Genomic DNA, 461373 nt, shown 5'->3' with positions numbered 1-461373 from the left:
TTGCACGAAAGGCGCTTTTTGCGGATCGTTTAACAAGTCGATAATCAATGTGTTTAGGTCGACTATGGATTTCAAAGCGACTGTCGACTCGACATGTACCGTATCGCTTACAACGATATCTTCACACGAGCGTCCAATTAATATTTCAAAATCACCGGACTCCACATGCCAATCCTTAAGATCTACGTTGTAGTAAGCGAAGGAGCGCTTATCCAGCGTCATCATAACGGTCTTCTTCTCTCCAGGCTGAAGCTCTACTTTAGCAAAGCCCTTCAATTCTTTGACAGGGCGGATAACCCTACTTTCTACATCGCGGACATAGAGCTGAGCAATTTCTTTACCGGCACGGGATCCCGCATTTTGTATCGTTACCTGTACGTTAACGGATTCCGTATCTTTGATTGTTTTATGATCGATGGCAAGATTCGAATATTCAAATGTGGTATAGCTCAGACCGTGTCCGAACGGGAACAGCGGCTTTACTTCTTTGGCATCATAATAACGATAGCCGACAAAAATGCCTTCGCGGTACTCAACGCGATTGCCTTCGCCAGGGAAGAACAGGAACGATGGGTTATCGCTCAGTTTCATAGGGAATGTCTCGGTCAGCTTGCCGCTAGGATTCACTTCGCCGAACAATAAATCAGCGATCGCGCCCCCTGCCGCCTGACCGCCCAAATAAGCTTCTAGGATCGATTTCACTCGGCCGATCCAAGGCATATCGATTGGGGAACCGTTCATAAGTACGACGATCACGTTGCTCTGCACGGTGGCGATCGCTTCGATCAGCTGATTCTGGTTCGAAGGCATATGCAGATGCTTGCGGTCAAAGCCTTCGGATTCATAACGGTCGGGAAGTCCCGCAAAAATGATGACCGCATCCGCTTCTCCGGCTGCTTGTTTCGCTTCCTCCATCAAAGCAGCGTCCAGATCGTCTCTGTCCAAGTGGAAGCCTTGCGCGTACACAACCGAGGCAGAATCACCCGCAAGCTTTTTGATTTCATCCATAGGTACATCGATCTGGGTCGGATTGATATGCGAGCTACCACCGCCTTGGTATCTCGGTTTTTGCGCGAATGGACCGATGACCGCCAATTTCTTACCTTTTGCTAGCGGGAGCAGGTTCTCTTCGTTCTTCAGCAGTACCATTGTTTCGCCGGCAACGGTGCGCGCCAGACGATGATGATCGCCCCGATCGTAAGTCGCGTTTGGTTTTTTGTTGTCCACGCTCATGAAAATGATACGCAAAATCCGTTCAACGGCACGATTAAGCGTCTCTTCGGACAACTGGCCGTTTTGAATAGCTTCTACGATTTTACGGTCGTTCGCTCCGCCGCTTGAAGGCATTTCCAGCTCTTGACCAGCAGCAAGCCCATCTACCCGGTCATTGTTAGCGCCCCAATCGGTCACGACGAGTCCTTCATGCCCCCATTCTTCCTTCAAAATATCAGTAAGCAAGAACTTGTTCTCGGAAGCATACGTTCCGTTAACTTTGTTGTAAGCGCTCATGACGGTCCACGGCTGGCCATTCTTCACCGGACCCTCGAAGCTCGCCAAATATATTTCCCGCAGTGTGCGTTCATCGGCAACGGCATCAACGCCCATGCGACGATGCTCCTGGTTGTTAACCGCGAAATGCTTCAGAGATGTACCAACTCCTTGACTCTGCACACCTTGAATATGGCTGGTCGCTATTTCCGAAGAAAGGAAAGGATCCTCCGAGAAATATTCGAAGTTGCGTCCGCACAGCGGAGAGCGTTTGATATTAGCGCCTGGTCCAAGGAGGACGGCAACGTTTTCCGCCTGGCACTCTTCACCCAGTGCTACGCCCATTTTACCGACCAGCTCCCGATCCCACGAACTGGCTATACCGGCTGCTGAAGGGAAGCAAGTAGCGGGTACGCTATCAAATACACCCAAATGGTCGGTGCCTTCCTGTTGCTTGCGCAGTCCGTGCGGGCCGTCGGTGACCATAATGCTAGGAATGTCTAGGCGCTCAACGCCTTTTAACCGCCAAAAATCTAAACCGGAGCACATGCCAGCTTTTTCTTCCAATGTCATCTCAGCAATTAGAGCTTGAATATCACGTTTCATTAGAAATAACCTCCTTGGGTGTAAGATGTCGGTACAACTCACATTATTTCATGAAGCCGCTTTCTTTTATGGTATAATACTTAGAAAAATTGTACGTGAGGGGGATTCCATAGTGGTCATTGTTCACAATCAACCCGATGTAGCCTATTCAAGTAAATTGCTATATGAAACCATTCAACTTCCGATCTTTTATACCGAGGATGGACATGCAGTGGAAACGATTTGGGGAAGTGATCATCATAGGGCATTTTATATGGAATTTGACGAGTTATTCCGTCCATTTATAGAGAAAGAGATGAAAAACCCGGTTATTCTATCTGCAAATTCCTGGGAGGAGTTTATCATAGTGCCTATTAAACGTAGTGGAGAGCAGCATGGATTCGTCGTAATCGGTCCTTCAATCCAGCAAGTACCTACGGATGAGCATATCAATGGACTTATGAACGATAATCAAATGTCCAATCTCGATCTGCCACACTGGAAAGCCCATTGGGACAGCCTTCCGGTCGTAAACCGTCTTCGTCTGCTTCATATCAGCGTACTTGCGCATTGGATGATCAATCAAGAGGCTTTGGAAATTACGGATGTGCTGAAATATAGTTATCAATATGTGTTGCCCGCCAAGTTTCAAAGGAATATAGAACTTGAAATTCAAACCAAACGGGAATTATCGTTGTCTAATCATAGTTCGAAAATAGATAAACGGTTAATAGAATTGATTCGAACCGGCAATACAAGTGAATTAATGAAAGAGTGGATTGCCTATCCTAACGAGGGCGTGGGGATCTTATCTAAACGGAGCCAACTCCGCAATATTAAAAATTTAGCCATTTGCGCTGTTGCGGTTGCTATGAGAGCTGCTGTAGATGGAGGAATATACGAAGAACTGGCCTTTACTCTCAGTGATCTGCATATTCAACAAATCGAAGAACTGAATGATGTCAAGGCGGTTGAGGCCGCATTAATACGTGCGTTATTAGACTTTACGGAACGGGTTGAACAGAGAAGGAAAGAAAGTATGTCCAAACCGATTAGAATTTGCTGCGAGTACATCTTCAACCATTTATATCAAGAGATTACATTCGACAAGCTTGCAGAGTTGACTGGACTGAACAGCAGCTACTTGATGAATATATTCAAAGAACAGATAGGTATGACAATGATGAATTATATACAGAAACAGCGGGTAGAAGAAGCCAAGAAACTGCTTCATATGACCAATGACACGATCTCATCCATCGGAATGAGGTTGACCTTTTATGATCAACCTCATTTTATTAAAGTTTTCAAAAAGTATACGAGTATGACGCCGAAGAAGTACCGATCTACCAATGAAACGTAATAGTGACATGATAGATATCCTTTTTCCGCCGATAGACTCGTTAAGCTGAGCCCAATCATCTGTAGGTTCACAGACATATGTGTTTTGATGGGTGCCGTTCAAAAGCCCCGTCACTGCAGCTGCTCTTCTGTACGGTTTCTGGTAGAGGCTCCCGCTGAACGCTATTGGTGTGATTGCTTCGGTCAGTCAGCAATTGGGAGACGATGGCAGTGAAACGTGCTGAAGCCTTCACCTTCGCAACGGCCCCCCCGTTGCTAGCTCTTCTGAGAAAACGTTCCAAGCTTCGCCGAGTAGTCTCTGTCTCGAGCACTCGGATTCGCTGGATTAATTTTTCTCATTAGTAACATGATGACCATATAGAAAAATAAGGAGCTTATTCTGGACGGAGTCCAGAAAGATTTCTTTTTCGTTCAGCCGCTTAAAGTTTTGACTCTCATAAAATCCATAGTTGCATCTGTTATCTGTATACACGTAGATCGAATCTACATCCATGCTTCTCATGTAATTGGACAAATGGTGCATCAGCGTTTTTCCCACGCCAAGACCTCTCGATTCCCCAGATACAATGAACAACTCGATATAACCTTGAAAATCGTCTTCTTTTCCTTGAATAATCTCTTTATAGGTATTTTGAACCTTCGCCAGTTCTTTAGCGGCTTTTTTATTCTCTTTATTCGCCGTGATGATTTTGAAAAAGGTATTCGCAAGACTTAAACGATTATGGGTTTTCGCTAAGCGATGTTTAGCTATTTGGGCTTTGCCAAGAATAATACCACTCGCCACTCAACCGCGATAACGAAGCATTCCCGCAAGAAGCTAACGATCTGGCCAAGGGCTGGGAAGCCAACGTCTACCACTATGCACTTGAAACCTTCGTGTTCGACAATAGCAAAGTGAAGACAGAAATTGCCAATGTGGGCAACGTGATGCTCCGTTATGCCATTCCGCTGGAGTACGGCGTAATTAAAGATATCGACAAAGGTCTTGCAGATCCGAACAAGCAGCTGAAATCAGCTGGTATTGATAAAATTCAAACCGAGCTGCAGGCTCAAATCGATGCTTTCTTAGCGAATAAATAAGACACAGGATAGGGGAGGACCAACAGTCATGAAATGGCTGTTGGTCCTCCCTGTTTTTGGGATCGTCCGAATATGAGGTCGCTATCGGACACAGCTGTGCGGCGTATGAAGAGTTGAGAGGTTGGATTTGTCTTTGTATGAGCTAGTATAATAAGGCAAGAGGCCCCCTCACGGGAGCCTAAAAAGCTTCAAGCGCATCATAATCGGGCCGTTAGCTTCGGAAGATTGGAGAGATATATGAAAAACATATTGTATAAGTATATGAGTAAATTCACATCTCTTAACGAAGAAGAACAGCAGGATATTGTTGAAGGTATCCTTATAGAGGAATTTAAAAAGGGGACAGTGCTTCTTAGACAAGGGGATGTTCCCACAAAATGTTTTTTCGTGTTAAAAGGTTGTGTTAGGCAGTACTCGATAGATGAATCGGGAAAAGAAGTCACATCTAATTTCCACACGGAAGAGCAAGCGGCTTCGATTTTTAATCGGCATCATGAAAGTAAGCCCTCTGCGTACACCTTAATCTGTCTAGAAGATAGCATATTGGTGGTTGGTGAACTTAATGCGGAACAAGACATGCTTCACAAACACTCGCAATTGGAAACGATGATCCGTAAAATGGTAGAAGAAAACTTAGGTGAGGTACAGGACGAATTAACTTCATTTATCGCTTCCAATCCTGAAGAACGTTACAAAGCCTTGTTGCAAAAAAGACCTCACTTACTCACTCGGGTACCTCAGCATCAATTGGCCAGCTATCTGGGGATGACACCAGAGTCATTGAGCAGAATTAAGAAGCGTGTTCATTCCGGTGATAACTAAAAAGAAAGTCATACACTTTTGGGGAGCTTTCCTCCTCTAAGCAGCAGCCATATCCCAAAACCTAGTTCTCCTACAATCATAGGAATAGTAAAAACATAATTTAATATTGTAATGATCGCTTCGTATTGTGGGAGAAATATTTTGCATAGATGAATGACCATGTAGCCTATTGAAGCAAGCAGCAATAAGATGCTTATTACTTTAGGAATGACGTCAGATTTTAAAGCCACACAACCCACAATTAACAAATGCCCACCAAAAATGACTAACCCCATAGACCAAATCAATTGAAATGCATCCAGAAATAACATCATAAATGCTTGAGTCTGCTCAATTTTTTTTAATGATGAAAAGTCGCTTGTATTTCCCGTGAGCAGCAGCACAAATATCAAGTTTAGTATAGAAATTCCCAATATAGCAGAATAGGTTAGACGGAGCCATGCGCCGAATAAGGAAAGCTTTTGGTTAATCGGTTCTAGATACACATAGAATGCCCAGGCGACCAGGATGTCAGTAATCATAATGATAATCCAACCCAAGATTTCACCTTTGAAAAGGTTGTTTGAGGATACAATATTATTGAATGTGACGCTGGCATCGCCCTGCACAACAAGATTCCCATGGACAAAGCCATACGAAAAGAATGAGACAAGGGTCATGATGATAAGTGATATTCCAGCAGTTAAAGCGGATTTTCGCTGATTCGATAGGTCTTTTTCTGAGATAGCCATAAGATAGCCTCCTAAAGGACTTTTTATTTTCATTGTAATTAGGAGTAGTATGGCGAGCATTGACTAAAATCAAGAGTGCATCATCAGACAGGAACAAAGGCTTGTTATCAAATTAACGGAAGTTCATCCAGCCGTTCGTCTTTGCAAGCTGCCCTGTCGTTAAATAGTTCTCTTTGTACATCCTTTCCTCACATCCAATCGATTGCTCCAGCGTGTTGTTCTCAGTTAGTATAGCAGGTGACGTAACGTCACCTTCAAGCAAAATTTATGCATAAGAAACAGAGGGCAAGCCCCTGACAGCAGTTGGCCTTTCAGCGCCCTCTTGGAAATAATCGGAGCAAATCAACAGGGGTGGAGGTTCCGCTTTCCGGGCATGTTACTTAAAACATGTTTAGGAGGGGATAAGGGATGTCCAGAAGAAACAGGAAATATGCAGTGCCGGGAGTCAATCGCGGAATGCAAATGTTTAAAGCCGAGGTAATGCGGCGCGAGGGTTATGATGTAGATCCGGAACGGCCTGATGATGTGAAATACGAAGTCGCAAAAGAACTTGGTATCCCATTGGAACACGGTGAGAATGGACATTTGAGCACAGAATCGGTGGGTCAGATTGGCGGTAAAATTGGTGGATCGATGGTTCGCGAAATGATTCGTCTAGCACAGCAGCAATTGGTGAACCAGGAGAGGGAATAGCATTTTTCTAACATAATGTTGCAGGAATCGTGGGAGGCGGCTTTAGTCCTAAATGTATGGGACTGGAACCGTCTTCTTTGTGTTTGTCTTATCTCATGTGCGTATCGTTAAAAAGTACGTAATTTTCCTGAAGCAGCCTAATTAATGGTAGAGTTTTACCGATGTTCCACGGTATAGTGAAGAAGGATATAAACGCCATTCAATTCTGTATTGGGAGAGGAATCGTCGGATGAATCAGAGGTATCGTAAACGTAACACGGCTGCTTTCACGGGGGTATCGTATTTTGCATTGGCTGCAGGTCTTTTTCTATTCTGCTTGGGGGTGTACAACGACGATTGGGAATTGAACGTAAAAGGGTATTATTTGCTATGTATGGTGTTAATTACGATTACCTGTATCGTTGTGCAAAAGGTCGTTAGAGACAACTCGGAGGATAAAGAAATGAAGCTAGAAAATCCGAAACACAGGATGAGAAATTCAGCGGCTTTCACAATTATGGCTTTTGCGGGTTTGGTGATTGGATATGCAATGTTCTTTATTGGCCTTTATAATGCTCCGTTTCAATTGAATGTAAAGGGGTATTATATAGCTGTTATTCTGTTGATTTCATACAGCGCTGTTGGCGTTCAGAAAGTGACGAGAGATAACGCGGAGGACAAAGAGATTCTTGCCGAGCAAGACGCCAGAAGGGACATTCAAGGGTAAAGAAGTATACTAGTGTTACTGTATGCATAATTCGTTATCTTGTACTGCATATTATAGAGGGTACTCATCTAAGAACAACAAAGGAGAATATAATTTGCAGCAGCAACTACAATCAGAAAGTATAACGATGGGTGGACAGCGGCTAGGTCACGGCGCCCATGAAATGTTCGATGTGCATGAGGTGCTGTCCTGTCAGATTAATCTGCTGGACCAGTTCATGATATTCAGAACCTTTATTCAGGATCAAGAGCTACTGTCTATCTTGGATCGACAGTACAATTTCATGCTGGATCAGTACAACTTGACGTGCCAATGCTTTAAGACAGGGCAAAAGCCTAGCCAGGAAACGGCTACCTATCTTATCCCAAATATCACACAGCCGGTTTACGGGCTCCAACCTGCTCAGCCTAAGAAGCCTAACTTGTCACTGACAGATGTGAAAGATGCGGGCGTCAGCGGGTATATGCTGGGTCTGATCAAATCCCATGCCTCTTTGCTGGCCATGTCGTCACCTGAAGTGACAAATCCAGCGCTGCGCCGGGTGTTGGCTTCACAGGTGCAACATTTTATTGAAATGGGCTATGAGTTATTTCTTTATCAGAATAAGCATGCCTATTATCAGGTTCCGCAGCTTCAGGATTCAGTAGTACAGCAGATGCTGGATGCCTATGTTCCCGCTGCCGGATCTCCTCAGATGCCCGCAAACAACTAGGGCATTACGGATCTCTAAATTGTAAATTACCCGGCTTCGTTCATTAATGGACAGATGTCGGGTTTTTTTTGCTTTCTAAGCCAATACCAGAATTATAAGCTTTTAGGAGTGGAACTTGATCCCTAAAGCTTTGAACTTGTTCTTCATATAAGTATATGGACATTTAGACGGCGCACTTTCATCATCTCGCAGAAAATATTGTCTCCATTCCAGACTGTCCTCCTGCCCATACCATTGAAGGGAGGGATGTGCGGGAATACTATCATAATCAGCGAGCTTCTTGCGGATTTGCTTTTTCATATTTCGGCCAAATACGGTAGATTCGTTAATATTCTCGAATACCCAACGCGGCTGAAAGGCAATGAAAAAATAAGGGCTATGGCGGCTTCTCCGCAGCTCATGTGCCGGTGTTGCGCAGAACGCAAAATACAGATGCCCATCAAAGCAGAACTCCCACGAAGGATGGGAGGGATCAGTAGAAATTTCATCCGGCCAGGGTACCGTATCTACGGCGCTGACGCGGCCCAGAAGGGACCAGAACAAATTCTCATATTCCTCAATGGAAAAACCTTCGACCAAATCTTTCGGAGTTTCAAAAAATAGAACAAGAGACGCATATTTGCCGGTACCCCGTGAGCATTCCCCATATTGGCGAAGCAAATGAGCGACTTCTATCGCTGCCCTTTCGCTTCGTGGATCAGCTACGAATCCAAAACGTAAATTATTGGACAGAAACCCCTGCCGTCCAGGAATACAGGGATATTTGCCTTCGGGATCTGCAATCATAGATGTAAATTGGCGAAAAGCATCCTGTTGCCAGTCCGGCAGTTCAAACATATGTTCATCCAGCCAAACCCTTGTGTTCATACGGGCCATCCAAAGACACCCTCCTCGTTAAGATCAAAACATCCTATGCGAAGGGAGGGGGATAGGTGAATGCCTATGAATGCTCTTGTCTGTGCGCTAGTCACTTTGCGGTGATTGTTTAACGGTAGTCTATATCGGGGGAAGTCTGATACTAGCTCTAAAGGATCTCCACAGCAATCGGTGTGCAGTGGTACCCATTGCAGACGCTTTCGGAGCATGGGCATGCCGATATAGCAATGATGAGGTCCATTTCGGCCCGCAACTCAACATAATCACCGGCTTTTGAGAGCGGCCGCTCCACGCTGACTTTTCCAGAGGGATCAATGACAGTATTCATGAAGAGGTTAAAAGTATAATGCTGATCGGGAGCGGGCAATCCAAACTCCACCAGTACCTCATTTAGGTTATTATAGCAGCTGGCGTGATCCTTTTTGTTATACAGCACCTCATACATCTCGGGACGGCAGGCAGAATTAATGAAATCATGGCGCCCGACAGTATCCTTAATAACCGTAAGCAGTGGTCTGTATTGGTTGGAATAGAGGATGTCCCCCGGGAGTACATTCATTTTGCCTAGAGCATCTATTGTTACACCCGGGTCAATCCGTTCATTGGGGTGAGAGGCATTATAAGCAGCGAAATCAGCTACCTGCTCTCCCTCTACATCGGTTACCCGGACGATCTGCCCTTTGTCCAACTTGAAGCCCAATCCCTTGGTTGCTGGAATTAGCCATTGTTGTTCACTCATCAGTATTCTCCTTCGGGATAGTCATAGTCTGTGAGAGTTAGTATGGCTCTTTGCCAAAATAGTCATGCAAAGTATGGAGCTGCATGGCGGCATCATAGAGAGAATTCGTATTCGATTCGATGACAGTCTTTAGGTATCAGATCGACATTTATTTTGAAGGAAAATTCATTCGAAATATAGCTCCGCCATGCTCTCCGTTATGAGCGGATATAGCACCATTACAACGTTCAACAATTGCACGTGAAATGGCGAGCCCAAGTCCCGTTTCTCCATTCTTACCTTTAATAAAACGCTGAAATAGCTGAGGCAGTAAATGATCAGGAATACCTTCACCATCATCAATGACATCGATCTGCACTTGTCCATCCTGCTCTGAAATTTCTATATACACGGCATGTGATGCATGCCTGATCGCATTGCTCATAATATTTAGTACCGCTTGTAAGAGTTTTTCCGAATCTCCAACAATATGAAGTTTGCTCTGCTTATCCACTTCGTACTTTACCCTGATATCAACTTCCTCATTTATAGCTAATGGACGTATTCGATCGACGGTTTTATCGATTAATTGTTCCACGGATACTTCTTCTTGATCAAAAATACCATCTTCACTTTCAAGCTTGGCTAACAAGATCATCTCTGTAACAATTCCCTTAAGTCGTTCACATTCGCTTGAGATGACATCAAGACCATTGTCAGCACGATCCCCGGTGAAAATACCATCTCGGATTCCCTCTGCATAACCTTGAATCGTCATTAGTGGGGTCTTAAGTTCATGAGAAGCATTCTGGAAAAATTGTCTTTGAGCATGATGGTATTGCTTAAGTTCTCCTGCGAGATGATGGACACTTTGGGCTACCTCACCAATTTCCCCGCCAGTTTGAATGAGCTGTACCTCATCAAAATGGCGTTTTTCAACCTTTTTGAGCTCAAGCTTTAATTTCTCAAGAGGAGTAACGAGACGTTTGGTAATAAATAAACTTAGGCCAAAGGCAATAATGCCCCCAATCACCATAATGAACATCATTCTTGTAAAAAGCTCTGATTGATATGATTTCACTTTACTTAGCGGTGTAGACAAGACAAGGGTGGCTGGGGTTACAGCACTAACTGGACCAAGATTCTGTGGATTAGAAGTTAAGGTCTCAACAATATATTTCTCCTGTCCATTTTCCCATAAACCCTGCTGATTGTGACTTGAGTACTGTTCAATGAGCGGTAGCCATGTCTGTGTCTGCGCTTCAGTCATTGTACTAAATAATATATTACGATTCGGCTCTATGAGTAACGCATCTACTGATCTATTAATCTCTTGAGCCGGCTGTACAATAGCTGCTGCTGATTGAGAAGGTGTTAGGTCTTGAACAGGTAACGAATTGACCAACTCCATCATTGCACTGCCTTGCGATCTTAGTTCTTCTCTTTGATTATTGATTAACGTATCCATTAGTAGAGGATAAACGAATGTAGCTGTAAGCATGAGTACGCACACCAGTAATATTCCAAATGATAAATGAAGCTTATAAATTAGTTTCATGTTATGTCTTCACTCCATCCACTCGCATTCGATAACCATAGCCCCAAACGGTTTCAAGAGGCAGGTCTTCCATTTTACGACGAAGTCTTTTGACTAAATCGTCAATTGCCCGATCGCTACCGAAATAGTCACCCCCCCACACTAAAGTTAACAACTCATTGCGAGAAAAAGCACGATTCGGCTGCGCTGCTAAGGTATGAAGCAAGGAAAATTCCTTCACCGTCATTTCGATTTCTTTAGACTTCCAGTAAACGAGACGACTATCTAATACTAGACGAAGCTCATCGATGATGAGGTCGTTTGATTTCGAAAAGACTATATTCTGTTCTGATTTCTCAGTAAGGGAGTTAAGCCGATGGAATAAACGATTTACTCGTGCGACCAGCTCACGTGGGCTGAAAGGCTTAGTTAAATAATCATCGCTTCCAAGCTCAAGTCCAAGTATCTTATCTACTTCCTCATCACGGGCAGAGATCATAATAATAGGAACTTCGGCTTCCTTGCGAATTTGTTTGCAGAATTCATAGCCATTCATACCTGGAAGCATGATGTCTAGAATCCACATATCCGGGCGCTCTGTGTTCCATAACATAAGCGCTTCTTCTGCTGAACCTAACGATATAGTGCTATAGCCTTCCTTCTGTAAATAGTTCTCAACGATATCTCTTATATGACAATCATCTTCAACGATTGCGATTTGATAGCTCTTCATCAACAGACCTCCTAACCAATTCATCTATTATTCTAACAAAGTTGCTCTTTCAAGCGGGCTTTTCCATACTTTTTCCACAATTACTCCAAATTAATACCGAAGCTGATCTATAGAATAGTTATTTGTACGGTAAATATGTTTCATTCTGCTTGTATGGAACAAGCTCGAAAGGAGGGAGAGGCTGTGAGAATTTCATATTTGGCTCGCAAGGAGATTCTTGTGGCGTTCTGCTTTCTTGCTCCGAGTTTGATCGGGTTTGCGCTATTTTATTTGATTCCGTTTGGTCAAAGTGTTGTATTTTCATTTGAGAATCCAAGTGGTGAGGCAGGGTTATCGCTTGCCAATTACCAGAGCTTATTCGCCAGTTCGTCCTTTCAAAAGGCCGCGGGGAATACATTCTGGTTCACTATTATTGGCGTTCCGATCCTTATTCTATTGTCACTTTCTCTTGCTATGCTGCTTAACAAACGAGTCTTCTTTCGAAATTGGCTGCGTACTTCTTATGTGCTACCACTGGTTGTTCCAGTAGCGTCAATTGTGCTCGTATGGCAGATCCTATTCGATTGGAATGGTTTTTTCAATCATGTATTGGAGTGGGTTGGAATTGAGCGAATCGATTGGATGAAATCAGAGTGGGCGCAAGGTGTCATTATTTTTATCTATGTATGGAAAAACATTGGCTATAATGTGGTTCTGTTCTTGGCTGGGTTGCAAAATATTCCTGATCAATACTATGAGATAGCAAACCTGGAAGGCGCAAACTGGGCTCGCAAGCTCCAGATCACCTTGATTTATTTAATACCGACAGGATTTTTAGTGATGCTGATGTCGATTCTGAACTCATTCAAGGTATTTCGGGAAATCTATTTAGTTGCAGGTGACTATCCACATGACAGCATCTACATGCTTCAGCACTATATGAACAATATGTTCCTATCGCTCGATATTCAGAAGCTGTCGGCTGCAGCTTTTTTAATGGTGCTCTGCATTTTAGTCATTGTGTTGATGCTCTTCCGAGTTGAACATAAGTTCCGTTCATTTATGGAGTAAAGGGAGGGGTGTAGATGAACAAGAGACAGATAGGAACACTGCTACTTACTATTTTCTTAGCCGTAATCGCGCTGGTAATGCTATTTCCAGTTGTACTCACAATGGTAAGCTCCTTGATGACGGAGAAGGAAATTATACTGAACTACGGCATGTTAGGTAATACACAGATGAATGACTTTGTGAATTTGAAGCTGGTTCCAGATTGGGTTTCGCTGGAGCAATTTTATAAGGTGCTTATTTCAACCTCGCAATTTCTTCGTATGTTCTGGAACTCTGTATTTATGGTGTTTCCAATCATTATAGGCCAGGTTGTGGTGGCAACATTAGCGGCATTTGCATTTGCCAAGCTGCGATTTCCTGGCAGAGAGCCTTTATTTATTGTGTATTTGATCACGATGCTCATGCCGTTTCAGGTCACACTTGTGCCGAACTATATCATGTCCGATCGACTAGGGCTGATTAATAGTCCAAGCTCCGTTATTTTACCAGGGATATTTGCGGCGTTTGGTGTGTTCCTACTCAGACAATTTATGCTTCAAATTCCAACAGCATATATGGAAGCAGCCCAAATGGATGGGGCGGGCTATTTTCGATCCTTTATCAGGATTGTCCTGCCTATGGTGAAACCCGGGATGGCAGCGCTTGTTGTTCTGCTGTTTGCAGATTACTGGAATATGGTGGAGCAGCCATTAATCTTTCTGCAGGACGCTAATTTGCAGCCCTTGTCCATATTTCTATCCCGCCTGCAGGAAGATGCGCTTGGGGTATCCTTTGCGGCTGCAGTTTTGTATATGACGCCTATGATTCTCTTGTTTCTTTTGGCGGAACGGTATTTTATTGAGGGCATAGAGCTTTCTGGAATTAAAGGATAGGGGAAATGAGATGACAAGCATATCTAAGCGTCAACGATTAACGGCTGCTTTGTTTGTATTGTTCTTTGCGATATTGGCTGGTTTGACTTTCTTTAGCAGCACACTCGAAACGATGACGCTGCCCAAAGTAGTTACGGAGAAACTTACCTCGAAATCATTAGTTCATCAGGTTAAAGGGAGTGGAGTCTTAACACCTCGAAAGCAGGTGGATTTATTGTATGAGGCTGGCTCAAAAATTGTGAAGGTTCATGTAAAAGAGAATGATGAGGTTAAGAAGGGGCAAAAGCTCGTTACATTTGATAGCTCTGATCTGGATGAGCAGATCTATCAAGAGGAAACAGCGCTAAAGAAACAACAGCTAAATCGGGGGATTCTGGAGGAGGATATGCTTAATGCTTTGATAGATAGTGATGAGCAAGTGATTGCCAAGGCTGAGCGAGCTCTTGAACTCGATAATATGGAGCTTGCAATGGCGCAAAGAAAGTTGAATAAGCTGCGTAAAGATAAAGCGGATAAACAGACACGGACGGCCCCTTTTGATGGAAAAGTCACAAAAATTACAGCAGAGGATAGTATGAATGCTTCACAAGGGGGGACAATCCTGACCTTAATGGATAGTGGTAAGGGCTTCGAATTTTCATTTGCTGTCGATTCGGAGAATACGGCATTATTCGAGATTGGATCTAAGGTTTCTGTTCGATTGCAGAAAGACAATACACTGGTTAACGGTGTAATTCAAGAGATTAAAGCTGCATCTAAAGTGAACAGTGAAGATTCATCCGAAGTATCCAATTATCAGGTTGTCGTTTCCGTCTCTGATGATGATCTTCAAGGCGGCGAACAAGTCAGTCTAGATATAAAGAAGGAGTCAAATGAAAAAGGTTATGTGTTACCAAAGAAATGGGTTCATAAAGATATAACAGGAAGCTATGTCTTTGTAATTGAGGAGAAGAAAAGCTCACTCGGCAATACGTTTAATGCACGCAAGGCTTATATTGTAACGGGTGATTCAACCGAGGACGAGGTTGTAGCTGTGAGCGGCTTAAGTCCTGATGATGAGATCATTATTGAATCAAGTGAACCACTTCAGGAAGGCAATCGAATCCGAGTATATTGAAGGGAATGAATGAATTTGAAAAGAAGATGGGTTTTGCCCTTATTAGCAATGATAGTCGTATTTTCAGGATGCTCTAGCAGCAGCGTGGGGTCGGGTACAGAAGGATCATCTAATGAACAATCAGGCCAGAATGGCAATAAGATTGAGATTGCGACCATGGCGGTAACTCCTTATATAGATGAGGCGGTTAAGCAATATAAAAAAATTCGCCCAGATATACAAATTGAAATCAAAGAGTATCTAGCCAGATCTCAAACGGAGGAAATGACATCGAGCGAATCATTCTCAAAGAGCGATGTTGAGAAATATATACAAACGGTTAGCACACAGATGATGTCCGGCAAAGGGGCAGACATCATCGTAATGAACGATCTGCCGCAGGACAAATATGTCGCCAAGAACATGCTGACTAATTTCTATGATCTGATGGATCAGGACTCAGATTTTGATCGAAATCAGTACTATCAAAATATCTTTAAGAACTCCCAGGATGGGGACGGATTGTATGCAATGCCATTCTCATTTGTCATCGACGCGCTTACTGGGAATACAGAGTTGTTAGAACAAGCTGATATTAAAATCGATGATAAGACCTGGACATGGGATGGATTTAAAGAAATTTCTAAGAAGCTTAAGGAACAAGTTGGTGAAGATTATGTAGCATTTGTTAATCTATTTCCGATTCAAATGTTAGCGGAGTATATAGAAGCGAATTATGATAAGCTCATTGATCAAGGTCAAGCTAATTTTGATTCCGATCTGTTTCGAGACATGATGAAGCAAATCAAATCGATGTATGATGAAGGCGTACTTAAAGAGGAGTTTTCGTACGATTATTCGAAAACTTTGTTCAGCAAAGCTAACCTTTTCGATCCAATGTCAGGCCTTTCTCAAGTCCTTGATCCAAAGCTTAAACTATATCAAAATCCAACAGTCAATGGAAAATATAACGGAACTCCATTTAAGTCATACTTTACTTTAGGCATTAACAGCAAGTCCAAGGTTCAAGATGAAGCTTGGAACTTTATTAAGTTCATGCTTTCCGAAGATATGCAATCTTCACCAGTGGTACAGGGCTTTCCGCTGCATAAGGGAGTTGTGGAGAAACAGCTTAATGATGCTAAGCAGCAGGCAGTAGCGGGAACGCTACCTCTTCTAGAACAGAAATTTGATGCTGAGACTGTAGAAAGAAAAATCCAAGAATTACATCAGCTTCTAGATGGAGCAAGTAGGAATTTATCTAGTGATCATAAGGTCGTTTCAATTGCAATTGAAGAGTTTGATTCATATATGAGTAGTCAGAAATCGGCTGAAGACGTCAGCAAGCTGATTCAAAATCGAGTCAACACTTACATCAACGAGTAAATAGAACGTTCTAATCGAGAGGCAATCAATCAGTTAACGATGATTGAACGCCTTTTGTTTATTTTCTTGTACCATTCATGACGAGTGAATCCTGAGCCCTACACATCTCGCATACCGCACTCAGCAAATTGTGGATATTGCAGAGACTAGACTGAAAATTGCGAATGTTTGGTGTAAATAAGATACAAGGCTTGTGAGCTTATTAGCCCTTATGCAGGAATCATCCCATTTGTCGTTGAATATATTCCGTTAACCGTATTGCGTATTCAAGATACGCAGCCACAGGAGGAGAACAACCTTGAAATCGACTACCGTTCAAAGCCTTACGGAAACGTTTAAGCTGGAAGTGCTTGCGGGTGCTAGCTGCATGGATCGTGAAATCACTCGTTCAAAGGTGCATAGACCTGGACTGGAGTTCGTGGGTTACTTTGATTTTTTCCCAACGAAGCGGGTGCAAGTATTGGGCTGCAAAGAAATCAATTATCTGTTAACCCTAAGCGTTGAAGAGCGCAAGTTACATATTGGTAATATCGTCAAGTACCATCCACCATGCTTTATTGTGACGACAGGTCAGCAGGAGATTCCTTATTTAACTCTATTCTGCGAAGAAGAGGGCATCCCGCTGCTTCGGACGCAGGAGACGACGACAGAGATCATCGCAAAGATTGACACCTATCTGGTGAAGGCGCTGGCGCCAGAGCTTTCAATTCATGGGGTATGTGTAAACGTGTCTGGTATAGGTGTCCTCCTCAGGGGCAAGTCAGGGATTGGAAAAAGCGAAACCGCGCATACGCTTATTAGAAGAGGCCATCGGTTTGTGGCCGATGATATCGTGGTGCTTAAGAAGCTGGGACCGGCAACGCTTCTCGGCACACATAACGAGACGACCCGCGAGTTCCTAGCGCTGCGCAGTATAGGTCTGATCAACGTTGTACGCCAGTACGGGCGTAGAGCCTTTCAGGATGAGACGCGAATTGTACTCGACATCGAGTTGTCTCCTTGGCGAGAGAATTCCTTAAATAATGAGCTCGAACTTGAACCGAAGTTCACAGACTATCTTGGGGTTCAAATTCCGCATATTGAAATCCAGCTTCAGCCCGGCCGTGACGTAGCTGGCCTAATCGAAGCTGCCGCCAACAACTGGTATCTGAAGCAGCTTGGCTATAGCGCCGTTGAAGAGTTTATGCAGAGGATTGAAAACAAGCAATAAGGGGTGCTCATGAATTTTTGTATACGTAACAGACCGCAGAAGAGCTATGTGGTCTGTTTTTTTAACTAAAATTCGCCTTTGATGCGTTATTGGCTGGGCGTAGGCTATAAATGGTATAATTTCTAATAGGTATTTTGAGTGATCGTTACTAGGAGGTATTAATGATGAGTGATGAGCTATTGGAAAAATTGGATACGTGGCATGAAGAGGACGAATTTCAAGAAATCGTAGATGCAATAACGGAAATTCCTGAAGAGGAAAGAGATTATGTTCTAACTAGTCATTTGGGCAGAGCGCTTAATAATCTCGGGCAATATGAAGAGGCCTTAGAGCAGTATTTGAGCATTGAAGAAGAGGGTAAAGGTGACCCGCTCTGGCATTACCGTATCGGAGTTTCCTATTATTATCTGAAGCGCTATGACGAAGCTTTAAAAGCATTTACAATTGCTGACGAGCTAGAGCCTGATGATGAGGACACTTTGGAGTTTTTGGGTTGGATCAAACGCAAATTGGCTAAGAAAGTTGCGAAAAAGCCTATGAACAAACCCGCAAAGAAGCCTGTAGTAGCGATCGACTCCACCAATTTTTGGGATGACAGCGAGTATGCGTTCTCAGAATATATCTCTGAACCGCCTACAGATGCATTAATTGCTTCAGTGGAAGAAGAGCTGGTCTTTAAGTTGCCAAAATACTACGTTGAAATGATGAAGTTACATAATGGAGGAGTTCCTCATAATAATCAGCACCCAATTCCGGAAACAGGAGAATTTATTACGATTTCAGGTATCCTTGGAATTGGACGAGATAAGAATAAGTCGCTGTGTGGAGCTTCAGGCAGCCGGACTGTGATTGAAAATGGACGTTATCCAGAGGTTGGTGTAGTGATTTGTGATTGTCCTTCTGAGAATGAAGTAATCATGCTGGATTACCGCGAGTTTGGAAATGATGGCGAGCCTGAGGTTATTCATGTAGATCGTGATAACAAATATAAGATCACACGCTTGGCTGACAATTTTGAGACCTTTATTGGCGGATTGGTGAAATAGTGGATTTCGCTGGCTAAGAATATGATTACCGAGGCATTCCTTAATAGGAGTGCCTTTCTATTTGGGTTAGAGGGGGCCATTTGATGTTTCCTGCACTTTGTCCGATTCCTGTAGAAGAATATCCAGGTAGATTAATTGTATTTGATAGTGTCGATGGTGCGGGGTCGTTCCCCAGAACCTTGGATGATAGAACTACTATCGTCCATTCTTGTTGTAAAGTTCGGTGTTCATTTATGAGGTCGGCCTTCGCGCATAGTTTTCTAGGATGAGACGCACACTATTAGGGGGATTTTTCATATCTGCCGAACTTATTTTGAAAGGAGCTTTAATCGTCAGAAAGACAACTTTCGCCAACTCGAACACCATTGATCAGGCAAAAGAGGCGACTTGGCTCCACCATTTCCGGCGGTATCCCTGGTCTTGATTACTTAACGCTCGCCGGTGACCTCTTCACAGTCCCGATGCCAGTTACATACGGCATCCGTCATTGCAAGAGGATGCTGCTCCAGCGGCCCGAGAATTGGGTAAACACCGAGATAATATACATGTGGCCTTTGCGGTTTTCTACCTCTTGTCAAAGGAGTTTTTTTAGACAACATGGTCAGGCAAAATCATTCGAAAAAAAGATAAGGAGGCGCTAAGTTAATGTCCAATAAAAAAAAGTACTATGCATTTGAAGATCCGCTTGGCACCACAATTGAATTCCAAGCGACTAGCTTACAACAAGCTATGGTGGTTAAAAAGAAGAAGGCTCAAGAACTAGGTATTCCTAAAGAGGCTTTTGAACTTACGAGCATACGCAAGAAACCAAGCCAGAGCGCATAGTCTTTTCGCGTGGCTTGCTCATACAAGCATAAAGAAATTACGATTTTCTCGTAATTGTGAATCATCATTTTGCAATTCATTAGGTGCAAGGAGCTATAAAATCAAAAACGCTACCGCACGTAGAAGCGGTATCGGATGAAAAGAACATATATGTTAGTAAGCCGCTTAGGCTTTAGCTAGCCGATAATCTGTTTTGAATCAGCAAATTAACGACCCTGACAACAGAGCAGCGATTCTCCAATAATGGAGAATCGCTGCTCTGTTGTCTTTTAAACCACTCACTTGCCGCTATTAAACACCTTAGACTGAAGCACATCCAGCGCTCGGTTAATTTCTTCGAGTTCTTCAGTAGAAGAATCTTTGATCCGGTCCAGGAAACGTTCACCGATCTGCTCAAAAGCTTTGTTCATCATCGCTTGTCCAGCGTCAGACAACCGAATCATTTGCTTACGCCGATCTTCTGCGACATCCAGCTTTTCGCAAAGATTCTTTTCTGTTAATTTCTTGAGCTCACGGCTCGTATTCGGCATAGAGATATTCTTACAATCGCTAATTTGACTGAGAGTAACAGGCTGGCTGACCGCAATATACTCCAGAATACTATATTGAACGGGCGTAATACCTTCCGGTCTAACATCTTTGGTTAAGTCGAATGTTACTTCATGGACTGCCGTCGTAAAGGTCACTAATTTATGAAAAAACGCTTCTTTGTCCATAACGATCACCTCTTAGTTTAAACTTTAACAAAATAATTATCATAATACAATTATCATAATACAATTATCATTTGACAACTAAATAAAGGTTGTGATACGATTTTGTTATCAAATGATAATTAAAGAGGTGGAGCAATGAACGTTTTAGTCATCTATACACATCCGAATCATAAAAGTCTAAGTTATGCTTTTTTCAATAAAGTCATTCAAGGAAGTAATGAAAATCAAAAGATCACGAAGATCGAAGTTCTTGATCTATATGAAGAGCAATTTGATCCGGTACTGGTTTTTAACGAAAATAAACGTAGAAGAGACATGCATATCGATCCCAAGCTAGAGAAGTATCGTGAGCAGATTCGTCAGGCCGATAAAATTGTGTTTGTGTATCCGATCTGGTGGGGCCGGCCTCCAGCCATGCTGCTCGGTTATATTGACCAAATGTTTGCCTCTAATTTCGCTTATAGAGAAAAGGGCGGGCTAATCCCAGAGGGGCTGCTGAAAGGGAAGTCCGTGGTTTGTATTTCCAGCATGAAGGGGCCAACCCTTTATCCTTTATATTGGTTAAACAATTCCCATAAAGTGCTGATGAGAAAAGCATTGTTTCAATATTGCGGTATCAAAAAAGTGAAGTTTTTCGAGTTTGGAAATATGGAGAGTCCCAAAGGCAAACATGACAAAAAGCTAAGTCAGGTCTACCAATATTTTAAATCTGTGGCTAATTAACACCTCAAAGAAATGGCTCGATAATTATTTGGACTCGTTATAAAGGTAGGCAACATAATCCTGCAGCACTGAGGTATGGTCCATTTGTCGCAGCATTGTCCCGATATTGCCACGGTGATAGCTACCATGGTTTACGACGTGAAAGATAGCCCCGGAAATGGATGTCTCAAGCGATCCCATAGTTGGATGATCTAACACAACGGTGGGGTCCTGATCTATTTGACTAGCCAGCACCATTTTATTATTGCTGGATAGCTCACGATAGAGGGCATCCATTTCTTCAATATCTTTTATAGCTAATAAGGGCTCTAATTGGGCAGCTGATGCTTTAGCTTCATTCCTAGTTCGCCCAGAAATCAAGTCAAACCAAATGTTCTCCACGACATAAATATGCGTCACAACCTTTGCTACCGAAGAAAACCCACTCTGGATATCCTTATGATAAATGTCTTTAGGCAATTCCTTTAAGCGATTCATGATCGTTTGATTAGCCCATACATTGTAGTCATACATTTCTAGCGCCGGATGTTTCTCCATGAGTTATTCCCCCTAAGATTATAGATGCTTTAATTATACCCGTTCCAAAAATGTTCGGTACAATTTAGAGATGTTTATTATAGGATCCTTTGTCCAAAATAAACCAGAATACAGACGACAGCGATAAAGCAGAGAAGTAACCAATTCGCTAGCTTCATGCCCATCTAAACCTTACCTATCTTAATCATTGTTAAGTCTTTGCCACTTACTTGTTTGATTAAATCCATTACCTTATGGGCGCCTCTGCCGTTCTCATAGGGTTTCATTTTATCTTTGTAAGTAGAGCGGTTCTCGTATAGCTGCATAATCGAACGAACAAAGCTTTGAGGAGTCATCTCTTTTTCAAGTAACATTTCAGCAAATCCAATTTGTTGGAAATATTGTGCTTGGGCAAGTTGACCAGAGCGGCTTCCCCCATTCGTATGCGGAATTAATAACATTGGCTTTTGCATCGAAAGAAGCTCCATCATTGAGTTTGAGCCTGCACGGGATACGACAACATCGGCCATAGCTAATAAATGTGGCAACTCGCAGCTTGTAATGAATTCATACGATTTGTAGCCTGACATAGAGAGGTGATAATCAACTTTTCCCTCCCCGCAAATATGAACCACTTGAAATTTATCTATCAACTCAGCGAGTACATTGTTCACCATTTGGTTAATGCTGTGTGCCCCTTGGCTTCCTCCCATAATAAGAAGAACAGGCTTAACAGAGGTAAATCCGCAAAAGGCTAAACCACGTTGTTTATCAGCGAATTTGAATTGCTCCTTCAAGAGCGGTCCCACATGAACAGCTTTGAGGGAGGCGGATTGGGTTACAGTATCCAGAAAATTTGTACATAGATGAGTGGCAAACGGAAGTGAGATTTTATTAGCTAGTCCAAGATTTAGGTCTGGTTCATAAATAATGATAGGCACCTTGTTGAGTTTGGCTCCAATCACGACGGGTACAGAAACAAATCCACCTTTAGAAAAAATCACACTTGGCTTAATGTTTCGTAGGAGTCGGTAGGATTGAAAAATACCCTTCATGATTCTGAATACATCAGTTACATTCTTCCAATCAAAATAGCGTCTTAATTTCCCTGTGGGAATGGGATGGTAGGTCACCTCCTCCTTATAGTCAGACAAAAGCTTGCGCTCAATCCCTTGTTCGGAGCCTATATAATGGATGTCCCAATCCTCGGCTAGACATTTAGAAATCAACACAAGATTACCGGATACATGCCCTGCGGAGCCTCCACCTGTAAATATGATTGAAGTACTCATGCTAGGAACCCACCTTGTTGTAACATTTCTTTTATCGCTGGTTTACTCATCAACACATGATTCGAATCATAGCTTTGGAAGTCCACAGGCGGGCATGAGGCATAAGCATCTTGTAAACCTTCTATAGGAAAAGGAGGGAGAATCACATAATAGTGATCATCCAGATGAACAGAAGAGGCGCTCTCGAATTCCGAAATTAGGGCCTCACTTAAGCTTTCACCGGGACGTATCCCCGTTTCCTTGATTTGGATCGTGCTAGTTGATAAGTCGTCAATTAAGACTTGGGCAAGATCCTTAATGCTACAAGCAGGCATCTTGGTCACAAAGACTTCTCCGCCTTTGCTTTCTTCCGTCGCTTTAAGGAGTAGGGTAATCGCATCATCTATGGTTAAGAAAAAACGAGTCATTCTAGCATCTGTAAGGGAAATGTCTACCCCATCCGCAATACTTTGTTTGAAAATAGGAATCACACTGCCCGTTGAGCCGAGGACGTTGCCGCTTCTCACACATACAAACTGAGTTTTGGTTTGTCTGAGATTGGCATGCACCATTAGCTTTTCGCCGAGTGATTTCGTCATTCCGTAGGTGCTCGATGGATGTGCTGCTTTATCGGTGGAGACATAGACTACTTTTTTAACGCCATGTTTAATAGCGGCTTGAATCACATGCTGAGTTCCGAGTACGTTAGTCTTCATCGCACTGTCCGGTTGTTGCTCACAGATGGGGACATGCTTTAAGGCCGCTAAATGATAGATATAATCTACCTGATGGCAAGCCTGCATTATTTCATGCTTATCACGAATATCACCAATGATAAACGTTAGTTTGGGGTTATGATGATATTCCTGTTGTAGTTCTACTTGAAGAGACTCATTACGGGAAAATATTCGAATTTCTTTAGGCGCTCTTTCCAATAACCGTTTCACGAGTTGTCGTCCCCAAGATCCGGTTCCTCCAGTAATTAATATCGTTTTGTTCTGCACGGTTTGTTCCTCCTATGACCTTAGCTACAAAATAATCATAGTGTTTGTATGTTACGTGAATATGGCAAAGTGAAGCTCCCAAAATCAAAAAAAGGTCAAAGAACCCGTACAACAGGTCCCTTAACCTTTCTTTTAACTTCTAATAGCCATCTGTTTGTTTACCGGATTGCTCAGCAATTTCGGCGCCACAAGTTCCCATTCGGGGTAATCCCCACTCGCAATAGCCTCATATAAGTCTTGCGTAGCATGGCTGACGTTTTTGGCTTGTATATCTTCAGCGGCTCCCAATGGTATTTGATTAAGACGGCTTCACCTTTTTCATTCACCCATTTATAGGTATTAACTCCAGACCTCTGCATTTGCCGATAGTTGGCCTCAATTCCCCAAGGAGAGAACAGAAACGTAATCATGTGCGTAGCTTCAGGAGAGTTGGATATAGTATTTTCTACCATAATTCTGAAAAGTATGCGAAACCCACTGACAAGAGATGTTATGAAAGTTACAATTTTTATTGGCATTTGAAATAATGACTGTTATATTTGAAAATACTATGTGTTATAAGCTTACCAACTTGGTATCGACAGAATGGAGAGGCGGAATTACATGCAACAATTTTTAGATAGTATGATTAGCGTAACAAATGATTTTTTATGGTCGAAAATACTGGTGATCCTTCTTATTGCTTGTGGACTTTATTTCACCGTAAGATCGAAATTTGTACAGTTTGGTATGTTCAAAGAAATGTTTCGGGTTCTTAAAGGATCCAATGAAAGGTCAAAAGATAGTATTTCATCTTTCCAGGCCTTCTGTATCAGTATGGCGGCGAGGGTAGGGACAGGTAATATAACGGGAATCGCAATTGCTATTGCCATAGGTGGTCCAGGGGCTATCTTCTGGATGTGGGTGATCGCCATTATTGGATCTGCGTCCGGATTTATAGAAAGTACTTTGGCGCAGGTATATAAAGTGAAGGATAAGACCGGATTTCGCGGTGGGCCTGCCTATTATATGGAGAAAGGTCTGAACCAGCGCTGGATGGGAGCGATATTCGCGGTTCTGATCACGTTATCCTTCGGGCTTGTATTTAACGCGGTCCAATCGAATACGGTCACAGTGGCCTTTGAGAATTCATTTGGCACCAATCGGGCCATTCTTGGGCTTATAATGGCTGCTGCCTTTGCACTGGTTATCTTTGGCGGTGTTAAGCGTATCGCAAGAATGTCCGAATATATCGTAGTGGTAATGGCAGGAATCTACATCGGGGCTGCTCTTATTATTATGCTGATTAATATTACAGAACTCCCAGGAGTTCTCGCACTCATTGTGAAAAGTGCCTTCGGATTTGAACAAGTCGCTGGTGGCTCTTTGGGTGCAGTGATTCTACAGGGTGTGAAGCGTGGCCTGTTCTCTAACGAAGCGGGTATGGGTAGTGCACCTAATGCTGCGGCAACGGCAACCACGAGTCATCCGGTGAAGCAAGGGCTAATGCAAGCGCTAGGCGTACTCACAGATACGTTACTTATTTGTTCGAGTACGGCGTTCATTATCTTGTTGTCTGATGCCTATAAGCAGCCAGGGCTGGATGGAATCAAGCTGACACAAGCCGCATTAAGCGAGCATATTGGTTCGTGGGCATCCGGATCACTAGCGATTATGATTTTCTTGTTTGCTTTCAGCACGTTAATTGGAAATTATTATTATGGTGAGACCAATATAGAATTCTTGAACTCCAACAAAAAAGTATTACTATTCTATAGATACAGTGTTTTGGCGATGATTATTTTTGGTTCCGTAGCAAAGGTTCAATTGGTATGGGATTTGGCCGACTTATTTATGGGCTTCATGGTTATCGTGAATTTGATTGCCATCCTGCTATTATCCAAAGTGGCCTTTGCCGCCTTGAAGGATTATAAAAGGCAGAAACGTGAAGGGAAGGATCCTGTTTTCTATAAAGACAGCATTCCGGGGCTCAAGAACGTTGATGGTTGGGACAATTCTTCAGATGTAAAACGATAAAGATTGTATTTCAAGGGCTCAGGAAACTGAGCTCCTTTTGCTGTCACATTAGAAAACGAGCCTTAGAATCGCTTCTAAGGCTCGTTTTTCATTGTGCGTAGAGGATATAAAATTAGTCTTTTTTAGGGTTTAACCTGCAGCCCATACATCTAACTCAATTTTTAATTCAGGTAAACCTAATCCTTTAACATAAGCAATGGTCATTGAAGGAGGCTTCATACCGAATACTTTATTCCAAATTTCATAGAAATGATCCCAATCGATTTCTTCTGTGGCCCAAATGTTGATTTTGATTACGTTATCGGGAGTCAACTTTTGAGAAGAGAGGACTTCCACAATATTACTCATCGTATTTGTTACTTGTTGATTAAAATCTGTAGGAATATTACTGTTTTGATCGATTCCAATTTGACCAGAAAATACATACATTTCAGCGTTTCTACTTATTTTTGTTACATGACTATAGTTACCAACGGGTTTCGCAATATTTTCTGGATTATATCTTGTAATCACATTATTGTTTAAGTTCATTTATAAGAAGTCTCCTTTAAATAGAAGATACATAACGATAGCTAGGTTATATATCTCCGCTGTTTTTTAAAATATAAGAGTTTATATGTTCTACGCTATAAATTATCCTTATATTTCTCGCATAAACGCTTACCGTCCTTATAGGGACGCCCAAGGCATTTTTGCTTGGTTTCTCTTAATTTTTGACAGACCTATCCTATCCATCATTAATTCTAGAAAAAAACAGCAGTAGAATACCCAATACCAAAAGACAAATATTTTAGGGATCTCTTTTTCATCAGGTACTCCTCCTTCATATTTAAAGTAAGATAACTTCATCAGAATGATAACATTAATCCACATGAGACGGCAACTTTGCCTCCATCGGCACAACATTAGTAGGGACTTTTTTTGCTGTGTTAAATGAAAACATTGATGTATTTTTTTGAAATAAAGCAAAAACACTTACATTAACGGATCTTATATTGTTATAATAGCAAACAGACCGGTTGGTATGTAAGGAGGAATACGTAATTATGGATACAAAATCACTAATGATTGAGAAGGCGACACTCCTTTTTCAACAAAAAGGTTATAAGAGTGTAGGGGTTAGTGAAATTTTAAAAGCTTGTGATGTTACCAAAGGAGCGCTCTATCATCACTTTCCAAATGGAAAAGAAGAACTATTAATTGCTTGTCTAAAGAGCCTAAAGGAAGCAATAACAATAGATATGGAGGACATTTTCAAAAGGCATTCTTCTACGCAAGAGGCCACACAATTCATGATTAATAAGTTAATTCGCAACTTGGAAACCGAGGGCAAGCTTACAGGCTATACATTTAGCAGTATTGTCAGTGAAATGGCTACGGTCAGTGAGCCTGTCCGCCAAGCATGTAACTCACTTTATGAGAACATTCAGACTATTTACTACACGAAGCTTGTAACTGAAGGCTTCTCGAATGAAGCAGCTTCTGATGTTGCTTTATTGATGACAACCTCGATTGAGGGTGCGATCATGCTGTGTCAGACACAACAATCTACAGCACCCCTAAAGACTATCTCCAAACTATTACCGACAATATTGAAAGGATGAACATCATGAATCAAGAAGTAAGATTACCGAGAAACGGCAAAGAGGGTGCATTATACGGCGCAATCATCTGTACATTGACTGTACTGTTTATGTCTTCAATAAATATCATTTTAGGGGTTGGAGAATTTAATGGTGAAGTTGCCTTAACGATTCTTAAGATGTTTCCGATCATTTGGGTAATTGTCATGATTATTGAACCTGTTGTTATTGGTCGTATTGCAGAAAAGCTGACAGCTAAATTCACACTACCCACCGATAGCTTCAACGCCAAAATTCTATTCCGCATCTTGTTCACTGTATTAGGAATGTCACTTTGTATGACGTTTATTGGAGACATTATCGGAAACGGTTTGAATTCGCAAACGTTTAATCACTTCTTAGCGAATTGGCCAAGAAATTTCCTGATTGCACTGTTCGCAGAAAGTATATTGATACAGCCATTTGCAAGATTTGTGATGGTAAAGCTACATGCTTCTCAGGACAAAAAGAAATCGAATGCTGTTGGCGTAACTATACATGGATTATCGGAACAAAATTCGTAACATAAATAAGCTCTCATGCGAAGCGATTCGTTTGAGAGCTTTTCTATTACCGTATATAATGATATCTTGGTTGAATAATTGAAACCCTCCTATATAACAAAGAAAGATTAACCATGAAAGGTAATATCAAACCATGATGATCTATAGTCGTCTTGCCATAATGATGCCCCCATTTCCCTAGCTAGGCTCATATTCTTGTTGTTCTAGGATATAAGCTTGTAGGAGGGCGAATTTAATATGAAAAAATACGCAGCACCATCTTTATTACTAATGATTGCTCTTGTGGCTTTTCCGCAAATTAGTGAGACGATCTACACTCCATCGTTGCCGGATATTGCCGTAGCACTTGGGGTCTCCAATAGTTCTGTACAATTAACATTAAGTATATATTTTATTGGATTTGCTCTAGGTGTTTTCTGTTGGGGCTGGCTCTCTGATTTCATTGGACGGAGACCAGCCATGCTGGGTGGGCTCATTGTATATGGTATTGGAAGCTTGATGTGTTTTTACTCGGAATCCATTGATCTACTGTTAGTCAGCCGTTTCATTCAAGCGTTTGGAGCAGCAACAGGCTCAATTATTACCCAAACGATTCTTCGGGAGAGTGTCACCGGGAATAAACGGCATGCCATGTTTGCCCAAATCTCGGCGGTGATTGCATTTACTCCAGCAGTAGGGCCACTTATTGGGGGATTTGTGGACCAAGCTTTTGGTTTTCGAGCGGTTTTCTTTACATTAGTAATGATAAGTATGTTGTTATTTATGTATGCTTTTTGGAAGCTGCCAGAAACAACTGATGTTTCCGCGAGAAAAAAGGTAGCCATTCTACCTATATTTAAAAGAATGCTTGCGTTGCCACGTGTACTGGTGTTTGGATTACTAATTGGGGGCATCAATGGAGTTTTATTTAGTTACTATGCTGAAGCACCCTTTATCTTCATTGAACACTTTAACATTTCGCCGGGAGTCTATGGTTTCTTAGGCATTATTGTAGCCCTGGCATCGATTATTGGAGCGATGATCTCCAAAAGATTATTAACTGTCTATGCTCCGGAAAAAATAATTCACATCGGCTGTCTAGTGATGACCAGCGGAGCTTTGCTATTAACAATTGCAGGAAGTCTTGCCTCGTTGCCGGATATGATAGTGATGGTAAGCATTCTAATAACCCTTTTTGTCATGTTAATGGGGGCCGGTATTGCCTTACCTAATTGTCTCAGTCTTGCGCTTGTTAATTTCCAGGATGTTGTGGGGACAGCAGGTGCGATCTTCAGCTTGGGGTATTATTTGCTGGTTAGCTTGGCGACATGGGGAATGAGCGCTCTGCATAATGGTTCATTACTGACAATGCCCATCTATTTCTTAGGGATCAGCGGCGGAATGTGGTTATTAAGTAAAAAGTTTATTGTAGCGGAATAGAATTTGCTTCTTAGCTATTTGATTAGAAGGAGATATGGAACGGGGCATCCATAGATTAGATTAATGGCAGTCTGGAACTATTTGAGTTCCGGACTGCTTTTATTTGTTAGTCCACTTCCGGCACAATGACTTGGATATGACGAGGGAGAACACTTAGCGTAATCGGTAAAATCGGGCCCTCTTCACCATCCACATTGGTTCTTACGGCTTCTGGAGAGCTTACACTTACATTTTGGGCCGTGAAATAGACAACGTCTTTATGATCCTTAAGGTTGCCAAGTAGCAAAGATATACTGGCTGTAATGGTATTGAGTATATTGAGGTCTTGAATAATAAAACAATGAAGCAGACCATCGTCAACCGCAGCATCAGGTATCAGATTCTCGAATCCACCGACTGAGTTGGTTAACACGGCGAGGAAGAGCGGGGATTCGCCTTGCCATGTCTTCTCGTCATAATGAATGACAAGAGGGTGGGGGGAAGTGCTTGTAAGTTGTTTTAGTCCTTCTTTTAGATATGCCAATGAGCCGAGCTTGGTTTTCTCTTCGGTTGATACGGAGGATAATGATCCGGCGATTGAGCCTACAGCAACAACGTTACCGAATAAGCGGTCATTCAAGCAACCAATGTCTACTGTCTTTACGTTAGAGGAAGCAAGGGTTTGAATGGCTATTTCGGGATTTAGCGGAATCTGTAATGCGCGGGCAAAATCATTAACCGTTCCTAAAGGGACTACACCTAACTTTGGATGTTGTTTCTGATTCATAAGACCATTAATGGTCTCATGAAGCGTGCCATCTCCGCCAATGGAGACGACTAGATCGTAACACTCCTCGCAGGCAATGATACAATAACGGGTTGCATCTAGTTCTTTTGCCGTCTCCTTGATCGTAACCAAGTAGCCTTGATCAGCCAGAACTCTTTCTGCATATCTGACATATTCGCCAGCTTCTTCTTTACCGGATGAGGGGTTAATAATAATCATAGCTTGCCGCATAGGGATTATCCTCTCTTGTTCAGTCTAATAGCCTATTAGATGATTACCCCAAAGTGGTATAGCGGAAATCATAACAACCTAAAGAAAAGGTGAGCAAGAACGACCTAAGTCGTCTTACTCACCTCTTTTTGAAAATATAAGAAAGTATAAGTTTCACACGATACTTTATGTCTTATATTTCTCGCTTAAACGCTTGCCGTCCTTATAAGGACGCCGAAGGCGTTTATGCTTGTTAATAGACCTTGTCACCATTAAAAATGGAATTCTTAACGATAACATAATCTACTTTACGAATGGCTTCTAATTTATTGCCTCCAGCATAAGAAATCGAGGACTGAAGATCTTGCTCCATCTCTCTCAACGTTTCTGCTAAAGCGCCTTTGTGTTCTACAACTATTTTTTTGCCCTCAACATTCTTCTTTTCACCTTTTTGGTATTCAGAAGCGGAGCCAAAGTACTCTTTATACAGCTTTCCATCGATCTCGATGGTATCACCAGGAGATTCTTCATGCCCTGCAAACAGGGAACCAATCATGACCATGGAAGCACCAAATCTAATGGATTTGGCGATATCACCGTGCGTACGAATGCCTCCGTCAGCAATGATAGGCTTACTTGCAGCCTTGGCACACAAGCGCAGTGCAGCCAATTGCCAGCCCCCTGTACCGAATCCAGTCTTAATCTTCGTGATACATACTTTCCCTGGTCCGATCCCTACTTTAGTAGCGTCGGCCCCAGCGTTCTCTAATTCTCTAACGCCTTCAGGCGTTCCCACGTTTCCAGCAATAACGAAACTAGCAGGTAGGTACTGTTTAATATGCTTGATCATTCGAATGACAGCCTCGGAATGACCATGTGCTATATCGATCGTAATGAATTCCGGAATCAATTGTTCGTTAGCTAATTGTTCAACGAAATCGTATTCTTCTTCTTTGACTCCGACACTAATGGATGCGATTAATCCGCGGGAGTGCATGTCCTTGATGAAAGACGTACGCTTCTCCGGTTCAAAACGATGCATAATGTAGAAGTAGCCATTTTCAGCTAAGAAGCTGGCGATCTTCTCATCTATGATGGTTTGCATATTTGCGGGTACCACAGGTAATCTAAAAGTATGACCACCTAAGGTGACTGTTGTATCACACTCGGAACGGCTATTTACGATACATTTTGCAGGAATTAACTGAATATCTTCATAATCGAATACTTTTTTCATTATATACACCTCTAAATGCGAACATTATAGTATTTTGCTTTGTGGATTGTTCGTCCACTTTGTAATGTACAGCATTCCGAACAAGAAGTCAAAACTCTAGTACATTATGGAGTAAATTGGGCTTAATTATACGACGATTTGGTGTACGGCTTATGATTCATATAATGAACTAGATGTAGCCTACTATTTCTTTTCGTGACCATTTATGAGGCTGGGGGCGCTCTGACACTTCTGCTTCTGACATAAGGATGAATTCCTGCGGTAATTTAATCACCCATTCGTTTAATGAATCGATTACGTGCTGTAGGCTGTTCTCCTCACTCATCTTATACCCCACTCCTTTATCTGTAATATCTGGCTAAATAATATGTACTATCATACAATGAGGGCTTTCATATAAAAAGATGTTTAATCTGATCTTGTTGTCCCTAAAAAAAGGGAGTAAAGTAACAAGATACATACTATATATGGAAAGAAAGGTTGATAATTTTTGAAAAAAGGAATATTTACAGGCTTGCTTACTCTCTTCCTGATTACCGCAAGTACATTAGCTTCTACTGCTGTAGAAGCTGCTGGAGCAGTAACGAAATTACCTGATTATCAATGGAATCAGCTGAATGTTGTGGGAGCATTAGAAAGCATAGAAGGGGGTCCCGTGGAGGTTCCATCATTAAATACAGTGTATCTCCACACTAAGGAAGAGCATGCTACCCAAACTAAGGTATGGTTGGTTGATACGTTGAAATCCTATGATACACAGACAGGGAAGCTAAAGTGGTCAGTAAATTTTGCAGACCCTGGCACAGCGATGTTTCGTGAATCGAAAGATTATTTAGTGGCGCCAGATGGAACGGTATACATAACCTTTACAGATAATCTTTCACCTGACGCAACTCAGATCTATGCGGTGGGACCTGATGGAAAACGGAAATGGAAAGTGAATTTGTCTCAGACAGAGGGATACTTATATAGACTTGATAATGGGAGTCTAGTCTTTGCATCCCAAGGTAACTTTGATGACAATGGAAATTACGCGGGGTCACTAATTTTAATTAATAAAAATGGAACTAAAATAAAAAATGTCTCTTATAAAGGAACGGTATTGGCGCAAGGAAATCGTGTCCTAATTCAAACGAATTACGGAGGTGGGAAAGGGTCGCGAATTCAGGCGCTTGATTCTTCGTTAAATTCAGTGTTTACATATCAATTGCCAGTTGAATCGTACACTGAAGTATCTTACAATAATGTACTTTCTGATGGAACAGTGTTAGTCCGTGCCAATATACCAAAGACAGGGAATCGGTTATTCGGATTTAACCCTAAAGGTAAATTACTATGGGGAAGAGATATTGCAGGTAACGGTGTCGTCTCCTCACTTGGTGAGGTTTATGGGGTTTACGCCAATGGTAAGCTATCCCTATATAATGTCAAAGGATTGGTTAAGTCGGTGCCTCTTCAAGATGAGACAGAATTTTTTGTTTCGTTGAGCCGATTTCAGGATGGCAATATTGAGCTTGGCTTTCCGGGCTCCGCCACATATGTTTTAAATCCTAAAACGCTCGCAGTGGATTATACTTTTAAGCTGAAGGATGATTTTAATTTCATCTATGTAGGTAACGAAGTGGGATATATAATGACGAATAATGGATTTGCACGAATTAAGTTTTAATTCCAGAAATCGATAGAGGATTGATCAAGGGATGCTGCCCCTAAAGGGATGGCATCCTTTTTGCATTAATGTCATCCCATCTCATGACCTTTTGTAACTAGTAAGGCTTTAGGGAATTACATTATAATAAGGGTCTAGTCAGCAGAATTTATAGGGGGAAATGTCTTGTTTAATCTGGTCAAACAGTGGTTCTGGTACGATTGGCTCGTCCTCCTGTTTCGGATTGGTTTTTCTACTTCTTTTATGATCACCATGAGTTATCTCTCGGAGGATTTTACGATTCCTTTCTGGATCGCGTTTGTTTGGGGCGTGCTCTCTTTTTCAGTGCCTTGGTTTTGTTTGCAGTTGCATTACAAGTATTATCTGATTGCGGAGATCCTCCTTTCGGGTGGTATATGTTTATATTTGGCTGCTCTGTTCCCTGAATCGTATGTAACTTTTCTGCCTATCGCTTTTATGATTGCCAGCAATAGTGCACAGAAGTCCTATCGTTGGTCAGCTCCAATCACGGTTATTTTGATTCCAATTATGTTATCTAGATTGTCACAACAACTGGATGCTGTATCGATGATCCTAAATATTGGTTTGGTGTATACGCTTGGTTTTGCTTTTCATTTACTGGTGGTGAATCACAAGCAGAGCGGAATTATTAAGGATCAGAATGCGGTCTTGGAGCAGTATATCTCACAAGTCGAGCGTATGACACTTCTGAAAGAAAGAGATCGGTTGTCCAAAGATCTTCACGATACGGTGGGTCACTCATATACTTCAATTATTATGGGGCTAGAAACTTTACGTTCTGAGGTGAACACTTCGGATGGGGCGCACAAGATAGATGCCTTGTTAAAACTAACTCGTAATGGCCTAGATGATGTCCGTCGATATTTGCATCATGTGGGCTCTTCGCAGGATTCGTTGACGCTTATGCAGTCCCTGCAGAAATTAGTGGATGATTTCCAGACCTTCTCGAAGGTTAAGATTCGCCTAAGAACATTCGGAGAGGCATATACAGTATCCAAGCAGGCTCAAATGACATTATACAGATGTCTGCAAGAGTCAATAACCAACGCTGTACGTCATGGTCGAGCCAGTGAAATTGTCATCAGCCTGCATTACGAAGAGAAGTTGATCCGACTGGATGTGCAGGATAATGGATTAGGCACTGAAGACTTAAAGGCAGGATTTGGTGTGAATGCGATGAAGGAACGAGCTTCCAACTTACAAGGTCAAGTGTATGTTTACTCCAAGCCAGGGGAAGGGACCTTAGTGACCTGCAGTTTACCAAGGCTTGAAGAGATACAGGAGGAACCGGTTCGCTTACTACTTGTAGATGATCAGCCTTATATCCGGGATAGTCTGCGAATTATTTTAGAGCAGGAACCCGATTTTGAGATCCTAGGGTTAGCAGAGAATGGTGAACAAGCAATAAGCTTCTGCGAGCAAGATCAACCTCATGTGGTGCTGATGGACTTAAATATGCCAGGTATGGACGGTGCGGAAGCAACCAAGCTTATTAAGCAAAAATGGCCAGGGGTACGAGTATTGATCCTGACCACTTTTCAAGAGACAGATATGGCAGTCGAAGCACTGCAAAACGGGGCAGATGGCTACTTATTAAAGTCTACCGAGCCGCAAGAACTATTCGAAGGAATACGTCTTGTACATCGGGGGGTAAAGATGATCACACCAGATATTACGAATGTATTAATTGATCATTATGAGATGCATCCAGCTTCTGAAGCGCCGACTGAGCAGAGTAATGAATATGGGCTGACGCCGCGTGAGCTGGAGATTCTAGAATGTCTGTCAAAGGGCATGCGTTATAAGTCCATTGCTGCCAAATTGTATTTGTCCGATGGAACGGTGAGAAATTACGCTTCTACCATCTATGCTAAGCTGGGTGTGCGGAACCGCGAAGAGGCTGTAGAGAAAGCCTTTGGCACTTCGGAATAACCATAACCGAATCATCTGAAATTGACGAGCACCTTATTGTCCATATTCCCTTGCGGGAGTGGGCGATATGGTGTTTTTTTAATAATATAAGAAAGTATAAGTTTCGCACCATACTTTATGTCTTATATTTCTCGCTTAATCGCTTACCGTCCTTATAAGGAAGCCGAAGGCGGTTATGCTTGAATGGAATAAATGTCATATGACATTATGGCACTGGTCGAATTTACACCAGGAGTATTAACATAGGAGCTGCATAGATGAACAAATTTTTATTGCAGAGAGGGAGAAAAGAAAATGAATCAAATGATCCGGAAACATGTGAGGAATTTCTGTTTCTTATTAATTACTTTTGCCACAGGGCTATTTTACTTTTGCTTTTATTTGGTAGGCATCACCTTTGGGGTTGCGATGTCCTTTACCTTAGTAGGGATTCCAATCCTTTATTATGTTTTACGTTCTACCGAGACTTTTTTACAGCATGAGCGAATTCGGACGAAAGTCTATACGGATATCTCCGTTCGCACGCTCCCAACCCGATCTCAAGAAGAAGGTAGCTTGTGGGAAAAGGTTAAGGCAGAGTTTCTGAATGAACATAATTGGAGAGCGATTATAGGGTTGATGCTGCAACTTGGAATTGGAATGCTCAGCCTCATCTGTGCAACTCTTTTTTACTTGGCCCCTATTATTCTCTTGTTCGCACCTATCTTGTATTTCATCGATATCTCTTCTATATCGTTATTCGGGATTGAAAATAAAACACTCAACACCTCACTTCTGTTCATGCTGTTAGGCGCGGTATTTCTATGGATAGGTGCTTATCTTGGCAACGGTTTAGTAAAGATGATCGGCAGGTATACGCGGCGTTTAGTGAAAGATTTTGCTAGAAGATAAACTTTTACACGAAAGAAGGAAGATTAATGGTTGCCTCAGTTTCATTTATAAAATTATTCTCGCAATCTCTTTGGATGATGTGGGAGAACCTATTTGCTATTGTCACCAAATTCCGCAGTCAGTCCGTGTGGAGATACGGGATATGTAAATTGGTCGTGTTAAAGTATCACGGTGAAAGTATAGTCTGCAAAGATGGGCATCAGATTCTTCCCGGAGATTGGGTGGGTGAGCTTCATCTGGATAATCGCCAGGTTGTACAGCTAACACGTACCCTTGGCGCTGATCGGGCCGGAATTCGAACTGCACGTATGCTTCGCGAGGCCATGAAGGAGATTAGTCGTGAACTAGATAGCAATCCAGAACTAAGCAAAGTGCAGGCGCTAACGGGGATTACGCTACTTCACCGCGGGATCATTCATGGAATAGGGTTTGAGCAGCATCCTATCAAGTCCAAATGGCAGCGGCGATGGTTCGGAATCTATCTTCGGTTCTTACTTCGGGTGCTGCATCCGGAGGGGAAACATCGCGTTGAGGACAGCACGGAGAAGTTGTCACCTAAGATGCTCGTGCTTAGTAAGCAGTCTTTGAAAGCAAGGTTTGCTCCCCGAAGGAAAGAGGCGGTTTCCTGATGTGGACGCTCACTATTTTAGCTATAGATGTGATTATTCTTTATATGATCGTTCCTTTTGTGATTACTCGAATATGGGGATGGGGTGTTGTCTCCAGAGGAGATGCTGCGAAGGGAATTTCTTTTACTTTCGATGACGGACCCGATCCATGCTATACCCCAGAATTACTGGACTTATTAAATGAACATGACGTTAAAGCGACCTTCTTCGTATTAGGCAAGAGGGCTGAGCAATACCCGGATTTAATCCAGCGAATGCACCGGGAAGGACATCAGATTGGGATTCATAATTATACGCATACACCCAACTGGATTTACTCCCCATGGACGAATAGACGGAAGCAAGTAGATCGAACAGCTGATATTGTCGAGCGGATTACAGGAGAGCGGCCTATCTTGTATCGCCCACCATGGGGGCTCCTTAATTTAGGCGATCTTGTCTTTCTTAGACGTTCTTATCGGGTAGTGTTGTGGTCTGTAATGGTGGGAGACTGGAAGGCGTCTGTTAGCGCAGCCCAAATAAAGCATGACTTATTGAAAAAGATAAAACCCGGTTCTATCATCGTTCTGCACGACAATGGTGATACACCGGGGGCAGATCGAGAAGCACCGCTGAACATGATCACCGGACTGGAAGAGGTCTTAAAGGAGATTCCTAGAAGGGGGCTGAAGAGCCAGCGAGTGGATGAGCTACTGAACAAGGAAGTTAGTCGCATTGGAGAAGCTAGGTCCAGAGTCAAACATCACGGTCAGATTAATCTGTAGCTATGGATGACATGATGTCACTAGATTGGAAGGGAATTCAGACATTGAAAAAGAAAACCGTTCGAACCATCGTTATGACCGTTTCTGTAGTATACATGGTGTTGATTTTTGCAGGTCTATGTGTGTACACATTTTCTAAGTTTAATGAAATTGTCAGTCATGAAGTTGAACTAAAGCTTAACTATAAGGTGGAGCTTACTTCTACTAAACTAAATAGTCAATTCTCGAATGATTTCGAGAAGAGCTTGGCTGGAATGAAGGAGGAGGGTGCAGGTTATTATTTTGTCATAGATAAAGCTGGAAGATACGTAGCAAGTCAGAACCCTAAGCACGTTATAGGTAAAGTTATATCTGATGAACCGGACATACAGCTGCAAAAGGTCGGTCAGGTCATAACACAATCTACGGGAACTAGTGGTACGGAGGACTCGAAGAATGTCTATGCCTTTACAAGAATCGGTGATACAGATTATAACTTAGTGCTGGTGATGCCTGTAAAACAGATTTTGGAGCCTATGATGGACAACCAATATTTAATTATAAGCGGTTTTGTTATCGCTCTGATTATTTTTATTGTCTTGCTCTTCATTATCTTAACCCGCCTTATTGTACGACCGCTTCGCAGAATCAATGAGCATGTAATGGAGCTTGTGGAACACGGAGGCGATCTGACCAAGAAGCTGGACATGAAGCGAAATGATGAGATTGGGATGTTGGCGTATTCCATGAATCAGTTTCTGGATAACATTCGGGCCATCGTAGGGAATGTCACTTCACAGGCCAATCATCTGAATGAAAATGCAGGGATACTTCAAGTTTCAGCAGAGCAGACAAATGAGACATCCAAGCAAATTACAACGATTATTACGGATATGGCTGTGAGTTCGACGGAGCAAGCAGAGCATGTGCGGCAAGTACTCACGATGATGGAACGGACAGGGGAAATCTCTGAGGAAATTATGCAGGAAACGGTAAAGACAGTTCACGATTCCAATCATTTAATAAAAGCGGTGCAAACTGGCCAGCGTGCAAACCAGGCATCTGTAGATCACTTGGAAACTATGGTTAGTTCCATTGAGCGCTCAACAGAGACTATTGCACAGCTGAACAACCGATCCAGCCAAATCGGTGAGATTATTACCGTGATCTCTGAATTAGCCAGTCAGACGAATCTACTCGCGCTTAATGCAGCCATTGAAGCGGCCCGCGCAGGAGAACAAGGGAAAGGTTTTGCTGTAGTTGCAGGAGAGATCCGTAAACTTGCTGAAGGCTCCGAAAGAGCGGCCGAGCAGATTGCCGAGCTTGTTGGCGCGATTCAAGCGGATACAAATGCAGCGGTCAAAACGATGGAATCGAGTCAACAAGTGGTCAATCAACAGAATGGTTTAGTGTTACAGGGGCAACAATCCCTGGAGGAAATCGTTCAGAAGGTTGATCTAACGACCCAAAGCACGTTGCGAATTCAAGGCATATTTGGTGAGTTGTCTACAATGACACAGCAATCATTGAAGGCTCTGGTACAATCTTCACAGCTCATTGATCAGTCGGCATCGTCCTCACAGGAAGTAGCGGCTTCCACGGAGGAGCAGCTTGCGACTATCGATGAGATGACGACCAAACTTAGAGAACTCAGCGAGTTATCTGTATTTTTAAAGTTAGAAGTCGGGATGTTTACGATATAATCTCATTCTTGGAAATTATTCAATCATTTTTTATATGGTGAGGGCTATGGTACCATAACAGTACATTTAGAATGTGGTTCGCACCTATATTAAATTGTTGAGAAAAGGATGGGTAGCATGTTAAATGCTTCTTACTGGTTAACCAATATAAGTTTAGAACAGGGTTATGGTATTGAGGATGGACAAGTGGTTGGTACGGATACGAAGGTTTGTCATATCCGAATTGACGGGGATAAGATTTCAGAAGTGGTTGGAGCGGACGTGGAGCTTCAGAGTCATCTACCTAAATATGACTGCAAAGGGTTATTGATGCTTCCTTCTTTTGAGGAGGCGCATATCCATTTAGATAAAACATATTTTGCTGGACCATGGAAGGCAGTAAAGCCTGCGTCCAGTGTCTTTGAACGGATTGAGGAAGAGAAGGTATTATTGCCTAAGCTGCTGCCCATGGCGAGACAACAAGCGGAGAGCATCTTGACGCTTATACAGCGGTTTGGTGCCACACATGTGCGTAGTCATTGTAATATTGAGCCTGTCAGCGGTCTGAAGCGTTTAGAAGCAACCCTGCAAGCCTTGGATACCTTCTCCGGCAAGATATCATCTGAAATTGTAGCCTTTCCGCAGCATGGTCTGCTTCGCTCCAATTCTGTTGAATTAGTAAAGCAATCCCTGGCAGCGGGGGCAACCTATGTAGGTGGTGTCGATCCATACTCAGTGGATGGAGATATCGAGAAGTCACTTCAGACCATGGTCGAGCTAGCAGTAATGAATAATGCTGGTATTGATCTTCACTTACATGATGGAAAAGAAGCAGGAAAGCAGACGCTGTCGCGTTTGGCTGATCTCACAGAAGAAGCCGGCTTACAGGGCAAGGTGACCGTTAGTCACGCATTCTGGTTCGCAGGTGCTCCGCAGCAGGAAGCAGAAGAAATGGCTGTACGGATGGCATCACTTGGTATGGGTATTGCATCCACAGTACCTATTGGAAGAATGATGATGCCACTGCCGATGCTGCACAGCCAAGGTGTACAAGTGAAACTGGCAACAGACAGCCTTACGGATCACTGGTCTCCTTTTGGAAATGGAGATCAATTGGAGAAGACGGGACGGTACGCAGAGTTATATGGGTGTAGTGATGAACGGTCCTTATCGCAATCCCTTAGATTCATAACAGGGGGGATAACGCCTCTTAATCTAAAGGGTGAACAGGTATGGCCAAAAGTAGGAGACACTGCAAGCTTTGTGTTACTGCATGCCAGCTGCTCGGCCGAAGCAGTAGCAAGAAGAGCGGACCGTCAAGCGGTATGGTTCGAAGGGCGTCTCGTGAGTGGATCGTTATAGGGACCTGAGAGGTGGATGACATGCTCATCTCTAACCATTTACAACAGTATAAAACAGCGATACTCTCACTTCCGAAGGGGACCACGCTATCGAAAGACGATCTGCAGGTGGATACGCTTCTAATGAAACGAAGCGGCAAGCTTGAAATGTACTATGCACCGCACAATGAATACATCAATCCATCTGCAAAGTTGATTATTATTGGGCTAACGCCCGGTTTTACACAAATGAGAATAGCGAATTGTTTCAGGAGCAGCAAACGAACCTGCATACCACCTCTTTATTACGTTTTCCCGTGTTCATAGAGAAGAAAAATTATAGCGGAGCACATCCTAAGCTGCTTTCAGATCCGTCCCTTAGAGAATGTGCTCTATTGTCGTTAGAGCAGGAGCTGGGCATCCTGAGCCAAGCTTTAATTATTCCTCTAGGGAAAACTGTGGAGGGAATGCTCCGGCTTTTGGTATCTGAGGGTAAGCTCGATGATCAGCGCTGCTTATGGGGATTTCCTCATCCTTCTGGAGCGAACGGACATAGATTTAAGCAGTTTGCCAGCCATCAAGAGGACATGACAAAGACGCTCCAAGATCATTTATGGAACGGCTGAGTGATCAAACTTATCGCAACATTTTTCCAGAACCTCACGTTAAGAATGATAGAGTAGCATAATTTCATTCATCTCAGGAGGTATAATTCACTATGAAAACATTCAAAGTAATCGGAGCTGTCCTGGCTGGTACGCTCATAGCATCGAACGTCATCTCTGCTGCCCCAATCCAGCCAGCTCCAGTCAAACCAGCGACCCATTCCTCAGTGCCGCAGGATTCTTTTGGCGGTCTAAAATATGTGCTGGTCATTAATGGTAACGGCTTCTCCCCAGTCGATGCTCCGCTATATGTAGGTTCAAGCAAGGAGGTTATGATTCCTATCCGTACAGCAGCTGAAGCGCTTGGATATAAGTTAACATGGACTCAGAGCCTTCAATCGCTAGGTCTTGTGAAAGATAGCCAGTCGATGTCCTTTCAAATTGCAAAAGATGCCTACCGTAATGGCACAACACTCCTTTCGCTGGGTGCTGTACCAGAGCTAAAAAACGGTAAAACCTACGTTCCACTATCTTTCTTCGAAAAAGTGATGAAGCTTGAAATTATCGCAGGCCCAACTGGAACGATTTCGATTAATTCCAAGGAACAAGGCAATGGAGAGACCGCTTCAGACACGATCAAGCAAGGATCAATCACTAGTATCTATAAGGGCGAAAAAAATGCTGAAATCGGCCTCAACGGCTATGGTCATGGCGTTCGCCTGGGCATTTCCGATGAAACGGAAATCGTATCAGCTGATAATAAGAAATTAACGTTCGCTGACCTGCAGCTGGGCATGTCCATCGAGGTCGAGCACAGCATGGTCATGGCTATGAGCATGCCGCCATTGACGAGCGCGATCAAAATTGTTGTGAAAGAACAAGCTCCCCCCGATCAGCAGACTTTGGGAACGGCTGGTGTGATCGAAGAGGTTACTCCTTTGGATAACGGCATCACTCGCGTTGTGATCAAAGGCGATAAACTCAGTGAGACATCCTTCGAGACGATTGTTCTGAATATTACAGACACTACGCCAATTCTCGGCACGAAAGACAATCAGAAAATTGCCGCAAGTGAGCTAAAAAAAGGTGATAAATTGTATGCGTTCTACGGTCCAATGTTGACCAAGAGCATGCCGCCTATCGGCCAAGCGACCAAAATCGTCGTAGAAAACTAATCTACATGAAGTCGAAGAAATAACGGATGACATGGAAAAAGACCGGCGAGGTATAGGTCAAGCTATCGACACGGCTTAAATAGCTTTCTTTTAAAGCTACGAATTTATCCCCATCACCGATGAGCAAATCTCGCTTCAGCACGGAAACCGTTAAACTACCCAAGAAGCCGCTCAAACTGATCAGCATGCCTGACAGGAAACCGAAGATCGGGTTGAGCGGCGTCAGGTAGGGATAGATCAGATAGGAGACTCCGGTTGTTACGACAAACGCACAAGCAAAGCCCTCCCAGGTCAAATACGGGTTAGCGGTTGGAACCACTTTGCGCTTACCTAGATAAAGGGATGCCAGATAGTGGACTACATCATTCAGCTGTGTCAGCACTACTAGGAATAATACAAGCCCCGCTCCATACTCCGGTGTAGCAAATTGAAAATAGGCTAAGTGACTAAGTCCAAATACCATCAGCATTAATCCCCACTGGGTTGAACTAACACTACGCAGGAAGCCAACTGTCCCTTTATTAATGAGCCTAGGTAGCGGTAGGAGTAAGAATACATAGACAGGGATAAAGACAATAAACATCCCGTACCACTCGATATAAATCCAGTAGAACTGTAGAGGAATGGATAAGTACGCCCACAGAAATAGTCTGCGGTCGGATTTTCGCGATTTTATCATGGAGAAATATTCCTTGAGCGCAAAGAAGGTTAGCACCATAAGTGACAGTAGTGAGACGACTGGATTAAAAAGAGTAGTTAAACAAAAGATGAAGAGCATTCCCCACCAGGTTTTGATGCGGAAGCCGATACCTGTATAGTCTTTACTTGGTTGTAATCTGCCTATAACTACATACATCAAGTGAATGGCCGATAAGGCTGCAAAAATCAGGATTATCGTTAATAGAGAGCGGTCGATAGCTAATCACCAACTTGTCGTAGAGTAGATTCCATTAATGGGTTCATATGTTATTATGAAGGAAACGTCCAATCTTGATAAGGGGAAAATTGTAAATGGCAGATGATCCATCGGTCTTTATCTTGCTTACGAATACCGGAACGCTCTTTACGAAGCTTATTCAAGGCTACACGAGAGCACCCTATAATCATGCCTCGATCTCCTTTAATCGGGAGCTCTCAGAGTTATATAGCTTTGGCAGAAAGCACCCAAGCAACCCTCTGAATGGAGGATTCGTGAAGGAGGATATTAAGACAGGCACGTTCAGTAAGTACCCCAATACAACATGTGTTCTTTACGAACTTCAAGTAACAGCCCGTGAAGTGGAGAAAATGGAGCGGGTACTCAAAGTCTTTATCCGAAGTCGTCAAAAGTATCTTTATAATATTCTCGGCGTGATTGGTATCGCACTAAAGGAACCTGTCGAATTCAGCAACTCCTACTTCTGCTCACAATTTGTAGCGGAAATTCTGGAGAGGTCCGGCATTAAGCTATGGAAAAAGCTGCCTGCGCTCGTAACGCCGGATGATTTTCGGCAAAGCGATCGGCTGAAGCTGATCTATCAAGGCAAATTAAGTGAGTACGAACCTAAAAGCTAAGGGAGAGTATTTAGATGAATAACAAAGAACGGTTCTCAAATCGGGTAGATTCGTATGTGAAATATCGGCCCAGTTATTCTAAAGAAGCCATTGATTATTTGTACCATACGATTGGGCTAAAACCGAATTGTGATATTGCTGATATTGGCGCAGGAACGGGAATATTCTCAGCATTGCTTCTGGAGCGCGGGAGTCGCGTGACTGCCGTTGAACCAAATCCGGAAATGCGTACAGCTGCGGAAGAGAAGTTCGCAAAGGATAATCATTTCCGCGTATCGCCAGGGTCTGCCGAAAAGACAGAACTTTCGGACCATTCCATAGACTTTATCGTGTGTGCCCAAGCGTTTCACTGGTTTGATAGGGACGCAGCGCAATTGGAATTCAAACGGATTCTTAAACCGGGCGGAAAGGTGGTTCTAATATGGAATTCTCGGCGTACTTACGGTACCCCATTTCTGGAGGAATATGAGCAGCTGGTGCAAACCTTCGGCACGGACTACACTCAAGTTAATCATAAGAACATTACCCCTGAGATCCTTAGTTCCTTTTTTAAGACAGGACAGATGCAAGTAGCGCACTTTAGCAATCAGCAGGTGTTTGATTTCGAAGGATTAAGCGGGCGGGCGAGATCATCTTCCTACATTCCGGCCCCCGGAGATCCACGTTACGAGAACATGATGACAGAGCTGCGGAGCCTATTTGAACGAAATAAACAGGATGATAAAGTATTTTTTGAATATGAGACAGAGGTCTATTGGGGCGAAGTATAGAAAATTATCAGTATATTAAAAAGACTCAAACCTAGTGTAACAGGGTTTGAGTCTTCTTTTTACTTTTAGCTATGAAAGATGAACGTAGAATGTTGTAGATTCGCCGACCGTGCTTTTAGCGTAAATTTTTCCTTTATGCAGTTCAACGATGGATTTGGCAATCGCGAGTCCTAGGCCATACCCCCCTTGCTTATGCGCTGGGGAAGCATTCGTGCGGTAAAATCGGTCAAAATTCTTGCATTGGTGTAGCTACATTTATTCCAACCGATTCAGAAACCACCCTACTGCAAAAAGCTGATCAAGCGCTCTATGCCTCTAAAGAACAGGGGAGAAACCGAGTCACGCATAGCATAGATTTGAATGAAAAGCTTCTTTAACAGGGGCTTTTTTGTTATTTATAAACGATACATCCTCTTTGCTCTAATTGCTCTAAAGTGTCTGTTCTTCTCAAGCTGTGATTCCATCTGAGATCCAGTTTCTCTAATCGTTCTAGTTGTAGCAGGGAGTTCGGAATTTCTTGTAGGTTATTATCTCTTAGGTCGAGCTCAAAAAGGCTGCTTAATTGACCTATTTCCTCAGGAAGCTTATTCAGTTTATTTTTTCGAAGGTTCAGTCTTCTTAACTTGCTTAGTTTACCGATGGATGAAGGTAGTTCAGTGATTCGATTATCATTTAAATCAAGTATCCGAAGTTCTTCAATAGCACCCAAATGCTCGGGTAACAAGACCAGTTGATTACCATATAGATGGATCTCTCTTAGCCCTTTTATTTGTGTGATTGAATCTGGCAGACTTTCTAGCTGATTGTAATATAGCCGCAATTCAATTAGACTGCTCATTTCACCTATATGAGTAGGCAATTGCTTGAGATGATTATCTGTTACGTTCAGATACTTAAGTTTCTGGAGATTACAAAGCTGCTCTGGCAGCTGTTCGAACTGATTATTACTTAGGTATAGAAAAGAATCCAACCCCCCTAGTCCTCCTATACTTTCCGGCAATACCTTGAGTCGATTATGCCCTAAATCAAGCATTCTTAAGTGAACTAAACGACCGATATTCTCGGATAACCGCTCGATGTCATTACCCGCATAATTTAGTACCTCTAATTCATCATGAAGGAAGAGTTGATCGGGAATCTCTTTAATATGGTTGTTGTACATGCTCAGTTCTAGTAGAGGATTGCTCTCAAACACGACCTCTGGCGTTTCTGTAAGTCCTTTTCCGTCAAAATTATATCTCATGGAAGGATCTCCTTTGTTATTGGTTTTGGCATCGTTACGATAGAATATAACAGGATGATGATTTATTATCTGTATGTTGGCATACAAAACTATGGTGTGTTTTAGAAAGGAATAATGAGATGGAAGCTTCTTTTTGGACCGGTATCCGTTTCTTTCAGGGTTTACCCTCGAAGGCGATCGAGGCGGTCTCAAGACTGTTCACTTATAGGGCCTATTCCAAAGGCACCCTGGTGTTTGCAGAATCAGATCCGGGGGATCATGCCTATGTTATCTATTCGGGAATTATTAGGGTGTACGCTACTACGAAGGGGAAAGAGCATACCGTAGATCTTTTTGGAAAAGGGGATTTCTTTGGTGATCTGGAAGTGATTCATCCCTCTAATGTAAGAGTGTTATCTGCGGTAGCTATGAACGATACAGTATTATTTGAGATTAAACGTGAGCCCTTTGAGCAGATGCTTGCCGATTATCCATTGATTAAGGAACAATTGATGCTGCTGCAAATGGATCGTTTATTTTTATCGAATCGGTTATTACACGAAATGAAATTTCATGATGCGAGAGCGCGTGCGATTTTTACACTAAGAAGACTATCCCAAAGATTCGGGATAGAGGAGCAAGGCGAGATGAGGATTGATCTCCGACTGACCCATCAGCAGTTCGCGGATATGATCGGAACGCTCAGGGAGACGGCTACCCTTGTGCTTAAAGATCTGCAAGAGCAAAGGATTATTGAGATTCAACATCAACAGATAACCGTGTTAGACCCGGCTTATTTACTGGAGTATACGGATTTCGATTGAGACGAGTATATCTCCGTCTAGAGGATGAGATGAATTCAGGTCAGAGTCTGATTACAGGTAAACCCCAGGGCTGTACAATTTAGGTAATTGAGAAGGGGGACGGATAGACATGAAATGGCATAAATATATCTCACGCTGGGCAGATTCTAGAGGACTAGACGGACGAGAAATTGATTATCAATGGCCGTCTCCATCATTTCCGGTGGTAAGTATTCGCAGCAATTTGGGTCGATACTCAGGTCAGGGGTATGGTCACGGAAGTAGGCCACAAGTGAAGACAGCTGTTGGATTAATTGCCATTGGAGATATAGCTGTTGGTTTGATTTCCATAGGTGCGATAAGCGTAGGGGTTCTATCTGTGGGTGCAATATCACTAGGAATGTGGTTAGCCCTTGGAGCGATAGCACTTAGCTGGCTTGGCTTCGCAGCTGGGGCGATTGCCATTGCAGGAGTGGCTGTAGGAGCGATCGCGATAGCCGAAAAAGCCTTGGGAGCTGTCGCCATAGGTGATACGGCGTTTGGGGCGGTAGCCATAGGCCGTATCGCTGCGGGTGTGGTAGCTATTGGACAATGGGCATATGGTATAATCGCAGTTGGAGAGCATGGTTTCGGGTTAATTCCTATCACGGGCGATGTGTGGAATTGGTTCCGGCGTTTGTTTGGTGCGGGGAATTAAGTAGACCTCCAGTCCTAAAGGTCGATCTTTTTCTTTTATTGATAACAATTAAATCCCATAGGCAAAAAAGAACAGGCAATTGTGGTGTATACAACCATGATTCGCCTGTTTTTTATTGGGCTTTCGTAACGCGTGACCTTTATTTGGTTTGGGTAGTTAAACTCCTTTTACATACTTATTTTATAAAATTATCCATTTTGTAATATGACAGAAGTGATGACAACGCTCACTATAACCGGATAGGTCTTTTAATTATAATGAATCAGATGGTCCAACTCTTCCAGCCCATTCAATCAATTACACATGAGGTTTAGAGGGAGGTGTTTCTATGAAAATCGTTATTGTAGATGATCACCCTTTAGTTAGAAGAGGGCTGGCATCTGTCATTTCAATGCAGCCAGGTGTGCAATTCGCTGGTGAAGCTACGAATGGTCAGGAAGCATTTGATGTGATCGAAGCGACAAAGCCAGATATTGTTCTCATTGATCTTAAGCTTGTTGATGAATCGGGCTTGGATGTCATTCAGACAGCACGTGCTCGCGGTATTGTCAGTAAGTTCATTCTGTTGACTTCCTCTGCGAGCAGAGAGGATTTTTTGAGAGCTGAAGAAGTACTGGTGGATGGATATGTCCTGAAAGAGGCCTTGCCGGAGGAATTGCTCTTTGCTATCCAATTGGTATACAAAGGGAGAAAGTATTATGATCCTGGTCTAATGGAAGAAAAGATGCGTATTAGCGGCAGCAGTCCGACGGATGAATTGACACCGAAAGAGAAGGAAGTACTGATTGAGCTTGGACAAGGTGCTTGCAACAGAACGATTGCTACACGTCTTTTTATCAGTGGATTTACGGTCAAGAAGCATGTCAGCCAGATTTTAGCAAAGCTGCAGGTTAATGATCGGACACAGGCGGCACTGTACGCAAACGCGATAGGGTTAACGAAATATGAAATGTCTTATGAGTAGAAATATAAAGGTTATACTAATGATAGGGTTCGATATAACATAGAGTAGCACGGTGAGATCAGATGATATAATGAGTATAACTACTTTGCGATATTGCGTATTCTGTCTACCTAATTGTAACTAGGGAGTGCTGTTCATGTTTGAGTTGTCAGGATACCAAACTTTAGATCTGATAGAGACTACCTCAGATATCAGGCTGTACAGACTCCGACGTCAAGAAGATGGCCTTAGGGTCATCGCCAAGACAACTACAGGCGAGTACCCAGGGTCTTCTATGGTCGATGCTTTTCGTTATGAGTATGACATGCTTAAGCGACTTAGCGGTCGTGGAGCAATCGAGGCGTATAGTCTTGAAATCACGCCGGATCGGCCAGTCCTTCTCCTAAAAGATATAGAGGGGAGTACGCTGGATCAGATACTGCGTACACCTGATTCACTGGAGCTTCCCGTGCTGCTTCGGATCGCCATCGCTGTTGCTGATTGCCTTATGCAAATTCATCGTGAAAAAATAACACTAAATGAACTAACCCCCGCTCATCTAATCGTCAATCCTATTACATTTGAAGTGAAATTTATTGATATACGAATGTGCTCCACTGAAAATGGGATCAGTCCATTGTCACCATTAAGCGGGCGTCCGGATGCCTTACTTCCTTATATATCTCCAGAACAAACGGGTCGAACTGGGTTGAACCCGGACTATCGTTCTGACTTTTATTCGCTTGGAGTCATTATGTATGAATGTCTCTCAGGCAGCCGCCCCTTTGAGCTTCATGATGTGGTTGATATTGTATATCGTCATCTTGCAGATACACCTGAGCCTTTACATCGCAGGTTCCCCACTATCCCTCTATCTGTCTCTGACATTGTTGGAAAATGCATGGAGAAAATGCCTGATGCGAGATATGCCAGCGCCTTTGGAATCAAGTCAGATCTTGAGGAATGTCTATCCCACCTACAACAATACGGGTACATTGAGCCCTTCCTGTTAGGAGGCTGGGATATTCCGGAACGCTGGATGGTACCGGAAAGATTCTACGGAAGACATTTTGAGAAACTTAGCTTACGAGAAGCGCTGAAACGAGCATCACAAGGTGCTGTAAAGACGGTCTGGCTTAGTGGCGAGAGTGGTATCGGCAAAACAACCTTTCTAAAAGAAACGCTTAGAAATTCGATTTCTTCGGATGGCTTTTTCGCCAGAGGCAAATTCGAGTCTCTACATACCTCACTCCCTTATGGCATCTGGCATCAAGTTATAGAAGAATTGGTCAGTCAACTGTTGATGGAAACGAAGCTGCAGGTGGAGGTTTGGAAGCTGCGTATTTTACAAGCAGTGGATACTTACGGGCAATTGCTGATTGAACTTGTCCCTAAGCTTGAGCTCTTGATTGGCCCCCAACCTTCCGTACCTCCGTTGCCGCCGCTGGAAGCTCAGCATCGATTTCAATTAATCATGAGCCGATTTATTCAACTCTTTCCTCATGAGGATCATCCTTTGATCTTGATATTGGACAATCTGCAATGGGCGGATGAAACATCGCTTCAATATCTCACTTCGCTTATAGAGGACACGGCCACGAGTCATCTGCTGATCGTTCTTTCCTATCGTGATCGGGAAATTACGAGGCTGCACCCACTCAGTAGGCTGGAAAAGCATTTGATAGACCGCAACGTAGTGATGAGTAGAATTTCTCTACAAGCGCTTGAACTAACCGATTTAAAACAACTGCTACTGGATGTTATGCGTTACGAGGCCGCTGATTTGGACGAGCTGGCGCAGGTACTTCTGCATAAGACAGATGGGAATCCATTATTTATTAAGCAATTCCTTCAGGATTTGATTGATGATCAGCGAGTGGAATTTGACGAGAATCTTCGAAGCTGGAAATGGGACCTTCAGCGCATTACTGAATTGAATGTTCCCGATAATGCAGCAGCATATCTTTCAAGTAAATTACAGCAATTTCCCGATCAGACGGTATATGCACTGAGCAGAGCCGCGTTCATAGGCAGCTTATTTGATTTGTGTACACTTGCTGAAATTACTGAAGTTCCGATTGAGGCATTGATCGAAGCGTTGGCAGTTGCTGTGCAGGGGCGCTTACTACAGCCCGTTAGCGGGGAGGATTATTTGCATTATAAGTTCCAGCACAACCGCATTCATCAGGCGGCGTATGCTCTTATTTCCGAAGAGGAGCGTTCTGAGCTGCATTGGAGGATTGGCATGCTATTGCTAGCCCGCAGCCCTCTTAGTGAAGGAACAATTCTATTTGAAGCTGTCCATCATTTCAATCAGGTGCTTACATGGATAGATCGCCCTGAACAGAGGCTTCAACTGGTAGAGCTGAACTTACAGGCAGGGATAAAAGCGAAGGAAACAACCGCACATGAGACAGCCTTACAATATATGCTTCAGGCAACAGCGTTACTAGAGGAGCAGAGCTGGGAGGGGCAATATGGGCTAACCTTCCGGGTATTTCGGGAGAGGGCGGAGCTCGAATACTTATGTTCCCATTTTGACACGGCTAATGAATTGTTCCATCTGTTAATTGATAAAGCTACGACAAATATGGATAAGGCTTACATCTATGCGATGAAGGTGCAGTTGGAAGCAAGTAACGATAACCACGAAGAGGTTATCTCATTAGGTCAGCATACATTATCGTTACTGAAAGTGAAGCATCAATTTGATCCTGGTTATGTTCAGTTGACACTTCAATGGTTACGATTGCGGCACAGATTACAGAAGGTCTCACTCGAATCGCTTAATCTTTTACCTCCAATGACCGATGAAGCACGTAGAATCGCAATGTCCACTTTAGATCATTCGAGCAATGCCTGCTTCTATGTCAATCGCGAAGGGTGGCTGGCTAGTTCCTTCACCATGATTGAATTAACGCTCGATTATGGGATGACTCCGGAGGCTTCCATTGGATTTATAGGCTATGCAATGTTTCAATACTATTACTTCCGTAACGATGAAGAAACATTTAAATGGGCTATGCTGGCTTACAGCTTATCGGAACCCTATCCGAAAATGCATATGACAACCTTAGCCGCGTTCGCAATATGCTACGATAGCTGGCGGCATTATGATCCGGCTATGCTAAGTACGTTTACCGAGAAAGCAGGTAAAGTGGGACTGGAATCAGGTGACTTATGGAAGGGTAATCAGAGTGTGCTAATCAACTGTGCCTCCCTTTTGCAATTTGGTCATCCGTTAGGCGATATCTATGATCGGTTAATTACTCATTCCGGAGATTTGCTGCGCCATAACAACAGTCTTCATTGTAAACAGGCTATCATAGCTGTGGCTACTCTAGTTCGATTGACAGGTTATCGCTCTGTAGATGATCCATTTAACATCGCTGAGATCAGCGAACCTGATTTTGCACAGTCGGTTCATGGAGATAGCTTTGATTTTATACAAGAAATGGTCTGGATATACCAATATTTAATAGGATATGTTTTTGGGGAGTACCGCGAAGCCAGTGAGGCATTAGCGAAATCAGCTGCCATTATAAAATCACGTGAAGATGGCTTAGACAGTGCCATGCAGATTATGTATGAATGTTTAGTCTGGGCTCAGTTGTATGAAGAATATAACGCTGAAGAGCAACGTATATATCGGGCAAAAATGCGTAGTTGCCTGAAGAAAATGAAAAAGCTTGCTACGCGTTGTCCGGTAAATTATGAGCATAAATATCTGTTGATGAAGGCTGAGCTGACTCGGCTATCGCGAGATCCACGACAAGCTGAAGCATTGTATGAGCAGTCTATTGAGACTGCTCGTATCAACGGCCATATTCACGATTTAGCGATGGCGGCCGAGTGCTACGGCAAATATGGGCTTCGCCATGGTAAATTGCATCTAGCAAGAATCTATATGACTGAGGCCTACGAGGCTTATCTGCAATGGGGCGCAAAGGCTAAAGCGGCTGACCTTGAGCAGCAGCACAGCCATTTGCTGCACATTAAACGGGAGCCCGGGCTCGATCGAGTCGATTCCCTTTCTGTGGTGATGTCTGCACAAGCTTTATCGGGCGAGATGGAGATGAGTCGATTATTGGCTACGCTGATGCGGATTATGCTCCACAATGCTGGGGCCGAATATGGGGCAGTTATTTTTGATCATGATGGCAAATGGATGGTTGAGGCTTACGGGACATCGGAAGCCTTGCATATCGAATCTGTTCCTCTTGGGGAAGAGTCAGATCTTGTTCCGGCAGCGATTATAGCTTATGCGGCAAGAACACAGGAGCAGGTTGTATTACATGATGCGCTCAGTGAGGGAATATTTGCGCGTAACGCTTACGTTAGGAGTCATAGACTGAAATCGGTTCTTTGTCTTCCTATTATGAATCAGAATAAGTTGGTTTGCTTGCTCTATTTGGAGAATAACCTATCACCAGGTGTATTTACACCGAGTAGGCTTGATGTGCTCAAGCTGCTTGGCTCTCAATGCGCCATCTCTATTGCCAATGCCAAGCTGTATTCGGGAATTCAATATCTTAAGAAAAATCTAGAGGATCAAGTCACAGAAAGAACCCGTAGCCTGGAACGTTCGATGCGTGAGACATCTGCGGCTTTGGCTGAAGCTACGGTCTATGAGGAACGAAATCGCATCGCTCAGGAGATTCATGACATTGTTGGGCATACACTCACTTCGACGATTCTTCAAATTGAGGCTGGGAAGCGCCTGCTCCAGAAGAAAGATATTGATAGTGGCGTTCAGCGATTGGTTGAGGCACAGGATCTTGTTCGGCATAGCTTGAATGAAATCCGCGGCTCTGTCCACATGCTGAAGGAGGACAAGTATTCGGATCTCGCGGTCATGTTGAAGCAACTGATTCGTGATACAGAGCGTAATGCAGGCGTTGTCGTCCATGCCATTATTTATGATCTGCCGGAGGCCATGTCAACAGCCTATAAAAAGGCCATCTATCATGCTTTGCAGGAGGGCCTAACGAATGGAATCCGACACGGGAAGAGTACGGAGTTCCATTTTAGTCTGGAGTCTGTCGGAGCGAATTTGCAGTTTAGGCTCAAAGATCGTGGGTTAGGAGATAGTCATATAGTGATGGGTTTTGGACTTAGGACGATGAAAGAACGGGTTGAGCAACTGGGAGGCAGCCTATCCATCGATTCAGAAATGAATGAGGGCTGTCTACTGGAAATTGATCTGCCAATGCGAAGGGTTGAGAATAGAAAATGAGTAAGATAAAGATTGTAATTGCCGATGATCAATTGTTGACGCGTGAAGGACTTCGAACCATTCTCGATCTGGAGGATGATATGGAGGTGGTCGGCGCCGCCAAAAACGGAGAAGAGGCTTGCGAGATGGTGGAAGCATTCCAGCCCGATCTGGTACTGCTTGATGTTCAAATGCCGATTATGAATGGGATTAGTGCACTAAAACGAATCAAGAAGATTCGTCCGGAGATTTTCATTCTGATTTTGACCACTTTTATAGAGACCGATTATATTGTTGAGGGAATGGCATTCGGAGCAAGCGGTTATATGCTGAAAGATATGGATGCAGACAAAATGATTGGCTCGATCCGTGATACGATATCAGGACAATTTATCCTGCCAGCCCCGGTAGCAGCTAAATTAGCGACGAGGATGAATAGATTGACGGAGGAGTACGAACATTGGCAAAGATCCAATGTAGATCGTGTGAGTCTGACAGAACGGGAAGAGGAGCTGGCGCAGCTCATTATCCGGGGACTGAACAACCGCGAAATCGCTGATACACTACATATTGCGGAGGGGACGGCGCGTAACTATATTAGCAATCTTTATAGCAAATTAGAGGTGGTTGACCGGGCCCAGGCGATTGTGCGAATTCAAGCTATTATGCAACCATAGTTGTTGCTAACGAATTACTGTTGGGGCCAAGTAATCAAACATTGGGAAATTCCTCAGTACTCCAAATGTAACAGTCAAGATCAACATCACAGCCATAATTTCACGGCTAAGTGGTTGAATACGCTTCTTTTCAGTAATCAAGTACAGTATATACAGAGGTGCTAGAATAAATAGCAACGGGTTAAATCTAAACGCCTGAACGAAGTCGAACTTTAGCAAGGATAGAATAACTCTTGTGATTCCACATCCCGGACAATAAAGTCCAGTCCATTCATGAAATAGACAAGGTATACCCATATTGGTTAAGGGCATCCATACAGTGAAATACAGTAAGCCAAGGAGACTTAAGGACACACTCCAAGATAGTTTAGGGTGTGTCCTCTTAAAATTATACCAATTTATTAACATCAGATTGCACCAAAGCGTATGTGACAATACCAAAACTAAAGATTGTGAGGATCACGTACAGAGCTGAATTATCAGATACGAGATAGCCGCGTTGTCTTTGAGCTTCTGCAACATGTTTACCGATCTGGTAGGCCCAAACCAGGCTCCATATCCCGCAAGTAATCAATGTTAGAAGGAAATGCTTCCCTCCTGTGAATGTGTAGTCTCCACTCAGCTTTCCTACGTCATTTGTCAGAACGATAAACCAAAATATTCCATATATTCCGCATGTAATTAATGACAATATAATGGAAAATGCGACACTTCTTTGACTAATCATTACTCACTCTCCTATGTATTTACATGAAAATTTGACATTATTATCATAGTCAATTGTGAAAATATATACAAGATAATATTTAGTAGTTTATTTTATAAGTGGAAAATAGGAAGTGTGGAACAAAATCATTGTTTGGATATAGTGGAATCCTTACTGAATATGAAATATACTTTTAAAGTCCAGCCGCAAGATACTAGAATTTGAACTACGATTGGAGAAAATAAAACAATGTCTAATTTACCGAACTGCCCGAAATGTAATTCTGAGTACACTTATGAAGATGGAAGTCTATTAATTTGCCCGGAATGTGCACATGAGTGGACATTAGAGTCAGAGTCTGAGAATAGTGAAGATCAAAAGGTTATCAAAGATGCCAATGGCAATGTGTTAAACGACGGCGACTCAGTAACTGTAATTAAAGACCTTAAGGTAAAAGGAAGCTCATCCGTTCTGAAGATAGGCACCAAAGTTAAAAACATCCGTTTAGTGGACGGAGATCATGATATTGATTGCAAAATTGATGGGTTTGGAGCTATGAAATTAAAATCCGAATTTGTTAAAAAGATATAAAAAGAAAGAATCAGCTTACCTTCGATAGAAGTAGGGCTGATTCTTTTTTTTGAAATATAAGAAGGTAGTTTTGCACCTATACTTCATGTCTTATATTTCCGCTTAAACGCTTACCGTCCTTATAAGGACGCCGAAGGCGTTTATACTTGAGCTAATATTTCGAAGGCGCATTATCTTATGATCTCAACAATCTGGTTTCGTCCTGCATTTTTGGCTTGATATAAGGCTTTGTCCACAGATTCGAATAAATCATTTAGTTGATTTGTCGGGCTTTCTGTATACTGCTCTGCAAAATTATTAATGGACAGTAGCCCCATGCTTACAGTGACCGATACAGAATGAGCAACCTCATCCACATGTACTTTATTGGCCTCTATCATGAATTTGATATGCTCTGCCCAGCGGTTAGCTTGTGTATGGCTCGTGTTTGGTAAATAGACGATAAACTCTTCTCCCCCATAACGGGCAAGAATATCCGTCTCCCTCAGGGATTGCTTAATGACCTCTACCGTTCTACAAATTACGACATCGCCGACTAAATGACCGTAATTGTCATTCACCGTTTTGAAAAAATCGATATCCAGCAGAATGATGGCAAAAGGCTGCTTCAATATCATATTTTCTATGATCTCATGCTCTAAGTGCTGTGTTAAGTAATGACGGTTATAACAACCTGTTAAGCTGTCGGTTATGGCCATCTGCTTGAGTTTTAGGTTGGTTTGAGAAAGCTCATTCTGGATTTCAATTAATGCCAGATTACGCTCTTGCAGGACCTCGTTCTGCTGATTAGTCTCAGCCATGAGGCGATGCAGCTCGCTTCTATCCTGAAAAGTGAGAATTCGTCCAACCATGATTTCTCCTACGACAATTGGCGCCGCTGTAATGTTGATGTATGCGCTCAGCGTGGTGTAGAATACTTCGACTTCGGTTCTCTCCATGGGCTGTATAAGATATGTATGTTGGAACAAACGGAAAGCGTTGGCGGTCTCTTCCATGGGTGTGAGCGTGGATAAGTCGAAGCGATCACCGATCTGTAGATTGATTTTTGGCGAAAGTGATCGATTGATTTCTACCACAGTTTCATTGTCATCCAGTACAAGAATTCCTAGTGTGAGTGTATCAATGATATCCTGATGGGCGATAGTTACGAGATCAAATATTTTATCACGATGGATGGCAATGACGAAAAAGATGGCAGAGATCAATATCCCTAGAGAGGTCATTCCTGGAATCACCGGCTGAGATTTAAATAGCACGACATTAAGAAAGACATCTAGTAGTACAAATACAGTCAGCACTAGCACACCTTTGAGTACATGAGTAACCTGTTTTTTGATCCGCTGTGTGGCGTTCGATATAAGCGCTGAATAGATGATATACAGAGAGATAATAATTGTGGTGATCAAGAAGAGAATAAACAGCCAAAAAAGCGGACCATAAGATCTTTCAACATATCCCCCATGCATAGGGAGTACAAAGCTTTGCTTTGGATTGACGATCACTCCTATTAAGATGAATGCTGCGACAATGTATAGGATCAGCGTTTTCTTTTTTCGGAGGAGATGTGATTTCCCAGTGAGAAATATCGTAAAAAGAAGCCATCCAATCGTTAACAGTATCGAATCAATAAAAGCGAGCTTCACATAAAACAATTGAACATCGGGATCAGCTGTAGTTTTGAGAGCGAATTGACAGAAGGGCCATAACATCATAGTGAAATGAAAAGTCAAGTACACCTTATGTAAGTTAGTGATTGATACGGAAATAAATATGTAGATGAATAGAACGAACAGAACGAAGAATAATGATAAGTCAATCCATGTCATGGCATTCAATTCGGCAACACCTTCTTATATATAAAAATAGGTTCATCTTTATTCGTTTAAACTCGAAACCTTCTCCCACTCGGTTAGCAGTTCTTTTACACTCTGTGCGGCCTGTGGCTTACTGAACAAGTAACCTTGGATTTTATCGCAGCCTTGCTCTTGTAGGTAATCAAGTTGTACAGTACGCTCCACACCTTCTGCAATAACACACATATTCATGCGTTTACCAATCATAATAATTTGTTCAACGAGAACGGCCTGATGTGTCCCTGTTCGAATGGAATCAATGAAGGACTTGTCTATTTTCAATGTCGAGATCGGCATATGAGTAAGATAACTTAAGGAGGAATAACCGGTTCCAAAGTCGTCCAATGCAATTTTGATGTTGTGAGCTCTGAGTTCAGTCAGTTTACTGCTCACATATTCGTAGGATTCAACCAGAACACTCTCTGTGATCTCTAGCTCTAAGTATTCAGGGTCTAGCCCAGAGGCTTGCAAGGTGTCTAGAACTAACTCATTGAAGTCGCTTTGCAGTAGCTGCAGCATTGAAATATTAACAGACATCGTCAGATGTGATAATCCTTGCTCATGAAGACTTTTCAAAAAGGCACAGGCTGTTCTGAGCACCCACGCTCCGAGAGGAATGATGAGATGGGAATCTTCTGCTATCTTGATAAACTTATCCGGAGGGACCTTTCCTAGTTTAGGGTTGTTCCAGCGCATAAGAGCCTCTAGTCCCGTTACCCTGTTCTGAGTCAGATCAATCTGGGGTTGATAGAATACTTCCAGCTCATCATTCTCTAAAGCATTATATAACTGCTTCTCAATGTTCATTCGCTCCGTAAAGGTATCATTGAGCGGTTGATCAAAGACGATAATTTGGCCCTTGCCGGCGTCTTTGGCTTTATACATAGCGATGTCTGCGCATTTAAGCAGTTCCATAATATTATTTCCATGTTCGGGGTGAGTACTGATTCCGATGCTTAGGCTAACATGCAGCAGACTGTCATCCATCTCAATCGCATCTTTAAAACCGGCAATAATGTGGGAGGCTACGGTAGTTATGCACTGACTGTTCTCAATAGAATATAAAAGAACGATGAATTCATCCCCGGCGAAACGATACACTTCCCCACTACTCCCAACCAGGGACACTAATCTCTCACTAACCTTAACAATTAGCCGGTCACCAAATTCATGGCCCATCGTATCATTTACATATTTGAAATAATCAATGTCGATAAACATTAAGGCTGCCATATTATTCAGTTCCAAAATGTGAGGCCCGTTCTCATAAAAAGCTAATTTGTTGGGCAAGCCGGTTAATAGATCATGGTACGCCAGGTAATGCATCCTTTCTTCATTCAAGGCTAGCTTCTCTTGATTCTCAATGAGCTGATCATATTGCTGTCTGAGTTCTTCTTCCGTAGCTGTGATTTCCTCATAGGCGGCTTCGAGATTTTCGTGGGCGCTTACCCTATCCCTATAGGCAAGATCCAGTTTCTTTTCGATCCTTTTAATCCGTTTGAGAGTACCTAGAATTAGTGCAAAGATAAGCAAAGCTGTTATGAGAATAAAGAACCAGCCTTTAAATATATTAATAAGTCTTATCCACTCCGGATCTCGCGTAAAAGTGGAAACGGCCTTATCTGTTAAAGGGATCCATAAGCACCCAACAATAAAATATATTACGGCGATTTTTAAGGAACCCCGAACAGGATTGAAGGTTTGTTTTGATATGGAATTTTTGTGTTTGTTTCTTTGAAGCATATGTCCCTCCTATATCAGGCATTAGAGCTACTTGTTTTAGATCATTTCAACATATTTCATCAAAATCCTCTATTTGTCAGAGATGTTCTGCAAATTTTAAGAATGAGTCTTTGGTCAAGGTGGAGCTAGGCATTATTGCCTAGCTATGCTTGAACGTAACTTGTGTTATAATCAAACAAACACCTATAGGAGAAAATTATAGTTAAGGGGGAATCGTAAGTGGAAATAGGGATCAGTACGTTCGTAGAAACAACACCAGATGTTCAAACGGGTGAGTTAATAAGTCATGCGCAGCGATTGCGCGAGGTAGTAGAGGAGATTGTTCTTGCAGATAAGGTGGGCTTAGATGTATTCGGTGTGGGGGAGCATCATCGAAAGGATTATGCTGCATCTTCTCCGGCAGTTTTGCTGGCTGCGGCTGCCTCACAGACGACACGAATTCGGCTGACCAGTGCGGTAACCGTACTGTCCTCTGCTGATCCAGTACGTGTATTTCAGGATTTTGCAACACTCGATGGAATCTCAAATGGACGGGCAGAAATCATGGCAGGCCGGGGTTCTTTCATCGAATCCTTTCCGCTCTTTGGATATGATTTAAATGACTACGATGAGTTATTCGATGAGAAGCTTGACCTGTTATTAAAAATAACGGCTTCTGAAAAAGTATCCTGGAGTGGAAATCACCGTCCTGCCATTAATAATCTGGGGATTTATCCGCGCCCTGTTCAGAACCCTTTGCCCGTATGGATTGGCAGTGGAGGCAATACGGAATCTGTGATTCGTGCAGGCCTGCTCGGGCTACCGCTTGTGCTCGCGATTATCGGAGGCAGTCCGCTGCAGTTTGCTCCACTGGTGAAGCTCTATAAGAAAGCGGCGGTCCAAGCAGGACATGATGTGTCGAAGCTTCCAGTTGCCTCACACTCACACGGCTTTATTGCAGAGGATAATCAGCTTGCGGCCGATATGTTCTTTCCTTCCACACAGGCCAGCATGAACGTGATTGGGCGGGAGCGTGGCTGGGGTCATTACAGTCGGGCGAGCTATGATGCGGCTCGTAGATTTGAAGGTGCCTTGTATGTAGGAGATCCAGATACTGTTGCTGAGAAGATTATTCACCTACGCAAACACGTAGGGATTACACGCTTTATGCTGCATGTACCGCTAGGTACGATGCCTCATAAGGATGTAATGAGAGCCATTGAGTTATTAGGTACTGAAGTAGCGCCAATTGTTCGAGCTGAGATCGCGAGATGGGAAGCAGAGGTTGAAGCAAAATAGTATTGACCCCATCTAGAATAATCGGTATGATCTTACCAATTTATTGAAGTTATAGTGATTGGAGGAGAAGACTGAGGTGACAGATCGAATCATAGCGAACAGGCTTGAGGCATTAGGCATTGTCTTGCCTAGTGCTAGTGAACCGGCGGCAAAGTATGCTAACTACGTCATTGTTAATGGATTATGTTTTGTATCGGGAAAAGGACCCGCCGGGCATCCCAAAGGAAAGCTGGGACAAGAGTTCACCACCGAAGAAGGCTACCATTTTGCACGTCAGACAGGGATTGAGATTCTTGCCGTCCTTGAGTCAGCTTTAGGCTCCTTGGATAATGTGAAAAGAGTGGTCAAAATTCAAGGATTTGTGAATGCAGATCCCTTATTCGAAGAGCATCATAAAGTGCTCAATGGCTGTTCTGATTTAATGCTGGAGGTGTTCGGGGACAAGGGCAGTCATGCTCGTTCGGTATTGGGCGCTGTTTCTGTAAGAGATAATCTTCCGATCATCATTGATTCTATTTTTGAAGTGGATTAAAAAGAGGGCTGTGGCACCGAAAGGTGAACACAGTCCTCTTTTTTACATGGTTTAGGCTGTAGTTAGACGCTAACCCAATAATTGTAACAAAACTAATTACCCTAATTTTAGTAATAATATATGAACGTATCAATTAACGAGGTGATGACATCATGAGGATGCATAAGAAAGCCACACTACTTGTACTACTTACATCTATACTCTATACAGCTCCAGCCCATGCGGCGGTAACGTCTCAGAATCAGGTTACCGGTGTTTTTCTGGATGATCGGCAGCTTCAATTAGAGGTTCAGCCCTTGCTCATAAACGGTACAACGCTTGTTCCCATGCGCAAGCTGTTTGAAGAACAGGGAGCAAAGATCTCATGGAACAACGATACCAAAACAGTTAAGGCCACTAAGGGAAATCTGGTACTGACCTATCAAATAGGAGATTTAACCGCGAACAAAAATGGACAAGCCTTAAGCGTAACCGTCCCGGGTCAGGTTGTCGGTGGTAATACGATGATGCCGCTGCGTTTTGTCAGCGAGTCTCTAGGTAGCACCGTGAAGTGGGATGCTAGCACTCGGACCGTCCGCATCTATTCAGCGATGAATTACGATACGACGATTCGTTATGGAGTTAACCTGCGCAGTTCGCCAAATTCATCGGATCAATCAGGTGTGCAGCAAATGTTGTCTGTAGGCGAAAAAGTACATGTCGTTAGGGAAGTGGATGCCTTCTGGTTAGAAGTGCGAACGCAAGATAACAAGACGGGATACATATCTGCTAAACCCAAATATAGCGATTATACTAGTGAGTCGCTCGCTGAGAAGCAGGGAAGCGCGTTGCTTGCTTACGGAGAGAAGTATCTGGGAACCCCTTATGAATTTGGTGCAGCAACGAACCAGACGTCTACCTTTGACTGTTCTTCTTTCGTAGGGCATTTATTTGAGAATGTGTTGTCAGTGGATCTGCCACGCGCCTCTTATAATCAAGCCAAAGAAGGGAAGGAAGTTGCGATCAGCGAATTGCGTAAAGGGGATCTGCTGTTCTTTAGTGCGCGTGGTCTCGACATTGGTCATGTTGCCATGTATGCGGGAAATAATCAGATATTGCATACGTATTCTAAGGAGCAAGGCGTCCATTATGAAGCCCTGAGTGAGAAGTGGAAGAAGCGTTTTGTGACGGCGCGCAGAATGTTTTAGATTAGATAGCGATTAGGCTATAATGATCACGATGAAGAAGCATCCGAATACATTTGGGGGATGAAGCATAGTGACTAAAACAATCGTAGAAAAGCTGAACTTACAAAAATACAACCAAGTAGCGATATTGAATAAACCAGAAGGCTCCGATTATTTAGCGGAATTGACGGATTATGATACTTCGCTAAATGGGGTGTATGATCTTATATTTGCCTTTGTACTAGATATGTCGTCCTTACAAGAACTGGTGAACCGTGTGATAGAACATCAGCATCTTCATAAGAATGGCTATCTCTTTGTGGCGTATCCTAAAAAGGGAAACAAAGTGTATTCGACCTTTATTCATCGTGACGACTTACTAGAGGGTTTGGGCAGTGATGAGAATGGCTACGTTGGGGCAAGCGATATTAAATTTGCACGCATGGTTGGATTAGACGATGTCTTTACAGTTGTGGGGTTAAAAGAGGACGCTAAGGGTAAAGGTCAGCTTTCCAATACACCAAGTCAATCTGTGGATAATTATATTTCTTTCATTCCAAATGTGGAAGAAGATCTGAAAGATACACCGGAGCTTCTTGCAATCTATCAATCACTTACCCAGGGGTACCGCAAAGACTGGGCTCGATATGTCTATAGTGCCAAACAAGAGGTAACAAGAGCTAAGCGTAAAGAGGAAATGAAGATGATTTTAAGGGCTGGTTATAAGAGTCGAGAGCTGTATCGGCAAGTCAGTAGTACAGAATCCTAATCGACCTCTCTTTATTAAAAAGATTATTTGCAGGCATATAGACGGTTTTTGAACTCCTTTTCCGTCTATGTTATGAGTTTGATTTGAAGGAGGAGAAGAGTGATCTGTACGGATGCAGAACTGGTAAATAAGGTGTGTATTGGTGATATGGATGCATTCAAGCTCCTCCGAAAGGAACTCCAGCAAGATGTGTGGAAGGCATTAAACACCTTATCAGAAGCTAACCGTATAGTCACCATTCTATTCTATATCGACAACTACAAGGTTAGGGAAATCGCTGATTTCCTTGATCTATCTATTGAAGCTGTCGAGAGTAGACTCCGCAGATCAAGAACGATCTTAAAAAGGGAGATGTTGAGTACAGTGAATAACAATCTAAGTGATAACAAATTACAGGATGAATTTAAGAAAAGAGTCTTTCAGGATGAAAGAATGCCTGAAACCAACTTTCGTCGTGTGGCCATGGGCGAAAGTGAATTTGATGATATTGATATGCCTAAGACGAACTTTTCTAATGTAAATATGGCGGGTACCAAGTTTGACAATATTAATATGAGCAGTACTTCTTTTAATGATATTAATATGCATCTTGTTAAATTTAATGAAGTGGGACTGTGGGAAATCGAGGTTAGCAATAGTGAATTAGGGGAAGCTTATTTCCATGATATTCACTTGTATGGCAAAGGCAATAAGTTTGAACGATGCCAGCTGAACGGCACATCCTTTGTAGCGTGTGATCTTTCGAATGTAGATATAAGAGATTGTAATCTTTCAGGCTTCACAGTTAATGGCATTTCATTAGAGGCCCTGCTTGAGAGCTATAATAGAAATAAATAATACCCCTCTTTAATTTAGATATATTGCTGTAGTAGAGGAAGTTTGTTGGTTATTTTTAACCATAAAAAAGAGATGGTACAGGAAATTTCCAGTACCATCTCTTTTCGTGCTGTTTATTTTATATCATAAATCTTGTAAAGCTCATCAAGCATAAGGTTAGCTGCGATGACGCCGCCAGATGTATTCCAGATTGCATCGCTTACTCTGATGGCTTTATTGTTCTTAACAACATTAAGACTTTGCCAGAGTGGATCCTTCAGCATTTCTTGCTCCATCTCGGTCCCTTTGCCGTCACCAGTGTCGTAAGTGAAGTAGAACAACATGTCTGCATCTACTTCTGGAAGACGCTCTTTAGTAATTTCTTCAACGAATGTATCGGTATACTTCTGATTGTCAGGACGAGTGATCCCTAGCTTGGAGAAGGCGATCCCTGTGAAGGTATCATCGAGATAAATGCGTGTCTTTCCTGCCATGAAACGAACGACAGATACTTTCTGATTCAGCTTATCGCCTGCTTTTGCTTTGAAATCTGCAGTTCGGTTATCATAGTCGGCTATTAATTTCTCGCCTTCGGTTGTTTTGCCTAAAGCATCAGCATAGAGCAAGAAGTTTGTTTGCCATGCGCCACGAAGCGTTTCGGAGAATACGGTTGGTGCAATGGCTTTTAGCTGGTCGTATACTTTTTCCTGACGCAATTTATTTCCGATGATTAGATCAGGCTTAAGACTGGCAATGAGTTCTAGGTTTGGCTGGCTTTCTTCACCAACGACAGTTACACCTTCCATATCAGCTGCGATGTGTTCATACCATGGATCTCCTGTCCACGATTTAACAGCTCCTACTGGTTTCACGCCAAGGGCCAACAAAGCTTCTGTTCCTTCATTTGTTAGTACGACTACACGCTTTGGTGTTCCTGTAATTGTAGTTTCTCCCATAGAGTGGGTTACTTTATGTTCTGCTCCCGAATTTGCTGCATTAGATTCAGCTGGACTTGCTGCATTACTATTATTGGATCCTGCTTGACCACAACCTGATACAATGACAGTCAAGGCGAGTAAAGCAGCGGATACAGTTAAAGTAAATCTTTGTTTTTTTATAACGGAAAACATCTATTAACCCCCTATATATATGAAAATGATTCTCACTGATGCTGGAAAAACTATAACAACTTAAAATCTTAAAGTCAACGATTTTATGAGAATGATTATCAGATTCATTGACAGCCTTTACCTCATGACCTAAAATATCTTAGTAACTTGAATGGTTTACATGCATATTAATCATCGGATAATAGGAAAGAGGAAACTATGAGCACTCTACTTACCACGCGCTCGCAGAAGATTGTTGGATTATTGATAGGTCTGGTGTTATTAGTTGCCGGGATGGTATGCAGTATCGCTTTTGGCGTGACCAATATTAGTTGGCATACGATTGTCCAGTCCTACACGGATTACAATGGTTCACAAGAGCATTTGATTATACAGACTGCCAGAGTACCGCGTGCTTTCATAGCTGCGATAGCTGGAGCGAGTCTCGCTGTTGCAGGCGCCTTGATGCAAGGCATCACACGTAACCCTCTAGCTTCACCGAGTCTCTTCGGTATTAATGCCGGAGCAGCCTTCTTCATTGTTGCGGGCTCTGCTTTTTTCGGAGCCAGTGGTCTAACCACCTTTGCAACACTAGCTTTCATAGGCGCGGCAGTTACAGCCGCTATTGTATACATCCTCGGCTCTATCGGAAGCGATGGATTGACTCCCCTTAAGGTTACACTTGCGGGTGCTGCGATGACTGCTTTTTTCTCCTCTTTATCTCTTGGCTGCTTATTAACCGGTGGGCAGACCTTCGATCAGGTCTTATATTGGTTCGTAGGTTCTGTTGCGGGGCGGGATATGGGAATATTCACTACCGCTGCACCTTATATGGGTTTAGCGCTGTTAGGTGCCTTCGTGATTGCTAGACATATGAACCTGCTTACGCTGGGAGAAGATGTTGCTACAGGGCTCGGACAGAAGACGATATTCATTAAGCTAGCAGTTGGGGTTATCATTGTCTTGCTTGCAGGGGGTTCTGTATCGATTGCAGGTCCTATTGCTTTTATAGGTATTGTAATTCCACATATTACACGTTACTTGGTAGGTCTGGATTATCGTTGGGTTATTCCCTACTGCGCTATACTCGGTGGTATTTTACTGCTTGGCGCAGATATTGGATCACGGTACATTGCATTTCCGAAGGAAATACCTGTCGGCGTTATGACTGCTATTCTCGGGGTTCCTTTCTTCGTATATATTGCCAGAAGAGGGGATGCCTAATATGGATAAATGGATGACCCTTAGAGGTCGTAATCACTCCTTTCAAATTAGTCGTAGAACGTTAATCATGATTTTATTGCTGCTAGCCGCTAATGTAATTACGATGATCATTTGTGTAGGGCTTGGAAGTACTTTTATTAGTCCGATTGCCGTTATTCGAACGCTTTTCGGTGTAGGCGATCCAGCCGATGCGATGATCATTTTCTCCTTAAGAATGCCTCGTGTTGTCGTTGCGGTTATGGTCGGCGCGGCACTGTCAATTTCTGGAGCATTGCTGCAGGGGATTGTTCGCAATCCACTTACTTCACCTGATATTATAGGGATTTCGGGTGGTGCATCGCTTGGTACCGTGATTTTCATTCTTTATTTCTCTCACGTAAGTATCCGTTTCATGCCTATTAGTTCGATTGCCGGGGCTTTTGCGGCAGCACTCCTGATCTATCTATTCGCATATCGACGGGGGATTACTCCACTTCGGCTGGTGCTGATTGGGATCGGAATGTCTACGGCGATTACAGCAGTTATATATATGTTGATTCTCTCATCATCGTTTACGCCGACAGCTGTAGCGGTCAAAGCATTCACTTTCATGACGGGAAGTATATATGGTGTATCTTGGGACCGAGATGTACTAACGATGCTGCCATGGATGGTTATTCTGATTCCTGCTGCATTGATTTATGCTAGGCACCTAAATGTGCAAGAGCTAGGGGATGAGGTAGCTACGAGTGTTGGCAGTTCGGTCCAAGTCAAAAGAACGATTCTGCTTGTGATCAGCGTTGCCCTTGCAGGGGTAGCGGTTGCTATTGGTGGTGCAATCAATTTTATTGGTCTGATGGCTCCGCATATTGCTCGAAAGCTAGTTGGGCCTGCCTATGGCGGCGTTATTCCAGTCTCAGCTCTTATCGGCTCACTTGTCTTACTGCTATCTGATCTTGTCGCCAGAATTGCGTTTATCCCTCTGGATATCCCGGCAGGCGTATTCACCGCTGCTATTGGAGCGCCTTTCTTCATCTACTTATTGTACCGTCATCGCAGTTCATAAAGGGAGTGACTCACATGTCCGTTATCCAAGCGAACAATCTTACGTTATCCTATGGAAAAAAGCCAGTGTTCTCTAATCTAGATGTGCTTATTCCTAAAGGGAAAATCACTGTATTCATCGGAAGCAACGGCTGTGGTAAGTCAACCTTACTGCGTTCTCTTGTCCGTTTATTGAAGCCTCAAGAAGGCAGTATTATCCTAGATGGCAGTGATATTGCCAAGCTTCCAGCTAAGGAGGTTGCGCGACGCCTCGCTATCCTGCCGCAAGGACCCATTGCACCTGAAGGCTTGACTGTCCAACAGCTTGTTAAGCAAGGCCGTTATCCGTATCAAAGCTTCCTTCAGCAATGGTCTCGTGAAGATGAGATTATGGTGAAGAAAGCCCTTGAAGTGACTCATATGAATGAGCTATCAGGTCGTTCAATAGACTCCCTCTCGGGAGGACAAAGACAACGAGCTTGGATTGCAATGACACTCGCTCAGAATACCTCGACGATTCTACTGGATGAGCCTACGACTTATCTTGATATGACCCATCAGGTCGATATTCTGGATCTTTTATTTGATCTTAATGAGCAGGAGAATCGCACCATTGTAATGGTGCTTCATGATATTAATCTGGCTTGTAGATATGCACATCACATCGTTGCGGTTAAAGAAGGACGGATCTATGCGCAAGGTGAGCCTGAGAACATCGTTAACGAGCAATTGATTCACGATGTATTTGGTATGGAATGCCAAGTAACCGCTGATCCGATCTTCGGAACACCGCTGTGCATTCCTTTTGGTAAAGGCCGAAAGCTAATTAAGACATCATCTTCTAAGTGATGGTATTTCCGTATATTATTAATCACAAATGTAATCGAGAAGCCACCTTGTTCATAGGGTGGTTTTTAAGTTTAGGGTATAATGGATGAAGATCATACAGCACAAACCTACAGGGGTGAAATATAGATGAAGCGCATTACGATTTTAATTGCGGATGATGAGGCAGAGATTGCGGATTTGGTGGCCTTACATTTGCAAAAAGAGGGGTATCATATCATTAAAGTATCCGATGGGCGGGCAGCGGTACAAGCCATTGAGTCTCAAACGGTAGATTTGGCAATTCTGGATATTATGATGCCAGGTCTGGATGGCTATGAGGTAACCCGTCACATTCGGGAGCAGTATCATCTGCCGATTATTTTTTTAAGTGCGAAGACTTCTGATCTCGATAAGATTACGGGACTTGTCATGGGCGCAGATGATTATATGACCAAACCGTTCAATCCAATGGAGTTAGTCGCCCGCGTTAATTCTCAACTTCGGCGCTCTATACAATTCAGTCAGCCCGCAGCCATTCTTAAGTCGGTCCTTGAAGTAGGCGGGCTGACGATTACGCCAGATGAGCATACCGTTACTCTTTACGGTGAGAGGATAGACTTAACTCCGAAAGAGTTTGATATTTTGCATTTATTGGCTAGTCATCCCAAGCAGGTATTTAGCGCAGAGAGTATTTTCCAACAGGTGTGGGGCGAAGCTTATTATGAGAGTGGCAACACGGTTATGGTGCATATCCGTACCTTGCGCAAAAAGCTCGGTGAAGACATCAATAAGAACAAATTTATTAAGACGATCTGGGGCGTAGGATACACCTTTACTGGGTAAGGTCACTGAGCTATTTAAGAAAAACTTTATAATTGTCCTGCTTTTTCTTTAAAGTGTCTTCGTTATTCTATTCCTATCAAGCATAAAAACGCCTTAAGGAAATAGGAGGACATTACGGATGAAAAAGTGGGGCTTTTTGGTGATCGTTGTGTTATTTCTTGGTTACGCAGCAGCTCGTTATTTGCCAGAAACGGGTAATCTAGCTGATAAGAATGATAAGATCCAGAAGGGATCGATTAGAGATAGCGATAGTTTAAATGTGGTTACGCAAGATCAGGTATATCAAGGGGATTTATTGCTGGTGAACAAACAATATCCGGTACATGAGGACAGTGTGAAGACTGATATTGTGACCTTATCTGATCAGAAGGATCTCGTTCAGGGCTATGGACTACTAGATACCTCTATTCGGTTATCTGAAAGTGTAGCACATAAATTCAATAAGATGATCAAGGCTGCTGAGAAGGATGGCGTGAATCATTTTTTAATTAGCAGTGGGTACAGGGACTTTGAGGAGCAAGAGCGATTATATGAGGAAAAAGGTTCAGACTATGCTCTGCCGGCACAATATAGCGAACATAATTTAGGATTATCTTTGGACATCGGATCTTCTCAATCGGAAATGAGCAAAGCACCTGAAGGCAAATGGCTGGAAAAGAATTCTTGGAAATACGGCTTTATTCTACGCTATCCGAAAGACAAAACTGAGATTACGGGGATTAAATATGAACCTTGGCATTTCCGTTATGTCGGCTTGCCGCACAGTGCGATCATTCATGAGAAGGGGATCGTGCTGGAACAATATTTAGATCTTTTGAAGGAGAATAGTGAAATTTCAACGGTTGTAGACGGTAAAACATATACAGTAAGCTATTATCCAGTATCAGGATATACAAGTATTAAGATTCCAAAGGAAGGGCAATATAAAATGTCGGGCGATAATATGGATGGCGTAATTGTCACTACATTTCGATGAGTACAGAGCCTAAGAGCAACTCTATTATGAAATTATTGCTGGCAGCTGTATTCATCGTCTATATGTATTTCTTGATCCGAATTATTGTATTTAAAGGCGCACCTTTTAGCTTGCAATCACTTTGGGAACAAGCGGAACGTATGCTCGAGCATCCCGAAAGAATTTTTAAACGACAGGGCAACTATGTACCCTTTAAAGAGATCTCGCAAGAGATAAAGCATCTGTCACTTTCAGATCCTTTTTCATCACTTAATTTAGTGGGCAATCTTCTGGCATTTATTCCGTTTGGAGCCTTTGTTCCTATGCTGTTGCCGCAAAAAGTAAGGTTATTCCAAAAGGTCTTCATACTCTCTTTTGCACTGAGTCTGAGCTTTGAAGTTACACAATTAGTATTGTATATCGGCACCTTTGACGTGGATGATCTGATCTTAAACACTTGCGGTGGGGTATTCGGTTACGCCATGTATAGTCTGCTGGTTTCTTCTGGATTGTTTACAACTATATCGAAGCGGTGTTAGTATTTGTGGATGGTAGATATAGACAGAGGATAGAAGGGGCATGGTATGAAAAAGCGTATCTCGGATATTGTTTCCATCATTGTAGGAGCATTGCTGTTCTCCTTGGCCGTTAACTTGTTTGTTATTCCGAACGAGTTCGGTGAAGGCGGGGTAACGGGACTGACTATGATTACATACTACTTGTATCAGTGGTCACCAGGTATTGTTAGCTTAATTCTTAATGCTTTGTTATTGATTGTGGGTTATAAATTTTTGGACAAAACGACGACGGTATACACGATTATTGCGGTGTTTTTTAACTCGTTATTCTTGATTCTTACGAAGAATTGGCATATCGCCAGCGATGAGTTGATCATCAATGCAATATTTGGAGGCATCTTGTCTGGTGTGGGTATCGGAATGATTATACGCGTGGGTGGGACGACCGCAGGGTCAACCATTATCGCCAGAATCCTGCATAAATTTTTGGATTGGAACGTTAGCTACGCTCTTCTCCTAGTCGATTTAGTTGTGGTATTTGCTTCATATTTCATCATTGGTGTTCAAAGTCTGATGTTTACGATTGTGATGCTCTATATAGCGACCAAGGTGATGGACTTCATTATTGAGGGAGTGAATCCTAAGAAGGCCGTTACGATTGTATCCAAGGAACAGGACAAAATTGCTGAACAAGTGAATGGAATCATGGATAGAGGGGTCACAGTCATTTATGGCCGAGGGTATTATACGAAAGAACCCAAAGAGCTGCTCTATATTGTTATTAGCAAACAGGAAGTAACCATGCTTAAGAAAATCGTAAGGTCGATTGATAAAGAGGCTTTTATCACCATTCACGATGTAAGAGATGTGTTCGGAGAAGGCTTTGTGAAGCTGGCAAAATAAGAATTAAAGAGCTGTCCGATAGCCATTGAGCTACTTGGGCAGCTTTTTTTAAAATTAGTTATCTGAATGTGATGGATATCATTGCGTTTTATATTTGTTCACATTTTATTAAATTCTAAAGTGATTCAGCGCACACTTGCTCATTTGCAGCTTCTATATGCTTTTTATAGAGGAATTATCTTATTGTAGGAGAGAGGGCTGTTCATATGTTAGATCAACAAACGATTGCTATTATAAAATCAACAGTTCCTGTATTGCAGGTTCATGGAACAACCATTACTACGACCTTTTATGGCATGTTATTTGAAAAACATCCAGAGCTATTGAATATATTTAATCATGCCAATCAGCGGCAAGGCAGACAGCAAACAGCGCTTGCTAATGCAGTTCTTGCAGCAGCTATGAATATTGAGCAACTAGGGAATATCTTACCGGTAGTAAAGCAGATTGCAGAGAAGCATCGAGCACTGGGTGTATTGCCTGAGCATTATCCGATCGTGGGTGAGACCTTGTTAGCTGCGATTGGGCAAGTGCTTGGCGATGCGGCAACACCGGAAATTATAGGTGCATGGGCCAAGGCCTATGGTGTGATCGCAGATGCTTTTATTGGTGTGGAAGCAGAAAAGTATCGTGAAGCTGCCGAAGCTCCGGGGGGCTGGAGTGGATTCAGAAACTTTGTCGTCACTCGGAAGGTTAGAGAAAGTGAGGTTATTACTTCCTTTTACCTGTCTCCTGAGGACGGAGGGTCCATCTCCTCTTATTCTCCGGGTCAGTACATCACGGTTCGTGTTCAGCCAGGGGGAGAGGAATATACCCATATTCGCCACTACAGTTTGTCCAGTGCTCCGGGACAGGCGTATTACCGTATCACTGTTAAACGGGAAAGCGAAGGGATAGATAAACCTGCGGGCGTCGTATCCACTTATCTGCATGATTTCGTCCAAGTAGGCTCTATATTAGAAGTGGGCTCTCCTGCGGGCGATTTCGTACTGAATCAGAGTAGTGACACTCCGGTGGTCCTAATCAGTGGGGGTGTGGGGTTAACCCCAATGGTAAGTATGCTGGAGACAATAATTGCTGCACAGCCAGTACGCGAGGTTACCTATATTCATGCAGCCATCAATGGAAGTTTGCATGCTATGAAAGATAGGGTGGCGGATTTAGTGAAATCTCATCCTGCTCTACGGTCCTATGTATGTTACGAATCTCCAGTTGAAGGAGACAAGTGCGATAAATCTGGTTATATTGATCTTTCTTGGCTTCAAGAAATAGCAGATGTGAACTCTGAATACTATTTCTGTGGACCGACCCCTTTTATGAAGACCATATATAAGGCCCTCAAGGAATGGCAGGTACCGGACGAGAGAATTCATTTTGAATTTTTTGGACCAGCTGGCAGTTTAGAAGAATAATATAGATAACAAAAAGCGCTCAGCTGATTGACTGAGCGCTTTTTGCTTTGCATTAGTAGTGATTTATTTGAAAGAAGCAAATGGATCGGTGCCTTTAGGCAGTATTGAACTGAAATTAAAGGTGTAGGTAGGAATTCCAGCTGCATAAGGTGCGATTTCATATTGTTGATAGAAGATGGCTAAGCCGCTTTCGCTGACGTAGAAGGCTGGTTTATCTGTTAGTCCACCAGTTGACTCCGGAAAAGCAATATCTTTGGTGCTTGCCTTCAACATTTTATCTAGTTTTTGTTTGTAGTTTGGTTCTGCCTTTAGCAGGTCTTTAAGTTCTATTTTCTTACCATCCTTCAGCGAGAAGGTATGCCCCTCGCGCATGGTACCGCCGTGTGCTCCACCGCTGTAACCATATTGATCGACTACAACACTAAGTACGCCTTCACGGTTAAAGGTGACAATATAAGATTGAGAGTAGTCATATTTATTTTCTATAGTACCATCTCTACGGCTAGCCTCTTTTTCGCTTTCTGATGCGAATAGTTCAGCCTCTTTTTTGAAGGTAGCATTAATCGTGTTCTGCACTTCATCCGTCAGACCGCTGATCTTTGGATATTGTACCTTAATATTAGCATTCTTATTGCTCTTGTCTAAGTTAACAGAGGTGATCTTGATGTCATTCATCACCTTCTTGCTAAGCTCAAGTGATTTCTGGGCTGGGTTATATACGCCTTGAACACCTAAATAATCATTTAACAGTTTGAATGGAACATATAAGCTGTTATTGATCATCTTCACTTCATGATTTCCGGTCATGCTATAAATGTAATATCCGTTCAAATCGGTACTGACGCCATAGTCAGAGACCTCCATATTAAGCTTTACCGAGTCACTTCCTACACTGTAAGTCTTTGTGGTTGAATTATAATGAATGGCAAGACCGAAGGCGTCACGTAATACGGTTAAAGGGATCATAGTATTTCCGTCTACGATTTTCCCTTGCTGTGTTAAGACTTGGCCTTTATATTTAAGCGCCACAGAAGGCTGCTGAACGGCTTCTTTGACCGTTTTCGTACCGGTCGTTGCAGCTTGAACAGAATTTCCTCCGATGAATCCAGTACCTCCAAGTAATACTCCAGCTGCTAATATAGCAGACGTCCATTTCATAGTTTTGTTCATGATTTATTATCTCCTTCCCAATAATGGGCTTGTATGTAGTTCGATATGTGTTGTGTTCCTCTATCACTCTTACGATTATACATAAGCCTCTAATAGTTTTGGTTACATCTGGGGTTACAGTCTTGTTGTATTAAGTGTGGAAAAGCGCAAAGTTTCTAACGATTTTTTAACTTTCAGGTTTATTCTCCTTAACCATTATGAAATTTTATGAATCAATAAGTGGTTCTCAAAGTAATTACGGTAACCTCGGGGCGACAATTAAAACGTATAGGCATACGAGTCACTCCAATCCCATGTGTGGTGTAGACCTGGAGTCGACTATCTGGGAGCTGGTATAATCCGCTTGAATATTTACTGCCGTAAGGCGGGGTATACAGAGCGCCAACAAGTGGGAGTCGGACTTGTCCTCCATGACTATGGCCGGACAACTGCAGATCTATAGGAAGATGACTATATTCATCAGCAAAATCCGGTTCATGAGCAAGGAGTAGGGTACATGCCTTATCGGGGATATGGCGTAGCGCCTGATGAATATCAGCTTTGCCGACCCACGGATCATCTACTCCAGCTAGATAAAGCGCCTCCGCATCTTTTTTTAAGACAATATGTTCATTATGAAGTACGTGGAAACCAGATTGCGCTAATCCTTTCGTTACAGCTTTCCTAGTACCAAAAGCATCATGGTTACCTAACACAGCATATTGTCCAAAGGGCGCCCGCAACTGTGAACATAAGTCTACAGCCTCAGAAATATAATCGACAGAATGATCTAGCAAATCCCCAGTAAAGCAAATCAGATCTGGACCTGCATGTTGAATTTGCTGTACTAACTCTATTAAGGCTTCGGACTTCGTATATACGCCTAAGTGTAAATCACTGAAATGAACGATACGAAATCTATCGAATGTTGGAGGGAGTAGAGGAAGCTTTATATCTATATATTTAACTTCAAGCCAGTAGGGCTCAACCCAATGTGAATAAATGCCGGTTGCACCAGCGGTTCCAAGCAGCCCCAGCGACACTTGAGCACTTTTCTTCAGAAATTGACGTCTGCTAATAGGTTTAGTATTCATGAATCCATCCTACGGTAGGATTGTTACTTTAATATGACAATATTCACTATGTCACCCATTGTGTCGATAAACTTACATATACATTTACTTAATGGGAGATGAACAGATGAGTATTATCGATGCCTTAGTCCTCGCAGCACCTTACTTCAAAAAGCTTCACTCGCAAGATATTATGATCGGTATTACGGACAGGGAAATCTTCCAGTATTATACTCCGAGTAATGCCATTGATTTTGGACTGGCCAAAGGAAGTCCTATTCCACCTGAAGACCTAACGCTTTCAAATGGATTGAAAGGTGAGGTTAGCTTTAACCGGATTCCTGCAGAAATTTATGGATCTCCTGTGATTTCAACATGTGTACCTATATATGGAACAGACAACGAGGTAGTAGGCGTGTTCGCAATTGCCTACACACTGGAGAACGAGAATAAGCTTGAGGTATTTACAGACGAGATTAATGGGATAAGCAATCACCTAATGGATATGGTTCAGAGCGTAGCTGCACAATCTGAAGAATTATCGGCCACCTCTCAGCAAATATTAGATAATACACGCAGAGCAGTAACGGAGTCTCAAGAAGTGAATAAGGTTACTAGCTTCATTCGTGAGATTTCTGAGCAGACGAACCTCCTAGGACTAAATGCGGCCATCGAAGCTGCGCGTGTAGGAGATCAGGGGGCGGGCTTTGGCGTTGTGGCTAAGGAAGTACGCAAACTGTCCGTAAATACTAAAGAAGCAACCCATAATATTGAAAAATCACTCAGTGATGTTCAAAAGTCCATTAAACAAATGGAGCAAGAAATTGAAGCGATCTCCGCTTCTTCACACGCACAAGCAGAACTGGTTACCGAATTCAGCGAGGTAATTGAACGCTTGAATAAGGCCAGTAAAGAAATGACTACTTTCATGCAATCCATCATCCAGTAGCGTGTAACGTGCAATGCATAAAGTTACTTATCCTAAACCATGCTAGAAGAGAACAGGCGCATTTCAGAAGGGAGCGAATTTCATTTATGAAACAACCCGATTCCAGTCTGCAAGCGAACGACAATGTAACTCAAGCCAAAAATGCTTTAGGTAAGCTTCATTTCTCTGTCACTCAGGCGCTTAGTCATCCAACAGAACAGACTTTGGCACAGGCTGAGAACCGTTTGGTGCATACCGAACAGGCGGTAAAGCAAGCTCAGGCCTGGTTAGGCCCCCAAGGTGTGGAGTTGGCTGAAGAACTGCTGGCCGAGGATAAGAGCAGGCTTGCTGCATTGAAGACGCAAGGGAAACGTTCAGAACGCTAGATGTTCCTGCTACAACCCGTGAAGCGACTATGCTTCACGGGTTGTTCTCATGCACTGTTCGCTTAAGGATGTAGCTTAGGATTGAGGATGGTATACTGGATTGAAGGTTCTGGTAAGAGCTTGGATGGGAGATAAACGATATGAATGGTAAGAACATAGAAGAGTTAACCCGGCAGGCGGAGGCTTTTATTCGACAATGTTACGCTGAACTTGATAAGAACGAAGCTGAAATGGATCATCGCATCCAAGCCGTACGACAAGAAATTAATCAATCCGGGAGTTACATACATACAACGGAAGAGCTGGCTCATGGGGCAAGAATGGCTTGGCGAAATAATAGTCGCTGCATTGGCCGCCTTTTTTGGCAGTCCATTGAGCTGATAGATGAACGTTTGGCAGAGACTGAGGAGGATATTGCTGAAGCTTTATTGCGCCATCTGGAAAAGGCGAATAATGGAGGACGTATTCGTCCCCTTATCACGGTCTTTCGCAGCGGAGAAGATCCTGATCGGAGAATCCGGATTTGGAATCATCAATTGATTCGTTACGCGGGATATCCTGGTGATGCTGAACATGAACGCGCTGGCGATCCGGCATCGGATGAATTTACGAAAGTGTGCCAACAACTAGGCTGGCAGGGAACAAGGGGCAATTATGATGTATTGCCGCTAGTGATCAGTATTGGCAATGGGCATCCCCATGTATTCCCAATTCCCCAACACCTCATCCAGGAGGTTCCGTTAACCCACCCTGAAATTGAAACCTTTGCTGAGCTTCGGCTCCGCTGGTATTCGGTGCCGATCATTTCGGATATGCAGTTGGAAATTGGCGGGATTCTATACCCCGCGGCTCCTTTTAATGGCTGGTATATGGAGACTGAGATTGGCTCGCGTAATTTTGGGGATGTTGGACGGTATAATGCTTTGCCAGCTATAGCTGATCTGATGGGACTGGACCGATCCAGTAACACAACGCTTTGGAAGGATCGGGCGCTTCTTGAGTTGAACCGTGCAGTGTTACATTCCTTTAAGCAGGCTGGGGTCAGTATCGTTGATCACCATACATCAGCCGATCAATTTGTGAGATTTCAAGAGCAGGAGCAGGGGCATGGACGTGAGGTTTCGGGGCGCTGGTCATGGTTGATTCCCCCTATGTCTCCGTCGGCTACACCCATTTGGCATGACGCTAAGTTGAAAGAATATGATTACAGCCCGCGGTTCCTTTATCAACGTTCACCTGCGGCCGCCTGCCCTTTTCACTAGCAATCGAATTTATTATCAAAAAAGCGCCAAGTTCCCCTCATAAGGAAACTGGCGCTTTTTAGGCTTTTAAATGATCCAGAAAGATTTGTTTAAGAAGCTCAAGCTGCTTGTCGGAGTCTAAATCCGATTCCAGGAGGAGGATGTTCTTTTTCATCGTTAGCTTTCTGGAAAAGAGAGCAAAGCTGTTCATCAGCGTGATTAAGGTTTCTTTCACAGGGAGATCGGCACGAATAGAACCGTCTTCTACCCCATTTTGAATGATCCTGGAATACTCGTGCCAAATCTTGCGGTTTAATGCATTGAAATCCAGAACATCCTCAACAGGCTCATTTAAGTGAGAAGCGTAGCTCTCAAAATTGACCATAAAGATAATGCTTAGATGATTTTGATCCTGAATAAAGAAATTAAATAACATCTCGATCTTTTCAAGACAGGTACGTGGTAAGTCAGCTACGTACTTAAAATAATCGAGCATCGGCTCGAGCATTCGGGTGGCGACGGCCACGATAAGCTTTTCTTTTCTAGGAAAATATCGAAAGAGCGTCGCAATCCCGATATTCGCTTCAGTTGCGACATCTTGCATCGTCGACTTTTCGATTCCTTTTTGCGAGAATATTTGTTCTGCGGATTCAAGAATCGTACATAATCGCTGCTGTTTACCGTCGGATCTTTCTTTTTCGTATCTTGTTTTTGGATTCATGAGGGATAGACCCTTCCGTTTTTTAATTAGGTTCTTTAATTATTAGTATTATATCCACCGTTTATTGGATTAAGCAAGGAGAGGTTGTAGTTATTTCGTAAAAATGATATGATAAATATCACAATGATAGTGTGACTATCATCAATCAAATTATTATATCACAATACGATTATAGAGGAGAATTAATTATGAATCGTCTAACTAATAAAGTAGCAATTATTACAGGTGCAGGCAGTGGCATGGGTCGCGAAGAGGCCCTTTTGTTGTCCAAAGAAGGTGCCACCGTTGTAGCGACCGATATTAACGAGGCTGCAGTACAAGCGGTTGTGAAGGAAATTGAAGCAAACGGTGGACAAGCAGCAGCTTATGCACATAATGTAGCTTCTGAAAAAGACTGGATCAAGGTTGTAGAAGATGTAATTAGCAAGTTTGGAAAAATCGACATCCTGGTAAACAACGCAGGGATCTCGTTCCCGGTTCAATTGCTTGAATCCACTGTTGATCAATGGAACAAAGTCATGAACATTAACGTAAGCAGCGTATTCCTTGGTATGAAACATGTTGTTCCTCAAATGAAGAACAATAAAGGCGGTTCTATCGTCAATATCTCCTCCATCGCAGGTTTGACTGGCAGCAGCGGTGCTGGCGCTTATACAGCTTCTAAAGGTGCAGTTCGTATGCTGAGTAAAGCGGCAGCTGTAGACTTTGGTAAAGATAACATTCGCGTGAACTCTGTTCACCCAGGATTTATCGAAACCCCAATGAGTGCTGAATTTGTAAATGACGAAAGAATGCATAGCTTCTTTATGTCCCAGACTGCATTGCCACGTGTAGGACGTGCTTCTGAAGTAGCTGAAGCTGTATTGTTCTTGGCTTCCGACGAAGCTTCTTACATTACAGGTGTTGAGCTGCCAGTTGATGGTGGAGTTGTGGCTAAATAATAAATTTCTAAATCGGCAACACTAAGAAAGCCGTCTCATGCGTGGATTTTATCTACGCGTGGGGCGTTTTTTTGCGTTCTAGGTGTCTCGTTAAGCACTCAAGCAACGCTTGATATACAAAATTAATAGTAATAGATACACTGAAATCATCATAAACGAGGAGGAGATTTCAGTGTTCGATATGTTAAAGGTAGGTAAGAATATCGTTGATTTAAGAAAGCAGACAGGGATGACTCAGATGGGCCTTGCCGATCAACTAGGCATTAGTTATCAGGCAGTTAGTAATTGGGAACGAGGAGAGTCTATGCCGGATGTTTCTAAGCTTCCCCAGCTGGCCGAAATCTTTAATGTGAGCATTGATGCAATCCTTGAAAAGAGCAAATCGACACAGATAGTAGTAAACGTACTCGAAAATACGACAGAACAATTTTTAAATCAAAATAAGCTTTCAGTAGCCGAAATTTCCGAGGTTGCGCCCATTCTTCTTACGGAACATGTGGACGGGGTATTTGAACATGTGAAGCATCCAGTATCGATACAAGATCTGCTATCCATCGCTCCATTTATCAGTGAAGAAGTACTGGATGAGTGCGCAAAAGTTGCCTTTGAGCGAGAAGGAATTAATGCGCTGTTGTCTATTGCTCCGTTTATAAGCGATGAGATGCTGGATGAGTGTGCAAGAAGTATCTTCGAACGAGAAGGCATTAATGCATTATTATCTATCGCTCCGTTTATAAGTGACGAGGTACTAGATGAGTGCGCTAGAAGAGCTTTTGAACAAGAAGGGATAAAAGCCCTCGTGTCTATCGCACCATTTATAAGCGACGAGGTGATGGATACATTAGCGAAAGCGTCTCTTTCCATTTAAATCATAAATATTTAAGAGCCCATCTCTATCGAACATTAGCCTACACCCCTGCATAACATATAGCACTTGTAAGCAGGAGAAGGGTGTGGTTCAGAGATGGGCATCCAATTAACAGCGCTCCATTATGTATATTTGGCATTTATCGTGTTCATTATGGCACTTCTGATTAAGCGGCGGGATACAACAATGATCTGTATTGCAGGTATCTTTGTATTAGGCTGGCTCGCGACAGAAACGGTTAGTGGTTCGGTCACAGGCGTATTCAACTCTTTTGTATATGCAACTAAGGAGCTAATGGGTACGATTATGATTATTTCGATCATTGTAGCCATGAGCAGAGTATTGACAAGTACCGGAATAAACGAGACGATGGTTGCCCCGCTTACACGTTTTTTACGTACGCCGTTTATGGCATTTTGGGGCATTGGCTTGATTATGATGGTGACATCGTGGTTCTTCTGGCCTTCGCCAGCAGTGGCCCTGATAGGGGTTGTGCTGCTGCCCGTTGCTATTCGCGTAGGGTTGCCTGCACTTGGAGCAGCGATTGCGATGAATCTATTCGGTCATGGGATTGCGCTGTCGAGTGATTATATTATACAAGGTGCACCTAAATTGACGGCAGATGCGGCAGGACTTCCGGTAAGCAGTGTTATGGAAGCAAGTATTCCGCTTGTTATAGTGATGGGTGTAGTCACTACGGTAACAGCTTATTGGATGATGCGACGAGATCAGAAGAATGGTACTTGGCGTGACGGACTGATATCCGGGAAAAATGCCGGGAATGCGCTAGCTGCAGAGAGTGATGCGGTAGAAGGTCAAGCGGTGATTGCTCCCACACTGAAGAAATGGCTGGCGATTATTATCCCAATCCTGTTTCTAGCTGATGTAGCAGGCATGTTTCTGCTGGATTTACAGGGTGGAGACGCAACGGCCTTAGTTGGTGGGACTGCTGTATTCATCTTGGTTGTAGTAACATTGCTCGCACATCGTAATAAAGGACTGGAGCAAGTCACCTCATACTTAATTGATGGACTTACGTTTGGCTTCAAAGTATTCGGTCCAGTGATTCCGATTGCAGCATTCTTCTATCTGGGGGATTCGGCTTTTGCTGAGTTGTTTGGCAAAGTCTTACCTGCTGCATCTCAGGGGATTGTAAATGATCTAGGGGTTGCTCTAGCGCATAATGTACCTCTAAATGGTGCTGTAGGTGCTGTGACCGCCACCATAACAGGGGCCATTACAGGCCTTGATGGCTCAGGGTTCTCGGGAATCTCACTTGCGGGGTCCATCGGAAAATTATTCGCGGTGGCCACACATTCCGACGCGGCTACTTTAACTGCACTCGGTCAGGTTTCTGCCATTTGGGTTGGCGGGGGGACGCTAATCCCTTGGGCATTGATTCCAGCCGCTGCCATTTGCGGTGTAAGTCCATTTGAGCTCGCTAGACGCAACGTTAAACCGGTACTGATTGGGCTGATAGTTACAACGATTGTTGCTATGTTTCTGGTGTAGACCTAGCTTAGAATATGGACTCAAAAAAGGCTGCCGGTGTATTCCCGGCAGCCTTATATGTTTAACGTATACCCTTCATGAAATTCTGAATCTTAGAAGAGAACAAGAATAGAATTACGGCGAGAACAATGGCAACTCCACCGATGACTCCGAAGTATAGCATTTCGGTATCCGGGGTATAGAACTTCACAATCTGAGCGTTAATAGCTTGCGCAGCAGCATTGGACAAGAACCACATACTCATCATCTGAGCAGTAAAAGCAGCTGGTGCCAGTTTGGTCGTTGCCGAGAGGCCAACAGGTGACAAGCATAGTTCCCCAATTACGACGATAAAGTAGCTGAGAACCAGCCATAATGGATTCACCAGTGAATTGGCTCCACCGAAGTAAGCCGGTACCAGGATTACTAGGAAGGACAGACCGGCAAACAATAAACCAAGTGAGAACTTTTGAGGAATCGATGGTTGACGGTTACCGAGCTTTAACCAAATCCATGCAAATGCAGGTGCAAGGGCGATGATGAACAGCGGGTTAAGCGACTGGAACCAAGCAGGAGAAATATGCATGCCTGCAAAATCCAACTGGGTGCGCTTATCAGCAAAGCTTGCTAGAACTGTTGAAGTTTGTTCCTGAATCGCCCAGAACATAATCGAAGCGATAAATAAAGGGATGTACGCGAGAATCCGTGATCGCTCTACAGCTGTTGTCTTGGGACTGCGGTACATCACAATAAAGTACATTGTAGGAATAAGTAGTCCTAAAACCCCTACGATCTTAATGAATGTCTCAAAGGTAAGTGCTCCAGTAAGAATGCCGACCGTAACTAATACAGCTAGCACCACTACTCCAATACCAATCCAAGTAAATATTTTTTTCTTTTGTTCGGCTGGAATCGGGTTGTGTACAATCGTACCCGCCAGACCTAGATTTTTGGTGCGAGTCACTACGTAAACAACTAGTCCGATAAACATTCCGATTGCGGCAATCGAGAAGCCTAGATGGAAATTATTCATACCTACAGCGCCTACAATTAGTGGAGAGAGGAATCCGCCGAGGTTAATACCCATATAAAAAATGCTGAAAGCAGCGTCGCGGCGGTTATCTTGTTCGCTATATATTTCGCCTACAATACTTGATACATTGGGCTTAAGAAGTCCGGTTCCAAGCACGATCATAATCATTGAAGCAAAGAAAAGTGTGGCATTTCCCGGTATCGCCAGTAAAATATGCCCGAACATAATGAGAACGCCACCGTAAAAGACAGCCTTAGAAGTTCCGAAAATCCGATCCGCAAGCCATCCACCTATAATTCCAGACATATATACGAGTGATCCATAGATAGACATAATCGAAAGGGCCATATCCTCTGGAAATCCGAGCCCGCCTTTGCTTACTTCATAATACATGTAGTAAACAAGGATCGCTCTCATGCCATAATAGGAAAAACGTTCCCAAAATTCAGTAAAGAAGAGTGTAAATAGTCCCTTTGGATGTCCAAAAAATCCGGTTTGTGGGACACTATCTACAATTTTTTGCCTGTCTGTTGCTGACATGAATCAAATCCCCCTAGATGCTAATTGCTCTTTGCATGAAGTTAACACAATACTACACTACCTTAATATTTATAATACCCTCATGAGGAAAATCACAAGCAAGGGCTAACAGAGACAGTTCATGCTCTAATGAGTTGTCAGATCAAGGCAGAATAAAGAGCAAGGTTTATTGTGAAAGATAGAATAAAAGGCTAACTTATGATACTATTTACTCCTATATAGAAAGAGGACGTGAGCTAAAATGATCAACATAACCATTCCCAATGTGGATGTTAGTATTACTAAACAAATCAACCCGCAGTTAAGCAATATTTACGGATTCACTGATTTTCACCTGATCCCAAGAGATTACGGCGGTATCTTTATGTTCTATAATGACCAAGATGAGCTGTTGTTTGTAGGTAAAGCGAGAAAGCTAAGACCAAGAATCAAAAAACATTTTGAAGATACCGTATCTGATATCAAGCTGCATCGGGACGAGGTCACCAGAATTGATGTATGTTTAATCGAAAGTCCTGTTCACAGAGAAATTTATGAAACATATATCATTAATGAATTGAAGTCTAAATACAATGTAGATAAAGTGATGTTTAGATAAACTTATGGAAGGGGCGCCGTCTAATGACGGTGCTTTTTTTGTATCTTGAAAAATGCCCATGAATGAAATAAAAGCATCGGTACACACTATACAAGATGTTTAATAGATGCTTAAAAGGAGATCGGTCATATTGAAGCCTAAGTTTTTGATTGTCAAGCTAACTTTGTTGTTTATGTTTCTTGTTGTGAGTGTAATGCCCGTAACTGCCGATGCTGCATCCAAAGAGAAAAAGAGTTCACACAAGCAATGCTTAACGCCCTCCGTGATAGAGCTTAAAGATACCTTCAGAAAACTATGGAGCGATCATGTGATATGGACGAAAAACTACATAGTTAGCGCCTTTGCTAATTCCGAGGACAAAGAGAAGGTACTGGCTAGGCTGCTACAGAATCAGCAGGAGATAGGGAATGTTTATAAGCCTTATTACGGTGAGGCAGTAGGAGATAAGCTAGCTCAATTATTACGGGAGCATATCCTTATTGCCGGAAAAGTGGTTGCGGCTGTGCTTTCTAACAATCAGACAGATTTGGAAAAATACAATAAAGAGTGGTATGACAACGCTGATGACATTGCTAAGTTCCTTAGCGCACAGAATCCCAAATACTCGTATGAACAATTGAAAGAGATGTTTCATGAACATTTGGAGCTGATTACGGATGATGTGACAGCTAGGGTTAAAAAGGATTGGGATGCTGAAATCGTCGCTTTCGATAAAGGTCTGGAGCATATGATTATGTTTGGAGATCTACTAACCGAGGGTATTGTTAAACAATTCCCTGATAAATTCAATTGAAACCAGAGCACCCGCAAGGGTGCTTTTTTTATGTTACGGGCAAGAATTTAGGTCTTTTGATCCAATTCAAAAAGTTAGATATAAAGGCTCACTTACAGACAAGACAAGTAAACTATAATAGACTCGTGGGCACTCGACATTTTTTGACATTTTTTTATAATTGAGGTGATAAGATCAATGATTTCTCCCTTTTTTAAAAAGAAAGATCCAGTGGATAAGCAGTCCCAACCGGGTATGGTTCAAAAGGTGCAATTATCAGAAGAGCAGGGCGAGGAAGTAGAGGACCAGACCGCTGGCGAGACTTTAGCAGGAGTGGTTACTACGGGGAAAGCGCCGCTTGATAAAAAATCACTCGATTTGATCTTCTCCGTGGAGCAGATCATTCAGGCCAGACAGCATGCGGAGACGAATATTAATGAACTTCAGGATCGGTTGACTCATTCCAGCAGCCATGTTGAGCGTTTGAACCGGGACATGAAGAACCTCAATAAAGTGATTGAGGAAAGAGAGAAGAACGTTCGAGAGCTCGAGCATAAATTGATTGAGAAGAATCTGAAAGTCGATCAAGTGCTGGAGGATTATCGGGAGCTTCAGACTACCCTCACTGCAGAGATTGAAGAATTAAAGAGTGCGATCGATCTGGAGCATCAGAAGTATGTGAATCTGATCCAAAAGCATAACGAGGCTCATGCAGAGAAGCTCAAGAAGATGAACGATCTGGAAGAGAAGCTCGGACGGATTGAAACTGAGAACGCGCATTTAAGACAGAAATACGATACGATCCGCCAAGAAAAAGCATATCTCTCCGGTATGATCAGCGATTTTACCAATCGCATGACCGTCCCTTTTGGGAATGGAAGCACGCTTGCGGGACGAAATGATGAAAACGGAGATACATAAGATTTATGGCAATGAATGAACCGAGTACTGTTCTAATGATTGAGTTGCTGTCGCTTGAGCATGAACAGGCCGGTTATCAGATTGAGATAGGTTTAACCCGTGATATCGGGTATGCCAGACGCATGCTAACCATAGATGAATTTACATATGAACAACTTAACGCGCTGGCTCCCTATTTCGGGGAAAGAATGAGATTGTCTTTGTATCCGAAGTGGGATCCTTTTCGTAATAGTTATTACAGTACACTGATTATTATGAACCAAACCTTCAGCGAAACCATGTATTTTGCCTGCTCTGAATATTATGTGTCTCAGCTTCTTCAATTAAAGCAAGAGGACGATCCCCATGTACAGGAAGAGATTGCTGTTGAAACTACGCCACCCTCTATACATCCAGCACGTAAACTAAGAAAAAGGAAGAGCAAAAGACCGATTGGAAGACTTGCACTGCAGAGTATCATGTTCGCTTGTTTAATTGTTGTATTGTTGTCTCTTCGAATGGGTGGTCAAGATATGGACCGTGCAGAAGGATTGGAAGGTCCCTCACTAGGCGCCAGCGCTGAGGAGATCGATCAAATTGTCTCTCTACCGTTTATCCCTCCCATTGGTAAAATAGAAACGGCCCCTATCCAGCAAGATGAGTCTGAGCCTACGCCAGAGCCTTCTAAGCCTGCACCAGAACCATCAGAGCCTCCTCAAGAACAGACAAAGCGGTATGAGGAGTATAAACTAACCGGGGATAAATACAAATATAGTCTGCCGAAGGGTTACGTGGCTTTGTCATTTGATGATGGCCCGTCGAAGTATACGAAAGAAATCGTAGATATTCTAGTAGAACATGAGGTGGCAGCCACCTTTTTATTTGTTGGGAATAAGGTCGCTCGTAATGTGGAAGCGGTTAAGTATGCGAATGAGCATCAGATGACGATTGGAAGTCATTCGTGGGATCATAGCAAGATGACCGACAATGGGGTTAAGGAGAATCAGAATAATTTGGCGAAGGCTAACCAGGTATTGGAGCAAATCACGCAATCGCCGATTACTGTTTTTCGGCCGCCATATGGTGCGATTAATGATAAGTTAGCAGCCAAAGTGACAGAACAGCAGATGAAGGTATTGTTATGGAATCGTGATTCTGAGGATTGGAGACGCAAGACCCCAGAAGACGTCATTCAATTTGTTCATCATACTGATCCGTCCGGTGGCGTATATCTTTTTCACGAAAAGAAGATTACCGTAGAGGCATTACCTGCTATCATTCAATATCTACAAGGGAAAAACATGAAATTCGTCATATTTAAGTAACATCAATGATCCATGATTAGGTCCTATTTTAGAATAAGAGTAGCTGTTACAGGGTTGTGGTCGCTGTGTTCAAAAGATAGGTCATGACCCTGTACGCCACTTATTGTGATATTCGGTGAGACTAGGAAGCCATCAATGACAGCGCGGAAATTTACACCTTCTGAATAAGCTACATCAAGTGTCCGGACGGACGGCACTTTAGCATCGACAGCCCACTGAAAGCCCTCCGGTTTGAAATCTTCAGGGAACTTCTGTAGCCATTCCGGCCAAGCTTGGGTGGTCTTGAAGGCTTCTGGAGTTGTGCCCGGTAAAGAATGATTCCAGTCTCCGCCTAAGATGAGGTAATTGCCTTTATCATTTTCTCTCTGAATATAAGTCAAAAGATATTCTAATTGCTGCTTACGAATCGTCCCGCCTTGGTCAAAGGCTGATAAATGAAGATTGATCATGATCAGTTCTTTCCCGTTATCGACGGGGAATCTGCTCTCCATAAAGGCGCGGTCAAGTTCAAACAGTTGACGAGGCCAGCTTTCTTTTCCCGGAAGATCATATCTAACGTTACTTGTGCTGCCGAATTTAGATAAGGTTAATAAACCGCTATTCACCGAGCCCATCGGATCAAGAACAGGAATCGGCACCCAAGGTACCTTGTAGTTCGTCGCGAATACATTGCTGTAATCAGAGAAGGTATTCGATAAGAAGGAGACCTCATCTATATGGTTGCTACGGGAAGAATCGACGTCCACCTCCTGCAACATGAATAGCTCCGAGCCTGAAGTGGCCATTAGAGAAGCTATTGCCTCAAGATTTACCTTCGTTTGTCCCTCGCTGCTTGAACGTGATTTGGTACCTCCATCCATAAAGAAATCCTGATCCTTATCCAGCCCAGCATAGCCAATATTAAAGGTGGTTATTGAAAAAGATTCTCCCTGCTTCATCATTTGTTCCTGATTATGGTTTACCTTTAGCGGAGTAGTCTCCTTCGGCTTATAATCGGTAATGGTAATATACAGTAAAAAGCTGCCAAAGATTAGAACGGCAGCTAGAAGGGCAAAACCGATGATTTTTATTGCTGTTGAGCTCATTTAATTCGATCTCTCCTCAGATGTAATTTCATAGAACGGACTTCTAATGGTGTAAACTTCGACGCTGCGCTACAACTCCCCTTGTTTAAATAAAAAAAATTTGAGACAATGAGTAGTGATGGACTGAACTTTAACGTTTTGAAAAGAGGTAACGAATGAATATGGAATCCATTTATGGATTAACTTTTGATCAACTGGCGGCATGGCTGTTAGAACGTGGACATAAAAAATTTCGAGCTACGCAGGTCTGGGATTGGCTTTATCGGAAGCGGATTACAGAATTCTCAGAAATGCTCGATGTAAATAAAGATTGTGTAGATTTATTGGAGCAGCACTATGTGATCCATACGTTGGAAGAACATGTGAAGCAGGAGTCTGCGGATGGGACGATCAAGTTCCTGTTCCGTTTGAAGGATGGCAACCTGATCGAGACAGTGCTCATGAGACAGAAATACGGTTTGTCCGTATGTGTCACTACTCAGGTTGGATGTAATATCGGCTGTAGCTTTTGCGCTAGTGGACTGTTAGCGAAGAGTCGCGATCTTTCCAGCGGTGAAATTGTAGAGCAGATTATGAAGGTCCAACAGCATTTAGATGCAGCAAACCTTGAACAAAAGGTAAGTCACGTTGTAGTCATGGGAATTGGTGAACCGTTCGACAACTTCAAGAACCTGCTCGATTTCTTATCGATTATTAAGGACCATAAGGGACTAGCCATCGCAGGAAGAGGCATTACTGTATCGACGAGTGGGCTTGCTAACAAAATCGTTGAATTTGCCGATGCGAATACACAGGTGAACTTGGCAGTATCGCTCCACGCGCCTAATAATGAGCTACGGACGAAGATTATGAAGATTAACAAGGCCATTCCAATTGAGAAGCTAATGGAGTCCATAGATTATTATTTGGAAAAAACAAATCGCAGAATTACGTTAGAATACATTCTGATGAAGGATGTAAATGACGGCAAGGAGCATGCGCTTGAGCTGACCGAGCTAATCGGCGATCGGCGCCAGCTCGTCAATGTGAACTTGATTCCTTATAATCCAGTCGATGAGCACAGTCAATATCAAAGAAGTGAGCGGGAGACCGTGCGAGCCTTTTTTGACACCTTGAAGAAGCAGGGCGTGAGTGTAAGCACTCGTCTGGAGCATGGTGTAGATATTGATGCTGCCTGCGGACAATTGCGAAGCAAACAGATCAAGAAGTCGAAAGCTATGGCCTGAGGGACGGGTTGACCCCTTCATGCAGCTTTTTGTGATACAATGACGTGGCAGGTATTAGGAAAAGAGGTTGATTGAGCAATGTTGACATTTACAAGCTACAACGTGGAGAATGTTAAAGATCCTTTTGGTATACTAACCGGTAAACGGTATGAATTCGTAGTTCAACTGGATGTTCCAGAAGATGATGAGCTCTATGTAGAGAATGGAGTTTCCGCTAGAGCGATTATTAAAGTGGATGAAGATCAGGTTAGCATCGTGAGTTATGATCTACAGGAGACAACAACAGGCCAGTTGCTTGATTTTGATATGGAAGAGGACGAGGAAGCAGCATTACTCCTTTTCTGTAAAGAGCATTTGCCAGAATAATGATGCAGCATTGACATCCTTGCCCAATGTTCAATTGTGGCAGGGATTTTTATTTAAATATAAGAAAGTATAGGTTTTGCACCTATACTTTAATTTTTATATTTCTCGCATAAACGCTTGCCGTCCTTACAAGGACGCCGAAAGCGTTTATGCTTGTCGCATGAATGTGAAATATAGGTTAAAATATTATAAAGCATCCAAAATAGGAGTTGTATACATGTCTAATGAAGAAGTGTTCTTGACCAAAGAAGGATTGGCACAATTAGAGGAAGAACTGAAGGAATTGAAGGGCCCGGGGCGCAAGGAATTGGCAGCACGGCTCAAATTGGCGATCAGCTATGGAGACTTGAAGGAAAATAGCGAGTACCATTCGGCCAAGGACGACCAATCGTTCATGGAGACTCGTATTATGATTTTGGAGAAAATGCTGACCAAAGCCAAGATCGTAGATGAGAGTCAGATGGATCTGTCGAAGGTTAGTATGGGTTGTATCGTTACCCTGAACGATATCGAATACTCCGAGAAGATTGAATATAGAATTGTAGGGGCTGCTGAAGCAGATGTCCTAAACAACAAGATTTCCTATGAAAGTCCGCTCGGCAAGGAATTGCTGGGTAAAAAAGTCGGGGATATCGTTAGTGTAAATGCACCAATGGGTATCATCAAATATGAATTGCTTGAAATCAAAATGATGTAATCGAGTATTATTAAAAAGATTCCAGCCCTGTGATTAATAAGGGGATGGGATCTTTTTTGAATTATAGGTAATAGCTATTGTGTATATTGATTTCATATCTTAGACGTCTTGCTCTGTTGCGCTTATAGTTTAGAGTAACTTAGAGCAGAGGAGTACTGTTCATGATCCATAGCGTGTTATCAACGTTGTATCAAGTCATCGTGCCATTATCCATTCCGGTGATCGTCGGTGCACTGCTTGGAAGGTTTAAGAATCTGGATACCAAGCCGTTATTGACACTCTATTTATACTTTTTAACGCCGGCTATTATTCTTAATACACTGGCTACGGCCGAGATTTCTATGGATGATATTTATAAGACGCTCGCTTTTTCGCTGCTAAATCTGTGCTTTTTATGGGCGATTGCAAATATCATCGGGAAGTTATTGAAGCTCGGCCCCTCTGAAATATCTGGATTGATTCTGGTCTCGACGTTTACGAATAGTGTGAATTATGGACTTCCCTTAGTGTTGCTGGCTTTCGGACAGCTTGGGCTCGATAAGGCTTCTGTGTATGTGATTGGACAGATGATTATCGTGAATACAGTGGGCGTATATTTTGCGGCTAGGTCGCAGTTCTCGGTGAAAAATGCTGTGAAGTCCGTGTTCTCTCTCCCTGCCATCTATGCAGCTATACTAGCACTTTTTCTTAGAATATTTGAGCTGCATTTACCATCTGAGGTTGCTACAGGGGTCTCCATGGTTGCCGGAGGTTATTCACCAGTCGTACTGGCGATTCTGGGCGCACAGATGGTCAAGGTAAGAGCCATGCCATCCGAACGCAAGGGCCAGTCTGTTTTTTGGACAGGGATGATCATACGATTAATCTTAGCTCCACTAGTGGCATACCTCGGATTATCTATTCTGCATATTGATGGCATCTTATTCTCTGTGCTGCTGATTCTGGCCTCCATGCCAGTTGCCGTCAACGCGGTGGTATTAGCGGAGCGATTCAACGCCTCTCCAGAGCTGGTATCCAAATGTATTTTATGGACGACGCTTGCTTCGTTTCTCGTGTTGCCGATCCTTATTGTGCTGGTGCAAGGTGCGTAAAGACAAAAAGGACCCTCTTTCATTTCTGAAAGATAGGGTCTTCTTTACTGTTACTTAACCTAGTGGTTGATCCCTTAGAAATCGAAATTATCAGGGTCAGGACCTACCCGTTGATCTTGGTTCAGGGCGTTGATTAGATTCATATCCTCTTCTGTTAACTGAAAATCAAACACATCTACGTTTTCGATGATCCGGTGCTCTTTAGTGGACTTTGGAATGGTAATAATTCCACGTTGCAGGTCCCAACGGATAATCACTTGAGCTACGGATTTACCGTGTTTAGCTGCAATTTGTTTCAGTACAGGCTGATCCAACAATTGCCCTTGCATTAATGGAGACCAGGCCTCCAATTGGATTCCTTGTTCCTTGCAGAAGCTAAGCAGCTCTTGCTGACTCAAATAAGGGTGGAGCTCCACTTGGTTTACCATCGGCTTAATTTCCGCATCCTTCATCACATCTTCAAGATGATGGATCTGGAAATTGCTGACCCCAATCGCTTTTACACGTCCCTCTTTATACAAGGCTTCTAGTGCTCTCCAAGTCTCTTTATATTTTCCTTTTACAGGCCAGTGGATAAGATATAGATCAAGGTATTCAAGCCCAAGCTTAGCTAGGCTAGTCTCGTAGGCGGCAATGGTTTCTTCGTAGCCCATATCTGCAGTCCAGACCTTTGAAGTTACGAAGAGCTCTTCTCTGGAGAGGTTATTGTCCTGCAAAGCTTCTTTGATCGCTTGACCTACGCCAGTCTCATTTTGATAAATCGCTGCTGTGTCGATGCTGCGGTAGCCGTGTGCAATAGCAGATTTGACCGCTTGGATCAGCTCAGAGCCTTCTTCGACTTGAAATACACCAAGTCCAAGCCACGGCATGTTTACCCCGTTGTGTAATGCAGTTGTATTCTGTAGATGTTGAGCCATAATAAAATTACCTCCTGAGATATTTAAAAGTTTGATTGGTATGTTAATGCTAGGCTGATTAAGCAGCCTCAGACTGGAGAAGAGTCTCATCTTTCTTCTCCAGCGCACGACTCCAAGCGGTTAGGAATACAGCGGATAGAACCATTATAGCACCCACCCAAGTGGTATGAATCAGTCCCATATGATCCGTGACGATACCGCCAAGATAGGCCCCGATGGCAATACCAGCGTTAAAAGCAGCAATATTCAGCGCAGATGCTACATCTCGCGCACTCGGAGCATATCGATCTGCAAGTGTAACTACGTGTACTTGCAGGCCGGGTACGTTCATGAAGGCTAACAGACCCATAAAGAAAATCGTGAGTAGTGCAGCCACTTTAAAGGGAGCGGTAAAGGTTAAGACAAACAGTACAACAGCTTGTACAGCAAACATGTAGAACAGGGCATTCATAGGGTTACGGTTGGCTACTTTGCCTCCAATGACGTTGCCGATGGCGATCGCTATGCCATAAACAAGAAGGATGATGGCAACGGTACTCTCTTTGAAACCGCTGATTTCATGAAGAAGTGGAGATAAATAAGTAAAGACTACAAAGGTACCTCCATAACCTAAAGCGGTGATTGCGAACGCGAGCAGTAGCCGTCCGTTCGTCACGAGTTTGACTTGTTCTCGAAGAGGTGTTCGTGTTCCTTTGCGCAGCCCTGTGGTAGGGACCAAGATCAGATTACCGATGAGCGCTATAAGCCCGATGGCAATAATGGCGATGAATGCAGCTCGCCAGCCTAACTGTTGCCCTAGAAAGGTACCCAGTGGAACACCGGTAACAGTAGCTACGGTTAATCCTGTGAACATGATCGCAATAGCACTGGCTTTACGATTCTCAGGTACGAGGTCGGCGGCAAGGGTCGAAGCAATCGACATGAACAGTCCATGTGAAAGGGCGGATATTACTCTAGCTATTAGCAGAATTGTAATACTGTCCGCAGCCGCGGCAAGGCTATTGCCGATAATAAACACAATCATAATGATAAGCAATAATGTTTTGCGCGATATCGCGGTGGTCAGCGACGTTAAGATAGGAGCGCCAAAGGTTACCCCTAAAGCGTATAAAGTAACAGTTAATCCAGCTGTGGTCAGCGGTATATGCAGGTCATCAGCGATTAAAGGCAGCAGCCCTACACTGATAAACTCGGTGGTTCCGATCGCAAAGGCGCTTATGGCTAAAGCCAAGAGGGCCAGGGTACTTCTTTTTTGATTTAGCAACATGTCTTTCACTCCTACACTTTGTTAATCACCGGCCGGTAAGTGCAATTATGAAGGTGTGAGTCATTTAAGTATAGTACGTACTTTAAAGTGCTATAGGTACTAAAAAGTACCTATAAATTATCCCCTATGGATATTGTCAGCCATTTCTAGAGTATTATCCGCTACAAAAAAAGCGTTGGACCCTGACTTCAAGGGATTGCCAACGCTTTTCCATACTTATTATATGGACCACAGTATGTTTAACGGGGCCGCTGTTTGAGGTGACGCCGTTTCGCTGGTCCTTTGTTCGTGGCATGCCCACCGGTTCCCCCGTCAACAGCCTGCTGCTGTCTAGTTCCTGGACTTTCAATCGCGGAGTTAGTTCCACCAGTGCTGAACGTTCCTCCTCCGCTGGCAATTTGCGTAGTATTGGGTTCATTCGTGTACTGATTATTAATGACAAATACTAGTCTATCTACCCCATGTAACGGTGTCTTGGTGATAATCCGTCGTTTTCCCTTTTGGATAATGACAACGATCCGATCTCGTCCTCGGTTGGCTACCCGTGTTCACCCTCCCGTGTGTTGGTTTCTTTAACATTAATGCGAGTGAGGAGAATAAGTGATGAATACGGGCGCGTTACCTCAAAAAATCATCATTTGCCTAAAAGGATAGCCAAAGTGCTTGAGTAGTTATTCGAAGCTGTATTTGATTCCCCATTGTTCCCTAACATTACTCATAATGTCCATAACATCTAAGGAGAGATTAAGGGTTTCCCGGTTGCCTTTTTCCTCGATATAGCGTTGCATATCCTCGATTTCGTATTGCAGCGCTTTGGAAGTATCGCCGGCTTCGATCGTTTCTAGGGTGCCATCTAAATATTGAATTGTAGCTGTAGAGGCCCGAGGGAAATTGTCTACGGTAATAAAGCCAAGTTCTCCAGCAACGACGCCGCGTTTAGGCATTTTGGAGCGCATGGTTAGGGAGATGACCGCATTTCATCCGCATCGTTGTTCAGAATGATTCCGGATTGTTCATCGACACCTGTCTCAAAACGTTTCACCGTCGTTAGAATTTCATGCGGCTGTTTGGACAGGAAGAATCTTGTGAAGGATAAGGCATACGTCCCTATATCCAGCAGTGCCCCTCCCGCCAGATCTTTGCTGAAGAAACGGTTGTTCACATCATATTCTTTATGGCTACCGAAGGAGACTTGAACCATTTTAAGGCGTCCGATTTTACCATCATCCACGATTTGCCGTAGCTTTTTGTACAGTGGCATATGATTGATGTTCCAGCTATTACGGAGCAAAAGGAAACCAGAGACCAGCTGATGCGTTCGCAATATTACCAGACCATTGCCAAGGCATGGGATCAGCTGGATATTGCTGTATTCGGGATCGGATCACCCGAAATCAAAGGTGAAGAGGCATGGCGGGGATTTTATGGCGATGCTGTGATTGATGAGCTGGAGGACGGGAAAGTAGCTGGTGATATTTGCTCACGTTTCTATGATGGTAATGGAGTTTCCGTACATACGGGAATCTCAGACCGAACGCTGACCATTGAGCTGGAGCAGATCAAGCGAGCGAGGTACTCTATTGGTGTAGCGGAATCGCAGGAGAAGGCCTCGGGGATCTTGGGAGCCCTAAATGGCGGATATATGAATGTGCTTGTAACGACCGAAGAAACGGCTCAGAAGATCTTGGAGTAACCACTACTAAATGTAAACAATTGAATTTCGTGAAAATAACCTGAAAATGGTATGCAAAATACTAAAAATTTTGCTTGTAAGCACCAGATAGAGCGTGTAAGATATACAAGGTATTCATACCGAACATTTATAAACTCATATAATCTTGGGGATATGGCCCATAAGTTTCTACCGGATAACCATCGTAATTGTCCGACTATGAGTGAAATAGCGCATCTAGGGTTCCGCTTCCTTCTTTGGAGGAAAGGTCTGGACCGAGCGATGCGGACACTATGTAGTGTTACACCACTAAGGGATAAAAGCCCAGAAGGACAGATTCACTTGAGAGAAACGACTCAAGGGATTTGTCCTTTTTTTGTTTTTTTAATGAAGAAGGAGAGATCAGTTCACGATGAAAGTACTTCAAGAGCGCATTAGACAAGAGGGTCTTATTTTATCAGATACAGTACTGAAGGTAGATTCATTTCTGAATCATCAGGTCGATACGGAGCTAGCGCTGCAAATCGGTCAAGAGTTCAAAAAGTTGTTCGGTCATCAACCGATCACGAAAGTGATTACTATTGAAGCTAGTGGGATTCAGTTCGCCATGGCTACTGCGATTGCATTAGGTGTACCGTTTATTTACGCGAAGAAAAAGAAAGCAGTAACGCTCTCAGAGGCTGTCTACTCAGCGCCTGTACATTCCTTTACGCGCCAAGAGGATTATCTGGTTAGTGTCTCCCAGAAATATCTTGGACCGAATGACAAAGTGCTTATTGTGGACGATTTCCTCGCTACTGGTGCTGCGCTTGTGGGATTGGTTGATATCGTGAAAGAGGCGGGAGCGGAGCTCCTCGGCGTCGGTTGTGTCATTGAAAAGAGCTTCCAGGAAGGTCGGAGCCTTCTGGAGAACAGAGGCATAGAAGTCCATGCCTTGGCCCGTATTGCATCTATGTCACCAGGTGAAATTCACTTCATTGATAATGAAAGCTCATTAGAGAAAATCAAGGAGAGTGCGGGATGTTAAGCAAGCAAAAGGTATTTACGTTAGGTCTTCAGCATGTACTAGCCATGTATGCAGGAGCAGTAATTGTACCGCTGATTGTTGGAGGCGCCTTGAAGCTGAACGGGACTCAAATGGCCTATCTCATCGCAGCCGATTTGTTCACTTGCGGATTGGCTACACTGCTGCAAATTATGGGTACCAAGTATTTTGGTAGCAGGCTCCCGGTTATTCTTGGATGTACTTTTACAGCGGTTGGTCCAATTATCGCGATTGCCTCGACACATAACCTGGCAACTGCATACGGTGCGATCATTATTTCCGGTTTGTTCGTTGTACTTGCAGCCCCGCTTTATGGGAAGCTGTTGAAGTTCTTCCCGACCATTGTAACGGGTTCTGTCGTGACTATTATCGGGCTATCTCTTATTCCAGTAGCTATGAATAATGTTGCTGGCGGAGAAGGCAGCGCTGATTTTGGACAACCCCGCAATTTGCTGCTTGCACTGATTACACTACTTGTCATTTTAGCGGTTAACCGTTTCGCGACAGGATTTCTACGTTCCATATCTGTTTTGGTAGGCTTAGTGGTAGGTACTGCAATTGCTTATGGAATGGGTATCGTTAACTTTTCTACTGTAGGTGACGCTTCTTGGGTAAGCATTGCACAGCCGTTTTACTTCGGATGGCCTGAATTCAGTCTTACTGCAATCTTCACTATGATCATCGTTAACATTGTTAGTATGGTGGAGTCTACTGGGGTTTATTTTGCAGTAGGTAAAGTAATTGATCAGAAAGTTGAACAGAAGCAGATCGTAAACGGACTGCGTTCCGAGGGAGTAGCAATTATGCTGGGCGGAATTTTTAATGCCTTCCCATACACTGCTTTTTCTCAAAATGTGGGTTTGATTTCGCTGTCTCGCATTAAGACCCGTAATGTTATTTTTGCCGCTGGCGGGATCATGATTGTACTAGGACTCCTGCCTAAGCTGGCAGCCTTGACGACGATTGTACCGAATGCCGTACTTGGTGGAGCCATGATTGTCATGTTCGGATCGGTTGCCGTTTCCGGAATATCCATTCTATCCGATGTAGATCTCCGTAAGGATGGTAATCTACTGATTGCTGCTTGCAGTATCGCTGTGGGCTTAGGTTCAGCGACACTTCCTGCAATGTTCGCAGAGCTGCCTGAATTTGCGCGGATGCTGCTACAGAACGGTATCGTATCCGGCTCACTTACAGCGATTGTACTGAACATTCTCCTCTCCAAGACAAAGGATGATGTGCAGGCCCAGGATAACACCGTACCTGTTCTCGCTAAGGAATCTCAAGTCTCCTAAGTAGTCTAGATTACCTGCAAAAAAATGAATAAAAGGATCTGACTCAGCTTCATGGCATGAGTCAGATCCTTTTTTTTAGGCTTGTTATACGTCATTGTTGTTTTTGCTCATTGAGCTAACAGGCAGATTACGTTAATAATAAAAACCGATGTAGGAGGTGGGAAATGGAATACAGTACAAGAGCGGCGACTGAAGAAGATATTAATGGCTTGTGTAATATCAGAAATAATAAGGACTTTTTCATTAAGTATTTGAAACAACATGAAAATAAGGAAGTATATTTGGCAGTAGCCGAAAAAGATAACACAATTCTAGGTTTTGGTGTTCTAAAATTAAAGGGGAGTTTATTACCAAAATTAAGTGACCTTTATGTAAAGGAAATTTATCGTGGCAAAGGCGTCGGTACGGATTTAATAAAATATCGCGAGGAAATTGCAAGAAGTCTTGGCTTTTCTGATTTAATTGTTAGTGTCGATCCAATAGAAAATCCAAAGATGATAAAACTCATTACAAAACACGGGTACGAAGCTATTTCTGAACCATATATAAAAACTGCTATTTTCTACAATGATGACGGGACTACTTATGAAAAAACTTATTCAAGAATTGACTTGAAAAAATCATTGAGCTAACGGAGAACGATAGTTGAATAATACAAATTGATGAGCAGGAGCTAAGGTATCCTGCTTTTTTCATTGAACTACCATGAAAGAACGGGTCAACTTTCATGCTCTGTGGTGCATTGCAGAGGATGCATGAATGGCTAACGGGCAGTTTAGCGTGGTGCTTGCTTGTTGAAAATAAAGGTGAAATTGGGTCGGATTTCGAATACTAACTATAAATTAACTACATTGAATGAGGGTGCTCTCTTTGAATTATCTTATTGAAGAATCAGTAATAAAACTCGCTGAAAAATTTCAGTTGCCAGAACGGATAGTTAACATTGAAGAAGTGCCTTGGGTTCCGTTCACTGAGAATCAATCTTGTTATTTCAAGCCTTTACGTTTTGATCTAAACACCGGAACATGGATTTATTTATTTAAAATTAAGAGCAATCAGGTTTTGGGAAGACACCGACACACTGGGGGATCCGTAATTGGTTACAATATTCAAGGTAAATGGAGATATGAAGGGCGCGAATGGGTGGCTGAACCAGGTACCTTTATATATGAACCACCAGGCGATATTCATACCCTGATTACAAAAGATGAAGAAGTAGTAACTCTTTTCATATTAGGGGGCTCTCTTCAGTATTTTGATGAGAACGATCAAATTGTTGGTCAAGACGATATTTATACCGTCCTTAAAAAATATAGAGATTTTTGCGAATTACATGGGATCCGAATTAGAGATGATCTTATTTATTAAATCTCAAATAAATAAGTCTTGTTGAGCTAACGGGATACGTTTGTTCAATACATTTATTCATTCAATTACCTTGGAGGTTACCATGATAACTAATGAAGCGATGTCTACACTATTGCTTAAAACCAAACCTTTAGGGACTAGTAATAACGATGAATACGCCCATTTTGTTGAATGGGATGGCTGTATTTTAATTAGTTGTTTTGCAAGAGATTTACCGAGTAGTTTCGATAAAACAACTTACTCAGACCGTACAGAGTGCGAGACATCGATAAACCACTTGCACTTGGAGAACGTCTCTATAGCATTAGAATTAATTGACGTATGGGAAAAGACACTCCGTCGTAACTTCGCAGGGGAAGAATTTAATATTGTAGTTACTTGTGAACCTGATGGTAAAGAAGCTGTTGCTCGTTTTTATCAGCTAAGACCGGAGGAAGTTGCTTGGTTGAATGAAGAAAATGATCTCGAGAATTATAAGCATGAAGCAATACTTCTTCTAAAGGTGCATTAACCTACCATGAAAGAACGGGTCAACTTTCATGCTCTGTGGTGCATTGCAGAGGATGCATGAATGGCTAACGGGAAACGTTAGTTTAATAAACCGCCCCCAACGCAGGGCGGTTTTCTTTAGGTTGAAAATCAACATTAAGATTTAAAATAGCCTTTTTAAAATATAATAATTTAAAAGCTCCACGCGATGCCGAGGGCGTTTATGCTTGCGGTTAACGTTTACTATGTTTGATTAATGTACCTACATTACGCGCAGTACGCTCCATGTTGAAGGAAGCATTGGTGAGCGCTGTATCTAGCGTACATACCCCAGGTACGATGGAGAAGAACATATCGATACCATGCTCGTATACGGCTTCTACACCATTACCGAGGGAACCTGCTAAGGCAATAACAGGTACACCAGCGGCTTGTGCTACTTTGGCAACACCAATCGGTGTTTTGCCATAGACGGTTTGGCTATCCATACCCCCTTCGCCTGTGATGACATAATCCGCATCTTTCACTTTATCCGCAAGATTCATGGCATCGACGACGATGTTTACGCCTCGCTTCAACTTGGCTCCCAGGAAGGCCATCACGCCAGCACCTAGTCCACCTGCTGCACCTGCACCTGCCGTATCATTCACTTCTTTGCCGAGATCGCGCTCAATGATGTTTACGAAACGGGCAAGATTTGCATCCAATTGCTTCACCATGTCGGGTGTTGCACCCTTTTGCGGGCCGAAGATGGCGGATGCTCCGCGCTCACCAGTTAACGGATTGTCCACATCACATGCGGCTACCACTTGGAGACCCTGAAGTCTTGGATCTACATGAGCACTATCAATACGGGTCAATTCACTTAGTGATCCTCCACCATATCCAATCTCCGTTCCATCTTCTCGCAGGAAGCGGAATCCAAGCGCTTGCGCCATGCCTACACCGCCATCGTTGGTCGCACTGCCACCAAGACCCATAATAATGGAACGTACGCCTGCATTCAGCGCATGAACGATAAGCTCTCCTGTACCCTTTGTCGTGGTGATCAAAGGATTACGCTCTTCCTTCGGCACAAGCCCAAGACCAGAAGCAGCTGCCATCTCAATAATCGCGGTCTTTCCATCTCCCATAATGCCATAAAATGCATTCACAGGGTGACCGAGAGGCCCTGTTACGTCACAATGTACAATTCGTCCGCCTGTCGCATCGACGAGTGACTGAACCGTACCTTCGCCGCCATCTGCCATCGGAACTTTAATATATTCTGCATCGGGAAAAGAGGAACGAAGTCCTCGTTCTATGGCCTCACAGGCTTCCATTGCTGTCATACTTTCTTTAAATGAATCTGGCGCCAATACAAACTTCATGCTCTTCACTTCCTTTTGTGTTGTTCATGCTTCGACAGTTGTTATACGAACCATTGGAATACACCGAATACTAATGTCGAAACGATCGCTAGTGTTAGACCAACTGCGGTTTCATAAGGAATCAATTTCAGACGTTCTTTCATCTGCATGTTCACACTGCCACCTGTTGCGTGGAAGAAGCTACCGTGAGGCATGTGGTCTAATACAGTCGCACCAGAGTGAATCATTGCCCCTGCTCCTAGCGAAGCTACGCCAAGTCCCATGATGGTGGAGCCGAACACAGAGCTTGCTACGGCTGTGCCTGCTGTTGTCGATGCTGTTGCAAGAGACATTAACGCACCACTGATTGGAGCAAGCAAGTATGCCGGTAGACCAGATGCAGTAAGGCCGTCGATAATAACATCCTTTAATTGCGAATTTGCAATGATACCAGCTAGTGTACCTGTCCCGATTAACATGACGGCTACACCCGTCATTTTACCAAGACCAAATACAGCGAACTCATTTAACTTCTTAAATCTTCCCATTGCAATGGCGCCTGCGATACCTCCTACTGGAAGCGCGATAACTGGATCGACTACGATGCCTGCAATTGGACGAAGGGATAACAAGATAATGGCTACAAGTGGAGCTAGAAAGGCTGTAAAGAAGCTTGGAAGCTGCTCATTCGGATTATTCGTTACCTCAGAAGCTTCTACTTTACTGCCTTTATTATTTAAACGCTTTGCGATGAAGTACGTTACGATAATCCCGAACACGGCTGGGATTATACCTGCTGCCATCAACGAAGTTAATGGAATGTGAAATGCATCTGATGCGGCAATCGCATTCGGGTTTGGTGACATGATGTTACCGGCTTTACCGCCGCCGATCATAGCGATCAGGATTGCCAATTTCGATAGATTCGCACGTTGTGCAATAGCTAATGCAATGGGTGCTACAGTAATAACAGCTACATCCACGAATACGCCGACCGCTGTAAGAACCATTGTTGCTAATGCTAATGCGAGTAATGCCCGTGTCTCGCCGGCCTTTTGAACCAACGTCTCAGCAATCTTTTTCGCCGCGCCTGATTCAATCAATACACCTGCTAACACACCTGCTGCCAAGATGCGAAGCACGGCAGGAATCATCCCTTTAGCACCATCCATCATCAGCGTAATGGTATCCACCATACTCACGCCGCCGATTAAACCACCTACTAATGCACCAATCATCATGCCGTAGGCTGGCGGTACTTTTTTCAATATTAGAACGATTGCCACAACCAAAGCAGCTAAAGCACCTAAAACGCTTACACTCACTGTCATGAGTTATTCCTCCCCAGTTTTAAACAGAGTTGTATATATCGATATGTGGTTTGAGCTCATACCTATACTTTAGCGATTTTTTGTAAGCGTTTCATTAGGCAGAGAAATAAACATTTCGCATCGATTGATGTCTTTTTTTGTGCATATGCACATATATCTTCTTATTCATCACAAGACATAGCAGAATGCTCCAACAAATATAACCAACGCGCACTCATGAGTAGGAACAGCTCCTGATAATTTCTTGGATCTTTCCCTGTGAGCTCGGTTATACGCTGGAGTCGGTAGCGTAACGTATTCCGATGAATACGCAGTCGTTCAGCGATATGCTGTTGCTCCCCATTTTCGAAGTAAAATAGATCTAATGTCTGCTGAAGCTCACCACTACGATCCTCCTCCATAAAATGGGCCCATAGCTGCAGCAACTCCTCCGACATCCAATGATGAACACTTGGAACGACCATCGTCTCCAGTAGCAGATCCGTTGCATAATAAACCGGCTCATCCGGATATATTGCATAGCCTGCACGCATCGTATCTTCTGCGGATTGAATGGACTTCATCATCCCTTGAATCCCTGTAAAAGGTTTGCCTACCGCGATACGTAGCGGAGAAATCTCCTTTACATCTAACCAACGTCTTATCTGGTGAATTCCTTCACATATATCCGTATGTGGCTTCCGCTCGTGGAGATGCTCCTTGATCAGAACAACTTGCCTGGCCTTACGAATGGTAATCAATTGAACAGCCGGGCGTCCTTCTAATACATCAGTTACCCGCTTCATTGTTGCCATTAGCTCCTCTTCATTACGATCAATTAATTCAATGATACATGCGATATGAGGCTTATCCACCTGAAAATGAATCTGCTGTGCTTGATGTCGCAGTGTCTTCACGTTCCCCGCATCGCCATTCATCACCGCGAGCAGGAAATTCTCCTTCATTCGTTTGTCCCATTGTGCCTGCTCTAACAGCTTCATATGCGCAAGATACATCTCCGCCGTCATCTTCACCAATTCACCATACTTAGTCACTTCCTTGGGATCACCTGTAATCCCAATAACACCAACAATCTCATTCTCAAACTCAATAACAAGGTTCGTCCCAGGCAATACCCCCTGCAATCTAGCGGCGCTCTCCTGATCAATCTCGAATCTGCCACGACGCTCGATTGCGAGTACTGCACCCTCATGTGATTGCCCTAACCGCTTACCATCTCCAGATCCAATAATTCGTCCTCGCTTGTCCATAACATTGACGTTGTACCCAATCACATGCATCGTACGTCGAACAATTTCCATCGCAATTTCTTTTGTCAAACCCCTCATGCTACTACCTCCTATTTAGAATGTCTCTATGTGAATCCTTGTTAACTTCATGCTAAATCAAACACAAACGTTTATATTTTTTCAATTCCCCTAAGATCTTATCATTAGCACAAGACAGGTCTGATTGAAACACTACAAGTATATATTGCGGAGAATGGAGATCATAATCGAATCGGTATGTGGAATGATGTGGCGCAAGTAATCCCCTATTCTAATTGCCAACCTCTTTTTATAGGCATAAAATTAGTTGAGCATGTATAGATAAATTAAGGCAGGGATGGAGTAGGAATGAATCAGAAAGTAAGAATGAATGATAAAATAGTTATGCCATTATGGACGATGTGCCTCTTTATTGTAGTGATGAACACAACGATGTTTAATGTATCGCTTCCAACCATTATTCAGGATCTCCAAATTTCTGCTGACCTAGGCTCATGGGTAATTTCCAGTTATTCGATTGGCTATGCACTATCAACGGTTATTTATAGCCGGTTATCCGACTTGGTGCCGATTCGCAAGCTCTTGACTATTGGCTTAATTACACTTGGGACAGCATCAGTGTTTGGATGGTTCGCACATGACTTTAATATGCTATTGATCACGAGAATCGTGCAATCTGCGGGTGCTGGATCTATGGCTGGATTGGGGCTTGTACTCGCCAGTCGGTATATTCCGATTGAAAGACGCGGCGCTGCTATTGCGATGATCTCGGCGGGTAGTGCAATGGCCTTTGGTTTGGGTCCTATTGTCGGAGGCGTCATCAGCCAGTACTTTGGCTGGAATGGATTGTTCGGCATTACTTGCCTTGTGCTTATTGTGCTGCCGGTACTGCTGCGGTTATTGCCTAAGGAGCAGCCACAGCCTGCAAGCTTTGACATCTTGGGAGCGGCGCTGACCGTTGTAAATGCGGCAAGTCTGCTGGTAGCCGTAACTACCCAGTCGCTTGTATGGCTAGCGGTGGGTGCAGTGTCTATTATCGTGCATGCCTTACATCTAAAGAAGGCCAAGGAAACATTCATTAATCCGCAGCTGCTTACCATGCCGGGTTACCTGAAACTGGTTGCCGTAGGCTTTTGTATTCTGGTGTTGAACTTAGGGAACTTGTTCCTGATGCCGCTTGCGCTCGCTAATCTGTTCGATAAATCAGCGCTGATGATTGGTTTATATATCGCACCGGGAGCGCTATTATCTGCATTTCTGACCCGTTTCGTGGGACGTTTTATTGATCGGTACGGTAATATACGCTTCTTATTGATTGGACATTGTATACTTGCAGCCGTTATGGCTGTGTTTGCTCTGAATCTTTCGGCATCACCTGTCGTGCTACTGCTTGGTTATCTATTTTTCTCTCCCGCCTTCTCAGCTACGATGTCATCTTTAAACAATGAAGCTTCTATAGTTCTTCCAAGGACTTGGATTGGTTCTGGCATGGGGCTTTTACAACTGGTTCAATTCTTCGGAGGTTCTGTATCTGTTGCAGTCTGCGGGCTTTTACTACATGCTCAGCGTGATATCTCCCCTGCAAAAGCATATCAGCATGTATACGGCGTTTTGCTCCTCGTTAGCTTGTGCTCGTTAGGAATTCTGCTCTTATATAGACGTTCTAACGCCAAGAGTAAGGTTGGGCAGTCTACGCACGCCTAAAACTGAAACGAAAAGGTAATAAAGACGTATCAGATGCTATAGCAGAACTAAGGAAGGAATGGTAATAATGGACAATGGGATGTATGTAATCTTATTTGAAAAAATGCCGGAAGGCGGGCTGCGAGTCATTGAGGAACGAACATGGAGCATGAACATGATCGCAGCGCTAGAACATGTCAATTATATTGTGGTTGGCAGTGTTGAATATGAAACGGTTGAAGGACGGCTGAATGTAGATGAAGGCAAGCTGGAGCTTTTACTTGTTCCAATGCACAACGAATGATTGAGATAAGGGAAGGAGAACCTTACGATGTCTAAAGATGAAAAGGATAAGGAATTAGCTGTATCCAAATTATTCACCTCTGATGGTAAGCCCATTCGAGTATTATCTACTTCGCTAGGCATAGCTTTGTTAGCGAACGCTATGTTTATTCCCGGCGGCGCAGGGGCTAGCGCAAATACTTCTGGAGATGAACCACAGCTAGTGTCATGGTCTACCGAAGAGGTTAAAGCCTATTTTGACAAAAATGTGGATTGGAATATTCCATATCCGGAAGGTGCACAAGAGGTAGAACAGGAAGGCCAAGGTGTTGTAACCAATAATGGAACGACGGTAGTGAATAACTACGGTGGATATCATTCAGGTTTTGGCTGGGATGACTTGCTGCTGTATCACATGTTGTTTAACAGTGGTGGCAATTACTCTTCCAGAGGTTGGTCTAAGGACCGTCCAACTTATTATGGAGGCACGAGAACAACTTATAAACCGCCTACCTATAGCAGTGAGAAGTTCCAGAATAAGAAGGTCCCGGGTTCTGTTGTAAAGCCCAAAACATCGACTTCCTCCACAGGTTCCATTACGAGAAGAGGTTCTTCCTCAAAGAATGGAATCGGTGGCAATTCCAGCGGATTAAACTCTTCGAAGAACTCTAAATCTGGCTCAGGTTCGAAGTCCTCTTCGAGATCGGGCTCAAGCAAGAGTGGTTTTGGCGGATGAGTGAGCAGCAGAGTGTATTTGAAATTCTAGATCAGTCTGAGCTTGAAAGAGGTCCGCGGGTCAAAGCGTTGTATGAGCTTGGGTTCACTTGGGCGGATCTTGAAGAGGAAGAGTACTGGTTGGATGCAATTGCTGTAATGCGCAGGGACACTTATAAGGAGCTTGAAGAAGCCTCATCAAAACTCTGGGCCATCCTCGATAAAGCGGTTCGCTATGTACATCTAAAGCACGATTTGTATGAACTGCTAGGAATTCCCCCTGTACTTTGGGAGATGCTTGATGGGTGTCCTATGCCACAAGAAGGATTCATTAGTCGGTATGCCAGATTTGACTTTGCCATAGCCCATGATGGGACGATTAAGCTGCTCGAATTGAATGCGGATACCCCGACAGGTTATGTGGAAGCTTCGATAGCTACGCCTTGGATTTGTGATCAAGCTGGTGTGTACAGTCCAAATCAAGGGATGAAGGAACAAGTTGCGGCAGCTTGGCAGATAGAACGTCCGGATACCGCAGCTTGTGTCGCTTATGGATCTCATCTTGAAGATTCAGGTACGATTGAAGCATTAGTGAAGCATAGTGGTCTCGATATCCAGTGTGTGGATTGCCTTGATCTGTGGGTCGACAATGGAATTCTCAAGGATGGGGGGGACCGTGTGATCGAGCGGATGTTCGCCCTATATCCTAAAGAGTGGATGGCTGTGGATGAAGGCGGCGATGCCCTCGCTTATGCGGTAGAGCAAGGGAATCTTCAGCTCTATAATGGTCCTCACAGTATATTGCTCCAGTCCAAGGGGCTGGTTGCAGCGGTGTGGGGAATGTATGAGCTGGGCCTGCTTTTCGATAAGGAAGAGCGAGAGACAATCTTGCGCTATATTTTGCCTACTTATAATAAGCCAGTATTCTCTGGGAACTTTGTGTCCAAATCTGTTTTTGGTCGTGAAGGGGGCTCGGTGCGCATGTTTGATGATAGTGGTGCGTTAGAGCTTGAAGACGAAGACGGTTATGACAGTAGTCAGCTCTTCCCCACCGTGTATCAAAAAAGAGCCGATTTAGCACGGATAACGACTTCAGAGGGTGAATTTCATCTACTGACAGGCATGTTCGTGATTAACGGGAAGCCTTGTGGCATGCTCGGCCGAGCAGGTGGATTGATTACAGGCAATGCCAGTCATTTTATTGCGTTGGGAGTGAGATAATTGGATAAGAGCAAGAAAGCCCGAATTGGAGCCTTATGTATGATGCTTCTGACGGTACTGTTGCTTAGCGCATGTTCCAGTAATCAGGGCAGTGTATTTGATTCAGGAACAGCTGAAACTTCAGATAGTGTAGCACGGGTTCCGTGGGACTACCGGGTGGTAGAGAGTACCGTAGGGGATTTAATTGGGAGTGACATGACGGTTTTGCCGGATAATGAACTGCTCCCGAATGATGGGAATTATGCTACTGGCGATAAAATCTGGACACTTCAGTTCATGGACGCCGAGCTAATCACGGATGCGGATAAGAAGAACGAAGTTCGCCTGTCTTCATGGAGCACGATTAAGTCTTATGCAGATGAAAAAACGGCAGCAGAGGATCTTACCAATCTTAAAGTATCGGTAACCACTGATGTTGATATTGTAGGAGTATACAAGACTAAGTATAAGGATAAAACAAGAAACTTTGCGGTGCTTGAGCTCCCTTCAGGTAATCGGATTAAGCAGCCGATTGATGATGAACGCTATACAGCGCTAGAGAAACAGAAAACTGCTTCCGTAGTCCTTGAGGAAGTACATGATTTTGCCGACTATGATTCGGCTTATGCGAAATTTCGGGGGTGGGCGAAGTGACGATTGTGGTTAATTTGGTAGTGAGTGTGTTTGTGATTATTCTTTTGCAATTGTTAGGCATGGTGATCTTTGGTTTGATGACTCCGTTTAAAGATATGGAGGAGCTGAAGAAAGGCAATGTGGCTGTAGCCTTGGCTTTAGGCGGCAAGTTTCTGGCAACGGCTATTATTATTGGTGTAGCGGCATATACGAATACCTCCATTCTGCACATGATCATTTGGTTTGCGGTAGGTTATGTGTGCTTGATTGCGGCTTATTGGATCTTTGAATTGGCAACCCCAACCTTTAAGATTTCAGAGCATCTGGAGAAGGGAAATGTGGCAGTAGGCACTATGCTTTGCTTGGTGTTTATTGGGACAGCATTTGCGATTAGCAGTTTGATTGTTTAGTTTGAACTTGAAATAGGGTTGAGACAAAGGTTGCCCCGATCCATCCGTCGAGTGGCAGCCTTATTGAAATACAAGAAAGTATAAGTTTTACTTTTAGCTTGATGTGAAGAAGGGGTGGGCAGATGCATCTGTTTCTGAGAATTTCCACCAAGATGATGCGGTTGCGTAAACGGACTATAGGGTTAATTATTCTGATCTTTATAGTTCTTAGTGCGTCGATTGCTTACCTGATTGAGCCGGGTACGTTTCACAGTTGGTTTAATGCATTCTATTGGGTTATGACAACGATGGCGACAGTGGGGTATGGGGATTATTTTGCAGAGACCGTAGTTGGAAAGCTGTTTACCATGTTTCTATATATCTTTGGTATCGGCCTCCTCAGCTTGGTTATTGGTAAGGTCATTGACTCCATTGCGGAGGTGCAGAGAAGGAGAGGAGCGGGAACGTTGAGCTTTCGGGGAAAGGATCATGTGATTCTAATTAATTGGAGTAAGAAAGCACAAGCTGCCGTAGATGAGATTCTATGCTATTCGCCGAAATGCCACATTGTCATCATTGATGAGACAGGAAGTCATCCTCTGGAGCATATGGATCAAGTCCACTTTATTAGTGGCGATGCCTCCAATGATGAGATTCTAGTTAAGGCTAACATCCATGAAGCAAGAGCGGCCATTGTGTTCGGGGACACACGGATTGATGAAGCATCGCTGATCGACGGCAAATCTTTATTAATTGCCTCTAGCATTGAGCGCATTGCACCACAAGTACATACGACTGTAGAAATAATGCAAGAGAAGAATATACAGAATTTCAGGCATGTTCAGGTAAACGAGTTCGTTCTTTCGCATGATGCCATCTCCAGACTGGCTGTTCGCTCTGCGCTGCAAGAGGGCAACTCTGAGGTGATAACGCAGCTGTTGAGCCGTAAATATGGTGATGATATTTATGAGATTCCAGTGAGTGCTACGTGGAAGACTTATGGGGATGCGTTTCAGAATTTGCTTCTGCAAGGTGCGACCTTGTTGTCGGATCGTAGCGATCTTAGTATCAATCGAAAGCTGGATCAGGCTATTCCTAAGGATGCTAGATTGTATGTTGTTTCCGATGAAGAAACGTATCGTAGGATTAAGGGTTAGGTCAGAAGTAGCTGGATTAGGCGGATTTTCGGAAGCTGAGGCTTCGCGGGAATCCGCCTTTTTTGATAAAACGTGACTTATTTCACTGTTAAAATTGTTTTATGTTCAGATTTTGTTCAGATCACTTCCTTATTATGGTATATTATGTCCTAAGAACTATAATGGGGAGGATAAAAGCGCCACTGGGGTTTCGGTGATGTGCAGGAAGCGACGTTCTCACATGAAGCAATTCGTATTGAGGATGGAAGCGACCAAAGAGGCGTAAGGAGAGCTCTTTTTTTCGACAAAAAGATACAAAATGTTACATTTGGGTTTAAGTATATGTTGTATATTACCGTTATAGATAATACTAGGTAGCATAACGCAATGCTAAAGGAAGTGATCATTTGAGGAAAATTATCGCTGCTGCACTGTCGATTCTAGTAGGTATCACAGGTCTAACCGCTTGTGAAAATACGCCAGCTCCAACAGCGACATCAACAGCGACATCAACACCGACTACATCCGTCACTACTCCTACGAAGTTACCCGTTCGCGAAGATTCAAATCATGATTCTACGGTAGCCCAGACGCAGGAAGTAATTGACTTAGAGCAGTTCATTACCTCGAAGCTCACAGGTGAGTACGGTGTATATACTAATTTTATAGAAACAGATCAGTCGGCGGAAGCGGCAAGTGGACACGAGGTTCTCAGTGAATCGGCATCTCTCCGGATGCTGGCAGCTGTGCGTAGCGGTCAACAAGAGCGATTTGCGGAACAATGGAATTTGGCTAATCAAATCTTTGATATGAACAGTGGTTTCAGCTACCGCTACAGCCCTAAACAGCAGAAGTTATATCCCTTGAATGCTGCCGTTGATGATTTACGTATGATTCGAGCTCTTTATGAGGCTGGGGAAAAGTTTGGTGATAAAGGCTATACAGCTGAAGCGGATAAATATGGCGAAAGATTTTATGACTATAATGTGAAAGATGGAAATCTTTATGATTTCTACGACATGGAATATTCTTCAACAAACACATTCGTCACTTTGTGTTATATTAATTTGGGCACTTTGCAAAAATTGTCGATTCCTAGCCAATTTAGTAAGAAGTTGACGGATAATATGAACCGAATATTGGAGAATGGATACTTATCGGATGAATTTCCGTTTTATGAGACACGGTTTAATTATGAGACTGGAAAATATAGCTCGGAAAATATCAATACAGTAGAGTCGCTTTTATCCATTCTAGCCTTAGCAGAGGTAGATCAGCAGAAATCCACCAGCGTTGATTTTATCAAACAGCAGGTCGAAGCTGGAACGTTATATGGTCAATATTCGCGAGAAGGTAAGCCGCTGAACGACATCCGGTCCACAGCTATTTACGCCATTACGGCTATGATCGGCTCAGAAATTGGAGATGAATCTCTCTATCATAAAAGCATTGAAAGAATGAACGAGTTCAGAGTAACAGATGTGGGTAGCCCACTGTATGGAGGATTCGGCGATGTGGCTAGCGGCCAAGCCTATTCTTTTGACAACCTGATGGCATTACTGGCCTATGTCTATTAACTTAAACTTAATGTATTGAAGGTGAGCCTGCATGATGGACAACACGGTGAAAACACCTCTAAGGCAGGAGATAACACTTGCTAATTTATCGGTTTCTCCTGCATTTCTTGGTGCATTTGGAGTGCTGCTTATTACCGTCATCGCGCTGTTCACAGCCCCGTATGTCGGAATGGCGGATAACGGTGACTTTTTTCGTAGCATTTATAGTAATGGACTCTATTTCAATCAGCCGGATTATGATAGTCAGTACTTTGGTTATTTTGTGAAGCAGTATGGAATCTTTCAATATTTTAATGAGAATGGCGCAATGTTGTTTTCCTCTCAGTCATTATTTATCAAGCTGGCCATAGGTCTTAATAAGTTGTTCTTCAGTAGTGAGGTATTCGACATCCGCTTTCAAGCTGCGATTTATACGGTTCTATATGTAATCGCAATTTACTTATTAATAGAGGCTATTACATGGAAGATGTCCCGAAAACAGGGATTCATCATCGCAGGTATTGCTATTTTTATATTCGGAGATACCGGTTATACGGCTTATTTTAACTCCTTTTACGGCGAAAGCGTTGTGATGATCACGATGATCTTCATGTTCGCTTCATGGTTGATGTTATATCGAAAAAGATTCAATGACTACGCGATGCTGGCCTTATTCGTAATTAGTACGCTGATCCTGACTACTTCTAAGCAGCAGAATGCGCCAGTGGGTATGATCATTGCTGTTCTGGCATGTTCACTGCTTTGGATTCGTAGAGACAAGATATTTCGGATCCTGACAATGGCGTCTCTTGCTCTGATGCTGTTCGCAGGTGTATTCACGTATTTGAATATCTCAAATGAGTTCGTAAACATAAACCAGTTCCATGCCATGACCCGAGGGGTGCTGAAGGAAGCACCTGATCCAGAGGCTGCTTTAAAAGCGTTAGGTATGGACGAGCAATACGCCATTCTGAAGAACAGCATACATTATGAAAAGTACGTGACCATAGACGTAAATTCACCACTACTCGAAGAGAATTTCTACAGTCGGTATGGATTTGTATCCATCCTTAAATATTATTTAACGAATCCGGACCAGCTTAATTCGATTCTTAATGTAGCAGCTCAAAGTGCATTCTCAATCAAACCGGCGGCTATGGGGAACTTCGAGCATTCCGTTGGTAAGGAGTTTCGAGCACAGAGTCACTTTTTCACCGGATACAGCCAATTGAAACTAACGCTGGCACCACGAACATTTGGGTTCATCTTCCTATGGATGGTGCTTGTCATCGGACTCTATATGCCTTCCTTTGTAAAAGCGATCAAATCCCGTAATTTCAGAGGTATGCAGCGAATGGTATTGATTGTCGCTTCGATTGGCATTGGTCTTTCAGGTATTTTTGTATCGATTATCGGTGCAGGTGATGCCGACATTTCCAAGCATGAGTTCTTATTTACATTATCCTTTGATTTGGTAACTTTTCTGACTCTATCCAGTGTGATTGGGCGTAGAGTTTCTAAAAACAGTAATCAGGTGAAGCAGATTAATAAGAGTACACCTTCTAGCCCTTATCCAAAGCCTCAAAAGGATGTGAGTATTTGAACATCAGAGGAATCTTAAACGGTATATTGCTGCTGACGTTGACTTTAACAACCCTTCTGGTTCCCGTCAAACCTGTTCAATCTGCAGCTTCACCACAGCAGGTTCTACTGCTCTACGACAGCCTCGCTAAGGGGACAACGAAGGAAGGCAACGTGATTGAACTTCAGCGACTACTGGCGGCCTATTCTATTAAGGTCACACTTAGAAGTCTGGATCAATATGAACAAGGGATGCTGAATCATTACTCTAAAGTGATTATGGTCCGTAACGCAGCGGATATTTTGATTACTAATAAATTTTATGTAGAGGATTGGGAGCATTATCAGGGACAGTATTTACATATCGGATACAGCCCTCCAGCCTCGCTGAAAAAGAAACTACAGTTAACCACGGATGTCATGTATGACGCAAATCCAGATCTCCAGATCGGACAGTTCTCGGGAATTTCACTTCAGGCACAGGATATGCTCTATATAGCCGGAAGTCAGGGAACCCAGTCCCTTGGAAAGCTGATCTTCCAGGATGATAGCCTGCAAGCACCTTATGCTGTGAGTAAAGAGGATGCTGCTTATGTTCCGTATTTTGAACAAGGGAATGTCAGTGCACTAGCGATGGGGTATGTTCTGAAGGACTGGCTTCATATCACGGCAGCGCCCAAAGTGTATCTTGCGATCAAAGAGATCTATCCCTTCTCTGATCTGGGACTGCTGACAGAGACTGCGGAGCGGTTGTATCAAGTGGGGATTCCTTTTCTCGCAAGTGTGCGGCCAGTGTTCAGCAATACCGATTATCCAGCAATGCAGCGTTATTTGGTAGCCATCAAAAGAGTGCAATCGAATAATGGCAGCATTGTGGTCAATGCTCCTATTGCGATGCATTCGACGAGTACTAGTAATATGGATCATTCACTTCAGGCGAAGATGAACGAGTTCATTAATCTGCTGGTGCAAAACAAGATTGGGCCGCTTGGAATCGGGGCACAAATGCACTGGACGTATGACAAGGAATACTCGGAGGCGGGGATGGGCTTTTTCGATTCTGTGATATTGTATCCAGATGAAAATGTTGATTATATGGAGAGAAGCGATACCTCCAAGGCCTTTCCATCCTCTTTATATAGCGTGCCGATTGATTTTTTGCAGGATCTGCATACATCCAATAATGTGCTGCCAGAACTGCCGATGGATACGGTAATCACTGTGGATATGCCTAAGGATATGGAAGAGCTTGAGGAAATGCTGAAGACGTTGGAACAATACTGGGTTTCTTTTGCGGATTATAAACAAGAAAGGCATCAGGTTGTTACAGACGTCAATACGATCACTTCATCAGAAGGGGTGATTTCTATGAATGGGCAACCCCTGAGTCTGAACTATACGCCAGAAACAGTGAATAGCGATTATCGATATACAGAAGAGCAGGAGAAGAGCTTTACAACGCTTTTTAATATACAGAATCAGTTCTTTATAGTTGCGATAATGATCTCTCTGCTGCTATTTGGCGGATTGATGATCATCGGATACCGTTTGTATAGAAAAAAGTATTTGAAGTGAGACAACTAATCGTGATTTGGAGGATCCTATGACGATTTCAGACATACTGATGGTAATTGCGGTGATCTGTATCTGGTCTCTGCTGCTGGTGAATGTGACCCTCATTATCGCAGGCTATTTATATTACATTAAATCTGAAAATGAGGAGATACCAGAGATAGAGGGCGAATATCCGTTGGTTTCAATTATGGTTCCTGCTCATAATGAGGGGGTAGTAATCTGTAAGACGGTGGAGTCTCTGCTGGCACTTGATTATCCGGAAGATCGATATGAGATTATTGTGATTAATGATAATTCTTCTGATAACAGTGCTGAACTTCTGGCAGGTATCCAGAACCGAAATCCGGGGCGCCAGCTGATCGTCATTAATACAGATGCGATTACGGGTGGCAAAGGGAAATCGAATGCGCTGAATATAGGCTTCACCCATTGCAAAGGGCAGTTAATTGCGATTTATGATGCAGACAACACTCCGGAAAAAACGGCTTTACGTTATCTGGTCGCTGAGATCATGAATGATTCTAGCCTAGGCGCAGTCATCGGTAAGTTTAGAACCCGTAACCGTAATGCGAGCCTACTTACCCGGTTTATTAATATTGAGACGTTATCCTTTCAATGGATGGCGCAAGCTGGACGCTGGAAGCTGTTCAAATTATGCACCATTCCCGGCACTAATTTTATTATGCGCAGGTCTATTGTAGAAAGTATCGGCGGCTGGGATGTTAAAGCGATAGCCGAAGATACAGAAATCAGCTTCAGAATTTATATGATGGGTTATCGGATCAAATTCCAGCCGAAGTCCGTCACATGGGAGCAGGAGCCACAGACCTTAAAAGTCTGGTTCAAGCAGCGAACACGCTGGGCTAAGGGCAACATTTATGTCATTGTCAAAAATATCCCACTGCTCTTCGATAAATCCGCCGCAAAAGTCCGATTCGATATTCTTTATTTTCTAGCCATTTACTTCTTATTGCTGATGTCGTTAATCACCTCGGATGTGCTGCTCATTCTACATGCATTGGGCTATGTACATACTACCATTGCTGGGCTTAGCAATTTTCTCTGGCTGCTCGCCATCATTCTGTTCGTTGTAGGTACTTTCATAACATTAACGACAGAGAAGGGCGAGATGAGCTTGTCCAATTTATGGATCGTAATGTTGATGTACGTCTCTTATTGTCAGCTGTGGATGGTTGTCGCGGCTTACGGATTATATCTTTACGCCAAAGATCTCATCTTCAAAAGAGAAGCAAAGTGGTATAAGACTGAACGCTATTAATAACGAACAAAGAAGTAATATGAGAAATATGTGATCACAGGAGAAACAGAACATGATGATGAAAAAACAAATGGTTATACTGTTAACCTGCCTCTCTCTTTTTCTAATTCAATTGAATGTTGCAGCCGCCGAGGCTCCGCTTCAGGATACTAGATTAACCTACACAACCTCTTTCACAGGGACTGATACTGCGTTAAAGGGTTCGAGTGCTAAGCAACAGTATTTTGAGGTCATGGATTATTGGAATGTAGATGAGCTCAGAATTAAGCTGCACTTTCAAATTTCACAAATTACCGAGGAGCAGATTTCTAGCGTTACCTTAACGTTAAATGGTAGCCCATTCTATACGTTTAGACCTTCTCTAAAGGACAATGGTGAACAACAGCTGGTCCTTCAAGCACCCAAGGAGCTTTTGAAAAAGGGAACCAATACGCTTGGCATTCAGGGCTATTTACAGTCGAGCAATACAGATGAGCTGTCTTGTACTGTCGATTATGATTATGATCATTGGCTTCGTTTATTTAATACATCCAGCATTAACGTAATGTACACGCCAAAGCCCTTGACTGGAGGGATTAGTGACTTTAGCGATCGCTTCTCTGGCATTGATACCTTAACGAAGAATCATAGTATTCTGACCGTGCCGGATAAAAGTACTGCGCCAGAAATGGAGTCGGCTACTTATGCGCTCTCCGGGCTTGTGAAGGGGAATTCATTGGATGATAGAACGATTCCAATGCTTCCCTATCGACCAGAGACGGTAAAGAATAAAGCTGCCGTTGTACTGGTAGCTATGTATGATAGAGTACCAAGTGGGCTAAAGGCTCAACTAAGCACCTCTGAAGATTTAAGTACACATGCATTGCTGCAGCTAGTGAATAAGGATACTCAGCCCCTACTTGTCGTAACCTCAAAAGATGCGAACTTGCTGATTAAAGCAGGCCGTTTTTTAGCGAATGCAGAGTTAATGGGGCAAACCAGCAGTGATTTAAAGGTGATAGATGATGCTACTGAGGTGTCTGCACCCCCCCTTTCGATTAGCTCCAATATTACGTTTACAGAAACGGGTGATAAACTCACTGGGGCACGTCATCAGGAGCAGACATACTTTGTTTCACTGCCCTCTAACCGCTCGATTGCAGATTCAGGCAGAGTCAGATTGGATTTCCGTTATGCACAGAATTTAGATTTCGACCGTTCATTAGTCACCGTTAGTATCAACAACACACCCATTGGCAGCAAGAAGCTAACCAAAGAGTTGGCGAATGGCGATAAGCTGGATCTTCCAGTTCCTCAAAGCTTGAATATATCCGGTAATTTCACGGTAACTGTAGCGTTTGATTTGGAGCTGAGGGGTGCCGGATGTACCCTGGATAAGGATCAAACGCCGTGGGCTTATATCAGCAAGGATTCGGTAATGCGTCTTAATACTAAGGATCGTACGGAGCTCTTGTTTAATAACTATCCGTATCCGTTCATACGTGACGGGATTTACAATCAAGTTGCGGTTGTTCTGCCAGAAGAAATGGATGATTATGCATATTTGAGTTTATCTAATGTGTTTAATTTGCTGGGTAAATACGCAAGCGGTAATACAGGGAACATTCAGTTCTACACGGATAGCGTTAGTACTGATCACTTGAAGAATAATAATATCATCGCGATAGGTGCGTATAAGAATAATAAGATTATCCGTGATCATAATGATAAGCTCTATTTCCAATATAACGGGAGCGGAACAGCGATTCGTTCCAACGAGAAGATGAGTATTGAAGAGCATTATGGAGCTCAAATCGGAACATTGCAGCTGATTGAATCCCCATTTGAGGCGGGGCGGGGGTTGCTTGCTGTTACGGGAGTTGCCTCTGAAGAGTACTACTTAGCGTCGAAGTTGATTGCTACAGAGCGGGATAAATGGAAGGTGTTTGGCGATGGGGTAATCGTTGATAAAGACGGTAATGTCAACGCGCACCGTTTCAAGATCATTACTGGAGCAGCAGAGGATTCAGTGGTTAAAAAAATAGCGGAACGGACAGACATACTGAGCTTCATTATTGTAATTGTGCTAGTGCTGACATTGGTGATTCTATCGTTGATCCTGCTGCTTCGTAAACACATGATGAAACGTGGTGATAAGCGTGAGACGTAATCGCAGCAGTTTAGTTTCAGATATCGCTCTCTTATCGTTCCTGGTGCTTCTTTATATTTGCATTGTCTTCATTTCAGGGGCACCAGATGATTATATCCAGAATATTATCATTTTAAATGTGGCTTTTATTCTGGCGATCGTTACGTATTTTACAACGGTGACTGCAGGGTTGGTCTTGAACCTGGTGTTTATCTTTGCTTACGGCTTCTATACGATGTATCAGACGATATCTCTCGGAGAAACGATTGGACTGAATACGTACTTCTGGCTAATTATGACCCCATTGTTAACGGTGGTGTTATGGATATTTACATTAAGCAACCGAGAGCTGCAGGCAGAAAATCAGCGTTTGGAGAAAAAGAATGCCAATATGGCTATCATCGACGAGAACACGGATCTGCGTAACAGTATTTCTTTTCAGAAGGATGCCGCCTTGTTTACAGGTATTTCGACTCGATATCAGATTCCACTCACACTGCTTGTAGTGAAAGTGAAATACTGGAATGAGATTAGACGTATCATTCCCGAAGATAAGCTGGCTGAGGCTATTCACGACGTGTCTCAGCTCAGTCAGGCCAGCATTCGTACTAATGATGCACTGTATTTGCTGGACAAAGATGACGCAACTTGGGGCTTGCTGCTGTTCACCGATAGTGATGGAGCGAAAATCGTAATCGAGCGGATTAAGCTGAAGCTTCAAGAGCTTAATGACACTGAATTTATCAAAAAGTATAAAGTCAGCCTCGGCCTCAAAATCGGTGCTGTAGAATATCAATCTAGCACTATTGAGAACCCATTAGATTTTATTGTTCAGGCCAAAAAACAGCTGGAGTACGATGTATAGGCAGGTCGAATGTAAGGCAATATAAGGAATATCGGATAGTAGTTGACTTTACATGTCGATTTCACGTATGATGGAGTGGTGGTCTAAATCGTAAGATTTACGAATTTTCCTACGTTTATTAGGTTATACTATTTATAAACCTACAGATCATTTGGTTAATTTACCATAAAGGCTCCACTAATTTGTTCAGAAGGAGGACGATCAGAATGAGAGAAGGCATACATCCAAAGTACAACAAGGTTATTTTCATGGATGCAAGCGTAGGCTTCAAATTCTTGAGTGCATCTACAAAATCATCCAATGAAACAATGGAATGGGAAGATGGTAACACTTATCCTGTTATCCGCGTGGACGCAAGTTCCGCATCCCACCCATTTTACACTGGTAAACAAAGAGATACAGAACAAGGCGGCCGTGTTGACAAGTTCAAACAACGTCTTGCACAAAAGAAATAAGCATTCATACGGTTTAAAAAGGGACAACCCATTTAGAAGCAATCGCTTCAGGGATGTCCCTTTTTTGTGTTCAGGCATGTTAAAATGAAATAGAATTGATAAATTTCGATAGTGTCAGGGGAGCGATCAGTTATGGAGAATGAAATAAAAGTAGATACGGTCCTTAAGAGTGAGGACGTTCAGGAGTTTAACCTATGGTTCAGCTTGAATAGCCGAATCATACTTAACTCTTTCAGTGTGGTTGCTTATTTTGTGATTTTACTGTTAATTACTAAGGATTATAGTACTAAAAGCATCTCAATCCTTGCTGGGACTGCTTTGATCCTTGCCGCTGTTTTATGGTATATGACCAAATCAAGTTTGACCAAAAAATCTAAAAAAGCCTTCGCCACAGACAACTTAGCTCAGCAGCCTCAGAGCTATTCCATATCAGATGAGGGCATAAAGTACGTATCCGAGGCAGGTTCCGGGCAAGTGGAATGGGAAGAGATACATAAAATTGGTGAAACGATGAGCTTGTTTGTGTTTTTTGTGTCTTCTAATAGAGCGCTGATTATCCCTAAGCGGTACTTTCAGTCGGAACAAGATAAAACAGTGTTTAAAGACTTAGCCAGAAAGTATATGTTCTCCCATCGAGTGAAGTTCAAATCGTAAGATGTACAGATGTACTGTTATTTGTTGATTATTTGTAGAAATGATTAGGCTATAATGATAGGAGAAACTTGAAAAATAGGAGAAATATGGCATGCCGTGGATTCAAGGATATTGATGATTTTAAGTTAATCAATGATACCTATGGTCATCTAGCAGGAGATCAGGCATTAGTTGATTTCTCGAATAAAATACTTCAGGTGTACCAAAATAATTTTGAACCAACACAATAGCATTCAGCTTACCGCAAGCATCGGAATTTCCTTTACAGAGCGCAGAGAGGTGACTTTCGAAGATTTATATCGGGAAGCGGATGAAGCGTTATATCGTTCCAAGAATTCGGGTAAGAATAGAGTGACGCTGGGTCGTGAACCCATCTTAAGAGAAGCGATGAAGGGATAGAGCATCCAGAAGACAGAGCTTGCTCTTAAAGCATTTAATATAAAGGAGTGTCCTAATGAATCTGACCTTAAATGAAGTGATGAGTAAGCTTGAGGAGATGGGTACAGAGCAGACGAAGCGTACCTTCGTACGACATGGTGCTAGGGAGCCTTTATTCGGAGTAAGGATAGGGGACATGAAGGGGCTAGTTAAGAATATCAAGAAAGACCAGAGTTTAGCTCGTGCCTTGTATCAGACAGGTAATTATGATGCGATGTATTTGGCAGGACTTACGGTTGACCCTAAGAGTCTTACGAAGGAAGAACTTCAAAGCTGGGTAGTGGCAGCTTACTGCTCTGGATTAGCGGAATATACGGTAGCGTCTGTCGCAGCAGAAAGTCTATTCGCATTGGAGCTTGCGAGACAGTGGATTGGTTCCTCGGATGAAATGGTGGCGACTTGTGGCTGGAGTACTTATGGAAATTACATTTCAGTTACGCCGGATGATCTGCTAGACATCGCTGAGATCAGAGAGCTACTACAGCATATACAATCTACCATTCATCAGGAACGGAATCGAGTTCGTTACACGATGAATATGTTTGTGATTATTGCTGGCAGCAGCGTAACTGAACTGTATAATGAGGCAACGAAGATTGCTGCAAGCATTGGAAAGGTCCAAGTACATATGGGACAAACGGCATGTAAAGTACCGCTGGCTGAAGATTATATTGCCAAGGTGGAGCAGGCTGGAAAGCTTGGTGTGAAGAAGAAGACCTGTATTTGTTAAAAATAATCAAACAAAAGTCCAGTTCCCGTACCGAGAACTGGACTTTTTTATATGCTCTTATTGTTGAACGGAATCTACTACGACTTTAGCAGCTGTGCCGATTGGCGGCAGGCTCTTAGTCAGCATAGGGCCATAGAATCCTATAACTTTTGCACCTTTTACAAGCTCGCTGCTGTTTACAGTTTTGCCGTCACTGTTCATTAGCACAGTATCTTTACTAATGCGAAGCACTACTTCTTGTTGTGACTGTTCACTCAGGCCGCTGCCTTTAACGGTGATGCTTATGTTTCCTTCGTCATCTTTTTGAACTTCCTCAATGGTGCCTGCAGTGCCCAGAAGATCATTTTGCTTCTGCTCATCTAGAACAGTGATCTTGTATGTTGGGGTTTGCGGCGGCAGACTCATAGTCATGATCATGGAATGCTCAGCTTTTACGGTCATACCGATCTGAAGATCCTTCAGAGCAAGCTTAGTACCGTCTGCCATTTCGATAGTAGTATCTTCACCTACATTCAGTACGATGCCATCTGTGCCTACACCCTGGATCTGAACGGATTGGTATTTCCCCTCATTATTGACAGCTGTAATCACGCCAGTCTTAGTCATGTGCTCTTGCTGATTAGCATCAGTGATCACGATGGAATCTCCCTTCACTGTCATGTTGTGGTGGATGATTTCACTTACAAAGGAAGCTGGAACATACAAAATGGAGTCAACCAATTGTGGTGCAGTTCCAAGCGTAGTGTTCATTTTATTAATGCTATACCGATCTTCTCCGGCTTTCACTGTAGTGAACACAGCACCATTGATAAGATCAACGGATTTAGTTTGTCCATTCCAAGTTAATTCGAAGCCAAGTGCTTCAGTAACCGTACGAAGTGGCACCATAGGCTCTTTTCCATTTGTAGTTTGGAAGCCTGTTTCTTTCAGAGCGGAACCGTTGATTTCAATCGCAAACGTCTTTTGATTAGCATTAACAGAGGTTTGAGCAGCATCATTTTTTGCCGAAGTTGTTGTTGGTGCGGCATAGGCTGCTCCTGTTGAAAGTGCTAGGGACAAAGTTAAAAGAACTGTACTTGTTTTTAAAATGTTGTTCATAGTTGTGAGCTCCTTTTTAAGTTCATTTGTTAGCGTTGTTATTATCTAGACGGGACATCCCTCCAATATGTTGCAGTTTTTTTTGCATAAAAAAGAGTAAGAGACCCCTCCGTTTGTAGTAAAATGTAAATATTAACAATCGCTCACATTAGGAGGCGCTATGGAGTCATTCAAAGATCGACTTAGATTCATGAAGGTCCAGCAGGACGGGCTTATTAAGGAATATGAAGCTCTGATTTCGGAATATGAAAGTCACGATCTGGTCAACGAGAATGAACACTTGAAGAAGCGATATGAGAAACATAAGCTTGCTTTAGTTGAGTTGAAGACTCAGGTAGGGAAGCTTCAAGAAGAGAATACTGAGCTAAAAGTTACGCTAACGGAACAGATCTTAAATGAGAAGCTTGGCATTCTTAGCCTGTCGAGACAGAAGCTGCAGACTTATTTTGCCTCTAAAAGCCTTGCCCATACGGACCGGCTGACGGCTTTTGAGATGGAGACGAAGCGTCATATTCAGCAGCTGTACCAAACAGCCGCGAGGCAGCTCGGTGAGGATAAAGTGGAGTTATCCAGTCAACTTGGAGCGTTGTCGGCCGAGTTAAATGAGCGTGTACTAGCGCAGCGACAAAGACTGAGGGAATCCGAAATTGTTTTGAACGCCAGAATGAATAACGGATTACATGATTTTGCCTCGGAGGAGATCAGCGAAGAAGTATTGGAGCGTCGAAGAAAACAAAATCAGATCGAAATGAAGATTGGACTAGGCTGGATTAACAAGCTTGGAATCTTGCTGCTAATCTTGGCCGTGGGGGCGGCATTCAGGTATTCCTATTCCAACTGGTTCACAGGTTATATGAAGGGAGGCGCCTTTTTTCTACTGGGATTACTGATGTTAGGGGGCGGGGAGTGGCTATATCGCAAAGGAAAAGGGACGTTCGCTTTAGGGCTGCTTGGCGGCGGAATTTCAGTGCTGTACGGCTCTATTTTCTATAGCTATTTTTTACTGGATATTATCAGTATTTATGTAGGGCTGTCCTTATCTGTACTCGTCACTTTGACTGCAGTACTCCTATCTCTAAGGTATGAATCACGAAGTATTTGTGCTTTGGGCTTAATCGGAGGGTATTTGCCATTATACTCTTATCTGGGGGCATTCGGTCTATCGGGTAACGCGGTTTATGTGGCGATGGGGTACTTGTTTCTACTGAATTTATTCATTCTATTGATCTCTTTCCGCAAACGTTGGAATGTTGTCAATTATATCAGCTACTTATTTAATACACCCTCCATGCTGATATTAATAGCGTTATCAGATAGCAACGGAGTTAATATGATTTATGCGGTGCTGACTTTTGCCATGTATTTGGGCATTACATTATGGTACCCGTTCAAGTATCGCTCCAAGCTGTCTTGGTGGGATTTCTCTCTATTAGGATGTAACACGTTTATTAGCTGCCTCACCTTGTATCTTCTATTCCTGGATGCAGGGCTGAAGGATTACAATGGTGCGCTCGCGCTGGTCTTCTGTCTGCTGTATCTGGGGCTTGGACGAGGAATTGAGAAGCTGATGCCACAGGAAAAAGAAAGCATGCTGCTGTTCTATGCTACTTCACTGACCTTCGGCATTCTGATGATTCCCTTCCAATTCGGAGCGGCATGGTGGTCCATTGGCTGGTTGATTGAAGGCGTCGTGCTTACCTTGTTTGGTAATCTGAATCGGTTTAAGGGGATGGAAAGGGCGGGCTGGGGTATTTTGACGCTGTGCCTTGTGGTGTTCTTCGGTTTAAATGTACCGATGCAGCTAGATATAGCCAATGAATGGTTGAATTCTGCTGACGCTTATTTTCCGCTAAAATATGTCTTCATCACAGCAGGTATGCTGATTGTTGCGCTGTTGTATGCTGTTCAGCATAACCGCAAGGATGCCCTGCAGCGCAGTGAGCCTTACGAAATCACCTTAGCCCTGTGGTTTAAATACGCGGCATTATTGAATTTCTGGATCTATGGGTTGTATGAATCGAGGAGATTGTATCGTCTGGCTGTACCGGAGGATTTCTCACATAGAACCTTTTATAATTTGCTGCTGTCCGCTCTGTTAACTATTGTTCTAGCCTATGTATTGCCAAAGGTGAAGGTGCTGTATGACACGATTGTTAAGTATTTTGTGAGATTTCTTTTTGGGATCGGATACGTTATTTGTTTGGTGATAACAGTAGGTTTGCCAAGCCTGCAGAATGACATTTCACGTAATACTGGTGCTGATTATATCGCGCTGAGTGTACTTATCATCTTCAATATCTTCGTTTGGTTTAGCGGACGTGATCTGCTGATTACCTTGCTTAAACGTGAGTATAAAAGTATGGAGATTTATCCTGTCTTCATGGGAGTATATCTACTCGGAATCATTACCGCTTTTCTGGGGGTACAGCTGCAATTGAGCGATGCGGGATTAATATTTAGTCTCGTTTATCTGTTGATAGCAGTTCTGTTCATCATGTACGGCTTCCGCAAAAGATATGTGTACATCCGACGCTTTGGCCTTGGATTGACGTTATTAGCAACAGGTAAGCTGCTGTTATACGATCTGGGACTACTGAATACCGGAAGCAAAATCATCGCGTATGCCAGCTTTGGGATTTGCTTGCTCGGGATTTCCTATCTCTATCAAAAGGTATCAAACAAAATGGAGGAGGGGCAGGCAGCGAGGGAGAATGTGACTAAGGGGTAAATTACAATGTGAATCATGGGAAGGAAGACGGGGATGTATCAGACTTATATTTTCGATCTGTACGGTACACTGATTGATATTGAGACAGATGAGGAGCGATCTGAGGTATGGGAACGGTTGGCTCTCCATTTCGGATATCAGGGACTCTCTATATCAGGGGGGGAACTGCAAGAACGGTTTTTGCGGGAGCGGGATCTTCAACTAAGTGAAGCCGCACGGAGCTGTGAGTATCCAGATTTCGTAATGGAGGAAGTATTTCGGTCTGTGGCCCGCCAATTGGGCGGAGAACCGGATCAAGCCTGGCTATTTGAAACTGTGAGGTGGCTGCGGACGTTATCGATGACCCATATCTCTCTTTATGACGGTGTGGCTGAAATCCTACAAACATTAAGAGAACGTGGCAAAAAAGTATTCCTGCTCTCCAATGGGCAGAAAACCTTTATTGAAGCAGAATTAACTATGCTCGGAATCATACATCTATTTGATGGAATTGCGATCTCTTCGGAAGCAGGGGTGAGCAAGCCTGATCCTCTATTTTATCGTTATTTAGTCGACAGATATGGAGCGGATTTGAGCTCAGCTATTATGATTGGAAATGATCCTCGTACGGATATTGAGGGTGCTTTGAAGGTAGGGATAGATTCCTGCTACATTCACACCGCTTCTTCGCCGTCCAATATGGTTGTGAAGAGTACGCATTCTATATGGGATGGTGGTTTACGGAAAATCCCAGGTTGGAACTCGTAGTTGTACAAAAAAAGTCCCCGTACCCGGCTTCATACTCACCGGTTACGGGGACTTTACATGTCGGACGTTTAGGATTACAACGCCGTTTGTTTGATTAGATTACGCCTTCAGCCAACATAGCATCGGCTACTTTTTTGAATCCAGCGATGTTCGCTCCTGCAACGAGGTTGCCGGACTGTCCATATTGCTCGGATGCATCTACAGACTGCTGATAGATGGAAACCATGATCTCATGCAGCTTCGTATCAACTTCTTCAAAGCTCCAGGACAAACGCATGCTGTTTTGTGCCATTTCAAGCGCAGATACAGCTACGCCGCCAGCATTAGCAGCTTTGGCAGGTGCGAATAGCACGCCAGCTTGTTGGAACTGGTGAATAGCTTCAAGGGTAGATGGCATATTGGCACCTTCGCCTACTGCTTTAACACCATTCTCAATCAGTTTTAATGCCATGGCTTCATCAATCTCATTCTGAGTAGCACTCGGAAGGGCGATATCACAAGGTATGGTCCAAATTTGCGTGGAATCTTCGGTATACACAGCGTTAGGGTGTTCATTCACATATTCACTAATCCGTTTTCTTTCGACTTCTTTCAGGCGGCGGACAGTTTCGAGGTTAATGCCGTTTTCGTCATAGATATATCCAGCGGAGTCACTACAAGCTACGACAGTTGCACCTAGCTGTACAGCTTTTTCAATCGCATAGATCGCTACGTTACCAGAACCGGAAACAACAACGCGGCTTCCTTCAAAGGAAAGGCCTTTTGCTTTCAGCATCTCGTTTACGAAATACACTGTACCGTAACCAGTAGCCTCTGTCCGAGCCTGACTTCCGCCGTAACCGATACCTTTACCAGTCAATACTCCAGCCGGGTATCCTCCACGGATCCGCTTGTATTGTCCGTACATGTAGCCAATCTCACGACCACCTACACCGATATCTCCTGCAGGAACGTCTTGGTCAGGACCGATGTAATTCTGCAATTCAGTCATGAAGCTTTGAGCAAACCGCATGATTTCGCCTTCGGATTTTCCTTTAGGATCAAAGTCGGAGCCACCTTTGCCTCCGCCGATGTGTTGGCCGGTAAGAGCATTTTTGAAGATTTGCTCGAAGCCGAGGAATTTGATAATACTAGCATTAACGGATGGGTGAAAACGAAGTCCACCTTTGTAAGGTCCAATGGCACTGCTGAACTGTACACGATATCCACGGTTAACTCTGACCTTGCCTTGATCGTCTGTCCAAGGTACACGGAACATAATTAAACGTTCTGGTTCGACCAATCTTTCCAGAATGGCATTTTCCTGATACTTAGGTTCAGCAGCGAGGATCGGAAGTAAAGATTCGAGGATTTCCTTTACAGCCTGATGGAATTCGGGCTCAAAAGGATTGCGTGCAACAACCTGTGCGTACACGTCTTCGATATAACGATGTGCCTTGTTGCTGTTTGTGTCTAATTGCTGGGTAGATACTGAGCTCATGAATTCAACCGCCTTTTCTAGTATTCAATTTGGTCCAACACTTTTTTTATATTTTGGCACAAGTCAATGTTCCTCACAACTGTTTTTATTAAATAACTTACTTGAAGTGGAACGTTGTAGAGCCTGAGATAATAAGAAAAGTGTGAAGAATCCGCGGTATACTTCGTGTAATGACGCGTTAAAGCGCGAAATATGCTACAATGAATGTGTAATAATTGTAGGGAGATGAAATTTAAAAAATGAGTGACAAATTAAACGAGCAGGAATTAGTAACCGTATTATCTGCCAAAACCAAAGTAGATCCTAAATTAATTCGGTTAGTATTGAAGCATGAACAGACCTTTATCAATAACGCCAAGGCCAATGCCAAAGGCGAGGTAGACATCGACAATGATGATCTGGTGGACTATGTTGTTGCCCAGCGCGATGTGAAGCTGGATGAAATCACAGTAGAGACGATTCTTGATGCAGAGATGGATTACTTAATGGATAAAGGGCTGGCAGGATACATCGATTAACCCTTGCATATTTCCGGCTCTAAAGCCTTTTGTTCAAGAGATATAGAGCCGGAATGAAAAAAAATAGGCATTTACATTGCATTCACTGATTTAGTGTGGTACAATGAAATTAATCATAAATTTAACCCTTAATTCACATATTGTAAAAGGTTATCATTTGTGCGTATGAGTCCTTTTCCAATGTGTGAATTTTTATTTGTTCGTACACTACGTAGGAATAAAAGGACATGTGTTAAATAAAATATTGGAGGTAATATTATGCAAACAGGTACAGTGAAATGGTTTAACGCAGACAAAGGATTTGGTTTTATCGAGGTTGAAGGTGGAAGCGACGTATTCGTACACTTCTCCGCAATCACAGGCGACGGATTTAAATCTTTGGACGAAGGCCAACGCGTTGAGTTCAACGTAACTCAAGGCGCTCGTGGACCACAAGCCGAAAACGTTGTAAAACTGTAATTCGAAAATTAGGCTGCCCTTAACACAAGTTGAGGGCAGCTTTTTTATTTTTCATCTTATGAATCTGCCCCTAATAGGGTGGCGAAATTGTCTCGATTCGATCCAAGGAGGGGTACTTATGTATTTTCGTAAAAAAGCACTGGAGGATCTTCCGCAGGAAGACACAGCCATTTGGTCTTGTACCAAGGAAGGTTGCACTGGTTGGATGCGCGATAATTTTGCATTTCAGTATGTACCTACCTGCTGGCAATGTAACTCTCCCATGACGAGAAGTATGAAGATACTACCAATGCTTGTGAACACGAATTCAGATATGAAGGCTATGAAGAAAGGCATCACGATTAAGTAACAGCCTTTACTAAAACCATGCTAAAGATGGTTAAATAGAAGCAGCTAACATACTCAAACAGCTGGACCCTTGATGGTGGGCAGCTGTTTTTTTGTTGGAGTATTTTATTTCTGTTCAAGCAATTTCTCCCACTCGGTTAAGGTGATATTCTCTGAGATATGCTTCAAATGTTCAGGAACCTCTACATGGCACATCAATTCCAGGCTGTTGCCGTCCGGGTCGTTGAAGTACACAGAAGCATTCCCTTGATAAGCTCGGATAAAAGGCTCAATGGAAGTTCGATTACGGAACGGAACAGCGTCTACCCCAATGGATTCCAGCCATTGCAGTGATTGCTTCAGGTCCTCATAAGTTACGCGGAAGGCAATATGCCGTAAAGATGGGTGGTATGGCGTTTCCGCTTCCTTTCCTTCCCAAATGGCGATCCAACTCCGACCTTCCTCCATCCAGAAGAATGCAGTTTCCTCATCCCGCCAAGCCATTTTTAACCCCAAATTCTCATAAAATTCGATAGATACCTCAAGATTGCTTACTGGTAAATGTGCTTCGTATAGTCCTTTTATCATATTCTCGTCTCCCCGTGCAGGCTTAGCCTGAATTTTATCAATAACTACCAGGTTCTTCCATGAATTAGGCACCCATCGGGCTATTGATTTTGCGGGCTAAATTTAGGAAGGATTCTAAGACTAGGCGAATGCGATCTTCAATTTCTTGACCGCCCTCGTACCCGTCGTATCCAACCTCGAACCGCTTACGCTGCATCCGCCGATGGAAATCCAGTCGGGTTTATTAATCCCATGTAGATTGCGTACACCCGCCTGTAATTGAAGCAGTGAGCTTACACCTACAGCTCCGCCTGCAGAACTGGCGGACAATACTACTTTGCCGTTGAAATGTGTCTGGCCTAGATGGTCCAGAGCATTCTTCATCACGCCGCTCATGGAGCCGTGGTATTCCGGGGTAATCAGGATGATTGCATTAGCGTTTAGCATCTCTTGATGGAGGGTGTTTAAATGCTCATGCTCTGCGTAGGACTCATCTGGTGAATAAAAGGGGAGTGGGCGTTTGTGGAGATCGAACAGGGTGACTTGTTCGCCTTGCTGATTAATAAAATTTGCGGCATACTCTGCCAGCTTTGTGCTGGTCGCTTCTTTTCGATTACTGCCTGTCAGGATCATCGGTTTGAGCTCATTGGAACTGTTTAGGGTCTCCGCAATTGTCTTGAGCGTCAATAACTCGTGGATTCCGGTTTCTTCCGGCATGAGGTTCTCCCCTTTGGGTTTATGATAAGGTTCTATCTATTGTAACGTAGAATGCTTCATTCATTCTAAAATTTATGTAATCGTGAAGCAATAAAAAAGGTGGACCCTTAAGATCTGGTATGACCTTAGAGAACCACCTAAATAATTCGTTAATTTACAGCTGCAGGGGTAGTGGAAGGCGTAACGTGTTCTACATCATCGTGCTGAATAAGTCCATGTTTCTGCCAAGCCCGACTCTTCCAGCGGAAATACATAATGACAGCTCTTGTCCACTCATCAGCCGCAGTGGCAATCCACACACCGGCTAATCCTAGATTAAGCTGGAATACCAGGAAATAGCCAAGGGGTAAGCTCATACAGACCATGGAGATCAGTCCCATATATACTGGAAACTTCGCATCGCCTGAGGCACGTAGTGAGTTAATAATGACCAAATTGGTTGTGCGCCCGGTCTCTAGGAAGAAACTAAGCAGTATAACCTGAGCCCCCATCAGAATAATGTTCTCGTTGTCTGTGAAGAGGCCGAGTAGCGGTACCCGGAAGAAAATCACCAGAGCATCTATTATTACTGTGACCAGAAGTGCCCACTTCACACTGGAGAATACACGCTTATAGGCCTCCTCGGGGCGCCTAGCTCCCACCAGATGTCCTACGATTATGGAGGTTCCCATGGAGACAGCTACACTGAATAAATAAATATAATTGGAAATGTTGAGCGCGTATTGACGAGTGGCCATTGCCTCGGCGCCCAGATAGGTAATATACAGCGTGAATACGAGCTGACAAGATTGATAAATAATCGATTCAAACGCGGACGGGATGCCGATTTTGAGAATTTGCTGCACATATTTTTTGGAAAGATGAATGTAGTAGGTTAACTTCACCCGTACCTCCATCACTCTGTAGAGCAGTAAGAAGAAAATAATAAGGCAGATAAAACGACTGACAACCGTTGAGATAGCTGCACCTTCGACACCCAACGCTGGAAGTCCAAAATGACCATAGATGAGTAAGTAGTTACCCACCACGTGAATGATGTTCATCAGCAAGGATACGACCATCGTCTGTTTAGTGAAACCGTGCGTACGGATTGTGGTCGCCAGAGCATTGATTAATGCTTGGAGAAAAATACCGCCCCCGACAATATGTATATAGGATTTAGCGTAAACGAGAATATCCCCTTTTACATTCAGGGCAGTCAGTAGAGTCCCTCCGAATATCAGCAAAAACGTACTTAAGAGAATGCCTACTAACAGGTTTAGGGTAATGGCATTGCCGGTCACTTGAGCGGCTTCCAGTGGTTTTTTGGAACCGAGATATTGGGAGACCACAATAGCAGCGCCGTTACCAATTACACTGAGGACTAAAATGGCTATCGCAATGATCTGATTCGCTGCGCCAACACCCGATACGGCATCGTCCGACACGGAGCTAATCATAAAAGTATCCACACTGCCCATGAGCATAAATAGGAACAGTTCCAGGAATATCGGCCAAGTTAGTTTTACAAGGTTAAATTCTTGGTGATTCTTGTGCTTCATTGTACACCTTCTTACATTATGATTGATTTCCTGTTATTCCATAAACAAACTGTAATATTAGCACAGCTTTCATGAAAATGCAGTACTTTTACAAAAATATGACAAGGCAATATGGATTGCTGCAAAGATGAAGCCAGTAATGGCGCATTAGTATCCTCCAGGTAACTACATCACAATAAAGTGCCTACTTCCCCTAAGGGATGTAAGGATCTACAATTTGTACATGACTTACTAGAATATATTAATGAGGAGTGCAAATAAATATGAAATTACAATTAGCATTGGATTTAGTGGACATTGCGGGAGCGAAAGAGGTTGTCTCGAAAGTTGCCGAATTTATAGATATCGTTGAAATTGGAACCCCTATCGTTATAAATGAAGGTTTGCATGCAGTGAAAGCAATCAAAGAGGCTTTTCCTGCTTTGACTGTATTGGCGGATTTGAAAATCATGGACGCAGGTGGATATGAAGTGATGAAGGCCGTGGAAGCGGGCGCGGATATCGTTACTGTACTTGGTGTTTCTGATGATTCTACTATCAGAGGTGCAGTGGAGGAAGCTAAGAAAACCAATAAAGAGATTCTAGTTGATCTGATCAATGTGAAGGATATCAAAGCGAGAGCGGCTGAAGTAGACGCACTTGGCGTAGACTATGTCTGCGTACACTCTGGATATGACCATCAAGCGGAAGGGAAAAATTCTTTTGCAGATTTGAATGCGATTAAGAGTGTGGTTAAGCAGGCTAAAACCGCTATCGCTGGGGGAATCAAGCTAAGCACGCTTCCAGAAGTGATCGCCGCGAATCCTGATCTTGTCATCGTTGGCGGAGGCATCACAGGTGAAGCTAATCAAAAGGCTGCCGCAGCAGAAATGAAACGTCTAGTTAGTCAGGCTTAAGGTTGTTACAATGAACACAATGAAATATGCGCAGCAAATTATAGAGGAGCTTCAGCGCTCCATTTCTCAGCTTGATCATCAAGAGGCTGAACGAATGGCTGAACTTCTTCTTCAGTCCAATAAGGTATTTGTGGCTGGGGCTGGCAGATCAGGACTAATGGGACGAGCTTTTGCAATGCGACTCATGCATGTCGGTAAAGAAGCATACGTCGTGGGAGAAACGGTAACCCCGGGTATTGAACCTGGTGATGTGCTTGTGCTCGGTTCCGGTTCAGGAGAGACAAAGGGGCTGATCTCTATGGCAGAGAAGGCCAAAGGAGTAGGTGCAGAGGTTATTGCCGTTACGATTGCGCCGGACTCGACCGTCGGACGTTTAGCGAGCTATGTAGTGAAGCTGCCGGGGTCTACAAAAGATCAGGCCGGCGGAGGCTACAGCACGATTCAGCCGATGGCTTCTTTATTCGAGCAGACGATGTTGGTCTTTTACGATGCGGTGATTCTACGGATGATGGAGAAGACAGGGCAGACGACAAAGCAGATGTTTGGCAAGCATGCTAATTTAGAGTGAACGTACAGAAACGAATGCCTTCCTATAAGGAGGATATTCGTTTTTGTGTTAGTATGATAACAGGAGAGAGGAGGTGCTTTAGGTATGGCAACCGAGATTAAAGACCGCATCAACTTGAAGGAAATTAACTGCGAGAAGGAATTGACGCTTGCGGTGATTGGAGGCAAGTGGAAGCTGATTATCCTATGGCATCTTGGGCTTGAAGGAACGAAGCGGTTCAGCGAGCTGAAGAAGTTAATTCCTCATATCACGCAAAAGATGTTGACCAATCAGCTTCGCGAGCTTGAAGAGGATCAGTTGGTTCTTCGGAAAGTGTATGCCGAGGTTCCTCCAAAAGTTGAGTATTCCCTGACTTCATATGGACAGAGTCTGCTTCCCGTCCTTCGATTGATGTATGATTGGGGTAAAAGTTACGGAGAAAACGTGATCTGGAAAGACACGCCGCCGGAAGAAAGATGCTAGTCGAATAGTCTATGAACATTAATAATCCCTGAGAGGTCTGGATAGACTTCTACAGGGATTTTTTGTGTTCATTATGGAGTGGGTGGATTACGATTTAGGCTTTTTGTTCGAACAGCTTGGCGATCTCTACGATGACGTGCACTGCTTTTTCCATGTTGTCCGCAGAGGCGTATTCGAATTTGCCGTGGAAATTTTCGCCCCCGGTGAAAATATTAGGTGTAGGTAAACCCATGTAGGACAGCTGTGAGCCATCTGTACCCCCGCGAATTGGGCGGATGATCGGTGTGATGTTAAGATTCTCCATCGCCTCATGGGCAATATCGACGATATGACGCACGGGTTCGATTTTTTCGCCCATATTGTAATATTGGTCTTTCATTTCAAGTACGATGTTCTCTTCACCGTGGATGCTCTTGAATTCATCTACGATGGCAGAGAGAAAGGCTTTACGTGCCTCGAATTTCTCACGGTCGAAGTCACGGATAATATATTGGAGCTTACTGAACTCCGGGGTGCCTTCTATGGAGCTTAGGTGGTAAAAGCCTTCATAACCGTCCGTAAATTCTGGGGCTTCCTCAGAAGGGAGTCTAAGGTGTAGAGCCATGGCGATTTTAGCGGAATGAATCATTTTCCCTTTTGCAGTACCAGGGTGTACGTTGACGCCGTAAACAGAGATTTTGGCAGATGCGGCATTAAAGCTTTCATACTCTAGTTCGCCGAGAGGGCCACCATCCACAGTGTATGCATAAGAAGCGTTAAAAGCAGCTACGTCAAATTTATGAGGTCCGCGGCCGATTTCTTCGTCCGGTGTGAAGGCGACTCTAATCTTACCATGCTTGATTTCAGGGTGCTGAAGAAGGTAATTCATAGCTGTCATAATCTCGGCAATACCGGCTTTATTGTCTGCACCAAGCAGGGTGGTGCCATCAGTTGTAATTAATGTATGGCCTTTATAATCTGCCAGCTCTGGGAAACTCGTTGTAGACAATACAACATTCAACTCTTTGTTCAAAAGAATATCCTTGCCATCGTAGTTCTCTACGATCTGCGGCTTTACATTCGTTCCGGTGAAATCAGTTGCTGTATCGAGATGCGCCAAAAAACCAATGGTTGGAATATCCTTCTCTGTATTGGCTGGGAGCGTAGCCATGACATACCCATACTCGTCCACCTGCACTTCATCCATGCCGATTTCCTTAAGCTCTTCGACCAGCTTGTGAGCCAGCACCATTTGTCCCGGAGTGGATGGACAAGTCTCATTATCCTCGTTCGATTGGGTATCCATTTGGGCATACGAAATAAACCGTTCTATAACCTCTTTTTTCACTATGGGTCATCTCCTCATTACTGTTGTATCTATATAGTATCACTTTCCATATCCGGTCTCATCCCTGAAAAGGAAGATTAAGAATTAAGATTAGCTTTAATGAGGCGATGTTTCTTGCTTCACTAGCTTCGCAGAGAGTAAATACCGGTCCGGTGCTGACCCCACGTATGAAAAAGGATAACAGGTGATCAAAGTAAGAATGGCTTTATCGCTTGATTTTATAGCACCGCGTTCATTCCCGTCTACAATCGTGCTGCCTGTTACCTCATAGATGAACGTACCGTCCGTACTTTCCAGTTCGATCAGATCCCCTGAAACAAGTTCTCCTAGATTGCGGAATACGGTATCACGGTGTCCAGCAAGCACACTATTACCTACGTTACCGATAGCTGCGCTACCTATATAGTGTCCAGCTCCTTTTTTTAACTCAGGGCTTTCCGTACCCTCCAGAATAGCCACCTTCTTATTTAAGGTAGGGAAGCGGATTTCTCCAATCACCTCACCCTCTGTATAGGATGGAGGAGAAATGGGGTGTTCTGTTGGAGAACTGACCATTCCCTTGGGAAGAGGGTTCTCTTCGTTTGGAAGGGGGTGGGCGATCGCATCCTCCCTCTTTTTTGCCCAATCATTTAGGGCCTGTTTGGCCTCGATGGGTGCTTTGACGACTTGAACGATCGAATAAATCAGCACAACTAAAGAGAGTATGAAGATTAGCTTCACGGCTAGCAAGACACCATTACGCTTCTTCATACTCTCGCCTCCAGACTTATGTTACTAGATGTTATTATTTCTTCGATTTCAATCTGCGCATAACGATCACGCTGAGTACCGCAATAGCTAAGCTGACAAGAATTAAGTTATACCAAGGCTCAGCGGTATTTGGAAGCTTGTTGCCTGCCTCTGGTGCTCCCAAAGGAATGTCGCCGTCAGGTAAGGCTACTTCATCGCTTGGCTGAGGTGTTGCACTGGTGGTTTGACTACCTGCACCTGGTGATGCTGTTGGCTCATTACTGCTTCCGCCCATTGGGATCGGTTCTTCAGTAACGCTTATTTCATCCACTGCAGGCGGTGTAGATGTAGGCGATGGTGTTGTTGTAGCTGTTGGTGGCGCCGATTGACCTGGTGTTACGACAGCTGTAGGTGAAGTTGTAGTTGGTGGTGAATCTGTAGGTGTTGTGGTTGGTGCAACTGTAGGTGTCGGTGAAGCTTCAGGTGTAGCTGATGGTGTTTCAGTAGGTGTTGTAGTCGGTTCGGTTGTAGCTGTCGCCGTTGGCGTTGAAGTAGGCTCGGCGGATGGACCTGGTTCTCCGGAAGCGGAGAATTCAAAAGCTACGGTCGTGGCCTTCCCTTGATATTCGTTGCCAGCTTCCCATGGGAAGGTTACAGCCATTTGAATTACACTCTTCTCTCCTCCAGCAAGTGAACCGATGGTTACTCTGCCGGCAGCCTCGCTCATCGCTCCCGAATAGATGATGACTCCCTCTTTTTCGAGTGTCATTTGGAGAATATTGTACAACTCTACGTCTCCAGAGATGAATTTAAAGTCTACAAAGTAATCAAAGCCTTCTGTACCATCATTAATAATGGTATACTCTGAGCTCATTTCGTCACCGGGCTTCATATTGTTCATGGTGGCTGTGCTCGTGGTATGAGAATTCACAGTAAGTTTAATGGTATCCTGAGCGCTTACCCCTCCAGCGTGCCATATTACTCCTACCAGAATAATCAGAACGTAAGCAGCTATGAAGACCGAGTGGTGTTTCTTCTTCATTTTCTTTGCTCCTTTCTCCTGAGCCCATTGTAGCTGTTAAAAAACAAAATCTGCGGGCTTCCGGCAAAATCCTTCGTTTTAAACGATTATTCCATCCTACATTGTCGAAATGAGTAGTTTCGAAAGGTACTACTCATATGATTGTGTGCAGAATCTTTTCAAAAGAACGAAGGAAGAGGGCGTAGCTAAAATACAAATCGTTCGTTATAGCGAATATATAAAGTATAATCAAAATGATATCCAAAGAAAAATGATATATTAGAACTAATTTGATCATATTCGGTTATATAATAAGTAAATACTCTATTTATCTGTTGGTATCTCTATATATCTCTTTATTTTTATGATTTTTTATATCTTTGTAGTGTTTTATTAAGAACGGTTTCGAAAATAAATCAAAAAAGGCAAGACGCATATCTGAACGGGAGAATTCCCTAGTCAGATAACGTCTTGCCGTTAAGATTGCAATCTTACAGCTCTTTCATAGCCTCAGCTACAATTTCATAGGAACGAAGACGAGCCTCATGATCATAAATCCCTGCAGAGATAATCAATTCATCTGCTTGTGTCTCTTTCAGAATGTCTTGAAGCCGTTCTTTAATCGCTGCTTTATCGCCAGAGAAAGAATAACGCTGCTTATCGAGCATGATTACTTTTTCTTGTGTCGTCCATAGCCCATCCATACTTTCAACGGGCGGTTGTAGCTTGCCTGTACGCCCGCGGATGATATTGAGGAACTGCTGCTGCTGCGAGGTAGCTAGCTTTCTTGCCTCATCTACGGTATCGGCTGCTGTAACCCCGAGTCCGATCATAACATAAGGTTTATCTAGCACTTCTGATGGACGAAAATTACTGTGGTATATGTGCAGCGCCTGAAATAAATACTCAGGTGCAAAATGGCTGGCAAAGGCAAAAGGCAAACCTAGCTTGGCTGCTAGCTCAGCACTAAAGCCACTGGAGCCTAAGAGCCAGATGGGAACATTTAAGCCTTCCCCAGGAACTGCGCGTACTCCAGCTGGGCGTGATCCTGCTCCCGCAGGGTCGAAGTAAGCTCTTAACTCACTTAGCTGCTCAGGGAATTCACTGCCATCGCTTCCGAGACCACGACGCAGCGCACGGGAAGCTGGTTGATCAGATCCGGGTGCTCTGCCCAGTCCAAGATCGATCCGTCCCGGATATAGTGATTCGAGTGTCCCGAACTGTTCGGCAATAACAAGTGGTGCGTGGTTGGATAGCATAATACCACCAGAGCCAACACGTATACTTTGGGTGCCGCCAGCAATATGACCGATTAAGAGTGAGGTAGCAGAGCTGGCAACTCCGATCATATTATGATGTTCAGCGAACCAATACCGATGGTAGCCCCACTTCTCAGCATGCCGGGCTAAATCTAGAGAGTTATGAAAAGAGTCTGCCGCGGTCCCGCCTTCCACAATAGAAGCTAAGTCCAGTACGGAGAATCGAATGTCACGAGGTTGTTTCAATGTTATCCCTCCTATAATAAATGCTCTATACCCTAGAGCAGTATTTGCAGCTATAGATATCGCTACTCGGCTAGTATACCATGTAATAAAACTATATACACACTTTAAGTAAGCTGCCTGCCTTCAGAGTGAAGATAGAGAAGGACAAGATGATTTTTTTAAAAAAATGTAAGCGCTTTTAAAATTCTATTGTTATTTCCAATCGGGCTTGCTATAATCACATCGAAAAGTTCCCTAAAAAAGGAAGTTATCATTATGAAGCCAACCATAAGAGATGTTGCCAGAATGGCCGAAGTGTCGATTAGCACAGTATCACGTGTTATGAATGCACCGAATTCGGTAGTGGAGAGCAAACGGAATCGAGTGATGGAGGCTGTAGAACGATTGCGGTATCAACCTAATTCATTTGCACGTGGTCTAATTTACAAGAAGTCCTTTACACTGGGCCTGCTTATTCCGGATATTGAGAACCTGTATTTCGCTGGGGTAATTCGGGGAATGCAGGATGCATGCATCAAGCTTGGGTACAGTTTAATGATCTGCAATACGGACCGTGACAAAGAACGACTACTGTCCTATATTGATAACTTCCATGAGAAACAGGTGGATGGAATCGTATTCGCCAGTGATGTCCTTTACCCTGAATATCATGATAAATTGGTCGGTTGTAGAATTCCATTTGTGCTAGTGTCTTCGCATTCCGATGAGTTTCATATTCCAAGTGTGGAGGTGGATGATGAAGCGGCTGCCTATGATGCTGTAAAATTCCTGATTGATTTAGGTCATAAAGATATTGGCATGATTGGTTTTAACCATGATAATTCTGTATCAGGACCACCACGTTATGAGGGATTTGTAAGGGCACTAACAGAATCAGGGTTACAGCAGAATATTGTGAAGAGCAAATACGCTAGTCACCGGTTTGAACATGCTTATCAAGCTGCACATGAACTATTTACGGATTACCCCGAGCTAACTGCTGTTTTCTGTGTTGCTGATGAATTCGCGATGGGGACAATTTCCTATCTAAAGGATCGTAATATTCTGGTTCCGGGTCAGGTGTCTGTGATTGGGTTTGATAATCTGAGAATGTCGAGTATGTTCATCCCGAAGCTAACCACGATTGCACAACCGATTTACGAGTTAGGGTATCGTGCGGCCGAGAAGTTGCATGAATTACTTACAACAGGTGAAGTGCAGGTATTGAATGAGAAGATGGAGCATAAGCTGATTGTGCGGGAATCTACACGGGAAAAATAGGAGTAGTCCACTTTTGTACCACCCTCTGAAAAGCTTTTCAAAATTCCATGCTCGTCTTAAGCAACATTTGGATATTTGCTTAGACAATAAAAATAATTTTTACCAAAACATTTCAAATACGAATTGGAAACGCTTACTTTATATGATATTATAACAAATGTAAGCGCTGCAATTAATTGGAATATGCGATTCGATTCTTTATAGTATAGATCCTTAGATTCTGAAAAGCTTTGCAAGGAGGTGATCTGCTACAAGCTGCTGATACATGCCAGGGTACCGGATGATTGAGTCAGAAGCAATCTCTAAAACCATTAAAGGGGATGTACAAAAGATGAAGAAAACTTCAGGACGTAAAAAGTCATTGGCTTTAGTACTGTGTTTATCCTTCTCTATGATGCTGAGCGCATGCGGCGGAGGCAATAATAACAATGCAGCGCCTACAGATCCACCTGCGGCAACTACCAGCCCGACAGCAGATAACACTGAGAAAGCTACAACTGCTCCTAGCACCGAGCCTTCGGGATCTCCGCTAGAGCTAGCCATGAAAGGCGACTATAAAGGAACTAAAGTAACGATGTTCGGTCCCTTCGTAGATGCTGACCAAGTGAAATTTGAGAATAGTATTAAAGAATTTGAAGAGAAGACAGGAATTGATATTCAATATGAGGGCTCAAAAGAGTTCGAAGCTACGATAAACATTCGAGTAGACGGTGGAAATGCTCCGGATATCGCTGACTTCCCGCAGCCGGGACTGCTAGCCTCGATTGCTAAGACTGGCAAGGTTATTGATTTGACTAGCGTGCTGGATCAAGCTAAATTGACGGCTAATTACAACAAGAGCTGGCTCGATATGTCTAATATGGACGGGAAAGACGGCAAGATTATGGCGGGGATTTGGAACCGCAGTAACGTAAAGAGTTTGGTCTGGTATCCAAAGAAGCAATTTGATGAAGCAGGCTACAAGGTTCCTGAGACATGGGATGAGATGATGACTCTGACGGAACAAATTGCGAAAGACGGTGATCCTGCTTGGGCTATTGGCATCGAGAGTGGTGCTGCAACAGGCTGGCCGGCAACTGACTGGGTAGAAAATATTATGCTGCGCACAACTACACCGGAGAACTACGATAAATGGGTAAAAGGTGAGCTGCCATTTACCTCACCAGAAGTTAAGAATGCAGTAGAAGTCATGTCTAAAATCTGGCTCAACAAGGACTATGTCTACGGTGGTGCTAAATCCATTGTGACGACATCGTTCGGGGATGCCCCAGCGCCAATGTTCAATAATCCTCCTAAAGCATGGTTTAATATGCTCGGCAACTTTATTACAAGCTTCTTCCCTGAAACGGCAAAGGTTGATGTGGATTATGATTGGTTCTACTTGCCGCCTATTGATCCTCAATATGGCAAACCAGTGCTAGTTGCTGGCGATATTTACGCTATGTTCAACGATCGTCCTGAAGTACGTGCGGTTATGGAATTCTTCACTACAGGTGAGTCCATTAAGAGCTGGGTACAGTCTGGCGGCGTAATTGCTCCAATGAATGATGCCTCCCTTGATTGGTATACTTCAGAATCCGACCGCCGGATGGCGAAGCTGGTTCAGGATGCTTCCACGCTGCGCTTTGATGGCTCTGACCTGATGCCGGGCAAAGTGGGTGCAGGTACCTTCTGGAAAGGGATGACCGACTACGTGAGTGGTACAGCGACGCTGGATCAGGCGTTGGAGCAAATCCAGTCTGGCTGGAATAACTAACCTAATATTGAAAGCACACAGTTAAAAGTTGGGGCAGCGAGATTTGAAGGTTCTCTGCCCCTCTTTTTGTTTTCCAAAGCGCGAGTATAGGAGGAGCTGGAGCTAATATGGGTGGACAATCACAACTACAGCCACAAATGAAACCACGATCAAAAGCCAAGCAAACGGTCAGCCTTAGGGCGGTATTGCTGTCTCTTATAGTATTAATAGCCAATGTTGTTGTTAATGGCTCGATCTTTTTATTCTTTCGGGATTCGACGTTAAACCCGCTACTGACGGCGGTTCTGGCTGTTCTATGGGGGGTTCTGGGTGTTTATCTGATCTATTACACACTTACCTGGGCAGTTGAGCAATATCCTGATTACGTACGCCGTAAGGTATTGCCCTATATTTTTATAGGTCCGGCAGTGATTATATTGGGGTGGCTACTGGTGCTGCCTGCGCTACGGACGCTGTATTTAAGCTTTTTTAATGCTTCTTCAGAGAAGTTTGTGGGTCTCAGTAACTATGCAGCGATCTTTAGCGACCACCTGATGGCAACGGCACTGCGTAACAATTTACTTTGGGTGTTCGTTGGTACACTGGCATGTGTAGCTTTTGGACTCTTGATTGCAATTCTTGCCGACAGAAGCAGCTATGAGAAGCTAGCCAAATCGATCATTTTTATGCCAATGGCTATTTCTTTTGTAGCCGCAGGCGTTATTTGGAAGTTTGTATATTACTATCAACCCGGCGATGAACAAATTGGTCTATTGAACGCCATCGTTACTTATTTTGGGGGAGAACCACAGGCATGGACGAGTATGCTTCAGCCGTGGAATAATTTTTTTCTCATCATCATTCTGATTTGGATGCAGACCGGATTTGCGATGGTGATATTCTCGGCAGCCATCAAGGGAGTTCCTGACGACATTTTGGAAGCTGCGCGAGTGGATGGTGCTAATGAGGTGAAGATTTTCTTTGGAATCATGATCCCCTACATTTCAGCAACCATTCTAACTGTGACAACGACCATTATCGTCTTTACGTTGAAAATATTTGACGTCGTCATGGTGATGACAGGAGGTCAATACGATACAGAGGTAGTGGCTACACAGTTTTACCGCCAATTCTTTATGTACCGGAATTTCGGTTACGGCTCCACGCTGGCTATTGTTCTGCTGATCGCAGTGTTGCCTGTGATCCTAATCAATCTACGTCAGTTCCGTAAGCAAGGGGGATTCTAATGTCCGGGAAAAAGAAGAGAAAAGGTAGCAAGACGATTGTTAATATCGTGCTGGGTGTGATTTGTTTCATTTGGCTGCTTCCAACCCTTGGGCTGTTCATTTCTTCCTTCCGTCCGGCTGCCGACATTCTGCAGACTGGATGGTGGAAAGCTTTTCCCCATCAGGAGTGGAAGGCTGGAGAGACCCTTCAGCTATCGAAGGATGTGGATCTGCGGGAGCCGATCGAGGTGAACGGCAAAACCTATACCGATGATCAGCTGAAGGCGGGCGTGAAGGCCGATGGCAGTCGTTTAATGTGGGAGAACCGTAGAGCACGTACCATAAATCAACAGGAACAAGGCTGGAAAGTGACACCGGATCTCACATTGGACAACTACAATAACGTGCTCTCGGGCAAGGAATATAAGCTCAAGCAAGCCGACGGCAGTGAAACGGTGCAAAAGGGTACCGGATTGTCGCAAGCCTTCTGGAATACACTGACGATTGCTGTTCCGGCGACGGTTATTCCGGTGTTAATTGCTTCTTTTGCCGCTTATGCTTTTGCTTGGCTGCGTTTTCCTGGCCGCCGGACACTCTTTGTCATTATTATCGCTATGCTTGTTATTCCAATACAAGTGGCACTTATTCCAGTGCTTAAAGATTATACGGCTCTTGGACTAAACGGAAGCTACTTGGGTATTTGGCTGGCGCATACGGCCTTTGGTTTACCGCTAGTTACCTACTTTATGTATAACTTTATCAGTCAGCTCCCTAAGGATTTGTTTGAGTCGGCCTTTATGGATGGGGCGAGCCATTTCACTATTTTCAGTAGGCTGATTCTACCGTTATCTGTGCCAGCACTGGCTTCTATTGGGATCTTTCAATTCCTATGGGTGTGGAATGATTATTTAGTCTCGCTGATTTTTATCGGCAATCAGCCGTCTGTTCAGGTCATGTCGATGAAAATTGCCGACTTAGTAGGCTCACGAGGCAACGACTGGCATTTACTCACCTCAGCTGCATTTATCTCTATGCTGATGCCGCTCGCTATTTTTTTCCTGCTGCAAAAGTATTTCGTCAGAGGGCTTATGGGTGGGTCGGTCAAAGGTTGATTTCGGCATATATATAGACCGAACTAATGATATTAAATTAAAGCTCAGTAGTCACTGCGGTGAATTATTGGACTTCCGGCCGCTGTTGTTTGCAGATTTCTTGATTTTATTCCGCTCCGATCCTTATCGCTTTTTGTAATATTCTTTTGTTCAGCCTATTTAGAAGCAAAATAAACCTATGTCAGGGGGAACTTAGAGAGATGAAGATGAAACCATACGTACATCCGGCTGCAGTATATCCTTACCGGGAGTGGAGTCTAGATGAGGAAAATTATGATGAAGAGAACAATCAAAGAAGCGAAAGCGTATTTGCTCTTGGTAATGGATACATTGGCATGCGCGGTAATTTCGAGGAAGGTTACCATGGCCGCTCAGGCTCATCTGTAACAGGAAACTATTTGAACGGATTTTTTGATTCCGAGCCTATTGTGTACCCAGAGGGAGCTTATGGGTATCCTTCCCGCAATCAAGCTATGCTGAATGTGACGGATGCCAAGATTATTGAGCTTAGCATTGAGGGTCATACCTTTCAGTTAAGCAGTGGGCAATTGCATCGTTATGAAAGGCAGCTGGATATGCGAAATGGGATCTTGCATCGGAGGGTAGAATGGGAATCTCCTGCCGGACACAGGATTCAGTTGAACATCCGGCGGATAGTGTCCTTGCAGCATAAACATTTGGCGGCTATCGATTACGAGGTTAAGGCATTGAATTTTGAGGGGACCCTAACGTTTACTTCATCGATCGATGGTGAGATTCAAAGGCCGGGGGTCACGGATGACCCCCGGCTGGGTTCGGGGAGTAAGGAACCCAGTTTGCTACTAGTGGAAACCGGTCATGAGCTCGAGCAGTCCTTTTTGTGGATGAAGCAGAGGACGCGGCATACCCAGTTTGGTCTATTAACGGGAGTAAGCCATAGTCTGAATTGTAGCTCTGGGTATGAAAGGCTTGTGCAGCTAGAAGGTCAGCGATTATCCATGCAATGGGTTGTTCCAGTGGCGATGGGGGAAAGAATCTCCCTAACTAAGTACATTTCGTATCATACCTCTAAGGATTACATAGAAGACGAGCTGTTAAGCAGGTGCTTAGAAGTGCAACACTTGGCGGAGAATTGTGGATTCGAAGCTCTAGTTCATGAACAACGGGCTTTTTTGGATCAATTTTGGGCACATACCGATGTGGAGATTCAGGGAGATCTTGCGCTTCAACAGGGTATCCGTTTTAATGCTTTTCAATTGCTGCAATCCGTAGGACGTGACGGGGTTACGAACATCGGGGCCAAGGGCCTGACAGGTGAAGGATATGAAGGTCACTATTTCTGGGATACCGAGATGTATATGATCCCCTTCTTTACGTTTACACAGCCGGAGATTAGCCGGAAGCTGCTCGAGTTTCGTTATGCCACGTTAGATAAGGCACGGGAACGAGCAGCGGTGATGTCTCAGAAAGGAGCACTATATCCTTGGCGCACCATAGATGGGGCTGAGAACTCCTCCTATTTTCCGGCAGGAACGGCACAAATGCATATTAACGCGGATATTGCCTATGCCATTAAACAGTATGTGCGGGCTACTGGCGATTATGAGTTTCTGGTCCTGAAGGGGGCGGAAATGATATTCGAAACCTCCCGTTTTTGGGTAGATCTGGGTCATTTTAATCCGGCTAGGGAGGGTGCGTTCTGTATTGATGCAGTAACGGGTCCCGATGAGTATACAGCTATCGTTAACAATAATGCATACACTAATCTTATGGTGCGGGATCAACTCTATTACGCATATGAGATAACCAGACTGTTAGGCAAGCAGTATCCGGAGGAATTTGAACACCTGAAGCACAAGATGGGTCTGACTGAGGAAGAGCCTGGTGATTGGCTGGCCGCCGCGGAAAAGATGTATATCCCTTTTGATGAGGGGCTTGGCATCTATGCTCAGGATGATACGTTTCTGACTAAGAAGAAGTGGGACTTTGAACATACGCCAGCGGATAAATACCCGCTACTGCTCCATTACCATCCGCTGGTGATTTACCGACATCAGGTGCTCAAACAGGCAGATCTGGTAATGGCTATGTTTCTGCTGGGTGATCAGTTCAGCTTGGCGGACAAGATCCGCAATTACAATTACTATGAGCCGCTGACGACACATGATTCTTCTTTGTCACCGTGCATTCACAGTATTATTTCTGCTGAGATTGGTGACTTAACGGGGGCATACGCCTATTTTGACCGCACGGTACGGATGGACTTAGATGATATTAACCGTAACGTGAAGGACGGGCTGCATACTGCTGCTATGGCAGGATCTTGGCTGTCGATTGTAAATGGGTTTGGTGGTATGCGCTTATGTGGTGGTATGCTATCCTTTAATCCAACTTTGCCAGCACAATGGGACAGCTATCGGTTTAAAATAACAAGCGGTGGGCAATTAGTGGATATTTATGTTGATGATAAGGTAGTGATCTATACACTACTGACAGGTGAAGTGATTGAGATTCTACATAAAGGGAGCCTTGTGCAGCTATCTGCAAAGAAGCCGGTGTCCCTTTCAAATGTGAAGCAGCTTAAGGCTGTTATTTTCGAGCTGGACGGGATTATTACTGATTCTGGAGAGTATCATTATCTAGCTTGGAAAGCTTTAGCCGATGAGCTTGCGATTTCTTTTGATAGAGAGAAGCATAAACGTCTGAAGGGTCATAGTCGAATGGAATGTTTAGAGATCCTACTGGAGGGAAGCGGCCTGAACTTACCTCAACCGGTAAAAGGAATGCTCTGCAACAAAAAGAACGAAAAGTATAAACAGCTGATTCAACAAATGACACCGAATGATTTGCATCCGGGTATCCATAGTCTACTGACCGATTTGAAAAAAATGAGGATCCCTGTTGGACTTGCTTCAGTCAATGAAAATGCGATGTTGATTCTTGATTGTTTGAAGATTGGTCGCTTGTTCCAGGCTATTGCTGACCCCAAAAACATTCGTAGGGGCAAGCCAGATCCGGAAATTTATTTACAGGTTACTGATATGCTGGGTATATCACCTGACTGCTGCGTAGGTATCGAGGATACAGAGGGTGGCATAGCTGCTATTAAAGCCGCTGGTATGAGATCCATTGGAGCTGGAAGTGTATCCTTGAGAGATAGTGCTGAGCTATGGTTTCCTTCTACCGCGGAGTTACATGTAGAGGAATTGGTACAGCTGTTCAAGTAGTGAAGAGTCGTTCTCCTGATAAGCAGCAAGCCTCCCGGTCAAGGGAGGCTTGCTGCTTTGTCTATTTCAATACTTTCCGCACCAGCTTGATCTTATTACCATAGGGTGGGTATACAATCCCGAGATCGATTCTTGTGCCTCTCTTGACGATGCTTTTGCGGTGGGAAAAGACTTCAAAGCTGTGCTTCCCGTGATAACCGCCGATTCCAGAGTTACCTACCCCGCCAAACGGCAAGCTAGCGTTCGCCACATGCGAGATCGTATCATTGATGCAGCCACCTCCGAATGAGACTCGGGAAAGCACCTCTTGTTCAACATGTTTATCCTCTGTGAACAGGTATAGCGCAAGTGGTTTCGGGTGCTCGTTAATACTCCGGATAGCTTCATCCAATTCTTGATATTCCAGAATAGGTAGAATCGGACCGAAGATCTCATCTTCCATAGAAGCGTCAGACCAAGCCGCAGGATAGATTAGTGTAGGTTCAATATAACGTTCTTTTGAAATAACGGTTCCGCCAATAACCACCTTTTCCCGATCCCGTTCAATGAGGGTTGCAAGTCTTTGCAGCTGGCGCTCATTTACGATCCGGCCATAATCTGTATTCGGCTGCGCATTCTGACCGTAGAATTCAGTGATCTGATGTTTCATTTTGGCGATCAATTCATTAGCAATGTCCTTTTGCACGAGCAAATAATCAGGCGCAATACAGGTTTGACCGGCATTTAATAATTTGCCCCATATGATTCGCTTCGCTGCAATATCAAGATCGGCTGATTTGTCGACAATGACCGGACTCTTCCCGCCAAGCTCCAAGGTTACAGGCACTAGATTCTTCGCAGCGGCTTCCATAACAATTTTGCCGACAGGAACACTGCCTGTAAAGAAAATATAATCAAACTTGGCATGGATCAGTAGGTTCGTTGTCTCTTTCTCCCCCTGAATTACACGGATATACTGTGGCTCGAAGGTTTCCTGAATAAGCTGCTCTATAACAGCCGTGACGGCGGGTGTGCTCTCCGATGGCTTGAGGACAACGCAGTTGCCGGCGGCAATGGCACCGATCAGCGGCTCGATCAGCAACTGAAATGGATAATTAAATGGGCCTATAATGAGTGCGGTTCCGTAGGGCTCGCTTAAGATATAACTTTTTGCAGGAAATAAATGTAGTGGTGATCTAACCTTTACAGGCTTCGCCCAACGTTTAAGATGCTTCATCATGTAACCGAGGCTGTCCAAGGTGAAGCCGATTTCTGTGGCATAAGCCTCGAACTCACTTTTTCCTAAATCTTGATATAAGGCAGTAATAATACGACTCTCGTATCGTTTAATACTGTCTTTAAGTTTTTGCAGCTGATTCAGACGAAAAGTAACCTCTTTAGTTGTGCCGCGATAAAAAAAGTCCTTATGCTCTTCAAGTATCGCTTGGATGCTAGCCGTTGAATGTGGTGTCATCATACTTCCCTCCTTTATTGTAATAGGTCCGATTACGGGAGCCGATAAAAGGCGAAGGGCTCACCGAAGCGAAAGGAATTACTTACTTCATCCAGCCTACTCACAGTTTCCTCACTAAGTTGTATGGAGGTACTATGCAAATTCTGTTCCAGTTGCTCCACACGAGTAGCTCCAACAATAACCGTCGAGACGGCAGGCCGATTCATGAGCCAAGCTAAGGAAAGTGCAGTAGAAGAGGTTCCCAGTTCTTCAGCGATCAGCCCCACTGTATTCCCCAGTTCGATCCGGTCCTGATCAAGGAATCTTTTGAAATTAGGATCGGTATCTGCTCTGGACCCTGAAGGTGCGGAGCCGCTTGAATTATATTTCCCTGTGAGAATTCCGCCCGCCAGTGGAAAATAAGGAATGATCCCTACACCTTGATCAAGACAAAGGGAGAGAAGCTCATTCTCCGGGGTCCGGTCCGCTAAGGAATAGCTACACTGAATCGAAATATACTTGGCGAAGCTCCGTGCCTCGCTAATTCCAATCGCCTTCATTAATTGCCATGCTGTATAGTTAGAAGCCCCGATATAGCGCACTTTTCCCGAAGATACCATATCGTCCAAGGTCCGTAACGTCTCTTCAAGTGGCGTATAGGGATCGAAAGTGTGAATCTGGTATAGATCGACATAGTCCGTTTTTAGGCGGCGAAGACTATCTTCTAATTCCTGCATCAAATGGCGACGAGAGGATCCGCTTCCGTTAGGTCCGTCATTCTTAACTAAGCCTGCTTTAGTGGCGAGAACAGCCTCAGGTCTTCTCCCCTCCAAGGCCAGACCGATAATACGCTCGGATTCGGAGCCAGCGTAAATATTAGCGGTATCGATAAAGTTAATGCCATGATCCAGCGCAGCATGTACAATCTGAATGGAGGTTTCTTGATCCGCCCTTTTGCCAAAAGCGTTCGTCCCCAGTCCCAAAGCGGATACTTGTAATCCGCTATTTCCAAGTCTTTTAAAGTTCATTCTCAGCACTCCTCATCATCCGATTTTTTGGGCTTAGTAAAGAGATCCAGAGCTGTCTCAATGAACATTTTCACAGCAATGGAAGTATCCGTAATCGAGCTAACCGCGATATGTATATCTCTGTAGGCGTCGGGCTGCAGTTCGCGGGTAACTACATTAGGCGGCAAAGATAACAAAGACAACTCAGACATCACACCAACAGCCAGTCCCTCTTGAACCATATTAAGAGCTGTTGCATAGTTATTCACCACATATTTTACATTCAAATGGCTACTGCTTCTGCGGAATAAATCCACTATAGGTGGTTCATATCCTGCTTTACAGATCAGCATAGGCTCACCCGCTAATTCTTTCACACCTATGACAGACCGCATACGCAAGGGATGGTCATCTCTAATTACGGCGTATAACTTTTCTCTATATAATGGGATAGTCTCGAACGCCTCGCAGGGAGCGAGCAATAAGCCAACATCAATTTCTTTGGATTCCAGCCACTCTCTGACTTCGGCGATAGAGCCTTCTTGCAGGCTGATCGTGATATTGGGATATCGTTCGGCGATAGAGCTAATAATCTTCGGCAAAAAATAGGCAGAAGCCACAGGGAAAGCCCCAATCCGAATGTTTCCTTTCTCAAGTCCCCTCTCCGCAAAAATCTCCTGATTGACCTTATCAAAGCCCATTAGAATTTCACGAAAAATAACAAGGATACGCTTACCAATGTCAGTAAGCATAAGGCCATTACGCCGATCCCGAAGTAATAGCTTAACATCCAGTTCGGCTTCTAGAGACGAGATCGCTCGACTGACAGCAGGCTGGGTCATATTCAGTTCTACACCAGCCTTGGTAAAGCTACCGCTTTCCGCGATTTTGACGAACAAACGAATTTGAGTATTGTTCATAACAAATATGATATGCCCCTTATGAGTATTATTCATTTCATTTATATTCTTAATTATTGTATCATTTGTGATGAATCTACACCAAGGAGTGAATACATGAATCAGCAGAAGAAAAGCATCATCCTTCTTATATTTTTGGTGATTGTATGGGGCATTAATTGGCCTATATCCAAAATCGCCTTAGACTACGCTCCGCCCTTATTATTTGCAGGTATCCGAACCGTCATCGGCGGATTGATTCTGATTCTAATTGCACTTCCTAAGGTGAAGGAGCTCCGCTTCAAGCAGCTCTGGCCGGTCTATCTGACCTCGGCTATATTAAGTATCGTGTTTTATTATGGATTTCAGACGATTGGCTTGCAGTATGTACCCGCAGGATTGTTCTCATCCATTGTATTTCTGCAGCCGGTATTGCTAGGCATTTTTTCATGGTTGTGGTTAGGAGAGAGCATGTACGGTCTCAAAATGGCAGGTCTGTTGCTAGGGTTCATCGGAGTAGGCTCCCTCAGTATTGGAGGCCTTAACGGAAGTATCTCTATCTGGGGGATTGTGCTTGCTTTAGCCAGTGCTTTGAGCTGGGCATTAGGAACGGTATATATGAAACGAAATGCTGTGCGCGTGGATATGCTATGGATGACCGCTATGCAAATAACGATCGGTGGTATCATTTTGCTACTTTCGGGATCTGCTACAGAGAAGTGGTCCGATATCACCTGGAGTGGAACGTTTATAGCAGATACAATGTTTATTGCAGTCTTTGTGATCGCGCTAGGATGGCTGATTTATTTCAAGCTGATTAACGAGGGAGAGGCAGGGAAGGTCGGATCATTCACTTTTTTGATCCCACTGATCTCGATAGGTACTAGCGTAGTCTTTTTAAATGAGCAGATTACTTTGAATCTTGTAATTGGTCTACTGCTTATTGTTAGTAGCATCGTTCTGGTGAATGTGCGGATAGGGCGTGCCGCGAAGCAGTCGGTTTAGTTCAAATATAAGAAAGTATAAGTAGTAATCAGGGTTGCAAGAGGGCATATTGATGAAATATAAGGATAAAGTATAGTGTGAAACTTATACTTTCTTATATTTGAACAAAAGGGACACTCCCGAAGCTTATAGCTTCTGGGAGAGTCCCTTTTTAATAAAACGTAAAGCGCGTGCGGCTTCAGCCGTTGAGGGTCGAGTGGCTACAACATAAGTAGCAGATTTAGCACGTTCTACTTCCTCCAACACCCGGTTTAGGTGACTGAAGACCGCACCGAGATCACGAATGCTTGATAGCGAACAATTCCCTTGCAGTTCAGAGAAACTAGCCAATTGCAGGTCACGAGCACGCTCTATACAATCGGCAAGAGAACGTTGGCACTCTGCGTCTGATAAGGTTCTGGTTCCATAAAGAGCAATGCAATCTGCGGTTGAATCCAGCACATCCTTCATCCAGTCCGAAGAGGCGTGATGCGCTGGTAGAAGACGAATATCGTCGGCGATTTCTTTGACGTAGGAATGAATGCTTTTTAGATGTGAGGTAGCCTGTATGAGCCCCTTCAGTTCACCACGGCACTGATAATGTGTGAGGGTATAGAACATTTCCTTCTGTTCCCGGCTGCTATTCGACAGGAGTTTACCTGCTTCCTCCAGCAAATTGTCTTTCGGAGAATCGCGTCTTACGCCTACGAGATCTTTTAATGCATCCGCAAGCAGAAGACTTCCTTCGAATGCCAATGCTTTTACCTTGACGAACCTGTTCGGCGGCACGATAATCATATTGATGGCCAGGGCGATCAGCACACCAATAAATGTTTCCCCTATTCTCCAAAGCACGTAGTCATTCTGGTAAAAAGTAAGAGCTAGAACGGAAGTAACCCCCACCTGTGAGACAGCTTGAATGTTCATCTTACAGGCAGTAGCGATACCAATCCCGATGAGTAGAATGAGCAGAATAGAAAGTCCACCTACATCAAAAAACTGGCCAACAACTAGGCTAACGATCCCGCCAAGAATAATACCGATCAGGCGGTAGATTCCTTTTTCAAGCGATGCTTTAACGCTGGCTTGGGTGATGAGGATAGCCGCAAGGGGTGCGAAGTATAAATATTGGCTACCATATATGCTGTGTACGGCGACCCATGAAAGTGAAGCAGCCAGCGTAATTCTTATCATGTAAAGTGAGAAACCATATTTTTCAAGGCGGTCTTGTAACCCCTCGTTCATTATCATTCATCTTCTTTCGGAAAAAAATGAAAAAACTATCTGGTCTTTCAGTTCGTTTTCATTATAACACCTTAAAAAAGGCTTGGAGGATTGGATATTTTACAAAGTTGTTAAGTTTACGCATTCCTTATCCATGTAAGCTATCGCATATAATGGTACAATCTAATATGCTATATCTATTGGAGTGTCGAATGAGAGGAGGAATTGTCGCTTATTAGCGCTGAGCATGCCCATTCGATTGTTCTCCGCGAGATGCGGGTAAAATAGTATTGTGATACTTTAGGCAGGGAGGTTGTTAGCTATAGCTATTCAGGAAGGCACCATTATTTCATTTGAAGAGGTTACCAAGCAATATGACGACGAAGATCCGGTGTTAAAAGGAGTTAGCTTCGAGATAGAGCGCGGCAAATTCTATACACTGCTTGGTCCATCAGGCTGTGGTAAAACGACTATTCTACGATTGATCGCTGGGTTCGCAGAGCCAACAAGCGGTTCTATCTATTTAAACGGTAAAGTGATTAACCACATTCCAGCCAATGAGCGGCAGGTCAATACGGTCTTTCAGGATTACGCATTATTTCCACACCTGAACGTATTCGAGAATGTGGCTTTCGGACTGCGCATTAAGAAGCTTAAGAAAGACGTCATCACGAAGAAGGTGCAGGAAGCGCTAAGTTTCGTTAACCTTGTAGGTTACGAGCAGCGTGCCATTAACGAAATGTCTGGTGGTCAACGGCAGCGCGTGGCCATTGCTCGTGCGATTGTGAATGAGCCGCAGGTTCTATTGCTGGACGAGCCGCTATCTGCGCTCGATCTGAAGCTGCGTACAGAGATGCAGTATATACTGCGTGAAATGCAGCAACGGCTTGGCATTACCTTTATTTTTGTTACACATGACCAGGAAGAGGCACTCGCGATGTCCGACTGGATTTTTGTCATGAACAAAGGCAAAATCGAACAAAGCGGTACACCTAACGATATTTATGATGAGCCAATTAACCGTTTCGTGGCTGATTTTATTGGCGAGTCCAACATTGTTCCGGGTGTTATGATTGAAGACTATCTGGTGGAGTTTAACGGTCGCCGCTTTGAATGTTTCGATGCCGGTCTTAAACCAAACGAATCTGTGGAGATTGTTATACGTCCCGAGGATTTGGAAATTTCAACACTGGAACAGGGTAAGCTACGTGTGCGAGTGGATTCCCAGTTGTTCAGGGGTGTCCACTATGAAATCAGTTGTTATGATGAATCCGGACATGAATGGCTTGTGCATTCTACACGTAAGGCGACTGTAGGTAGTGAAATTGGCCTTTATTTTGATCCGGAAGCGATTCATGTTATGCGTTTTGGTGAAACGGAGGAAGAGTTCGACAAACGTCTGGAGGCTTACGGCGAGGTGGAGAGTCATGAAGAATAAGGGCAGATCGTATTATCTCATCCCTTATTACCTATGGATCGCCTTGTTTGTAATCGCACCAGTGCTGCTTGTCATCTATTATTCTCTATTTGATCTGGATGGGCATCTTACGCTAGATAACTACGTGAACTTCTTTACACCTGTGTACTTAAAAATGACGCTAACCTCATTCTGGTATGCGTTTTTGATTACAGCATTCTCTTTGCTGGTCGCCTATCCGGCGGCTTATCTGTTGACGAGAACGAAGCATAAGCAGCTATGGTTATTGCTGATTATTTTACCGACATGGATTAATTTGCTGCTGAAAACTTACGCTTTTATTGGCATATTCGGCACGTTCGGACCGATCAACAATTTCTTTGATCTGCTTGGAATCGGGGAACAGCAAATTTTATTTACGGGCTTCAGCTTTGTATTTGTATCAGTGTATATCTTTATCCCATTCATGATCTTGCCGATCTACAGCGCTTTGGAGGATCTTAATCTATCCTTGCTGGATGCGGCACGTGATCTGGGTGCTTCGGGCTGGACGACGTTCCGGCGTGTTATTTTTCCATTGACCATTTCGGGCGTACGTGCCGGTTGTATGGCGGTATTCATACCAGCGCTGTCCCTGTTTATGATTACTCGTCTGATTGCGGGCAACAGGGTCATTACGCTCGGTACTGCGATTGAGCAGCATTTTCTGGTCACACAGGACTGGGGTATGGGCTCCACGGTTGCAGTGTTTCTGATTGCTATTATGGCGCTGTTCATGATTATTACCGGCGGATCGCGGAAAGGGGTGCGGAATGAGAAATAAAAACGGGTTCTCCAATCTGTACCTAGTTCTGGTGTTCGCTGTTCTGTATGCGCCAATCTTCTATTTGATGTACTATTCGTTCAACAGTGGGGGAACGATGCACAAGTTCGAGGGCTTTACGCTGGATTACTACCGTGAGGTCCTTCAGGATACGCGGCTGATTATCATTATGATCAACACGCTTGTAATCGCGCTTCTGTCCTCGGCTATCGCCATTCTTATCGCTATTATTGGTGCACTGGCCATTAAGAGTGTGCAGAACCGCCGTGCTAAAAACACCTTGTTATCTCTAAACAACGTGTTGATCGTTAGTCCGGATGTCATTATCGGTGCATCGTTCCTGATTCTGTTCACCATTGCAGGCATCAAGCTTGGCTTCGTGTCCGTCCTGCTTTCGCATGTCGCGTTCAGTGTACCGATTGCCGTGTTGATGATTCTGCCGCATTTACAGGATATGAGTCCTTCACTGACGGATGCAGCACGTGACCTCGGTGCAAGCCGCAAGGATGTTCTGACTAAGGTTATTCTGCCGATTATCAAACCGGGGATATTTAGTGGATTCTTCATGGCGCTTACGTATTCACTGGATGACTTTGCAGTTACGTTCTTCGTAACGGGTAATGGTTATTCGACGCTATCGGTTGAGATTTATTCCAGAGCTCGGCAAGGGGTGTCGTTATCCATTAATGCGCTATCGACACTGATCTTCCTGTTCACGATACTGCTCGTTGTCGGTTATTACTTCCTGACCCTTAAGAAGAACCGTCAGAATACCTCGGAAGCTGTGGCGGAGCCAGTAGCGGAAGCGGGGGTGCCTAGATGAAACAGCTGGTAAATGCTTTTCTGGCGATCATGATCACGGCATTCGCGCTAATGTACTTGGGCTCCTGGATGAACTCGAGAGAGGGCTATTCCGGAGGAAATACGCTGACTATCTATAACTGGGGCGACTATGTCGATCCTGATTTGTTGAAGGAATTTGAAAAAGAGACCGGATTAACGGTTATTTACCAAACCTTTGACTCTAATGAAGCCATGCTAACTAAAGTGGAGCAGGGTGGAACTACATTTGATGTCGTAATTCCTTCGGATTACGCCATTGCCAAGATGAAAGAAGAAAATCTGCTCATACCGCTGGATCATAGTAAGGTTCCGAATCTAAAGAATATTGATTCGCGGTTTATGGACCTTTCGTTCGATCCTGGCAACAAGTATTCCGTGCCTTACTTCTGGGGAACCGTCGGGATTATCTTCAACCCGGAAATGACCAAAGGGATGGACTTCACCAGCTGGGATTCCCTCTGGGACAGCAGGCTGAAGAATAACATTTTCTTGGTGGATGGAGCACGCGAAGTGATGGGTATGGCTTTGAACAGCCTACATTATTCCGTTAATGACCGGGATGAAGCTCACCTGCAAGAAGCGCTGACCAAGCTAAATAAGCTGTCTCCTAACGTTAAGGCGATTGTGGGAGATGAGATCAAGATGCTGCTTGCCAATGAAGAGGCTGCGGTCGGGATTGTATGGTCCGGTGATGCTTCTGAGATCATGGATGAGAATGATAAACTGGATTATGTAGTGCCTGAGGAAGGCTCGAACAAGTGGTTTGATAACATGGTCATTCCACGAACTGCGGATAATGTGGATGGGGCGCATAAGTTCATTAACTTCATGCTTCGTCCAGATGTAGCGGCTAAGAATGCAGAATACGTAGGTTATTCCACACCTAACATTCCTGCACTGGAGCTACTTCCGAAGGAAACTTCCGAGGATACCCGGTTCTACCCGCCTGCCGAGATTACGGATCGGCTTGAGGTGTATGATAACCTTGGGAAACGGATGCTTGCTCATTACAATGAGCTCTTCCTGAAGTTTAAGATGAATAAGAAGTAAGTCGTTTGAAGGTGAAGTCAAACGACTCCAAGAGCGTCTACATGCGGATTACCGTGTTAGACGCTCTTTTTTGAAATATAAGAAAGTAAATCTTCTAAGGATGCCGAAGGCGTTCCTTCTTGGCTGGAAGTATATTGTAGTATAATGGCTAGGAAGGATAACAGGAAAAGAGGATACGAATGCCTACTATACTAGTTGCTGACGACGACGCGAACATTCGCGAACTCGTCTGTTTATTTCTACGTAACGACGGATTTGACACAGCCGAAGCTGCAGACGGCAAAGAAGCGTTAGCCGTTTACGCCTCAAAGCAGGTTGATCTTGTTGTACTCGATATCATGATGCCGATTATGGATGGTTGGACGTTATGTAAGGAGCTTCGAAAAGCTAATCTGGATCTTCCCTTACTTATGCTAACTGCGAGAGGTGAAACTTGGGAGAAGGTGAAGGGCTTCGAACTGGGGACAGACGATTATTTGACGAAGCCATTCGATCCGCTGGAGTTGACGGTTCGTGTTAGATCCTTATTGAAGCGATACAAGATTGGTTCCACCCAGACGATCCAGTTCGGCAACGTCACCCTTGATCGGCAGACCTATAAGGTGATGAGAGGGACGGAGTCATTCACGTTGCCGCTCAAGGAGTTCGAATTACTGTATAAGCTCGCTGGTACGCCCGGACAAGTCTATACGCGTGAGCAGTTAATCGATCAGATCTGGGGAATTGATTACGCTGGAGATGATCGAACGATAGACGTACATATTAAGCGGCTACGTGAACGGTTTGCGTCTACACCTGATTTTCGAATCGAGACGGTGCGGGGGCTTGGCTATCGGCTTGAGGTTTACGAATGATCAAATCCTTATATACACGTGTTGTTCTGACCTTTCTGGTCTCCGTGATCGGAGGCACATTGATTGCTTTATTTGTGACAACCTGGGTATTTCAAGATAAATTAAATGAAAACATGCGGATTCCCTTGCTTCGCTTTGGTCAGGACATCGCCCGGATATACGAAATTTTACCGTTACGTGAAGCGGATTCATTCGTAAGTGGAATGAAACAGCTCGATTCCTATTATATTCGAATTTACGATGAGGATGGTCAGTTCCAGTCTTATGGAGCGCTTAATGGAGAGAGCCCTGCTACCGTGACTATGGAGCAACTAAAGAAAGTATTGGCTGGGGAAGCTGTTCAAGTTAAACCGAATGTTATTTCTTCCAACCTCTTAGGAATGCCTTTAAAAACCGAAATGGGAAGGAAGGCGATGTTTGTGGAGCCGCTTGAACCTCCTACTATGTCTTCTACGAGGAATCTGCTATTTAACTTTTTGGCGTATTCGTTAATAACGGGAAGCCTGTTGATACTGGTCGCTTCCATGTTCCTTGTGAGACCGATCAAAAGGCTGACAAAGGCAACCAGGCGAATAGCAACTGGGGATTTCAACGTCGAATTGAATATTAAGCAGACGGGTGAGCTAGGTACCTTGGCTAATAGTTTCGAGGAAATGATGCATGATCTGCAACAGCTTGAGCAAATGCGCAGGGAGTTCGTAACGAATGTGTCACATGAGGTTCAGTCTCCACTCACCTCTATATCTGGTTATGCAATTGCACTTAAGAAAGTAGCCCTCACAGAGGATGAGCGGAATCGTTATCTCGACATTATTATTGCTGAAGCGGAGCGGATGTCCAAGATGAGTGATAGTCTGTTAAAGCTGAGCCTGCTTGAATCGCAATCCCAACAACTGCGGCTTATCACGTTCAGTCTTGATGAACAGATCAGACGAGTAATCGTGGCGATACAGCCCCAATGGTCGGCACGCAACATCAGTTTTGAGCTTGATTTGAAACCGGTAATTATATGGGCTGACCATGATCTGCTAAGTCAGGTGTGGACGAATCTCCTTGGAAATAGTATTAAGTTCTCCAAGGATGATAGCGTGATTAACATCAGTATCAAACAAGATATGAACAACGTGACCGTCCGAATATCCGACACTGGCATTGGCATTTCTCCCGAGGACCAAGAGCGTATATTTGAACGATTCTTTAAGGCTGATCGTTCCCACAGTCGTAAGTATGGCGGTAGCGGTATGGGACTGGCGATCGTCAAACAGATCGTTTCGCTACATCAAGGCGACATTCAGGTGGAAAGCGAACCTGGCCAAGGAACGACCATCATCGTTACCTTGCCAATTATAGCGCCGACAGAGTAATTAGATCTCAAGGGGTATCCTTGCGAGAGATTGAACGCGTACCTCATTGTTCATGCTACGGCAGCACAGGTAAGATTTCTTGCTTGCGCTGCCGTAGTATTTTTTTGCCTGTTCATATGTAATTCATATTGTTGTCATGAGGAGTACATCTTCGTTGGTTAAGATCTCATTAGCGAAACGTTAAGGCGACTTAATAAATAGATTAGGACAGGAGCAGATGAGAGTGACACAAACAGAGGTAATAAAGACGGGGAATGAAAAGAAAAAACATAAAGTACGTAACCTGTTGCTGAAAATAGTAGGAGCAATTGTGATTTTGATCGTGCTTTTTCTAGCCGTTGTTTATACAGTTAATGTGATTAGCAACAAATCAGATCAGGAAAAAATACATCAATATGGTCAGTTAGTTCCTGTTGACGGAAAAAGTATGAATGTTTTGATCCAAGGAGAAGGTGAACAGACCATCGTGCTTTTACCGGGCTTTGGAACAGGTGCGCCAGCGCTTGATTTTAAACCGTTGATCGATGAATTATCACCCTATTACAAAGTAGTGGCGGTTGAACCATTTGGGTATGGACTCAGCGATGAAACTAAAAAAGAGCGGACCACAGAGAATATCGTAAATGAAGTTCATGAAGCCGTACAGAATCTTAACATTGATCAATACATTCTAATGGGTCACTCGATTGCGGGTATTTACGGACTAGAATATGCGAAGAAATATCCAAACGAAGTGAGTGCATTTGTGGGTGTTGACAGTAGTGTTCCGGAGCAAGGCGGTATGGATGTTAAATTCCCAATAAAAAAATTAAAGCTGCTCAAAGATTCAGGTATTCTTAGATTGGGATTGCAATTAAGTGGTGACCCTTATGATGGACTGCCATTTGATGATGAAACCAAAAAACAAATGAAATTGATATCGCTCAAAAATATGAATAATTCCACTACCTTAAATGAAATGGAACATATATATCCTAACTTTGTCGCAGCCAGAGGATTAAAGTTCGACAAGAATCTTCCCATTATATTCTTTATACAAGCGAATAATACAGGCGTGAAAGATTGGATTCCTCTGCATGAAGGGCAAGTTAAAGACTCTGTGCATGGAAAAGTGATGACATTCGAGGGTGGACACTATTTACACCATTCCAGATCCAAGGAAATCGTTGAGAACCTAAGGATATTCATGGGAGAAATTAAATAAAATAAGAAAACGCTCCGACTTTCCTCCTATAAGGAAATCGGGGCGTTCTTTACGCTTAAGGGCGGAGATTATTTGATGCCGATTCTCATCCGGTAGCTGACCATAACCTCTAGGGTGCGTCCTTGAAAATGTTGTTCAACCGCAGCTGAGAAATCTGCAATGTCCTGATCGAGCAAGGCAGCGTCCTGCTTCAGCACGGTTCGAACTCCGCCTTGGCTTAGAGCGAGTCCTACATAGCGCTGCGCATTGCAGGATTCAAGATTATGAAATACAATCTCTCTTGCAAAAGAGAAAGCCCCACTAGCCTGAATCCGTAACAAATGCCCTTCTTTGTCCCATTTATGTGCTCTCTCAGCATCAGGTAAGAGCAAGGCGAGCAGTTCCTCTGATTTGGAGATCAGTTGGTTGTAACGTTCTTCTACCTTCTGTTGAAGGGGGAGAGGCCAGTCGCAATCGTAGGCAGCGAAGACGCCACCTGTTCTTAAGACCCGGGAGATTTCTCGAAGTGTAGTTTCAGGATCCATCCAGTGGAATGACTGTGAGCATGTCACAATGTCTACGCTGTCCGCTGCAAGTGGAAGCTGGTTAGAATAGCCTTGTACAAAAGTGATGGATTGGGGATTTTCTATTTGGCTTAATTTATCGACTGCTTTTCCCAGCATATCGGGATTCGGTTCAATGCCGATGATGTTGCCCGCGACATCCTTCCACAGAAAAGTAGATAAACCCGTACCGCAGCCTATATCTGCGACGACTGAAGGCATGCTGCCCAAGTAATCGGTCAGCAGCTTGATGATCATGGCAGGAGCTTCGGGACGGTAGCGGTCATAATCCTCTTGAAAGCCGAGAAATCGATCGATATTTTGCTTGCTATTGTTTTCAGGTATCATGTGATCCTCCTTCATAGAAGGTATTTATAGGTCTATTGTATAGGCATCGCTTAGCTATGCCAAATAATGGATCGCAGACAATCGCAGGGAATGCTACTTAGAACAAGCATAAATGCCTTCGGCGTCCTTATAAGGACGGCAAGCGTTTGAGCGAGAAATATAAGACATAAAGTATGGTGTGAAACTTATACTTTCTTATATTTTAAACAAAATCCCCGGAGGACACCTTATGGGTGTAATCGGGGATTTAGGGCTATGTCTAGTATTAAAATGCGCTATAACGTCAAGTGAATGCTACCGAAGTAATGCAGGGTCGATGGCAGGTACAATTCCTTCTGTCGCAGCACGGTTCAGAAGTGCAGATATAGCGGCGTAGCCGTCATCACCTAGATTCATCGAAAAGTCGTTCACATAGAGATCAATGTGAGATTTAGCTACTTCTGGAGCCAGCTCTTGAGCGTGGCTAAGCACATAGTCTCTAGAATCAGTAGGATGATCCCACGCATATTGAAGAGAGCTACGAATCCAGCCAGTAATGGCGTCGGCATCCAGATCTCGGCGAGCAATGATCGCGCCGAGTGGAATCGGCAATCCGGTGTCGCTCTCCCACCAGCTGCCAAGGTCAGTTAGCATGTTAAGACCATAAGATGCGTAAGTAAAGCGGGCTTCGTGAATCACCAGTCCGGCATCGATATGTCCATCGCGCACGGCGGGCATGATCTCATCGAAAGGCATGACAACGATTTCGCCAATGCCTCCTGTTATATGCTGCGCTGCCCATAATCTGAAGAGTAAATAAGCTGTAGAACGCTCGCTTGGCACCGCAATCCGGCGTCCAGCAAGCTTCTCGGGACGTTTGATTGCAGTCGGGCCACTTGCCGTAAGAAGCAGTGGACCGCAGCCACGACCCAGTGCACCGCCACATGGCAGTAGTTTGTAACGCTCAAGAACCCAAGGTAGAGCGGCATAGGAGATTTTAAGGACTTCAGGCCCTTCTCCGTTAGTAGCGAGTGTGTTGGTAATATCGATGTCGGCATAGGTTACGTTTAGTTGTGGTGCATTCGGGACAAGCCCGTGTGCCCAGGCATGGAATACAAAGGTATCGTTAGGGCAAGGTGAAAAAGCGATATTAAGCTCAGTTGTCATTACAGCACCTCCAGTAGTATAGCGGCTGCCGCCGTTAATGCTTCCATTGCATCGCCGATCTTCCAAGCAGCCCGGTCGCGGGGACCGACCGGGTTCGAAATGGCGCGGAGCTCCAGTACCGGGAGCCCCAGCGCCTCAGCGGCCACGGCAACTCCGTGGCCTTCCATCGCCTCCGCGACGGCACCGGGATGCCGCGCGATCAGGGCGGCGGCCGTCTCCGCGGTGCCGGTCGCCGTCGAGACCGTAAGCACGGTCCCCGTGCTTACGGTCAGTCCGGCCGCTGTCAGCGCGGCCGAAACCGCCTGTACCGTGCCGCGGTCAGCCGGCACGGACACGCTGCCGAAGCCGAGCTCGGCAGCGCTGCGGAAGCCCTCCGGCGTCTCGGCCCCGAGGTCGGCGGCAATCATCTCGCTGGCAACGACCAGCGAGCCTAAAGGTGCCACCCCGGGGAACCCGCCGCCGATCCCGGCGCTGATTACGCAGCCGTAAGATCCGGCTGCGAGTGCCGCGGCGGTTCCCGCCGCTGCTGCTGCCGTACCTGCGCCGGCAGCAATCACATGGAACCTGTCGCTGCCTTGTAGGCCGCGCAGGACCGCGTCCCGCTCTGCGGCTACGGCTGTTATGATCAGCACGCGCCGCGCAGCTTGTTGCTCCACCATCAGGTTGCCTCCTTTAAGGGTTGTGAAATCGCTTCCTAAATAGTCATTCGTAAAGACAAGAATACGCCGTTTTAGGGGTCAGGTCAAACTTAGAGTGATTTTCATCACGCTCTTAAAAGGTTGCAGAAAAACATAAACAGTTCGTTGGGCCTTTTAGGTAATCTTTTTTGAACGGGGAGGTTGACAAAGATAATGTGAAGAAGTATAGTTATCTTAACTTAAAGATATTTAACGTAAAGACATTTACATTCTATTGAACAACAAGGCTGTCCAACCGGAGGTGGAAATGATGAGTAGTACCGAAGAGAATGTACGTAATGCAGAGAACACTACGGAGATGGATCAAGCATCTTCTTTAAAGTTATTTGTTGTATTATCTAAGGCTTACAGAAGCTTGATGGATCAAGCTGTGAAGGATATGAAGAGTTATGGGCTGGCATCTGCCGAGTTCATGGTACTTGAGGTGCTGTATCACCGGACCCGTATTCCACTGCAACAGATCGGGGAGAAGATTCTCGTTACGAGTGGAAGCATCACCTATAATATCGACAAGCTAGAGAAGAAAGGCTTGCTGAAACGTGTGCCATGTAGCGAGGACAGACGCGTTACCTATGCGGAGATTACGGATGCAGGGCGTGAGCTGTTCGATAAGATTTTCCCACGTCATGTGGCTTCGATTCATGATTTGATGCGAGGACTGGATAAGGATGAGAAGGGCCAGGCTATCGAATTACTGAAGAAGCTAGGCAAAGGTGTATAGGAGCGCTGGAAGATCGTTATGTAGGGCGCTTCTGTAAGGTCGGAAGCAGCTCGCTGCTTCTTACCGCTGTAAGACAAAAATTTTTATCATATATCTTAATGTTAAGATAATTAAATCAAAGGAAATTGGAGTGGATAGAAATGATAAGTGCAGGAATATTATTGATGAGATTAGTGATCGGGATTGCGTTCATAGGACATGGTGCACAAAAGCTATTTGGATGGTTTGGCGGGTATGGCCCGAAGGGCACAGGCGGCTGGATGGAGTCCATCGGTATTAAACCTGGCGTTACGATGGCGGTATTGGCAGGACTTATGGAACTGATAGGTGGATTTATGTTCGCGGCAGGACTTCTGACGCCTGTTGCAGCGGTATTGATTGTAGCCACCATGCTGGGTGCCATCGTTAAGGTGCATGCGGCGAATGGCTTCTGGTCTACTTCGAACGGGATTGAGTTTCCGCTTACGGTACTGGTGGTTGCAGCAGGTATAGCACTTACGGGTCCGGGCTCGATTTCTCTGGATGCATTGATTTTTAACTAAGAAGGGGGTTTATCATTATGACACTTCAAACTGCAGGAATCCATCATATTACCGCTTTTGTTGGAGATGCTCAGCGCAACGTTGACTTTTACGCCGGTATTCTAGGACTACGGCTTGTAAAGAAGACGATTAACTTTGACGCTCCGGAAGTTTATCATTTATATTTTGGGAATGAACAGGGTGCACCAGGAACGATCATTACATTCTTCCCATCTCCCGTTGGGCGTAAAGGCAGAATCGGCGCTGGTCAGGTTGGTGTAACCACTTATGCAATACCTGTCGGTTCTCTGGTATTCTGGCAACAACGTCTTGCTGCATATCAAATTTCGGTCACCCTTAGTAATAGAATCTCGGAAACCTATCTATCCTTCGCTGATTATGACGGTTTGCGCATTGAACTCGTGGAACGTGAGGAAGGACCGCTTAGTAAGTGGTCTTTCGGAGGGGTTCCAACGGGGCATGCGATCAAAGGGTTCGGTGGCGCTGTGCTCTACAGTAACAATCCGCTGCAAACGGCAGAGACGCTTGTCCATACGATGGGAATGGAGCATATCGCAGATGGAGACGGATATAGTCGTTATAGAACCACTGGCGATTTGGGTAATATTATTGATCTAAAGACAACACCAATTCCGCTAGGTGCAGGAGGTACAGGTACGGTTCACCATATCGCTTGGCGTGCACAAGATGACGCTGAGCAGCTGGAATGGGGGCTTCATGTGCAGAGTCATGGACACCATCCGACACCGGTTCAAGACCGCCAATACTTTAATGCGATCTATTTCCGTGAAAGAGGGGGAATCCTCTTCGAGATTGCTACAGACCCTCCAGGCTTTGCTCGGGATGAGGCACCGGATGCTCTGGGCGAGAAATTGATGCTGCCCTCTTGGTATGAACCGCATCGTGCGACTATCGAAGAAAATTTAAGTCCTCTTCAAATAAGAGAAATTGAGGTGAAGCAGGGATGATTCATGTATTTCAAAAAGGTAAAGATGTAACAAAGCCCACGCTTGTATTATTTCACGGTACTGGAGGCAATGAGCAGGACTTGCTGCCGCTTGCCGGATTGTTATCTCCTGATTCATCGGTGCTGGGCATCAGAGGGAATGTGCTGGAGAATGGTATGCCGCGGTTCTTCCGACGGTTAGCTGAAGGGGTGTTCGATGAAGCTGATCTAATCTTCCGTACCCACGAGATCAAGCAGTTTCTAGATGAAGCCGCAGCGCAATACGGATTTGATGCCGACAATCTGGTAGCCGTGGGTTACTCTAACGGTGCGAACATTGCGGGTAGCCTGCTGTTCCATTATAAGGATGTTTTCCGCGCTGCAATTCTACTGCATCCAATGGTACCGCTTAGGAATATTACGCTTCCCTCGCTGGAAGGAGTATCTATCTTCATTGGAGCGGGCACGAATGATCCACTCATTGCTTCTTCGGAGACTGAGGATTTGGAGATTATTTTACAGAAGGCAGGCGCAGAGGTTACAACACACTGGGGCAACCAAGGTCATCGTCTGAGTGTCGCTGAGGCTGAAGCAGCTAGAGATTGGTTGCAGATGCGCAGCACATCCACAAATGCATAAAACAATCAGAATAACCGCCGAATGGCGGTTATTCTTGTTATACAGGCACCTATAACTCTCCATAAAAGGATTGATCAATTCACTTCCTTTACGTTAGTATGAAGAATACAAAAAAAGGCCCAAGGGTTGCTTTAGAAAGGTTGAAGTAAGATCATGATTGGAATTCAAAATGGTAATAAGCTTGCCGCAGACGGACCCTCACGGAAGCAGAGATTGCAGCTCGCCGTGATTCTTGGTTCCATTACAACGATCGGCCCGCTGTCAATTGATATGTATTTGCCGGCACTGCCTACGCTTGTCGCGGATTTCGGTACGACGGCTGCTTTAGTGCAGCTTAGTTTGACCTTCTTTTTGCTGGGACTTGCTTCTGGTCAGTTAGTCGCTGGACCGCTGAGTGATGTATATGGCCGTCGTCGTCCACTGCTTATAGGTATGTTCATCTATGCCGTTTCCTCAGTGTTATGTGCCTTTAGTCCTTCGATTGGACTGCTGATCGGTTTGCGGTTTATTCAAGGTCTTGCTGGTTCAGTGGGTGTGGTTGTCTCTAGAGCTTCTGTTCGTGATTTATATAGTGGCTCTGAACTCACAAAGTTCTTCTCACTATTGATGATTGTGAATGGTCTCGGACCGATATTAGCTCCGGTAATTGGGGGCCAACTCTTAAGAGTAACTACATGGCAGGGGATATTCCTCGTATTATTTGCTGCCGGAATTATATTTTGCCTAACCATATTATTGCGCTTGCCGGAGACATTGCCGAAGGAGCGACGCTCTAAGAGTGGACTGAAGGGTACGCTGCTTACCTTCCAGGTATTGCTTGGCAACCGTAAGTTTATGGGTTATGCCTTGTCTCAAGGTTTTGTTACGGCATCTATGTTCGCTTATATCTCAGGTTCTTCTTTTGTATTGCAAAATATTTTTGCGGTTACCCCGCAGGTATATAGTCTGATCTTTGCAGTGAATGGGATCGGGATTATTATTACGGGCCAAATTGCTGGTAGACTTGCTGGAAAGGTAAGTGAGACTAAGCTGCTGCTTAGTGGACTATTGCTCTGTACGATGGGGGGGATCTTGCTACTGCTAACGATTCTAGTAGGAGGAGGACTGTTCCCTATTCTAATCTGTCTATTTGCGGTTGTCTCCAGTGTAGGGATTGTCGGAGCGACCAGCTTCTCACTGGCGATGCAAGATCAAGGTGAAGCTGCAGGCAGTGCCTCGGCGTTAATCGGATTAATCCCCCTGCTGCTAGGTAGCTGTGTAGCGCCACTTGTGGGTCTTGGGGGAGTTGAGTCAGCACTTCCGATGGCGATTGTGATAGCAAGTACCGGGATTCTCTCGGTTCTATCTTATCTGCTGCTTGTTAGACGAGGAAAAGACTAAAGAAACGAAGACGAAGCAAATTGAGCAACAGATCAAGACCATCGAGGCACAAATCTCGCAGAAGTCTCAGAGCAGTGCTTCCTCCGCAGCCAGTGGTGTAGAGGCATCTGCCAAACCTGCGAACAATGCGCTTGCTGCAGCGAGTCCGCAAGAGATGCTACCGCAACAACGGATAGCAAAGGTAGACTTGATATTCGAGTATAAACGCTGATTAGAGCCGTGCTACATAACAGAGAGGGCATCCTTTGCCGTGAGAGATGTCCTTTTTGTTGTGCAAATTCATGTGTAAACTACAGTTTTGGTGTTCTTTAGCTGAATAGAATTTCTTAACATTTTTTAACTGTTGCAGGGATTAGGGCTGTGCAGGCAGTCTAATGTAGTAGGTGTTGATTATCATGGGTTTTTAATTCCAATAATTGTTATAATGAAATGGTTGTAAAAATTGTCTAGCACAACGTGTGTCGGCGGTAAAGGTAGGTGGCCTCATGCAATCAAAACAACAGACATTAGAAAGATTCAAAATTGTAAGGCTGTTTTTATCCATTTATCGGATACGGGCGGTGAGAGCTCTCTTTCCAGTAGCTATCATAGCGCTGGTGTATTGGGAGGGTCAGCATGAGCTGAGGCAGGTCCATTTAGGACTTATTATGCGTGAGTTAAGGAAAGTACCTACGTCTGCTATTTTGCAAATGATCGGATTTGCACTTCTCTCAGTAGCTGTAATGAGTACCTACGATTATTTGATTCGGGCACATTTCCGTTTAAAAGTAGGACTGTGGGAGACCTTCCGTTATGCCTGGATTGCTAATACGTTTAATAATTTAATTGGTTTTGCGGGTCTGGCCGGAGTAGGTTTAAGGACGTTGATGTACAAAAAAAGCGGAGTGCCAACTTCCGTCCTAACGCCGGCAATCGTTTTTCTATCACCGCTTATGATTACCGGGTTATCTTTACTTTCGTGGGCAAATATCTTTGGTTTACTCCCGGCAACGGCATTGCTGGAAGAGCATCATTGGTTAATATTTGCTGTATGGGGTATGGCACTTTATTTGCCGTTTTTTGTGTTTGTACAGCGCTCGGCGCTTTATGCGAAATGGATTAATCGGGGAAAAGGCAGAACACCATGGCTTACAGTAGTTGCTTCTGTGGGTGCTTCCTTTCTGGAATGGAGTTTTGCGGGCGTAACCTTTTGGACAATCAGTAGTCATCTCTTGCACGAAGTGCATTTTCCAGTCATATTCGGCATCTTTACAATAGCTGCTATTGCGGGCATCTTGAGCATGGCGCCTGGTGGTATCGGTGCTTTTGACCTTATCGCATTGCTGGGTCTTACGCAGCTTGGATTCAAAAGTGATCAGGCCATGGCAGTGCTTGTCGTTTTTTGATTGTTCTATTATCTCATTCCATGGTTGATCGGATTGGTGCTGGCTGCACTGGAGTTTGGTCTGCAGGGAAAAAAGGGTCAAGATCGTTCAGCTCCAGGGTTCGAACCCTCTCTTAACATATGGCAGAAAATCTGGGGGTGGCCGGGTCAGTATACCTTTCTGAGCGATCTTGGTGTGTGGGCTCTAGGCAAACTTGTATTGGCTAGCGGGCTTATTCTCTTACTATCAACAGCTACGCCCGGATTGTTGTACCGACTGAAGATTACAGAGGAAATATTGTCATTCCCGATCATGCAGCTCTCACATCATTTATCTGTTCTTATTGGTTTTATGCTCATTTTGTTGTCGCGAGGCATTCCATTACGGGTTCGTAGCGCGTACATTTGGACCAGCATTCTATTATTTTCTGGGTCTGTATTTGCGGTGGCTAAAGGCTTTGATTATGAAGAGGCGCTGTTTCTGCTCCTCGTTGCACTCATTCTGTGGATCTCCAGATCTCGGTTCTACCGGATCAGTGCTCCCGTCAATAGACAGAGTACGATTTGGTGGCTTGCGCTTACTTCAGTAATTGCCCTAAGTTACTATCTATTGGGCAGCAATGTTCATCGTGGATTTCTGAAGCATTTACCCCCTGGTGTGCAGCCAGAATGGTTACAGCGGCATAGTGATGTTGCTTTTACAGCCGTTGGGGGGCTGGCTTTCTCCTGGATCATTCTTACTTTGCTGATCACCCTTAGACCTCACCGTAAGCCGGAGGAGCTATTCGGAAATTTTGATATGGCAAGGCTGCAACGTTTTCTAGGTGAAGCTCAAGGCAATGCCTTAACTCACATGTTGTTTTTGGGTGACAAAAGCTTCTTCTGGGCGCAAGACGGCAAGGTGCTGCTTGCTTTCGCTAGGGTTAGAGATAAGCTTGTAGTTCTTGGCGATCCATTGGGGGATAGAAGTCTTATCAATGAGGCGATCAGTGAATTTAGGCAAGCTGCGGATAAATACGGTCTAGTAGTTGTTTTTTATCAGGCTACATCTGATTTCTTAACGATCTATCATGAGCAGGGATATCATTTTTTTAAGCTGGGGGAAGAGGCGTTGGTAACGCTCGATACCTTTACGCTTACTGGCAAGAGGAACAGTGATTTGCGAAGCGTATGCAACCGATTTGAACGGGAAGGATATGCATTCGAAGTTGTAGAAGCGCCGCACGCTGAAGATTTGCTACGAGAGCTGCGATTCGTGTCAGACGAATGGTTGAATGGACGCACCGAAAAAGGATATTCACTGGGCTGGTTTAACGAGGCCTATCTACAGCTGGCTCCCGTTGTACTGCTGCGGAATGCCAAAGGGATGATACTGGCATTTGCTTCTATTGCACATGGGTATGATCAGGGCCTGACCCTATCGATTGATTTGATGCGCCATCGTAAGAATGTGCCGAACGGGACGATGGATTATTTATTTGTCCGTTTGCTGGAATGGGCGAAATCTAAGGGATATCATCGATTTAATCTAGGTAATGCTCCACTGTCCAGTGTGGGTGAGAATGTTGGGGCTTTGAAAGAGGAGAAACTAGCTCATCTCGTATTTAAAAGAGGGGGGCATTGGTACGGCTTTGTCGGACTTCGCCGATATAAAGAAAAGTTCAGCCCCGAGTGGGAACCGCGTTACTTGGCTTATCCGGCTTCCATAGCGTTGCCGATCCTGACGCTGGATCTGGTAAGGTTAGTATCCCGCCATCCAAAGGCGGAGGAATAGAGGGAGACAAGCGTGAAGTCTCTATGTACATTGGCCTAACTAAAGAAGAGGGTGCCGTCTCAAAGTAGTTTTAGCTACTTGGGTACGACCCTTTTTTGCGTTGAAGGTTAATTGGAGTTTCAAATGATGGTTTGAGTGAAACATCAATACAACAATTAGGGAATTTCTCCTTGAAATTCTAAGATTACTGGTCATTAGATTTATAATTAGGGAAAATATCCCTAAAATTCATCTGATTTGGTGGGAAATCAAGGCATTACCCTAATTTTCAGGGAGGAATTCCCTAATTTCGTTGATTATAAGCGAATATCGAATATTTTTAGGGAGCTTTTCCCTAATTAGTGTTAAACCCACTCTGCCCACCGCAAAAACGTCCGCCGCACATTCCCGCATGCATATCCTCATCATCGTCTGCCATCATTACCCAATCTGAAAAGGTTTAATGGTTAAGTGAGATCTTTACTTGGACTATTCCATAAAAATAGATGAAGCTGTCCCGTAAGCAGCATTCACTACTTTCGAGAGCAGCCTCATCTATTTTGAGTAACACAACCTTTATTTTTCGTCGGCTTTTTCATCAGGCAGGGCCCAGACAGATACGCTGCCACCGCTGACCGGGAACGTCGCCCATCCATCTTTTTCAATCGTTATAGTCGCATTGTGATTATGAGTGAAATCTATCCATGCTTCTCCGGCGCGTTGTTCCCCTACGAACATTCTTTTCTGACCGTTCTCACCGTTACTGATCACAACCGCGCAGCCGGAGCGTTCGATGTCTTTCACGCCTAGGCGTATCCAGCCAATCGTGTTGGGATGATCGAAATAATCCTTCTGTTCACCATAAGCCTTGTGATAGCGGGTGTATAGTAGCGGATCAATCGCCGCTTTTTTGCCTGCAACGGGTGTAGGTCCCTCAATTCCATAATAATCGCCATAAAACAGAACCGGATAACCATCGCGTCGCAGCAGGATAAGCGCATAAGCACTTTGCTTAAACCAATCATCGACCCACGATTCCAGAGCCTCATGAGGCTGAGAATCATGATTGTCCACGAATGTTACGGCATTGGTGGGATGAGTCTGCACCAGTGTGTCATCTAGAATTTTGGTTAAATCAAAGTTTCTGCCCCCCAAGGAAGCTGAATGCAGCTTGTAGTGAAGGGAGACATCGAAGAGGTCGATTTTATAATCGACGGTATTTAGAAATTGTCGGCAGGATTCTAAATCCGAATTCCAGAACTCACCCACGATATAGAAATCCTTCTCACATTTATTAAACATTTCTACCGCGAATTCTTTCACAAACTCATGGTTGATATGCTTGATGGCATCTAAACGAAAGCCGCTGCAGTGGAGCGTGTCCACGAGCCATTTTCCCCATTGGATCATTTCTTTTTTGACTTCTGGATGACTGTAATCAATATTTGCGAACATTAGAAAATCGTAGTTGCCGAACTCGTCGTCAACATTCTGGTTCCATGTTTTATTCTCGCCTGCGATACGGAATACGCCTGTTCGCCCCGATTTGGCGTCAAAGTCAGTGCCGTTAAAATGATTGTGATTCCATTTAAAGGAAGAGTGTTCATCCCCACGGCCGGGGAAGGTGAATTTAGTCCAGCCCTCAATCTCGAAAGGCTTTGAGATTTCTTTCATCCGGTCATTGCGGTCGACCTCGATAACCTGGAAGACTTCCTTTTCATCCGCCCCTGCTTTATGATTCATGACCAAATCAACGTACACGGCGATGCCGTTTTTTTGACATTCGGAAATTGCGTCAATCAGTGCTTGTTTGGTGCCATATTTGGTGCGTACCGTGCCTTTTTGGTCATATTCGCCCAGATCGTATAGGTCATACACCCCATAGCCTGTATCGTCGGCGGAGACGGCCTTTGTCACAGGAGGTACCCAAACAGAATCAATGCCTACGGTCTTTAGTGCGGGAGCTGTTTCTTTTAGACGATCCCAGTGTTTGCCGTCCGCAGCAACATGCCATTCAAAAAATTGCATCATTGTATGGTTCCTCATTATTTCTAGCGCCTCCATGTCCATAAAGCGAATTTTTTCTATACTCTGATTAGATTTTCAGATAACTCTTATTAAACTTAAAAACAGACTATGAAAAATAAGGCCGGCGGTGAATGCGCTGGGAGGGACAAAGATGCTATTTATATAGGCATGAAAAGTGTGATTTCTGACCTCTGGGAGAGGTGGACAGCATTGCGTCCGTTTCGTTTGGAACTGTACAGAGCATGGTCAGCCTCTGACAGCAGCTCTTCTAGAGTGGCTTCAGGACTTAGGGCTTCTACTACTCCGAAGCTGGCTGTCACGTTAATGGACCCGATGAGCGTATACAAGACACTTTGTTCAATGTCTGCACGGATAGTTTCGCAGAGTTGTGCGGCTTGCTTTAGTGATGTATCTGGTAGACAGATTACAAATTCCTCGCCACCGTAACGGCCAAAGAGATCTCCCTCCCGAAGGTGTCTACTGCAGACCTGAACAATGTGCTGAAGGGCTTGATCTCCATATTGATGTCCGAATCGATCATTAATACTTTTGAAGAAGTCTACATCCAACAGAATAATTGATAATGAACTCCGGTCACTCGCGGCCTGAACAAGAAGCCCCCGGCTCAGCTCCAAAAAATAGGTACGGTTATAAATCCCAGTCAGACTGTCCATCGTAGCCAATTGACGTAGCTTATCTTGAAGCAGTATTCGTTCAGTCACGTCAATCAGCATGATCATTTGACCCGCTAAGTATCCCTCTTGTTTCTGTACGGGAGAGGATCGAATTTGATAGTAACAAATATCGTCTCCCTTGTTCCAAGCAACTTCCCGTTCTTCGCGTAGCAGCGGCTCTGCATCCATAACATAGGACAAGGCATCTTTGCCTGCATTAAGAAACAGTTGCGCCAGCGGTTTGCCAATCGCCGAGGAATTAAGTCCTTCTATCATATCCGCGGCTGCGCGATTGTAGTCGACGAGCATGTCCGAGCGATCGGTGACAAGCACCCCGTCTCGCATGCTTTCGAACAAATTCTCACGAGCAATAGGCGCAGCTGTTAACATGCCTCTTGATAGGATAGCCCAGATATATAGGGTGGAAGTGATACTCATAATGATCGGAACGGGATCCATACCGTAGGGAGTCAGTCCCATCAAATATAAAAAAGAGCCTAACGTTGGAAGGCTTAGTCCAATTAGAATGGTAACGATTTGTCTGCGGTATACCCGTTTCATACGATTCCATTGCCACAACATAAAGCAGATAGCTGCCAGTAAACAGCCAAAGGTAAAGCTGCCATGAACGATATACCAAGGCCCCATCACTACATCAACGAGCGGGGAGGGTGTATTGTCCCGCAAATAAATGGATTTATAGAAGAGGTGATGGTAATCATTGGTCCATACCATCAGCGTTGTGATGAACGGTATTATGTACAGCGCTGCTCGCATGCCTTTTTTAATTAGACTCTCAAGCCCCACGAAATGCATCACCATAATAAGGCTCGCCGGCGCTATAAAAGGCATCCCCAGATACTCGACCTTAATCCAAAAATTCATTTCCTCAAGTGTTTCCCCCGACAGTTCTAGTGCGAAGCCGAAGGTATAAACTGCGGAAGTGCAGGAGCTTATAACAAAGGCTCTAATTCCTAAGAAATCAGTTTTTTTATAATAGGCGAAAAGGGCTAGTAAAACGCTCAGAACACCTGATATAGACACAATAACAATATAATTCGAAATTACAGATCCCATGGGTCTATTGTCTCCTACCAAGGAAAGATATGGATAAATATTACCACATATCTACAAATATTTAAAAATCACCTCAATTTAAAATTTGAAAAAATGCCCCCATAGACAAAATGACGCAATTTAGCGGGAGCTATTTTACTAATTGTCTTGTGAGAGTCCAGTATTGCCTATGAAGATGCTTCTCATCGATGTATTGAAATGTTAACTAATGCAGATGGGAAAGCTATTCTACAGGTCCGCGAGGAAGATTGTGTAGGCTATAATCTCTGTTCTATTGTCTGTCCGGCAGACGGCGCGATTGATATGGTTCTAGTGGACACCGGGCAGCCCCTCTGACCTGGAATGAAAGGCAAAAGGTGATAGCAAGCGTTTTGCAGCGGAGGCTCCTCTTCCTTCTAAGGTAGTCTAGTGTCTGTTTTTACGGAATATGCCAAAGAACAGCAAGAGATCGACGGGCTGCTCTTTAAAGGATATACGATTGCCAGTATCCAAGAGGACTTGGACGGGGCTCGAATAAAGTTTGTTAGAGGGGAACCGGCTAAAAGCTCGATGGAGTTATTATTGCTGATAGCGGATGCCCGTAAGTATGTGACTACCCTTGTGGTTGCGGGGCTAAGGGCCGCAGGTGAGCAGGCCAGTTGTTACAGTGGAGAGGTTTAAGGTGAGGGCATTGAAAGCTGAGTAGTAAGCTCCTGGATCGGGGCTTGGTGCTTGGCTTTTGTTGTGGAATGAGATGGATGTGTTGTGAGAAGCTGAGTGAGGGTGATTATAGGGAAAACCTCCCTATAATTAACCGATTACAGCCTCGGAATAGATAGTATAGGGAAAACCTCCCTATAAATCACCGAGATATCGCCGATTTTGAACAAATCCGCTCAATTAAAGGGAGGAATTCCCTATATTGTGGTTTTTAAGCTTAAACGACAGAAATATAGGGATAATTTCCCTATATAATTTTTTGAATCCTAATTTGAACTATTAATGTTTCTGAATGACAGCTTCTACTGGCGCTCTGTACGCTCCATATACTCATGCCGTAATATGGACATGATATGCAGAGATTCAAAGCGTTCCCCTACTTTTATGCAATCACGCAGAGTGCCTTCCGGTGTGAAGCCACAGCTTTCGTAGACATGGCGTGCCTTATGGTTGTGTTCTCTAACATCTAACCATAGGCGATGCGTTTCAGTATGGCGAAAGATCCAGTCGGTTACGAGACGAAGCGACAGCTTGCCATACCCGAACCCCTTGGAATGGATGACGATTCTTTTAATACAAACGGCAAGATGAGTTTCTTGAAGTCCTGTTACGATGATATAGCCGACTCTTTTCCCTATACTCTCCCAGATTGTAAGATGTGGGATATCTGGATCTTGGAGGGCTGTAGTGTGTTCCTCTTTACTCCATTGACCAATATAGATGCGGTTTAGTTCACTTTGTTCAATGGCTAGAACGAACGCTAAATCCTGCACAGTGGTACGTTGCAGATTCAAGGCTTCTGAATGGATAATCATAACCATGCGCCCCTGTCTCATATGTATTTTCTATCTATGGTAACTGACGATTTACTCACTGTCATCCATGGAGTTCTAGCTTGCTTTCTTTATATTGGAAGAGCTGTAGGAATGCTCGTAACTTCGTGTATAATTGAGACCAGGTGTTAAGAATTCCAATCGGATGAGGGGATCAGCTGGTTATGTACTTTCTTGATATTATGTCTTGGCTGACAGAGGATAATCTGCGGCATCTGCTTGAACAATATCGTTCGTTTGGGCCCTTTCCGGGCATTGCGTTAACGTTTTTGAAATCATTTATACCACCACTACCAACTATTGCGATCGTCGGATTAAACGGGGCTGTATATGGTTTATGGTTAGGTTTTTTGTATTCTTGGATCGGCTTGGTTGCGGGCTGTGTGACCACATTTTGGATTATTCGCAAAGTAGCTTCGCATCGGTATCTGCGAAAATGGGCAGAACGGCCAAAGGTAGCCAAAAGTATGACATGGGTGCGGCAAAGCGGATTCAGTTATGTATTTCTGCTTAGTATATTCCCTGTAGGGCCCTTCGTTGTAATTAATATGGCTGCTGGTCTTGCGGGGATGAGGTTTCGATCGTATCTTCTTGCGCTCACTGTGGGTAAAGCGATCATGGTATTCGCAGTTTCCTATATTGGAAATGATCTGGAACGATTTATCCGCCAGCCGTGGGAGATTATCTATGTCTTGGTTTTTATTGGATTGTCACTATGGGGAGTTAAAGCCATCGAGGCGCGGTTCGCTAGAACGGTGGAAGATGGAAAGAAGGCCGCGTAGTACTGTGAATGAACTATTTTGATAGATCAAAGGAGGAAATGATGATGAAATATCGTAAACTTGGCAGTACAGGGATGAATGTATCGGTGATCGGCTTAGGTACTTGGCAGTTCGGTGGAGAGTGGGGCAAGGATTTCACTCAAGTTGAAGTCGATGCCATGCTAGATAAGGCTGGAGAGCTCGGTATTAACCTGATTGATACGGCAGAATGTTATGGAGATCACTTGTCAGAGAAGTTCATCGGGGGTTATCTGGCTCGCCGGAAACGTGAGGACTGGATTGTGGCTACGAAATTCGGACATCATTTTCAGGGACATTTGCAGCGGGAACAGCTATGGCGTGCTGAGGATGTATTGAAGCAGTTGGATGATTCCCTGCGTGCGCTTCAGACCGAGTATATTGACCTTTATCAATTCCATTCCGGAACCGATGAGCAATTCGATAATGACAAGCTGTGGAGTATGCTCGACAGACAAAAGCAGGCAGGAAAAATCCGTCATTTAGGCGTCTCGATAAGTGCATCAGGCTCAGGTGTACATCAGACCTCTGCAGCAGCGGATGTGCAAGCAGAGGCCATACAAGTAGTATATAATCGGCTGGATCGTCAACCTGAGGAAGAAATTCTTCCGCTCTGCATCGAGCATAAGTTAGGTGTGTTGGCGCGTGTTCCGTTAGCGAGTGGTTATTTAAGCGGCAAGTACAAGCCGGATGCGGTATTTGGTCAGGGTGATGTGCGTGCTAACCATAAAGAGGATGTAAGGCAAAAACAGCTGCGCGCTGTAGCTGAAATTGCTGCCAACGAAGTCCCTTCTGGACTCGATATGGCGCAGTGGGCTTTGGCGTGGTGCCTTCAGCATCCCGCAGTAACCAGTGTAATTCCAGGTTGTAAAAATGTAGAACAAGTTATCTCCAACGCTAGTGCTGCCGATCTGGACATGGTGAAGGACACTACACAATAAGCTGGAAACTACACCGAAAAAAGCGCTTTGACCTTCGCCTCAGTGGGATCCTCATTGTAGATATGGGTCCAACTGTTCGTAGAAGCATCATAAAAATAGTCCTGTTTCCATTGTTGGAAATGGAGCACGATATTTCGTACAGCGGATACAATTCTCTCTACCTCCTGATTCGTCATAATGGGGTGTAGAGAGATGCGGATCCAACCCGGTCTAAGCGACTGGTCTCCTACAGTAATTGCCTCAGCGATCTGAGCAGATTGCGTCCACCCTAATTCGAGTAAGTAATGCCCATAAGGACCTGCACAAGAGCAACCACCCCGGGCTTGTATACCAAAGCGATCATTCAGTAGTTGAACTGCAAGATTATAATGAATATCACGTAGTGTAAAAGAGACAATGCCATGACGTTCTGTATGATGTCCAGCTAGCAGCGAGCATTCGGGTATGCTACGGAGCCCGTTCATTAATTGCTGGCATAGCTCGTGCTCTCTAATCACCATATATTGACCGTTTCCATTCATCTGTTCCTTCAGCTTCACGCAAAGTGCTGTCCGAAAAGCTTGCAGAAACCCCGGCGTTCCCCCGTCTTCCCGCATCTCTATTTCGTTGGTGTAGCGGCGTCCTCCCCAAGGATTGACCCAAGCCACTGTACCTCCACCCGGTTCGTCAGGAATACGTCCATTACTTAGAGCCTCATCAAAAATTAGAACGCCATTCGTGCCCGGTCCACCCAGAAATTTATGCGGAGAAAAAAAGATTGCATCCAGCTTCTCCAGCGGTGAGACAGGATGCATATCGATAGGCTCATAAGGAGCGCTGGCGGCAAAATCTACAAAACATAGGCCTCCGTGACGGTGCATAATCGCGGCAAGCTTCTGGTAGGGAGTCTGAATTCCGGTCACATTGGAGCAAGCCGTAAATGAACCGATTTTCCAGCGGCGATGCTGATACAATTTCAACTGGGCTTCAAGCTGCTGAAGATCTATATTTCCGTTTTCTCCGGGAGGAACAGTCACAACATCACCAATCCCCTCTTGCCAGGGAAGGATATTGGAATGATGCTCCATATGGCTGGTGAAGATCACAGGACGTTCCTCCATCGAATGGGAGCTATGGTCCTGAATCCACTCAGGGAGTCTTAAGCCCATGATACGCTGCAGCTTGTTTACGGCTCCCGTTGTTCCATTTCCGCAGAAGAGCAGGATGTCCTGAGGGCCAGCATTTACATGCTTTTTAATAATTTGTCGCGCTTCATTATAAGCGAGTGTCATGGTTAATCCAGTGGTGTTGGAGTCGGTATGCGGATTGCTAACATATGGACCGAAGGCTTCCTGCAGCTTCCGTTCGATCGGTTCATATAAGCGTCCGCTTGCTGTCCAATCGGCATACAGCAGTGGCTGTTTACCGTAGGGCGTGGTGATCTGATACCGTATCCCAATGGTGTGCTCACGAAAAATCTCAAAATGGTTTTGTAGTGAATCGGGCGTCTCTGCAGAAGAGGCGTGGATGATGTTTAGCACGGATTTCCCTCCAGCCCGTACGCCGATAGTGGTAAGGTCATGGTTTATTTTCGGCGTGCCAGTAGTTTCTATGGCATCAGTATATGCTTGCTTGGAGAATTGGGTTAAAGCCTAGGTGGAGTTTATATGAATAACAAATAAAGGAGATAGAGGTGAATGGTGTAATTAATATACAACATTGTTTTTTATTTACTTATAATGAAACTTTTTGAGATCTACTGCGTCAAATAATACGATTTGAAATAATGAATGTACCATGAAGTAAAAGCATTGTCTCGTTAGGGGTGAGAGCGTTTTTACTAGGAATATAAGAGGAAGGTAAAGATAGGGGCCACTTATATTTACAAATGGAGCAGAGGAGTCAAATCATGCATTTAAAAAAACTAACATTAGTTGTACTATTGGCCGTATCTCAGACTGCTGCGGCAGTGCCCGTTGTTGCTGAAGCTGGAAATGTTACCTCCAGTAACACCAGTGGAGTAAGAGTAGCTACTACATCTGTTGCGGAAGTAATTCCAGAAGCTACTGATCCATTGCCATCATTGACACGTCCGGTAGCAGAAGGGGCAACAGCAACACCAACGCCAACAGCAACACCAACAGCGACAGTAACGCCAATTACAGGGGTAACAACCGATTCTACTTTAACAACGTTACCATCCCCCACACCGAGTCCAAGTCTTACACTTATACCTGCGACCACCACACCACCGATTACAACAGATATAGTTAGTGCAGGGGCTAGCAATCAGCTTGTACTTATGATGAATAGTAACAAAATGTATCAGAATGGCATTGAATATTTGGCTAATCAGCCAATGGCAGTGAAGAATGGCGTTTCCTACGTTTCGATTAGAGCTATGGTTGAACGTGTAGGTGTGAAATACATTTACGATTATAAGACGAAAGAGACCATTGTTACTAAAGGCAGCGACGTTATGCGGTTCAAGACAGACAGTAAGATTTATTCCGTAAATGGTAAGAATGTGACAATGAAGGGTCCAGCTTATCAATTCAAAGGAACCTTTATGATTCCATTGACGTCCATTACTGGGGCGCTGGGCATTCCGTATACCGTGGATAATGTGCAAAAACGAGTCATTCTTTCGCTAAATTTGAAGCCTAAAGCTTCTTTTACAGTACCGGCTATAATTTATGCTGGTGATCCAGTGAATTTCCTGACTTCTAGCTCTTCACCGATTGGTTCAGCCATAGTTGAAGAGAAGTGGGAAGGGAAGCAGGATATCTATGATACACCTGGGCAATATGTAGTATCCTACTCTGTTAGGGATGCTAATGGACAATGGAGTGATCCTTACTCCACGACGATCACGATTCTAAAACCGAATACACCGCCGGTAGCAAATTTTACGACCGATAAGGATTCCTACAAAATGGGTGAGATGATCACTTATACGGATATGAGCACCGACCCAGACGGAGATACACTTAAAACAACGACCTGGACGAATAAAGCGGAAGCTTTCTTCACACCTGGTCCTGCAACAGTTTCTATTCAAGTAAAAGATTCACATGGCGCAATCAGCACTTTTGAAAAAGTCATTAATATTACGGATGAAGTCTTGTACAGTAAGGGAGATTTCTATAGATTGTTCGCTTCTCCGGGTAGTGTATTTGATATTGACGGATCTAATGTTCCAAACTGGCAGAAGGTAGCTTATACGCTCACTTCTGAGCCTTATAATCTTATTCGCGCTAACAGTCCAGAAACCGTAAATATGGAAGGGATTACTTATCGTGAAACATCGTTCGGTGGAACCCGCTTTTTGATTCACCACAAGAATAATATGAATACTAAAATGAAGGTATATGTGATAGCTAAGAACAACAATCTATACCCTACGACGATCACAACAGAATATTTAGGCGTTGGAGGCCCACATCCCTTTCCGGAAGCTACGGGTAAACTCTCAGTGCAACGTTACTGGGAATCCATGCAAACGAAAAAAGATTACAAGAAAACGGTCCTGCAACCTGGTGAAAGCGTCTCTATCCTGTCTGATCTGAATAATATTGCAATAAAACCGAGCGAAATCGTTTCACTCCAAGCGGACTTACATAGTGATTATCCTATTGAATACAATGTTATGATGATTGATGCGAATAAAGATCCGTTAACCACACTTCCTACGCTTCCAATACTGGATCGTGATGGCGTGCATAACCGAGGGACTTATGCTGATTCTACACGTATCATGACTGTTACGGATGAAGTAGGAAGAACACCTGCGAGACTTCTCATCGGTGATAATTCAAGTGATTTGAATTTGATGGGCACCGACCCTATGTCAGGAACTGAGGCATCCAATGCAGGCAACTTCGGAGTACTATACAAAATCAAATTTGAACATGTTGCTCCAAATTCATTAATTACCTTTAACCCGCGTGGTGGTAATTATATGGGACCTGTTATGGTGAATGGTCAAATTGTTCAAATGCCAAGTACCGGCAGTATTACAAATGCAAACTTGAATAGTGTGGTTTATCGTACAGGTGATGAAGGGGGCTCTGTTGAGATATTGTTCACTGCAGCGTCTGGTAGTAATTTGCCGGTTAACTTCCTGATTACACCGCAACCACCGAAGAGATAGTTATGCAAAGTAATCATTAGGGGGACCAAAAGGCGAGATTCCATTCAGCTATGAATGAGAATTCGCCTTTTTTTAAAAATATACGGAAGTATAAGTTTCACGCTATACTTTATCCTTATATTTCTCGCATAAACGCTTTCCGTCCTTTAAGGACGCCGAAGGCGTTTTTTGCTTGTCATTTCATGTGATCTTTTCGATACTCCCTTGCGGTCATGCCTAGATGCGTCTTGCAGTAGGTAGAGAAGTAGGCAGAGGAAGCGAAGCCGAAGATATCACTAATATCCTGAAGCGCCATATTTGTATGGATCAGGAAGTTCTTGATCGCATCAATTCTTTCTTTATGGATGAAGTTGAGGACAGTGCTCCCTGTTTCTTGTTTGAATAGCGTTGCGAGGTAATTCGGATGCAACTGCACGATTTCCGCAACTCGCTCTAGCGTAGGCTTCTCTTCAATGTGCTTTTTAATATAGGCGATCGTCTTATTAATGATGGGTCCATACGAATACGAACGATGGGTTGAGATGACACTAATAAAGCTATTTAGCATGAGGTATTCAATCTCAACGGTCTTCACGATCGAGTCGCTCTCATCAATTAAGTTGATGTAATGGTCACTGAGAATGAACGCGGACTCGGAATCGACTCCCGCCTCAATGATCGCACGCGTAAAAATGGTGCAGCTAGCGACTAGAGAATATTTCAATGACTGCAAAGGCTTCGGTGACAGGTTGGCTCGTTCCAGCAGGTTGATTTCATTCAATATTTTAATGGCACCTTCACGATCAATGCGTTGGATTGCATAGACGAGCTTCTTTTCGTGCTCATAGGAAGGGTGCATATAGTTCTGATAGCGATTCTTCGCCATATTGCGTTCGAGGACGGCAGTAATGTCTAGCATGGATAATCTCCTTTAGGCTACCAGTTTAAGAGAGGATTTTACAATATAATCCGTATTTATAAATCGAAACTAATGTTAAGAATTTGTAATTAAATATTATATTATCGTGTAATATCAGTTTTGTAAAGGCTTTCAATTTTAGAAATACCAATAAAAATTATGAAATCTTCAGAAGAGGGGTATTGCAGATGAAGAAAAAAGTAGGGGCAGCAGTATTATCTGTAGCTATGTTATCCACGTTAGTCGCTTGTGGAGCAAAAAGTGATGATGGAGCAAACAAGGCAAATAGCGCAGACACAACGTCTAAAGGAACTGGTAAAAAAGCGGTTATTACAATCATTCAGAATAAAGTAGAAATCCAAGGTGCACTAGAGGATGCAGCGAAAGAATTCAATAAAACTCAAGATAAATATGAAGTACAACCATTAGGAGCAGCGGGTGACAACCTGATGACGGTGTTGCAGACACAATTCAGCTCCGCCCCAGAAAAAGCACCAACAATTTTCACAACAGCATCTGGCTCAGAGTTTCAAAAATACCTTCCATATATGGCACCCTTGGATGATATGAAAGCAGCTAGCAAAATTGTTGAAGGACAAGATACAGCAGCGCGTAGTGATGGTAAATTATATGGCTTGCCAGTTGCGCTTGAAGGCTTCGGACTTATCTACAATAAGGATATGTTCAAGGAAGCAGGCGTGAATGCGGACGATATTAAGACATGGGATGACCTTGTTGCAGCAAGTACCAAGTTGGAGCAAGTGAAAGGCGTGAAGAAGGCAATAGCGTATGCACAAGAGTCTTACTTCCGTTTCATGCATCCATTTAACTGGCCATTTGCATTAATGAAAGATACATCGGGTACGATTGCTAAGATTAATGCTGGCGAATTGAAGCTTCAAGATATTCCTGAATTGAAAGAGTACGTTGCTGATCTGGACAAGATCAAAGACCATACGAACTTGAGTAAAGATACGTATGATGAACAAGTTGCAGGCTTCGCGGCAGGCCAATATGCGATGATTCACCAAGGAAACTGGGCACAAGGTCTCTTGAACGATTATGATGTGAAATTTGAATATGGTTTCTTGCCAGTACCGTTCGAAGGTAATCAAGGTATTGCGGTAGGTAACAGTAACTTCTTCCGCGTGAACAAGCATGCATCGGAAGATCAACAAGCGGGTGCGAAGGCGTTCTTGGATTGGTTGCTAACAGATCCAGCGGGTCAGCACTATGTAACGGATGAGTTTAACTTTATCCCTGTGTACTCCGGTTTTGATACTAGCAAAATGGATCCGTTATCCCAAGAAGTGAACCGTTATGCAAGTGAAGGCAAGACAGTGAAATGGGTATTCGATCAATTCCCAGCGGGAGCAGATCAAGAGTTTGCGAACCAAGTGGAAAAATACTATGCAGGAAAATTAACGGGCGAGGGCTTGTTAGAAGCACTTCAGAATGTTTGGATGACTGCGGTTAAAAAATAATCGTATGGCTATGGAGGCTGCTTCTCGAATATTCGTTAAGCGGCCTCTTCCTGTTTTGTAGAAATGGATAAGAGGTGAAACCATTGAAGAAAAGTGTAAAGAGAAATTTAATAGCGGCAGCTTTTATTGTTCCATCATTATTCATCTTTATAAATGTAGTCATCATTCCATTCGTCATGGGGATTGTTTATTCTTTTACAGATTGGGATGGGTTTCAATTCGCGGGTTCTAAATTTGTAGGCTTCCAAAACTATGTGCAGGTGTTTCAAGATTCAGATTTTCTTACATCATTCGGCCTGACATTTAAATATGCAGTATGCATGATTATTCTCGTTAACGTTATAGGACTTTCATTGGCGATGCTTGTGACTTCCAAAATAAAGTCGCGTAATCTCTTACGCTCAATCTATTTCCTGCCGAACTTGATCGGTGGTTTGATCCTAGGTTTTATCTGGAAGTTCGTATTCACGAAATTCTTCGTACAGGTTGGAGAAGTGCTTGGTAATAGCTCAATCTTCTTTAATTGGTTGGATGATCCGACTGCTTCCTTCTGGGCGCTGGTCTTCGTAGGAACATGGCAAATGGCCGGCTACGTCATGATCATCTACATCGCAGCTATTCAAGGTGTTTCGGATGAGGTATTGGAGGCAGCTGATATGGATGGCGCAGGCGGATGGATGCGATTCCGCAAAATTATGTTCCCATTGATTATGCCAGCCTTCACGATCAGCTTGTTCTTGACTCTGTCGAATGCATTCAAACAATATGATACCAATATCTCGCTAACGAACGGTGGTCCTTACGGTACAACCGAGCTTGTTGCAATGAATATCTTTAAAACCGCGTTTAGTATGAATCAATATTCGCTCGCGCAAGCCAAGGCGATTATCTTCTTCCTCGTCATCTTAGTTGTGACGGTTACGCAGGTCGTTATCTCGAAGAAAAGGGAGGTTGAACAATAATGAAACGTCGCAATAGATCATCTTCTATATTGCTTGAAGTTATCGCTTGGGTTAGTGGACTTCTCATGCTGCTACCTATCTATATTATGCTTGTGAATTCGTTCAAAGGACGTAGCGAGATATTCACAGATACGTTCGGCCTACCGGAATCTTTTTCTTTCGAGTACTATGCTGCGGCAATGGACAAGATGAACTTTTTGTCAGCATTTAAAAACTCGCTCTTAGTCTCTATCATTAGTATCGGTCTTATTATTATCTTCTCATCGATGACATCCTGGATGCTTGTTCGCCTGAAGAATAAGTTGTCGAATGGAATTCTCCTCTTATTTGTAGGTACAATGCTCATCCCGTTCCAATCGGTGATGATCCCGTTAATGCAATATTTGAACAAATGGGATATTCCATCCCTTCATTTCTCTATGATTAATACACATTATGGCCTAATTTTCATGTATATCGGATTTGGGCTAAGTATGTCGGTCTTCCTCTATCATGGTTTTATTAAAGGGGTACCGATTGCTCTTGAAGAAGCGGCGATGATAGAGGGCTGTAATACGTGGCAGACATTCTGGAAGGTTGTATTCCCAATGCTTACGCCAATTACGATGACTGTAGGAATCTTAAATCTATTGTGGATTTGGAATGACTATTTACTTCCATCCTTGACCTTAACAAGCCCAGCGCTTCGTACCATTCCATTGTCAACCTTCTTCTTCTTCGGAGAATTTACAATTCAGTGGAACCTTGCAATGGCAGGACTTGTCGTATCGATCATTCCGGTTATTATCTTTTATCTGTTCGCACAGAAATACATTATTAAAGGCGTTATGGCAGGTGCAGTGAAATAAAATTGGATGAGGGGACCTTCATATGAAGTCGGACTGGATTATTGAGAATCATCGGGATATGCAAGACCTCGGCGTTAGTGAGAGTATTTTTAATGTGGCTAATGGTTATGTAGGTGTTCGAGGTAATTTTGAAGAAGGTTATGAAGGTGACGAGCCAACGGTTCGTGGAACATATATAAATGCATTTTATGATATTACACCGATTCTATATGGGGAGAGCGCGTATGGCTTTCCCGATACACAACAAAAGCTTGTGAATGTGATGGATGTACAGGATGTGACCATTCATATTGGGGAGGAGAAGTTCAGTCTTTTCACAGGAACGGTCGTATCTGGGCGGCGTTATCTCGATATGCGCGAAGGTAAGTACGTACGGCACGTGCACTGGATTTCACCACAAGGTAAAGAGGCCGAAATTTCATTCACACGCATGGCGTCATTGACAACACTCGAATTGTTCACGATAGATATTGAGGTAACTCGTATCAATTGTCAGGATGAAGTGACGATTACCTCTGGCGTGAATGGCGATGTGAGTAACTATACGAATTCGAAGGACCCTCGTGTTGCATCGGGTCATGCCAAGCTATTGGATATGAAGAATATCGAGGTGTTCGACGAGACCTCCTTACAAATCGTGCTTGAGACAAATACGTCGAAGCTACAAGTGGCGGCAACAACAGTTCATCAGACAACGCCTGCGGTGAACGGTGAACTGATCAAGGGTGAGAAAAGTGTAATGGTGCGGTATGCGTTCCCAGCCGGTAAAGATATTGTTCAATTCACAAAATTCAACGTATTTACAGATACACGTCGACACGAAGATCCAGCTGCTCACGGACGTGAGTTGATGGCTTTGGTATTAACGCAAGGGATTCAAGCGGCTTACATGGCACAAGAAGTATATTTACAACATTTTTGGGAAATTGCAAATATCGAGATCCAAGGTGATGAGGTACTTGAGCAAGGTCTTCGATATAACGTATATCAGTTGCTGCAATCTGTGGGCAAAGATAAATACAGTAACATCGCAGCCAAAGGCTTAAGCGGTGAGGGCTACGAGGGACATTATTTCTGGGATACCGAAATCTATATCCTGCCGTTCTTCATCCTCTGTCAGCCAGAGCTGGCGAAGCAGTTGCTTCGTTACCGTTATACGATTCTAGGCGAAGCGAAGAAGCGTGCGCTAGAGCTAGGCCACAAGAAGGGGGCCGCTTACGCATGGCGTACCATTACAGGGGAAGAGTGCTCGGGGTACTTCCCAGCCGGTACGGCACAGTATCATATTAATGGTGATATTGCTTATACGTATATTCAATATTATCTCGCGACAGGCGATAAAGATTTCATTGCGGAATTCGGTGCGGAAGTCGTATTTGAAACTGCAAGAACTTGGATGGAGCTAGGTCATTATCATGAAGGTCTATTCAAGATTGATGATGTAACAGGTCCGGATGAGTATACGGCCATCGTAAACAATAACTATTACACGAATGTACTTGCAAAATATAATCTAGAGTGGGCTGCATCGTGGTATAAGCAGCTGGCAGAAACTCATCCTGCGGCATGGGAAGCTTTGTGTAGTCGCATTGGCTTAACAACAGATGAGATTACAGCATTTGAAGAAGCGGCTGCGAAGATGTATCTGCCTTTCGATGAGAAGTTGAACATTCATGCACAAGATGATTCTTTCTTAGCGAAGAAGGTGTGGGATTTCGAGAACACACCGGAAGAAAAACACCCACTGTTGCTTCACTATCACCCGCTACACATCTATCGTCATCAGGTGTTGAAGCAGGCTGATACGGTGCTGGCGCATTTCTTGCTCGAGGATGGCATTTCAACCGATGTCTTGCGGAACTCCTACGATTATTACGAGAAGCTGACAACTCATGATTCGTCCTTATCCTGCGCGATCTATAGCATCATGGCTTCGAAGTTAGGTTACTCGGACAAGGCGTACGATTATTTCATTGAAACGGCACGAATGGATTTGGATAACACTCATGGCAACACGAAAGACGGATTGCATATGGCGAACATGGGTGGTACATGGATGTCGATCGTCTATGGCTTCTCGGGTGTGCGGATCAAGGATGATCATTTGGCATTGAACCCGACATTGCCGAAGCAATGGAAGGGATACACCTTCACGATGCGTTACCGTCAAGCGACGATTACCGTGGAAGTGAACCATTTGAAGACGCAATTAATCGTGGATGCACAAGAGCTGATTCATATCAAAGTAATGGAGAAGCGCTTCAAGATTCCAATGGGCAAGACAATCATCACGGTATAATATATATCCTTACAATTGAAATCCGAAGCGGCATGGGAAATTCCCCATGTCGCTTTATGTTAGATTAATCGTGACTTTTTCACTTTTCTTATATTAATTAATTTCAACCGCTAAATGAACAGCTGAACATCACTCTCCAAAGCATCTCTTAAATACGCCGCAGCATCGATAATCTCGACCTCTGGCAGCAGTTCTTCTGTTTTAAAGCCCATGATTTCGACGGAGAGCTTACAGGCATAGAACTTGATGTTTTTTTTACGAGCTCCTTTAAGAAAATGAATCAGCTTCGGCGCGCCTTGCTCCTCCATCATCTCCTCTAGCATCATCCGGCCCAGCCCGCTAAAATTCAAATGGGAGAGTGGCAGCTGCCCAGGACCCTTTGGCGTAATGACATCCATCAGCTTCTCATAAATACTCTTATCCTCTAGCGTCATCTTCTCCGGATCACGCACCAGAAACAAACCCCAGAAAGAGAAAAACATCGTAACCTCTACATCAATATCTCTCGCGGCATTCGCTAAGATCAATCCCGCCATGGCTTTGTCGTATTCTCCGCTGAACATTAGCAGATTTATTTTTTTGCTCACCTGATAATCCTCCCGTTACTTGTTTTGATTTATAAGAAAGTATAAGTTTCACGATATACGTTATCCTTATAATTCTCGCATAAACGCTTAGCGTCCTTAAGAGGACGCCGAAGGCGTTTTAGCTTGGAATGTCATTAGTATGGTTATGGAGGGGAGAAGTATGCGAAAGGAGCTTCTGAAATTTATAAAAAAAGCCCCCTTGCGGGAGCTTCATCACCTTTATTATGTTGCCTAGCCTCTACTACTGTACTTCAGAATCTTTAGATTCTGGATCTAAGGTGCTGCGGATGTCATGGTAACGGGCAGAAAGCCAAATACTTCCGGTAAATAATACGATGAGTCCAAGAACGATAGAAAATCGCCAGTCGCCTGCTTTGAAGTTCAGCTGAAGTACCGTTAGTACAAGCGAAACCTGGGTCCAGACCAGTGTTCTTTTGCGAAAAGCCGCAATATCTCCAGTCATCTTTGGGATATTCCGAATGATCAAATAGGCAATAACTGCGAGAATAAGCGCAAATATAGCGGTTACGGCTAATTCAGAAGAGGATAGGACATGCATGGTCTCAGGCATCCTTTCGGCTTGCAAAAGTTAGGATTCAAAAAAGGTGAACAATTATTTCTTGAAGATACCTAGCGGAGCTCCGATCGGTAAGAAAGTGCGTCCGAAGTGAGCGTTTAGTACAGAAGCGCCACATCCGTATAAGGACACGATACCAATCCCAAGTTCAGCACAAGCAGCAAGCTTATGGAAGAATTCTGGAGCGATACCAAAGGAATCGAAGGTTAGTCCAATAAAGAGGAAATCTATCAATACAAAAATGATAAGCAAAACTCTATTAGCCTCAACCGCGCCAATGGTCATAAAGATTGTAAAGATCAAGTAACCCAGAAATACAAATCCGAGCTGCTTAGGATCTACAGCCTCTGCAAGCGTTGGGCCGAATACGCCGAGCTTGATCAGCCAGCTGCTGGCCATCCCGAACCAAAAGAAAGCGTAGGCGCCAAATGCGGTCATACCAAAGGTGTTGTTGTGCTTAGCATCTTGAATTGCGGCAAATAGTTGAGCGAATGCTCCCAGGAAAATAGCCCAAGGAATGACGTAGCTAAGTCCTGTTGTAAGTTCAAGCTTCTGGGAAGAAGCGACCAATGTGACAATAGCCAGTCCGAATAGCCCGATGGCGCTAGGGTCTGCGGTGACGATTTTGACAGATTGGGTGTTAGGGGATTGCGCTGACATGACAGTAAAAGCCTCCATTATTATATATAGTTTTACGCTCTTAAAAACAGCACTCAACGAGCGCTGTTCATAGGCTTGCCTATCATATCATATCGGTATGTGCTTGCCTATAAAACAGCGCTCATTTTTTGTTGTAAAAGGGTGGCCTTTTGTCCAATAAGAGGTTATTTACATTCTTATCTTCAATGAAGAAACCTTTTAGCCAAACAAACCGAGGTATTATGTCAAGATTAGACATTATATGCAGTGATAATCTTCACAATCTGTTGAAAATTGATGTATAATAGTCAGTGATAATTATTATCAAGTCATAATGTAAAGGCGGTAAGCTTGAAGTGAACAAATGGACATTATTTACGAAGGCGACCCGGTTTTGGAGTTTTTCTGTTATGCTCATCCCGATTGTTTTAGGTACAGTTGGGGCATATGTATGGGAAAGGTCATTTCATCCGGTCTTATTTATTCTAACCTTAATAGGAGCGATTTCAGCGCATCTGTTCTCCAATATGGTGAATGATCTGTGGGATTATCGCAATGGAACAGATACAGAGGCGAAGAATTCCGCTGGTGAAATCAGCACAAACTCCGGGCTACTGACAGGTGGAATCCTCTCGGAGTCTTTTTATGCAACAATGACCTGGAGTATGTTGGCGATTGCCCTCATCTGTGGTGGAATCCTAAGTATATATAGCGGCTGGAATATCCTCTGGTTTGTACTTGTAGGTGCTTTAATCGCTTATTTCTATGTGGCCCCACCCCTGCGGTATGGCTATCGCGGCAAAGGTTACAGTGAGATGGCTATTTTTATAGCTTTTGGGATTATGCCTGTGTTAGGTTCCTTTTTCGTACAAACCGGTCATTTTAGCATGAAGCCTGTCATTCTTTCATTGCCGGTTGGATTCTTGACTACATTGCTGTTGTTTAATCATCATTTCTTACATTGGAAAGCAGACGAGCAGGCTGGGAAACTTACGCTTGTTGTAGTGTGGGGTGAACAGAAGGCGCTTGTCTTCTCGCGTGTGCTTCTCTTCACCGGTTATGCTTCTGTGGTGATCTGTGTGCTGATGGGCGTACTTCCAGTTTATGCACTATTGGCCTTGGTTACAGCCTTCTGGCCGATTCGTATTTATCGTGGACTGAAGCCGCATAATGCTTCACCAGCCTATATCCCGCTCATGGGTGCTTCACAAAAAGCCTCCGTTCGTTGCGGAGTAGTGATGGCAGCAACCTTACTAATTCAAGGATTATTCTAAAAATATAAGAATATATAGGTTTCACGCTATACATTATCCTTATATTTCTCGCATAAACGCTTACCGTCCATTAGGGACGCTGAAGGCGTTTTTGCTTGTACTAATAATTACCATACAGAAGGAGTGAGCTTTCATGGAAAAGAAGGACAAGGAACTGCTGAAGGAAGAACAAAACGTTAAAGGCAATCAAATGGTGCTTGGAGATTTCCACTCCATTTTAGAAGAAGGAAAGGTCTGGAAGACAGGTGGATTTACACTGCCTGATGGATCCTTTTGGGCTTATCGTGAACCGGAAGCGGTAGTTATCGTTCGAAATGATACGCTGTATGTACGTGCGAAATTATCTCGTGAGAACCATCAAGTACAAATACTAGACAATGCTAAGCATATGTATTACTCCGCGGAGCCAGTGGTAATTCCTGAGGCCGGAGAGATTAGCTTCGAGCTGCAAATTCGTAGCCGTACACAAGGAACAGCACCTGGTGATTTGTACGACGGATATGTATCACTGAACTTGCTTGATTTTACAACAGGTGCGGCGCTAGACTTTTTTGCGGGAAATGATAAATATGCTAGTGTATATGGTATTTTGCCGTTCCCGGGGGTACAGGTACCAGAGAGCAAAGGGACGAAATATTTCTGCATTTTTAAAGAAGATACGGATTTCAAACCACGTGAATTTAATACCTACCGCATTACGTACCACCGTGGCAATGATGAGGCTGTATTCTATTTAAATGGTAAAGAAGTACGTCGTGAGAGAAATATTCCGATTAAATTCAACAACTTTACAGTGGCGCTCGGAATTATGACGGAGAAGGATCTGAGTCCTGAAGGCAGTGTGTCTGTGCATGGACAAACGGTTATTGCAGAATGGTCCCCAGTGAAGATTACAACGACTGAACAGTAATACCTTGCAGGCTCAATTGATAAATAAGGGTGTATGGTGTGAATATTAAAAGCTTTCTAAGATTTGTGGAGCTGCCGACAAAAGTAGCCAGTATGATCCCCTTTCTAATGGGAACGCTGTATGCTTTATATCGGTTTGAGGATTTTTATGTGTTGCGTTTTGGTTTGATGTTCGTTTCCCTGCTTAGCTTTGATATGGCAACGACGGCGATTAACAACTATTACGATTTCAAAAAAGCTTCCAAAACCCACGGCTACGGCTATGAGACACATAATGCGATTGTTCATTTTAAGCTAAAAGAGCGCACCGTCGTGGCAACGATTGTTATTTTGCTGGCGCTGGCAGCTGGGGGCGGGATTGCGCTTGTCACTCAGACGGGTTTGCTTGTCTTTTTGCTGGGTGGACTGTCGTTCTTGATCGGTATCCTTTATTCGTTCGGGCCGATTCCCATCTCGCGGATGCCGTTAGGTGAGCTGTTCTCCGGTTTGTTTATGGGCTTTGTTATTATTTTTATCTCTGCCTATATCCATACGGATGAGCATGTGGTTTCCCTGCTGCTTCAGAACGGCTGGGTCAGCTTGAATATCAACATCGTGGAAGTGCTGTACCTGTTCTGGTTCTCTGTTCCCGCCATTCTGGGGATCGCAGGGATTATGCTCGCTAATAATATTTGTGATATTGATGAGGATGTGGAGAATCGCAGGTACACGCTTCCGGTGTACATTGGCCGGCGCAATGCACTGGTGTTGTTTAAATATCTCTACTACGTCTCTTATCTGGATCTTGTAGTGCTGCTGATCTTGGGGATTAACCCTATTCTGGTTCTGTTGATTCTACTTACACTGATCCCGCTGCACCGAAATATTGATTTGTTCACACAGAAGCAGGAGAAGGCGAGTACCTTTATTCTTGCCGTTAAAAATTTCGTGTTGATGAACGCGGCGCGTATTGCTGTGCTTGGTGGGGCTGTGCTGTTAAATATGATCATTTAATTTTTCCACTGGAGTAAAAAGCAGTATCTATCGGAGTCGAATCTCCTTTGGGTGCTGCTTTTTTGCTCGCTGACTGTACTTTTCTATTAGTGATGAGTTTCATTCTATGATAAGGTGTCTTAAAGTATAGTAACTAATCCAAGGGAAGAGGTGTGCCATTATGGTACAAAAACTTCGGTGGGGAATCATAGGCTGTGCGCAGATTGCGACGGGTTCAGTGATGCCAGCTATCATGAATTCAGATTCGGGAGTGATTGCAGCGATAGCGAGTCGTGGCTTGGAAAAAAGCAGCGCTGTAGCCGCAGAATTCGGAATAGAGAAAGCATATGGCGGTTACGAAGAGTTACTTGCGGATAAAGAAATTGATGCGGTGTATGTTCCGCTCCCTAATCATCTCCATCGTGAATGGGTGATCCGAGCGGCAGAAGCAGGTAAACATGTATTATGTGAGAAACCGATCGCACTGAACAGTGCAGAGGCTGCAGAGATGGTGAAAGCATGCAACGATGCAGGCGTTCACTTAGCAGAAGCGTATATGTATCGGCATCATCCACGGATTGCTGAGCTTCAGGACATTATCGCTAGCGGCGAAATCGGAGAATTACGCTCGATTCGAGGCACGTTTACTTACAATGATGCTACGGACACTTCAAATATTCGTTTTAAATCGGCTTGGGGTGGCGGCTCGCTTTATGATGTTGGCTGTTATCCGTTAAGCGCGGCACGACTGTTGTTTGGGACGGAGCCGGAAGCTGTGACCGTGCATGCGAAGTTCTCCCCTGAACATGATAATGTAGATATGATGGCTTCAGGGCTGGTAGAGTTTCCAAATGGTTTAAGCTTGATCTTTGATTGCGGAATGTGGGCATATAACCGCCAGCTCTTGGAGATTCTTGGGACTGAGGGACGAATTGAGGTGCCTATGCCTTTCAACGCTAGAGACGAGGATGCGGAATTCTTTGTGTACACCGGCGATGAGGTGAGACGGGTCGATGCCACAGGAGCTAATCCTTACATTCGGCAGGTGGATGATTTTGCAGCCGCTGTGTTTACAGGAAAGAGACTCATTGCACCGGAGGATCCGGTGCTAAGTATGCGGCTGGTTGAAACCTGCCTTGCTTCAGCTAAACAACGGCAAAGAATTAGCATGCTGTAATAGCAGGATTTAATATTGATGTACGCAAAAAAACCTCCGGCTTTCTGCTATAAGCAGATGCCGGAGGTTTTTTAAATTATAAGAAAGTATAAGTTTCACGTTATACATTATCCCTATATTTCTCGCATAAACGCTTACCGTCCTTTAGGGACGCCGAAGGCGTTTTTGCTTGCGTGATCAGCTTTTAAACTGTGCTCAAGAGAATATCATCTTCGTCATCATCGCTATTAAAGGCTTCGCGGTCAAATTCACCTTCGGAATTAGCCACCAACAGAGCGGTTACAGCTGTCCCTGTTGCATTTACAGCGGTACGACCCATATCGATGAGCGCTTCTACACCCGCAACGATAGCGATTCCTTCAAGTGGCAGACCAAGAGCGGTTAAGACTACCGTAGTGGAGATTACTGCGGGTCCAGGTACGCCAGCTACACCAATAGAAGAAATAATACTTACTAAGACCAGCGTAATGTAGTCGGTCCAGTTGAGATCAATCCCGAATACTTGCGCGGTAAACACAGCCACAATCGCCGGCCAAATTCCGCCGCACGCATTAAAGTTGACCGATGCTCCTAACGGCGCAATAAAGCTCGCGATCCGCGGGGAGACATGAAGGCGTTTCGTAATGACTTCGAGATTGACAGGAAGTGTTGCATAGCTACTTCTGGTCGTGAAGGCGACGGTAATGGTTGGATAGATTTTGCGGAGGAAACGAATTGGATTCACCTTCGCTACCAATAGAACTAATCCACCAAAGATAAGAACAAAATGTATAATCATTGCGACATATGAGGTAATGATTACGCTGCCCAGCTCCTGCAACGTTTCCCAGCCATAACGCGCGGTAATTCCCGCAATCAGCGCAAATACACCGTAAGGCGTCAGGCGAATAATGAATTTCACGACCTGATGCAGCACCAGTGTCAGTGATTCAATAAGATCACGTACAGGTTTCACGGCTTCTGGTTTCTTAGAGCCAATCTTGATTATAGCTACAGCTAGGAAGATAGCGAAAATGAGTAGAGGTACAACCTTACCTGTAGCAGCTTCATTCACAGGGTTAGATGGAACAAGGTCCAGAATAACCTGTGAGAAGGTCGGGATTTCCCGGGCGGCGAAATCTGCAGGTACGTCCTGCTGTATCCCTTGACCAGGATTGAACAGCAACGCAACCGAGAGGCCAATAATAGAAGCGATCCCCGTCGTGCCGAGGAACCAAGCGAAAGTTTTGATCCCTATTTTGCGCAGATATTCCAGATTAGTTAAGGAAGAAATGCTGTTCAATACGAGTACGAATACTAAAGGGATGACGAGCATGCGAATCAAGCTGACATAAATACTGCCGAACGTGCTAATGGCTTTGGTCTCTAAATCGAAGTATTGAAAGAATATTCCGGCAATAAGTCCGATGCCAAGTCCGATGAGTACCCGGGTACCAAATCCAATTCGTTTACGTGCCAGTAGAAACAAAATTGCAAAAACAAATATGGAAGCAACAAATCCATACCAGTTCGTTTCAATGGCGGATAACAAGTTGTTATCTATGTTCACTACCAATACCCCCTTAAACCTAGTTTTTTAATGTGATTAATCCTATTGAGAACAATCTATATACAATTTATAGTAAAGTCAATGTAATAATATGTTAAAAATAATCAATTCCGATAAAAACCATGTGAAAAATAAAATTCGATTGACAAGGGACCTCAGCATGAATAATATGGAACTTAATTGTTAGACAATTAGAATCGACTGGACAGCCGGAGATTCAACGAAAGACGCTTAGTTAGGCGTCTCGTTGAGTCTCTTTTTTATTTTAGAGAAGGGAGAGGTAATGGGGGTAAGGTACAAAAATGTAGTGAAGTGGCATGGATCTACTGGACAGCCAGAGATTCAACAGGTACGTAATACGTGCCGTGCCCGGGTCTTATTTTATTTGAAAAGGATGGTACACATTATGAAAAAACTTACGATATCTTTGGTTGCTGCAACTGTCGTCTTCTCCGCCCTGACGTATGCCGCAGTATCCGCCAATAAAAAGACAGCAGAGGCAGCATCCATTGAAGCAAGGAGTAATACAGCAGTATCCGTTTCTGCAGCAGCTGCACCTGTAGCTACTTCTGCAGCCGTAGTCGTTGTTCAGGCAGAAGCCACTTCGGCTCCCGTTACAGAAACGATTCAACCGGAATCTTCAGCTCCAGCAGTGAAGAATGTCTCCGCAGAAGCGACCGCTGCTCCAGATGCCACGGTTCATTCAACGACGAAGAACGTTGCTTCAGCCGCTCCAGCAGTGGGTGAAGATCAGCTTAAGGCGACTGCAGCTCCAGCCGCGGAGACCGCTAAGGCAGCTACAACTACAACCACGGTAGCTGCGACTGTCAAAACGCAAACTCAAACAGCTACACCGGTTTCAACGGCTGCACCTACGACGGCTCCCAAAGCAATCATAACTGCCAAAGCAGCTCAACCGGCATCTGCTCCTGTCGTATCTGCTCAGCCTAAGGCCACTTCGGCTCCTGTGGTAACGGCAACGGAAGCACCTTCGAAATCGAAATCCATTACCTTCTCTACAACTGAGGTGGTTAAAGCGACAGCCGCTCCGGTAGTTGAGTTTGCCCAACCGAAGACAGCGTCTTCTGCACCTGCATCCTCCACGATCAGCGCACCAGCAACTGCTCCAGCAGAAAGTGTTCAGGCACCCGCACCCGCCGCTGAGGAAGAGGTTTGTCCTTGATGAGCGGCAGGCTCATTCAGGATTCCCTTCAGCCACCCATCACATAAACCTATTTAAGGCGAGGTGCACATAATGATAAAACCATTGCGATTCAAAAAAATTGTAACGCTGCTTCTAGCAGCTTCCCTACTTGTCCTGCCTCTTCAGGCAGGCAGAGCTTATGCTGAAACGGATAGCGCAGAAGCGCTAACCTCTTCATCATCCAAAGGTGTGAGCCACTTTGATTATTTCAATCATGTATATGACCGTCTGAATGATCCTAACCATGTATTTAAAACGGCAACCTATGAGGATATCGTTCATCTTTTTGAGAGTGAAGGCACTTACGCTGTCCTGGTCGGCGGTGCTTGGAGCGAGAATACACAGGCCGATATCGGCTTTATCAATGAGGTAGCTAAGGAGTATGGCATCTCTACGATTTATAACTTTGATACTAAGCTGGACGGTGATACGCTCCAGATTGCAGACAGCAATAATAAATTTGCTTACAAATACGTTGACCTGGTAAATAAATATTTGAAGAATTTAAATCTGTCCTCCAAAGATGTTCCAGAACGCAATGTCAGCTATACCAATAAAAACGGGGAAATCGTAACGGCTAATAAGATCAAATCTTCATTCCTATTGGTATACAACAAGGATCACAAGGATGCACAAGGAAATATCGCTCCTGTTGTATCCTATCTGGATAAAAGCTACTCGTGGAATGAGTTCCTGACGAACGGAACACTTGATGCTGCGAAGGTTAATGCGTATAAAGCATCAGTAAGAGAGGTACTTAGTGCCGCTTCTGGGTATAGCACGATCGATGAATCTGCTTATATCAAGGCGGCATTTAACAAGAACTACGAAGGCGAAAATGAGGGCAAACCTACGATCTTCAACGAATCGGACGGTACGCTCGTGTATGAACATGTGACCTATCATCAGCTGAAGCAAATTTTGGCGAGTGATGGCAACTATGCGATTTTGTTAGGTGGCTCATGGTGCCCCAACACGCAAGCGGTTATTAAATATATTAACGAGTATGCCAAAAAACATAATATCGCTAAGGTCTACCTCTTCGATACGAAGCTCGACTCTGGGGTGACGGTTGCTGAACCAAGCAACAACAGCGGCACCAAGGGAAATGCCAATCCGCACAATAATAATGAGCTTCAGATTAGAACAACCAATCACCCATATGCGAAGTTGTATGTTGATCTGGTCCGTACTTATCTGACTAATATCAAGACCGAGAACAATACAGCAGCCAAACCATCTGTGATTAGTTATGTGAATGAGCTTGGAGACACCGTGATTGGAGACAGACTTCAGGTTCCATATCTGTTCACGTACAACAAGGACAACAAAGATGCAGGCGGCAATAATGCACCTATTCTAGGGCATATTGAGCTTATGTACAGCTGGACGAACATCCAACCGGATTACGTGCAGGCGAATTACCCTGTCGGAGCTAGATACACTAACACTACAACAGCTCTGGATAAGCTATTCGCTAAACTGGAAGCTGTACCTGCTGGACTTACAGGTGTAGCGCCTACTACAGCAGACAGTAAGGATGGGCAGATCTTGGGCACAAGTTCAGCCTTGGAGTATAAGCTTGCTGGGGATGAGGCATATACGCCAGTATCAGGATCAGCGATTACAGGGCTTGAGCCTGGTGTCTATAAGGTAAGATATGCGGCTACATCAGGATATCAAGGGCCAACGTCCGCAGCGGGCGCAACGATCATTCCTTATAATGCTGGCGAAGACGTAAGTGTGGAGGTGCCTGCTTATATCCATCAACAAGCAGCTCCAACAGGTCTATTAGGCGTAGCTCCAACTTCTGAAGCTAACGATGATGGGCAAATTACGGGCTCAGCTGAAGGGCAGGAGTATAAGGGTGTTGGAGAAGCTGATTATAAGCCGGTAACAGGCGTAGCCATCACAGGTCTTACTCCGGGCTTTTATAATGTGCGATATGCGGCGAAAGAAGGATACAGCGCAGGTAAAGATGCTACTGTTGAAGTTCCGGCCTATGGCGAGCAAGCAGCTCCTGTAGGGCTAGTGGGCGTAGCGCCGACTACTGCAGCCAATAATGACGGTAAAATCACAGGGACTACGAAAGCTTTGGAATATAGGCTATCAACGGTTACCGATTATGTCTATGCAACAGATGAAGAGATCGTTGGACTGTTACCGGGGGTGTATCAAGTAAGATACGCAGCTAAAGAGGGATTTAATGCGGGCAGAGCAGCAGAAGTGATCGTTCCAGCATTCACTGCAGAGCAAGCAGCGCCATCCGGGTTGCAGGGTGTAGCCCCTACCTCTACAGCGAACAATGATGGGAAAATTACGGGAACCACGACAACCTTAGAATATAAGCTGTCCAGTGTGACTAATTATGTGTATGCACCAGATAAAGAGATTACAGGACTAATACCAGGTACGTATCAAGTGCGATATGCAGCGAAAGAAGGTTATAAAGCAAGTCCAGTAACCGCTATCGTTGTCCCTGCTTATGTATCTATTTCAGACCCAGGAACAAGTGGACCGGGCGGCAGCAGTAATCCTGCGCCGAGCACGACCACACCAACAGCAAGCCCTCAACTGGTTGCTACAACAACAACCGGAGACACTGTGAATTTATCATCAACAGCAGTAACCAAAACGGATAAAACCACAGGAGTAACCACAGCAACAATCACAAAAGAAGTTGCTACCGAGCTTGTGAATCTTGCAAAAAAGGCAGAAGCAGATGGGAAGAAAGCTGTACTGGAGATTAAAGTTGCAGCTACTTCTGAAACCAAAACAGCCGAACTTACCCTATCGAGAAGCATAATTAACGAGTTGGTCTCTGGTACAAAGGCCAGGATTACAATTTATTATGAGAATGTAGGTACGATTACGCTCGATGCCAAATCTTTGGTAAGTATCAATGCAGCTTCGGATGCAACGGATATTGTCATAACCATCGCTAAGGTTTCGTTAACGGCAGAAGGTAAGGCTGTTCTCGGCGACAGACCCGTTTATGATTTGTCGGTAAAAGCTGGCCAGAGTACCATTTCCACCTTTGGTGGGGGCAGTGTCCATATCAGTGTGCCGTATAGACTGCAAGCGGGGGAACAGAAAGATGCGGTCATCGTATACCATATCAATACCTCCGGAAGCTTGGAGAATGTACGCGGGAATTATAACGCTGCCAAGGGAACTGTGGATTTTGTTACCACGCATTTCTCCCAATATATTATTGGATATAACAAGGTGATCTTTGCGGATGTTTCGGACACCTCATGGTATAGCAGTGCAGTAGGTTATCTTGCAGCACGTAGCATTACATCCGGTACGGATGCAGAACATTACAGTCCAGATGCCGCAATATCAAGAGGTCAATTCATAGTCTTGCTCTTGAATGCTTATGGCATCACACCGGATGCTACCGCAACTGATAATTTTACGGATGCGGGCAATACGTATTACACGAACTATCTCGCGACTGCTAAGCGTCTTGGGGTAGCTACAGGTTCAGGGGATAATCAATTCCAACCAGAGGTTCAGATCACTAGACAGGAGCTATTTACACTCTTGTACCGTTCGCTTGTAGCGCTGGGTGAATTGCCATCCGAGAAGAAGAAGAATGTAGCTCTTTCTGATTTTAGTGATGCAGGGGAGATTGCTGGCTATGCACAGGAAGCTCTTCAGGCGCTGGTGGAAAGAGGTGTAGTGACCGGATCGAATAGCAAGTTGAGTCCTAAAGACGTCACTACAAGAGCGCAAGCGGCACAGGTCATTTATAATCTGCTGTCGAGATAATTAGGTAGTAGCTGAATTATATCTAACCCCCCTGTACTCAAACAGGGGGGTTCTAATGTTAAAATGTAATGCATATTTTTCCGAAGGTTGAACCCTTAGCCAAGTATTGCAATGCTTCAATAGAATGTTCAAATGGATACACAGAGTCAATGATCGGGCGAAGTCCATTTTGTTCGACCGCACGGTTCATCGTCTCAAACATGTCCCGGCTCCCAACATTGATGGCTTGAAGGCGCGCTTTTCTCAGAATGGCAGGGATGATTTCAAAGCCTTCCACTTGGAATCCCGACAGACCGCCTACCAGACTGATTCTACCACCCACCCGCAGCGCCCCGATTGACTTATTTAATGTGGAAGATCCACCGAGATCAACAATATGGTCTGCTCCGCGTCCTCCTGTCAGCTCAAGAACAGCCTTATCCCATTCGGGGGTGTTTAAATAATTGACACCAAAATCCGCTCCCAATCCTTTGGCCCGCTTAAGCTTCTCATCGCTGCTTGATGTGATGATCACCCGTGCGCCGTGAAGCTTGGCAAATTGAAGCGCGAATAGTGAAACTCCACCGGTTCCTTGAATCACTACAGTCTCTCCAGCTTTCACCGTACCTTCTTCAACAATAGCATGCCATGCTGTAACACCTGCACAAGGAAGTGTTGCCGCTTCTTCATCTGTCAATAGATCTGGCACACGAACCAATCCCTCCTCGGGAAGCACAACATATTCTGCAAGCAGCCCATCAAGCGGACTTCCTAGCGAGCTCATCCAATTTTCTTGTGTAGGTTCTCCCGAAATCCAGCTTTGAGTAAAAATACCGCTTACCCGATCACCAATCTTGAATCTGGACGTATACTCACCTAAGGCGACAACTTCACCAACACCGTCTGATACCGGAATTAATGGAGCGTTCAAAATCGGGTTATAAAAGCCATCAATTACACCTAAATCCCTAGCGTTAAGGGAAACTGCCCGCATTTTTATACGAACTTCGCCAGAACCAGGATTAGGAATTGGACGTTCGGCTACCTTCAGTTGATCTAGGCCAAATTCACTTTGAATTTCGTATACTTTCATGCGCAATCTCTCCTTTTTGAAGTGCATAGACATACAATAATCCATAAATTATCCTTAAGTAAGGAGGCACTTTATAGTGTCCAGGGAACCCAAAAGTGCATAGGAGGACTTCATATGAACCATCCATTTTCGACGAATGCTGTAGAGCCTGATATCTCGTTATCGATTTGCGGGTACAGTAAGGTCCTTGATATTATCTCTAATAAATGGACAGCTTTGGTCATCTATGCCATGGAGGATGGAATCATTCGTTACAGTGATATCAGAAGACGAATCGAGGGTGTCTCTAAAAAAATGCTAACTCAAACTTTGCGGCAACTGGAACGAGATGGGTTGGTAAAGCGTGAGATTACACCATCCGTTCCACCCATCGTAGAGTATTCTCTAACGCCTCTAGGGGTATCTTTACTTGAACCTATGAGAGCGTTAAATCAGTGGACGAGTAAAAATTATGAATTGGTTGAACAGGCCAGAGCTTCATATGATCAAGTAGATCAAGCGGAATAACTTGCGAGGGATGATCCCTACAAGCTCAGGGAGAACCAAGGGTTCTCCCTTTTGTGATGAAGATGGTATTAGAATTCATAGATATAAGATAAGTGAGTTAAATTATGGAGTGGGATTCAGTTGAATGATACAATAATTGTAATTTTATGAATTAGTAATTTTTAACATCGTCAATTAGTCGCTAGAGAGGGGATTAGGATATGGGCCTTGCTGATGATCCAGTCATTGCGATTTCTGGTTTATGGATGAACTACACTGACCGAATGGTGCTAAGGGGTATTGACCTTAAGGTATACAAAGGACAAATTATTGGCTATATCGGCCCTAACGGGGCAGGCAAGAGTACAACCGTTAAGATTATGCTCGGTCTGGTAGAAGGTTATAACGGCAAAGTAGAGATTTTCGGTAGGGATATTGCTGATGGAGATGTTTCTTACAAGAAAAGAATAGGTTACGTGCCGGAGGTAGCTGAATTATATGATAGCCTCACCGCAAGAGAGTATCTAACCTTTGTAGGCGAGTTGTATGGCATGAAGCGTAGTGATGTGGACTATAAAGCTGGAAAGTTAATGGACTTGCTAGGTCTTGAGAAAGCCTATGATTCGAGGATCGCAACCTTCTCTAAAGGGATGAAACAAAAGGTGCTGCTGATCTCTAGCATGCTTCATGATCCCGATATTCTATTCCTGGATGAACCGCTGAGCGGTCTGGATGCTAATAGCGTAATGGTGGTAAAGGAGATTTTTGCATCTTTGGCGGCACGGGGCAAGACCATTTTCTATTCTTCACATATCATGGATGTGGTTGAGAAGATCAGTAGCCGGATTGTTTTGATCGATGGTGGAGATATCGTGGCGGATGGGAGCTTTGCGGAGCTTCAAGAGAAGGGCCGCGAAGGGTCGCTTGAGGATATTTTTAATCAATTAACTGGATTTGATAAATACCGTGATATCGCTGGGGAATTTGTTGCGGTCATGCAAGAGGTACCCTCTCATGACTGATTTCTATGTGCTGAAGCTTCTGGATAAGCTGCGAGGTGGGTTTAGCCGAATCGGAGTTGATTATGACGTGATGCGGAGTATTCTGCAGGTCAAACTGACGATGGACGGAAGAAGAACACCGACAGTGCTTGCTGGAATGCAGAAAAAGGAGGAGATGAAAGAGGGCTCGCCGCTCCGCGTACAGTGGATTTATTTGCTTTTTGGAGTCATGTTAATTCCTCTTATGATGTTAACGGGCAACTATATGCTACAAATGAGCCTAGTATTTGGTGTAGTGATGTTTATGATTACGACCACACTGATCTCTGATTTCTCTTCCGTGATGCTTGATCTTCGGGACAAAAACATACTGGCTTCAAAGCCAGTGAACCGCCGTACCTTGAACATGGCCAAGAGCATCCACATTCTCATTTATTTGTTTTCAGTGACGCTGACATTAACCGGACCTTCGCTGATTTTTTGCCTGTTCAAACAGGGAGTTCTTTTTTTTCTGCTATATGCTGTGGAGATCATCTTGATGGATTGCTTTATCCTAGTAATTACGGCACTGCTTTATTTAATGATTATGAAGTTTTTTGACGGTGAGAAGCTCAAGGATATTATAAATTATGTACAGATCATTTTGACTATAGGGATTACAGTAGGGTATCAGCTCGTTATTAGACTTTTCGATATTGCTGAAATGAGTCTCTCTTTTAACCCGGCATGGTGGCAGTATTTGATTTCTCCGATTTGGTTTGCAGCTCCATTTGAGATGTTGATTGGCGGGGCGGGAGATACAAACTTCGTGGTGCTTTCAGTGCTAGCTTTAGTAATTCCGCTGCTGCTGATTGTGGCTTATATTAAGCTGACGCCTCTATTCGAAAAGAGTTTACAGAAGCTTTCAGAGCAAGGGAACGTTGGCAAAAGTAACGCCCGAATGGTGGACTGGTTATCGAAAATAACTTGTAAGAACCCGGTAGAGGGCATGTTCTTTCGTTTTAGCTGGTCGATGATGAAGAATGAGCGTGACTTCAAGTTAAAGGTATATCCGGCCATTGGCTATTCCATTGTTTTCCCGTTCATTTTTATATTTGGGATCCTTTGGGACGGTAATGTATCGTCTATCAAGGGTTCAAGCACCTATCTAATGATTTATTTCGGAGCGACGCTACTTCAGACGGTTGTGCTAATGCTAAGGTACTCTGGGAGTTATAAAGGGTCTTGGATTTATAAGCTGATTCCTCTGCCGAACACCGCACCCATCTATCGTGGAATGCTTAAGGCAGCGATAGTTCGCCTGCTATTACCTTTATTCGCTATAGAAGCGATAGTATATCTTTGGTTATTTGGGCTGCGGATTGTGCCTGACCTAGTAGTGGTACTGTTTGCAATGCTGATCTATGCGGTCATTTGCTTCCGTTCTTATCCTCCGGTACTACCTTTCTCAGAACGTTATGAGGCAGCTAAACAGAAGGATTACACCGCAAACTCCTTTGGGTTGTTATTCTTATTGATGGGGATGGCAGGTATACATTACGTCTTCACTTTATTTACGGGTGGAGTTTACATCTACCTGTTGGCTCTAGTGGTTTTGAATCTATGGATATGGCGAATTACCTTTCCAAAAAGCGTATCGTCAGCAGGTCATGGTTCAAGTTTTCCAGGTTGAGTGATTGTGTCAAATATGGACATTTTTCGCGTAATAAAAAAGGGTATAAATCCCAGTATTTACTTAGACAATCTTCTGAATACAGAGTAGAATACATCTAAAGTTTCTTTTTATGGATAACCTATAATCTTTACGCACTCTTCCATATATCTGATATTCGTGTAATGATTTTTTACTTGAGAAATACGCTGAGCGATTACGGGATCCAAAACCGGTGAAGAGGTTAACTAATGGATAAAATGGGCATCCACTTTAATGTTTGGATTGTTTTACTATCATTTGTGCTAGCGGCGACAGTTACTTATTCCGCATTGAATCTGATCTCGCAAGTTTCGCGTTCTACCGGCAAAATCCGACGTCTTTGGTTAATCTCGGGGGCTTGTGTTCTAGGCTGCGGTATTTGGGCAATACATTATGTTGGGATAATGGCGAGTCGCTTTCCGGCTGAGGTCAATTATGTTCCAGGCGGGATGTCTGCTATGAAGATTGCGGCTAAGATTCATTATGATTCATGGATTCAAGCCGTTGCTGTAACCCTTCTTTTGGTTTCGTCTTATATCGGATTATTGATGTTTCACAAGTTTAAAGAATGCGCAGGGTTTCAAAGGTGGAAGCTATACTCGGCATTGTTTATTGGAATTTCAGTTGCCGGATTACATTATACAAGTGTAAGGGCTAGTCATTTCGAATATAACAACTTACTCGTAAGCAAACCTTTTATTGCGGAGACTGATATTGTACTGTTAATTGGAGTTTCGCTGGTAGCGCTACTTATGCTCGCAGTTTCTGCTGGCGCCGTATTTCTGGATCGCCATGTGCTTGAACGAATGGCTTACCAAGATCCACTAACAGAGCTGCCGAATCGGCATGGACTTGAACGCTATTTTAAAGATGAATTTTTCGGAAGTAGATCTGGTGCTGTTTTTATTGTAGATCTAGATCGCTTTAAGTCGATTAATGATACGCTTGGACATGATATAGGTGATATGTTACTGCAGGAGGTTGCTGTAAGATTAATTCGTTCTGTAGGAGACAAAGGGGAGATCTTCCGTTTAGGAGGTGACGAATTCCTGATTGCTCTTCCAGATTGTACGCTGGAGGGTGCGCAGGAAGAGGCCGGGCATATTATGCATGAACTTAAGAAATTCTATCCTATTCAGGGCAACGAGCTATATGTTACTGCAAGCGTTGGTATCAGTATGACTCCTTTGCATGGGACTGATCGCTCAGCGCTAATGAAGGCTGCGGATACAGCTCTTTATACTTCTAAGGATTCGGGTAAGAACAAATGCAGTGTGTTCGACCTAGAAGCAAATCGCCATCAGTTGCGGCGGATGTCGCTGGAGAAGGATCTTCGTAAAGCGTTGGCACGTTCTGAGTTTATGGTTGTGTATCAGCCTAAATGGGATTCTTATATGAATGTTACGGTAGGTCTTGAAGCATTGCTGCGCTGGAGACACCCAGAGCATGGGATCATTTCGCCTGCGGAATTCATTCCGATTGCAGAAGAGACAGGACTGATTGTTCCAATCACCTATTGGATGCTACATGATGTGTGTAGTCAGAACAGGTTCTGGCATAAGGAAGAGATAGCTAGCGTACCAGTCTCTATTAATATGTCGGCACGAATGTTTGAAGATGGGAGTCTATACGATGTTGTAGCGGAAGCACTCACATGTTCAGAATTAGAGCCACACTTCCTCGAACTGGAGATTACAGAGTCCATTGCGATGCATAACATGAAGGAGACGGTTGCGCAGCTGTCCAGACTTCGGATGCTTGGGGTAAGAGTATCGCTGGATGACTTTGGGACAGGCTTCTCCTCCCTTGGTAATTTGGATGAGATCCCGGTGAACACACTCAAGATTGACCAAGTATTTATTCGTAACAGCAAGATGCACTCTAAGAAAGCTATTATCAGCAATATTATTGCGATTGCGACCCATCTTAATATGGAAGTCGTGGCGGAAGGTGTGGAGACACCAGAGCAGATCGAATTGCTGAAATCACTGGGTTGTAGAGTCATGCAAGGTTATTATTACGGTCGGCCGATGCCTGTACATGAGCTCGGTGAGTGGTTTATAGCGAATACGGCAGCATCATGATCTCAATACATAGAAAAGGGGCTAGCACCACGCAGAATTTCTCTGCTTGGTCGCTAGCCCCTTTAAGTTTAAGAACTTACATGAATAAGAATGATTATACTTTGAAACGTTCAATTAAAATCTGTAGCTTCTCAGCTAGCGAGGACAGGAAACCTGCAGCTGATTCCACTTCTTCCATGGCTGCAAGCTGCTCTTGTGAGGAGGCGGATAAAGTTTCCGCACCGCTTGCTGTCTGATTAGCGACGTCTACGATATTCTGAAGAGTAGCAACGAGACCATCGGAGATGAATGCTAGTTCGCGGACTGTCCCGGAAATCTGCTGGCTTTGTGAAGCCATCCCAGAGACAGACATCTCAATCTCGGAGAAGGATTGCCCTGCCGTTACGATCAATTCCCGGCCTTGGTCCATCTCTTCCGTAGAGCGTTTCATGGTTTCTCCTGCTTGGTCCATCTGATTTACGATGATGCTTACGAGTTGACCGATTTGAGCAGCGGAGTGGGCGGAACGCTCGGCAAGCTTGCGTACGGATTGGGCAACTACCGCAAAGCCTCTTCCCTCTTCTCCGGCTCTTGCCGCTTCAATGGCTGCATTCAACGACAGCAGATTGGTTTCTTCTGCGATGCTCGCAATCGTGCCCACGATATTCTCGATTTCCTTGGAGTAGCCACCCAAGGTTTCGATAATGACAGCTAAATCAGTAATACTGTCACTGACGATGCTCATCTGCTGTGTCGTAGAATCCATTGCTTCTCGACCTGTTCGCGCCTTTTCAGCGTTACTGGTAGCATTATTCATCGCGTTATCTGCATTTCCTGCAATCTCTGTAATGAAGTGTGACAAGTCTTGTACAGACTTATATCCACCCTCCAGATTTTGCAGTTGTGTACTAGCTCCATCGGCAAGTTCAATCGAAACGTTGACACTGTACTCACCAGCACGGTTAGTTTCTTGTGCACTGGCAGAGAGCTCTTCGGATGAAGACGCCACCTGCATAGAGGTTTCATTGACCTCGGTAATGAGCATACGTAGGCTCTGCGTCATGTCATTGAAATTACGGGCTAAAGTACCAATCTCATCCTTGCTGTTGAATGAAATAGGATCATGAGTGAGATCGCCCTGTGCAACAAGATTTACGCCTCTGGATAGCTTCGTTAAAGGACTTACCATTCTGCGGATTAACAGATATGCTGCTACAATAGCAATAACTAGAATGGAAGCCCCAATAATAAAGGGCTGAACAATGATGTCCCGGGTCCGTTCTTGAATTAATGGTCCATCGAAGTTAATAGCCATTAGAGCGACTATAGGCTTGGACGGATCATGATCCTGATAGATGGGGCCGTAGCCCGTCTTGAGTGATGTGCCTTCGTATGTATAAACCTTGGAGTAGGCGGAATGCTTAGATGTAGTGATCTTTTCCTTCTCTTCATCTGAGAAATAAAAAGTATCGCCTGCTTTATAACCTCTTGCTTTAAAGCTTGAATCTGCGGCAAGAACTTTTCCATCTAAAGACAAAATGAATGCCTCTTTAAAAATAGCCTTATGTGCCACAATCCAACCGATCCGGTCCTCGACAGCCTCCAGTTTGCTTTGATCTCCTGCAATTAATGCGGTAATGTCTGATGGGTCAATCAGCCCGGTTGTAATATTGGCGCATCCTACCAATTCGATACCTGCTGCTTCGTCTACTTGCTTGTATGCAGTACGGTATCCGAAGAACCCAATGGATGATCCAACAAGAAGTAATACGCTGAACATCATCCAAGTTAATTTAGTTGCCAATTTCATTCTTTGCACCAACCTTGACAAATTATGTTTTCGGTGACAATCGCTCTCACTGCTACGATTATAGCCTATCGTTAAGCTTATAACCTTACATAGAATATAGTATTTTTGTGTCGGATATTGTAAATTGGTGGAAGAATTATGGAAATAAACGTGATTATGAAATGTTTAGTAGACAAAAACATTGAATCCTAACCAGTTCTAGTGGTACGCTTGAGTTATTAAAAAACGGATTGGGAGTTGAAACAAGGATGCCGCATCATTTAGATCCGTTAATAGAGCGTCTTGGGTTATCCATGTGGAGAGTACAGCGTAAGATCATGTCTCAAAGGACTTTGCATAAAGAACTCGGACTTACTGTACCTCAGATGGGTCTGTTAAATATAGTAGCGAAAGAGAAGAAGTCGCGGGTGGTACAGCTGGCGGAGTGTATGGAGGTCAAATCCAGTGCTATTACCGTGATGCTCGATCGTCTGGAAGCGCTGGGTTTTATTAAGCGTGAGACGGATGGGGCGGATCGGAGAGCGGTTGTAGTCACCATCACCGAGCAAGGTCAGCAAATACTTGAAGAAGGACATTTCCGTTCAAAACAGCTGCTTGCTGAGCATTTATCCATACTAAAGCCGGAAGAGCTGCAAAAGTTTGCAGAGTACTACCGTATGATCGAGGAACAGGAACGGTAAATCTCTAGCTTTAACATATGGATACAGAAAGAAGGCCACCTTCTCCGGAGAGAAGGTGGCCTTCTTTGAAATACTTATCTTACGAATGGCTTATGGTTCAATTGGTTTGTCTGGCAGCTGCGTAATGTAGCTGTGGGAAAGCTGTAGGAGTCTCAATGCTCGGTTGTATTCATCCTCAGTGGCAGCCGGTGCTTTTCCATTATAAACAGGATATTGTGTATTATCTTCAAAGCTGTTTCCCGGAATAAGTAGTCCTGAGCTGGAAATGAAAGAACCAGAAGGTAAATAATATCGCTCTGGCAGCAAATTATAAGTCTGACTGAGTAGATCTTGACCGAAAACTAGGTTATTCTCTAATGAAATTCCAAGAAGACCCGCAGCAGTTGGCATGATATCCACTTCGCCACCGACTTGCTCTAAGGTCTGTGGTGCTGTGCTGTCTCCTGCACGAATGAGCAAAGGAATGTTTAACATATCCGCATAGGTATATTCATGACCATAAATTTCAGTCATTAATTGCTTATCATCATGATCGAGAGAATAAATTGGTAGTCCCATATGATCTCCATAAATCATGATCACGCTGTTATCCCATACGCCATTCGCTTTAAGCTCTTCTACAAAATGTCCGAAGGCATCATCTGCATAGTTCTGGGAACGGATATAGTCACCCACAAAAGTACCTTCGTAACGCTCTGGCAGCTTCATGCGGTATTTTTCCTCAGGGACCGTGAATGGATGATGCGCTGACATCGAAATAACCTGAGCGTAGAAAGGTTGACCCTCGTTGCTCATGTCTTTTAGCTTATCGGCTGTCTTACTATAGAGCGTATCATCAGAAGCGCCGAAAAAGAAAACATCATCTTCACCGAAAAACTTGCGATCATAATAATGATCAAAGCCCAGTGATTCATACAACTCACCACGGTTCCAGAACTCTACGACATTCGTGTGGAATGTTGCGGTCTGATAACCATTGTCTTTAAGTAAACGTGGCAGACTTGGTAGAACCTTATCCACATAGGACATCGTTGCAGCTCCACGTGGAGGGATGTAAGCTGAAGTATTCACAACGAACTCTGCATCTGACGTATTCCCTTGACCGACCATTTGATAGAAATTAGGGAAGTAAAGACTATCCTTCATGATTTTGTTCAGATTAGGTGTAACCTCTTGCCCGTCTAGCTTAAGACCGAGTAAAAAGTTCTGGAAGGATTCCAATTGAATGATAATAAGATTCTTGCCTTTAGCCGTGCCGTGAAGTGGAGAACTAGCTGCAGTATTAATCCCCTTCACCTTGTTGATGGCCTCTTGCGTAATGTCACCTGGTTGCACAAGCTCTGGTTCTTCTTTCGCAAAGATCGTATAGGCTTCATAATTAAGAATACCCATCTCCTGAGCTTTCTTAATTTCATTCATACTAGCCTTATTAGGCAAAATGTTGAACAAGCATAGACCTAGTGAGACTGCGAATAGAACACTATATTTTATTTTTCCGTTACGGCGGTTGATATTCTCTTTTTTATAGACACGGCCCTTCTTATTAAAGAAGAAATAGCCTCCTAGGACAATAATATCTGTAAAGATTAACAGGTAGTAAGGATCCATTAGTGAGAATACGCTGTTGCTGACGGCTGTGACTTGATTCACTTGCTCTGCGGCATGGTAAGTTACAATAACTCCATAATATTTGAAATACATAATGGCTGCGAAAAAGATGGCTGTTACTAACAAATTGACGGTCATGTAATATCCAAGCTTTCGTTTGGAGGCGAACCGCTCAATAATACAGAAGAGCGCCCAGGCAAAAGGGATTTCTGTCAGTAATGATTTCCAAGGCAGCACATCATCAAAAATGACGCCCCAAGCCAGAAATGCTTTTAGGATAAAAAGTATTGTGAAAAACACAAAAGGTTTAATGATCCAACGTTTAATATTAAAGGATGACACAGCTTCCCCCTCTTTCTACATGATAAAAGGCCATTTCTCAAACAGGACGAAACAGCGCCAAGACAAAATGACTCCATAGTATTAAAATTTATTATGCAGGGCTAGCAGAAGAAAGTCAAAAACCGAAAGCGTAAGTATAAGCTTTGTGGAGTGCGTAAAGTTAAATACACATGGGTGAAAGATGATTTTTATGCTATCCCATGGGGTTATACAGCGATTAAAGGACCAAAACAGACATTGGGAACAAAAAGGATATATGGCTAATTAAGGGAGGTGAGAATAGTTGGATCATACTGTAACCCTGTCTGTTAGAACTCTCGTCGAGTACGTTTTTCGCAGCGGTAGTATTGAACCTGGGTTTCATGGTACTTCCTCTATGGTTGAAGGAACACGCATTCATCAGAAAATTCAAAAACAATATAAGGAAGGTGACCGCAAAGAGGTTTATCTGAAAACAGTGATCCCTTATGGTAGCTTACTTTATATAATAGATGGGCGTTGTGATGGATTGCTTGTCTCGGAGGATGGGAGCCTTACCGTCGAAGAAATCAAATCAACCTCCGGACTGCTGGATATGCTGGAAGAAGGACATGAGGTTCATTGGGCACAAGGGCTGATGTACGCATATATGGTGTCGCTGGAGCAGGAGCTTTCCACTATTCAGGTAAAGCTTACCTATGTCCACCGGGCTACTGATGAGCAAAAAAGCTTGTACCGAACGTTGTCTTTAGAAGAACTGACCTCATTCGCTAATGACACAGTGGCCAAATATGCTCCATATGCCGAGATGATGGTTCGTCATGATGCTAAGAAAGAGCAGAGCCTTCGCGAGTTGAGCTTTCCATTTCCTTCTTATCGAAAAGGACAACGGCATTTTGCCGGAGCCGTGTACAAATCCATCGTGGAAAAGGTCAGTCTGTTCGCTCAGGCGCCCACCGGCATCGGAAAAACAATGTCGACGCTGTTCCCGGTCCTTAAAGCCATGGGCGAAGGACAAGCTAAAGGATTGTTCTATTTAACGGCTAAGACGGTTACCCGTTTTGCCGCGCAGGAAGCTATCTCGCTGCTGCTGACGCAGGGACTTCAGCTGCATGTCATCACACTTACCGCTAAAGAGAAAACCTGTTTTCGAGATGAAGGGATTTGCGGTAAGGATTCCTGTCCTTATGCGGATGGCTATTATGATCGGATTAACGATGCTGTAATGGATTTGTTAGAGCATGAGACGCTGATGAGCAGAGACACCCTAGCACTGTATGCTCACAAACATAAAGTGTGCCCGTTTGAGTTCTCGCTGGATGCAGCCTATGCCTGTGATGCGGTGATTTGCGATTACAATTATATATATGATCCCCGGATCAGCCTGAAACGGCTAACGGAGGAAAGAAAGAGAGAAACGGTGCTTCTAATAGATGAAGCGCATAATCTGGTAGACCGAGGACGGGAGATGTTCTCCGCCTCTTTGCTGAAGGCCCCTTTTCTGGAGACCCAGCGTCAGTACAAGGGAGTAAACCAAAGTTTGAGTGCTGCAGCTAAATCGGTAAATGCTTTTTTTATCTCCCTTCGTAAAATTTGTAATGATGAGGGGCAAGGACAATGGGCTTCATTCCCGGAGGAGCTGCCAGCCTTGCTTGAGAATTTTTCTTTGGAAGCGGAACAGGAGCTTATTCATCCAAGCGCCAGCATTGTTCCTCTGAATGAAGAAGGAGAAAATGTTCTCCTGGATACCTATTTTGCAGTTCAAGGGATGCTTCGCACCTTTAAGACCTATGATGAACGCTACATAACCTATGCTGAGGTTCGGCGCGGTGATGTGTATATCAAGCTATTCAATTTGGATCCTTCGCATTTGCTCCGGCAAATGTCTAAGAGCTTTCGAAGTCAGATTCTGTTCTCTGCTACGCTTTCCCCATTATCGTACTATCGGGATATGATTGGTGCGGTGGAAGAAGATTATAGTTTAACCGTCTCCTCTCCTTTTCAGAAGGAGCAGTGGGAGGTAACCATACTGCCTGTCTCCACACGTTATCATGACCGGGAAGCTTCCCTAATCCCGTTGTCTCGGGCATTGAGTCAAATGGTCTCAAAGAAGGGCAATTATCTGGTGTTTTTTCCTTCGTACGTCTATTTGCAAAATGTATATCAGGCCTTTACCGAGAATTACCCCGAAATACGGACTTTGATGCAGGATACGGGCATGAGTGAGCAGGCTAGAGAAAGCTTTTTAGCTTCATTTAGTCCAGACAATGACGAGACGCTGTTAGGATTTGCTGTACTCGGAGGGATTTTTTCGGAAGGTGTAGATCTGCCAGGAGATCGTCTCAATGGGGTAATGGTTGTCGGAGTGGGTCTGCCACAGCTAGGTCTTGAGCGTAATCTACTGCGTCAGTATTTCAATGCCAGAGGTAAAAATGGTTTTGATTATGCTTATGTCTACCCCGGAATGTGCAAGGTATTGCAAGCCGGAGGCAGGTTGATTCGTAGCGAGACAGATACGGGTATTATTGTGCTCGCGGATGATCGATTTTTGCAGAGCCCTTATATGCATTTGCTTCCCGAAGAATGGAGAGATTAACTTATCCGCTCATAAGAGGGTATAATCTATGAAAAGGTATACATAATCAATCGGCAGGAGGAAAAAGAATGGCATTAAAAGTGGGTATTGTGGGTACAGGTTGGTTCTCTAAGGTACATGCTGATTTGCTGGCAGAGATGGAGGATGTCCGTTTGCAGGCGGTCTGCGGAAGCAGTAAGGCCAAAGGCGAGAATATGGCACGTCCATACGGTGCTGCTGGATATGGTGATATTACGGAGATGCTGGATGCGGAAGAGCTTGATGCTGTTTATATTTGTGTGCCTCCACAATCTCATGGTGCGATCGAACGATCATTAATCAAGAGAGATATTCCCTTTTTTATAGAAAAACCGCTTAGTATGACTACTGAAATTCCCGCAAGCCTACTTCAGGATATTAAGGAACATAATTTACTAACTTCGGTAGGATATCATTTCCGCTATCAGGAGAACACTAAACGTCTGAAAGAAACATTGCGTGGTGACAAGGTTGGTATGATTATGGGGCAATGGATGGGCGGCATGCCAGGCGTAGCTTGGTGGCGTGATCAGAAGCAATCCGGAGGACAATTCACAGAGCAGACTACACATATCGTCGATTTGGTGCGCTATCTAGCCGGAGAAGTGAAGGAAGTCTACGGCATGTTCGGAAACCGGATTATGCATGAGCAGCATGAAGGTGTGAGCGTGGCAGATGTAGGCACCGTATCCCTGAAGCTTGAAAATGGAATTATTGCTAATATTTCAAATACATGCGTTTTACCTGATGAGGTGGGAAGTGTAGGTCTTAGCTTCTATAATGATCGGGGACTATTGGACTGGAACCCGGATCGTCTCTTGGAAGTGCGAAGCGGCAATAGTACCGAATTTGAGAATACAGGAAACCCATATTTAGTAGAAAGTGAAGCCTTCATACATGCTGTACGGACGGGGGACCGCTCACGCATTTTATGCGACTATGAGGATGGATACAAGACCCTCAAAGTCACCTGTGCGGCCTACGATTCAGCGCAAAGCGGATTGCCTGTTAAGTTCTAAGGTTCGATTCATAGAAAAAGGACATGCTACTTTAGATGTACTAAAGAGACATGCCCTTGGCCCAAGCTGGGTTAGCCTAGTGGAGGAATATCGCGAGCAAAGCTGGCGCCACACCTATAGATAACAGCGCGGACAGAATCATCGCAATACTGGAGATGGTTCCGGTCAGTGAACTAAGCTCGAAGGCTTTGGACGTTCCTGTACCATGTGCAGCGGTTCCCAGCGATACACCGCGCGCAATTTCATTCTCAATGCGGAAGATGCGAAGTACAGTAGGGCCCATCATTGTACCGAGTATCCCGGTAATAATGACGAAGACTGCCGTAATACTCGGTACACCGCCGATACTTTGCGAGATACTCATAGCGATCGGTGTAGTTACCGAACGTGGTACCAGACTGGCTGCCAGATCGCCGCTAACATGCAGCCATTTGGCGAGCAGAATGGAAGAGATCACCGCAACGATCGTCCCTGACAGCACGCCTGCCGCAATTTCGGCGGCGTGCTTTTTGAGTACCTTGAAGTTCTTATGCAAAGGGATGGCAAAGGCCATGGTTGCCGGTTGCAGCAAATCCGTCAGCCATTTTCCTCCCGCATTGTATGAGTCATAAGTAATGCCCGTTATGAGCAGAAAGAGGATCATAATTACTGGTGTGATGATTAATGGAGAGGTGTAGACTTTGCCGGTCGAAGCATAGATACGTTTCGCGAGTAAATACACCGCTACCGTGAGGCCAAAGAATAACAGAGCGTTTAACATGATCCTTTTCGCTCCTTCGCTTTATAAATTCTACTGGTAAGTAATCCGGAACTGACCATCACAACAAATGTGCCTAAGACGACAACGGCAAGAATGCGTAATCCATCCGTTTCCAGAATGTTAGCGTATTTCATTACACCTATAGCAGATGGAATGAAGAACAGTAGGAGTTCGGCGAGTAGCCAAGAAGCGCCAACCTCTACCCAATTCAGACGAATGACACCGAACTCAAGCAGGAGAAACAATATAATCATTCCGAGTATGCTTCCGGGAATGGGGATATGCAATAATGGGGTCACAGCATTGATAAGTAAAGAGAATAACATAAGTCCCGCTACCTGCAGCAAGCCTATAACAATCTTTTTCATAAGGCTTCGCTCCTTTCATAATAATGAAAGTTTACATCGATTGTTTTCATAGGTAAAATGAATAGATCGAATAAATGACATTCCTTTTGTCTATGGATTGGGGGCACAAAAATGGATATCCGACAATTAGAATATTTCGTTCAAGCGGCACGAATGAAAAGTTTTACCAGAGCTGCCGAATCATTATATATAACACAGCCCACGATCAGTAAGATGATTCGGAATATGGAGGTCGAGCTGGAGGCAGACTTGTTCTATCGTGAAGGGAAGAGTGTAAGACTTACAGACGCAGGGGAAATTCTGTTCACCAAAGCGCAAAATATCGTGGAGTCTTTCGCCAGCTTGTCATCCGAGCTAGATAGCTTACGAAATCTGGAGCAAGGCCACATCCGCATCGGCCTGCCTCCAATGGTAGGAGCGAGCTTTTTTCCATCGGTGATTGGTCAATTTCATAAACGTTATCCGCAGGTTACGATTCGTCTGCATGAGGATGGGGCCAAAAAAGTGGAGGAAGATGTAGAAACGGGACTGCTGGACATTGGAATGGTCGTGTTGCCTGTAGATACAGCCAAACTTCATTGTTTCACCTTCGTTGAAGAGAAGCTGAATCTTATTTTGCCTATAGGACATCGGCTGGCCGAGGCAGAGCTTGTTCCGCTAAGTGAGCTGGCTGAAGAGGAGTTCGTGTTGTTCCGGGAGGATTTCACACTGCATGATCGGATTATTACGGAATGTGTGAAGGCTGGATTTCAGCCGAAAGTGATATATGAGAGTTCACAATGGGACTTAATCAGCAAGATGGTAGCCGCGGGAATGGGAATCGCATTATTGCCCGAAACCATTTGCCGCGACATGGATCGCTCACGATTGGTAGTCATTCCTTTGACAGATCCGGTAATTCCCTGGCAGATCGCTATGGCATGGCGTAGAGACCGTTATTTATCTTTTGCAGCACGTGAATGGATTTCTTTTGCAAAAGGACTACTGAGAGAATAGTACACAAATGAGCTTTCCTACTAGCCTATGAAACATTTAAATAAACAGCTGTTTTATTTTTTGTAGATGTTCTGCAAATTTTTCTTTTTTTTGAAAATATGTTTTTTGGTATCATGGATTATGATAGGAGGAGAAGTTGATAGAGAGAAGGAGAGAGTTGTGACACTATATCAAGGTTCTTCCGAGAATGTTTATAGAAGAGACTACAGAGAAGATGAGCTGTTTGTGACTATAGAGAGCCTTAGATGCGAATTGCTGGAAGTCGCGGAGCAACGGAGTCTTAGTGACCGTACGGTCTTAGAGCTAAGTGAGCGATTGGACAGTTATATTTTGCTGGCACAACATAAAATGATGGAGAATTTGCGTAGTCGCAAGTCAGGTGCAGCAGCCTACGGCTGAATCTCAAAAGCTGCCATTACAATAATTTAAACTACGAAACATCCATAGAATTAACTCATTATGAAGTTCCAACCGATAAAGAGGAGAGAAATACGCTCCTCTTTTTGTCGTACAATCTATTTGTTGTACAATCCATAACTTTAACCTATAATGTCAATTAATAGAATCTTTTCAAGTCGAACTTTGGGGGTGCCGAGTGGAGGGAAAGTTAACAACTATACGCTCAGAAATTGAGAAGAATTTGTCCCGCTCCGGCCATAATCTCGCCTCTTTTTCAAAAATTTGTGGCCTGAATCGAGGAAGTCTCAGTGCAATTCTGCATGGGAATCCACCGAAGCCTATGTCCTTGGGACAAATAGATGCCATCATTAAAGCCTTTGGTTTTCCTGATGGTTGGTTGTATCCACTGTACGTTGATGAATGCTTCAATGAGGAGAAGGTCTCACGCCGCAGGGTGGAGCCTTTTTTAATACGTTGCGCTGAACTAGGCAAACAGCAATGCATTGATGATACATTAAACAGATTATTGGAATATCCGAAATCGCTAGATATCGTTTATTCGATCGCTGATAAATTGTTTAATAAAGGTAAAGTAGATGAATCCATATATTTTTATAAAACCGTGACTGAGAATGAGTCCGATAGCTACTCTGAGAGATTGGCGATCAGTCATTTTCGTATATTTAGATCGATGCAATCGATCGTTGATACAGATGAGAAATTACGTGCGGTAATCACTTTTGGACCATTTAGAGGCCGTCTTCCTGAGAATATGGAATTGGATGGTCTGCTTATGCTATCACAATTATGCTACGGTCTGCGTAGATGGGTAGATATGGAAAAATTTGCTGATGAACTGAGAACCTTGGCAAATGCCGTATATCGAGATCAACTTCGGAAGAGTGTAGGTAGAAGAGCGGAAGATCTTCGTACGGAGCGTCCGCTCATCGTCTATTATGGTCATGGATATTTGCTTAAAGCGACTGCTCTGACCAAGCAAGGTAAATATGAAGCAGCAAAAAAGTATACTGCAGGCTACGCTGATCTAAGCTGGTTTGAAATGATGGATGAGGAAGGCCGTGAAGCTGTAGAACATTTCCGGATGTTTGCAACGGCCAATAGCTTTACGCTGGAGATGTTAGCGGGAAATGTAGCTGTTTTACCTGAATATACAGCTTTTTTGGCTGATCATCCTGGTGAAATTTTGGTAGGTCTTATTACTATTATGGATGCAGCGAACCGCCATGGATTTTCAGCCGACAGTGTGCTTTCGCGTTTCTCGCGTGAGATGTTGCGATTTGAGGAGTTTCAGGAGCCAAATAATGTGGATCGTGTATATCGTTTAAACTATCAAGTCGCGATGTATCTTATAACCCGTAAACAGTACAATACAGGCGTAGATTATATTATTCAGTGTTTGGAGTTAGCCATTAAGCAGAACAATGGAAAAGATTTCATTAATTGCGTAACCTTATTTGAGACAAATAGGGATTATGCTACTACTGATCAGCAAAACAAATATAGAAATTTGATAAAGGAGGTGAGACAGCATGAAAAAATCACTATTGATGATGGTAAGTGTGTTAGCATTGTTTAGCTTCATCATTATCGGACCTGTAGGCTCTGGAAGCCATGGAGGTATCACGACTAACGAGCACGGAGCTAATTGGTAAGATTGAAACGATCTATTTAGTATTCTTACAATACAGAGTAATACATATACGAAATTGGACTCCCTTGCCATTGTGCTTGGGAGTTTTCTTTTTCGTAATAATTGATAGCGTATTCAACATTTGACAAAGCGTTTCGCCGAAAATATAATTAGGTAGCCTAAATAATATAGTATTTAATAATTAGTTGACCTAACTAAATTAGAGGTGAAAGAAATTGGGATAAACGGAGGAAATACAGAAAATATTGAAAATTCAGTCGCACACGAGCTTTTTGCGGCGATGAAACGGCTGCATAAAGGCCAATGGCAAAAGGGAGTTGAAGGCCATAAGCCGAGTGAGATGACTTTAATGATATGCATTGAAAAATGGAATCATTCAGATGATGAGGGTCTGAAGATATCTGAAATCAGCCGACTTCTCGGATTCACACCTCCAACTATTACGCAGTTGATTAATAGTCTTGAGGCGAAGCAGATGGTGGAAAGACACGCAGATTCTTCGGACCGAAGAGTCGTACGTGTGAAATTGACGGAGAGCGGAAAAAAACTCACACGAAGAGCAGAGCAATACAGAGATGCAATGCTTGATGAGCTCGTACAGTACTTAGGTGAAAAAGAGACTAAGCAGCTCACGAAACTATTGCTGAAAGTACATGCATTCGTTGAGGATAATCCGCCACCTAATTGGGATAGGCTACAAATGAACGGAGATGAGAAGCATGATTAAATTATTTAAACAACTGAAGCCATTTCGAGTAGCTATTGGTGCTGTATTAATTCTTGTGTTCTTACAGTCCATGGGCGACTTATACCTCCCTACGCTGATGTCTGACATCGTCGACAAAGGAATTGTTCAGGGAGATCGTACTTATATTTGGAAAATAGGTAGCTTCATGCTCTTAGTCGCAGGGGGCGGGGCTTTATGTTCAGTCATTGCGAGTTATTTATCGGCAAAAGTGGCAGCGGGGTTCGGTAAACTTACCCGTGCTCGTGTGTTTAACCATGTAGAGAATTTTACGCTACATGAGTTCGATAAGCTCGGTACTGCATCCTTAATCACGCGTACAACGAATGATATTACGCAGGTACAGACTGTACTTACTATGATGCTGCGTATGATGATCGGTGCACCGATGATGATGATTGGTGGTATCATCATGGCAGTATCTGAAGATGCTAAATTATCCTTGATTTTTGTAGTCGTTATTCCTGTACTTGTAGGAGCTATCTTCTTAATTGGAATGAAGGGTCTGCCACTTTTTAAAGCTATTCAGATCAAGCTCGATAAATTAAATCTGGTGTTACGTGAACATTTAACGGGTATCCGTGTTATCCGTTCATTTAACCGAATTGATCATGAGAATAAACGCTTCTCCGAGGCTAACCGTGATCTGACAGACACAGCGATCAAAGTAAATAAAATCATGGCCGGTTTGATGCCGCTTATGATGATTGTTATGAACTTTTCCATGATCGCAATTCTTTACTTTGGTGGAATACGGATTGGCGATGGCGATTTACAAGTTGGCTCACTGATGGCATTTATTCAATATGCGATGCAAATCATGTTCTCCCTGATTATGGTATCGATGATGTTCGTACTGATTCCTCGTGCGTCAGCTTCTGCCTTGCGTATCAATGAAGTGCTCGATATGCGGCCGGAGTTCACAGATCCTTCAGAGAGTGAATTGCAAACAACGGCTCAAGCTACTAAAAAAGATGGCCGGGATCATATGCGTGGTTTTGTTGAATTTGATAATGTTTCCTTTTCTTATCCTGGCGCGGAACAACCTGCACTTTCGAATATTAGCTTCATTGCTCGTCCAGGTGAAGTTACTGCCATTATCGGTGGTACAGGTTCAGGTAAATCTACGCTGCTTAGCTTGATTCCAAGATTCTATGATGTTAACGAAGGTGCTGTACGTGTGAACGGAGTAGATGTACGTGAGATGACACAAGAAGAGCTACGGAGCAAGATTGGTTACATCCCTCAAAAAGCAGTATTGTTCTCAGGTACGATTAACGAAAACATTCGCTATGGTAAAGAGGATGCTACCGATGAAGAAATTATTCATGCAACCAAGGTAGCTCAAGCCTACGATTTCGTGTCAGCAATGAAAGAGGGGTTTGATTCGGAAATTGCTCAAGGCGGTAGTAATGTCTCCGGTGGTCAGAAACAGCGGTTGTCCATTGCACGTGCGCTTGTAAGAAAACCTCAAGTTTATCTGTTCGACGATAGCTTCTCAGCACTAGATTTCAAAACAGATGCTAAGCTTCGCGCGGCACTCAAAGATGAAACTACGGAATCCACAGTTCTTATCGTAGCTCAACGGGTTAGTACCGTTATGGATGCCGATCGGATTATTGTTATTGATGAGGGTGAAATCGCCGGAATGGGCACTCACCGTGAACTGCTCGCGAGCAGTGATGTGTACCGCGAGATCGTATCCTCGCAGCTGTCAGAGGAGGAAATAGCATGAGCGAACAAAACAACAAATCTGCTGCTCCGCGTGCCCATAAAGGTCCAGGACCTGGTGGCGGTCCTGGCATGCGGTTGCCTGCAGAGAAGGCCAAAGACTTTAAAGGTACACTTCGTCGTCTGATTAAGTATTTAAGACCTCGTATGGTTCAATTAATTATCGTTCTTGTTATGGCTATTGCCAGTACTGTATTCAGTATTTTCAGTCCTAAGGTTATGGGTAAAGCAACAACTAAACTGTTCGAAGGTGCTTACGGTAAATTAATGGGTGTAGAGGGAGCCTCCATTGATTTTGGATACATTAATGATATCCTGATCATACTTGCGGGTCTGTATTTACTTAGTGCTCTGTTTAGCTATATTCAGCAGTATGTAATGGCTGGTGTAGCTCAAAAGGTCGTTTACGACATGCGTGAGCAAATTAACAGCAAGCTGGAACGATTGCCTTTGAAATATTTTGATTCCCGTACACATGGGGAAATTCTAAGCCGTGCTACGAATGATGTGGATAACATCAGTACTACACTGCAACAGAGCTTAACTCAATTGATTACTTCTATCGTCACTATTATCGGTGTCATTGTAATGATGCTTACCATCAGCCCGTGGCTGACTTTGATTACAATTATTACGTTGCCACTTAGCTTCGTTGTAATTATGGCTATTTCCAAGCGTTCTCAGACTTATTTTGTCGGACAGCAGAAATCGCTCGGTCAGTTGAATGGTCATGTAGAAGAAATGTATACAGGTCACCGGATTATTAAAGCATTCGGTCGTGAACCGCAATCCCTTAAGGATTTCGATGATATTAACGATAAGCTTTATGATTCTGGCTGGCGTGCACAATTCATGTCCGGTATGATTATGCCACTCATGATGTTTATTGGTAACTTGGGTTATGTAATGATCTGTGTAGTCGGCGGGATCTTTGTTACTAAGAAAATGATTGATGTCGGGGATATTCAAGCCTTTATTCAGTATTCTCGTCAGTTCACCCAGCCGATTGCACAAACAGCTAATATTGCTAATATTATTCAATCCACTATTGCTTCCGCAGAACGGGTATTTGAACTTCTGGATGAAGAAGAGGAAGTTAAGGAAGTTAATACTACGCTTGCGAAGCTTGATGAAGGTACTCAGGAAGGTTCCGTTGAGTTCCGTCATGTGAAATTCGGATATAAAGAAGATGCGATTCTGATTGAGGACATGAACATTGAGGTTAGTCCAGGTCAGACTATAGCGATTGTCGGTCCTACTGGAGCTGGTAAAACCACTCTGATTAACCTGTTGATGCGCTTCTACGAGCTTAATGATGGGGAAATTATCATTGATGGCGTTAATATTACCAACATGAGACGGAGTGACCTGCGCAGCAAATTTGGTATGGTGCTTCAGGATACCTGGCTGTTCAATGGTACGATCCGTGATAACATTGCTTACGGACGTGAGGGTGCCTCAGAAGCTGATGTGGTACGTGCTGCTAAGGCTGCTCATGCCGATCACTTTATCCGCACCCTTCCGCTTGGCTATAATACGGTGTTAAATGAAGAAGCTTCTAATATTTCACAAGGACAGAAGCAGCTGATTACGATTGCTCGTGCGATTCTGGCCGATCCATCGATCCTCATTCTTGATGAAGCAACAAGCAGTGTCGATACACGGACAGAATTGTTGATTCAAAAAGCAATGAAGGCATTGATGCAGAATAGAACCAGCTTCGTAATTGCTCACCGTCTTTCGACGATTCGAGATGCCGACCTTATCCTTGTTATGAATCAAGGTAGTGTAATCGAGAAGGGCAACCACGAGGAACTGCTGGTACAAGGCGGCTTCTATGCGGATCTTTATAACAGTCAGTTCTCCGAAGGAGATTTGGACGCAGGCTAAATGAAGTGAAAGAAAAAGTATAGCAAACCATAACCCCCTCTTTTCACATGCTGCTGATTTTTTATGTGAAGAGAGGGGTATTTTATATGGGATGAAGTGTTTTGATTTTTCTGGAAAATAAAAAAAGTTTGATTAAAAATTAAAGCATATATATGATAGAATAAAAAATGACCCGCGGCTCATTTTTAAGGCTGCAAGGTAAAGGAGAGGATGAAGGGAATGTCAGGCTACGGAAAATGGGTGGCAGGAAAAAAGACGAAGTGGATTACTCTTCTCATATGGATAGTGCTTGTAGGTGCACTTACCCTGTTATGGCCTGCAGTGAATTCTCAGGTTGCTAATAATGCGCCTAACCTCCCTGATGATTCACAATCGGTACAGGCAGCAGCTATTGCAGAGCAAGAATTCCCTAGTGGAAGTGGAGTGCCTGCGCTGCTCGTATGGCATAGAGAAGGTGGGCTTTCACAAGATGATTTAGTACATATCACTGCTGTGTACAAGAGGTTGGAGCAGCAACCCTTGCCCCATCAGAATTTTGTTCCCCCATTGGGACAACTGCCGCCACAGGCACTACAAGCCTCGTTATCTCAGGATCTTAGTACGCTGGTAACTCCGGTACTTTTTGATAAAACGGCAGATAGTGATCAGCTCGGCGAAGCTGTGACAGAAATGAAGGAGATTATAAACACGGAGACGGGTGCAGACCCCTCTGCTGCTAAGGTAGATGGAAAAGACCTGAGTTTACGGGTTACGGGTCCAGTGGGCATCTCCATAGATGCTACAGGGCTGTTCAAGAACGCAGACGTTTCCTTGTTAATTGCTACGGTTATGCTTGTGCTGGTGTTCTTATTGGTGATCTATCGTTCGCCTATATTGGCGTTTATTCCACTTATTGCTGTTGGGTTCGCTTATGGTGTAACTAGCCCAATTCTTGGAAAAATGGCACAAGAAGGCTGGATCACAGTGGATTCACAGGCGATCTCGATTATGACTGTTTTATTATTCGGAGCTGGTACGGACTATTGTCTGTTCCTGATCTCACGATTCCGGCAGTTGTTGAAGGTAGAGGAGAGCAAGAGTCGTGCACTTCTTCGCTCCATTACCGAATCTTCAGGCGCAATTGCTATGAGTGGCTTCACCGTCGTGCTTGCACTGTTTGCGTTATTGCTGGCTAAGTATGGAGCTTATCATCGTTTTGCCGTTCCATTTAGTGTTTCTATCTTCATCATGGGAATTGCCAGTCTAACCCTCGTACCAGCACTGCTGGCGATCTTCGGACGGACCTCATTCTTCCCATTCATTCCGCGCACGCCACAAATGGAGGTAGAGCGGGCTAAGGCTAAAGGCAAACCTATTCCTGAACCCAAAGTTTCCCGTAAAAAAGGAATTGGCGGCTTAGTAGTAACACGTCCTTGGGCTATCGTAGGCGTGACCGTCATCGGATTGGGGATTCTGGCTTCATTCTCCAGTGGAATCAAGTTTACGTATGATATCCTATCCTCTTTCCCTAAAAATATGGAGTCCCGCGAAGGGTTCGACCTCATCGGTACACAGTTTTCTCCGGGAGAACTAGCTCCTGCTAAGCTGATTATTGATACTAAGGGGCAAGCGAGTGGAGAGGATCTTAAAGTCATTCTCGGAGGACTCACGTATGTGGACACGGTTTCCGATCCGCAACAGGGCGCTGTGAATAAGGATATTCTGGGTTATGATATCGAATTTAAGAACAATCCTTATTCACTTGAAGCGATGGGACATATTCCAGCCCTTCTAGCAACGGCAGAGCAAGCGCTGATTGATGTAGGGGTTGAGAATCCTGCAGATCAAGTGTGGGTAAGCGGTCAGACAGCGACTCAGTATGACACCAAAAAGATTGGAGATCGTGACACCGATCTGATTATCCCTGTTGTCATCGTATTGATCACTTTGCTGTTGTTGATATATCTGCGTTCTATAGTGGCAACCATCTATCTGGTAGGAACAGTCATTCTCTCCTTCTTCTCTGCTCTTGGCTTAGGCTGGATTATCATTCACTATGTAATGGGGGCAGATGCCATTCAGGGAGCTATTCCGCTCTATTCCTTTGTATTCCTGGTGGCACTTGGAGAAGATTACAACATCTTCATGATCTCTAATATTTGGAAAAATCGTAAGACCATGCCGCTTAAGCAGGCGATCGCAGAAGGCGTAAATGAGACCAGCTCAGTAATTACCTCTGCGGGCCTCATATTGGCAGGTACTTTTGCTGTATTAGCTAGCTTGCCGATTCAGGTGCTTGTGCAATTTGGTATTATCACCGCGCTAGGTGTTCTACTTGATACTTTTGTAGTTCGTCCGTTCCTTGTGCCCGCTATTACGACGCTTTTTGGTCGGTGGGCATTCTGGCCGGGGAAACATCAAGAGGTGGAGCAAGCTCTGCCTAGTAGTAGTGAGCAATAAGCGATACACTGTCAAAACAAACAGGGATGTTCCAAGCCACATTGGCTCAGAACATCCCTGTTGTTATTATCGTGCTAGCCGTTCTTTTTGTTCAGTGTAAGATTCGGCCTATATCTCATAGACGTTAGTTATGCAAATAGCTAACGGGACTAGCCGGCCAATCTCTATACTTAATTGCTGGTACCGGGAGTTCGGCTGATCATAAGCTTATATTTGTCGATCGAAGCACCAAGAATGGCTTCATTGCCACCAGCACCACGGTGTGATTGACGGAAGGATTCACTGGAGGTCCAGCCTTTAAATGCCTCCTCATTCTCCCACATGGTACAGATCTTTAATTCTTCAACACCTTCTTTAGCACTTCCTTGCCAAACCTCCATGCGGACGAATCCTGGCATATCCTGTACACCGTTATTCCCTCCGAACCGTTGAGCAATGGCCTCACCATGACCTTCTTTAACCTTAATCGTGTTTGTAACAACCAGCATGTCAGATAAACCTCCGTTCAGTAGTGTGATATCCATACATAAACATTAGGTTGAATATAATTGCACTTTATACACTTAAAAATTCTGGTTCGTTAGGAACGAAGCGATAAGTGTATCTTCTGCAACTAAATTAGATGAATTTTGCGAAAGGTCGAGAATTGCCTGTTTTTAGTTGCGCTGAATAGATGTACAAAATGCAACTATTGTCTATTCGAACGCCAAGTAACTACAAGAACCTGGCGTAACTGTAAGCACCTATAGAAACTATAAGTATCTAGCTTAACAACAAGCAATCAACATAATTATTAGTACCAACGATTAAATAAGTACCTAAACTCCAGTAGCCTACTCTTGTACTGAAAGTGGGGTTTGATTGCAAAATATGCAACAGAATAGCCAGAAACTAGTCCATACAAGCTATTCTGTTGCACTTTGTACAATTGAATCGAGGCTAAATCGCCTAAAGTAGGGTTTTCCTCCAGTTTGATTGCATAAAGTGCAATCAAACCATGCTTTTGCCGCTCCCAGAGATATTCTGTTGCACAAAATGCAACGATCAATCCAGGCTGCTTCCTCCATGTCTAGTCGCATTTCTATTGCACAAAGTGCAATCCGAGCTTGACGTATAACCACCAGCTTCCTTTTATTGCGGATTAGTGGTCCAGAGTCCTGCTGTTTTTAGGAAGACACGATCCGGTAGCTTCAAGGCTGTTAACGCCAATTCAGCTACATCCTCAGGTTGCATCATGCGGTCTTCATCACCGATCTTAAGTCCAGCGTTGGAAGCAAGTCCAGTGTTTACAGTGCTTGGAGTCAAGGCTACGACGCGGATGTTGTGCTTACGCACCTCTTGAGCGAGGGCTTCGGTCATGCCCATCAGTGCGAACTTGGATGCGCAGTAAGCTGAGCCTGTCGCGAAGCCGCGTTCTCCTGCAGTAGAAGAGATATTGATGATATTTCCACCATTTTTCTCAATCATAGCTGGCAGTGCAGCGCGAGTTACATAATAGGTGCCGTAAAGATTGACTTGGATATGACTTTCCCAATCGGCAGGGTCCATTTCTACTAAAGTGCCGAATTTTGCAATTCCGGCATTGTTAATTAATGCGTCAAATGTTCCTAACTCATTTTGTAGGTAAGCAACCGCACGCTCAGCTTCTTCACGTACAGCAATATCCGCAACCGCGATGCTGACTTTAACGTCGTAAACCTCCGTTAAGGCTGATTTCAACGCTTCGAGATCACCTGAAGTTCTGGAGATCAGGCCCAAATTAGCACCTTCCTTAGCTAGTGACATGGCCAAAGCTTTACCGATCCCTTTGCCTGCACCAGTAATCACAACACTCTTTCCTCTCAAATCCATCTCTAACGTCACGCTCCCTTAAACATTTTTGAAGCTAACGCTTCATTCATGTCCTATTATACCTGAATGCTATAGGGCATTTACAATCGCCCAAAGGAAAATGATTTGAAAACTTCCATGTAAAGGGATGTGATTTTTCGTGAATGTACCGATTTTCCATGAATCCATCATTTATTTCACAAACGAAACGGATTTATTCGTACAGCTTCGTTAGCGGCACCGATGCGGGTCCCTCTAATACTTCTCCATCGAAGGAGTATCGGGAGCCGTGGCAAGGGCAATCCCAAGAACGTTCGCCATCGTTCCATTCGCATTCACAGCCCATGTGAGTACAGGTTCTGTCTACAAGATGAAGCTTACCTTCTGGATCTTTGTAGGCGCCGACTCGTTTGCCGTCATGGAAGACAACAGCCCCTTCGTCTGCCTTCAAATCACCAGTCTTTTTGTGGACGATTTCAACTTTGCCCGCTACTAGCTCTTTGGCCACATTGGCGTTTTGAACGATGAAGCTTTTTATGCTGGCGCCAGCTTTGAAGCGGGATGGATCGTACAGTTCTGTATAAGGATTATCTTTACGCTGAATCTGGTCCGAGATGATTTGAGCGGCCAAGGTACCGCTTGTCATGCCCCATTTTCTGTATCCAGTTGCAATATAAATCTCTTCATTGTCCGAAATCTTGCCAATGTAAGGTACCCTATCCAGCGTAATTAAATCTTGTGCTGACCAGCGGTAAGGGATTGATTTGATGCCAAGCAAGTGACCTGCGAACAGCTCCAGATTCTCATAATGACCTATCGTGCAGATGCCTTGGCCTGTCTTATGATTCTCGCCCCCGACGATAACTAGATTCCGGCCTTCCCACTCCACAGCACGCAGAGAACGGGTTGGTTCGCTGACACTTAAATACATTCCGCCTTCAAAATCCGTTTCGGGCTGGATCGCCAGACAGTAGGAACGTTCAGCATGCAGTCGCGAGAAATATAACGCACCTCCATCGTAGAAGGGGAAATGAGAAGCTGAAACGGCGTAACTGCAGGTGATCCGATAGTCGTTCTTTTCCGTAAAAAGCGTAAGCTTATCGTTCTTCTCCACCTTGTCTGCCATCATCGTATGCTCATAGATTACGCCACCGTTTTCCACTATAACCTTCAACAAGACCTTCAGATATTGCAGTGGGTGAAAGCGGGCTTGTCCTGGTAATTTAATGGCACCACTCGCCATCAGAGGGATAGAAACGTTATCGAGCCATTCACCGGCCAGGCCCAATTGTTCATAGGCTTTAAACTCTTGTTCCAGTTGTTTAAGCGTTTTATGATCTTCAGCATCTGCGTATAGATAGGCCGCCTCTCGTTTCATGCCACAAGACACTTCGAGTTCTTCAGCCGTGTCTAAGATCCAATCCAAAGCCCCATTGTTCGATTGATAATAGAGGCGGGCATTCTCTTCACCAAAATGCTTGATCAAATGATGATAGATTAACCCGTGCTGTGCTGAGATTTTTGCACTGGTAAAACCCGTAGTGCCACTAAGAATTTCTCCTGCCTCCAAGATCGTGACTTTGTATCCGGCTTTACTTAAGAGATAGGCTGTTGTAATTCCTGTAATACCACCGCCCACCACTGCGACATCTGTAGAAATATCTTCAGTAAGCTTTGGGAAAGTCGGTAAATCTGTAGTGTCTCTCCATAGTGATTCTGGAAATTGCGGGAGACCTTGCGTTATTTTACGTTGTGGATCCATTTTATTATCCCTCCATCTGTACAATCCTCATTTCATTTATTACCACAGTTCCGTTAAAAGAAACTCCGTATTCATATGTTCAGTGCATGAATTCAGAGAAATAGTGCCAAAATAAGGTGGCATCCGGGAAGCACAGGATAAATAGGAGGGATGATCCATGTCAGTTCAACAGGATAAGCACAATGTTTCTCTGGAATGGATCAAGGATCAGTTGAACGGTTTCGCCGATTTAATCGATAGGACGCTTGTTGCACCTTTTGGGCAGATTGACCTGCTTTATATCAAAAGCGTTGCAGACGGACAGATTCTCAGTCGTAATGTGATTACTCCGTTCTATGAAATGGAGAATATTAACGCGTACCATAACTACATTCTGACGTATCCAGGCACCGAAGAGGAGACTACGAGGGAAAAAGCGATCGAGCTTTTGCTCAGCGGTTATATTCTTCTGGGTTTAAATGATACGTTCTGTTTCTTTGATGCTATGAATAGGGAGATTAGTGGTGTTAATGAAACATCTGCAGAAAGCATTTCTCAGGGGCCGTCAGATGCACTGACGGAGGATATAGCGATTAACCTGAACATGATTCGTCGGCGCTATCAATCCACTAATCTAAAAATGGAAACCATGGTCATCGGCGATGTCTCAAAAACAAAGGTGGCGATTCTATACGACATTAGTCGTGTTGATCCTAATGTTTTAGCAGAATTAAGGGAGAAGATGAATACACTAAAGGTTGATATTTTGCAGGCTATGGGAGAACTTGAGAAATTTCTAAGCAGTGACAGTCTGAGAATATTACCCAAGTCCATTGTGACCGAAAGACCAGATAGAGTGGTTTTCAATTTGTCTGAGGGAAAAGTAGCGATAATGCTGGATACTACGGGTTATGCGATAGTTTTGCCTTCCATATTTAATGATTTCTTCACATCCATGGATGATAAAATCCAACTTCCTATCGTGGGCCGTTTCTTAAAGCTACTGCGGATTATCGGTGTGTGCATGACGTTGTGGTTGCCTGCAATCTATGTAACACTTACCGCGTATAACCCAGAGATTATTCGTGTGCAGGTTGCACTGCTCATTTCAGGTAGTCGTGCGACCGTGCCTTATCCATCTTTTGTGGAAGTACTCTTAATGCTTATGATGATGGAATTTCTGACCGAGGCGAGTTTACGGCTTCCCAAGGCGATTGGTCCTACGGCCACGACGGTTGGAGGTCTAATCTTGGGTCAAGCAGCTACGGCGGCCGGGCTTGTAGGGAATATCATGATTATATTGGTTTCGGCCGTTGCAATATCCAATTTTCTGATTCCGCTGAATATGATGAGCTTGTCGATACGCGTACTGAAATACATTTTCCTTTTTGCCGCAGCTTTTTTAGGATTGGTAGGGGTAGTGGTCTGTGTAGTGGGCTTCGCTATGTATCTATGCAATCAACGGAGTTTCGGACAACCCTATTTCAGATTGTTTTTTCTTGATAATCTTGGTAAGAAGAAGGGCGGGGAACATTGATGGCCAAAAGCCGTTATTTCTACTGTCTTTTTCTGATGAACAGCTTGATCAACATCATTAATTATGTTCCTAGGGAACTAATAGACAGACGTTTTGCAGGTGCTTTGATGTCCGTACTAATCGGAACGATCTTTGGCACTTTGTTTGTTTATATCTTTACTGTATTGATTGCTAAGTTCCCCGGAAAGGGGTTTCCGGAAATATTTTACTCTTTGCTTCCTAAGAAGTTAGCCAAAACCTTACTACTCCTCTTTGCTGGCTTATGGTGTGTGGCTGGTGGGGTTACGCTACTTTCTTTTGTAGATATCACGCTGCGGTTTATCAGTCCAGATTCGAGTCCTTATACCGTTGTGATCAGTTTTTTAGTCTTGGTCTGCATCTGCTGTCGCTTTGATTCTCTATCCATCTTGTATGGGCTTGAAATCATTCTCAGCGTAACCTTACCGTTAATTATTTATGGTCTCGTAAAAGCGTTGGCCAATCCGGACTTCAATTGGGATTCTGTTCTGCAGGTCACAACATACTTCTGGCATAAGCCGGATCTAATGAGCCTTTCGGCGGCTACCTTTTCTTTTAGTGGGTACTTAAACCTGGCCATATTTAATCGGGTATTTCATGGGCTGAAGCTTAAGCATGTCTGGATTTTAGGGGTGGAGGGACTGTCCGTATTGCTCTTGACTTTTTTAGTTCCCATCGGTTATTTCGGAACCGTTGCTATTGATAGACATGTGTATACATGGTTCTCGACGGCAGACAGTATCCGTATGGAAAACTTTATTATTGAACGGATGCTGTTTATCTTTTATTTTGCCTATTTGAGTTTATCTCTGGTGAGTGTAATCGTTCTTTGGCATGGAGGTTTAGAGCTTTTGAAAGGTGCCATTTCATCTGTGAAAAAACAGTCCCCAAAAGCAGAGCGATGGAAAGAGTGGAGCATTCTAGGGTTGTTTAGCGCGATGGTTCTGTCCTTAATGGGGCTGGATCAATATGAACTTAATATGTTTGGTGCCTGGTTTCTGCAAATTCGCTGGTTTGGTGAGATGTTCATCATCGCTTTGCTGTTTTATTGTTATCGCAAAGTTAGGAGGGGGAGTCTGTGAGAAGAGTACTTGGTGGGATTGGGATTACCTTACTCCTTCTTCTTTCTGGCTGTGACTTCAAGGAGATTGATTTGCGGATTTTCGTGCTGGCGATTGGCGTTGACCAAGGTGCAGAAGAAGGGGGTTTTAAGATTAGCTTGAAGCTTGCCATCCCTCAAGGGGATGTTACCAAGATTGATGAGAAGGTGCAAATATTGACTGAGGAGTCTCCGAACATTTCGGAAGCGCTCCGTAGAATGAAATCCAGAGTGGAAAAGGAGCTTGATTACTCCCATTGTAAATCAATTGTTTTGGGGGAGGCGGTTGCGCGTAAAGATATTCTACATGTTATGGATTGGGCTGTGCGACGTAGAGATATGCAGCTTATTCTTAATTTTGCAATAGGGCGTCCGGAAGCACTTCAGGTTCTACAGGTAAGACCCGAATCGGAGCGGATCCCATCGAATTCTCTTATACTGGCTATGAGTGGACAAGGCACGGAGTCTCCATTTATTTCTAGTGTATATTCCTTTCAGCTGATGAGAAATATTTACGAGAAGGGGATTGATCCGATTCTGCCGATTATCGAAGCCAAAGGGGAAAAGGAGTTTTTAATTAATAAAATTGCTCTGCTCAATAATGAAAAAATCAAAATGGTTCTTACGCCTAACGAAACCCGGATATATAATCTGCTGTCGCGCCCGAACTTACGAACCAATTTGCCAGCCCATTCAGAGGGAGTTATGTATCAGTACTACACAGAGAGATCATCCTCGCACTATAAAATCCTGACACCAGAGCATGGGAAAGCTACTATTCGTTATCATATTAAGATAAAAGGTATCCTCGAAGAAAGTAGCAGCCCGGATCTGGTGACTCATAGCATGCTGGAGAAAATTGCAGTTGCTGGGGGAAAGGAACTGGAAGCGGATGTTTTAGCGTTGTTGACTAAAATTCAAGCTAGTGGTCTGGATCCTTTTGGATGGGGTCTACACTATGGAGCAAGGCACTTTAATAATGATACCGAAATGGAAGTGTGGGAGGGACTTTATGCTGGGCTTGATTTTCAAGTCAAAGCTGAAGTAAATATTAAATATTCTGGATTGATTCAATAACTGAGAAAGTAATGAGTGGATAAAAGTGGGATTGACGTTCCTACATTCACGATTTATACTTGATCTAAAAACAAGTTAGAGGATGATAGCAATGAAAAGCCTGAATTTGACTTCCCAACGTCAAGCCGTTTACGATATCGTCCTTAATTCACATGACCATCCCACTGCTGCGGAAGTAATGAATCGGCTAGTAGAACAAGGTCATAGCTTAGCATACGGTACTGTATACAACTCCCTACGTTATCTTTCAGATAAAAAAATGATTCGTGAGCTTAAGCTTGGTGAGGCTGCCAGCAGATATGATGCCCGCATGGATGATCATCAGCATATCATTTGCGAGGTTTGTGGAGCGGTTGACGAGGTGATGAACCAAGTTCCACGAGACTGGATGAACACAGTGGCCAAGGATACTGGATATACGATTGGTCATGCCCATGTAGTATTCGGAGGCGTATGCCCGAACTGCAAGAATAAAAGTATGAACTAGGAAAAGAGAACCGGAGCCTTTTGCTGCGGTAATGATAAGGAAATAGGCTAATTTGAGTAGACCGCTCTCTTTAAAGCGGTCTTTTTGTTGCGTTTATATGACAATTCATAAGAATGATGAGAAAAATGAAGAAAGATAGGAGGAAAATCGGTTCCAAAGGAGGATATATAATTATATATTAAGTCTGGTAAATATGTCCTTGTTTAAGACTCGAAGAGAGAGAGTGTGATGACATTTATGAACAAAAAAGCAGGTATGAGTATTCGAACCAAGTTAATTCTTACATACCTATTAGTTCTGCTGTTGCCCAGTATCATAATAGGCTGGCGAACCTATCAATCTGCCAGCCATGAAGTGGAAGATCAACTGGTGAGCAATGCTACCGAAAGTGTTGTGGCAGTTAATGAAATCATCAACTCGAATATTCAATCCAAAATAGATGCTGTTTCTTATTTTTCCACTGAGTTTACCGCTGAGGGGACCAACAGTGAGGCAACTGGGAAGAAGGTTGCTTCTATGAAGGACAGATTAAAGGAATATGCTGTGCTACATCCGGATGTGCTAGACATTTATGTTAGTACAAGCAGAGGAGAATCTATCCATGCTTCGGAAGCCAAGCTGCCTGAAGGCTACGATCCCAGACAGGAAAGTGCCTATATTAATTCTTTGAAACACGGGAAAGGTGCCGTGATTTCTCCTGCCTTTCAAACCGTAAATCAGGAAACGGCGATTGCGATATCAACGGTCTTGAAGAGCGGAGACGGGGTAGTAACCTTGAATCTCAACTTATCCGCATTAGGAGATTTGACCTCGACGAAGGTTGGCAAGGAAGGATATATTATTATCCTTGATAACAGCAAGAAATATCTTGTACATCCAACAAAGGCTATTGGACAGGAATCATCCGATGATTTTGTAAAGAGAATGTTCGAGGACGAACAGGGTTCTTTTGATTATGTCTACAAGGATACGCACAATAAGATGACGTTTATGGTGAACGAGCTTACGGGCTGGAGAGTCGGAGGTACGATAAGCATAGATGAAGTGACTTCGGCAACGAGCGATATCCGTAATACAGCGATGCTTGTTATCGTAGTTTCCGTGCTGTTCGCATTGATCGTGATCTATTTTAATATTCAATCCATTTTGCGGCCGCTTCTCCGGCTTCGGAAAGCAACTGCAGTGTTAGCGAAAGGTGATTTGTCCGAGAATATTGGGGCTTTCCGCAGAGATGAAATTGGTATGCTTGCTGAGAACTTTCAATTAATGGTGCTCAGCTTGCGGGAGATGATCGTTGGCGTACAGGAGATGACGGGCAATGTCTCCTCTTCAGCCGAAGAGTTAACCGCCAGTGCTGAGCAGAATGCCCAAACGATCGAGCAGATGACGATAGCGATTCAAGAGGTAGCGGCAGGGACAGAACGGCAGGTTATCGGTGTGCGAAAAGGAATGGAAAGTACAGCGGCGACGACAAGCGAAGTGGATCATATTTCTGTATATATGGAGCAGGTGTCTGCGATGATGGACAAAACTTCGCTCTCTGCTTCAGAAGGAAATGATTCGGTCATCAGCGTGGTGGATAAGATCAATGGTATCCATGAAACGGTGGGAGAGCTTGGCAGTGTAATCGACAAGCTGAACGAAAGAACGGGTCAAATTGAAGGCATTGTCGGCGTCATCACAGGGATTGCCCGTCAGACTAATTTGTTAGCTCTAAATGCTTCTATTGAGGCGGCCAGAGCTGGAGAACATGGCCGTGGATTTGCCGTTGTTGCCGCTGAAGTGCGTAAGCTGGCAGAGGAATCAGAGAGATCAGCGCATCTGATTGCAGAGCAGATCACCGCCATTAATAGTGAGATGACGCTGGTGACCCATACGATGGAAGATACAAAGCAGCGCGTAACAGAAGGGATTGAGGCCGTGGATACTTCCGGACGTTCCTTCTCCCGTATCCGTAGAGCGGTCAAGAGTGCCGCAGAGAAGATTGAGGCAATGGGCGGGGCTGTACAGACCTTAATGGTGGAATCAGATCATATGGAGAAGGCTATTGGAGAGATTCGCGGAATCACCGAAGAAGCGGCTGTAAGTACAGAGACCATCGCAACGGCAGCGCAAGAGCAACTCGCTTCTGTTGAAGAAATGGCATCTTCGTCTACCGACCTTAGCCGTCTTGCGGAGGAACTGCAAAAGCTTGTGAGTAGCTTTAAAATACACTCTTCCTAGCATTAATATATATTTCAGATAGGAGAACGATGCTTTTATCTTCCCTTTTGCAGCCCTTTGCAAGTATACTGATAAACAATAATGTTGGGTTAGGCAACGGAGAGAGGAGAGATAATAGTACATGGCAGAGCAATTGAAAGGGTTCACGGTCGCCTTGGCGGGTCCGCGTAAATCGGAAGAAATGGCCAAGCTGGTCCAAAATATGGGGGGGACGGCGTTATGCCGACCTGCCCAAGGTACTGTATTTCTTGATGATAAGGCATTGGAGGAAGGATTGAATTCATGGATCAGCCATCCTCCTTACTTGGTGATCCTTACCACAGGCATGGGACTGGATGCTCTCTTCGAAACGGCTGAACGCCTGAATATCGCTGATCGTTTCTTAGAAGTACTTTCTGGTTCTATTATTGCCGCACGGGGTTATAAGACAGTGAATGCTTTGAAGAAAAGAGGGCTTACGCCAGAGGTTTGCGACGACGACGGAAGTACGATTGGACTGATTCGTGGCCTTCAATCCCTGGATTTGCAGGGCAAGGAAGTTGTTCTGCAGCTGCACGGTGATCCAGCTCCTCGTATGCTCACATGGCTGCAGGAGGCAGGGGCGAATACACGCCAAGTGCTGCCGTATCGTCATACTCCACCAGAACCGGGTGAGCTTGAAAGACTGCTCATAGAAATTACAGAAGGCAAGATTGATGCCGTGGCTTTTACGAGTGCTCCACAATTTCGTTTCCTCTCTCAATTTGCTCGGGAACAGGGCAAGCTGGAGGAGATGTTGAAGTCTTTCGATGATAAAGTGCTTGCTGTTTCTGTAGGGCGTATTACCTCTGAGGCTCTTAAGGAAGAGGGCGTACAGCGTATCATCATGCCCGAGCATGAGCGGATGGGAAGCATGATTGTAGAACTGGGGAAATATGTGGCGGCGAACCGCTAGATCTGTGCGCGGCAACCTTACAAGATTGACGATACCACACAGAAGCATTCCCGCCAGATTCACTGGGTGGGGGTGCTTTTTTGCCCGGCAGATGATGACTTAAGAGTAGTAAACCTGCCATCTGCATGGACATTCGCAGCAGTTTTCCTTAGAATATAGGCAACATGTGACGAATAATAACAATGAATAAGGAGGAGGATCCCCATGGACAAAAGAAAATGTCTCTTACTTGGTGATTATACCCATCCCCGTTTCCATCCACTTCAAGGAGTGGACCAACAAATTAGCGAGATCTTAAATGATTTATTAACCGTTCAGTGTTCGGAGAATAAAAAAATGATGCGCATTGAGCATTTGGCAAGTTATGACTTATGCATTGCCTACAACGAATTGTGGAACGAAACTGTATCTCCTCAGCAAACTGCTGGCCTACTCAGCTATGTGAGCGGTGGTGGAGGACTGATTGTTCTTCATACTGGTGCTTCATTGACGAAGCGTAACGAACTAGCTCAGCTGATCGGTGGCCGCTTTAAAGGTCACTCTGCTTACGAGCCGATGAATTTCAAGGTGCTAGAGCATGACATTACTGAGGGCGTTGAAGACTTCCAACTAGATGAAGAGCCTTATCATTTTGAATTTGACCCGTTCATGGAGCGGACCATTCTGCTTCAGTATGAAACAGAGGATGGATGGTTGCCAGCTGCATGGTGTCACAGCTATGGTTTAGGACGAGTAGTATTCCTAATGCCTGGTCATCATGAACCATCCTTTCGTCACCCAGCACTACGGAAATTGATCCTGCAGGCGGCTACTTGGGCTGCTCGTATTCCGATCACTAACTAAGGAATGTTGTGTTTTTTTGAAATATCTACACAGTGGGGTATACTTTAATCATAAACTCCGTTTGTAATGAAACGGAATCTTTGGGAGGAAAGTACTATGAGTGATTTGTTTAAAAAAGCGATCTCTTTAGGAGTGGGCCTCACCATTGTCAGTAAGGAAAAAGTAGAAAAGGTTGTTGAAGAACTAGTGAAACGTGGGGAGCTTGCTCCTTCGGAGTCTAAGGCCCTCGTTGATCGGCTGATTGAACGCGGTGAGGAAGAGCGAGGTATGCTCAAGTCTGTAGTACAAGAACAGGTACAACGCGTGTTGAAGGAAATGAAGGTTCCTGTACAAAGTGATATTGACGAGCTGGAAAGCCGAGTTGCTGTATTGGAGCGTCGATTGGCCGAGCTGGAAGGGATTTCCCATCTAGAAGGAACATCGGCGGAAACGCGTATGGACTAAATGGCAGTACGCATTAGACATGCCGGACGATACCGGTCCATTGCCATGGCGCTTATGCACCATGGTTTTGGCTATATGGTGGAGGAGCTGGGGCTCTATCATTTATTATCCCTTCCACGCCGTCTTGTAACGCAAGAAGCACATACAAGTCTTACGCTCGGGGAGCGAATTCGGCTGGTATTGGAGGATTTGGGTCCAACCTTTATTAAGCTTGGACAGCTCGCCAGTACCCGTTCAGATCTGCTGCCTGAATCTATTATTCAAGAATTGGTAAAACTACAGGATAATGTGCCCCCGTTCCCTGCGGAGCGCGTGCGCACGATTGTGGAGCATGAACTGGATCAACGAATGGATGAAATCTTCAATTCCTTTGAGGATACTCCTCTTGCGGCTGCATCGATCGGTCAAGTGCATAGAGCTGTCCTTCACAGCGGGCAGGTCGTAGCTGTTAAAGTTCAGCGCCCTGGCATTCTGCGAACGATGAGCAGGGATTTGGAAATTCTCAAAGATCTAAGCGCCCTTGCTGAGAAGCGGTTAGGCTGGGCAAGGCAATATCAGTTGTCCCGTATGGTAGAGGAATTCTCGAAATCGCTGCTTGGCGAGCTGGATTATAGCCAAGAAGGGCGTAATGCAGAGAAGATTGCTCAGCAGATGGATTATGACGGAGTGTATATCCCGGATATCTATTGGGATTTCACATCAACGCGGGTGCTGACGATGGAATATGTGGTTGGGATTACGCTGAGTCGTCGCGATGAGCTACTGAGTAACGGAGTTAAGCTTAAGGTGATCGCTCAGCAGCTCGTGGAAATGATGTTAAGACAAATCTTCATTCATGGCTTTTTTCATGCGGATCCTCATCCAGGAAATGTTATACGGATGGCTGATGGAAAGCTGGCTTTGATTGATTTTGGCATGATGGGGCGACTGAACGAAGAGATGAAAGAGCAGCTGTCTGCGCTTGTCATCGCACTGATGCGCAAGAATACGGATGCTATGGTCCGGGCAATCTTGCGTCTTGGAGTCATTCCTGAGGATGCTGATCGAGCGGCGTTGCATAATGATATGGATCGACTTCGCGATGAGTATTATGATGTTCCGTTCAGTAAGATGAGTATAGGTAAAGCGCTAAACGATCTGTTTGGCATTGCTCGCAGGCATCGATTAGTCCTTCCCCCGGATCTAACGATGCTCGGCAAGACGATGCTGACGCTTGAGGGTGTCATTAGCAACTTGGATCCAACGATTAGCATTCTCGAGATGGCAGAGCCTTTTGGACGGGAGTTAGTCAAGCAGCGATTTAGTGGTCCCCGATTGCAGCGCAAGTTCCTCGGAGGCATAGCTGATTTAACGGAGAGTCTATTGGAGCTTCCTGGGCAAGCTAAACAGTTGTCAGCGCTAATTAGTAAGGGAAAGCTAAAGGTAGAGATTGTGGCACCTGAGCTCGAGCATTTGGAGCGAAAGCTGGACCGGGTTGGGAACCGCTTAGCATTTAGTATTGTGATGCTTGCGTTCAGTCTTATCATGGTTGGACTCATTATTGGCACTGCGATGCGCGGTCAGCCTTCAGTGTTATGGAATTTCCCTACAGTGGAGATTGGCGGCGTAGTAGCGCTTCTGATGTTCTTATGGTTGATCTTTGCGATTTTTAAATCGGGAAGGTTCTAATCTACAACTACTGGAAAGAATAATTATTATTCTACAGTTTCACACAAATGCCGTTCTATCAAGTACAATATAAAGGATAACTTTCTAAGCTTAACTTTACTTCTATTGTATAAAGTGGAATGGAACGCAAATGGAGTGCCGTCTAAACGTCCGGTGGATCGCTGCTGCCCAGAAACCGAACTTTGACCGCACTCTTTTAACGGGTCAAGGGATACATGGGACGGAAGAATGCCGGTGACGGGGTTCTTCCGCTTTTGTTTGAATATAGCTGAATCGGAAGCATACGCCCCCAAAGGGAAAGTTGATAGGGGCTGCCTGAACAGGGCTTTGGAAGACGGAAGTTAAGTAAGAGATGTAATCAAATTTAACTCAGAAAATAGTGAGGTGGAGAATTTGCCGGGATTTAAAGAATTAGGGGTTTCAGAATTACTGTGTACATTGCTTCAAGGTCAAGGCATCGTTAAGCCTACACCAGTGCAACAGGAAGCAATACCGCCATTGGTGCAGGGTCTAGATGTAATTGCAAGAGCGAAGACAGGTACAGGAAAAACATTAGCCTTCTTGCTGCCAATTATGGACAAGATCCACACGGAGCGAGCTTATCCGCAGGCGCTGATTATGGCTCCGACACGTGAACTGGCTTTGCAGATTACGGAAGAGGCACGCAAGTTGGCGCGTCATACAGATATCAAAATCTTGGCCGTTTACGGTGGTCAGGATGTAGAGAAGCAGCTTCGTAAGCTGGAAGGTGGAAGACATCTTATTATCGGTACACCGGGCAGACTGCTAGATCATATGCGCCGGGAGACACTCGACCTTAGTGGCGTTAAGATGCTCGTTCTGGACGAAGCCGATCAAATGCTGCATATGGGATTCTTGGAGGATGTAGAGACTATTATTACGGCTGTTCCTTATCGTCGTCAAACGATGTTGTTCTCTGCGACGATGCCGGATCCGATTAAACGTCTCGCTGCTAATTACATGAAAGAGCCACTGGATATCATTATTAAGAGTGGTTCTCCGATTCCACTGGATAATATCAAACAGCAAGTCGTGGAAGTCTCGGATCGTAATAAAGAAGAGGCACTCAAAGCATTGATTGAACGGGATCGTCCTTACTTGGCTATTATTTTCTGCCGGACCAAACGTCGGGTGTCCAAGCTGAACGAAGCTCTTCAAGCAGCAGGTTATGATTGTGATGAGCTACACGGCGATTTGTCTCAAGGTAAGCGTGAAGGTGTGATGAAAAGATTCCGTGATGCGAAGCTGCAGCTTCTTGTAGCTACAGATGTAGCGGCTCGGGGCCTGGATGTCGAAGGTATTACCCATATCTTTAACTACGATATGCCTCTTGATGTGGATAGCTATATTCACCGGATCGGCCGGACAGGCCGTGCCGGAGGCAAAGGGCTTGCGATTACGTTCACTTCTCCGCGTGAGCAAGATGGTCTAGACTTGATTGAGCACGGCATTTCGCAGCGCCTGGATCGTCGCCGTTACGACAAAGATGAATTCGGCGTTGGCGAATTCGTCGCAGTACAAGGCGGCGGACGCCACGGCGGTCGCCAAAGCGGCGGCGCTGAGGCAGCACGCACGGGCCGCGGACCGAAGACCGGCGGCTCTGGCCGCGGCGGAGCTCCACGCGGTGAAGGCGGAGCGCGGCAAGGTGGCCGCGGCCGCGGTAAGGATAAGGAAGCAGGCGGCTGGGGCAAGCCTGCAGAAGGACGCCGCGGTGGTCGTTCCGATGCGGCGGCTGGAAAGCGTGGCGGCAGTGGCTTTGACGCTGCCGCACCTAAGGGCGGCGGCAAGGCTGCCGGCGTAGTGCGAGTAGGCGGCGGCTATGGCGCCTTCGCCTCCAGAGGCGATGCGCCAGCTAGCGGCAACGCAGCAGCGCCTAGCGCCGGTTCGCGCGTTGCGAACCGAAAGGGCGGCCCAAGCACTGGCTACAGCGAGAACGTAGCCAGAGGCGCAGACGGCGGTGCCTACGTTGGCGGCACACCACGAGGCGGCTTAGGCAGTGGCTACGGTACAGGCCCGTCTAGAGGCGGCGGCAAAGGTGGTAAAGGTAGCAAAGGCGGATACAGCGGTGCCAAGGGTGGCGCTGGTAAAGGGGGACGCAACAGCGGAAACGCGGGTTCCTCACGTGGTGGACGTGGCAGCTCCGGTGGCTTTAAAAGCGGCGGCAGAGGCACATCCAGATAATGTGAGTGTAATTTTATAACTAAAACTTGTTACCATAGGGAAGTTAGCGGACAAGCTAACTACCTATGGTAATCTTTATTTTTTGGACAGAATTGGAGCGATATTTGTCTTAAGAAGGTTCTTAGTGTAACATTTTTGAAGGAAAGCTTGTCTAATAGATAAATAGAGTGTTTCGACTTCGAGGAGGAAGAACTTGCAGATGTCTAAAAAATTAAAAATTTTGATCTTGTTAATTGTCGTTATTGCTGTTGGGTGGGGGATTGGGAAGTATACGACGCCTTCTCCTTCTGCTTCGGACAGTAATGGTTCCAATATAAATGTGCAGGATGATCTTCAAGCTAAGCCTGGTGAAGATGGTAATAGCACCGAAGAGGGCATAACAGACCCAGTGGTAGCTAATCCATCTAATACAACGGATCCCTCTGATCCGTCCGAACCGGATAGTAACGAAAAGGGAAATAGCACTGATGATTCTTTTAAAGAGCCTGACAGCATAGCTGTGATGGTGAATAAGGAGTATGGACTGCCGGAGAACTATAAGCCAACGGATCTAGTCTACCCGGAAGTACGGTTTACATTTAAAGAGAAAATCGAGAAGCGTATGATGCGTAAGGAAGCTGCCGAAGCATTAGAGGAACTGTTCGCAGGCGCAGAGGAAGACGGGATTTACTTGGCTGGCGTTTCGGCCTACCGTTCTAAGGAAACCCAAACGAGGCTGTTCAATCGTTATGTTAAGAAAGACGGAGAAGAACTGGCTCGTACTTACAGTGCCGTGCCTGGCTATAGCGAGCATCAGACAGGGCTTGCTATCGATGTCTCAGGAAGTGACGGAAAATGTGCTGCGGAGAGCTGTTTCGGTGGAACAAAGGAAGCGGAGTGGCTAGCGCAGCATGCAACGGAATATGGTTATATCATCCGCTTTCCAGAAGGAAAGCAGGACATTACAGGATATAAGTATGAGCCTTGGCATATCCGTTATGTGGGCAAGGATATAGCTACTTATATTGCGGATGAAGGGATTACGCTGGAAGAATATTATGATGTCGTACCAGTATCCAAATAACAGAGTGATAGAGGGCAGTCCTAAGAAATACATAGGGCTGTTTTTTTCTTTTTCAGTATTTACAGAAAGTGTCGATAAGTTGCATTCTATTACAATTCGGGTAAGATACGTAGTGTATTCTAAGTACATGGAAGGAAGGGGAATAAGGATGTCGATCTACAATTTTTCCGGCGTTACGCCTTCGGGTAAAGAAGTACCGTTTACGGAGTATGAAGGTAAGGTGCTGCTGATTGCCAATACGGCCAGCAAATGTGGACTTACCCCGCAGTATGGGGATCTCCAGAAGCTATACGAGCAGTATAGGGATCAGGGACTTGTAGTATTAGGATTCCCCTGCAACCAATTTGCGGGTCAGGAGCCGGGTACAAGTGAAGAGGCAGAAGAATTCTGTCAGATTAATTATGGTGTTACCTTTCCCGTATTTGCCAAAGTGGATGTCAATGGACCGGATGCCAGTCCCCTTTTCAATTATTTAAAAGAGCAGCAACCGGGTACTGGAGACAGCAGCGATATAAGCTGGAATTTCACGAAGTTCCTTATTGATCGTAGTGGCAATGTAGTGGCTCGTGTTGAGCCAAAGGAATCGCCAGAAACGATGATTGCACAGATTGAGTCCTTACTGTAGACCATTTAGGGTCTGATAAATTGTTATTTTACAAGTATCCTTTCGACCTCGGTCTTTTGACCGAGCTTCGACGGGATTTTCTTTTTTTACATAGGAATATGAAATAGCTACTTGGAAATTTGTTGTGATAAATTATACTTGACGCTTTACAGAGACCATGTATCCTTTGAAGAGAATGTAATGCCCATGCAAGATATGCATAAAGCGTGGAATACAGCAGGATAATAACGGCAGGAGGGTTCTATACAAGCATGAAGTTAATTACAGAGGTCGCAGCACAAGCGGGAATTGACGAAGAGCATCTGGAACTATACGGAAAATATAAAAGTAAACTTTCACCGTCCTTATGGGAGGACATGAAGAACAAGCCAGATGGCAAGCTGGTATTGGTCACTGCGGTGAATCCGACCCCTGCTGGCGAAGGGAAAACCTTAACAACCATTGGGCTGGCACAGGCACTGAACGCAGCAGGGGTAAAAACCGTGGCGGCCTTACGCGAACCATCCCTCGGACCATGCTTGGGCATGAAGGGCGGCGCCACGGGTGGTGGCAAGTCGCAGATCGTTCCAGCAGATGAGATTAATTTGCACTTTACGGGTGATATTCATGCAGTAACTTCTGCGCATAATCTATTGTCGGCGATGATTGACAATCATATCTTCCAAGGCAATGAGCTGGGACTTGATCCACAGCGTATCGTTTGGAAACGCGTGATGGATATGAACGATCGCAGTCTGCGGAATATCGTGACAGGGCTCGGAGATGGAAATGGAGCCGTACGGGAAAGTGGATTTCAGATTACGACAGCTTCTGAGATTATGGCTGTGTTATGTCTATGCGATAATCTGAGTGATCTCAAAAAGCGTATAAACCGCATTTTGATTGGATATGACCAAGAGGGGCAGCCTGTAACGGCCGAACAAATAGGGGCAGTTGAAGCGATGGCGGCGCTGTTGAAGGAAGCGGTTAAGCCTAATCTGGTGCAGACCTTGGAGGGCACACCTGTTATTGTACACGGTGGTCCATTTGCAAATATCGCCCATGGCTGCAGCAGTGTTATCGGTACTCGTTATGCACTCAAGCTGGGAGATGTTGTTGTTACGGAAGCAGGCTTTGGAGCGGATCTTGGTGCTGAGAAATTCATGGATATCAAATGCCGACAAGCCGGTCTAGCCCCTTCGGCGGCAGTGCTTGTCGTGACGGTGAAATCCTTGAAATATAACGGTGGTGTACCTAAGAATGAGCTCCAAATTGAGAACCGGTCGGCGCTGAACTCTGGATTGTCTAATTTGGAGCGTCATGTAGAAAATCTCGGCAAATTTGGGGTACCTGTTCTTGTTGCCATTAATCATTTTGAAGGCGACAGCCCAGAAGAGATTAATGATGTTGTGGAGGCTTGTCGCCGATTGAACGTTCCTGCGGCAATATCCAAGGTATGGGCAGAAGGTAGTGCGGGCGGACAAGAGTTGGCTTCGGAACTAAAGAAGCTTCTGGATCATAGCGACACTGAGCGTTTTGCACCTTTGTATGAGAATGAACTCGATATCTCTTCCAAAATCACCAAGATTGTGCGCGAAGTTTACCGTGGTGCGGAGGTTAACTTTTCCCCTGCGGCCAAACGCAGCCTAGCAGTGATTGAGCGCCTTGGGTTAAATAATCTTCAAGTATGTATGGCGAAGACGCCTTATTCCTTCTCAGATCAGCCTAGATTGCTTGGCGCTCCTAAAGGGTTCACGGTAGGTATACGTGATATCACCCTTTCGCTCGGTGCAGGGTTTGCTGTAGTGATTACGGGCAATATCGTTACGATGCCAGGTCTACCGGCTAAACCAGCTGCTGAGGCACTATGGATGGATGAGGATGGCGTGATTCACGGTTTGGTGTAAATTCGGTTTATAATCAGGCTTTTCCCTGTTGGATTAGGGGGAAGCCTTTTTTGCTCGTTATAAGAAAGTATATCCTGAGGGAGCAGAAACATAATGTCTTACGCGCATGGCAAAGCTAACGAGGTCGCAATCGGCAGCAGTGACGGAAAACGCTTAAAATTGTGAACAATCTGAGAATATAGGCGAAAAGACTTGTAATGTGATAAATATCACAATATTATCAGTTAATAAAGTGAAATAAATCACAATTAACTCATCGGTGATCAGATATCTAATTTGGTCAGTCAAGCAATTCGAATATATAACCAGGTTGTCCATTTGAAGGAGGAAGAAAATAATGAAAGTAGCTGTCATTGGATGTACCCATGCCGGAACTGCCGCAATTGTAAATACTGCTAAGCTTTACCCGGAAGCCGAGATTACGGTGTATGAGCGTAATGATAATATTTCTTTCTTATCCTGTGGTATTGCTTTATATGTAGGTGGAGTGGTCAAAGACCCACACGGGTTGTTCTATTCTTCCCCAGAGAAGCTTGCAGATCTTGGCGTTAAGACGAATATGCGTCATGAAGTGACCGCAGTGGATACGAAGTCCAAAACGCTGCGTGTTCGTAATTTGGCAACCGGACAAGAGTTTGGCGATACCTACGATAAGCTGATTATGACAACTGGATCATGGCCGATTGTGCCGAAGCTCGAAGGACTTGAGCTGGAAGGTGTCTTGCTTTGTAAGAACTATGATCATTCCAACACCATTATAGAAAAAGCTAAACAAGCGAATAAAATCACGGTCGTAGGCGCTGGATATATCGGCGTTGAATTAGTGGAAGCCTTCCAAATGAATGGAAAGCAAGTTACGCTGATTGATGGTGAAGATCGCATACTAAATAAATACTTGGACCCAGAGTTCACTGCACCGATCGAACAATCCTTTAAGGATCATGGAATTAAATTAGCACTGAATGAGAAGGTTAGTTCTTTTGCTGGCGAAGGTGGTAAAGTTACCAAGGTGATCACAAGCGAAGGGGAACATGAGACGGATCTTGTTATTCTCTGCATCGGCTTCCGTCCGAATACTGAATTGTTAAAAGGTCAAGTGGATATGCTGCCTAATGGCGCAATTCTTGTCAATGATTATATGCAGACTAGTTGCCCAGATGTGTATGCTGCTGGTGACAGCTGCGCGATTCATTACAACCCTACAGGGAAGCACGCTTATATTCCACTGGCAACCAATGCCGTGCGGATGGGCACCTTGGTCGCACGTAACTTAGTGACAGAATCGATTCCTTATATGGGTACTCAAGGAACTTCGGGCATTAAGATTTATGAAGATAATATCGCTGCTACCGGTCTTACTGAAGAAGGGGCTAAGGCTGAAGGAATGGACGTAGAGACTACCATGATTATTGACAACTACCGTCCAGAATTTATGCCAACCTTCGAGCAAGTTCAATTAAAAGTTGTATTTGAACGTGCCACACGCCGCATTCTCGGAGCGCAAATCATGTCTAAGACGGATCTCACGCAATCGATCAACACGGTATCTGTATGTATTCAAAACAAAATGACAATCGATCAGCTTGCCTTTATCGATTTCTTCTTCCAACCTCATTACAACAAGCCTTGGAATTTCCTGAACACAGTAGGCCTTGAAGCGCTACCGACATCTGTGCCAAGTAAAGAGGCAGTAACCGTTTAATGTAATTCATATGAACAATTGAGTGAACCGGAGCCATACATGGTTTCGGTTTTTTTGTGATTGAAGCTGGTACTATCTACCTTTAAAATAATATGGAGCCTATTCTTACAATTGTAATTAGGTATGCGCTTCGTTAAATTTGACATGTCAGTGAAAAGTTTCACTTAGTTTTTCATTAAGTGATAATTATCACGTTAATGTATTTTATGACACGCTACAATGGTCGTAAAGGAACAAATTTTAAGTAAATAGATGAAGGGGATAGGAATCATGGCTTATAGTAAACCGCAGCAGATTGCCGCAGTCACGGTCGAGAACGGCATAAAAAAGGCGCATAATCCTTTAAGCACCGTACTAATTCTGGGCTTTCTGGGAGGAGCGTTTATCGCGCTCGGATTTTTACTGGATATTCGCGTCATTGCTGGCGCACCGCATGAATGGGGTTCTATCGCTAACTTTATTGGGGCAGCAGTCTTCCCTGTTGGATTGATTCTAGTACTGCTTGCAGGGGGAGAACTACTGACAGGCAATATGATGGCTGTGCCGCTTGCTTTTATGGCGAAGAAGATATCTTTCTGGGAAGTTGTTAAGAATCTCGTATTGATTACCTTGAGCAATCTAGCGGGAGCTTTGTTTGTAGCTTACTTTTTCGGTCATGTGGTTGGTTTAACCTCTGACGGTGTGTATTTGGAAAAATTAGTGGAGATGGCAGGACATAAGCTTGAAGCAGGCTTCTTGCCGGCATTTGTTTCCGGTATCGGTTGTAACTGGCTCGTAGCTTTGGCGGTATGGCTCTCCTATGGAGCAGATAATTTCAGCGGTAAAATTCTCGGCATCTGGTTCCCGACGATGGCTTTTGTAGCTATCGGCTTCCAGCACGTTGTAGCTAACATGTTCTTAATTCCGGCTGCTATTTTCGAAGGATATTTTTCATGGGGAGAGTACTTCAATAATTTTGTTCCGGTATGGCTAGGGAACTTGACGGGCGGTGCGATCTTTGTTGCGGCAGCTTATTGGATGGCTTACCTGCGTAAAGTGCCTGCATCTATTCAATCCGTGGACAGCATGGCCGGTGGCGGTGTAAAGAAACACGCCTAAACCTATCTTATAGAGCGCTCCTTTGAATAGTCGAGGGGTGCTTTTTGCTGTATAGACAAATAAAATTCGCCGTGATGTATCCGAGCTCGGGGGAACGAATTCGGATGCACGGCGAATTTTAGAAGGGGGAGTGTTTCTAGGCTCTATTACCCCTACTTTGCAAGAACGAATCACATCGTTTTGTTTTGTTTGCTTTACGGACGACAACAGCAACTATAAAATATAAATAGATAGTAGAACATGGAGGAGCGCGGACCTGAACCTTAAGGAAGACGGGGTATTTCCAGCGGTATGTTCGCTCAGTGACATGGGAACGGTGCTATCTTTTTTCTCAGCTACGGTAGAAGTTAGACTTAAATAAGAGATAAAGTATACAGTGACTTTATCACGATAGCACGTCAATGCGTCTGCTTGCTCTGAACCCTGTTTTGGGATAATACTGGATGGAATAATGACACATATATTACAGGGGATGTACACTACTTATGAAGTTTTTACAGAATTATCCTAAAGAAGTTAAGATATTTTTAATTGCCAGCTTAATTAACGCAACGGGTAGTGCACTGATGTGGCCACTGGTTACAATGTATGTTTTTGATGAGCTTGGACGCAGCATGTCGGATGCTGGATTAGTGATTCTTATTCAATCAGTTGGAGGGATCGTGGGTCAACTACTCGGGGGCTCACTCTATCATAAGGTAGGCGTTAACCGGCTGATTGTTGGAGCGCTGGGCATGAATGCACTTGCACTGTTCACTTTGCCGGCAGCAAGTAACAATTGGACGTTATTTATGGTCGCGATGGGACTGGTAGGGCTCTTTAATTCACTGTCATTACCTGCGATTCAGGCGTTTATCGGCTTTCGTTTTACGAAGCAGCGCGGAGAGCTGTTTAATGTTATTTATGTCGCCAATAATATTGGTGTAGCACTGGGTACGGCGTTAAGTGGTTTTTTGGCCGATATTTCTTATATGCTCAGCTTTGTGATGAACGGCGTAACCTCAGCGGTATTTGCGGTATTCTTTTTTGTATATCTCCAGAAAGTCGGAGGAGATTCTTCACAGGAGGTCGCAGAACACCAGAAGGCAGGTCCTGACAAACAATCCACCTGGAAGCTAATGGGGCATACACGAATTTATCTTTATATGGGTATTGCCTCGATGTTCCTACTGTTAGGGAACTCTATCTGGAATACAGGGGTATCTCCGTTCATTATTTCAGAGGGCTGGCCTAAGAAGACTTATGGTTTTCTCTGGACGCTGAACGGTATTCTCATCTTTGCGGCTCAGCCGCTCGTAACAGTAATTAAACGCTGGTTTGCCTCTACCTCAACGGCGCAAATGACAGTAAGTGCGCTATTTTATTTGGGTGGGTATGCTGTTCTTTTATGGATGCCGACTTATTCAGGTCTAGTGCTTGGAATGGTACTCGCTACGCTTGGGGAAATGCTGATATCTCCGGCCATGCCTTCCTTTATTTCGGATCATGCTGGTCGCAGTGCTCCCTTCTATTTAGGGCTAAGTGGAGGCATGGGGGCAGTCGGCAGGGTGATTGGGCCATACTTAATGGGTAGGTTATACGATAGTGGAGGCTTAGCGCCTACCGCATGGTTGGCATGTGCGATGGCACTGCTGTCCGTAGGATTCTTTATCGTTCATGCGTATATCAACCGCCGAGGAAATTCACTGGAGCGGTCAATAGGATAGTTGAGCATAGTGGATTCAAATGATCTGCTGTGAATTCTATAGAGGTGCAAGGCAAGGGGTGTACATCTTTATGAAACTAAGCAACAGGGATAGGCTTATAATAAGGTTCTCGGAGATTAAAGACGTACGGGAACTGATTCATCTGGACCATATGATCTGGACGGAGGACACTAGCCCGGGGCCATTAATGTGGCGTTCCCAGGAGGATTATCTGCTGAATGCTCCCCCGGGATCGCAGCTTGTAGCGCTAAAGGATGACAAGTTATGCGGATATGTTGGGTTTGGCTGTCCTAGTCGAATGGAGAGTAACAGGCATGTGTGCGAGGTCAATATTGCTGTTCATCCGGATTATCAACGTTTAGGTATTGGCCGGCAGCTCATAGAGACCATTAAGGAACATGCCGCAGACAATGCCATTCGCAAGCTTCGTCTACGCGTATTATCCTGTAATGAATCAGCGCTTTCTTTTTATCGTAAATGCGGATTTGTGGAAGAGGGACGTCTGCGGGAGGAGTTTTATCTTGGGGGACGTTATGTGGATGAAATATTTATGAGCTGCATGCTGACAGGAGGAAAAGGAAGTGGAGATCATCTCGCTTAATGTGGGGCGTCCGGTAACAGTGGATTATCGGGGGAAACCTCTGGAGACTGGAATTTATAAAATGCCTGTAGAAGGATCGGTTCAGCTACATACCCATGGTTTTGTCGGAGATGGTCAGGCGGATCTGAAACATCACGGGGGCCCTGATAAGGCAGTTTGTGCCTACCCCATCGAGCATTATTCGTACTGGGAGAAGCAGCTTGGGAAGAAGCTGGAATACTCTGCCTTCGGAGAAAATATAACAACTGCCGGCTTATTGGAGACTGATGTGTGCATAGGTGATGTGTATGAAATAGGCACCACTGTGCTGCAGGTCAGCCAGCCACGTTATCCTTGCTTCAAAATATCACAAAAACACGGCCCGGCAGATCTTCCAGCACAAGTGCTGGACACTAGATATAGCGGATTTTACTTGCGTGTGCTTCGTGAAGGAAAGATTTCCACCGGAGATATCATTATCAAAAAAGAAAATGGAGCTGGAGGTGCGTCCGTAGCGCATGTTCTGCATTTAATGCAGGTAGGCCTGCAAGAGGAAGCTGCATTGGCAGAGCTTGCTGAGCTAGATACTCTTTCTGCCGTAGTTCGGAACAAGTTTCGTAAACAGCTGGCTCTGCCGGAGAGTTAGACTCTATCTACAAGCCAAATAAACCTGGAGGCATATGACTGCCAGGTTTATTTCGGTTTGTGTGTTTACTTTACTTATGTAGCTTAGCCGAGTAGTTGCCATTCACTACGTAATAAACCGTATACTGCGTGATTCACGTAGCCATCAGGCAGTTTCTCTGCTTGTCTAATCACACCCTCAAGGATAAAACCCAGCCGTTCTGGGATCGCCCGGCTGGAAACATTTCCGGTCGCACAGCGAATTTCTACACGTTGCAGCTCCATCTCCAGTAGTGCATAATCCACTAGAACCCGACAGGCACTGGTCATATAACCTTTGCCTTCATATCCTTCACCAAGCCAGTATCCGATCCCAACAGATCGGTTATGCCAGTCAATCTGGTGATACCCAATGACACCAGCTAACTCGCCACGTACCCAGAGTCCGGCGGTGAAGGCGCCATTTTCGGTGCCTTGTTTTATAGCATTTTTGATGAAATTAAGGCTGTGATCCTGTTCCGTAACGGCATCCACCCAAGGAAGCCATTGCCTAAGTCGTTCCCGCGAGCGCTCCACTAACGCGAATATGTGCTTAGCATGCTCAGGCATGAGGGGCTTTAACATTAGCTCTTCATCGATGACATAATTAAACAAGTGGTTGCCTCCTTTTCGGCACAAGGCCTTATGTATGATTATGGATTATTTCTTATGATTATCATGCTACTCTATCGCCCGCAGAGAAGTCAAAAGGTCTAAAGACGCTAAAAAATGATCCTTGCCTTGTGCCCCCTTTTATTGAACAATCTAGAGTTAACGGGTATATTAGTAGGAAACATGTTTATACAAGAAGTAGTGTAACACTACAGAATGAAAGGTTGATAGCTGTGGAGAACCGTACTACCCCCTCCAATTTTATTAAAAATGTTATTACCGAAGACCTCCGTACAGGTAAAGTAAAGGAAGTTGTCACACGCTTTCCGCCGGAGCCGAACGGTTATTTACATATCGGACATGCCAAGGCGATCTGGATTAACTTTACACTGGCGGACGAGTTCGGTGGCAAGACCAACCTAAGATTTGACGACACGAATCCGGCCAAAGAGGATATGGAGTATGTGAACTCGATTCAGGAAGATGTAAAGTGGCTCGGTTATGAATGGGAAGAGTTACGTTTTGCATCTGATTATTTTGAGGAAATGTACAAACGTGCTGAATTATTAATTACAAAGGGCAAAGCCTATGTCGATGACCTCAGTGCGGATGAAATTCGCCAATTGCGGGGAACGTTGACAGAGCCAGGGAAGAACAGTCCACATCGCGATCGTAGTATCGAAGAGAATTTGGATCTGTTCCGGCGTATGCGTGCAGGTGAATTCAAGGACGGTGAGAAGGTCCTTCGCGCCAAGATTGATATGAGTTCCCCGAACATTAATCTGCGTGATCCAGTCATTTATCGTATTACACATGCACATCACCATAACACAGGTGATAAATGGTGTATCTATCCAATGTACACATTCGCTCATCCGCTAGAAGATGCTATTGAAGGGGTCACTCACTCCCTTTGTTCGCTTGAATTCGAAGATCAACGCCCATTTTACGATTGGGTTGTAGCTGAATGTGAGATGCCAGCTGTCCCTCATCAATATGAATTTGGTCGTCTGAATTTGGCTCAAACGATGACTAGTAAGCGTAAGCTGAAGCTGCTTGTAGACGAAGGGCATGTGGATGGTTGGGATGATCCGCGGATGCCTACGATTTCTGGTCTACGCCGTAGAGGATATACGCCGGAAGCGATTCGTAAATTCGTGTATGAAGCGGGTATCTCGAAGAGTCAGGGTCTGGTGGACCTGCAAATGCTGGAACACTTTATCCGTGAGGATCTTAAGCTAACTGTACCGCGTACAATGGCTGTGTTACGACCACTTAAGGTTGTTATCACCAATTATCCAGAAGGTCAAACAGAATGGCTTGAAGCGGAGAATAATACAGAGAATGAGGAAATGGGCGTACGCCAAATTCCGTTTTCGCGTGAGATTTATGTGGAACGTGATGACTTTATGGAGAATCCGCCGAACAAATATTTCCGGTTGTTTCCTGGTAATGAAGTTCGTCTGAAGCATGCTTACTTCATCAAATGTAATGAAGTGATTAAGGATGAGAATGGCGAGGTAGTGGAGCTGCATTGTACTTATGATCCAGAAACGAAGAGTGGCAGCGGATTTACAGGACGCAAGGTAAAAGGTACTTTGCACTGGGTTGAAGCTAGCCAAGCGGTTCCTGCGGAATTCCGTTTATACGAGCCTCTGATTTCTGCTGAAGAAGCGGATGAGGCTGTGGAAGTTGAAGGTTTGGATTCCTCGGTAGAGAAATCGGAGCCTAGCTTCTTAGATCAGCTTAATCCTAAGTCCATTGAAATCTTACAAGGGTTTGTAGAACCTGCACTTAAGGATAGCGTGGCTCAAGATAAATTCCAGTTCTTCCGTCACGGCTATTTCAATGTGGATAGCAAATATTCGGCGCCTGGGCATCTCGTCTTCAATCTTATCGTTTCACTGAAGAGTTCATTTCAGCCTCCTAAGCAAGGCTAACACTTAACTCGATCAAGCTTATTATAATGAAAGAGGCTCAAGCGTCCCAAAGGGGGCGCCTGAGCCTCTTTTTTATAGCCTAGTCTATAAAATTTCGATATCGGATAGCTCTTCCTCTTCCTCTGTTGGGGGACGATAGCCTCCACGGCTAACAAAGAGCCACATAAAGCCAAAACCGACTGTTCCAAACAGCGTCAAGAAGACACCTGCCTGATACATGCTTTGTGCGCCCAGATTCTGATACATCCAACCTCCGAGAAGACCTCCAAAGATACCCGCTATACCGCTCCAGCTTAGCGTGTAGAGTGCTTGTCCGGAAGACCGGTAAGGTCGTGGAATCAGGAGCATTGTCAATTGGGTACCTACATAGAAGAAGCCGCCGAATGTTATGCAGTGTAGAATCTGAATGAGCGCTACTTGAAGGGCAGTAGTCGCATCAGCCATAAACCACCAGCGCAGAACAAACAAACCGCTGACCAATGCAAGCCAACCGAGTAGAACAGAGATTTTACGTTTCAGTAGTCGGTCACAGAGAACAAATACGCCTACCTCCAATATGGAAGAGAGGAATACGGCTAAACCAATCATTTTTTTAGAACCGCCCAGATCCGTAATATACAAGGATATGAATGTGGTGTTCATTGTGTTCGGTATGGAAACCAGAATACCAAATAACAAAAAACATAAGAAAAAGGGATTGAAAATCACCTTGCTTAGGCCCTTAAACGACATCGGAGCCATCACGATGGTATGGTTAAGTTTAGGCATTACAAGAATGGATAATATGGATGCAAATAGTAACGCTGTAAACAGATAGGACAAGATAGATACATTCGCCCAATCAAGGATAAAACCAGCGATAATTGCAATTATCGCCCACCCCAATGAACCCCAAAGCCGGAACGAACGGAAACGATGATGCGTTCCGTCAATATAGCTGAGAATCATCGTGTTGCTCTGAGCAAATAGCGGTCCTTGGAAGAAATAAAATAAAATAATGGAATTGTAGATCGTCTCATATGTATTTGCTCGAAACATGGATTGGGATAACACTAACATTCCGATTAACATAACCAAAATGATACGGCGTATATTCTGAGAACGATTTGTCCAGAACGCCCAGAATGGATTCGCAATTATGGATACTAAAGCTCCAACAGAGAATATGGCGCCAATCTCTAATTTGGTCATCCCTACATCCAGCAGGTATAGTTGAAAGAAGCTGGTGAAGAGGACCATGGTTCCATATACAAAAAAATTGAACCATTTTAAAGACGTGATAGAAGATGGAATAACGCCTTTTCGCAAATGGTTCACTCCTTTCTCACTAAATATCTTGCATGGAGTAGAGTGGCCAATAGTAGGCCCTTCTATCACTGTAACACGTGTTGAAAAGGGATACAAACACCCTTTTTTACTTTTTTACATTTTTTTGGGTTTTATTTATGTTTGAGACGATAAGCGACAAAAAATGCGTGAGCGCGGGCGTAGGTGGTACAAACGCTAAGTGAAACGGTCATTATTTTGGTCGGTACTAATTTCCGCAGAATGGGAAGTCACAAGGCACTACTGTCTGATCGGCGCGTTTAACTTCAGTTTACAATCTGCAGATAGGATGGGTATAAGGCGAGAAAGTTATTACTATGTTTTTCTCGTAATCATAGAGCTTTTAAGAAAAGGGGAGTTATTGTCATGAAGAAATCCGAATCTAAGCGAAAGATGGCGCTGAAGCCGTTCATAACACTACTAAGAGAAACCAAACCTTCATACGGTTTATTGGCTATAGCCATTGCGCTAAGCATGATATCGACATTGGTCAGTCTGGTCATCCCGATGTTCACTAAGAATTTGGTGGATGGCTTCTCACTGGCCTCCGTTAGCAAGCTGCAAATAGCGGGTATAGCAGCCGCATTTATCGCGCAGACCATCGCGGGAGGGATCTCCATCTATCTGCTCAATTATGTGGGTCAGAAGATGGTTGCAGGTCTGAGGGACCGACTGTGGCGTAAATTTCTAGTTCTGCCGGTGGCTTATTATAATGACAACCGAACGGGAGAAAGCGTCAGCCGCATGACGAATGATACAGGGATCATCAAAACACTGATTTCTGAGCATCTAGCCAGTCTATTTACTGGAGTAATCTCCATTGTGGGCTCCATTTCAGTGTTATTATTTCTCAACTGGAAAATGACGCTTGTTCTATTTACTGTTCTTCCACTGTCTGCGTTGATTCTAGTCCCTCTTGGACGACAGATGTACAAAATCTCCAAGGGGATGCAAGACGAGACAGCTTCTTTTACCGCTACACTTAGTGGTGTATTGTCTGAGATCCGTTTGGTGAAATCCTCAGGTGCAGAGAAGAAAGAGTACGAAGCAGGCAAGACCGGAATTATGAATCTGCTTTCCTTTGGTATTCGTGAAGGCAAGATTAGCGCGATGATCAGTCCACTCGTCTCTTTTGTTTTTATGATGTTACTTGTCGTCATTATTGGTTATGGTGGGATGCAGGTATCTTCCGGCGTCTTGACGGCTGGGGAACTAGTTGCTTTTATTCTTTATCTTATTCAGATAATTATGCCACTTACTCAATTGACTACATTCTTCACACAGATTCAGAAGGCTAAGGGTGCTTCGGAGCGTATTATTGAAACTCTGGCCGCAGAAGAAGAAGTGTATGAGGGACAGGAAGAGGCAAATGGCGCAGAAGGTCCGATCTCGGTAGAGGGATTAAGTTTTGGATATAAAAATGGTGAGAAGGTGTTGAACGATGTAAGCTTCCGTATGCTTCCGGGTCAGGTGACGGCTATAGTCGGACCGAGTGGGGGTGGTAAGACCACGTTGTTCTCGTTGCTAGAACGTTTTTACGAGCCTCAGTCAGGTCTGATTAAGCTGGGTGACAAGCCAGTATCTACATTCTCACTGCGTTCGTGGCGGAAGCTTATAGGGTATGTCTCGCAGGAAAGCCCACTGTTGGCCGGTACGATTGCTGAGAATTTAACCTACGGATTGGATCGGGACGTTAGCAGGGAGGAGATGCACGCAGCAGCAGCAATGGCTTATGCAGATGGCTTTATTGATGCACTTCCTGAAGGATATAATACGGATGTCGGTGAAAGAGGCGTGAAGCTGTCTGGTGGACAACGGCAACGGATTGCCATTGCTAGAGCACTGCTGCGGAATCCGAAGATTCTTATGCTTGATGAAGCCACTTCCAGTCTGGATAGCCAATCGGAAGCCGTGGTGCAGAAGGCACTGTCCAATTTGATGAAGGGTCGAACTACGATTGTAATTGCTCACCGTTTGTCTACGGTTGTAAATGCAGAACAAATTATTTTTATGGAAAAGGGCCAGATTACCGGGATGGGAAGACATGAAGAACTGCTGGAAAACCATGAGCTGTATCGTGAATTTGCCACCCAGCAGCTGCAGATGAATAACCTTGAGATTCAAGACAATAAAGAGGAGGCTCCAGTGATACATGACAAAAATACTAGTAGCGGACGACGATCCGCACATCCGCGAATTGGTAGAAGTATTTCTGAGAGCTGAGGGGATGGATGAGATCTATGGGGCTTCCGATGGACTGGATGCACTTCAGATTCTGGAGAGCAATAACATAGACTTAGCCATTATTGATGTGATGATGCCCAATTTGGATGGCTGGGAGCTGTGCCGGAAGATGCGCCAAACCTATGATTTTCCGATAATGATGCTGACGGCTAAGGGTGAGACCTCACAAATTGTGAAGGGCTTTGAGCTGGGAAGTGATGACTATCTCGTCAAACCCTTTGAGCCAGTGGTGCTTATTGCGCGAGTAAAGGCGCTGCTCAAACGTTACCAAATTTCTGCTGCTCAAAGTGTGGGTATTGGCCGGCTGCGAATGAATCGTAAAACCTACGAGGTATCCTCAGAGTATGGGGAAGTCACCTTGCCGCTTAAGGAATTTGAGCTGTTGTTTAAGCTGGGCAGCTATCCGGGGCAGACGTTGACTAGAGACAGGCTGATCGAAGAGATATGGGGTTATGATTTTGAAGGGAATGAGCGGACGCTCGATGTGCATATCAACCGTTTGCGCGAACGGTTCGCTCCTGATAAATATGGGTTTGTTATTCGTACCATCCGCGGACTAGGCTATCGGCTGGAGGCAGAGGCATGAACCGGTTTAAGGAGCTTCTTAAGCGGATTGGGATGACACTAATTTACTTCGGTGGCGTTGGGATTAGCTGGAGTGCAGCCTATTTCTTGATGAACTGGATATATAGCAGGGTTGGACGCCCTTCTTCGGAGTATTTGTTCCAGTTTATCAGTGTGATGGTCGGAATTGTGATCTTATTTTTGATGGCCTTGGTATTCTCCAAGTTATTCCGGGGCTGGGAACGTGTTTTTTATAAATCGATTATCGAAGGCTTAGGGCGGATTGCTAAGGGTGATTTCAATGTGGTATTGGATAATACTAAGGACTACGGTGATTTTGGTGAGATTGTAGAGAGCATCAACGTAATGGCTAGCGAACTGAGTCAGATGGAGACCATGCGTCAGGATTTTATCTCCAATGTATCGCATGAAATTCAATCCCCTCTAACCTCCATTCGAGGGTTTGCGCTTGCATTGCAGGACGAAACCTTAAGCAAGGAGAGTAGGAGGCACTATATTAATATTATTGTGGCTGAGAGCACCCGCGTATCTGGACTCAGTGATAATTTATTGAAGCTTTCAGCGCTTGAATCGGGCAATTTTCCGTTTGAAAATCAGGTTTATCGTCTGGATAAGCAGCTTAGAGATACGATTCTGGCTTCTGAGCCACAGTGGCTGGAGAAAAATATAGAGGTAGAGGCTGAATTGGAAGAAGTGAATGTAACTGCGGTAAAAGATTTAATGACCCAGGTCTGGACCAATCTTCTTCATAACAGCATGAAATTCACTCCCCAGAATGGATGTATTCATATCAAGCTTCGAATGGTAGATGAGCGGGTAGAGGTGGAAATTCAAGATAGTGGGATTGGGATCTCTGAAGAAGACTTACCTCGTATCTTTGATCGATTCTATAAAGCAGACAAAGCTAGAACAGCGAGCGGGGGAGGTAGTGGCCTGGGCCTATCACTGGTTAAGAAGATCGTTGAGCTGCATAAAGGTAAAGTAACCGTAGCCAGCCGACCGGGTGAAGGAACGGCTTTTGTAGTGAGCTTGCCAATGCAAAAGAAATAAATGGGCAGTGTTTATGTAAATAAGAATATTTACATAAACATGCAACAAAATCCGACATGTCTTTACAATTTTCTACTATTCTAAATATAGAATCTACGAAAATCCAAAAAACATCGGAGGATTAATCATTTTGAAGAAGAGCAAAGTTCGCGTTTTTCTAACTAGTTCGCTGGCCGTATTATTGTTAGCACCCAACTTTTCATTACAGACGGTTTATAGTGCTTCAGGTGAATCGGCGCCTGATATCACGGCTACAGCTTCTGAACATTCCGGGAAATGGATGACAGGTGAATACCATGCACATACGTTTGAATCGAACGATGCTCAGGAGTCATTGAAAAGTGTGCTCAATGCTGCATTTGAACAAAATGGTTTTGACTGGATGGCACTGGCTGATCACCTTCGGGTTTCTGACCGGGATGACGAAGGGGTGAATCTTCCTGGCGGCTCCATTCCGATGTCTCAAGGTATTGTGGATTATCAGAATGAGAAAATTAAGAAGTTACAGGCAGAAGGCAAATATGCTGGGAAAATCATTTTTTCCGGCTTTGAGTGGGATATGCCCCAATATGATCATGCCGCGGTTGGGATTGTTACAGATCATCCAGGCTCCGCAGAAGCTTTGAAAGCTATTAATCAATTTGAATATTTATTTACTAATCGGGATGTAAGTATGTTCGATCCGGCAGATGTGGCTGAGTGGAGCGCGGCGGATACTAGAGCTTTTTCTACAAGAGAAGATACTCGCACAGCTATGAAATGGCTAAGTAATTATTATCCAGATAGCTATGTACTGATCAATCACCCCTCCAGAAAAAATGGTACGAGCTCGGAGCTTAGAATAGAGGATATCCGTGACTTTAACAATATCGATCCGAATCTTGTCTTCGGCTTTGAAGGTATGCTGGGCAATCAGATGGCGAGCGACCGAGGAGAGACGCCTGAGACTTACGGAGGTACAGACGTCAAGGTTGCGCAGCTTGGAGGAATGTGGGATGCACTGCTTGGCGAGGGTCGTAGATTTTGGAATTTTGCTAATTCAGACTTTCATTTCAAAACAAAAAATGATCAATTCTCCAGCGGTTACTGGCCTGGCGAGTATTCCAAGAACTACACCTGGGTGGATGGCTCCGATATTAACGCTGTCGTAGACGGCATGCGGTCAGGGAAATCCTTCTCTGTTTTTGGAGATCTCATCAACGAGTTAGAGTTTAACGTGTCTGGAGATGGACAAGAGGAAGAAATGGGCGGCGAACTGGACGTAAAACAAGGGGACGACCTAGAGCTTACGATCCGTTTCAAAAGTCCACAGCAAAATAATAATGGCGACGCAGTTAAGGTGGACCATGTAGATTTGATCTCGGGTGAAGTCAATGGCAAGGTTGATTCAGGTTCACCTGAGTACACCAAAGCAACTAACGATACAACAAAAGTACTGAAACGTTTCACAAGCGAGGAATGGACTACAGATGCGGAAGGCTACAATGTCATTAAGTATAAGGTAGGGGCAGCGGACAAGGATCGTTATTTCCGGTTAAGAGGGACTAACCTTGGAACTGATGTTGCTGGAGAAACAGTTAACGGGGAACCGCAGATTGATCCGAAAAATAATACCGTCGATAACTTAACTCGTTTCGAAGAGATCAATACTCGTAATTATAGTGATATGTGGTTTTATTCCAATCCGATTTTTGTAGATGTAGAGTCGTACAGTGATCAGCAGGCTGTTAACGATACTATGACTGCATTAGATCTAGGAGACACAAGCGCAGTAACTTCTGATCTAACGTTGCCTACCGAAGGCAAACACGGGACAAGTATTGTGTGGAAAAGCTCCAATCCGGTTCTGATGTCGAATGAAGGTAAAATCACCTTCCAACCTAAGATGGATACGAAGCTGACATTAACAGCTACGATTCAGCGGGGATTGGCTACGGACACGAAGACCTTTGAAGTAACGCTTAGCGGAGATGATAGTATCAACCCATTGGTGCTTCACAGCACATTAAAGACTGAGAGCGGGCAAGCTTATCTAAGCGATGACTGGACGAATCAGAGTGTTTCTGTAAGCGTGTATGCTAGCGTGTATATTCCTGGCTCGGAAGTATCCATTCAATTAGCGACTGATGTAAACGGAAATTTCCTACCCTATGAAAGTGGGAAAGTGGTTGAGATTTCGGAAGAAGGCCAACATCAACTGCAATTTAAGGCAACGGATTCTTTAGAAAATAAGACCACATTGCCGATTGCTGTGAATATTGATCGTACAGCACCTGTGATTACCCTGAAGGGGGATACCCAGCTTAGTCTGACCCAAGGGGGGGACTTCAAGGACCCGGGCGCAGACGTTACTGACAAGGTTGGGATTGCAGGCTCTATCCTGGTGACAGGAACAGTGGATGTTCAGACTCCAGGAGCCTATACATTGAAGTACAATGCCACAGATTTGGCTGGTAATGCGGCAGCTGAGGTTGTACGCACCGTAGTTGTAACCACGGACACTAGCAGTGAAGGGGGCAATAATAACGGAGGGGGCAGCGGACCAGTTACAACTCCAGTCCCTACCGCGACGACATCTCCTACAGAGCAGCCGTCTACATCTCCGCAGGTGGAATTGGATGTTAAAGCACAGCAGGGAGGAACGGGCACACTTAAAGACGTGGGCAGCTTTACGATTCCGGCTGGAGCGTTGTCTAGTGACAGTGAAATTGCCTTTTCGGTTGTTACCACTGGTGAGACGCCAGCAATGGGCGGTCTTCAGGCAGTGAGTGCAACAGTAGAGCTTACTAGTGACAAGGCAGGCATGCTCAATAAGCCTGTGGAACTGTCCCTCAATTACGATGTAACCAAGATTACATCGGGGCATAAGGCAGCTATCTACTATTACAACGAACAGCTTAAAAAGTGGATTTATGTTGGTGGTCAGAGTCAAACGGGTGGGACTATAACTGCAAGCGTAAATCAGCTTGCCAAATATGCTGTGTTTACTTATCAGGCCCCATCGATTACCGATTTGAATAATCATTGGTCCACGGCGTTTACAGACCGTCTAATCGGAATGGGCGTCATGAAAGGGTACGAGGATCATACCTTCCGTCCGAATGAGGATGTTACCCGGGCACAGTTCGCTTCTATGATTGTACGGGCGCTTGGTTTGCAAACTACAGGTAGCACAGTGAAATTCGCGGATCAAAGTGCGATTCCAGCTTGGGCTGCAGGTGATGTAGCAGCGGCGGTAGATGCCGGAATCCTTCGTGGATATGATGTGAACGGTAAAATGTTCTTCGAGCCTTCGGAGAAGATTACCCGTGCTGAAATGTCAGTTATGCTCGCCAATGCTTTGAAGGCTAATGCCTACAAGCAAACGGATAAAGAGGGGAACTTCGCGGATCTTGCCTCCATTCCGCAATGGGCACAGGCATCTGTAAAAGCGGGTGTTGAAGCGGGTATTTTGGGTGGATTCGAGGATAATACGTTCCGACCTGAGAACAATGCTACAAGAGCGGAGGCAGCAGCGACGCTTTACAAGCTGCTTGAGGCTCTATATCTATAATAGTGGATGGCGAAGACTATCCTTTAATCTCTAAATGAAACGCCGCTTTCCCCAGATGGCTTGGGGAAAAGCGGCGTTTTTAATGAGACAGTCTAGCCTCCGATTTGAGACATGCGCCGGGCCGTCGGCGTGTGGCTTTGTGCTTTTTTCTCTAAGGCTAATGCCATTTCGTGGTTATGTGGCTTGTTACCCAGAGCTTTGCGGAATAAGGCTTGCACTGCTGCGGGATCACTTATTAGGGGACGGACATTGTACTCATCTTCCCAATACAGACAAGCTTTGATATGGCCATCTGCAGTTAGTCTTAGACGATTGCAGTTATCGCAAAAGTGATCGCTTACGGGATGGATTAATCCGAACGTTCCTTGTGCTCCAATAACCCGCCGATTCTGGGAAGGGCCGTTTCCAGATGGCATCTCTGCTTCCTCGGTTTCCCAACCGGCCGCAGTACAAGCTTCTATAACGGTTTCCAGCGGCAGATAAGATTGGCGCCAAGAATCAGTAGCGCTTCCGATAGGCATATATTCTATAAAACGTACATTTAGTGGACTGTTCAACGTAAGGGAGATGAAGTCTTTGATCTCGTCATCATTAATCCCTCTCATCAACACAACATTAAGCTTGATCGGATCCAGCCCAGCAGCTTGTGCGGCCTCGATCCCCTTTAGTACCTTGGAGACCTCACCTCCACGTGTAATCATAGAGAAGCGATCTTGCCGTAAAGAGTCCAGACTAATGTTCACTCGTGACAGCCCAGCTTCTTTTAGTAGCGCTGCTTTAGCTGGAAGCATTAATCCGTTCGTAGTCAGTGAAATATCTTCAATTCCCGGTATGGCGGATATCATAGTCACTAGCTTCTCTAGGTCTTTGCGTACAAGTGGTTCTCCACCAGTTAGCCGTACCTTGCGCAATCCAAGGGGTGCTAGCGATTCCACAATTGCGGTGATTTCCTCATAGCTCAGAATCTCGTCCTGCGGCTGGAATTCCATCCCTTCCGCTGGCATACAATAAATGCAACGCAGGTTGCAGCGGTCGGTAACCGAAATGCGGATGTAATCATGTAAACGTCCAAAAGGGTCCGTCAGCGGCTCCATAGCGTTGCTCCCTTCATTTGTTGGTGTTTTGAATGCTTTCCTTCTTAAGAGGCGAAGGTGTTTATACTTGTTTAGAATTTTAAAGATCGCTCGCGGGTACGTCAATGAGCAAACTGTTGGACGGGTTAAACACCCTCTATTTGAAGAAGACGGGTTGTGATTTTTTTGCATAATAATGGACAAACTAAATAGAATGATAAAGCCGAAATAGCGTTGTGAAAATGTGACAAAAGTACGACAAATGATGTGATTAGTCATAGAATGCTCACGGAAAGCGTTTTAAATATCCGATATAATCTAGGTGCGGATTACTTTTACGTTCACTTTTGCGAAAACAGAAAGGATACCGGAAAAATGCACGTCGATCAACTGACGGTGTGTGACCGGGAAACCCATTGAGGAGGATTTGCAAAATGACTATGCAAACTGTTCCATCGCTCGCCGTGCCGGAGGCATTTAGCCATTGGTTGGAAAGTCGGGGATTAATATATCAGCTTTTAGTGGATTTTTTGGGTAGAAAACCATCACTCTCGCTTGTGGCTCAGTGGAGCCGCAATCGTAAGATGAGTGTTGCTGCAGAGATGACGGAAGGTGGCCGGGAACTGAAGCGCTATTTGAGTCAGGAACCGAATAAGCTACCATATATATGTGAGAAAGAGACCCAAGAGTATAAACGGCTTATGCACGAGCAGACAGTAAGCTCTTTTAAATTACGTGAAGCTGCTATTCTGGGTCGTGCTGAAGATTTCTGCAACGTGCTTGCTGAAGTATATACTTCAGCGGGAATTGTATTTAACAAATGTAATGGTGAAGCTGATGATCATATTGCTATTGAACTGGAGTTTATGGCAGTGATGCATGAGCGTATGTTGTACAACAGCTTCTCAATTAGAAGTGCTATGGAACTACTTGATATTCAGGTAGCCTTTTTGGAGGATCATTTACTGCAATGGACTCCACAGTTCTGTGAGAAATTAAATGCAGCAACGAATAGTACGTTGTATTTGGGACTTTCCCATATGCTCGCAGAGTTTCTACCCCTTGATCTGCAAATGCTGCGTTCCTGGAGAGCTTCGCTGGAGAGCAGTGCAACAGCAATGGTATAAGAAGCACTATATAATAAAGAGCCCGGCCTATAAAATAGGCCGGGTTTTTCGTGCTGAAGAAGTGTAACTGGTGATTTAAATGGAGGTCCAAGTAAAAAGAAGCTGCCCCATAAGTAGCATTCACTACTTTTGAGACAGCTTCTTGATTTAGTATATTTACTTGATTCGCATCAAGTGTTCTAGTCAATTACCTTTTTACTACGGAATTTCATCAGGAACTCATACACGACTGGTACTACTACAAGTGTCAGCAGTGTGGAGCTGATCAAGCCGCCAATAACGGTAACGCCTAGTCCTTTGGAGATGATTCCTGCACTGTTTTCAAGTCCTGTAACCAGTGGCAGCAATGCACCAATCGTTGCAAGTGCAGTCATCAGGATTGGACGTAAACGTGTGCCGCCTGCTTCGAGCAAGGCTTGACGTGTGGTCATTCCTTCTTTTTCCTTATGAATAACGCGGTCGATTAGGACAATCGCATTCGTGACTACGATACCAATCAACATCAGCGCACCCATGAGGGAGGAGACGTTTAAGGTTTCCCCAGCGATCAGAAGGGCTACGAGTACCCCGATAATGGTGAAAGGAAGTGAGAACAGGATAGCAAATGGAGCTAACCCACCGCCAAATGTAACCACGAGCACGAAGTATACGATGGCAATAGCCGCGGCCATAGCAATACCTAATTGACCAAACGTATCATTGATCTGCTCGGTTACACCACCGAAGCTAACCGTTACGCCATCAGGTAATTCCATAGCATCTACTTTTTCCTTCACGAGGTTTGAAGCACTGTTGACGTCACTTGAAATAATCTCGGCAGTGACATCTACCTTCATTTTGCCGTCCATCCGAGTAATCGAGTCAGGGGAAGAGCCGTTTTCAATTTTAGCGACTTGCCCGATTGGCACGGAGATGCCTAGTGGAGAAGTCAATGTAGCCTCTTCCATTTCTTTAATACTCTTATACGTTTCTTTATCTGTTTCGATATAGACTTTGTAGTTCTTGCCGTCCATTTCCACTTCTGTGAGTACTGGACGTGTGCCTGCAGGAGCAAGCTTCATTGCAATTTGTCCCGCTGTAAGTCCAAGGGAGCTAAGCTTTTCTTGATCCGCTACAATCGTATATTGATCGTAAGCTTCTTTGAGACTTGTTTCTCCATCTTTGAAATTAGTAGTGTCAGCCTGTACGATCTTGGCGATCTCATCCGCTACCGGCTTAATTTGATCTAGTTCGTCTCCGAATACATTCACGGTTAACGTGCTTCCACCCATACCTCCGCTCATCATGGCGGACATATCGCCCCACACACCATCTGGAACTTCTGCGGCTAAGCCTTCAATCAACTTCTCTTTTACGTTTTCGAAATCAGGAGTATTACTATCATAAACGATGAAAAATAGTCCGGAGTTGCTGGATCCGCCCATACCCATAGGGCCGCCGCCACCGATGGAATATTGCATTTTATCCACATGCTGCTGCGCTAAAATATATTTCTCAGCTTTCAGCCCTTGTTCTTGAACTTCTTCAGTTCTTTGTCCAGCCTTGGGTGAGTAGGTTAGCATAACCGTTTTATCCTCTTGGGAAGGCATAAAGCTAACGCCGATAGGCTTGATCAGGAACAAGCTGCCCGCAAGGAGTAGAACCGCTACTCCGAACGTAACGAGTTTATGGGAAAGACACCAGTTCAGAATGTTTTGGTAACCGGCAGACATTCTGTCTGGTTTCTCACTGTGATTTTTCTTACCCTTTAATCCATTCCTGAACAGCGAGTGAGCCATTGCAGGAACTAGGGTGATCGCAACTACCAATGAAGCGAGCAGGGCGAAGACCATGGTTAAAGCGAAAGGCAAGAACAGCTCGCCAACCATACCGCTAACCAAGGCAAGCGGCAAGAACACCGCGATGGTTACAATCGTAGAGGACATGATCGGTACGAACATTTCACGTGTGGCTGCACTTATTAATTCCCGGCCTTTTAGTTTCTCGCCGGATAAGGAGAGCCGCCGGTATATGTTCTCTATGACTACAATCGAGTCATCGACTACCCGTCCGATGGCAACAGTCATCGCACCAAGGGTCATCATATTAAGCGTGATATCCATTTGACGCAGACATAACACTGCGATCAGCAATGATAATGGAATAGAGATGATAGAAATAATCGTCGAACGGATATTCCGCAGGAAGACCAAAATGATAATTACTGCGAAAAGTGCACCAAATACCGCTTTGGACAACATTGTATTTACGGAGTCCTCAATCGGCTTACCTTGGTCAAGCAGAACTGTAAGGTCAATCCCTTTATATTGTGCTTTTAATTCTTCAGTTTTGTCCTTAACGCCATTTACGACATCAACAGTATTGGCATCGTTGGCTTTGACAATCTGGATACCGATCGATTCTTTACCATTCGTACGGGAGATAGATTCAGAATTCCCAACAACCTCAATTGTGGCAAGCTCTCCCAGCTTCACGGTTGGTAGTCCCATATTTGCAGCTCCGCCAGCAGCGCCTGCTCCAGCAGCACCAGCCGAGCCTGCACCAGGAGCCCCGGCCCCGGCAGTGCCCGTAGCACCAGTTGGCATTACTGGAATGGTCACATTTTTAAGATCCTCAACGGTGGTGATGTTGCCATCCACGACAACTGCCTTTTGAGCTTTGTCCATGTCGAACAGTCCAAGCGGAACACGGAGGGAAGAGCCCTGAATGATACCTTTAACCGTATCTTCGGTCAGTCCGTATTGGCCCAGCTTGTCTTGATTGAACTTAAGCGAAACTTCTTTGACATATTGTCCAGAGATTTGTATAGAAGCAACACCCTCAACATCCTCAAGGGCAGGACGAATATCATTCTCGGCAATACGGGTTAGTTCCTCAAGATCCTCTGAATCCCCATTTGATAAACTAAGGGAGACGACAGGCATTGAGCTAAGGCTAAAGCGGGAAATGGAAGGCTTCTGCACATTGTCTGGCAGTGAGACTTCATTTAACGACTCGCGAACTGCTGCTGTCGCATTATCCAGATTCGTACCATAATCGAACTCGATTTGGATACTGGAGGCATTCTCCAGAGAAGTGGAGGTGATCGTTTTCACACCATCTACATTGCGTAGCTTTTGCTCCAAGGGTTTGCTGACATCATTTACAACACCTTCTGGTGCAGCCCCTGGATAAATGGTTGTTACGCTAAGATAGGGTATACTAATATTAGGTAAGGTTTCTTGCTTCATTGTCAGTCCGCTATACAAACCGGCAAATACAATGATTATCGTCAGAAGCCAAATGGCAAATTTGTTCCTGAGCGAGAAATTAATTAAGCTTTTCATAAGTTTTGTTTCTGCTCCTCTCGGGCCTTTTCTTTACGAAATAGGACGCCATTTTGAAAATTAATAATACTCGCTATCCATGTTCTTCTCTCTCACGAACTCTTTATAGAGCAATTAACGAAATACGCATGAATGATTTGAGAAAGAGGAAACCAGCTTCCTCAAATCTTCCAATGGTTTAGTGAGCTCTGAGCAGGATTGGAGGTTGGACAACATCCCCTGTATGATTGCTTTGCGTGGGTGTGGTAAGAGCACTTCGCCTTCTAGAATGTTGAGTGATTCCAGCAAATCGGCTGACTCCTCGGGTTCTATGCTATCTAATTTACTGACCACAGTCTTCATGTCCTTAATGATCTGTAGTGGATTCTTGCGCTTGCTCTCCTCATTCTCCTCCATCCAGCTTGCCAGAATCGTAGAGTTGATAAGTGGAGCCTGCTTACTTGTAAGAAGACCAGATACAATAATATCCAATAGATTCATTAGATGATCAGCCATAACGGCAAGGGACAAATGGGTATCCTGACGAAAAATAACCGCAATATATGATTTGATTAGCCCATGACCTACAATACATAAATCTCCGGTATAGGGAACGATCTCTTTTCCATAAAGGGTCTCCATCTTCACCTGAAACCAGCGTAAGAAGGAAGCATTGTTTCTACGCAGCCATTCCGGCACTTCAGTATCAAATCCTTTTCCGGCCACTTCCTGAATTTGACGCTGTAAGAACTCACGTAATTCGTATACATGGCTCAGCAGAATTTCTATTTGATTCCTAAGCTTCTCACGTGGTGTTCTTTGGGTTTCTTGTTCTTCACGTAATAAGGGATCACGAATCATTCGGTAACAATAGAGGAAAATACTGCGTTCCAGTTCTTCTTTAGATTTGAATACTAGATACAAGCTTCCCTTAGAAATTCCGCATAATTCGGCGATCTCTTGCATGGACGTGGAAGAAGAGCCTTTCACAGCGAATAACTGCATGGCAATCTTAATAATCTGTTCCTGTTTGTCCATAGTTTTATCACTCATTGGGGGGATATCCTCCTTTCTGACTACTGAGTTCTATAATTGACTAATTGGTCAAAATAATTATATTCGATCCATCCTGCCATTACAAATTTCAGAACAGAAGGGTTACAGTTTTGTTGTAAATAGATTTTTACACAGTAATTGTCTAGGAAGAAATAGGTTCTTCATGTAATATATAAATGTGTCATTTTGGTGTTGCTTGTATGAAAAAGAAGGTAGGTACAATATGAGAAGAGGACTTCAATCTATAATTATTATTGGGGCTTTCATAGCATTTTATTATTTTGGCTTTGGTATTTTTGGGAGTACTGCTGGAACGATTATTAGTATTTTCTCTACACTGACCGTCATTTCGATTAGCTTGGCTATTTTTATGGAGAACCGTAATCCTTCAACTACGATGTCTTGGATTCTTTTGCTTGCGTTGATCCCTGTGCTCGGTCTGGTCTTTTATTTTCTATTTGGACAGAATGTATTTAAACGTCGTAAATATGATAAAAAAGCACAACGAGATCTTATGGCTTATGAGCGGATTGAGAATGACGCTTTGCGTACGCATCAAGATTGGTCGGTTTTTGACCCCTCGCGCCAAAAACTACTGTTATTATCTAAGACTTTAGCACGTACTCCTATTTCCTTTGCTTCAGAGACACGTATCCTCACCAATGGTGAAGAGACGTTTGGGACATTACTGCTAGAGCTGCGACAAGCGAAGCACCATATACATATGGAGTATTACATCTTCCGTGCAGATCACATTGGAACGCGTATTCAACAGATTCTGATCGCAAAGGCACGTGCGGGAGTGTCGGTCCGATTTATGTATGATGCTGTAGGTAGTTTTCAGCTTTCTAGAGCCTTTTTGAAAGAGATGGTTGATGCTGGAGTACAGGTGGCTTCGTACGGTAATTCCACCTCCTTTTTCTCTAGCCGGGTCAATTACCGGAATCACCGAAAAATCGTCGTCATCGACGGTGATGTCGGGTTCATGGGTGGACTCAATGTGGGCGATGAATATCTAAGTCGCAGCAAAACTTATGGATTCTGGCGTGATACTCATATGTTGGTTAGAGGCGAAGCGGTGCGGACGATGCAAATCATCTTCTTACAAGATTGGATGCATACTACAGGTGAAAAAATACTGGAGCAGGATTATCTCACACCACAACTACACTTTATGACAGGGGACGGAGCAGTACAGATTATTGCGAGTGGACCGGACAATGAACGCCGTGCACTCAAAAATATATTCTTCTCTATGATTACCTCAGCTGAGAAATCAGTATGGATTGCCAGCCCGTATTTCATTCCGGATGAGGATATTCTGACTGCGATACGTGTAGCGGCTATATCTGGTCTAGATGTTCGTTTGTTATTCCCTGCTAAACCGGATAAATGGATTCCGTTTCTGGCTTCGCACTCCTATTTCCCGGCATTGCTGGAGGCTGGAGTGAAGATTTATGAATACGAGAAGGGCTTTATACACTCTAAGCTGTTAATCGTGGATGGTGAAATAGCGACTATTGGTACAGCAAACATGGACATGCGGAGCTTCCATCTTAACTTTGAGGTAAACGCATTGCTGCTTCAGACAGAGAGTGTTACACGCATCGTTGCTGATTTTGAACGGGATTTATTGTCCACCACTCAGATTGTGCATGAGACCTTTATGAATAAACGCATGGTGGTACGTATACTGGAATCTGCCGCCAGATTAATGTCTCCACTGCTATAACTTCATTACAGATTAAACCACCGCGGAGGGTGCTGCCTTCTCTGCGGTGGTTTTTGTTTAAAAAGTAGTAAAGCCCAGGTTGGTCTGCAGCTCGTTAATCCATAGCCGATTAAAGTAGGCTTCCATGTCTGTGAACAGCGGCTGATCTCGCTTCATAGAAATCCACAGATCATTCTCCAGATTGTAGTCATCTAGATTGCGTATGGTGAAATTGGTAGAACCACCAAGAATGGTGGAGCTGCCGGTTTGTTTGGCGATAAAGAGCAGCCTGGGTAATTCGCTAACCTCATATTGTAAATTGACCTGTAGGGATATGTTATAATAAGTGCAGTTTAGGAATAGGAGGAACGGAGCATGAATCATACGCCAGAAGAGGCCGTACCATATGATGCGAGTAGGCAGTCTGGCGCGGATCATGGCAATGGCCTACCAATTGTAGAGGTTTCAGACAAAAAGTCTTTATTGCCTGCATCAAGAACAGGTGAACGCAAAATAGAACATGTACGCCTTTGTTTAAATGAAGAAGTCGGTGGCGTCGGTGTAACTACGGGGTTTGAACATTATCGATTTCGGCATAATGCTCTTCCAGAGCTGAATTTCGATGATATATCATTGCAGACTACGTTCCTGGAACGTGAGCTGCGTACACCGCTGCTGATCAGCTCGATGACAGGCGGCAGTGCAGCTACCGGAGCTATTAATGCTCGGCTGGCAGAAGCAGCGCAGCGTCGTGGATGGGCGCTGGGTGTTGGTTCTGTGCGGGCGGCGGTGGAGCGTTCTGAGCTAACCGAAACCTTTTATGTACGGGACAAAGCGCCTGATATTCCGATTATTGCTAATATTGGCGCCGTACAGCTGTCTTATGGCTTCGGAGTGGAGGAATGTCGCCGAGCTGTGGATATTGCTGGTGCGGATTTTCTTGTACTGCATCTCAATGGTCTTCAAGAGGTCTTCCAACCAGAAGGGAATACTGGTTTTGCGTCCTTGCTATCACAGATAGAGAAAGTATGCCGTGCACTTGAGGTTCCTGTAGGTGTAAAAGAAGTCGGCTGGGGCATTGACGGAGATACAGCAGCATGTCTTTATAATGCAGGGGTAGCTTTTGTAGATGTGGCGGGTGCAGGAGGAACCTCTTGGAGTCAGGTGGAGAAGTTTCGGAGTAGAGACCCTATACGGCGCGCAGCGGCTGAGGCTTTCGCGGACTGGGGCACTCCAACCGCTGACTGCATTGCAGAGGTACGTGCAGTCTCCCCGAAGGGTGCTTTGATTGGCAGCGGCGGCCTGAAGCATGGTGTGGATGCGGCAAAAGCATTGGCCCTCGGTGCTGATTTAGCAGGCTTTGGACGCAATCTGTTAGGGCCGGCAGTAGATTCTGAAGAGGCGCTCGAATCTGCACTGGCTCAGGTAGAGCTGGAGCTTAAGATAGCGATGTTCGGCATCGGTGCTCCCGATTTAGCAACTTTACGTGGGACTTGCCGTTTAATACGTAAATAAAGTATGTGATAAATATAGAAGCGAGGAAGTGAATAAAGATGATGATTAAACTGGTCCATATGGATGAATCTGCTTTTCAATTTTTCTTAGGTCAAGCTACTCGTGATTACGCTGAAGATAAGATTAAAGCTGGCGCTTGGGATCCTGAAATCGCGATGAAGCTATCAGAGGAAGCCATAACACAGTCTCTGCCCAAAGGGTTGAACACGGATGGCGCTTATCTATATTCTATAGTAGAGATAAGTAGTGATATCCAGGTGGGATATATTTGGTTTAATGTAAGTGAAGGTCGGGGTGGTCGAGAGGCTTTCATTTATGACTTCTACATTTTTGAACCGTATCAGAGCAAAGGTTATGGCAAGCAGGCTATGATCGCACTCGATGAAGAAGCCCGTGAGATGAAAGTCACCAGAATTGGGTTACATGTCTTCGGTCAGAACAATCGCGCATTTGAGCTCTACAAAAAAATGGGATATACCGTAACCGACATTACGATGTCTAAAGATCTGTAATGCTATCCGTGGAGACCTCGAAAGAGGTCTTTTTTTATTGGAAGGTCATTATAGAGCCTGATCAAATAGCGTATCTAGGTACGCGAAGCTTTGATGGCAGTCTTATGAAGATGGACAGTTCTGAGATTCGTGATTTTTTAATAGAAGTAAAAGATTATAAAACACTAATTCTAGACATCCGTGGAAATGGCGGAGGGAACAGCACTTACTGGCGTATTAATATGGTTCCTCAACTGATTAATAAACCTATTACTTATAATACATATTATCTTTATAGGGGCGGTGAATATGCCGAGACCTTTATGCAGTCACGCCGGCTAACAGAAGGGTTACAACCTATTGCCAACATAAAAGATGAGCGGTTGTCCAAAATACCGCGAGAAGCAACAACAATGTTTAAAAACTATAACAAAAATGTTGATATCGTAACCCCTTATCATTCTGTTGGATTCAAGGGGGAAATCTATTTGCTGGTAGATAGTTCTGTATATTCATCCGCCGAAGGATTCGCCGTCATTCGCCAAAGGTACCGGGTTTGCTACGGTTGTTGGTGGAAGAACTGGTGGTGACGGTCTAGGGATAGATCCGCTTATAGCTGCATTGCCGAATAGTGGGTATGTATTTAGGTTTTCCCTCCAGATGGGTCTTAATTCTGACGGAAGCTGCAATGAGGAAGTGAAGACAGTTCCTGATGTGGAGGTTGATCCAGATATTTCTAAGCCCTTACTCGATCAGCCGGCGGTGCAAAAGGTATTGGAACTTGCCAGATCCCATTGAAATGGGCGCGGTTGGATAAGGCTGGATTGACACAACTGCATGACATCCGGTGTTGCTGGAGAATATGTTCTAATATATAATGGTTTAGATCGTATTACTTATTCGGATGATCAATTTAGCTGAAAATAGGAGTTGTCATATAAATGGCTTTGAAAGCTGGAATCGTCGGTCTTCCTAACGTAGGAAAATCCACATTGTTTAATGCGATAACGCAAGCGGGAGCAGAATCCGCAAACTACCCTTTTTGCACGATTGACCCTAACGTTGGTGTCGTTGAAGTTCCGGACGAACGTCTTGATAAACTGACTGAGCTGGTACAGCCTAACAAGACCGTACCTACTGCTTTTGAATTTGTTGATATCGCTGGTCTTGTGCGCGGCGCAAGTAAAGGTGAGGGTCTAGGCAATAAGTTCCTAGCTCATATTCGTGAAGTGGATGCTATCGTCCATGTGGTTCGCTGCTTTGAAGATGAGAACGTTACCCACGTGGATGGAAAAGTAAATCCGATCAGCGACATTCAGACCATTAATTTGGAGCTGATTCTTGCTGACATTGAAAGCATTGAGAAGCGGATTGAGCGTTCCCGTAAGAACATCAAAGGCGGCGACAAGAAATACGCTCAAGAAGTTGAACTGCTTGAACGCGTCAAAGAAGTGCTCTACGAAGATAAACCTGCACGTAGTATAGAATTGTCCGATGACGAGAAGGTTATTATCCGTGATCTTCATTTGTTAACATTGAAGCCAGTGCTGTATGCAGCGAATGTAAGTGAAGAAGAAGTAGCAAGTGCTGAGAATAATCCTTATGTGCAGCAGGTTCGTGAATTTGCAGCAACTGAAGGTGCTGAAGTGGTTCCGATCAGTGCTAAAGTAGAAGCTGAAATTGCCGAGCTTGAGGGCGAAGATAAAGCGATGTTCCTAGAAGAACTTGGGCTAGAAGAATCTGGTCTGAACCGTTTGATCAAAGCGGCTTACAAGCTGCTAGGCTTGTATACGTATTTCACGGCAGGCGTTCAGGAAGTTCGTGCGTGGACCATTCGTAAGGGAACTAAAGCACCCGGCGCTGCGGGTGTAATTCACACGGATTTTGAACGTGGATTTATCCGTGCTGAGGTAGTGGCTTACGCAGATCTTTTGGCTGCTGGTTCGATGAATGGTGCGAAAGAACGTGGTCAATTGCGTCTTGAAGGTAAGGAATATTTGGTGCAAGACGGCGACGTTATGCATTTCCGTTTCAACGTTTAAGAGGACTGAAGCGTACTAATGATAAGAGGGTCATCTCAGTCGGTAGAGGGTATCTACTGCTGGGATGGTCCTTTTTAAAATATAAGTCATTTATTAAGGTATTTACGCGTACAGAACTGTAGCCATTTCACAATATCTTTGGTATAATATAAAGTCGTATATCTATTTTTATGACATATGTTTTAATCGCTTTATTTGCGAATTTGAAATTGAACTAGGAGAGGTGAATTCCCTTGTTGGACCGATTGCAATCCCTGGCGGACCGCTATGAGAAGCTCAGTGAACTGCTTTGTGATCCGGATGTTGCAAACGACAGTAAGAAACTGAGGGATTATTCCAAAGAACAATCAGACCTACAGCCTGCTTTTGAGGCGTATACTGAATATAAGAATGTAATGGAAGAGCTTGAAGCTGCTAAGCAGATGCAAGGCGAAAAGCTTGATGATGAGATGAAGGAAATGGTCAAGATGGAAATTGACGACCTTTCCAAACGTCAGGTAGAGCTGGAAGAGCAAATCCGTGTATTGCTACTGCCTAAAGACCCGAATGATGATAAGAACGTAATCGTCGAAATTCGTGGTGCAGCGGGCGGAGATGAAGCAGCATTGTTCGCTTCCGATCTTTATCGGATGTACACCCGGTTTGCGGATTCACAAGGCTGGCGCGTGGAGCTAATGGATGTTAACGCGAGTGACCTTGGTGGATTTAAAGAGGTAATCTTCCTTATTAACGGCCGCGGTGCATACAGTAAGCTGAAATACGAGAGTGGTGCGCATCGCGTACAACGTATCCCAGCGACTGAATCTGGTGGACGTATTCATACCTCTACTTCTACAGTATCGGTGATGCCGGAAGCTGAAGCATTTGAGATTGAAATTCATGATAAAGATATTCGTGTGGATACCTTCTGTTCAAGTGGTGCAGGCGGACAGTCTGTAAATACGACCAAGTCTGCAGTACGTGTAACCCATGTACCTACGGGCATCGTTGCTACTTGTCAGGACGGTAAGTCACAGAACTCCAATAAGGAAAAAGCGCTTCAAGTGCTTCGTGCCCGTATCTCCGATTTGAAGCGGCAGGAAGAAGAAGCAAAGTATGCTGGTGAACGGAAGAGTAAAGTAGGTACGGGTGATCGTAGTGAACGTATCCGGACGTATAACTTCCCGCAGAGCCGGGTTACAGACCATCGCATTGGCTTGACGCTGCACCGTTTGGAGCAGGTTATGAACGGAGAAATCACTGAAATTATTTCGGCTCTTTCAATTGCTGAACAAGCTGATTTGATGGATAGTATGGACAATGGATAATAATGCTTTGAACGATGGCGTATTTGTCATGTCGGAAGTGAAAAGCATCCGGGAAGCCTTTGCGGAGGCTTCTTCTTTTTTGAGCCAGAGCGGTTGTAATGAACCGCAGCGCAGTGCGCAATTACTGCTGGAGCATGTGCTTGGCTTGTCCGGAGCGGCGTATTATATGGCGCTGGCGGATTCTTTTCCAGCTGCGGTCAAGGAAGCATGGGAGGCGGGCGTTACCCGCCGGAGCATGGGCGAACCGGTGCAGTATATCATCGGTGAGCAAGAGTTCTACGGGCGTCCTTTTGAAGTGACGCCTGATGTGCTGATCCCGCGGCCAGAGACGGAGCTTCTGGTCGAGGCGATTTTGCGGTACGGTGCGGAGCTCTGGCCGGACGGCACGGTTGCGCCGAGTGAAGCGGCGCAGGAAGAAGACGCTGCTTCGCTAGCAGCGGGGCAGGAACATGCGTGCGGCGCAGAGAACGTACGCGTCGCACGGCCGCTGACCGCCGTCGACATCGGCGCCGGCAGCGGAGCGATCTCCGTCACGCTGGCGGCGGAAGCGCCGGCGTGGCGGGTCTACGCCGGCGATATTTCGCCGGCGGCCTTGGCTGTGGCCGAGCGCAACGCGTTGCGCAATGGCACAGCCGTGGACTTTCGGCTCGGCGATCTGCTCGAGCCGTTTGCGGGAATGGAGACGGATATCCTCGTCTCCAACCCGCCTTACATTCCCGGCGAGGATATCGCCGGGTTACAGCGTGAGGTGCGCGATCATGAGCCGCGCACTGCGCTGGATGGCGGAGCGGACGGGCTGGACCCGTACCGCCGCATGATTGAGCAGCTGACGCTGCTCCCGGCACCGCCGCGCCTGATCGGCTTTGAACTCGGCATGGGACAAGCCGAGCAAGTAGCTGCGCTACTAGAGGCGGCGGGCCATTGGGAAGAGATCATCACCGTGAATGACCTGGCTGGAATTCCACGTCATGTGCTAGGTATAGCGCGATAATACTGCATGCTGTGCAGGGGACTCCTGTTGTTCGGGGGAGTGAAATTGTATTTTCAATCCGACTTCCTTTACAATAGAATGTAACCGGACTTCTTAGTGAACCGTAAAAGAAAGCCCAGATATAGAGTAGGGAGGCAGAACGTGCTTCAGAAGATTAAAAAAATTGATGGTGCTATCGTAGTCGTTCTGTTATTACTCATGATTGTCAGCATCTTCGCCATATATAGTGTGACTCATGGAAGAGAAAAGCTGGACGGACATCATATCCGTATGATGATGTATTATGCAATTGGCTTTATTGCTTTTATTGGAATGACCTTTTTGGATTACAGAATTTTAGTGAAGTACGCACTATATATTTATTTGTTTGGGATAGGTATCTTGGTCCTCGTCAGCTTTTTGGGCGAGACCAAAAATAATGCCCAAGGCTGGTTGTCCCTCCCTGGAGGACTGAGCCTTCAGCCTGCTGAGCTATTTAAACTAATATTGATTTTATTTCTGGCAGCGATGCTCGTCCGTAAAAATAAGAATAAGCTTTTGTTTTGGCGGGATGTTGTGCCGCTGGGCCTCTTGACCTTATTTCCGTTTCTTATTGTCCTTACACAGAATGACCTTGGGAATGCCTTGTCTTATATTGTGATTCTTGCGGGTCTGTTGTGGATTGGCAATATTAAGTACACTCACGCATTAATCGGCCTGGTGATTATTGCAAGCTCTGCGATTGCCGGAATTATGAGTTATATCCATTATCATGATGAAATTAAAACGTTCCTTAACGATATTGGCCGGTCGCACTGGATTGAACGTTTTGATCCTTGGCTAGTTCCGGACAAAGCGACAGCGAAAGCTCTTTATCATACCAAAAACGCTAAGCTTGCGATTGCCTCAGGTGGGATGAGTGGAGAAGGCTATATGAACGGTAGCTCTGTTCAGACGGATCGAGTGCCTTATACGTATTCAGACTCTATCTTTGTGCAGATTGCCGAGGAATTTGGATTTGTAGGTTCTGCGTTCGTGCTGCTGCTGTATTTTATCCTGATTCACCGAATGATTCTGATTGCGCTGGAATCCAGGGATCGAGCGGGTCCATTTCTGATCGTCGGCATTGTAGCGATGATGCTGTATCAGATTTTTGAGAATATCGGCGCGTTTATTGGCTTGATGCCTTTGACAGGTATCACGTTGCCTTTCATCAGCTTCGGGGGTACATCTCTGCTTATTAACATGGCCAGCATTGGTCTAGTAATGAGTGTACGTTTGCATGGTCAGGATGTAGAGGAAGATTTGCCTAAGCCTACTCCTTATGCAGCTACCAAACAGGTATAATTACTTAATCACTAAAAAACCGTCAGAGCCCCATCTTTTAAGGATGGGAACTGGCGGTTTTTGTTTTCAAAAGAATGTCCATCCTCTGATCTGGGAGATGAATCTCTTAATTCGGATGCATTACATAAATTTGGAATTGTGATCTTAAATGCTCTACAATAGAAAGGAGCGACTTTCCTCGGGTGAGGGTGGTTGGAACCTTAATAGAGTAAGGGGTTTACGTATGCTTGAAAAGCTCAAGAAGATCGATAGCGTGATTCTTATTGTTCTAGTTATGCTGATGGTCATTAGTATTCTTTCGATATACAGCGTGACTAATGGTAGATTAGTTCAGAAACTAGATGGTTTCCATCTACAAATGCTCAAATACTACATTGTAGGGTTTGTAGCGTTTTTTGTGCTTACCTTCGTGGACTATAGGATATTTGTTAAATATGCTCTTTATATTTATATCTTGGGTATTGGTCTGCTAGTGTCGGTAAGTTTTTTTGGTAAGGTAAAGAACGGTGCGCAATTAGGGCTAGAGATAGCTGGACTTAGCTTTCAACCTGCGGAGCTTTTTAAGTTGATATTGATTCTTTTACTTGCGTCCATACTGGTCCGTAAACAAGGCGCCACGCTAACCTTCTGGAAGGGAGTCGTCCCGCTGGCGCTTCTTACATTACTCCCTTTTGCTATAGTGATTGTACAGAATGATCTGGGGAATGCGCTAAGTTACATTGTTATATTGATTGGTCTTCTGTGGATCGGGAATATTAAGATTTCACATGCACTCATCGGCTTACTAATAGTTGGCGGATTGGGTCTTGCAGGTATTCTGAGCTATATTCACTATCATGATGAAGCGGTATATTTTTTTGAGGAGACCCTTGGCAGGAAGCATTTAGTGGATCGGTTTGATCCTTGGCTCGTACCTGATTTGGCGTCAGATGATGCAAGCTATCACACGAAAAATGCTAAAGTGGCTATTGCCTCTGGAGGGATGAGCGGCGAGGGGTACACGCAAGGAAGCTCTGTGCAGAGTAACCGTGTGCCATATACCTATTCGGATGCCATATTCGTACAGGTTGCGGAGGAGTTTGGGTTCGTAGGTTCAGCGCTGCTGTTGTTGCTCTTTTTTATTCTTCTCCATCGGATGATACTGATTGCTCTAGAGAGTAGGGAGCGTAGTGGTCCGTTTTTAATTATTGGAATTACGGCTATGCTGCTATATCAAATCTTAGAGAATATTGGAGCTTTTATCGGCCTAATGCCGCTAACGGGAATTACACTTCCGTTCATTAGTTATGGAGGCACGTCTCTTTTAATTAATATGGCCTGCATGGGGATTGTAATGAGTGTGCATCTTTATGGGCGGGATGTTGAGGATGATTTGCAGCTGCCTAAGGCACTTGCTGTGAAGTTATAGATTTAATAGATTCATAGGTTTGCAGTCTCTCATCTCTGGACATACTACTAGCATGAGAGTTAAGAGGAGAGGGGCTGCAACAAATGAACGATAATCATATGGATAAAAGAGATTCCTTACGTGTAACTTTTAAGTATACTGCCATTTTAATTTGTTTTTTTATGATCGTTATCATGGCCTGGGAAGGTCAAAAAACCGATGCAGCAGTAGCCGAAGTAATGATTCCACAGGATTCTATCCGGCTGCGTATTCTGGCGAATTCGGACGGAACACAAGATCAGCTAGTGAAGCGGCAGATACGTGATACGATCGTGGAGCAAATGAACCAGTGGGTAACTGCACTTGAGGCCCCGCAAAGCTTAGAGCAGGCACGCGCTTTAATTAGAACCCATCTACCAGAGCTTAATGCACTGGTTGGATCGGAGCTTGAGAAACGCGGCATCCAATACACCTATAAAGTGGAGCTTGGTGTGGTACCTTTTCCGACCAAATTATACGGTGGTACAGTGTATCCGGCTGGGGAGTACGAGGCTGTACGGGTAACGCTGGGTGAGGGCAAGGGGCAAAATTGGTGGTGTGTACTGTTTCCGCCGCTGTGCTTTATTGATGCAGGCTCTGGAGATGCGGCAGCACCTGCTGCTAACAAAGGGCCGAAGACCGTTTCAGCTGCAAGTGCAGATCCTGGAGTTAAGGCACAACCAGCAGTAGGAACAGCTGTACAAGCGGATTCTTCGGCAGGGGATGTTGCGGCAGCGGATTCGGCAGAGCCAGAGGTGCGGTTCTTCATTTGGGAACTGCTGCAAAACCTTTGGAACTGGATTAGTGGATTGTGGTCGTAATGCTGAAGCTGAACCTTTGGTTTTGCGGAAATGGTCTATAGTTTTGAACCTAGATATGTTACTATTTCATAAGCAGATCGACTGCGGCTCCTTCATTGGAGCCGCTTTTTGGTAAGATTAGAAGGAATGAATAACAGCTAGTATTCAATATATATCCTTAAGAAAGCCTGTGATGAGAATGAATGAACCAAACGCCCCTTTATTCGCCGTTCAGCGGCGGAGTGGAAATAGGAATGAGACTGTATATTGGGAACTGGATTTACTGGGAGCTGCAGCTCCGGATTCCGATGTACTTCAGCCAAGTGAAGAGAATAAGTTAGCCATCGTGGAGGCGGCAACTATGCTTCGTGAAGGCGGAACGGTCGCTTTTCCAACCGAAACGGTCTATGGACTTGGAGCAGATGCAAGGAATACAGCGGCGGTTGAGGCTGTTTTTGCGGCAAAAGGGCGACCGTCTGACAATCCCCTAATCGTGCATATTGCCGATCCGCGTGCTTTGGACGAGCTGGTTACAGAAGTGCATCCTACGGCTGCGGCATTAATGGAAGCCTATTGGCCTGGACCGCTGACAGTCGTGCTTCCTGTTCGTGAGGGTGTTTTGTCACCTTGTGTGACGGCAGGGCTGGACACAGTAGGCGTGCGTATGCCTGATCATCCGGTAGCTTTGGCGCTGATCAGTGCAGCGGGCTGTCCCGTTGCGGCACCCAGCGCTAACCGTTCGGGTCGTCCGAGCCCGACCTTAGCTTCGCATGTGATGGAAGATTTGGCCGGATACATTGGTGGCGTTCTTGATGGCGGCGCTGCCGGAGTTGGACTGGAATCAACTGTGGTGCAGGTTCAGTCTAATGGAAAAGTTGCCGTGCTGCGTCCCGGCGGAATTACTTCAGAGCAGTTGGCTGCTGTAGTGGGAGCAGAAGTAGTTGTTGCTGAGCCGGCTGTGGTTAAAGAATTTGGAGCTTCGGCAGCAGCGGAAGCTCCAGTAGTCCCTGCACCGGGGGAAGGTCACAGTACAGAAGCTGTTTCCGACATCTCGGCACCACGCGCGCCGGGCATGAAGTACACACACTACGCGCCGCGCGGCTGGCTCGGCGTAGTGCGCGGATCTTCTACGCAACGTGTTGCGGAAGAAGCCGCGAGTCTGCTTCAGGCGGCTCAATTAAGCGGCGAAGTGACGGGCTTACTCCTCTTCGAGGAGCATAAGCCCCTCTATCCCGCCGATCCTGCCGCCTGTGTCCTTTCCCTCGGCTCGTTATCCTCGCCGGAAGAAGGAGCGCGCTCCCTATATGCCGCGCTGCGGCGCTTCGATGAAGCGGGGGCGACTTACATCTTGGCCGAGGCTTGTCCGTATACGGGCCTCGGTGCTGCCATTATGAACCGGCTTATGAAGGCCGCCGGTGGTTCCGTCATTGACGCCGGATAGCCACGGCGCCTTTTAAATCCAGCTATAGCGCTGGTTATTCGAATCTGAAATCGCCTATGAAGTCATGATTACACCCTTGTCCGCATATCGTTGTTGTACAAGATATTTCGGACTTGGGGGGTTAAGCATGGGCATAGGAGATGTATATGCCGGTTGGGGGCAGACGGTTACTATTGCTATAATGGCGATTGCCTTAGGGATGGATGCTTTTTCACTTGGTGTAGGCATCGGGATGAAGGGTATCCGTCTGTTGCATGTTCTGCAAATGAGTGTGCTCATTGCTTTTTTTCATATGCTGATGCCTCTTCTAGGTTTATTAACAGGAAGTTATGTCGGACATTTGCTAGGTCAAGTAACGACTTATGCTGCCGGAGGACTACTTGTGCTGTTAGGTGGACATATGGTGTATAACTCCTTTCGTCCGGAAGTGGTAAGTACGCGAGCTATGAATCATCGAACCTTATGGGGAATGCTGCTTCTTTCGCTAAGTGTTAGTGTGGATTCTTTTTCCGTTGGGGTATCCTTAGGGATGTTCGTGAATGGTGTGCTTCTGACCATATTAGCTTTTGGTGCCTGTGGAGGTCTGATGTCGATTATTGGCCTACTTCTTGGGCGGCATGTCAGTCGTGGACTCGGGGAATATGGGGAAGCGCTGGGCGGGGCTATATTATTGGGGTTTGGCTTGCTATTCATCTTTTGATACAATAACGGCATTACAATATTTTATTTTCATGGGGGTGCAAAAGCATGCTGCATATTTTATTCGTCTGCACCGGTAATACATGCCGTAGTCCTATGGCTGAGGGGCTTTTACGAAAGCTCGCGAAGGAACGTGAAATCGAGCTGGAAGTGCGGTCTGCAGGTGTATCTGCCATTTCTGGTACTTCTATATCGAGACATGCTGCAGCTATTTTGCAGGAAGAAGGCATTCATGAACATTTGGAGTCGTCGCAATTAACGGGGCAATCCGTCGCGTGGGCCGATCTTGTGCTGACCTTGACCAGTGGACATAAGCAGCATTTGCTACAGTATTTTCCGGATGCGTTAACGAAAACATATACATTGAAGGAATATGTGCATAACGAAGAAGCCGTGACTAAGGATATTAAGGAATTGGACAGCCTTTATGCTGATGCTGAGTTAAGCATAGCTCTAGGTGGTGAACCCAACGCAACGGATCTGCAGCGAATGATTGAAATCCGCCAGCGTATTCCAAGCTTTGATATTTCTGACCCATTCGGGGGCACTCGTGAAGATTATGAGCTTACTGCTGCTGAGATTCGCAATGCGTTGTTTAGTTTATTAGATAAACTGGAATCCTTACGCCATTTGTAAATGGTTGATTTTCAGTCCGCTTTGCTTTAAGATGAAAGTACAACTAATCGGTTCCGATGTAACTGGCGACAAATGTGGATCAAACCACGATGGAGCATCGGAATAAACGGCCGGTCGCCTGGGCAAAAGAGCAAATCCGCAGCTACCTGCGGACTGCTCTTTTTTGTTTAAATGAAGCTTGTTTGAAGCCTGAGGAGGTAGGGTGATGGACAAAGTTGTGGAGTTATCTTTAACTGAAGCCACTGTCACTGTGTTAAGGGAGTTGGCGGAAGCTGGTAACCTTGGTTCTGGTAAAATTGTTGTCATTGGAGTAAGCACAAGTGAGGTGGCGGGTGTCCGTATTGGAACCGGTGGTGCGCTTGAAGTTGCACAGCAACTGCTTGAAGCGGTTCGTTTGGTCGCAGCGGAAAAAGGGTTTCATCTCGTGTATCAGTGCTGCGAGCATCTGAATCGTGCGCTTGTAATGGAACGCTCCTTGCTAGAGTCTCTTGGGTTAAATGAAGTCTCTGCAGTACCCATACCAGGTGCTGGCGGTTCGATGGCTGCGGCTGCCTATCGCTCTATGAAAGATCCTGTTCTGGCGGAAACGATCGAAGCGCATGCTGGTTTAGACATTGGTGAGACTCTTATAGGTATGCATTTGCGCCGCGTGGCGGTTCCTTTTCGGCCGACCTTACGGTACATTGGAGCAGCTAGAGTGAATGCGGCATGGACCAGACCTCCGCTTATTGGAGGCGAGCGTGCGGTTTACCGTGCTCCAGAACAGAGTGGCTCACAGGTTTGTGATTGATGAACTTAGTTTTATGTTTTTGCAGAAACGTAGACCTAAAGCCTTTTCGTGGAGGGCAAATCGTTTCTATTTAAATACAACAATCTACACACACTAGGGAGGAAATAAGAACATGGAACAATTACGTAAGAGTGACCCGGCAGTACTAGAAGCAATGGAACTGGAACTGAAACGTCAGCGTGCCAACATTGAGCTTATTGCCTCAGAGAATATCGTTAGCGAAGCCGTAATGGAAGCCATGGGCTCGGTGCTTACGAACAAATATGCAGAAGGTTACCCAGGTAAACGGTATTATGGTGGCTGTGAAGATGTAGATATCGTTGAGAATCTGGCTCGTGATCGTGCAAAAGAATTGTTCGGTGCGGAACATGTCAACGTACAGCCTCACTCTGGAGCTCAAGCGAATATGGCTGTATATCTGGCTGCGCTTAACCCGGGCGATACTGTTCTTGGCATGAACTTGGCGCATGGTGGACATTTAACGCACGGTAGTCCAGTGAATGCTTCCGGATTGCTTTATAACTTTGTTGCTTATGGTGTGCAAGAAGATACTTTCCTAATTGATTATGACGAAGTACGCAAAGCAGCTTTCAAGCACCGTCCTAAGTTGATTGTTGCTGGTGCAAGTGCGTACCCACGTATTATTGATTTCGAAAAACTTGGTGCTATTGCCAATGATGTTGGTGCGTTATTTATGGTAGATATGGCCCATATTGCAGGTCTTGTCGCAGCTGGCCTTCATCCGAGCCCAGTTCCTCATGCCCATTTCGTAACAACTACTACACATAAGACTTTACGCGGTCCTCGCGGAGGTATGATTATGTGCAGACAGCCATGGGCTGCTGCTATCGACAAAGCCGTATTCCCTGGTTCCCAAGGCGGACCGTTGATGCATGTAATTGCGTCAAAAGCAGTTGCATTCGGCGAAGCTTTGCAGCCATCCTTTAAGACTCATGCTGAGAATGTTGTGAAGAATGCAAATGTTCTCGCAGAAACACTGATCAGCGAAGGGGTTAACGTTGTGTCCGGTGGTACAGATAACCACTTAATGTTGCTTGATACGCGTAACCTGAACATTACCGGAAAAGATGCGGAAAAAGTACTAGATTCCATTGGAATCACTGTGAATAAAAACGCAATTCCATTCGATCCTACAAGTCCTTTCGTAACAAGTGGTATTCGTATTGGTACGCCTGCAGTCACTTCCCGTGGTATGGACGAGCAAGCAATGGTGGTTATTGGCCGCATTATAGCTAATGTTCTGAAGAATCCGAAGGATGAAGCGAAATTGGCTGAGGCAGCTCGTCAAGTTGCTGATTTGACGGACCAGTATCCACTTTATCCAGAACTGAAATACTAGTTCTTATTCGCATTCATTAATAAACTTACCTCCACCAAGTCCGGTTTTAGGATTTGGTGGAGGTTTTTTGTTGTTTATTGTTCACAATATTACATAAGTGAATTGATGGAAATTAATGAAATCAATCATGAAAGTTCATGGAACTTTCATAAAAAATAGTGAAAAAAATGTGAATAGTATGAAATATGTAAACTTGCACATCCTAATCTAGGTTTTATTGCTGGAAAACCATTTGAATTTCCAATCCTTACCTTTCTAAGCGAAGGAAATAGAAGGGAAGAGGTTCAGTGTGGATTCAAGTTCCTTTCTAGGTGAAATGCGGCGTTGGGAATGCTATAATAGACAGGATTTAGCCATAGAGAAGCAAAAGTGCTTTCTAGGGTTATAGACACGACTTACAATTACCGGAGGGAAAGTTAATGGGAAAATTGGTGATTTGCGATCATCCTTTAATTCAACACAAACTAACATTTATTCGCGACGTAAGAACAAACACGAAAGATTTCAGAGAGCATGTTGACGAAGTTGCCACATTGATGGCTTATGAGATTACACGTGACATTCCTCTAGAGACCATTACAGTACAAACACCGGTCACTGAAACGGAAAGTAAAGTGATTTCGGGAAGAATGCTTGGGCTTATCCCTATTCTTCGTGCCGGCCTAGGGATGCTTGAGGGCGTTCTGAAGCTTCTACCTGCTGCTAAAGTAGGACATGTTGGCTTGTTCCGTGATCCGGACACGCTGCAACCGGTTGAGTATTACATCAAGCTTCCTACAGATGTACAGGAACGTGAGCTGATCGTAATTGATCCGATGCTAGCTACAGGAGGATCCGCGATTGCTGCTATTACCTCGCTGAAGAAGCGTGGATGTACACAAATTAAAATGATGAACCTGATTGCGGCTCCGGAAGGTGTTGCTGCAGTTCAAGAAGCTCATCCGGATGTAGATATTTACGTAGCTGCGCTTGATTCTCATTTGAATGAACATGGATATATCGTCCCAGGACTTGGTGATGCTGGAGACCGTTTGTACGGAACTAAGTAAATAGTAATCCGTAATAGGTAATACGAAGCTTTTGATTTTTTTGATGAGAGGGTAGGGGTTATGTCCAAAATTAAAGTGATGACTATTTTCGGAGTGCGCCCCGAGGCGATCAAGATGGCTCCTTTAGTTCTTGAACTGAAGAAGCATCCTGAGCATATCGAGTCAATCGTATGTGTAACCGCACAGCACAGGGAGTTACTCGATCAAGTGTTGGAAGTGTTCAACATCACACCTGATTACGATCTGGACGTGATGAAGGACCGTCAGACGCTTAATGAGATTACTATTCGTGTACTTGAAGGCTTGGAACCTGTGTTGAGAGAGGTTAAACCTGATCTCGTTCTGGTGCACGGGGACACATTAACGACGTTCCTTGCAAGTTACGCCTCTTTCCTGCAGCAAATTCAGGTTGGGCACGTAGAAGCAGGACTTCGGACATGGAACAAATTGTCTCCTTATCCTGAAGAAATGAACCGTCAACTTACAGGTGTATTAGCGGACCTGCATTTCGCTCCAACGGATTGGTCAGCTAGTAATCTGAGACATGAGAACAAAAAAGAATCAAGTATTTATATCACAGGCAACACTGTAACCGATGTGTTTCAATATACCGTACAGCCTGATTATCGGCATCCTGTTTTGGATTTTGCTTCAGGAAAAAAACTTATTTTGATGACTGCTCACCGTAGAGAATCGCAAGGTGAACCGCATCTTAATATCTTCCGGGCTGTCAAAAGAATCGCTGATGAATTCGAAGATGTAGCCATTGTTTATCCTGTGCATCCAAGTCCTGCAGTTAAGGAACCAGCACATGAAATTTTGGGTGGACATCCAAGAATTATGCTGATTGATCCGCTGGATGTCGTGGATTTGCATAATTTTTATCCGCATACCCACTTGATATTAACCGATTCTGGCGGTTTACAAGAGGAAGCTCCTTCATACGGAGTACCTGTACTTGTGCTTCGTGATACAACGGAGCGTCCTGAAGGGATAGACGCTGGAACGCTAGAACTTGTGGGCACGGACGAGGAGAAGGTGTATGAACGGACACATGCTCTTTTGACTGATAATGAGCTCTATCAGTCGATGAGTCGGGCCGCCAACCCGTACGGAGATGGCAAAGCCTCTCAACGAATTGTCAATGCGATTTTGCACCATTTTGGTGTGAATAAGGAGCGTCCTGAAGAGTTTCACAGAATGTTCACAAAAAATAAATAATTTCATTTAAAGTGATATCTGATCTGATTAAAATCAACATACAGTTAAACTGTACGGTTTATATGGTTTTGGAACATTTTGCTGTGATTATTTTCATGTTTTCAAGGGTTTTTAGGCAATGTTCAATGAATTGACAAAGACTCCAGAAATTCAGTAAAATTAGTTGGGATTGTAGCCAATGAAAGAACAAAATAGCAGGGACAGCTTGTTACAGACCGCGCTTATCATTGGAAGTGCAGGCACTATACTCGCCGCTTACATTATTATTGGTTTTTTTGCGGCAAGGTGGCTGAAAGACCTGATGGAGGGCCCGAAATATTGGCTCGCTATTGGCACTATAACCGGAATGTTTCTGGGAATTGTGAACGTCGTCCTGTTAATTAAAAAATTTTTGGGGGAGCAGAATGGATAATATGACTCCCATGATCAATACCGTCACCAGAGTTACGCTCGTCCTTATGGCAGGACTCTTAATGGGCTGGGCGCTTCATCATGAGACCAGGGAGTTTACGCTGGGCATGACTCTGGGTCTGGTGGCGGGATTGGTAAACTTTCGTTATCTAGCCGTCAAGGTTCGACGGGTAACGCAGTCGATTGCGAGCAACGAAGGGAATGCCTTCAGCCTCGGTTTTGTTACACGGATTAGCTTCGCAATTTTGGTCACCATGTTCGCGGTCAAGATTGAGCATTTCTCCCTGGTAGCAACTATTACGGGCGTATTCATTCCTCAGCTCCTCGCCATTCCTGCGGGGATATATCTGAGTGTGAAGAACAAACTTTAACCAGATTAAAGAGAAAGGGGGATGATACTATGCATGAGATGCCGAAAATCTTTGTCGGGGGAATACCGATAGATATATCTGCCGTATTGATGCTTCTGATCAGCTGTACAGTAGTATTTGTACTGGTGATGCTGTCGGTTCGTAAGCTTTCGGTTGAGAATCCATCTAAGCTTCAGAATTTTATGGAATGGGTTGTAGAATTTGTAGAAGGTGTCGTAAGCAGTGCCATGGACCTGAAGAAAGGAAAACCTTACATATCTTTGGGGCTAACGTTGATTCTGTTTATCTTTGTTTCCAACCTTCTTGGATTGCCTTTCTCAGTTGTAACTGAAGCACATGGACCTGTAACCGTGTTTGGCCATGTGATTGAAGCAACCAGGAACTTGGCGCATGGTGATCATGTTGAGATCTTATGGTACAAGTCGCCGACTGCTGACATTAATATCACTGCAGGATTGGCAATTATTGTGTTTATACTGATGAACTTCCTGGGCATTAAGCTCAATGGCAAGCATTATTTCAAACACTATATTGAGCCGTTTCCAATCTTTTTGCCACTGAACATTATCGAGAACCTGGCAAAACCAGTAGCTCTGGCTATTCGTCTATTTGCTAACATTTTTGCCGGAGAAGTACTGATTACAGTCATTTTGAAACTGGGGATTCTCAGTATTCCTTTTCTGGCTGTATGGCAAGGCTTCAGTATTTTCGTCGGGGCACTACAGGCGTTTATCTTTACGATTCTGACGATGGTTTATATCGCACAGATGACGATTCACGAAGAAGAAGCACATTAATGAACTGCTGCGAAGAGAACGGCAATCGTCTGATTTTCTTTCGCGGGAGATATCTTATATCATTAAACACAATATGAACCAAAATTAAAGGAGGATATTTACAAATGGAATATTTAGCAGCAGCAATAGCGGTTGGTTTGGGTGCACTTGGTGCAGGTCTTGGTAATGGTATGATCGTTAGTAGAACAGTTGAGTCCATCGCTCGTCAACCAGAAGCTCGTAACGCGCTTCAAACAACAATGTTTATCGGTGTAGGTATCGTCGAAGTTATTCCGTTGGCAGCAACAGTTATCGCATTCCTGATCATGTTTTCATCTTAATAAACCGTATTTACGGTTTGGCGGGGACGGCCGATGCCATCCGCGCCTTACTTTTGTATACGTCCGCATGACGCGGTAAGGGAAGGGAGTGACCTCAGTGGAAATTGTTTGGACAAACATCTTATTTTCAATTGTAGCCTTTGGGATTCTATATTTCTTGCTCAGTAAGTATGCGTTCAGCAAACTGTTCGCAGTTATGGAGAAACGCCGTGAGCTGGTAATGCAGCAAATGGATGAAGCTGCGAAGACTAGAGAGCAAGCGGTCGCGTATGTGGAAGAGCAGAAGCAGGCGCTGAACAGTGCACGCCAGGAAGCTCAACAGATTATTCAACAATCGCAAATTACTAGTAATCAACAGGTAGAACAAGCTTTGGCGCAAGCTAAAGTTGAAGCTGCACGCGTCAAAGAAGAGGCCGTGCGCGATATCGAGAACGAGAAGAATAAAGCAGTGGAAGAGTTGCGCAGCGAAATTGGAACGGCATCTGTTCGTATTGCTTCTAAACTTCTTAAGAAAGAAGTTAGTGCTAGCAGTGAGCAGGAGCAGCTTGTGAACCAATACCTCAATGAGGTAGGAGGCCGATCATGAGCCGCGATACGGTAGTTGCCAAGCGCTACGCTAAAGCATTGTACAGTGCAGCGGTAGAGAAGGGGATTACCCTTGAAGTAGAAGAACAGCTCAAGGCAGTGGTCGAAGTATTACATTCAGACCAAGAGGTACAGCGGTTTATTCTTGCACCACGTATCTCGGAGTCCGACAAGCTGAAAGTGCTGCGCACAGCACTTCAAGATAAGCTCTCTCCTATCGTGATGAACATTGTAGAACTGTTAGTAGAGCGAGGCAGAACCGATATTTTTGCCGAACTGCTGGATACGTATATCAAGATTGAAGGAGACGCTCTTGGCATTGGTGATGCTAAGGTATACTCCGTTTATTCTTTAAGTGAAGAAGAACAAGCGGCTGTAGCTGCAGAATTCGGCCAGCTCGTAAACCGTAAAATTCGGGTTACGAATGTGGTGGATCCAAGCCTGCTGGGGGGACTGAAAGTTTATATCGGCGATACGCTATATGACGGCAGTCTGTCTAGCAAATTGGAACGTCTCGAGAAATCCTTTAATGATAAGCATAGAAGATAGGGGTGAGGATATTGGGCATCAGACCTGAAGAGATCAGCACTTTGATCAAAAGTCAAATTGAGCAATATAAAGCCGATATCGAAGTTGCCGAAGTGGGCACCGTCATTCAAGTCGGAGACGGTATCGCTCGTGTCTACGGTCTGGAAAACGCAATGGCAGGCGAGTTGCTAGAGTTCTCCAACGGTGTAGTGGGCATGGCGCTCAATCTGGAAGAAAGCAACGTAGGTGTTGTTATTCTAGGTGAGTACAAGGAAATTCGTGAAGGCGATCAAGTAAAACGTACTGGACAAATCATGCAAGTTCCAGTTGGAGAGGCTCTTCTGGGTCGTGTTGTTAACGCACTCGGTATGCCGCTTGACGGTAAAGGCCCAATTCAAACAACGGAGTTCCGTCCGGTTGAGAATAACGCTCCTGGTGTTATCGACCGTAAATCGGTTCATGAACCAATGCAAACTGGTCTTAAAGCGATTGATGCGATGGTACCAATTGGTCGTGGACAACGCGAACTTATCATTGGTGACCGTCAAACAGGTAAGACTGCAATCGCAATCGATGCGATTATCAACCAAAAAGGCAACGGAATGAAATGTATTTATGTTGCCATTGGACAAAAACAATCAACAGTAGCACAGGTTGTAGAAACTCTCCGCCGTCATGGCGCGTTGGAATATACAATCGTTGTAACTGCTTCGGCTTCAGAGCCATCCCCGCTATTGTATATTGCTCCATACGCAGGTTGCGCAATGGGCGAGTACTTTATGTACAAGGGCGAACACGTACTGATCATTTATGATGACCTTTCAAAACAAGCTTCGGCTTATCGCGAATTGTCCTTGCTGCTTCGTCGTCCACCGGGTCGTGAAGCGTTCCCTGGTGACGTGTTCTACTTGCACTCCCGTCTTTTGGAACGTGCGGCTAAGCTTAGTGATGAGCTTGGTGGTGGTTCATTAACCGCGCTTCCGTTCATCGAAACACAAGCATCTGACGTATCGGCTTACATTCCTACGAACGTAATCTCGATTACAGATGGTCAAATATTCCTTGAATCCGATCTGTTCTACTCTGGTCAACGTCCTGCGATCAACGTCGGTATCTCCGTTTCCCGTGTAGGGGGCTCCGCTCAGATTAAAGCGATGAAGAAGGTAGCTGGCTCGCTCCGTTTGGATCTTGCTCAATATCGTGAACTTCAAGCTTTCTCACAGTTCGGCTCAGATCTTGATAAATCTACGCTTGCTCGTCTAAATCGCGGAGCACGTATGATGGAAGTTCTGAAACAAGGTGTAAATCAGCCGTTGTCTGTTGAGCATCAAGTGCTTAGCTTGTACACTGCTGTAAAAGGATATTTGGATGATATTCCTGTTAAAGACGTAAAACGTTTTGAAAAGGAATTCCTTGCTTACATGGATAGCAGTGCTACTGAAGTTGCTCAATCCATCAGAGATACCAAGGATTTGACAGCAGATAACGAAGCCGCTCTTAAAGCAGCAATTGATAAATTTAAAAGAGGCTTTGCTACTAGCTAATATAGATCGTGCGTAAATGGATCTTACTAAGTGGGCTTTGGCTCAGCCGAAGCTCAGGCTATTACTTATAAAGTTGGCTTTGAATTCGTCAAAGCCAAGAAGATGCTTACAGAAGTTAGCTTTAACTCCGTTAAAGCTAAGATGATGCTTACGAAGTTAGCTTTAACTCCGTTAAAGCTTTAAGGTGGTGAAATCATGGCAAGAAGCATGCGTGATATTAAACGTCAAATTAAGAGTGTTCAAAACACAAGACAGATCACAAAAGCGATGGAAATGGTAGCCGCCTCCAAGCTGAGAAAAGCTCAGGAAAAGGCGATTGCCGCCCGTCCTTATGCTGAGAAGCTGAAAGAGGTTGTATCGAGCATTGCTGCCGGTACAGAAGGCGTTCAGCATCCCATGCTGGTCAGTCGCCCTGTGAAAAAAACTGGTTATCTTATCGTGACCTCTGATAGAGGACTTGCGGGAGGATACAATGCTAATATTTTACGTAAGGTGACGATGCTTATCGCGGAGCGCCATAAATCCAAAGATGAGTACGCCTTGTTCGTTATCGGTCGTAAAGGCCGTGACTTCTTACGCCGCCGTGAATATCCGATTGTACAGGAAGTTACTGAGCTATCGGATGCGCCGAAGTTTGCTGACATCAAGTCTATCGCTAATTCGGCAGTACAACAGTTTGTAGATGGTACGTATGATGAGTTGTACGTTTGTTACAATCAATTCGTCAATGCGATTACCCAGATCCCAACCGTTGATCGACTGTTGCCTATGGAGGGCGTAGGAAATCATGATCATCATGAAGCGACTGCGAATTACGAATATGAACCTTCACCTGAAGGCGTGCTCGAAGTACTACTTCCGAAATACGCCGAAACTTTGATTTATAGCGCAATTCTGGATGGCAAGGCCAGTGAGCTGGGTGCGAAAATGACAGCGATGGGCAGTGCAACAAAGAACGCGTCGAAAATGATCGGAGAACTTACCCTTACGTACAACCGTGCCCGTCAGGCGGCAATTACGCAGGAAATTACCGAGATCGTGGCCGGAGCGAACGCTCAGTCTTAAAAATACAAGAACAGTTAAGCGGCGTGCTTGACTTGCCTTGTATTTTACGAGAAACAGTGCCGTATGAGCGATACATAGTATCGCCCACTTCTGGAGTATTGCTCCTTAAGAACGGCACTGCAGTTCTTCTTAAAATATAAGAAAGTATAGGTTTTACACTATACAAAATGCTTATATTTCTACGGGAAACGGTTGTCATCTTTATATGACGACAACGTCGTTTCTTCTTGATGTAATAGCTTTCGAGGAGGGAAATGAAGATGAACAAAGGACGCGTTGTAAGCATTATGGGTCCGGTTGTCGATATTGAATTTGAACGCGGCCAGTTGCCCGAGATTTTCAACGCTATCAAAATTGAAACCGTCTTGGACAATGGTCGCCAGATTAACCTAACACTTGAGGTTTCCAACCACTTGGGAGACAATTTGGTACGTTGTATCGCGATGTCTTCTACAGATGGTCTGGTTCGTGGACTGGATGCTATTGACCAAGGTGGTCCTATTTCGGTTCCAGTAGGGGAAGCGACATTAGGCCGGGTATTTAACGTACTTGGAAATCCAATTGATAACGCTGGTGAAGTTCTTGCTGAAATAAAGAACCCGATTCACCGTTTGGCTCCGACATTTGATGAATTGTCGACACAAGCCGAAATTTTGGAAACGGGTATTAAAGTTATCGACTTGCTTGCACCTTATGCTAAGGGCGGTAAAGTTGGTCTGTTCGGCGGTGCCGGTGTAGGTAAAACGGTAACGATTCAAGAATTGATTAATAACATTGCCCAAGAACACGGTGGTATCTCCGTATTTGCGGGTGTGGGTGAACGTACTCGTGAAGGTAATGACCTTTATCACGAAATGACGGACTCAGGCGTTATTAAGAAAACAGCAATGGTATTCGGACAAATGAATGAGCCCCCAGGCGCGCGTCTACGCGTAGCTTTGACCGGTCTTACTATGGCGGAATATTTCCGTGATGTAGAAGGTCGCGATACGCTGCTCTTTATCGATAATATATTCCGCTTTACCCAAGCGGGTTCCGAAGTATCCGCTCTTCTCGGACGTATGCCGTCCGCGGTAGGTTATCAACCAACACTGGCTACTGAAATGGGTCAGTTGCAAGAGCGTATCACTTCTACCAAAAAAGGCTCCGTTACTTCCATTCAAGCAATTTACGTACCAGCGGATGACTACACTGACCCTGCTCCGGCTACGGCATTTGCTCACTTGGATGCAACAACCAACCTTGAGCGTAAGATTTCCGAGAAGGGGATTTTCCCAGCGGTTGATCCACTAGCTTCCAGCTCGCGTCTGCTAGCTCCAGAAATTGTTGGTGAAGAGCACTACAATGTGGCACAAGGTGTTAAACAGTTGCTACAACGTTATACCGAGCTTCAAGACATCATTGCCATCTTGGGTATGGATGAATTGAGTGAGGATGATAAGGTTATCGTAGCCCGTGCTCGTAAAGTTGAGCGGTTCCTGTCGCAGCCTTTCCACGTGGCTGAACAGTTTACTGGCTTCAAGGGTAAATACGTGCCAATCAAAGAAACTGTACGTAGCTTTAAGGAAATCCTGGATGGTAAGCATGATGATCTTCCAGAAGCAGCGTTCCTTTTTGTAGGTACAATCGAAGAAGCGGTTGAAAAAGCGAAATCGATGTAACACTGAGCTTAGTGAATGCTTTCGAAGCGAGCTTTATTTTGTAAAGCTAAGTATATGCTTTCGATGTGAGCTTTACTTCGTAAAGCTTTGAGGAGGAATGGAAGTGAATACCTTTTTGTTGGAAATTGTCACGCCGGAGCATCTCGTCTATTCTAAGCAAGTGAATAGCTTGACAGTACGAGGAGTCGAAGGCGAGTTGGGTATTTTGCCTGGACACATTCCGCTTGTGACTCCACTTCAGGTTGCTCCGTTATCCGTCAAATCGGACGGTGTTACGATCTCCATCGCCGTTCATGGCGGGTTCGTTGAAGTGCATAAGGACAAAGTAACAGTGCTGGCCGAAAGTGCCGAGCTGCCAACAGATATTGATGTTGAGCGCGCCGAAGCCGCTAGAGAACGGGCTCAACGCCGTCTCCAGACTCGTAGCAAACAAGATGATATCGATCACCGCCGTGCGGAGTTGGCGCTGCAACGCGCTGTTACACGGATTAAAGTGTCCACAGGAAAAGGACAACAGTAGGATATTAGCGGTCAAGCTCTAAGCTTGACTGCTTTTTTTATTATAGTAAACTATGTATTTAAGGTTAAGATTTCTTCATTTTTTTGGATATTGGCGTTGAATTGTTTAAAAATTTGTAAAAGTACTGGATTCTTTTGCCCTGCGCAAGTATGATATAAGAGTCGATTTCCGAGTAATACGAACACGGAGGGTTAGCATGGGGGATATATTGTCCAATGGATGGTCTAGTGCCGCTGGAACCAGCAGCATGATCTCAATGATTGTTTCTTTGCTCAGTGTTGTATTATCTTGGTGGGCATTGCAGAACCTTAAGCTGGATCTGGTCATAAGATATCCCAAGAGTCCTCAAGGAAGGCTGCTGCACTTGCTTCTGGCCATTGTACTTGGACGTTTAGTTGCAGGATTCTTTCTGGATTACCTTAGCTGGAGTGGGATGATCCGCTATATGTTTTAGGAATATGTAGTTTGGTTATAAGTGTCATAGGTCGCAGTGGTCAAAAAGTGTCGAATAATAAGGTTTTATTATGTCAACACTGAACTTTAAGGAACATGCCCGGCTGAATGGGCGTATTGATGGAGTATGCGAATATTTTTTGCAATTACTTTTAATCTAAAAAATAATTTAAGAAATAATGGACGCGGAGGGAAACCGAAAATGAGCAAATTTATCGTCCGCGGTGGCAACAGATTGACCGGGAGCGTGAAAGTTAGCGGCGCAAAAAATTCCGTATTACCGATCATAGCCGCCTCTCTATTGGCAGAAGAAGGAGTAAGCGTAATTGTGGACGCACCTCCGCTTGATGATGTAATGACGATTTCAAAAATGTTGGAATCTCTGGGTGCAGGCGTTACATATCAAAACGATATTATCCAGGTGGATGCTACAAACATCACTTCCTGTGAAGCACCTTATGAATGGGTACGGAAAATGCGGGCATCTTTTTTAGTCATGGGCCCTCTGTTATCACGGCTTGGTCATACAAGAATTTCTTTGCCTGGCGGCTGCGCCATTGGCACACGACCGATTGATCAGCATTTGAAAGGATTTGAAGCGCTTGGTGCGGAGATTAGTCTCGGCCAGGGCTACATTGAAGCGAAAAGTAACGGTCGCCTGCGCGGAGCCAAAGTATATTTGGATGTAGCTAGCGTGGGTGCGACCGAAAATATAATGATGGCAGCGGCACTCGCGGAAGGTGTGACCGTGATTGAGAATGCGGCTAAGGAGCCTGAAATTGTCGACCTGGCTAATTATTTGAACGGTATGGGTGGAATCGTACGCGGTGCGGGAACAGGTATTATCCGTATTGAAGGCGTTGAACGTCTGCATGGCGTTAAACATCATGTGATACCTGACCGTATTGAAGCAGGTACGTATATGGCGGCTGCAGCAATTACAGGTGGCGATGTATATGTGGAAGGCGCAATCGCTGATCACTTGGGTCCTGTTATTGCAAAGATGGAAGAGATGGGTGTGACCATTATTCCTGATGAGAATGGGGTTCGTGTCATTAGTGACAAACCTCTTAAAGCTGTTGATTTGAAGACTTTGCCGTATCCAGGCTTTCCAACGGATATGCAGTCACAAATGATGGCATTATTGCTGCGTTCTGAAGGAACTAGTGTCGTTACGGAAACTGTATTCGAGAACCGATTCATGCATGTGGATGAATTCCACAACATGAATGCTGAGATTAAGATCGAAGGTCGTTCAGCGATCGTTACAGGTAATGCGCAATTGGTCGGAGCCAAAGTTTGTGCTACGGATCTACGTGCGGGAGCTGCGCTTATTTTGGCAGGTCTTGTTGCTGAAGGAACTACTGAGGTAAGCGGAACTCATCATATCGACCGTGGATATGTACATTTGGCTGAGAAGCTGTCTGGACTAGGTGCGGAAATTTGGCGTATCTCCATGGAAGACACAGCCGCGCAAACGGTGAAGGACGAAACTCTTAAACCAGAAGTCGCCAAGAGCGAATCGAATAAAAGCGAAGAGGTTAAACCTCGCTTTCAGGTTCAAGCAACTTGGGTATAATATCAGTCATTAGGTGAGAACAGGCTGCAGTGATGCGGCCTGTTCTTTTTTTAGTGAGAAGAAAGTATATCCGAATCCTCATCTAATGGGGATTTTTTCTTATGCAATTCTTTAACGCGGGGCATAGTGATAGATACGAGAAAGCCACTCTCTTTCTCTCAAATATTGTTCTAGTAGTTGCTGTAAATTCATATCTATAAGAATCAACAGTGACTCACGGAAGGAGCCATAGAGATGAAAGATTTCCCCTACTTGCGACGTAACAAGTCAACGCGCTGGCACTCGCGTCCCCTTGCTCCCCGGCTCAGGCGCCTCGGTCCAGTCGCCTGGCTCGCAGCGCCTATCCTGGCGGCGCTGCTGATTCCACTGACGGTTGTCCCGTTGCACCGGGGACAACCGGCGCCTCCGGCCTTGCCGACGGTCACGGCCTTACCGGCCGCACCTGCGAAGCCGGAGGCGGCTGCGCAGGAAGCGCCGCAGCCAAAGGTCTCCGTCTATTTGTCGCGTAGCGGACAAATAGAGACGTTGCCGCTGGAGGAATACGTCAGCGGCGTGCTTGCGGCCGAGATGCCGGCCAGCTTTGAGCTTGAAGCGCTCAAAGCGCAGGCCGTAGCGGCCCGCACCTTTATCCTTCGCCGCCTGCTGGCTGGCGACAGAAGCGGTGTCCCCGTTCCGGGGGCGGATGTAACAGATACGGTAAGCCATCAGGCTTACATATCTAAAGACACGCTGGAACGGAAGTGGAAGCTCGGCGGAAGAAGCGCCGACCTGGCCAAGCTTCAGCGCGCGGTCCTTGAGACGCGCGGTGTCATTATGACCTATAAAGGGCAGCCGATCACGGCCTCCTTTTTCGCCTCCAGTGGAGGATATACCGAGAACTCGGAAGAATACTGGAATGCAGCGATCCCCTATCTGCGCAGTGTAACTAGTCCTTGGGAGAAAGAGATTACCCCAAACTATGCGGTGACCTCTACATTCACCATCTCGGAAATACTTACTAGACTTGGGCTAAACGACAGAGTAATCCCTGCTTCAAGAGAAACTACCTCTTCTGTCACGACAAAGAAGATATCTACTTCCTCTGAATTGCCGGTAGAAGTGTTATCTCTCACCACTGGACATCGGGTTAAGAAAATCTCTATTGGAGGTACTATTTTTACTGGAAGAGAAGTGCGAGAGAAGCTAGGGTTACGTTCCAGCCAATTCAGTTGGGGGCGAAAAGGGAATAAAATCTATATAACTACCTTCGGAAATGGGCATGGTGTGGGAATGAGCCAGTGGGGGGCGAATGGGATGGCGAAGGAAGGCGGAACGGCTACTCAAATTCTCAAACACTATTACAGTGGTATCTCATTTACGCAAATCTCAACTCTTCTGAAAAAATAAATTGGAAGATACGTATAAAAGAGAGAAGCCCGGTAACACTGGTTACTGAGGTGATAACCATATGAATGAACAAGACAAAAACAAAACAAACCATGATGAATCTCTCAAAAAATCGCAGGGAGATTTAGGTGCTAAACCTTCTTCATGGAGCAAGATGTTATCTAAACGTTGGGTGTTCCCAGCAGTCTACACGGCGGCAGCGGCAATTATACTAACCTTGGTGTGGGTCTATCAGGATGCCGGCCAAAAGCCGCTGGGCCAGGACACCGCCGCCACATCACAGCAAGTAGGAGCTTCGACTAACGAAGCTGGTACTGCAAACAGTAATCCAGATGCCCTTGAAGTTCTTGCTTCAGCGGAAAGCTTGGTTTGGCCGGTTGCCAACCCAGGTGAAGTAGAAGTGGTCAAACCGTATTATGACGAGAATGGTACAGAGGACAATCACGTTGCCGCAATGGTGCAGTATAACGACAAATTTATTCCTAATGTCGGTATCGATCTTGCCCGTGAAGACAACAATACGTTCGATGTCAAAGCAGCGCTTAGCGGTGAAGTGACTAGAGTGGATGATGTTGCAGTGCTAGGTAAGGTCATTGAGATTACCCATCAAGGTAACATGAAGACCGTGTACCAAAGTCTTGGCGAAACGAAAGTTAAACAAGGCGATGTAGTGAAGCAAGGAGATACTCTTGCAACCGCAGGTCGCAGTGAAATCGAGAAGGACCTTGGCAATCATGTACACTTTGAAGTGTATAAGGATGGCAAAGTAGTTAATCCATCAGAGTTACTGCCAGGGCGATAAAAATATCTACAGCAGGGGGCTAACGCCCCCTGTTTTTTTAAGTATAAGAAAGTATAAGTTTCAGACCATACTTTATGAATTATATCTCTTGCATAAACGCTTACCGTCCTTATAAGGACGCTGAAGACATGTATGCTCGTGTGTAAATAAGGCTCTTCGTAAGCAGCATGCTTATAAAGAACCTTATTTTCTTTAAAGAACTAACGACGTTCCGTCTTGCTAATAACAAGGCTTCTTGGGTTGTCCATTAAATAAAATGAGCCCTCCCAGGCTTGTCATGTCTTGAAAGCGCGAATATATAAGCCCGCCCCTCATATAATGTACCAAACTATCCACAGTTGGGAGGCGGGAGCGTGCACGATTACATCAAGGAACGTACGATCAAAATCGGACGCTGCATCGTGGAAACCAGGCATACGGTCCGGACCATAGCCAAGGAATTTGGCGTTTCAAAGAGCACGGTGCACAAAGACTTGACGGAGCGTCTGCCAGAGATCAACCCTGATCTGGCTGATCAGGTGAAGCACATTCTTGAATATCACAAATCCATCCGACATCTTCGGGGGGGAGAAGCCACAAAAATTAAATATAAAAAAACGACGGGGAAAAAACGTGAGGTTGCTGTAGCATCAAAGCCATGAGATTTTCGGAAATTTAAGGAAAAATTCAGCTTTAAAACATTGTGTAGTTCCCCTAAAGTATGTTACTTTTAAATTTAGTACTAACTGCTGTTTTTTCAATTAAAATAACACTTTGGGGGCTCTTTCATTATGTTTAGCAAGGATATCGGAATCGACCTCGGCACGGCCAATGTGCTCATACATGTTAAGGGAAGGGGAGTTGTTCTGGATGAACCTTCCGTGGTCACACTTGAAAGTGATACGAAGAGAGTCCTTGCGGTGGGAGAACAGGCACGTCGCATGGTTGGACGTACACCCGGAAATATAACAACTATCCGTCCTTTACGGGATGGAGTCATTGCAGATTTTGAAGTCACGGAAATGATGCTGAAGTATTTTATCGACCGTGTTGGCGGTCGCACCTGGTATTCACGGCCTCGCATTCTGATATGCGCCCCTACAAATATTACATCTGTGGAACAAAAGTCCATTCGGGAAGCGGCAGAACGTAGCGGGGCTAAGGAAGTATTTATGGAAGAAGAGCCAAAGGCCGCTGCGATTGGTGCGGGAATGGATATTTATCAGCCAAGTGGAAACATGGTCGTCGATATCGGTGGCGGAACGACGGATGTAGCCGTACTTTCAATGGGCGACGTCGTTACCGCTTCTTCGATTAAAGTCGCTGGAGACAAGTTCGATGAGGCCATTTTAAGATATATTAAACAAAAGTATAAATTGTTGATCGGTGAACGGACAGCAGAGGATATTAAGGTTACTATTGGTACGGTTCGGCCTGGTTTGATGAAATCCGAAATGGATATTCGTGGCCGGGATATGGTAAGCGGACTTCCCCAGACGCTCACTATTACGGCGGGAGAGGTAAAAGAAGCATTGTGGGATCCGGTTTCCTCCATTGTGGCTGCGGCAAAATCGGTACTGGAGCGTACACCACCAGAACTGTCTGCGGACATCATTGACAGGGGTGTTGTTCTTACTGGTGGAGGTGCTTTGCTTAACGGATTGGACGAGCTACTCTCAGAGGAATTACATGTACCTGTTTGGGTAGCGGAAGACCCTATGCACTGTGTGGTAAAGGGAACAGGAATTATGCTGGACAATTTGGACAAGGTCGTAAAGAAAAAGTTCTAAGCAGCCGATATAAAAGGTAGCATTAGATTCGGAAGGAGACTACCTTCATGATAAGAGGTTTATATACGGCCGCTGCAGGTATGGTTACGCAGCAACGTAGACACGATACGGCAACACAGAACATCGCTAACTTAAATACAACGGGATATAAGCAGGTTGATAGTGTTAATCATGCTTTTCCGGATGTCTTGATCTCGGCTATGATTAATGGCAATACCACACCGGTGGGGCGCCTTAACACGGGGGTTTTTGCAGAACAGTCGATATCCCAATATTTGCAGGGTGATTTAAGGGAGAGCGGCAAGTCTATGGATTTTGCTTTATCTACGGATTTGCAAGTCGCCGACCCTGTGACGGGTCAGAATATAGCTTTTGATGGTTCGGGGAAATATGTGAGTGCTGATGGTGAGGTTATTTTCCGTCCACAGGCTTTCTTTACCGTTCAGGATGCTGAGGGCAACAGCTTATTTACCCGAAATGGAAGCTTCACAGTAAATGCGGCTACGGGAGAAGTGTTGAGCAGTGGAGGCTTTAAGGTTCTTGATTCCACTGGCAAGCCTCTTGTCTTGACAGGAAATCAGGACACCCTTAAAGTGGACGGGCAGGGTAATGTACTAAATCCAGAAACAGGACTTCCGACAGGGACCAAGATTGGTGTGAGTGTAGTTACAAAGCCGCAGGAGCTGGTGCGTGATGGTAAAGGTGTGTTTCACGCAGATGATATAGCGGCGGCGGATATTCGTTACTCCGCTGCAACTGATAACTTACAGGTGCGTCAAGGATATTTAGAGGGCTCCAATGTTGACCCTACTCAGGTTACTGTAGATTTGAATGCTGCATACCGGGCGTATGAAGCGAATCAAAAGATCGTCCAATACTATGATAGCAGCTTGCAGAAGGCTGTAACTGAAGTCGGCAGGGTATAAGCGCTGCTTATGAAGTGGGTTTTACAGGTAAAGCTTATAGGAGGTTTGATCTATGAACAACTCAACGATTAGTGCAGCAGTCTCCATGTCCAGCCTTCAGCAGCGGCTTGATATTATAGCGGATAATCTAGCCAATATGGATACAAATGGCTATAAGAGCAAGAAAGGCTCCTTTGAGGATGTACTGACTCGTGTACAGCAGCAATCGGATGACTATGACCAGCCGGGCCGCGCTACACCTCTGGGTTTTAATATCGGTTTTGGGACTTATGTGCCTTCGATTACGACCAATTGGGAAGAAGGCCCTCTTAAAGAAACAGGTAATCCAACCGATTTGGCGCTTCAGGGTAATGGGCTGTTTGGCGTTCAGGTCAATGGAACTACAGCTTATACAAGACAAGGTGACTTTCACTTTACGCCGGACACCACCGATGCAAAGAAGATGGTCCTTGTAGATAATACGGGGAATCCGGTACTGAATACAGCAGGTAATCCTTTAACGGTCCCTGTGGGCGTGAATGCAGCTATCGATGAATCTGGTCGTGTATTAACGAAACAGACAGAGAATGGACCTGTTCAGGTAGCAGGGACTATAATGATTGTAGAACCTAAGACACAGAATGCTTTAAAGGCAGTGGACGGAAATTTCTATGTGCTTGCTGATGGAGTTACAGCTCCGCAGGCTTTTAAAGCGGCAGGTGAGGCATCTGGAGTTGGAGTGCGCTCAGGGTGGCTGGAGCAGTCGAATGTCGACATGACCACAGAAATGACAGAAATGATGCAGATTCAACGTACGTATCAACTCGCAGCTCGGGCGCTTTCTTCCAGTGATCAGATGCTAGGTCTGGCCAATAACATGCGCGGGTAGAGGTGAAGGAATGGAACGTCAGAAAAAGGTGAAATCGGAAGATAAGCCAGAAGACAAGAAAAAAGATAAGAAAAAAGATAAGAAAAAAGATAAGAAAGAGACGAAGCAGCAAGGAGTTTCAAAATGGACACTCATCCAGTGGGTTCTTATTCCCTTGCTTCTCATAGCTGCACTTGGAGGCGGGCTGGCCGTTGGTTACGTCGTCCTTGGCAAGAAAGAGTTTAGCGATGTTCTACAATGGAGCACATGGAAACATGTATATGATTTGGTTTTTGCTCCATAATTAAAGAGGATAATGACTCCCTTGTTGCATAAGGGAGTTTTCTTTTTTATACGGATAAATGTATAATGGTGGGGGGCTACGGGCAGCAAAAAGGGCCCTCTCCGCCATGCTATCGCATCCGTTGGAGAAAGCCCCTTATCTTAACCTCCACTTCTGCAGGTGGTGAAGGATAAATATAGTTTTTACCGAACCTGCCTAAATTTATGCAGTTCGGCGAAGAATAAATGAAGTAACATCCGAAAGGAGTTTTGTCATAATGCTGGATATCAACCAAATTCAAGAAATTATCCCCCATCGGCCTCCATTTCTGCTGGTGGACAAAATCACCGAGATTGAAATGGGTAAACGAGCTGTAGGCATCAAAAATGTAACGATCAATGAACCTTTCTTCGCAGGTCATTTTCCAGGTTATCCGGTAATGCCGGGTGTACTGATTACAGAAGCTCTTGCACAAGTTGGTGCGGTTGCTATTCTGGGGGTAGAAGCAAATCGCGGCCGAATTGGCTTTTTAGCTGGGCTCGATGGATTCCGTTTCCGTGGTCAAGTCGTTCCGGGAGATACACTCACTCTTGAAGTGGAGATTACTCGCCTTAAAGGCAGTATTGGAAAAGGACAAGCTACAGCATCGGTCGAGGGAAAAGTTGTTGCCTCTGGGGAAATTATGTTTGCTCTGAGCTAATATTAATTTTCAAAATATATATTATACATGGAGAAGGAGAGATTCTAAATGACTCAATTAAGCCCAAAAGCGGCAGAAACCTTATCTCGCTGGCTGGAGAACGCCTCTGTTGATGAGTCTACGAAGGCGGAGCTGCGCGCGCTGGAGAACGAGCCACAGGAGCTCGAGGAACGATTTTATAGAGATCTAGAATTCGGTACAGGTGGTCTACGCGGTGTAATTGGTGCAGGTAGTAATCGTATCAATCGTTATACGGTAGGTAGAGCTACACAAGGTTTCGCTAAATATATTCTGGAGACGCATACTGGAGAGGGAAGACCTTCTGTTGTTATCGCTCATGACTCCCGTCGTTTCTCGCCTGAATTCACACTTGAGGCTGCTCTTGTATTGGCTGCTAATGGCATTGAGGCTCATTTATTCACTTCTCTGCGTTCAACACCCCAATTGTCGTTCAGTGTGCGGCATTTGAAGGCAACGGGCGGTATTGTTATTACTGCAAGTCATAATCCGCCTGAATATAACGGGTATAAGGTTTATAATTCTGAAGGTGGGCAGCTTGTCCCTGACGAAGCCGAAAAGGTCATTTCTTACATATTAGGGGTTGACACTTTTGATGGTGTGAAACGGATTTCCCAAGAAGAAGCGGAGCGTCAAGGTTTGCTGCACTGGTTGGGTGAGAAGGATGACGAAGCGTTTACCGATACTGTCGCTGCGGTTAGTCTTGCAAGTGAAGAGATCGCCTCTACGCTTGGAAAGGACTTCAAAATCGTATACACGCCGCTACATGGTACAGGTAACCTGCCAGTTCGTCGTGTGCTTGAGAAAATCGGTTTCACACAGGTGCATGTTGTACCTGAGCAAGAGCAACCAGATTCCGAATTTTCCACTGTGAAATCGCCGAACCCGGAGGAACGTGAAGCCTTCATACTGGCTATGAAGCTGGGCGAAGAGTTGAATGCAGACCTCTTAATCGGCACAGATCCCGATGCAGACCGTATGGGGGCAGTGGTTCGTGACAATGAAGGTAAATTTGTTGTTTTATCGGGCAATCAATCTGGAGCTCTGATGATTCATTATTATTTGAGCCGTTTACAGGAACAAGGTAAGTTGCCTAGCAATGGTGCAGTTGTGAAGACTATCGTGACGAGCGAGATGGGGGCTGCTGTAGCCTCTCATTATGGTGCAACTGTATTTAATACGCTAACGGGCTTCAAATATATTGGGGAAAAAATGACCCAATTCGAACAATCCGGAGATTACACATATCTTTTCGGTTATGAAGAAAGCTATGGTTATCTTGCAGGTAACTATGCTCGTGATAAGGACGCCGTTCTTGCGGCTATGTTGATCGCTGAAGCAGGTGCTTATTACAAAGCTCAAGGCAAAACATTATATGATGTTCTTCAGGCATTGTATGAGCAGTTCGGATACTTCTTGGAAAGTCTGGAGTCCCGTACATTGAAGGGCAAGGATGGCGTTGCGCAAATTCAAGGCATCATGAATGATTGGCGTACGAATGCACCACAAGAAATTGCTGGATCTGCCGTTACAGAGGTGCTTGATTATTCGCTAGGCTTGAATGGTCTGCCGAAGGAAAATGTATTAAAATATTTGCTGGCTGACGGTTCATGGTTCTGCCTGCGTCCTTCCGGTACCGAACCAAAGATTAAAGTTTATTTTGCGGTTGTGGGTGAATCCTTGCAGAATGCTGAGGACAAAGTAGCTACACTATCCAAGCAGGTTATGGCCCGCGTGGACGGGGAACAATAAAATAAGAATATAGATCGCGTTCTATATTGTGAAATTATATTTTTGAAAATATAAGAAAGTATAAGTTTCACGCCATACTTTATATCTTATATTTCTCGCATAAACGCTTATCGTCCTTGGAAGGACGCCGAAGGCGTTTAAGCTTGCGTAGAAACGGGTACCGTCTCTAAAAGATGACGATCCGTTTCTACTTTTGTAAAAAGAGTTTTAAAGTGAAAGAGGAGGTACTTTTGGTGCAGCAAAAATGGCAACGTTGGAATATTTCTTCCCGAAAGTGGCTGTGGATCATAGTAGTGGTTGGCGTTTTAGCTGCCTTGCCTGTTGTCTATGACCGTCTGCAGACGGAGAAGTCTTCCAAGACAGTGGAATTTGTATTTGATTATCGTGATTTAGTTGAAGTGGCTAGCTATCGAGCGAATCCGCAGGATTATATTTCCGAACAGTTAGATCGCTTAAAAGATGCTGGTGTTCAGAGCATGGCGATTTACGAGAGCACGCTGGAAGATTACCGTAAGGCGCGTCGTCTAATGATGTGGGGTGCGGCTGATATCGCTAATCTTACGGATACAATCATTCCGGTGAATGAGAACTATACTTATGTACTTTTTACTAATCCTGATTACTATCAGGCCCTGGCGCCTGTTATTAAAGAGGCATTCGGTAATCTTGAGATTACTTCAAAGGAATGGAGTTTCCGCGGACAGCAAGGTCTTATTATTGAGACTCCAATAGAAGATGCTACACTGAAGCCACTTCAGCCAGATCCATTTACACTGGAGATGCTGCATGACAAAGGGTTCACCATTGTACCGCGTCTTGTGGATTCTTTGACTTATAATAAAGCGACAGTGGAGAAGCTGTTGGATCGTTATGAAGAATTGGGTGTTAAACGAATCCTATTCGAGGGAGAGTCTGTTAAAGGGTTTAATGATGATGCCGATACGGCTAGTATCACTGACTTTGCAAATCTCCTTAAGGAACGTGGAATCGGAATTGCAGCGATTGAAAATATTAAGAAACAGCAGAAGGGCTTTAACAAGCTTGCTTATTTGCTGGACTATAACGTAACACGATTATATTCTCTTAGCGAAGGGGATTCTGCCCTAGATCCAAAAGTGATTTCGGATCGTTTCGCGCTGGCAACAAAGGATCGCAATATCCGCATGATTTATTTAAATACGATTCCTTCACGGAATACAGCTAAGGCACAGATTACGGATACGCTAGACAACCTTGTCACGAGTCTGAGTGATCCTGGTGGTGCCGTTGAGCAGATCAAAGACAATGGGTTTAAGTTAGGACAAGCTACGGCTTTTGAGGTTGTAGATTCGTCTTATCAGCGTTACTTCAAGCTAGTTGCGGTAGTTGGCGCAGTCTCTTTAGTAGCGCTGCTGATTTCTTACTTTATTCCATGGCTTACGATCCCAGCATGGGTGCTAGGATTACTGGGAAGTGTAGGCCTCTTGGTCTTGAAACCAGAGCTGTTTGAGCAGGCACTGGCGCTAGCGGCTGCGATAAGTGCACCAACCCTTGCGGTTGTACTTGCCATTCGTAAGGTCAATGAAATGGGACCTCCTCTACGGAGCAATAACCTTACCTATAAGGCTATGAGCCCGCAACGTCGGTTCACGCATAGTCTGGTGCTTTATCTGAAGACTTCATTAATCTCTTTGAGCGCCGTGCCATTTGTGATCGCACTGCTCAACAACATAACCTATAGTCTAGTGCTGGACCAGTTCCGTGGTGTTAGTCTGCTTCATATGGCACCTATCGGTCTTGTGGCACTATATGTACTTTTATATCGTGGGGAGTTTGTTTTCAACAAGACAGGCAAGCTGCTTCGGACACCTATTACTCTGGCTTGGGTTATTGCCGCTGCAGTTCTTGGAGTAGTGGGCATGTATTATTTGAGCCGAACCGGAAATAGTGGCAATGTAACACCTTTAGAAATGGCCTTCCGAACATTCCTGGAGAATACGGTCGGTGTCCGGCCACGTAATAAAGAGTTTTTGTTAGCTCATCCACTCTTAATTCTGGGTGCATTCCTAGCCTTTAGATACCGGAGTGCAGCGTTTATCATGATTATTGCCGTAATTGGCCAGCTCTCCATGGTGGATACCTTTGCACATATTCATTCACCTGTTCTGATCTCGCTGGTTCGTGGATTGCTCGGTCTTGGACTTGGGCTGATTATTGGTGTAATTGCCGTAATCGTATGGCAGATTGCAGAAGGGTGTTGGAAACGATGGTCGCCACTCCTAAAAAGATAGTTATCTCAGGTTATTATGGTTTCCGTAACAGTGGAGATGAGGCGGTGCTGCAGTCCATTCTAATTGCACTGCAGAAACAGTCTCGAGCTTTGGGTATATCCATTGAGCCTATCGTGTTATCTATTGATCCTGAGTGGACTAGCGCCACATACGGAGTGAAATCCGTGCACCGGATGAAGCTTGTTGAGGTACGTCAAGCTATTTATGAGAGCGCTGGTCTGATCAGCGGTGGGGGAAGCTTGCTGCAGGATGTAACAGGTAGCAAGAGTATTCCTTACTATTTAGGTATTATCAAGCTTGCGCAGTGGATGGGTAGACCAACCTTTATCTATGCTCAAGGTATCGGACCTGTGAATCGTAAACTTTTTCACCCTTTAATCAAATCCGTGTTTCGTAAATGTACCTATATATCTGTGCGGGATGAACAATCCCGCGAGCTTCTTTTATCTATGGGACTAGAACAGAAGAACGTAGAAGTTGTTCCCGATCCGGTTATGGGCTTGTCATTGCCAGAGGACACGGATGCATCTACACAATCTTCAGAATTATCTAATTCACTTCCGGTAATCGGGATATCGGTACGTTATTGGGAGCAAGACCGCAGAGAACTGGAGACTCTTGCACAAGGCTTGATTAAGGCCAACCGTAAGATTCCGTTACATTTGCGATTTCTCCCTTTTCACACCCCTTCGGATAATGAGGCTTCACGTTATGTGATGGATATGCTGAAGGGAAGTATAACCGAACATGGTGGACAGGTCAGTATTTGTGAGGAAGCTATTCATCCACAGCAGATGTTACGGGAAGTGGGACAATGCGATGTTCTGATCGGTATGCGACTTCATAGCTTGATCTACGCGGCTGGAAGACGTGTTCCACTGATTGGTATTTCTTATGATCCGAAGATCGATCATTTTCTAGACAGAATTCAGTGCCATCCTGTTGGAGCAACAAACACACTTGATGCTGAACATGTTGCTGCCGAGATTGTTCATCTTTTGAACACAGGGCAGGAATGGAGAACAGCAAGGGAAGATGTTATTTCCAAGTTGATTCAAGAAGCAGGAGCACCAGCTCGGCAAATTATAGAATATTTTCACCATAAAGGATGATCTAAAGTGAAAGCAGAAAGCGCGGTACCTACAGTTCCTATTTTTGGAATTAGAGTCTCGAAAGTTGATATGGCAGCAACGGTTGCCTATTTGACGGAGGCTGTTCATACCCGTATCCCGCATCAAGTGATTACAGCTAATCCAATTATGGTTATGGCTGCACTGGAAGATCCAGCTTATATGGATATTATGAAATCGGCTGAATTGGTTGTCCCTGATGGGACAGGCGTTGTATGGGCTGCTAATTATTGTAATGAGCCTGTATCAGAACGGGTAGCAGGTTATGATCTGTTACATGAATTGATGCGACAGGGTGAAAGATATAGTTGGAAGGTATATCTCCTAGGTTCTACGCCTGAAGTGATTCGAGAAACCGCTGAAAGGTTACAATTGCAATATCCGGGTGTTATCATTGCAGGATATCACGACGGTTATTTTGGTCCGGATGCAGATGAAGAAATTGTTGCTGGAATTGTTAAGGCTAATCCTGACTTATTATTTGTTGCCAGAGGTGCGGATAGTCAGGAACCTTGGATTGCTAAATATAAGTCCAAACTGGGCGTTCCGATCATGATGGGGGTCGGCGGCAGCTTTGACGTGATCTCTGGGAAGAGCAAAAGAGCGCCAATAGCCTTCCAAAAAATGAGAATAGAATGGTTGTACCGTCTCCTAAAAGAACCTACACGTTACAAACGAATGCTTGCACTGCCGAAATTCGCATTAAAAGTGGTGCGTGAGAAAGATAAAGTAACAAAAGTCTAGTAAAATGCCGATATTCACCTAGAAAATGAGATAAATAGCCTAAATAAAGGATTGGAATTTGTTTTTGTAACAGCGTATAATTCAATGCGGTAGAGAAATGGGGGTCGACTGATCAAATGTTAATCATATACATCGCTGGATTTATCGTATGCATGGGACTCGCACTTGGCCTCACACCTTTGGTGAAGAAATTCGCCATCAAGATTGGTGCAACAGATGTGCCGAATGCTCGTAAAGTGCACACGAAAATTATGCCCCGCCTTGGCGGATTAGCTATTTTTCTAGCGTTTGTGTTAGGCCTGCTTGCCGTATTGCCGATTATTCCATACGAGTTCACTCCGCGGGAGGTCAACTTCATCAAAGCGCTGCTGTGTGGTGGCGGACTGATTGTACTTATCGGGGCACTTGATGACCGATTCGAATTATCAGCAAAAGTGAAGCTACTGGGCCAAATTATCGCAGCCTGTATCGTTGTTTTCGGCTTTGGTATTACTGTAGACTTTGTGAATATTCCATTTAACAATACGTATTCCTCACTGGAGAGCTGGATTGCTATCCCGCTTACGATTTTCTGGATTGTCGGTGTTACCAATGCCGTTAATCTGATCGACGGGCTGGACGGGCTTGCGGCTGGTGTATCAGGAATTGCAATTGCTACGATTGCGGCAATGGCTTTCGTGATGGGAAACACCATGGTGGCAATGCTGTGTCTGTTGCTTCTAGGTAGCATCATTGGATTCCTGTTCTTTAACTTCCATCCTGCTAAGATTTTCATGGGTGATACGGGTTCGCTGTTCTTAGGCTTTTGCTTGGCATTACTTGCTTTGCTAGGATTTAAACAGATTGCAGTGGTTTCGTTTATTACACCTTTGCTTATTATCGGTGTACCATTGTCGGACACGTTCTTTGCGATCGTGCGCCGTAAGCTGCAGAAGAAACCAATCTTCGCACCAGATAAAGGTCACTTGCATCACTGTCTACGCGAGCTTGGCTTTAGCCACCGCCAGACCGTACTTATTATTTATGGTATTGCTGCATTTTTCGGTATTCTAGCTGTTATTCAATCATCCGCAGCTCTTTATGAAGCGAACTGGGTTACGTTCGTAGTCATCTGCATCATGTTATTCTTCCTGCAGATCGGTGCTGAAATTACTGGTTTGATTGGTAAGACTAAGCGTCCAGTAATTAATTTCTTTTTAAGAATGCGGATGAAAGTTAGTCAGGAACGCGGATCTAAACTGTAAGTTGAACTTATATAATATAATAGAAACAACTAGTTCTCATTACGTAAAAGCCTATCCAGTCACAGGATGGGCTTTTTACGTTCTTAAAATTAGCTAAAAAATGTTTTTTCTATAAATTTATTAAGCAGTATTCCTTCAAATTATCATCTTATGTACCGATAAAATAATTAACGTCAACAAAAGGGAGAGATTAATGACATGCAGCGCATGAGAAAGACATTTATATGGTCGCTACTGTTTGCTTTGGTAGTAACTTTAGTCCCCGCTGGACTTATGAATACCGCAGAAGCGGCAGATAAGCCCACCAGTTATTTTACACCTGATAATAAAGTTTTACGAAATACAGTTGATCTGACACTATTACCGTCAACAACTACAACCACTCAAATCTCCAGAACTAATGTATTGCAAGTAACCGATGCGAGCTTGAAGGTTTCAGGAACCTATACAAAGGTAACCAGCTCTACACTGGGAGCAAATGTACAACTTTTGAGCTGGGATCAGCAAGCTGGAAAGTGGGTTGAAGACCCTACACATGTGATGCCAGGTGTTGTTCAGTTGGATGTTGATAGCCCGGAAAACCGGTTTACGGCAAATTTGACGCTGTATCCGGGGATTAACCGAATTACGTTGACCGGGTCGCAGGGTAGTAATGATCGTTCTGAGGCTTTTTATGTTCTTTTTGATAAGGTACCTTATGTTGAGAAGCTTCAAGTATTAGGCGGTTCTGACAAGCTTGACCTGAACGAAGGTGCGCAGCTTGTAGTAGCAAACTCAGAAATCACTTTGGAAGGTAAAGCGCAAAATGCAACAAAGGTTACTGTTTCCATTAATGGTGAGGGTGCATCAGCTACCTCTCTATTGCAGGACGGAACCTTCTTCTCACAGCGAATGCAACTTAAACCAGGTGTGAATGAGCTGAAGCTAGTCGTAATGAACGGCTCTGATACACTGTCCTTTCAATATACGATATTTTATTTTGATGAGAAGAATCCCATTGTTAAATTATACTTAGTGGATTCGTCTAAATATGGACAGGATCTGCTTGGCAAAGATGAGCCGATATTTACGGAGAAGGCGGACACCGCCAATGTATTTGTTCAGATGATGGTTCCGGACAATGCCGGGATTCCATTTGCTGGTTCTGCAGTTGTAAAGCTTGATAATGCGGTGGTGACTCCTTCTTATGGAAGTGGGATGACTATTGATTCTAGTGGTAAATTGGAATTAATTATTGGATCTGAAATTTTGGTCCCTTCTCCGAAGAAAGATTCGCCTTCATATCGTCTAGTGACATTCAGCATTCCACTGACTATGCAGAAAGACAATGCAGCTAATATTTTAGCAAATCAAATTCACGCTCTTTCGGTTGCTTATGGGACTAAAACAATAAATCGTTCCGTGGATTTTCAATACATGCAGGGAAAAACGGTTATCACTGATATGAGACTTTTAGAAGGATCTGATTTCTCAGATCCTAATGCTACTATTCCACCAGGTGTATCGCTAAATGGAGCAAAGGTGAACTCCAGTGAGTTCTATATTCGGGTCAAAACTAATAGCAAACCTAATGATACTACGTTACTTGCCAGCTATTTACCTTTATCCACTAAGAACCTAGCTCCTGAGTTGGTTAAGACAATATCAGATACTGAATATATTTACAGAATAAAGGATTTTCAAAATGGTAATCAGACGGTCCGCTTTAATTTTAAGGGTTCTACTGCGACTAAAGATGTTAATATTTCCTTTGCATCAAAGAACTACATCTATGTCGCTAACCTCACTGATGGAGATACTTATACTATTAATTCAGATGCAAGCAAGACACTCAAGGTTAAAGGGCAGTATATTGATTTCCAAAATCTAAACAGTAAATTCTTTGTAGCTGAAATGTATGTTAATGGACTAAAAGTTAAAACAAGCACCGATCCTTGGGTGGACAAACAAACAGGTGATTTTGAAGTTGAACTAGCGGTTAACGCTACAGCGGGTCCGTTGGTATATGGAGAGAACAAAATCATCTTTACTGCAACAGGTATTGATGACAAGGGACAGACAAGAGAAGTGCGCAAGGAATTACGTATATATATTATAGATGAGAACGTGTCAACGATCAGTAAGTTCCAACCTGCTGTTGGTACAGGAAGACCGGACTTTCCAGAGCGAGATTTTCCATCAACCGATCCACGACTTGCTAAGCTTTTTAATTTAACACCAGATTTCATTTATAAAGATAATATTTATACAACAAGTTTGAAGACGTATGATTTAGTTCTTCGAGGAAGCGGAGCGGTTAAGCTCAATTTGAATTTGGGTACTAAAAATATTGTTTCTATTGATATTCCTACAAATTCACAAATGCCTGAGACTCCTATTTTTCCTCCAGGTAGCGCAACATACACTTATAGCTTTGCAGGAAATCAAAAAGACTTTATTATGCGAATCCAAGATCTCACTAATGATGCACCGGGAACGTATATATACACACTTGAACTGATTAATAGCACAGGAGCTAAGACTAGTCGAAAGCTAGAGATTGTTAGAGAAGTAAGTGCGTATCGCCTTCTTTCACCTCAGCCTTCTGTAGGTACTCAATATGTTGTGAACAAAAACTTCATTCACTTCGATATTGAGGCTGAAGGAGCTACAGATGTTATTGTAGATAAGGAACGCGCGGTTAGACGTACTGACTTAGGGGCTAATAGATTTGTATTAGATTATGTGGGTTTAAAACAAGATAAAGCCAATCCAATTAAGATTTCAATTGTTCGCGGAGGCGCAACCACTACAGATACCATTTCAGTATTCTATACGGGGACTGTAGGTGTCGATTCGCAGTACATGGCACCTAAGGTAGCGGATAAATACAGCGTATTTAACAAGGCATTAGAATTAAACTTCCCTAAAGGAACGGTAATGCAAAGTACAGATAGACGGAGCCTCACGAAATATTATCCTGACACGAAGCTGCGTTTTGGGATTGCAGAGCCGAAGACAGGTGTAGTAGAACGCCGTAATGATTATGGAAATGTTATTGGTTTCCCTGAGACGTTTGAGGATAGCGGTATTCCTACATGGAAGATTCCTGATGAGTTTACACTTCGTTTTAGCTCCGATTATGAGACGAATAACTTTGGACGCATTTCGGAAATGTACTGGATTAGTGGTGGGTTAGGGGAGTTGGGCGCAGTCTCAACTGCAGGATACATTCCTGCTACAAACGGATTAGCTCCATATTCTGTAGATGGTTTGTTTGGTGATCCCCAGATTCCCGCTGAACGCAGAATTACACCATCCAAACGCGGTACGCTGACCCTTTCGTTTGACTCTAATGTAGTAGTGGAGGCAGGTACCCAAGTTACTGTATTCAAATATAATGATAAACGGGAATGGGAAAATATTGGAGGTACTGTAGATACCAATAAACACACAATCACCGTTCCGTTTGATGAATTTGGATACTATACCGTTATGAAGATGAGCCGAGGATACAACGATGTTACGAATCATGCTTGGGCCAGAAATATTTTGAATGCTTTGTACTCTAAAGGAATTATGAATAATCTTCGGTTTGAGCAATTCGGAACAGATGATCAGACGACAAGAGGGGAGTTCGCAACACTTCTTGTTAAAGGATTGAATCTTCCGCTTAATTATGATGATAAAAAGACATATGCGGATCTTGTACCCGGAGCAAGCTCAATTACTTGGGACTATGCCCATATTGAGACAGCGGCAAGAGCAGGTATCGTTACAGGACTCTCTGATGGTGTGTTCGGACCAGATCAGCCGATTACCAGGGAACAAGCAGCTGTAATGATCGCCAGAGCACTTAAACTGAAGCTGGCAGTGAATGATCAGAAATTAAAAGACAATGTCGCCAAGTCATTCATGGATTCCGGTAAGATAGAATCCTATGCATTGTCGGCTGTCCAAGCAGTATCGAAAGCAAAAATCATGAATGGAACTGAAGTGAACACACCAGGACAGAAGAAACCTTCATATAACTTTAATCCTAAGTCCAACATGACCAGAGCTGAAGCTGGAAAAATTGCTGTTGAGCTATTGAAAAAGAGTACTACAATATTCCCTAAAAACCTGAGCTAGAGGGAAAGCTTCATATTGTATGATTTTATTACAGAGGGCTGTTTAGTCGCCCTCTGTTTGTTCATTTATCAGCCACTATATATTCGGTATACTTTATATCTGATTACCATTTGGGTATAATAAAAAAAAGAAAAAGCAAAGTTTTGAAGAGCACGTGGATTTATGCAGCTTAAATTACCATCTAGACATCTTTGTAATCTGCACCGATTTACGATACAATAACGTAGAAAATATTATTTTCTGAAAGGTGAAAGCCAAACATGAAACCGATTTTAGCAAAAGCACAGTTAGATTACATGAAAGCCAAGAATATGTTTGAGAATAGAGCAAAAGTGTTGGAGAAGGAAATTGCGGCTAAGCGGGCACTACAGGAGATTACACAGGAGGTTATGGAGGAGCTTGTGCAGGCTACAGGATTCCATGATTCTTACAATGAGCTTGTCGTTGCTGAGAACGCTCTGATCGAATGGTCTCATACTACAATTAAGCATGAGAAGAGCTACCGCGAGAATCGCGCAGCTATTGATGCAATGTATGACAATGTAAACTCAAGTCCTGAAAAGCGTCAGGAATTGATCCAGTTATCTATGAAGATTCGTTAGACCCTACTGTAATAGAAGCAAGCGCCGACAACGGCGCTTTTTTGCTGCGTTCTGCATGGATGTTATCTGTATGGGGAGCTCCGCATGGTGAAGGTAAGTATTAGCCATTAGCTTAAGAATCATCGATGCAAGAATGAAACAGAAGGCTAATAAAGAAAGAGCGTGTTAGATCGAACCTAGAAGGAAAAGTTTCTAGGTTACAGCTTTAGAACTAAGGGTCGAATCTCAGAAGGGGAACCTCATATAATCGTCCTACGGTGATTTGAGAAATCAGGGAGATCCTCTCCTGCATACTCAAAATTTGTAGGAATGTTTAAATAAATGGCACTAATGTTAATGATACTTAGTAAATATTGCATAATGACGTTTAGAAAACGACTATGGTATACTATTTTCCGTGGCAACCCATGATTAACAATAGTTAGTAGAACATACATATGTATCTTCTATTGGGATTGTACGGGGAAACAAAAAAAGAATTTTTTTGAGAAACCGCAACTTTTCCAAATCTTCTGCGTTTAAGGTGTAGAGTCATTTACACAGGCAGTTGAAATTAACCGGTGGTAAAGCGAATTTAGCTAAATGGAAAAATTAGCTTTACGTGACTTGAGGCACATTGTATAATACTTAGGTATAATTAGGAATCTAGTATTGTCATGTCCTGATCATTGTTTACCAGTTTCTGTGATACCCGTCACAGACATTATTTATACTTAATTTGCTCAACTCTGGAAAGGGGGTGCAACGGCTAATGAGTGACACGAGCTACTCAACTAAAGAAAAATCTCAGTTTATGAACGTCCAAGGAGGAGAAAAAAAGGTTATGAAGAAAATTTTATCCGTAGCATTATCTACAGCAATGGCATTCTCGATGTTTGCCTCTGTAGCGTTTGGTGACGCAGCAACAACTCCGCAACAGAAATTTGATGCTTTGGCAGCGAAAGGTATTCTCAATGGGTACCCAGATGGTCAAGCTCACCTTGAAAAAGATCTTACTCGCGCTGAATTCGCGAAGATCGTTACTAAATTGTTCGATCTTACTGAAGTAACTAACAAATTGTCTTACAAAGACAAAGGTTACAATGCTAAGAACTGGGCAGTTCCTTACATCGAAGCTGTTACTGCAGCTAACTTGATGCAAGGTAAAGATACTGTTAAAGGTATCTTCGACTACAACGGTAAAGTAACTGTTGAAGAAGTAGCGGCTGTATTGTTCCGCGCTTTGAAACTTGAAACACCAGCAACAACTGACAACACTGCATCTGCATGGGCTAAAGGTTATGCTCAAGCGGTAATCAATGCTGGTCTGATTGCTAAAGACACTAACTTCAAAGCTAACGCTAGCCGTTCTTTGGTAGTTGAAACAGCTTATGCAGTTGATCAATTGGAAGCAGCTCCTACTGTAGCTTCTGCTGAAGCAGTAAGCCCAACTAAAGTAGTTGTTACTTTCTCTGACAAAACTACTACAACTGTTGAATTGACTACTGCTCTTGTAGCAGGCGTTGAAACTACAATCAACTTTAAACACAAGGATCACGACTACACTACTAAAGTAACTTTGCAAGCTCCTAAAGTTGTTTCTGTAGAAGCACCAAACTCGAAACAATTGGTTGTTAAATTCAACCGTGCTGTTGACGCAGATACTGTTGCTGAAGATGGTAAATTGATCAACGGCGTGGTTCAAGTAACTGCATTGAGCGGTGCTCCAACTGTAACTGCAGCAGGTTCAGAAGTATCTTTTAATACTGACAATACCCAAGCTACTATTACTTTCCCAGGTCTTGAGTATTTGAAAGGTCAATACACTGTTGTTGTAGCTAATAAAGTGAAAACAACTAGTGCTGAAGCAATTCCAGCGTTCACTAGCATTCTTTCTGTAGCTGATACTACAGCTCCTACAGTAGCTACTGTAAATGCTGTTGCTAAAGCAACTACTAACAAAGTCTATGTTAAATTTAGTGAGCCAGTTAAACCAGCGGGTATCATCGCTTATGTTAACGGTGCAGCTGCAACTGTACAAAGAGATACTTATGACACATTTGTGTTGACTACTGGAAACCTGAACAGTGGTACTACTTATGATGTATCTCTGACTAACGTTTCTGACTTCGCTGGTAATGTTGCGAACCCTAACCCAATCAAAACTAGTGTTACTGTAGTTTCCGATGTAGCAGCTCCTGCAATTAAGAGTGTGACTCCTGTCGGCGACCGTTATGTTGAAGTTAAATTCGACAAAAAAGTAAACAGAGATTCCTTGGTTGGTAATGTTCGTTTGCTTGATGCTAACGGAGAAAGCAAAGGTGTGTTCTTTGTAAGTACTTCTTCCGATAGTGACACGATCAAATTGAGATCCCCATTGAGTGCTTTGCCTACATCTGGCACATTCACTGGATCCATCGTATTTGGTCAATCTGTACGTGATACTCTTGGTAACACTTTGAGTACTGCTGCGACTCAAGCAATTACTTTCACTAAGGATACTAGTGCTCCTGGTGTAACTTCTGCTACTTATTCCAACAAAGGTTTGGTAATTAAGTTTAATGAAGAAGTAATTCTTGATAAAACTGCAACTAATAACAAAGAAATTCTTATCATCAACAACAAAACAGGTCAACAAGCTGGAACAGCACTCAAAGTTAAAGATGGTTCCTTGTCTTCTGATAAGAAAACATTGACTTACAATGTTGCATTGTCTGGTGCTGATTATACTGTGCGCCTGCCACAAGGTTTGGTTACAGATGATTCGTTCTCAACTAATCCTTTCGCATCCACAACAGTTGCTCTGACTATTGAAGCTGCAAATACTAGTGATACTACAAGACCAGAAGTAGTTAGCATTACTCCGCATGACAAAGATGCGGCTGGTACTGTAACTGCTGATGTGTACTATGATGTAGTTGTTAAAGATCCTGGTACTGGTGCAAGTGGTCTGAATGTAGCTACTCTAACTGATGTTAACAGCTACACTTTGAATAGCAAAGCATTGCCACTTGGGTCTTATCCAGTAATTACTTCAATTGGTAAAGATAATGATGCAGCTGCTCCTAAAGAAGCAACTGTAAGAATCTACATCCCTGGTAGCACAATTACCAAAACAGAAGCCCACACTTTCCAAGTGTTCGGTATTGCGGATAAAGCTGGAAACGGAATTCTTCCTGTTGAGAAGAAATCCGAACTTACAGACCGCGTGAAACCAACATTGACAACTGCAGCTGTTTCCTCTGGTGACAACACTGTATTGGTTATTGGATTCAGTGAAGATGTTAAGGTTTCTACAGTTAACCTAGCTGATTTCGAATTCTCAATTAACGGTGTTAGCCAAACTGCAAGTGGTTCCAATGTTAAACCTAGCAGTATCGATCCTGGTGCTGGATCTGACGCTGGTAAGTTCTATGTAACATTCAACAAATTGGATGGAACTACTGGTAAGCAAAACCTCAATGCTAACGATGTGAACTCCATCGAAGTTAAGGTTGTTGCTGGTGCAAACATCACGGATACCTCCGGAAACTTGATTACAACTGGAACAGTAGTTACTGGTAAATAATCATTGCTTTTGGATTACCGAAGCACAGAATAGCCTCTTCGGAGGCTATTCTTTTTTTATAGGCATTTACCCCCAATAAGAGGAGGAATTTCATTGAAATCGATATGGAAAGTGACAACGGCTGCTGTGTTGTTGGCTGGTGGTGTATGGGCCGGATCACTACTGAATGTTACTGCAGAAGGTGCAGGCGTTGGTTCACAGCCAGGAACAACGGATGATCCAGTGGTTACCAAAAGCTATGTAGATCAGCAAATTCAAAAAGCACTTACAGGTGGTACAGGCACAGCTCCAGTAGCGACAGCTACTCCGAGTCCGACCTCGGCTCCAACAGCTACAACAAGTCCAGCTACTAGCAGTAATGAATCCGTAATTGTCGATGTGAAACCAGGTCAAACCTTAATTGCTTCCGCAGGCGCTGAATTTATTGTTCGTGCGGGTAAAGCGGTTATCTACTCTCAGGATGCAAATGGTGTGGCTGATTTAACGGATGGTAAAGATCTTGCTAATGGAGTAGCTGCGCCTACTAACCATTTATTATCTTTCCCTCGTGATGGTCGTGGTATTACTGTGCAAACAGGACAAACCCTTGGCCTTGTTGTCATGGTTCGTGGCGGATATACACTAAAATAATTTGTAATTATATATATTCATAATGCCCGTAAAAGTACTTAATCATACCTTCAAACAGTTTTCCAAAGTTACAAATCATTGGCGCGATTGAAGAGTAGCTGTTGGACGCACAATATTCCTGTAATCTTACAAATTCACAGGAGGTGCTGTAACATGGCACGTAACAATCGTACAGTGGTACCGGAAAGTCGGGCAATGCTGAAGCAAATGCAATATGAGATTGCAGCTGAATTTGGTTTATATGGGGCGCATTATGGAGGCGGAGCAGACACAGAGTTTGCTTCTGAATTAGGAGCAATCGGAGGTAGTGGTTCTGGCCGTCGCCAGTATCTTGGACATCTTAGCTCAAGAGATAATGGCTCTGTTGGCGGAGAAATCACGAAGAGACTCATTAAGCAAGCCGAACAGTCTCTTCTTTAATAATATCAGGGGTGAAAGAATTCTTATTAATCCTATCTGATATTTCTTTTTAATACTGTGGAATCAATATTTATACTGTGATGGAGGGGCTTCGGAGTAATTGACACCACCTCCCAAATAAGATAATATGACTTTTGAGGAAAGCCTTAGACCTTTTCCATATGGGAAAGGTTCATTTTTTTGAAGAGTTTAGTGAATATAAACATGAAATACTGCAATCATCCTTCATAAAAAGAACAGGCCCCTGAGTTTCTTTGTTTTATAGTTTTTTATTAATTTGGCCTGTGATTATTAAGGAACTCCTTATACAGTGTCAGACTAACCATAAGGGAGGTTGTTATACTTGTCTATTAAAGGGCGTCATTTGTTTACTTCTGAGTCCGTGACGGAAGGGCATCCGGATAAAATCTGTGACCAGATTTCCGATGCGGTATTGGATGCATTTTTAGCTAATGATCCAAATGCACGTGTAGCCTGCGAAGTAGCAGTAGCAACTGGTCTTGTTTTGGTGATCGGGGAAATCAGTACCAAATCTGAGTATGTAGATATTCCTGCCATCGTACGCAATACCATTAAAGAAATTGGCTATACACGTGCAAAATATGGTTTCGACTATAATACTTGTGCAGTTTTGAGCTCACTTAATGAACAGTCAGCTGATATTGCTCAAGGTGTAAACTCTGCTCTAGAGCACCGTGATCCAGCACAATTAGCTGAAGAAACAGCAAATATTGGAGCGGGTGATCAAGGCTTAATGTTCGGTTTTGCTACGAATGAGACACCAGAACTGATGCCGTTACCGATCGCTTTATCTCACCGTATTGCTCGTCGCTTATCTGAAGTTCGTAAGAACGGAACTTTAGAATATCTGCGTCCTGACGGGAAGACACAAGTTACGATCGAATATCAAGATGAGAAGCCTGTACGCGTGGATGCTATCGTAGTATCTACACAGCATGCGGAAGAAATTTCTCTTGAACAAATTCAGGCAGATATTAAAGAGCATGTAATTATGCCAGTTGTTCCTGCGGAACTGCTCGATGCTGAAACTAAGTATTTTATTAACCCAACAGGACGATTTGTGATTGGTGGCCCTCAAGGGGATGCCGGTCTGACTGGTCGGAAGATTATCGTTGATACGTATGGCGGATATGCTCGTCATGGCGGCGGCGCATTCTCTGGTAAGGATCCAACTAAAGTGGACCGTTCTGCGGCTTATGCAGCTCGTTATGTGGCGAAGAATCTTGTAGCTGCAGGTCTAGCTGATAAATGTGAGATCCAGCTTGCTTATGCCATTGGTGTGGCTACTCCTGTCTCGATTAATGTGGATACATACGGAACAGGTAAAATCAGTGAGGAAAAGATGGTTCAACTGATCAGCAACAACTTTGATCTTCGCCCTGCGGGTATCATCTCCATGCTTGATTTGCGTAAACCAATCTATAGACAGACTGCAGCATACGGGCATTTCGGGCGTACTGATGTAGATCTTCCATGGGAACGCGTAGATAAAGCGGAATTACTCAGAGGTCAGGCAGGATTGTAGTTAATTATATGCTCTTATAATACGTTAAGCCCGCAAGTTGGCACTTAGTGTCAGCTCTGCGGGCTATTTTTATGTAATGGGCAGAATTAGGATTGATTCTAATCATAGAGAAGTAGACTACTAAACTTTGTAAGCCCTTTAACCGAAATATAAGAATATACATAAAGACGTTAGTATGGTTTGAGAGGAGTCTATCACGGCATGAAAAGGAAAATTTCAATATGGACGGCAATTATTCTAGCGGGAGAACTGGTACTTGGAGCAGGGTATCCTTCTATCGGATTCGGAATATCGGCAGTACATGCTGCAGCAGAGTTTGGTATAAGCGTGTCACCAGCACCTGGAGCAACCTATGTAAATATAGGATCATCTCTTAAACTAAGCTTTGATCGTCAAGTAAACCCACAGGCTGGACAAATAACAATCACGGGTCAGGGTGATAGTACGCCTTTTGTGACGATTCCTATTGGTAGTTATGGTTTAATTGGTAGTTCAAAAGATTACGAGCTTAAATTAGGGCCAAACCAACAATTCACTCCGAATAAAGCATACACGGTGACAATTCCCAAAGGATTGTTCAAAGATAATGAGGGTAATGAATCTGGACTTACTTCATGGGCATTTACCACCGCTCCTGAGAGTAACACGGCTATTACCGCAGGTAACTTTACACCAGCTAGTAATGCAAGAGTGGATGCCGGGAGTTTAAAGGAACTTAGTCTGACACTAAATAAACAGCTGCTAAAAGGTGGAGGTTCTATCCAAATCCTGTCCTCAGCAGATAATACAACAGTGCAAGAGTTCAAAATCAAAGATGATGACACTAGAGTTAACGTTCAAATTGATGCAAACTCTACTACAGTTAAATTATCATTGGATAAGGCTTTGGCAGCCGGAGGAAATTATTATGTTCTTATTGATGCCTACGCTTTTAAGGATGCCGATAATCGAACGTTTGCTGGTATTTCTAGCGGGAATGTATGGAGTTTCTCTACGAAAGGTGTAGCTGAAATTCCGATGACTCCATCACCGGCTAACGGTGCAGGTGGTATATCTACCACAGGAGCACTACAGCTCACTTTTGACCGTCCTATGATGCCTGCATCAGGTGTAATTACGGTGTCCCCAGGGGCAGCTAACGATGCTAGAACAAGATGGCTTAATGTGAACTCCCCAGCCGTTACTGGAGGAAGCAGCAGAACTATAACATTGAATCCAGCATCCACAACCTCACCGCTGCTAAACGGCACGCAATATACGGTTACGATTCCCCAAGGTGCTTTTTATGATCAAGATGGAAATGTATTTCCTGCCTCGGGCGCGTACACTTGGACCTTTACAACAGTATCTTTGACTGGACTTGGCGTAAGTGCTTTGAATCCATCTGATCGAAGTGAATCTATTGCTAACAACAGATCCTTTTCGATCGTGTTTAATCGGGATGTGAATTACAACAGTGCAGTGGCCAATGGTGTGGCTCTATATAAAAATGGAGGATCTCAGGTGCCTGTTAACGTTACTCGGAGTACCACTACAGCTAAAGAATATATCATCACACCTTCCGTAGCGTTAGATAGTGATTCAACGTATTACATTGACATCGCTAAAGGGGCTTTTGTAGATGCAAGTGATGCCAACGTTCTATATGACGGGTTAAGTGGTAAAAATTCATGGAGCTTCAAGACCTTGTCTTTGGACAAAACAGCTCCCCAGCTCACTTCTGCCCAGCTTGAGAATAATCGAACCATTCGCCTGAAATATAATGAGTCTCTCAATTCATCGATAGCGCTATTGACCTCAAGCTTTGGAGTTACTGTGAATGATGAGAATCGAGCGATTGAAAGCGTCTATATTCAGGGAGACAGTGCTTATCTGGTGCTGAGTACAGGAGTAGCTGTTGGGCAGATTGTAAAGGTCAGCTATAATGGCGGACTGCGGACGATTCAGGATCCAAGCGGAAATGCAGCGAGCACTTTTAGCTCTAAACAGATCACGAACTCCATCGAATCCTCCATGCCGACACCTAAAGACGGGAGAATCACGGGAAGATCCGTAGTATTAAACTTTAACGACACATTAAAACCGGTTTCTTATTCCGCTCATAACCAGTTCTCAGTGACTGCAGATGGAAGCTCACTTGGGGTCAACTCGATCAGTTCCAGCGGCAATACAGTATATTTAACATTGAGCAGTGAAGCATCAAATGGACAGAACGTTCGGGTGTCCTACTATGCAGGTTCGTATCCTTTGCTAAATTCTTATGGACAAAATATTGCGGACTTTACTGATTTCAATATCCGTAACAATAACGATACGATTGCGCCAGTGTTTCAAAGTGCAACCGGAGGCGGCACTAAAATCATTCTGAATTATAATGAAGGCTTGTCTACAACCAATCTCCCGCTGAATAGCCAATTCTCTGTTTTAGTGGGCAGCACGCCTAATTATGTAACTAATGTATCGGTCAGTGGCGATCAGGTTACGTTAACTCTTCAAACTGCGCTGAAAGTTAATCAGAATGTGAGCTTATCTTATGTGCCAGGTTCTGTCGGGTTAAGCGATCTGAATGGAAACCGTGCGGCGTATATTAACCTGCAGCCTGTATCTATCTCGGAAAATAGTGGCACTACTATCCCGGAGATTAATTCTGCGACCGTTTCAGGTGACGAGCTAACAGTTACTTTTGCAAAGAATATGCAGGCATCCGGTTCCCTCTACACCAATCAGTTCGGAGTTAGAGCAGATGGTAGCAGCTGGGGAGTGCAATCCTACTATATCTCAGGCAATATTCTAAAAATAACATTATCCTCTGCTGTAAAAACCGGGCAAACTGTCGACTTATCCTATATGTCAGGTAACGGTATGATTAAGGATTTGAGTGGGAATATACTATCCTCATTCTCAGCATTATCAGTTCAGAATCTAACCGGCGTGACTACTGGATCTGGAAGTCGTCCATCCTATCTGGGAACACTAGCAACGAGTGAATTTGGTAAAGAGTATGCAATACTAAAGAGTGATTCCTCGCAAATTGTGGATGACCGCTCTTTATACAATCAATCTGTAAAAAGATATATTATAAACGCAGATCGAATAGCTGCAAGTTATGAATATCTGAATAAGATGAACAATGATATATTAGCCTTTGAGGTTCCTTCCACCGAGCAAGCAGCTTTTGTATCCGTTCCGCTAAAACCATTGCTCGATGCGGTAAATCGTAATAAAAATACTAAGTTTATGATTCGTCATGGAGATAACCTATTTAGCGTAGGGCTCAATGATATGGATATGAACGGGCTTGCGAGCAGCCTGAACTCGGACAGTAAAAATATTTCGCTCGTGCTTCGCTTGGATAAAGTTCCAGCAGGCACATTTACACCTTTTGAGCAAAAGCTGCAAACGTTGGGTATGCGAACTGTTACTAGTCTCATGGATGTACGTGTGACGGCGATCGTTGGCGGTAGTAATTCGAATTCCAAGGCACTGGCTGTACCAGGAGAATACACCGTACGTACTACTTCTTCGTTAAATAGTGCGCAGACATCTGTAGTCAGATTAGATCCTTCTTATGACGATGCAGCTTATCTACCCACAAAAATCAGTACGGTAGGCAGCTATACGATTATTCGTGCTCGTACCGCCGGTAATCAGGTGCTAGGGACCTTCTTGTCCCTCCGGACTTTCACGGATATGAGTAAGCACTGGAGTAATGCGATTGTAGCTGAGCTTGGCGCTAAGAGTATTATCGATAGCAGCTACGGCAATGCGTTTAATCCGGAGAAAAAAATTAGCCGCTCTGAGTTTGCTGTTATGCTTAGTCGGGGTCTGGGTTTGCTTGGAGATCGTGAGACAGCACAACGCTTCCGGGATGTGCAGCCTTTCACACAAACGGGAGACTATATTGGTGCAGCGGCTAAGGCTGGAATTATTACAGGGAATACGGATGGTACCTTCCGTCCAAATGACAATATAACACGTGAGCAGATGGCGATTATGATGATCCGTGCGATGGAATATACCAAACATCCTATTACGCTAAGCGGTACCTCTGCTTCCACACTTGCAAGATTCAAGGATAAATCGAAAATTCAGAATCAAAGTGCGGAGTTCGTCGCAAAGGCAGTGCAATCAGGGATTATCTTGGGTATGACAACAAGTCAATTTCAACCCCAGGGAAATGCCACTCGTGCACAAGCTGCCGTGATGCTGCAGCGGATGCTGAAACAGACCGATTACTTGTAAACAACTCTTATCAACAACGAAACAAATGGTAAAGTCCGGCAATTATGCCGGGCTTTTTTGTCGTCTAATTATGACAATTTCGACTCTATAAAGCTTGAAATCTCTCAATTTCGCAACTTTTTGGCTTATTTTCAGTCTATTAAAAGAGTACTAGAAAAATAGGAACCAGTTTCCAGACATTGATATGGACTGATAGAGTACAAAAGAGATGGGAGAGTTACGTTGAAATGAATAAAGTTTTCATGGAGAAGAAGAGTAGCGAGGTTGTACGGGGAATAAGATTATCTTCCACTAAAAAATGGATTGCTGCTTCATTGGCTGGTGTGTTATGGATTATGCCGGTAATCGGCAGTGAAGGTATGATGCTGTTTGGTCAGGGGGCTGCACCAATCGCAGCTGCAGCTACAGCTCCTTTTAAAGTAAGTAAGCTGGGAGAAGAAGTGATTACTTCGGGCGCCATTATGATGAAATATAAATATACTACTACACGTTCTGGGGCGAGTGCTTCTGGGCTTGCGGATGTTATCCGAGTAGATCTTAACAATCCATATGTTTCTTTAGATGTAATGACTGGTAAAGGTGGAAACCTGACTACGCGGCAAAGTACTGGCGGGATGGCCAAGGAAACTGGAGCCGTGGCCGCAGTAAATGGCGATTATTTTAATACAGGTGGAGAGGGTGCTCCGATCGGTGGACAAGTATCAGGTGGAGCACTGGTGTCTACCCCTTCACAATTGGATGGAATGTATGCCTTTGCAGTGACAAAAGATCGCAAACCTATTATTGACGAGTACAGCTTTGAGGGGATGGTAACCGCGCCAGATGGCGCGCAGTTTGAGATCTCTGGTATCAATAAAGGTGCTTATAGCCCTGAAGGCGGAAGTTCGACTTATAGTCATGCTAATGCTATGTATATCTACACAGATGTATGGACTGCACTCGACCGCCCTAAAAATAGCTCTACCACTCCAACAGAGGTACTTGTTGAGAATGGTGTAGTTACTCAAATTTCAGAAAATGCTGCACTCCCTATGGCGGTTCCAAAGGGAGCTTATATTTTGCGGGCACATGGCTTAGCCGGACGGTATGTTACTGCCCATTTGATGGTAGGACAACCTGTAACAAGTGTGTATTCCCTGAAGTCTAAGACTACACAGCAATCTCTAGATCCTGCGAATCTGCAAACAATGATCGGCGGACATACGATTCTAGTAAATAACGGAAAAGCAGCAACGTTCTCTCGTTCTACTAACAGCATTGGAGGCTATCGTGCACGCACGGCTTTAGGATATTCTCAAGACGGACGTTATGTATATATCATAGCTACTGAGAAAAATGGCAATAGTTCAGGGATGTCTCTAACCGAATTGCAATCATTTATGACGAATATTGGAGTCTGGAAAGGTCTTAATCTCGATGGAGGCGGCTCTACAACGATGGTAGACCGGCCCCTCGGTGAAACCTCTACTACACTCACTTTTAATACAGAGTATGGCACAGAGCAACGCAGCATCGTTAACGGGCTTGGTGTCTACACTAACGCACCGCAGGGTGAAGTGAAAGGGATCAAAATTAGCGGAAGTTCCGCACTGCTGGTTGGTCAAAAGGCAACTTATTCTTTAAAAGGTTATGACACTTACTATAACCCTATTGATGTAGCTGCAGGTAATCCTACTTGGGTATCAAGCGGAGGAAGCGCAACTGTAAGTGCAGGTGAAGTAACGGCAGTGAAGCCAGGTACCGTTACCTTAACGGCTAAAAGCGGTGCCGCAAGCGCCTCTACAACCGTTACAGTTCTGGGTGGAGAAGATCTATCCAGTATGAGCGTAGGTACAGCTACAGCGCCACTGACAGCCGGAACTACTGTGTCTGTCCCTGTTACGGCGGCAACGAAGAGTGGAACAACTATCAATGTTCCGGATTCAGCACTGAAGTGGGAGTTTGTAGGCTTTAAGGGAGCCGTGAAAGATGGCAAGCTTACTGTAAGCGCTGTGGATGCAGGGGTTACTACAGGTTATGCTATTGCTCGTTATGATGGATTTAGTGCAGTGGTTGTATTATCAACAGCAGCAGCTACAACATGGGAAGATTTCGAGAAGGTAAGCTATCCAATCGACTTTACTACCAATGTTCCAGCGGTACAGGGTACTGCAACAATAGTGGATGGAACGGCTGAAAGAGTAGGCTCCAAGGTGCTGTCACTCAGTTATGATATGACAGCTGGAAGCGGGAAAATGTATGCTTATGCTCAGCTTAATGGTACAAGCGGAAAAACAGTTCCAGCGCTTGCAACTTCGATGTCGGTTGATGTGATGGGCGATATGAGCTTGAATTGGCTACGCGCTGAATTTGTAGACAACAGTGGAGCCACAGCCTATGTAGATCTTGCGAAGATCATCGATTGGAATGGTTGGAAGAACATTAACATTGACTTGTCAGGCTCAGGCATTAAATTCCCAGCAACGCTGAAGAGACTCTATGTAGTCAACGTAGAGGAAGGCCAAGATGAACGTGCGAAGACGGGTACAGTTGCCGTTGATAATATCAAGTTTACAATGCCTTCGCTTTCTAGTGATGCAGGCTTACCAAAAGGGACGGCTTCCATGAGCATTGGCTCGAAAGCAATGACCGTAAACGGAACAAAGAAAGCTATTGATGTAGCTCCAATTGTAAAAGACGGCAGTACGTATGTGCCAATTCGGTATGTCCTTGATGCTTTTGGAGGCAGCGCTACTTGGGATCAGGTGAATAAGAAGATCATGGTATTACGCGGAGCCAAGGCATTGGATCTTACCGTAAATAAAAAAGAATATCTGCTGAACGGTAAACGTCAGAGTGCTGAAGTAGCACCAATCATTTTACAAGGTAGGACTTTAGTACCGTTAAGACTAGTTTCTGAACAGCTAGGATTAACTGTAAAATGGGAACAGAAAACGAAGACCGTAACTATCGAATCGTGATATGTTAATATAAAGGAAAACCTTTAAAACGATTCGATAGAAAAGGGGCAAGCATCCGTGGAATTTCAAGCCGATGCGATTGATCGCGTTATTAAAAATACCATCGACGTGATGGAGAGCAGCAAGTATCAGATTTTTGAAATATTGCAGGTTGCACGTGATGAACTTGCTGCACTCAACAAAGAACTGCAGCGGGTCATGGACGAAACGGATGAGACATTGAAAAAAGTAGACAAGCTGGAGCTACAGTATCACCGCTCCAGAATCCGGCTGACAGAGGTCAGCCGGGACTTTGTCCGCTACTCAGAGAAGGATATCCGTATTGCCTATGAGAAGGCTACGGAGCTACAGCTCGAACTCATGATGACGCGTGAGAGAGAGGTCTATCTTCGATCAAGACGTGATGAATTACAAATGCGAGTGCGCAGTGTCGAAAATTCTGTAGAGCGTGCAGAGTCAATTGGTTCGCAAATGAGCGTAGTGCTCGAATATTTGTCGGGAGAACTAGGTCAAGTGACGAGAATTGTCGAATCTGCGAAGAACAGACAGATGATAGGACTCAAGATAATCCTGGCTCAAGAGGAAGAACGGAAGAGAATTGCCCGGGAAATTCATGATGGTCCTGCTCAAATGCTGGCGAATCTAGTCCTTAGGACGGAAATTGTAGAAAGAATGCTGGTAAAGCAGGAATTTGGGTTGGTGCAGGACGAAGTAATAGATTTGAAAGGACAGGTTCGATACAGCCTGGAAGAAATGCGTAAGGTCATCTTTAATTTACGACCGATGGCTCTCGATGATTTGGGATTAATTCCGACTTTGCGGAAATATGTGCATGATTTTGAGGAGAAGACGAAGCTGAGGACGACCTTGGAAACCAGAGGTCAGGAACATCGACTATCTTCAGCCATGGAGGCAGCGGTGTACCGATTGGTCCAGGAAGCTTTATCTAATGCAGCTAAACATGCCTACCCGAGTTTCGTATTGGTAGAGATTACTTACCAAGCGCAGTTAATTAAGATTGTGATTAAGGATAATGGATTAGGTTTTAATGTGCAGAAATTAAAGAATCCGCAGGGCAATCGTGAAAGCTTCGGGCTAGTAGGTATGCGGGAACGTGTAGAGCTGCTTGAAGGCAGAATGGAAATCATATCAGCCGAGAATCAGGGGACAACAATCGTGATCCACATTCCGACGAACGTGGAGAAAGGGAAGGAGTAATGTGATGGAGAACTTAAACTCTACTAAAACGCCCATTAAAGTTCTTTTGGCGGATGATCATCAGCTTTTTCGTGAAGGGCTGAAACGCATTTTGAATATGGAGGAGGATATCGAAGTCATCGGTGAATGTGGTGACGGTATCCAGGTATTAGAGTTCTGTAACGGAACTAAACCAGACATCGTACTGATGGATATTAATATGCCTATTGAGAATGGCGTGGAGGCCACTCAAAAACTGCGGGAGATGTTCCCGGAGGTTAAGGTTATTATTTTATCAATACATGATGATGAGAGCTATGTGTTTGAAACCCTTCGTAAGGGCGCTAATGGTTATTTATTGAAGGATATGGAGGCCGAATCCCTTATTAATGCGATCCGTTCGGTTTGTGAGGGCCACGCTTTTATCCATCCAAAAGTTACCGGAAAGCTAATCAATCAGTTGCGGCGCATGACTTACCTTAATGAGACTGGAGTAGCTGCAGATACAGTAGTGAAGGAAGCCGGTGTTAAATTTGTAGCTGGTGACAACAATCCTCTAACACGTCGTGAAGCGGAAGTACTACGGCTAATGGCGGAAGGTAAAAGTAACAAAATGATCGGTGAGTATTTGTTTATTAGTGAAAAAACAGTTAAAAACCATGTAAGTAGTATTTTGCAAAAAATGGAAGTTGATGATCGTACGCAAGCCGTAATCAATTCGATCAAATATGGTTGGGTAACTTTATAAAAATGTCTACAGATTTACGTTACATATAGGAATGAAATCAAGGAGAGCACAGCTTGTTCCTTTAAAATATAAGAAAGTATAAGTTTCACACCATACTTTATGTCTTATATTTCTCGCTTAAACGCTTACCGTCCTTACAAGGACGACGAAGGCGTTTATGCTTGATAGGAACTCTGGGCAGTCACCGACCTTTTAAAGCCGGCATATAGTGTTGGTATACAGAGGAGGTGCATCTCCATGGTAGCCCAGTTGATATGGATTGCGGCTGTTTATGTATCCGCTGCAGTGATTATTCATATACTGCATAATCGGCAGAAGGTGCGGAAGACACCGCAGTCCGTGAAATGGATTCATTATATTTTCATTACCCGCAATCATGCATCTGTTGTGGAATGGTACATTCGGGCGCTGACATTTCAAGCTTTTTTAACCGGAAAACGATTTCGAGTAACGTTCATGGATGATGACTCGAGCGATGGAACCCTTGGAATTGTTTCCAGGATGGCTGCTAGTGGCTGCTCTATCGATCTTGCAACATCAATGTACACTTTTCAGGTGAGTGAAGAAGGGTTACAGCAACAAGGGATTGTGGTAGACTTGCGGTTGTCAGGGCAGTCTGTTTCGTTGCCTTTTATGGGGATGGCAGGAAGTAGGGGATGCGAATCAAAGCGCGACAGATTTTAAGTAAATATGTGAGTAACGGGTGAAGCACACTCTCCAAGAAATGGAGGAGTGTGCTTTTTTGCGTTTGAGGCAGGGAAAGTGGTATGGGCAAGAACGATTAATGGTGAGACTTAAGGAGGCAGATTTTATGCGGACGGCTGTGTATGTCTTGGAATGTAGAGGGATCTGGCGTGTTTGGATTTCTTTAGATCTTACAGTAGATAGATGGTGGTGGTCTGGCGCTGGACTGGAGAGTCAAGGTAGAGGCTTAGTAACGGTGGACAAGCTGGTCTTAATATCTCCTGCGCTGCCGCTGGGTTGGGCGGTGAAGTTGCGGGATCATTTTAAACAAAGAGATGGAATGAGGAACTGGGGGACTAAGGAGTGGGGTCAATACGTAAGCAGTGTCCTCGAGCCTGAGTTGAAGGAGGAGAGGGAAGCAGGAGGAATAGGCGAGAAAGAGTGGTTTAGTGATGGGGGATCGCTATGGCGGCTTCCTGAACAAAGTGGGGGATTTATAGAACAGTCTAGAAAGAATAATGATTGCAGAGGGAATGATCTCGATTATGCTTTGCTTGAATCGGAGGTAGAACAATTCGTACATGCGGTGGCCGGCCGCTCTTTACTGCAGCCGGAAATAGAAGCGCTGCTGGCAGAGGGATTGCCAGAGCTGATGGGTCGTTGGCGCCAGGCGGCACAACTGGCGCATTTGCAGGGGCGGCTGGAGTTGACAGCCGCCGTAGGTTGTGATGCCCCGGCTGCGCATGGGGCAAGGGCCCGCCAGCTCCCTGCGGGTGCTGGCACTCTGGCGCGTGCGGCGGCTAGGCTGCCGCACGTATGGTGGCGCGGCGCTGTCGCACGCCGCGCGGTTTCGCGCTGCCTGCGCTGCGGCAGCGCCCCGACCGGCCGCACGGCATGCGCCGCGTGCGGCCTTATGGGCTGCGCCTATTGCGAGGCCTGCCTCGCACTCGGGCGCAGCCGGGCTTGCGCGCTGCTGCTGCGCAGCGCAGCGCTTCCGGCCGTGCGGTGCACGGCCGCTCTTGACCCCACCGCGGCCGCAGGCCGGTGGGGGTTAAGCCCAGCGCAGGCGGGAGCCGCTGGCGCTGCGCTGGGTTTTCTGGCGGAGCGGCGCGAGTGCTCCGCCAAAAAGTGCCCAGAGCGGTTCCTGCTCTGGGCAGTGACGGGAGCCGGGAAGACGGAGATGATCTTCCCGCTCCTAGAGGCTGTGCTCGCCGCCGGTGGGCGGGCGCTCGTAGCGACGCCGCGACGCGACGTCGTACTCGAGCTCGCTCCGCGGCTCGCTAAGGCTTTCCCGGCGGAGATTCTCGCCGTACTTTACGGCGGCAGCGCAGAACGCTGGGTGAGTGGTCGCTTAACGCTCGCGACCACCCATCAGCTGCTGCGCTTCCATCGCGGCTTTGATCTCGTGATTATTGACGAGCTGGACGCATTTCCCTACCACAATGATCCATTGCTGGCTTATGCCGCAGAACAAGCCTGCAAGGTAGATGGCTCTTTTATCTACTTATCAGCCACTCCACCACAAGAAATGCAGCGGTTGGTCCGGTCAGGCAGACTTCCACATGCCAGAGTACCTGTCCGCTTCCATGGTCATCCCTTGCCTGTGCCGCAGCATCTGACCATGACATCTGTTCAAACATGCCTAAAGCGTGGGAATTTACCTAGATCTCTCATACATACGCTTCGTAAGTCGCTCGAGCGAGTGGCGCAAATCTTTTGTTTTGTTTCTCGTATTGCACATATTGAAGGATTACTGGTTCTGCTTCGTCGGAGCTTTCCCGGTGTAGTTATCGAGGGGACTTCTTCCAAAGATCCCTTCCGGGCGGAGAAGGTAACTGCTTTTAGGAATCGTGCTATCTCCCTATTAGTAACGACTACGATTCTGGAACGAGGAGTTACAGTGCCTCGTAGCGATGTATTTATTTTGGATGCAGACAGTGATCTTTTTGACGAAGCCTCCTTGGTTCAGATGGCGGGGCGTGCTGGGAGATCCAAAGATGATCCTGGTGGACATGTGGTATTTGCTTCTCCCCAGTGGACCAGATCCCAGCGTGGAGCGATCTCGCAGATCCGAACTATGAATATGATCGCTCGCCGTAAAGGATATATTAGCAAAGAGACACCGAGATGAGCTCCCTGTTCTCATGGTTAACCAAAGCTCAGGCACTCTTGTCCCCCTCTATAACTCCATGCTTAACTTGCGGAAAGCGTAACCCTGGATCCTCACCATTACCTGGAGTTTGCAGGATTTGCGTAGAAGCCATTCCTTGGATAAGTTCCCCTCGTTGCCTGAAATGTGGTCGGCATGTGGGCTGTCCTGACTGTACCCGTAGTAGTGAACCTTCACCGATTATTTGCAACCGGAGTGCAGTAGCTTACACTAGCGTTATGCGAGAATGGTTGGGTCAGTATAAATATCGCGGAAATGAACGATATGGGCTTTTACTTGGCCTGATGCTGGATAGAGCCTATATAGCCCTGAAAGAAGAGAAACGGAGCGCTCTTTTATCCCAAAAAACACTCATCATACACAGTTCTTGGTCTGCTGACTTGTTAGTGCCAGTGCCTGTCAGTGATTCCCGACTTAGGGAGCGGGGGTTTAATCAAGCGGAAAGATTGGCTGATGTGCTGTCTAAACGTAGGAAGATTCCACAGCTTCCGCTACTGATCCGCACACACCATACGGGAAAACAGAGCTTTAAAAGTCGGGCAGAACGAATAGCGGATATGAAACACGCTTTTGCAGAGAATCCGGCAGTAACAGCACAATTTGCAGATTGGATGAAAAGGAAGGTACCTCTAAATCGTCCTGTTCGGATTATTATTGTTGATGATATTTATACGACGGGCAGTACCATTCGTGCGTGCGCTGATATAGTACAACAAATGGGATCAGATTATGGTTATAGGGTAGAGGTATATAGCTTAACTTGGGCACGTTCTTAAGGGAACGAAATGCATGATTGTGAACAGCCCATTCATTTTTTGAGTAAATCCATGCGCTTAATAGCGTTTCTTCTGTCCCATAGACGAATTCCCTGCAATCATGTAATCTAGGAGCATAAGGATATTATGCATTGTACAGAATGTGCGGAGAGGAGCGGCTGCTTGTTATGAATCTAGACAATTGTCCAAGGTGCGGCCGGTTGTTTGTTAAGAATCTTATGGGTTTGTGCCAGCCTTGCATCAAAGAGCTGGAGCATGAATATGAGATCTGCGTCGATTATTTGCGGGAGAACAAAGGAACCAACATTCAAGAGCTGTCCGATGCTACGGGAATTTCGATTAAGGAGATCACCCGCTTTATTCGAGAGGGCCGGATATCTATAGCAAATGCTCCTAATATGATGTATCCCTGCGAGGTGTGTGGAACACTGATTCGTGATGGGCATATGTGTGATAGCTGTCGTAGTCGGCTAAGGAAGGATCTTTCCAATGCCGCTAAGGAAAGTGCTGCTGAGGATACTACCAAAAAGACATCTGATGGTGCATATCGTGCCATTGATAAGCTGCGTGACCTATAAAATCTGCAAAAAAACGTTTGCAGCTATAAAGAATGTTTCAGTCTACGCCGATAAACTTAGTAAAGATTATCGGCTTTTTTATATTAGAAGGAAGGTGAAGTTATGAAAATTAACGAGACCGGACGAATTAACGCGATGAATCCGTATCAACGCAGCGCGGATGCGCAAAGGCAGGAACAAATGAAGAAAAGTTCACGCAAGGATGAGGTTTCGATCTCTGATGAAGCAATTCAGCTCTTGCAAGCACAGAATTCTGTTAATGATGCTGAACGTGCACTTAAGATCGACAGTTTGAAGCAACAGGTCTCCGCAGGTACCTATCAAGTAGATGCAGCTAAGCTAGCAGAGAAACTCGCCCCTTACTTTAAGCAATCCTCCGAGAATTAGGTGAAACCATCCATGGCATTGACGACATTAATAGAATTATTAGAGCGGCTGGACGAAGTGCATAATCAAATGCTGGAGCTGGCCGCTGAGAAAAAACAGACGATTATGGACAATAAGGTGGATGCATTAATCGACATCCTGAACCGTGAGTCCAAATTAATGAAACTGATTGGACAGCTCGAGGAACAGCGAATCGCGGCAGCATATACCGTTCTGCAAGGTGTGGGTATTCGTTCCAACCTGAACCTGAACCTAACTGAGCTGTCCAGACTTATATTTGACCCTGAAGACAAGGCACGACTGCTGCATATTCAGCAGAAGCTTTCTGGCACTTTGCACCGCTTGAAAGAAGCAAATGAGCTTAATCAGAAGCTGATAGAGCAGTCGCTTACTTTTATAGATTATTCTTTGGATTTGCTGGTCGGAAGACCAAATCAGGATATCACATATCATCGTCCGTCCGATAAGGGCAATAGCGTAAATCGGTCAGGGATTTTTGATGCACGAGGCTAGAATTGTACTGATGAAGTGTTCTGCTGGAGCAGAACATAAGGAGGAGTAAGAAGCATGACATCCACATTTCACTCGATAGAGACCGCGAGACGCAGCCTTTTTACTCAGACCGCAGCTCTTAATACGACTGGACACAATATCGCAAATGCGAATACCGAGGGATATACTCGTCAACGTGTTAATATGAAGGCCGCTTTGCCTATTGAAGCATACGGATTTAATAAATCTACCGTTCCTGGCCAAATGGGTACAGGGGTGGAATTCTCATCTATCGATCGGATTCGGGAAATGTTTTTGGATGATCAGTACCGTGGTGAGAATTCTGCATTTGGAAACTGGAAACTTCAAGCAGATACCCTCTCTAAACTAGAAGCGATTGTTAATGAACCATCGGATACAGGTATCCGTACAGTTCTAGATAACTTCTGGAAATCATGGTCTGACCTTAGTAAAAACCCTGAGGATCCTACTGCTCGTAAGATTGTAGTGCAAACTGCACAGTCTTTGACGGATGCCATGAATTATATGAGCACGCAATTAGATAATCTTGATCGGGATCTAACTACTAATATTGAGGTTAAAGCAAAAGAGGCTCAGGGTTACCTGACCGCTATCGCGGACTTGAATAAATCGATCTATAAGATCGAAGGTATGGGCGATCAGGCAAATGATTTACGCGATCAACGCGATCTGATGGCGGACAAGCTATCCAAGATTGCTAATATTACCGTTGTGGAGACGGAAGCTGGTTATAACGTTTCTCTGGGTGGACAGCCACTGGTAGAGGGCGGAGAAATTACTGCAACCGTAGATAGTGCATTTCTTAATAATGCTTATGCCGCCGGCACTTTGAAGGGCGGCGAAGCTTACGGAATGATTTTCTCCAAAAATACTTATGTTACCGACTACAAGAAACAACTCAACGATATGGCTAGTACGATTGCTACTGGTGACGTTGAAATTACAATACCGGCAGGTTCCAATCTTCCTGAAGGTACAGTGTTGACTAATGATGTAAAGATTACACAAACGGATGGTACCGTAGTTACTTTGGCAGCTGGTCAGGCAATGCCTAAGGGAGCAACGATGTATGAGGACGCTAAGACCATTGTCAAAGGCTTGAACGGGCTTCACAAGTTAGGTTATGCGATGGATGGAAGCTCCGGTCGTGATTTCTTTGTAACCTCTGGTGACGCTGGAACGATCAAGTTGAATCCAGAAATTGCTGAGGATGTAGGTTTATTCGCAACCTCGTTGCGCACTACTGTAGATGCAGCTGGGAATACGCAGGTCGTTAAAGGAAATAACACCTTGGCACTCTTGCTGACAAACCTGAAGGATAGTAAATTCACTACGCCGGACGGTAAAGTTAGCAATACTGTGGGTGGGCTTTTAGGCTCTATGGTTGGCCAGTTGGGTATCCAATCACAGGAGGCTGCGCGTCAGACAGATAACTCAGATTATCTGGTAGAGCAGGTTAACTCCCGTCGCCAATCTGTCAGCGGAGTATCACTGGATGAAGAAATGTCGAATATGCTCGTATTCCAGCATGCTTATAGTGCCGCTGCGCGTTTTATGACTACTTTTGATGAACTGCTCGACAAATTGATTAATTCCACCGGCACAGTCGGCAGATAAAAGGAGATATAGCGTATGTTGAGAGTAACCTCTAACATGATGAATTCACAGCTTCTGCTTAACCTAAACCGTAATGCCCGTACAATGAACGACACACAGCTACAGCTTTCAAGTGGTCGCAAAATCAACAAGCCTTCCGATGATCCGGTAGGGATTACGTATTCCCTGCGATATCGTGCGGAACTTTCATCTAATGAACAATATACTAAGAACGTAGATAGCGCTCTTTCATGGCTAGATTATAATGATACCGTCCTTGGTCAAGCTGGGGATGTTGTTCAGAAGATTCGTGAACTGACAGTAAAGGCTTCGACAGGTAGTAATCCGCAATCCGCACTAGACAGTATCAATGAAGAAGTCATGCAGTTGAAGGAACAGCTTGTGGATATTGCTAACAGTACGTTGAACGGTAAATATATTTTTAATGGTGAGCAATATAACACGAAACCTTATGATTTCGCTAAAGGTGCAGATGGTACATACGATGTATCTAAGTCGATTACTACAGATGCCGGGCAGATTCAATTTATTGTTGGTGAGGACGTGCGTATGCCAATCAGCACGACTGGTAATGACGTATTCGGTAATACTGGGGATACTGACAATCTGTTTGCAATCATAAATAATCTTTCTGCTGGATTAAAGTCTGGTAATCTTAAAGAAATATCGAGGCAACTTGATATAATCGATACGCGTATGGAGACTATTTTGTCTGCACGTTCCGAGATAGGAGCAAAGACTAACCGCGTTGAATTGATGCAGGATCGGCTTAGTGATTTAAATATAAACTTAACAGATCTTCAAGCCAAAACGGAAGATGCCGACTATGAAGGTTTGATTATGAATTCGAAGATTCAAGAGAATATCTATAATGCCTCCTTGTCTGTGGGTGCAAAGATTATATCTACAACTCTCGTGGATTTTATTAGATAACGGAGGTGGTTATCGTTGCTTCAGCCGATATTGCAAATCCGTCAGACACCTGCTGTGATTGGGATTGATGCCAATCCGGGCACATATTCAATAACCCAACCAAAGGCTGAGGTCAATGTTACGACCACTCCAGGGGAACTAACGGTTCAATCCACCCGGCCCGAGCTTACTGTAGATCAATCTCGAGCATGGGAAGCCTATAACGGTGGAAAGATGCTTGATATGAATAGACGGATATATTCTGGAATTCAGCAGTTGTATCTTCAGGGCATTGCTAGAAAGGTCGAGCAAGGGAATCGTATGGCTCAGTTTTTTAGACCTGGTAATACAATTGCAGAAGTATATGGCACGGATACCCAGCCCAACTCGTTTCCTGAGATTCGCGGTCCAGCATCATATGACAATGTAGATATTCATATCGAAACGAGAGCCCCACAAATCGATTTTCGAGCTGCGAAAGTGGATATTCAGGTGGAGCGGCGTAATCCGGAAATTGAATATACTCGTGGAAAGTTAAATATTTATATGCAACAATACGCTTCGATTCAGTTTATTCCACCAGAATTGAATGTTCAATTGTAGCTTCTTAAGCTATAGATGTGCCAGAAAGCGCCTCTATAGCTTTTGTGCTATATATAATGTAATAGGATTTCGTTAGAAACTAGTTTTGCACAGCGAAACTTTTGAGGAGTGAACAACTTGATTATAGAAACACTATCTTGGGGCAAACTGGAAGTAGATAAGGAGCAATTATATCATTTTCCTAAAGGAATCCCTGGCTTTGATGAAGAAACTGATTTTGTATTGATTATGATGACGGAGACGCCTTTCTGGTATTTACAGTCAGTAAAAAGCAAAGGTCTATCCTTTCTGTTGGGTGATCCGTTTGCTTTTTATCCAACGTATGAATTTGAACTGCCGGATGCTGAGGCTGAGGAGCTAGAAATTAGATCGGATGTGGATGTCCGTTGTATTATTACTTTGAAAGAAAATGTTGAGCAGTCTACGATTAATCTCCTTGCTCCTATTGTTCTCAACCCGGAGGAACTTAAAGGTAAACAAGTGGTATTGCATAAGGCCCCCTATCATACGAAGCATAGTTTGTTTCAGGAGCAGCCGGTAATTGACGGAAAGGATGGTGGATGAATTGCTCGTATTGTCCCGTAAAAAAGGTGAGTCCATTATCATTCAGGATCAGATTGAGCTGACGGTCTTGTCAGTAGAAGGCGATACCGTGAAAATTGGAATATCTGCGCCCAAGCATGTTGATATTTTTCGCAAAGAAGTATATCTGTCAATCCAGGAGACTAACCGTGAATCAGTTGCACCTGTGCAGTCTGATCTCAATGCACTGATCGAGCGTCTGCGAGGATCGCGAAAATAATGCACGCAGTTAGAATGAATAATATAGTATATAACTAAAGAGTGCTCATTTAACCGGGCACAGAGAATGAGCCATGGCAGTAGTTTAATCACTGCATGGCTTTTGTTATGGAAATTAAACCTTATGGGTACATAACGTATAGTGCTTTCAAGTCAAGCTTGAGTCTTACCAGATATCTGTTTATGTACAAAGAGATGCTTTATCATGAGAACTAGTATAGATTTATCTTGTTACTAATTAGAGCTAACTACTATTGTGAGGTGTTGTATTGTGAATATTGTAGTTATTGGACTAGGTTCGATGGGAAAAAGAAGAATTCGATTAATCAAAAAATACAATGATCAGTATCAAATTTTTGGAATTGATTCCAGCGTGGAACGCAGGCAAACCAGTGAAAAAGAATATAGCATTGAGACATTTGCAAATGTTGATGAGCTGCTTTTAAGTAAGTCAATTGAGTGTGCTTTTGTATGTACTTCGCCGCTGTCTCATAGTGAAATAATCAGGCTTTGTCTTGGAAAGGGATTACATGTCTTCACGGAATTGAACTTGGTCACAGACGGTTATGATGAAAATACAATGCTTGCTAAAGAAAATAAACGGGTTTTATTCTTATCATCTACGTTTCTGTACCGGCAAGAGGTGAGAAAGATTAAACAGTTAGTCAAAGGAAGCGATTGCCTCCTGAATTACACTTACCATATTGGTCAATATTTACCAGATTGGCATCCGTGGGAGAACTACAAAGATTATTTTGTAGGAGACAAACGTTCAAATGGCTGCAGGGAGATTTTTGCTATTGAGCTTCCATGGCTGACAGATGTCTTTGGAGCCATTAATAAGGTCCATGTCATGAAGAATAAGATCAGCTCGTTAGATATTGATTATGACGATAATTACATGGTGATGATTGAACATGCTAATGGGCATAAAGGGATGCTTGCAGTGGACGTGGTTTCAAGAAAAGCGGTAAGAAACTTTGAACTTTTTGGCGAGGAGCTTTTTTTGCAGTGGGATGGTTCTGCCGAAGGAATCAAGGTTTATGACTTTGACCATAAAGAAGAAAAAAAGATTCAATTATATGAAACGGTGGATCAACTGAAGCAATATAGTAAATTCGTGGTTGAAAATGCGTATTTTGATGAGATTGTATCTTTCTTTGCAGTTATTGAAAAGGGAGAAGAGCCTTTGTACAGCTTTTCTAAGGACAAGGCAATCTTAAATATAATTGACGAGATTGAGGCTTAGTATGGGGATTATTTACAAGATTGCGATAATTGGCCTTGGATCTATTGGAAAAAGACATTTGTTTAATATTGTAAAAGTTCTTGAAGAGAGAGAGATTTCTTATTCTATCGATTTGATTAGAAGAGATGCCAATGAGGAGATAAGCGAAGATATTAGAGCCATCATCACTGAGGTGTATACAGATTATTCTAAAGTACCTAATGATTATGATGTGATCTTTGTAACTAACCCCACTCATTTACATTTTGATACGGTGAAAAGTTATGTTTCCAAAACTAAACATATGTTCATCGAAAAACCGGTTTTTAGTGATCCTACTGCATCTGTTCAGGAGCTGATGCTTGATTCTAAAGGGATCTATTACGTTGCTTGTCCGCTAAGATATACCGATGTTATACAGTATGTTAAGCATGAGATTGATTTAAGTAAGGTGTACAGTGTCAGAGCGATTTGTTCCAGCTATTTGCCCCATTGGAGAGCTGGAGTAGATTACAGAAATACATATAGTGCTCATATGGACGAAGGCGGGGGTGTTTCCATTGATCTTATACACGAGTGGGACTATATAGTATATTTGTTTGGACATCCCGACAAAGTAGAAAACTTCAGAGGGAAGGTTTCGCATCTCGAAATAGATAGTGATGATTTGTCAGTATATATTGCTAAGTACAAAAATATGATGGCGGAAGTGCATTTGGACTATTTTGGAATCCAGACTATTAGAGAACTTCAGCTATTTACATATGAAGATACCATCATTGCAGATATAGCTAACAGCAGGATCACTTATTTGAAGCGGAATGAAACAATTTCTTTTGCAGAGTCCAGAAATGATTATCAACTCAAGGAAATCTCCATTTTTTTTGATGTATTAGAAGGAAAGACCAGCAATCCGAATGATATAGGAACTGCGATTGCGACTTTGAAAATTGCCAAGGAGGGGAGCTTGTGATGAAAATTTTATTTACAATTTGCGGAAGAGCGGGGTCTAAAGGAATTAAGAACAAAAACCTTAAAGACTTTTTAGGCTACCCTTTAGTTTTTTATACAGTATCGGTTATTGACTTATTCATGAAACAGAATGCTCACATCGATTGTGATATCGTTGTGAATACGGACAGTAAAGACTTAATGAATCTAATCAGTAAGAATTTAAAATTGGAAATAGACTTTATCGATAGAGACCCTTCTCTGGGACAAGACTATACACCCAAAATAGCTGTAATACAGAATAGTCTTGAAATAATGCAGGAGAGAAACAAACAAAACTACGATATGGTAGTTGATCTGGACATCACCTCCCCTTTAAGAACAGTCAATGATCTGCAATCGTTAATAGAGAAAAAGGTTGAGTGTGCAGCTGATGTAGTTTTTTCAGTTACTGATTCTAGACGTAATCCTTATTTTAATATGGTCAAATCATCAGCTGAGGGATATGTAAGAGTAATTGGATCGTCCTTTAATGCCCGGCAGGAGGCACCTGAGATATTTGATATGAATGCCTCTTTATATGCTTACTCACCGTCATTTCTCGAAATCGGCAAAGGAATATTTGAAGGCAAATGTGATGTGATAAGAATGATGGATACAGCAGTATTGGATATAGATAATGAAAATGATTTTGAACTTATGGAGGTCATTGCGGAATATTTGTTTAGGTCACATGAGGAAATGGATATAGTTAGAAGGAATATTTGTGCAATTGTAAAAAAGATATAAATATCAAAATTTATACATGTGAAGATGGAGGAAGCCGAGCATTGAGAAATGCTCGGCTTTTTTGAATTTCATTCTATGAATAAGTTGTTTTCACTGAACTAGAATCAATTTAATGGTTTATATAGGGAGTGAAAATGTTACGAAGTTCATTCTTCCATAACAGGAAATGGGGCATAACTCGCTGCAATATCTGATTTTCTAATATGTCCCAAGTTTCATTATTGAAATGATGAACAGCTTCTTGAAGGCTGTTCTTGAACTGTATATCAACAGCATGCAGATTATTTTCACTTAGAAATCTGGAAAAAGTATTTATTTGTGAATCTATTGTCATGTGGGCATCTAGTATATCTTGCATAACTACAGCAGCCTCATTATAGTTTTTGTCAGATATCCTAGTAATGATAAAGTCAAATCCTTCATCCATTGAATCGCAAATATCCAATAAATCACTCATCAACTGAAATGAACTTATTAAATTATAATCGGTCTTAATATTTTCTGTAATAGTTACATTCATGGTAAAATCCTCTTTGAAATTAAAAACATAATTTTTGCTACCGCAATTCAATGAAATTAATTCATTATTTAAAAACTCATTTGCACTCTGTTCTTTCATTAGTCCGTAATCCTTGTCCTGTTCGGCAACGTGGTCAAAGAGTTTGCGCAAAGAGGTATCCATAGCATGAGTGTATTTTTTAAAAAGCACACCATCAAGATCATTTTTTTCGACTCGTTTATAGTAGGTGGAATTGTAATTTGATAAAAGTGCTGCCACTTTATCTTTATCTTCTACTGAGGCAATCTGATCTTCTTCGCAATGGAAGATATAATAACGCGTACTCGAAGCGACCCTATGTTCTCTGGTTAACAAATTCCGAATCTGTTTGTGGGAATCACCAAAATAGTAAGGAGATGTTTCGTCCAAAATAGTCCAAGGATTGTTGTATGCATACGGAAGTGTATACATTTTATTATTATAATTAAGAGTAACAACATAATCTTGTTCTAATATTTCTCTACCTGCTACATGTTTCATTTGGGTCCGTGAAAAACCGGAGTTATCAATAACGACCGAGAACATATTAGGCGCGAATTTACCACAAAGCATAGCAATATAACCGCCATATGATGAGCCGAAAGCGATAATTTTACTCTTATTTAATACAGGGTAGCTTTTAAGCACATCTCCAAGCACAGTAAGGCAATCTAGAGCAGGCAAGAAACCAAAAGACTGATACTCGTTTCGCCCAGTGATCTTTAAAGCTTGACACCGGGGATCTAGCTGGGAAAGGCCTTTACTTTCTAATATTGTTCCTACCTTCACATAGAAATCATTATCAGATGAAATGTCGCTCCAGTAAGTATCTGGTACTCCGTAAATATCCTTCATATTAATAAAAAATTGGTCATCCATTTTTGTTTCTTGTCCCCGATAAATACCAAAATAGTTTAAGGAGACTACAATACAATTATACTTCTCAGCAAGGTAAGGATTTAATTTTTCTAATTGATAAGTAGAATTAGCAAGACCGCCAAACCCTGGAATAGTTAATATCAGACCCGTTACTTCACTTACACCTTCAGATGGTAACGTTACATAATAGTCCAGTTCTTCTCTGACAAAACCTAATTCTATATCTGCATGCGGTTTGATTCTAAAAGTCAGTGTCTCCAAAGTCTATGCCCCCAATTCTACGCGATCACAATAAAGTGATAAGTTGCGATATTTATATTTATCGGAAAAGGGAAGGTTATTCTAAATAGTTTAACTATCGGTATAACATATGCGAAGTAGAAAGATTAGCAAGGGGTATCTTACGAGTTTAGTTCTACAAAAGTTAAACTACTTTCCTGATATCATAAAAAAAAGTTCAGCAAACTATAAACAACCCGACGTTCTCTGACGATATATAATTTAGACGCTGAACCGGCAGGGCGGCCGACCTTAATGGTTCGGCGTTTACCACATGGATGTGGAACTAACTTAATTTCAGGGAGGAAATATCAAATGATTATTAACCACAATATTCCGGCGTTGAACACTCACCGCCAATTGTCTATCAACACAGCTAACACTAGTAAAAATATTGAGAAACTGTCTTCTGGTCTTCGCATCAACCGTGCTGGTGATGACGCTGCTGGTCTGGCAATCTCCGAAAAAATGCGTGGCCAAATCCGTGGTTTGGATCAAGCTTCCCGTAATGCTCAAGACGGTATCTCTTTGATTCAAACAGCTGAAGGCGCGCTGAACGAAACTCACTCTATTCTGCAACGTCAACGCGAAATTGCGAACCAATCGGCGAATGGAACGAACACTGATTCCGACCGTCAAGCACTGCAAGACGAAATGAATCAATTGACTTCTGAAATCAACCGTATCGGTAACACAACTGAGTTCAATACTCAGAAGCTGCTGAACGGTGGTATTGCCACCGGTGAAAGTGGTAAGCTGACTCAAGCTACAAGTGCGAAAGTAGCAGCGGCTAACGCAATCACATCGGCTGCTATAACACTTACTGCTGGAGCAACCATCACTGTTGACAACACAACATTTGATCTTTCGAAGATAACGATTGCTTCTACAGCTTCTGGTGCTGCTTCTGCGAACGCTTTAAAGACTGCGTTGGAGGCAACTACTTCTGGTGGCGTTAAATTGTCTGATCTGGTAGATATTAAAGTGAACGGTGCTAACCTTGAATTTACTGCTAAATCAACAGGCACTTCAAGTGGATTGAAATTCGGCGGGACTGATGCTGGAAAGTTAGGTCTTAGCGCAGCTCAAATAGCTGCAACCACTAAGGGGGATCCATCAACCGTAGAACGTGCTGGACTCCAGGGTGCTACTTCCCTTACTGCTGCTGACGTTACCCTTGCAGTAGGGGCAACGTTGAAATTCACAGTTGGATCTGAGAGCGAAGTTACAGTTAATCTTAACTCGGGCACCACTGCAAAGACCTATGACACTTTGAACTCTGATCCTAACGTAGCTAAAGCTGCTATGGATAGCCTGGTTAAAGATCTCAATGCAGCTCTGCAATCAGCTGGAATGGACAGTAAAATTACTGCCTCCTTGTCGAAGGATAACAAAATCCAGTTCCTCTCGGAAACAGGAAAAGATATCAAATTAGGTGCTGGTCCAGCAGCTGGACTCGGAATTGCTAGTACTGCAGCAATTGGAAATGTTCAACAAGTTGTAGGTGCTGGAGCACAAGGTGTAGGCTTCTCCACGAAGTTCCAAATTGGTGCGAACACAGGTCAATCCATGTCCCTGAATATCAATGATGTTCGTGCAGCAGCACTTGGCATCACTGGAAATGCTGGACAGGCTGGTTTCACAAAAGATAACGCCGTTACTAACGGTTCCAACGATATTAAATCAGAAGCTGCCTTGAATATTGCTACCCGTGAAGATGCTTCCAAAGCAATTGCTGTTCTTGACAAAGCTACTTCCCTGGTATCGAGCGAACGTGCTAAACTGGGTGCTGTGCAAAACCGTCTAGAACACACTATTAATAACTTGGGAACAGCTTCTGAGAACTTGACAGCTGCTGAATCCCGTATCCGTGACGTTGACATGGCCAAAGAAATGATGTCCCAAACTAAGAACAACATCCTTGCTCAAGCTGCACAAGCGATGTTGGCTCAAGCGAATCAACAACCACAAGGCGTACTGCAACTGCTGAGATAATTTCAGTAAAGCTTATGGTTATTGAGAATTTGCTTACTATAGCGCAAGAAAGCCCCACTTTGTGGGGCTTTCTTGCTATACTAGTTCGGTAACTTCTCTCTAGAAAATATGAAACCTTTGCAAGGGAGTAGAAATATGGATCTGTTAAGCCGTAATATAGACATCTTGTCCAGTAATCCCAACCACAGGATTGGAACACCGGACGCAAACGAATTAGCCCAGGCTATGATCGGTGTAGATGATTCTGGGAATGAAGTGCTGATTTCACAAGGGCAGACTATCCATTTGAAGAGTATCTTTGATTATACAAATCAACCTAATCCGCTGAAGCGGGAGCTTATTTTTGTTATCGGGATTTATTCTGTAGAAGAAATCAGACATCTTATTCAAATGAAGAGTGACGAGTCCTTGCTCGTTATTATCGAACCAAACACTACTTTGTTCAATTATGCTTTACAACATAAGGATCTTTCATTTATTAATTCATCTGGGGTCGTTCTTTTTGCTGATAAAATAAGTCAGTTATCGCTTTTATTAGATCAGTTTCTTTTGACAGATGCGATATTTTATCTCAAAACAATTAAATTTTATTTTACCTATTATTATAGAGAATCCGACATCACCTCCAGTATAGCGATTGTAAAAATCATTAAAGAGGTTGTTCAATATAAAACACTTATGTATGGAAACTCTGTAGAGGACAGCTTAATTGGTTTCAGGCACCACATGAAAAATCTGAAACATTTACCGCGATCTAAAGATGTTTCTTTACTGAAAAATACGATGCCTAACGTACCTGCTATCGTGGTATCTGCTGGTCCATCTTTGAACAAAAACATTAACCAATTACAGCAGTTGAAAGATAAAGCTGTTATTATCGCAGTAGATACAATAGCACAGCGGCTTTGTGATGAAGGAATCGTTCCTGATTTTATATGTTCAATTGAGCGGGGAATTGAAACTTATACTTATTTCTATGAAGGAAAGACATATCCCGTTGATTCAACCCTTGTAGGACCACTTGTCCTCTATCCAGAGGTATTCGAGGAATTTCCAGGAGAGGTAGTCATCCCTATGCGGGGAAATGTGGGGGAATTTACTTGGCTTAAGGAAATTTTGGGACTGCAAGATGATTATTCAATTAGTATCGGTTTGTCTTGTGCTCATGTGGCGTTCGGGGTAGCAGAGCACATTGGGGCATCCCCAATTATATTGATAGGGCAAGATTTGGCATATGGTAATTCTCCAAAGGAGACACATGCCGGAGGCACAATTTATGATGATAAAGAACTAACTAGCAGCATGTATGCTAAAATTGAAACTCTTGAAACAGAGGGATATTACGGAGGGGCTGTTGAAACGACTGAAATTTGGAATGCCTTTCGTACCTGGTTTGAGATGGAGATTGCAAATAAGCAGTTGAACGTGATAAATGCAACTGAGGGCGGAGCGAAAATCGCTTTTTCGAAGCAGTTGAGCTTAGAAGAAGTTGGTAAACAATATTGTAAAAAAATTATTACACCTATCCCTGAAATACTAAAAAAGATAGCACTATATCCCTTAGAACAACAGCAAATTAAGCTTGTGATTAGGGAACAATATAAGCATTTCTTGGATGTTAAACTACAATTTGAATATCAGCGCAAGCAAGTCAAACGTCTGAAAATTAGTGAGCATTCTACAGATAAGGAATTGAAAGAAGCGCTGAAAAAGATAGATAGGACCGAAAATTATTTTAAAATAATTCTGGATAATTGGCTTTTGCGACACTGCTTGCAGCCAGCGATGATTAACTCCGTTTGGAATTTGTATGATATTGAACGTGTGATTATCCCTGCGAATGTAATGCTGGCGAGAGAAATAAATCTTGGATTTCTGGATATCAGTGTGTATGCTTTAACTGAAATCGTTTCTATTTTAGAAGCAACGGCGGAGGCTTTATAAGCTTAATACAAAAGCTGAAAGTTGGAAAAGCATGAATGAACGGATCCTTTTGATTGGTGGTGGGGGACATTGTAAATCGGTTCTCGACAGCCTACTTAGACTAGAAATATACTCAGATATCGGAATAATCGACGTACAAGAAAATGTGGGGAGAAACCTTTTGGGAATCTCTGTTGTTGGTTGTGATGATGATCTCGAAAGACTGTTCAAAAAGGGGTATGGCAACGCCTTTGTAACTCTTGGAAGTATTGGAAACCCAACTAATAGAATTAGGCTTTTAAATCGTATAACTGCGGTTGGCTTCAGGATACCTGCTATCATCGACTCCTCAGCCATTGTGAGCTCTGATGCTCAGATTGGAACTGGAGTTTTTATTGGGAAGGGTGCAATTATAAATGCAGGTTGCGTCATAAATACTGGAGTAATTATAAATTCAGGGGCTATCATTGAACATGATTGTATTATTGGAGCCTTTGCTCATGTTGCTCCTGGAACAGTATTAAGTGGAGGTGTTCAGATAGGAGAAAATACCCATATTGGAGCACATAGTGTCATTAGACAGCAACTGACTATAGGTTCTGGTGTAACTATAGGTATAGGCAGTGTAGTTGTCGCTGACATAGAAAAAGATGTAATTGCTTATGGTAATCCTTGCCGGGAAGTTCGCTTGAGTAATGAGAAGGATAAATTTTAGTTGAGATAGATACTATATTATGGAGTTCAGAGCAGAAGTCTCAAATACCGGGGTGTGAAGAATGAAGAAACATGGAAAAGTATTGGTTACAGGTGCGGATGGATTTATTGGATCGCATGTAACGGAAAAACTGGTCGAACAGGGATATGAAGTGAAGGCTTTCGTTTACTACAATTCCTTTAACTCTTGGGGCTGGTTGAATCATTCGCCGTTCCAAGGGGAGTTCGAAGTATTTGCTGGAGATATACGCGATCCGTATGGAGTAAGGACAGCCATGAAAGATTGCGATAGGGTACTTCATCTAGCCTCGCTAATTGCGATTCCCTACTCTTACCATTCTCCGGATACTTATATTGATACAAATATCAAGGGAACCTTGAATGTGCTGCAAGCGGCCCGTGAGCTAGGAGTTTCAAAAGTTGTTCATACGTCTACAAGTGAAGTTTATGGAACGGCACAATATGTGCCGATAGATGAGCTTCATCCGCTGCAGGGGCAATCTCCATATTCGGCTTCCAAGATTGGCGCTGATCAGATGGCACTCTCATTCTATCGCTCATTCGATACGCCGGTAGCGATTATTCGACCGTTCAATACGTACGGTCCGCGACAGTCTGCACGTGCAGTCATTCCGACCATTATTTCACAGTTAGCGGCAGGCAGAGAAAGGATTAAGTTGGGGGCAGTGAGCCCAACTAGAGACTTCAATTACATTCAGGATACGGTTAACGGTTTTATCTCAATTTTGAACAGTGACAAGGCAATTGGAGAAGTGATTAATATAGGTAGTAATTATGAGATTTCTATTGGGGATACGGTTGCCCTGATAGCGGAAGTGATGGGGAAAAAGGTGGAGATTGAAACGGATGAGGCACGGCTACGACCGGAGAAAAGTGAAGTGGAACGGCTCTGGGCAGATAATCAAAAAGCTAAACAACTGCTAGACTGGGAGCCATCATATGGTGGTATTGACGGATTGAGACAAGGATTGAAAGAAACTGCCGATTGGTTTGGAGATAAGGGAAATCTATCTCAGTATAAGGAATCGGTGTATAACATATGAGCACAGTATGGCAAGATATTGCCCAAAACGTCAAAGGGATTTATCGTGATCAAACGGTTATTCCATTACATGAACCAACGTTTGATGCGCTGGAACTGGAATATGTAACAGATTGTATTCAGAGTGGTTGGGTATCATCGGTCGGTAAGTATGTCGATCAATTTGAACAGAGACTTGCAGATTATGTAGGAGTGCGCCGCGCTGTAGCCGTCGTTAACGGTACAGCTGCACTGCATATTGCGCTGAAGATCGCAGGGGTGCGAGCTAATGATGAAGTATTTATGCCTGCTCTGACCTTTGTTGCCACAGCCAATGCAATCACTTATTTGCAAGCTGTTCCACACTTTGTGGACGTGTCTACAAATACACTGGGTATAGATCCGGTGAAACTTGCTGAGCACATCAGAAGGATTGGCGAACAGCGAGACGGATGTCTGGTGAACAAACAGACAGGAAGGATCATTCGTGCTGTTGTGCCGATGCACACGTTCGGTCATCCAGTAGAACTGGATGCATTGCTTGATGTTTGTCAGGAGTACGGTCTAGTTATGGTTGAAGACGCTGCCGAGTCACTAGGCTCTCACTACAAAGGTAAGCATACTGGTGGATTTGGCCTAGTGGGTGCACTTAGCTTCAATGGCAACAAGATCATTACTACTGGCGGTGGCGGAGCGATCGTAACGGATGATGTACAGCTTGCGGATTACGCTAAACATATTACTACCACAGCAAAGATTCCACACCGTTGGGAATACCAGCATGATGAAGCAGGTTTTAACTATCGGATGCCTAACATCAATGCTGCGCTTGGTTGTGCTCAGTTAGAGAAGCTTCCTGAATTTTTATCTTCTAAACGTGCCTTGACAGAGAAGTACCGCAGTTTATTCCACAAAGTTGAAGGTGTGGATTTATTCATAGAGGCTCCGTATAACTCAAGTAACTATTGGTTGCAGACTTTGCTGTTGGATGAGCAACTTCATGATCGTGATGAAGTTTTAAAGCAACTACATGCTACAGGTGTGATGGCACGTCCAATTTGGACACCGTTAGATGAATTAGCACCGTATGCAGATTGCCCCAAAGCTGACTTGTCAGTTACACATCAATTGAAACGGCAAATCATTAATATCCCTTCTACTCCACTGAAAGGGGATTCAAATGTCTAAGCGAAAAGTATGTGTAGTAACCGGAACCCGAGCAGAATATGGTTTGTTGTACTACCTGATGCAAGAAATTCAGTCAGACCCTACTTTTGAACTGCAGATCATTGCAACAGGAATGCATCTATCCCCGGAGTTCGGATTAACCTACCAGCAAATCGAGACAGATGGCTTCGTAATAAATGAGAAAATTGAGATGCTCTTATCAGCGGACACGCCTTCCTCGGTTGCCAAATCTATGGGAGTTGCGGTATTGGGTCTTGCAGATGCATTTCAGCGACTACAGCCGGATATTTTGGTTCTGCTTGGCGATCGCTTCGAAATATTGAGCGCTGCTCAGACAGCCCTCGTTATGCGAATTCCTGTTGCGCATATTTCTGGTGGCGAGTTAACGGAGGGAGCCGTTGATGATTCTATTCGTCATGCTATCACGAAGATGAGTCATATTCATTTTACTTCCACGGAAGAGTATGCTCGACGAGTCATTCAGCTTGGGGAACAGCCTGAACGGGTGTTTCAAGTAGGAAGTCTTGGGGTTGAAGGGATCCGAAAAATGCCATTATTGACAGAAGCTGAGCTTGCAGAATTCTATGGATTCCCTTTAGACAAGCTATTTCTGATCACCTTTCATCCGGTTACTCTTGAAGTGCGAACAGCAGAGAAACAAGTTGAAGAGCTGCTGTCTGCATTGGATCATTTTCCGGAGTACAAGATAGTTTTCACCAAAGCTAACGCTGATACTGAAGGAAGAATTATAAATCAAAGAATAGATGAATATGCGGCAATGTATCCGGAACGCGTTAGAGCTGTTTTCTCACTGGGGCAGTTAAAATACCTAAGCACTATGAAATATTGCTCAGCAGTGGTTGGCAACTCTTCAAGCGGAATTATTGAAGCACCTGTGTTTTCAAAGCCTACGGTTAATATCGGGGACAGACAGAAGGGGCGACTCAGAGCCGATTCGATCATAGATTGTATCCCTGAGAAAGGGGATATCATCAACTCAATTCATCAAGCGATATCTACGTCATTTCAAGATATCTTAAGCCAAACCGTACTTCAGTATGATGGGGCAACGACATCTGCCGAAATTACACACCTTCTTAAAACTATTGATCTACAAAATATATTACAAAAAACTTTTTTTACACTTCCGGAGGTAGAGTGATGAGTGCGACGTATATAATTGCTGAAGCTGGTGTTAATCATAATGGCGATTTGCAGATGGCCAAGCATTTAGTCGATATAGCAGTGAAGAGCAAGGCTGATGCTGTGAAATTTCAGACCTTTAAAACGGAACTCATGATCAGTACACGTGCATCAAAAGCGGAATATCAAATTCAGGCAACTGGTGCAGCGGAGTCGCAATTCGAGATGGTGAAGAAGCTGGAACTCTCGTTTAATCAATTTGCGGAGTTGAAACTCTATTGTGATGACTGTGGCATTGAATTTCTGTCGACTCCATTTGACATAGAGAGTGCGGATTTTTTGATTGATGAGTTGAAGCTGATCACTATTAAAATACCCTCCGGTGAAATTACAAATGCCCCATTGCTCTATCATATTGCCCGCAAACAGTCTGATATCATCTTATCAACGGGTATGGCTACATTAAGCGAAGTAGAGCAGGCACTTGGTGTAATTGCTTTTGGTCTTCTTTCGAAAAATGAACTACCCTCTGCTAGTGCTTTCCGGTCGGCATATTTATCTCCAGAGGGACAGCGTCAATTGCAGTCTAAGGTTAGATTGTTGCACTGTACTACGGAGTATCCAGCGCCTGTCGAGGATGTTAATTTGCTGGCTATCGAGACAATACAGAGGGCATTTGGACTATCAACTGGCTACTCTGATCATACGGAAGGTTTAGCTGTCACGATTGCTGCTGTAGCTTTGGGTGCATCAATTATTGAGAAGCATTTCACACATGATAAACAAGCCGAAGGGCCTGATCATAAAGCATCGCTTTCTCCCGAAGAGTTACAGTTATTGGTTCAAAGCATCCGCCAAGTAGAGGCAGCGAGAGGTAACGGCATCAAAATCCCTGCTGAGTCTGAAATGAAAAATATTAGTATTGCCCGTAAGAGTATTGTTGCCCATAAGGAAATTAAGCAAGGAGAACAACTAACGGCGGATAATATTGCAGTTAAACGACCAGGTGGAGGGATTTCTCCGTTTGAGTATTGGAGTATGCTGGAGACAGCGGCTGTGAAGGACTTTGAAGAAGGCGAATTGCTCAAATAATAACATCATCTTTTCCAAGGGGCGACGTAGATGGGAAAATGGAGAGAAATATTGATAGCTCCAGAGACTACTATATTAAGGGTTATGGAAATTATTGATAAATCATCATTACAGTTTGCAGTGGTTATTGATGAAGAAAACCGCTTGCTCGGAACGGTGACGGATGGAGATATTCGGCGAGGAATTTTACGCGGGTATCCGCTAGACACTGCTATCGAGCAGGTGATGAATAATAATCCAGTGTTTGAGAGACATGGGAAGCGGATTTCTTACTATAAGGAACTAATAAAAGAAAAGAAGCTGAAGCAGCTTCCTATCGTTAATGGAAAGAAGCAAGTCGAAAATATTTTGTTTGCGGAAGATATTCTTAAGTTCCTTCAAAAAGACAACATTGTTATTTTAATGGCTGGAGGCATGGGAACTCGACTACGTCCTCTTACTGATGATATTCCTAAACCGATGCTGAAGGTTGGAGGCAAACCTATATTAGAGACAATTATTGAGAGTTTTAAAAGCTTCGGATTTACGAACTTTATGCTTTCAGTTAATTATAAAAAGGAAGTTATTGAAAACTATTTTCAAGATGGTACGCATTTTGGTGTTCATATTCAGTATATTGAAGAAGGCAAACGGTTAGGTACAGCAGGCGCTCTCTCTTTACTGTCACATCAGCCGGATCTCCCTTTTTTTGTAATGAATTCGGATCTCCTGACCAAAATTAATTACGAGCAGTTGTTGGACTTTCATAAGGAATCTTCTTCGATGGCCACTATGTGTGTGAGAGAATATGAGTATCAGATTCCTTATGGAGTAATAGAAACGGAGCAACATCGCCTGCTCTCTATTGTAGAAAAACCAAATCATAAGAGCTTTGTAAATGCCGGTATTTATGTGTTGAATCCTGAGATATTGCAATATGTTCCCGAGGGTGAATTCTATGATATGCCGGACTTGTTTAAGAAGCTGATTACGATGAATAAAGAGGTATCTGCTTTTCCATTAAGAGAATACTGGCTTGATATAGGACAGGCGGCAGATTATGACAAGGCTAATGGTGATTATAAAGGCATTTTCTATGATTAATAACAAACGAGTGACAGAGTTCATTTAATAGAATGCTCATTTAAAGTCAACGATGTAGTAGAATCGATCATCCTAGTCCATTTTCTTTGATGCTCTAGTTATATTAATAACTTAGAGCTTTTTCTCTTGACTTTGTCCCGAATCCTAAATTATCCCTGAAACTAACCGATATATAGATTATAAAATGAGTGTTGGTGGAGGTCGGGGTTATGAATGTACAGTTCTCTCTTTCAGCGAGTTCGACAACAAGTGTCCAGAGTAAACCGGAAGCAATAACGGTCAGTTCTGAACAAGCAGTAAATTCAAGTAAAGTGGCAGGTATTCGTAATACAAGGGATATGAGTCTGAAGGAAAACCAGGGCGTGAATGTATCTGTTGCGGAGGAGCAGTTGATCCGAACCATTGAAAGAGCTGTGAAATCCCTCCAAGGACCTCAGACCACTCTTGAGATTAGCATCCATGAGAAAACACATGATATTATGGTCAAAGTGCTTAATAAGGACACTGGTGAGCTAATTCGCGAAGTCCCCCCAGAGAAGACTCTGGATCTTGTAGCTAAGATGATGGAAATTGCCGGAATACTTGTAGACGAGAAAATTTAGTATAGGAGGTGTTGTTTTGGTTACACGTGTAAATGGATTTTCAGGGATGGATATCGATAGCATGGTTAAGAGCATGATGGCCGCCAAGAGGGTGCCGCTGGACAAACTTAATCAAGACAAGCAGCTCCTGCAATGGCAAAGGGAAGGATACCGGGAGTTGAACAGCAAGCTGTACGATTTCCGGACAAATAAATTAATTACTAAGTACGGAGGGAATGCTGCGCTCAACGCTCAAAAGGCAGTGGTTACCGGAAATACAACAGCTGTTAAAGCTGAAGCTTTGGCTACAGCAACCGGAGTGGATATGAAGGTCAGTGTTACCCAACTGGCAACAAGAACGACGTACGAAACTCCCGGATTGGGACAAGGGAAACCGGTTACTACCTCGTTAGCGTCCTTGGATGGTGTTAATCTCTCAAGTATGTCTTCAGCTGAACAAACCGAATATTTGAAAAAAGGTTTTGATATCAGCATTAACGGTGAAACGTTCAAAGATAAGGATGGAAAGTCCATCTTTAACGGTCTGACCTCAATCTCAACACTGGTGGCAACGATTAACGCCTCCTCCAAAGCCAATGCTATTGCGAGCTATGATGAAGTTACAGGCAAGCTGACAATTGCCTCCAAGACCAGCGGTAAAGATGGTATTGTAACAATGGGGACGCCTGCAAGCAGTAATACATTGCTGGGTCTGTTCTCGAAGAGCAATCTTAATGTGGTGGAAACCAATAAACTTACGGGCGTTACTACTGCAACTACAGTAACTGAGCTAATAAATAAAAGAGACGGTACCTCCCTAGTTGATGCTGATGTGAAAGACATAAAGTTTACTATCAATGGCAAGGAGTTAGTAGTTAAAGGCTCCGATTCTATTACTACCATTATGAATACAATTAATGGTGCGGGTGCCCAAGTAAGCGCAAGCTTTACTACAGATGGAACCTTGAAGCTTGTTGGCGATTCTGGGGGGGACGTTAATCTCGGTGGAGATTCTTATGGATTTATGAAGCTTTTTAATGGGAGGCAGTCAAATCCTGCAGATGATAATTCCATTAAAAAGACCATAGATGGGGTAAATGCTAAAGTATCCATCAACGATGTAGCAATTGATAACGTTAACAGTAATACTTTTACCATTAATGGTGTACAGTTGACGTTGCAAGAGTTGACAAAAAAAGATGCAGCTTCTGCTGATATTCCGGTTTTTATCAAGACACAGACAGATCCTGATAAAGCTGTGGAGTCCATCAAAGGGTTTATTGAGGATTACAACAGCTTGATCGTATCTTTGAATGCGAAAATCGATGAAGCTAAATATCGCGATTTTAGACCTTTGACAGATGAACAAAAGACTGCATTGAAAGATGATGATATTAAGACTTGGACAGAAAAAGCTAAGAGTGGTCTACTTAAGAATGATGATATAATTAAGTCTGTATTGTCCGAAATGCGCGGTATTATCACTGAGAAGCTGGGGCCACTCAGTACACTTGGAATTACAACTGGAAATTATATGGAGAAAGGCAAGCTTGTAATAGCAGATGAGGCTAAGTTGAAGAATGCAATCAGTGCTAATCCGCAGCTAGCTATGGATTTATTGCAGGGGCCAACCAGTGCCCCTAAAGAAGGAATATTGGATAAAATGGCTGATAAAGTATCGGCTGCTATTGATAAGATTTCGGAGCGAGCTGGCACAAATAGATTCTCTATGGACCTTACCAGTACCTTCAAAGAAGAAAGTGTAATGGGCAAGAAGATGAAGCTCTACAACACACAGATAACTTCAATGCTGACTATGTTAAACAATGCCGAAACACGTTACTACAAGCAGTTCTCAGCCATGGAAACGGCAATGAACAAGTTGCAGTCACAGTCTAACAGTCTTTTCTCCACATCCAGCTAAGATAATTATAAAATAGAGGGTGACATTATTGATAACATCTCCTTATGACAAGTATCGCCAATCTTCTGTCAAAACCTCAACGCCTGCACAGTTGGTAGTCATGCTTTACGATGGAGCCATTCGTTTCGTTAGAACTGCGATGGATGGTCTTAGCAAACAAGACTATGAGAAGACCAGTCTTAATTTTGGCAAAGCCCAAACTATTATTAGTGAATTAATGAGTACATTGGACTACTCCTATGAGATATCTAATAATCTTTATTCACTTTATGAATATACAAATTTCTTGTTAGTGGAAGCCAACATCCGCAAGAGCCCAGAAAAAGCGGAAGAGGCTATCGGCTATCTTACAGAACTTCGGGAAACTTGGCTACAAGCATCCAAAATCGTGGCAGGCCAAGGACAGGCTGAAAGTGCTCATGGATGAGTTAATTCAGAGGCTGAAGGAACTAACCTTAGGCATTACAGATAGACTCGGTGAGACTACCTATGAGGAGTTGGAGCTTTTTGTCGAGGATCGTCAGGAGCTTGTCGATTCTATTGCAGAACAAGCCGAAATTTGTAAGTCGACGCCCGCACAAAAACAAGAAATTAATCGAATTTTGGAATACGATAATGTGATTTTAGACAGAATGAACGCTCTTCGTTCGGAAGCGCAAGACTGGCTGCAGAAGCGTAATCAGGCCAAGGTACAGCGCAGCGCCTACGAGGCTGCTTACACTCCGGATAGTTTTCTAATGGATCGCAGAAAATAATATATTTCAGTGTTTCACTATAGGAGTAGACGGGTATTAAATACCGTCTACTCTTTTTTTGATCGTCACACCAATCTATTTCTTAATTATGGAAAATTAAATGTCCTATTTTACGTGGTAAATTATTGCATGTAAACATTTACTTTTCCAATTGACAATGAAGAAGTCACGGTGGTATAGTCGATTTGTGAGCAAGACTCACGTTCATCTGATGACGAAGGGAATGTTTAATCAATGGAAGGTAAAGTAAAATGGTTTAACGCAGAAAAAGGTTATGGTTTTATCGAGACTGCAGACGGTGGCGACGTATTTGTACACTTTTCCGCGATTCAAACTGATGGTTTCAAGACTTTGGATGAAGGCCAATCCGTAGAGTTCGATATCGTTGAAGGCGCACGCGGACCACAAGCAGCTAACGTAATCAAATTATAATCATACGGCTAAGCCGACCTACATATAAGTAGATGGTTAGCAATTTAGACAGCGCTAGCAAGGATCTTGGGAATTCTCCCGAGGTCCTTTTTTCGTATTATTAGGTCAGCCAGAAACTTCTGGTTGGCCTATTTTTATAGGTGCCTTAAGATGGCGGTAGCCGGGAGAACGAGCTTCTTTTTGGGGGAATCACCCCGTCACAAAAACTGTTCTCCTACTACCTCCAATGACCATGTTTGAGCTGGTAGGGGCAATAGACCCCGTATCACAAGCGAAGCTATGGGTTTGGAGCTATCGTAGGATTGCCGGTAAATAACGAATCAGGAGGTTGTTATGGAACCCGTTGTAGGCGTGGATGTAGCAAAAGGATGTAGTGTGGTGCAAGCCTTTTTAAAGCGGAACGAGCCTTGGAGAAGGGCAACAAGTATCTTACATGAGACAAACGGGTATGAGCTATTGGGGGAGATATTGACAGAACTGCAGACACAAACAGCGCATTCGCCAGTCGTTGTTATGGAAGCGACGGGGCACTATCATCGTGGACTTGTTGCCTATCTGGAACGCAGCGGTTGGAACTATTTCATCGTCAACCCTTTACAGGCTAAACGAGCGAAAAACACCCAGCTACGTAAGGTAAAGACGGATGCGGCAGATGCCTGGCATTTAGCTGAGATGTATTACCGGGGAGATGTTCATCCGCACCGGACTTGGGAGGAGGGATATACGGAGCTTCAGCATGTGACGAGGCAGCATGAGTTTGTAACTGGGATGTTTGTGCAAGCGAAGTTAAATATGAGAGCGTTGTTGGATCAAGTTTTCCCAGGATATGAGAAGGTATTTCACAATCTATTCTCAGTGACATCTTTACGCGTGCTAGCCAGCTGTTTGGAAGGTCAGGTCGAGGATCTTCAGGGAGTTATTCAAAAAAACGTAGGGACATCCCATTCTAAGAAGTGGGCAGAAGCTAAAACGGAATATCTTAGGGAAGTGTTGTCCTACTGGAAGGAGCAGCCAAAGAGTCGTGCTCAAACCTCCGTTTTGCGCAGTATGGTGGACTTGGTCTTACAAAACAATTGAGCGAACTGGAGAAGCAAATGGATGAACTGGTAACAGCTCTTCCGGAGGTTGAACTGGTAAAGAGTATACCGGGAATCGGAGATAAGCTGGCAGCAGCAATTGTCGCAGAAATCGGAGATGTCCGGCAGTTTGAAGGTGCTAAACCACTGGTGGCTTTTGCAGGATTGGACCCCGGAATATTCAGTTCCGGTAAATTCACAGCGACCAGTTCCAGAATTACAAAACGCGGCTCCAAGAGACTACGTCGGGCGTTATATTTAGCCGTACAGTGCGGTATTCGAGGAAGTACAAATCCAAAGATACGGGAGTACTACGATAAAAAAAGAAAAGAGGGCAAGCCCTACAAGGTGGTCGTGATCGCCTGCGCCAACAAGCTACTCCATCACATATACGCCATCCTCAGTAAAAAGCAGCCCTTTCAACCGTAACACCATAATTTTCCAAAACCTTCACGCCAATGAAGGTTTTTTGTCATACTTAAAAATAGTATACCAAGAAGCGTGCAAATCACCAATACAAAATCCTTGACAAGTATTAGCTGGTTTTTGTGTGTTTGGGGCCCCCGCAAAGTACCTGAGTATGGATCGAAGTAAAGCTCCACTTTGTGGGGATATTTTGTGCGTTCATAAGCCTCTTTCAAGGCAGTTAAAAGAAAGAAAATAACAGACTTTGTAAATTTATATTATGGAAAATGTTAGAACTCTTAGAAATGTGGGTAATAGGTATACGTTGAGCTGTTTATCTTACCTCGACGCACACTATGTTAGCTTAGGCCAATACTTCCATGAGAGATTCATATAGCCTATGCTATCAAAACTTTTAGGAGGATGATTAGCAGGATGAAAAAGAAGTTGCGCGGTCTTATGACCGGAGTTTTAGGAGTTAGTATGTTATTAGGATCTCTTGGCAGCGTATCCGCTGCCTCCGTACCTAAGGATATTCAAGGTCACTGGGCCCAAGCTCAGCTACAGGAATGGTTAGATAGTGGATACCTTGGAGGATACCCAGACGGTACAGTTAAACCAAACAAGGCAATTACACGTGGAGAGTATGTGACTCTGGTAAATCGCCTGTTCGGTTTTAAAGAAAAAGCAACTGTAAGCTTTAAAGATATGAAAAGCACAAACTGGAACTACAGTGAAGTGGCTAAAGCCGTGGAAGCTGGTTATATCGGAGGATACGAGGACAATACGTTCCGTCCTAATAGTCCGCTCACAAGACAAGAGGCGGCTGTAATGGCTGCGAAATTACTTAAATTGAGCACTAATACCACTACTAGCAAATTTAAAGACAATGCACAAATTGCAGCATGGGCAAAAGGTGCAGTAGCCGCTGCAGCAGATAAGAAGATTATTAACGGTTATCCGGATGGAACCTTCGGTCCTAAGAGATCGTTAACACGTGCAGAGGCTGTAGGTATCATCAATACCTCAGTCATCTATTATCCGGGTAGCGGCACAGGTGGTGGAGTAATTCCTACCCCAACGCCAACGGCTACTCCGACACCGACAGCTACCCCAACGCCAACAGCTACTCCAGGTGGTAGTACTGGTGGAGGTTCTGGCGGAGGTAACGGTGGTGGCGGAAATGTCACAACACCAACCGTAAGTGGGGCAACCTATGGTAATGTTGGTTCGGTAACAGCCGATGTATACCTGACATCTTCCGTAACGGGCTCAGTGTACTACGTTGTAGCTCCTTATACTGCTAACGTAAGTGCACCGAGTGCATTGCAGGTGGAAAAAGGACAAATCAGTAACGGAACTGCAGGCGAAATTCGTGGTAGTGTTGCAACTGTAGCCAACACAACGGTTACACTCTCTGTTTACGGATTGAATCCTGGGACAGAATATGCAACATATATCGTAGTAGCGGATGCTTCTGGCAATCTGTCTACTGTAACAACCGTTCGATTAACTACTGCTCAGGCAACTGCAAACTCGATTACGCTTTTTGAACCAGGACAAGCAGGTACTGTTACAGCAGATGTATATGTTAAATATGGTGTGACAGGTGACACTCCAACCCCAGTAAGATATGTAGTATTGCCTGTTAATGAAAAAGCACCTAGCGCAGCACAAATTTCTTTAGGTCAGAATAGTGCGGGTACAGCATTGACTACTCCATGGACGGGCACGCTTACGTTCGCTCCTGGTGTAAAACATACGCATACTTTGACTGGATTGAAGGCTAATACCGCCTATAAGGTATACGTTATTACAGGATCAGGTACACAATTGTCACCTGTAGAAATCATCCAAATTCATACTAAGTAACTTAATCTTATACTGTCTCAGTTTGGGAATATAAGAATGGAATTCGTACTATAATAACGACAGGTTTACTCTTGGTCCGGTGAGGCGAATAGTTGCTCTTACCGGACTTGTTTTATTTGTGAACACTACGTCAATATTTGTTATCTAATTGTAAGGGCTGTAAGGAATTACTTTTTACTTAGCCTTAACAATTTGGTATAATGAAGGTGTAACTAAAGGAGGAGTGGCCATGCAATTCACCATTCGAGGTCAACAAATTGACGTGACCGACGCTTTGAGAGAATATGTTGATAAGAAGCTCAGCAAACTTGAGAAGTATTTCGAAGCACCCCCTACCTCTGAAGGGTCTGTGACGCTTGGCGTAGTTCGCGGCCTTCATACGGTGGAAGTAACCATTCCGCTTGCTGGCGTGACGCTTCGTGCCGAAGACCGCAGCGATGACATGTATGCTTCCATAGATGCCGTTGTGGACAAGCTGGAACGTCAAATTCGCAAACACAAAACGAAGATCAACCGTAAGTTCCGTCAAGAGGGACTCAAGACGCTGTTTGTGGATGGAGCTAGTACCGCTGTTGCTGTAGAAGAACAAGATTATGATGATTTAGAAGTTGTGCGGAACAAACGCTTTACGATGAAACCGATGGATGTAGAAGAAGCGATTCTTCAAATGAACATGGTAGGACATAATTTCTTTGTATTTTCCAATATCGACACCTCGGAAGTAAGCGTAGTTTACAAACGTGATGATGGTAAATATGGACTGATTGAACAGGGCTAAGATACAATGATGCCAGTTATGCTCTAAGTATAAAGGGCCTCGAGAGTTAGTCAGAACCTAAGAATTTTAAACCGAGCCCCTATTCGCTTGCAGCGAATAGGGCTCTTGTGCGTATAAGCGACTATATTTGAAAAATGTGGCTGATACACCTTGTATTGCGGCATCTCTTACAAACTGTTACAATTTATGAAGCAGCGGAATCGAATTTATAAATGGCCCTTTCAATTTTGTGAGGATGGGCTCGGTTCCACCATCTGTGTTGCATGAAAGGGGTTAACCATGCTAGGACTTGTAAAGAAAATATTCGGAGACACCAACGATCGTGACGTTAAACGTCTCATGAAGACAGTCGATGTAATTAATGGATTGGAACCGGAATTTGTAAAGCTATCTGATGAACAGCTACAAGCAAAGACAGCAGAATTCCGTGCCCGTATTGAAAAAGGCGAAACTTTGGAAGAAATTCTTCCTGAGGCATTTGCAACCGTACGTGAAGCTTCCAAGCGGACACTTGGTATGCGGCATTTTGATGTGCAGTTGATTGGTGGTATGGCTCTGCATGAAGGCCGAATCTCCGAGATGAAGACTGGTGAAGGTAAGACACTAGTAGGTACATTGCCAGTGTATTTGAATGCTTTGCTAGGTAAAGGCGTACACGTAGTAACGGTCAATGACTATTTGGCTCAGCGCGACAGCGCACAAATGGCACAAATCTATAACTTCCTGGGCATGACGGTTGGGGTTAACCTGAGCGGTATGGACCATGCTGATAAACAAGCTGCTTATGCCTGCGATATTACGTATGGCACAAACAACGAATTTGGTTTTGATTATTTGCGTGACAACATGGTGCTTTATAAAGAGCAAATGGTTCAGCGCCCTCTGTATTTCTGTATTATTGATGAAGTGGACTCTATTCTTATTGATGAAGCACGTACACCTCTTATTATTTCCGGACAAGCTGAAAAGTCTACAGAATTGTATTTTTCAGCAGACCGTTTCGTGAAAAAGCTTAAGGCTGAAGAAGACTATACGGTTGATATTAAAGTGAAGTCTGTAGCCTTGACTGAAAAAGGTGTGGCTACTGCTGAGCGCGCTTTTGGTATTGAGAACTTGTATGATCACAGTCATGTAACTTTGAATCACCATATCGTCCAAGCCCTAAAAGCAAATGTAATTATGCGTCGTGACGTAGATTACGTTGTAAACGAGGGTGAGGTCGTTATTGTTGATGAATTTACAGGACGTCTAATGTCAGGTCGTCGCTATAGCGATGGGCTGCACCAAGCAATTGAAGCGAAGGAAGAAATCGAAGTACAGAATGAGAGTATGACGCTTGCAACGATCACATTCCAGAACTACTTCCGTATGTATCGTAAACTCGGTGGTATGACAGGTACAGCGAAGACTGAGGAAGAGGAGTTCAAGAAGATTTATGGTCTTGAAGTTCTTCAAGTTCCTACCAATAAGCCGAACAAGCGTGATGATATGCCGGATGTTGTCTACAAGAGTGAGAACGGTAAGTTCAAGGCTGTTGTGGAAGAAATTGTAGAGCGTCACAAAAAGAACCAGCCTGTGCTGGTTGGTACAGTGTCGATCGAGAATTCAGAGCTCGTGTCTGAAATGCTGAAGCGCAAAGGTGTTAGACACCAAGTGCTTAACGCGAAGCATCACGCTGCGGAAGCAGAAATCATTACCCATGCAGGTCAGCCAGGTACAGTTACGATTGCTACCAACATGGCTGGACGTGGTACGGACATCGTTCTGGGTGAAGGTGTGACAGATCTTGGAGGTCTGCATATCATTGGTACAGAGCGTCATGAATCGCGCCGGATTGATAACCAGCTGCGCGGTCGTGCGGGTCGTCAAGGTGACCCTGGTTCTACACAGTTCTACTTGTCGCTTGGCGATGAGCTCATGAAGCGTTTTGGTGCTGACAACGTTCTGACTATGATGGATCGTCTCGGATTCGAGGAAGATCAGCCGATTGAGAGCCGCATGATCACGCGTGCTGTAGAATCTGCTCAGAAACGTGTTGAAGGTAATAACTTTGATATCCGTAAAGTCGTATTGCAATATGATGACGTGATGAATCAACAGCGTGAAATTATTTATAAACAACGCCGTGAGATTCTGGAGTCCGATAATATTAAAGATATCGTGCTTGAAATGATCAAACCAGTAATTGAGCGTATCGTTCTCGCACACTGTAGCGATGATATTCCTGAGAACTGGGAACTGCAAGAAGTTGCTGATTACGTAAACAGCAAGCTGCTTGAAGAAGGTGCTTTGACCCGTGATATTCTATGGGGTAAGGAAGCAGAGGAGATCATTGAGTTCATTTTCGCACGTGTGCTTGAGAAATATGCTGCACGTGAAGAACGTCTGGGTGCAGAACTTGTTCGTGAATTCGAGAAGGTAATCGTTCTTCGTTCCGTAGATAGCAAATGGATGGATCATATTGATGCAATGGATCAATTGCGTCAAGGGATTCACTTGCGTGCTTACGGTGGTACGGATCCACTTCGTGAGTATCAATTCGAAGGCTTTGAGATGTTTAATACTATGACTGCTACGATTCAAGAAGAAGTAGCTACTTATATTATGAAGGCTCACATCGAGGCGAATCAGGAACGTCAATCCGTTATTGATGAAGACAAGATTTCTACAAACAGTGAACCTGTTGAGAAACGTCCGGTTCATGTTGAGGCTGTGACTGGCCGTAACGATCTTTGCCCTTGCGGAAGCGGCAAGAAGTACAAGAATTGCCACGGTCAAAACGCATAAGACAAACGTTTAGTAACGCTCATATTCAGGGGTTGAAGGTGTAAGTCTTTAACCCTGATCTACATGGGTATACTAACCATAAAGAGCGGCTGGGCCCGGGGGTATCCCCCGTTTACGGCCCAGTCGCTTTTTTGGATATTTAGTATTCGAGTGAATGTGGAATGGAGAGAAGGTTTGGAACTGGAGAAACGTAGTGTTCGCCTTTGTTTCCGGATTCCAACCGCGATGCGGTTATAAATTCAAGGAATCTGGAAACAACAGCGATCGGAAGTCCAATCCTTCTCGGAATGGCTAATCATTCACTCATTTACTAACTGTCCAATAGAGCAAAGACCGTAACAACCTATTTTGAAAGGTGAAGTGACCTATGATAGAACCAAATGTAAAGCAAGATCTACGTGAAATAGGCAAGAAACTAACTGACCTTAGGGGGTCTCTTTGACTTAGATCTTAAGCAAGAGATGATCTCTAACTTTGAAGAGAAAATGGCCGCTCCAGGATTCTGGGATAATAGTGAGCAAGCGCAAAGCGTAATTGCCGAGATGAACGCTGTGAAATCTTCCGTAGATCAATACGAGAAGCTTCAACAGGAATACGATGATGCTGCGATGATGGCAGAGCTTGCGGATGAAGAGGGCGATGAAGATCTAGCAACTGAAATTGGGGAGACGATTCGCAGCCTAGGCAGCAAAGTGGACGATTTCGAGCTGCAATTGCTGCTTAACCAACCGTATGACAAGTTAAATGCTATTCTTGAGCTTCATCCGGGTGCAGGCGGAACGGAGTCCCAAGACTGGGGACAAATGCTGCTGCGTATGTACACCCGTTGGGCTGAAAAACGAGGATTCAAGGTTGAGGTGCTGGACTACTTACCGGGTGATGAAGCGGGAATTAAGAGTGTCACACTACTTATTAAAGGCTTTAACGCCTACGGATATTTGAAAGCTGAGAAGGGTGTCCATCGACTAGTACGGATTTCTCCGTTTGACTCTTCGGGTAGACGCCATACCTCTTTTGTGTCCTGTGATGTCGTTCCGGAAATTACGGATGATGTAGAAGTTGAGATCCGTACGGAGGATCTGAAAATTGATACGTATCGGGCGAGCGGCGCGGGTGGACAGCATATCAATACCACGGACTCTGCGGTACGGATTACTCACTTGCCGTCGGGTGTGGTGGTAACCTGTCAGAACGAACGTTCACAGATCAAAAACCGTGAACAAGCTATGAAGATGCTGCGTTCCAAGCTCTATGAGCGTAAGCTGCAAGAACAGCAACAGCATTTAGATGAGATTCGCGGCGAGCAATCCGATATCGCTTGGGGCAGTCAGATTCGTTCCTATGTATTCCATCCGTATAATATGGTCAAGGATCATCGTACTTCCGTGGAAACAGGTAATGTGGGTGCAGTAATGGACGGAGACCTGGACGCATTCATTGATGGGTACTTGCGTAGCCAGATCAAGGTTGAGGCGGATTAAGGGATTTTTTCGGGAATATAGGAAAGTATAAGGTTACTCCATACTTTATCTCTATATTTTAGGGGGAACGGATACCATTCTTTGATATGGATGGAATAGCCGGTTCTTCTTACGTAGAGCAAGATGACACTTTAAGGAGCGCCATGAAATGCAAAAAATCAATTCTCGTAATAAACCCCCGCTGATTCCTCTGAATGGGCCTGTACGTCATGTGGTGGACACCACGCTTATTCTGATCGGTTCGCTAATCACGGCACTGGGTTTTAATCTTTTCTTTCTGCCTAATCATATAGCTTCTGGTGGTGTATCGGGTCTTTCTGTATTGGCTGAAGCTTGGTTTGGGGCTGAACCGGCATTTACGCAATGGGCACTTAATATTCCGCTGTTTGTGCTCGGAGTAATCTTCCTGGGTAAACAATACGGCGTTCGCTCGTTGCTCGGGAGCTTTGTACTGCCGCTATTTATCTTGTTGACAAAAGATTTACCTACGCCTACAACTAATCCACTTTTAGCCTCCATTTATGGCGGTATCTGTGTCGGGGTGGGACTTGGCGTTGTGTTCCGCGGACGGGGCTCGACAGGTGGACTTACGATTTTGGCGCAGATCATTCAAAAGATATCTGGTCTCAGCTTCTCGGTTTCCGTAGTATTGTTGGACGGGACGGTTATTGTACTGGCCGCGTTTATACTTGGTATGGAGCAGGCGCTGTATGCGCTGATCGGATTGTTTGTGACAGGTAAGGCCATTAACGCGATAGAGGTAGGCTTCCGTTATACGAAGGTTGCTTATATTATCTCGGACAAGACAGATGAAATATCTGCGGCGATATTAAATGATCTGGATCGTGGTCTGACAAAGCTGGATGCACATGGCGGGTATACGGGCGATGCACGTACTGTTCTGATGGTAGTGGTAGGTCAGAATGAAGTTTCGAGACTGAAGGCGATTGTCCAATCCGTAGATACAAGTGCATTTGTTATTATAACCGAAGCACATGAAGTGTTAGGCGAAGGGTTTAAAAGAGAAGCGTAATCTCCCCTAAGGTGGAGGCGACGCTTCTCTTTTTTTGTAAATAGGGTTATATTTAGGGATAATAAAGTTCACACAATGTGTTGTATTTATATTAATGTGGATGTATAATAATACATATTTCTAAGACGGCATGCATTATATTTAATATAATATTCATGATAAGCAGGAAGTGGGGATGACAGTGGAAGGTAAGCTGAGGGCGGCGATTGTTGGATCAACGGGTTATGGAGGCGTAGAGCTGATTCGGCTACTACAAAGTCATCCTAAAGTAGAGATTACTTCGGTAATTTCCTCATCTAGTGCAGGGGATGCGATAGAGGAAGGGTTTCCTCATTTGACAGGCATTATTGACCGAAAGCTGGATGGCGTTGATCCGGCGCAGATGGCTGATCGGGCGGATGTGGTTTTTACGGCTACGCCGTCTGGTGTAAGTGCAAAGCTGGTGCCGCAGCTGCTGGAAGCTGGACTTAAGGTAGTAGATCTATCCGGTGACTTCCGCTTGAAGGACGGCGCAGAGTATGAGCACTGGTATAAACATCCGGCTCCGGCTGATGAATATCTAGAGCAGGCTGTATACGGACTTTGCGAGGTGTTTGGAGAGCGTGCGGCTGGGGTTGATTTTATATCTAATCCAGGCTGTTATCCTACGGCTACACTTCTTGGACTAATTCCTGCAATTCAGGCAGGCTGGATTAAGCACGACAGTATTATTATTGATGCGAAATCAGGGGTTACCGGAGCAGGACGCGGAACGAGCTTGATGGTGCATTATGCAGAGATAAATGAGAACTTTAAAGCTTATAAAATAAATAAACATCAACATATACCAGAAATCGAGCAGACGCTCACGGAGATTGCTGGAGAAAAGGTAACCGTAACGTTCACCACACATCTCGTGCCAATGAATCGAGGAATAATGAGTACGATGTATGCAGGAATGACGGGCAATCATACGGAGCAGGATTTTGTGGATTTATATCGTGAATATTATGCGGGCAGACCCTATGTGAGGGTGCGCGATGTAGGTGTGATTCCAGCGACAAAAGAAGTTAGCGGCTCTAATTATTGTGATATCGGATTTGCGACAGATGCTCGTACAGGGCGGGTGACCATTGTCTCCGTCATAGATAACGTTGTAAAAGGTGCGGCAGGTCAGGCAATACAGAACCTTAATTTGATGATGGGATGGGAGGAAACCCTTGGCCTCGGTTACACACCTGTGTATCCATAAGGATCAGCGGTACAAATAACATGAGCGAGATTGAATTATTTACTGCCTTGGAAGGTGGAAGCATTACATCGCCTAAAGGATTTAAGTCCGGAGGACTGCACTGTGGATTGAAAAAAACAGACCGTAACGATCTCGGAGTGATTCTTTGTGAGGTTCCAGCTACGGCGGCGGCCGTCTATACGACGAATATTTTTCAGGCGGCTCCACTGAAGGTGACGCGGGAAAGTCTTGCGAATGGAACGTTGCAGGCGATAATCGTGAACAGCGGGAATGCCAATGCCTGCACAGGTGAACAAGGCGAAGCCGATGCTTATGAGATGCGCGCTGCTGCGGCTCAGCATTTGGGCGTAGAGCTTAATGATGTTGCTGTAGCTTCGACTGGTGTGATCGGCGAGCTGCTGAAGATGGACTGCGTACGGAGCGGGATTGCTGCACTGCCAGAGAAGCTGGACGGTGGGGCTGCTGGAGCGGAAGAATTCTGTCAGGCCATCCTTACCACGGATTTGGTCAAAAAAGAAATTGCCGTGAAGGTACTCGTCGGTGGCGTAGAAGTTACCATAGCTGGAGCCGCAAAGGGCTCCGGAATGATTCATCCTAACATGGCTACCATGCTCGGCTTTATGACTACGGATGCTGATATTTCAGCGGAGGATTTACACAGTCTGCTTCGTTCTGCTACGAACGTTACTTTTAATATGATTACAGTGGATGGAGATACAAGCACGAATGATATGCTAGTCTCGATGGCTAGTGGGCTTGCAGGTAATGAGAAGCTCACCCGATTGCATCCGGATTGGGACGCTTTTGCTGCTGGATTTACGTATGTCTGCCAGAGGCTTGCCAAAGCGATTGCTCGTGATGGAGAAGGTGCGACTCACCTTATCGAGGTTCAAGTGAATGGTGCTGTTCATGACGAAGCTGCTGCAGCGATTGCCAAGACAGTGGTGGGTTCTAGTCTAGTGAAATCTGCTATTTTTGGAGCAGATGCGAACTGGGGACGGATTATTGCTGCGGTTGGACGCGCGGGTGTTCCGGTATCGCCGGAGCGCGTAAACATTTCTTTAGGTGATATTGAGGTGCTACTGCACTCGAAGCCAGTTGTTTTTGATGAAGAGAAGGCTTTGGCTTATTTGCAAAAAAGTGAAACTGTGCTGATCACTGTAGATCTGCATGATGGAACCGGAAAAGCTACAGCCTGGGGCTGTGACCTAACTTACGATTATGTGCGTATTAACGCTGCATATCGTACCTAATTTGTGGCGTGCTTAAGCTCACAAGGGAAGGATACCGATCATATGACGCTAAATAGCGAGCTTGAACTTATAGATGCATTAGATGGTAGTGGATTGTTTGTGATGAAATGCGGCGGCAGTACGCTGGCTGCTCTTCCTGATTCTTTTTTCGAAGATTTACGAGATTTGCAGCAAGAAGGCGTTCAGCCTGTAATTGTTCATGGCGGAGGGCCAGCTATTTCAGAGAATCTAGCAAAACTGGGTATTGAAAGCAGCTTCGTGAATGGTCTGCGAGTAACCACCGAGGCAGTACTAGATGTCGTAGAGATGACTTTGGCAGGGAGTATTAACAAGGCGATTGTAAGGCGGATTCAAGGGAGTGGGGGTCTAGCTCTGGGGCTGTCTGGGATCGATGGGAATATGATTACTGCGAGACCCGTAGCTAATAGCGCTGAAGTAGGTTTGGTAGGAGAAGTAACGGAAGTGAAGGCTGATATCGTAACAGGGATTATTGGTATGGGATATATTCCTGTCATTGCACCGATCGGTGTAGATGCTGCAGGTCAGCGCTACAATATTAATGCAGATACAGCAGCAGGGGCAGTCGCTTCTTATGTAAAGTCTCCCCAAATGATTGTAGTCACAGATGTACCTGGCATCATGAGTACGGTGGAGGGTCAAAAGATTGTACTTCCATCCGTTACCGTACAGGAAATCGAAGCTTTAATTGAAAGTGGAGAAATCTACGGCGGCATGATCCCAAAAGTACGGGCAGCTATCGACTGCATTCAAGGCAGCGTTTCAGAGGTTATCATTGTGGATGGAAAAGAACCGCGGGTACTTAGTAGAGTCCTGCAAGGTGAAGCTATAGGCACACGTATTATTCGTTCGTAGAGTCATAGATGAATATAAATTAGAGGCGCAGCCTGGTACACAGGAGCAGCCGATGGGAGAGTGACTTAGAATGAGCAAGCTTACACAAGCGGAGTTGGATTCGCAAGCAGGCGCACAACAGACCGATACCGCAGGATCAGGTACACCGGATGTTGCAGCAGGCAAGCTAAGCGCGGTATTCCCTTCCTACGCCAGATATGATATCAGCTTAGTTAAAGGCAAGGGCACCTGGGTATGGGATGATAAGGGCAATAAGTATCTTGATTTCACAAGTGGATTAGCTGTGACCAGTCTAGGTCATGCTCCTGAAAAAGTCGGTGCGAAGCTGAAGGATCAGATTGATACGCTCTGGCATGTCTCGAACCTGTTCCATATTCCTGGACAGGACAGAGTTGCAAACCTTTTGACAGAGAATAGCTGCGCTGATCAAGTGTTTTTCTGCAATAGTGGGGCAGAGGCGAATGAGGCTGCTATTAAGCTGGCTCGTCGTTACCACCAGAAGATTAAAGGTGTGGATCGTTATGAGGTTATTACGTTTGAACAATCCTTCCATGGACGTACACTAGCCACACTGACAGCTACAGGTCAGCAAAAGGTAAAAGAAGGCTTCCTGCCACTTCCAGCAGGCTTTAAGACGGTACCCTTGCATGATCTGCCAGCGTTAGAAGCTGCTATCGGGGGTCATACCGCTGCTATTATGCTGGAGATGGTGCTTGCAGAGGGTGGCGTGCTTGAGGTAGAGCCTGAGTTCTTGAACGCTGTAGTGGCACTGTGCAAGAAACACGGATTGCTTCTGATTGTAGATGAGGTACAGACAGGTATGGGGCGTACAGGCAAGCTGTTCGCGCATCAGCATTATGGAATTGAACCAGATATTTTCACTTTGGCAAAGGGAATTGCTAGTGGGTTTCCAGCAGGCTTAATGCTTGGCAAAGGATATTTGCGTGATGCTTTCTCACCGGGCAGCCATGCGTCCACCTTCGGGGGAACACCGCTCGCAACAGCGGTTATGGCAGCGACGATTGAGACGATGCTGGAGGATGAGCTTCCACAGCGTGCCGAAGAAATGGGTAAGTATCTGACAGGTCTCTTGAAAGAGAAGCTGGCGGACTGTTCATTTGTGAAGGATATCCGTGGTAAAGGACTGCTGATCGGGATTGAATGTCAATCACCAGCGGGCGATATTGTTTTGGCTGGACAAAAGAAAGGCCTGTTGTTCGTGACAGCCGGTCCTAATGTCCTTCGCCTGCTGCCTAATCTATATGTAAGTAAAGAGGAGATCGACCAAGCGGTAGACATCGTCTCCGAACTCATTCATACTTATGCTAAACAAGCAAACGGGGAGGTAAGCTCATGAGTCAGGGCGTACAGAGTAACAAGCACACCATTGCGAAGCAACTGAAAGGCCGTGATTTACTGGAGCTGAACGATTACAGCCCGGAAGAAATCACGTATCTGATTGATTCGGCGATTGAGCTGAAGAAGAAGCAGAAGAATGGCGAAGAATTCCAGCCGCTGAAGGGGAAGACGATTGGTCTTATTTTTGAAAAATCCTCTACGCGTACGCGCGTGTCATTTGAAGTTGGAATGTATCAGCTGGGAGGGCATGCCCTTTTCTTGAGTAAAAATGATATCCAGCTTGGACGCGGTGAAACGGTTGGAGATACAGCACAAGTAATGTCTCGTTACCTCGACGGAATTATGATCCGTACCTTCGGCCATGACAAAGTAGAGGACCTAGCTCGTTATGCTTCTATTCCAGTAATCAACGGTCTGAGCGACCTGGCGCATCCTTGCCAAGTGCTGGCGGATTACCAGACCATTTATGAGCACAAAGGGAAGCTTAAAGGTCTGAAGCTGGCTTACATCGGCGATGGCAACAATATGGCTCATTCCTTAATGATTGGCGGGGCTAAGCTTGGCGTGGACGTATCTATCGCTGGACCGGAGGGTTATGAGCCGGATGCAGCGGTTGTAGCAGAAGCCCGTGAGATCGCTAAAGAAACCGGAGCGAAGATTGTGGTCACTTACAGCCCACAAGAAGCTGTGCAAAACGCCGACGTCATCTACACCGATGTTTGGGCTAGCATGGGCTTCGAAGAGGAGCAAAAGGCGCGTGAAGCGGCATTCAAGGACTATCAGGTCAATGATGAGCTTGTAAAAGGCGCGAAGAACAATTATCTCTTCCTGCACTGCCTGCCAGCTCACCGTGAAGAAGAGGTCAGTACAAGCGTGATTGACGGCCCTAACTCGGTCATCTTTGATCAGGCGGAGAACCGTCTGCATGCGCAAAAAGCTTTAATGGCTGCCCTAATGGGATAAGGAATCATAGAAAATTAGGATTGGAACTATATTGGTCTAAGATTATATAAAATACTATATAAGATGAACTTAATAAGTAGCGTTGGAATTCCGGTGCCGAGCAACGAAGTGAAAGTTTGGAACTGTAGGAGCGTTAGCGTTCGCCTTTATAATCAGATTTCATCTGCGAAGGTAGACTACAATCATAGAAATCTGATTATAACAGCGACCGGAAGTCCAAACATTTCACGTAGTTGCGCCTTATCACCGGAGTTCTATAAGCGCATTTTAGCGAATCTTATACCCCCCACACGAAAGGAAGTTGCGACACCATGGCTAAAGAAAAAATTGTACTCGCCTATTCCGGCGGACTAGATACATCCGTTATTTTGAAATGGCTTAAAGAAACTTATGACGCTGAGATCATTGCCTTCACTGCCGATATCGGCCAAAAGGAAGAGCTCGACGGTTTGGAGGAAAAAGCACTAGCAACCGGCGCATCGAAAGTATACATCGACGACCTTCGCGATGAATTCGCTAGCGATTTCATCTACCCAATGTTCCAATCCGGCGCGCTTTACGAAGGCCAATATTTGCTTGGAACTAGTATTGCTCGTCCGCTGATCGCTAAGCGCATGGTGGATATCGCCATCGCTGAAGGCGCAACGGCGATCGCGCACGGCGCAACAGGTAAAGGGAATGACCAAGTGCGTTTCGAGCTAGGCGTAGCTGCTCTGGCACCAAACATTAAGGTGATCGCACCTTGGCGTTTAGAAGAGTTCCGCAATCAATTCCCAGGTCGTGCGGAAATGATCGCTTATGCTGAAGCTAATGATATTCCGGTACAAGCATCTGCGGCGAAGCCGTATTCGATGGACCGTAACCTGCTGCACATCAGCTATGAGAGCGGCGTATTGGAAGATCCTTGGTTCGATCCAAGTGCACCAGAGAACAAAGGAATGTTCCTGCTGAGCAACGCTCCTGAGGATGCTCCGGATGAAGCGGAATATTTGGAACTCGATTTTGTTAAGGGAGACTGCGTAGCCCTTAATGGTGAGTCCTTATCACCACTTCAAGTGATGGAGAAACTGAATGAGCTAGGCGGTAAACACGGTATCGGACGGGTGGATATGGTTGAGAACCGTTTTGTCGGCATGAAGAGCCGTGGTGTGTATGAGACTCCAGGTGGAACAATCCTGTTCGTCGCTCATCGCAAAATGGAGTCCATCACAATGGACCGTGAAGTGATGAACCTGCGCGACAGCCTGATCACTCGTTACAGTACTTTGGTGTATAACGGTTTCTGGTTCGCACCAGAGCGTATTGCACTGCAAGCTCTTGTAACACAGAGCCAGCAAAATGTAACGGGGACTGTTCGTCTTAAACTGTACAAAGGCAACATCATCGGCGCTGGAGTGAAGAGCCCGGTTAGCCTGTACAATCCCGAAATTGCAACGATGGAAGCTGATCCTACACAAGCTTATGATCAAGGGGATGCAACTGGTTTTATCCACTTGAACGCATTGCGCCTTAAAGTTTCTACAGGTGTAAATGGAGCTTCGAAATAGAACGATAACATAAACTTAAACGGGCAACCCCGAAGGCCGTTCCTCCCGTCAGGATAGGAGCGGCCCTCTGGCGTCCAAGAGGAGGAAACTACAAGTGAGCAAGCTTTGGGGCGGACGGTTTACTAAAGGAACAAACAAGCTGGTGGAGGAATATACAGCTTCCATTGGATTTGATAAGGCTTTGGCCAAAGAAGATGTGCAAGGCAGTCTGGCGCATGTCACAATGCTGGGCAAATGCGGAATTCTTCCACAAGAAGATGTGGAGACGATTAAGCAAGGTCTGAACAAAGTATTGGATAAGGTTAACGCTGGAGAGGTTGTTTTCTCCGTAGCGGATGAAGACATCCATATGAATATTGAAAAACATCTGATCGAGGAAATTGGCCCAGTCGGTGGTAAACTGCACACAGGACGTAGTCGTAACGATCAAGTGGCAACGGACATGCACCTTTACTTACGGGGCCGTGTAGTTGAGCTAGTTAGCTTGCTGCATGAATTGCAGGAAGCTTTGATCGAACAAGCAAAAGACAACGTGGAGACCATCATCCCTGGCTATACGCATTTGCAGCGGGCACAGCCGATCCTGTTTGCTCACCACTTGTTGGCTTATGTCTCCATGTTCCGCCGCGATGCGGAGCGTTTGACGGACAGCTACAAGCGGATCAATGTGTTGCCACTCGGAGCAGGAGCGCTTGCGGGAACGACCTTCCCGATTGACCGCCATTTTGTAGCGGAGCAATTGGGCTTTGATAGTGTGTACGAGAACAGTCTAGATGCTGTCAGCGATCGTGATTTCATCGTTGAGTTCCTGGCAAATGCAGCGCTTGTGATGACACATCTGTCCAGACTCAGTGAGGAATTGGTACTGTGGAGCAGCACAGAGTTTAGTTTCGTGGAGCTGGATGATGCTTTCTGCACAGGTAGCAGCATTATGCCGCAGAAGAAGAACCCGGATGTACCCGAACTGGTACGGGGCAAAACAGGCCGCGTATACGGCAACCTGATTGGCTTGCTGACGGTGCTCAAATCACTGCCACTGGCGTACAACAAGGATATGCAGGAAGACAAAGAAGGCATGTTCGATACCGTTACTACGCTGACTGGTGCACTGCAATTGTTCGCGCCGATGATCTCCACCATGAAGGTGAACAAGGGACGTATGCGTGAAGCCGTAAACACGGATTTCTCGAATGCTACTGACATCGCCGACTTCTTGGTAGGCAAAGGTCTTCCTTTCCGCCAAGCACATGAAGTAATCGGAAAAACAGTGCTCTATTGCATCAACGAAGGCAAGTTCCTGTTAGATCTGACACTGGAAGAGTTCAAGCAATTCTCACCGCTGTTTGACGAGAATATCTATGCTGTTCTTCAACCGGAAGCTGTAGTTAACGCTCGTAACGTTTATGGTGGCACAGCTACTGTTCAGGTGAAGGCTGCGATTGAACGCGCGGAGCAGGCACTACACGAAGCTAATGAATGGGTTGTAAAACACGGCGACGCTATATTGTAAGCCGTATAAATATCAAATCTCGCCTCAAACCTTAATAGGTGGCAGGCGGGATTTTTTTATTGTATAGGAAGTTAAACATTACAATAATAAGTGGATAACTCCGATGAAAAAAAGGTAGATGAATCTGGCTTGTACGTTCAATTACGGGTGGCGTTTGATGATGAGGAAACTACGGATCTGGAGCCGGAACATTACGATACATTGCAGTTTGTACAATGGAAAACGCCCTTTTCGCTCCATAAAAAATCGTCTAATGCACTTTGTGCAATCAAATTACCAGAAATGTGCTATAAATGGTCATTTTTCATAGATTGATTGTACAAACTACAACAGAACTACAACTCAGCACGATTTTAAGAAGTTCTGTTGCACAAAATACAACGACCAACAAAAATGCGCAAGACCACTAAGCATTTTGGTGTTCAGAGGGAAAAGTAACGGTACAAACCACTTACTAAACTGTAAGCAGACTCAGATGGATCTATTTGAACATTTAAGCCTTTTTGAGCGAGTTGCGGGCCTGAGAGACTTTATTCATCAAAAACAGGGGCAATATCAGGTTTAGAGCTACTGTTTTTTTTATCTAAATGGGCGGCTCTAATTACACACAACTGGATTCGCAGTGTTCTTTACGGTTATCCTTAGATTAGGGATAGGAGGGTTCGTAAGTATGAACAGAGAGCAAATCCTAAATGAGCTTAGATCGGAATTAAATGTGGGCAATCATATTATTGGAGTAGCCACAGGTGCGGGAATAACGGCAAAGTATGCGAAGCAGGGTGGAGCAGACTTTCTTCTGATGTTAAACTCGGGTAAATTCCGGCAGATGGGGAGGAGCTCTCTCGCTGGGATTTTGCCATTTTGCAATAGTAATGATATGGTAATGGACTTTGCATCTAGAGAGATCATACCTTTGGTAAGGGATATTCCTATTATTTTTGGACTCAATGCAACTGATCCGACAAAAGATATGGAAACCTACATTAGTGAGATAAAGAATAAGGGATTTTCCGGGATCAATAATTACCCCACGGTTGGATTAATAGATGGTCAATTTGGTGAAGCGCTTGAAGAAGAAGGGAATGGTTATCTACTTGAAGTAGAAGCTATAAGAATTGCCCATGAAAAAGGTTTGTTTACCATAGCCTTCGTATTTGATGAAACCCAAGCAGTTCAGATGATCGAGGCTGGAGCGGATATTATTTGTGTACATTTAGGCTTAACCGAAGGGGGATTATTAGGAGCCAAAAAGGTATTCTCTCTGGAAGCTGCCAAGGCTAAGGCGGACAAGATTTTTAATACATGCAATGCGCTAAAGCCTGATTTAATTAAATTGGTTTATGGGGGTCCTGTGAAAACGCCAATTGATGTGCAGTATATGTACAGTAATAATCAAAACTTGATGGGGTATATCGGGGGCTCTGCTTTTGAAAGAATTCCATCGGAGAAGTCGATTACGAATATAACCAAAGCCTTTAAAGTGTCGGGGACGCTGGATGAAGATGATTTTATGGTCAAAATGTTAGACGGTATCACCAAGCACTATGATTATGTTGAATTTGTAAAAGTATACGTAGCTCAAAATTATATGAATGAGATTTTGTTTGCAGATTTAGCTAAGGTGGCCCATGTATCCCGAAGTTACTTAAGTAGCTTGTTTACCAAAAAAGTAGGCTGCAGCTTCCAAACGTATCTCGTGCAATTTCGGATGGATAAGGCAGCGGAAATATTACATAGAGACCATATCCAGTTATCTGAGCTAGCGCCATTAGTTGGATACCAGGATTATGCGCAGTTTAGCAAAATGTTTAAGAAGTATAAAGGGTATTCTCCTAAACAATATAAATCTAACATAAACACAAAAACATAAGACATAAAAGCGTTTTCATCCATAAATCAAAGAAGTATGATTAACTCATAAGTTGATCATGCTTTTTTGTTGCAGATATCTGAAGGGGAGGTTGAAGAAATGAAGACGATTGCCATTGCCGGAACTTTTGACACCAAGGGTGAAGAATATCTCTACATTAAAAATTTGCTGGAAAGCTTGGAGCTAGGTACGTTTACGATTCATACGGGTGTATTTGAGCCCACTTTTACACCGGATATCTCCAACAGAGAAGTAGCAGCAGCTGCGGGTGTAAGTATAGATGAGCTCGTTGCCAAGAAGGATAGAGCACTAGCAACAGAATTATTAGCCAAAGGTATGGAAAAATTAGTACCTGAATTATATAAACAAGGCAAATTTGATGGGATTATCTCCTTTGGGGGCACTGGAGGGACTTCACTTGTAACCCCTGGTATGCGGGCATTGCCTATTGGTGTACCTAAAGTGATGGTTTCGACCGTAGCTTCAGGGAATACTGCTCCATATGTAGGCACTAGTGATATTGTCATGATGCCATCTGTAGTAGATGTTGCAGGACTGAACTCCATTTCAACAAAGATTTTTACCAATGCAGCCTTCGCCATCGCCGGTATGCTTAAATTTGAGAATAAACAAGTGATAGAGAAAAAACCATTAGTAGCTACAACAATGTTTGGGGTAACAACCCCCTGTGTGACAGCGGCCCGTAATTATCTTGAAGCTAGAGGATATGAAGTGCTTGTATTCCATGCAACAGGTGTAGGTGGGCAGTCCATGGAAGCGCTAATCGAGGCTGGTTTTATTGAAGGCGTATTGGATCTGACCACAACAGAATGGGCGGACGAAATTATTGGTGGCGTGCTAAATGCTGGACCTCACCGGTTAGAAGCTGCTGGAAAACATCATATTCCACAGGTTGTATCGGTAGGCGCGCTTGATATGTGCAACTTTGGCCCTTATGATACGGTACCCGAGAAATTTGCTGGACATAAGTTCTATAAGCATAACCCTACAGTTACTTTGATGAGAACAACGGTAGAAGAAAATGAAGCTATCGGCAAAAAGCTTGTCGAGAAATTAAATATGGCCAAAGAGAAAACGGTATTAATGTTGCCTCTTAAAGGGATATCCGGCATTGATGTTGCAGGGGAAGCTTTTTATGGCGTAGAGGAAGATCAAATGTTATTTGATACCTTGAGAAATGGTGTGAACAGAAATGTTGTCGAGGTTATCGAAATGGATTGTGCCATTAATGATGTAGAGTTTGCAGAAGCAGCAGCGCAGAAGCTAATAGATCTCATGAGCAATAACACTAACACAGAACATTTAAATAATGATGGAGGCGTTACACATGAACAAAAATACAAGAACAGAAATCATGGCGAAGTTTAGAGAAGAAGTGGCAAATGGAAAGATTCTTTTAGGTGTTGGGGCTGGTACAGGGATTACTGCAAAAAGCAGTGAAGCTGGCGGAGCGGATATGCTGATTGTTTATAATTCAGGAAGATACAGAATGGCAGGTCGTGGATCACTCGCGGGGTTATTATCTTATGGTGATGCCAACCAAATCGTAGTCGAAATGGGCTCTGAGGTATTACCTGTTGTGAAAAATACTCCCGTATTAGCAGGCGTATGTGGAACGGACCCTTTTAGAGTGATGGAGGTTTATTTGAAACAACTTAAGGAACAAGGTTTCAGTGGTGTGCAAAACTTCCCAACCGTTGGTTTGATCGATGGTGTATTCAGACAGAACCTGGAAGAGACAGGGATGGGATATGGTTTAGAAGTAGATATGATTAGAGCAGCGCATGAATTGGATATGCTCACCACTCCTTACGTATTTGATCCTGAGCAAGCTAAAGCTATGGCAGAAGCAGGCGCAGATATTTTGGTGGCACATATGGGCTTGACTACCAAAGGTACAATTGGAGCTAAGACAGCTCTTACATTGGACGATTGTGTAGAAAGAATTGAAGCGATTATTAAAGCGGGGAAAGCAGTAAATCCCGATATTATGGTGATTTGCCACGGTGGACCGATTGCTGAGCCAGAGGATGCGGCGTATGTAATTGAACGGACAGAAGGTATAGATGGATTCTTTGGTGCATCCAGTATTGAGAGATTTGCTGCTGAAAAAGGGATTACGGAACAGACAGGATTATTTAAAAAAATCACCAAACAAGCATAAATGCCTTCGGCGTCCTTATAAGGACGGTAAGCAATTAAGCGAGAAATAAAAGGATAAAGTAGTGTGAAACGTATACTTTATCCTTTTATTTTAAAAGAACCCTCCGAAGAGGGCGATCTGCATAGAACAGATATTAAGGTGTAGCTTATGGCTGCACCTTTTTGTTGTCTATAAGAAGAAGCTAGTTATTACTCAACGGCAGCCAAGCCAATATATCGCGGATTTTGGCATCCCAATAGCCCCATTCATGGTTGCCAGGACCTTCATCGTAGGTGAAATCAAGGGAGGTTGCTCGGCATGCATCGCGGAATTTCAAGTTATCTGTGTACAGGAAATCTTCTGTGCCACAGCATTGATACAGCGCTGGTTTCGGTCCCGTGGAGCGGTTCACTTCCTCAAGCAGCCATAGAAGGTCTTCGGGCGTTCCGGCGATATCTTCTGTTCCGAAGATCATCTCATATTCTTTGCTTTTGACGGTAGGATCTTCCTCATTTAAAAAACGATGCGCCATATCAAGTGCTCCCGACAAACTTGCTGCTGCTGCAAAAGATTCCGGTTTACCTAGTCCCAGCTTAATTGCCCCGTAACCACCCATCGACAACCCTGCTACAAAGTTATCCTCACGTTTATCTGACAGCGGGAAGAACGAGCGCGCAAGCATCGGCAACTCTTCACTAATAAAGGTCCAATAACGGCCGCCAACCGCCATATCCGTGTAGAAACTGCGATGCACATTCGGCATTACTACAGCTATTCCCATCTCAGCTACATACCGTTCTATGGAAGTCCGGCGAAGCCAGATCGAATCATCGTCTGACAAACCGTGCAGCAAATACAGCGTAGGGTGAAGTTCGCCTCTAGTTACGTTGCTCATCCCGATTTGTGTGGTTGTTTTTTGTGGCAAAATTACAGTCATTGAGGTATTCAATCCTAGCACTTCCGAATAAAATTTGCACTCTATTAAAGCCATTTTATCCATCCCCTCTCTTTCCAAATGATAGCATAGAGTAAAAGTGAGAGATATTGTAGAAATATCTGAATTATTAGGGCTTTGAGGATTGCTGTAGCTGGATATGAGAGAATATAATGGAAGTAGAAAATTAAGGAAAAAGCGTGCAAATATGAAAGCATTCTCATAGGCGGGAGGCAAAAAGTAGGATGAAATCAGGCCTAAAGCAGGAAAAAGGATTTACATTGATCGAGGTGCTGGCCGCTATTGTGATCTTATCGATATTTTCACTGGTACTTACGTCTTACTTTACAAACGCCATGAGTTACTCTAAATCGAATCAAAACAAAACGATTATGGTCAATCTGGCGCGGAACGCGCTGTTTTATGTGGAGAAGCAGGATTTTGAGAAGATGAAGGATTATTTCATTACGAAGGGCAACGATGCGATAGAGGCATCGAAATGCAAACAGGATACAGCGGAATCTCCGAAATGCGATGATTACATAGTGCTTGTACAAGATACAGAAACCTTAAGCCAAGTCTTAAACCCTGCTATCAATGGGGTAAACTATCAAATAGAAATTGAATATCAGCGTGATCTACATAATCAAAGCTTAAACTCTAGTGATCCGGAGAAACAGAAGATGGCAGCATATTTGTTGCCAGTGTTGGTCAAAGTCAGCAGAGCGGATTCTTCCGGAGGACCCCAAAGTGAACCTGTTGTGGAGGGATACATTACCGATGAAAAAATTCGTTAACCTTCTCCGCAGGGAGGGTGGATTTACTTTAGTGGAGCTAATTGTAGCCCTATCGTTGTTTACAGTTGCCGCAGGAATTATTTCAGGGATAACGATGTTAGGCTTACGCAGCTATCATAAAATATCGATTGAAAATTCTTTGCGGGATGAAGGGGATTTGTTAATGTCCACAATAATTACAGAGTTGTATACCTTTGCGCCTGATAAGGTTACCCCAACGTTGATCCAAAATGCTGATAAGACCCAGATTATTGATAGCTTCATTACGTTAGAGCGCCAGGACGGCACCAAATCTCGGATTCGTATTGCTAATGGCATTCTTACGATAGCTCCACCCGATGTGATAGACCCTTCAGCGGACACAAGAACTAAGATTACATCTAGGTTAGCACAAGGTTCTGCCATTACTCTAGATTGTCAGAATAGCATTCCTTGTGATAGTGGTCTGATATCGATAGATTTATCGCTAGTTCAGAGCTACAACGGAAGGGATTACCCATTGGAGCTGAAAAGCAAATTCGGATTCTAGGAGGAGTAGGAGGGATGAGGAATAACGAAAGAGGATCAGCCCTAGTACTAGTTATGTTTGTTGCTCTTCTACTTACTATACTCGGACTAGCTGTGCTTGGGGCAACGATGGGCGGGGCACAACGAACGGAAACCAGAGAGAACGATGTGCAAAGTTTACACCTTGCGCAGAAGGGGCTGGATGAAGCGGTCGCTTATATACAGACGAAGCTGGATGGACGAAAGGATATCGATCCTGATCATATGGAAGATGAGATTAAGGATATTGTCGAAGAGGTCACGAACAAAATTGTTGGAGTCAGTAATGGTGTAAGTACAAAGCTAACTGGAGCTATTGGCAAGATCAAAAGTATTACGTACGAGGAACAAAGTGTGGAAAAATATAAATATTATATCAATATTTCCGCCGAAGCTGCAGTCAATGGCGTTCAAAGAGAGTTGAGGCAGAAAATAGTCATTGATACATACCCCGACTTCTTGAAGTATGCATTTGGTTCGGAGGCAACCTTGACACTAAACGGAGCGCCAATACTCCACGGAAATATATATGCAGGTCAAGAATTGAACGTCAGGGATACCGCATTATATACATACAAAGGATTGGCTCCCCCTGAAATAAAGACCCAATATCCCAGAGTGGAATTATTGAAGGGTGTAACCGGTGCAACTTCTACGGAACCTCCTCCTGAAGTACATGTGCAATCACTTGAAAGTATTAAATATTCTGGGAATGGTGTTGTAGATGCAGTAGTAAATAAAAATAATGCATCCATTATCCTTCCTAATATTCTAGGTGTTAATAAAGAACAGGTGTTCATCAAACCACAAAAAAAATTCATTCAGATCAATGTGGAGGAGTCCTTTTTTGATAAAGTGGAGGAAGCGACAGGTAGGGCCGGGTCGAAGTCTGAAATTAAGCAAGCTTTTGAACAGAAACGATTAGGTGATTATTTATCCTCAAGATTAACTAATCTACCCGATGCTAATCCACCCATCGCTGAACCAGTACTTCCAAACAATCCAACAGAAGAACAAAAAGATATATACAAACTAGAATATAGCGAATACTTAGAAAAAGTAAAAGAACATCAGAATAAATTATTAAAAGCTCGGGAAGAATCGGCAATCTATAATGGCAATCTATTAATTGACGGAATTGATTACCAGCAATTAACGTTTAGTGATGATGCTAAAGCCGGTACTTTGCCTAACAAGCCCAAATGGCTCATTGTAAATGGTGATCTGGAGATAAATAACTATAGTTCAGAGAACACTAACTTTTTGGAGATCCAAGCGAACATTCTGGTTACAGGTAACGTCATTATTAAAGGCCAAGTGCAATTCAATTCCACTATGTTTGTTCTGGGACAAACGACTGTAGAGGATGCAGTAATTCGAGGATTAGGCGATAAGGAACTAGTTCTTATCTCTAAAGGTAATGTGCTCATTAACCGAATTGATGCATTTAGGAATGAAACAGCGCAAATGAAAGCTTTTTTTTACACGGATAATGATGCTGATCTATACGGTGTAGGTTCAATCTTTTGGTTAAATGGGGGTTTTTTCGCAAAAGGCAATCTTACAGTCAATGCAGTGCTTGGCAAAGTAAAAGAACCGTTAGATCCGGCATTAGGTTTTGATTTCGAAAATCAGGATGAGAATCGTTATACTTTGGGTCACCGATTTCGCATCGATTATAATCAGGAGATTTTCACCCACCAGCAGTCTAGTCTACCTCGTGTGCAGCAGATCAATGTAACCGTAGGACCTCTGGAGCTTGTAAGTCATTAAGATTAGTGAAAATAGGGTATCCCTAAGCGATGGCTTAGGGATACCCTATTTTCATGTGTGATACTTGTTAAATATAAGAATTTAGTATCGATCCCCATTTGGGGAAGAGTCCGTTACCTTGACTGTGATCTTAGCTGTTACTGGTGTTTTACCAGCAATTCCAGAATCATAGGTCACTGTAATGATGGTTGAGCCTTTTTTGACACCTGTAACGGTTCCTCTGATTTTTGCATCATCTCCATTATCGACGCTAGCAATTCCTGGGGCCTTACTTTCCCAACTTAGGTTATTTATGATTTGATCTAACGATATGGAGGTTGGGAACGGCCATAAGATTGAAGTTAGCGGGAAGGTCTTGCCTACCTCTAAAGTAATGGACTGATCCCGGAATCTTAATCCAGTTAAATCAACGATGTTAACGATGTGTTTTGAACTTATTATGTCATTGGACGAAACCTCAATCTGAAGTCCTTCTTGAGCCTTGGCACCTGCATTCAATTTAACGGTGGATCCATCTTCTGAAGGTGCGAGACTAGCAAATGTATCGGCATCATCGGGTTGGACAAATTTCCAGCTCAGTTGCGCAGCATCCGCATCTTGAGGTCCTTTAATTGATTTTAGATTAATTTGCCCCCCTACCATTACAGTTGTTGGACCTTCAATCGACAGTGACTTTAGCGGGTTAGTGATTACTATGGTTTTCTTTTGGGTAATTGGCACCGGATTACTAGAATTTACAGTAAGGCTTACTAGGTATTCTCCTGACTGTGTAGCACTGAATACCTTTTTGGTGTCATCACCTGGGTAGTCTGGATTGGTATTAATTACAGCAGTGCTTGCTCCAGAGGTGACATTGATGACGGACCAGGTATAGGTTATATTGGCCTCTGGTCCCTGATTATTTAGATTGTCTTGCACATAGATAGCACTTAAAGGAATAGAATCGTTAACTTCACCAGTCTCATCTCCATCAATCGTTAAGGATCGTGGAGTTCGCTCAGCTACCGTTATGGTTGCTGTAGCCTGTTTGCCGCTACCATCTAGTGCAGCTACATGGACTGTCGCTGTGCCTTTGGCGAGACCTGTGATGTAACCACTGCTTGAATCCAACTGTACATAATTAGTATCGGTAGTTGCCCACAAAAACGCCTGATCAGGGATATCTGATGGCACGACTGTTGGAATTAAACGCATTCCTTCTCCGACATAGATGGTTCTGCTTTCTAATTGTAGAGCCTTAATTTTATATTCGGCTGTAAAGGTTAAGGTCTCAAACGAAATCGTAGTACGCGCTAAATTAGCTGATGGAGGATCTGTCGGCGCTGGGACAGGTAGCGGATAGATTTCCGCTGGTAGGTTACCAGTAAAAGGATAATGGAATAAAGTCGCTGAACTCATAGTCATTGAAGCTCCAATGATTGTTCCATACACCTGTCCTCCATCGAATGTTATGGCAGACCGTGGTGCTAGAATGGTTCCGTATACGTTGGCTTGAGATATCCTAAGCTTTGCAAAACTTTCAGAAGTAGACTTAGGAAAGTTGAATAGCACACGGCTTCCGTCATCTCCGAGTGGGAAATGTAAGAACTGCTCAGTATCTTTATCATCTTTCACATTAACAATTACCGTTGATCCTGCTGGAACATTAAGTCTTGAACTCGTAAATTTGCTAAGGTCGGCGACTTTAATATCAAAGATGTTAATGGATGAGTTACCTGATAAGGTGATTGATCCGTATCCATCTGGAATCGCCGAACCGTTGGCAGGCAACTTAGCAATGGCATCTGAGAGTCCACGGAAATAATCTCCATACTTACTGAAATCTAAAAGAGTTCCTTGTATTGGCTTACCATCTTGAATAGAACCATTTTTTAGATTCAGAACTTTTCCAGCATACAATACGTTTCCGTAAACTGTACCTTCAGGAAGATTAACATCTCCACCCGTGACAATACCGTATGGGACACTGCCTTTGTATCGTCCATTTACATCAATACCAGCGTTGTTGAAGTTGACTGTGCCCCCCGATGCTATTGGCCCCATGATAGTTCCTCCACGAAGTGAGGTTGTCTGAAGGATAAATGCGTTGTATTCATTAATGATTCCCAGCGGCGGCAATGTTGCATGAATATCGACATAAGTTAGCTTGGAATCATTTAAAGTATAAGTCTGGGACTGAGTCGGAGTAACCGTAATTTGGAACGTTATGGGTTGCTCAGAGTCAGGTTTATAGATCTGTTTGCCATTCTCCGTCTTTAATGAATAAGTTATGTTACTTAGATTCCGTGTCAATCTATATCCGCTAGTCACATTCCCCGTGACAATCGTATCGACAGGTAGTTCTCCTGAAATCTCTAGGTTAGGTGGAAGGTTCTCGGTGAATACAATATCCGATATCAGTTGTGTGTTGTAGGCCTGATTGGCGGTGCTGACGTTTTCAAAAGGTACAGGTTTTGGTGTAATGGAATAACTAAGGGTGACCGGTTCACCCTTTTCTACTTTACCATTCACAACATTCTGAGAGAGAGAGCGTGTTACACTCAAATTGGTGTTCGACGGCAGGACATTTACTCTGATGGTTTTACTTGAGAGAGCTCCGTTTTGGTCCCATGCGTTAATTTCGATGTCGAGTTCGCCCCCATTTGGAAGCGGATTTTTAACCGTTCTATATATACTTTGCCCTGATTTAATGCTCGTTCTACTCATTTCAATGTCGGTAAAATACGTGCTCCCATTTTTAAAGCGAATTTCAGTTGTCAGATCACGATCATTAAAGTCCAAGTCAGTTACAGTATAGTCGACTAGTATTGTGTTTTGATAAGAAGGAACCGATGAGCCATTAGTTGGTGTATGCACCGTGATCTCTGGAGCATGATTGGCACCAATAAAAGCACGATACATGGTATTAACGAACAATTGTTGTTCCCAGACAGGGAATCTACTGAGAGAGCTCGGGATATCACTAACTCCAAAAAAGTGACCTGTGCCTGAGTAGGTAATGTTTCCCTTCGAATAGGTGTAATATTGATTCCAGCTATCTTCGGTGTCGCGCTGGTATTTATTATATTCTCCATTTGGTTTAATTGAGGTGCCTTCAGGCATACTCTCAATGTTATACCAGGAGACCACCTCAGGATCTCCCAGATTAAGCGTAAAGTACTGGTTATGTGTCGGTGCAATTTGTGGTTGAATGATATCGACCTGCTTGTTGTTGGCGTCCCTCTTGCTCAGATAAAAGGGATATTGCATTAAAAGTCCATCATTCACCGGCTTAACCTTGGTGGAAAGATTGATGGCATTATGGCCTAAGTTGGTCTCAGGATTCATCTGACCGGTAATCCCCATGAAATTATTGATCCAGTTCTTTTTATTTGCATCTAAATTAATGATGGTATCGTGAGTGAACAAGGCGCTTTGCTTGAAGGTACCAGTGAATTGTGTAATCGCGTTGGTTGCATTAGTGTTTAAGTTGGATTTCTTATAGTATTCGTCGACAAAACCAAAGATGAGCATGTCATAGGTGCCGTTTAATCCGTAGCTTTGTGTTGCAGCATATTTTTCATTCACATATGTGTTAAATTGAGTCATAGTTTTGACCGCTATATGAAGTTGATAATCAGTTGTATTCAAAAACAGAGGATCCATATTACTAGTGTTCAGGAGGCTGCTTTCCGATAGAGTGTCAGGCATAACCTGAAGAATATTTACGATGGTCTTCTCTCCGCGATAACGAATTACGCCGCTGTCAAAATCCTTTAATTGCGAATTATGATAATCATTGATTTCTAGCTTCCAGTAGAGTAATCCGGAGTACGTTTTTGGCAAAGTGTATTCGATAGTTCCACTGGATGTATTAAGCTCTGTTTCAGCAACGACCTGTTTTTCTCCCATTTTGATGGACTTATCAAGACCGATATATAGTTTGACTGAGAGCGGAGAGCTTAATATTCTAGGTGCGTTGGTAACATTGAAATTAAAAGAAAGCTTCTCCCCAGGAACATAGATTTTACTATTAGCTACATTAGGGTCATAGTCAGGTATTTTGTTCGTAATTTGAAGACGGGGGCGTTTTTTTAAGTCGTTTATGTATGTAGAGTTCTGTTTTTTTAAATCATCAAAGATATTTGCGAGTTCGGTATCATCTACAAACTTAACCTTTGGTGCGGTGGTGGAAAGACGGTAACTATTAAAAGAGCTGTACAGTATACCTCGCTTATCTTGAGGTTTTTTATCTTTGTCTTTAAAGGGCTGACTATGAAAGAAAACATATAACCCCTTGTTGATAAATTCCTTCGTTATTTGATCTGCCTTCAGCTGAGTGATATCGTTCTTCATGCTTTTGGTGTCTAGTGCCCTAGCTCTATTCTCCTCTGAGGCTGGTCTCTGATCACTCACCTGTGCAGGATTGTAATTCCCCTTCCCGATATAAACCGCATCATATCTCCCGTCCAGATCATCCCGCAGCGCCACAAAGCGCTTCATACTCATCGTATCAATCGTCAGGTTAGATATTCCCGTTTTTAGAGACGTAAGCTCACTAACCCCACTCTCCGTAACCTCCAGCATCCGAATTTGGTAATCATTTGAACTGGCTTCGACATTCATGAAGTGATCTTTGAGTGGTAGAACAAGCAGAAGGAGAAGCAGAATGGACACTGTAATAAGATAGATCCTTTTGTTGCTGGCAAATTTCATGGTCATCTCTCCCTGATTGTTAACTATTGACAGATATGGTCGCATTAGAGGTCATATATGCTAGTTTACGACAGCTTTTTCAGCTGATTTCATTGTAAAATTATCCAATCTATGTTATATACATTCTAGGACATTAAGCATTGATAGACAACATAAATCTATTGAAATATACCTATAAATTTATTACTAAAGTCCCAAGTCTATTGAAAAATACGCTAGTTTGACAAATTTGATGGATCCGTAATTATGGAAAAAATATTTTTCGTATTTTGCAGAAATAAAAATGGTAATTTACCTTCTGTTTATTCCCCGTATTATCCATTATTAAGGTCGGCATAAAGGTATAACCAATAACGGCATATGGAGCTGAACGGACATGGCCATCGTGAAAAAGAGACTTGGAGATTTGCTGGTAGAAAATAATATTATTTCGCAGGAACAGCTGCTTGAAGCACTTGCGGAACAGCGTAAGAGCAAGCGTAAGCTTGGCGATCTGCTAATCTCTCAAGGCTATATCACGGAGCAGCAGCTGATTGAAGTACTTGAATTCCAGCTCGGCATTCCGCATGTCAGTTTATTTAAATACCAGATTGATCCTGCGATTACGCAGATTATTCCTGAAAGTATGGCTAAGCGTTATCAAGTACTTCCCTTCTTAAAAGAAGGCGGTAAGCTGATGGTTGCGATGGCCGATCCGCTGGATTATTTTGCGATAGAAGATTTGCGAATGAGTACAGGGTTCCGGATCGAACCTGCTATTTCTACCAGAGATGAGCTGCAGCGGGCGATTGCTCGTCATTATGGGATGCGTGATTCTATGAATCAAATGCTAGTAGAGCTCCCGACACAAGAAGAAATAGAAGAAACGGAGATTACAGACGAGGATTCTCCAATTGTTCGTTTGGTCAATCAGATGATTCAGCAGGCTGTTGCTCTACGGGCATCTGATATACATATGGATCCAGGTGAGAATAATCTAACGATCCGCTACCGCATTGATGGAACCTTACGGACAGAGCGGATTATTCCTAAGCAGATGCAGGGCTTTATCACCGCTCGTCTGAAAATAATGGCCCGACTGAATATCGCAGAACGACGTTTGCCACAAGACGGCCGAATCAAGATGCAGTTCGATTACAAAATGGTAGATATTCGTGTGTCCTCATTGCCGACGATGCACGGAGAGAAGATTGTACTGCGGTTGCTAGATTTGAGTACTGGGGTTAAATCTGTAGATGCTTTGGGATTCAGTGAGGGGAATGCGGAAGCTTTTAAGGAAATGATCGCGCGTCCTTATGGAATTCTACTAATCACTGGACCTACAGGTAGCGGAAAAACAACGACTTTATATTCAGCGCTGAATCAACTCAATGTAGAAAGTGCAAATATTATCACGGTGGAAGATCCGGTGGAATACCAGCTTGAGGGTGTAAACCAGGTACACGTAAACTCGGCTATTGGGTTAACCTTTGCGGCGGGACTACGTTCGATTCTCCGACAAGATCCGAATATTGTAATGGTCGGTGAGATACGGGATGCGGAAACTGCTGAAATTGCGGTTCGCGCCTCATTAACGGGTCATCTAGTGTTGTCTACTTTACATACAAACGATGCCATTAGCTCTGTCTCTCGATTGCGAGATATGGGGGTAGAGCCTTATTTAATTGCCTCTTCACTGATTGGTGTTGTAGCGCAGCGGCTCGTTCGTAAAATCTGTACCGACTGCAAAGAAGCCTACAAACCATCTGAGCAAGAAGCGATTATGCTACGTAGCTTAGGGTTGCCAGCGGATGAACTGCATCGTGGTCGAGGTTGTGGTAGCTGTAGCAGTTCTGGCTATCGTGGCCGAATAGCGATTCATGAGGTACTCAGTATTGACGATCATTTGCGGCAGCTTATTACGAACACTGCTTCAGTAGAAGAACTCCGTGTCGCAGGTAAAGCGCGTGGACTTGTTCAACTGATGGATGATGGCTTACTCAAAGTTAGTCAGGGAATTACGACGTTACAAGAAGTTATGCGCGAGACGGTCTCACATTAGGGTCTATTAGGTGTATTGCATTTTAATCTAGGGGGAGCAGCCGATGCCAACGTATACGCGGGATATTAGACAGCTTTTGCAGACGGCTTACTCCTCCAAAGCTTCCGACTTACATATCTCTGTAGGCTCGCCTCCGGTGATACGTATGGATGGAACGCTTCACCCACTTGAGGGTGCACCAGTAACAGCTGATGAAGCTGCAGAAATGGCAGAAACGCTGCTTGGCAGTGAAAGAAGCGAAGTGTTTCGGAATGCAGGCGAGGTGGATTTCTCTTATCCGCTGGATGGCGGTGCAAGATTTCGGGTGAATGTTTATCGTCAGCGGGGTGAGATTAGTATTGCTGCCCGGGCAATTCCAGCAGAGATTCCGAGTCTAGAACAGCTATCGATGCCTCCGATTTTATCCACTTTGTCACTCAAACCACAAGGTTTGATTCTAGTTACAGGCCCTACGGGCAGCGGTAAATCCTCTACGTTAGCAGCTATGCTGAATTACATTAACAAGACCGAAAGCAAGCATATTGTGACACTCGAAGATCCTATAGAATTTCTTCATGGTCATGGAACCTGTCTAGTGGATCAACGTGAAGTGGGCAACGACACAGCTAGCTTTGCGAGCGGACTACGTGCCGCGTTACGTCAGGATCCAGATGTTATTCTCGTTGGAGAGATGCGGGATTTGGAGACCATTACAGCAGCAGTTACTGCCGCAGAGACAGGTCATCTTGTGATGGCAACCTTACATACAACAGACGCACCACAGACAATTGATCGAATTATTGACGCTTTTCCTGGTCATCAGCAGGGACAGATTCGTTCACAGCTTGCCTCAGTATTACTGGCAGTTGTCAGTCAGCGGTTGTTTCCAAGGGCAGGGGGACGTGGGCGGATATGTGCAACAGAGATCTTAGTGAATACACCTGCAGTAGCCAACCTCATTCGTACTGAAAAGACACATCAGATTAAAAATGTGATGCAAACCGGACGCTCGCAAGGCATGCATACGTTGGACATGAGTATCCGCGACTATTTATCCCAGGGGTTCATTGAACCAGCAGCAGCTAAGTCGTTTATGGCGGAGGTGAGCAGCTGATGCCTCTTTTTGAATATCAAGTAAAGACAACCACAGGCAAGTCCATTAAAGGAAAGCTAACCGCAACAGATAAGCCTACGGCCATGGAGGAACTACGAAAGCGTGGCCTTATAGTATTCTCGCTGATCGAACGCAAAACAACGATTCTATCGATGGACATTTATATCGGTAATCCAGTTAAGTCACTTCATTTCATCATTTATTGTAGGCAGTTTGCCACGCTTATGCGTGCTGGAGTGTCGATTGTAGATGCAACGCGTATTTTGGCTGAGCAGACTGAGAGCAAACCGCTCCGTAAAGCACTTGTGGAAGTGAATTCAAGCCTGATGCGGGGGATCTCGTTCTCACAAGCTGTTCAGGATCATAAAAAAATCTTCCCGCAGCTATTCGTCAGCATGATCCGCGCCGGTGAAGAATCCGGTGATATTGAGGGGACGCTCGACCGACTGGCGATGTTTTTTGAGAAGCAGCATTCCACGACGGAGAAAATTAAATCTGCGCTCACTTACCCGATTACGGTCGGGATTATGGCGATTGGAGCGGTTATATACCTCCTCTGGGCGATAGTTCCACAGTTTGTAACGATGTTTGAATCGATGAATGCAGAGCTTCCGGCGATTACGAAGATGGTATTGGCGCTTAGCAAAAGCATTCAAGGTCAATGGTATTTCTGGATCCTCGGAGTTCTTCTCCTAGTGATAGCTTTTCAGATTACAAAACGTACAGAAAAGGGTGCCTACGCACTCGATTATGCCAAGCTGAAGATTCCGGTGTTCGGCAAGCTGAATCAAAAAGGCTCGATTGCTCAGTTTACGCGTACTTTTTCATCTCTTTATGCCAGCTCAGTTCCGATCCTGCAATCCTTGATGATTGTAGAAGAGGTAGCAGGAAATAAGGTCATAGGGGGATTTATCCGAAGTGCAGGTGATTCGCTGCGACAAGGAAATCCACTATCTGAACCGTTGAAAAAGGCATGGGTTTTCCCACCGTTAGTTACGCAGATGATTGCGATTGGTGAAGAGACAGGGGCACTCGACACGATGTTGTCTAAGGTTGCTGATTTCTATGAGATGGACGTAGAAAATACCGTTGATCGTCTGAAGTCACTGTTAGAACCATTGCTGATTGCTTTTCTAGCAGGTGTTGTAGGTGTGATTGTGGCTGCTATTATGCTGCCGATGTTCAGTCTGTACGGTAATATGTGAACTCTGCGGTTCCTTGAAGATATTGAGAGGGGTGACGCCCGAGGGAGCGGGGCAGGGTAACAGATCTTTTGCTAGCGCTAGACAAGGAAGGACGAGCATTGTAGCGGGATTCACGGAAATAAAAGATATAAGCTGTACCATCACACACCACTTAGAGGGGGAAATCAAATGTTAGCACAAGCGATTAAAAGAAGATTGAGCAAAGAAGAAAGCCAAAAGGGGTTTACGCTGATCGAGTTGTTGGCGGTTATCGTTATTTTGGGGATTATTGCGGTTATTGCATTTCCTATGATATCAAATTTAATTACAAAAACAGGGAAAACAGCTGATACCGCAACAGCTCGTCAAATATATGATGCTTCAAGATTATATGTAAGTTCTGAAAAAGAGGGAGTTTTTGATTCTGATACGAGTACTGCTAATAACGCTACTGTTGATAAAATACTTATTACAGAATTGCAAACAAAAGGTTACTTAGATGCTGAGTTGTATTTACCAAGTACCAAGGCAAAGATAACAGGCGGAGAGGTTAAGTTTACTGATGGGAAATTAACAGGTACTGATGCTGTAGTCATAAATACAGGTACTACTGGTGCAAATCCCCAGACTTATAATTTCGAAGCGTCTAAAGTATTGAAATCCAGTGATAAATAATCAGCTTTTTCCCAAGGAATCGGACTTCCCGATTCCTTTTTTAAAATCCAGAAAGCCAACAGAGGACATAAATGACGATGTTCATCGCAAGTTACATCACCTTACTGGGCCTAACTCTAGGCTCCTTCTATAACGTAGTGGCACTGCGTGTGCCAGCTAAGGAATCTTTGCTTAATCCACCGTCCCATTGCCCGAACTGCAATACGCGGCTGAAGGCGCGTGATTTGTTTCCGGTGATAAGCTACCTGCTGTCAGGAGGCAAGTGTCGTTACTGCGGCACAAGGGTGTCGCCTTTATATCCACTAGGAGAAGCGGCGACGGGTTTGCTTTTTCTATGGGTGTACATGCAATTTGGTCTGACGGGGAAGGGGATTCTCGGATTCATTCTGGTGAGTCTGGCGGTTATTGTGACGATTGCCGATTTGAAGTACATGCTGATTCCGAACAAGGTATTGCTATTCTTTTTGCCGATACTGCTCATTCTTGTATTGCTCTTTCCAGAGGGGCCGTTATGGCATCACTTGCTGGGAGCTGTGCTTGGGGGAGGGGTTCTTATCCCCTTTGTTCTGTTAGGAGGGATGGGTGCCGGGGATGTGAAGTTATTTGCGCTGCTGGGCTTGGTCATCGGATTTCCGAATGTGATTTTGGTATTTCTGATGGCTTGTCTGCTTGGGAGCGTGGTCGGAGGACTGCTAATGCTGCTCGGAATCATCAAACGCAAACAACCGGTTCCCTTTGGTCCGTGGTTAGCAATAGGTGCTTTAATTAGTTACGGATATGGTTCACACATAATCGGCGCGTATCTCTCGCTCATCGGATAGGAGGACATCGACATATGCTTGGATTAGGCCCTAAAGTGGCCGGACTTTCAATTGAAGCTACCGGAATTCGCTATATTAGTTTTAAGAATAAACAGTCATGGGAAGTCCGCAAAAAACGGTATCTCCCGCTCCTTCCAGGCATGATCATAGAGAATCAGGTGGCGGATAGCGAGGCGCTTTATGACCGGGTCAGGCAGTGGGTGAGGAAGGAAGGGTTAAGGGGCAGCAAGGTTTCCTTGTCGATTCCACCTTCGCAGATCATTATCCGCAAAATGAGTATCCCAAGTACCAACGATAAGCAGGTTGAACAGCTCGTAAAGCTCGAAGTGGAGACGGGGCTGCATTTGCCATTTGAAAATCCTGTTTATGACTATGTGACGCTCGAGGTAGATGAGGAGCATAGCCATTTACTCGTTTTTGCCGCTCCGCGGAAATCAATACAGGATTATGTAGAAATTCTGGTGCGTGCGGGTCTGCGAATAAGCAGTGTTGAAATTTCGGCAACCGCTTTGGCGCGAAGTATAGCAACCGGACATGGGGAAAGCTTTGCGGAAACGATGTTGATTAATCTAGAGCCATCCGTCATGGACGTTTATATGTTCAGAAACGGGAATCCGGTGTTCATTCGTACGATTAACTTGCTTGATCTGCATAAAGGTCGAAATGTTGCGGCATTGGAATTTATGGTAGACAGCGAAGTTTTGGCAGAAACAGCAGTTGCTGTGGAAGAGCAATTATCACCGGAACAAATGGTGGAGATCACTGCGGAAATCTCGAGGATGCTCAGCTTCTACCAATATAGCTTGCACGATGGCTCGACTCGTATCAAAAACTTAGTTATAACAGGTGTCCCATCCATTCGTAAACAGCTAGATCTAGAGCTTCAGCAGTCGCTGGCAGAACTCGACATTACACCGATAAGCCTAGACCAGATGGGTAAAGATACTGTATCTGATCTTGAGTTAAATGATTACCGAGTAGCAGCGGGGACAGCTCTAAAAAGCATCATCAGCGTGGACACGATTGACCTACTGCCAAGAGAAGATCGGGAGACGTTATTATTCCCCTATGTGACCATGGGTCTTGTGGCGATCTGGCTGGTGGGAACGATTGGGACGGGTATTTATTTTTCGGCTAATAAGGGTCAAATCTCTAATGGTAAAGAGGAGCTGCAAGGCTTGCAGGATCGCAGTTTAATGCTACAGGTAGAGCTTGGGAAACTTAAGAACAGCGGACCTGGGCAGTTAGATCGGAAGACGGCAATCGCAGAGATTCAGAACAATAAAGTAATTGCTGTTCCTATTCTAAATGAATTAGTCGAAGGGTTACCACCGGGTTCTCTGCTCCGTGACATTAACTACACCTACCGGACATCGATTGACCTGACTGTTAATGTACCTACTATGGTAGAAGCCTCTAACTATTTAAGACAACTGCGTCAGATGTCCTTTACAGTGGATGCTTCTATTTCGAAGCTGACCGAAGGAACTGTGGATCAGAGTGCGGGGCCAACGAATGCAGCCACTTCCTTAAATATGTATACAGCCATTTATAAAGTAAACTTATTAGCAAATAATCAACAGACAAATGGAACGGATGCAAGCCAAGAGGAGGTGAACAGCAATGGAACAGTTCAATAAGTATCGCTCTCCAATCGTACTGGGTGTATTGATTCTGTTCTTGATGCTGTTTGCCTTTTATATGCTGGGTGTTCAACCGACGAATAAGGAAATATCCGCACAGAACGCCGAGATCAGCCAGCTGGAAAAAGAAGCAGAGATTCTCCAAACTAAAATTAATGAACTAAAAAGCAGCGCTACTTCTTTAGATTCTGAACAACAGGAACTTCTGGCAGCACTCCCGAAAGGCGATGATAGCGAAGGATTGATTGAGGATTTACGAGCGGTTGGGATGTCCTCACAGGCACGTTTAAAGGATGTCAGCTTTATTTTGGATGAAGCTAATCCGATTCAGCAGATGACTGGTTCGGCTAAAGTGCTGTTCCCGATGGTCAAACAGATCAAAATGACTGCTGTAGTAGAGGGCACCTATACAAGCATACGGCAGTGGATGGATGAGCTACAAATGCTGGCGCGTATCGTGAATGTAGATTCGTTTAATTTTCAACAATCCTATGAAGAGCGTTCTGCGAACAGTCCTGAAAGTATCTTGACTGCTAACGTAGCCTTCACAGCTTATTATGAGGTTGTTACTCCATCATCGAATTAGATCTCTAACCATTGCAATAACACCATTATACGACTCCACTTTTCCTGTAAATCAGGAGGGTGGAGTTTTTTCGTTACTAAAATAAATAAATGTGTTTTCATCCCTCAGTTTATTGGGTATTTTAGCTTGCGGGGTGCATAAGCTGGAACAGTGGCTATCGCCTGTATTTTTTAAAATATAAAAAGTATAAGTTTCACGCGTTACATTATCTTTATATTTCTCGCATAAACGCTTACCGTCCGTTAAGGACGCCGAAGGCGTTTTAGCTTGGATAACAAAGGAGGATTTCCGAATGAACAAAAAGTGGATGATTGGTTCGTTGGCCCTTTCCATAGGCCTGATTTCAGCAGGAGGGGGAGTTATGGCGGCTTCGCCGTCAGCAGGGAGTGCCGAGATCAAGAAGGTGGCTGTGTCTGCGCCTGGGAAAGAGGGCCCTGCTACCATCAATAATTTGACGGTGAAAAGTATCATTCCGCTGGTAGTCCATGCAAGAGCTCTTTATTTCTATAGTAATCGAGGCGGAAACATCTTCCCGATAGAAACCTTCACGTATAAAGCGCAGGCGTACCGTTATCTTTCCAGTGACATTGGCACAAAGACGAAGCTGATGAATTACATAAAAAAAGCCTACACTCACAATGCAGCGGCATATTATGTGCAGACTCAGTTTTTGGAGTATAACGGAAGAATGTCGCAGGTTAATGCAGATGTGGGCAATCTATTGATGTATGAAAAAGCCACCGCCCGCATGCTCTCCAAAACTGCGACAACCGCTGAATTCGAACTGACCGTTCCTTATCCAGATGCGCAGGAAAGCAGTGAGTCGGTGTATGTGAAGCTGAAGAAAGTGGAGGGATACTGGAGAATCGACACGTCACCGGATATTCTTTTCTGAGGAAAGGGGAAGGTATTAGAGGAAAGATGATGGCAGGGGCTACAACTAACTGCGCTTCAGGTCAGAGATATAAACTACACCTGCGAATTTACCTTTACGGGTAATAATGACACAATCATTCTTCATAGGATCTGGGCGGCTTATAGCATTAGCTAATACGGATTCAAGTGGAGTGGAGATATCATAGATGAGTGGAGTTTTGTTCATAAGCTTCATGGCAGGTTCTCTGTAGAACAGATCTACCCCAGATCTTCCGGTGGCTTTTAAAAAGAAACGTTCGCTCATTAACAATCCAAGCGGTTCATTCGTAGCATTACAGACGACGATGCATTTAGATTCTGGATGCTGGAACATTACGCGAAGGGCTTCTCTGCAAGTACGTGAGGCAAAAATAGCAGGTGCACTGCGGACAATACTAGATAGATCATTTACAAGAGCTGTTGTCATGGTGTTCATCCTTTCTGATTATAGGTCTATTTCTAATGTACCCCCGAATCGTAAATTTTAAAGGCAGGAAAGGTAATCTACAGGTAAAATAGATCCACAAACATAAACGGTCAGAACCTCACGAGGTCTGACCGTTTATGTTGTAGGTAATCTATTCACTTCGAACGCCGTCCTCTACCAATTGCTTTCTAGGTGCTTCTGGAATTACAGATTTACTTACGGCGCCACGATTGATAGCGATTAATCTTTTCTGTGCGTAATACACATCGCGGGATAATTTCTTCACTTCAGTCGACTTACCGTCAACAAACCGGGTGCTGTAGGTCTCAACAACATATCCGGTTTTCCCATTTTGTATAACGCGTGAGCCTCCACGAGGGAGGGAAGAGTCGTTTACGTACTTGTCGACTGGAGGCAGTACCTCTACGATTTGTGAATGGACCTTATAAGTGACATTTTGCGGAAAGGTACCGAAGAACTTAATCGTTAGTGATCGGCCTTGCACAGCCGCTTTAATGACTAGATATTTGCCAGTCGTATTGCGAAAACGGAAGTTGATATAGCCTTCAGCGAACGTCGCATCCTGGCCTTTGGGTAGATAGTTGACAGGCAAGGAGTGGTTGCGGCGCTCCACAATCTCCAGTCCGGTGCGCAGAGCGGCGTTGTACAGCGTACTGGAAACTTGGCAGATTCCGCCGCCGACGCCGGCTTGTAGCTTACCGTTCACAATGACTGGCGCTTCGCGGAAGCCGTATTCTACTTTTGCTTTTTCAATAGCTTTGCCATAGTCAAAAACGGCGCCAGGTGGGAGCACGGTTCCGTTCACAGCTTTGGCCGCTGATTCAACGTTGTAGATTCGCCCAGGTCCACTTGCGCCGAGAGAGGTACTGAATTGCATGATTTTCCGCTCAATGCCTTGCTCCTTTAAAGCATTTAGAGTGATGTCCGGTTGTAATATGGTTAATGGAACCTCCAAAGTGATCCCCTTCTCTTGCAGCGTGATTAGACGACTAAAACGAGTGGGGGCAGCGGCCCATAGTGAGGTCACCATTCCTGTCCAGTCTACCTCAAGGGAAGTCTTCTCGGACGTATACACTACACGATCATCCCCGGTAATTCGCCGCGTAGCATCCACAGGATCTCCGAAGGATTCTCTCTCCCAAGCGGGACTTAGGATGGTCTGTAATTGTGCAATCTCCAGATGGGCTTCAACACTCCAATTCTGGGGGAAGCTGTAGCGGGCTTTTACACGATCCCATAGCCGCCCTTCCGTAAGATCTTGTAGAGCTTGCTCAAAAGCAGCGGCTTCATAAGTCATTCCGGCCTTTTTAAGGTTAAGAGTAAGCTCAGAATTGCCTTCGACCTGCAGCACAAGGGGGACGGATTCAAGGGCATGGAGTTTTATCTCCAACTCGGAACGAACTTTTGAGATGTTCAGTCCGCCCACCTCCCATCCGGCAAGGGTTGTACCTTTTGGAAGCGTACTTTTATGACCATATAGTTGAAGTCCTCCATAGATTAATGAGCCGATAAGAATGAGTGCAATGACTACTATGAGGGCAAGATGGATCTTTTTCATGAATAATCTCCTCCCTGGATGGCATCTGTTTAGCGGCACTGTAGGTGCTTTTTATATTTATATGTACAGACATTACAAAACTTTCGAATAGTGGGGCAGTTACGGGGTACTCAATCGGTTACAGATTTGTTACAATAGATACATTGCGGAAATATTGAAGTTTATGGAAACTTAAGCTGGACCCTGTCGATTCACACAAGTGGAAAATGTCATAATTGGGAAGTGAGAAAATGATTGAAATGCAAGATGTATGGAAGACGTACCCTAACGGAACTCACGCACTGCAAGGAGTTTCAGTAAAAATTGACCGCAATGAATTTGTGTATATTGTCGGTCCATCCGGCGCGGGTAAATCTACTTTTATGAAATTGATTTATAGAGAAGAAGTGCCAACTAAAGGTCAAATATCTGTAGGAGGCTTTAACATAGGGAAGCTTAAACAACGTAAAATCCCTTATGTTCGCCGTAATATCGGCGTTGTATTTCAAGATTTTCGGTTATTGCCAAGAATGACGGCTTATGAGAATGTCGCTTTTGCCATGGAAGTTATTGAAGCACCGAAGAAGGTTATCAAGAAACGTGTGAATGAAGTCCTCGATCTGGTCGGACTCAAAAATAAAGCGAATCGTGAACCCTCACAGCTCTCAGGTGGAGAGCAGCAGCGTATTGCAATTGCCCGGGCTATTGTTAATAACCCATCTGTTATTATTGCGGACGAGCCTACGGGAAACTTGGACCCTGAGACTTCATGGGGCATTATGCAGCTGCTGGACGAAATTAATTTTCGTGGAACAACGATTGTAATGGCTACCCATAATAGAGATATCGTGAACAAAATGCGCAAGCGGGTGCTTGCGATAGAGAACGGAAACATTGTGAGAGACCAGGCGAGAGGGGAATATGGCTATGAGTTTTAAAACCTTCTTGCGACACATGCGGGAAGGCTTCAAAAGCGTATTCCGTAATGGCTGGATGTCGATTGCTTCCATCACTTCCATAGTTGTCTCTCTTTTTGTCCTAGGTGTATTTATTCTTCTTGTTCTTAATGTGAATGTTGTAGCGGATGAGGCAGACAGTCAGGTACAGATTAATGTGCATTTGGCACTAAATGTAGATCAGAAGATGCGTGAGACTTTGCAGACTGAAATTGGTAATATGCCGGAGGTCAGCAAGATTACGTTCATCTCCAAGGACCAAGGACTTAAAGATCTCCGTGCAGACATGGGTGAGGACGCAGCTGAGCTTCTGGAAGGGTTCGATGAAGACAATAACCCTCTCCCAGATACGCTTAAGGTAGAAGTTGTTGAACCTACTACGGTAGCCTTTGTGGCTGAGAAGATTGAAGCGCTCAACAAAACACATACCGAGCAGCCTATTTACAAAGTGAAGTATGGCAAGGGCTCGATAGAAACCTTGTTCAAAATAACCCGCGCTGTTCGCAACATTGGTTTTATCTTTGTAGCGGGGTTGGCACTTATGTCGATGTTCCTCATCTCCAACACCATTCGAGTAACGATTCTCGCCCGTCGTAAAGAGATTGGCATTATGAAGCTCGTAGGCGCGACAAATTATTTTATTCGCTGGCCTTTCTTTATAGAAGGAGCACTGATCGGATTGATCGGATCGCTCATTACCTCCGTTGTCTTGTATTTGGGTTACAGCACTTTGGAATCGACCGTACAGGGAGATCCTATGCTCCAATTGCAGCTAATTCCGTTCGCTAATATTTGGATGCTGGTCGTCGGTGTACTAGTTGGACTAGGCGTGCTGATCGGCGTCTGGGGAAGTACGGTTTCTATCCGTAGGTTCTTGAAAGTTTAATATAAAAAGTGAAGGATGGGGAGTGCAAGTTGAAGAAGATTGCTGCCGGACTAGCCGTAATGTTACTAGCTGTCACTATATTCCAGCCCTCTGATGGATATGCCAAAAAAACAAGTGTTACTGAAATCGATAAGCAGCTAAAGCAGCTGCAAAAAGAGGTGCAGGAAGCTAAGGCGCAGCAGGAGAAAGCGGCGTCCCAAACGCAGGAAGCACAGCATTATAAGAATAAAACGAATCTCAATCTGCAATATGTCTTACAGCAAGTGGATCAGGTTAAGGGTAAAATGACCGAAATCTCTACCAAAATTTCCGATACAGAACAATCTTTGAATGTTACGGCAACGGAGCTGGATAAAGCAGAAGCACGGGTCGCCTCCAGAGAGGAAGTCTTAGGGTCCCGTGTTCGGTTAATGTATACTGATGGAGCGGTTTCTTACTTGGATGTCTTGCTCTCATCGACAAGCTTCGCTGATTTTCTGGATCGCGCCGATTCACTTAAGATGATCGTGGATCAGGATCAGGAGCTGCTAGTGCAACATAAGCTGGACAAGCAGACGGTTATAGAGAAGAAACAGGAGCTTGAAGGACAATATGCTCAAGCCAAGCAGCTGTACACTTCTTTGGAGCAACAGAGAAGTCTGCTGAAGGAGAAAGAAGCCGAGAAGCAGGAGCTTATCGCATTCTACGATAAGCAGATTCAAGAAAGTGATGATTTGAGTGAGGAGCAGAATGAGAAGCTGGTCAAACTGGCAAGCGAACGCTCTGCGCTGGAAACGCAAAAGGATAAGATTAGGGCTGAAGAAGCCGCTCGCAGAGCAGCAGCGGCTAAGGCGGAAGCGGCTCGTAGAGCTGCTGCGGCTGCCAAGAAGGCTGCAGCTGCAGCTAGTAATGGAAGCAGTAGGTCTAGCTCAAGCTCTAGTGAAACGGGATACTCAGGTGGAGATGGGCCGTTTCTACTTCCTGTAGGATCCGCAAGAATCTCATCCCCATATGGGCCACGAACGCATCCAATCACGGGTGAGAAGGGGAAAGTACACACCGGTGTCGATTTTGCAGTTCCACAAGGAACAAATATTCATGCGGCGGATTCCGGAACGGTTATCTTGGCTGAATGGTGGAGTGGCTATGGATATTGTGTAATTATTGATCATGGAGGCGGAGTTTGGACGCTCTACGGCCATATACGTAAAGGCGGTCTTAGAGTTAGTGCCGGGGATAAAGTCAATCGCGGAGATGTGGTTGCTGAATCTGGTTCCACAGGTAATTCAACGGGTCCTCACCTTCACTTCGAAGTACGGATTGACGGTAAGATTGTAAATCCTATGCCTTATCTCTAATTTTTAACGAACTTATAACTCATATTATTTGATTGTACGGCATATACTGGAAGAGATACCGTACCTTTCAGGACGGACTTAGGATGTTGTTTACAAGATGGACAAGAAGGGACGGTGGGAACATCATGTTAAAAAAAAGCACCGCGGCGTTTATGATTATCGCCGCCCTGCTATGCGGTAGTTTAGTAACCTTGGGCGTGACGGGTTATACTCATGTCTTTGGACAAGCTGCAGGACAAGGATTGGCCTCTGCGTTGCAGGTTGCAGGTCTACAGCAGAAGGAATCCCAGAAGCTTGGGACTGCGCTCAGTTTGATTGAGAGTAATTACTACGAGAAGGTAGATCGGGAGAAGCTGATAGACGGTGCTGTCAACGGTATGATGGAAGCGCTAGGCGATCCCTATTCCAACTATATGGGTAAAGAAACAGCTGAGAAATTTGAAGAGAGCATTGAGGGTTCCTTTTCAGGTATCGGTGCAGAAGTCTCTTCGGATAACGGCAAGGTAGTCGTGGTCTCCCCAATCAAGGGTTCACCTGCTGAAAAAGCAGGAATTCAGGCCAAAGATATCATTCTGTCCGTTAACGGAGAATCGCTGGAAGGCATGGATCTAAATGCCGCTGTTGCGAAGATACGCGGACCTAAGGGTAGTAAGGCTACTTTGAAAATACAACGTTCCGGCTCTGTAGAGCCTCTGGAGTTCGGTCTTACTCGGGATGATGTAAAGCTTGAGACGGTCTACTCAACCATGGAAAAAGACGGAGTAGGGGTAATCGAGGTCACTCAGTTCTCCCTAAATACCGCAGAACGATTCAAAGAAGAGATTGGGAAGCTAGAGAAGCAAGGGATGAAGGGTTTAGTCATTGACGTCCGCAATGATCCAGGCGGTGTTCTCCCGATTGTTATTGAAATGGCTGAAGAGTTCGTCCCAGCGGGCAAAAACATTGTTCAAATAGAGTACAAAGATAAAAAACGCGAAGTTAGTACCTCCAAAGGATCGAGCAAGGCTTATCCAGTAGTAGTGCTGATGAACAAAGGTAGCGCAAGCGCCTCGGAAATATTGGCGGGTGCCCTACAGCAGTCAGCGGGAGCTAAGCTAATTGGCGATAATTCATTTGGTAAAGGCACGGTGCAGACGAGCTTTGACAAACAGCTTGGAGACGGCAGCTTACTGAAGGTTACCATTGCTAAGTGGCTTACACCGGACGGCACATGGATCCACAGCAAGGGAATTAAACCGGATATCCCGGTAGCACAGCCGGATTACTTCTCAGTGGCTCCGATTAACAAGAGCGTGAAGCTTCAATATAACATGAACAACGGTGATGTGAAGAGTGCACAGACGATGCTGGATGGCTTAGGCTACAAGCCTGGTCGTAAAGATGGCTATTTCGATGCTGGCACTAAGAACGCAGTGAAGAAGTTCCAGAGTGAAGCGAAGCTTCAAGTCACAGGTATGATTGATAGCAAGACCGCGGAAGCGTTGGAGGTGGCACTGATCAAAGTGATTCAGGACCCTGCCAACGATAACCAACGGAATAGAGGAATTGCTGAAATTCAGAAGGAAATTAAGGCGGCGACGTCGAAAAAGTAAGAAGGCTGAATTCAGCCTTCTTTTTTTCTAAATATAAGAATCGATCAAGGGTTCATGAAAGTTTTTTTGTAGATAAGGAAGGAGTGTGACGAACAGTTTGAATGTGATTCAGGAACTGTTAGGAAGCTTGGGCACTGCGTTCTTACACTTATTGATCCAGCCATATTACTATATTGCTATTATATTTATTGCATTGTATTACCGTCGGCAGGTGGCATTAGAACGCAAGCTGATTCATGTGAAGTTACATAGCTGGGGTCAAGAAACGTGGCGAACGGTGTGGAGCGGGCTGGTAATGGGACTAGTGGTTTCTATTGCAGCCATATTGTTAGGGGTATCCTTATCAGGTACAGCTGTAGCCTGCATTTGGGTAGTTAGTATACTGTTATCGCTATTACGTGTACGGTATTTGTGCTTCGCTTATTCTATAGGTCTGCTAGGCGTGATTCAATTTGTACTGTCTTTCTTTCCGAATGCCTTACATAGCGGAACGGTAGGGAATATTACAACAGCCATACGGGAGATGGATATTCCCGCTTTGCTAGTGCTAGCTGCGCTACTGCACATGGCGGAGGCGCTGCTGGCCCGCCGGCAAGGTGCGAAGCTTGCGACGCCCCTTTTCTTGAAGGGCAAGCGCGGCATGGTTGTCGGCGGCTATCAGCTGCAGGCTTTCTGGCCGCTGCCGCTGTTCCTGCTAATCCCTTCGGGCGCAGGAACGGATCTGCCATGGCAGCCGCTATTGGGCGGCGGGCTTGGCATTGTCTCTTTGCCCGTCATCATCGGCTTCAGCGAGATGACGCAGGGCATGCTGCCCGGGCGCAAGGCGGCCCGCACTTCAGGACGGCTGCTGATGTACAGCATCGTCCTGCTCGGCTTAAGCCTGCTTGCCGCTTGGTGGAGCCCGCTGACCCTGCTCGCGGCGCTCGCAGCGATGGTGCTGCACGAAGGGTTAAGCTGGTACAGCGCTCTGGAAGAGCGCAGCATCAGCCCCATCTTCGTGCATCCAACGCGCGGCCGCAAAGTGCTGGCCGTGCTGCCGGGCAGTCCCGGGCAGGAGCTGGGCATCCTGCCCGGCGAGATTTTACTGAAGGTCAACGGGGTTCTGTTGACCGATGCCGCGCAGCTACATGAGGCGCTGCGCATGAATCCAGCGTTCTGCAAGCTGGAGGTGCAGAACCGCGAAGGGGAGAGCAAATACCTTCAGAGCCCGATCTACGACGGGGACCATCATCAGCTCGGCATCATTCTGGTACCGGAGACAGATGGAGCAGTTACTGCGGAGGCGAAGCCTTCTAGTATTTTCAGCATCATCGCGATGAAGACAGGTACTCGCAGCCGGAATCTTCCAAACGGTCGTCTCAAACGGAACAAAGCCGCGGAAGCCAAAAAGGAATCGGCGGAAGGATAACTAAAGTCAAGCCCGGACTCTGGAAATAGAGTCCGGGCTTTTTTGTAGAACTTCTACCCCCGCCCACCCTTTAAATAAAAAATAGCAATCTGCGTACGATCTCGCAGTTCTAATTTACTTAGGATATCCGTTATGTAATTTTTGACCGTACCCTCACTTAGGAACAGCTGTCCGGCGATTTCTTTGTTGGAATGCCCCTCAGCGATAGAGGCGACAACGGCTAGTTCCATTTTGGTGAGTCCGAAAGATTCCAACGGTTGTGCCTGTGAAGATTCAGGGCGGGCTGCGGGCTGTAGAAAGGTTGCCAGTTTGCGCGCGATATCAGGGTGGATTAACATATTACCTTCATTGACCGTTTTGATGCCTTGTATGATACGGTCTGGTGGTATGTTTTTGAGCAAATATCCACTGGCTCCATTGCGCAGCGCTTCAATGATATACTCATCGTCATCGAAGGTAGTCAGCATCAGTATCGAGACCTGAGGAAATTCCTTCTTAATTTTCGCTGTCCCTTCAACACCACCACAGCCCGGCATCCGAATATCCATCAGAATTAGATCGGCCATTTCCCCTGCTTGGAGCAAACTCAAGGCTTCGTTTCCATCACTCGCTGCTCCGATCACTTCAATGTCGGGGTCCATCCCTATCAGTACTTGTAGACTTTGACGAATAAAAGGATCGTCATCTACAATCATCACTTTTATCATTGGCGGGGCTCCTTCTTCCTAATATAGATTTCTTCTTTCCCTCAAGTGCTACATTCCCTAAACAATCTCTCCCTGTTTATAAATGGGCAACCGTGTAACAACTGTGAATTGAGGCTCCTGCCGCAGTTCCAAGGTTCCTCCGATCAGATGTGTTCGTTCGAACATTCCTTTCATCCCGATCCCTCCACTTTCCGGCAGTTTGGTTAGCTTACTGCCTTCGGGAAGTGTCCCGTTGTTGCTGACCTCCATCGTAACTCCCGTATCACTGAAGTCGACTTTAATCGAAATCGTAGTTGCTTTTCCGTGACGAAGGGCATTGGTTATGGCCTCCCGGGCGTTCTTATACAAGATCACCTGAATACTAGGATATAGCGGGTAAGGTATCCCAAACACTTGGTATAAGGTCTCTATTCCCGTATCGCGGCCGATCTCTTCGAGCAGACGGTCTAACGCATAAGCTCCCTCTAATTGTGGCGTATAGTTGATACGCTTCACTGCAGAGCGCATATCGTCCATGCTGGCCGACAGCTGATCTCGAATGAGCTTCATCATCTGTATCCCGCTCTCGGGGGAGGTGGGTAAGGTGAGCAGTGCGGCCTCCATCATCATTTTAATACGAATGAGGCGGTGGCCGATATCATCATGGAGCTGGCGAGAGATGCGCACCCGTTCTTTGGACTGGGCTGCATCTTCTATTTGGGCGTTAAACTCCAGCAGTCGGTTGCGGGCTTCATCCAGCTCGAAATGTTTTTTTCGCAGCTCATCGTATAGATGGAGGGTGTTCTCACGGCCTCGACCAGCTCTCTGAAGCAATTCGTTGAGATAGGCAATGAGCAGAAAAGTAATATTGATGAAAGTGATTATAAGCTTTGGTGAATCCCAGAGTGCTATGTTCAAGGTAATCAGATGCACAACCGTAAACACGAGAGGCACTGCTTGGGGCTGAAGTCTAGAATAACAAAGTAATGCTGAAATCGCCGGGAAAAACATTATGCTGCCGTACTGGTAACATAACCAGGCGGTGAACAGTATTTCCACAATGCTTATCAAGGCATGAAAGGAACGGGGCAGCTTTGTCACCATGACTACAAGGAATAGAAGCATCAGAATATGCAACGTGAAGATCCCATAATCGGCATATGGGTAGATGTAAATGCTAATACAAGCAGGAATTATGATGAGTAGGTATCGCAATAGGGTTAGCTCTCTAGTCACGCCTAAGACATCCTTTATAGAGTTTCTTCTAATCTTAGCATATTCGCCTACTTCTTCAGGAGATGACTTAAGTCACCTTCAAAAGATGACTTTTCGTACCTCCCTGAGTATTTACTTTAAGCTAAAATTGGAAATAGAGAAGCGTAAAAGACAGGAGAGATGATCATATGGCAATCGCTGCATTGACCGATGTGGTGAAACGGTATGAGGGTAAATTAACAGTGGATCATGTGAATTTGACGATAGAAGAAGGAGAAATCTTTGGGTTGCTAGGCCCGAACGGAGCGGGTAAAAGTACAACGATCAGTATGATCTGCGGCTTGCTTAAGATTGACGGGGGAGACATTCTTATCGACGGTCTGCCTGTGTCCTCGAAATCGCTTGAGGTGAAGAAAAGAATTGGTTTGGTTCCACAGGAGCTAGCTTTATATGACACGATGACAGCGGCGGATAACGTTACCTTTTTCGGAAGATTGTATGGTTTACGCGGCAAGCTCTTGAAGGAAAGGGTAGAAGAGGCTCTTGCATTCACAGGCCTTAGCGATCGTGCCAAAGAGAAACCCTCAACGTTCTCCGGAGGGATGAAAAGACGTCTGAATATTGCCTGCGCCATCATGCATCGTCCAAAGTTGATTATTATGGATGAACCTACGGTGGGGATTGATCCGCAATCTCGTAATCATATTCTTGAATCGGTTAAGGAGCTCAATCGACTCGGTTCAACGATTATTTATACCAGTCACTATATGGAGGAGGTTGCGGCCATTTGTGATCGGGTAGCCATTATGGATAAAGGGCATATCATTGCTTGCGGTACGGAAAAAGAATTGCGGGAAAGGGTCGCCAAGGAAGAAAAAATCGTCATTAAAGCTGCTAATATTACACCAGAGCTTGTCCAAGAAGTGACCCTTCACCCTAGAATTAGACGCGTAGAAGCAAAGGACGATGTAGTCGAGCTGTATCTGCCCTCTTCGCAAGGGGAATTACAAGATATCCTTTTTATTTTTGCCAAGCATAAGGGGATTATCGGCTCGCTAAATATTGAAGAACCTGATCTGGAGACGTTATTTCTAAACCTGACCGGACGGACCTTACGAGATTAAGAGGGGGGATTATTCTGATGAACACTTGGACGATTATGATCTATGAGCTGCGCAGATTATTTAGCTCACGCTCAATGATATTAAATATGTTTTTGCTGCCCCTATTATTGATCTTTCTATTAGGTGCTTCGCTATCTGGTGTCGTTGGTGACAAAGGCTCTTCTACTATTGATGTTGTACGAGTGGCGGTTGTTAATCCTTCTGGCGAGGGCTATGAGAGCTCGGCGATGATGGACAGCTTTTTGAAATCAACTGAGCTTAAGGATATCATTGCTCCAATTATGGTAGAAAGTCGAGAGGCGGCAGAAAGCGGTCTGCGAACAGGAAAATATGGTTATGCGGTTGTTGTTCCTCCAGGCTTTGATAGTAAGGTACAGAGCGGTGAAGCCGCACAGCTGGAGTTTATACTAGGCCAAAAAAGTACAGACAACAGAGTGGCAGGAACGGTATTCGATAATTTTCTAAGGAGTCTTAATTATAAGCAGTCTGTGGCGATGACACTGGGTCCAGAAGCTCTGAATGTTATGGCACCTAGTTCTACCAGTGATCAGCCTACCGTAAAGCTTGGAGAACTGAGCGAGGGTGGGTATACCTATACATCTTCCCAGTTTTATGCGGTGTCTATGATGCTGATGTTTCTGCTATATAGCGGCTTAACGGTATGTACTTCTCTTTTTAATGAAAAAGAAAATCATACCCTCTTCCGGATAAACGCAATGCCCGTTAAAGGATCTGAGCTATTCATTGGTAAAATGCTTGGCGTAGGTGTTGTAAGTATAGTGCAGTGTGCAGCGATTATTATTTTAACGAATGTACTCTTCGGCGTAAATTGGGGAAATCGGCCGGGCTTGTTACTCCTATTTTGCCTGCTGATGATTATAGCTTCGATGACATTATCTATCGTTATTTCTATGTTCAGCAAGACGGGAGCAAGCGCAAGGAGTGTCGTTACACTACTCACAGTAAGTATGACCTTCATTAGCGGAGGGATGGCACCGCTTCCTGAATCGTGGGTGAACTCTATAGGGGCGTTTACGATTAATCATTGGGCAATGCAGGCTATTTTGAAAATGATGCTGCATGCGGATGTATCGCAAATCATGCCGAATTTGGGAGTTTTATCACTGATTTGCCTGGTGTTGTTCAGTGCAGCGGCAATTTCGTACCGGAAGGTGGGTTATCATGGATAAAATCTTAACGATTGCCTGGAACATGGTGATACGAAGCATTGGTACTAGGAAGGGTGTGCTCATCTATATTCTGCTTCCTTGTATTGTACTCGCAGGTATTGTTTCCGTTACGGGAACGATGGGGGAGAACCCAACTGTTGTGCTATATTCCAATATGGATAACGGTGCTGCTGGTAAGCACTTACTTACTGAATTAAAGAATTCCGGAGAATATAAATTTGTAGAAAAGACTGATGAGACTGCTTTAAGAGAAGGCGTTGTCGATCAGAATGGAGAAGCGGGGATTCTGATTCCAGCGGGCTTCACTTCGGCATTACTTGCCGGGGAAGAACCACAAATCAGTGTGTATGAGCTGAAGACGAATGAAACTTCCGTTATGATTAAATTAAAAGCTAGCGCAATTGCTGATGAAATGCAGAATACCGCCGCGATCATAGGAGCAGCTAATACAGGAGCTAGCGACACTGACACGCAGTTCACTACTGTCATGCAAAAAGCAGAACAGCACAGTGTAGGCAGCATTCGAACTGATTATAATCTGTATCCTCGGGAGGGACTGGGAGTCGTTACGGGCTTAACGCTCATGTTTCTTATGAGTCTGGTCACGAGCTCTGTGTCTCTGATTATGGATGATCGGAAAGGCCGGACCATGATGCGAATGTTCAGTGCTCCGGTTCGTTCTTACGAGATTGCTATTGGTAATTTTTTGGGTAGCTTCCTGGTAGGAATGATTCAGATTGTCGTAGTGCTCGCTTTAGGTCGCTGGGTGCTGCACTATGATTACGAAGTTCCAATCTATCTATATTTCCTTGTTCTTGCGGCATTTATGCTGGTGTCTATGGGGATCGCGAGTACAGTGGCAGGGTTAATCCGTAATCCTAACAATGCGGGTATGCTAAATTCCCTTATTATCACACCGACTTGTATGCTTGGAGGCTGCTTCTGGCCTTTATCCATTATGCCGGACTATATGCAGAAGGCGGCTAACTTTGTACCGCAAAAATGGGCTATCCAAGCGGTCGACATTGCTGCAACCGGTGGGGGCTGGAATGAGTTATGGTTACCTTTTGCCATCTTAGGTCTTATGGCTGCTGTGCTGCTGGCGATTGGTTCTGCCATTCTCCGCCCAAGCGAAGCGGGGATTAATGCCTAGGAATACTGGGACGGAATGTTAGATATGCATAGCTTGGGCTGTTACCTTTAGGTACAATTATAGGTATCAAATGTATTTGATTCTTATTATGTACTATAGAGGACATTTCTAGGAGGATGAACAGATGAGCAGCAATAAATTGGCTTGGACATGGCGGGTGAAGGAAGAATGTCTGGAAGAGTATGTAGCGATGCATTTAAATCCTTGGTCAGAAGTTTTGGAGGAGCACAGTAAGGCCGGTATTTCTAACTATTCTATCTTTCAGAATGGCAATCAGTTTTTTTATTGTTTTGAATGTGAGGATACGGAAGCGGCTTTCGATTACATTGCTAAAAGTGACGCCTGCAACCGATGGAATGCCATTACTTCAAAGATGGTTGAAGGGTCATTTGATTTCAATGATGAGGTGCCGATGGTGCCTTTACGTGAAGTGTTCTATCTAAAATAGTGAAGATGATACCTAATTGACTAAAATTTGCATAGTGTATATTATTAGCGCATCTTATTTACAGGCTTTAATATTACGGGTATAATATAATTAATAATGCTAAATTGAATATTTTTTTGTTTTTTGGAGGAGCCTGTCAACAAGGGCTCCTCTTTGTCTTTTTTTGGCTTGGAGAAGTCCCTAGTTGGCAGTTCTTATATACAACAAGGGAGTGGATGAAACATGGAGTTTGTTCTATATCTTATGCTGATTATTCTATTCACCAAGCTAGCTGGTGATTTATCTGTACGACTGGGACAACCGTCGGTACTGGGTAAGCTAATTGTGGGTATTATATTGGGTCCTGCGGTACTGGGTTGGATTCAGAATGGAGAGTTTATCCATTATTTTTCGGAGATCGGTGTTCTATTGTTAATGTTTATAGCAGGTCTTGAGACGGATCTGGATCAACTGCGCAAGAATTGGAAATCAGCTTTCGCAGTAGCTGTCGGAGGTATTATTTTACCTTTTCTAGGTGGATTTGCAATCGGAGAAATGTTTGGTTTTGCTTATCATAACGCCATGTTTATGGGGGTTATTCTTAGTGCGACATCGGTCAGTATATCGGTGCAGGTGCTAAAGGATATGAATAAGCTAAACACACGTGAAGGTTCTACTATTCTGGGAGCCGCTGTAGTTGATGATATTCTGGTTGTTATTTTGCTCGCTGTATTAATGAGCTTTTTCGGCACAGGAGAATCAGTGTCTATTGGTCTTTTGATTACGAAAAAGGTGTTGTTCTTCGCTGTAGCGTTTGTTGTGGGTTGGTTCGTTGTGCCTCGGGTTATGAAATGGATGGCTCCGCTAAAGGTGACAGAGGCTGTTATCGCAGCGGCGCTACTGGTTTGCTTTGCGTTCGCGTATTTTGCGGAAATTATGGGGATGGCAGGCATCATCGGTGCTTTTGCAGCGGGGATTGCTATTTCACAAACCTCCTTTAAGCACACTGTGGAATCTAAGCTTGAGCCTATAGCGTATTCAATCTTTGTTCCGGTCTTTTTTGTAAGTATCGGACTCAGTGTTTCCTTTGAAGGGGTTGGAAGTCAGATTGGGTTCGTCCTCTTGCTGACGGTGATTGCCATACTGACCAAGTTGTTTGGTGGCGGTCTGGGTGCACGTCTTACAGGTTTTAATAACCATTCGTCGCTTATTATTGGTTCAGGGATGATTTCGCGGGGTGAGGTTGCGTTGATCATCGCGGCAACAGGTCTGCAAAGCGGATTGTTGCAGCAGCAGTATTTTACTTCTGTAATTATTGTTGTCATTGTAACTACGCTTGTAACACCGCCACTATTGAAATTTATGTTCCGTGATCCAGTGCGCGCGGGAGAAAAATAAAGCAAAACAACAGGGTGTTCCGAAGCCATTTACATGGCTTATGGGGCGCCCTTTTTTTGTTTGTTCTAATTCCCTATCCTTCGGAAGGAGAAAGCTCCCCGTCTTAAGACTGAGTATAAAACCAGCCGTAGGGCTGTTTTGACTTCGAACAAAAATGTCTAAACTAAATCTCGGGATGGAAAATAATACATACATAATGGGGCAGTCATAAGAGGAGTACCAGAAATATATGGGGTGGAAGGGGAAACGAAAATGAAGTGGTTAACCAAATGGTCGTTCGGTAACAAGGCTGCAGTGGGGCTTTTAGTTGTAATGGCTCTTGTAGTGGGAGGGATGAGCTACACTTCACTACCAATGGAATTTATGCCAGAGGCAGATAATCCTCAAGTGACTGTAACGGTGCTTGGTCCGGGTCAGGATGCCCGTGCGATGGAGACGAAAGTTACGAAGCCGATTGAGGCTGGCGCTGCTTTTGTAAAGGGGAAGAAAGAAATACTGTCCACTTCTGGAGACGGATACGCACAGGTGAATATTTTTTATGACTCAAAAACAAATATGAAGGATGCAGCTGGAGAGGTGCAAAAGGTTGTGGATTCGTTGCAGTTCCCTGAAGGGGTGATGGCTCCTTTTGTACTTCAACTGAATACTTCTATGATTCCTGTGTCGCAGGTTACTCTTTCGTTTGAGGAAGGTCTGACTAAAGAAAACCTTAAGCTTGCAGAAGAAACGATCATTCCAGAGATGCAACAAGCAGAAGGTGTAGCCAACGTCGCCTTATATGGGAAAGTAACTCCGCAAGTGCGAGTGAAGCTAGATCCAAAATTAATGGCTGAGAAGGGAATTACAACACCTCAAGTATTAGGGTTACTTCAAGGACGTAATGTATCAGCATCTCTTGGAGAGCAGACGATTGGTGGTCAGACAGGTAACGTTAATGTGGTTTCTACGATAGATAGTATTGATACGCTGAAGAAGCTCCCTGTTTCCGCGGGTGTTAAGCTACAGGATATTGCTGCTGTCGAATTGAAGGAAGATCAAGAAAGCGTTAGCCGCTCGAATGGGAAAGATGTTCTTTTCGCAATAGTAACCAAAGAAGCTAATGCGAATGCAGTAAGTGTCGGAGATCATATTCAGGATACCGTAGCACATATTAACAAAACCATTCCAAATGCAGAAGCAGCGGTCGTATTCAGCACATCAGATATGGTGGTTACCTCGGTGAACAGTATGATGCGTGAAGTATTGCTCGGCGCGTTGTTTGCTACGATCGTGATTCTGTTGTTCTTACGTAACTTGCGGGCAACCCTGATTACGGCGGTTTCTATCCCGCTTTCACTAGCAGTTACCTTATATCTGCTCGATATATCCGGCATAAGTCTGAATATTATTACGCTCGGTGGCGTGGCCGTTGCGGTCGGTCGCTTGGTTGATGATAGTATCGTAGTGATCGAGAACATTTACCGCAGGCTGCAAAAAGAACCCTTCTCCCGTGAAATGATTATAAGCGCAACTGGGGAAGTGGCTAGAGCAATTACTTCATCTACGATTGCAACGGTAGCGGTATTTCTGCCGATGGGTCTTCTGCGTGGTAGTTTACAGGCGTTCCTACTTCCGTTTGCATTAACGGTCACATATTCATTGCTTACTTCACTCGTTGTAGCTTTGACGGTGGTCCCGCTGTTAAGCTCATGGCTGCTGAGAAGAACTTCAATGGAAGAACACGAGCCGTCTAAATGGTTCACTCGATTCCTCGATTGGAATCTGCGCCGCAAATGGATTACTTTATCGCTAGGTCTTCTCCTTCTGGTTGGCTCCATCGCTGCTTATGTGACTATGCCAAAAGGCGCGCTTGATGCTTCAGATGCCAGTTATGTCTCTGTTCAGTTGAATTATCCGAAGGATGTTCCTGTTAAAGAGATTTTGGAGAAAGGAAAGCAGTTAGAGCAAGATTTGATGAAACAGCCAGAAGCAGAAACGGTGATCATGCAATCAGGGAACAGTGCGGATGCGGCCCAGTGGGGCTCTGTCAGCTCGGAGACCTTGGTCGATTATACCGTTGTTATGAAAAAAGGTGCGGATGCTGAGGCGTTCATCGATCATGTCCGTGATGTGAAGGATTCCTATGCAGGGGCAACACTGGTTGCCAATCAAATGAGTATGATGGGTTCAAGCTCTACCAGCGAGTATATTGATATCGTCGGTGATAATCTTACAGATATTACTGCTGTTGCGGCAGAAGTTACGAATAAGTTGAAGACTGTGGAGGGTATTCAGAAGGTCAGTAGTAATATGGAGGATACCAAACCTGTCTTTTCGTTTAAGGTAGATCCGACACTGACGAATGCACAAGAAATTACTATGCAATTGTCGGCTATGCTGAATCCGATCCCTATGGGGCAAATCGAACTGGACGGTACTCCTGCTGGAGTAGTGTTAGATCCTATGGCTGAGCCGAAGTCGGAGCAAGATTTAAAGGCAATGACGCTCATGACTGCTGAAGGTCCAAAGCCGTTGTCCCAACTCGCAACCTATGAGGTTCGGAATGAACCAGCACTGTTGTTCCATAAAGATGGGAAGCCATATGCGAGAATTACAGCGGAAGTGGATCCGAAGAAAGTGTCTGAAATCGGAGCGAGTATTAAAAAGGAAACCGATAGCCTTACCCTTCCAAAGGGTGTGACTCTATTTGCAGGCGGAGCCTCGGTTGATCAGTCAGAGGATTTCGCTGACCTTGGTATGACGGCGCTAATCTCCATCGGGTTGGTGTATCTGATCATGGTCCTCACCTTCAAAACCCTTCGTGCTCCGCTGGCAATCATGTTCTCCTTGCCTCTGGCTGCGATTGGGGCGATTGTTGGACTGATCGTATCCGGTGTAACGCCTGACTTCACTGCCCTTTTCGGAGCGCTGATGCTAATCGGTATCGTCGTCACGAATGCAATTGTGCTTATCGACCGCATTAAGCACAACGAAGGGCATATGAGTATTCGCGAAGCCATTCTGGAAGCGGCCGGAACACGGATGCGCCCGATTCTGATGACGGCGATTGCTACCATTTGCGCAATGACTCCACTGCTGTTCGGCCATGCAGAGATGGGCAGCATCGTCTCGCAAAGCTTGGCGATTGTGGTCATCGGGGGATTAACTGCTGCAACACTGCTTACGCTGGTTGTAGTACCTGCGATTTACGAGTTGTTCTACTTCCGTAAATCAGCTAAGGAGCGTAAAGGCGCAGTGAAAATAGAAACTCCAACGCACGGTGCATAATATCGAGAAGTTATAGTGATAAACAACTGAAACAGGCCCTCCCCAGTCATCTTAATGATGCTAGGGAGGGCCTGATGATTTAGAGGATGAGAACTTTTCGTGTAATTGGACAGTGCGAAAAGCAGGCCGACGATAACCGATATCGTGGCCTGCTTTTTTTAATATTTCTCATTATCTATTAACCGCAAGAACAATTCAATACCGGCTTACGCGCGGCTTGTGTCTCATCTAATCGGCTGATCTCTGTGGTATGTGGTGCGTTGATTACGACCTCAGGTGTCTCTTGCGCTTCTTTCACGATCTGAATCATCGTATCGATGAAGCCGTCGAGTGTTTCTTTACTTTCAGTTTCCGTCGGTTCGATCATCATGCATTCCTCAACAGTCAGAGGGAAGTACACGGTTGGCGGATGGTAGCCGAAGTCGAGTAATCGTTTAGCAACGTCCAAGGTGCGCACGCCATATTGCTTAAGGTTTTTGCCTGACATTACGAATTCATGCTTACATACGCCCGGATACGGAATTTCGAAATATGGTGCTAGACGATGCATCATATAGTTAGCATTCAGCACAGCATTTTCTGATACCTCGCGAAGTCCGTCCGGACCGTAGGTACGGATATAGGCGTAGGCACGAACCAGAATACCAAAGTTGCCGTAAAAAGCTTTCACACGTCCAATGGATTCAGGTCCGCCGAAGTCGAGTGAGAAGCTGTTATCTTCGTTTTTCACCACAGTTGGTTGTGGTAGAAACGGAATCAGGATGGATTTTACGCCGACAGGTCCGGCTCCAGGGCCACCGCCGCCGTGCGGGGTGCTCATTGTCTTATGCAAGTTCAAATGCACAACGTCAAAGCCCATGTCGCCTGGGCGGGTAATGCCCATAATGGCATTGGAGTTGGCTCCATCGTAATAGAGTAAGCCGCCTGCTTCATGCACGATCTCAGCAATCTCGACGATTTGGGTCTCGAACAAGCCGAGTGTGCTTGGGTTAGTCAGCATCAGCGCGGCTGTATCGCTACCGACGGCCGATCTTAGCGCATCAAGATCGACCATCCCTTTATCTGTGGAAGGGATCGTGATCGTTTCAAGTCCTGCTGCTGAAGCACTAGCAGGATTGGTGCCGTGCGAGGAATCCGGCACGATAACCTTCGTGCGGGTCTCGCCGCGGCTTTCATGGTAGGCGCGGATCATCATGAGACCGGTCCATTCACCATGCGCACCTGCGGCAGGCTGCAAGGATACAGCGTCCATACCTGTTAGTGCGGATAAGTCATTTTGCAAGGTATACATTAATTCTAGTGCGCCTTGAATACTTTCTTCCGGTTGGTAAGGGTGGATCTTAGCTAGACCTACGATGCGGGCAACATCTTCGTTAATCTTCGGATTGTATTTCATCGTACATGAACCGAGTGGATAGAAGCCGTTATCTACACCAAAGTTGCGGCGTGACAAGGAAGTATAGTGGCGAATGACATCCACTTCCGAAACTTCTGGAAGCACGACGGGTTCGCTACGGAGCAACCCTGATGGAATCAGGGATTCCAAGGTTTCTTCCTGCGGCACATCGCATTGTGGCAAAGAATAGGCCGAGCGGCCGGGACGACTTAATTCAAAGATTAGACTTTGTTCCGGTTTCATAAACAGCCCTCCAGTGCGCTAGCGAATTGGTCGATTTCGTTTTTGCTTCTTTTTTCCGTAACGGCTACCAGCATATGTCCAGCAAGTTCAGGATAATCACGGCCTAGATCATAACCGCCGAGATAACCCTCCTTCAGTAGCTTCGAATTAATAGCGGTCACGCTGCTACCTTTAGGAAGCTTGACGACAAATTCGTTAAAGAATGGGGAGGAGAAGGCAAGCTCAGCACCTGTTAGTTCGCTAAGTTTATTAGCAGCGTAATGGCTTTTACGAATATTTAGCTCGCCCACTTCACGCATGCCTTCTTTGCCCATAACGGACAAGTATACGGATGCGCAGAGTGCGAGCAGCGCCTGATTGGAGCAAATATTCGATGTCGCTTTTTCACGACGGATATGCTGCTCACGAGCTTGGAGTGTTAGAACGAAGCCGCGTTTTCCGTTACGGTCAACAGTTTGACCAACGATACGACCTGGCATGCGGCGCATTAAGTGCTCTGCTACGGCGAAGAATCCACAAGTTGGACCGCCGAGAGAAGCTGGAATACCGAGTGGCTGAGCATCACCGACTACAATATCGGCTCCAAGCTTACCCGGTGTTTCTAGTACGCCAAGAGCGATCGGATTTGCACTGACGACGAACAATCCTTTAACAGCATGGATCAGCGGCTCAACGGAGCTAAGATCTTCGATGTTGCCAAAGAAATTAGGCGATTGCATCAGTACTGCGGCAGTATCACCATCAATGGCCTCAGCAAGCTTAGCCTGATCGGTAACACCGTCTTTATAGTCAATCTCCACTACCTCAAGACCCCAAGCATTAGCCGATGTGCGTAACACTTGGCGCGCTTCAGGGTGAACGGTGCGGGAGACAATTAATTTTTTACGTTTGGTAGCACCTGCTGCGAGGACTGCTGCTTCTGATAATGCGGTTGCGCCATCATACATGCTGGCATTAGCTACTTTCATACCTGTTAGTTCGCAAATGTAAGACTGGAATTCGAAGATCGCTTGCAGTTCGCCTTGGCTGATCTCTGGTTGATAAGGGGTATAGGCAGTGTAGAATTCAGAACGGGAAATGACATGGTTGATGACTACAGGGATGTGATGATCGTATAATCCGGCGCCGAGGAAGCTGGCGTGAGAATCAAAGTCGGCATTTCGGTCAGCCAAACCTTTCATGTGGCGCAGCAAGGCGTATTCGTCGAGTGGTTCAGACATGGGCATAGTTCCTTGATATCGGACTGCTTCAGGAATATCGGAGAACAGCTCATCTATGGACTGAATCCCGACGGCTTCCATCATCTCTACGCGGTCCTGTGCTGTCATGGGCAGATAACGGTGCTTCATTAAGGTTTCACTCCTTGGCTTTTTTTAAAATATAAGAAAGTACAATGTTCACGCTATACTTTATCCTTCTATTTCTCGCTTAAAAGCTCACCGTCCTTATATGGACGCTAAAGGCGTTTATACTTGTAAAAAGGGGCCTTAATCACGACAGCTTTAAGCTGTTTGCCACGTATCTCTACGAAAACCTCTGTGCCTATTTCACTGTAAGCTGTATCAAGCAAAGCTAACCCCAGGTTGCGTTTCAGCGTTGGAGATTGGGTTCCTGTTGTGACCTCTCCGATTTTGATGCCGTCCGCATAGACCAGGTAATGGGAACGCGGAATGCCTCGATCAATCATTTCTAGACCGACAAGACGGTGGGGAAGACCGGCTTCTTTTTGCTGTATCAATGCATCGCGTCCGATGAAATCTGCTTTGTCCAGCTTTACGAAAAACTGAACCCCTGCTTCAAGAGGTGTGATGTCAGCCGACAGCTCCTGACCGTACAGTGGCAATTTTGCCTCGAAACGGAGCGTATCCCGTGCGCCCAGTCCAGCAGGTGTTAATCCGTGAGGAGTGCCAGCTGCGAGTAGGCCGTTCCATAACGTTGTTGCCCCATTCAGCGGAGCGTAGATCTCGAAGCCATCTTCACCGGTATAACCTGTACGGGAGATCAGTACTTCTACACCGCAGACGGCTGCGCGTTCGATGAAGTGGAAAGGCTTGAGCGCCGAGATCGGAGCATCAGTAACTTCCGCGAGTATGGTCTCTGCCAGCGGACCTTGCAAGGCGAGCAAAAGCGTCTCGTCAGAGACATTAGTGAGTGTGACTTCACCGAATTCAAAGGTCAGATGCTCTTGCAGCCACTGGAAGTCCTTATCGATGTTGGAGGCATTAACGACGAGCATATAACGGCCTTCGCTTAGTCGATACACGAGTAAATCGTCAACGACACCGCCGTTTGGATAACAGAGCAGCGTATATTGTGCCGCACCATCGGTGAGGCGGCTGACATCGTTGGTCGTCATTTTTTGTAAAAAGGCTTCAGCACCGCTCCCGATCACCATGAATTCACCCATATGCGATACATCGAACAGTCCAGCTTGCTGGCGAACGGCTTCATGCTCCTTCACGATACCTGTAAACTGTACTGGCAGCTCCCAGCCGCCAAAATCAATGCATCTGGACTCCGGATAAGCGGAATAGAGATCATAAAAAGGCGTTCTTTTCAAAGCATCCATGTCATCACTCCCCTAGTCTAATTACATACAAAAAAGGACAGGCAGAAGCAACCATGCATAAATGCACTAATCGCTTTCTGCTCTGTCCTTTGTACCTGAGAGTTACCCTGCGTAACTAACCTGCAAGTTTCCCCGTTGGTGACCTGACGCACTCAGCCTCGCGTCTGATGCTCTCCAGAGGTACGTCCGACAAAGGTCCTTTTGCCTGAGAGATTCACCCCTATTAGGGCTTACTCCTTCGGCGCCGTCTTCAAGTGAGACAGTCTCTCCCTATGCCATCATCCGCAACTGTATTTATTTAAAATATAAGAAAGTATATGTTTCACATTATACATTATCCTTATATTTCTTCGAGAAACGGTTATCGTCTATAAAAAGACGACAACGTCGTTTCTTCTTGTATGTCTCCATTAAACGGGTATAGGAGGGCGCTGTCAACAAGAAAAAGTCAAAAAAACGACAAATTTATTTTACTGTTAGTAATATTGACATTATGCTCTGGGATCACTTAGGCTATAACTAAATTTATAATTCCAATTTGGAAATGAGGCGGCTTGAAATGAGTGAAGTTTTAGATAACCTTCTTTACAGCGAAGAGCATGAGTGGGCACAGCAAGTGGAAGGACGCATAGTACGTGTTGGGATTACGGATCATGCTCAGCATTTGTTAGGCGATATCGTATTTGTGGAATTTCCAGAAGTAGGCTCGGCCATTTCAGCTGGTGACAGCGTAGGCAGTATCGAATCCGTTAAGACCGTATCGGAACTGTATTCACCCGTCTCTGGGAAGGTTACCAAGATTAATGACGGATTAGAAGCCAGTCCGGAGCTGATCAACGATAAGCCTTATGGTGAGGGTTGGATTTTTGAAATTGAAGTGGACGGAGAGTATGCTGAAGCTGTAGAAGGTCTGCTGGATACAGCCGGATATCGTGCATTGGTAGGAGAGTAATTGGGATTTTTCGATGTATATTAATTTCATCGCATGTGATATTTATAGCAGCAAGTTTCTGTTTTTGGGGACTTGCTGTTTGGTGTTTTTATATAGATAGTGGTGGTGATTTTTGCGTTAAATCCTGGGACTGTTCGGAATTATGGGATTTTATTTAAAAGCGAATCTACTGATTGTGGTATTAGGGAAAACCTCCCTTATTTTAGACGAATATAGCGTGACACAAAGGGTTTTAGGGAATTCCTCCCTAAAAATTCAGTGAAAAGCGCTATTTCTGACTAAATAGGGTAATAAACAGGGAGGAATTCCCTAATTCTGCGCCTGAACAAGAGAAAAGGCAGATAATCAGGAAGTATTTCCGTAATTAATAGTGGCGAGCCCACTTTGGTATGTTGATAAGCAGATTCGCTCCCGCACAGGCCTAGCTAATGTACCTAGCTCTGAGTAAAACATTTTTTTTATACACCCTCTTGAAGCTGCCGCAGCACAATGATCTCTACACGGCGGTTCTTTTGCTTACCTGCTGCTGATGTGTTTTCCGCGGTGGGCTGGGTATCAGCATAACCTGCATATTGAAAATTGTCGGGGTTCAACCCTTCATGATCTAAGAAAAAGCGCAGTACAGACAGCGCACGAGCACCAGACAGCTCCCAGTTGTCGTTATAGTGAGAGGCCGAAGATACTGGCGTATTATCGGTATGTCCTTCAATGCTGATCTTTGCACCGATATCGCTGAATAAGCCAGATAACTGCTGAAGTGCAGGGAAGGCTGGAGACTTCAGGTCTGCCTTACCTATATCGAATAGAAAACGATCACTGAGTGTGATTTCAATCCCCTGCGGCTTATCGGCAATAAAAATTTGTTCTCCGAGATTATTTTCCTCCACATAGTTGGTGATTACACCCATTAATTCAGCAAGTTTTGCCTCTTGTTCTCGAAAAGCCAGCTCACGTGCCGAAGGTGCTTCATTACCGGTTTTATCGTCTGTATTAGGACTTGGTTCCACTGCTGGATTTGAGTTATTAACTGTACTTTCCGGTTTGCTCTCAGCTGTCTTCTCAGCATCTAAAATGCCGTTCCCACCCTCAAGGACAGTGTTTCCAGACTTGAAGGTCTCGGATAATGAGCCTGTCACAATATTATATTTGTCAGTATCCAGGCTGCTCATCGCATACAATATAACAAAAAATATAAGTAAAAGTGTAATTAGATCAGCATAAGTAATCATCCAGCGGTCGCGGCTTTCCCGAGTCTCTGCACGCCGCTTTCGCCGGTCTCTTTGTCTCATAGAAGACCTCTAGTTTCTGCACGGTCATTCGTGTCCGAGTCCGAGATAAATGAGTTCAGTTTTTTACGTACCAGCAAGGGATGATCCCCGTTCTGCAACGAAAGAATGCCGACGAGCAGCATTTCCATACTATGTAGCTGGCTTTGACTGCGGGATTTGATTTTGGAAGCGATGGGTAAAAAGATTAAATTAGCGATGGCGACACCGTACAGTGTTGCGGTAAATGCAACTGCGATAGATGTGCCCAGATTTGACGGATCTGTAAGGTTGCCGAGCACACGAATGAGACCCATCACCGTCCCGATAATTCCCATCGTTGGTGCATATCCACCTGCGGCTTCAAAGATCTTAGCATAGCTCTCATGCTTCAATTCTTTAGCGTCCATTTCTAATTCAAGAATCTGTCTTACCTGCTCAGGGTCAGTGCCGTCGACAATAAGAAGTAGACCTTCACGTGTAAAAGGATCCGAATGTTCTTCAGCTTGTTTTTCTAACATTAGAACGCCGCCCCGACGGGCCAAGGTTGCCATTGAAATGAGTTCTTCTGCTTTTTCTACATCACGATCAGGGTTGCTGCCGAAAGCCATGTGTAGTGCTGTTGGAATTAAGCGCAGCTTAGATGCCGGGAAGCTGATCATAACGGCGGCAAATGTACCCCCGAACACAATCAAAGCTGCATTAAGCTGCAGCAGTCCTGAGAGGCTTCCGCCTTCCCACAGATAGCCGCCGATTAACGCAGCCAGTCCAGCCAATAGGCCGATTATTGAGGTAATATCCATGCTTCAAGCTCCTAACATTTCTATGTATTATGGTTTGCAACGATCTAGTCAACACTGTATAATGAACGGGAACACATATTCTTATCTTCCATATTTTTTAATTATAAGAAGGTATAAGTTTCACGTTATACTTAATTAATCCTTATAATTCTCGCACAAACGCTCAACGTCTTTTAGAGACGCCAAAGGCGTTTTAGCTTGCTATCGTATGGAGAGAGAACATTCAGACAACAATTATAATATATTAATCTAGTTTAGACGATAGAGGGGAGACGGGCAAATGAGTGATATTGTCGTCAGTACAAAGACTTTTGAATTGGAGTCCGAGTATACACCCCAGGGCGATCAGCCTCGTGCCATTGAGGAGCTGCTACAAGGCATCCGGCAGGGTAAGAAGCACCAGACGCTGCTGGGAGCGACGGGTACAGGCAAGACATTTACCATCGCACAAGTTATTTCGAAGTTAAATCGACCGACCCTTGTTATTGCGCACAACAAGACCTTGGCGGCTCAACTAGCGAGTGAGTTTAAGGAGTTCTTCCCGCATAACTCGGTAGACTATTTCGTCAGCTACTACGACTATTTCCAGCCAGAGGCGTATATTCCCTCCTCAGATACTTATATCGAGAAAGACTCCAGTATTAACGAAGAGATTGATAAACTGCGCCACTCCGCGACGAGCTCCTTATTCGAAAGGCGTGACGTTATTATTGTAGCAAGTGTGTCTTGCATTTACGGCCTCGGTTCACCGAAGGAATATGGAAGCTTGCTATTGTCATTGCGTGTAGGGATGGAGAAGCCCCGAAATGAGATTTTGAGCAGGCTAGTGGATATTCAGTACCAGCGTAATGATATCAATTTTGTACGTGGAACGTTTCGTGTACGTGGTGATGTGGTTGAGATCTTCCCGGCTTCCCAGGGAGAACATGCTATTCGGGTTGAACTGTTCGGCGATGAGATTGAACGAATCACTCAGATTGATGTACTTACGGGTGAACTGATCGGGGAACGCGATCATATCGCTATTTTTCCGGCGTCTCACTTTGTTACTAAGGAAGAGACGATGCGTGTGGCAATCGTTAACATCGAAAAGGAACTGGAAGATCGCCTGACTGTGCTTCGTGACGCGGGTAAGCTTCTGGAAGCTCAACGGTTGGAACAACGGACACGTTATGATATTGAAATGATGAAGGAAGTAGGCTTCTGTTCAGGGATTGAGAATTATTCCGGACCCCTTACCTTTCGTGAGCCAGGAGCAACCCCGTATACATTAATGGATTATTTTCCAGATGATATGCTAATCGTTATTGATGAATCCCATGTAACACTTCCGCAGATTCGGGCGATGTATAACGGTGACCGGGCGCGTAAAACGGTGCTGGTAGAGCATGGTTTCCGCTTGCCGTCTGCACTCGATAACCGCCCGCTTCAATTCGAGGAATTCGAAGAAAAGGTGGACCAGATCGTATATGTATCAGCGACACCTGGACCTTATGAAATGGAACATTGTGATACGATGGTGCAGCAGATTATTCGGCCTACAGGGCTGCTTGATCCTATCATTGAGGTTCGTCCTACAGAAGGACAAATCGATGATCTGATTAGCGAAATTCGTGATCGGGTTGAACGAGATGAACGTGTACTCGTCACAACGTTGACGAAGAAGATGTCGGAGGACCTGACGGATTACTTTAAGGAAATCGGGATTAAGGTTCGTTATATGCACTCTGACATCAAAACGCTGGAACGGATGGCGATCTTACGGGATCTTCGTCTCGGAACTTTCCATGTTCTGGTGGGGATTAACCTATTAAGAGAAGGTCTCGACTTACCGGAAGTATCGCTGGTCGCTATTCTCGATGCGGATAAAGAAGGCTTCCTTCGTTCCGAACGTTCGCTGATTCAGACGATTGGTCGTGCGGCCCGTAACTCCGAGGGTCGTGTAATCATGTACGGTGATCGGATCACTGATTCGATGGAGAAGGCGATGAGCGAAACGTCGCGTCGTCGCGCCCACCAGATCGCCCATAATGAGAAACACGGCATTACCCCAACCACCATTAATAAAAAGGTGCGTGACATCATCGAGGCAACGAAGGTTGCCGAGTCCAAAGCCGATTACCTCACGGGTGTTGGTGGCAAGATGAATAAGAAGGAGAAACAAAGCCTGATGCAGCGTCTGGAAGCCGAGATGAAGGACGCAGCAAAGAACCTGCAATTCGAACGTGCGGCAGAGCTGCGTGACGCATTGTTGGAGCTTCGGGCCGAGTAACAAACTATAAACGCATCACCGATATTTTAAATATGTAATTGAACGGTGCTGTCCCAGGCCGTTCTTTTTGAATAAATAGATGGACGCGCATCCCGTAGGGACAGTGCTCTATAATGCTTTTGGCACTTACGCGTATCCCGTAGGGACAGCGTTCCACAATGCTTTTGGCACTTACGCGCATCCCATAGGGACAGCGCTCCACAACGCTATAGCAGTTGCGGTAATCTCACAATTTCCGCTCTTAGCTAGTGTGCGCCTAACGTCCAAGCGGTCCCGTAGGGATAAGCGATCCGAACGCCGTAGTCACTAAGTTCCGTCCCACCAACCTCCTTCGCCAAAAAATGCGGGTGTCCAGAGGGTGCAACCCTTGGGGCCCTCCCTTGGAAGGGAGGGTTTGGGAGGGATCGAAAACGCTTTTAATAAAGCTCTGAAATCGTTAAAGTTTTGATATTTGATTCATTAAGGAGAGGTTCCGTTGGCGAACGAAAATATTGTAATTAAAGGCGCGAGGGCGCACAATCTCAAAAACATCGATGTGACGATTCCACGTGACCGTTTCGTCGTGCTGACGGGACTAAGCGGCTCAGGTAAATCGTCGCTCGCATTTGATACGATTTATGCTGAAGGTCAGCGGCGTTATGTTGAATCTTTGTCTGCTTATGCACGTCAGTTCTTGGGTCAAATGGAGAAACCGGATGTAGATTCCATAGACGGATTGTCCCCGGCGATATCTATTGATCAGAAGACAACAAGCCGCAACCCGCGTTCCACGGTAGGTACGGTAACAGAAATCTATGACTATCTGCGGTTGCTTTTTGCACGGATCGGTCACCCACATTGTCCAGAGCATGGAATTGAGATTACCTCCCAGACTGTAGAACAGATGGTAGACCGGATTATGCAGTATCCAGAGAAGACTCGTTTGCAGATCCTGGCGCCTATCATTTCAGGGCGTAAAGGGGAACACAAAGGACTTTTCACAGACATTTCTAAGCAAGGGTTCGTACGTGTGCGTGTGGACGGTGAGCTAAGAGATCTGTCTGAGGATATTGAACTTGAGAAGAATAAAAAACACACCATAGAAGTTGTTGTGGACCGGATTGTCGTTAAAGATGATATGGAGACACGGCTGACGGATTCATTGGAGACAGCGCTTAAGCTTTCGGGCGGTAAAATCCTTGTGGATATCATCGGTCAGGAAGAGCTGCTGTTCAGCTCTAACTTTGCTTGTCCGATTTGTGGTTTTAGTATTGAAGAGTTGGCACCACGTATGTTCTCATTCAACAGTCCGTTTGGAGCCTGTACAGAGTGCGACGGACTTGGTATGAAAATGGTGGTCGATCCAGACCTGCTTATTCCTGATGCTGAGAAATCCATTGAAGAGGGTGCTTTTTTAGCTTGGACTGGAAGTACCTCTAATTACTATCCGCAATTTCTGAAGTCCGTGTGTGAGCACTTTAATATTCCACAGAACGTTCCAGTGAGCAGTTTAACACCTGATCATATGAATAAACTACTGCATGGTACAGGTAGTGAGAAGGTTCGCTTCAAATATGAGAATGATTTCGGACAAAAGAAAGATGCGATGGTTGCTTTTGAAGGGATTATTCCCAACCTGGAGCGGCGTTACCGGGAGACCGCATCTGATGGTATTCGTGAATTTATCGAAGGATTTATGAGTGCTAAGCCTTGTCATGTATGTAAAGGCAAACGTCTGAAGAAAGAAATTTTGGCGGTGACGATCAACGAACGCAATATTTCGGATATTACCGATCTCTCGATTGGTGACTGTCAGCATTGGTTTGAAGAAATAAAGTTAAGTGAAAAAGAGACAGCTATTGCGAATCTCATTCTTAAAGAGATTTGCAGTCGACTTGGGTTCCTGGTGAATGTGGGACTGGATTATTTGACACTTAGCCGTGCAGCAGGCTCACTGTCTGGTGGGGAAGCGCAGCGTATCCGTTTGGCTACTCAAATCGGTTCGAGCTTGATGGGGGTACTCTACATTCTGGATGAGCCAAGTATTGGTCTGCATCAACGGGATAATGATCGCCTGATCTCCACGCTTGCGCATATGCGTGACTTAGGGAATACGTTGATTGTTGTAGAGCATGACGAAGACACAATGATGGCAGCCGATTATATTATTGATATTGGTCCGGGTGCGGGTATTCATGGTGGACAAGTTATGGCGCAAGGAACGCCGGAAGAGATTATGAAAGATCCGAATTCTTTAACCGGTGAATATTTGAGCGGTCGTAAGTTTATTCCGGTAACCGCTAAGCGTCGTGCTACCGATGATCGTTGGATAGAAATCCGTGGCGCTAAAGAGAATAACCTGAAAAATGTGAATGTGAAGATTCCATTGGGTGTGTTTACGGCGGTGACCGGTGTGTCGGGCTCCGGTAAATCTTCACTTATTAACGAAATTCTGTACAAGAGCTTGGCACGGCAGTTGAATAAGGCTGTGAAGGTTCGTCCGGGTCAGCACAAAGAAATTCGCGGCTTGGAAAATCTCGATAAGGTTATTGAAATTGATCAATCGCCAATTGGGCGTACACCACGCTCTAACCCAGCAACCTATACTGGTGTATTTGACGACATTCGTGATCTCTTCTCCAAGACAAATGAAGCTAAGGTACGTGGGTTCCAAAAGGGACGGTTCAGCTTTAACGTAAAAGGCGGACGCTGCGAAGCCTGCCGTGGGGACGGAATTATCAAGATTGAGATGCACTTCTTGCCTGACGTATACGTTCCTTGCGAGGTATGTAAAGGTAAACGTTATAACCGGGAAACACTAGAAGTGAAATATAAAGGAAAAAACATTTCCGACGTGCTGGAGATGACTGTAGAGGATGCTACAGAGTTCTTCGTGAATATCCCGCGTATTCATCGTAAAATGCAAACGCTGATGGATGTGGGTCTTGGCTATATTAAGATTGGTCAGCCAGGCACAACATTATCCGGTGGTGAAGCGCAGCGCGTGAAGTTGGCTTCTGAGCTATACCGTCGTAGTACCGGTAAGACACTATATATTTTGGATGAGCCTACAACAGGTCTGCATGTGGATGACATTGGTCGTCTACTGGAAGTATTGCACCGCTTGGTGGATTCCGGAGAATCGGTTCTTGTCATTGAGCATAATCTGGACGTTATTAAGACTGCCGATTATATCATCGATATGGGACCAGAAGGCGGCAGTGGCGGCGGAACCGTACTGGCAACAGGAACACCAGAGAAGATCATTACTGTTACGGAGTCTTACACAGGTAAGTATCTGAAGCCAGTTCTGATCCGTGATACGGAGCGTACCGAAGCGCTTATGCTTGAGACGGCTGAAACCATCTAAGCTATAAATAGCTGGATTGTATAACTACCAAAGAATAAAGGTCACGGCATTTCGCCGTGGCCTTATTGTTTGTTGTTCGAAATTATTATTTTGGGAAAACAATTAATCGGTACAATTGCTGGTATTCACCGGTAAATTAGAGCGATTATCCGATCTGATGTGAGTTTCTAGTAAACGTTATATGACTTCTATAAAAAGAACACCAAATAATAGACGGGATAGGCATATGTAGGGCATGTCCGTCGTAAGATTGAATGAGGAGCATGCTGTTGCTGTAAGTGTACTTAATGGGTAATAGAATAACAGTAGGCTCGATGGTTGGTTCCTTGAAAAATAAATAACTAAATGTAATATACATTTAGCTTTATCAAAAGCTTCAGTTACTAGATTGGGGAAAGCATCCCTAAAAACTCAAGTCAAACCAAACCGATACTCGGTTAACTTGAGGAGGCTCTAATCCATAACCGACACTTTATTTTCAATGAATATCACCAAACGTCAATGAACAATATCATCAATTCATTCAATTTTGCAGGTATAAAATAAATTTTTTGCGACAAATACATAATTTTTCTACAAAACCTATTGCATCGCCCAAATGGTAGCGATAACATAGAAGAGGATATGGGGAATACTGGATCTTGCTTGACAACATTTTTGAGGAGGTAAGGTAATGCTACTTGCAGAAGTTGCCGCGCAAGGACCGTCTAAATTTCATACCTTTGATGTTTTTATGATTTTATTCACCATCCTAATTTTGGTCGGAGTTATTCGGTTACTGAGAGCTCCACAGAAGAACAAGTTCGCCATTGGTTTCGGAGCGGTTAGTTTGTTGGTTTTTATAATCTCTGACTATGCCATGGTGATGCATTGGTTAAGTTAACGAAAGAACTAAATTGAACAGCTTTGCACCAAAAGACTCCTTTAACGCCGTGGGCGCATTGAAGGTGTCTTTTTTCAAATTATATAATGTAAAATTTATCCATGTGCAGAGAGAGGGTCTGGTGAAGGTTGATGAGGATTGGGGAGAAGCTGGTGAAGAAAGGATTGGGCCTGCTGCTATGTGGTGTGTTGCTGTCCGGAGTATGGAGTGAGTCGGTTTATGCGTTTGGTAGTACGACTAAGACGGTTAGCGCGGCGACGACAACCCAGAAAAACAAAATCAAAAATTCTACAGCAGCTGAAGACCCTGTCCCAGGGATTATTAAAAGTATCACCCCCTCCGTAGTGGGCATTATCGGCAAAGACGATAGTGGCGGGAATAGCGGACCGGATGATCGGTACAATCTGACGCATGGCTCAGGCATTATTGTGAAATCGAACGGATGGATCGTAACCAATGCACATGTCATCAAAGATCTGCAAAATGCCTTGGTAGTGACGTCGGACTCCAAAACCTACAGCATTAAAGAAACGTATCTTGATGAAGTTAGTGATCTGGCGTTGATCAAAATCAATGCAACCGCCCTTAAACCTGCAAAGTTTATTTCATCAACCGGAAAAACAGCTGTTGGTGAGAAGGTGATCGCCATCGGAACACCGATTAACTTTTCTCTAAGGAATTCAGCGACTGTAGGGGTTATTAGTGGCCTTAACCGTGAAGTAGCTGCGGCTTACCGCCTGATCCAAAGTGATACAGCGATTAATCCCGGAAATAGCGGGGGGCCGCTAGTGAATATGAAGGGTGAGGTGCTGGGAATAAACAGTCTGAAATACTCAGCGGTGGGTGTAGAGAATATGGGCTTCTCTATCCCGGCGAATACCGTGCAGTATATTATGAACCAGCTTTTTAAGTACGGTGAAGTAAAACACCCGAGCCTTGGGCTGGAGTTAGAGCCGAGTTGGTCTACGATTGTAGGATTGCCAACGCTTGATCCACTGAGCGTAACCAAGGTGGTTTCTTCTGAGGCACTCAAGGCGGGTGTTGCCGAAGATGATGTTTTGTACAGCATTGACGGCCACCGTGTGGTCTCACTAGTTGATATTAATGAATTGCTCAAAAGCTATTCTCCGGGTACGACGGTACGACTGGTTATGCAAAGTGATGGGGATATCGTCATCCGCAAGCTTCTGCTTACTCAGGGTGATCCCCTGTTAAGTGAAGAGGATTCGGGAACAGATGGGAACGAGCATACGGAAGAGTGATCAGGAAACCGAGAGGGGAACGGTAAATGAGCCATAAAGTTTTAAAACAAGGAATGTGTGCGATGCTGGCCTTATTATTGCTATTTTCTTTATTACCCATACAAACAGCATTGGCTTCAGAAGCAGACAAGCTGCAGCTCAGTCTTAAAGTTGGCAGTACCTCAGCTACGGTAAATGGGAAGAAGGTGGCTATTGAGCGACCTTTTATAGAGAACGGAACGGTTATGGTTCCACTTGGAGTTTTTAAAAAGACATTTGGCAGCAAGGTTTCCTTAGAAGGAAATGATGTAGTGAAAGTAACGTACGGCTCTCATACAGGGTTAATGACAATTGGTAGTACTAGCGCCTGGAAGGATGAGACTAAAGTTAAACTCAGCTCCGCGCCTCGGATGGTTTCAGGTGTGCTGATGGTGCCGCTGCGGTTTGTGGCGAGTGTACTAGGTGCAACCCTCTCCCGAGGGAACGGCAGTGAGCTAATCATTACCCTGGTTCCTGCACAGAATGAAGGAGATGTACCAGTGGATACTGGTATTGATAGCGATGTGGGTAAGACGCAAATGGGGAACAGCTATTTTCAATGGACACTAAATTATCCGTCTGGACTGATTGCTGGAAATAGCGGTGGAGATGAGAGTGTGGCTACCTTTTCAAGTGCCGACAATCTTTATTATTTGGAGATCCATGCAATTGATCAAGCGGTTTCGGTGGATGCAGATGGGCTTCTGGAGCAACTAGTCCGGGAAGTCGAGTTAGGCGGTGAGCTGATATTAGACCGGGAGTCGTTCCCGAAAGCCTCTGTACCCTATGCACGATTGGTCAGTAAAGATTCTAACGGAGCACTCTGGGAAAACAGGCTGATCTATGCTGAAGGTAGGCTTTACGAGATTTATTTGACGGATGAAAAAGCCACTAATTATAAAGATTTAGCCAAATATGCGGGGTTACTGAGCTCTTTTCGACCCTCTTTTGACACTAAGGATAACAAAATCCGTGATCTCTCTACCGTAAAGAATGGCTTGAGTGAAGCCTATAATGAGGACTATGGCATCTCACTACAGGTTCCTGCCGATTGGACTAAGGATGACCAGTATTTCTATTATGAAAGTAAAGAGGGAAGTCATTTGAGTGTGGCCATTACATCGGCACCTGCTGGTTCTACACTAGAAAGCTGGGCTGAAGAGCTGAAGACAAAAACGCAAGAGAATTTTGTAGCGGATGCTCATGTTTTTAAGGATAGCATGAAGTCTGAGATTTCCGGTGTACCTGCACAAATAAGTGAGACACAGTTGAATTTCGGCAACGGGTGGACGACAGAATATCAGGCACTGGTGCTCAAGAATGGGTACCGTTACTATTTTGAATATGTGACACCTCCTGGGCAAGAAGACGATAAGACCAAATTTAAAGCCATTATATCCTCTATTGATATTGATTATGATCTGTTGAAGGAGAACTTCGGGCGACTCGCTAGCGATGACTATAAGACAATCAAGAATAAATCGATAACCAAAGTATCCAAAAGATACGGCTATGCCATCGACATACCACGTTTATGGACACCCAATCAAGATGTATTCGAGACACAGCTGGTAGAGTATCGGTTCATCGGAGGACGTTTCCAGATCAACTCGAAACCTGAGGGCTCAGTCGATTATGCGGTGAATATGCTCAAAGATTCTTATCAGAATAAAAATAATGATCCTAAAGGTCCTCGCATTGAAAGTATAGTGGAGTCTACCTTTGCAGGTGTTCCTGCCACGATCATTACTGTGCATCAAATCAAGAATGGTGTTCCTCTCCGCAGCAAGCAAGTTGTTTTTGGCAAAAATGAGGTGGTCTACACGATTACTGTTATGCTGTATGATGCCAATGCTACTGCAGAACAGCAAGCTCTGCTGGATAAAACGCTGCAATCGTTTCGGTTTACAGGGAGTGATTAGTTTAGAGTTGTGAGGAGTTCATGAGTAACTAATAGTAGAGTGTAATTCAAACAGACGAGAACGTCCTTGTTGCCAAATTGGCGTGGGGCGTTCTTTCTTTATATAAATGTTGGTAAACACATGGCGCTGAGATGTGATATTTGATACAATTATCAAGTTAATCAACTAGAAATGACCCGCCACATGGCGGTTTGGGAGGATATAAATGAAAGAGCAACAAATACGCAGAGAAGACGTGGAGCTATTGGCACCTGCAGGTGACTGGGACTGCATGCGTGCGGCGGTAGCGAACGGAGCGGATGCTATCTTTTTTGGCGTAGAGAAGTTTAATGCACGGGCGAGAGCGAACAACTTTCGCATGGACGAGCTGACGGAAATTATGGCGTTTTTGCATAGCTATGGTGTGAAGGGCTTCCTGACCTTTAATATACTGGTTTTTGAAAATGAATTGTCCGATGCAAAAGAACTGATTGATGCTTGTGTAGATGCTGGCGTGGACGCGGTGATTGTACAGGATTTAGGTTTGGTCAAAATGATCCGTGAAATCTCACCGGATTTCCCGATTCATGGATCGACACAAATGACGATTACTTCTCCGGAGGCGGTCGAGTTCACTAAGCCTTTCAGTTTGGAACGTGTGGTACTGGGTCGTGAGAACAATCTGAAGCAAATTAAGACGATTGGGGAACAAGCCCGTCTGCCGATGGAAGTATTCGTGCACGGAGCTTTATGTGTCTCTTATTCGGGTCAATGTCTGACTTCGGAAATGTGGGGCGGACGTTCCGCCAACCGCGGAGAATGTGCTCAAGCTTGCCGCCTGCCTTATGATCTGATGGTGGATGGAGAAGTTAAACCAATGGGTGATGTGACTTACTTGCTCTCCCCTAAGGATTTGGCTGCCATTGATCTTATGCCTGAGCTGATCGAGGCGGGCGTAACTTCTTTCAAAATCGAAGGGCGCCTCAAGAGCCCGGAATACGTTGCGAATGTAGTTAGTAAGTACCGTCAGGCAATTGATCGGTATTTTGATGGCGATCTGTCCAAACCATCGAAGGAAGAAGTCCGCGAGCTACAACAAAGCTTCTCCCGTGGATTTACGCATGGTTTCTTAGATGGAACTAACAATAAAAAGCTCGTAGATGGCACTTTCCCGAAAAGCCGTGGTGTATATCTCGGAACAGTTGAACAAATTCTTCGTGATGGCGTAGTCTGCCGTATTCATGCACCGCTTAAGCGGGGAGACGGAATCGTGTTTGATGCAGGCGATCCGACGAAAAAAGAAGAAGGTGGACGCGTATACGATCTTCGTCGTAAAGGTGTGAAGCTGGAAGGCGAAGCCGGAGAAGGCTGGATCATCGACATCGTAGCCGGTCGTAATGATGTGGATCTTCGCCGTCTAAATGTCGGTGACCGCATTTGGAAGACGAATGACCCTGCGCTAGACAAAGCGCTGCGTCAGACTTTTGAAACCGAGAAGCCGTACCGGGTATTCCCGGTACAGGTGCGAGTGCAGGGCTGCGTCGGCGAGAAGCTGACCACTTGGTGGACGGACGTTCAGAAGAACGTTACCGTCCGTGTGGACTCGGAGCTCGCGCTGGAAACAGCGCAAAAGCGTCCGATGGATACTGCGCTGCTGGAAGAACAATTCGGCCGCCTGGGCGGGACCGTGTTCCAGCTTGACGCGCTAGAGTCGCACCTGCAAGGCGACGTGATCGTCCCTATGCGCGAGCTGAACAGCATCCGCCGCCAAGCGGTGGAGCTGCTTGCGGGCGAGCGCCCGAAACCGCCCGTTTATGTGAAACGGGCGATCGAGGTCTACGGCGACGCTACCCGCAGGGACGTCGCTTCGCAACGCGCTGGTGAAGCGGAGCTCACCGCGCTGTGCCGCAGCCTGCCGCAGGTGCAGGCTGCGCTCGAGGCCGGCGTGAGAAACATCTACGCCGACTTCGAGTTTATCAAGCAGTTCCCGGCAGCGGTAGATGCGGTACGGGCTACAGGGGCCAGCATCGCGCTGGCCACGCCGCGCATTCATATGCCGGGCGAGAACGGCTACCACGCCAATATCCTGCGTCTGCAGCCTGATGCCGTGTTAGTACGCAATACCGGCGCGCTGTATTATTATCTGCGCCGCCGCCAAGAGCAGCCTGATGCTGTGCATCCTCGCCTAATCGGCGATTTCTCACTGAATATCGCTAACCATAAGGCAGTGGATCTATTCCTTGAGGCAGGCTGTGACGTTGTTACACCATCCTATGACTTGAACATTCAACAGATGGTCGACCTGCTTGAACACAGTGATACTTCTCGTATGGAGATCGTTATTCATCAGCATTTGCCGATGTTCCACACAGAGCACTGTGTATACTGTACCTTCATGAGTGAAGGCACAGACTTTACGAACTGTGGCCGTCCTTGTGAAGAGCACCGTGCTTCCCTGCAAGACCGCATTGGAATGTCACATCCGGTTCGTGTGGATGAGGGCTGCCGTAATACTGTCTATAACGCCGTTGAGCAGTCCGGTGCGGAGTATTTGAACAATTTCCGTGATCTAGGCGTATCCTCGTACCGCGTGGAGTTCCTTGAAGAGACACCAGAGCAAGTGGCTGAGGTAATTAGCCTATACAGCCGCGCACTTCGTGGCGAGATCTCTGGCACGCAGGTATGGAAGAGCTTGAAGGCTACAAACCAACTTGGCGTAACGCGTGGGCAATTGGTGAACGCGAAGTAATAAGAGTTAAGAGTTGAAGAAAAAGGGCTAAGTAACTACCAGGTAGATGCTGGTATTGCTTAGCCCTTTTTTCAGAATTGATCTCGTCCTCATCCTAATTTGCATATACTAAATAGTAGTATATTATGGGGGCAGCAAAGTATTTAAAATAGCAATAATTGATTATAATTCCTGCCCTCTTATTTCATTGGAATAGATATACAAATATAACAAACACTCTGACATAAATGTGCTGTAACTGCTATAATTGAAAGAAATATGCCATTTTAGGGTACTTACAGATATGTAATTGAAAAGAGTATATGATAGAAGGAGTTAATGTGATGAAGATCCGTAAAGCGATTATTCCCGCCGCAGGTCTCGGCACTCGTTTTTTACCTGCAACTAAAGCAATGCCTAAAGAAATGCTACCGATTGTAGATAAACCAACGATCCAATATATTGTTGAAGAAGCAGTCGCTTCCGGGATCGAGGATATTATTATTGTAACGGGGAAAGGCAAACGTGCGATTGAAGACCACTTTGATAACTCATTTGAACTGGAATTTAACTTGGCTGAGAAGCAGAAGTGGGAGCTGCTTGAATCCGTTCGCAAATCTTCTGAAATGGCTGATATCCATTATATCCGCCAAAAAGAGCCAAGAGGTCTCGGACATGCGATTTGGTGTGCACGTAAATTCATAGGAAACGAACCGTTTGCTGTCCTACTCGGCGATGATATTGTTGAAGCGGACAAACCGTGCCTCAAACAGATGATTGACATATATGACGAGTATAAATCTTCTATCGTGGGTGTTCAGCCTGTTCCGTGGGAGGAAGTATCACGGTATGGTGTGGTAGATGGTTCGCCTTTGGCGGAACGTGTCTACAAGGCAAATCGTCTAGTAGAGAAGCCGATGAGAGAAGAGGCTCCTTCGAACTTAGCTATTCTGGGACGATATATTTTAACTCCACGTATCTTCGATATGCTTGGAGAACAGCAGGTGGGTGTAGGTGGAGAGATCCAACTTACAGATGCGATAGCACGTCTAAGCGAGGTTGAACGAATTATTGCCTATGACTTTGAAGGTAAACGTCATGATGTGGGTGAGAAAATGGGCTTTATCCAGACTACCATTCATTATGCACTTCAACACGAGGAGCTTAAAGATGACTTGCTTCGTTATATGAAAGAGCTTGTCGAGAGCGAAGCAGCTAAGGTCGGACTATAAGTAAATCTCATATATCGAAAAAAGGCGCGCCACTGTAATTTGAAGTGCTCCCTGTCAAGTGGACAGTGTAAAAAACAAAAATAGTTAGTTTAGATACCTCAGTTCGTATTGCCAGAGCTGAGGTATCTTCGTTATGCAGCTCGTCGGTATTCGTTAGGTGACAAGCCATCCAAACAATCTGTGTAGCGGTAATTATTGTAGTAGTGAATATATTTGCTAACCTCTGTGAGGACATCATCATAGGTGTCATACTTTGTAAGATAATAGCTTTCTGACTTGTATGTACCCCAAAAACGCTCAATAGGTTGGTTGTCCAAACATCGGCTCACACGAGACATGCTTTTCTTAAATCCGTATTTTACATGAAGTCGGTTGTACTCATGAGACGTGTACTGGAAGCCTCTGTCGCTTTGTAAAAGAGGGGATACGCCAGGATTCTTCGCGTAAGCCCTTTTCAGCGTATCCATCACGAGTTTATTGTTGTTGGAATGGCTTAATACCCATGAGACAATGGAATTATCATATACATCAATAATGGCGCTCAAATAAGCTTTGCGCCCATTCCCATACTTCAGTTCTGTCACATCTGTACACCATTTTAAATTAGGAGAATTGGCATCAAAGTTAAGATTCATTACATTTTCAGCTACATGAATCTCCGCAGCTTTCACATAACTTGCTCGTTTTCTGCGAATGACCGCTTTAAGCCCAAGAGCACACATAATTCGGTAATAACGCTTTTTGTTGTACTTCTTTTTGAGCTTTCGGTTTAATTGCGTGCGCATTTGGCGATACCCAAGTATCCCTTTTCGCTTGTCATAACGCAGCTTTACTTCTTTGGCTAACGCATAAATTTCAAGTTCCATACTAGAGGGTTTCCAGTTTAACCACTTGTAATAGGCAGATCGAGCAACCCCAGCTAACGCACACAACTTCGTAATTGCGTGACCTTTTTCTTTGTTCAGTTCTTGAATCGCTTGATACAAGTTTACTTGCCGAACAAGGGTTAGCGTGTATTTCGTCGCTTGATCTCCGCCAACTTTTTTGCGAAGTCATTCTCCATCTCTAGATATTCATTTCGCGCTTCTAGCTCTTTAATCCGTAGCTTAAGGCGGCCATGCTCATCTAGTTCTTCTACAGGCTTTTTACGACCTCGATTGTCCTGAAGAGCCTCCTCGCGGCCAACTTGATATTTCCGAACCCATGCGTAAACTTGCTGATAAGATACTCCGTACTTTTCAATCGCTTTCTGATAATCCAATCCATTAGCCATGGTATATTGTGCAATTTCAATGCGTTCTTCGAAAGTTGTTTTACGTCCTTTGTTCATATGAGATAGTCCTTTTCCTGTATGTGTAGGTTTCAATTCTATCTCATTAGTATACTTGGTAATCCATTTTGTCAAAACACTTCTGCTTGAAATATGATGCTTGTTTGTCACCTCTTCAACGGAGCAACGGCCAGACAACACTTCGTTAACAGCAGCTAGTTTCAATTCCTTTGAGTATGTTTTCCATGTTCTCGATTCCTTCAACCCGTCCAAACCATCTGCTTTATATTTCCTAATCCATTCTCTAACCGTGTGCGAACTAAGACCTCGTTGTTTTGCCTCATAGTTTGGATTTGACTTGTGCTCAAGGCACAGCCGTACGACATGTAATTTTACTTCTAAAGATGCTGGACTTCTTTTAGACATTAGAAAAACTCCCATCATTGTAGCAGTAGAAGTTTTTGTTTTTTCTACTGTCTACTATGATGGGAGCATATCAATTACAGTGGCGCGCTTTTATGGTTTCTTTCTTTTTTTAAAATTGTGAATTTGTAATGGCCTCAACTTGTGCTGCTTCCGCAGGATCAGCTGCGATCAGCGAATCGTATATCGCCTGATCCTCGCCACCAGTTTTCGTTAGTGCAGCAAGGTACCAACGAGAAATCTCACGATTGGTTGCATCTGCGAGATCTTGGCTTAAGGCCGGTTTCAAGATGGAGATTGCTTTTTGAATCTGTCCAGACATATATTGCATTTTTGCTATCTTCAGTGTCACATCCGGAGTAAATGTTTTCGAAGGATCATTATCCGCAAGTACCTGATTATAGGCCAAAATCCCAACGACAAAGCCCGCTTTCATGTTTTCTATTCTATCTGCATTATCTTGTTGTGCGTAAGCTGCCTGCCCCAAATCAAATGAACGGCTGATTAGTGAACTGTACCAATTTATATCCCACGGAGTTTCGTTATTCATTATATCCGTGTAATTAGGATCCGAATTAAGTTTCAGAGTTGTCTTGGCTGCATCCTCTTGTCCGGATAAAAGTTGCATTTTACCAACGTTTAAAGCGATAGTTGGCGTTACTGAGAAAGGACGCCCTTGCAGTTGTTCTGGTGGAAGAGTCTTCAGATGTTCTATTCCAGCAAGAACGTGATTGTATGCTTCTTGAGCTTCATTGAAATACTCTTGTTTCTTTGTCTCATCCTTTTGGTTAAGGGATTGCTGACCTAATGCAAAGGAACGGCTGATGAGAGTATCATACCAACTAATATCCCAATTGAACTTATCAGCATTGTCGAGGTAAACATTGTATGCAAGATCACTTTGCCCCTTTAAATCATAGTAGCTCACCATTTGAGCTAAAAGATATTTGTTGTAAGGCTCATCTTTTAGTGCTCGAGTTAATACATTATGAGCCTCTTCAAGAAATTGCTCATCTTGCGTTTGATTGAATACCGTCATATCCAAAGCAGATAAGGAGATGGCGGATTCAGGATGATTAGGACGGGTTTTTAAAGCTTCAACCAACGGCGCTTTAATTTCTTCGTATGAAGTACTTACTCTAATCAGATTCTTACCCTTTAGAGCAGCATTACTAGAGCCAATATAGCTGATCGAAAGGAATAATAGGAATACAGTACCTAATGTGAGCACTGCGAAATATCCAAGCCGCAAACCAGTTTTATTCCAACTCTTACGTAGCTGTTTACTATCCATGACAACTGCCATGCCCGCCAGTCCAAGGAAGACGAGTATTCCCATAAAGGCATAACTCATATTGAAATCTAGTAGACTGTGAACAAGAATGGATAGAGCAATAATTAGATAAAAGAAACCATTCTCAAAATCATTTTTATCCCGTTTCACATACCCACGAATGTATTTATAGAAAATATACAAAATGAATCCCATAAATACGATGAAACCAAGGATCCCAACCTCAATCAAGTATTGTAAAAAGAAGTTATGCACTTGGCGGCTGGTATAAGGGTTGTTCTGATAGTGCTCATATAATGAGGACCATCCACCACCACCAGCACCAAGAATCGGATAATCCTTAACTACCTTCATCGCATCTTTATAAAAAGTAATCCGCTCAAGAACACTATGTTGCTGGAAGTTGATGTTCTCAAGACGAGTCTCCATATTATCAGGCAAGATACTTTTTGCACTCGTACCGATAAGTAAGAAAGCTACAATAGCTACTAGAGCAACAGATCCGAGTGGGATCCAAAGACCTGTCATTTTACGTGACGACCAACTCTCTAGTTTTGCATACAACCATGGAGCGACAAAACGCTGAATGACCCAAGATAGGCCAGCTACAACTAGTGAAGCTCCTAATAGATATGCCCAGCCTTTTAAAGCGGAAGAAGAAGTGAAATTTGCGTTTAACTCTATTCCTAGATTAGTTACGGGTGTCGTAATGAGCAAAGATACAATTCCAGCAACTCCTAGAAGCAGAATCCAAAGGATTTGCTGTGCAGGTTTTAGGAATAGAAGCAGAAGTATGAATACTACAGGTAGCAAGACTAAGCCACCGCGAGATAAGGTTAACAAGATCGACACAATGATGGGCACTAACATAAAGCCATGAGTCAAGGTTCCATACCATTTTTTAGAGCGAATAAGCGCGAATATTGCTACAAAGAGAAAGGCCATTAAGAATGCAGCGTATGTATTCGCATACTGAAAGATCGAAGTCAGACGAAGTCCATTAGAGTCAGTCATAACTGCATCTAAATAAATATCGTTCCGTACAGTGTTTGAGAACCAGCCCACAAGAGCGCCAGCTAATTTACTGCTACCTAGCCAATTTAAGAGTCCAAAACCTACTATGAAATATGCAATCGCTAATATAGCATTTTGAATGACAACATTTACTTGCTTTTGCTTCATGAGATAAAAGGCTATAATGAAGACTGCAATATACATGCTCTGAATAAACAGCATATTCATCGCCATATAATGCGAAACTGAGACAAACAATGATAGAGCATAAGTCAGAGGCAGTAATATTGAAGCTGAAGCTACTAAGTCCCTCTGTTCATCTAGTTTGAACTTTTTGTAGTATAAGCCAAGGCAGACTAGCAGCAAAAGTCCACTTACCAGTGCTGACACATATATAGGCTTCTCGAAGTCTAACTGTTGTCCGTTAAATAATCCCACTTGAAATGGGGCCCAACATAAAAATAAAATAAAAGCAACAACCAATGCCCAGATCGGACTTGCTGTCTTTTCAACATTTCTCGACTGAGCGGCGTTTTTACCGTATACTGGTTTCGACACGTTATAATCTCCTTTTCCTGTAGGTACGACAATATTTTAGCATATCGGCTAATCATTGAGCTACTGTATTAAGATTCTATGATGTTAATAACTATATGTAAATGAATAACTTTATCTAGATACTATATGGGGGCTCTATTAAAAAAAGCGCCCCAGACTACAGCTATGTAGCCAGAACGCACTCCAAAAATTAGTATACAAAATTATGCGAAGAATTTTTGAACAGTGGGGCACCTTCATCCTTTGCAGAAAGCACTGGTTGAATATGAATTGGCCATTTGATGCCAATCTCAGGATCATTCCATAGGATACCGCCATCGCATTCCGGTGCGTACAGCTCATCGCATTTGTACTGAACTTCCACGTTATCTGTGAGAGTCATAAATCCATGAGCAAAGCCCTTGGGAATAAGCAATTGTTTCTTGTTATCAGCGGTAAGCTCAATGCCGAACCATTTTCCATATGACGGGCTCCCGCGTCGAATATCCACCGCTACATCAAAAATCGCCCCCTTAGTACAACGGACAAGTTTAGTTTGCGCTTTGGGATTAACTTGGTAATGAAGTCCACGTAGTGTGCCATTGGTGGCAGAAAAGGAATGATTGTCCTGCACAAATTGCAGTTGTAGTCCTTGTTCCTGAAACTTGGCTTCACTGAAGGTTTCCATAAACCAACCTCGATGGTCCCCAAAGACAGCGGGTTCTATAATAAGCACTCCTTCTAGTTCTGTTGGTGTGAATTTCATGGTTCACTCTCCGTTCTTTAATATTGAATTTTACCGATGGCTACTTTGATCAGGTATTGACCGTAACCAGTTTTACTCAGTTTTTGCCCGCACTCTAGCAGATGCTCCTTCGTAATCCATCCGTTAATATATGCGATTTCTTCCGGAGCGGAAATCTTAATTCCTTGATGATCCTCAATCGTACGGACAAAATTGGTCGCGTCGACCAGACTCTGATGAGTTCCGGTATCAAGCCAGGTGAAGCCACGTCCCAGTAATGCGACATCAAGCTCGCCTATTTTCAAGTAAGCTTCATTAATTGAGGTAATCTCAAGCTCTCCTCGACTGGAAGGCGTTACTTCCTTAGCCAGCGAAACTACCCGGTTATCGTAAAAATACAAGCCAGTAATGGCATAGTTCGATTTAGGATGTTCCGGCTTTTCTTCCACACTCAGCACTTTGCCGTTTCCATCAAACTCAACAACGCCAAAACGCTCTGGATCTTGCACATGATATCCGAATACTGTTGCACCATGTTCCTTAGTAGCGGCTTGCTTCAAAAGCTTGGTCATTCCATTTCCATAATAAATGTTATCGCCCAAGACCATGGCAACGGAGTCGTCACCAATGAATTCTTCGCCCAAAATAAAGGCTTGAGCCAATCCATCAGGGCTAGGTTGTACAATGTATTGTAGAGAAATACCAAATTGTGATCCATCGCCGAGCAGATTTTGAAAACGTGGCGTATCCTCAGGGGTTGAGATGATTAGTATGTCTTTAATGCCTGCTAGCATTAATGTGGATAGAGGATAATAGATCATTGGCTTATCATAAATCGGCAACAGTTGTTTACTGGTTACCATTGTAAGCGGATAGAGGCGCGTACCGCTTCCTCCAGCGAGAATAATACCTTTCATGACTCGTATCGACTCTCCTTAGTATATATAAAAATTGTAAAATATGAGATCTTTTTAGTATCTTGGACATTCCATTCTTATTGTACGCCGGAAATTCTTGATTTGTCTATTAAACAAGAAGTTATACATAATATCAAGCTTCAAAAGGAAGAAAGTGATTAAGTGGAATATGCTAATTGACAGGTGGATACTGTGATATTTGATAAAGTTAATCAGTTGAGCAAATGACAACGATCCGCCATCCAGCGGTTTAGGAGGATATAAATAAACAAACAAGGAATACGCAGGGTGGATGTAGAACTGCTGGCACCGGCAGGCGACTGAGATTGTAAGCGTACGGCGGTGGCCAATGGGGCGAATGAGATCTTTTTTTTTTTTTTTGCGTAGAAAAATTTAATGCCCAGGCGAGAGCAAACAATTTCTGCATGGACGAGTTGCCGGAGATTATGGCGTTCCTGCATAGCTATGTGTGAAAGGTTTTCTGACCTTTAATATATCGGTGTTTGAAAAAGAGCTTCCCGATGCCAAAGAACTGATCGACGCTGGTGTGGATGCGGTTATCGTGTGGGATTTGGGTTTGATGCGCATGATTCATAAGATTTCGATTGACTTGACAATCCATGGATCTACTCAGATGACAATTCCTTCGCCGGAAGCATTTGAGTTTACCAAACCGTTCGACATAGAGCGCATGGTGCTTGGGCGTGAGGACAATCTGAAGCAGATTCGCATGATTGGCGAACAGGCTCGTATGCCGATGGAAGTGTTTGTACACGGTGCACTTTGTATATTCTGGGCAGTGTCTGACTTCGGAAATGTGGGGCGGCCGTTCTGCGAATCGCTGGGAATGTGCGCAGGCCTACCGTTTGCCGTATGTCCTGATGGTGGACGGTGAAGTGAAGCCGATGGGCGATATTACTTGTCTACTCTGTCCGAAGGCTCTGGCGGCGATTGATCTGATGTCGGAGTTAATTGAAGCAGGCGTGACCTCTTTTAAGATCGAAGGCCGACTCAAGAGTCCGGAATATGTAGCCAATGGGGTTAGCGAATATCGTAAAGTCATCGATCGCTATCTGGAGGGTCAATGGGCGGCGCCTTCGAAGGAAGTGATACGTGAGCTGCAGCAGAGTTTCTCGCGCGGATTTACGCATGGTTTCTTGTAAAGGACGAATAACAAAGAGCTCGTGGACGGCAGTATCCCAAAAAGCCGGGGTGTATACCTGGGCACAGTAGAGCGAATTGTGCGTGATGGCGTAGTTTGCCACATTCGTGCCCCTTTGAAACGTGGGGATGGCATTTTGTTTGATGCTGGAGATCCGACGAAAAATGAAGAAGGTGGGCGCGTATACGATTTGCGCGGCAAAGGCGTGTATTGGCATATTAGAAAATAGAAGTCAAACATTTGAGTCTGGCATAATAGGATCCGAATATTTTCCTTTAACAACGGTATTAGAAAACCAGCCAACCAGACCACCGGCAAATTTCCAGCTACCAATCCAATTCAGTACTCCTAAGCCGACAATGACATATACGATCGGAAGTGCAGCTTTCTGAGTGACAAAATTTAGTTGCTTTTGCTTCATGAGATATAACGCTATAATGAATACTGCGGTACACGCACATTGCACAAACAGCAGATTTACGCCATTTAGTGTGACGCCGCGTTAAAGAGTGGCAGCGCGTAGGTAACAGTTAGCAGCAAGGAAAAGACGGGCAGTAGGTCGCGTTTTTCCTCCAGCTTTATTTTATTGTAGTACAAGCCCATACACACCAGCAGCATGATGCCGCTGAACAAGGTGGTGAGATAGTTGGGTTTCTCATAGTCCACCTGCGTCCATTAAATAAACCGACCTGGAACGGGCTCCAGATTAGTGACATAATAAAATCCAAACTCAAACCCTGACGGAACTGGGGAAATTTTCAAACTTCCTCGACTGGGCAGCTTTTTTACCGTATACTGGTTTCGACACGTTGATGTCCCCTTTTCTTATAATTAACGACAATATATTAACACTTTGAAATGATTGACTCTATACTTGGGTTAGTTAACCTCAGATTATTGGATTGTCAATATAATATAAAATTTCAGAAAGGATGCAAATTCAGGTGTTCAATAGTAGTTTTTCGGTTGTATTTGCTAATAATCACTTCATAAATATTAAATCGAAAAAATGCCGACACTTAACACGGTATACTTTTTAGCAATAATGTACTTTTAAACTGTCAGTAATATTATATTGCTGATGGTAAAAACGGCTTTTTTGGCTGATTCTATTATTTAGGGATGGAATGAAACATGAAAATAAAAGCAATACATTTATTGAGTAAATATAATTTTCTTCTTGCGCAGTTAGTTCAAAGAGATTTCAAGACTAGATACAGGAGATCTATTTTAGGCATTTTGTGGAGTTTATTAAATCCGCTTTTAATTATGGTGGTACAGTACCTGGTGTTTTCGACGTTATTCCGGTTCGATATACCTAACTACTCTGTGTATTTGCTTAGTGGTATTGTAATATTTAATTACATGACAGAAGCGACCTCTCAATCTATGACATGCATAATCCAAAATGCATCATTGATTAACAAAGTATACGTACCGAAATTCATTTATCCATTTTCTCGGGTGTTATCATCAGGTGTTAATTTTCTTTTTTCGTTATTAGCACTGTACCTAGTAATAATTGCAACGGGAATGAGTATAACATATTCGCATATTGCTATGCTCTTTGCTATCGCATGTCTATTTCTCTTTATCTGTGGAATATCTTTCATGCTGTCTTCGATTATGGTTTTCTTTCGAGATACGCAATTCCTTTATAGTATTATAATTACTATTTGGACATATCTAACTCCAATTTTTTATCCTGAGAGTATACTTCCAAAATACATGTTATATATTCTTAAATTTAACCCTATGTATCATTTTATAAGATTTATAAGATTTATTATTCTATCTGGGGGGATTCCTGATCTTAAGGCCTGGGTATTCTGTTTATTATTTGCGTTGGTATCATTCGTTTTAGGAGTACTTGTATTCAATAAAACTCAAGAAAAATTTATTCTATATTTATAAGGAGAACTAAAGTGATCGATATAAAAAATGTTTCTATGAACTTTCGACTAGCTAACGATCGTATTCTTAGTTTGAAAGAATATGTCATTAAGAGAGTATCAAACAAATTAACATATAAGCATTTCCATGCACTAAGTGATGTGTCTTTTTCAATTCAAAAAGGCGAAGTCATAGGTATTATAGGCAATAATGGAGCGGGTAAAAGTACACTTTTGAAAATTATATCAGGCATTTTAACACCAACTAAAGGTAATGTGAAAGTTAGTGGTAATATAGCTCCCATGCTAGAACTTGGAGCTGGGTTTGATATGGACTTAACTGCAAGAGAAAATATTTTTCTGAATGGCGCAATACTTGGGTACTCAAAGCAATACTTGACTGAGAAGTTTAGTGAAATTGTCGATTTTTCAGAACTTAATGATTTTTTAGATGTGCCAATTAGAAATTTTTCATCAGGTATGATAATGAGACTTGCTTTTTCAATTGCTACTCTTGTGGATCCAGATATTCTAATCGTTGATGAGATATTATCTGTTGGAGATGCAAAGTTTCAAAAAAAGAGCGCGAAAAGAATGTTCGAACTAATGAGTGGTGGTACTACGGTCATCATGGTCTCTCATAGTATAGAACAAATCCGCCAAATGTGTTCACGTGTCATTTGGTTAGAAAAAGGCAGTATAAGAATGATTGGTAATTCCATTGAAGTTTGTAAAGCGTATTTAAGTGAACAAACAGATGCTCCCTCGTCAAGTGTATCTAATAATAGTTATACCGAAAACTTATATTCGCCTACTCAGATAACAAAGATAGATAATCAATATTTCATTGTAGATTGTTGGCATCATAGGGTAATCTATAACCCCAATATATCAGATAGTATTAGTAGTTGGACTATACTTTGTGATAACGTGCACACCCCTCACTCCATTGCTAGTGACGGTGAACTGCTGATTTTAGATGATACAGGTAATAATGCTGTACAAGTGTACAAGAAAAAATTGCAAACATATGAGTTTTCACAAACAATAAGAAATATTGGATACCAGCCTAATAAGATTATTTATGATAAAGATAAAGAACTTTTTTACGGTATATCTGCATCATCACAACAATTGTTTGTATTAAAAAACAATAATGGTGAGGTAGAAATAGATAATGTAGTACGATTGGATTACTTGAAAAATTCTTATGTCAGATCAATATCTCTCATCGAAAGTAAACTTTATTTTGTTTCCGGTCCAGGGGAGATTCTTGTTGCTAATACAGAAGATATGTCATTTAATCTAATAAATAAATACCCAGTCCCTTTCGAACTTCAGGGAATGAATGACTTGATTAAAATTGATTCATATTACTATATAAGTGTGTATCAAGACGGATCTGGGAACATCGCCCCAAAATTAGTTAGAACAAAAGATTTAAATCTACTAGGCGTTAATTATGAGGACCTTTATGATAAATTACAAATGAAAGGGGTCCCTTATAATTTTTCTCAAATTGAAGATAGAGTCTATGTCACTGAAATAGATTCATACTCTTCAATAAGATCTTTCAAATTAGTTGAGGATGAAATATATGACATTCAGGTTCACTATAATATAGGTGCCGCTGATGATACGTCGATCCATAGAAGAGGATATTCATGATAGTGATGTAGCTGTGCTACAGAAAGGAGTAACATGACTAAACTTAACTTTGATTATTATAATCCTAGTATGGACGAGGTATATTCAGATGGGTCGATTGAATTAGAATTACTTAGGAAGGTGAAAAATAAGGATTTTGATTGGTATAATTCGAAAGAATGGGCTATAATTTACCATCTATCTCACCTCCGACAAAATATTTTAAATTGGTACTCTTTTGAAAAAGGATGTACTATCTTAGAAATTGGTGCTGGATGTGGTGCTATAACTGGACTCCTTTGTGAAAAAGCAAGTAGGGTTGTAGCTGTTGAGTTAACGAAAACAAGAGCAGAAATAAATTACTACCGTCATCAAAATATTGAAAATCTAGAAATAGTGGTTTGCGATTTTCAGAGTCTACCTCCTGACTGGAAGTTTGATTACATTATAATAAACGGTGTTCTTGAATATGCAGCATATATGTTTACAGGCAATCAACCATATAATCAATTCCTTAAAAAGGCTAAGCAACACTTAAGTTCATCCGGAAAGATGCTGCTTTCTATAGAAAATCGCATTGGTCTAAAATATATTTCAGGCTTTAGAGAAGACCATACTGGAGAGTTTTTTTCTGGAATAAATAACTACAATAATAATGAACGTGTTCGAACTTTTACAAAAGGCGAATTGACAAATTTACTAAATGAGACGAATCTTAGTGCAATTAAATTCTTTTATCCGTACCCTGATTATAAGTTCCCAACGGAAATATTTACGGATACGACTATAAATGGAATTGTGCCTTCTAGTTCTCATTTTCCGCTTGATATGCCAAGGGTGAAACTTTTTGATGAAAATAATCTACACAAAACTTTAATGGATTCTAATTCTATGGATATCTTCGCGAATTCTTTTTTAGTGGAAATATCCGCGACACAACAAATACCTACTCAAATAGACTATGTAAAGATTAGTGCTAATAGATCTGAAGAGTTCAGAATATTCACCTACTTTGATTTAAACAACAATAAAGTCTATAAAAAAGGCCTTAATGCAAAAAGTCAGGATCACCTGAAGCGAATGTTGCATTATAGTGACTATTCGTACGATTCTAATCAAATTAAGAATGCAACCTGCTATAAAGAAGTGGATGGAATTAGTATGTTATTTTATACTATTGAAACTTTAGAGGATAGATTGGTTTCTAAATGTACCGATACTAACACTGGAGATTTTATTCATGAGATAGTAAAGTTGCGAAATGCGCTGTATGAAGGCATTCATCCAAGTGATTTTACAAACAATAATGATTTTGTGGAAATATTTAGTAGGGAAAAACCTGAACAAAAGTTACACTGGTCTTCAAACTCTAATCTCGACTTAATATCAGGAAATATCTTTTTAGAGGGAGATTTATATAAGGTTATTGATTATGAATGGCATATGCCATTTCAGATTCCTCTTGAGTTTACTCTTTGGAGGACTTTAAAGCAGTTTAAAGATAACCATAAAGATATCATTGATAGATCAATTGTTGATAACTTCATATACGATACTCTAAATATTACTCGTGCCACCGAGCAATGTTTTTTTTCATGGGAAGAAAATTTTATTAAAAACTTCGTGAAAATTCAAGATCTTTATATTTTTGCGAATGATGAGATACCCGTCGATCTTAATGCTGTTTCAACTCGTTACTTAAAAGATCATTCTATTGAAAGTACGCTATTTTATGATCATGGTGCCGGGTTTACTGATCATGATTTCGAACGCTGTGTAACTACGTCTACTGATACTGGATTTTCAGTTACGTTCAAAGATAAATCTATAAATAATGCGGAAGCACTACGCTGGGACCCACTAGAAGGAAATCCCGCATTAATATATATACAGAGTATAGAAACAGATGGATCTATAAAAGAGATTACTGCTATCAATGCTGAGCGAGTTCTTAATAATTCTGAGTATGAATTCACAACATATGATCCTCAGTTTCTTTTGCAAGGTGATTTTACTAATGCAACATATATTAAGATCAATTTCACATGCGAAATACTTGATTGGACTATTGGCTATCAACTTCAAGAGAAAAAAATGTATGTAAATAATCAAAAAATAAATGAACTAGTGAATCACAAGGAAATCTCTAAGATAAATAAAAAAATACTAGAAGAAAAGTTGGAGGAAGTTTCAACACAACTTAATGTGACAGTTGATTCATTAACCAATTCTCAAAATGATTTGATTGAGACGCAAAAGAGTTTAGAAAGTGTACAAAAAACGTTAGAAATTAACCAAAATAAGTTAGCTAATACTCAAGAGGAGTTGAATATAAAAAGTAATAAGTTAATTGAAATACACTCACACTTGAAACATCATAGAATAAAATCCATAGTTAAAATATTGTTTTTCGGTGAGATTACTAGGGGGGAATAATTTGAGTAAAGTCAGTGTAATTATGCCTTGTTATAACGACGGTGAATATATTGAACAGGCAATAAATTCAGTACGTTCTCAAACTTATAACAATATTGAACTTATAATAATTGATGATGGTTCGACGGACCCTAATACAATTATTACACTGAATAAGTTCAATAATACTGATATTATTTTGTTGAGAACTGATAATACCAGACCAGCAGCTGCAAGAAATGCAGGTATAGCTCATGCTACTGGTAAATATATAATGCCAGTTGATGCTGATGATATCATCGAACCAACCTACATCGAGAAAGCTGTCAAAATTATAGAATCAAATAAGAAAATTGGTGTGGTTTACTGCTATGCTGATTTATTTGGTGATAGAACTGGGAGATGGAGTCTTCCAAACTACTCACTAGATGCAATGCTGCTTGATAATGTTGTGTTTGTAACATCGCTCTTTTACAAAGAAGATTGGGAAAAAGTTGGGGGTTTTAAAACCACCATGTATCATGGTATGGAAGATTATGATTTTTGGCTTTCCATTATAGAACTAGACAAAGAAATCTATCAAATCCCAGAGGTACTGTTTAACTACCGAATTAAACCTAAATCGCGGACCACAGAGTTTATGTCTAACGCGGAAATTGTTAAGCAGACCTATCGTTCAATTTATAACCAACATCCTAAACTTTATGAACAGTATACTAATGAGTACGCAGTTATACTAAGGGATGCTTTGATAGAGCAAATATTTCTTAATCGAGCTCTTCAAGAGGGCATAGCTATATTAGATAAATTAAAAAGCATACCATTATTAAAGTTAATAATAAAAAAATATATCATGAAGAGGTAAACGATGATCATATTCACTTCTATTTGTGCGAATTATTTGCATAAAGCCCGTACATTGGCAAAGTCAGTAAAGGATAATATACCAAATTGTAAGTTTATCATATGTCTAACTGAACAAGAGATGCTTCCTGAATTCAATTACGAGTATTTTGATGATATCGTACTATCGAAGGATGCTTGGGAAGGAAATTTCAATCGATTTATATTTAAACATACTATTGTTGAAGCTTCTACAGCTGTAAAAGGCCAATTTTTCAAGTATCTTTATGCTAACTACGAGGATGAGAATCAATTTATTTATTTAGATCCAGATATATATGTGTATTCAGATTTTATTGAACTTAAGCAGCTATTGATAACTCGACCAATAGTACTTTGTCCGCATTTGCTTCAGCCAGGTAATATTGATATGGAACTCTCTAGCACGTCTCATGGTGTTTATAACTTAGGATTTCTTGCTGTAAACAGAAGTGAAGAGGCCCAAAGCTTCATAAACTGGTGGGCAGAGAGATTATACTTATTTTGCTATGATGACATTGCGAGAGGAATTTTTACTGATCAAAAGTGGATTGATTTGGCACCGTGTTTTTTTGATGTGGAAATATTTAAACATCATGGATATGATTTTGCGCCGTGGTCACTATTGAATTGTGATATGACTGAACAAAGTGGACAATATTATGTAAAAGGGGACCCCCTAAGATTTATACACTACTCAGGATTTGGTAGTTCTGCTGAAAAATGCATGAATGATTGGCTTCCTAAAGGGCCTCACCCCTTCAAAGATTTGTATGATAAATATGCATATTATCACAATTTAAATAATTCTGATAATATCTCTAAAACAAAATGGACTTATGCATATTATAAGTCAGGTGAAAAAATAAATGATTTGGTAAGAATGGATTATCGCAAAGACTATGATTTGATGTTTAGTATTGAAAATCCGTTTGAAATGAGTAATGATTTTTTTAATAGTAAATTGAATTTAAATGTTAATTTTAAAAAATACAAATCATTATCATCGAAAGCAATAAGTATTATACGTTCAGAAGGCTTTGGTGCTTTCTTGAAAAAGTTGATTCGGAAAATTGCTAAATGATATTAGATCTTCAAAGTAGCTGAATGCATATTATAAGGAGTTTCTTCGGCGTAACGTAACAATTATAAAACCCGAGGTTAACTCCTTATTCCATGTATTAATCACAGATATATTTACGTGGGTTGTGTTGGTATAGTGTGCCTTTTTACGTATATGGACAGGGTAACAAACAACATTTTCATTCTGAAATGTGAACCATGGCGCATGATAGTTTTTTGAAATTACTCTTGCTACATTAAAGCGCGTTATCAAAAACGCAAACAATATATAACACAGGAGAATTTATGAAATATATAACTAAAACGCACAAAAAAGTTATTTTGTTTATTATACTAATAGTGCTAATGAATGTTGCTATATTCACATCCTTTAGACAATCAGTAAATTTATCTATTTACAGTGAACATGATTCCAAGATTAGTTTTTTTTATGATAATAGTCACACAGAAAATTATCCCTTTGATGATTCTCATATGTCTCAAGAGTATTTTGTAAAAAGTAGCAAGCTGCAAAATATAAAATTCCCATTAGATCTAGTTAATTCTAATAAGCTGCGAATTGATTTTGGTGATAAATCAGGAAATTTTAAGATATATTCTTTGTCTATTCAAAAATCCCCTCTATATGAATATGTTATTAGTGAAAAAGTGTTTTTGGATAAATTTAGATTTAAAAACGATATTTCTCAATATTCTATTGAAGACGGAACCGTTAACATCGCTACTTCTGGTCCTGATGGTCATATATACTCTACAGACACATATTCAAATTTACCAATAAAGTTCAAAAATTCATTCGTAATCAAAGAGCTTTTTATAGCTTGTATAGCCTTAATCATATTGTTTATTAATAAATTGCTTTGGCTATTTCGTAATTTACCAAAATTACTGATTTACTATAAAACAATTAAAGAGAAGTTTGTAATCAAAAATATTTTTTTTAAAAATGCATTTAATTTAATTATAATTATATGTATCTCGGTCATATCAGCGGTTATATTGGATGTTGTTATTTTACGAAGTATCGCAAAAGTATCAGAGTTCTTTAAGTTTGACACTGTTCATCATTATTTTCTAAGTTCTTATGTTTTCTCATTTGATCGAATATACTTCTTTTCATCATTTATTTTTATTATAGGATTAATAGTTAGTTTAGGAAAATCTAAAGCACATAAGTATCGATATGTTTTGGCATTTATCTTGCTAATTCTTATGGTACTAGGAAAATTCACCGGATCGTCATTAGGGTTTTATGATGGAATGCTACAAGGAAATACTCCAAGCTATCAAGAAAGCACATTGCTAGGCATTCCCCAAGGAATTAGAGGCGATGAATGGGCTACAGAGAAACCCTATTACTTTGCCCAGACAAATGCAAATCCTACATTACAGTACTTCAATAAAAATTTGAGCTTTGCTGGTAACGACATGGTCGTTTCTGCATTTGCGCCAGTTAAAGATATAACTGTAATCGCTCGACCTGATCTTTGGGGATTTTTAGTAATGCCTAATGATTATGCATTTTCTTTTTATTGGACATTACGGTTAATTCTATTATTCATGGCATCATATGAAATGGGAGTTTTTCTCACAAAAAAACATCGATTTGGAATCATTACCGCAATTATTGTTACATTTGCTCCGCCGGTTCAATGGTGGCTATCACAATCACTAATGCTTATGATTATGAGTGGGCAATTTGCAATAGTTTTATTTAATAAGTACTTAAATTCTCATAAGTTATATAGTAAGTTTATCAGTCTATCTGGAATAGCCTTATTTGTTTTAGTTTATATATTGACTATGTACCCTGCAACCCAGGTTCCATTGGGCTATGTGTTTTTAATGCTTTTCATATATGTATTAATTGAGAATAAAAAGAACAAACCGTTCGCCTTTTCTCGATTACTACAATATGCAGTAATACTTATACCAATCGCACTGGTTTTATATCATTTTTATACAAATTCATCACCTGCTTTGCATGTTATTATGGATACGGTATACCCTGGTTCTGATAGACCATGGATTAAGCTTCCTTGGGACTATGAATTATATCAGTTTGTGAATATTTTTACTGCAAGTATCAAACAACCAGATTTTTTGAATGCAAGTGAGATCAGCCAATTTTTCACTTTTACTCCATTTGTTGTTGTGGTTGCTGCAACCCTAATATTTAAGCATAAAAACAAGCCTTTATTAATTTCCCTATTATTGAGTGTTTCTTTATTTTTAATGCTCATCTCGTGGATTCCGGAAGTTCCATTCTTCAACAAGATAACTTTATTAAGTTTTACTTATCCTGTTAGGATCACATATGCTTATGGCTACAGTTTTACTTTATTAATTGTATGTCTACTTGCTCATTTAGAGGACAAACGGGGAAATTTATTTTCAGGGAGAGTTCCACTTATTATATCAAGTGTCATATGCTTTCTAACACTTTGCATAATGACAAATAGTATAAATATATTTAGTTATTTTAAGTCATTTTCTATCGGTACTATATTGATGATTTTTGTAGTCGCCTTACTCTCTTATATGGGATTTTTGTTAATGAAGGGTAATTATAACTCTGTACAATCTTTTATTGTTTTGTATTTACTTCTTTCAGTTTGTTCTACAATTTTGGTGAATCCTATTACCAAAGGAACTGATTCTATGTTTGAGAAGACTACCATGGAGCAAATACGAAGAATCAATTCAGCGGATGCTGGCCGATGGATGGTTAGTGGTAGTCCCACTATATCGAACCTTGTAACGGCACAAGGAGTTGCAAGGACAACTGGAACATATTACTATCCGGATTGGGAAATGATGAGCATAATTGATAAAAAACATGAATATATCAATCTTTGGAATCAATTTGCTCATATTGATATGCGCTTAACTGATGGCGATTTAGAATTTTCACTTTTAGATCATGAAAGGAGTCAAAAGGTAAATGGTACTAATCGTATCGTTTATATTCCAATTGAAACTGCTAGGGACTTAAATATTAAATATATATTCACAATGTTTCCTATTCCTCAAAGCATTATTGATAAAGGTGATGTAACCTTATTATATAAAGACAGTGTAGATCCATGGTCAATTTATCGCGTCAATTATAACTGAGATATTATTAAACGATGGGATATCAAACTAAGTGCGATAGATCATCCATAAAGGATTCGTGAGGGGATTCCAGCGGGGAAGTTTTGAACTCATTGTTCCTGATGCGTTTCTTCGAGTGTGTGTAGGCCGTCATATACCCTTTAATAGGGGGGCGGCCAAAACTCAATTATCGTGCGTCGTAGAAGGATGACGACCAGGTCCCAAACCGATGCGCTGGCAAGACCTACGTAGAGAAAATTTGCATGGACCTTATGTCTTTTAGTAGGCGCAATTCATATTACTAATATTGGAATGGTTGTCGGTACTTAAGAAAATATCGTGAGGTGAAAGATAGAAATGAAAGTGTTAGTGATAATTCCCGCTTTCAATGAAGAAGGTAATATAAGGAAGTTAGTGTTTGAATTAAATAAACTTAATGTTGATGTCATTGTTATTAATGATAAGTCTACTGATAATACTCTGAAAATTCTAAGAGAACTAAAAGTTAATTTTATTGATCTACCATGTAATCTAGGTATTGGTGGTGCTGTGCAAACAGGATACACGTACGGTGTTAGAAATGGATATGATGTTGCTGTTCAGGTAGATGGGGATGGTCAACACGATCCAAATTATCTACTGCAGATAATAACTCCTGTTTTAAATGGAGAAGCCGATATGATAATTGGATCAAGATATATTGAGAAAGAAGGGTTTCAATCAAGTGTCGTGAGGAGAATCGGAATTAAATACTTTAGTTCGCTGATTAGATTACTTACAGGAATGAAAATAACTGATCCAACCTCGGGGTTTAGAGCGTGTAACTTGAAGGTTATGAATTACTTTGCTAATTATTATCCAACAGATTATCCTGAACCAGAATCTATAGTTGCTCTATTGAGACAAAATTATAGAATACTTGAAGTGCCGGTGATTATGTCAGAAAGACAATTTGGCTCATCTTCTATAAACTTAATGAGGTCAATCTATTATGTTATAAAAGTATCATTAGCAATTCTTATTGATCGATTTAGAAAAAAGGAATTAGTAGAGAGCTTAGAATTACTAGGAGATGACATATGATTCCATTTAATTTGCAACTCATCCTAATTATACTTAGTAGTTTAATATTTGTTTCTTTTATAGTAAGAATCAAAGCTTATAAAATAGAGTTAAAGTACACAATTCTCTGGATTGTTATGACAATTATTAATATACTCATCGCCATATTTCCTAATATTGTTCTTTTCGTTTCGAAATTGCTTTCAATTGAAACTCCTGTGAATACACTGTTTCTATTCGGAATAATTACTTGCTTAATGATACTTTATAATTTGACATCTGAAATATCTAAGAACTCCATAAAAATACGCCAACTTTCCCAAGAAGTAGGGCTCTTGAAAAATGAATTAAAACAATTTGAAAACGAAAGAAAAATGGAGTGATTCTGTGAGGATTGCAAAGATAGAAATCATGAGACAATTTATTAAATATGCATTGGTTGGTGCTATTGGAACAATACTGCATACCTCTGTATTGATATTTTTGGTTGAAAAGGAAGGGTTTCAACCTCTAATAGGTTCATCAGCAGGTTTTATTTTATCACTAATTGTTTCGTATTATATTAATTTAAAATGGACATTTCAGTTGGAGAAAAAGAAATCTTTTTTTTACAAATACGTAATTGTATCATTATCTGGTCTTGGCATTAACCTTTTAATTATGTTCCTGTTAGTTAACTTGTTGGGAGTTTGGTATATTTGGGCTCAGGTTATCGTTATTATTGTTGTACCTATCTCTAATTTCACTTTAAATCGTTACTGGGCTTTTGCTTGAAAATCATTCTGAGGGTTAGGATTGTGGCTAAGAGGCGATTCAATAGGTGATTATCTACCCGACATTCGATGGCTGTTACATTCAATAGGAATGCCTTTTTATGAACGGGTGGATTGATGCTGGCTATGGAAGGGGTTAGTGTAATTGTGTCGATCGTTTACTGCTGCGTTTGTCCATCGGTATCGAATGGAACATAGATTGAACTTGAGAACTTCATACTCGAAACAGCAGTAGTTAATCGTTTCAAGAGGATAATGATTGATCAGTTATGTGAAGGCAGTGACATGAGAGTAGATGATGTAAATAAGATTTTCAAGGTCTAGGTGTGTCTGAGTTCGAATCCAAGATTCCCACAGGTCCTTTCTTAGCAATCGTTACCTTGAGTCGTTCTTTTTGGTCGTCGGAACGTTTTGAATGTCTTCGGGATATTGGCCAAATTTTAGGACTGAAAGTACGTGCTTGCAATAATCATTTGAGTACCCACTAAATGTATGAGAAGAACTTTCAAAAATATCTGCAATTTAGATTAACTTCTGACCTTTTAAATGTAAACGGACTGCTAAATCTCTTTCGTACATGTTGGCGTTTTCTGTGTCTTTCGTTACCATTGTCAGTTGTTCAATCTCGTTTTCGTAATTCATTTCAATCCCCGTATTTGCTTCTTTACTATTTTTCACCTCATGAAGATGATTTTTATATTTTATTTTTGAGTTCAATATATATAACTATATGTTGCAAATCGATATCGAACATCATAAATAAATAATATGAAGAAATAAATACAGAACTACAATCATTTCTGAAATTATCTTATATATATCATTAATGCTAAAAGCTCAAATATTGATTCAGGCGTACCAATCCCTGAAGTACATCTAGTTTCGGTAGGCCGGCAGCGAAAGTACCGACTATGACTGCCATAACGGAGCCAAACTGTTTGGATCCTAAACTACGAGACTGGGCAAGTCCTTTACCGTAATGGCGAAGGATATGACGCCCCGGTACTCCTCCTATTTCTTGATGCAGTCCAACGGGCCTATCCTGAGGGGGAATTGTGATGCTCCTAGATAATAGCCGAATTCAACATGCCACAAAAGAGCAAGCCTATTTGCAAAAGATACTCGGCTACAGTTTGTGCTCCTGCCGAAGTATTCTATGGAGCTCAACTTAGTTGAAGGGCTATGGAAATGGCTAAAAAGTGATATTGTCCACAATGTGTTTTACTAAAAAATTCTTCACATCCGCGTAAAAACGTGTCAACGCCAATCCTATGGAGGTCATTGATCGTCTTTGGTGTACGCATGTAATTCAAAATTTCGGTCTATATATAATAAATATTCTCTTGAAATAGTAATCGACATATCATGAATGGGTGACACGTGTGTTGGGGTGTAGAGTTTATTATTTTTTAAATACTTTTACAATGAATTAATAATTAATCCTTTCTGCGTGTTAGAATAATCATACAAATTATTAAACAAATCTAAAAAGGTGGTAACCACATGAAACTTCTCATCACCGGCGGAGCCGGCTTTATCGGCAGCAACTTTGTATTATACATGCTGCAACAACATCCTGATTATCAAATCGTTAACGTAGATGCGTTGACGTACGCAGGTAATCTGGAGAATTTGAAGTCAATCGAAAATCACCCTAACTATACTTTTAATAAGGCTGACATTACTGATGTTCAGGCTATCGATTCCTTGATGAGCCAAGGTATTGACGTAGTGGTGAATTTTGCAGCTGAATCGCATGTGGATCGGAGTATTTTGGAGCCGGAAGTGTTTGTGAAGACGAATGTACTTGGAACACAAGTGCTTTTGGATGCGGCGAAAAAATACAGTGTTACTAAATTCGTTCAGATTTCTACGGATGAAGTATACGGATCACTTGGAGCAACCGGGTTGTTTACCGAAGAAACTCCATTGACTCCTAACAGTCCTTATTCTGCTAGTAAAGCTGGCGGAGATCTACTTGTACGTGCATACCATGAGACGTTCGGATTGCCAGTGAACATTACCCGCTGCTCGAACAACTATGGCCCGTATCAATTCCCTGAAAAGCTTATTCCACTCATGATCTCCCGCGCACTTGCGGATCAAGCACTGCCTGTTTATGGCGATGGAATGAATATCCGAGACTGGTTGTATGTTGAGGATCACTGCAGCGCGATTGATTTAGTTATTCATGAAGGCGTGAATGGTGAGGTATACAATATCGGTGGCAATAACGAGCGTACGAATGTGCATATTGTAAATACGGTACTGCAGGAATTAGGTAAGCCGGATTCTCTAATTACCTATGTTCAAGACCGTCCGGGTCATGATCGCCGCTATGGAATTGATCCTACCAAGATTATGAACGAACTGGGTTGGAAGCCGAAACATACGTTTGAAACAGGTATTAAAGAAACCATCCAATGGTATCTCAATAACCGCGAGTGGTGGACCCGTATTCAATCAGGGGAATATCAAAAGTACGCTGAATTACAGTATGGCGATCGTTTGGGAGAATCTCTATAATGGGGCAACTGAAGGTACTTGTTACAGGCGCGGCCGGACAATTGGGTCAGGACGTAGTTTTACTACTCCAGCAACAAGGTCACCAAGTGATGGGCTGCGACCGTCAGGAGATGGATATCACCGATCTGGATCAGTGTATCCAGGTTATTGGTGAGTATGGACCGGATGCTGTTATTCATTGTGCTGCGCATACGGCAGTTGATGCGGCAGAAAGTGACATCGATGCAGCTTATTTAATTAATGCAACGGGCAGTCGAAACGTAACGCTAGCTTCTGAAAAAGCTGGAGCTAAGCTGGTATACATCAGCACGGATTATGTATTCGATGGTTTGGGCGTACAGCCTTACCACGAGTATGATAATACAGATCCTAAGAGTATATATGGTAAATCAAAACGAGCGGGTGAGGTGCTCGTTCAATCCCTCTCCTCTAAGTATTTCATCGTACGCACATCATGGGTGTATGGTAAATACGGGAATAACTTTGTCAAAACAATGCTAAAGCTTGGTCAAGAAAAGCCAATGCTTCAAGTAGTCGATGACCAAAAGGGTTCGCCTACCTATACAGTTGATTTAGCTCGTTTCTTGCTCGAGCTTATCCAAACTGAGAAGTATGGTGTATACCATGCGTCAAATAGCGACTCATGTACTTGGTTTGAATTTACACAGGCGATCTTTGCAGAGGCTGAGGATATTTTGGGTTTGAAATTCACCGCAAAGCTTGAACCTTGTGCTACGGAACAGTTCCCAAGACCTGCACCGCGTCCTCGGAATTCGGTGATGGAGCATTTGTCGATACGTACGAATGGTTTTCAGGACATTCGCCCTTGGCGTGAAGGCTTGAGAGATTTCCTCCTTGAGTTAAAAGAATAGCTTACTAATCAAAACTCCCAATTCGCATACTGAACTGTGACCGTATTTGTGGAAAGTTGAAAAAAGAAGACCTTTAAGAAGCAATTAATAGGTGACTCCTGAATTCATAATTTGAGGCGCTCTTGTAACTTTTAATAATACAGGTTTTTCAGCGGCCTCGAATTCATCGGGAGTCATCTTTTTTAATGCCCATTGATATCGCTCGGAGTTATAGTAGGCGATATAGTCATCAACCTTTGTTCGTAATTCCAAGAGAGTCATACATGTCTTGTACTCCAAATCATCCTTCAGATGGCCAAAAAAGCTCTCCATGGCGGCCTTATCCCAGCAGTTCCCTTTCCGTGACATGGACTGTGTAAACCAGCTTTGCGTACGAGAAGGCGGAATCTAGGGTGAGTATAGTGCATTCCTTGATCCGAATGTAAAAGGGCTTCTGGATGAATATTGCCATCCAGTCGATCAAGTAGTTTCTCCAGTGTTCGTTCTACAATTGGCATGGCCAATGAAGAAGAGAGGTAGTGAGCTAGAATTTGTCTCGTAGCCCCGTCTTTCACCACGGATAAATAAGCACATTGTCCATTACCATAATGCATATAGGTAATATCTGTCAGCAGCACTTTCTCAGGCTCTCCTTGGTCAAACTGGCGCTTGAGTAGGTTGGGACACGTTTGGTGCTCTTGTGTGGCTTTTGCCATCTTGCGATAGGGATTTGCTTGCCGG

Annotated in this window: 397 protein-coding genes, 9 pseudogenes and 3 riboswitches (1 of these 409 cut by a window edge); of the genes and pseudogenes, 308 read left to right on the top strand and 98 right to left on the bottom strand. The window is 44.0% G+C overall.

Annotation, left to right across the window (positions count from 1 at the left end):
* Positions 1–2094, bottom strand: partial view of a beta-glucosidase gene (locus tag UQ64_RS25680; RefSeq protein WP_060626203.1) — the 5' portion only. Its footprint begins 204 nt before the window's first position; 2094 of the gene's 2298 nt are visible here — the first part of the coding sequence; its start codon is at positions 2092–2094; its stop codon lies off the left edge, out of view.
* Positions 2095–2206: 112 nt separating this feature from the next.
* Between UQ64_RS25680 and UQ64_RS25675 the strand changes: the two genes are divergently transcribed.
* Positions 2207–3436 carry a helix-turn-helix domain-containing protein gene (locus UQ64_RS25675; protein WP_060626202.1) on the top strand — a complete coding sequence of 410 codons (1230 nt, stop codon included), beginning with the start codon at positions 2207–2209 and terminating at the stop codon, positions 3434–3436.
* A gap of 67 nt (positions 3437–3503) precedes the next feature.
* Here UQ64_RS25675 and UQ64_RS31115 read toward each other — a convergent pair whose 3' ends face one another.
* Positions 3504–3668 carry a hypothetical protein gene (locus UQ64_RS31115; protein WP_156417671.1) on the bottom strand — a complete coding sequence of 55 codons (165 nt, stop codon included), beginning with the start codon at positions 3666–3668 and terminating at the stop codon, positions 3504–3506.
* 92 nt (positions 3669–3760) lie between these two features.
* On the bottom strand, positions 3761–4219 hold the full coding sequence (locus UQ64_RS25670) for a GNAT family N-acetyltransferase (protein WP_060626201.1): 459 nt from the start codon (positions 4217–4219) through the stop codon (positions 3761–3763).
* A gap of 92 nt (positions 4220–4311) precedes the next feature.
* Between UQ64_RS25670 and UQ64_RS25665 the strand changes: the two genes are divergently transcribed.
* Both UQ64_RS25665 and UQ64_RS25660 read left to right on the top strand, forming a co-directional pair.
* A complete protein-coding gene (locus UQ64_RS25665; RefSeq protein ID WP_060626200.1) occupies positions 4312–4515 on the top strand; it encodes a DUF3502 domain-containing protein in 204 nt (67 codons plus the stop codon).
* 237 nt (positions 4516–4752) lie between these two features.
* The gene (locus UQ64_RS25660; protein WP_060626199.1) at positions 4753–5337 is read left to right on the top strand and encodes a Crp/Fnr family transcriptional regulator; all 585 of its coding nucleotides are present in this window, start codon (positions 4753–4755) and stop codon (positions 5335–5337) included.
* Positions 5338–5345: 8 nt separating this feature from the next.
* On the opposite strand, the gene UQ64_RS25655 is transcribed toward UQ64_RS25660, so the two are convergent.
* Both UQ64_RS25655 and UQ64_RS31815 read right to left on the bottom strand, forming a co-directional pair.
* Positions 5346–6068 (bottom strand): DUF4386 domain-containing protein, encoded by a 723-nt coding sequence (locus UQ64_RS25655; protein ID WP_060626198.1) that lies wholly within the window; start codon positions 6066–6068, stop codon positions 5346–5348.
* Between the two features lie 112 nt (positions 6069–6180).
* Positions 6181–6330 (bottom strand): hypothetical protein, encoded by a 150-nt coding sequence (locus UQ64_RS31815; RefSeq protein WP_209445883.1) that lies wholly within the window; start codon positions 6328–6330, stop codon positions 6181–6183.
* A gap of 146 nt (positions 6331–6476) precedes the next feature.
* On the opposite strand from UQ64_RS31815, the gene UQ64_RS25650 reads away from it, so the two are divergent.
* From UQ64_RS25650 to UQ64_RS25640, 4 genes and pseudogenes are all read left to right on the top strand, one after another.
* Complete coding sequence (locus tag UQ64_RS25650; RefSeq protein ID WP_060626197.1) at positions 6477–6761, top strand: alpha/beta-type small acid-soluble spore protein; 285 nt, start codon at positions 6477–6479, stop codon at positions 6759–6761.
* 229 nt (positions 6762–6990) lie between these two features.
* Positions 6991–7173 (top strand): annotated as a pseudogene (locus UQ64_RS33005) (YiaA/YiaB family inner membrane protein); the annotation flags it as partial.
* A 30-nt stretch (positions 7174–7203) separates the two neighbouring features.
* Positions 7204–7467 (top strand): YiaA/YiaB family inner membrane protein, encoded by a 264-nt coding sequence (locus tag UQ64_RS33000; protein ID WP_425339621.1) that lies wholly within the window; start codon positions 7204–7206, stop codon positions 7465–7467.
* Between the two features lie 127 nt (positions 7468–7594).
* The gene (locus UQ64_RS25640; RefSeq protein WP_060626388.1) at positions 7595–8179 is read left to right on the top strand and encodes a spore coat protein; all 585 of its coding nucleotides are present in this window, start codon (positions 7595–7597) and stop codon (positions 8177–8179) included.
* Between the two features lie 102 nt (positions 8180–8281).
* Here the strand turns inward: UQ64_RS25640 and UQ64_RS25635 are convergent, their stop codons facing one another.
* From UQ64_RS25635 to UQ64_RS25620, 4 genes are all read right to left on the bottom strand, one after another.
* A complete protein-coding gene (locus tag UQ64_RS25635) occupies positions 8282–9055 on the bottom strand; it encodes a YqcI/YcgG family protein (RefSeq protein WP_060626195.1) in 774 nt (257 codons plus the stop codon).
* Positions 9056–9203: 148 nt separating this feature from the next.
* Positions 9204–9794, bottom strand: coding sequence for a DUF1989 domain-containing protein (locus tag UQ64_RS25630; RefSeq protein ID WP_060626194.1), 591 nt, complete (start codon positions 9792–9794; stop codon positions 9204–9206).
* Between the two features lie 148 nt (positions 9795–9942).
* On the bottom strand, positions 9943–11331 hold the full coding sequence (locus UQ64_RS25625) for a sensor histidine kinase (protein WP_060626193.1): 1389 nt from the start codon (positions 11329–11331) through the stop codon (positions 9943–9945).
* A 1-nt stretch (position 11332) separates the two neighbouring features.
* Positions 11333–12043 (bottom strand): response regulator transcription factor, encoded by a 711-nt coding sequence (locus tag UQ64_RS25620; RefSeq protein WP_060626192.1) that lies wholly within the window; start codon positions 12041–12043, stop codon positions 11333–11335.
* Positions 12044–12196: 153 nt separating this feature from the next.
* Here UQ64_RS25620 and UQ64_RS25615 point away from each other — a divergent pair, with 153 nt between their 5' ends.
* The 7 genes from UQ64_RS25615 (at position 12197) to UQ64_RS25585 (ending at position 19528) form a co-directional block, all read left to right on the top strand.
* Complete coding sequence (locus UQ64_RS25615; protein WP_082651332.1) at positions 12197–13093, top strand: carbohydrate ABC transporter permease; 897 nt, start codon at positions 12197–12199, stop codon at positions 13091–13093.
* 14 nt (positions 13094–13107) lie between these two features.
* Positions 13108–13965, top strand: a complete 858-nt coding sequence (locus UQ64_RS25610) for a carbohydrate ABC transporter permease (RefSeq protein WP_060626190.1) — start codon at positions 13108–13110, stop codon at positions 13963–13965.
* Positions 13966–13975: 10 nt separating this feature from the next.
* The gene (locus UQ64_RS25605; protein WP_060626189.1) at positions 13976–15082 is read left to right on the top strand and encodes an efflux RND transporter periplasmic adaptor subunit; all 1107 of its coding nucleotides are present in this window, start codon (positions 13976–13978) and stop codon (positions 15080–15082) included.
* 48 nt (positions 15083–15130) lie between these two features.
* A complete protein-coding gene (locus tag UQ64_RS25600) occupies positions 15131–16447 on the top strand; it encodes an ABC transporter substrate-binding protein (RefSeq protein ID WP_209445882.1) in 1317 nt (438 codons plus the stop codon).
* 298 nt (positions 16448–16745) lie between these two features.
* Positions 16746–17657 (top strand): HPr(Ser) kinase/phosphatase, encoded by a 912-nt coding sequence (hprK, locus tag UQ64_RS25595; protein ID WP_060626187.1) that lies wholly within the window; start codon positions 16746–16748, stop codon positions 17655–17657.
* A 164-nt stretch (positions 17658–17821) separates the two neighbouring features.
* Positions 17822–18703, top strand: a complete 882-nt coding sequence (locus UQ64_RS25590; RefSeq protein ID WP_060626186.1) for an SMI1/KNR4 family protein — start codon at positions 17822–17824, stop codon at positions 18701–18703.
* A 645-nt stretch (positions 18704–19348) separates the two neighbouring features.
* Entirely contained in the window at positions 19349–19528 is a 180-nt protein-coding gene (locus UQ64_RS25585; protein WP_060626185.1) for a hypothetical protein, read from the top strand.
* A 278-nt stretch (positions 19529–19806) separates the two neighbouring features.
* On the opposite strand, the gene UQ64_RS25580 is transcribed toward UQ64_RS25585, so the two are convergent.
* Positions 19807–20244 carry a MarR family winged helix-turn-helix transcriptional regulator gene (locus UQ64_RS25580; protein ID WP_060626184.1) on the bottom strand — a complete coding sequence of 146 codons (438 nt, stop codon included), beginning with the start codon at positions 20242–20244 and terminating at the stop codon, positions 19807–19809.
* 135 nt (positions 20245–20379) lie between these two features.
* On the opposite strand from UQ64_RS25580, the gene UQ64_RS25575 reads away from it, so the two are divergent.
* Positions 20380–20967, top strand: a complete 588-nt coding sequence (locus UQ64_RS25575) for an NAD(P)H-dependent oxidoreductase (RefSeq protein ID WP_060626183.1) — start codon at positions 20380–20382, stop codon at positions 20965–20967.
* Between the two features lie 24 nt (positions 20968–20991).
* Here UQ64_RS25575 and UQ64_RS25570 read toward each other — a convergent pair whose 3' ends face one another.
* The 4 genes and pseudogenes from UQ64_RS25570 to UQ64_RS25555 all read right to left on the bottom strand — a co-directional run.
* Positions 20992–21504: a DinB family protein gene (locus UQ64_RS25570; protein ID WP_060626182.1), complete on the bottom strand. Its 513-nt coding sequence runs from the start codon at positions 21502–21504 to the stop codon at positions 20992–20994.
* A gap of 164 nt (positions 21505–21668) precedes the next feature.
* Entirely contained in the window at positions 21669–22775 is a 1107-nt protein-coding gene (locus UQ64_RS25565; protein ID WP_060626181.1) for an undecaprenyldiphospho-muramoylpentapeptide beta-N-acetylglucosaminyltransferase, read from the bottom strand.
* The gene (locus tag UQ64_RS25560; RefSeq protein ID WP_060626180.1) at positions 22772–23758 is read right to left on the bottom strand and encodes an SDR family NAD(P)-dependent oxidoreductase; all 987 of its coding nucleotides are present in this window, start codon (positions 23756–23758) and stop codon (positions 22772–22774) included. The genes UQ64_RS25565 and UQ64_RS25560 overlap by 4 nt, the downstream gene beginning before the upstream one ends.
* Positions 23759–23947: 189 nt before the next feature.
* Positions 23948–24195: pseudogene (locus UQ64_RS25555) on the bottom strand (catalase); the annotation flags it as partial.
* Positions 24196–24361: 166 nt separating this feature from the next.
* Here UQ64_RS25555 and UQ64_RS25550 point away from each other — a divergent pair.
* Entirely contained in the window at positions 24362–25774 is a 1413-nt protein-coding gene (locus tag UQ64_RS25550) for an alanine/glycine:cation symporter family protein (protein ID WP_060626178.1), read from the top strand.
* A gap of 129 nt (positions 25775–25903) precedes the next feature.
* Here the strand turns inward: UQ64_RS25550 and UQ64_RS25545 are convergent, their stop codons facing one another.
* A complete protein-coding gene (locus UQ64_RS25545) occupies positions 25904–26305 on the bottom strand; it encodes a RidA family protein (RefSeq protein ID WP_060626177.1) in 402 nt (133 codons plus the stop codon).
* 515 nt (positions 26306–26820) lie between these two features.
* On the opposite strand from UQ64_RS25545, the gene UQ64_RS25535 reads away from it, so the two are divergent.
* The 3 genes from UQ64_RS25535 to UQ64_RS25525 all read left to right on the top strand — a co-directional run bounded on the left by UQ64_RS25535 (position 26821) and on the right by UQ64_RS25525 (position 29339).
* Entirely contained in the window at positions 26821–27378 is a 558-nt protein-coding gene (locus UQ64_RS25535; RefSeq protein ID WP_060626175.1) for a TetR/AcrR family transcriptional regulator, read from the top strand.
* A gap of 5 nt (positions 27379–27383) precedes the next feature.
* The gene (locus UQ64_RS25530; protein ID WP_209445881.1) at positions 27384–27920 is read left to right on the top strand and encodes a DUF2798 domain-containing protein; all 537 of its coding nucleotides are present in this window, start codon (positions 27384–27386) and stop codon (positions 27918–27920) included.
* Positions 27921–28157: 237 nt separating this feature from the next.
* The gene (locus UQ64_RS25525) at positions 28158–29339 is read left to right on the top strand and encodes a multidrug effflux MFS transporter (RefSeq protein ID WP_060626174.1); all 1182 of its coding nucleotides are present in this window, start codon (positions 28158–28160) and stop codon (positions 29337–29339) included.
* Positions 29340–29445: 106 nt separating this feature from the next.
* Here the strand turns inward: UQ64_RS25525 and UQ64_RS25520 are convergent, their stop codons facing one another.
* From UQ64_RS25520 to UQ64_RS31110, 3 genes are all read right to left on the bottom strand, one after another.
* Positions 29446–30336 carry a diacylglycerol/lipid kinase family protein gene (locus UQ64_RS25520; protein WP_060626173.1) on the bottom strand — a complete coding sequence of 297 codons (891 nt, stop codon included), beginning with the start codon at positions 30334–30336 and terminating at the stop codon, positions 29446–29448.
* 232 nt (positions 30337–30568) lie between these two features.
* Complete coding sequence (gene guaC / locus UQ64_RS25515; protein WP_060626172.1) at positions 30569–31552, bottom strand: GMP reductase; 984 nt, start codon at positions 31550–31552, stop codon at positions 30569–30571.
* A 169-nt stretch (positions 31553–31721) separates the two neighbouring features.
* A complete protein-coding gene (locus tag UQ64_RS31110) occupies positions 31722–31877 on the bottom strand; it encodes a hypothetical protein (protein ID WP_156417670.1) in 156 nt (51 codons plus the stop codon).
* Positions 31878–32042: 165 nt separating this feature from the next.
* On the opposite strand from UQ64_RS31110, the gene UQ64_RS25510 reads away from it, so the two are divergent.
* From UQ64_RS25510 to UQ64_RS25470, 9 genes are all read left to right on the top strand, one after another.
* Positions 32043–33221, top strand: a complete 1179-nt coding sequence (locus UQ64_RS25510) for an outer membrane protein assembly factor BamB family protein (RefSeq protein WP_060626171.1) — start codon at positions 32043–32045, stop codon at positions 33219–33221.
* A 165-nt stretch (positions 33222–33386) separates the two neighbouring features.
* Positions 33387–35174 (top strand): helix-turn-helix transcriptional regulator, encoded by a 1788-nt coding sequence (locus tag UQ64_RS25505; protein WP_060626170.1) that lies wholly within the window; start codon positions 33387–33389, stop codon positions 35172–35174.
* 294 nt (positions 35175–35468) lie between these two features.
* Positions 35469–36065, top strand: coding sequence for a sensor domain-containing protein (locus UQ64_RS25500; protein WP_060626169.1), 597 nt, complete (start codon positions 35469–35471; stop codon positions 36063–36065).
* Positions 36066–36091: 26 nt separating this feature from the next.
* Positions 36092–36694 carry a YkoP family protein gene (locus tag UQ64_RS25495; RefSeq protein ID WP_060626168.1) on the top strand — a complete coding sequence of 201 codons (603 nt, stop codon included), beginning with the start codon at positions 36092–36094 and terminating at the stop codon, positions 36692–36694.
* Positions 36694–37458 carry a polysaccharide deacetylase family protein gene (locus tag UQ64_RS25490; RefSeq protein ID WP_060626167.1) on the top strand — a complete coding sequence of 255 codons (765 nt, stop codon included), beginning with the start codon at positions 36694–36696 and terminating at the stop codon, positions 37456–37458. Before UQ64_RS25495 ends, UQ64_RS25490 begins: the two co-directional genes overlap by 1 nt.
* Before the next feature lie 44 nt (positions 37459–37502).
* On the top strand, positions 37503–39140 hold the full coding sequence (locus UQ64_RS25485; protein WP_167348523.1) for a methyl-accepting chemotaxis protein: 1638 nt from the start codon (positions 37503–37505) through the stop codon (positions 39138–39140).
* Between the two features lie 117 nt (positions 39141–39257).
* A complete protein-coding gene (locus tag UQ64_RS25480; protein WP_156417669.1) occupies positions 39258–40481 on the top strand; it encodes an amidohydrolase in 1224 nt (407 codons plus the stop codon).
* Positions 40482–40722: 241 nt separating this feature from the next.
* Complete coding sequence (locus UQ64_RS32395) at positions 40723–41085, top strand: uracil-DNA glycosylase family protein (protein WP_060626164.1); 363 nt, start codon at positions 40723–40725, stop codon at positions 41083–41085.
* Positions 41086–41177: 92 nt separating this feature from the next.
* Positions 41178–42239, top strand: coding sequence for a copper amine oxidase N-terminal domain-containing protein (locus UQ64_RS25470; RefSeq protein WP_060626163.1), 1062 nt, complete (start codon positions 41178–41180; stop codon positions 42237–42239).
* A gap of 1 nt (position 42240) precedes the next feature.
* Here the strand turns inward: UQ64_RS25470 and UQ64_RS25465 are convergent, their stop codons facing one another.
* Positions 42241–43155 carry a phosphatidate cytidylyltransferase gene (locus UQ64_RS25465; protein ID WP_060626162.1) on the bottom strand — a complete coding sequence of 305 codons (915 nt, stop codon included), beginning with the start codon at positions 43153–43155 and terminating at the stop codon, positions 42241–42243.
* Positions 43156–43250: 95 nt separating this feature from the next.
* On the opposite strand from UQ64_RS25465, the gene UQ64_RS25460 reads away from it, so the two are divergent.
* The gene (locus UQ64_RS25460) at positions 43251–43793 is read left to right on the top strand and encodes a hypothetical protein (protein ID WP_060626161.1); all 543 of its coding nucleotides are present in this window, start codon (positions 43251–43253) and stop codon (positions 43791–43793) included.
* 14 nt (positions 43794–43807) lie between these two features.
* Positions 43808–44563: a class I SAM-dependent methyltransferase gene (locus UQ64_RS25455; protein ID WP_060626160.1), complete on the top strand. Its 756-nt coding sequence runs from the start codon at positions 43808–43810 to the stop codon at positions 44561–44563.
* A gap of 69 nt (positions 44564–44632) precedes the next feature.
* On the opposite strand, the pseudogene UQ64_RS30400 reads toward UQ64_RS25455, so the two are convergent.
* A pseudogene (locus UQ64_RS30400) lies at positions 44633–44809 on the bottom strand (ATP-binding protein); the annotation flags it as partial.
* A gap of 145 nt (positions 44810–44954) precedes the next feature.
* Positions 44955–45806: a leucine-rich repeat domain-containing protein gene (locus UQ64_RS25450; protein ID WP_060626159.1), complete on the bottom strand. Its 852-nt coding sequence runs from the start codon at positions 45804–45806 to the stop codon at positions 44955–44957.
* A gap of 119 nt (positions 45807–45925) precedes the next feature.
* On the opposite strand from UQ64_RS25450, the gene UQ64_RS25445 reads away from it, so the two are divergent.
* The 5 genes from UQ64_RS25445 to UQ64_RS25425 all read left to right on the top strand — a co-directional run bounded on the left by UQ64_RS25445 (position 45926) and on the right by UQ64_RS25425 (position 54120).
* Positions 45926–46609 carry a Crp/Fnr family transcriptional regulator gene (locus tag UQ64_RS25445; RefSeq protein WP_060626158.1) on the top strand — a complete coding sequence of 228 codons (684 nt, stop codon included), beginning with the start codon at positions 45926–45928 and terminating at the stop codon, positions 46607–46609.
* 109 nt (positions 46610–46718) lie between these two features.
* A complete protein-coding gene (locus UQ64_RS25440) occupies positions 46719–47285 on the top strand; it encodes a hypothetical protein (protein ID WP_060626157.1) in 567 nt (188 codons plus the stop codon).
* Positions 47286–47613: 328 nt separating this feature from the next.
* Positions 47614–48249: a response regulator gene (locus UQ64_RS25435; RefSeq protein WP_060626156.1), complete on the top strand. Its 636-nt coding sequence runs from the start codon at positions 47614–47616 to the stop codon at positions 48247–48249.
* A gap of 136 nt (positions 48250–48385) precedes the next feature.
* Positions 48386–53464: an AAA family ATPase gene (locus UQ64_RS25430; protein WP_060626155.1), complete on the top strand. Its 5079-nt coding sequence runs from the start codon at positions 48386–48388 to the stop codon at positions 53462–53464.
* On the top strand, positions 53461–54120 hold the full coding sequence (locus tag UQ64_RS25425; protein ID WP_060626154.1) for a response regulator transcription factor: 660 nt from the start codon (positions 53461–53463) through the stop codon (positions 54118–54120). The genes UQ64_RS25430 and UQ64_RS25425 overlap by 4 nt, the downstream gene beginning before the upstream one ends.
* A gap of 6 nt (positions 54121–54126) precedes the next feature.
* On the opposite strand, the gene UQ64_RS25420 is transcribed toward UQ64_RS25425, so the two are convergent.
* Complete coding sequence (locus tag UQ64_RS25420; RefSeq protein ID WP_245238228.1) at positions 54127–54417, bottom strand: DUF2752 domain-containing protein; 291 nt, start codon at positions 54415–54417, stop codon at positions 54127–54129.
* Between the two features lie 91 nt (positions 54418–54508).
* The gene (locus tag UQ64_RS25415) at positions 54509–54847 is read right to left on the bottom strand and encodes a DUF4234 domain-containing protein (RefSeq protein ID WP_052404459.1); all 339 of its coding nucleotides are present in this window, start codon (positions 54845–54847) and stop codon (positions 54509–54511) included.
* A gap of 228 nt (positions 54848–55075) precedes the next feature.
* Between UQ64_RS25415 and UQ64_RS25410 the strand changes: the two genes are divergently transcribed.
* Entirely contained in the window at positions 55076–55417 is a 342-nt protein-coding gene (locus UQ64_RS25410; protein ID WP_060626152.1) for a zinc ribbon domain-containing protein YjdM, read from the top strand.
* A gap of 170 nt (positions 55418–55587) precedes the next feature.
* Here the strand turns inward: UQ64_RS25410 and UQ64_RS25405 are convergent, their stop codons facing one another.
* Together UQ64_RS25405 and UQ64_RS25400 are read right to left on the bottom strand one after the other, a co-directional pair.
* The gene (locus UQ64_RS25405; RefSeq protein ID WP_060626384.1) at positions 55588–57243 is read right to left on the bottom strand and encodes a histidine kinase N-terminal 7TM domain-containing diguanylate cyclase; all 1656 of its coding nucleotides are present in this window, start codon (positions 57241–57243) and stop codon (positions 55588–55590) included.
* Between the two features lie 48 nt (positions 57244–57291).
* Positions 57292–59013, bottom strand: coding sequence for a putative bifunctional diguanylate cyclase/phosphodiesterase (locus tag UQ64_RS25400; protein ID WP_060626151.1), 1722 nt, complete (start codon positions 59011–59013; stop codon positions 57292–57294).
* A gap of 219 nt (positions 59014–59232) precedes the next feature.
* Here UQ64_RS25400 and UQ64_RS25395 point away from each other — a divergent pair, with 219 nt between their 5' ends.
* From UQ64_RS25395 to UQ64_RS25375, 5 genes are all read left to right on the top strand, one after another.
* A complete protein-coding gene (locus tag UQ64_RS25395) occupies positions 59233–60291 on the top strand; it encodes an LLM class flavin-dependent oxidoreductase (RefSeq protein ID WP_060626150.1) in 1059 nt (352 codons plus the stop codon).
* A 76-nt stretch (positions 60292–60367) separates the two neighbouring features.
* Complete coding sequence (locus tag UQ64_RS25390) at positions 60368–60823, top strand: RidA family protein (protein WP_245238226.1); 456 nt, start codon at positions 60368–60370, stop codon at positions 60821–60823.
* A gap of 152 nt (positions 60824–60975) precedes the next feature.
* Entirely contained in the window at positions 60976–62010 is a 1035-nt protein-coding gene (locus UQ64_RS25385; RefSeq protein WP_060626149.1) for a C40 family peptidase, read from the top strand.
* A gap of 67 nt (positions 62011–62077) precedes the next feature.
* Positions 62078–62758, top strand: coding sequence for a YdeI/OmpD-associated family protein (locus UQ64_RS25380; protein ID WP_245238248.1), 681 nt, complete (start codon positions 62078–62080; stop codon positions 62756–62758).
* Positions 62759–62857: 99 nt separating this feature from the next.
* Positions 62858–63595 (top strand): pentapeptide repeat-containing protein, encoded by a 738-nt coding sequence (locus UQ64_RS25375; RefSeq protein WP_060626147.1) that lies wholly within the window; start codon positions 62858–62860, stop codon positions 63593–63595.
* A gap of 113 nt (positions 63596–63708) precedes the next feature.
* Here UQ64_RS25375 and UQ64_RS25370 read toward each other — a convergent pair whose 3' ends face one another.
* Positions 63709–64704, bottom strand: coding sequence for an ABC transporter substrate-binding protein (locus UQ64_RS25370; RefSeq protein WP_060626146.1), 996 nt, complete (start codon positions 64702–64704; stop codon positions 63709–63711).
* Between the two features lie 198 nt (positions 64705–64902).
* Between UQ64_RS25370 and UQ64_RS25365 the strand changes: the two genes are divergently transcribed.
* The 8 genes from UQ64_RS25365 (at position 64903) to hmpA (ending at position 72389) form a co-directional block, all read left to right on the top strand.
* On the top strand, positions 64903–65907 hold the full coding sequence (locus UQ64_RS25365; protein WP_060626145.1) for a FecCD family ABC transporter permease: 1005 nt from the start codon (positions 64903–64905) through the stop codon (positions 65905–65907).
* Between the two features lies 1 nt (position 65908).
* Positions 65909–66952 carry a FecCD family ABC transporter permease gene (locus tag UQ64_RS25360; RefSeq protein ID WP_060626144.1) on the top strand — a complete coding sequence of 348 codons (1044 nt, stop codon included), beginning with the start codon at positions 65909–65911 and terminating at the stop codon, positions 66950–66952.
* Between the two features lie 14 nt (positions 66953–66966).
* Positions 66967–67779 carry an ABC transporter ATP-binding protein gene (locus UQ64_RS25355; protein WP_060626143.1) on the top strand — a complete coding sequence of 271 codons (813 nt, stop codon included), beginning with the start codon at positions 66967–66969 and terminating at the stop codon, positions 67777–67779.
* Between the two features lie 126 nt (positions 67780–67905).
* On the top strand, positions 67906–68601 hold the full coding sequence (locus UQ64_RS25350; protein ID WP_060626142.1) for a response regulator transcription factor: 696 nt from the start codon (positions 67906–67908) through the stop codon (positions 68599–68601).
* Positions 68602–68719: 118 nt separating this feature from the next.
* Positions 68720–69577: a M15 family metallopeptidase gene (locus tag UQ64_RS25345; protein WP_060626141.1), complete on the top strand. Its 858-nt coding sequence runs from the start codon at positions 68720–68722 to the stop codon at positions 69575–69577.
* Positions 69578–69603: 26 nt separating this feature from the next.
* Entirely contained in the window at positions 69604–70095 is a 492-nt protein-coding gene (locus UQ64_RS25340) for a VanZ family protein (RefSeq protein ID WP_060626140.1), read from the top strand.
* Between the two features lie 45 nt (positions 70096–70140).
* Positions 70141–70977 (top strand): YitT family protein, encoded by an 837-nt coding sequence (locus UQ64_RS25335; protein ID WP_060626139.1) that lies wholly within the window; start codon positions 70141–70143, stop codon positions 70975–70977.
* Positions 70978–71183: 206 nt separating this feature from the next.
* Positions 71184–72389: an NO-inducible flavohemoprotein gene (gene hmpA / locus UQ64_RS25330; RefSeq protein ID WP_060626138.1), complete on the top strand. Its 1206-nt coding sequence runs from the start codon at positions 71184–71186 to the stop codon at positions 72387–72389.
* A gap of 63 nt (positions 72390–72452) precedes the next feature.
* On the opposite strand, the gene UQ64_RS25325 is transcribed toward hmpA, so the two are convergent.
* Entirely contained in the window at positions 72453–73559 is a 1107-nt protein-coding gene (locus UQ64_RS25325; protein ID WP_060626137.1) for a PdaC/SigV domain-containing protein, read from the bottom strand.
* A 212-nt stretch (positions 73560–73771) separates the two neighbouring features.
* Positions 73772–74632: a metallophosphoesterase gene (locus tag UQ64_RS25320; RefSeq protein ID WP_060626136.1), complete on the bottom strand. Its 861-nt coding sequence runs from the start codon at positions 74630–74632 to the stop codon at positions 73772–73774.
* 91 nt (positions 74633–74723) lie between these two features.
* On the opposite strand from UQ64_RS25320, the gene UQ64_RS25315 reads away from it, so the two are divergent.
* The 3 genes from UQ64_RS25315 (at position 74724) to UQ64_RS25305 (ending at position 77187) form a co-directional block, all read left to right on the top strand.
* Entirely contained in the window at positions 74724–75560 is an 837-nt protein-coding gene (locus tag UQ64_RS25315; protein ID WP_425339619.1) for a methyl-accepting chemotaxis protein, read from the top strand.
* A gap of 86 nt (positions 75561–75646) precedes the next feature.
* Positions 75647–75925, top strand: coding sequence for a hypothetical protein (locus tag UQ64_RS25310; protein WP_060626134.1), 279 nt, complete (start codon positions 75647–75649; stop codon positions 75923–75925).
* 140 nt (positions 75926–76065) lie between these two features.
* Positions 76066–77187, top strand: coding sequence for a nitric oxide synthase oxygenase (locus UQ64_RS25305; RefSeq protein WP_060626133.1), 1122 nt, complete (start codon positions 76066–76068; stop codon positions 77185–77187).
* Between the two features lie 58 nt (positions 77188–77245).
* Here UQ64_RS25305 and UQ64_RS25300 read toward each other — a convergent pair whose 3' ends face one another.
* Complete coding sequence (locus UQ64_RS25300; protein WP_060626132.1) at positions 77246–77887, bottom strand: TetR/AcrR family transcriptional regulator; 642 nt, start codon at positions 77885–77887, stop codon at positions 77246–77248.
* Between the two features lie 188 nt (positions 77888–78075).
* On the opposite strand from UQ64_RS25300, the gene UQ64_RS25295 reads away from it, so the two are divergent.
* The 3 genes from UQ64_RS25295 (at position 78076) to UQ64_RS25285 (ending at position 81208) form a co-directional block, all read left to right on the top strand.
* Entirely contained in the window at positions 78076–78828 is a 753-nt protein-coding gene (locus UQ64_RS25295; RefSeq protein ID WP_060626131.1) for an SDR family NAD(P)-dependent oxidoreductase, read from the top strand.
* A gap of 181 nt (positions 78829–79009) precedes the next feature.
* Entirely contained in the window at positions 79010–79696 is a 687-nt protein-coding gene (locus UQ64_RS25290; RefSeq protein WP_245238247.1) for a helix-turn-helix domain-containing protein, read from the top strand.
* Positions 79697–79792: 96 nt separating this feature from the next.
* Positions 79793–81208, top strand: coding sequence for a hypothetical protein (locus tag UQ64_RS25285; protein WP_060626129.1), 1416 nt, complete (start codon positions 79793–79795; stop codon positions 81206–81208).
* A 61-nt stretch (positions 81209–81269) separates the two neighbouring features.
* Here UQ64_RS25285 and UQ64_RS25280 read toward each other — a convergent pair whose 3' ends face one another.
* Positions 81270–82760, bottom strand: a complete 1491-nt coding sequence (locus UQ64_RS25280; protein WP_060626128.1) for a peptide MFS transporter — start codon at positions 82758–82760, stop codon at positions 81270–81272.
* Positions 82761–83001: 241 nt separating this feature from the next.
* On the opposite strand from UQ64_RS25280, the gene UQ64_RS25275 reads away from it, so the two are divergent.
* From UQ64_RS25275 to UQ64_RS25260, 4 genes are all read left to right on the top strand, one after another.
* Positions 83002–83358 (top strand): nucleotide excision repair endonuclease, encoded by a 357-nt coding sequence (locus UQ64_RS25275; protein WP_060626127.1) that lies wholly within the window; start codon positions 83002–83004, stop codon positions 83356–83358.
* 130 nt (positions 83359–83488) lie between these two features.
* On the top strand, positions 83489–84151 hold the full coding sequence (locus UQ64_RS25270) for a glycosyltransferase (RefSeq protein WP_156417668.1): 663 nt from the start codon (positions 83489–83491) through the stop codon (positions 84149–84151).
* A gap of 177 nt (positions 84152–84328) precedes the next feature.
* Positions 84329–85051 carry a hypothetical protein gene (locus UQ64_RS25265; RefSeq protein WP_060626125.1) on the top strand — a complete coding sequence of 241 codons (723 nt, stop codon included), beginning with the start codon at positions 84329–84331 and terminating at the stop codon, positions 85049–85051.
* Positions 85052–85056: 5 nt separating this feature from the next.
* Positions 85057–86355 carry a polysaccharide deacetylase family protein gene (locus UQ64_RS25260; protein ID WP_060626124.1) on the top strand — a complete coding sequence of 433 codons (1299 nt, stop codon included), beginning with the start codon at positions 85057–85059 and terminating at the stop codon, positions 86353–86355.
* Positions 86356–86378: 23 nt separating this feature from the next.
* On the opposite strand, the gene UQ64_RS25255 is transcribed toward UQ64_RS25260, so the two are convergent.
* Complete coding sequence (locus UQ64_RS25255) at positions 86379–87440, bottom strand: endonuclease/exonuclease/phosphatase family protein (protein WP_060626123.1); 1062 nt, start codon at positions 87438–87440, stop codon at positions 86379–86381.
* Between the two features lie 155 nt (positions 87441–87595).
* Between UQ64_RS25255 and rlmN the strand changes: the two genes are divergently transcribed.
* From rlmN to UQ64_RS25235, 4 genes are all read left to right on the top strand, one after another.
* On the top strand, positions 87596–88666 hold the full coding sequence (gene rlmN, locus UQ64_RS25250; RefSeq protein WP_060626122.1) for a dual-specificity RNA methyltransferase RlmN: 1071 nt from the start codon (positions 87596–87598) through the stop codon (positions 88664–88666).
* Positions 88667–88744: 78 nt separating this feature from the next.
* A complete protein-coding gene (locus UQ64_RS25245; protein WP_042192802.1) occupies positions 88745–89032 on the top strand; it encodes a DUF6509 family protein in 288 nt (95 codons plus the stop codon).
* Between the two features lie 217 nt (positions 89033–89249).
* Entirely contained in the window at positions 89250–89729 is a 480-nt protein-coding gene (gene greA / locus UQ64_RS25240) for a transcription elongation factor GreA (RefSeq protein ID WP_042131553.1), read from the top strand.
* Positions 89730–89890: 161 nt separating this feature from the next.
* Complete coding sequence (locus UQ64_RS25235; protein WP_060626121.1) at positions 89891–90820, top strand: AEC family transporter; 930 nt, start codon at positions 89891–89893, stop codon at positions 90818–90820.
* Positions 90821–90894: 74 nt separating this feature from the next.
* Here UQ64_RS25235 and UQ64_RS25230 read toward each other — a convergent pair whose 3' ends face one another.
* From UQ64_RS25230 to UQ64_RS32385, 4 genes and pseudogenes are all read right to left on the bottom strand, one after another.
* Complete coding sequence (locus UQ64_RS25230; protein ID WP_060626120.1) at positions 90895–91737, bottom strand: aldo/keto reductase; 843 nt, start codon at positions 91735–91737, stop codon at positions 90895–90897.
* A gap of 58 nt (positions 91738–91795) precedes the next feature.
* The gene (locus tag UQ64_RS25225; protein WP_060626119.1) at positions 91796–93004 is read right to left on the bottom strand and encodes an MFS transporter; all 1209 of its coding nucleotides are present in this window, start codon (positions 93002–93004) and stop codon (positions 91796–91798) included.
* 278 nt (positions 93005–93282) lie between these two features.
* Positions 93283–93513: pseudogene (locus UQ64_RS32995) on the bottom strand (hypothetical protein); the annotation flags it as partial.
* A 162-nt stretch (positions 93514–93675) separates the two neighbouring features.
* Positions 93676–94298 (bottom strand): annotated as a pseudogene (locus UQ64_RS32385) (Gfo/Idh/MocA family protein); the annotation flags it as partial.
* Between UQ64_RS32385 and UQ64_RS30390 the strand changes: the two are divergent.
* The 6 genes from UQ64_RS30390 to UQ64_RS25190 all read left to right on the top strand — a co-directional run bounded on the left by UQ64_RS30390 (position 94266) and on the right by UQ64_RS25190 (position 98895).
* Positions 94266–94697 (top strand): sugar-binding domain-containing protein, encoded by a 432-nt coding sequence (locus UQ64_RS30390; protein ID WP_082651313.1) that lies wholly within the window; start codon positions 94266–94268, stop codon positions 94695–94697. The pseudogene UQ64_RS32385 and the gene UQ64_RS30390 overlap by 33 nt on opposite strands.
* 115 nt (positions 94698–94812) lie before the next feature.
* Positions 94813–94916: riboswitch (purine riboswitch) on the top strand.
* A 172-nt stretch (positions 94917–95088) separates the two neighbouring features.
* Positions 95089–95703: a xanthine phosphoribosyltransferase gene (locus tag UQ64_RS25210; protein WP_042131547.1), complete on the top strand. Its 615-nt coding sequence runs from the start codon at positions 95089–95091 to the stop codon at positions 95701–95703.
* Positions 95697–97016, top strand: coding sequence for a nucleobase:cation symporter-2 family protein (locus UQ64_RS25205; RefSeq protein WP_060626117.1), 1320 nt, complete (start codon positions 95697–95699; stop codon positions 97014–97016). Before UQ64_RS25210 ends, UQ64_RS25205 begins: the two co-directional genes overlap by 7 nt.
* Before the next feature lie 164 nt (positions 97017–97180).
* The gene (locus UQ64_RS25200; RefSeq protein WP_060626116.1) at positions 97181–97648 is read left to right on the top strand and encodes a GNAT family N-acetyltransferase; all 468 of its coding nucleotides are present in this window, start codon (positions 97181–97183) and stop codon (positions 97646–97648) included.
* 238 nt (positions 97649–97886) lie between these two features.
* Positions 97887–98384 carry a 2,4'-dihydroxyacetophenone dioxygenase family protein gene (locus UQ64_RS25195; protein WP_082651312.1) on the top strand — a complete coding sequence of 166 codons (498 nt, stop codon included), beginning with the start codon at positions 97887–97889 and terminating at the stop codon, positions 98382–98384.
* 82 nt (positions 98385–98466) lie between these two features.
* Positions 98467–98895: a hypothetical protein gene (locus tag UQ64_RS25190; RefSeq protein ID WP_060626114.1), complete on the top strand. Its 429-nt coding sequence runs from the start codon at positions 98467–98469 to the stop codon at positions 98893–98895.
* Between the two features lie 211 nt (positions 98896–99106).
* Here UQ64_RS25190 and UQ64_RS25185 read toward each other — a convergent pair whose 3' ends face one another.
* From UQ64_RS25185 to UQ64_RS25175, 3 genes are all read right to left on the bottom strand, one after another.
* Positions 99107–100243 (bottom strand): glycerate kinase, encoded by a 1137-nt coding sequence (locus UQ64_RS25185; RefSeq protein ID WP_060626113.1) that lies wholly within the window; start codon positions 100241–100243, stop codon positions 99107–99109.
* 41 nt (positions 100244–100284) lie between these two features.
* Positions 100285–101553: a GntP family permease gene (locus UQ64_RS25180; protein WP_060626112.1), complete on the bottom strand. Its 1269-nt coding sequence runs from the start codon at positions 101551–101553 to the stop codon at positions 100285–100287.
* Between the two features lie 161 nt (positions 101554–101714).
* On the bottom strand, positions 101715–102881 hold the full coding sequence (locus UQ64_RS25175) for a sugar diacid recognition domain-containing protein (RefSeq protein ID WP_060626111.1): 1167 nt from the start codon (positions 102879–102881) through the stop codon (positions 101715–101717).
* 288 nt (positions 102882–103169) lie between these two features.
* Here UQ64_RS25175 and UQ64_RS25170 point away from each other — a divergent pair, with 288 nt between their 5' ends.
* From UQ64_RS25170 to UQ64_RS25090, 18 genes are all read left to right on the top strand, one after another.
* On the top strand, positions 103170–104525 hold the full coding sequence (locus UQ64_RS25170) for an MFS transporter (RefSeq protein WP_245238221.1): 1356 nt from the start codon (positions 103170–103172) through the stop codon (positions 104523–104525).
* Between the two features lie 67 nt (positions 104526–104592).
* Entirely contained in the window at positions 104593–104808 is a 216-nt protein-coding gene (locus UQ64_RS25165; protein ID WP_060626110.1) for a hypothetical protein, read from the top strand.
* Between the two features lie 27 nt (positions 104809–104835).
* Complete coding sequence (locus tag UQ64_RS25160; RefSeq protein WP_060626109.1) at positions 104836–105522, top strand: hypothetical protein; 687 nt, start codon at positions 104836–104838, stop codon at positions 105520–105522.
* A complete protein-coding gene (locus UQ64_RS25155; RefSeq protein ID WP_060626108.1) occupies positions 105519–106721 on the top strand; it encodes a glutathionylspermidine synthase family protein in 1203 nt (400 codons plus the stop codon). The genes UQ64_RS25160 and UQ64_RS25155 overlap by 4 nt, the downstream gene beginning before the upstream one ends.
* 39 nt (positions 106722–106760) lie before the next feature.
* Entirely contained in the window at positions 106761–107354 is a 594-nt protein-coding gene (locus UQ64_RS25150) for a hypothetical protein (protein ID WP_245238245.1), read from the top strand.
* The gene (locus UQ64_RS25145) at positions 107351–107743 is read left to right on the top strand and encodes a DUF350 domain-containing protein (protein ID WP_060626106.1); all 393 of its coding nucleotides are present in this window, start codon (positions 107351–107353) and stop codon (positions 107741–107743) included. Before UQ64_RS25150 ends, UQ64_RS25145 begins: the two co-directional genes overlap by 4 nt.
* A 155-nt stretch (positions 107744–107898) precedes the next feature.
* Positions 107899–108879 (top strand): potassium channel family protein, encoded by a 981-nt coding sequence (locus UQ64_RS25140; protein ID WP_342447614.1) that lies wholly within the window; start codon positions 107899–107901, stop codon positions 108877–108879.
* Between the two features lie 386 nt (positions 108880–109265).
* Positions 109266–110435, top strand: coding sequence for a glycosyl hydrolase family 8 (locus tag UQ64_RS25135; protein ID WP_060626104.1), 1170 nt, complete (start codon positions 109266–109268; stop codon positions 110433–110435).
* A gap of 46 nt (positions 110436–110481) precedes the next feature.
* Positions 110482–112017 carry a glycan biosynthesis hexose transferase WsfD gene (wsfD, locus tag UQ64_RS25130; RefSeq protein ID WP_209445877.1) on the top strand — a complete coding sequence of 512 codons (1536 nt, stop codon included), beginning with the start codon at positions 110482–110484 and terminating at the stop codon, positions 112015–112017.
* Positions 112014–113570 (top strand): hypothetical protein, encoded by a 1557-nt coding sequence (locus tag UQ64_RS25125; protein WP_060626102.1) that lies wholly within the window; start codon positions 112014–112016, stop codon positions 113568–113570. Before wsfD ends, UQ64_RS25125 begins: the two co-directional genes overlap by 4 nt.
* 28 nt (positions 113571–113598) lie before the next feature.
* On the top strand, positions 113599–114849 hold the full coding sequence (locus tag UQ64_RS25120; protein WP_060626101.1) for a glycosyltransferase family 2 protein: 1251 nt from the start codon (positions 113599–113601) through the stop codon (positions 114847–114849).
* A gap of 52 nt (positions 114850–114901) precedes the next feature.
* Positions 114902–116998: a cellulose biosynthesis cyclic di-GMP-binding regulatory protein BcsB gene (locus UQ64_RS25115; RefSeq protein WP_060626100.1), complete on the top strand. Its 2097-nt coding sequence runs from the start codon at positions 114902–114904 to the stop codon at positions 116996–116998.
* Entirely contained in the window at positions 116988–117842 is an 855-nt protein-coding gene (locus UQ64_RS25110) for a diguanylate cyclase domain-containing protein (RefSeq protein WP_060626099.1), read from the top strand. The genes UQ64_RS25115 and UQ64_RS25110 overlap by 11 nt, the downstream gene beginning before the upstream one ends.
* 206 nt (positions 117843–118048) lie before the next feature.
* Positions 118049–118297, top strand: a complete 249-nt coding sequence (locus UQ64_RS25105; RefSeq protein ID WP_042131530.1) for a type B 50S ribosomal protein L31 — start codon at positions 118049–118051, stop codon at positions 118295–118297.
* A gap of 132 nt (positions 118298–118429) precedes the next feature.
* On the top strand, positions 118430–118951 hold the full coding sequence (locus UQ64_RS25100) for a YcxB family protein (RefSeq protein ID WP_060626098.1): 522 nt from the start codon (positions 118430–118432) through the stop codon (positions 118949–118951).
* A gap of 86 nt (positions 118952–119037) precedes the next feature.
* Positions 119038–119181, top strand: coding sequence for a diguanylate cyclase domain-containing protein (locus UQ64_RS32635; protein ID WP_082651311.1), 144 nt, complete (start codon positions 119038–119040; stop codon positions 119179–119181).
* Positions 119165–119350: a diguanylate cyclase gene (locus UQ64_RS32630; protein ID WP_060626097.1), complete on the top strand. Its 186-nt coding sequence runs from the start codon at positions 119165–119167 to the stop codon at positions 119348–119350. The genes UQ64_RS32635 and UQ64_RS32630 overlap by 17 nt, the downstream gene beginning before the upstream one ends.
* A 61-nt stretch (positions 119351–119411) precedes the next feature.
* The gene (locus UQ64_RS25090; RefSeq protein ID WP_082651328.1) at positions 119412–120119 is read left to right on the top strand and encodes a DNA alkylation repair protein; all 708 of its coding nucleotides are present in this window, start codon (positions 119412–119414) and stop codon (positions 120117–120119) included.
* Between the two features lie 57 nt (positions 120120–120176).
* Here the strand turns inward: UQ64_RS25090 and UQ64_RS25085 are convergent, their stop codons facing one another.
* Entirely contained in the window at positions 120177–121217 is a 1041-nt protein-coding gene (locus tag UQ64_RS25085) for a copper amine oxidase N-terminal domain-containing protein (RefSeq protein ID WP_060626095.1), read from the bottom strand.
* A gap of 160 nt (positions 121218–121377) precedes the next feature.
* Between UQ64_RS25085 and UQ64_RS25080 the strand changes: the two genes are divergently transcribed.
* Both UQ64_RS25080 and UQ64_RS25075 read left to right on the top strand, forming a co-directional pair.
* Complete coding sequence (locus tag UQ64_RS25080; RefSeq protein ID WP_060626094.1) at positions 121378–123945, top strand: DUF2339 domain-containing protein; 2568 nt, start codon at positions 121378–121380, stop codon at positions 123943–123945.
* A gap of 15 nt (positions 123946–123960) precedes the next feature.
* Entirely contained in the window at positions 123961–124692 is a 732-nt protein-coding gene (locus tag UQ64_RS25075; RefSeq protein ID WP_245238219.1) for an HAD family hydrolase, read from the top strand.
* 94 nt (positions 124693–124786) lie between these two features.
* Here UQ64_RS25075 and gdhA read toward each other — a convergent pair whose 3' ends face one another.
* Positions 124787–126172, bottom strand: a complete 1386-nt coding sequence (gdhA, locus tag UQ64_RS25070) for an NADP-specific glutamate dehydrogenase (RefSeq protein ID WP_060626092.1) — start codon at positions 126170–126172, stop codon at positions 124787–124789.
* Positions 126173–126411: 239 nt separating this feature from the next.
* On the opposite strand from gdhA, the gene UQ64_RS25065 reads away from it, so the two are divergent.
* From UQ64_RS25065 to UQ64_RS25055, 3 genes are all read left to right on the top strand, one after another.
* The gene (locus UQ64_RS25065) at positions 126412–126690 is read left to right on the top strand and encodes a hypothetical protein (RefSeq protein WP_060626091.1); all 279 of its coding nucleotides are present in this window, start codon (positions 126412–126414) and stop codon (positions 126688–126690) included.
* A gap of 258 nt (positions 126691–126948) precedes the next feature.
* Complete coding sequence (locus UQ64_RS25060) at positions 126949–127149, top strand: cold-shock protein (protein WP_019914790.1); 201 nt, start codon at positions 126949–126951, stop codon at positions 127147–127149.
* A 118-nt stretch (positions 127150–127267) separates the two neighbouring features.
* Positions 127268–127498 carry a cold-shock protein gene (locus UQ64_RS25055; RefSeq protein ID WP_042131520.1) on the top strand — a complete coding sequence of 77 codons (231 nt, stop codon included), beginning with the start codon at positions 127268–127270 and terminating at the stop codon, positions 127496–127498.
* Between the two features lie 104 nt (positions 127499–127602).
* Here UQ64_RS25055 and UQ64_RS25050 read toward each other — a convergent pair whose 3' ends face one another.
* The 3 genes from UQ64_RS25050 to UQ64_RS25040 form a co-directional block, all read right to left on the bottom strand.
* Entirely contained in the window at positions 127603–128064 is a 462-nt protein-coding gene (locus tag UQ64_RS25050; protein ID WP_060626090.1) for a VOC family protein, read from the bottom strand.
* Between the two features lie 120 nt (positions 128065–128184).
* Positions 128185–128760 (bottom strand): NADPH-dependent FMN reductase, encoded by a 576-nt coding sequence (locus UQ64_RS25045; RefSeq protein ID WP_245238217.1) that lies wholly within the window; start codon positions 128758–128760, stop codon positions 128185–128187.
* A 149-nt stretch (positions 128761–128909) separates the two neighbouring features.
* Positions 128910–130301, bottom strand: a complete 1392-nt coding sequence (locus tag UQ64_RS25040) for an MATE family efflux transporter (RefSeq protein ID WP_060626089.1) — start codon at positions 130299–130301, stop codon at positions 128910–128912.
* A 263-nt stretch (positions 130302–130564) separates the two neighbouring features.
* Here UQ64_RS25040 and hxlA point away from each other — a divergent pair, with 263 nt between their 5' ends.
* The 3 genes from hxlA to UQ64_RS25025 all read left to right on the top strand — a co-directional run bounded on the left by hxlA (position 130565) and on the right by UQ64_RS25025 (position 132227).
* Positions 130565–131197 carry a 3-hexulose-6-phosphate synthase gene (gene hxlA / locus UQ64_RS25035; RefSeq protein ID WP_060626088.1) on the top strand — a complete coding sequence of 211 codons (633 nt, stop codon included), beginning with the start codon at positions 130565–130567 and terminating at the stop codon, positions 131195–131197.
* A gap of 10 nt (positions 131198–131207) precedes the next feature.
* Positions 131208–131765, top strand: coding sequence for a 6-phospho-3-hexuloisomerase (hxlB, locus tag UQ64_RS25030; protein ID WP_060626087.1), 558 nt, complete (start codon positions 131208–131210; stop codon positions 131763–131765).
* An 84-nt stretch (positions 131766–131849) separates the two neighbouring features.
* Positions 131850–132227 carry a winged helix-turn-helix transcriptional regulator gene (locus UQ64_RS25025; protein WP_060626086.1) on the top strand — a complete coding sequence of 126 codons (378 nt, stop codon included), beginning with the start codon at positions 131850–131852 and terminating at the stop codon, positions 132225–132227.
* Positions 132228–132321: 94 nt separating this feature from the next.
* Here the strand turns inward: UQ64_RS25025 and pepT are convergent, their stop codons facing one another.
* From pepT to UQ64_RS25005, 4 genes are all read right to left on the bottom strand, one after another.
* Positions 132322–133554, bottom strand: a complete 1233-nt coding sequence (gene pepT, locus UQ64_RS25020) for a peptidase T (protein ID WP_060626085.1) — start codon at positions 133552–133554, stop codon at positions 132322–132324.
* Positions 133555–133650: 96 nt separating this feature from the next.
* Positions 133651–134304: a sortase gene (locus UQ64_RS25015; RefSeq protein WP_060626084.1), complete on the bottom strand. Its 654-nt coding sequence runs from the start codon at positions 134302–134304 to the stop codon at positions 133651–133653.
* Positions 134305–134338: 34 nt separating this feature from the next.
* Positions 134339–135325 (bottom strand): hypothetical protein, encoded by a 987-nt coding sequence (locus UQ64_RS31095; protein WP_060626083.1) that lies wholly within the window; start codon positions 135323–135325, stop codon positions 134339–134341.
* Between the two features lie 470 nt (positions 135326–135795).
* Positions 135796–136809 carry an LLM class flavin-dependent oxidoreductase gene (locus UQ64_RS25005; protein ID WP_082651308.1) on the bottom strand — a complete coding sequence of 338 codons (1014 nt, stop codon included), beginning with the start codon at positions 136807–136809 and terminating at the stop codon, positions 135796–135798.
* A 255-nt stretch (positions 136810–137064) separates the two neighbouring features.
* Here UQ64_RS25005 and UQ64_RS25000 point away from each other — a divergent pair, with 255 nt between their 5' ends.
* From UQ64_RS25000 to pgmB, 5 genes are all read left to right on the top strand, one after another.
* Positions 137065–138069 (top strand): LacI family DNA-binding transcriptional regulator, encoded by a 1005-nt coding sequence (locus tag UQ64_RS25000; protein ID WP_060626081.1) that lies wholly within the window; start codon positions 137065–137067, stop codon positions 138067–138069.
* A gap of 331 nt (positions 138070–138400) precedes the next feature.
* Positions 138401–139825, top strand: coding sequence for an ABC transporter substrate-binding protein (locus UQ64_RS24995; protein WP_060626379.1), 1425 nt, complete (start codon positions 138401–138403; stop codon positions 139823–139825).
* A 137-nt stretch (positions 139826–139962) separates the two neighbouring features.
* Positions 139963–141051, top strand: coding sequence for a carbohydrate ABC transporter permease (locus tag UQ64_RS24990; RefSeq protein ID WP_060626377.1), 1089 nt, complete (start codon positions 139963–139965; stop codon positions 141049–141051).
* Entirely contained in the window at positions 141051–142142 is a 1092-nt protein-coding gene (locus UQ64_RS24985; RefSeq protein WP_060626080.1) for a carbohydrate ABC transporter permease, read from the top strand. Before UQ64_RS24990 ends, UQ64_RS24985 begins: the two co-directional genes overlap by 1 nt.
* 200 nt (positions 142143–142342) lie before the next feature.
* Positions 142343–145348, top strand: a complete 3006-nt coding sequence (gene pgmB / locus UQ64_RS24980) for a beta-phosphoglucomutase (RefSeq protein WP_082651307.1) — start codon at positions 142343–142345, stop codon at positions 145346–145348.
* A gap of 61 nt (positions 145349–145409) precedes the next feature.
* On the opposite strand, the gene UQ64_RS24975 is transcribed toward pgmB, so the two are convergent.
* The 3 genes from UQ64_RS24975 to UQ64_RS24965 are packed head-to-tail and all read right to left on the bottom strand — an operon-like array spanning position 145410 to position 148707.
* Positions 145410–146801 carry an aldehyde dehydrogenase gene (locus UQ64_RS24975; protein WP_060626079.1) on the bottom strand — a complete coding sequence of 464 codons (1392 nt, stop codon included), beginning with the start codon at positions 146799–146801 and terminating at the stop codon, positions 145410–145412.
* A 32-nt stretch (positions 146802–146833) separates the two neighbouring features.
* A complete protein-coding gene (locus UQ64_RS24970) occupies positions 146834–147808 on the bottom strand; it encodes an aldo/keto reductase (RefSeq protein ID WP_060626078.1) in 975 nt (324 codons plus the stop codon).
* Between the two features lie 2 nt (positions 147809–147810).
* Positions 147811–148707: a LysR family transcriptional regulator gene (locus UQ64_RS24965; RefSeq protein WP_060626077.1), complete on the bottom strand. Its 897-nt coding sequence runs from the start codon at positions 148705–148707 to the stop codon at positions 147811–147813.
* A 96-nt stretch (positions 148708–148803) separates the two neighbouring features.
* Here UQ64_RS24965 and UQ64_RS24960 point away from each other — a divergent pair, with 96 nt between their 5' ends.
* Positions 148804–149691, top strand: a complete 888-nt coding sequence (locus tag UQ64_RS24960; protein WP_060626076.1) for a DMT family transporter — start codon at positions 148804–148806, stop codon at positions 149689–149691.
* Positions 149692–149817: 126 nt separating this feature from the next.
* Here UQ64_RS24960 and UQ64_RS24955 read toward each other — a convergent pair whose 3' ends face one another.
* On the bottom strand, positions 149818–150864 hold the full coding sequence (locus tag UQ64_RS24955) for an FUSC family protein (protein ID WP_209445876.1): 1047 nt from the start codon (positions 150862–150864) through the stop codon (positions 149818–149820).
* 358 nt (positions 150865–151222) lie between these two features.
* On the opposite strand from UQ64_RS24955, the gene UQ64_RS24950 reads away from it, so the two are divergent.
* The 7 genes from UQ64_RS24950 to UQ64_RS24920 all read left to right on the top strand — a co-directional run bounded on the left by UQ64_RS24950 (position 151223) and on the right by UQ64_RS24920 (position 158449).
* The gene (locus UQ64_RS24950) at positions 151223–152332 is read left to right on the top strand and encodes an ABC transporter ATP-binding protein (protein ID WP_042194671.1); all 1110 of its coding nucleotides are present in this window, start codon (positions 151223–151225) and stop codon (positions 152330–152332) included.
* Positions 152322–153134, top strand: coding sequence for an ABC transporter permease (locus UQ64_RS24945; protein ID WP_060626074.1), 813 nt, complete (start codon positions 152322–152324; stop codon positions 153132–153134). The genes UQ64_RS24950 and UQ64_RS24945 overlap by 11 nt, the downstream gene beginning before the upstream one ends.
* Positions 153124–153957 carry an ABC transporter permease gene (locus tag UQ64_RS24940; protein WP_060626073.1) on the top strand — a complete coding sequence of 278 codons (834 nt, stop codon included), beginning with the start codon at positions 153124–153126 and terminating at the stop codon, positions 153955–153957. Before UQ64_RS24945 ends, UQ64_RS24940 begins: the two co-directional genes overlap by 11 nt.
* On the top strand, positions 153954–155027 hold the full coding sequence (locus UQ64_RS24935) for an ABC transporter substrate-binding protein (RefSeq protein WP_060626072.1): 1074 nt from the start codon (positions 153954–153956) through the stop codon (positions 155025–155027). Before UQ64_RS24940 ends, UQ64_RS24935 begins: the two co-directional genes overlap by 4 nt.
* A gap of 179 nt (positions 155028–155206) precedes the next feature.
* A complete protein-coding gene (locus tag UQ64_RS24930; protein ID WP_060626071.1) occupies positions 155207–155881 on the top strand; it encodes a response regulator transcription factor in 675 nt (224 codons plus the stop codon).
* A complete protein-coding gene (locus UQ64_RS24925) occupies positions 155878–157245 on the top strand; it encodes a sensor histidine kinase (protein WP_060626070.1) in 1368 nt (455 codons plus the stop codon). The genes UQ64_RS24930 and UQ64_RS24925 overlap by 4 nt, the downstream gene beginning before the upstream one ends.
* A 223-nt stretch (positions 157246–157468) precedes the next feature.
* Positions 157469–158449, top strand: a complete 981-nt coding sequence (locus tag UQ64_RS24920) for an alpha/beta hydrolase (RefSeq protein ID WP_060626069.1) — start codon at positions 157469–157471, stop codon at positions 158447–158449.
* A 68-nt stretch (positions 158450–158517) separates the two neighbouring features.
* Here UQ64_RS24920 and UQ64_RS24915 read toward each other — a convergent pair whose 3' ends face one another.
* The 3 genes from UQ64_RS24915 to UQ64_RS24905 all read right to left on the bottom strand — a co-directional run bounded on the left by UQ64_RS24915 (position 158518) and on the right by UQ64_RS24905 (position 161144).
* Complete coding sequence (locus UQ64_RS24915) at positions 158518–159339, bottom strand: class I SAM-dependent methyltransferase (RefSeq protein WP_060626068.1); 822 nt, start codon at positions 159337–159339, stop codon at positions 158518–158520.
* Positions 159340–159633: 294 nt separating this feature from the next.
* Positions 159634–160485: a 1,4-dihydroxy-6-naphtoate synthase gene (locus tag UQ64_RS24910; protein ID WP_060626067.1), complete on the bottom strand. Its 852-nt coding sequence runs from the start codon at positions 160483–160485 to the stop codon at positions 159634–159636.
* Positions 160485–161144, bottom strand: coding sequence for a futalosine hydrolase (locus UQ64_RS24905; protein WP_060626066.1), 660 nt, complete (start codon positions 161142–161144; stop codon positions 160485–160487). The genes UQ64_RS24910 and UQ64_RS24905 overlap by 1 nt, the downstream gene beginning before the upstream one ends.
* Positions 161145–161433: 289 nt before the next feature.
* Between UQ64_RS24905 and UQ64_RS24900 the strand changes: the two genes are divergently transcribed.
* From UQ64_RS24900 to mprF, 8 genes are all read left to right on the top strand, one after another.
* Positions 161434–161904, top strand: a complete 471-nt coding sequence (locus UQ64_RS24900; protein ID WP_425339620.1) for a MarR family winged helix-turn-helix transcriptional regulator — start codon at positions 161434–161436, stop codon at positions 161902–161904.
* A gap of 140 nt (positions 161905–162044) precedes the next feature.
* Entirely contained in the window at positions 162045–162446 is a 402-nt protein-coding gene (locus UQ64_RS24895; protein WP_060626064.1) for a DoxX family protein, read from the top strand.
* 17 nt (positions 162447–162463) lie between these two features.
* Positions 162464–163414, top strand: coding sequence for a ring-cleaving dioxygenase (locus tag UQ64_RS24890; protein WP_060626063.1), 951 nt, complete (start codon positions 162464–162466; stop codon positions 163412–163414).
* On the top strand, positions 163411–164031 hold the full coding sequence (locus tag UQ64_RS24885; RefSeq protein ID WP_060626062.1) for an alpha/beta hydrolase: 621 nt from the start codon (positions 163411–163413) through the stop codon (positions 164029–164031). Before UQ64_RS24890 ends, UQ64_RS24885 begins: the two co-directional genes overlap by 4 nt.
* Positions 164032–164184: 153 nt before the next feature.
* A complete protein-coding gene (locus UQ64_RS24880; protein WP_060626061.1) occupies positions 164185–165411 on the top strand; it encodes a multidrug effflux MFS transporter in 1227 nt (408 codons plus the stop codon).
* A complete protein-coding gene (locus UQ64_RS24875) occupies positions 165389–165622 on the top strand; it encodes a hypothetical protein (RefSeq protein WP_060626060.1) in 234 nt (77 codons plus the stop codon). The genes UQ64_RS24880 and UQ64_RS24875 overlap by 23 nt, the downstream gene beginning before the upstream one ends.
* A 274-nt stretch (positions 165623–165896) precedes the next feature.
* Positions 165897–166796 (top strand): lysylphosphatidylglycerol synthase domain-containing protein, encoded by a 900-nt coding sequence (locus UQ64_RS32750; protein WP_342447612.1) that lies wholly within the window; start codon positions 165897–165899, stop codon positions 166794–166796.
* Positions 166797–168548 carry a bifunctional lysylphosphatidylglycerol flippase/synthetase MprF gene (mprF, locus tag UQ64_RS24870; RefSeq protein WP_342447611.1) on the top strand — a complete coding sequence of 584 codons (1752 nt, stop codon included), beginning with the start codon at positions 166797–166799 and terminating at the stop codon, positions 168546–168548. It abuts the gene before it with no gap.
* A 555-nt stretch (positions 168549–169103) separates the two neighbouring features.
* On the opposite strand, the gene UQ64_RS24865 is transcribed toward mprF, so the two are convergent.
* Both UQ64_RS24865 and UQ64_RS24860 read right to left on the bottom strand, forming a co-directional pair.
* Positions 169104–170576 carry an alpha-amylase gene (locus UQ64_RS24865; protein ID WP_060626373.1) on the bottom strand — a complete coding sequence of 491 codons (1473 nt, stop codon included), beginning with the start codon at positions 170574–170576 and terminating at the stop codon, positions 169104–169106.
* 137 nt (positions 170577–170713) lie between these two features.
* Entirely contained in the window at positions 170714–172306 is a 1593-nt protein-coding gene (locus UQ64_RS24860) for a histidine kinase N-terminal 7TM domain-containing diguanylate cyclase (RefSeq protein ID WP_060626059.1), read from the bottom strand.
* A 162-nt stretch (positions 172307–172468) separates the two neighbouring features.
* Between UQ64_RS24860 and UQ64_RS30370 the strand changes: the two are divergent.
* Together UQ64_RS30370 and UQ64_RS24855 are read left to right on the top strand one after the other, a co-directional pair.
* Positions 172469–172710: pseudogene (locus UQ64_RS30370) on the top strand (4Fe-4S dicluster-binding protein); the annotation flags it as partial.
* A gap of 4 nt (positions 172711–172714) precedes the next feature.
* Positions 172715–172966 (top strand): hypothetical protein, encoded by a 252-nt coding sequence (locus UQ64_RS24855; RefSeq protein WP_060626058.1) that lies wholly within the window; start codon positions 172715–172717, stop codon positions 172964–172966.
* 341 nt (positions 172967–173307) lie between these two features.
* Here UQ64_RS24855 and UQ64_RS24850 read toward each other — a convergent pair whose 3' ends face one another.
* Positions 173308–173820 carry a GNAT family N-acetyltransferase gene (locus tag UQ64_RS24850; protein WP_082651303.1) on the bottom strand — a complete coding sequence of 171 codons (513 nt, stop codon included), beginning with the start codon at positions 173818–173820 and terminating at the stop codon, positions 173308–173310.
* 182 nt (positions 173821–174002) lie between these two features.
* On the opposite strand from UQ64_RS24850, the gene UQ64_RS24845 reads away from it, so the two are divergent.
* Positions 174003–174620 (top strand): TVP38/TMEM64 family protein, encoded by a 618-nt coding sequence (locus UQ64_RS24845; protein WP_060626056.1) that lies wholly within the window; start codon positions 174003–174005, stop codon positions 174618–174620.
* A 44-nt stretch (positions 174621–174664) separates the two neighbouring features.
* Positions 174665–175579, top strand: coding sequence for an aldo/keto reductase (locus UQ64_RS24840; RefSeq protein ID WP_060626055.1), 915 nt, complete (start codon positions 174665–174667; stop codon positions 175577–175579).
* An 8-nt stretch (positions 175580–175587) separates the two neighbouring features.
* On the opposite strand, the gene UQ64_RS24835 is transcribed toward UQ64_RS24840, so the two are convergent.
* Positions 175588–177099: an aminotransferase class V-fold PLP-dependent enzyme gene (locus UQ64_RS24835; RefSeq protein WP_060626054.1), complete on the bottom strand. Its 1512-nt coding sequence runs from the start codon at positions 177097–177099 to the stop codon at positions 175588–175590.
* A 368-nt stretch (positions 177100–177467) separates the two neighbouring features.
* On the opposite strand from UQ64_RS24835, the gene UQ64_RS24830 reads away from it, so the two are divergent.
* On the top strand, positions 177468–179711 hold the full coding sequence (locus UQ64_RS24830; protein ID WP_060626053.1) for a copper amine oxidase N-terminal domain-containing protein: 2244 nt from the start codon (positions 177468–177470) through the stop codon (positions 179709–179711).
* A 175-nt stretch (positions 179712–179886) separates the two neighbouring features.
* On the opposite strand, the gene UQ64_RS24825 is transcribed toward UQ64_RS24830, so the two are convergent.
* On the bottom strand, positions 179887–180609 hold the full coding sequence (locus tag UQ64_RS24825) for a helix-turn-helix transcriptional regulator (RefSeq protein WP_060626052.1): 723 nt from the start codon (positions 180607–180609) through the stop codon (positions 179887–179889).
* Between the two features lie 188 nt (positions 180610–180797).
* On the opposite strand from UQ64_RS24825, the gene UQ64_RS24820 reads away from it, so the two are divergent.
* The 4 genes from UQ64_RS24820 to UQ64_RS24805 all read left to right on the top strand — a co-directional run bounded on the left by UQ64_RS24820 (position 180798) and on the right by UQ64_RS24805 (position 186202).
* Positions 180798–182093 (top strand): ABC transporter substrate-binding protein, encoded by a 1296-nt coding sequence (locus tag UQ64_RS24820; RefSeq protein WP_060626051.1) that lies wholly within the window; start codon positions 180798–180800, stop codon positions 182091–182093.
* A gap of 83 nt (positions 182094–182176) precedes the next feature.
* Positions 182177–183055, top strand: a complete 879-nt coding sequence (locus tag UQ64_RS24815) for a carbohydrate ABC transporter permease (protein ID WP_245238213.1) — start codon at positions 182177–182179, stop codon at positions 183053–183055.
* A complete protein-coding gene (locus UQ64_RS24810; RefSeq protein WP_060626050.1) occupies positions 183055–183903 on the top strand; it encodes a carbohydrate ABC transporter permease in 849 nt (282 codons plus the stop codon). Before UQ64_RS24815 ends, UQ64_RS24810 begins: the two co-directional genes overlap by 1 nt.
* Before the next feature lie 22 nt (positions 183904–183925).
* Positions 183926–186202, top strand: a complete 2277-nt coding sequence (locus UQ64_RS24805; RefSeq protein ID WP_060626049.1) for a glycoside hydrolase family 65 protein — start codon at positions 183926–183928, stop codon at positions 186200–186202.
* A gap of 110 nt (positions 186203–186312) precedes the next feature.
* Here UQ64_RS24805 and UQ64_RS24800 read toward each other — a convergent pair whose 3' ends face one another.
* The 3 genes from UQ64_RS24800 to UQ64_RS24790 form a co-directional block, all read right to left on the bottom strand.
* On the bottom strand, positions 186313–186789 hold the full coding sequence (locus tag UQ64_RS24800) for a DsrE/DsrF/DrsH-like family protein (protein WP_042192628.1): 477 nt from the start codon (positions 186787–186789) through the stop codon (positions 186313–186315).
* A gap of 241 nt (positions 186790–187030) precedes the next feature.
* Positions 187031–187348 (bottom strand): hypothetical protein, encoded by a 318-nt coding sequence (locus UQ64_RS24795; protein WP_060626048.1) that lies wholly within the window; start codon positions 187346–187348, stop codon positions 187031–187033.
* Between the two features lie 54 nt (positions 187349–187402).
* Positions 187403–188026: an acetate uptake transporter gene (locus UQ64_RS24790; RefSeq protein ID WP_060626047.1), complete on the bottom strand. Its 624-nt coding sequence runs from the start codon at positions 188024–188026 to the stop codon at positions 187403–187405.
* 335 nt (positions 188027–188361) lie between these two features.
* Here UQ64_RS24790 and UQ64_RS24785 point away from each other — a divergent pair, with 335 nt between their 5' ends.
* The 4 genes from UQ64_RS24785 to UQ64_RS24770 all read left to right on the top strand — a co-directional run bounded on the left by UQ64_RS24785 (position 188362) and on the right by UQ64_RS24770 (position 192337).
* A complete protein-coding gene (locus UQ64_RS24785; RefSeq protein WP_060626046.1) occupies positions 188362–189279 on the top strand; it encodes a prenyltransferase in 918 nt (305 codons plus the stop codon).
* Between the two features lie 133 nt (positions 189280–189412).
* Positions 189413–190189 carry a DUF6081 family protein gene (locus UQ64_RS24780; RefSeq protein WP_060626045.1) on the top strand — a complete coding sequence of 259 codons (777 nt, stop codon included), beginning with the start codon at positions 189413–189415 and terminating at the stop codon, positions 190187–190189.
* A 38-nt stretch (positions 190190–190227) separates the two neighbouring features.
* A complete protein-coding gene (gene menA / locus UQ64_RS24775; protein WP_060626044.1) occupies positions 190228–191181 on the top strand; it encodes a 1,4-dihydroxy-2-naphthoate polyprenyltransferase in 954 nt (317 codons plus the stop codon).
* 160 nt (positions 191182–191341) lie between these two features.
* Positions 191342–192337 carry a Gfo/Idh/MocA family protein gene (locus UQ64_RS24770; RefSeq protein ID WP_060626043.1) on the top strand — a complete coding sequence of 332 codons (996 nt, stop codon included), beginning with the start codon at positions 191342–191344 and terminating at the stop codon, positions 192335–192337.
* Between the two features lie 184 nt (positions 192338–192521).
* Here the strand turns inward: UQ64_RS24770 and UQ64_RS24765 are convergent, their stop codons facing one another.
* Positions 192522–193880, bottom strand: coding sequence for a dicarboxylate/amino acid:cation symporter (locus UQ64_RS24765; protein WP_060626369.1), 1359 nt, complete (start codon positions 193878–193880; stop codon positions 192522–192524).
* Between the two features lie 412 nt (positions 193881–194292).
* Here UQ64_RS24765 and UQ64_RS24760 point away from each other — a divergent pair, with 412 nt between their 5' ends.
* Together UQ64_RS24760 and UQ64_RS24755 are read left to right on the top strand one after the other, a co-directional pair.
* Positions 194293–195069 carry a hypothetical protein gene (locus UQ64_RS24760; RefSeq protein WP_156417665.1) on the top strand — a complete coding sequence of 259 codons (777 nt, stop codon included), beginning with the start codon at positions 194293–194295 and terminating at the stop codon, positions 195067–195069.
* 72 nt (positions 195070–195141) lie between these two features.
* Complete coding sequence (locus tag UQ64_RS24755) at positions 195142–198867, top strand: S-layer homology domain-containing protein (protein ID WP_060626041.1); 3726 nt, start codon at positions 195142–195144, stop codon at positions 198865–198867.
* 58 nt (positions 198868–198925) lie between these two features.
* Here the strand turns inward: UQ64_RS24755 and UQ64_RS24750 are convergent, their stop codons facing one another.
* On the bottom strand, positions 198926–199939 hold the full coding sequence (locus tag UQ64_RS24750; RefSeq protein WP_060626040.1) for a zinc-dependent alcohol dehydrogenase family protein: 1014 nt from the start codon (positions 199937–199939) through the stop codon (positions 198926–198928).
* Positions 199940–200053: 114 nt separating this feature from the next.
* On the opposite strand from UQ64_RS24750, the gene UQ64_RS24745 reads away from it, so the two are divergent.
* From UQ64_RS24745 to UQ64_RS24730, 4 genes are all read left to right on the top strand, one after another.
* Positions 200054–200446, top strand: coding sequence for a winged helix-turn-helix transcriptional regulator (locus tag UQ64_RS24745; RefSeq protein ID WP_060626039.1), 393 nt, complete (start codon positions 200054–200056; stop codon positions 200444–200446).
* 200 nt (positions 200447–200646) lie between these two features.
* On the top strand, positions 200647–201447 hold the full coding sequence (locus tag UQ64_RS24740; RefSeq protein WP_060626038.1) for an ABC transporter ATP-binding protein: 801 nt from the start codon (positions 200647–200649) through the stop codon (positions 201445–201447).
* On the top strand, positions 201440–203098 hold the full coding sequence (locus UQ64_RS24735) for a hypothetical protein (RefSeq protein WP_060626037.1): 1659 nt from the start codon (positions 201440–201442) through the stop codon (positions 203096–203098). The genes UQ64_RS24740 and UQ64_RS24735 overlap by 8 nt, the downstream gene beginning before the upstream one ends.
* A gap of 230 nt (positions 203099–203328) precedes the next feature.
* A complete protein-coding gene (locus UQ64_RS24730; RefSeq protein ID WP_060626036.1) occupies positions 203329–205203 on the top strand; it encodes a bifunctional diguanylate cyclase/phosphodiesterase in 1875 nt (624 codons plus the stop codon).
* 94 nt (positions 205204–205297) lie between these two features.
* Here the strand turns inward: UQ64_RS24730 and UQ64_RS24725 are convergent, their stop codons facing one another.
* Positions 205298–206992: a methyl-accepting chemotaxis protein gene (locus tag UQ64_RS24725; RefSeq protein WP_060626035.1), complete on the bottom strand. Its 1695-nt coding sequence runs from the start codon at positions 206990–206992 to the stop codon at positions 205298–205300.
* A 248-nt stretch (positions 206993–207240) separates the two neighbouring features.
* On the opposite strand from UQ64_RS24725, the gene UQ64_RS24720 reads away from it, so the two are divergent.
* Positions 207241–207672, top strand: a complete 432-nt coding sequence (locus UQ64_RS24720) for a MarR family winged helix-turn-helix transcriptional regulator (protein WP_060626034.1) — start codon at positions 207241–207243, stop codon at positions 207670–207672.
* Between the two features lie 90 nt (positions 207673–207762).
* Here the strand turns inward: UQ64_RS24720 and UQ64_RS24715 are convergent, their stop codons facing one another.
* The gene (locus tag UQ64_RS24715; protein WP_060626033.1) at positions 207763–209622 is read right to left on the bottom strand and encodes an LTA synthase family protein; all 1860 of its coding nucleotides are present in this window, start codon (positions 209620–209622) and stop codon (positions 207763–207765) included.
* Between the two features lie 283 nt (positions 209623–209905).
* Between UQ64_RS24715 and UQ64_RS24710 the strand changes: the two genes are divergently transcribed.
* Together UQ64_RS24710 and UQ64_RS24705 are read left to right on the top strand one after the other, a co-directional pair.
* The gene (locus tag UQ64_RS24710) at positions 209906–212197 is read left to right on the top strand and encodes an ATP-dependent DNA helicase (RefSeq protein ID WP_060626032.1); all 2292 of its coding nucleotides are present in this window, start codon (positions 209906–209908) and stop codon (positions 212195–212197) included.
* Positions 212198–212265: 68 nt separating this feature from the next.
* Positions 212266–213234, top strand: coding sequence for a Gfo/Idh/MocA family protein (locus tag UQ64_RS24705; RefSeq protein ID WP_060626031.1), 969 nt, complete (start codon positions 212266–212268; stop codon positions 213232–213234).
* Positions 213235–213310: 76 nt separating this feature from the next.
* On the opposite strand, the gene UQ64_RS24700 is transcribed toward UQ64_RS24705, so the two are convergent.
* Together UQ64_RS24700 and UQ64_RS24695 are read right to left on the bottom strand one after the other, a co-directional pair.
* The gene (locus UQ64_RS24700) at positions 213311–213994 is read right to left on the bottom strand and encodes a CidB/LrgB family autolysis modulator (protein ID WP_060626030.1); all 684 of its coding nucleotides are present in this window, start codon (positions 213992–213994) and stop codon (positions 213311–213313) included.
* A complete protein-coding gene (locus UQ64_RS24695) occupies positions 213988–214362 on the bottom strand; it encodes a CidA/LrgA family protein (RefSeq protein WP_060626029.1) in 375 nt (124 codons plus the stop codon). The genes UQ64_RS24700 and UQ64_RS24695 overlap by 7 nt, the downstream gene beginning before the upstream one ends.
* 111 nt (positions 214363–214473) lie before the next feature.
* On the opposite strand from UQ64_RS24695, the gene cidR reads away from it, so the two are divergent.
* The 7 genes from cidR to UQ64_RS24660 all read left to right on the top strand — a co-directional run bounded on the left by cidR (position 214474) and on the right by UQ64_RS24660 (position 224234).
* A complete protein-coding gene (gene cidR, locus UQ64_RS24690) occupies positions 214474–215358 on the top strand; it encodes a cidABC operon transcriptional activator CidR (protein ID WP_060626028.1) in 885 nt (294 codons plus the stop codon).
* Positions 215359–215517: 159 nt separating this feature from the next.
* Positions 215518–215757: an aspartyl-phosphate phosphatase Spo0E family protein gene (locus UQ64_RS24685; protein ID WP_060626027.1), complete on the top strand. Its 240-nt coding sequence runs from the start codon at positions 215518–215520 to the stop codon at positions 215755–215757.
* Positions 215758–215953: 196 nt separating this feature from the next.
* Positions 215954–217354, top strand: coding sequence for a hypothetical protein (locus UQ64_RS24680; RefSeq protein ID WP_060626026.1), 1401 nt, complete (start codon positions 215954–215956; stop codon positions 217352–217354).
* A 280-nt stretch (positions 217355–217634) separates the two neighbouring features.
* Positions 217635–218156: a MarR family winged helix-turn-helix transcriptional regulator gene (locus UQ64_RS24675; RefSeq protein WP_209445875.1), complete on the top strand. Its 522-nt coding sequence runs from the start codon at positions 217635–217637 to the stop codon at positions 218154–218156.
* A complete protein-coding gene (locus UQ64_RS24670) occupies positions 218149–219909 on the top strand; it encodes an ABC transporter ATP-binding protein (protein WP_060626024.1) in 1761 nt (586 codons plus the stop codon). Before UQ64_RS24675 ends, UQ64_RS24670 begins: the two co-directional genes overlap by 8 nt.
* Positions 219906–221795: an ABC transporter ATP-binding protein gene (locus UQ64_RS24665; RefSeq protein WP_060626023.1), complete on the top strand. Its 1890-nt coding sequence runs from the start codon at positions 219906–219908 to the stop codon at positions 221793–221795. The genes UQ64_RS24670 and UQ64_RS24665 overlap by 4 nt, the downstream gene beginning before the upstream one ends.
* Before the next feature lie 210 nt (positions 221796–222005).
* Positions 222006–224234 (top strand): MMPL family transporter, encoded by a 2229-nt coding sequence (locus UQ64_RS24660; RefSeq protein WP_060626022.1) that lies wholly within the window; start codon positions 222006–222008, stop codon positions 224232–224234.
* A gap of 170 nt (positions 224235–224404) precedes the next feature.
* On the opposite strand, the gene UQ64_RS24655 is transcribed toward UQ64_RS24660, so the two are convergent.
* The 3 genes from UQ64_RS24655 to UQ64_RS24640 all read right to left on the bottom strand — a co-directional run bounded on the left by UQ64_RS24655 (position 224405) and on the right by UQ64_RS24640 (position 227826).
* The gene (locus UQ64_RS24655) at positions 224405–224722 is read right to left on the bottom strand and encodes an antibiotic biosynthesis monooxygenase (RefSeq protein ID WP_042192566.1); all 318 of its coding nucleotides are present in this window, start codon (positions 224720–224722) and stop codon (positions 224405–224407) included.
* 643 nt (positions 224723–225365) lie between these two features.
* On the bottom strand, positions 225366–226085 hold the full coding sequence (locus tag UQ64_RS24645; RefSeq protein ID WP_060626020.1) for a 3-ketoacyl-ACP reductase: 720 nt from the start codon (positions 226083–226085) through the stop codon (positions 225366–225368).
* A 193-nt stretch (positions 226086–226278) separates the two neighbouring features.
* A complete protein-coding gene (locus tag UQ64_RS24640; protein ID WP_060626019.1) occupies positions 226279–227826 on the bottom strand; it encodes an FAD-dependent oxidoreductase in 1548 nt (515 codons plus the stop codon).
* Positions 227827–227983: 157 nt separating this feature from the next.
* On the opposite strand from UQ64_RS24640, the gene UQ64_RS24635 reads away from it, so the two are divergent.
* The 18 genes from UQ64_RS24635 (at position 227984) to UQ64_RS24550 (ending at position 249643) form a co-directional block, all read left to right on the top strand.
* A complete protein-coding gene (locus UQ64_RS24635; protein WP_060626018.1) occupies positions 227984–229342 on the top strand; it encodes a spore germination protein in 1359 nt (452 codons plus the stop codon).
* Positions 229342–230442, top strand: a complete 1101-nt coding sequence (locus UQ64_RS24630; RefSeq protein ID WP_060626017.1) for a GerAB/ArcD/ProY family transporter — start codon at positions 229342–229344, stop codon at positions 230440–230442. The genes UQ64_RS24635 and UQ64_RS24630 overlap by 1 nt, the downstream gene beginning before the upstream one ends.
* Positions 230439–231536 (top strand): Ger(x)C family spore germination protein, encoded by a 1098-nt coding sequence (locus UQ64_RS24625; protein ID WP_060626016.1) that lies wholly within the window; start codon positions 230439–230441, stop codon positions 231534–231536. The genes UQ64_RS24630 and UQ64_RS24625 overlap by 4 nt, the downstream gene beginning before the upstream one ends.
* A gap of 91 nt (positions 231537–231627) precedes the next feature.
* A complete protein-coding gene (locus UQ64_RS24620) occupies positions 231628–232023 on the top strand; it encodes a Fur family transcriptional regulator (RefSeq protein WP_060626015.1) in 396 nt (131 codons plus the stop codon).
* A 228-nt stretch (positions 232024–232251) separates the two neighbouring features.
* Complete coding sequence (locus UQ64_RS24615) at positions 232252–234246, top strand: methyl-accepting chemotaxis protein (RefSeq protein WP_060626014.1); 1995 nt, start codon at positions 232252–232254, stop codon at positions 234244–234246.
* A gap of 121 nt (positions 234247–234367) precedes the next feature.
* On the top strand, positions 234368–235180 hold the full coding sequence (locus tag UQ64_RS24610) for a uroporphyrinogen-III synthase (RefSeq protein WP_060626013.1): 813 nt from the start codon (positions 234368–234370) through the stop codon (positions 235178–235180).
* Between the two features lie 204 nt (positions 235181–235384).
* The gene (locus UQ64_RS24605) at positions 235385–236023 is read left to right on the top strand and encodes a ThuA domain-containing protein (protein ID WP_060626012.1); all 639 of its coding nucleotides are present in this window, start codon (positions 235385–235387) and stop codon (positions 236021–236023) included.
* 96 nt (positions 236024–236119) lie between these two features.
* The gene (locus UQ64_RS24600; RefSeq protein ID WP_060626011.1) at positions 236120–236467 is read left to right on the top strand and encodes a phasin family protein; all 348 of its coding nucleotides are present in this window, start codon (positions 236120–236122) and stop codon (positions 236465–236467) included.
* Positions 236468–238135, top strand: a complete 1668-nt coding sequence (locus UQ64_RS24595; protein ID WP_060626010.1) for an ABC1 kinase family protein — start codon at positions 236468–236470, stop codon at positions 238133–238135.
* A 384-nt stretch (positions 238136–238519) separates the two neighbouring features.
* A complete protein-coding gene (locus UQ64_RS24590) occupies positions 238520–240337 on the top strand; it encodes a DEAD/DEAH box helicase (RefSeq protein ID WP_425339618.1) in 1818 nt (605 codons plus the stop codon).
* A gap of 199 nt (positions 240338–240536) precedes the next feature.
* Positions 240537–241400 (top strand): M15 family metallopeptidase, encoded by an 864-nt coding sequence (locus tag UQ64_RS24585; RefSeq protein ID WP_060626008.1) that lies wholly within the window; start codon positions 240537–240539, stop codon positions 241398–241400.
* Positions 241401–241548: 148 nt separating this feature from the next.
* Positions 241549–242025, top strand: a complete 477-nt coding sequence (locus UQ64_RS24580) for a glutathione peroxidase (protein WP_060626007.1) — start codon at positions 241549–241551, stop codon at positions 242023–242025.
* Positions 242026–242276: 251 nt separating this feature from the next.
* Positions 242277–243911, top strand: a complete 1635-nt coding sequence (locus tag UQ64_RS24575) for a formate--tetrahydrofolate ligase (RefSeq protein WP_060626006.1) — start codon at positions 242277–242279, stop codon at positions 243909–243911.
* A 337-nt stretch (positions 243912–244248) separates the two neighbouring features.
* Entirely contained in the window at positions 244249–245613 is a 1365-nt protein-coding gene (locus tag UQ64_RS24570) for an FAD-dependent oxidoreductase (protein ID WP_060626005.1), read from the top strand.
* 270 nt (positions 245614–245883) lie between these two features.
* Positions 245884–246711, top strand: a complete 828-nt coding sequence (locus UQ64_RS24565; protein WP_060626004.1) for a formate/nitrite transporter family protein — start codon at positions 245884–245886, stop codon at positions 246709–246711.
* A 485-nt stretch (positions 246712–247196) separates the two neighbouring features.
* On the top strand, positions 247197–248417 hold the full coding sequence (locus UQ64_RS24560) for an MFS transporter (protein ID WP_060626003.1): 1221 nt from the start codon (positions 247197–247199) through the stop codon (positions 248415–248417).
* 70 nt (positions 248418–248487) lie between these two features.
* Positions 248488–249018, top strand: a complete 531-nt coding sequence (locus UQ64_RS24555) for a GNAT family N-acetyltransferase (protein ID WP_060626002.1) — start codon at positions 248488–248490, stop codon at positions 249016–249018.
* Positions 248999–249643: an MOSC domain-containing protein gene (locus UQ64_RS24550; RefSeq protein WP_060626001.1), complete on the top strand. Its 645-nt coding sequence runs from the start codon at positions 248999–249001 to the stop codon at positions 249641–249643. The genes UQ64_RS24555 and UQ64_RS24550 overlap by 20 nt, the downstream gene beginning before the upstream one ends.
* Before the next feature lie 83 nt (positions 249644–249726).
* On the opposite strand, the gene UQ64_RS24545 is transcribed toward UQ64_RS24550, so the two are convergent.
* Positions 249727–250275 (bottom strand): GNAT family N-acetyltransferase, encoded by a 549-nt coding sequence (locus UQ64_RS24545; RefSeq protein WP_060626000.1) that lies wholly within the window; start codon positions 250273–250275, stop codon positions 249727–249729.
* A gap of 230 nt (positions 250276–250505) precedes the next feature.
* On the opposite strand from UQ64_RS24545, the gene UQ64_RS24540 reads away from it, so the two are divergent.
* Positions 250506–252212: a glutamine--tRNA ligase/YqeY domain fusion protein gene (locus UQ64_RS24540; protein WP_060625999.1), complete on the top strand. Its 1707-nt coding sequence runs from the start codon at positions 250506–250508 to the stop codon at positions 252210–252212.
* Positions 252213–252296: 84 nt separating this feature from the next.
* Here UQ64_RS24540 and UQ64_RS24535 read toward each other — a convergent pair whose 3' ends face one another.
* A complete protein-coding gene (locus tag UQ64_RS24535) occupies positions 252297–253529 on the bottom strand; it encodes an MFS transporter (RefSeq protein ID WP_425339617.1) in 1233 nt (410 codons plus the stop codon).
* A gap of 375 nt (positions 253530–253904) precedes the next feature.
* On the opposite strand from UQ64_RS24535, the gene UQ64_RS24530 reads away from it, so the two are divergent.
* From UQ64_RS24530 to UQ64_RS24515, 4 genes are all read left to right on the top strand, one after another.
* Entirely contained in the window at positions 253905–255761 is a 1857-nt protein-coding gene (locus UQ64_RS24530; protein WP_060625997.1) for an ABC transporter ATP-binding protein, read from the top strand.
* A complete protein-coding gene (locus tag UQ64_RS24525; RefSeq protein WP_060625996.1) occupies positions 255691–256368 on the top strand; it encodes a response regulator transcription factor in 678 nt (225 codons plus the stop codon). Before UQ64_RS24530 ends, UQ64_RS24525 begins: the two co-directional genes overlap by 71 nt.
* Positions 256365–257417: a HAMP domain-containing sensor histidine kinase gene (locus UQ64_RS24520; protein WP_060625995.1), complete on the top strand. Its 1053-nt coding sequence runs from the start codon at positions 256365–256367 to the stop codon at positions 257415–257417. Before UQ64_RS24525 ends, UQ64_RS24520 begins: the two co-directional genes overlap by 4 nt.
* 130 nt (positions 257418–257547) lie before the next feature.
* The gene (locus UQ64_RS24515) at positions 257548–260970 is read left to right on the top strand and encodes an S-layer homology domain-containing protein (RefSeq protein WP_245238212.1); all 3423 of its coding nucleotides are present in this window, start codon (positions 257548–257550) and stop codon (positions 260968–260970) included.
* Between the two features lie 92 nt (positions 260971–261062).
* Here the strand turns inward: UQ64_RS24515 and moaA are convergent, their stop codons facing one another.
* Positions 261063–262064: a GTP 3',8-cyclase MoaA gene (gene moaA / locus UQ64_RS24510; RefSeq protein ID WP_060625994.1), complete on the bottom strand. Its 1002-nt coding sequence runs from the start codon at positions 262062–262064 to the stop codon at positions 261063–261065.
* Positions 262065–262477: 413 nt separating this feature from the next.
* Here moaA and UQ64_RS24505 point away from each other — a divergent pair, with 413 nt between their 5' ends.
* On the top strand, positions 262478–263170 hold the full coding sequence (locus UQ64_RS24505) for a TorD/DmsD family molecular chaperone (protein ID WP_060625993.1): 693 nt from the start codon (positions 262478–262480) through the stop codon (positions 263168–263170).
* Positions 263171–263349: 179 nt separating this feature from the next.
* Here the strand turns inward: UQ64_RS24505 and UQ64_RS24500 are convergent, their stop codons facing one another.
* Positions 263350–266496, bottom strand: a complete 3147-nt coding sequence (locus UQ64_RS24500) for an efflux RND transporter permease subunit (RefSeq protein WP_060625992.1) — start codon at positions 266494–266496, stop codon at positions 263350–263352.
* 114 nt (positions 266497–266610) lie between these two features.
* The gene (locus tag UQ64_RS24495; protein ID WP_060625991.1) at positions 266611–267528 is read right to left on the bottom strand and encodes a TetR/AcrR family transcriptional regulator; all 918 of its coding nucleotides are present in this window, start codon (positions 267526–267528) and stop codon (positions 266611–266613) included.
* Positions 267529–267754: 226 nt separating this feature from the next.
* On the opposite strand from UQ64_RS24495, the gene cls reads away from it, so the two are divergent.
* Complete coding sequence (cls, locus tag UQ64_RS24490; RefSeq protein ID WP_060625990.1) at positions 267755–269263, top strand: cardiolipin synthase; 1509 nt, start codon at positions 267755–267757, stop codon at positions 269261–269263.
* 57 nt (positions 269264–269320) lie between these two features.
* Here cls and UQ64_RS31090 read toward each other — a convergent pair whose 3' ends face one another.
* Positions 269321–269626: a phospholipase D-like domain-containing protein gene (locus tag UQ64_RS31090; protein ID WP_156417662.1), complete on the bottom strand. Its 306-nt coding sequence runs from the start codon at positions 269624–269626 to the stop codon at positions 269321–269323.
* Between UQ64_RS31090 and fni the strand changes: the two genes are divergently transcribed.
* The 66 genes from fni (at position 269618) to UQ64_RS24165 (ending at position 342073) form a co-directional block, all read left to right on the top strand.
* Positions 269618–270757 (top strand): type 2 isopentenyl-diphosphate Delta-isomerase, encoded by a 1140-nt coding sequence (gene fni / locus UQ64_RS24485; protein WP_082651300.1) that lies wholly within the window; start codon positions 269618–269620, stop codon positions 270755–270757. The two genes, UQ64_RS31090 and fni, sit on opposite strands and share 9 nt — an antisense overlap.
* A gap of 38 nt (positions 270758–270795) precedes the next feature.
* A complete protein-coding gene (locus UQ64_RS24480; RefSeq protein WP_245238210.1) occupies positions 270796–271269 on the top strand; it encodes a GNAT family N-acetyltransferase in 474 nt (157 codons plus the stop codon).
* Positions 271269–271838, top strand: a complete 570-nt coding sequence (locus tag UQ64_RS24475; RefSeq protein WP_060625989.1) for a S41 family peptidase — start codon at positions 271269–271271, stop codon at positions 271836–271838. Before UQ64_RS24480 ends, UQ64_RS24475 begins: the two co-directional genes overlap by 1 nt.
* A gap of 70 nt (positions 271839–271908) precedes the next feature.
* On the top strand, positions 271909–272046 hold the full coding sequence (locus UQ64_RS32745) for a hypothetical protein (RefSeq protein ID WP_342447610.1): 138 nt from the start codon (positions 271909–271911) through the stop codon (positions 272044–272046).
* 143 nt (positions 272047–272189) lie between these two features.
* Entirely contained in the window at positions 272190–273290 is a 1101-nt protein-coding gene (gene ychF, locus UQ64_RS24470; protein WP_060625988.1) for a redox-regulated ATPase YchF, read from the top strand.
* Between the two features lie 233 nt (positions 273291–273523).
* The gene (gene prfA, locus UQ64_RS24465; protein ID WP_060625987.1) at positions 273524–274597 is read left to right on the top strand and encodes a peptide chain release factor 1; all 1074 of its coding nucleotides are present in this window, start codon (positions 273524–273526) and stop codon (positions 274595–274597) included.
* Positions 274590–275588 carry a peptide chain release factor N(5)-glutamine methyltransferase gene (gene prmC, locus UQ64_RS24460; RefSeq protein ID WP_060625986.1) on the top strand — a complete coding sequence of 333 codons (999 nt, stop codon included), beginning with the start codon at positions 274590–274592 and terminating at the stop codon, positions 275586–275588. Before prfA ends, prmC begins: the two co-directional genes overlap by 8 nt.
* Positions 275589–275729: 141 nt before the next feature.
* Positions 275730–276914 (top strand): FtsW/RodA/SpoVE family cell cycle protein, encoded by a 1185-nt coding sequence (locus UQ64_RS24455; RefSeq protein WP_060625985.1) that lies wholly within the window; start codon positions 275730–275732, stop codon positions 276912–276914.
* 223 nt (positions 276915–277137) lie between these two features.
* On the top strand, positions 277138–278322 hold the full coding sequence (locus UQ64_RS24450; RefSeq protein ID WP_060625984.1) for an FtsW/RodA/SpoVE family cell cycle protein: 1185 nt from the start codon (positions 277138–277140) through the stop codon (positions 278320–278322).
* Between the two features lie 83 nt (positions 278323–278405).
* Positions 278406–279161 carry a stage II sporulation protein R gene (gene spoIIR / locus UQ64_RS24445; protein WP_082651299.1) on the top strand — a complete coding sequence of 252 codons (756 nt, stop codon included), beginning with the start codon at positions 278406–278408 and terminating at the stop codon, positions 279159–279161.
* A gap of 178 nt (positions 279162–279339) precedes the next feature.
* A complete protein-coding gene (locus tag UQ64_RS24440; RefSeq protein WP_082651324.1) occupies positions 279340–280581 on the top strand; it encodes an L-threonylcarbamoyladenylate synthase in 1242 nt (413 codons plus the stop codon).
* A 127-nt stretch (positions 280582–280708) separates the two neighbouring features.
* Positions 280709–281281 carry a manganese efflux pump MntP gene (locus tag UQ64_RS24435; RefSeq protein WP_060625983.1) on the top strand — a complete coding sequence of 191 codons (573 nt, stop codon included), beginning with the start codon at positions 280709–280711 and terminating at the stop codon, positions 281279–281281.
* Between the two features lie 47 nt (positions 281282–281328).
* Positions 281329–281916, top strand: coding sequence for a low molecular weight protein arginine phosphatase (locus tag UQ64_RS24430; RefSeq protein ID WP_060625982.1), 588 nt, complete (start codon positions 281329–281331; stop codon positions 281914–281916).
* Between the two features lie 48 nt (positions 281917–281964).
* A riboswitch (ZMP/ZTP riboswitch) is annotated at positions 281965–282047 on the top strand.
* A gap of 74 nt (positions 282048–282121) precedes the next feature.
* Positions 282122–282706, top strand: a complete 585-nt coding sequence (locus tag UQ64_RS24425; RefSeq protein WP_060625981.1) for a TIGR01440 family protein — start codon at positions 282122–282124, stop codon at positions 282704–282706.
* A 112-nt stretch (positions 282707–282818) separates the two neighbouring features.
* Entirely contained in the window at positions 282819–284066 is a 1248-nt protein-coding gene (locus tag UQ64_RS24420) for a serine hydroxymethyltransferase (protein WP_060625980.1), read from the top strand.
* 419 nt (positions 284067–284485) lie between these two features.
* Positions 284486–285115: a uracil phosphoribosyltransferase gene (gene upp / locus UQ64_RS24415; RefSeq protein ID WP_060625979.1), complete on the top strand. Its 630-nt coding sequence runs from the start codon at positions 284486–284488 to the stop codon at positions 285113–285115.
* 60 nt (positions 285116–285175) lie between these two features.
* Positions 285176–286336, top strand: coding sequence for a non-hydrolyzing UDP-N-acetylglucosamine 2-epimerase (wecB, locus tag UQ64_RS24410; protein WP_060625978.1), 1161 nt, complete (start codon positions 285176–285178; stop codon positions 286334–286336).
* A 178-nt stretch (positions 286337–286514) separates the two neighbouring features.
* Positions 286515–286748, top strand: coding sequence for an AtpZ/AtpI family protein (locus UQ64_RS24405; RefSeq protein WP_060625977.1), 234 nt, complete (start codon positions 286515–286517; stop codon positions 286746–286748).
* On the top strand, positions 286741–287118 hold the full coding sequence (locus tag UQ64_RS24400; RefSeq protein WP_060625976.1) for an ATP synthase subunit I: 378 nt from the start codon (positions 286741–286743) through the stop codon (positions 287116–287118). Before UQ64_RS24405 ends, UQ64_RS24400 begins: the two co-directional genes overlap by 8 nt.
* 29 nt (positions 287119–287147) lie before the next feature.
* On the top strand, positions 287148–287915 hold the full coding sequence (gene atpB / locus UQ64_RS24395) for a F0F1 ATP synthase subunit A (RefSeq protein WP_060625975.1): 768 nt from the start codon (positions 287148–287150) through the stop codon (positions 287913–287915).
* Positions 287916–288019: 104 nt separating this feature from the next.
* Positions 288020–288235, top strand: a complete 216-nt coding sequence (gene atpE / locus UQ64_RS24390; protein WP_060625974.1) for a F0F1 ATP synthase subunit C — start codon at positions 288020–288022, stop codon at positions 288233–288235.
* A 97-nt stretch (positions 288236–288332) separates the two neighbouring features.
* A complete protein-coding gene (gene atpF / locus UQ64_RS24385) occupies positions 288333–288821 on the top strand; it encodes a F0F1 ATP synthase subunit B (protein WP_060625973.1) in 489 nt (162 codons plus the stop codon).
* Positions 288818–289369, top strand: coding sequence for a F0F1 ATP synthase subunit delta (locus UQ64_RS24380; protein WP_060625972.1), 552 nt, complete (start codon positions 288818–288820; stop codon positions 289367–289369). Before atpF ends, UQ64_RS24380 begins: the two co-directional genes overlap by 4 nt.
* Positions 289370–289380: 11 nt before the next feature.
* Positions 289381–290892 (top strand): F0F1 ATP synthase subunit alpha, encoded by a 1512-nt coding sequence (gene atpA / locus UQ64_RS24375; protein ID WP_060625971.1) that lies wholly within the window; start codon positions 289381–289383, stop codon positions 290890–290892.
* Between the two features lie 195 nt (positions 290893–291087).
* Positions 291088–291957, top strand: a complete 870-nt coding sequence (atpG, locus tag UQ64_RS24370; RefSeq protein ID WP_060625970.1) for an ATP synthase F1 subunit gamma — start codon at positions 291088–291090, stop codon at positions 291955–291957.
* 260 nt (positions 291958–292217) lie between these two features.
* Entirely contained in the window at positions 292218–293618 is a 1401-nt protein-coding gene (gene atpD / locus UQ64_RS24365; protein ID WP_060625969.1) for a F0F1 ATP synthase subunit beta, read from the top strand.
* A 103-nt stretch (positions 293619–293721) separates the two neighbouring features.
* A complete protein-coding gene (locus UQ64_RS24360) occupies positions 293722–294138 on the top strand; it encodes a F0F1 ATP synthase subunit epsilon (protein ID WP_042131365.1) in 417 nt (138 codons plus the stop codon).
* A 196-nt stretch (positions 294139–294334) separates the two neighbouring features.
* Positions 294335–294592, top strand: coding sequence for a DUF1146 family protein (locus tag UQ64_RS24355; RefSeq protein ID WP_042131364.1), 258 nt, complete (start codon positions 294335–294337; stop codon positions 294590–294592).
* A gap of 201 nt (positions 294593–294793) precedes the next feature.
* Positions 294794–296170 (top strand): UDP-N-acetylglucosamine 1-carboxyvinyltransferase, encoded by a 1377-nt coding sequence (murA, locus tag UQ64_RS24350; protein WP_060625968.1) that lies wholly within the window; start codon positions 294794–294796, stop codon positions 296168–296170.
* Positions 296171–296422: 252 nt separating this feature from the next.
* Positions 296423–297556: a stage II sporulation protein D gene (gene spoIID / locus UQ64_RS24345; protein WP_245238208.1), complete on the top strand. Its 1134-nt coding sequence runs from the start codon at positions 296423–296425 to the stop codon at positions 297554–297556.
* 61 nt (positions 297557–297617) lie between these two features.
* Positions 297618–298358 (top strand): M23 family metallopeptidase, encoded by a 741-nt coding sequence (locus UQ64_RS24340; RefSeq protein ID WP_060625966.1) that lies wholly within the window; start codon positions 297618–297620, stop codon positions 298356–298358.
* 353 nt (positions 298359–298711) lie between these two features.
* On the top strand, positions 298712–298999 hold the full coding sequence (gene spoIIID, locus UQ64_RS24335; protein ID WP_019915029.1) for a sporulation transcriptional regulator SpoIIID: 288 nt from the start codon (positions 298712–298714) through the stop codon (positions 298997–298999).
* 129 nt (positions 299000–299128) lie between these two features.
* Positions 299129–300127, top strand: a complete 999-nt coding sequence (gene mreB, locus UQ64_RS24330) for a rod shape-determining protein (protein WP_060625965.1) — start codon at positions 299129–299131, stop codon at positions 300125–300127.
* 47 nt (positions 300128–300174) lie between these two features.
* Complete coding sequence (locus tag UQ64_RS24325) at positions 300175–301053, top strand: flagellar hook-basal body protein (RefSeq protein ID WP_060625964.1); 879 nt, start codon at positions 300175–300177, stop codon at positions 301051–301053.
* A 52-nt stretch (positions 301054–301105) separates the two neighbouring features.
* Complete coding sequence (locus UQ64_RS24320; RefSeq protein WP_060625963.1) at positions 301106–301921, top strand: flagellar hook-basal body protein; 816 nt, start codon at positions 301106–301108, stop codon at positions 301919–301921.
* Between the two features lie 10 nt (positions 301922–301931).
* Positions 301932–302204 carry a DNA-directed RNA polymerase subunit beta gene (locus UQ64_RS24315; protein WP_060625962.1) on the top strand — a complete coding sequence of 91 codons (273 nt, stop codon included), beginning with the start codon at positions 301932–301934 and terminating at the stop codon, positions 302202–302204.
* A 256-nt stretch (positions 302205–302460) separates the two neighbouring features.
* The gene (gene fabZ, locus UQ64_RS24310; protein WP_042192447.1) at positions 302461–302883 is read left to right on the top strand and encodes a 3-hydroxyacyl-ACP dehydratase FabZ; all 423 of its coding nucleotides are present in this window, start codon (positions 302461–302463) and stop codon (positions 302881–302883) included.
* A 48-nt stretch (positions 302884–302931) separates the two neighbouring features.
* On the top strand, positions 302932–304653 hold the full coding sequence (locus tag UQ64_RS24305; protein ID WP_060625961.1) for a phospho-sugar mutase: 1722 nt from the start codon (positions 302932–302934) through the stop codon (positions 304651–304653).
* A 233-nt stretch (positions 304654–304886) separates the two neighbouring features.
* Positions 304887–306923 carry a DUF5693 family protein gene (locus tag UQ64_RS24300; RefSeq protein ID WP_060625960.1) on the top strand — a complete coding sequence of 679 codons (2037 nt, stop codon included), beginning with the start codon at positions 304887–304889 and terminating at the stop codon, positions 306921–306923.
* Entirely contained in the window at positions 306899–308035 is a 1137-nt protein-coding gene (gene csaB / locus UQ64_RS24295; protein ID WP_060625959.1) for a polysaccharide pyruvyl transferase CsaB, read from the top strand. Before UQ64_RS24300 ends, csaB begins: the two co-directional genes overlap by 25 nt.
* 6 nt (positions 308036–308041) lie before the next feature.
* Positions 308042–308797 carry a WecB/TagA/CpsF family glycosyltransferase gene (locus UQ64_RS24290; RefSeq protein WP_042192439.1) on the top strand — a complete coding sequence of 252 codons (756 nt, stop codon included), beginning with the start codon at positions 308042–308044 and terminating at the stop codon, positions 308795–308797.
* Positions 308798–308913: 116 nt separating this feature from the next.
* Positions 308914–310041 carry a glycosyltransferase family 4 protein gene (locus UQ64_RS24285; protein ID WP_060625958.1) on the top strand — a complete coding sequence of 376 codons (1128 nt, stop codon included), beginning with the start codon at positions 308914–308916 and terminating at the stop codon, positions 310039–310041.
* A 198-nt stretch (positions 310042–310239) separates the two neighbouring features.
* A complete protein-coding gene (locus UQ64_RS24280) occupies positions 310240–314151 on the top strand; it encodes an S-layer homology domain-containing protein (protein WP_060625957.1) in 3912 nt (1303 codons plus the stop codon).
* A gap of 260 nt (positions 314152–314411) precedes the next feature.
* A complete protein-coding gene (locus tag UQ64_RS24275) occupies positions 314412–314753 on the top strand; it encodes a hypothetical protein (protein ID WP_042131350.1) in 342 nt (113 codons plus the stop codon).
* Positions 314754–315576: 823 nt separating this feature from the next.
* Complete coding sequence (locus UQ64_RS24270) at positions 315577–318300, top strand: Ig-like domain-containing domain (RefSeq protein ID WP_167348521.1); 2724 nt, start codon at positions 315577–315579, stop codon at positions 318298–318300.
* Positions 318301–318393: 93 nt separating this feature from the next.
* Positions 318394–318930: a hypothetical protein gene (locus UQ64_RS24265; RefSeq protein ID WP_060625955.1), complete on the top strand. Its 537-nt coding sequence runs from the start codon at positions 318394–318396 to the stop codon at positions 318928–318930.
* A 153-nt stretch (positions 318931–319083) separates the two neighbouring features.
* Positions 319084–319350: an alpha/beta-type small acid-soluble spore protein gene (locus UQ64_RS24260; protein ID WP_042192433.1), complete on the top strand. Its 267-nt coding sequence runs from the start codon at positions 319084–319086 to the stop codon at positions 319348–319350.
* A 343-nt stretch (positions 319351–319693) separates the two neighbouring features.
* Positions 319694–320896 carry a methionine adenosyltransferase gene (gene metK, locus UQ64_RS24255; protein ID WP_042192431.1) on the top strand — a complete coding sequence of 401 codons (1203 nt, stop codon included), beginning with the start codon at positions 319694–319696 and terminating at the stop codon, positions 320894–320896.
* Positions 320897–321097: 201 nt separating this feature from the next.
* Positions 321098–325138 carry an Ig-like domain-containing protein gene (locus tag UQ64_RS24250; RefSeq protein WP_060625954.1) on the top strand — a complete coding sequence of 1347 codons (4041 nt, stop codon included), beginning with the start codon at positions 321098–321100 and terminating at the stop codon, positions 325136–325138.
* 227 nt (positions 325139–325365) lie between these two features.
* Positions 325366–328098 (top strand): stalk domain-containing protein, encoded by a 2733-nt coding sequence (locus UQ64_RS24245; protein WP_082651298.1) that lies wholly within the window; start codon positions 325366–325368, stop codon positions 328096–328098.
* A 57-nt stretch (positions 328099–328155) separates the two neighbouring features.
* Positions 328156–329316, top strand: coding sequence for a sensor histidine kinase (locus tag UQ64_RS24240; RefSeq protein WP_042131343.1), 1161 nt, complete (start codon positions 328156–328158; stop codon positions 329314–329316).
* Between the two features lie 4 nt (positions 329317–329320).
* Complete coding sequence (locus UQ64_RS24235; RefSeq protein ID WP_042131342.1) at positions 329321–330043, top strand: response regulator; 723 nt, start codon at positions 329321–329323, stop codon at positions 330041–330043.
* A 237-nt stretch (positions 330044–330280) separates the two neighbouring features.
* The gene (locus UQ64_RS24230; RefSeq protein ID WP_060625953.1) at positions 330281–330727 is read left to right on the top strand and encodes a glycosyltransferase family A protein; all 447 of its coding nucleotides are present in this window, start codon (positions 330281–330283) and stop codon (positions 330725–330727) included.
* 127 nt (positions 330728–330854) lie between these two features.
* Positions 330855–332858: an ATP-dependent helicase ComFA gene (locus tag UQ64_RS24225; protein WP_060625952.1), complete on the top strand. Its 2004-nt coding sequence runs from the start codon at positions 330855–330857 to the stop codon at positions 332856–332858.
* A gap of 257 nt (positions 332859–333115) precedes the next feature.
* Positions 333116–333673, top strand: a complete 558-nt coding sequence (locus tag UQ64_RS24220; RefSeq protein ID WP_060625951.1) for a ComF family protein — start codon at positions 333116–333118, stop codon at positions 333671–333673.
* Positions 333674–333840: 167 nt separating this feature from the next.
* Entirely contained in the window at positions 333841–334251 is a 411-nt protein-coding gene (locus UQ64_RS24215) for a TIGR03826 family flagellar region protein (protein WP_060626355.1), read from the top strand.
* 102 nt (positions 334252–334353) lie between these two features.
* On the top strand, positions 334354–334638 hold the full coding sequence (gene flgM / locus UQ64_RS24210) for a flagellar biosynthesis anti-sigma factor FlgM (protein WP_060625950.1): 285 nt from the start codon (positions 334354–334356) through the stop codon (positions 334636–334638).
* Between the two features lie 12 nt (positions 334639–334650).
* On the top strand, positions 334651–335151 hold the full coding sequence (locus UQ64_RS24205) for a flagellar protein FlgN (protein ID WP_060625949.1): 501 nt from the start codon (positions 334651–334653) through the stop codon (positions 335149–335151).
* Positions 335152–335205: 54 nt separating this feature from the next.
* Positions 335206–336789: a flagellar hook-associated protein FlgK gene (gene flgK, locus UQ64_RS24200; protein ID WP_060625948.1), complete on the top strand. Its 1584-nt coding sequence runs from the start codon at positions 335206–335208 to the stop codon at positions 336787–336789.
* 15 nt (positions 336790–336804) lie between these two features.
* Positions 336805–337722 carry a flagellar hook-associated protein FlgL gene (gene flgL / locus UQ64_RS24195; protein WP_209445874.1) on the top strand — a complete coding sequence of 306 codons (918 nt, stop codon included), beginning with the start codon at positions 336805–336807 and terminating at the stop codon, positions 337720–337722.
* A gap of 15 nt (positions 337723–337737) precedes the next feature.
* A complete protein-coding gene (locus UQ64_RS24190; RefSeq protein ID WP_060625947.1) occupies positions 337738–338304 on the top strand; it encodes a DUF6470 family protein in 567 nt (188 codons plus the stop codon).
* 117 nt (positions 338305–338421) lie between these two features.
* Complete coding sequence (gene fliW / locus UQ64_RS24185) at positions 338422–338868, top strand: flagellar assembly protein FliW (protein ID WP_060625946.1); 447 nt, start codon at positions 338422–338424, stop codon at positions 338866–338868.
* Position 338869: 1 nt separating this feature from the next.
* Positions 338870–339106 carry a carbon storage regulator CsrA gene (gene csrA / locus UQ64_RS24180; protein WP_060626352.1) on the top strand — a complete coding sequence of 79 codons (237 nt, stop codon included), beginning with the start codon at positions 338870–338872 and terminating at the stop codon, positions 339104–339106.
* 270 nt (positions 339107–339376) lie between these two features.
* Positions 339377–340354: a Gfo/Idh/MocA family protein gene (locus UQ64_RS24175; protein ID WP_060625945.1), complete on the top strand. Its 978-nt coding sequence runs from the start codon at positions 339377–339379 to the stop codon at positions 340352–340354.
* Position 340355: 1 nt separating this feature from the next.
* Complete coding sequence (locus UQ64_RS24170; protein ID WP_060625944.1) at positions 340356–341306, top strand: Gfo/Idh/MocA family protein; 951 nt, start codon at positions 340356–340358, stop codon at positions 341304–341306.
* Positions 341306–342073, top strand: a complete 768-nt coding sequence (locus UQ64_RS24165) for an acylneuraminate cytidylyltransferase family protein (protein WP_060625943.1) — start codon at positions 341306–341308, stop codon at positions 342071–342073. Before UQ64_RS24170 ends, UQ64_RS24165 begins: the two co-directional genes overlap by 1 nt.
* A 109-nt stretch (positions 342074–342182) precedes the next feature.
* Here UQ64_RS24165 and UQ64_RS24160 read toward each other — a convergent pair whose 3' ends face one another.
* Positions 342183–343751, bottom strand: a complete 1569-nt coding sequence (locus UQ64_RS24160; protein ID WP_060625942.1) for a DUF2920 family protein — start codon at positions 343749–343751, stop codon at positions 342183–342185.
* A gap of 333 nt (positions 343752–344084) precedes the next feature.
* Between UQ64_RS24160 and UQ64_RS24155 the strand changes: the two genes are divergently transcribed.
* From UQ64_RS24155 to UQ64_RS24005, 29 genes and pseudogenes are all read left to right on the top strand, one after another.
* On the top strand, positions 344085–345764 hold the full coding sequence (locus UQ64_RS24155; RefSeq protein ID WP_060625941.1) for a flagellin N-terminal helical domain-containing protein: 1680 nt from the start codon (positions 344085–344087) through the stop codon (positions 345762–345764).
* Between the two features lie 135 nt (positions 345765–345899).
* Entirely contained in the window at positions 345900–347708 is a 1809-nt protein-coding gene (locus UQ64_RS24150) for a motility associated factor glycosyltransferase family protein (RefSeq protein WP_060625940.1), read from the top strand.
* A gap of 31 nt (positions 347709–347739) precedes the next feature.
* Positions 347740–348402 (top strand): acetyltransferase, encoded by a 663-nt coding sequence (locus UQ64_RS24145; protein ID WP_060625939.1) that lies wholly within the window; start codon positions 347740–347742, stop codon positions 348400–348402.
* Between the two features lie 61 nt (positions 348403–348463).
* Entirely contained in the window at positions 348464–349465 is a 1002-nt protein-coding gene (locus UQ64_RS24140) for an NAD-dependent 4,6-dehydratase LegB (protein ID WP_060625938.1), read from the top strand.
* Positions 349462–350631 (top strand): LegC family aminotransferase, encoded by a 1170-nt coding sequence (locus UQ64_RS24135; protein WP_060625937.1) that lies wholly within the window; start codon positions 349462–349464, stop codon positions 350629–350631. The genes UQ64_RS24140 and UQ64_RS24135 overlap by 4 nt, the downstream gene beginning before the upstream one ends.
* The gene (gene neuC, locus UQ64_RS24130; protein WP_060625936.1) at positions 350624–351793 is read left to right on the top strand and encodes a UDP-N-acetylglucosamine 2-epimerase; all 1170 of its coding nucleotides are present in this window, start codon (positions 350624–350626) and stop codon (positions 351791–351793) included. Before UQ64_RS24135 ends, neuC begins: the two co-directional genes overlap by 8 nt.
* Complete coding sequence (gene neuB / locus UQ64_RS24125; RefSeq protein WP_060625935.1) at positions 351793–352866, top strand: N-acetylneuraminate synthase; 1074 nt, start codon at positions 351793–351795, stop codon at positions 352864–352866. Before neuC ends, neuB begins: the two co-directional genes overlap by 1 nt.
* Before the next feature lie 30 nt (positions 352867–352896).
* Complete coding sequence (locus tag UQ64_RS24120) at positions 352897–353949, top strand: nucleotidyltransferase family protein (RefSeq protein ID WP_060625934.1); 1053 nt, start codon at positions 352897–352899, stop codon at positions 353947–353949.
* 209 nt (positions 353950–354158) lie between these two features.
* Positions 354159–354551: a flagellar protein FlaG gene (locus UQ64_RS24115; RefSeq protein ID WP_060625933.1), complete on the top strand. Its 393-nt coding sequence runs from the start codon at positions 354159–354161 to the stop codon at positions 354549–354551.
* A 16-nt stretch (positions 354552–354567) separates the two neighbouring features.
* Complete coding sequence (gene fliD / locus UQ64_RS24110) at positions 354568–356454, top strand: flagellar filament capping protein FliD (RefSeq protein WP_060625932.1); 1887 nt, start codon at positions 354568–354570, stop codon at positions 356452–356454.
* A 28-nt stretch (positions 356455–356482) separates the two neighbouring features.
* Complete coding sequence (gene fliS / locus UQ64_RS24105; RefSeq protein WP_060625931.1) at positions 356483–356881, top strand: flagellar export chaperone FliS; 399 nt, start codon at positions 356483–356485, stop codon at positions 356879–356881.
* Positions 356874–357209, top strand: a complete 336-nt coding sequence (locus UQ64_RS24100; protein ID WP_060625930.1) for a flagellar protein FliT — start codon at positions 356874–356876, stop codon at positions 357207–357209. Before fliS ends, UQ64_RS24100 begins: the two co-directional genes overlap by 8 nt.
* Positions 357210–357443: 234 nt before the next feature.
* Positions 357444–357641, top strand: a complete 198-nt coding sequence (locus UQ64_RS24095; protein ID WP_019915069.1) for a cold shock domain-containing protein — start codon at positions 357444–357446, stop codon at positions 357639–357641.
* A gap of 333 nt (positions 357642–357974) precedes the next feature.
* Positions 357975–359146, top strand: a pseudogene (locus UQ64_RS32990) (IS110 family RNA-guided transposase).
* 411 nt (positions 359147–359557) lie between these two features.
* The gene (locus UQ64_RS32625; RefSeq protein WP_060625927.1) at positions 359558–360994 is read left to right on the top strand and encodes an S-layer homology domain-containing protein; all 1437 of its coding nucleotides are present in this window, start codon (positions 359558–359560) and stop codon (positions 360992–360994) included.
* A 229-nt stretch (positions 360995–361223) separates the two neighbouring features.
* Positions 361224–361772 carry a ribosome hibernation-promoting factor, HPF/YfiA family gene (gene hpf, locus UQ64_RS24075; protein WP_042131328.1) on the top strand — a complete coding sequence of 183 codons (549 nt, stop codon included), beginning with the start codon at positions 361224–361226 and terminating at the stop codon, positions 361770–361772.
* Positions 361773–362051: 279 nt separating this feature from the next.
* Positions 362052–364559 (top strand): preprotein translocase subunit SecA, encoded by a 2508-nt coding sequence (secA, locus tag UQ64_RS24070; protein ID WP_060625926.1) that lies wholly within the window; start codon positions 362052–362054, stop codon positions 364557–364559.
* A gap of 367 nt (positions 364560–364926) precedes the next feature.
* A protein-coding gene (gene prfB / locus UQ64_RS24065) for a peptide chain release factor 2 (RefSeq protein WP_156417658.1) occupies positions 364927–366040 on the top strand; the annotation gives its coding sequence in 2 pieces (ribosomal slippage) (positions 364927–364998 and positions 365000–366040; 1113 coding nt in all).
* A gap of 148 nt (positions 366041–366188) precedes the next feature.
* Entirely contained in the window at positions 366189–367073 is an 885-nt protein-coding gene (locus UQ64_RS24060) for a YitT family protein (protein ID WP_042131326.1), read from the top strand.
* Between the two features lie 175 nt (positions 367074–367248).
* The gene (gene argC, locus UQ64_RS24055; RefSeq protein ID WP_060625924.1) at positions 367249–368304 is read left to right on the top strand and encodes an N-acetyl-gamma-glutamyl-phosphate reductase; all 1056 of its coding nucleotides are present in this window, start codon (positions 367249–367251) and stop codon (positions 368302–368304) included.
* 20 nt (positions 368305–368324) lie between these two features.
* Positions 368325–369557 (top strand): bifunctional ornithine acetyltransferase/N-acetylglutamate synthase, encoded by a 1233-nt coding sequence (gene argJ, locus UQ64_RS24050; RefSeq protein WP_060625923.1) that lies wholly within the window; start codon positions 368325–368327, stop codon positions 369555–369557.
* A 42-nt stretch (positions 369558–369599) separates the two neighbouring features.
* A complete protein-coding gene (gene argB / locus UQ64_RS24045) occupies positions 369600–370430 on the top strand; it encodes an acetylglutamate kinase (protein WP_060625922.1) in 831 nt (276 codons plus the stop codon).
* A 70-nt stretch (positions 370431–370500) separates the two neighbouring features.
* The gene (locus tag UQ64_RS24040) at positions 370501–371787 is read left to right on the top strand and encodes an aspartate aminotransferase family protein (protein ID WP_060625921.1); all 1287 of its coding nucleotides are present in this window, start codon (positions 370501–370503) and stop codon (positions 371785–371787) included.
* On the top strand, positions 371784–372752 hold the full coding sequence (argF, locus tag UQ64_RS24035; protein ID WP_060625920.1) for an ornithine carbamoyltransferase: 969 nt from the start codon (positions 371784–371786) through the stop codon (positions 372750–372752). The genes UQ64_RS24040 and argF overlap by 4 nt, the downstream gene beginning before the upstream one ends.
* Before the next feature lie 311 nt (positions 372753–373063).
* On the top strand, positions 373064–374299 hold the full coding sequence (locus UQ64_RS24030) for an argininosuccinate synthase (RefSeq protein WP_060625919.1): 1236 nt from the start codon (positions 373064–373066) through the stop codon (positions 374297–374299).
* Positions 374300–374393: 94 nt separating this feature from the next.
* Positions 374394–375809 (top strand): argininosuccinate lyase, encoded by a 1416-nt coding sequence (gene argH / locus UQ64_RS24025; protein ID WP_060625918.1) that lies wholly within the window; start codon positions 374394–374396, stop codon positions 375807–375809.
* A 670-nt stretch (positions 375810–376479) separates the two neighbouring features.
* Positions 376480–377679 carry a phosphoenolpyruvate hydrolase family protein gene (locus UQ64_RS24015; RefSeq protein WP_060625916.1) on the top strand — a complete coding sequence of 400 codons (1200 nt, stop codon included), beginning with the start codon at positions 376480–376482 and terminating at the stop codon, positions 377677–377679.
* A gap of 99 nt (positions 377680–377778) precedes the next feature.
* Positions 377779–379068 carry a Tm-1-like ATP-binding domain-containing protein gene (locus UQ64_RS24010; RefSeq protein ID WP_082651294.1) on the top strand — a complete coding sequence of 430 codons (1290 nt, stop codon included), beginning with the start codon at positions 377779–377781 and terminating at the stop codon, positions 379066–379068.
* A complete protein-coding gene (locus UQ64_RS24005; protein WP_042192344.1) occupies positions 379028–379864 on the top strand; it encodes a phosphoenolpyruvate hydrolase family protein in 837 nt (278 codons plus the stop codon). The genes UQ64_RS24010 and UQ64_RS24005 overlap by 41 nt, the downstream gene beginning before the upstream one ends.
* Before the next feature lie 181 nt (positions 379865–380045).
* Here UQ64_RS24005 and UQ64_RS24000 read toward each other — a convergent pair whose 3' ends face one another.
* The gene (locus tag UQ64_RS24000; protein WP_060625915.1) at positions 380046–380834 is read right to left on the bottom strand and encodes an alpha/beta hydrolase; all 789 of its coding nucleotides are present in this window, start codon (positions 380832–380834) and stop codon (positions 380046–380048) included.
* A gap of 188 nt (positions 380835–381022) precedes the next feature.
* Here UQ64_RS24000 and UQ64_RS23995 point away from each other — a divergent pair, with 188 nt between their 5' ends.
* From UQ64_RS23995 to UQ64_RS23985, 3 genes are read left to right on the top strand one after another with little or no spacing between them, the layout of a single operon-like run.
* On the top strand, positions 381023–381574 hold the full coding sequence (locus tag UQ64_RS23995; RefSeq protein WP_060625914.1) for a type IV pilus modification PilV family protein: 552 nt from the start codon (positions 381023–381025) through the stop codon (positions 381572–381574).
* On the top strand, positions 381558–382103 hold the full coding sequence (locus tag UQ64_RS23990) for a PulJ/GspJ family protein (protein WP_060625913.1): 546 nt from the start codon (positions 381558–381560) through the stop codon (positions 382101–382103). The genes UQ64_RS23995 and UQ64_RS23990 overlap by 17 nt, the downstream gene beginning before the upstream one ends.
* Positions 382104–382117: 14 nt before the next feature.
* Positions 382118–383893 carry a hypothetical protein gene (locus UQ64_RS23985; protein ID WP_060625912.1) on the top strand — a complete coding sequence of 592 codons (1776 nt, stop codon included), beginning with the start codon at positions 382118–382120 and terminating at the stop codon, positions 383891–383893.
* An 81-nt stretch (positions 383894–383974) separates the two neighbouring features.
* On the opposite strand, the gene UQ64_RS23980 is transcribed toward UQ64_RS23985, so the two are convergent.
* Entirely contained in the window at positions 383975–388588 is a 4614-nt protein-coding gene (locus UQ64_RS23980; protein WP_060625911.1) for a choice-of-anchor A family protein, read from the bottom strand.
* 376 nt (positions 388589–388964) lie between these two features.
* Here UQ64_RS23980 and UQ64_RS23975 point away from each other — a divergent pair, with 376 nt between their 5' ends.
* The 8 genes from UQ64_RS23975 to UQ64_RS23940 all read left to right on the top strand — a co-directional run bounded on the left by UQ64_RS23975 (position 388965) and on the right by UQ64_RS23940 (position 397526).
* The gene (locus UQ64_RS23975; RefSeq protein ID WP_060625910.1) at positions 388965–390629 is read left to right on the top strand and encodes a GspE/PulE family protein; all 1665 of its coding nucleotides are present in this window, start codon (positions 388965–388967) and stop codon (positions 390627–390629) included.
* Positions 390630–390672: 43 nt separating this feature from the next.
* Positions 390673–391722, top strand: coding sequence for a type IV pilus twitching motility protein PilT (locus UQ64_RS23970; protein ID WP_060625909.1), 1050 nt, complete (start codon positions 390673–390675; stop codon positions 391720–391722).
* On the top strand, positions 391722–392927 hold the full coding sequence (locus tag UQ64_RS23965; protein WP_060625908.1) for a type II secretion system F family protein: 1206 nt from the start codon (positions 391722–391724) through the stop codon (positions 392925–392927). Before UQ64_RS23970 ends, UQ64_RS23965 begins: the two co-directional genes overlap by 1 nt.
* Positions 392928–393095: 168 nt before the next feature.
* The gene (locus UQ64_RS23960) at positions 393096–393581 is read left to right on the top strand and encodes a type II secretion system protein (protein WP_060625907.1); all 486 of its coding nucleotides are present in this window, start codon (positions 393096–393098) and stop codon (positions 393579–393581) included.
* A 71-nt stretch (positions 393582–393652) separates the two neighbouring features.
* Positions 393653–394402 carry a prepilin peptidase gene (locus UQ64_RS23955; protein ID WP_060625906.1) on the top strand — a complete coding sequence of 250 codons (750 nt, stop codon included), beginning with the start codon at positions 393653–393655 and terminating at the stop codon, positions 394400–394402.
* Positions 394403–394416: 14 nt separating this feature from the next.
* Positions 394417–396042, top strand: coding sequence for a pilus assembly protein PilM (gene pilM, locus UQ64_RS23950; RefSeq protein ID WP_060625905.1), 1626 nt, complete (start codon positions 394417–394419; stop codon positions 396040–396042).
* Positions 396026–396631, top strand: a complete 606-nt coding sequence (pilO, locus tag UQ64_RS23945) for a type 4a pilus biogenesis protein PilO (protein WP_060625904.1) — start codon at positions 396026–396028, stop codon at positions 396629–396631. The genes pilM and pilO overlap by 17 nt, the downstream gene beginning before the upstream one ends.
* A 292-nt stretch (positions 396632–396923) precedes the next feature.
* Complete coding sequence (locus UQ64_RS23940) at positions 396924–397526, top strand: DL-endopeptidase inhibitor IseA family protein (RefSeq protein ID WP_060625903.1); 603 nt, start codon at positions 396924–396926, stop codon at positions 397524–397526.
* Positions 397527–397571: 45 nt separating this feature from the next.
* Here the strand turns inward: UQ64_RS23940 and UQ64_RS23935 are convergent, their stop codons facing one another.
* A complete protein-coding gene (locus tag UQ64_RS23935; protein WP_060625902.1) occupies positions 397572–397973 on the bottom strand; it encodes a CBS domain-containing protein in 402 nt (133 codons plus the stop codon).
* 151 nt (positions 397974–398124) lie between these two features.
* On the bottom strand, positions 398125–399552 hold the full coding sequence (locus tag UQ64_RS23930) for a VanW family protein (RefSeq protein WP_060625901.1): 1428 nt from the start codon (positions 399550–399552) through the stop codon (positions 398125–398127).
* Between the two features lie 230 nt (positions 399553–399782).
* Here UQ64_RS23930 and ftsE point away from each other — a divergent pair, with 230 nt between their 5' ends.
* The 5 genes from ftsE (at position 399783) to UQ64_RS32985 (ending at position 405710) form a co-directional block, all read left to right on the top strand.
* Positions 399783–400469 carry a cell division ATP-binding protein FtsE gene (gene ftsE / locus UQ64_RS23925; RefSeq protein WP_060625900.1) on the top strand — a complete coding sequence of 229 codons (687 nt, stop codon included), beginning with the start codon at positions 399783–399785 and terminating at the stop codon, positions 400467–400469.
* Complete coding sequence (gene ftsX / locus UQ64_RS23920) at positions 400459–401373, top strand: permease-like cell division protein FtsX (protein WP_060625899.1); 915 nt, start codon at positions 400459–400461, stop codon at positions 401371–401373. The genes ftsE and ftsX overlap by 11 nt, the downstream gene beginning before the upstream one ends.
* A 29-nt stretch (positions 401374–401402) precedes the next feature.
* Positions 401403–402710, top strand: coding sequence for a murein hydrolase activator EnvC family protein (locus UQ64_RS23915; RefSeq protein ID WP_060625898.1), 1308 nt, complete (start codon positions 401403–401405; stop codon positions 402708–402710).
* 125 nt (positions 402711–402835) lie between these two features.
* Positions 402836–404302: a S41 family peptidase gene (locus tag UQ64_RS23910; protein WP_060625897.1), complete on the top strand. Its 1467-nt coding sequence runs from the start codon at positions 402836–402838 to the stop codon at positions 404300–404302.
* 97 nt (positions 404303–404399) lie between these two features.
* A complete protein-coding gene (locus UQ64_RS32985; RefSeq protein WP_060625896.1) occupies positions 404400–405710 on the top strand; it encodes a PDZ domain-containing protein in 1311 nt (436 codons plus the stop codon).
* Between the two features lie 53 nt (positions 405711–405763).
* Here UQ64_RS32985 and UQ64_RS23900 read toward each other — a convergent pair whose 3' ends face one another.
* Both UQ64_RS23900 and UQ64_RS23895 read right to left on the bottom strand, forming a co-directional pair.
* Entirely contained in the window at positions 405764–406417 is a 654-nt protein-coding gene (locus tag UQ64_RS23900; protein WP_060625895.1) for a response regulator, read from the bottom strand.
* 57 nt (positions 406418–406474) lie between these two features.
* The gene (locus UQ64_RS23895; RefSeq protein WP_060625894.1) at positions 406475–407632 is read right to left on the bottom strand and encodes a sensor histidine kinase; all 1158 of its coding nucleotides are present in this window, start codon (positions 407630–407632) and stop codon (positions 406475–406477) included.
* Between the two features lie 167 nt (positions 407633–407799).
* Here UQ64_RS23895 and UQ64_RS23890 point away from each other — a divergent pair, with 167 nt between their 5' ends.
* From UQ64_RS23890 to UQ64_RS23865, 6 genes are all read left to right on the top strand, one after another.
* Positions 407800–408735, top strand: coding sequence for an ABC transporter ATP-binding protein (locus tag UQ64_RS23890; protein WP_060625893.1), 936 nt, complete (start codon positions 407800–407802; stop codon positions 408733–408735).
* Between the two features lie 17 nt (positions 408736–408752).
* A complete protein-coding gene (locus tag UQ64_RS23885; protein ID WP_060625892.1) occupies positions 408753–409925 on the top strand; it encodes an ABC transporter permease in 1173 nt (390 codons plus the stop codon).
* Positions 409918–411078: an ABC transporter permease gene (locus UQ64_RS23880; RefSeq protein ID WP_060625891.1), complete on the top strand. Its 1161-nt coding sequence runs from the start codon at positions 409918–409920 to the stop codon at positions 411076–411078. The genes UQ64_RS23885 and UQ64_RS23880 overlap by 8 nt, the downstream gene beginning before the upstream one ends.
* Positions 411079–411202: 124 nt before the next feature.
* Positions 411203–411526: an L-rhamnose mutarotase gene (locus UQ64_RS23875; protein ID WP_060625890.1), complete on the top strand. Its 324-nt coding sequence runs from the start codon at positions 411203–411205 to the stop codon at positions 411524–411526.
* Between the two features lie 222 nt (positions 411527–411748).
* A complete protein-coding gene (locus UQ64_RS23870) occupies positions 411749–412903 on the top strand; it encodes a cation:proton antiporter (RefSeq protein WP_060625889.1) in 1155 nt (384 codons plus the stop codon).
* Between the two features lie 252 nt (positions 412904–413155).
* Positions 413156–416170 (top strand): efflux RND transporter permease subunit, encoded by a 3015-nt coding sequence (locus UQ64_RS23865; protein ID WP_060625888.1) that lies wholly within the window; start codon positions 413156–413158, stop codon positions 416168–416170.
* Between the two features lie 178 nt (positions 416171–416348).
* Here the strand turns inward: UQ64_RS23865 and gcvPB are convergent, their stop codons facing one another.
* From gcvPB to gcvT, 3 genes are all read right to left on the bottom strand, one after another.
* Positions 416349–417809 (bottom strand): aminomethyl-transferring glycine dehydrogenase subunit GcvPB, encoded by a 1461-nt coding sequence (gene gcvPB / locus UQ64_RS23860; RefSeq protein ID WP_060625887.1) that lies wholly within the window; start codon positions 417807–417809, stop codon positions 416349–416351.
* On the bottom strand, positions 417806–419158 hold the full coding sequence (gene gcvPA / locus UQ64_RS23855) for an aminomethyl-transferring glycine dehydrogenase subunit GcvPA (RefSeq protein WP_060625886.1): 1353 nt from the start codon (positions 419156–419158) through the stop codon (positions 417806–417808). Before gcvPA ends, gcvPB begins: the two co-directional genes overlap by 4 nt.
* 107 nt (positions 419159–419265) lie before the next feature.
* Positions 419266–420378 carry a glycine cleavage system aminomethyltransferase GcvT gene (gcvT, locus tag UQ64_RS23850; protein ID WP_060625885.1) on the bottom strand — a complete coding sequence of 371 codons (1113 nt, stop codon included), beginning with the start codon at positions 420376–420378 and terminating at the stop codon, positions 419266–419268.
* Positions 420379–420561: 183 nt separating this feature from the next.
* Positions 420562–420660, bottom strand: a riboswitch (glycine riboswitch).
* Between the two features lie 277 nt (positions 420661–420937).
* Here gcvT and gcvH point away from each other — a divergent pair.
* Entirely contained in the window at positions 420938–421330 is a 393-nt protein-coding gene (gene gcvH / locus UQ64_RS23845; protein WP_060625884.1) for a glycine cleavage system protein GcvH, read from the top strand.
* 458 nt (positions 421331–421788) lie between these two features.
* On the opposite strand, the gene UQ64_RS23840 is transcribed toward gcvH, so the two are convergent.
* Positions 421789–422619, bottom strand: a complete 831-nt coding sequence (locus UQ64_RS23840) for a flagellar motor protein MotB (RefSeq protein WP_060625883.1) — start codon at positions 422617–422619, stop codon at positions 421789–421791.
* Entirely contained in the window at positions 422616–423398 is a 783-nt protein-coding gene (locus tag UQ64_RS23835; protein WP_060625882.1) for a flagellar motor protein, read from the bottom strand. Before UQ64_RS23835 ends, UQ64_RS23840 begins: the two co-directional genes overlap by 4 nt.
* Before the next feature lie 280 nt (positions 423399–423678).
* On the opposite strand from UQ64_RS23835, the gene uvrB reads away from it, so the two are divergent.
* The 7 genes from uvrB to galU all read left to right on the top strand — a co-directional run bounded on the left by uvrB (position 423679) and on the right by galU (position 437043).
* Positions 423679–425670, top strand: a complete 1992-nt coding sequence (gene uvrB, locus UQ64_RS23830) for an excinuclease ABC subunit UvrB (protein ID WP_060625881.1) — start codon at positions 423679–423681, stop codon at positions 425668–425670.
* A 475-nt stretch (positions 425671–426145) separates the two neighbouring features.
* Positions 426146–429019, top strand: coding sequence for an excinuclease ABC subunit UvrA (gene uvrA, locus UQ64_RS23825; RefSeq protein WP_060625880.1), 2874 nt, complete (start codon positions 426146–426148; stop codon positions 429017–429019).
* 673 nt (positions 429020–429692) lie between these two features.
* A complete protein-coding gene (locus tag UQ64_RS23820) occupies positions 429693–429902 on the top strand; it encodes a DUF2759 family protein (protein WP_042131279.1) in 210 nt (69 codons plus the stop codon).
* 131 nt (positions 429903–430033) lie between these two features.
* On the top strand, positions 430034–431164 hold the full coding sequence (locus UQ64_RS23815) for a S1C family serine protease (protein ID WP_082651292.1): 1131 nt from the start codon (positions 430034–430036) through the stop codon (positions 431162–431164).
* Between the two features lie 26 nt (positions 431165–431190).
* Positions 431191–433104, top strand: a complete 1914-nt coding sequence (locus UQ64_RS23810; RefSeq protein ID WP_060625879.1) for a stalk domain-containing protein — start codon at positions 431191–431193, stop codon at positions 433102–433104.
* A gap of 205 nt (positions 433105–433309) precedes the next feature.
* On the top strand, positions 433310–435832 hold the full coding sequence (locus tag UQ64_RS23805) for a U32 family peptidase (RefSeq protein WP_060625878.1): 2523 nt from the start codon (positions 433310–433312) through the stop codon (positions 435830–435832).
* A gap of 323 nt (positions 435833–436155) precedes the next feature.
* The gene (gene galU / locus UQ64_RS23800; protein ID WP_060625877.1) at positions 436156–437043 is read left to right on the top strand and encodes a UTP--glucose-1-phosphate uridylyltransferase GalU; all 888 of its coding nucleotides are present in this window, start codon (positions 436156–436158) and stop codon (positions 437041–437043) included.
* A gap of 131 nt (positions 437044–437174) precedes the next feature.
* On the opposite strand, the gene UQ64_RS23795 is transcribed toward galU, so the two are convergent.
* The 5 genes from UQ64_RS23795 to rfbA form a co-directional block, all read right to left on the bottom strand.
* Positions 437175–438029, bottom strand: a complete 855-nt coding sequence (locus UQ64_RS23795; protein ID WP_156417657.1) for an IS3 family transposase — start codon at positions 438027–438029, stop codon at positions 437175–437177.
* A 20-nt stretch (positions 438030–438049) separates the two neighbouring features.
* Positions 438050–438739 carry a helix-turn-helix domain-containing protein gene (locus tag UQ64_RS23790; RefSeq protein WP_060625875.1) on the bottom strand — a complete coding sequence of 230 codons (690 nt, stop codon included), beginning with the start codon at positions 438737–438739 and terminating at the stop codon, positions 438050–438052.
* A gap of 109 nt (positions 438740–438848) precedes the next feature.
* Entirely contained in the window at positions 438849–441602 is a 2754-nt protein-coding gene (locus UQ64_RS23785) for an O-antigen ligase family protein (RefSeq protein ID WP_060625874.1), read from the bottom strand.
* A 190-nt stretch (positions 441603–441792) separates the two neighbouring features.
* Complete coding sequence (rfbC, locus tag UQ64_RS23780) at positions 441793–442347, bottom strand: dTDP-4-dehydrorhamnose 3,5-epimerase (protein WP_060625873.1); 555 nt, start codon at positions 442345–442347, stop codon at positions 441793–441795.
* A 17-nt stretch (positions 442348–442364) separates the two neighbouring features.
* A complete protein-coding gene (gene rfbA / locus UQ64_RS23775) occupies positions 442365–443243 on the bottom strand; it encodes a glucose-1-phosphate thymidylyltransferase RfbA (protein ID WP_060625872.1) in 879 nt (292 codons plus the stop codon).
* A 264-nt stretch (positions 443244–443507) separates the two neighbouring features.
* Here rfbA and UQ64_RS23770 point away from each other — a divergent pair.
* Positions 443508–444613: pseudogene (locus UQ64_RS23770) on the top strand (peptidase U32 family protein); the annotation flags it as partial.
* Between the two features lie 24 nt (positions 444614–444637).
* On the opposite strand, the gene UQ64_RS23765 reads toward UQ64_RS23770, so the two are convergent.
* Both UQ64_RS23765 and UQ64_RS31795 read right to left on the bottom strand, forming a co-directional pair.
* Complete coding sequence (locus UQ64_RS23765) at positions 444638–444826, bottom strand: hypothetical protein (RefSeq protein ID WP_060625871.1); 189 nt, start codon at positions 444824–444826, stop codon at positions 444638–444640.
* A 65-nt stretch (positions 444827–444891) separates the two neighbouring features.
* Positions 444892–445071, bottom strand: coding sequence for a hypothetical protein (locus UQ64_RS31795; RefSeq protein WP_209445873.1), 180 nt, complete (start codon positions 445069–445071; stop codon positions 444892–444894).
* A 468-nt stretch (positions 445072–445539) separates the two neighbouring features.
* Between UQ64_RS31795 and UQ64_RS23760 the strand changes: the two genes are divergently transcribed.
* The 12 genes and pseudogenes from UQ64_RS23760 to rfbD all read left to right on the top strand — a co-directional run bounded on the left by UQ64_RS23760 (position 445540) and on the right by rfbD (position 460653).
* Positions 445540–446319, top strand: coding sequence for an ABC transporter permease (locus tag UQ64_RS23760; protein WP_060625870.1), 780 nt, complete (start codon positions 445540–445542; stop codon positions 446317–446319).
* 11 nt (positions 446320–446330) lie between these two features.
* Complete coding sequence (locus UQ64_RS30360; protein WP_082651291.1) at positions 446331–447965, top strand: ABC transporter ATP-binding protein; 1635 nt, start codon at positions 446331–446333, stop codon at positions 447963–447965.
* A 33-nt stretch (positions 447966–447998) separates the two neighbouring features.
* Complete coding sequence (locus UQ64_RS23750; protein ID WP_060625869.1) at positions 447999–450380, top strand: class I SAM-dependent methyltransferase; 2382 nt, start codon at positions 447999–448001, stop codon at positions 450378–450380.
* A 1-nt stretch (position 450381) separates the two neighbouring features.
* On the top strand, positions 450382–451224 hold the full coding sequence (locus UQ64_RS23745) for a glycosyltransferase (protein ID WP_081383164.1): 843 nt from the start codon (positions 450382–450384) through the stop codon (positions 451222–451224).
* A gap of 3 nt (positions 451225–451227) precedes the next feature.
* Entirely contained in the window at positions 451228–452325 is a 1098-nt protein-coding gene (locus UQ64_RS23740; protein ID WP_060625868.1) for a hypothetical protein, read from the top strand.
* A 284-nt stretch (positions 452326–452609) separates the two neighbouring features.
* Positions 452610–455441 (top strand): DUF7657 domain-containing protein, encoded by a 2832-nt coding sequence (locus UQ64_RS23735; protein ID WP_060625867.1) that lies wholly within the window; start codon positions 452610–452612, stop codon positions 455439–455441.
* Positions 455442–455777: 336 nt separating this feature from the next.
* Positions 455778–456503, top strand: a complete 726-nt coding sequence (locus tag UQ64_RS23730; RefSeq protein ID WP_060625866.1) for a glycosyltransferase family 2 protein — start codon at positions 455778–455780, stop codon at positions 456501–456503.
* Positions 456500–456865 carry a DUF2304 domain-containing protein gene (locus UQ64_RS32980; protein WP_060625865.1) on the top strand — a complete coding sequence of 122 codons (366 nt, stop codon included), beginning with the start codon at positions 456500–456502 and terminating at the stop codon, positions 456863–456865. Before UQ64_RS23730 ends, UQ64_RS32980 begins: the two co-directional genes overlap by 4 nt.
* Positions 456840–457256 (top strand): GtrA family protein, encoded by a 417-nt coding sequence (locus tag UQ64_RS23720; protein ID WP_209445872.1) that lies wholly within the window; start codon positions 456840–456842, stop codon positions 457254–457256. The genes UQ64_RS32980 and UQ64_RS23720 overlap by 26 nt, the downstream gene beginning before the upstream one ends.
* Before the next feature lie 1116 nt (positions 457257–458372).
* Positions 458373–458483 (top strand): annotated as a pseudogene (locus UQ64_RS32975) (transposase); the annotation flags it as partial.
* 275 nt (positions 458484–458758) lie between these two features.
* Positions 458759–459781, top strand: coding sequence for a dTDP-glucose 4,6-dehydratase (gene rfbB / locus UQ64_RS23715; RefSeq protein ID WP_060625864.1), 1023 nt, complete (start codon positions 458759–458761; stop codon positions 459779–459781).
* Positions 459782–459789: 8 nt separating this feature from the next.
* Positions 459790–460653, top strand: coding sequence for a dTDP-4-dehydrorhamnose reductase (rfbD, locus tag UQ64_RS23710; protein WP_060626341.1), 864 nt, complete (start codon positions 459790–459792; stop codon positions 460651–460653).
* An 84-nt stretch (positions 460654–460737) separates the two neighbouring features.
* Here the strand turns inward: rfbD and UQ64_RS32360 are convergent, their stop codons facing one another.
* Positions 460738–460965: an IS3 family transposase gene (locus UQ64_RS32360; RefSeq protein WP_245238201.1), complete on the bottom strand. Its 228-nt coding sequence runs from the start codon at positions 460963–460965 to the stop codon at positions 460738–460740.
* A partial coding sequence (locus UQ64_RS23705) for a DDE-type integrase/transposase/recombinase (protein ID WP_245238199.1) occupies positions 460941–461373 on the bottom strand: 433 nt, incomplete at its 5' end. The genes UQ64_RS23705 and UQ64_RS32360, both read right to left, overlap by 25 nt.

The sequence above is a fragment of the Paenibacillus etheri genome (assembly GCF_001012825.1).
GTDB lineage: Bacteria > Bacillota > Bacilli > Paenibacillales > Paenibacillaceae > Paenibacillus_AQ > Paenibacillus_AQ etheri.
Note: the sequence above shows the minus strand (reverse complement) of the source record. Positions and strands in the feature narration are given on the sequence as shown.

Excerpts from the sequence above, each read along its gene's own strand:
- UQ64_RS25305 (WP_060626133.1), top strand. The coding sequence starts at position 76,066 with ATGAATGGTAAGAACATAGAAGAGTTAACCCGGCAGGCGGAGGCTTTT.
- neuC (WP_060625936.1), top strand. The coding sequence starts at position 350,624 with ATGTCTAAGCGAAAAGTATGTGTAGTAACCGGAACCCGAGCAGAATAT.
- UQ64_RS25660 (WP_060626199.1), top strand. The coding sequence starts at position 4,753 with ATGAAAAACATATTGTATAAGTATATGAGTAAATTCACATCTCTTAAC.
- UQ64_RS25640 (WP_060626388.1), top strand. The coding sequence starts at position 7,595 with ATGGGTGGACAGCGGCTAGGTCACGGCGCCCATGAAATGTTCGATGTG.
- UQ64_RS25255 (WP_060626123.1), bottom strand. The coding sequence starts at position 87,440 with ATGAGCTCAACAGCAATAAAAATCATCGGTTTTGCCCTTCTAGCTGCC.
- UQ64_RS25565 (WP_060626181.1), bottom strand. The coding sequence starts at position 22,775 with ATGAGTACTTCAATCATATTTACAGGTGGAGGCTCCGCAGGGCATGTA.
- UQ64_RS24600 (WP_060626011.1), top strand. The coding sequence starts at position 236,120 with ATGAGTGATTTGTTTAAAAAAGCGATCTCTTTAGGAGTGGGCCTCACC.
- UQ64_RS23815 (WP_082651292.1), top strand. The coding sequence starts at position 430,034 with ATGAGGATTGGGGAGAAGCTGGTGAAGAAAGGATTGGGCCTGCTGCTA.
- UQ64_RS25355 (WP_060626143.1), top strand. The coding sequence starts at position 66,967 with ATGTCCGTTATCCAAGCGAACAATCTTACGTTATCCTATGGAAAAAAG.
- UQ64_RS24595 (WP_060626010.1), top strand. The coding sequence starts at position 236,468 with ATGGCAGTACGCATTAGACATGCCGGACGATACCGGTCCATTGCCATG.
- UQ64_RS25500 (WP_060626169.1), top strand. The coding sequence starts at position 35,469 with ATGAATCAAATGATCCGGAAACATGTGAGGAATTTCTGTTTCTTATTA.
- UQ64_RS25205 (WP_060626117.1), top strand. The coding sequence starts at position 95,697 with ATGTTAAGCAAGCAAAAGGTATTTACGTTAGGTCTTCAGCATGTACTA.
- UQ64_RS24615 (WP_060626014.1), top strand. The coding sequence starts at position 232,252 with ATGACATTTATGAACAAAAAAGCAGGTATGAGTATTCGAACCAAGTTA.
- UQ64_RS25495 (WP_060626168.1), top strand. The coding sequence starts at position 36,092 with ATGGTTGCCTCAGTTTCATTTATAAAATTATTCTCGCAATCTCTTTGG.
- UQ64_RS24965 (WP_060626077.1), bottom strand. The coding sequence starts at position 148,707 with ATGAACAATACTCAAATTCGTTTGTTCGTCAAAATCGCGGAAAGCGGT.
- UQ64_RS25535 (WP_060626175.1), top strand. The coding sequence starts at position 26,821 with ATGGATACAAAATCACTAATGATTGAGAAGGCGACACTCCTTTTTCAA.
- UQ64_RS24620 (WP_060626015.1), top strand. The coding sequence starts at position 231,628 with ATGAAAAGCCTGAATTTGACTTCCCAACGTCAAGCCGTTTACGATATC.
- csaB (WP_060625959.1), top strand. The coding sequence starts at position 306,899 with ATGGTCGCCACTCCTAAAAAGATAGTTATCTCAGGTTATTATGGTTTC.
- flgK (WP_060625948.1), top strand. The coding sequence starts at position 335,206 with ATGACATCCACATTTCACTCGATAGAGACCGCGAGACGCAGCCTTTTT.
- UQ64_RS24705 (WP_060626031.1), top strand. The coding sequence starts at position 212,266 with ATGGCATTAAAAGTGGGTATTGTGGGTACAGGTTGGTTCTCTAAGGTA.
- UQ64_RS24970 (WP_060626078.1), bottom strand. The coding sequence starts at position 147,808 with ATGAACTTTAAAAGACTTGGAAATAGCGGATTACAAGTATCCGCTTTG.
- gcvPB (WP_060625887.1), bottom strand. The coding sequence starts at position 417,809 with ATGAAACCGGAACAAAGTCTAATCTTTGAATTAAGTCGTCCCGGCCGC.
- argJ (WP_060625923.1), top strand. The coding sequence starts at position 368,325 with ATGAGCGAGATTGAATTATTTACTGCCTTGGAAGGTGGAAGCATTACA.
- UQ64_RS23935 (WP_060625902.1), bottom strand. The coding sequence starts at position 397,973 with ATGACAACAGCTCTTGTAAATGATCTATCTAGTATTGTCCGCAGTGCA.
- UQ64_RS23875 (WP_060625890.1), top strand. The coding sequence starts at position 411,203 with ATGAGCAGCAATAAATTGGCTTGGACATGGCGGGTGAAGGAAGAATGT.
- UQ64_RS25530 (WP_209445881.1), top strand. The coding sequence starts at position 27,384 with ATGAATCAAGAAGTAAGATTACCGAGAAACGGCAAAGAGGGTGCATTA.
- UQ64_RS24735 (WP_060626037.1), top strand. The coding sequence starts at position 201,440 with ATGACTGATTTCTATGTGCTGAAGCTTCTGGATAAGCTGCGAGGTGGG.
- secA (WP_060625926.1), top strand. The coding sequence starts at position 362,052 with ATGCTAGGACTTGTAAAGAAAATATTCGGAGACACCAACGATCGTGAC.
- UQ64_RS24155 (WP_060625941.1), top strand. The coding sequence starts at position 344,085 with ATGATTATTAACCACAATATTCCGGCGTTGAACACTCACCGCCAATTG.
- UQ64_RS24900 (WP_425339620.1), top strand. The coding sequence starts at position 161,434 with ATGAGTAGTACCGAAGAGAATGTACGTAATGCAGAGAACACTACGGAG.
- UQ64_RS24845 (WP_060626056.1), top strand. The coding sequence starts at position 174,003 with ATGTACTTTCTTGATATTATGTCTTGGCTGACAGAGGATAATCTGCGG.
- UQ64_RS25260 (WP_060626124.1), top strand. The coding sequence starts at position 85,057 with ATGGCAATGAATGAACCGAGTACTGTTCTAATGATTGAGTTGCTGTCG.
- UQ64_RS24235 (WP_042131342.1), top strand. The coding sequence starts at position 329,321 with ATGGAGAACTTAAACTCTACTAAAACGCCCATTAAAGTTCTTTTGGCG.
- UQ64_RS32360 (WP_245238201.1), bottom strand. The coding sequence starts at position 460,965 with ATGGAGAGCTTTTTTGGCCATCTGAAGGATGATTTGGAGTACAAGACA.
- UQ64_RS24430 (WP_060625982.1), top strand. The coding sequence starts at position 281,329 with ATGCTGCATATTTTATTCGTCTGCACCGGTAATACATGCCGTAGTCCT.
- UQ64_RS25610 (WP_060626190.1), top strand. The coding sequence starts at position 13,108 with ATGAACAAGAGACAGATAGGAACACTGCTACTTACTATTTTCTTAGCC.
- UQ64_RS25625 (WP_060626193.1), bottom strand. The coding sequence starts at position 11,331 with ATGAAACTAATTTATAAGCTTCATTTATCATTTGGAATATTACTGGTG.
- prmC (WP_060625986.1), top strand. The coding sequence starts at position 274,590 with ATGGATAATAATGCTTTGAACGATGGCGTATTTGTCATGTCGGAAGTG.
- UQ64_RS24780 (WP_060626045.1), top strand. The coding sequence starts at position 189,413 with ATGGAAAAGAAGGACAAGGAACTGCTGAAGGAAGAACAAAACGTTAAA.
- UQ64_RS25165 (WP_060626110.1), top strand. The coding sequence starts at position 104,593 with ATGGACAATGGGATGTATGTAATCTTATTTGAAAAAATGCCGGAAGGC.
- UQ64_RS24700 (WP_060626030.1), bottom strand. The coding sequence starts at position 213,994 with ATGTTAAACGCTCTGTTATTCTTTGGCCTCACGGTAGCGGTGTATTTA.
- UQ64_RS25520 (WP_060626173.1), bottom strand. The coding sequence starts at position 30,336 with ATGCGGCAAGCTATGATTATTATTAACCCCTCATCCGGTAAAGAAGAA.
- UQ64_RS25590 (WP_060626186.1), top strand. The coding sequence starts at position 17,822 with ATGAGTGATGAGCTATTGGAAAAATTGGATACGTGGCATGAAGAGGAC.
- UQ64_RS25445 (WP_060626158.1), top strand. The coding sequence starts at position 45,926 with ATGGAAGCTTCTTTTTGGACCGGTATCCGTTTCTTTCAGGGTTTACCC.
- UQ64_RS23940 (WP_060625903.1), top strand. The coding sequence starts at position 396,924 with ATGAACAAAAAGTGGATGATTGGTTCGTTGGCCCTTTCCATAGGCCTG.
- UQ64_RS24475 (WP_060625989.1), top strand. The coding sequence starts at position 271,269 with ATGCTATCCGTGGAGACCTCGAAAGAGGTCTTTTTTTATTGGAAGGTC.
- UQ64_RS25620 (WP_060626192.1), bottom strand. The coding sequence starts at position 12,043 with ATGAAGAGCTATCAAATCGCAATCGTTGAAGATGATTGTCATATAAGA.
- UQ64_RS24015 (WP_060625916.1), top strand. The coding sequence starts at position 376,480 with ATGAACAGAGAGCAAATCCTAAATGAGCTTAGATCGGAATTAAATGTG.
- UQ64_RS25300 (WP_060626132.1), bottom strand. The coding sequence starts at position 77,887 with ATGAATCCAAAAACAAGATACGAAAAAGAAAGATCCGACGGTAAACAG.
- gcvPA (WP_060625886.1), bottom strand. The coding sequence starts at position 419,158 with ATGAAGCACCGTTATCTGCCCATGACAGCACAGGACCGCGTAGAGATG.
- UQ64_RS24100 (WP_060625930.1), top strand. The coding sequence starts at position 356,874 with ATGGATGAGTTAATTCAGAGGCTGAAGGAACTAACCTTAGGCATTACA.
- UQ64_RS24425 (WP_060625981.1), top strand. The coding sequence starts at position 282,122 with ATGGACAAAGTTGTGGAGTTATCTTTAACTGAAGCCACTGTCACTGTG.
- UQ64_RS25460 (WP_060626161.1), top strand. The coding sequence starts at position 43,251 with ATGGCAGATGATCCATCGGTCTTTATCTTGCTTACGAATACCGGAACG.
- UQ64_RS24220 (WP_060625951.1), top strand. The coding sequence starts at position 333,116 with ATGCGAGAATGGTTGGGTCAGTATAAATATCGCGGAAATGAACGATAT.
- rlmN (WP_060626122.1), top strand. The coding sequence starts at position 87,596 with ATGAATATGGAATCCATTTATGGATTAACTTTTGATCAACTGGCGGCA.
- ftsX (WP_060625899.1), top strand. The coding sequence starts at position 400,459 with ATGAGTTTTAAAACCTTCTTGCGACACATGCGGGAAGGCTTCAAAAGC.
- UQ64_RS24305 (WP_060625961.1), top strand. The coding sequence starts at position 302,932 with ATGACTCAATTAAGCCCAAAAGCGGCAGAAACCTTATCTCGCTGGCTG.
- pilM (WP_060625905.1), top strand. The coding sequence starts at position 394,417 with ATGCTTGGATTAGGCCCTAAAGTGGCCGGACTTTCAATTGAAGCTACC.
- UQ64_RS25155 (WP_060626108.1), top strand. The coding sequence starts at position 105,519 with ATGAGTGAGCAGCAGAGTGTATTTGAAATTCTAGATCAGTCTGAGCTT.
- UQ64_RS25310 (WP_060626134.1), top strand. The coding sequence starts at position 75,647 with ATGAAACAACCCGATTCCAGTCTGCAAGCGAACGACAATGTAACTCAA.
- UQ64_RS24910 (WP_060626067.1), bottom strand. The coding sequence starts at position 160,485 with ATGACAACTGAGCTTAATATCGCTTTTTCACCTTGCCCTAACGATACC.
- UQ64_RS25160 (WP_060626109.1), top strand. The coding sequence starts at position 104,836 with ATGTCTAAAGATGAAAAGGATAAGGAATTAGCTGTATCCAAATTATTC.
- UQ64_RS24000 (WP_060625915.1), bottom strand. The coding sequence starts at position 380,834 with ATGGCTTTAATAGAGTGCAAATTTTATTCGGAAGTGCTAGGATTGAAT.
- UQ64_RS25180 (WP_060626112.1), bottom strand. The coding sequence starts at position 101,553 with ATGACAGTGAGTGTAAGCGTTTTAGGTGCTTTAGCTGCTTTGGTTGTG.
- UQ64_RS24405 (WP_060625977.1), top strand. The coding sequence starts at position 286,515 with ATGAAAGAACAAAATAGCAGGGACAGCTTGTTACAGACCGCGCTTATC.
- hpf (WP_042131328.1), top strand. The coding sequence starts at position 361,224 with ATGCAATTCACCATTCGAGGTCAACAAATTGACGTGACCGACGCTTTG.
- UQ64_RS24790 (WP_060626047.1), bottom strand. The coding sequence starts at position 188,026 with ATGTCAGCGCAATCCCCTAACACCCAATCTGTCAAAATCGTCACCGCA.
- UQ64_RS25115 (WP_060626100.1), top strand. The coding sequence starts at position 114,902 with ATGATGATGAAAAAACAAATGGTTATACTGTTAACCTGCCTCTCTCTT.
- UQ64_RS24230 (WP_060625953.1), top strand. The coding sequence starts at position 330,281 with ATGGTAGCCCAGTTGATATGGATTGCGGCTGTTTATGTATCCGCTGCA.
- UQ64_RS25400 (WP_060626151.1), bottom strand. The coding sequence starts at position 59,013 with ATGCTTCAAAGAAACAAACACAAAAATTCCATATCAAAACAAACCTTC.
- UQ64_RS23750 (WP_060625869.1), top strand. The coding sequence starts at position 447,999 with ATGACTAAACTTAACTTTGATTATTATAATCCTAGTATGGACGAGGTA.
- UQ64_RS23960 (WP_060625907.1), top strand. The coding sequence starts at position 393,096 with ATGTTAGCACAAGCGATTAAAAGAAGATTGAGCAAAGAAGAAAGCCAA.
- UQ64_RS24955 (WP_209445876.1), bottom strand. The coding sequence starts at position 150,864 with ATGATAAGAATTACGCTGGCTGCTTCACTTTCATGGGTCGCCGTACAC.
- UQ64_RS24960 (WP_060626076.1), top strand. The coding sequence starts at position 148,804 with ATGAATCAGCAGAAGAAAAGCATCATCCTTCTTATATTTTTGGTGATT.
- UQ64_RS24820 (WP_060626051.1), top strand. The coding sequence starts at position 180,798 with ATGAAGAAAAAAGTAGGGGCAGCAGTATTATCTGTAGCTATGTTATCC.
- UQ64_RS24420 (WP_060625980.1), top strand. The coding sequence starts at position 282,819 with ATGGAACAATTACGTAAGAGTGACCCGGCAGTACTAGAAGCAATGGAA.
- UQ64_RS23980 (WP_060625911.1), bottom strand. The coding sequence starts at position 388,588 with ATGAAATTTGCCAGCAACAAAAGGATCTATCTTATTACAGTGTCCATT.
- fabZ (WP_042192447.1), top strand. The coding sequence starts at position 302,461 with ATGCTGGATATCAACCAAATTCAAGAAATTATCCCCCATCGGCCTCCA.
- UQ64_RS25080 (WP_060626094.1), top strand. The coding sequence starts at position 121,378 with ATGGAGTCATTCAAAGATCGACTTAGATTCATGAAGGTCCAGCAGGAC.
- UQ64_RS25315 (WP_425339619.1), top strand. The coding sequence starts at position 74,724 with ATGGGAGATGAACAGATGAGTATTATCGATGCCTTAGTCCTCGCAGCA.
- atpD (WP_060625969.1), top strand. The coding sequence starts at position 292,218 with ATGAACAAAGGACGCGTTGTAAGCATTATGGGTCCGGTTGTCGATATT.
- UQ64_RS25615 (WP_082651332.1), top strand. The coding sequence starts at position 12,197 with ATGGAACAAGCTCGAAAGGAGGGAGAGGCTGTGAGAATTTCATATTTG.
- UQ64_RS24150 (WP_060625940.1), top strand. The coding sequence starts at position 345,900 with ATGGATCTGTTAAGCCGTAATATAGACATCTTGTCCAGTAATCCCAAC.
- UQ64_RS24520 (WP_060625995.1), top strand. The coding sequence starts at position 256,365 with ATGAACCGGTTTAAGGAGCTTCTTAAGCGGATTGGGATGACACTAATT.
- UQ64_RS25410 (WP_060626152.1), top strand. The coding sequence starts at position 55,076 with ATGTCTAATTTACCGAACTGCCCGAAATGTAATTCTGAGTACACTTAT.
- UQ64_RS24115 (WP_060625933.1), top strand. The coding sequence starts at position 354,159 with ATGAATGTACAGTTCTCTCTTTCAGCGAGTTCGACAACAAGTGTCCAG.
- gdhA (WP_060626092.1), bottom strand. The coding sequence starts at position 126,172 with ATGAGCTCAGTATCTACCCAGCAATTAGACACAAACAGCAACAAGGCA.
- UQ64_RS23870 (WP_060625889.1), top strand. The coding sequence starts at position 411,749 with ATGGAGTTTGTTCTATATCTTATGCTGATTATTCTATTCACCAAGCTA.
- UQ64_RS33000 (WP_425339621.1), top strand. The coding sequence starts at position 7,204 with ATGAAGCTAGAAAATCCGAAACACAGGATGAGAAATTCAGCGGCTTTC.
- UQ64_RS24225 (WP_060625952.1), top strand. The coding sequence starts at position 330,855 with ATGCGGACGGCTGTGTATGTCTTGGAATGTAGAGGGATCTGGCGTGTT.
- UQ64_RS24245 (WP_082651298.1), top strand. The coding sequence starts at position 325,366 with ATGAATAAAGTTTTCATGGAGAAGAAGAGTAGCGAGGTTGTACGGGGA.
- guaC (WP_060626172.1), bottom strand. The coding sequence starts at position 31,552 with ATGAAAAAAGTATTCGATTATGAAGATATTCAGTTAATTCCTGCAAAA.
- UQ64_RS23900 (WP_060625895.1), bottom strand. The coding sequence starts at position 406,417 with ATGATAAAAGTGATGATTGTAGATGACGATCCTTTTATTCGTCAAAGT.
- UQ64_RS24840 (WP_060626055.1), top strand. The coding sequence starts at position 174,665 with ATGAAATATCGTAAACTTGGCAGTACAGGGATGAATGTATCGGTGATC.
- atpB (WP_060625975.1), top strand. The coding sequence starts at position 287,148 with ATGCATGAGATGCCGAAAATCTTTGTCGGGGGAATACCGATAGATATA.
- UQ64_RS24440 (WP_082651324.1), top strand. The coding sequence starts at position 279,340 with ATGAATGAACCAAACGCCCCTTTATTCGCCGTTCAGCGGCGGAGTGGA.
- UQ64_RS24930 (WP_060626071.1), top strand. The coding sequence starts at position 155,207 with ATGCCTACTATACTAGTTGCTGACGACGACGCGAACATTCGCGAACTC.
- UQ64_RS24985 (WP_060626080.1), top strand. The coding sequence starts at position 141,051 with ATGTCCGGGAAAAAGAAGAGAAAAGGTAGCAAGACGATTGTTAATATC.
- UQ64_RS24320 (WP_060625963.1), top strand. The coding sequence starts at position 301,106 with ATGAACAACTCAACGATTAGTGCAGCAGTCTCCATGTCCAGCCTTCAG.
- UQ64_RS25580 (WP_060626184.1), bottom strand. The coding sequence starts at position 20,244 with ATGGACAAAGAAGCGTTTTTTCATAAATTAGTGACCTTTACGACGGCA.
- UQ64_RS25275 (WP_060626127.1), top strand. The coding sequence starts at position 83,002 with ATGATCAACATAACCATTCCCAATGTGGATGTTAGTATTACTAAACAA.
- cls (WP_060625990.1), top strand. The coding sequence starts at position 267,755 with ATGAGAAGAGGACTTCAATCTATAATTATTATTGGGGCTTTCATAGCA.
- UQ64_RS24940 (WP_060626073.1), top strand. The coding sequence starts at position 153,124 with ATGAGAAATAAAAACGGGTTCTCCAATCTGTACCTAGTTCTGGTGTTC.
- UQ64_RS23985 (WP_060625912.1), top strand. The coding sequence starts at position 382,118 with ATGAGGAATAACGAAAGAGGATCAGCCCTAGTACTAGTTATGTTTGTT.
- UQ64_RS24665 (WP_060626023.1), top strand. The coding sequence starts at position 219,906 with ATGAGCGAACAAAACAACAAATCTGCTGCTCCGCGTGCCCATAAAGGT.
- UQ64_RS25100 (WP_060626098.1), top strand. The coding sequence starts at position 118,430 with ATGGAGAATGAAATAAAAGTAGATACGGTCCTTAAGAGTGAGGACGTT.
- UQ64_RS31110 (WP_156417670.1), bottom strand. The coding sequence starts at position 31,877 with ATGAGTGAGGAGAACAGCCTACAGCACGTAATCGATTCATTAAACGAA.
- UQ64_RS25280 (WP_060626128.1), bottom strand. The coding sequence starts at position 82,760 with ATGTCAGCAACAGACAGGCAAAAAATTGTAGATAGTGTCCCACAAACC.
- UQ64_RS24435 (WP_060625983.1), top strand. The coding sequence starts at position 280,709 with ATGGGCATAGGAGATGTATATGCCGGTTGGGGGCAGACGGTTACTATT.
- UQ64_RS25065 (WP_060626091.1), top strand. The coding sequence starts at position 126,412 with ATGAGTGACAAATTAAACGAGCAGGAATTAGTAACCGTATTATCTGCC.
- UQ64_RS23820 (WP_042131279.1), top strand. The coding sequence starts at position 429,693 with ATGCTACTTGCAGAAGTTGCCGCGCAAGGACCGTCTAAATTTCATACC.
- UQ64_RS24480 (WP_245238210.1), top strand. The coding sequence starts at position 270,796 with ATGATGATTAAACTGGTCCATATGGATGAATCTGCTTTTCAATTTTTC.
- UQ64_RS24805 (WP_060626049.1), top strand. The coding sequence starts at position 183,926 with ATGAAGTCGGACTGGATTATTGAGAATCATCGGGATATGCAAGACCTC.
- UQ64_RS24890 (WP_060626063.1), top strand. The coding sequence starts at position 162,464 with ATGACACTTCAAACTGCAGGAATCCATCATATTACCGCTTTTGTTGGA.
- UQ64_RS25210 (WP_042131547.1), top strand. The coding sequence starts at position 95,089 with ATGAAAGTACTTCAAGAGCGCATTAGACAAGAGGGTCTTATTTTATCA.
- UQ64_RS24635 (WP_060626018.1), top strand. The coding sequence starts at position 227,984 with ATGTCAGTTCAACAGGATAAGCACAATGTTTCTCTGGAATGGATCAAG.
- UQ64_RS32625 (WP_060625927.1), top strand. The coding sequence starts at position 359,558 with ATGAAAAAGAAGTTGCGCGGTCTTATGACCGGAGTTTTAGGAGTTAGT.
- hxlB (WP_060626087.1), top strand. The coding sequence starts at position 131,208 with ATGAACACAATGAAATATGCGCAGCAAATTATAGAGGAGCTTCAGCGC.
- UQ64_RS24975 (WP_060626079.1), bottom strand. The coding sequence starts at position 146,801 with ATGACACCACATTCAACGGCTAGCATCCAAGCGATACTTGAAGAGCAT.
- UQ64_RS24905 (WP_060626066.1), bottom strand. The coding sequence starts at position 161,144 with ATGGTGGAGCAACAAGCTGCGCGGCGCGTGCTGATCATAACAGCCGTA.
- UQ64_RS25190 (WP_060626114.1), top strand. The coding sequence starts at position 98,467 with ATGATAACTAATGAAGCGATGTCTACACTATTGCTTAAAACCAAACCT.
- UQ64_RS24810 (WP_060626050.1), top strand. The coding sequence starts at position 183,055 with ATGAAACGTCGCAATAGATCATCTTCTATATTGCTTGAAGTTATCGCT.
- fni (WP_082651300.1), top strand. The coding sequence starts at position 269,618 with ATGAATCATACGCCAGAAGAGGCCGTACCATATGATGCGAGTAGGCAG.
- UQ64_RS25405 (WP_060626384.1), bottom strand. The coding sequence starts at position 57,243 with ATGACATGGATTGACTTATCATTATTCTTCGTTCTGTTCGTTCTATTC.
- UQ64_RS24270 (WP_167348521.1), top strand. The coding sequence starts at position 315,577 with ATGAAGAAAATTTTATCCGTAGCATTATCTACAGCAATGGCATTCTCG.
- UQ64_RS25060 (WP_019914790.1), top strand. The coding sequence starts at position 126,949 with ATGCAAACAGGTACAGTGAAATGGTTTAACGCAGACAAAGGATTTGGT.
- UQ64_RS24730 (WP_060626036.1), top strand. The coding sequence starts at position 203,329 with ATGGATAAAATGGGCATCCACTTTAATGTTTGGATTGTTTTACTATCA.
- UQ64_RS25345 (WP_060626141.1), top strand. The coding sequence starts at position 68,720 with ATGAAAAAGTGGGGCTTTTTGGTGATCGTTGTGTTATTTCTTGGTTAC.
- UQ64_RS23955 (WP_060625906.1), top strand. The coding sequence starts at position 393,653 with ATGACGATGTTCATCGCAAGTTACATCACCTTACTGGGCCTAACTCTA.
- murA (WP_060625968.1), top strand. The coding sequence starts at position 294,794 with ATGAGCAAATTTATCGTCCGCGGTGGCAACAGATTGACCGGGAGCGTG.
- UQ64_RS25085 (WP_060626095.1), bottom strand. The coding sequence starts at position 121,217 with ATGAACAACATTTTAAAAACAAGTACAGTTCTTTTAACTTTGTCCCTA.
- UQ64_RS24095 (WP_019915069.1), top strand. The coding sequence starts at position 357,444 with ATGGAAGGTAAAGTAAAATGGTTTAACGCAGAAAAAGGTTATGGTTTT.
- UQ64_RS23810 (WP_060625879.1), top strand. The coding sequence starts at position 431,191 with ATGAGCCATAAAGTTTTAAAACAAGGAATGTGTGCGATGCTGGCCTTA.
- atpG (WP_060625970.1), top strand. The coding sequence starts at position 291,088 with ATGGCAAGAAGCATGCGTGATATTAAACGTCAAATTAAGAGTGTTCAA.
- UQ64_RS24945 (WP_060626074.1), top strand. The coding sequence starts at position 152,322 with ATGAAGAATAAGGGCAGATCGTATTATCTCATCCCTTATTACCTATGG.
- UQ64_RS25440 (WP_060626157.1), top strand. The coding sequence starts at position 46,719 with ATGAAATGGCATAAATATATCTCACGCTGGGCAGATTCTAGAGGACTA.
- UQ64_RS25425 (WP_060626154.1), top strand. The coding sequence starts at position 53,461 with ATGAGTAAGATAAAGATTGTAATTGCCGATGATCAATTGTTGACGCGT.
- UQ64_RS24720 (WP_060626034.1), top strand. The coding sequence starts at position 207,241 with ATGCCGCATCATTTAGATCCGTTAATAGAGCGTCTTGGGTTATCCATG.
- UQ64_RS23970 (WP_060625909.1), top strand. The coding sequence starts at position 390,673 with ATGCCAACGTATACGCGGGATATTAGACAGCTTTTGCAGACGGCTTAC.
- UQ64_RS23990 (WP_060625913.1), top strand. The coding sequence starts at position 381,558 with ATGAAAAAATTCGTTAACCTTCTCCGCAGGGAGGGTGGATTTACTTTA.
- UQ64_RS24500 (WP_060625992.1), bottom strand. The coding sequence starts at position 266,496 with ATGAAAAGCTTAATTAATTTCTCGCTCAGGAACAAATTTGCCATTTGG.
- UQ64_RS25200 (WP_060626116.1), top strand. The coding sequence starts at position 97,181 with ATGGAATACAGTACAAGAGCGGCGACTGAAGAAGATATTAATGGCTTG.
- UQ64_RS24610 (WP_060626013.1), top strand. The coding sequence starts at position 234,368 with ATGGCAGAGCAATTGAAAGGGTTCACGGTCGCCTTGGCGGGTCCGCGT.
- UQ64_RS24040 (WP_060625921.1), top strand. The coding sequence starts at position 370,501 with ATGAGCAAGCTTACACAAGCGGAGTTGGATTCGCAAGCAGGCGCACAA.
- atpE (WP_060625974.1), top strand. The coding sequence starts at position 288,020 with ATGGAATATTTAGCAGCAGCAATAGCGGTTGGTTTGGGTGCACTTGGT.
- UQ64_RS25525 (WP_060626174.1), top strand. The coding sequence starts at position 28,158 with ATGAAAAAATACGCAGCACCATCTTTATTACTAATGATTGCTCTTGTG.
- UQ64_RS25335 (WP_060626139.1), top strand. The coding sequence starts at position 70,141 with ATGAAAAAGCGTATCTCGGATATTGTTTCCATCATTGTAGGAGCATTG.
- UQ64_RS23865 (WP_060625888.1), top strand. The coding sequence starts at position 413,156 with ATGAAGTGGTTAACCAAATGGTCGTTCGGTAACAAGGCTGCAGTGGGG.
- UQ64_RS23760 (WP_060625870.1), top strand. The coding sequence starts at position 445,540 with ATGAAAATAAAAGCAATACATTTATTGAGTAAATATAATTTTCTTCTT.
- gcvH (WP_060625884.1), top strand. The coding sequence starts at position 420,938 with ATGAGTGAAGTTTTAGATAACCTTCTTTACAGCGAAGAGCATGAGTGG.
- UQ64_RS24400 (WP_060625976.1), top strand. The coding sequence starts at position 286,741 with ATGGATAATATGACTCCCATGATCAATACCGTCACCAGAGTTACGCTC.
- rfbA (WP_060625872.1), bottom strand. The coding sequence starts at position 443,243 with ATGAAAGGTATTATTCTCGCTGGAGGAAGCGGTACGCGCCTCTATCCG.
- UQ64_RS25340 (WP_060626140.1), top strand. The coding sequence starts at position 69,604 with ATGAAATTATTGCTGGCAGCTGTATTCATCGTCTATATGTATTTCTTG.
- UQ64_RS25185 (WP_060626113.1), bottom strand. The coding sequence starts at position 100,243 with ATGAAGTTTGTATTGGCGCCAGATTCATTTAAAGAAAGTATGACAGCA.
- UQ64_RS23880 (WP_060625891.1), top strand. The coding sequence starts at position 409,918 with ATGGATAAAATCTTAACGATTGCCTGGAACATGGTGATACGAAGCATT.
- UQ64_RS25635 (WP_060626195.1), bottom strand. The coding sequence starts at position 9,055 with ATGGCCCGTATGAACACAAGGGTTTGGCTGGATGAACATATGTTTGAA.
- UQ64_RS23790 (WP_060625875.1), bottom strand. The coding sequence starts at position 438,739 with ATGTCTAAAAGAAGTCCAGCATCTTTAGAAGTAAAATTACATGTCGTA.
- UQ64_RS25415 (WP_052404459.1), bottom strand. The coding sequence starts at position 54,847 with ATGATTAGTCAAAGAAGTGTCGCATTTTCCATTATATTGTCATTAATT.
- UQ64_RS25265 (WP_060626125.1), top strand. The coding sequence starts at position 84,329 with ATGATTTCTCCCTTTTTTAAAAAGAAAGATCCAGTGGATAAGCAGTCC.
- UQ64_RS24315 (WP_060625962.1), top strand. The coding sequence starts at position 301,932 with ATGGAACGTCAGAAAAAGGTGAAATCGGAAGATAAGCCAGAAGACAAG.
- UQ64_RS25285 (WP_060626129.1), top strand. The coding sequence starts at position 79,793 with ATGGGCATCCAATTAACAGCGCTCCATTATGTATATTTGGCATTTATC.
- UQ64_RS25570 (WP_060626182.1), bottom strand. The coding sequence starts at position 21,504 with ATGGAGAAACATCCGGCGCTAGAAATGTATGACTACAATGTATGGGCT.
- UQ64_RS25295 (WP_060626131.1), top strand. The coding sequence starts at position 78,076 with ATGAATCGTCTAACTAATAAAGTAGCAATTATTACAGGTGCAGGCAGT.
- UQ64_RS24575 (WP_060626006.1), top strand. The coding sequence starts at position 242,277 with ATGAAGTTAATTACAGAGGTCGCAGCACAAGCGGGAATTGACGAAGAG.
- UQ64_RS32745 (WP_342447610.1), top strand. The coding sequence starts at position 271,909 with ATGGGTCTTAATTCTGACGGAAGCTGCAATGAGGAAGTGAAGACAGTT.
- ftsE (WP_060625900.1), top strand. The coding sequence starts at position 399,783 with ATGATTGAAATGCAAGATGTATGGAAGACGTACCCTAACGGAACTCAC.
- UQ64_RS23965 (WP_060625908.1), top strand. The coding sequence starts at position 391,722 with ATGCCTCTTTTTGAATATCAAGTAAAGACAACCACAGGCAAGTCCATT.
- UQ64_RS24135 (WP_060625937.1), top strand. The coding sequence starts at position 349,462 with ATGAGCACAGTATGGCAAGATATTGCCCAAAACGTCAAAGGGATTTAT.
- UQ64_RS25360 (WP_060626144.1), top strand. The coding sequence starts at position 65,909 with ATGGATAAATGGATGACCCTTAGAGGTCGTAATCACTCCTTTCAAATT.
- UQ64_RS31095 (WP_060626083.1), bottom strand. The coding sequence starts at position 135,325 with ATGAAGAAGAAACACCACTCGGTCTTCATAGCTGCTTACGTTCTGATT.
- UQ64_RS24170 (WP_060625944.1), top strand. The coding sequence starts at position 340,356 with ATGGGGATTATTTACAAGATTGCGATAATTGGCCTTGGATCTATTGGA.
- UQ64_RS24745 (WP_060626039.1), top strand. The coding sequence starts at position 200,054 with ATGAACCATCCATTTTCGACGAATGCTGTAGAGCCTGATATCTCGTTA.
- UQ64_RS25075 (WP_245238219.1), top strand. The coding sequence starts at position 123,961 with ATGGGAAGGAAGACGGGGATGTATCAGACTTATATTTTCGATCTGTAC.
- UQ64_RS24770 (WP_060626043.1), top strand. The coding sequence starts at position 191,342 with ATGGTACAAAAACTTCGGTGGGGAATCATAGGCTGTGCGCAGATTGCG.
- UQ64_RS25105 (WP_042131530.1), top strand. The coding sequence starts at position 118,049 with ATGAGAGAAGGCATACATCCAAAGTACAACAAGGTTATTTTCATGGAT.
- UQ64_RS25045 (WP_245238217.1), bottom strand. The coding sequence starts at position 128,760 with ATGCCGGAAGAAACCGGAATCCACGAGTTATTGACGCTCAAGACAATT.
- UQ64_RS24325 (WP_060625964.1), top strand. The coding sequence starts at position 300,175 with ATGATAAGAGGTTTATATACGGCCGCTGCAGGTATGGTTACGCAGCAA.
- UQ64_RS25420 (WP_245238228.1), bottom strand. The coding sequence starts at position 54,417 with ATGGGTATACCTTGTCTATTTCATGAATGGACTGGACTTTATTGTCCG.
- UQ64_RS23890 (WP_060625893.1), top strand. The coding sequence starts at position 407,800 with ATGGCAATCGCTGCATTGACCGATGTGGTGAAACGGTATGAGGGTAAA.
- UQ64_RS24885 (WP_060626062.1), top strand. The coding sequence starts at position 163,411 with ATGATTCATGTATTTCAAAAAGGTAAAGATGTAACAAAGCCCACGCTT.
- UQ64_RS24505 (WP_060625993.1), top strand. The coding sequence starts at position 262,478 with ATGACTATGCAAACTGTTCCATCGCTCGCCGTGCCGGAGGCATTTAGC.
- UQ64_RS25630 (WP_060626194.1), bottom strand. The coding sequence starts at position 9,794 with ATGAGTGAACAACAATGGCTAATTCCAGCAACCAAGGGATTGGGCTTC.
- UQ64_RS24585 (WP_060626008.1), top strand. The coding sequence starts at position 240,537 with ATGTCTAAAAAATTAAAAATTTTGATCTTGTTAATTGTCGTTATTGCT.
- UQ64_RS24580 (WP_060626007.1), top strand. The coding sequence starts at position 241,549 with ATGTCGATCTACAATTTTTCCGGCGTTACGCCTTCGGGTAAAGAAGTA.
- UQ64_RS25585 (WP_060626185.1), top strand. The coding sequence starts at position 19,349 with ATGTCCAATAAAAAAAAGTACTATGCATTTGAAGATCCGCTTGGCACC.
- UQ64_RS24495 (WP_060625991.1), bottom strand. The coding sequence starts at position 267,528 with ATGAGTGATAAAACTATGGACAAACAGGAACAGATTATTAAGATTGCC.
- UQ64_RS24565 (WP_060626004.1), top strand. The coding sequence starts at position 245,884 with ATGGCTTATAGTAAACCGCAGCAGATTGCCGCAGTCACGGTCGAGAAC.
- rfbC (WP_060625873.1), bottom strand. The coding sequence starts at position 442,347 with ATGAAATTCACACCAACAGAACTAGAAGGAGTGCTTATTATAGAACCC.
- UQ64_RS32635 (WP_082651311.1), top strand. The coding sequence starts at position 119,038 with ATGGCATGCCGTGGATTCAAGGATATTGATGATTTTAAGTTAATCAAT.
- UQ64_RS24925 (WP_060626070.1), top strand. The coding sequence starts at position 155,878 with ATGATCAAATCCTTATATACACGTGTTGTTCTGACCTTTCTGGTCTCC.
- UQ64_RS25140 (WP_342447614.1), top strand. The coding sequence starts at position 107,899 with ATGCGGTTGCGTAAACGGACTATAGGGTTAATTATTCTGATCTTTATA.
- UQ64_RS24760 (WP_156417665.1), top strand. The coding sequence starts at position 194,293 with ATGAAAAAACTTACGATATCTTTGGTTGCTGCAACTGTCGTCTTCTCC.
- UQ64_RS24990 (WP_060626377.1), top strand. The coding sequence starts at position 139,963 with ATGAAACCACGATCAAAAGCCAAGCAAACGGTCAGCCTTAGGGCGGTA.
- UQ64_RS24660 (WP_060626022.1), top strand. The coding sequence starts at position 222,006 with ATGAAGGGAATGTCAGGCTACGGAAAATGGGTGGCAGGAAAAAAGACG.
- ychF (WP_060625988.1), top strand. The coding sequence starts at position 272,190 with ATGGCTTTGAAAGCTGGAATCGTCGGTCTTCCTAACGTAGGAAAATCC.
- UQ64_RS24560 (WP_060626003.1), top strand. The coding sequence starts at position 247,197 with ATGAAGTTTTTACAGAATTATCCTAAAGAAGTTAAGATATTTTTAATT.
- UQ64_RS24355 (WP_042131364.1), top strand. The coding sequence starts at position 294,335 with ATGGGGGATATATTGTCCAATGGATGGTCTAGTGCCGCTGGAACCAGC.
- UQ64_RS24380 (WP_060625972.1), top strand. The coding sequence starts at position 288,818 with ATGAGCCGCGATACGGTAGTTGCCAAGCGCTACGCTAAAGCATTGTAC.
- flgM (WP_060625950.1), top strand. The coding sequence starts at position 334,354 with ATGAAAATTAACGAGACCGGACGAATTAACGCGATGAATCCGTATCAA.
- UQ64_RS24695 (WP_060626029.1), bottom strand. The coding sequence starts at position 214,362 with ATGAAAAAGATTGTTATAGGCTTGCTGCAGGTAGCGGGACTTATGTTA.
- UQ64_RS25455 (WP_060626160.1), top strand. The coding sequence starts at position 43,808 with ATGAATAACAAAGAACGGTTCTCAAATCGGGTAGATTCGTATGTGAAA.
- UQ64_RS24860 (WP_060626059.1), bottom strand. The coding sequence starts at position 172,306 with ATGGGATCTGTAATTTCGAATTATATTGTTATTGTGTCTATATCAGGT.
- UQ64_RS24645 (WP_060626020.1), bottom strand. The coding sequence starts at position 226,085 with ATGGATTTGAGAGGAAAGAGTGTTGTGATTACTGGTGCAGGCAAAGGG.
- argC (WP_060625924.1), top strand. The coding sequence starts at position 367,249 with ATGACAGTGGAAGGTAAGCTGAGGGCGGCGATTGTTGGATCAACGGGT.
- cidR (WP_060626028.1), top strand. The coding sequence starts at position 214,474 with ATGGATATCCGACAATTAGAATATTTCGTTCAAGCGGCACGAATGAAA.
- UQ64_RS25370 (WP_060626146.1), bottom strand. The coding sequence starts at position 64,704 with ATGTTTTCCGTTATAAAAAAACAAAGATTTACTTTAACTGTATCCGCT.
- neuB (WP_060625935.1), top strand. The coding sequence starts at position 351,793 with ATGAGTGCGACGTATATAATTGCTGAAGCTGGTGTTAATCATAATGGC.
- UQ64_RS25025 (WP_060626086.1), top strand. The coding sequence starts at position 131,850 with ATGGCAACCGAGATTAAAGACCGCATCAACTTGAAGGAAATTAACTGC.
- wecB (WP_060625978.1), top strand. The coding sequence starts at position 285,176 with ATGTCCAAAATTAAAGTGATGACTATTTTCGGAGTGCGCCCCGAGGCG.
- UQ64_RS23885 (WP_060625892.1), top strand. The coding sequence starts at position 408,753 with ATGAACACTTGGACGATTATGATCTATGAGCTGCGCAGATTATTTAGC.
- UQ64_RS24850 (WP_082651303.1), bottom strand. The coding sequence starts at position 173,820 with ATGATTATCCATTCAGAAGCCTTGAATCTGCAACGTACCACTGTGCAG.
- UQ64_RS25490 (WP_060626167.1), top strand. The coding sequence starts at position 36,694 with ATGTGGACGCTCACTATTTTAGCTATAGATGTGATTATTCTTTATATG.
- UQ64_RS31090 (WP_156417662.1), bottom strand. The coding sequence starts at position 269,626 with ATGATTCATGCTCCGTTCCTCCTATTCCTAAACTGCACTTATTATAAC.
- UQ64_RS23975 (WP_060625910.1), top strand. The coding sequence starts at position 388,965 with ATGGCCATCGTGAAAAAGAGACTTGGAGATTTGCTGGTAGAAAATAAT.
- UQ64_RS24915 (WP_060626068.1), bottom strand. The coding sequence starts at position 159,339 with ATGATACCTGAAAACAATAGCAAGCAAAATATCGATCGATTTCTCGGC.
- UQ64_RS24145 (WP_060625939.1), top strand. The coding sequence starts at position 347,740 with ATGAATGAACGGATCCTTTTGATTGGTGGTGGGGGACATTGTAAATCG.
- UQ64_RS24285 (WP_060625958.1), top strand. The coding sequence starts at position 308,914 with ATGTTAATCATATACATCGCTGGATTTATCGTATGCATGGGACTCGCA.
- UQ64_RS24655 (WP_042192566.1), bottom strand. The coding sequence starts at position 224,722 with ATGCTGGTTGTTACAAACACGATTAAGGTTAAAGAAGGTCATGGTGAG.
- UQ64_RS25320 (WP_060626136.1), bottom strand. The coding sequence starts at position 74,632 with ATGAATACTAAACCTATTAGCAGACGTCAATTTCTGAAGAAAAGTGCT.
- greA (WP_042131553.1), top strand. The coding sequence starts at position 89,250 with ATGTCTAATGAAGAAGTGTTCTTGACCAAAGAAGGATTGGCACAATTA.
- UQ64_RS25655 (WP_060626198.1), bottom strand. The coding sequence starts at position 6,068 with ATGGCTATCTCAGAAAAAGACCTATCGAATCAGCGAAAATCCGCTTTA.
- UQ64_RS25230 (WP_060626120.1), bottom strand. The coding sequence starts at position 91,737 with ATGGCTCAACATCTACAGAATACAACTGCATTACACAACGGGGTAAAC.
- UQ64_RS23765 (WP_060625871.1), bottom strand. The coding sequence starts at position 444,826 with ATGAAGCAAAAGCAACTAAATTTTGTCACTCAGAAAGCTGCACTTCCG.
- UQ64_RS24280 (WP_060625957.1), top strand. The coding sequence starts at position 310,240 with ATGCAGCGCATGAGAAAGACATTTATATGGTCGCTACTGTTTGCTTTG.
- UQ64_RS25150 (WP_245238245.1), top strand. The coding sequence starts at position 106,761 with ATGATGCTTCTGACGGTACTGTTGCTTAGCGCATGTTCCAGTAATCAG.
- UQ64_RS24895 (WP_060626064.1), top strand. The coding sequence starts at position 162,045 with ATGATAAGTGCAGGAATATTATTGATGAGATTAGTGATCGGGATTGCG.
- UQ64_RS25235 (WP_060626121.1), top strand. The coding sequence starts at position 89,891 with ATGATCCATAGCGTGTTATCAACGTTGTATCAAGTCATCGTGCCATTA.
- UQ64_RS24215 (WP_060626355.1), top strand. The coding sequence starts at position 333,841 with ATGAATCTAGACAATTGTCCAAGGTGCGGCCGGTTGTTTGTTAAGAAT.
- UQ64_RS24165 (WP_060625943.1), top strand. The coding sequence starts at position 341,306 with ATGAAAATTTTATTTACAATTTGCGGAAGAGCGGGGTCTAAAGGAATT.
- argF (WP_060625920.1), top strand. The coding sequence starts at position 371,784 with ATGAGTCAGGGCGTACAGAGTAACAAGCACACCATTGCGAAGCAACTG.
- UQ64_RS25435 (WP_060626156.1), top strand. The coding sequence starts at position 47,614 with ATGAAAATCGTTATTGTAGATGATCACCCTTTAGTTAGAAGAGGGCTG.
- UQ64_RS24205 (WP_060625949.1), top strand. The coding sequence starts at position 334,651 with ATGGCATTGACGACATTAATAGAATTATTAGAGCGGCTGGACGAAGTG.
- UQ64_RS25040 (WP_060626089.1), bottom strand. The coding sequence starts at position 130,301 with ATGAAGCACAAGAATCACCAAGAATTTAACCTTGTAAAACTAACTTGG.
- UQ64_RS25325 (WP_060626137.1), bottom strand. The coding sequence starts at position 73,559 with ATGAACAAAACTATGAAATGGACGTCTGCTATATTAGCAGCTGGAGTA.
- flgL (WP_209445874.1), top strand. The coding sequence starts at position 336,805 with ATGTTGAGAGTAACCTCTAACATGATGAATTCACAGCTTCTGCTTAAC.
- UQ64_RS24060 (WP_042131326.1), top strand. The coding sequence starts at position 366,189 with ATGCAAAAAATCAATTCTCGTAATAAACCCCCGCTGATTCCTCTGAAT.
- UQ64_RS24340 (WP_060625966.1), top strand. The coding sequence starts at position 297,618 with ATGAATGAACAAGACAAAAACAAAACAAACCATGATGAATCTCTCAAA.
- UQ64_RS24830 (WP_060626053.1), top strand. The coding sequence starts at position 177,468 with ATGCATTTAAAAAAACTAACATTAGTTGTACTATTGGCCGTATCTCAG.
- moaA (WP_060625994.1), bottom strand. The coding sequence starts at position 262,064 with ATGGAGCCGCTGACGGACCCTTTTGGACGTTTACATGATTACATCCGC.
- UQ64_RS25225 (WP_060626119.1), bottom strand. The coding sequence starts at position 93,004 with ATGTTGCTAAATCAAAAAAGAAGTACCCTGGCCCTCTTGGCTTTAGCC.
- UQ64_RS24275 (WP_042131350.1), top strand. The coding sequence starts at position 314,412 with ATGAAACCGATTTTAGCAAAAGCACAGTTAGATTACATGAAAGCCAAG.
- UQ64_RS23735 (WP_060625867.1), top strand. The coding sequence starts at position 452,610 with ATGAAATATATAACTAAAACGCACAAAAAAGTTATTTTGTTTATTATA.
- UQ64_RS25605 (WP_060626189.1), top strand. The coding sequence starts at position 13,976 with ATGACAAGCATATCTAAGCGTCAACGATTAACGGCTGCTTTGTTTGTA.
- UQ64_RS24120 (WP_060625934.1), top strand. The coding sequence starts at position 352,897 with ATGGGAAAATGGAGAGAAATATTGATAGCTCCAGAGACTACTATATTA.
- UQ64_RS25290 (WP_245238247.1), top strand. The coding sequence starts at position 79,010 with ATGTTAAAGGTAGGTAAGAATATCGTTGATTTAAGAAAGCAGACAGGG.
- galU (WP_060625877.1), top strand. The coding sequence starts at position 436,156 with ATGAAGATCCGTAAAGCGATTATTCCCGCCGCAGGTCTCGGCACTCGT.
- UQ64_RS25055 (WP_042131520.1), top strand. The coding sequence starts at position 127,268 with ATGTATTTTCGTAAAAAAGCACTGGAGGATCTTCCGCAGGAAGACACA.
- UQ64_RS23840 (WP_060625883.1), bottom strand. The coding sequence starts at position 422,619 with ATGAGACAAAGAGACCGGCGAAAGCGGCGTGCAGAGACTCGGGAAAGC.
- spoIIR (WP_082651299.1), top strand. The coding sequence starts at position 278,406 with ATGAACGATAATCATATGGATAAAAGAGATTCCTTACGTGTAACTTTT.
- UQ64_RS24530 (WP_060625997.1), top strand. The coding sequence starts at position 253,905 with ATGAAGAAATCCGAATCTAAGCGAAAGATGGCGCTGAAGCCGTTCATA.
- UQ64_RS24995 (WP_060626379.1), top strand. The coding sequence starts at position 138,401 with ATGAAGAAAACTTCAGGACGTAAAAAGTCATTGGCTTTAGTACTGTGT.
- UQ64_RS24570 (WP_060626005.1), top strand. The coding sequence starts at position 244,249 with ATGAAAGTAGCTGTCATTGGATGTACCCATGCCGGAACTGCCGCAATT.
- UQ64_RS25480 (WP_156417669.1), top strand. The coding sequence starts at position 39,258 with ATGTTAAATGCTTCTTACTGGTTAACCAATATAAGTTTAGAACAGGGT.
- UQ64_RS25600 (WP_209445882.1), top strand. The coding sequence starts at position 15,131 with ATGATAGTCGTATTTTCAGGATGCTCTAGCAGCAGCGTGGGGTCGGGT.
- UQ64_RS25545 (WP_060626177.1), bottom strand. The coding sequence starts at position 26,305 with ATGAACTTAAACAATAATGTGATTACAAGATATAATCCAGAAAATATT.
- UQ64_RS32980 (WP_060625865.1), top strand. The coding sequence starts at position 456,500 with ATGATTCCATTTAATTTGCAACTCATCCTAATTATACTTAGTAGTTTA.
- UQ64_RS23910 (WP_060625897.1), top strand. The coding sequence starts at position 402,836 with ATGTTAAAAAAAAGCACCGCGGCGTTTATGATTATCGCCGCCCTGCTA.
- UQ64_RS24755 (WP_060626041.1), top strand. The coding sequence starts at position 195,142 with ATGATAAAACCATTGCGATTCAAAAAAATTGTAACGCTGCTTCTAGCA.
- pgmB (WP_082651307.1), top strand. The coding sequence starts at position 142,343 with ATGAAGATGAAACCATACGTACATCCGGCTGCAGTATATCCTTACCGG.
- UQ64_RS24010 (WP_082651294.1), top strand. The coding sequence starts at position 377,779 with ATGAAGACGATTGCCATTGCCGGAACTTTTGACACCAAGGGTGAAGAA.
- gcvT (WP_060625885.1), bottom strand. The coding sequence starts at position 420,378 with ATGGATGCTTTGAAAAGAACGCCTTTTTATGATCTCTATTCCGCTTAT.
- rfbB (WP_060625864.1), top strand. The coding sequence starts at position 458,759 with ATGAAACTTCTCATCACCGGCGGAGCCGGCTTTATCGGCAGCAACTTT.
- UQ64_RS23740 (WP_060625868.1), top strand. The coding sequence starts at position 451,228 with ATGATCATATTCACTTCTATTTGTGCGAATTATTTGCATAAAGCCCGT.
- UQ64_RS24880 (WP_060626061.1), top strand. The coding sequence starts at position 164,185 with ATGATTGGAATTCAAAATGGTAATAAGCTTGCCGCAGACGGACCCTCA.
- UQ64_RS25550 (WP_060626178.1), top strand. The coding sequence starts at position 24,362 with ATGCAACAATTTTTAGATAGTATGATTAGCGTAACAAATGATTTTTTA.
- UQ64_RS25650 (WP_060626197.1), top strand. The coding sequence starts at position 6,477 with ATGTCCAGAAGAAACAGGAAATATGCAGTGCCGGGAGTCAATCGCGGA.
- mreB (WP_060625965.1), top strand. The coding sequence starts at position 299,129 with ATGTTTAGCAAGGATATCGGAATCGACCTCGGCACGGCCAATGTGCTC.
- UQ64_RS25050 (WP_060626090.1), bottom strand. The coding sequence starts at position 128,064 with ATGATAAAAGGACTATACGAAGCACATTTACCAGTAAGCAATCTTGAG.
- UQ64_RS25000 (WP_060626081.1), top strand. The coding sequence starts at position 137,065 with ATGAAGCCAACCATAAGAGATGTTGCCAGAATGGCCGAAGTGTCGATT.
- UQ64_RS25015 (WP_060626084.1), bottom strand. The coding sequence starts at position 134,304 with ATGAAGAAGCGTAATGGTGTCTTGCTAGCCGTGAAGCTAATCTTCATA.
- UQ64_RS24030 (WP_060625919.1), top strand. The coding sequence starts at position 373,064 with ATGGCTAAAGAAAAAATTGTACTCGCCTATTCCGGCGGACTAGATACA.
- UQ64_RS24260 (WP_042192433.1), top strand. The coding sequence starts at position 319,084 with ATGGCACGTAACAATCGTACAGTGGTACCGGAAAGTCGGGCAATGCTG.
- UQ64_RS25385 (WP_060626149.1), top strand. The coding sequence starts at position 60,976 with ATGAGGATGCATAAGAAAGCCACACTACTTGTACTACTTACATCTATA.
- UQ64_RS24740 (WP_060626038.1), top strand. The coding sequence starts at position 200,647 with ATGGGCCTTGCTGATGATCCAGTCATTGCGATTTCTGGTTTATGGATG.
- UQ64_RS25350 (WP_060626142.1), top strand. The coding sequence starts at position 67,906 with ATGAAGCGCATTACGATTTTAATTGCGGATGATGAGGCAGAGATTGCG.
- UQ64_RS24670 (WP_060626024.1), top strand. The coding sequence starts at position 218,149 with ATGATTAAATTATTTAAACAACTGAAGCCATTTCGAGTAGCTATTGGT.
- UQ64_RS25430 (WP_060626155.1), top strand. The coding sequence starts at position 48,386 with ATGTTTGAGTTGTCAGGATACCAAACTTTAGATCTGATAGAGACTACC.
- UQ64_RS25575 (WP_060626183.1), top strand. The coding sequence starts at position 20,380 with ATGAACGTTTTAGTCATCTATACACATCCGAATCATAAAAGTCTAAGT.
- hxlA (WP_060626088.1), top strand. The coding sequence starts at position 130,565 with ATGAAATTACAATTAGCATTGGATTTAGTGGACATTGCGGGAGCGAAA.
- UQ64_RS24140 (WP_060625938.1), top strand. The coding sequence starts at position 348,464 with ATGAAGAAACATGGAAAAGTATTGGTTACAGGTGCGGATGGATTTATT.
- UQ64_RS23835 (WP_060625882.1), bottom strand. The coding sequence starts at position 423,398 with ATGGATATTACCTCAATAATCGGCCTATTGGCTGGACTGGCTGCGTTA.
- UQ64_RS24605 (WP_060626012.1), top strand. The coding sequence starts at position 235,385 with ATGGACAAAAGAAAATGTCTCTTACTTGGTGATTATACCCATCCCCGT.
- UQ64_RS24630 (WP_060626017.1), top strand. The coding sequence starts at position 229,342 with ATGGCCAAAAGCCGTTATTTCTACTGTCTTTTTCTGATGAACAGCTTG.
- argB (WP_060625922.1), top strand. The coding sequence starts at position 369,600 with ATGACGCTAAATAGCGAGCTTGAACTTATAGATGCATTAGATGGTAGT.
- pilO (WP_060625904.1), top strand. The coding sequence starts at position 396,026 with ATGGAACAGTTCAATAAGTATCGCTCTCCAATCGTACTGGGTGTATTG.
- UQ64_RS25245 (WP_042192802.1), top strand. The coding sequence starts at position 88,745 with ATGTTGACATTTACAAGCTACAACGTGGAGAATGTTAAAGATCCTTTT.
- UQ64_RS30390 (WP_082651313.1), top strand. The coding sequence starts at position 94,266 with ATGATTGATGTTCCAGCTATTACGGAGCAAAAGGAAACCAGAGACCAG.
- UQ64_RS23730 (WP_060625866.1), top strand. The coding sequence starts at position 455,778 with ATGAAAGTGTTAGTGATAATTCCCGCTTTCAATGAAGAAGGTAATATA.
- UQ64_RS25365 (WP_060626145.1), top strand. The coding sequence starts at position 64,903 with ATGAGCACTCTACTTACCACGCGCTCGCAGAAGATTGTTGGATTATTG.
- upp (WP_060625979.1), top strand. The coding sequence starts at position 284,486 with ATGGGAAAATTGGTGATTTGCGATCATCCTTTAATTCAACACAAACTA.
- UQ64_RS23995 (WP_060625914.1), top strand. The coding sequence starts at position 381,023 with ATGAAATCAGGCCTAAAGCAGGAAAAAGGATTTACATTGATCGAGGTG.
- UQ64_RS25120 (WP_060626101.1), top strand. The coding sequence starts at position 113,599 with ATGACGATTTCAGACATACTGATGGTAATTGCGGTGATCTGTATCTGG.
- UQ64_RS24795 (WP_060626048.1), bottom strand. The coding sequence starts at position 187,348 with ATGCATGTCCTATCCTCTTCTGAATTAGCCGTAACCGCTATATTTGCG.
- UQ64_RS25450 (WP_060626159.1), bottom strand. The coding sequence starts at position 45,806 with ATGAGATATAATTTTGACGGAAAAGGACTTACAGAAACGCCAGAGGTC.
- UQ64_RS24725 (WP_060626035.1), bottom strand. The coding sequence starts at position 206,992 with ATGAAATTGGCAACTAAATTAACTTGGATGATGTTCAGCGTATTACTT.
- UQ64_RS24640 (WP_060626019.1), bottom strand. The coding sequence starts at position 227,826 with ATGGATCCACAACGTAAAATAACGCAAGGTCTCCCGCAATTTCCAGAA.
- UQ64_RS32750 (WP_342447612.1), top strand. The coding sequence starts at position 165,897 with ATGCAATCAAAACAACAGACATTAGAAAGATTCAAAATTGTAAGGCTG.
- UQ64_RS25470 (WP_060626163.1), top strand. The coding sequence starts at position 41,178 with ATGAAAACATTCAAAGTAATCGGAGCTGTCCTGGCTGGTACGCTCATA.
- uvrB (WP_060625881.1), top strand. The coding sequence starts at position 423,679 with ATGAGTGATATTGTCGTCAGTACAAAGACTTTTGAATTGGAGTCCGAG.
- UQ64_RS24555 (WP_060626002.1), top strand. The coding sequence starts at position 248,488 with ATGAAACTAAGCAACAGGGATAGGCTTATAATAAGGTTCTCGGAGATT.
- UQ64_RS25175 (WP_060626111.1), bottom strand. The coding sequence starts at position 102,881 with ATGAGGGGTTTGACAAAAGAAATTGCGATGGAAATTGTTCGACGTACG.
- UQ64_RS25170 (WP_245238221.1), top strand. The coding sequence starts at position 103,170 with ATGAATCAGAAAGTAAGAATGAATGATAAAATAGTTATGCCATTATGG.
- hmpA (WP_060626138.1), top strand. The coding sequence starts at position 71,184 with ATGTTAGATCAACAAACGATTGCTATTATAAAATCAACAGTTCCTGTA.
- UQ64_RS24005 (WP_042192344.1), top strand. The coding sequence starts at position 379,028 with ATGAACAAAAATACAAGAACAGAAATCATGGCGAAGTTTAGAGAAGAA.
- UQ64_RS24450 (WP_060625984.1), top strand. The coding sequence starts at position 277,138 with ATGCTTGAAAAGCTCAAGAAGATCGATAGCGTGATTCTTATTGTTCTA.
- UQ64_RS24750 (WP_060626040.1), bottom strand. The coding sequence starts at position 199,939 with ATGAAAGTATACGAAATTCAAAGTGAATTTGGCCTAGATCAACTGAAG.
- UQ64_RS24250 (WP_060625954.1), top strand. The coding sequence starts at position 321,098 with ATGAAAAGGAAAATTTCAATATGGACGGCAATTATTCTAGCGGGAGAA.
- UQ64_RS24935 (WP_060626072.1), top strand. The coding sequence starts at position 153,954 with ATGAAACAGCTGGTAAATGCTTTTCTGGCGATCATGATCACGGCATTC.
- UQ64_RS23805 (WP_060625878.1), top strand. The coding sequence starts at position 433,310 with ATGAAAGAGCAACAAATACGCAGAGAAGACGTGGAGCTATTGGCACCT.
- UQ64_RS24525 (WP_060625996.1), top strand. The coding sequence starts at position 255,691 with ATGACAAAAATACTAGTAGCGGACGACGATCCGCACATCCGCGAATTG.
- UQ64_RS23930 (WP_060625901.1), bottom strand. The coding sequence starts at position 399,552 with ATGAAAAAGATCCATCTTGCCCTCATAGTAGTCATTGCACTCATTCTT.
- UQ64_RS24825 (WP_060626052.1), bottom strand. The coding sequence starts at position 180,609 with ATGCTAGACATTACTGCCGTCCTCGAACGCAATATGGCGAAGAATCGC.